General features: G+C 63.7%; 328 protein-coding genes, 7 tRNA genes, 2 pseudogenes and 1 riboswitch (1 of these 338 only partly in view). Of the genes and pseudogenes, 172 read left to right on the top strand and 165 right to left on the bottom strand.

What is annotated here, in order from left to right; all coding sequences use genetic code 11:
• Positions 1-237: pseudogene (locus DPM35_RS13610) on the top strand (integrase); the annotation flags it as partial.
• A 205-nt stretch (positions 238-442) separates the two neighbouring features.
• Here DPM35_RS13610 and DPM35_RS13605 read toward each other — a convergent pair.
• Positions 443-1,255: a VOC family protein gene (locus DPM35_RS13605; RefSeq protein ID WP_112127737.1), complete on the bottom strand. Its 813-nt coding sequence runs from the start codon at positions 1,253-1,255 to the stop codon at positions 443-445.
• 192 nt (positions 1,256-1,447) lie between these two features.
• Here DPM35_RS13605 and DPM35_RS13600 point away from each other — a divergent pair, with 192 nt between their 5' ends.
• Positions 1,448-2,005, top strand: coding sequence for an RBBP9/YdeN family alpha/beta hydrolase (locus DPM35_RS13600; protein ID WP_112127736.1), 558 nt, complete (start codon positions 1,448-1,450; stop codon positions 2,003-2,005).
• An 8-nt stretch (positions 2,006-2,013) separates the two neighbouring features.
• On the opposite strand, the gene DPM35_RS13595 is transcribed toward DPM35_RS13600, so the two are convergent.
• Together DPM35_RS13595 and DPM35_RS13590 are read right to left on the bottom strand one after the other, a co-directional pair.
• On the bottom strand, positions 2,014-2,787 hold the full coding sequence (locus DPM35_RS13595) for an HpcH/HpaI aldolase family protein (RefSeq protein WP_112127735.1): 774 nt from the start codon (positions 2,785-2,787) through the stop codon (positions 2,014-2,016).
• Positions 2,788-2,896: 109 nt separating this feature from the next.
• Positions 2,897-3,217 carry a DUF1476 domain-containing protein gene (locus DPM35_RS13590; protein WP_095818554.1) on the bottom strand — a complete coding sequence of 107 codons (321 nt, stop codon included), beginning with the start codon at positions 3,215-3,217 and terminating at the stop codon, positions 2,897-2,899.
• Positions 3,218-3,492: 275 nt separating this feature from the next.
• Between DPM35_RS13590 and purC the strand changes: the two genes are divergently transcribed.
• The 5 genes from purC (at position 3,493) to DPM35_RS13565 (ending at position 6,373) form a co-directional block, all read left to right on the top strand.
• Positions 3,493-4,287, top strand: a complete 795-nt coding sequence (gene purC, locus DPM35_RS13585; protein ID WP_042644540.1) for a phosphoribosylaminoimidazolesuccinocarboxamide synthase — start codon at positions 3,493-3,495, stop codon at positions 4,285-4,287.
• 61 nt (positions 4,288-4,348) lie between these two features.
• Positions 4,349-4,588, top strand: a complete 240-nt coding sequence (gene purS, locus DPM35_RS13580) for a phosphoribosylformylglycinamidine synthase subunit PurS (RefSeq protein WP_040995386.1) — start codon at positions 4,349-4,351, stop codon at positions 4,586-4,588.
• Positions 4,589-4,590: 2 nt separating this feature from the next.
• Positions 4,591-5,259 (top strand): phosphoribosylformylglycinamidine synthase subunit PurQ, encoded by a 669-nt coding sequence (purQ, locus tag DPM35_RS13575; RefSeq protein ID WP_112127734.1) that lies wholly within the window; start codon positions 4,591-4,593, stop codon positions 5,257-5,259.
• Positions 5,260-5,298: 39 nt separating this feature from the next.
• On the top strand, positions 5,299-5,709 hold the full coding sequence (locus DPM35_RS13570) for a hypothetical protein (RefSeq protein WP_181592004.1): 411 nt from the start codon (positions 5,299-5,301) through the stop codon (positions 5,707-5,709).
• Positions 5,710-5,716: 7 nt separating this feature from the next.
• Positions 5,717-6,373, top strand: a complete 657-nt coding sequence (locus DPM35_RS13565; protein ID WP_112127733.1) for a Pr6Pr family membrane protein — start codon at positions 5,717-5,719, stop codon at positions 6,371-6,373.
• 96 nt (positions 6,374-6,469) lie between these two features.
• Here DPM35_RS13565 and DPM35_RS13560 read toward each other — a convergent pair whose 3' ends face one another.
• A complete protein-coding gene (locus DPM35_RS13560; RefSeq protein WP_112127732.1) occupies positions 6,470-6,718 on the bottom strand; it encodes a DUF1127 domain-containing protein in 249 nt (82 codons plus the stop codon).
• Positions 6,719-6,809: 91 nt separating this feature from the next.
• On the opposite strand from DPM35_RS13560, the gene DPM35_RS13555 reads away from it, so the two are divergent.
• The 6 genes from DPM35_RS13555 (at position 6,810) to DPM35_RS13530 (ending at position 13,459) form a co-directional block, all read left to right on the top strand.
• Positions 6,810-8,219 (top strand): aminotransferase-like domain-containing protein, encoded by a 1,410-nt coding sequence (locus DPM35_RS13555; protein WP_112127731.1) that lies wholly within the window; start codon positions 6,810-6,812, stop codon positions 8,217-8,219.
• Positions 8,220-8,365: 146 nt separating this feature from the next.
• Positions 8,366-10,597 (top strand): phosphoribosylformylglycinamidine synthase subunit PurL, encoded by a 2,232-nt coding sequence (gene purL, locus DPM35_RS13550; RefSeq protein WP_112127730.1) that lies wholly within the window; start codon positions 8,366-8,368, stop codon positions 10,595-10,597.
• 72 nt (positions 10,598-10,669) lie between these two features.
• A complete protein-coding gene (locus tag DPM35_RS13545) occupies positions 10,670-11,218 on the top strand; it encodes a hypothetical protein (RefSeq protein ID WP_245431522.1) in 549 nt (182 codons plus the stop codon).
• A 96-nt stretch (positions 11,219-11,314) separates the two neighbouring features.
• A complete protein-coding gene (locus tag DPM35_RS13540; protein WP_006206026.1) occupies positions 11,315-11,548 on the top strand; it encodes a BolA/IbaG family iron-sulfur metabolism protein in 234 nt (77 codons plus the stop codon).
• A 151-nt stretch (positions 11,549-11,699) separates the two neighbouring features.
• Positions 11,700-12,035: a Grx4 family monothiol glutaredoxin gene (gene grxD, locus DPM35_RS13535; protein ID WP_040981263.1), complete on the top strand. Its 336-nt coding sequence runs from the start codon at positions 11,700-11,702 to the stop codon at positions 12,033-12,035.
• A gap of 200 nt (positions 12,036-12,235) precedes the next feature.
• On the top strand, positions 12,236-13,459 hold the full coding sequence (locus DPM35_RS13530; RefSeq protein ID WP_245431532.1) for a multidrug effflux MFS transporter: 1,224 nt from the start codon (positions 12,236-12,238) through the stop codon (positions 13,457-13,459).
• Positions 13,460-13,476: 17 nt separating this feature from the next.
• On the opposite strand, the gene DPM35_RS13525 is transcribed toward DPM35_RS13530, so the two are convergent.
• From DPM35_RS13525 to rpsD, 4 genes are all read right to left on the bottom strand, one after another.
• Positions 13,477-13,872, bottom strand: coding sequence for an energy transducer TonB (locus DPM35_RS13525; RefSeq protein ID WP_112127728.1), 396 nt, complete (start codon positions 13,870-13,872; stop codon positions 13,477-13,479).
• A 66-nt stretch (positions 13,873-13,938) separates the two neighbouring features.
• Entirely contained in the window at positions 13,939-14,766 is an 828-nt protein-coding gene (locus DPM35_RS13520; protein ID WP_112127727.1) for an inositol monophosphatase family protein, read from the bottom strand.
• Positions 14,756-15,652 carry a tRNA 2-thiocytidine(32) synthetase TtcA gene (gene ttcA, locus DPM35_RS13515; protein WP_112127726.1) on the bottom strand — a complete coding sequence of 299 codons (897 nt, stop codon included), beginning with the start codon at positions 15,650-15,652 and terminating at the stop codon, positions 14,756-14,758. Before ttcA ends, DPM35_RS13520 begins: the two co-directional genes overlap by 11 nt.
• 106 nt (positions 15,653-15,758) lie before the next feature.
• Positions 15,759-16,376 carry a 30S ribosomal protein S4 gene (gene rpsD / locus DPM35_RS13510; protein ID WP_040981269.1) on the bottom strand — a complete coding sequence of 206 codons (618 nt, stop codon included), beginning with the start codon at positions 16,374-16,376 and terminating at the stop codon, positions 15,759-15,761.
• A gap of 374 nt (positions 16,377-16,750) precedes the next feature.
• Here rpsD and DPM35_RS13505 point away from each other — a divergent pair, with 374 nt between their 5' ends.
• Complete coding sequence (locus tag DPM35_RS13505) at positions 16,751-16,954, top strand: hypothetical protein (protein ID WP_112127725.1); 204 nt, start codon at positions 16,751-16,753, stop codon at positions 16,952-16,954.
• 70 nt (positions 16,955-17,024) lie between these two features.
• Here DPM35_RS13505 and DPM35_RS13500 read toward each other — a convergent pair whose 3' ends face one another.
• Entirely contained in the window at positions 17,025-17,207 is a 183-nt protein-coding gene (locus tag DPM35_RS13500; protein WP_112127724.1) for a DUF3008 family protein, read from the bottom strand.
• Positions 17,208-17,398: 191 nt separating this feature from the next.
• On the opposite strand from DPM35_RS13500, the gene DPM35_RS13495 reads away from it, so the two are divergent.
• Positions 17,399-18,784 carry an RNB domain-containing ribonuclease gene (locus tag DPM35_RS13495; RefSeq protein ID WP_112127723.1) on the top strand — a complete coding sequence of 462 codons (1,386 nt, stop codon included), beginning with the start codon at positions 17,399-17,401 and terminating at the stop codon, positions 18,782-18,784.
• On the opposite strand, the gene murI is transcribed toward DPM35_RS13495, so the two are convergent.
• The 3 genes from murI to DPM35_RS13480 form a co-directional block, all read right to left on the bottom strand.
• On the bottom strand, positions 18,781-19,581 hold the full coding sequence (gene murI / locus DPM35_RS13490; protein WP_112127722.1) for a glutamate racemase: 801 nt from the start codon (positions 19,579-19,581) through the stop codon (positions 18,781-18,783). The two genes, DPM35_RS13495 and murI, sit on opposite strands and share 4 nt — an antisense overlap.
• Before the next feature lie 180 nt (positions 19,582-19,761).
• Positions 19,762-20,217, bottom strand: coding sequence for a hypothetical protein (locus DPM35_RS13485; RefSeq protein ID WP_146767944.1), 456 nt, complete (start codon positions 20,215-20,217; stop codon positions 19,762-19,764).
• Between the two features lie 232 nt (positions 20,218-20,449).
• Positions 20,450-21,298, bottom strand: coding sequence for an RNA methyltransferase (locus tag DPM35_RS13480; RefSeq protein ID WP_112127720.1), 849 nt, complete (start codon positions 21,296-21,298; stop codon positions 20,450-20,452).
• A gap of 209 nt (positions 21,299-21,507) precedes the next feature.
• Between DPM35_RS13480 and DPM35_RS13475 the strand changes: the two genes are divergently transcribed.
• Complete coding sequence (locus DPM35_RS13475; RefSeq protein ID WP_112127719.1) at positions 21,508-22,719, top strand: NADP-dependent isocitrate dehydrogenase; 1,212 nt, start codon at positions 21,508-21,510, stop codon at positions 22,717-22,719.
• 73 nt (positions 22,720-22,792) lie between these two features.
• Positions 22,793-23,419 carry a glutathione S-transferase family protein gene (locus tag DPM35_RS13470; protein ID WP_112127718.1) on the top strand — a complete coding sequence of 209 codons (627 nt, stop codon included), beginning with the start codon at positions 22,793-22,795 and terminating at the stop codon, positions 23,417-23,419.
• 52 nt (positions 23,420-23,471) lie between these two features.
• Here the strand turns inward: DPM35_RS13470 and alaS are convergent, their stop codons facing one another.
• Positions 23,472-26,141, bottom strand: a complete 2,670-nt coding sequence (alaS, locus tag DPM35_RS13465; RefSeq protein WP_112127717.1) for an alanine--tRNA ligase — start codon at positions 26,139-26,141, stop codon at positions 23,472-23,474.
• Positions 26,142-26,564: 423 nt separating this feature from the next.
• Positions 26,565-27,662 (bottom strand): recombinase RecA, encoded by a 1,098-nt coding sequence (gene recA, locus DPM35_RS13460; protein ID WP_112127716.1) that lies wholly within the window; start codon positions 27,660-27,662, stop codon positions 26,565-26,567.
• A 282-nt stretch (positions 27,663-27,944) separates the two neighbouring features.
• Between recA and DPM35_RS13455 the strand changes: the two genes are divergently transcribed.
• Together DPM35_RS13455 and DPM35_RS13450 are read left to right on the top strand one after the other, a co-directional pair.
• The gene (locus DPM35_RS13455) at positions 27,945-28,898 is read left to right on the top strand and encodes a carbohydrate kinase family protein (protein ID WP_112127715.1); all 954 of its coding nucleotides are present in this window, start codon (positions 27,945-27,947) and stop codon (positions 28,896-28,898) included.
• A gap of 39 nt (positions 28,899-28,937) precedes the next feature.
• A complete protein-coding gene (locus DPM35_RS13450) occupies positions 28,938-29,855 on the top strand; it encodes a pseudouridine-5'-phosphate glycosidase (RefSeq protein WP_112127714.1) in 918 nt (305 codons plus the stop codon).
• 208 nt (positions 29,856-30,063) lie between these two features.
• On the opposite strand, the gene DPM35_RS13445 is transcribed toward DPM35_RS13450, so the two are convergent.
• The gene (locus tag DPM35_RS13445) at positions 30,064-30,387 is read right to left on the bottom strand and encodes a TfoX/Sxy family protein (RefSeq protein ID WP_112127713.1); all 324 of its coding nucleotides are present in this window, start codon (positions 30,385-30,387) and stop codon (positions 30,064-30,066) included.
• A gap of 89 nt (positions 30,388-30,476) precedes the next feature.
• Here DPM35_RS13445 and DPM35_RS13440 point away from each other — a divergent pair, with 89 nt between their 5' ends.
• Positions 30,477-30,974: a GFA family protein gene (locus DPM35_RS13440; RefSeq protein ID WP_112127712.1), complete on the top strand. Its 498-nt coding sequence runs from the start codon at positions 30,477-30,479 to the stop codon at positions 30,972-30,974.
• 191 nt (positions 30,975-31,165) lie between these two features.
• Here the strand turns inward: DPM35_RS13440 and sufA are convergent, their stop codons facing one another.
• From sufA to DPM35_RS13395, 8 genes are all read right to left on the bottom strand, one after another.
• Complete coding sequence (sufA, locus tag DPM35_RS13435; RefSeq protein ID WP_112127711.1) at positions 31,166-31,546, bottom strand: Fe-S cluster assembly scaffold SufA; 381 nt, start codon at positions 31,544-31,546, stop codon at positions 31,166-31,168.
• 103 nt (positions 31,547-31,649) lie between these two features.
• Positions 31,650-32,042 carry an SUF system Fe-S cluster assembly protein gene (locus DPM35_RS13430; protein ID WP_112127821.1) on the bottom strand — a complete coding sequence of 131 codons (393 nt, stop codon included), beginning with the start codon at positions 32,040-32,042 and terminating at the stop codon, positions 31,650-31,652.
• Positions 32,043-32,047: 5 nt separating this feature from the next.
• Positions 32,048-33,289: a cysteine desulfurase gene (locus DPM35_RS13425; RefSeq protein ID WP_112127710.1), complete on the bottom strand. Its 1,242-nt coding sequence runs from the start codon at positions 33,287-33,289 to the stop codon at positions 32,048-32,050.
• 167 nt (positions 33,290-33,456) lie between these two features.
• The gene (gene sufD, locus DPM35_RS13420; protein WP_112127820.1) at positions 33,457-34,737 is read right to left on the bottom strand and encodes a Fe-S cluster assembly protein SufD; all 1,281 of its coding nucleotides are present in this window, start codon (positions 34,735-34,737) and stop codon (positions 33,457-33,459) included.
• 25 nt (positions 34,738-34,762) lie between these two features.
• The gene (gene sufC / locus DPM35_RS13415) at positions 34,763-35,518 is read right to left on the bottom strand and encodes a Fe-S cluster assembly ATPase SufC (RefSeq protein WP_112127709.1); all 756 of its coding nucleotides are present in this window, start codon (positions 35,516-35,518) and stop codon (positions 34,763-34,765) included.
• 33 nt (positions 35,519-35,551) lie between these two features.
• Positions 35,552-35,791, bottom strand: coding sequence for a hypothetical protein (locus DPM35_RS13410; protein ID WP_112127708.1), 240 nt, complete (start codon positions 35,789-35,791; stop codon positions 35,552-35,554).
• Between the two features lie 247 nt (positions 35,792-36,038).
• Positions 36,039-37,559, bottom strand: a complete 1,521-nt coding sequence (gene sufB, locus DPM35_RS13400) for a Fe-S cluster assembly protein SufB (RefSeq protein WP_112127706.1) — start codon at positions 37,557-37,559, stop codon at positions 36,039-36,041.
• 190 nt (positions 37,560-37,749) lie between these two features.
• Positions 37,750-38,910 carry a cysteine desulfurase family protein gene (locus tag DPM35_RS13395; protein ID WP_112127705.1) on the bottom strand — a complete coding sequence of 387 codons (1,161 nt, stop codon included), beginning with the start codon at positions 38,908-38,910 and terminating at the stop codon, positions 37,750-37,752.
• Between the two features lie 267 nt (positions 38,911-39,177).
• On the opposite strand from DPM35_RS13395, the gene DPM35_RS13390 reads away from it, so the two are divergent.
• Positions 39,178-39,852 (top strand): alpha/beta hydrolase, encoded by a 675-nt coding sequence (locus DPM35_RS13390; RefSeq protein WP_040981311.1) that lies wholly within the window; start codon positions 39,178-39,180, stop codon positions 39,850-39,852.
• Positions 39,853-39,879: 27 nt separating this feature from the next.
• On the opposite strand, the gene DPM35_RS13385 is transcribed toward DPM35_RS13390, so the two are convergent.
• Positions 39,880-40,749 (bottom strand): phosphatase PAP2 family protein, encoded by an 870-nt coding sequence (locus tag DPM35_RS13385; protein WP_112127704.1) that lies wholly within the window; start codon positions 40,747-40,749, stop codon positions 39,880-39,882.
• Positions 40,750-40,797: 48 nt separating this feature from the next.
• The gene (locus DPM35_RS13380; RefSeq protein WP_112127703.1) at positions 40,798-42,441 is read right to left on the bottom strand and encodes an ArnT family glycosyltransferase; all 1,644 of its coding nucleotides are present in this window, start codon (positions 42,439-42,441) and stop codon (positions 40,798-40,800) included.
• Positions 42,442-42,850: 409 nt separating this feature from the next.
• Here DPM35_RS13380 and tyrS point away from each other — a divergent pair, with 409 nt between their 5' ends.
• The gene (gene tyrS / locus DPM35_RS13375) at positions 42,851-44,104 is read left to right on the top strand and encodes a tyrosine--tRNA ligase (RefSeq protein WP_112127819.1); all 1,254 of its coding nucleotides are present in this window, start codon (positions 42,851-42,853) and stop codon (positions 44,102-44,104) included.
• A 56-nt stretch (positions 44,105-44,160) separates the two neighbouring features.
• On the opposite strand, the gene DPM35_RS13370 is transcribed toward tyrS, so the two are convergent.
• Positions 44,161-47,568, bottom strand: a complete 3,408-nt coding sequence (locus tag DPM35_RS13370; protein WP_112127702.1) for a YhdP family protein — start codon at positions 47,566-47,568, stop codon at positions 44,161-44,163.
• A gap of 93 nt (positions 47,569-47,661) precedes the next feature.
• Here DPM35_RS13370 and DPM35_RS13365 point away from each other — a divergent pair, with 93 nt between their 5' ends.
• Complete coding sequence (locus DPM35_RS13365; RefSeq protein WP_112127701.1) at positions 47,662-48,129, top strand: peroxiredoxin; 468 nt, start codon at positions 47,662-47,664, stop codon at positions 48,127-48,129.
• A 140-nt stretch (positions 48,130-48,269) separates the two neighbouring features.
• On the top strand, positions 48,270-49,550 hold the full coding sequence (locus tag DPM35_RS13360) for a M23 family metallopeptidase (protein WP_112127700.1): 1,281 nt from the start codon (positions 48,270-48,272) through the stop codon (positions 49,548-49,550).
• 27 nt (positions 49,551-49,577) lie between these two features.
• Here DPM35_RS13360 and DPM35_RS13355 read toward each other — a convergent pair whose 3' ends face one another.
• Both DPM35_RS13355 and DPM35_RS13350 read right to left on the bottom strand, forming a co-directional pair.
• Positions 49,578-50,804 carry a M20 metallopeptidase family protein gene (locus DPM35_RS13355; RefSeq protein WP_112127699.1) on the bottom strand — a complete coding sequence of 409 codons (1,227 nt, stop codon included), beginning with the start codon at positions 50,802-50,804 and terminating at the stop codon, positions 49,578-49,580.
• A complete protein-coding gene (locus tag DPM35_RS13350; protein ID WP_112127698.1) occupies positions 50,791-51,969 on the bottom strand; it encodes a M24 family metallopeptidase in 1,179 nt (392 codons plus the stop codon). Before DPM35_RS13350 ends, DPM35_RS13355 begins: the two co-directional genes overlap by 14 nt.
• Before the next feature lie 251 nt (positions 51,970-52,220).
• Here DPM35_RS13350 and DPM35_RS13345 point away from each other — a divergent pair, with 251 nt between their 5' ends.
• From DPM35_RS13345 to DPM35_RS13315, 7 genes are all read left to right on the top strand, one after another.
• Positions 52,221-53,657 carry an FAD-binding oxidoreductase gene (locus DPM35_RS13345; RefSeq protein WP_245431521.1) on the top strand — a complete coding sequence of 479 codons (1,437 nt, stop codon included), beginning with the start codon at positions 52,221-52,223 and terminating at the stop codon, positions 53,655-53,657.
• Positions 53,654-54,388, top strand: coding sequence for a FadR/GntR family transcriptional regulator (locus tag DPM35_RS13340; protein WP_112127697.1), 735 nt, complete (start codon positions 53,654-53,656; stop codon positions 54,386-54,388). Before DPM35_RS13345 ends, DPM35_RS13340 begins: the two co-directional genes overlap by 4 nt.
• A gap of 2 nt (positions 54,389-54,390) precedes the next feature.
• Positions 54,391-54,825 carry a VOC family protein gene (locus tag DPM35_RS13335; protein WP_181592002.1) on the top strand — a complete coding sequence of 145 codons (435 nt, stop codon included), beginning with the start codon at positions 54,391-54,393 and terminating at the stop codon, positions 54,823-54,825.
• Positions 54,826-54,892: 67 nt separating this feature from the next.
• Positions 54,893-55,945, top strand: coding sequence for an ABC transporter substrate-binding protein (locus DPM35_RS13330; RefSeq protein WP_112127695.1), 1,053 nt, complete (start codon positions 54,893-54,895; stop codon positions 55,943-55,945).
• A complete protein-coding gene (locus DPM35_RS13325; protein ID WP_112127694.1) occupies positions 55,945-56,718 on the top strand; it encodes an ABC transporter ATP-binding protein in 774 nt (257 codons plus the stop codon). The genes DPM35_RS13330 and DPM35_RS13325 overlap by 1 nt, the downstream gene beginning before the upstream one ends.
• On the top strand, positions 56,715-57,470 hold the full coding sequence (locus DPM35_RS13320; RefSeq protein ID WP_112127693.1) for an ABC transporter permease: 756 nt from the start codon (positions 56,715-56,717) through the stop codon (positions 57,468-57,470). The genes DPM35_RS13325 and DPM35_RS13320 overlap by 4 nt, the downstream gene beginning before the upstream one ends.
• Before the next feature lie 164 nt (positions 57,471-57,634).
• Positions 57,635-58,177, top strand: a complete 543-nt coding sequence (locus DPM35_RS13315) for a hypothetical protein (RefSeq protein ID WP_245431520.1) — start codon at positions 57,635-57,637, stop codon at positions 58,175-58,177.
• A 115-nt stretch (positions 58,178-58,292) separates the two neighbouring features.
• Here the strand turns inward: DPM35_RS13315 and DPM35_RS13310 are convergent.
• Positions 58,293-58,368 (bottom strand) — tRNA-Val (locus DPM35_RS13310).
• Between the two features lie 218 nt (positions 58,369-58,586).
• Between DPM35_RS13310 and DPM35_RS13305 the strand changes: the two genes are divergently transcribed.
• Positions 58,587-58,663, top strand: a tRNA-Asp gene (locus DPM35_RS13305).
• A gap of 163 nt (positions 58,664-58,826) precedes the next feature.
• Positions 58,827-59,030: a hypothetical protein gene (locus tag DPM35_RS13300; protein ID WP_112127692.1), complete on the top strand. Its 204-nt coding sequence runs from the start codon at positions 58,827-58,829 to the stop codon at positions 59,028-59,030.
• Between the two features lie 323 nt (positions 59,031-59,353).
• Here DPM35_RS13300 and rbsK read toward each other — a convergent pair whose 3' ends face one another.
• The 3 genes from rbsK to DPM35_RS13285 form a co-directional block, all read right to left on the bottom strand.
• Positions 59,354-60,283, bottom strand: coding sequence for a ribokinase (gene rbsK / locus DPM35_RS13295; protein ID WP_112127816.1), 930 nt, complete (start codon positions 60,281-60,283; stop codon positions 59,354-59,356).
• Between the two features lie 4 nt (positions 60,284-60,287).
• Positions 60,288-60,740 carry an RbsD/FucU family protein gene (locus DPM35_RS13290; RefSeq protein ID WP_040981349.1) on the bottom strand — a complete coding sequence of 151 codons (453 nt, stop codon included), beginning with the start codon at positions 60,738-60,740 and terminating at the stop codon, positions 60,288-60,290.
• A gap of 84 nt (positions 60,741-60,824) precedes the next feature.
• Complete coding sequence (locus tag DPM35_RS13285; protein ID WP_112127691.1) at positions 60,825-61,883, bottom strand: ABC transporter ATP-binding protein; 1,059 nt, start codon at positions 61,881-61,883, stop codon at positions 60,825-60,827.
• Positions 61,884-62,172: 289 nt separating this feature from the next.
• Between DPM35_RS13285 and DPM35_RS13280 the strand changes: the two genes are divergently transcribed.
• From DPM35_RS13280 to DPM35_RS13270, 3 genes are all read left to right on the top strand, one after another.
• On the top strand, positions 62,173-63,849 hold the full coding sequence (locus DPM35_RS13280; protein WP_112127690.1) for an ABC transporter substrate-binding protein: 1,677 nt from the start codon (positions 62,173-62,175) through the stop codon (positions 63,847-63,849).
• A 79-nt stretch (positions 63,850-63,928) separates the two neighbouring features.
• Positions 63,929-65,044 carry a carbohydrate ABC transporter permease gene (locus DPM35_RS13275; protein WP_112127689.1) on the top strand — a complete coding sequence of 372 codons (1,116 nt, stop codon included), beginning with the start codon at positions 63,929-63,931 and terminating at the stop codon, positions 65,042-65,044.
• An 8-nt stretch (positions 65,045-65,052) separates the two neighbouring features.
• Positions 65,053-65,970, top strand: coding sequence for a carbohydrate ABC transporter permease (locus DPM35_RS13270; RefSeq protein WP_112127688.1), 918 nt, complete (start codon positions 65,053-65,055; stop codon positions 65,968-65,970).
• A gap of 154 nt (positions 65,971-66,124) precedes the next feature.
• On the opposite strand, the gene DPM35_RS13265 is transcribed toward DPM35_RS13270, so the two are convergent.
• Positions 66,125-66,868: a creatininase family protein gene (locus tag DPM35_RS13265; protein WP_112127687.1), complete on the bottom strand. Its 744-nt coding sequence runs from the start codon at positions 66,866-66,868 to the stop codon at positions 66,125-66,127.
• Positions 66,869-66,871: 3 nt separating this feature from the next.
• Positions 66,872-67,438 (bottom strand): 6-phospho-3-hexuloisomerase, encoded by a 567-nt coding sequence (gene hxlB / locus DPM35_RS13260; protein ID WP_112127686.1) that lies wholly within the window; start codon positions 67,436-67,438, stop codon positions 66,872-66,874.
• A gap of 183 nt (positions 67,439-67,621) precedes the next feature.
• Between hxlB and DPM35_RS13255 the strand changes: the two genes are divergently transcribed.
• Positions 67,622-68,644 carry an aldo/keto reductase gene (locus tag DPM35_RS13255; RefSeq protein ID WP_112127685.1) on the top strand — a complete coding sequence of 341 codons (1,023 nt, stop codon included), beginning with the start codon at positions 67,622-67,624 and terminating at the stop codon, positions 68,642-68,644.
• A 70-nt stretch (positions 68,645-68,714) separates the two neighbouring features.
• On the opposite strand, the gene hupB is transcribed toward DPM35_RS13255, so the two are convergent.
• The 4 genes from hupB to clpP form a co-directional block, all read right to left on the bottom strand.
• Positions 68,715-68,987, bottom strand: a complete 273-nt coding sequence (gene hupB / locus DPM35_RS13250; protein WP_040969493.1) for a DNA-binding protein HupB — start codon at positions 68,985-68,987, stop codon at positions 68,715-68,717.
• Between the two features lie 195 nt (positions 68,988-69,182).
• The gene (gene lon, locus DPM35_RS13245) at positions 69,183-71,594 is read right to left on the bottom strand and encodes an endopeptidase La (protein ID WP_112127684.1); all 2,412 of its coding nucleotides are present in this window, start codon (positions 71,592-71,594) and stop codon (positions 69,183-69,185) included.
• Between the two features lie 275 nt (positions 71,595-71,869).
• Complete coding sequence (gene clpX, locus DPM35_RS13240; protein WP_040969491.1) at positions 71,870-73,144, bottom strand: ATP-dependent Clp protease ATP-binding subunit ClpX; 1,275 nt, start codon at positions 73,142-73,144, stop codon at positions 71,870-71,872.
• Between the two features lie 291 nt (positions 73,145-73,435).
• Positions 73,436-74,071: an ATP-dependent Clp endopeptidase proteolytic subunit ClpP gene (gene clpP, locus DPM35_RS13235; RefSeq protein WP_112127683.1), complete on the bottom strand. Its 636-nt coding sequence runs from the start codon at positions 74,069-74,071 to the stop codon at positions 73,436-73,438.
• A gap of 345 nt (positions 74,072-74,416) precedes the next feature.
• On the opposite strand from clpP, the gene DPM35_RS13230 reads away from it, so the two are divergent.
• On the top strand, positions 74,417-75,004 hold the full coding sequence (locus tag DPM35_RS13230; protein WP_112127682.1) for a hypothetical protein: 588 nt from the start codon (positions 74,417-74,419) through the stop codon (positions 75,002-75,004).
• 69 nt (positions 75,005-75,073) lie between these two features.
• Here the strand turns inward: DPM35_RS13230 and DPM35_RS13225 are convergent, their stop codons facing one another.
• The 3 genes from DPM35_RS13225 to DPM35_RS13215 all read right to left on the bottom strand — a co-directional run bounded on the left by DPM35_RS13225 (position 75,074) and on the right by DPM35_RS13215 (position 77,112).
• Complete coding sequence (locus DPM35_RS13225) at positions 75,074-75,277, bottom strand: DUF3126 family protein (protein WP_042644432.1); 204 nt, start codon at positions 75,275-75,277, stop codon at positions 75,074-75,076.
• A 148-nt stretch (positions 75,278-75,425) separates the two neighbouring features.
• Positions 75,426-76,274 carry a serine O-acetyltransferase gene (cysE, locus tag DPM35_RS13220; protein WP_112127681.1) on the bottom strand — a complete coding sequence of 283 codons (849 nt, stop codon included), beginning with the start codon at positions 76,272-76,274 and terminating at the stop codon, positions 75,426-75,428.
• 202 nt (positions 76,275-76,476) lie between these two features.
• A complete protein-coding gene (locus tag DPM35_RS13215) occupies positions 76,477-77,112 on the bottom strand; it encodes a VOC family protein (protein WP_112127680.1) in 636 nt (211 codons plus the stop codon).
• Between the two features lie 150 nt (positions 77,113-77,262).
• On the opposite strand from DPM35_RS13215, the gene DPM35_RS13210 reads away from it, so the two are divergent.
• Entirely contained in the window at positions 77,263-77,859 is a 597-nt protein-coding gene (locus tag DPM35_RS13210; protein WP_112127679.1) for an HD domain-containing protein, read from the top strand.
• Positions 77,860-77,867: 8 nt separating this feature from the next.
• On the opposite strand, the gene DPM35_RS13205 is transcribed toward DPM35_RS13210, so the two are convergent.
• The 4 genes from DPM35_RS13205 to DPM35_RS13190 form a co-directional block, all read right to left on the bottom strand.
• Entirely contained in the window at positions 77,868-78,368 is a 501-nt protein-coding gene (locus tag DPM35_RS13205) for a GNAT family N-acetyltransferase (RefSeq protein ID WP_112127678.1), read from the bottom strand.
• A 23-nt stretch (positions 78,369-78,391) separates the two neighbouring features.
• Positions 78,392-79,159, bottom strand: a complete 768-nt coding sequence (locus DPM35_RS13200) for an alpha/beta fold hydrolase (RefSeq protein ID WP_112127677.1) — start codon at positions 79,157-79,159, stop codon at positions 78,392-78,394.
• 16 nt (positions 79,160-79,175) lie between these two features.
• Positions 79,176-79,670, bottom strand: coding sequence for a DUF192 domain-containing protein (locus DPM35_RS13195; protein ID WP_112127676.1), 495 nt, complete (start codon positions 79,668-79,670; stop codon positions 79,176-79,178).
• 112 nt (positions 79,671-79,782) lie between these two features.
• Complete coding sequence (locus DPM35_RS13190; RefSeq protein WP_112127675.1) at positions 79,783-80,376, bottom strand: cold-shock protein; 594 nt, start codon at positions 80,374-80,376, stop codon at positions 79,783-79,785.
• A gap of 261 nt (positions 80,377-80,637) precedes the next feature.
• On the opposite strand from DPM35_RS13190, the gene gloA reads away from it, so the two are divergent.
• Together gloA and DPM35_RS13180 are read left to right on the top strand one after the other, a co-directional pair.
• The gene (gene gloA, locus DPM35_RS13185) at positions 80,638-81,078 is read left to right on the top strand and encodes a lactoylglutathione lyase (RefSeq protein ID WP_112127674.1); all 441 of its coding nucleotides are present in this window, start codon (positions 80,638-80,640) and stop codon (positions 81,076-81,078) included.
• Positions 81,079-81,202: 124 nt separating this feature from the next.
• Positions 81,203-81,490 carry a DUF2218 domain-containing protein gene (locus DPM35_RS13180; RefSeq protein WP_112127673.1) on the top strand — a complete coding sequence of 96 codons (288 nt, stop codon included), beginning with the start codon at positions 81,203-81,205 and terminating at the stop codon, positions 81,488-81,490.
• A gap of 10 nt (positions 81,491-81,500) precedes the next feature.
• On the opposite strand, the gene DPM35_RS13175 is transcribed toward DPM35_RS13180, so the two are convergent.
• Positions 81,501-82,061 (bottom strand): DUF1697 domain-containing protein, encoded by a 561-nt coding sequence (locus DPM35_RS13175; protein WP_112127672.1) that lies wholly within the window; start codon positions 82,059-82,061, stop codon positions 81,501-81,503.
• Positions 82,058-83,314, bottom strand: coding sequence for a threonine ammonia-lyase IlvA (gene ilvA, locus DPM35_RS13170; protein WP_112127671.1), 1,257 nt, complete (start codon positions 83,312-83,314; stop codon positions 82,058-82,060). The genes DPM35_RS13175 and ilvA overlap by 4 nt, the downstream gene beginning before the upstream one ends.
• 233 nt (positions 83,315-83,547) lie before the next feature.
• On the opposite strand from ilvA, the gene DPM35_RS13165 reads away from it, so the two are divergent.
• Positions 83,548-84,624, top strand: coding sequence for an alpha/beta hydrolase (locus tag DPM35_RS13165; RefSeq protein WP_112127670.1), 1,077 nt, complete (start codon positions 83,548-83,550; stop codon positions 84,622-84,624).
• A gap of 105 nt (positions 84,625-84,729) precedes the next feature.
• A complete protein-coding gene (locus DPM35_RS13160; protein ID WP_112127669.1) occupies positions 84,730-85,896 on the top strand; it encodes an alpha/beta hydrolase in 1,167 nt (388 codons plus the stop codon).
• 127 nt (positions 85,897-86,023) lie between these two features.
• Here the strand turns inward: DPM35_RS13160 and ade are convergent, their stop codons facing one another.
• Positions 86,024-87,841, bottom strand: a complete 1,818-nt coding sequence (gene ade / locus DPM35_RS13155) for an adenine deaminase (protein ID WP_112127668.1) — start codon at positions 87,839-87,841, stop codon at positions 86,024-86,026.
• A 159-nt stretch (positions 87,842-88,000) separates the two neighbouring features.
• On the opposite strand from ade, the gene DPM35_RS13150 reads away from it, so the two are divergent.
• A complete protein-coding gene (locus DPM35_RS13150; RefSeq protein ID WP_112127667.1) occupies positions 88,001-88,651 on the top strand; it encodes an outer membrane protein in 651 nt (216 codons plus the stop codon).
• 250 nt (positions 88,652-88,901) lie between these two features.
• Here DPM35_RS13150 and DPM35_RS13145 read toward each other — a convergent pair whose 3' ends face one another.
• Positions 88,902-89,078 carry a hypothetical protein gene (locus DPM35_RS13145; RefSeq protein ID WP_245431519.1) on the bottom strand — a complete coding sequence of 59 codons (177 nt, stop codon included), beginning with the start codon at positions 89,076-89,078 and terminating at the stop codon, positions 88,902-88,904.
• Positions 89,079-89,310: 232 nt separating this feature from the next.
• Here DPM35_RS13145 and DPM35_RS13140 point away from each other — a divergent pair.
• Positions 89,311-89,396, top strand: a tRNA-Leu gene (locus DPM35_RS13140).
• A 96-nt stretch (positions 89,397-89,492) separates the two neighbouring features.
• Here the strand turns inward: DPM35_RS13140 and DPM35_RS13135 are convergent.
• Positions 89,493-90,071: an NUDIX domain-containing protein gene (locus DPM35_RS13135; RefSeq protein ID WP_112127815.1), complete on the bottom strand. Its 579-nt coding sequence runs from the start codon at positions 90,069-90,071 to the stop codon at positions 89,493-89,495.
• A 213-nt stretch (positions 90,072-90,284) separates the two neighbouring features.
• Here DPM35_RS13135 and DPM35_RS13130 point away from each other — a divergent pair, with 213 nt between their 5' ends.
• The 3 genes from DPM35_RS13130 (at position 90,285) to DPM35_RS13120 (ending at position 92,099) form a co-directional block, all read left to right on the top strand.
• Positions 90,285-91,388 carry an NADH:flavin oxidoreductase/NADH oxidase gene (locus DPM35_RS13130; protein ID WP_112127665.1) on the top strand — a complete coding sequence of 368 codons (1,104 nt, stop codon included), beginning with the start codon at positions 90,285-90,287 and terminating at the stop codon, positions 91,386-91,388.
• 166 nt (positions 91,389-91,554) lie between these two features.
• Entirely contained in the window at positions 91,555-91,833 is a 279-nt protein-coding gene (locus tag DPM35_RS13125) for a DUF982 domain-containing protein (protein WP_112127664.1), read from the top strand.
• Positions 91,834-91,859: 26 nt separating this feature from the next.
• Positions 91,860-92,099 (top strand): DUF2188 domain-containing protein, encoded by a 240-nt coding sequence (locus DPM35_RS13120; protein ID WP_042644408.1) that lies wholly within the window; start codon positions 91,860-91,862, stop codon positions 92,097-92,099.
• Positions 92,100-92,166: 67 nt separating this feature from the next.
• Here the strand turns inward: DPM35_RS13120 and DPM35_RS13115 are convergent, their stop codons facing one another.
• A complete protein-coding gene (locus DPM35_RS13115; RefSeq protein ID WP_112127814.1) occupies positions 92,167-92,445 on the bottom strand; it encodes a hypothetical protein in 279 nt (92 codons plus the stop codon).
• Positions 92,446-92,626: 181 nt separating this feature from the next.
• Positions 92,627-93,601 (bottom strand): alpha/beta fold hydrolase, encoded by a 975-nt coding sequence (locus DPM35_RS13110; protein WP_112127663.1) that lies wholly within the window; start codon positions 93,599-93,601, stop codon positions 92,627-92,629.
• Positions 93,602-93,731: 130 nt separating this feature from the next.
• Between DPM35_RS13110 and DPM35_RS13105 the strand changes: the two genes are divergently transcribed.
• The 4 genes from DPM35_RS13105 (at position 93,732) to DPM35_RS13090 (ending at position 96,778) form a co-directional block, all read left to right on the top strand.
• Positions 93,732-94,472, top strand: a complete 741-nt coding sequence (locus tag DPM35_RS13105; protein ID WP_112127813.1) for a competence/damage-inducible protein A — start codon at positions 93,732-93,734, stop codon at positions 94,470-94,472.
• An 84-nt stretch (positions 94,473-94,556) separates the two neighbouring features.
• Positions 94,557-95,390: a universal stress protein gene (locus DPM35_RS13100; protein ID WP_112127662.1), complete on the top strand. Its 834-nt coding sequence runs from the start codon at positions 94,557-94,559 to the stop codon at positions 95,388-95,390.
• A 199-nt stretch (positions 95,391-95,589) separates the two neighbouring features.
• On the top strand, positions 95,590-96,090 hold the full coding sequence (gene gpt / locus DPM35_RS13095) for a xanthine phosphoribosyltransferase (RefSeq protein ID WP_112127661.1): 501 nt from the start codon (positions 95,590-95,592) through the stop codon (positions 96,088-96,090).
• Between the two features lie 199 nt (positions 96,091-96,289).
• Positions 96,290-96,778, top strand: a complete 489-nt coding sequence (locus DPM35_RS13090) for an NUDIX hydrolase (RefSeq protein ID WP_112127660.1) — start codon at positions 96,290-96,292, stop codon at positions 96,776-96,778.
• 3 nt (positions 96,779-96,781) lie between these two features.
• Here DPM35_RS13090 and DPM35_RS13085 read toward each other — a convergent pair whose 3' ends face one another.
• From DPM35_RS13085 to DPM35_RS13065, 5 genes are all read right to left on the bottom strand, one after another.
• The gene (locus DPM35_RS13085; RefSeq protein ID WP_112127659.1) at positions 96,782-97,945 is read right to left on the bottom strand and encodes a hypothetical protein; all 1,164 of its coding nucleotides are present in this window, start codon (positions 97,943-97,945) and stop codon (positions 96,782-96,784) included.
• 409 nt (positions 97,946-98,354) lie between these two features.
• Entirely contained in the window at positions 98,355-100,160 is a 1,806-nt protein-coding gene (locus tag DPM35_RS13080; RefSeq protein ID WP_112127658.1) for an ABC transporter ATP-binding protein, read from the bottom strand.
• A gap of 481 nt (positions 100,161-100,641) precedes the next feature.
• Entirely contained in the window at positions 100,642-101,055 is a 414-nt protein-coding gene (locus tag DPM35_RS13075) for a GNAT family N-acetyltransferase (RefSeq protein ID WP_112127657.1), read from the bottom strand.
• Positions 101,056-101,062: 7 nt separating this feature from the next.
• Positions 101,063-102,742 (bottom strand): NAD+ synthase, encoded by a 1,680-nt coding sequence (locus tag DPM35_RS13070; RefSeq protein WP_112127656.1) that lies wholly within the window; start codon positions 102,740-102,742, stop codon positions 101,063-101,065.
• A 91-nt stretch (positions 102,743-102,833) separates the two neighbouring features.
• Positions 102,834-103,547: a DNA-3-methyladenine glycosylase I gene (locus DPM35_RS13065; protein ID WP_112127655.1), complete on the bottom strand. Its 714-nt coding sequence runs from the start codon at positions 103,545-103,547 to the stop codon at positions 102,834-102,836.
• 91 nt (positions 103,548-103,638) lie between these two features.
• Here DPM35_RS13065 and DPM35_RS13060 point away from each other — a divergent pair, with 91 nt between their 5' ends.
• Both DPM35_RS13060 and DPM35_RS13055 read left to right on the top strand, forming a co-directional pair.
• Complete coding sequence (locus DPM35_RS13060; RefSeq protein WP_112127654.1) at positions 103,639-104,202, top strand: DUF1003 domain-containing protein; 564 nt, start codon at positions 103,639-103,641, stop codon at positions 104,200-104,202.
• Positions 104,199-104,798, top strand: coding sequence for a DedA family protein (locus tag DPM35_RS13055; protein ID WP_112127653.1), 600 nt, complete (start codon positions 104,199-104,201; stop codon positions 104,796-104,798). Before DPM35_RS13060 ends, DPM35_RS13055 begins: the two co-directional genes overlap by 4 nt.
• 10 nt (positions 104,799-104,808) lie before the next feature.
• Here the strand turns inward: DPM35_RS13055 and DPM35_RS13050 are convergent, their stop codons facing one another.
• Both DPM35_RS13050 and DPM35_RS13045 read right to left on the bottom strand, forming a co-directional pair.
• The gene (locus DPM35_RS13050) at positions 104,809-105,168 is read right to left on the bottom strand and encodes a diacylglycerol kinase (RefSeq protein ID WP_112127652.1); all 360 of its coding nucleotides are present in this window, start codon (positions 105,166-105,168) and stop codon (positions 104,809-104,811) included.
• 77 nt (positions 105,169-105,245) lie between these two features.
• Positions 105,246-105,665, bottom strand: coding sequence for a GFA family protein (locus DPM35_RS13045; protein ID WP_112127651.1), 420 nt, complete (start codon positions 105,663-105,665; stop codon positions 105,246-105,248).
• A gap of 322 nt (positions 105,666-105,987) precedes the next feature.
• On the opposite strand from DPM35_RS13045, the gene DPM35_RS13040 reads away from it, so the two are divergent.
• From DPM35_RS13040 to DPM35_RS13030, 3 genes are all read left to right on the top strand, one after another.
• Positions 105,988-107,058 (top strand): GGDEF domain-containing protein, encoded by a 1,071-nt coding sequence (locus tag DPM35_RS13040; protein WP_112127650.1) that lies wholly within the window; start codon positions 105,988-105,990, stop codon positions 107,056-107,058.
• Between the two features lie 63 nt (positions 107,059-107,121).
• Positions 107,122-107,499 (top strand): antitoxin Xre/MbcA/ParS toxin-binding domain-containing protein, encoded by a 378-nt coding sequence (locus tag DPM35_RS13035; RefSeq protein ID WP_112127649.1) that lies wholly within the window; start codon positions 107,122-107,124, stop codon positions 107,497-107,499.
• Positions 107,459-108,223, top strand: coding sequence for an RES family NAD+ phosphorylase (locus DPM35_RS13030; protein ID WP_112127648.1), 765 nt, complete (start codon positions 107,459-107,461; stop codon positions 108,221-108,223). Before DPM35_RS13035 ends, DPM35_RS13030 begins: the two co-directional genes overlap by 41 nt.
• A gap of 136 nt (positions 108,224-108,359) precedes the next feature.
• On the opposite strand, the gene DPM35_RS13025 is transcribed toward DPM35_RS13030, so the two are convergent.
• On the bottom strand, positions 108,360-109,064 hold the full coding sequence (locus tag DPM35_RS13025; protein ID WP_112127647.1) for a hypothetical protein: 705 nt from the start codon (positions 109,062-109,064) through the stop codon (positions 108,360-108,362).
• Between the two features lie 200 nt (positions 109,065-109,264).
• Between DPM35_RS13025 and DPM35_RS13020 the strand changes: the two genes are divergently transcribed.
• On the top strand, positions 109,265-110,845 hold the full coding sequence (locus DPM35_RS13020; RefSeq protein WP_112127646.1) for a glycosyltransferase family 39 protein: 1,581 nt from the start codon (positions 109,265-109,267) through the stop codon (positions 110,843-110,845).
• 81 nt (positions 110,846-110,926) lie between these two features.
• Here the strand turns inward: DPM35_RS13020 and DPM35_RS13015 are convergent, their stop codons facing one another.
• From DPM35_RS13015 to DPM35_RS13005, 3 genes are all read right to left on the bottom strand, one after another.
• Entirely contained in the window at positions 110,927-112,300 is a 1,374-nt protein-coding gene (locus DPM35_RS13015; protein ID WP_112127645.1) for a class II 3-deoxy-7-phosphoheptulonate synthase, read from the bottom strand.
• Between the two features lie 136 nt (positions 112,301-112,436).
• Complete coding sequence (gene mfd, locus DPM35_RS13010) at positions 112,437-115,934, bottom strand: transcription-repair coupling factor (RefSeq protein WP_112127644.1); 3,498 nt, start codon at positions 115,932-115,934, stop codon at positions 112,437-112,439.
• A 13-nt stretch (positions 115,935-115,947) separates the two neighbouring features.
• Positions 115,948-116,235 carry a succinate dehydrogenase assembly factor 2 gene (locus DPM35_RS13005; protein WP_112127643.1) on the bottom strand — a complete coding sequence of 96 codons (288 nt, stop codon included), beginning with the start codon at positions 116,233-116,235 and terminating at the stop codon, positions 115,948-115,950.
• 92 nt (positions 116,236-116,327) lie between these two features.
• Between DPM35_RS13005 and recG the strand changes: the two genes are divergently transcribed.
• Positions 116,328-118,436, top strand: a complete 2,109-nt coding sequence (gene recG, locus DPM35_RS13000; protein ID WP_112127642.1) for an ATP-dependent DNA helicase RecG — start codon at positions 116,328-116,330, stop codon at positions 118,434-118,436.
• Here the strand turns inward: recG and DPM35_RS12995 are convergent.
• The 4 genes from DPM35_RS12995 to DPM35_RS12980 form a co-directional block, all read right to left on the bottom strand.
• Positions 118,388-119,140 (bottom strand): DUF502 domain-containing protein, encoded by a 753-nt coding sequence (locus DPM35_RS12995; protein ID WP_112127641.1) that lies wholly within the window; start codon positions 119,138-119,140, stop codon positions 118,388-118,390. The genes recG and DPM35_RS12995 overlap by 49 nt on opposite strands.
• 105 nt (positions 119,141-119,245) lie before the next feature.
• On the bottom strand, positions 119,246-121,069 hold the full coding sequence (glmS, locus tag DPM35_RS12990; protein ID WP_112127640.1) for a glutamine--fructose-6-phosphate transaminase (isomerizing): 1,824 nt from the start codon (positions 121,067-121,069) through the stop codon (positions 119,246-119,248).
• Between the two features lie 234 nt (positions 121,070-121,303).
• Entirely contained in the window at positions 121,304-122,674 is a 1,371-nt protein-coding gene (gene glmU / locus DPM35_RS12985; protein ID WP_112127639.1) for a bifunctional UDP-N-acetylglucosamine diphosphorylase/glucosamine-1-phosphate N-acetyltransferase GlmU, read from the bottom strand.
• A 147-nt stretch (positions 122,675-122,821) separates the two neighbouring features.
• Positions 122,822-123,568 (bottom strand): cytochrome c biogenesis CcdA family protein, encoded by a 747-nt coding sequence (locus DPM35_RS12980; protein WP_042644161.1) that lies wholly within the window; start codon positions 123,566-123,568, stop codon positions 122,822-122,824.
• A 168-nt stretch (positions 123,569-123,736) separates the two neighbouring features.
• On the opposite strand from DPM35_RS12980, the gene DPM35_RS12975 reads away from it, so the two are divergent.
• The 8 genes and pseudogenes from DPM35_RS12975 (at position 123,737) to rpmG (ending at position 132,624) form a co-directional block, all read left to right on the top strand.
• The gene (locus DPM35_RS12975) at positions 123,737-124,114 is read left to right on the top strand and encodes a COG4315 family predicted lipoprotein (RefSeq protein WP_112127638.1); all 378 of its coding nucleotides are present in this window, start codon (positions 123,737-123,739) and stop codon (positions 124,112-124,114) included.
• Between the two features lie 281 nt (positions 124,115-124,395).
• On the top strand, positions 124,396-126,963 hold the full coding sequence (gene topA, locus DPM35_RS12970) for a type I DNA topoisomerase (RefSeq protein WP_112127637.1): 2,568 nt from the start codon (positions 124,396-124,398) through the stop codon (positions 126,961-126,963).
• A 6-nt stretch (positions 126,964-126,969) separates the two neighbouring features.
• Entirely contained in the window at positions 126,970-129,276 is a 2,307-nt protein-coding gene (gene rnr / locus DPM35_RS12965) for a ribonuclease R (RefSeq protein ID WP_112127636.1), read from the top strand.
• On the top strand, positions 129,276-129,722 hold the full coding sequence (locus tag DPM35_RS12960; RefSeq protein WP_112127635.1) for a DUF983 domain-containing protein: 447 nt from the start codon (positions 129,276-129,278) through the stop codon (positions 129,720-129,722). The genes rnr and DPM35_RS12960 overlap by 1 nt, the downstream gene beginning before the upstream one ends.
• 88 nt (positions 129,723-129,810) lie before the next feature.
• A complete protein-coding gene (locus DPM35_RS12955; protein ID WP_112127634.1) occupies positions 129,811-130,551 on the top strand; it encodes an NUDIX hydrolase in 741 nt (246 codons plus the stop codon).
• A 20-nt stretch (positions 130,552-130,571) separates the two neighbouring features.
• Positions 130,572-131,747: an MFS transporter gene (locus DPM35_RS12950; protein WP_112127633.1), complete on the top strand. Its 1,176-nt coding sequence runs from the start codon at positions 130,572-130,574 to the stop codon at positions 131,745-131,747.
• Positions 131,748-131,840: 93 nt separating this feature from the next.
• Positions 131,841-132,300, top strand: a pseudogene (locus DPM35_RS12945) (YqfO family protein).
• 156 nt (positions 132,301-132,456) lie between these two features.
• Positions 132,457-132,624, top strand: coding sequence for a 50S ribosomal protein L33 (gene rpmG / locus DPM35_RS12940; RefSeq protein WP_040995604.1), 168 nt, complete (start codon positions 132,457-132,459; stop codon positions 132,622-132,624).
• Between the two features lie 532 nt (positions 132,625-133,156).
• On the opposite strand, the gene DPM35_RS12930 is transcribed toward rpmG, so the two are convergent.
• A complete protein-coding gene (locus DPM35_RS12930; protein ID WP_112127632.1) occupies positions 133,157-134,530 on the bottom strand; it encodes a PleD family two-component system response regulator in 1,374 nt (457 codons plus the stop codon).
• Positions 134,531-134,563: 33 nt separating this feature from the next.
• Entirely contained in the window at positions 134,564-134,935 is a 372-nt protein-coding gene (locus DPM35_RS12925; RefSeq protein WP_027166515.1) for a response regulator, read from the bottom strand.
• Between the two features lie 238 nt (positions 134,936-135,173).
• Between DPM35_RS12925 and DPM35_RS12920 the strand changes: the two genes are divergently transcribed.
• Positions 135,174-135,473, top strand: a complete 300-nt coding sequence (locus DPM35_RS12920) for a DUF3572 domain-containing protein (RefSeq protein WP_112127631.1) — start codon at positions 135,174-135,176, stop codon at positions 135,471-135,473.
• Complete coding sequence (locus tag DPM35_RS12915; RefSeq protein WP_112127630.1) at positions 135,470-136,123, top strand: hypothetical protein; 654 nt, start codon at positions 135,470-135,472, stop codon at positions 136,121-136,123. The genes DPM35_RS12920 and DPM35_RS12915 overlap by 4 nt, the downstream gene beginning before the upstream one ends.
• Positions 136,124-136,189: 66 nt before the next feature.
• On the opposite strand, the gene DPM35_RS12910 is transcribed toward DPM35_RS12915, so the two are convergent.
• Positions 136,190-137,770 (bottom strand): hypothetical protein, encoded by a 1,581-nt coding sequence (locus DPM35_RS12910; RefSeq protein WP_112127629.1) that lies wholly within the window; start codon positions 137,768-137,770, stop codon positions 136,190-136,192.
• Between the two features lie 99 nt (positions 137,771-137,869).
• Complete coding sequence (locus tag DPM35_RS12905; RefSeq protein ID WP_112127628.1) at positions 137,870-138,445, bottom strand: GNAT family N-acetyltransferase; 576 nt, start codon at positions 138,443-138,445, stop codon at positions 137,870-137,872.
• A 65-nt stretch (positions 138,446-138,510) separates the two neighbouring features.
• On the opposite strand from DPM35_RS12905, the gene DPM35_RS12900 reads away from it, so the two are divergent.
• Positions 138,511-139,839 (top strand): DNA polymerase IV, encoded by a 1,329-nt coding sequence (locus tag DPM35_RS12900; RefSeq protein WP_112127627.1) that lies wholly within the window; start codon positions 138,511-138,513, stop codon positions 139,837-139,839.
• 4 nt (positions 139,840-139,843) lie between these two features.
• On the opposite strand, the gene DPM35_RS12895 is transcribed toward DPM35_RS12900, so the two are convergent.
• Positions 139,844-140,347, bottom strand: a complete 504-nt coding sequence (locus DPM35_RS12895) for a hypothetical protein (protein WP_112127626.1) — start codon at positions 140,345-140,347, stop codon at positions 139,844-139,846.
• 216 nt (positions 140,348-140,563) lie between these two features.
• On the opposite strand from DPM35_RS12895, the gene DPM35_RS12890 reads away from it, so the two are divergent.
• Positions 140,564-141,451 (top strand): DMT family transporter, encoded by an 888-nt coding sequence (locus tag DPM35_RS12890; protein WP_112127625.1) that lies wholly within the window; start codon positions 140,564-140,566, stop codon positions 141,449-141,451.
• Position 141,452: 1 nt separating this feature from the next.
• On the opposite strand, the gene dnaE is transcribed toward DPM35_RS12890, so the two are convergent.
• A complete protein-coding gene (dnaE, locus tag DPM35_RS12885; protein ID WP_112127624.1) occupies positions 141,453-144,980 on the bottom strand; it encodes a DNA polymerase III subunit alpha in 3,528 nt (1,175 codons plus the stop codon).
• A 121-nt stretch (positions 144,981-145,101) separates the two neighbouring features.
• Positions 145,102-147,114: an acetyl-CoA carboxylase biotin carboxylase subunit gene (locus tag DPM35_RS12880; protein WP_112127623.1), complete on the bottom strand. Its 2,013-nt coding sequence runs from the start codon at positions 147,112-147,114 to the stop codon at positions 145,102-145,104.
• Positions 147,115-147,361: 247 nt separating this feature from the next.
• On the opposite strand from DPM35_RS12880, the gene DPM35_RS12875 reads away from it, so the two are divergent.
• The 6 genes from DPM35_RS12875 to DPM35_RS12850 all read left to right on the top strand — a co-directional run bounded on the left by DPM35_RS12875 (position 147,362) and on the right by DPM35_RS12850 (position 152,120).
• Positions 147,362-148,489 (top strand): S-(hydroxymethyl)glutathione dehydrogenase/class III alcohol dehydrogenase, encoded by a 1,128-nt coding sequence (locus tag DPM35_RS12875; RefSeq protein WP_112127622.1) that lies wholly within the window; start codon positions 147,362-147,364, stop codon positions 148,487-148,489.
• Between the two features lie 65 nt (positions 148,490-148,554).
• Positions 148,555-149,124, top strand: coding sequence for an S-(hydroxymethyl)glutathione synthase (gene gfa, locus DPM35_RS12870; protein WP_112127621.1), 570 nt, complete (start codon positions 148,555-148,557; stop codon positions 149,122-149,124).
• 66 nt (positions 149,125-149,190) lie between these two features.
• Positions 149,191-149,658: a YaiI/YqxD family protein gene (locus tag DPM35_RS12865; RefSeq protein WP_112127620.1), complete on the top strand. Its 468-nt coding sequence runs from the start codon at positions 149,191-149,193 to the stop codon at positions 149,656-149,658.
• Between the two features lie 25 nt (positions 149,659-149,683).
• Positions 149,684-150,355 carry a DUF1345 domain-containing protein gene (locus DPM35_RS12860; RefSeq protein WP_112127619.1) on the top strand — a complete coding sequence of 224 codons (672 nt, stop codon included), beginning with the start codon at positions 149,684-149,686 and terminating at the stop codon, positions 150,353-150,355.
• Positions 150,356-150,454: 99 nt separating this feature from the next.
• Positions 150,455-151,327: a cytochrome b/b6 domain-containing protein gene (locus DPM35_RS12855; RefSeq protein WP_112127618.1), complete on the top strand. Its 873-nt coding sequence runs from the start codon at positions 150,455-150,457 to the stop codon at positions 151,325-151,327.
• A 1-nt stretch (position 151,328) separates the two neighbouring features.
• Complete coding sequence (locus DPM35_RS12850; RefSeq protein WP_112127617.1) at positions 151,329-152,120, top strand: molybdopterin-binding protein; 792 nt, start codon at positions 151,329-151,331, stop codon at positions 152,118-152,120.
• Here DPM35_RS12850 and DPM35_RS32835 read toward each other — a convergent pair.
• A complete protein-coding gene (locus DPM35_RS32835) occupies positions 152,096-152,356 on the bottom strand; it encodes a hypothetical protein (RefSeq protein ID WP_245431533.1) in 261 nt (86 codons plus the stop codon). The genes DPM35_RS12850 and DPM35_RS32835 overlap by 25 nt on opposite strands.
• Here DPM35_RS32835 and DPM35_RS12845 point away from each other — a divergent pair.
• Positions 152,246-152,608 (top strand): GNAT family N-acetyltransferase, encoded by a 363-nt coding sequence (locus DPM35_RS12845; RefSeq protein ID WP_245431531.1) that lies wholly within the window; start codon positions 152,246-152,248, stop codon positions 152,606-152,608. The two genes, DPM35_RS32835 and DPM35_RS12845, sit on opposite strands and share 111 nt — an antisense overlap.
• Here DPM35_RS12845 and DPM35_RS12840 read toward each other — a convergent pair.
• Positions 152,547-153,551: a hypothetical protein gene (locus tag DPM35_RS12840; RefSeq protein WP_112127615.1), complete on the bottom strand. Its 1,005-nt coding sequence runs from the start codon at positions 153,549-153,551 to the stop codon at positions 152,547-152,549. The genes DPM35_RS12845 and DPM35_RS12840 overlap by 62 nt on opposite strands.
• A gap of 232 nt (positions 153,552-153,783) precedes the next feature.
• Positions 153,784-153,870, top strand: a riboswitch (glycine riboswitch).
• A 150-nt stretch (positions 153,871-154,020) separates the two neighbouring features.
• Between DPM35_RS12840 and gcvT the strand changes: the two genes are divergently transcribed.
• Genes gcvT through gcvP form a run of 3 tightly spaced genes read left to right on the top strand, consistent with a single transcriptional unit; the run spans position 154,021 to position 158,318 of the window.
• A complete protein-coding gene (gene gcvT, locus DPM35_RS12835; RefSeq protein ID WP_112127614.1) occupies positions 154,021-155,118 on the top strand; it encodes a glycine cleavage system aminomethyltransferase GcvT in 1,098 nt (365 codons plus the stop codon).
• Between the two features lie 7 nt (positions 155,119-155,125).
• The gene (gene gcvH, locus DPM35_RS12830) at positions 155,126-155,494 is read left to right on the top strand and encodes a glycine cleavage system protein GcvH (protein WP_112127613.1); all 369 of its coding nucleotides are present in this window, start codon (positions 155,126-155,128) and stop codon (positions 155,492-155,494) included.
• Positions 155,495-155,510: 16 nt separating this feature from the next.
• Positions 155,511-158,318, top strand: a complete 2,808-nt coding sequence (gcvP, locus tag DPM35_RS12825) for an aminomethyl-transferring glycine dehydrogenase (protein ID WP_112127612.1) — start codon at positions 155,511-155,513, stop codon at positions 158,316-158,318.
• 14 nt (positions 158,319-158,332) lie between these two features.
• On the opposite strand, the gene DPM35_RS12820 is transcribed toward gcvP, so the two are convergent.
• From DPM35_RS12820 to cpaB, 9 genes are all read right to left on the bottom strand, one after another.
• Positions 158,333-159,505, bottom strand: coding sequence for a GGDEF domain-containing protein (locus DPM35_RS12820; RefSeq protein ID WP_112127611.1), 1,173 nt, complete (start codon positions 159,503-159,505; stop codon positions 158,333-158,335).
• 416 nt (positions 159,506-159,921) lie between these two features.
• On the bottom strand, positions 159,922-160,395 hold the full coding sequence (locus tag DPM35_RS12815; protein WP_112127610.1) for a tetratricopeptide repeat protein: 474 nt from the start codon (positions 160,393-160,395) through the stop codon (positions 159,922-159,924).
• Between the two features lie 139 nt (positions 160,396-160,534).
• A complete protein-coding gene (locus tag DPM35_RS12810) occupies positions 160,535-161,500 on the bottom strand; it encodes a type II secretion system F family protein (RefSeq protein ID WP_112127609.1) in 966 nt (321 codons plus the stop codon).
• A gap of 1 nt (position 161,501) precedes the next feature.
• Positions 161,502-162,467 carry a type II secretion system F family protein gene (locus DPM35_RS12805; RefSeq protein WP_112127608.1) on the bottom strand — a complete coding sequence of 322 codons (966 nt, stop codon included), beginning with the start codon at positions 162,465-162,467 and terminating at the stop codon, positions 161,502-161,504.
• 4 nt (positions 162,468-162,471) lie between these two features.
• Entirely contained in the window at positions 162,472-163,893 is a 1,422-nt protein-coding gene (locus tag DPM35_RS12800) for a TadA family conjugal transfer-associated ATPase (RefSeq protein ID WP_112127607.1), read from the bottom strand.
• Positions 163,890-165,104, bottom strand: a complete 1,215-nt coding sequence (locus tag DPM35_RS12795; protein WP_112127606.1) for a CpaE/TadZ family protein — start codon at positions 165,102-165,104, stop codon at positions 163,890-163,892. The genes DPM35_RS12800 and DPM35_RS12795 overlap by 4 nt, the downstream gene beginning before the upstream one ends.
• 14 nt (positions 165,105-165,118) lie before the next feature.
• Positions 165,119-165,394 (bottom strand): hypothetical protein, encoded by a 276-nt coding sequence (locus DPM35_RS12790; RefSeq protein WP_112127605.1) that lies wholly within the window; start codon positions 165,392-165,394, stop codon positions 165,119-165,121.
• A 4-nt stretch (positions 165,395-165,398) separates the two neighbouring features.
• On the bottom strand, positions 165,399-166,835 hold the full coding sequence (locus tag DPM35_RS12785; protein ID WP_112127604.1) for a type II and III secretion system protein family protein: 1,437 nt from the start codon (positions 166,833-166,835) through the stop codon (positions 165,399-165,401).
• Between the two features lie 30 nt (positions 166,836-166,865).
• Complete coding sequence (gene cpaB / locus DPM35_RS12780) at positions 166,866-167,786, bottom strand: Flp pilus assembly protein CpaB (protein WP_112127603.1); 921 nt, start codon at positions 167,784-167,786, stop codon at positions 166,866-166,868.
• Positions 167,787-168,040: 254 nt separating this feature from the next.
• Between cpaB and parE the strand changes: the two genes are divergently transcribed.
• The 3 genes from parE (at position 168,041) to DPM35_RS12765 (ending at position 172,740) form a co-directional block, all read left to right on the top strand.
• Positions 168,041-170,095 (top strand): DNA topoisomerase IV subunit B, encoded by a 2,055-nt coding sequence (parE, locus tag DPM35_RS12775; RefSeq protein WP_112127602.1) that lies wholly within the window; start codon positions 168,041-168,043, stop codon positions 170,093-170,095.
• Positions 170,096-170,135: 40 nt separating this feature from the next.
• Positions 170,136-172,217, top strand: coding sequence for an FUSC family protein (locus tag DPM35_RS12770; protein WP_112127601.1), 2,082 nt, complete (start codon positions 170,136-170,138; stop codon positions 172,215-172,217).
• Positions 172,218-172,302: 85 nt separating this feature from the next.
• A complete protein-coding gene (locus tag DPM35_RS12765; RefSeq protein ID WP_112127600.1) occupies positions 172,303-172,740 on the top strand; it encodes a VOC family protein in 438 nt (145 codons plus the stop codon).
• Positions 172,741-172,759: 19 nt separating this feature from the next.
• Here the strand turns inward: DPM35_RS12765 and DPM35_RS12760 are convergent, their stop codons facing one another.
• On the bottom strand, positions 172,760-173,881 hold the full coding sequence (locus DPM35_RS12760; protein ID WP_112127599.1) for a DUF2336 domain-containing protein: 1,122 nt from the start codon (positions 173,879-173,881) through the stop codon (positions 172,760-172,762).
• Positions 173,882-174,032: 151 nt separating this feature from the next.
• Here DPM35_RS12760 and DPM35_RS12755 point away from each other — a divergent pair, with 151 nt between their 5' ends.
• Both DPM35_RS12755 and DPM35_RS12750 read left to right on the top strand, forming a co-directional pair.
• Positions 174,033-174,485, top strand: coding sequence for a MaoC family dehydratase (locus tag DPM35_RS12755; protein ID WP_112127598.1), 453 nt, complete (start codon positions 174,033-174,035; stop codon positions 174,483-174,485).
• Positions 174,485-175,366 (top strand): HpcH/HpaI aldolase/citrate lyase family protein, encoded by an 882-nt coding sequence (locus DPM35_RS12750; protein WP_112127811.1) that lies wholly within the window; start codon positions 174,485-174,487, stop codon positions 175,364-175,366. The genes DPM35_RS12755 and DPM35_RS12750 overlap by 1 nt, the downstream gene beginning before the upstream one ends.
• A gap of 2 nt (positions 175,367-175,368) precedes the next feature.
• On the opposite strand, the gene DPM35_RS12745 is transcribed toward DPM35_RS12750, so the two are convergent.
• Positions 175,369-176,043 carry a methyltransferase family protein gene (locus tag DPM35_RS12745; RefSeq protein ID WP_112127810.1) on the bottom strand — a complete coding sequence of 225 codons (675 nt, stop codon included), beginning with the start codon at positions 176,041-176,043 and terminating at the stop codon, positions 175,369-175,371.
• 135 nt (positions 176,044-176,178) lie between these two features.
• Between DPM35_RS12745 and DPM35_RS12740 the strand changes: the two genes are divergently transcribed.
• Positions 176,179-176,940: a TetR/AcrR family transcriptional regulator gene (locus DPM35_RS12740; RefSeq protein WP_245431518.1), complete on the top strand. Its 762-nt coding sequence runs from the start codon at positions 176,179-176,181 to the stop codon at positions 176,938-176,940.
• A 5-nt stretch (positions 176,941-176,945) separates the two neighbouring features.
• Here the strand turns inward: DPM35_RS12740 and DPM35_RS12735 are convergent, their stop codons facing one another.
• Positions 176,946-177,530, bottom strand: coding sequence for a nitroreductase family protein (locus DPM35_RS12735; protein ID WP_112127597.1), 585 nt, complete (start codon positions 177,528-177,530; stop codon positions 176,946-176,948).
• A gap of 170 nt (positions 177,531-177,700) precedes the next feature.
• Here DPM35_RS12735 and DPM35_RS12730 point away from each other — a divergent pair, with 170 nt between their 5' ends.
• A complete protein-coding gene (locus DPM35_RS12730) occupies positions 177,701-178,666 on the top strand; it encodes a hypothetical protein (RefSeq protein WP_112127596.1) in 966 nt (321 codons plus the stop codon).
• Between the two features lie 13 nt (positions 178,667-178,679).
• On the opposite strand, the gene DPM35_RS12725 is transcribed toward DPM35_RS12730, so the two are convergent.
• Positions 178,680-179,621, bottom strand: a complete 942-nt coding sequence (locus DPM35_RS12725) for a lysophospholipid acyltransferase family protein (RefSeq protein WP_112127595.1) — start codon at positions 179,619-179,621, stop codon at positions 178,680-178,682.
• Positions 179,622-179,702: 81 nt separating this feature from the next.
• Positions 179,703-181,676: a threonine--tRNA ligase gene (gene thrS, locus DPM35_RS12720; protein ID WP_112127594.1), complete on the bottom strand. Its 1,974-nt coding sequence runs from the start codon at positions 181,674-181,676 to the stop codon at positions 179,703-179,705.
• Between the two features lie 39 nt (positions 181,677-181,715).
• Between thrS and DPM35_RS12715 the strand changes: the two genes are divergently transcribed.
• Positions 181,716-182,750, top strand: coding sequence for an SAM-dependent methyltransferase (locus DPM35_RS12715; RefSeq protein ID WP_245431517.1), 1,035 nt, complete (start codon positions 181,716-181,718; stop codon positions 182,748-182,750).
• 6 nt (positions 182,751-182,756) lie between these two features.
• Here the strand turns inward: DPM35_RS12715 and blaOXA are convergent, their stop codons facing one another.
• Both blaOXA and yidD read right to left on the bottom strand, forming a co-directional pair.
• Positions 182,757-183,569, bottom strand: coding sequence for a class D beta-lactamase (blaOXA, locus tag DPM35_RS12710; protein WP_112127593.1), 813 nt, complete (start codon positions 183,567-183,569; stop codon positions 182,757-182,759).
• Between the two features lie 143 nt (positions 183,570-183,712).
• Entirely contained in the window at positions 183,713-184,087 is a 375-nt protein-coding gene (gene yidD, locus DPM35_RS12705) for a membrane protein insertion efficiency factor YidD (protein WP_112127592.1), read from the bottom strand.
• A gap of 311 nt (positions 184,088-184,398) precedes the next feature.
• On the opposite strand from yidD, the gene DPM35_RS12700 reads away from it, so the two are divergent.
• The gene (locus DPM35_RS12700) at positions 184,399-185,304 is read left to right on the top strand and encodes a LysR substrate-binding domain-containing protein (RefSeq protein ID WP_112127591.1); all 906 of its coding nucleotides are present in this window, start codon (positions 184,399-184,401) and stop codon (positions 185,302-185,304) included.
• 9 nt (positions 185,305-185,313) lie between these two features.
• On the opposite strand, the gene DPM35_RS12695 is transcribed toward DPM35_RS12700, so the two are convergent.
• Complete coding sequence (locus DPM35_RS12695; protein ID WP_112127590.1) at positions 185,314-185,760, bottom strand: iron-sulfur cluster assembly scaffold protein; 447 nt, start codon at positions 185,758-185,760, stop codon at positions 185,314-185,316.
• A gap of 236 nt (positions 185,761-185,996) precedes the next feature.
• Here DPM35_RS12695 and folE point away from each other — a divergent pair, with 236 nt between their 5' ends.
• The 3 genes from folE (at position 185,997) to DPM35_RS12680 (ending at position 188,178) form a co-directional block, all read left to right on the top strand.
• Positions 185,997-186,629 (top strand): GTP cyclohydrolase I FolE, encoded by a 633-nt coding sequence (gene folE / locus DPM35_RS12690; protein WP_112127589.1) that lies wholly within the window; start codon positions 185,997-185,999, stop codon positions 186,627-186,629.
• Positions 186,630-186,669: 40 nt separating this feature from the next.
• Complete coding sequence (hisI, locus tag DPM35_RS12685; RefSeq protein ID WP_112127588.1) at positions 186,670-187,128, top strand: phosphoribosyl-AMP cyclohydrolase; 459 nt, start codon at positions 186,670-186,672, stop codon at positions 187,126-187,128.
• Between the two features lie 84 nt (positions 187,129-187,212).
• Complete coding sequence (locus DPM35_RS12680) at positions 187,213-188,178, top strand: patatin family protein (protein WP_112127808.1); 966 nt, start codon at positions 187,213-187,215, stop codon at positions 188,176-188,178.
• Positions 188,179-188,184: 6 nt separating this feature from the next.
• On the opposite strand, the gene recJ is transcribed toward DPM35_RS12680, so the two are convergent.
• From recJ to DPM35_RS12655, 5 genes are all read right to left on the bottom strand, one after another.
• Positions 188,185-189,969: a single-stranded-DNA-specific exonuclease RecJ gene (recJ, locus tag DPM35_RS12675; protein WP_112127587.1), complete on the bottom strand. Its 1,785-nt coding sequence runs from the start codon at positions 189,967-189,969 to the stop codon at positions 188,185-188,187.
• Positions 189,970-190,107: 138 nt separating this feature from the next.
• Complete coding sequence (gene glpX, locus DPM35_RS12670; RefSeq protein WP_112127807.1) at positions 190,108-191,091, bottom strand: class II fructose-bisphosphatase; 984 nt, start codon at positions 191,089-191,091, stop codon at positions 190,108-190,110.
• Positions 191,092-191,275: 184 nt separating this feature from the next.
• Entirely contained in the window at positions 191,276-192,589 is a 1,314-nt protein-coding gene (locus DPM35_RS12665; protein WP_112127586.1) for a homoserine dehydrogenase, read from the bottom strand.
• A gap of 43 nt (positions 192,590-192,632) precedes the next feature.
• Positions 192,633-193,850 (bottom strand): LL-diaminopimelate aminotransferase, encoded by a 1,218-nt coding sequence (locus DPM35_RS12660; RefSeq protein ID WP_112127585.1) that lies wholly within the window; start codon positions 193,848-193,850, stop codon positions 192,633-192,635.
• Positions 193,851-193,898: 48 nt separating this feature from the next.
• Positions 193,899-194,306, bottom strand: coding sequence for a hypothetical protein (locus tag DPM35_RS12655; RefSeq protein ID WP_181592001.1), 408 nt, complete (start codon positions 194,304-194,306; stop codon positions 193,899-193,901).
• Positions 194,307-194,403: 97 nt separating this feature from the next.
• Between DPM35_RS12655 and phaC the strand changes: the two genes are divergently transcribed.
• The 4 genes from phaC (at position 194,404) to DPM35_RS12635 (ending at position 198,342) form a co-directional block, all read left to right on the top strand.
• Positions 194,404-196,239 carry a class I poly(R)-hydroxyalkanoic acid synthase gene (gene phaC, locus DPM35_RS12650; RefSeq protein ID WP_112127584.1) on the top strand — a complete coding sequence of 612 codons (1,836 nt, stop codon included), beginning with the start codon at positions 194,404-194,406 and terminating at the stop codon, positions 196,237-196,239.
• A 326-nt stretch (positions 196,240-196,565) separates the two neighbouring features.
• A complete protein-coding gene (locus DPM35_RS12645) occupies positions 196,566-197,738 on the top strand; it encodes a YcbK family protein (protein WP_245431516.1) in 1,173 nt (390 codons plus the stop codon).
• A 151-nt stretch (positions 197,739-197,889) separates the two neighbouring features.
• Positions 197,890-197,964, top strand: a tRNA-Glu gene (locus DPM35_RS12640).
• A 168-nt stretch (positions 197,965-198,132) separates the two neighbouring features.
• Complete coding sequence (locus DPM35_RS12635) at positions 198,133-198,342, top strand: hypothetical protein (RefSeq protein WP_146767943.1); 210 nt, start codon at positions 198,133-198,135, stop codon at positions 198,340-198,342.
• Positions 198,343-198,449: 107 nt separating this feature from the next.
• On the opposite strand, the gene DPM35_RS12630 is transcribed toward DPM35_RS12635, so the two are convergent.
• Positions 198,450-198,737: a hypothetical protein gene (locus DPM35_RS12630; protein WP_245431515.1), complete on the bottom strand. Its 288-nt coding sequence runs from the start codon at positions 198,735-198,737 to the stop codon at positions 198,450-198,452.
• A 196-nt stretch (positions 198,738-198,933) separates the two neighbouring features.
• Between DPM35_RS12630 and DPM35_RS12625 the strand changes: the two genes are divergently transcribed.
• Positions 198,934-199,620: an aspartyl/asparaginyl beta-hydroxylase domain-containing protein gene (locus tag DPM35_RS12625; RefSeq protein WP_112127580.1), complete on the top strand. Its 687-nt coding sequence runs from the start codon at positions 198,934-198,936 to the stop codon at positions 199,618-199,620.
• A gap of 76 nt (positions 199,621-199,696) precedes the next feature.
• Here DPM35_RS12625 and DPM35_RS12620 read toward each other — a convergent pair whose 3' ends face one another.
• The 3 genes from DPM35_RS12620 to DPM35_RS12610 form a co-directional block, all read right to left on the bottom strand.
• A complete protein-coding gene (locus tag DPM35_RS12620; RefSeq protein ID WP_112127579.1) occupies positions 199,697-199,996 on the bottom strand; it encodes a DUF982 domain-containing protein in 300 nt (99 codons plus the stop codon).
• A gap of 212 nt (positions 199,997-200,208) precedes the next feature.
• Positions 200,209-200,445: a hypothetical protein gene (locus DPM35_RS12615; RefSeq protein WP_112127578.1), complete on the bottom strand. Its 237-nt coding sequence runs from the start codon at positions 200,443-200,445 to the stop codon at positions 200,209-200,211.
• 112 nt (positions 200,446-200,557) lie between these two features.
• Positions 200,558-200,953 (bottom strand): hypothetical protein, encoded by a 396-nt coding sequence (locus DPM35_RS12610; protein WP_146767942.1) that lies wholly within the window; start codon positions 200,951-200,953, stop codon positions 200,558-200,560.
• 171 nt (positions 200,954-201,124) lie between these two features.
• Between DPM35_RS12610 and map the strand changes: the two genes are divergently transcribed.
• Positions 201,125-201,952 (top strand): type I methionyl aminopeptidase, encoded by an 828-nt coding sequence (map, locus tag DPM35_RS12605; protein WP_112127576.1) that lies wholly within the window; start codon positions 201,125-201,127, stop codon positions 201,950-201,952.
• Positions 201,953-202,254: 302 nt separating this feature from the next.
• The gene (locus DPM35_RS12600; RefSeq protein ID WP_112127575.1) at positions 202,255-203,091 is read left to right on the top strand and encodes a GGDEF domain-containing protein; all 837 of its coding nucleotides are present in this window, start codon (positions 202,255-202,257) and stop codon (positions 203,089-203,091) included.
• Positions 203,092-203,230: 139 nt separating this feature from the next.
• Here the strand turns inward: DPM35_RS12600 and DPM35_RS12595 are convergent, their stop codons facing one another.
• A complete protein-coding gene (locus tag DPM35_RS12595) occupies positions 203,231-204,211 on the bottom strand; it encodes an AraC family transcriptional regulator (protein WP_112127574.1) in 981 nt (326 codons plus the stop codon).
• A 258-nt stretch (positions 204,212-204,469) separates the two neighbouring features.
• Entirely contained in the window at positions 204,470-205,612 is a 1,143-nt protein-coding gene (locus tag DPM35_RS12590) for an AraC family transcriptional regulator (RefSeq protein ID WP_181592000.1), read from the bottom strand.
• A gap of 127 nt (positions 205,613-205,739) precedes the next feature.
• Between DPM35_RS12590 and radC the strand changes: the two genes are divergently transcribed.
• The 7 genes from radC (at position 205,740) to DPM35_RS12555 (ending at position 211,779) form a co-directional block, all read left to right on the top strand.
• A complete protein-coding gene (gene radC / locus DPM35_RS12585) occupies positions 205,740-206,492 on the top strand; it encodes a RadC family protein (RefSeq protein WP_112127572.1) in 753 nt (250 codons plus the stop codon).
• Between the two features lie 147 nt (positions 206,493-206,639).
• Positions 206,640-207,527 (top strand): cytochrome c oxidase subunit II, encoded by an 888-nt coding sequence (locus DPM35_RS12580; protein ID WP_112127571.1) that lies wholly within the window; start codon positions 206,640-206,642, stop codon positions 207,525-207,527.
• A 17-nt stretch (positions 207,528-207,544) separates the two neighbouring features.
• A complete protein-coding gene (gene ctaD / locus DPM35_RS12575) occupies positions 207,545-209,314 on the top strand; it encodes a cytochrome c oxidase subunit I (protein ID WP_112127570.1) in 1,770 nt (589 codons plus the stop codon).
• Positions 209,311-210,015, top strand: a complete 705-nt coding sequence (locus DPM35_RS12570; RefSeq protein WP_112127569.1) for a cytochrome c oxidase subunit 3 — start codon at positions 209,311-209,313, stop codon at positions 210,013-210,015. The genes ctaD and DPM35_RS12570 overlap by 4 nt, the downstream gene beginning before the upstream one ends.
• Positions 210,016-210,025: 10 nt before the next feature.
• Positions 210,026-210,748 carry a heme-copper oxidase subunit III family protein gene (locus DPM35_RS12565; protein ID WP_112127568.1) on the top strand — a complete coding sequence of 241 codons (723 nt, stop codon included), beginning with the start codon at positions 210,026-210,028 and terminating at the stop codon, positions 210,746-210,748.
• Positions 210,749-210,755: 7 nt separating this feature from the next.
• A complete protein-coding gene (locus DPM35_RS12560; RefSeq protein WP_112127567.1) occupies positions 210,756-211,157 on the top strand; it encodes a cytochrome C oxidase subunit IV family protein in 402 nt (133 codons plus the stop codon).
• Positions 211,158-211,305: 148 nt separating this feature from the next.
• Entirely contained in the window at positions 211,306-211,779 is a 474-nt protein-coding gene (locus DPM35_RS12555) for an aminoacyl-tRNA deacylase (protein ID WP_112127566.1), read from the top strand.
• 43 nt (positions 211,780-211,822) lie between these two features.
• Here DPM35_RS12555 and DPM35_RS12550 read toward each other — a convergent pair whose 3' ends face one another.
• The 4 genes from DPM35_RS12550 to tig all read right to left on the bottom strand — a co-directional run bounded on the left by DPM35_RS12550 (position 211,823) and on the right by tig (position 215,942).
• Positions 211,823-212,641, bottom strand: coding sequence for a DUF2189 domain-containing protein (locus DPM35_RS12550; protein ID WP_112127565.1), 819 nt, complete (start codon positions 212,639-212,641; stop codon positions 211,823-211,825).
• Between the two features lie 465 nt (positions 212,642-213,106).
• A complete protein-coding gene (locus DPM35_RS12545; protein WP_112127564.1) occupies positions 213,107-213,487 on the bottom strand; it encodes a c-type cytochrome in 381 nt (126 codons plus the stop codon).
• Positions 213,488-213,756: 269 nt separating this feature from the next.
• A complete protein-coding gene (locus tag DPM35_RS12540) occupies positions 213,757-214,278 on the bottom strand; it encodes a hypothetical protein (RefSeq protein ID WP_245431514.1) in 522 nt (173 codons plus the stop codon).
• A gap of 176 nt (positions 214,279-214,454) precedes the next feature.
• Complete coding sequence (gene tig, locus DPM35_RS12535; RefSeq protein ID WP_112127563.1) at positions 214,455-215,942, bottom strand: trigger factor; 1,488 nt, start codon at positions 215,940-215,942, stop codon at positions 214,455-214,457.
• A gap of 342 nt (positions 215,943-216,284) precedes the next feature.
• On the opposite strand from tig, the gene DPM35_RS12530 reads away from it, so the two are divergent.
• Positions 216,285-216,369, top strand: a tRNA-Leu gene (locus DPM35_RS12530).
• Positions 216,370-216,483: 114 nt separating this feature from the next.
• Here DPM35_RS12530 and DPM35_RS12525 read toward each other — a convergent pair.
• Both DPM35_RS12525 and DPM35_RS12520 read right to left on the bottom strand, forming a co-directional pair.
• Positions 216,484-217,065: a GDYXXLXY domain-containing protein gene (locus DPM35_RS12525; RefSeq protein WP_112127562.1), complete on the bottom strand. Its 582-nt coding sequence runs from the start codon at positions 217,063-217,065 to the stop codon at positions 216,484-216,486.
• Positions 217,062-218,180: a DUF2157 domain-containing protein gene (locus DPM35_RS12520; protein ID WP_112127561.1), complete on the bottom strand. Its 1,119-nt coding sequence runs from the start codon at positions 218,178-218,180 to the stop codon at positions 217,062-217,064. The genes DPM35_RS12525 and DPM35_RS12520 overlap by 4 nt, the downstream gene beginning before the upstream one ends.
• A 234-nt stretch (positions 218,181-218,414) precedes the next feature.
• Here DPM35_RS12520 and DPM35_RS12515 point away from each other — a divergent pair, with 234 nt between their 5' ends.
• The 8 genes from DPM35_RS12515 to DPM35_RS12480 all read left to right on the top strand — a co-directional run bounded on the left by DPM35_RS12515 (position 218,415) and on the right by DPM35_RS12480 (position 225,202).
• Positions 218,415-218,555: a DUF1127 domain-containing protein gene (locus DPM35_RS12515; protein ID WP_082056373.1), complete on the top strand. Its 141-nt coding sequence runs from the start codon at positions 218,415-218,417 to the stop codon at positions 218,553-218,555.
• Between the two features lie 50 nt (positions 218,556-218,605).
• Positions 218,606-218,746, top strand: coding sequence for a DUF1127 domain-containing protein (locus DPM35_RS12510; protein ID WP_082056374.1), 141 nt, complete (start codon positions 218,606-218,608; stop codon positions 218,744-218,746).
• Between the two features lie 376 nt (positions 218,747-219,122).
• Complete coding sequence (trmFO, locus tag DPM35_RS12505; RefSeq protein ID WP_112127560.1) at positions 219,123-220,532, top strand: methylenetetrahydrofolate--tRNA-(uracil(54)-C(5))-methyltransferase (FADH(2)-oxidizing) TrmFO; 1,410 nt, start codon at positions 219,123-219,125, stop codon at positions 220,530-220,532.
• Positions 220,533-220,714: 182 nt separating this feature from the next.
• Entirely contained in the window at positions 220,715-221,146 is a 432-nt protein-coding gene (locus tag DPM35_RS12500; protein WP_112127559.1) for a PqqD family protein, read from the top strand.
• 5 nt (positions 221,147-221,151) lie between these two features.
• Positions 221,152-222,228 (top strand): phosphoenolpyruvate carboxykinase (ATP), encoded by a 1,077-nt coding sequence (locus tag DPM35_RS12495; protein WP_112127558.1) that lies wholly within the window; start codon positions 221,152-221,154, stop codon positions 222,226-222,228.
• Positions 222,225-222,965: a glycosyltransferase family 2 protein gene (locus tag DPM35_RS12490; RefSeq protein ID WP_112127557.1), complete on the top strand. Its 741-nt coding sequence runs from the start codon at positions 222,225-222,227 to the stop codon at positions 222,963-222,965. The genes DPM35_RS12495 and DPM35_RS12490 overlap by 4 nt, the downstream gene beginning before the upstream one ends.
• Complete coding sequence (locus DPM35_RS12485) at positions 222,966-223,700, top strand: glycosyltransferase family 2 protein (RefSeq protein ID WP_112127556.1); 735 nt, start codon at positions 222,966-222,968, stop codon at positions 223,698-223,700.
• Positions 223,697-225,202, top strand: coding sequence for a nucleotidyltransferase family protein (locus DPM35_RS12480; protein ID WP_112127555.1), 1,506 nt, complete (start codon positions 223,697-223,699; stop codon positions 225,200-225,202). The genes DPM35_RS12485 and DPM35_RS12480 overlap by 4 nt, the downstream gene beginning before the upstream one ends.
• Before the next feature lie 95 nt (positions 225,203-225,297).
• Here the strand turns inward: DPM35_RS12480 and DPM35_RS12475 are convergent, their stop codons facing one another.
• From DPM35_RS12475 to yajC, 6 genes are all read right to left on the bottom strand, one after another.
• Complete coding sequence (locus DPM35_RS12475) at positions 225,298-226,248, bottom strand: sterol desaturase family protein (RefSeq protein ID WP_181591999.1); 951 nt, start codon at positions 226,246-226,248, stop codon at positions 225,298-225,300.
• On the bottom strand, positions 226,248-226,673 hold the full coding sequence (locus DPM35_RS12470) for a hypothetical protein (RefSeq protein WP_112127553.1): 426 nt from the start codon (positions 226,671-226,673) through the stop codon (positions 226,248-226,250). Before DPM35_RS12470 ends, DPM35_RS12475 begins: the two co-directional genes overlap by 1 nt.
• Positions 226,674-226,754: 81 nt before the next feature.
• Positions 226,755-227,621, bottom strand: a complete 867-nt coding sequence (locus DPM35_RS12465) for a phytoene/squalene synthase family protein (RefSeq protein ID WP_425373355.1) — start codon at positions 227,619-227,621, stop codon at positions 226,755-226,757.
• Entirely contained in the window at positions 227,622-228,011 is a 390-nt protein-coding gene (locus DPM35_RS12460) for an Mth938-like domain-containing protein (protein WP_112127552.1), read from the bottom strand.
• A 157-nt stretch (positions 228,012-228,168) separates the two neighbouring features.
• Complete coding sequence (gene secDF, locus DPM35_RS12450) at positions 228,169-230,724, bottom strand: protein translocase subunit SecDF (RefSeq protein WP_112127551.1); 2,556 nt, start codon at positions 230,722-230,724, stop codon at positions 228,169-228,171.
• A 56-nt stretch (positions 230,725-230,780) separates the two neighbouring features.
• Positions 230,781-231,119: a preprotein translocase subunit YajC gene (gene yajC / locus DPM35_RS12445; RefSeq protein WP_041004168.1), complete on the bottom strand. Its 339-nt coding sequence runs from the start codon at positions 231,117-231,119 to the stop codon at positions 230,781-230,783.
• A gap of 267 nt (positions 231,120-231,386) precedes the next feature.
• Between yajC and DPM35_RS12440 the strand changes: the two genes are divergently transcribed.
• Positions 231,387-232,259 (top strand): ATP-binding protein, encoded by an 873-nt coding sequence (locus DPM35_RS12440; protein WP_112127550.1) that lies wholly within the window; start codon positions 231,387-231,389, stop codon positions 232,257-232,259.
• A gap of 86 nt (positions 232,260-232,345) precedes the next feature.
• On the opposite strand, the gene DPM35_RS12435 is transcribed toward DPM35_RS12440, so the two are convergent.
• Complete coding sequence (locus DPM35_RS12435; RefSeq protein ID WP_112127804.1) at positions 232,346-233,179, bottom strand: AraC family transcriptional regulator; 834 nt, start codon at positions 233,177-233,179, stop codon at positions 232,346-232,348.
• 112 nt (positions 233,180-233,291) lie between these two features.
• Here DPM35_RS12435 and DPM35_RS12430 point away from each other — a divergent pair, with 112 nt between their 5' ends.
• A complete protein-coding gene (locus tag DPM35_RS12430) occupies positions 233,292-234,182 on the top strand; it encodes an NAD-dependent epimerase/dehydratase family protein (protein ID WP_112127549.1) in 891 nt (296 codons plus the stop codon).
• 106 nt (positions 234,183-234,288) lie between these two features.
• Here the strand turns inward: DPM35_RS12430 and DPM35_RS12425 are convergent, their stop codons facing one another.
• On the bottom strand, positions 234,289-235,821 hold the full coding sequence (locus DPM35_RS12425; protein ID WP_112127548.1) for a LysM peptidoglycan-binding domain-containing M23 family metallopeptidase: 1,533 nt from the start codon (positions 235,819-235,821) through the stop codon (positions 234,289-234,291).
• A 383-nt stretch (positions 235,822-236,204) separates the two neighbouring features.
• On the opposite strand from DPM35_RS12425, the gene DPM35_RS12420 reads away from it, so the two are divergent.
• Entirely contained in the window at positions 236,205-236,921 is a 717-nt protein-coding gene (locus DPM35_RS12420; RefSeq protein ID WP_112127547.1) for an outer membrane protein, read from the top strand.
• A 69-nt stretch (positions 236,922-236,990) separates the two neighbouring features.
• On the opposite strand, the gene DPM35_RS12415 is transcribed toward DPM35_RS12420, so the two are convergent.
• The 12 genes from DPM35_RS12415 to DPM35_RS12360 form a co-directional block, all read right to left on the bottom strand.
• Entirely contained in the window at positions 236,991-237,644 is a 654-nt protein-coding gene (locus DPM35_RS12415; RefSeq protein ID WP_112127546.1) for a protein-L-isoaspartate(D-aspartate) O-methyltransferase, read from the bottom strand.
• A gap of 13 nt (positions 237,645-237,657) precedes the next feature.
• Positions 237,658-238,416, bottom strand: a complete 759-nt coding sequence (gene surE, locus DPM35_RS12410) for a 5'/3'-nucleotidase SurE (protein ID WP_112127803.1) — start codon at positions 238,414-238,416, stop codon at positions 237,658-237,660.
• Positions 238,417-238,420: 4 nt separating this feature from the next.
• Entirely contained in the window at positions 238,421-239,725 is a 1,305-nt protein-coding gene (gene serS, locus DPM35_RS12405; RefSeq protein ID WP_112127545.1) for a serine--tRNA ligase, read from the bottom strand.
• A 205-nt stretch (positions 239,726-239,930) separates the two neighbouring features.
• Positions 239,931-240,788, bottom strand: coding sequence for a twin-arginine translocase subunit TatC (tatC, locus tag DPM35_RS12400; protein WP_112127544.1), 858 nt, complete (start codon positions 240,786-240,788; stop codon positions 239,931-239,933).
• A complete protein-coding gene (tatB, locus tag DPM35_RS12395; protein ID WP_112127543.1) occupies positions 240,785-241,513 on the bottom strand; it encodes a Sec-independent protein translocase protein TatB in 729 nt (242 codons plus the stop codon). Before tatB ends, tatC begins: the two co-directional genes overlap by 4 nt.
• An 83-nt stretch (positions 241,514-241,596) precedes the next feature.
• The gene (locus DPM35_RS12390; RefSeq protein ID WP_040981649.1) at positions 241,597-241,815 is read right to left on the bottom strand and encodes a twin-arginine translocase TatA/TatE family subunit; all 219 of its coding nucleotides are present in this window, start codon (positions 241,813-241,815) and stop codon (positions 241,597-241,599) included.
• Positions 241,816-242,098: 283 nt separating this feature from the next.
• Positions 242,099-242,854 (bottom strand): SMC-Scp complex subunit ScpB, encoded by a 756-nt coding sequence (scpB, locus tag DPM35_RS12385; protein WP_112127542.1) that lies wholly within the window; start codon positions 242,852-242,854, stop codon positions 242,099-242,101.
• Positions 242,851-243,651, bottom strand: a complete 801-nt coding sequence (locus DPM35_RS12380; protein ID WP_112127802.1) for a segregation and condensation protein A — start codon at positions 243,649-243,651, stop codon at positions 242,851-242,853. The genes scpB and DPM35_RS12380 overlap by 4 nt, the downstream gene beginning before the upstream one ends.
• 62 nt (positions 243,652-243,713) lie before the next feature.
• On the bottom strand, positions 243,714-244,733 hold the full coding sequence (nagZ, locus tag DPM35_RS12375; RefSeq protein WP_112127541.1) for a beta-N-acetylhexosaminidase: 1,020 nt from the start codon (positions 244,731-244,733) through the stop codon (positions 243,714-243,716).
• Positions 244,734-244,865: 132 nt separating this feature from the next.
• Positions 244,866-248,393 (bottom strand): SPOR domain-containing protein, encoded by a 3,528-nt coding sequence (locus DPM35_RS12370; RefSeq protein WP_112127540.1) that lies wholly within the window; start codon positions 248,391-248,393, stop codon positions 244,866-244,868.
• 103 nt (positions 248,394-248,496) lie between these two features.
• Positions 248,497-250,254, bottom strand: coding sequence for an arginine--tRNA ligase (argS, locus tag DPM35_RS12365; protein ID WP_112127539.1), 1,758 nt, complete (start codon positions 250,252-250,254; stop codon positions 248,497-248,499).
• A gap of 62 nt (positions 250,255-250,316) precedes the next feature.
• A complete protein-coding gene (locus DPM35_RS12360) occupies positions 250,317-251,546 on the bottom strand; it encodes a deoxyguanosinetriphosphate triphosphohydrolase (protein ID WP_112127538.1) in 1,230 nt (409 codons plus the stop codon).
• A 70-nt stretch (positions 251,547-251,616) separates the two neighbouring features.
• Here DPM35_RS12360 and erpA point away from each other — a divergent pair, with 70 nt between their 5' ends.
• The 3 genes from erpA (at position 251,617) to DPM35_RS12345 (ending at position 253,279) form a co-directional block, all read left to right on the top strand.
• Positions 251,617-251,964 (top strand): iron-sulfur cluster insertion protein ErpA, encoded by a 348-nt coding sequence (gene erpA / locus DPM35_RS12355; RefSeq protein ID WP_041004139.1) that lies wholly within the window; start codon positions 251,617-251,619, stop codon positions 251,962-251,964.
• 162 nt (positions 251,965-252,126) lie between these two features.
• A complete protein-coding gene (xth, locus tag DPM35_RS12350; protein WP_112127537.1) occupies positions 252,127-252,921 on the top strand; it encodes an exodeoxyribonuclease III in 795 nt (264 codons plus the stop codon).
• A gap of 64 nt (positions 252,922-252,985) precedes the next feature.
• Positions 252,986-253,279, top strand: coding sequence for a hypothetical protein (locus DPM35_RS12345; RefSeq protein ID WP_112127536.1), 294 nt, complete (start codon positions 252,986-252,988; stop codon positions 253,277-253,279).
• Between the two features lie 305 nt (positions 253,280-253,584).
• On the opposite strand, the gene DPM35_RS12340 is transcribed toward DPM35_RS12345, so the two are convergent.
• The 9 genes from DPM35_RS12340 to DPM35_RS12300 all read right to left on the bottom strand — a co-directional run bounded on the left by DPM35_RS12340 (position 253,585) and on the right by DPM35_RS12300 (position 264,909).
• On the bottom strand, positions 253,585-254,412 hold the full coding sequence (locus DPM35_RS12340; protein ID WP_112127535.1) for a tetratricopeptide repeat protein: 828 nt from the start codon (positions 254,410-254,412) through the stop codon (positions 253,585-253,587).
• Positions 254,399-256,123 carry a dihydroxy-acid dehydratase gene (gene ilvD, locus DPM35_RS12335; RefSeq protein WP_112127534.1) on the bottom strand — a complete coding sequence of 575 codons (1,725 nt, stop codon included), beginning with the start codon at positions 256,121-256,123 and terminating at the stop codon, positions 254,399-254,401. The genes DPM35_RS12340 and ilvD overlap by 14 nt, the downstream gene beginning before the upstream one ends.
• Before the next feature lie 290 nt (positions 256,124-256,413).
• The gene (locus DPM35_RS12330) at positions 256,414-257,655 is read right to left on the bottom strand and encodes an OmpP1/FadL family transporter (RefSeq protein WP_112127533.1); all 1,242 of its coding nucleotides are present in this window, start codon (positions 257,653-257,655) and stop codon (positions 256,414-256,416) included.
• Between the two features lie 361 nt (positions 257,656-258,016).
• Positions 258,017-260,800 (bottom strand): valine--tRNA ligase, encoded by a 2,784-nt coding sequence (locus DPM35_RS12325; RefSeq protein ID WP_112127532.1) that lies wholly within the window; start codon positions 260,798-260,800, stop codon positions 258,017-258,019.
• 212 nt (positions 260,801-261,012) lie between these two features.
• Positions 261,013-261,837 (bottom strand): PopZ family protein, encoded by an 825-nt coding sequence (locus DPM35_RS12320; protein WP_112127531.1) that lies wholly within the window; start codon positions 261,835-261,837, stop codon positions 261,013-261,015.
• Between the two features lie 230 nt (positions 261,838-262,067).
• Positions 262,068-263,450, bottom strand: coding sequence for a TolC family outer membrane protein (locus tag DPM35_RS12315; protein ID WP_112127530.1), 1,383 nt, complete (start codon positions 263,448-263,450; stop codon positions 262,068-262,070).
• A gap of 185 nt (positions 263,451-263,635) precedes the next feature.
• A complete protein-coding gene (locus tag DPM35_RS12310) occupies positions 263,636-264,307 on the bottom strand; it encodes a protein-L-isoaspartate O-methyltransferase family protein (RefSeq protein ID WP_112127529.1) in 672 nt (223 codons plus the stop codon).
• A 91-nt stretch (positions 264,308-264,398) separates the two neighbouring features.
• Positions 264,399-264,472: transfer RNA gene (locus DPM35_RS12305), tRNA-Cys, on the bottom strand.
• A 176-nt stretch (positions 264,473-264,648) separates the two neighbouring features.
• Positions 264,649-264,909: a PGPGW domain-containing protein gene (locus DPM35_RS12300; protein ID WP_095815344.1), complete on the bottom strand. Its 261-nt coding sequence runs from the start codon at positions 264,907-264,909 to the stop codon at positions 264,649-264,651.
• Between the two features lie 211 nt (positions 264,910-265,120).
• Here DPM35_RS12300 and DPM35_RS12295 point away from each other — a divergent pair.
• Positions 265,121-265,195 (top strand) — tRNA-Asn (locus DPM35_RS12295).
• Positions 265,196-265,657: 462 nt separating this feature from the next.
• Positions 265,658-266,113 (top strand): hypothetical protein, encoded by a 456-nt coding sequence (locus tag DPM35_RS12290; RefSeq protein WP_112127528.1) that lies wholly within the window; start codon positions 265,658-265,660, stop codon positions 266,111-266,113.
• 200 nt (positions 266,114-266,313) lie between these two features.
• On the opposite strand, the gene DPM35_RS12285 is transcribed toward DPM35_RS12290, so the two are convergent.
• A complete protein-coding gene (locus DPM35_RS12285) occupies positions 266,314-267,051 on the bottom strand; it encodes a sulfotransferase domain-containing protein (RefSeq protein WP_146767941.1) in 738 nt (245 codons plus the stop codon).
• 315 nt (positions 267,052-267,366) lie between these two features.
• On the opposite strand from DPM35_RS12285, the gene DPM35_RS12280 reads away from it, so the two are divergent.
• The 7 genes from DPM35_RS12280 (at position 267,367) to DPM35_RS12250 (ending at position 275,481) form a co-directional block, all read left to right on the top strand.
• Positions 267,367-269,157 carry an ABC transporter ATP-binding protein gene (locus tag DPM35_RS12280; RefSeq protein WP_181591997.1) on the top strand — a complete coding sequence of 597 codons (1,791 nt, stop codon included), beginning with the start codon at positions 267,367-267,369 and terminating at the stop codon, positions 269,155-269,157.
• An 85-nt stretch (positions 269,158-269,242) separates the two neighbouring features.
• On the top strand, positions 269,243-270,499 hold the full coding sequence (locus tag DPM35_RS12275; protein ID WP_146767940.1) for a glycosyltransferase family 9 protein: 1,257 nt from the start codon (positions 269,243-269,245) through the stop codon (positions 270,497-270,499).
• Entirely contained in the window at positions 270,480-271,661 is a 1,182-nt protein-coding gene (locus tag DPM35_RS12270; protein WP_112127524.1) for a glycosyltransferase family 9 protein, read from the top strand. Before DPM35_RS12275 ends, DPM35_RS12270 begins: the two co-directional genes overlap by 20 nt.
• A 25-nt stretch (positions 271,662-271,686) precedes the next feature.
• The gene (locus DPM35_RS12265) at positions 271,687-272,823 is read left to right on the top strand and encodes a glycosyltransferase family 9 protein (protein ID WP_112127523.1); all 1,137 of its coding nucleotides are present in this window, start codon (positions 271,687-271,689) and stop codon (positions 272,821-272,823) included.
• Between the two features lie 74 nt (positions 272,824-272,897).
• Positions 272,898-273,986, top strand: coding sequence for a hypothetical protein (locus DPM35_RS12260; protein ID WP_112127522.1), 1,089 nt, complete (start codon positions 272,898-272,900; stop codon positions 273,984-273,986).
• A gap of 38 nt (positions 273,987-274,024) precedes the next feature.
• On the top strand, positions 274,025-274,798 hold the full coding sequence (locus DPM35_RS12255) for a sulfotransferase domain-containing protein (RefSeq protein ID WP_146767939.1): 774 nt from the start codon (positions 274,025-274,027) through the stop codon (positions 274,796-274,798).
• Positions 274,795-275,481: a sulfotransferase family protein gene (locus DPM35_RS12250; protein WP_112127520.1), complete on the top strand. Its 687-nt coding sequence runs from the start codon at positions 274,795-274,797 to the stop codon at positions 275,479-275,481. The genes DPM35_RS12255 and DPM35_RS12250 overlap by 4 nt, the downstream gene beginning before the upstream one ends.
• Before the next feature lie 13 nt (positions 275,482-275,494).
• On the opposite strand, the gene DPM35_RS12245 is transcribed toward DPM35_RS12250, so the two are convergent.
• On the bottom strand, positions 275,495-276,412 hold the full coding sequence (locus DPM35_RS12245; protein WP_112127519.1) for a sulfotransferase family protein: 918 nt from the start codon (positions 276,410-276,412) through the stop codon (positions 275,495-275,497).
• Between the two features lie 123 nt (positions 276,413-276,535).
• Between DPM35_RS12245 and DPM35_RS12240 the strand changes: the two genes are divergently transcribed.
• From DPM35_RS12240 to DPM35_RS12210, 7 genes are all read left to right on the top strand, one after another.
• A complete protein-coding gene (locus tag DPM35_RS12240; RefSeq protein WP_112127518.1) occupies positions 276,536-277,747 on the top strand; it encodes a glycosyltransferase family 4 protein in 1,212 nt (403 codons plus the stop codon).
• A gap of 259 nt (positions 277,748-278,006) precedes the next feature.
• Entirely contained in the window at positions 278,007-278,798 is a 792-nt protein-coding gene (locus DPM35_RS12235) for a glycosyltransferase family 2 protein (protein ID WP_112127517.1), read from the top strand.
• A 51-nt stretch (positions 278,799-278,849) separates the two neighbouring features.
• Positions 278,850-279,563, top strand: a complete 714-nt coding sequence (locus DPM35_RS12230; protein ID WP_112127516.1) for a hypothetical protein — start codon at positions 278,850-278,852, stop codon at positions 279,561-279,563.
• A 514-nt stretch (positions 279,564-280,077) separates the two neighbouring features.
• Positions 280,078-280,335 carry a hypothetical protein gene (locus DPM35_RS12225; protein ID WP_181591996.1) on the top strand — a complete coding sequence of 86 codons (258 nt, stop codon included), beginning with the start codon at positions 280,078-280,080 and terminating at the stop codon, positions 280,333-280,335.
• 195 nt (positions 280,336-280,530) lie between these two features.
• Positions 280,531-280,704, top strand: a complete 174-nt coding sequence (locus tag DPM35_RS32410; protein WP_181591995.1) for a hypothetical protein — start codon at positions 280,531-280,533, stop codon at positions 280,702-280,704.
• A 260-nt stretch (positions 280,705-280,964) separates the two neighbouring features.
• Positions 280,965-282,008, top strand: a complete 1,044-nt coding sequence (locus DPM35_RS12215) for a pyridoxal phosphate-dependent aminotransferase (RefSeq protein WP_112127514.1) — start codon at positions 280,965-280,967, stop codon at positions 282,006-282,008.
• A 27-nt stretch (positions 282,009-282,035) separates the two neighbouring features.
• The gene (locus DPM35_RS12210; RefSeq protein WP_245431513.1) at positions 282,036-282,953 is read left to right on the top strand and encodes an allantoinase PuuE; all 918 of its coding nucleotides are present in this window, start codon (positions 282,036-282,038) and stop codon (positions 282,951-282,953) included.
• Between the two features lie 35 nt (positions 282,954-282,988).
• Here DPM35_RS12210 and DPM35_RS12205 read toward each other — a convergent pair whose 3' ends face one another.
• The 3 genes from DPM35_RS12205 to DPM35_RS12195 all read right to left on the bottom strand — a co-directional run bounded on the left by DPM35_RS12205 (position 282,989) and on the right by DPM35_RS12195 (position 288,282).
• A complete protein-coding gene (locus DPM35_RS12205) occupies positions 282,989-285,406 on the bottom strand; it encodes a GcvT family protein (RefSeq protein WP_112127512.1) in 2,418 nt (805 codons plus the stop codon).
• Between the two features lie 150 nt (positions 285,407-285,556).
• Positions 285,557-287,212, bottom strand: coding sequence for an ABC transporter substrate-binding protein (locus tag DPM35_RS12200; protein ID WP_112127511.1), 1,656 nt, complete (start codon positions 287,210-287,212; stop codon positions 285,557-285,559).
• Between the two features lie 176 nt (positions 287,213-287,388).
• Entirely contained in the window at positions 287,389-288,282 is an 894-nt protein-coding gene (locus DPM35_RS12195) for a LysR substrate-binding domain-containing protein (protein ID WP_112127510.1), read from the bottom strand.
• Positions 288,283-288,487: 205 nt separating this feature from the next.
• Here DPM35_RS12195 and DPM35_RS12190 point away from each other — a divergent pair, with 205 nt between their 5' ends.
• From DPM35_RS12190 to DPM35_RS12150, 9 genes are read left to right on the top strand one after another with little or no spacing between them, the layout of a single operon-like run.
• Complete coding sequence (locus tag DPM35_RS12190) at positions 288,488-289,849, top strand: MmgE/PrpD family protein (RefSeq protein WP_245431512.1); 1,362 nt, start codon at positions 288,488-288,490, stop codon at positions 289,847-289,849.
• Positions 289,850-289,856: 7 nt separating this feature from the next.
• Positions 289,857-291,098 carry an FAD-dependent oxidoreductase gene (locus tag DPM35_RS12185; protein WP_112127509.1) on the top strand — a complete coding sequence of 414 codons (1,242 nt, stop codon included), beginning with the start codon at positions 289,857-289,859 and terminating at the stop codon, positions 291,096-291,098.
• Positions 291,099-291,100: 2 nt separating this feature from the next.
• A complete protein-coding gene (locus DPM35_RS12180; protein ID WP_112127508.1) occupies positions 291,101-291,367 on the top strand; it encodes a sarcosine oxidase subunit delta in 267 nt (88 codons plus the stop codon).
• Complete coding sequence (locus DPM35_RS12175; protein ID WP_112127507.1) at positions 291,364-294,222, top strand: 2Fe-2S iron-sulfur cluster-binding protein; 2,859 nt, start codon at positions 291,364-291,366, stop codon at positions 294,220-294,222. The genes DPM35_RS12180 and DPM35_RS12175 overlap by 4 nt, the downstream gene beginning before the upstream one ends.
• A complete protein-coding gene (locus DPM35_RS12170; RefSeq protein WP_112127506.1) occupies positions 294,223-294,810 on the top strand; it encodes a hypothetical protein in 588 nt (195 codons plus the stop codon).
• Complete coding sequence (locus DPM35_RS12165) at positions 294,807-295,715, top strand: dihydrodipicolinate synthase family protein (RefSeq protein WP_112127505.1); 909 nt, start codon at positions 294,807-294,809, stop codon at positions 295,713-295,715. The genes DPM35_RS12170 and DPM35_RS12165 overlap by 4 nt, the downstream gene beginning before the upstream one ends.
• A gap of 7 nt (positions 295,716-295,722) precedes the next feature.
• Positions 295,723-296,691 (top strand): D-2-hydroxyacid dehydrogenase, encoded by a 969-nt coding sequence (locus DPM35_RS12160; protein ID WP_112127504.1) that lies wholly within the window; start codon positions 295,723-295,725, stop codon positions 296,689-296,691.
• 21 nt (positions 296,692-296,712) lie between these two features.
• A complete protein-coding gene (locus DPM35_RS12155; RefSeq protein ID WP_112127503.1) occupies positions 296,713-298,254 on the top strand; it encodes a trimethylamine methyltransferase family protein in 1,542 nt (513 codons plus the stop codon).
• Positions 298,255-298,266: 12 nt separating this feature from the next.
• Positions 298,267-299,757, top strand: coding sequence for an N-acyl-D-amino-acid deacylase family protein (locus DPM35_RS12150; RefSeq protein WP_112127502.1), 1,491 nt, complete (start codon positions 298,267-298,269; stop codon positions 299,755-299,757).
• Here the strand turns inward: DPM35_RS12150 and DPM35_RS12145 are convergent.
• Genes DPM35_RS12145 through DPM35_RS12115 form a run of 7 tightly spaced genes read right to left on the bottom strand, consistent with a single transcriptional unit; the run spans position 299,742 to position 306,858 of the window.
• Positions 299,742-300,407 carry a cysteine hydrolase family protein gene (locus tag DPM35_RS12145; protein WP_112127501.1) on the bottom strand — a complete coding sequence of 222 codons (666 nt, stop codon included), beginning with the start codon at positions 300,405-300,407 and terminating at the stop codon, positions 299,742-299,744. The genes DPM35_RS12150 and DPM35_RS12145 overlap by 16 nt on opposite strands.
• Positions 300,404-301,687, bottom strand: a complete 1,284-nt coding sequence (locus DPM35_RS12140) for a Zn-dependent hydrolase (RefSeq protein WP_112127500.1) — start codon at positions 301,685-301,687, stop codon at positions 300,404-300,406. Before DPM35_RS12140 ends, DPM35_RS12145 begins: the two co-directional genes overlap by 4 nt.
• Positions 301,684-302,844: an NAD(P)/FAD-dependent oxidoreductase gene (locus DPM35_RS12135; protein WP_112127499.1), complete on the bottom strand. Its 1,161-nt coding sequence runs from the start codon at positions 302,842-302,844 to the stop codon at positions 301,684-301,686. Before DPM35_RS12135 ends, DPM35_RS12140 begins: the two co-directional genes overlap by 4 nt.
• Positions 302,841-304,109: a Coenzyme F420 hydrogenase/dehydrogenase, beta subunit C-terminal domain gene (locus tag DPM35_RS12130; RefSeq protein ID WP_245431511.1), complete on the bottom strand. Its 1,269-nt coding sequence runs from the start codon at positions 304,107-304,109 to the stop codon at positions 302,841-302,843. The genes DPM35_RS12135 and DPM35_RS12130 overlap by 4 nt, the downstream gene beginning before the upstream one ends.
• A 46-nt stretch (positions 304,110-304,155) precedes the next feature.
• On the bottom strand, positions 304,156-305,070 hold the full coding sequence (locus DPM35_RS12125; RefSeq protein ID WP_112127497.1) for a nitrilase-related carbon-nitrogen hydrolase: 915 nt from the start codon (positions 305,068-305,070) through the stop codon (positions 304,156-304,158).
• The gene (gene hydA, locus DPM35_RS12120) at positions 305,055-306,485 is read right to left on the bottom strand and encodes a dihydropyrimidinase (RefSeq protein ID WP_112127496.1); all 1,431 of its coding nucleotides are present in this window, start codon (positions 306,483-306,485) and stop codon (positions 305,055-305,057) included. The genes DPM35_RS12125 and hydA overlap by 16 nt, the downstream gene beginning before the upstream one ends.
• 22 nt (positions 306,486-306,507) lie before the next feature.
• A complete protein-coding gene (locus DPM35_RS12115; RefSeq protein WP_112127495.1) occupies positions 306,508-306,858 on the bottom strand; it encodes a RidA family protein in 351 nt (116 codons plus the stop codon).
• Between the two features lie 234 nt (positions 306,859-307,092).
• Here DPM35_RS12115 and DPM35_RS12110 point away from each other — a divergent pair, with 234 nt between their 5' ends.
• The 13 genes from DPM35_RS12110 (at position 307,093) to DPM35_RS12050 (ending at position 319,316) form a co-directional block, all read left to right on the top strand.
• The gene (locus DPM35_RS12110; RefSeq protein ID WP_245431510.1) at positions 307,093-308,340 is read left to right on the top strand and encodes an MFS transporter; all 1,248 of its coding nucleotides are present in this window, start codon (positions 307,093-307,095) and stop codon (positions 308,338-308,340) included.
• Positions 308,340-309,104, top strand: a complete 765-nt coding sequence (locus tag DPM35_RS12105; RefSeq protein WP_112127493.1) for an SDR family NAD(P)-dependent oxidoreductase — start codon at positions 308,340-308,342, stop codon at positions 309,102-309,104. The genes DPM35_RS12110 and DPM35_RS12105 overlap by 1 nt, the downstream gene beginning before the upstream one ends.
• 30 nt (positions 309,105-309,134) lie before the next feature.
• Positions 309,135-310,157 carry an NAD-dependent epimerase/dehydratase family protein gene (locus DPM35_RS12100; RefSeq protein WP_112127492.1) on the top strand — a complete coding sequence of 341 codons (1,023 nt, stop codon included), beginning with the start codon at positions 309,135-309,137 and terminating at the stop codon, positions 310,155-310,157.
• Positions 310,158-310,185: 28 nt separating this feature from the next.
• Positions 310,186-311,118, top strand: coding sequence for an allantoinase PuuE (locus DPM35_RS12095; RefSeq protein ID WP_112127491.1), 933 nt, complete (start codon positions 310,186-310,188; stop codon positions 311,116-311,118).
• Positions 311,119-311,132: 14 nt separating this feature from the next.
• Positions 311,133-312,467, top strand: a complete 1,335-nt coding sequence (locus DPM35_RS12090; RefSeq protein WP_112127490.1) for a dihydroorotase — start codon at positions 311,133-311,135, stop codon at positions 312,465-312,467.
• A 5-nt stretch (positions 312,468-312,472) separates the two neighbouring features.
• Positions 312,473-313,246, top strand: coding sequence for an SDR family NAD(P)-dependent oxidoreductase (locus DPM35_RS12085; protein WP_112127489.1), 774 nt, complete (start codon positions 312,473-312,475; stop codon positions 313,244-313,246).
• Positions 313,247-313,446: 200 nt separating this feature from the next.
• Positions 313,447-314,544: an HlyD family secretion protein gene (locus DPM35_RS12080; protein WP_245431509.1), complete on the top strand. Its 1,098-nt coding sequence runs from the start codon at positions 313,447-313,449 to the stop codon at positions 314,542-314,544.
• Entirely contained in the window at positions 314,541-316,139 is a 1,599-nt protein-coding gene (locus DPM35_RS12075) for a DHA2 family efflux MFS transporter permease subunit (RefSeq protein WP_112127487.1), read from the top strand. The genes DPM35_RS12080 and DPM35_RS12075 overlap by 4 nt, the downstream gene beginning before the upstream one ends.
• Before the next feature lie 78 nt (positions 316,140-316,217).
• Positions 316,218-316,649, top strand: coding sequence for a cupin domain-containing protein (locus DPM35_RS12070; protein WP_112127486.1), 432 nt, complete (start codon positions 316,218-316,220; stop codon positions 316,647-316,649).
• A 123-nt stretch (positions 316,650-316,772) separates the two neighbouring features.
• Complete coding sequence (locus tag DPM35_RS12065; RefSeq protein ID WP_245431530.1) at positions 316,773-317,534, top strand: copper homeostasis protein CutC; 762 nt, start codon at positions 316,773-316,775, stop codon at positions 317,532-317,534.
• 11 nt (positions 317,535-317,545) lie between these two features.
• On the top strand, positions 317,546-318,043 hold the full coding sequence (locus tag DPM35_RS12060) for a GNAT family N-acetyltransferase (protein WP_112127484.1): 498 nt from the start codon (positions 317,546-317,548) through the stop codon (positions 318,041-318,043).
• Between the two features lie 180 nt (positions 318,044-318,223).
• Positions 318,224-318,598 (top strand): hypothetical protein, encoded by a 375-nt coding sequence (locus DPM35_RS32405; RefSeq protein ID WP_181591993.1) that lies wholly within the window; start codon positions 318,224-318,226, stop codon positions 318,596-318,598.
• A 199-nt stretch (positions 318,599-318,797) separates the two neighbouring features.
• Complete coding sequence (locus tag DPM35_RS12050; protein WP_245431508.1) at positions 318,798-319,316, top strand: SRPBCC family protein; 519 nt, start codon at positions 318,798-318,800, stop codon at positions 319,314-319,316.
• Positions 319,317-319,318: 2 nt separating this feature from the next.
• On the opposite strand, the gene DPM35_RS12045 is transcribed toward DPM35_RS12050, so the two are convergent.
• The 4 genes from DPM35_RS12045 to DPM35_RS12030 form a co-directional block, all read right to left on the bottom strand.
• Positions 319,319-320,341: an acyltransferase family protein gene (locus DPM35_RS12045; protein WP_112127483.1), complete on the bottom strand. Its 1,023-nt coding sequence runs from the start codon at positions 320,339-320,341 to the stop codon at positions 319,319-319,321.
• 201 nt (positions 320,342-320,542) lie between these two features.
• Positions 320,543-321,340, bottom strand: a complete 798-nt coding sequence (locus DPM35_RS12040; RefSeq protein WP_112127482.1) for an FAD binding domain-containing protein — start codon at positions 321,338-321,340, stop codon at positions 320,543-320,545.
• Between the two features lie 12 nt (positions 321,341-321,352).
• Positions 321,353-323,701, bottom strand: coding sequence for a xanthine dehydrogenase family protein molybdopterin-binding subunit (locus tag DPM35_RS12035; protein ID WP_112127481.1), 2,349 nt, complete (start codon positions 323,699-323,701; stop codon positions 321,353-321,355).
• Positions 323,702-323,800: 99 nt separating this feature from the next.
• Complete coding sequence (locus DPM35_RS12030; protein ID WP_112127480.1) at positions 323,801-324,301, bottom strand: (2Fe-2S)-binding protein; 501 nt, start codon at positions 324,299-324,301, stop codon at positions 323,801-323,803.
• 269 nt (positions 324,302-324,570) lie between these two features.
• Between DPM35_RS12030 and DPM35_RS12025 the strand changes: the two genes are divergently transcribed.
• Together DPM35_RS12025 and DPM35_RS12020 are read left to right on the top strand one after the other, a co-directional pair.
• The gene (locus DPM35_RS12025) at positions 324,571-325,740 is read left to right on the top strand and encodes an FIST N-terminal domain-containing protein (RefSeq protein WP_112127479.1); all 1,170 of its coding nucleotides are present in this window, start codon (positions 324,571-324,573) and stop codon (positions 325,738-325,740) included.
• 5 nt (positions 325,741-325,745) lie between these two features.
• Positions 325,746-327,080, top strand: a complete 1,335-nt coding sequence (locus DPM35_RS12020; RefSeq protein ID WP_112127799.1) for an ATP-binding response regulator — start codon at positions 325,746-325,748, stop codon at positions 327,078-327,080.
• Between the two features lie 9 nt (positions 327,081-327,089).
• On the opposite strand, the gene DPM35_RS12015 is transcribed toward DPM35_RS12020, so the two are convergent.
• A complete protein-coding gene (locus DPM35_RS12015; RefSeq protein ID WP_112127478.1) occupies positions 327,090-327,773 on the bottom strand; it encodes a response regulator in 684 nt (227 codons plus the stop codon).
• Between the two features lie 225 nt (positions 327,774-327,998).
• On the opposite strand from DPM35_RS12015, the gene DPM35_RS12010 reads away from it, so the two are divergent.
• The 5 genes from DPM35_RS12010 (at position 327,999) to DPM35_RS11990 (ending at position 331,616) form a co-directional block, all read left to right on the top strand.
• On the top strand, positions 327,999-328,697 hold the full coding sequence (locus DPM35_RS12010; RefSeq protein ID WP_112127477.1) for a fumarylacetoacetate hydrolase family protein: 699 nt from the start codon (positions 327,999-328,001) through the stop codon (positions 328,695-328,697).
• On the top strand, positions 328,694-329,344 hold the full coding sequence (maiA, locus tag DPM35_RS12005; protein ID WP_112127476.1) for a maleylacetoacetate isomerase: 651 nt from the start codon (positions 328,694-328,696) through the stop codon (positions 329,342-329,344). Before DPM35_RS12010 ends, maiA begins: the two co-directional genes overlap by 4 nt.
• On the top strand, positions 329,334-329,813 hold the full coding sequence (locus DPM35_RS12000; RefSeq protein ID WP_112127475.1) for a DUF4262 domain-containing protein: 480 nt from the start codon (positions 329,334-329,336) through the stop codon (positions 329,811-329,813). The genes maiA and DPM35_RS12000 overlap by 11 nt, the downstream gene beginning before the upstream one ends.
• Positions 329,814-329,868: 55 nt before the next feature.
• Positions 329,869-330,912: a zinc-dependent alcohol dehydrogenase family protein gene (locus DPM35_RS11995; RefSeq protein WP_112127474.1), complete on the top strand. Its 1,044-nt coding sequence runs from the start codon at positions 329,869-329,871 to the stop codon at positions 330,910-330,912.
• Between the two features lie 122 nt (positions 330,913-331,034).
• Positions 331,035-331,616, top strand: coding sequence for a hypothetical protein (locus DPM35_RS11990; RefSeq protein WP_146767938.1), 582 nt, complete (start codon positions 331,035-331,037; stop codon positions 331,614-331,616).
• 6 nt (positions 331,617-331,622) lie between these two features.
• On the opposite strand, the gene DPM35_RS11985 is transcribed toward DPM35_RS11990, so the two are convergent.
• Positions 331,623-332,486, bottom strand: a complete 864-nt coding sequence (locus DPM35_RS11985) for a DMT family transporter (RefSeq protein WP_112127798.1) — start codon at positions 332,484-332,486, stop codon at positions 331,623-331,625.
• Positions 332,487-332,588: 102 nt separating this feature from the next.
• Between DPM35_RS11985 and DPM35_RS11980 the strand changes: the two genes are divergently transcribed.
• From DPM35_RS11980 to DPM35_RS11970, 3 genes are all read left to right on the top strand, one after another.
• Positions 332,589-334,007: an aminotransferase-like domain-containing protein gene (locus DPM35_RS11980; protein WP_112127472.1), complete on the top strand. Its 1,419-nt coding sequence runs from the start codon at positions 332,589-332,591 to the stop codon at positions 334,005-334,007.
• 148 nt (positions 334,008-334,155) lie between these two features.
• Complete coding sequence (locus DPM35_RS11975) at positions 334,156-334,737, top strand: TetR/AcrR family transcriptional regulator (protein ID WP_112127471.1); 582 nt, start codon at positions 334,156-334,158, stop codon at positions 334,735-334,737.
• Positions 334,734-335,570 (top strand): DMT family transporter, encoded by an 837-nt coding sequence (locus DPM35_RS11970; RefSeq protein WP_112127470.1) that lies wholly within the window; start codon positions 334,734-334,736, stop codon positions 335,568-335,570. Before DPM35_RS11975 ends, DPM35_RS11970 begins: the two co-directional genes overlap by 4 nt.
• Before the next feature lie 18 nt (positions 335,571-335,588).
• On the opposite strand, the gene DPM35_RS11965 is transcribed toward DPM35_RS11970, so the two are convergent.
• From DPM35_RS11965 to DPM35_RS11955, 3 genes are all read right to left on the bottom strand, one after another.
• Entirely contained in the window at positions 335,589-336,086 is a 498-nt protein-coding gene (locus DPM35_RS11965; RefSeq protein WP_112127469.1) for a MaoC family dehydratase, read from the bottom strand.
• Between the two features lie 180 nt (positions 336,087-336,266).
• A complete protein-coding gene (locus DPM35_RS11960; protein ID WP_112127797.1) occupies positions 336,267-336,695 on the bottom strand; it encodes a phasin family protein in 429 nt (142 codons plus the stop codon).
• A 144-nt stretch (positions 336,696-336,839) separates the two neighbouring features.
• Positions 336,840-338,135, bottom strand: a complete 1,296-nt coding sequence (locus DPM35_RS11955) for a DUF445 domain-containing protein (protein WP_112127468.1) — start codon at positions 338,133-338,135, stop codon at positions 336,840-336,842.
• A gap of 212 nt (positions 338,136-338,347) precedes the next feature.
• On the opposite strand from DPM35_RS11955, the gene rirA reads away from it, so the two are divergent.
• Positions 338,348-338,809 carry an iron-responsive transcriptional regulator RirA gene (gene rirA, locus DPM35_RS11950; protein WP_040982432.1) on the top strand — a complete coding sequence of 154 codons (462 nt, stop codon included), beginning with the start codon at positions 338,348-338,350 and terminating at the stop codon, positions 338,807-338,809.
• Here the strand turns inward: rirA and DPM35_RS11945 are convergent.
• Genes DPM35_RS11945 through hemP form a run of 5 tightly spaced genes read right to left on the bottom strand, consistent with a single transcriptional unit; the run spans position 338,806 to position 342,929 of the window.
• Positions 338,806-339,594, bottom strand: coding sequence for a heme ABC transporter ATP-binding protein (locus DPM35_RS11945; protein ID WP_112127467.1), 789 nt, complete (start codon positions 339,592-339,594; stop codon positions 338,806-338,808). The two genes, rirA and DPM35_RS11945, sit on opposite strands and share 4 nt — an antisense overlap.
• Positions 339,595-339,601: 7 nt before the next feature.
• Entirely contained in the window at positions 339,602-340,699 is a 1,098-nt protein-coding gene (locus tag DPM35_RS11940) for a FecCD family ABC transporter permease (protein ID WP_112127466.1), read from the bottom strand.
• Positions 340,700-340,705: 6 nt separating this feature from the next.
• Positions 340,706-341,599, bottom strand: coding sequence for a heme/hemin ABC transporter substrate-binding protein (locus tag DPM35_RS11935; RefSeq protein WP_112127465.1), 894 nt, complete (start codon positions 341,597-341,599; stop codon positions 340,706-340,708).
• A 12-nt stretch (positions 341,600-341,611) separates the two neighbouring features.
• Positions 341,612-342,673: a hemin-degrading factor gene (locus DPM35_RS11930; RefSeq protein ID WP_112127464.1), complete on the bottom strand. Its 1,062-nt coding sequence runs from the start codon at positions 342,671-342,673 to the stop codon at positions 341,612-341,614.
• 49 nt (positions 342,674-342,722) lie between these two features.
• Complete coding sequence (gene hemP / locus DPM35_RS11925; RefSeq protein WP_040981784.1) at positions 342,723-342,929, bottom strand: hemin uptake protein HemP; 207 nt, start codon at positions 342,927-342,929, stop codon at positions 342,723-342,725.
• 200 nt (positions 342,930-343,129) lie between these two features.
• Between hemP and DPM35_RS11920 the strand changes: the two genes are divergently transcribed.
• Positions 343,130-345,315, top strand: the 5' portion of a protein-coding gene (locus DPM35_RS11920) for a TonB-dependent hemoglobin/transferrin/lactoferrin family receptor (RefSeq protein WP_112127463.1). The gene runs 13 nt beyond the window's last position; 2,186 of the gene's 2,199 nt are visible here — the first part of the coding sequence; it begins with the start codon at positions 343,130-343,132; the stop codon falls past the right edge of the window.

Here is a 345,315-nt window from a genome sequence, read left to right as displayed (position 1 = left end):
GAGGCAGCGGTGCGCGGCGTGCGCCAGAACGGCGCCGTCAAATGGCGGGGCACCGAGATCTATGTCTCGGCCACGTTGGCCGGCGAACCGATTGCCATTGAAGAGACCGAGGATGGCGAGTGGACGATGCGCTTCCACACCCATCCGCTCGGCTTCATCGATGAGAAGCACATGAAACTGGTTCGCCGCAGCGCCGCGCCAAGACGACCGCTTGGCGCTGCGGCGACCGCATCATAGGGGGAGAAAACTGTTACCTATGTATCCGGTTCAAAGTGTTACCCATCTATCCCCTGGACACCCGAAGGGCGGATGAGGGGCAGCGCCAACATCGGCAACTATCACCCCCTTCTAGGTTGGGACAATCTCGAAAACTTGGCGCTGCCCTGCCGGGCATTTCTCCCCGTATAGTGACGGGGAGAAAAACGCTGTCACCGACGCCGGCTCAAGCCTTCCCCGGCACGGTCTTGATCACCGTGCCCCACGGATCTTCACGGCTCTCCTCCGCCTTCACATTGTCCGAGCGCATCTCGACCCAGGCGAGGCCCGCGCGGGATGGATCGCGGCGGCCGGCGCCCGCGCTCTGCCAGGCATTGGCGCCGATATGGTGGTGGTAATGGCCGGACGACAAGAATACCGCCTGGCCGCCATATTTGGCGACGGTGTCGAAGCCGAACTGGTCATGCCACCAGGCTTCGGCATCTTCCGGCCGGCCGACGCGCAGATGGACATGACCGACGATGGTGTTTTCCGGCGCGCCCTGCCAACCGGCGTCGCCCGCCGGCACGCTGCCGACAACCGCCGGCAGGTTAAGCCGCTCGGTCGCCATGGCTATTCTGTCGCCGTTCCATTTCCAATCCTGCGGACTGCGGTCGGCATAAATCTCGATGCCGTTGCCTTCCGGATCGGTCAGGTACAGCGCCTCGCTGACCAAGTGGTCGGAGGCGCCTTCGATGCCGATGCGGTTGGCGGCGGCGTGGCTGATCCAGCGGCCGAGATCGGCGCGTGACGGCAGGAGGAACGCGGTATGGAAGAGGCCGGCGCTGCGCGGATCGTCGGGCTTGGCCGAAGAATCCTGCTCAAGCACCAGCAACGGCCGGTTGGCGGCGCCAAGCGTGATTGCCCCGTCGGCGCGGCTCAGTTCCTGCAGGCCGACGACGGTGCGGTAATAGGCGGCCAGGCTCTCGGCGTCGCGCGCCTTCAGCCCGACACGCGACACGCTGACCGGGGTGGTCGCGGCAAAAGGCAGTTCGCTCATCAAACTCTCCGTTCGGGCGGCGCCTCTTTCTGAAATGAGATTTGCAGGCCGCCGGCTCTTGTTCCCCTTCAAATCGTCGATTGCGATCGTTCACACAAGAGGGCAAGAGTCGAACAAGTTGTTCACAATTGTGATCGCACCGATTTTGGCGACAGGGTTGCAGGCGCGAAGGCCGCTCGCTACATCGGCGCGATGAAAGTCAAAGACGCAGATATCCTGATCGTGCCGGGCTACACCAATTCCGGTCCCGAGCACTGGCAGACCCGCTGGCAGTCAAAACTGTCGACGGCGCGCCGGGTCGAGCAGGCGGAATGGACGAAGCCCGTGCGCGAGGATTGGACGGCGAGCGTGGCGAACGCCGTCAACGAGGCCGAGCGGCCGGTGGTGCTCGTTGCGCATTCGCTGGGCGTTGCGGCGGCGGTGCAGGCCATCCCGCAATTCAGGAAGCCGGTCGCCGGCGCCTTCTTCGTCGCTCCGCCCGATGTCGCCAATCCGGAAATCAGGCCGAGGCACCTGATGACCTTCGGCCCCTATTCGCGCGATCCCCTGCCCTTCCCGTCGATCGTGATCGCCAGCCGCAACGACCCGTTCTGCGCCTTCGAGATCGCCGAGGATATCGCCGCCGCCTGGGGATCACTCTTCATCGACGCCGGCGAGGCCGGCCACCTCAACCAGGACGCCGGCTTCGGCCCGTGGCCGGAGGGGTCGATGACTTTCGCCAAATTCCTGACGGAACTGAAGCAGCCCTAAGGCCGACCTCAAGAGCCGATAGAATCGCGCATGCTCTTCAACAAGGTTTTTGCGCCAAGCGAGATCAGCGTGTGGTCCGAGCCCATGGCCAGCAGCCTATAGCCCATCGACACGACCCGGCCGGCGACCGCCGGCTCGATGACGTAGATCGCCGCATGCTTTCCGGCCTTGCGCGTCCGCTCGGCGATCGAAGCGACCGTCTCCATCATGCTTTCCAGTGTCGAATTGACCGTCGTTCCGTTCGACCAGGCGATCGAGAAATCCGACGGACCGACGAAGATGCCGTCGATGCCGGGCGTATCGAGGATGCCGTCGAGCGCCTCGAACGCCGCCCGCGTCTCGACCATCGCGAAGGCCATGGTGCGCTGGTTCGAGTCGCGCAGCCATTCGGCGTGATCGCCCTTGCCGTGGCGCGGAAACGCGTAGGTCGGACCCCAGGAGCGCTCACCCAGCGGCGGATATTTCATCGCGGCGGCGAACTGCCTCGCGTCGGCCACCGAGTTCACCATCGGCGCGATCACTGCTTCGGCGCCGAAATCGAGCGCGCGGCTTGCCATGTCGAAGCGCCCGACCGGAATGCGCACCAGCGCCGGCTTGTTGGCAGCCAGCACCGGCACCAGGCCGCGCAGCACGCTGTCCTCGTGATGGCCGCCATGCTGCATGTCGAGGGTGACGGCGTCAAAACCCTGCTTGGCGATGATTTCCACCGTCAGCGCGTCCGGCACTCCGGACCAGGCTGTGAACAGTGTTTCGTCGGCGGCCAGGCGGGACTTGAGCGACATTGGAACTTTCCTTGTTAACAATCCGCAGTTTTGGCCGGAAACGACGTAAAGGCAAAGAAAAACCGCCCGGTTTGGCCGGGCGGTCGATTGGTCCAGCTAGAGCCCGGCCTCAGGCATTCTTGATCTCCTCGATCGCCTGGGCCATCAACTCGTCCATGGTGCGGCGGATCTGATGGTCGGACTGGTTGACGCCGGCGGCATCGAAATCCTTGCGAATCTTGCGGAAGACATCGTGATCGCCCGCCTCCTCGATATCGGAGACCACCACTTCCTTGGCATAGGCCTCGGCATCGGCGCCGGATTTGCCCAGCTTCTCGGCGGCCCACAGGCCAAGCGCCTTGTTGCGTCGCGCCGCGGCCTTGAAGCGAAGTTCCTCGTCGAAGACGAATTTGCGCTCAAAGCCCTCTTCGCGGTCTTTCATGCTGCTCATGACGTCCCTCCGATCAATCCGATTCGCGTTCGCGGTGAATATGTGTGATGGGCAAGCACAAATCAAAAGGCCGCGACCCGGTCAATATACTTCGTGGCATGCTGCGCTGCGGCATTTCAGTCCCGAAAGCGGTTGATTCGCCGGATTTGACGATTGAGCAAACCAGGCGATTGCGATAACACCGGCATTGAACGCCACCGTCGCCATACTAATTTAGGCAGACGGACAGGAACCGGTCACTTGCCGCCTGCCCGCAGACCCAGAGAAAAAATCAAATGAAAAATCGCCGCCGCATTTACGAAGGCAAGGCCAAGATCCTCTATGAGGGACCTGAGCCGGGCACGCTGATCCAGTTTTTCAAGGACGACGCCACCGCCTTCAACAAGAAGAAACATGAAGTGGTCGATGGCAAGGGCGTGCTCAACAACCGCATTTCCGAGCACATCTTCAATCACTTGAACCGCATGGGCATCCCGACCCACTTCATCCGCCGGCTCAACATGCGCGAGCAGTTGATCAAGGAAGTCGAGATCATCCCGCTCGAGGTCGTCGTGCGCAATGTCGCCGCCGGCTCGTTGTCCAAGCGCCTCGGCATCGAGGAAGGCACGGTGCTGCCGCGCTCGATCATCGAATTCTACTACAAGGCCGATGCGCTCGACGATCCGATGGTGTCGGAAGAGCACATCACCGCCTTCGGCTGGGCGAGCCCCCAGGAGATCGACGACATCATGGCCTTGGCCATCCGCGTCAACGACTTCCTTTCCGGCCTGTTCCTCGGCGTCGGCATCCAGCTTGTCGACTTCAAGATCGAATGCGGCCGCCTGTTCGAGGGCGACATGATGCGCATCGTCGTCGCCGACGAGATCTCGCCGGATTCCTGCCGGCTGTGGGATGTCGCCACCCAGGACAAGCTCGACAAGGACCGCTTCCGCCGCGACATGGGCGGCCTGGTCGAGGCGTATCAGGAAGTCGCCCGCCGTCTCGGCATCATCAACGAAAACGAGCCGCCGCGCCCGACAGGTCCGGTCCTCGTCGCCTCTTCGGACGCGCCCAAGGGCCTGAAGCACTAGTACCGACGGGCCTGCCGGATAACGGCAGGTCCACCGCCTGATCCATCACTTAGGAGTATCGATGAAAGCCCGCATCACCGTGACCCTCAAGAACGGCGTCCTCGACCCGCAGGGCAAGGCGATCGAGCATGCGCTCTCTGGACTGGGCTTCGACGGTGTCGGCCAGGTTCGCCAGGGCAAGGTGTTCGACATCGAGCTCACCGGAACCGACAAGGCCAAGGCCGAAGCCGATCTCAAGGCCATGTGCGACAAGCTCTTGGCGAACACGGTGATTGAGAATTACGCGGTGGAGATTGCCTGACAATGAAATCAGCCGTTGTCCTCCTGCCTGGCCTCAACCGTGACCGCGACATGATCGCGGCGCTGACCAAGATTTCCGGCCAGGCGCCGGCGACGGTGTGGCAGACCGACACCGAAATCCCCGCTGTCGACCTGATCGCCATCCCCGGCGGCTTCTCCTTCGGCGACTATCTGCGTTGCGGCGCGATCGCGGCGCGCATGCCGGTGATGCGGGCGGTGGCCGAAAAGGCCGCCAAGGGCGTCACCGTCATCGGCGTCTGCAACGGCTTCCAGATCCTGGTCGAGGCGGGACTGCTGCCCGGCGCCTTGATGCGCAATGCCTCGCTGAAATTCGTCTGCCGGCAGGTCAAGCTCGAGATCGCCAACGCCAACACCATGTTCACGCGCCGCTACCGGCCCGGACAGATCATCCGCTCACCCGTGGCGCATCATGACGGCAACTACTTCGCCGACGCTGAGACGCTCGCCCGGCTAGAAGGCGAGGGCCAGGTCGTGTTCCGCTACGCCGAGGGCACCAATCCCAACGGCTCGATCAACGACATCGCCGGCATCGTCAACGACAAGGGCAACGTGCTCGGCCTGATGCCGCATCCCGAAAATCTGATCGAGGCGGCGCACGGTGGCAATGACGGCCGCGCGCTGTTCGAAAGCGCGCTCGGCCTCGCGGCTTGATCGTTTAACATCTATCGGAACGCGGGGGCGGACCTGACCATGAGACCGACGATTGTTCGCCTTGCTCTCCTGGCCGCCGCCGGGCTCGCCCAGGCCTCGTGCCAGTCGAGCCCCAAGACGACGCCGGTTTCCTCTGGCAAAAGCGCCTCGCTGCTTGCGATGGAACAGGTCGCCATCTCGGCACATAAGTGCTGGATCGCCAGCAAGGACCCGGCCTTCAAGCCCTACCAGATGGCCAATGAGCTCAATTCCTACAGCGGCACGCCGCGCTTCCTGCTCGTTCCCGCCAAGCATTATGGCGGCAAGCCGCTGCTGGTCGTGCAGGCGCAGGGCAATTCCAGCCGCGTCGACGTGTTCGGGCCGCTGATGAACGAGCCGCTCGGCGCGCGCATCGGTTCCGATATTGCCCGCTGGCAGGCCGGCAACCCGTCCTGCGCGGCTGCCGCGTGAACCTGCCATGAGCCGGTTCCTGCAGATGGCGGGACTGGTTATCGGGCTTATCGGGCTCGTCCTGCAAGCCGCGATCACGATTCCGGCGTCGATGGCGGCCGGGCGCAGCCTGCTTGGCTCGATCGTCTTTCTCTTCAGCTTCTTCACCATCCTGACCAACATCGCGGCTGTGATGGTGCATGCTTCGCTGCTGTCGCCCACCGGCTATGCCTGGTTCCCAGCCTTCGCCGGGCAGCGGATGCGGGCCGGCGTCGCGGTCGCCATCACCTTGGTCTTCATCGTCTATGCGACCGTGCTGGCGGGCCTGTGGCAACCGCAGGGCCTGTTCCTGCTTTGCGACATCCTGCTCCACTACATCACGCCGTTTATCTTCGTGCTGTGGTGGCTCGTCGCTGGCGCCGACGGCAGCACGCGCTGGCGCGATATCTCCTGGTGGATGATCTATCCGCTGGCCTATCTCGCCTATGCGCTGATCCGCGCGCCGTTCGCCGGCGAAGTGCCCTATCCGTTCCTCGACGTCGCCAAGAACGGCGCGGCCAGCGTCGCCGTTTCGGCTTTGGGCGTCACGGCGCTGTTCGTCGGATTGAGCGTGCTTGCCGTGCTAATCGATCACGGGATCGGCCGGTTGCGAGGGAAACCCGCCCTCCAATCGGGCCGCCGATAGAGCAATTCCAGGAAAAGTGTGAGCGGTTTTCCGTCCGGAATTGCGCAAAGATAGTGCGTTTCGCCGTTTCCTTGAACGGTGAAACGTACTGGATCATCACTCCCAGAACGACCTGATGCCTTCGCGATAAGCGTCGCAGCGCGAGATGCCTATATCTTTGAGCTGCTCGTCCGTCATCTCCAGCAGCGCGAGGCGACCGCGCCGGCGCTCGAGCATGCGATCGATCTGCCTGGCGATGGAACGGAGCACAACCACCATCCGGCCGAGAAAGCCGCGATGGGCCAACGGCTTGGCCTGTGCGCCAAAAGCCGGGCGAGCGTAGCGAATTGTCTCAATTGTATCCATTGCCGTTCTGCCTTGTCTCGATTGTACCTTTCCAATCGCCGGTTCGATATGGATTGACTCATCGCGCGGTGCAATATAGAAAATTGTCACCATGACAAATTGGCTCCCTGACCTCTCCACTGGTTCCGGTCCGCTCTATCAGCGTCTTGCTGACAGCATTGAGTCAGATATCGACAAGGGCGTCATCGATGCCGGTGCAAAACTGCCGCCACAGCGCGACCTCGCCTATGACATCGGCACGACCGTCGGCACCATCGGCAGGGCCTATCAGCTGCTGCGCGAACGCGGTCTGGTGAGCGGCGAGGTCGGCCGCGGCACCTATGTGCTCGGCCAGCGCGCCGAAGCCCCGAGACCCGACGTCGAACCCGGCTTGCAAGGCACGCGCCCCATCGACGCGCCGAGCGGCAAGCTGCGTTTCGACAGCACCGCCGCACCCGATGTCGGCCAGGGCGCCGTAATCGCCGATATCCTGGCGCGCACCGCCCAGGAGCACCCGCACGAAATCTCGAGCTACATACGTGATTTTCCCGAACGCTGGTACGAGGCGGGCAGCCGCTGGCTGGCGCGCAACGCTTTCCACCCCTCGCCCGATTCGATCGTGCCGACGCTAGGCACCCATGCCGCGGTCATGGCGGCGATCGCGGCGCTGACCATGCCTGGCGACTACGTCGTCTTCGAGCATCTCACCTATTCGCAGATCGCGCGCAGCGCCGGGCTGATCGGCCGCCGCACGGCGCTGGTTTCGACTGATGACAACGGCATCGACCCGGATGATTTCGAGCGCGTCTGCGCGCAGAAACATCCAAAACTGATGTTCCTCATGCCGACCGCGAAGAACCCGACGCTGGTGACATTGTCGGCGGAACGGCGGCAGGCGATCGCGAAGATCGCGCGCGAATACAACGTCGCGCTGATCGAGGACGATCTTTACGGCGAGCTCACCGACGACCCGACACCGCTGCTGGCCGAATATGCGCCCGAGCGCACCATCGTGGCCGGCGGCCTGTCGAAGTCGGTCGCCGCCGGCGTGCGCGGCGGCTGGCTTTCCTGCCCGCCGGCCTACCGCCACCGCATCCGTGTCGCGCACAAGATGATGACCGGCGGCCTGCCCTTCCTGCTGGCCGAGGTCGGCACGCGGCTGGTGATGTCGGGCCAGGCAGGTGAGATCCGCAAGCGCTGCATCGCCGAAATCCAGGCGCGCCTCGCCATCGTCCGCGACGTGCTGGCGGGGTTCGACGTCAAGGCGCGGGACAACGTGCCCTTTCTCTGGCTGACCTTGCCGGACCCGTGGCTGTCCGGCACGTTCAAGAACGCCTGTCTGGCGCAAGGCGTACTCATCGACGACGAGGACGAGTTCAAGGCCGGCCGCTCCGAGCAGGTCTTTCACGGCGTGCGCTTCGGCGTCTCGCAGCCGCGTCAGAGCAAGGATGTCGCCGGCGGCGTCGCCGTCATCCGCCGCTTGCTCGACGAAGGCCGCGCCGGCTACGACAGTTTTTCCTGATCAAGCCCACTGGCCCAGGCCCGGGCATCACCGGCAGCGGCAGTTTTCCGGCATTTTCGTCATCCGATGGGGTGTATCGCGCGAAAAGCTTGCGATATGAGGAGGACTCGAAAACTCCCCTCTCCCACGGACAAAAATCGCCGCTCATGACCATTTCCAATTCCGTGCCGATCACCCCCGAGCTCATCGCCGCGCATGGGCTGAAGCCCGACGAATACCAGCGCATCCTCGATCTGGTCGGCCGTGAGCCAAGCTTCACGGAGCTCGGCATCTTCTCCGCGATGTGGAACGAGCACTGCTCCTACAAGTCCTCCAAGAAGTGGCTGCGCACGCTGCCGACGACCGGCCCGCAGGTCATCCAAGGTCCAGGCGAGAATGCCGGCGTGGTCGATATCGGCGACGGCGACTGCGTCGTCTTCAAGATGGAGAGCCACAACCATCCCTCCTACATCGAACCCTATCAGGGCGCGGCGACCGGCGTCGGCGGCATCCTGCGCGACGTCTTCACCATGGGCGCGCGGCCGGTCGCGGCGATGAATGCGCTGCGCTTCGGCGCGCCGGACCATCCCAAGACCCGGCATCTGGTCGCCGGCGTGGTTTCGGGCGTCGGCGGCTATGGCAATTCCTTCGGCGTGCCGACGGTCGGCGGCGAGGTGAACTTCGACGCCCGCTACAATGGCAACATCCTGGTCAACGCCTTTGCGGCGGGCCTTGCCAAGACCAACGCCATCTTCCTGTCGCAGGCCAAGGGCGTCGGCCTGCCGGTCGTCTATCTCGGCGCCAAGACCGGACGCGACGGCGTCGGCGGCGCCACCATGGCCTCGGCCGAGTTCGACGACAAGATCGAGGAAAAGCGCCCGACCGTGCAGGTCGGCGATCCCTTCACCGAAAAATGCCTGCTGGAAGCCTGCCTCGAGCTCATGGCCTCCGGCGCCGTCATCGCCATCCAGGACATGGGTGCGGCCGGCCTCACCTGCTCGGCCGTCGAGATGGGCGCTAAGGGCGACCTCGGCATCGAGCTCGACCTCGACAAGGTGCCGGTGCGCGAGGAGCGCATGAGCGCCTATGAGATGATGTTGTCGGAAAGCCAGGAGCGCATGCTGATGGTGCTGCGCCCCGAGAAGGAAGAGGAAGCCGAAGCGATTTTCCGCAAATGGGGTCTCGACTTCGCCATCGTCGGCAAGACCACCGACGATCTGCGCTTCCGCGTCATCCATCAGGGTGATGAGGTCGCCAACCTGCCGATCAAGGAACTGGGCGACCAGGCGCCGGAATATGACCGCCCCTGGGTCGAGGCGAAGAAGCCGGCGCCGCTGGCCGCGAATGATGCGCCGAAGGCGGATGTCGCCGACGCGCTGCTCAAGATGCTGGGTGGGCCGGACCTCTCCTCGCGCCGCTGGGTGTGGGAGCAGTACGACACGCTGATCCAGGGCAATTCGCTGCAGCTCCCCGGCGGCGATGCCGGCGTGGTGCGCGTCGAGGGCCATCCGACCAAGGCGCTCGCCTTCTCCTCCGACGTCACGCCGCGCTACTGCGAGGCCGACCCTTACGAAGGCGGCAAGCAGGCGGTTGCCGAATGCTGGCGCAACCTGACCGCCACCGGCGCGCTGCCTCTCGCCGCCACCGACAATCTCAATTTCGGCAATCCGGAGCGGCCCGAGATCATGGGCCAGTTCGTCGGCGCCGTTAAGGGCATCGGCGATGCCTGCCGCGCGCTCGGCTTCCCGATCGTCTCCGGCAATGTCTCGCTCTACAACGAAACCAATGGCCGCGGCATCCTGCCGACGCCGACCATCGGCGGCGTTGGGCTGATCGCCGACTGGTCGAAGATGGCGCGCATCGGCTTTGCCGCCGAGGGCCAGATGATCGTGCTGGTCGGCGCGCCGCCGAGCTGGGGCAGCCATCTGGGCCAGTCGATCTATATGCGCGACATCCACGGCCGCGCCGACGGTCCGCCGCCGCCGGTCGATCTCGACCATGAGAAGCGCGTCGGCGACCACGTGCGCTCGCTGATCGCTTCGGGCATCGTGACCGCCGCCCACGACGTCTCCGACGGCGGCCTCGCGGTGGCGCTCGCCGAAATGGCGATGGCGTCCGGCATCGGCGCCACCATCCCCGGTCTCACCGGCACCGATCCGATCCCGGTCTGGTTCGGCGAGGATCAGGGCCGCTATCTGCTGACGCTGTCGATCGACCCGCAAAGCGGCGAATGGGACAGCATCCGCGAGGAGCAGGGCAAGCTCGGCATCTTCGCGCCCTGGATCGGCACCACCGGCGGCAGCACGCTGAAACTCGGCGATGCCCGTGCGATCCCGGTGAGCGAGCTGAAGGCCGCCCATGAAGGCTGGTTCCCGCGCTTTATGGATCAGGCCAGTTGACCAGAAGCACGTCTCCCGAAAGTGTGCAGCGGTTTCGGGTAAAAGACATGCTTACGGCAAAAGGCTTAAATCATGTCGCATAAATCCCTTCTTATGCGACATGATTTAACCGCCAGGGCGCTGGTCGCAGTCGTCTTCTGGCCGTCGCTGTTCTTCTTCTGGTTTCTCGGGCCGTTCGTTTTCTTGTTGCTGTCGACCACCTCGAGCGAGGTGTGCCCACGGCTTGAAACCCGCGACGAGTTCCTGGCAGCAGCTAACGGAGCGCTGCCGATGCTCGTCGTGCAGAACGTGATCTACGCGGTTCCGATCGTCTGCCTCGTACTGTGGAACAGGCTTTCTCCGGAGCCGGCGCGGGCACGGCAAATCGCGACCTGCGTCAAGCTCTTCGTCGTTGCCGCGATCATCGGAGCGACTTGGGACTATGGCTCGTCCCTGGTCTGCGACGGCTATGGCCAACCCTTCTTCTCCTCCGCCTGGCGGATGACGAGCTATCTTCCGATCGTCGGCCTGCTAATCAACATCCCGCTCTACGTGTTGGTCTTCAGCCTCGGCCGCGCCTATTCGACGCGCGATGACATTAGCGAAGACGGCGTCGTTCATTCCAGGCAGGACAACCCTTAGGCTCCCATAGCCGACGGAACGGCTTCAATCCGGGCCGGAAAGGCTTTAGGCTCAGCACGAGTCACATAGCCTGCCCGCTTGAAACAGGATTTTGCCATGGCAATGGATGCCCACGACATCGAAAAACTGATCAAGGAAGGCATTCCGGACGCCAAGGTAACGATCCGCGATCTGGCCGGCGACGGCGACCACTACGCGGCTGAGGTCGTTGCCGAAAGCTTCCGGGGCAAGAGCCGTGTCCAGCAGCACCAGATGGTCTATGACGCGTTGAAGGGCAATATGGGCGGCGTGCTGCATGCGCTGGCGCTGCAGACCAGCGTACCGGACTGAGCGCTATAGTCCTTGGGACTTGGCCCAAAATCGCGTTATCCCTTGCGCCATTGGGCCAGTGTCTCGGCTAACGTCTTGTTTCAGCCACCCTATGGGTTTATTTGATGGACATGCTTCGAGCCTGACTCCCACAGGCGTGAAAGGATTGTCCATGACCGGCATCAGCGACTACATCGACAATGAAGTGAAGAGCAACGACGTCGTGCTCTTCATGAAGGGCACCCCGGGATTCCCGCAATGCGGGTTCTCCGGCCAGGTGGTGCAGATCCTCGATTACATCGGGGCCGACTACAAAGGCGTGAACGTGCTCGACTCGGCTGAACTGCGTCAGGGCATCAAGGACTATTCCAACTGGCCGACCATCCCGCAGCTCTATGTGAAGGGCGAATTCGTCGGCGGTTGCGACATCGTGCGCGAAATGTTCCAGGCCGGCGAGTTGCAGGACTTCCTGGTCGAAAAGGGCGTCAGCGTCAAAGGCGCAGCCTGATTCAATCTTGCTCGCCGGCCCGAAGGCAACCTTCGGCCGGCAGGCATCGCCCGGGGCTGCCCCCACCTCGGCAATTGTGAACCCGCATCGCGGGGATGAGACGAACCAGCGCGCCGGCCAGCCGGCGCTTGTTCGTTGAAAGATCGGACTTTGCCGTGGACAAGCAGGTAGAAGCGTCGCAACGGGCAAGCAGCTTGCCCATTCCGCGCTGGGAATTCATTGCGCTCTGCGCAGCGCTGATGGCGCTCAACTCCTTGGCCATCGACATCATGCTGCCGGCCCTGCAGCAGATCGGCGCCTCGCTTGGCGTCGAGAGCGAAAACCACCGCCAATATGTCATCACCGCCTATATGCTGGGCTTCGGCGGTGGACAGCTTTTGTTCGGGCCCATTTCGGATCGCTTTGGACGCCGCGCGCCACTGGTCTTTGGCCTGGTTGTTTATGTCGTGGCTGCGGCTGCCGCCGCCATAGCTCCCAGTTTCGCTCTGTTGCTGACCTGGCGTCTCATTCAGGGCATCGGCGCGGCCGCAACTCGCGTCATAGCCGTCTCGATCGTGCGCGACACGTTCGAAGGCCGGCGTATGGCCGAGGTGATGTCGCTGATCTTCATGGTGTTCATGGCCATCCCGGTCATCGCGCCCGGCATCGGCCAGTTCGTCATGCTCTTCGCCAGCTGGCACTGGATTTTCGTCACCATGGCCATCGGCGCGCTGATCGTTTCGACCTGGGCTCTGCTGCGCCTGCCGGAGACGCTGCATCCCGAATATCGCCGCTCGCTCACGGTGGGATCCGTGCTCGGCGGCTTCCGCATCGTGCTCACCAACCGGCTCACGCTTTGCTATGCCTTTGCCAGCACGTTCATCTTCGCCGCCATGTTCGGCTTCATCAGTTCGGCGCAGCAGATCTACATCGACGTCTTCCATGTCGGCGAATTGTTCCCGCTGATCTTCGCCGGCGTCGCCGGCGTGCTCGCCTTCTCCAACTATCTCAATTCGCGGCTGGTCGGCCAAATTGGCATGCGCCGCCTGTCGCAGGGCGCGCTGCTCATCTTCCTGTGCATCAGCCTTGCCTGGCTGGTGGTCTCGCTCGAGATGCAGATGCCGCTCTGGCTCTTCGTCACCTTCTTTGCCGGCGCGATGCTGCCGTTCGGCGGACTGGGCGCGAATTTCAACGCTCTGGCCATGGAGCCGCTCGGCGAGCTCGCCGGGACGGCCGCTTCCATCCTCGGCTTCATGCAGACTTTTCTCGGTGCCCTCATCGGCGCGGCGATCGGCCAGGCCTATAACGGCACGGTCACGCCTCTGGCGGCCGGCTTCTGCAGCGTCTCGGTCGCGGCCTTGCTGATGATCCTGATCGCCGAGCGGGGCAGGATGTTCCAGCCCCACAATCCCCCTGTTTCGGGGCACATCACCGATCTGCATTGATCGTCGCTTCAACGAAGTTAGGATCTGCGTTCCTGCATCGCCGTGAAGCGCGGCGAAAGGATGCGACCTGCGATCGCGCCGCCCATGCTTTCGGTAAATGGCAATGGCAGCGCCTTGGCAAGCGCCTCGAGCACCGAAGCGACAAAGGCCCTGTTCAGCCTGTCGTCCGGTCCCAACTTGGAGAAGGTGGCGTGCGGCTTGCCGAAAAGCGTCCCATCCCGGCGAAGCGAGAACCTTAGCGTCAGCGACATGCCGGCCGTACCGCGCGGCGGCCGCCAGCAGGCATAAATGGCGGCCGACATTTCGGCTATCGAGTTGACCGGATCGCGACTGCCGCAGGCGCGTTCCTGCGCGCAACTCGCATTCACCGCAACAGCCAAGGCGAGAGCAGCCACGGCGAACCTGAAGCTCATTGCCATCTCCGGCGACTCAAGGATCTTTCAGAAGGGCGCGGCCAAGCGCGGCCGGCGCAACCGATCCTATTCCGCCCAGAGCTCGCGCCGCAACTCGTCCCAGCTTTGCTTGTCGGGCGCGACCAGCAGGCCGCCGTCGACATGCGACGGCAGATAGACGCTGCCGTCGACGCGCGCGACATGGCCGCCGGCTTCCTGATGGATCAGCGCGCCCGCCAGATGATCCCAGGGCATCAGCTTGTTGTAGAGCACGAAATGGGCGTGTCCGCTCGCAAGCAGCCGGTATTCATGCGCCGCGCAGCGATAGGCGAATTGCGACAGCGTCTTGGTCTGGTTGCGGGCAAGCCGCGAGCGCTCAGGCTCCGCGAGAAACTGCCAGGAAACGGCACCGGTCATCTGCGACATCGGCACCGGCGCCGCGACGCGGACCTTCTCCAGCGCGCCATGCGCGTGGCGGATATGGCTGCCGGCGCCCTTGGCGCCGATCAGCCAGTCCTTGCCGACCGGATCGTGGATGATGCCCGCGACCGTCTCGCCATTAACGACGACGCCGGCCATGACGCCGAACAGCGGTACGCCGGAGGCGAAGTTGAAAGTGCCGTCGACCGGATCGATGACGAAGGCTAGCGTGGCATCGCCAAGACCCGACAGCAGCGCCGGATTGTCGGAGCAGGCCTCCTCGCCGACCACCATTGCGTCGGGATAGCGCTCGCGCAGCCGGGCGGTGATCAACCTTTCGGCATTGACGTCCGCCTCGGTGACGAGGTCGGCGGCGGATGTCTTCTGACGAACGTCCCCCTCGCCCAGCCGCCGGAAGCGCGGCATGATTTCCACCCTGGCTGCATCGGCAAGAAGGTCGGCCAGCCAGTCGATCGCGCGGTCGTCAAATGTCATCGGAAATGTCTTGCCCTGGGGTGAGGCGCACATCGAGCGCAGCGAAATCGAACAGTCTTCGGTCGAGCAGGTGCGAGGGCCGCACATTGGTCATGGCGCGGATCATCGTATCCTTGCGGCCCGGCATGCGCTTCTCGATGTCGTCGAGCATCGCCTTCATGGCATTGCGCTGCAGCCCTTCCTGGCTGCCGCAGAGGTCGCAGGGAATGATCGGGAATTTCATCGCGTTGGCGAATTTCTCGAGGTCGGTCTCGGCGCTGTAGGCGAGCGGCCGCAGCACCATGACGTCGCCCTCGTCATTGAGGAGCTTGGGCGGCATGGCGGCAAGGCGACCGCCATGAAACAGGTTCATGAAGAAGGTCTCAAGTATGTCCTCGCGGTGATGACCGAGCACAAGCGCCGAGCACCCCTCTTCCCGCGCGATCCGGTAGAGATGGCCGCGCCGCAGCCGCGAGCAGAGCGAGCAATAGGTGCTGCCTTCCGGGAGCTTGTCGGTCACCACCGAATAGGTGTCCTGGTATTCGATGCGATGCGCGATGCCGTTGGCGTTGAGATAGTCGGGCAGGATATGTTTCGGGAAATTCGGCTGGCCCTGGTCGAGATTGCAGGCGAGCAGCTCGACCGGCAGCAGACCGCGCCATTTGAGGTCGAGCAGCAGCGCCAGCAGGCCGTAGGAATCCTTGCCGCCGGAAAGCGCCACCAGCCAGCGCTCGCCGGGCTTTACCATGGCGAAATCCTCGATCGCCTGGCGCGTCAGCCTCAACAGCCGCTTGCGCAGCTTGTTGAACTCGACCGAGGACGGCACCTCGCGAAACAGCGGATGGAAGCCGCCCTCGGCATCATCGTCGATCGGCTCTAGGGATTTTACATCTGGCAGCATGTTCATGGCGCTGGTGCCCACGGTCCTGTTGGCGCACGGCTTACCGGACATAGCGAACAAAGAAAAGGCCGCCTCGAGGGCGGCCTTGGATGTTGCGGCTGATTAAGTTCGATCAGCGCGAGTAGAATTCGACGACCAGGTTCGGTTCCATCTGCACGGCGAACGGAACGTCCGACAGGCCCGGAACGCGCGCGAAAGTCGCGGTCATCTTGTTGTGGTCGGCTTCGATGTAGTCCGGCACGTCGCGCTCGGCGAGAGCGACCGACTCCAGCACGATCACGAGCTGCTTCGACTTCTCGCGCACCTCGATCACGTCGCCCGGCTTGCAGCGATACGAGCCGATGTTGGTGCGCTTGCCGTTCACGTTGACATGGCCGTGGTTGACGAACTGACGGGCGGCGAAGATGGTCGGCACGAACTTGGCGCGATAGACGATCGCGTCGAGGCGCGACTCCAGCAGGCCGATCAGGTTTTCGGAGGTATCGCCCTTGCGGCGGTTGGCCTCTTCGTAGACCTTGCGGAACTGCTTTTCCGAAACGTCGCCATAGTGACCCTTCAGCTTCTGCTTGGCGCGCAGCTGCAGGCCGAAGTCGGAAAGCTTGCCCTTGCGGCGCTGGCCGTGCTGGCCGGGGCCGTATTCACGCTTGTTGACCGGGGACTTCGGGCGGCCCCAGATGTTTTCGCCGAGACGGCGGTCGATCTTGTATTTCGCGGATTCGCGCTTGCTCATCGCATTCCCTTTCAAAACAATATACCCGGAACCCCATGGCTCCGGGCGAAGGAAACGCGCCCTCCTCTGGCCTCCGTTTTCGAGACCTGACAGGGTTTCCCACGCAAAGCGACGGAAAACCCACGGGACACGTCAAAAGAAACCACCGAGCGTCGCCACCCGGTGTTGGTGGGCCTGTTAAACACAGATTTGACCGCTGTCAAGCTTGTGGCTGGCGACGCCAGGGGCAAGCCTATACCATTCCTGCGTTGCATGCGGCGCTGAACGTGGCGGAAAAGTTGCCGCCGGCGGCACCCGGAGGGCGGATGCTGCGTCTGCGGACGCAAACGCCCTGCACATGATGAAGGGACTGGAGCAGAGGAGTGCGAATTCCCATGAAGAAATTCTTCCTAACCCTGACCGGAGCCGCCGTCTTGGCCGGGTCGATGGCGGTCATGACCCCTGAACCGGCCATGGCCAGGCATTGGCATGGCCACAAGCAGGTCTGCCGCGTCGTAGTGAAGAAGAGAGTCGTCTGGCGCCACGGCCACCGCCATGTCATCCGCTACAAGACGAAATACTGCTGGTGGCGCTACTAACCTATTGCGCAGCGGGGATCGACGCAGGCCCGCGGCCAACGCCGCGGGCCTTTCATTTCGGCTTCGCGGTCTATGACTTCTTGCTGGGCAGGCCCTTGCGTTTGGTCTCCGCGAATTCCTCGAGCTGCTTCTCGCTCATCGATTCATACATTTCACGCGAAGCACCCTTGAGCTCGCTTTTCTTGGTCTCGCCGCGCTTAGCCGAAAGCGCCGCGCCGGCGGCCTTTTGCTGGGCTTGCGATTTGGCGGGCATGGTCGTTTCTCCTTTGCTGGAGAGCAATTCCAGGAAAAGTGTGAAACGGTTTCCGTCAGGAATTGCGTCAATCAGATAGAGTAGAAACGCCGCGCTTCGGCGGCAGTTCCAGCGTCGGCAGCTCAATCCCCGGAAGCCTGATCTTCGTTGGCGGGCTTCCCGGGTCCGGAACCCCGGTGTAGGACGACGGCATGAAATCGCTGACCGATCCGTCACAGGCACTCTCCGCCGGCCTCGTGAAAATCCGCACCGAATTCCACGTGTCGGATGGATTTCCGCCGGAGGTAACGGCGGCAGCGCAGGAGGCGGCCAGGCATGTGCCCAGTCAGCATGCCGACCGCACCGCAATCCCCTTCGTCACGCTCGATCCGGCGAGTTCGACCGATCTCGACCAAGCCTTCTCCATTGAGGCGAGCGGCAGCGACCTCCTCTTGCATTATGCCATCGCCGACGTGGCCTGGTTCGTCGAGGACGGCGACGCGATCGATCTCGAAGCCTGGAACCGGGGGGAGACGCTTTATTTGCCGGACGGCAAGGCCGGGCTCTACCCGCCGGTGCTCGCCGAGGCTGCGGCGAGCCTGTTGCCCGATGGACCGCGCCCTGCGGTCATCTTCACGATCCGGGTTGCCGGGGACGGTGCGGTGAAGCTGGACGGCGCGGAGCGCGCCATCATCCAAAGCCGCGCCAAGCTCGCCTATGACAGCGTGCAGGCCACCGACGTTCCGGCCGGCTTCGCCGAACTGGCCCGGCGCATGGCGGCAAACGAAGAACGCCGCGGCGCTTCGCGAGTCGATCCGCCGGAACAGGAGGTGGAAGAACTGGCCGACGGCACGTTCCGGCTTTCGTTCCGACCGCTGCTGCAATCCGAGCAGGACAATGCAGCGCTTTCGCTGGCCGCCAATATGGCGATCGCCGATGCCATGCTGGCGCATAAGACCGGACTGTTCCGCGTGATGTCGGGGCCGGATGCTGCCAAGGTGCAACGGCTGCGCAACGCGGCGCAGGCGCTCGGCCTGTCCTGGCCGGACTCCACCAGCCTGCGCGATTATCAGCGCACGCTTGATCCGGCCGATCCGAAACAGGCGGCGCTGATGCTGGAAATCCGCCGCGCGGGCAATGGCGCGTCCTACCAGCCTTATCAGGAGGGCGTCGTCCCCTGGCATGAGGCGATGGCAGCGACCTATGCGCATGCCACCGCGCCACTCAGGCGGCTGGCAGACCGCTATGTCGTGCGCTGCGCGCTGGCAATCGCCAACGGCCAGCCCGTGCCGCAGGCCGTCACCGAAGCATTCGCTCGGTTGCCGAAGGTGATGGGGCGCGGCGATGCCCGAGCCTCGCAGATCAACCATGCGGCCATCGACCTTGCCGAGGCGGTCATGCTCCAGGGACACGAGGGTGAGACATTCAGGGCCGTCGTCACCGACTTCGTTGATCATGGCGTGCGCGCGCAGCTTGCCGACATGCCTGTCGTTGCCAACGTCAAGGCCTCCGGGCTCAGGCAGGGCGATAGTCTCACGCTCAAGCTGGTCACGGCCGACCCGGATCAGCGCAGCATCGTCTTCGAGACTGCCGTCTAACGCGCGGACAATCCAAACCCCTGGATCAGTCGCCTCGTTGCGAAATCCACCTTGCCGGAAGTGAAGACGGCAAGATCGGGCTCGCTCTCGCTGGATGTTTCCCCGACCGGCTCGAGCAGCGACATCGCGCGCCGCGCGATCGCCTCGGCCGGATCGATCCAGTCGACCGGCCAGGGCGCCGTCTTGCGCATGCGGTTGACCAGAAACGGATAGTGCGTGCAGGCGAGCACGACGATGTCGGTGCGATTTCCCTCGCGTTCGAGGAAACAGGGCGCGATCTCGGCGCGCACCGCTTCCTCATCGACGAAACCCTGGCGCATATAGATCTCGGCGAGCCCTGCCAGCCGGTCGCTGCCGACCAGGCGCACATGGCATTTCTGCGCCCATTTGCTGATCAGGTCGCGCGTGTATTGGCGCTTCACCGTACCGGGCGTCGCCAGCACCGACACCAGGCCGGAGCGGGTGCGTTCGGCTGCGGGCTTGATCGCCGGCACCGTGCCCACGAATGGGTGGCCAGGGAATTTGTCGCGCAGCGCATCGATCACTAGGGTCGAGGCTGTGTTGCAGGCAATGACCGAAATCGCCGGCTGCAGCCGGTCGAGCAATTTGCCGAACAGCGTAAGGATGTGTTCCTTGAGAGCCGGCTCTTCCCAGGCGCCATAAGGAAAAGCCGCGTCGTCGGCGACATAGACGAAGCGGCGGTCGGGCATCAGCACACGCGCCTCGCGCAGCACCGTCAGCCCGCCGACGCCGGAATCGAACATCAGGATCGGGCGCTGGCTTGATCGATCGCTCATTGTCATCCGGTCATAGAGCAATTCCAGGGAAAAATGTGAAACGGTTTTCCGTCCGGAATTGCGTCAAACAAAGAGAGGCGGCAGGTCCGTGATTGGACCGCAGGCGCTTCTATCGCGAATGATCTTGGTATTGAAGAGGCGAATGCGAGCAGCTTTTGCGCAGCTGTCTCGTAGGCTCGCTCATATGCCGCGCTTGCCGAAGCCGGCGGGGCGCGGCCTGCCGAAGGGCTGCGGCGCGGGCGGAACGCGGGGAGTTGCAGCGGCAGCCGCGGCGCGTGGAGCGGCCGGCGCAGCGGTGCGCGCAGTGCGAGCTGGTGCCGGCAGCGGACCGTCGAAGTCGAAAACATCCGTCAACTCGTCGATGTTGCTTCCCGCGACGGGCTTCGCCCACAGGATCGTGCACCAGAGGCCGAATATCGAAAGTCCAAGCAGGTTCAGCCCGCCCGGAATGCTATCGGGATCTCCGAATTTGACGACCAGCAGCACGCCTGCCTGGAGAAGGGCGTAGACGGCCGAAAGGGCGATGTAGGCCCACAGGATCCAGCGGCGCCCGTTGGCGTCGCGGACGCGGCGCGAGGCGATGTTGCCGCGCAAGGCGACAAAGATAAGCGAGGCGATCAGGACTGCGCCTGCCATGCCCTGACGCGCCGGCGCAGGTCCCGAATTGATCAGTCCTTCGAAACCGATTGTGCTGACAATGCAGACAACGATCACCACGGTTTCGGCGACGGCGAGACCGAGAGAGTAAAGGAAAAAGCGCAGTCGACCAATATTGGACGCAAACATATGCCACCCCCCACTATTGCAGCAAGGATGAGGCACAACCGAATAAAATTCGGTTACTTCAAATGCTCACAGCTTATCGATTTTAACTTTCTTCGTCTTTGGCACGACTGCGCGCACCCGCCGGCAACCGTCTCGGATCGTCTCCCGGCGAGCCGTCGCCGCGTGGCATGGCCGGCGAGAACCTGTCCAGCGACGAGATGATGCCGCGCAGCACCTTGAGCTCGGGCTCGGCAAAACCCGCGCGCGTCAGCACGGCGCGCAGATTGTCGACCATCTTCGGCTTCTTCTCTTCCGGGCGGAAGTAGCCTCGTGCTTCCAGCGCGTTCTCCAGATAGGCGAACAGGCTGTGCAGCTGCTCCTTGGTCGCCGGCGCCAGCTCCGGTCCGGAGAAGTTGGTCTGGGTTTCGTCGGCAAGACCGGACTTCATCCACTCATAGGACATCAAAAGCACCGCCTGCGCGATGTTGAGCGAGGAGAAACTGGGATCGACCGGAAAGGTGACGATCTCGTCGGCGAGCCCGACCTCGTCATTATAGAGGCCGAAGCGCTCGCGGCCGAACAGGATGCCGGTGCGCTCGCCCGCCAGGGCGCGCGCCCTGAGCGCCCTGCCCGCTTCCACCGGCCCGCGCACCGGCTTGAAGCCGTCGCGCTCGCGCGCCGTCGTGGCAAAGACGAAGTTGAGATCGGCGACGGCCGACGCCAGATCGTCGAAGACCCGGGTGGCGTCAATGACATGATCAGCGCGGCTGGCTGCCGCGCGCGCCTTCTCGCTCGGCCAGCCGTCGCGCGGATTGACGAGCCTGAGCTCGGACAGGCCGAAATTCGCCATCGCCCTCGCAACCATGCCGATATTCTCGCCGAGTTGCGGTTCGACCAGGATGATCGCCGGTCCGGCGGAAGCGGTCTTGGCGGTATTTTCGATGGCTGGCATGGCTGCGGGTAACCGGGGTTTGCGGCGTTTCGGCGTCCCCTGCCACATCCGGACCGGAAAATGAAGCATTCACAACAGTGGCACCCGTCCATCCCGGCGCGGATCGTGGTTTGCGCGCTGAAAAAGCCTTTGGTATACGCTCCCCCCATCCCCGGCCGAAACCATGCGGGCAAGGCCGTTCAGTTCCCCAGCAACGAGGCACTCTTTCCATGGCGAAGATCAAGGTGGCGAACCCGGTCGTCGAGCTCGACGGCGACGAGATGACCCGCATCATCTGGCAGTTCATCAAGGACAAGCTGATTCACCCCTATCTCGACCTGAAGCTTGAATATTACGATCTCGGCATCGAGCACCGCGACGCCACCAACGACCAGGTGACGATCGACTCCGCCAACGCCATCAAGAAATGGGGCGTCGGCGTGAAATGCGCGACCATCACCCCGGACGAGGCGCGCGTCGAGGAGTTCAAGCTGAAGAAGATGTGGAAGTCGCCCAACGGCACCATCCGCAACATCCTCGGGGGCACAATCTTCCGCGAGCCCATCATCATGAAGAACGTGCCGCGGCTGGTGCCGGGCTGGACCAAGCCGATCGTCGTCGGCCGCCATGCCTTCGGCGACCAGTATCGCGCCACCGACTTCCGCTTCCCCGGCAAGGGCAAGCTGACGATCAAGTTCGTCGGCGAGGACGGCCAGGTGATCGAGCACGAGGTCTATGACGCGCCGGGCGCCGGCGTGGCCATGGCCATGTACAATCTCGACGAGTCGATCCGCGAGTTCGCCCGCGCCTCGCTGAACTATGGCCTGCTGCGGAATTTCCCGGTCTATCTGTCGACTAAGAACACCATCCTCAAGGCCTATGACGGCCGCTTCAAGGACATCTTCCAGGAGGTCTACGAGAAGGAGTTCGAGGCCGAGTTCAAGGCGCGCAAACTCTGGTACGAGCACCGCCTGATCGACGACATGGTCGCCTCCAGCCTGAAATGGTCGGGCGGTTACGTCTGGGCCTGCAAGAACTATGACGGCGACGTGCAGTCCGACACGGTGGCGCAGGGCTTCGGCTCGCTCGGCCTGATGACCTCGGTGCTGATGACGCCGGACGGCAAGACGGTGGAAGCGGAAGCCGCGCACGGCACCGTGACCCGCCACTATCGCCAGCACCAGAAGGGCGAGGAAACCTCGACCAATTCGATCGCCTCGATCTTCGCCTGGACGCGCGGCCTCGCCCACCGCGCCAAGCTCGACGACAATGCCGAGCTGAAGCGCTTCGCCGAGACGCTGGAGAAGGTCTGCATCCAGACCGTCGAGTCAGGCTTCATGACCAAGGACCTGTCGCTGCTGATCGGCCCCGACCAGCCCTGGCTCTCGACCACCGGCTTCCTCGACAAGATCGACGAAAATCTGCAGAAGGCCATGGGGTAAAATCTAATCCCGGTAATGTCGAAGGCTCCGAAAGGAGCCTTCGTTTTTTCTGGGTAAGCAAAAGAGCGAAGCGATGGCCAAGCCGACTCTCTACGGTGCCGACTACAGCGTCTATGTGCGCATCGCGCGGATGACGCTGGAGGAGAAGGGCGTCGGCTACGAACTCGTGCCGCTCGATATCTTCGCCGCCGAGGGCATACCGGCTTGGTATCTGGAGCTTCAACCGTTCGCCCGCATCCCGGCCCTCGAGCATGACGGCTTTCGCCTGTTCGAGACAAGCGCCATCGCGCGCTATGTCGACGAAGCCTTCGACGGTCCGGCCCTGCAGCCGACCGACGCCCGCGGCCGCGCCAAAATGAGCCAGATCATCGCCATGCTCGACGCCTATGGCTATCGCGCCATGGTCTGGGACGTGGCGGTAGAGCGGCTGGAGAAGGCGGCACCGGACGAGACGCTGATCGCCGGCGGCCTTGCTCAGGCTGAGACAGTGCTGAAGGTTTTGGCATCGCTGAAGGCAAAGGGCCCATGGCTGCTTGGCGACCAGCTGACGCTGGCCGACCCGCACGCGGCGCCGATTATCGCCTATTTCCTCAAGGCAGCGGAAGGGCGCGACCTGTTGGCGCGCTTTGCGGATATCGAAGAGTGGTACTCTCGTGTCGCCGCTCGTCCGAGCTTTGCACTTACCGAGAAGATAAACTGACGGGACAGAGGGGCACTGTCCCGCCGACGTTTCGATAACCTGGCGGCCCGACCTACGCCGCCTCCAGCGCCGCCTTCACCGCCGCGATCGCATCGTTGGCCTTGGAGGCGTCGGGGCCGCCGGCCTGGGCCATGTCAGGGCGGCCGCCGCCGCCCTGGCCGCCAAGCGCGGCCGACGCGACGCGGACCAGATCGACCGCGCTGAAACGGCCGGTCAAGTCGTCGGTGACACCGACGACCACGCTTGCCTTGTTGTCCTCGCCGGCGCCGACAAAGACCACCACGCCGGAGCCGAGCGTCTTCTTGCCGGCATCGGCAAGCGGCTTCAAATCCTTCGGCGCCACGCCGCTGACCGCCTTGCCGAGGAAGCCGACGCCGGCGACCGTCTCGTTCGCGGCCGGGGCATCGGCAACGGCCGAGCCGCCGCCCAGCGCCAGTTTCTTGCGCGCCTCGGTCAGCTCCTTTTCGAGCTTCTTGCGCTCTTCAAGCAGCGCCTCGACGCGCGACGGCACATCGGCCGGCGAGATCTTCAAGGTCGCCGCAGCGGCCTTCAGGCGCTTGTCCTGTTCGTCGAGATGCCTGCGGGCAGCCTCGCCGGTCAGCGCCTCGATGCGGCGCACGCCCGCCGCCACCGCGCTGTCCGACAGGATGCGCACCAGGCCGATATCGCCGGTCGACCGGACATGCGTGCCGCCGCAGAGCTCGACGGAATAAGGACGATTGGCCTTGGCGCCATGCAGGCCGGTGCCCATCGACACGACGCGCACCTCATCGCCGTATTTCTCGCCGAACAGCGCCATCGCGCCCTCGGCGATTGCGTCGTCGACCGACATCAGCCGCGTCGTCACCGGGCTGTTCTGCACGACGATCTCGTTGGCCATGCGCTCGACCTCTTCGAGCTCATCGGCCGAAATCGGCTTGTTATGCGAAATGTCGAAGCGCAGGCGATCAGGCGCGACCAGCGAGCCCTTCTGCGCGACGTGGGTGCCCAGCACCTCGCGCAGCGCCTCGTGGATGAGATGCGTCGCGGAATGGTTGGCGCGCAACTTCGAACGGCGGGCATGATCGACTTTGAGCTCGACCGCAGCACCCGTCTTCACCGTGCCTTTAGCCACCTTGCCCAGATGGACGAACAGACCGTCGGCCTTCTTCTGCGTGTCGGAAACCTCGATCGAGAAGCCCTCGCCGGAGATCACGCCGGTGTCGCCCATCTGGCCGCCGGACTCGCCATAGAACGGCGTCTGGTTGACGACCACGGCGACCGCATCGCCTTGAGAGGCGCTGTCGATCGTCTTGCCGTCCTTGACCAATGCCTGGACGATGCCTTCCGCGGCTTCGGTCTCGTAGCCCAGGAATTCGGTCGCGCCGGTCTTTTCCCGAACTGAGAACCACACGGTTTCGGTCGCGGCTTCGCCCGAGCCCGCCCAATGCGCGCGCGCCTCCGCCTTCTGCCGCTCCATCGCATCGGTGAAGCCGGCAATGTCGACCGAGATGCTGCGCTGGCGCAGCGCGTCCTGCGTCAGGTCGAGCGGGAAGCCGTAGGTGTCGTAGAGCTTGAAGGCCGTCTCGCCGTCCAGCATGTCGCCGGCATGAAGCGTCTCGGTGGCGTCCGACAGCAGGCCGAGGCCACGCACCAGCGTCTTGCGGAAGCGCGTTTCCTCGAGCTTCAGCGTCTCGGCGATCAGCGCCTCGCCGCGCACCAGCTCGGGATAGGCCTGGCCCATCTCGCGCACCAGCGCCGGCACCAGCTGCCACATCAGCGGTTCCTTGGCGCCGAGCAGCTGCGCGTGGCGCATGGCGCGGCGCATGATGCGGCGCAGCACATAGCCGCGGCCTTCATTGGAGGGCAGCACGCCGTCCGCCACTAGGAAGGAAGATGAACGCAGATGATCCGCAATCACCCGATACGACGCCACATTCTCCTGGTTCGGCCCCTGGCCGAGCGCCGAGGACGCGGCATCGATCAGATGCTTGAACAGGTCGGTCTCGAAGACGCTTTCGACGCCCTGCAGGATGGAGGCCATGCGCTCCAGACCCATGCCGGTGTCGATCGAGGGACGCGGCAGGTCGATGCGCTCTTCCTTCGTCACCTGCTCATACTGCATGAACACCAGGTTCCAGAATTCCAGGAACCTGTCGCCGTCTTCTTCCGGGCTTCCCGGCGGACCGCCCCAGATATGCTCGCCGCGGTCGATGAAGATTTCCGAGCACGGACCGCAGGGGCCGGTGTCGCCCATGGCCCAGAAATTGTCCGAGGTCGGGATGCGGATGATGCGGTCGTCGGAAAAACCGGCGATCTTCTTCCAATAGCCCGCCGCCTCGTCGTCAGTGTGATAGACGGTGACGAGCAGCTTGTCCTTCTTCAGGCCAAAACCCTTGGTGATCAGGTTCCAGGCAAGCTCGATCGCGCGCTCCTTGAAATAGTCGCCGAACGAGAAATTGCCGAGCATCTCGAAGAAGGTGAGATGACGCGCCGTGTAGCCGACATTGTCGAGGTCGTTGTGCTTGCCGCCGGCGCGCACGCTCTTCTGCGCGGTCGCGGCGCGCGAATAAGAGCGCTTCTCCAGGCCGGTGAAGACGTTCTTGAACTGCACCATACCGGCGTTGGTGAACATCAGCGTCGGATCGTTGCGCGGCACCAGCGGGCTGGAGGCGACGATCTCGTGGCCCTCCTTGCGGAAGTAGTCGAGGAATGTCGACCGGATGTCGTTCACGCCACTCATTGCGTACTACCTTTTCGCGAGAACCGCCGGCGTTGCCGGCGGCTGATGGGCTTGGTGTTTCAGAAGATAGATGGGCCTTTTAGCGATAGCTCTTGAGCCTGTCCAGAAACACGGAGTTAAAGCATGTCTCCCGAAAGTGGGAACCGGTTTCGGGATGAAGACATGCGTAAAACCATGGAGCGAAATCCGAAGGATCGCGACGCGCTTTAGGCCAATTAAACGATCCGCCAGCCACTCGACGCTACCCCGAAACGCAAAACCGCCGGCGCGAAGGCCGGCGGTTCGGGTACGCAGTACTCAAGAACTCGATTACATAAGCACAACCAAATAGACCAGGATTGTGGCTGAACTCCGGCTAAGCCGACGAATTGCTTGCGCTCACTCCCGAACAGGAAGCCGCTGCGCGATCTTCCTGGACCAGCCCTACATGGCGCCGGCTTCGTCCTCGAAACCGTCGTCCCCGCCTTCGGAGCCGCCATTCTCGAGGAATTTCTCGGCGATCAGCCCGGCATTCTGCCGAAGCGCCAGCTCGATCTCGCGCGCCGTGTCGGGATTGTCGCGCAGGAACAGCTTGGCGTTCTCGCGACCCTGGCCGAGACGCTGCGAATTATAGGAGAACCAGGCGCCCGACTTCTCGACCACGCCGGCCTTGACGCCGAGATCGACAAGCTCGCCGGTCTTGGACACGCCCTCGCCATACATGATGTCGAACTCGACCACCTTGAAGGGCGGAGCCAGCTTGTTCTTGACCACCTTGACGCGGGTCTGGTTGCCGACGACCTCGTCGCGGTCCTTGACCGAGCCGATGCGGCGGATGTCGAGGCGCACCGAGGCGTAGAATTTCAGCGCATTGCCGCCCGTGGTCGTCTCGGGCGAGCCGAACATGACGCCGATCTTCATGCGGATCTGGTTGATGAAGATGACCATGGTGTTGGAGCGCGAGATCGAGGCGGTCAGCTTGCGCAGCGCCTGGCTCATCAAACGAGCCTGGAGACCGGGTAGCGCATCGCCCATCTCGCCTTCGATTTCGGCGCGCGGCGTCAGCGCCGCGACCGAATCGACGACCAGCACGTCGATGGCGCCCGAACGCACCAGCGTGTCGCAGATTTCCAGCGCCTGCTCGCCGGTGTCGGGCTGCGAGATCAAAAGGTTTTCCAGGTCGACGCCGAGCTTGCGGGCATAGACCGGATCGAGCGCGTGCTCGGCATCGACGAAGGCGCAGATGCCGCCCTTCTTCTGCGCTTCCGCCACCGTATGCAGCGCCAGCGTCGTCTTGCCCGAGCTTTCCGGCCCGTAGATTTCGATGATGCGGCCACGCGGCAGGCCGCCGACGCCGAGCGCGATGTCGAGGCCGAGCGATCCCGTCGGCACGGTTTCGATCTCGACCACCTGCTCGTTCGCGCCGAGCCGCATGATCGAGCCCTTGCCGAAAGCGCGCTCGATTTGCGACAGCGCCGCGTCCAGAGCCTTTGATTTGTCCACTGCCTTATCCTCTACAAGCCGCAAAGTATTCTGAGCCATGATACATCACCCCTTGGTCGTCAATGAAGGCCGGACAATCCGTGATCCCTGCTGTTTTGTACCTTTTTTGTTCTCATTTGGCAAGGGGCAACAAATATCTGAAAAACAATCAATATCTGGATTTGTTCTATTTTTGTCTCACCAAGGCTAGTGCGGAGCACAACCACTGGTCCAGAAGAGATTTCGATGTCCGGCCATCCCGAATCGCCCCACCGATTGCAGGGTGACCTGAGGAAACCTAGTGTGCGCAGCCGCACGATCAATGAAAGTCACCGATCCGAAATGCCGACATCCCCAACTATCCTGGCCCCAACGATCCTGGCTTTGGGCGGCGCCCATATCGACCGGCGCGGCCAGGTCTCGGGCACCTATGTGCCGGCCGCCTCCAACCCCGGCATGATGCGCGAAGATGTCGGCGGCGTGGTTTTCAACGCGCTGCGCAGCGTGGTGAAGCGCGGCGTGTCGGCCTCGCTGATCTCGGTGCGCGGCGGCGACGCGGCGGCGGACACGGTCGCCTCGGCGATCGACAACGCCGGGATAACGGACCTCTCGGTGGTGTTCCTCGACCGCACCACGCCGAGCTACACGGCACTGATCGACGCCGAGGGCGAATTGATCGTCGGGCTGGCCGACATGGCGCTCTACGACCTCGCCTTTCCCAAGCAGATCAGGCGTTCCAAGGTGCGCGAGGCGATCGCCGCCGCCGACGCCATCCTGTGCGACGCCAACCTACCGACATCGGCGCTGGAACGCCTGGTTGCGCTTGCCGGCGGCCGGCCGGTCTTCGCCATCGCCGTTTCGCCGGCCAAGGTCGTTCGGCTGACGCCGCTGCTCGACAGGCTGTCGCTGCTCTTCATGAACCGCCGCGAAGCTGCCGCGCTGGTCGGCGCCGAAATGTCCGGGAAAACCCTTGTCGACGCGCTCAGGCACGTCGGCCTACAGGCCGGCGTGGTTACGGCCGGCAGCGCTCCGGCGCTGGGCTATGACGACACCGGCGTTTTCGAGCTCGACCCGCCTGCGCCGCGCCGGGTCGCCGATGTGACCGGCGCCGGCGATGCGCTGACCGGCGCGACGGTCGCCGCCTTGCTGCGCGGCTTGCCGCTGCGCGCCGCGCTGCGCGAGGGCGTCGCTGCGGCGATGCTCGCCATCGAGAGCCCGGAGGCCGTGCCGTCCTTCACGAGCGCCAACTTCGCGCAGGCGCTTGCCCTTGTGCCGGAGGCACGGGAGGTGGCATAGGGCCACCAACCATCCAGTTCCTCCTTGCCGGAGACAGCCATGACGCCCGAGACCGCCCGCCCCTTCGTCGATATCCACCCGCCCGTGGCGGAGGCGCTTGCCGCCGGCCGGCCCGTGGTGGCGCTGGAATCAACGATCATCACCCACGGCATGCCCTACCCTGATAATGGCGCGATGGCGGCCAAGGTCGAGCAGATCATCGCTGATGCCGGCGCGGTGCCGGCGACGATCGCCGTGGTCGACGGCCGCATCAAGATCGGCCTGTCCGACGGCGAACGCGAGTCGCTGGCCATGACCGGGGACGCCATGAAGCTGTCGCGCGCCGACATCGGCTTTGCCGTCGCTCAAAAGCGCACGGGCGGCACCACGGTAGCGGCCACGATGATCGCCGCGCATATGGCCGGGATAAAGGTCTTCGCCACCGGCGGTATCGGCGGTGTCCACAAGGGCGCCGAGAAAAGCTTCGACATCTCGGCCGATCTCGACGAGCTGGCGCGCACGCCGGTCATCGTCGTCTCGGCCGGCGCCAAGGCGATCCTCGACATCGAAAAGACGCTGGAGGTGCTCGAAACGCGCGGCGTGCCAGTGATCGGCCATGGCAGCGAAACCATGCCCGCCTTCTGGTCCAGGCAATCGCCCTTCCGCGCACCGCTGACGCTCAATGCGCCTGAAGACATCGCCCATTTCTACCGCACGCGGCAGGCGCTGGGCCTTGGTGGCGGCATACTGGTCGCCAATCCGGTGCCGCAGAATGACGAAATCCCCGCCGACGAAATGGCCGGCTATATCGAGGCCGCGCAGATAGCCGCCGAGGCGCAGAACGTGACCGGCAAGGCGGTGACGCCGTTCCTGCTGTCGAAGATCCTCGAACTGACCGGCGGCCGTAGCCTCAAGACCAACATCGCGCTGGTCGAGAACAATGCCCGGCTCGCAGCGGAGATCGCGAAGGCGCTGTAGGGCACGCGGCGAAGCCCCCCTCACCCGGATTGCCAAGGCCAAATTGCAAAGAGCAATTCGGGGCAATCCGACCTCTCCCCGAGGGGAGAGGAGCTGCCAGCGCCTACGCAAACCTCTTCTCCCCAGCGAGGAGAAGATGGCCGCGAAGCGGCCGGATGAGGGGGGCGGCCTCGACGTGACCTTCACAAACGTTTCAACGGCGGACCAATCACTTCCCCGCCCTTCGTCCCGCCTCATAGGCCCGCCGCGCCCACACGGCCATCTCGTCGGGATCGTCGAATGCCTCGTCCGGCACGCTCCAATAAGGCATCGCCACCGCCTTGCCATGGCGCGAGCCCGTATAAGTCCACTGCTTGCAGCCTGCTGCTTCGAAGTCCGGCGCACTCTCCCCGTCCGCCTTCAGCATCAGTTCGTCGCGCACGACGACCGCGACGATGACGCCATCGCAATAAATGCCCTTGCCGCCGAACAGTTTGCGGATGCTGATCGGACCAAGGCTTTCGAACAGTTCTTCAAGGCGCGTATTATCCATGCCGCGATCATCTCATCCGTTGTCGGCCTTGTCATCGCCGCAACCAAAAGCATGCTGACAGGTTGAGACCCGGAAACGGAGTTCCCGCCATGCCCGTCCTGCTCAAAGGCTCCTGCCGCTGCGGCGGCGTCCACTTCGAGGTGGAAAGCCATACGCCGGTGCCGTTCATGCTCTGCTACTGCTCGATCTGCCGCAAGCAGCAGGGCGGCGGCGGTTTTGCCATCAATCTCGGCGCCGACTACGAGACTTTGAAAATCACAGGCAAGCGCAGCCTCGGCGTCTATCGCGCCGAAATCGAGGATGACGAGCATCCGCATTGCGAGGTCTCGACCGGCGAGCGCAATTTCTGCCGAAAATGCGGCTCAGCGCTCTGGCTCTACGACCCGACCTGGCCGGATCTCGTGCATCCCTTCGCCTCGGCGATCGACACCGACCTGCCGAAACCGCCGGAAAAGGTGCATCTGATGCTGAAATACAAAGCGAACTGGGTCGAGCCGGTGGTCGGCAGACAAGACAAGGTGTTCGACGTCTATCCAGAGGAATCGATCGCCGACTGGCACAAACGGACTGGGATGTGGGTTGAGTAGCTTTCTTCTTCCCGTGGAACGGGGAGGTGAGGAGTGGTCCGCGAAGCGGACGAAAAGCCAATTGCTTGGCTTTTCGAACGATGAACGCCGGCAGGCAGATGAGGGGCGGCGCCAGCCTCTCAAAACTTCGCACTTGCCCCTCATCCGGCCCTTTCGGGCCACCTTCTCCCCGTAAACGGGGCGAAGGAAGATCAGGCCGAGGCGCGCGCCTCGGCAAGCGCCTTGAGGTCGGCGGGCTTCAGCTCGACGGATTCGCCGCAGCCGCAGGCCGAGCTTTGGTTCGGGTTCTTGAAGGTGAAGCCGGTGCGCAGAGTCGTCTGCTCGAAATCCATCTCCGTGCCGAACAGGAAGAGCGCGGCTTCCGGCGCCACATAGACATGCGCGCCTTCGCGCTCGATATGGTCGTCCTTGGGGTTCGGCTCGGTCACCAGATCGATGGTGTATTCCATGCCGGCGCAGCCGCCCTTCTTGATGCCAAGGCGGATGCCGTGCGCATTGTCGCGCGCGGCCACGATCTCGCGCACGCGGTCGGCGGCCTTTTCGGTCATCGTGATGACGGCGAAGCGTCCCATATTCTTCCTTCTCCATTCCCTGCAGGTTCAAGGCCTGCCGAATGATTCTCACCTAAAATGGTGAAGTTTTACCACCGGCGCAAGTGCGCCAGCCTGTGCTTGCCTAGTACCACCCGACGGCGACCTGCGCCTCTTCCGACATGCGGTCGGGCGTCCACGGCGGATCGAACACCATGTTGACCTCGACACCGGACACGCCTTCGACGGCGCCGACGGCGTTCTCGACCCATCCGGGCATTTCGCCCGCCACCGGGCAGCCGGGCGCGGTCAGCGTCATGTCGATCTTGACCGACCGGTCGTCCTCGATGTCGATCTTGTAGACCAGGCCGAGCTCATAGATGTCAGCCGGGATTTCCGGGTCGTAGACCGTCTTCAGCGCCGACACGATGTCGTCGGTCAGCCGCGCCAGCTCGTCGGCGGGGATCGCCGAGGCCGAGACGATGCCGTTGCCGGCCGTTTCCGGAACAGTCTCTGCGGTCGCGCTCACATCGTCCATCATCATCACCCGAAGAACTTCCGCGCCTTTTCCAGCGCCTCGGCCAAAGCGTCGACTTCGGCCCTGGTATTATACATGCCGAACGATGCCCTGCATGTGGAGGTGACGCCGAAGCGTTTCAACAGCGGCTGGGCGCAATGGGTGCCGGCACGGACAGCGACGCCCTGACGGTCGATCACCATCGACACGTCGTGCGCATGGATGCCCTGCAATTCGAACGAGATGATGGCGCCCTTGCCGGGCGCGTCGCCGAAGATACGGAGCGAGTTGATCGCTCGCAGCCGCTCATGCGCGTAGGTCTTGAGGTCGGCTTCATGCGCCGCGATCCGCTCGCGGCCCACCTTTTCCATATAGTCCAGCGCCGCGCCGAGGCCGATCGCCTGCACGATCGGCGGCGTGCCGGCCTCGAAACGGTGCGGCGGATCGTTATAGGTGACGATGTCTTCCGTCACCTCCTCGATCATCTCGCCGCCGCCCATGAAGGGCCGCATCTCTTCCAGCCTGTCCTTCTTGCCGTAAAGCACGCCGATGCCCGACGGGCCGTAGACCTTGTGTCCGGTGAAGACGAAGAAATCGCAGTCGAGGTCCTGCACGTCGATCGGCATATGCACGGCGCTCTGGCTGCCGTCGACGAGCACGGGAATTCCACGCGAATGCGCGATGCGCACGATTTCCTTGATCGGCGTCACCGTGCCCAGAGCATTCGACATCTGCGTGATGGCGACGAGCTTGGTGCGCGCGGTCAAGCGATTCTCGAATTCCTCGATATGGAAGGCGCCGAGATCGTCGACCGGCACCCAGACAAGCTTGGCGCCCTGCCGCTCACGGATGAAATGCCAGGGCACGATGTTGGAATGGTGCTCCATGATCGAGAGCACGATCTCGTCGCCCTCGCCGATCCGCGGCATGCCCCAGCCATAGGCGACCGTGTTGATCGCCGAGGTGGTGTTGGAGGTGAAGACTATTGTGTCGGTGCTCGGCGCGTTCAAAAACCGCTGCACCGATTTGCGCGCATTCTCGTAGGCGTCGGTCGCGGCGTTCGACAGGAAATGCAGGCCGCGATGGACGTTGGCGTATTCCTGGGAATAGGCATGCTGGATGGTGTCGAGCACCACCTGCGGCTTTTGCGCCGAAGCGCCATTGTCGAGATAGACCAGCGGCTTGCCATAGACCTGGCGCGACAGGATCGGGAAGTCGCGGCGGATCGCCTCGACGTCATAGGGGGTGGTTTCGATCTTCTGGTCCACAGCAATCAACCTTCCAAAGTGGCTCCCCCTCACCCGACCTCCGCTTCGCTCCGGCCACCCTCTCCCCGGTGGGGAGAGGAGGTCACCAACGTCGCACCTGCCTCTTCTCCCCTCGGGGAGAAGGTGGCCGCGAAGCGGCCGGATGAGGGGGCCTGCGCCGTACGCCGCTACCCGTGCGTCGAAAACCAGCCGTCGAGCCGCTCTTCGAGCGCTTCGACAAGCGCTTCGTCGTCCAGTTCCTCGATCACTTCGGCGACGAAAGCCTTCACCAGCAGGCCCCGCGCCGACTTCTCGTCGATGCCGCGCGCCATCAGATAGAACAGATGGTTGTGGTCGATCTCGGTGACCGTCGCGCCATGGCCGCAGACCACGTCGTCGGCGAAGATTTCCAGCTCCGGCTTGGTCGAGAACTCGCCGTCATCCGACAGGAGCAGCGTGTTGCAGGCCATCTTGGCGTTGGTCTTCTGCGCGTATTGATGCACGTTGATGCGGCCCTGGAAGACGCCGCGCGCCTTGCCGGTCACCACGTTGCGGATCACTTCCGTCGACGTCGTATGCGGTACGGCGTGGTCGAGCACCATGGTGGTGTCTGTATGCGTGTCGCCGGCGAGAAGGTTGATGCCGCGCAATTTGAAATCGGCGCCCTCGCCCGTCGTCCTGACAACGACCTCCTGGCGAACGAGTTTGCCGCCGGCATTCATCACGAACACCGTCAGCTTGGCGTCCTTGCCGATATGCGCCTTGAACTGGGCGAGATGCGTGGCCGTGTCCTGCTGCTCCTGCACGATCAGCCAGGTCACTTGCGCGCCGTCGCCGACCACGAGCTGGCTGACCGAAGAGACGAGCGCCTCACCGTCTTCGCTTGCCTCGCCCGCCTGGCGCTCGACGATGATCGCCTTGGCGCCGGCTCCGATACGCGCCAAGAGGCGCACATGCGACTGGCCGCCCGCCTGCAGGTTCTGAAATTCGATCGGCTTTTCCAGCTCGACGCCGCCGGCGATGTCGACGAAATAGCCGTCGGCGACGAAGGCCGTGTTCAGCGCGCCGATCGCATCGTCGTCGCCGTAGGGGTCGAGCCCTGGCGCGACGCTGCCGTCGGTGAGCTTCTCCGACAGGCGCTGCACGGTGACGCCCTCGACCTCAGGCAGCTTCGTTTGTGAGACTCCGTTCAGCACAGGCAGTACGGCCGACCCTTCAAGAACCGGCGCAAGCGCCTTGGCAACGGCGCCGGCCTCGAAAGCCGGCACCGAAGTCAACAGCCGGCGCAGGTCCGTGTAGTGCCAGGATTCGACGCGGCGCGTCGGCAGGCCGTTCTTGATCGCCTCGATCGCGTCGTCGCGCTTGACCATCACCGCGCCGTCGCCGGGCAGTTGCGACAGCCGCTCGCCGAAGGCGTCGATCAGCGCCGTCTCGGCCAAGGTCCGCTGGGGCTGTGCGTGCATGTTCATGACTTTCGCCTCGACCGCTCCCATCTCACGCGGCTTCGCCGATCACGCCGGCATAGCCGTTGGCCTCGAGATCCAGCGCCAGCGACTTGTTGCCCGACTTGATCACCTGGCCCTTGTAGAGCACGTGCACCGTGTCAGGCACGATGTGCTCGAGCAGGCGCTGATAGTGGGTGATGACGACGATCGCTCGCTCCGGCGAACGCAGCGCGTTGACGCCGTCCGAGACGATCTTCAGCGCATCGATGTCGAGGCCGGAATCGGTCTCGTCCAGCACACAGAGCTTCGGCTCCAGCAGCTTCATCTGCAGGATCTCGGCACGCTTCTTCTCGCCGCCCGAGAAGCCGACATTGAGCGGCCGCTTGAGCATGTTCATGTCCATGCTGAGCGAGGCCGCCGCTTCCTTCACGCGCTTCAGGAATTCCGGCACCTTCAGCGGTTCCTCGCCGCGCGCCTTGCGCTGCTCGTTCATCGCCACCTTCAGGAATTCCATGGTCGCCACGCCCGGTATCTCCATCGGATACTGGAAGGCAAGGAAGATGCCGGCGGTGGCGCGCTCGGCCGGATCCATTTCGAGGATCGACTGGCCGTTATAAAGGATGTCGCCTTCGGTGACCTCGTAGTCCTCGCGGCCAGCGAGGATGTAGGACAGCGTGGACTTGCCCGAGCCGTTCGGACCCATGATGGCCGCGACTTCGCCGGCTTTCACCGTCAGGTTCAAGCCGCGGATGATCTCGGTGCCGTCATCGACGATGCGGGCGTGAAGGTTTCTAATTTCAAGCATTTTCGTTCCGTTCCAAAATCTGTCCGTTCAAATTCAATGCCAACGCCAGCGCCAGTCGCCGCCCGTCTTGGCCTTGATGAGCGGGATAGTTGCGCCCGTCAGGGCAATGATAGCGAGCACCACCAGCCAAGCGGCGGCGCCCTTGGCGATCAGCGCCAGCGCAACCACAACAACGATCGCGACATAGACGACCACGAAGGCCCAGCCTTTCCAGTTGTCCGGCGTGGCGCCATAGCCGGAGCGCTTCGGTCTGAACCATTTATCTCCAGTCATCCCACCCTCCCGCTATCAGCTCCGCTTTGCGCCTTCGGCCTAATCCGACCGACGTAGCGAAACAGAACAAAGACAGCAAAGAAGCCAAACACGCCGATCATGGAGACCGAGCCTCCTAGGTGCTTCAGACTTGGAAACTCACCGATAGAGCCGACAAGCGCCATGATCGCGCCTGCGATCGCCACAAACAGTGCTAGCGCTAGCGACCCTACCAAGATGTTTCCAAAAGCCTTCAGCATCTTCCCAGTTACCCGACGCTGCCCTCGAGGCTGATGCCGATCAGCTTCTGCGCCTCGACGGCGAACTCCATCGGCAGCTGCTGGATGACGTCCTTGACGAAGCCGTTGACGATCAGCGCGATCGCCTCTTCTTCGGGGATGCCACGCTGCATGACGTAGAATTTCTGGTCCTCGGAGATCTTCGACGTCGTCGCCTCGTGCTCGAACTTCGCCGTCGCGTTCTTGGCTTCCATGTAAGGCACCGTGTGCGCGCCGCACTGGTCGCCGATCAGCAGCGAATCGCAATTGGTGAAGTTGCGCGCGTTGGTCGCCTTGCGGTGGGCCGAGACCTGGCCGCGATAGGTGTTCTGCGAGAAGCCGGCGGCGATGCCCTTGGAGATGACGCGGCTCGACGTGTTCTTGCCGAGATGGATCATCTTGGTGCCGCTGTCGACCTGCTGATAGCCGTTCGAAACCGCGATCGAATAGAACTCGCCGCTGGAATCGTCGCCGCGCAGGATGCAGCTCGGATATTTCCAGGTGATCGCCGAGCCGGTCTCGACCTGCGTCCACGAGATCTTCGAGCGGTCGCCGCGGCAGTCGCCGCGCTTGGTGACGAAATTGTAGATGCCGCCCTTGCCCTCGGCATCGCCGGGGTACCAGTTCTGCACCGTCGAATATTTGATCTCGGCGTCGTCAAGCGCGATCAGCTCGACAACCGCGGCATGCAGCTGGTTTTCGTCGCGCTGCGGCGCCGTGCAGCCTTCGAGATAGGAGACGTAAGCTCCCTCCTCGGCGATGATCAGGGTGCGCTCGAACTGGCCGGTGTTCTTCTCGTTGATGCGGAAATAGGTCGACAGCTCCATCGGGCAGCGAACGCCCTTGGGCACGAAGACGAACGAGCCGTCCGTGAACACCGCAGAATTCAGCGTCGCGTAGAAATTGTCCGAGGTCGGCACGACCGAGCCGAGATACTTCTTGACCAGTTCCGGATGCTCGCGGATCGCTTCCGAGATCGAGCAGAAGATGACGCCCGCCTTGGCGAGCTCTTCCTTGAAGGTGGTGACCACCGAAACGGAATCGAACACGGCGTCGACCGCGACGCGGCCGGACTTGTAGACGTTGTCGCCTATCTCCGCTTCCTCGTCCGCCACCGCGGGCTTCTGCACCCCGGCCAGGATCTCCTGCTCCTTGAGCGGAATGCCGAGCTTTTCGTAGACCTTGATCAGTTCGGGGTCGACCTCGCTCAGCGACTTCGGCCCCGGCGTGCTCTTCGGCGCGGCGTAGTAATAGATGTCCTGGAAGTCGATCTTCGGATAGTGGACGCGCGCCCAGGTCGGCTCTTCCAGCGTCAGCCAGCGGCGATAGGCCCCCAGACGCCATTCCAGCATCCAGTCCGGCTCATCCTTCTTGGCCGAGATGAAGCGAATAATATCTTCGCTCAGGCCCTTCGGGGCCTTGTCCATCTCGATCTCTGTCTGGAATCCGTATTTATACTGGTCGACGTCGATCTTTCGGACTCGATCGATCGTCTCCTGCACAGCAGGCATAAGCGTTCTCCATCCACGCCGGGGTCAAGGCCCGGCAGTTTTCAAACTATGGCACCGCTGTAATCGCATCCCGGCGGGGGTGCGCAGCGGAGTAAGCTCCATATAGTGCGTATCCGCCGGAAATTCACCCGGCCAGGACAAAACGCACGACTCTACCAGGCCGCATGGCCTGAATTCATCTTCGCCGCCGTCAGGCGGCTTTTTCCTTGCCCGCCCGGCGCGCGACGATGCCCGCCAGCGCGACCCGGAAGGCCCCTATCTCCTCGGCGCCGGTCGCGCGGCCGATCGAGACACGCAAGGCGCCCAGGCTGTCGCCATGGCCCATGGCCTTCAGCACGTGGCTTGGCCCGACCTTTCCCGACGAGCAGGCCGAGCCCGCCGACAGCGCGACGCCGGCAAGATCGAAAGCGATCTGCGCCGTTTCGGCCTTGACGCCGGGAATAGCGAAGAATGTCGTATTGGCAAGCCTCTGAGCGCCATTTCCGAAGATTTCCGCGTCCGGCGCCAGTTCCCTTACGATCGCCTCGACCTCGTCGCGGCGCCGAGCGATGGCGTCCATGTCGTCCAAGCCCGCAAGTGCTGCCCGCGCGGCGGCGCCGAAACCGGCGATCCCGGCGACGTTTTCCGTGCCGGCGCGGTGCCCCTTCTCCTGGCCGCCGCCATTGACCAGCGGCCGCGGCATCATCAGGTCGGACGCGGCGACGATCGCGCCGACGCCCTTGGGGCCGCCGATCTTGTGCGAGGACAGGATCAGATAATCGGCATAAGGAGCTGACATATCGAGCGGAATCCGCCCGGCGGCCTGCACGGCGTCGACGACCAGCACCCCGCCGGCGGCCTTGACGATCTCGGCGATGCGCCCGACCGGCTGGACGACGCCTGTCTCGTTGTTGGCGGCATGTATCGCCACCAGCGGCAGGCCGGCGGACTTGTCATGCTGGGCGAGCGCGGCGGCAAGCGCCTCGAGATCAGCAACGCCGTTCCTGTCGACGCCGATCCTCGTCACCTGCGCCGGCGCGAAGCGCCCGCCATTCAGGAGGCAGGGATGGTCGGCCGCCGAGACATAGAGGTAGCTCATGCGGATGGCGCCGCGCCCCATCTGCCAGTCGGGCGTAAGCAGCGTCGAGGCGGCTTCGGTGGCTCCGGAGGTGAAGATGACATGTTCGGGTCTGGCGTTGACCAGCCGTGCCACGTCGCGGCGCGCGTCCTCGACCAGCCGGCGCGAGGCGCGACCCTCGGTGTGGACCGATGACGGGTTGGCGGCATCGAGCGCGGCGACCATCGCCGCCCGCGCTTCCGCAATGAGCGGCGCGCTGGCATTGTAGTCGAGATAGGCGCGGGTTGCGGCCATTTTCGCTCAGTTCGTCCTTCCGCCAACTATCCCGCGAGGATAGCGCGTTATTTCCTTGAAATTGCAAGGCAAGCCGTCCTATTTACCCGGCTTGCGGCGCGGGCGGCCGGACCATCGGGTTTCGGCCTCCCAGTTTTGAACAATTCTAAACTAGCTTCTAGGAAGACGCTCGCCCGGCGTCAAGGCCACAGAAGGTTTGGGGCCGCAGCAGAGTTAGGGCCGAAAGAGTTCCGGGCTAGCGCATTCATATGCCACGTGGAGTATTTTATGCCTGAGGTCATTTTTGCCGGTCCGGCCGGTCGCCTGGAGGGACGCTATCAGCCCTCGAAAGAAAAGAGCGCCCCGATCGCCATCGTGCTGCACCCGCACCCGCAATTCGGCGGCACGATGAACAACAAGATCGTCTACGACCTCTTCTACATGTTCCAGAAGCGCGATTTCACCGTGCTGCGCTTCAATTTCCGCGGCATCGGCCGCAGCCAGGGCGAGTTCGACCACGGCACCGGCGAGTTGTCGGACGCGGCGGCGGCGCTCGACTGGGTGCAGTCGCTGCATCCGGATTCCAAGAGCTGCTGGGTCGCCGGCTATTCCTTCGGCTCGTGGATCGGCATGCAGCTTCTTATGCGCCGGCCGGAGATCGAAGGCTTCATCTCGGTCGCGCCGCAGCCCAACACCTATGATTTCTCCTTCCTGGCGCCCTGCCCGTCATCCGGCCTGATCATCCATGGCGATGCCGACAAGGTGGCGCCGCCCAAGGACGTGCAAGGCCTGGTTGACAAGCTGCATACGCAAAAGGGCATCACCATCACCCAGAAGACGCTGCCCGGCGCCAACCACTTCTTCGCCAACGACACCGAGCAGCTGATCCAGGAATGTGCCGACTATCTGGACCGCCGCCTCGCGGGCGAACTCGCGGATCCCCGGCCGAAGCGACTGCGCTAAGCACGCAAGACTGCCGGCCCTGGCCCTTTAAGGGGTCTGGGCTCGGTCGGCGCCGATCCCGCTGGCATCGACCGGGCCGGTCCTCGAGATCTTGCTTCTCGGCGCGCGGAACGATCCCAGCCGGAATGTGCGCTTGCGCACCGGCAGTTTCGAGCTTGTCTGGCCGAAGATGAAACCGAGCCGGGCGAACACCAGCCCGGAGACCACCGCGAACGCCAGCCCGAGGCCGAAGCCCGCGACCGTGTCACTCGGATAATGCGCGCCGACGAAGACGCGGGTCGAGGCGATACAGGCGGTGACGGCCAGCGCGATATACCAGCGCCGCGGGAACAAAAGCAGCAGGATGCCGAAGACCGCGCCCATCGTCGTGGCATGGCCGGACGGAAAGCCGGCGAAGCGCGCATCCATGGCGAATGGATGCAGCGACAGCACACCGAAATCGTTGAAATAAAGCGGCCGGGCCCGGCCGATGCCGTATTTCAGCACGTTGACCGCCAAACCGGACAGGCCGACGGCGCAAAGCACCAGGAAGGCGAAACACGTCCAGTTGTAGACGAGCATCCGGCCTTGCCGGGAAAGGCCGCGCCAATCCGTCAAATTGGCGGCGACAAGACAGAGAGCCGCAGGAATGAGATACCAGCCGCCAAGGCCGAACTGCGTGAAGAAATCGGTGAAGCGCACGAAGCCGGGGGACCATTCGCCGCGCATCTCCCCGGCGCCGGCGTCGAGGCGCAGGAAGACCGCCACGGTGAGCAGCACCCAGGCTATGAGCCAGACGCTCCATCGAATTCGCGGATAGCGCGCCGGCCGCACACCAAAGCGCCGCTTCACGATCGACGTCGTGTCGCGGAAGTTGCCGAGCGAGCGGCGGTAAAGGGCAAGGGGTGCTGCGGACATGGCTTTGGCGCAAAGTCTATAGGGGCAATCGAGGCCTGACGCTATTGTTCAGGGAGCCACCCGGTAAAGCCCGAGCGCGAGCTTGTCTCCTGACGAATAGTTGATACCGTCGATTTCAGTCAGCCGCTTCGCCGACTTGCCCTGGGTAGCCAGTACATCGGCAAGCTTCTGCTCGTCCTTGATCGGCGCCAGCCCAAGCGCGCAGCCCGGATCGGCCAACAGATGCCGCGCCACGCCCTCGACATCGGTGAGCACGGTCTTGGTGCCGACCAGGAAGACCAGGCTGGGCTCCTGAAACTTCGCCGAGGCAAGCACGGTGGTGTCGCAAAGCCGGTTGGCGTCGATCGCGGCCTTGATGGCGGGGCTCAGCCAGATCGGCTTCAGCGACGGCGCGATGACACCGAACAGCAGGCTGAAGGTGATGCCCGCGCCGACCGCGATCGCGGCGATGCGCGGAAGCGACACCTGCAACTGCCTGGGGAAAGCGAGATAGCCGGTGACCAGGGCGGCGATCGCTGCCGGTATGCTCCACCAGGAGAAGGTCTTCGCCACATAAAGCGGCGCGCCGACGCAGACCACGGCGAGGCCGATCGCCACAACGGCAAGGCCGAAGGCGGTCGCCCACCACAGCCATGTCTGCCAGCGCTTCAGTGGCGCGTTGGCATGGTCCGCCGGCAGAGTGAGCAGCCAGCCGATCAAAAGCGCCATGCCCGGATAGGCCGGCATGACGTAGTGCGGCAGCTTGGTCGGGATCGCCTCGAAGACCAGCCAGAACGGAATGTACCAGGCCAGGCAGAAGCGCAGGCGCGGGTCGTCCCAGAACCGGTTGATCGCCTGCAGCCCGGCGCCGACCGCGATCAGCCCGAACGGCCACATGAACAGCGAATAGGTCAGCATGTAGAAGCCGGGCGGCAGGCCGTGCGACTCCTCGCCCTGCGCCACCTTGTTCAGCATGTCCTTGCCGACCGCTTCCTGGAAGAAGGCGCCGCCGCTCTTCCAGGTGATGAGGATGAGCCAAGGCAGCACGATGACAAGCACGATCGCCATGCCGCGCACCAGCTTCATCTTGGTGAGCCAGCGCCAGTCGCGGTCGAAGGCAAAGAGCGCCGCGGCCGTCAGCAGCGACAAGAGCGGGGAAACCGGTCCCTTGATCAGGATGCCCAGACCCTGCGCGATCCAGAATATCCAGGGCAGATGCCCGGGAACCGGTTCGTTGCGCTTGGCTGCCATATAAACCTGCGCCAGCGCGCCTTGTGCGATCACGCAGCAGGCGAGAAGCATGGCGTCGGTCTTGGCGTCGCGCCCCTCGAAGGCGGTGGCGAAGATCGCCGCCATCATCAGGCCGGCGGCGAGCCCGGCATTGGCGCCGAAAAGCTTTGTCCCGGTCCAGCCGATGCCGACGACCGCGATCGCGATGCCCAGCATCGAAACCAGGCGATATACCCAGATCGGCGCCGCCGCCCCCTCGCCGCTCAGCGCCACCGCCGCCGATTGCAGCCAGTAGATGCCGATCGGCTTCTTGTAGCGTGTGACGTCCTGCAGGCGAATGTCGACATAGTCGCCGGTCTCGACCATCTGCTTGGTCGCCTGGACGAAGCGGGATTCGTCGCGGTCGACCGGCGGCAGGCTGGCCAGGCCGCTGATGGTCATGACGATGCTGAACAGAAAGAGGAAGAGGTAGTTCCTGTTCATCGCGGGAGCTCGTCCGATCTGAAACTGCGGGATGGCCCCGTCGCGGCGCGTGCGCGCCTGTCTAGAGCATGATGCCGAAAAGTGCGAAGCGGCTTTCGGACGACATCATGCTCCATGTCTTTAGATTTGCGCGGCGCCTCATTACGCCAGCAAGATGGGTGAAGCAAGGATGCGTGGATGGCACGCGCCCGGCCGCAAAACGGGAAACGACTCTTGCTGATCGCTGGTTTGCCAGTTGAAGCGCGATCGGATGCAAAACCGGAAACCACTTTTGCTGATCGCTGGTTTGCCAATTGAAGCGCGATCGGACGCAAAACCGGAAACCACTTTTGCTGATCGCGCTTGGATGCTAAACGCGCGCCTTCATATCCAGCATAGCCAAGTGCCCGGCGACCTCCAGGAAGAAAACATGTCCGCGTTCAAATCCGATTTCCTGCGCATCATGAGCGAGCGCGGCTTCATCCACCAGATTTCGGACGAATCCGCCCTCGACCAGCTTTTCGCCAAGGAAACGGTGAGCGCCTATATCGGCTTCGACGCCACGGCGAAGAGCCTGCATGCCGGATCGCTGATCCAGATTATGATGTTGCACTGGCTGCAGCAGACCGGCCACCGGCCGATCGCGCTGATGGGCGGCGGCACCTCGATGATCGGCGACCCGTCCTTCAAGGACGAAGCGCGCAAGCTGCTCACCCCGCAGGACATCGAGGACAATCTCGTCGGCATTCGCCGCAATTTCGCGCCTTACCTGAAGTTCGGCAGCGGCCCCGGCGACGCGGTCATGGTCAACAACGCCGACTGGTTGATGCAGATCAACTACGTCAACTTCCTGCGCGATGTCGGCCGGCATTTCTCTGTCAACCGCATGCTCGCCTTCGATTCCGTGAAGCTGAGACTCGACCGCGAGCAGTCGCTGTCCTTCCTCGAATTCAACTACATGATCCTGCAAGCCTACGACTTCGTCGAGCTCTACAAGCGGGTCGGCTGCCGGCTGCAGATGGGCGGCTCGGACCAGTGGGGCAACATCGTCAACGGCATCGACCTCGGCCACCGCATGGAAGGTGTGCAGCTCTTCGCCATGACCACGCCGCTGCTCACCACCTCATCGGGCGCCAAGATGGGCAAGTCGGCCTCGGGCGCCGTCTGGCTCGACGGCGACATGCTCTCGCCCTACGAGTTCTGGCAGTACTGGCGCAACACCGAGGACGCCGATGTCGGCCGCTTCCTGAAGCTTTACACCACGCTGCCACTGGACGAGGTGGCGCGGCTCGAAAAGCTCGGCGGCTCGGAGATCAACGAGGCGAAGAAGATCCTCGCCACCGAGATCACCGCCATGCTGCACGGCCGCGAGGCGGCCGAGACGGCAAGCGAAACGGCGCGCAAGACCTTCGAGGAAGGCGCGCTCGCCGACACGCTGCCCAGCGTCGAAGTCGCCAAATCGGATCTCGAAGCCGGGATCGGCATCCTGGCACTGTTCGTCACAGCCGGGCTGGCCGGCTCGAACGGCGAAGCGCGCCGCCATATCCAGGGTGGCGCCGTGCGCATCAACGACCAGCCCTTGACCGACGACCGGCGCATCGTCACGTCCCTGGACCTCGGCCCGGAAGGCGTCGTGAAGCTCTCGCTCGGCAAGAAGAAGCACGTGCTGGTGCGGCCGACCTGATCATAGCGGCCTTCCTGGCCGCGATGACTGCCGGAAACCGGTTCCCGGGGTGGCTGTTACCTGTACTCGAAGATCGAGCGGAATATCCCGGGCGCCACCACGGACAGCGGATTGACGTTGAGCGTCGGCTTGTTGGCGTTGCCCTTCAGCCGGTAGGTGACGCCGATCAGGCCACGGTCGCGACCGTTGCCCAGCAGCGGCCCGAACAGCGGCAATTCGCCGAAGATGCGGTTGAGACCATAGACCGGCATGAAGGTCCCGGTCATGTCCATGTTGTTGTTCTGATCGTAGAGCGTTCCCTGAAAGGTCGTGCCGATACGCGGACCACGCAGCAGGCCGTTCGCCAGCCTCAGATAGCCGGAACCCTTGTCGATCTCGGCGAAGCCGCGCTCGAACTGCACCCTGGACGTGTCGATCTTGCCTTTGACGGCCTCGTTCAGACTGCGTGTATCGCCGGTCGGCGTGGTCGATACGATCGAGGCTAGCTTGGGCTCGTTGACGACATAGAAATTGCGGGCATCCACCTGCCCCCTCATCGGCCCGTCGGCGGCGCCGGAAAGCGACAGCGTGATCGCGCCGCCTTCCATATGCTCATAGACGTTGAGGAAACGCAGGATCGCGCCGGCATCGGCCGACTTCACCCTGAGCACCCGACCGCCTTCGCTGGTGGTGTTGCTGATCGCAATCGGGGCGCCCGAGCTTGCCGCGGCGGTGACGCTGAGCCCGTTCACGCGCGATCCGGCCGCGCTGTATTCGAGCTTGAGGTTGGAAAGCACCTCGTCGTGGAAACCGGTCAGCGATGCCACATCGGCGCTTACCGAGATCGCGTCGCTGCCGGCGCCCTTGGTGGCGGTATCGACATCGGAGGTGAACTGCTTGATCAGCGAGCGGGCGTCGAGCGATGCGCCGCTGACGTCGACAGCGTAGCTCTTGCCGGCGCGCTTGACCGAAACGGCAATGTCGTCGCCTCGGTTCAACGCAACCTTGCTGAAGCGGGCGGCGGACAACGCGCCGTTGACCAGGGTCACATTGCCGTCGATCGAAAAGCTTTTTCCGTCGAGAGCGAAATCCGACAGCGTGGTGGTGCTGCCGGACTTCGCCATGTTGAAGGCGACCTTGGCCGGAATGCCGGCACCCTTGCTCCAGCCCGCCCAGGGAATGTCGAGCCTGGCATTGGTCAGGTCCGCCGAGACCTGCTGGGCGCCCTCGCCGCTCTTGTCGATCGCCACCTTGATGGTTCCCGAAAGCAGGTCCGACAGGCCGGGCATGTTGGCGTTGCGCGTCTTGTCGTCTAGGATCAGCGTGACCTTGCGGCTTCGCGCCGGCCCGTCGTCGTCGAGCGGCTCGACCAGATCGAGTTCGGCCGGTATGCCGTTGAGCTTGGCCTCCGCCGAAATCACCGCCTGCTTTGGCCCCACTGTTATCGAGCCATCCGCCCCGGTCACGGTCTGGTCTTCGAATGGCTTGGCTAAAGACAGGTCCTGATAGTCGAGGGAAACCAGCCAATCGAGTTTCGAGGTGTCCATGCCCTTCGTCAGCGGAATGTCCGCCCTGACATGGCCGGTGACGGTGCCGGACAGGTCCTCGGGCGCCAGCCCGACGTGGCGCATGGCATTGATCGGCTCATAGGAGGCAAGCTCGGCGATCGCCGGCGCCTCACCCGCGACGTCTATGTCGAGCCCGCCGACCACAATCGGCAAGTTCGCATTTTTGATCGTCAGCGTGCCGCCGCTTGCCGCCACGGTGCGCCCGCTCGGCATATAGACGCTGCCTGAGGAGAGCGCGATGTCGACATCGTTGCCGTGGAACGCGACCACGCCGACGGCATCGCGGACCGGCGGGATGCGTCCGGCGGTATCGAAACGCGAGCCTTCGATCTGGAAACGGCCGAACACTTCGTCGCCGGAAAGCGGCACCCCGTTGCCCAGCCGCCCCGGCGCCACCTGGAACTGCAGGTTGGCGTCGGTCACCGTACCGCCGAACAGATTGCCCAGCACCCAAAGCCGCGCGTTGCGGGCCGAAAACCACGGCCACAATTGCTTGACATGCGAGACCGGCATGTCGTGAACGTTGAGCGACAGCGACACGCCCGGAGGACCGTTGTCGACGAAGGCGACCGTGGCCGCGCCCAGCACTTCGCCCGGTCCGCCGGACCGGACGCCGATCTGCTCGGCGACGAGCTTGCGGCTCTTCGGCTGGTATATGCCGGCGATGCGGGCCAGGAACTGAAGCGCCGGTTCGGGCGATTCCGAGGGCGCCAGCGTCGACCCGTCGCTGGTGAGATCGTAGCGGTATGCGGGCTCCTCCCCCGCGGCTGCCGGCTTCGGCCCGATCGACCCGGCAAAGTCGAGGCTGGAGCGGCCGTTCTTGATCAGCAGCCGGTCGACCGAGATCTTGTTCGAGCCGGTCACCAAAGTGGCGTCGGCATCGACGTCGACAGGCAGCAGCCCGCGTTCGTCGAGGTCGAGCACGGAACCGGTGAGCGAGAGCGAGGCCGCCAGCCGCGACGGGCTGTCGCCCGACGCTTCAGAGCCCGAAAGCTTCAGCGCAATCGAACCCAGTCTGGCGCCATCGGCCGCGGGGGCAGCCTCGGTCGAGCCGCCCTCAACGGAATCGCCCGCGCCTTCTATCTCGATGTTGGCGTCCAGCGCCGCGATCCGCCTCGCCGTAGGATCGCGGGTCGCCGAGGCGGTTAGAGTCGCGTGCCGGCCGTCGACATCGGCATCGTAGGAGAACTGCATGCGCCCCGTACCGGTCTGCGCGACGGTTGCCGAGGCGACTATCACACGCTTGACCGGTCCTGTGTCTGGCAGCTCGAACTCGACATTGTGCAAATCGATCTGGCGTATCGAGTCCTCGCGCACGGTATCGAGCGCGTCGTTGACGCTGGCGAACGCCGCCGCCGACACTTTGTCCGGGTCGACAAGTCCGTTCTCGTTGCGCAGCGCCGCCGTCCAGTCGCCGCCGCCGGAAGGCATGGCGGCCACGACGATGTGGGCGTTGGAAAACCTGGCGCTGGTCAGCCGGACATCGCCCGACAGCAGCGGCAAGAGGCGCATGCCGAAACGCACGCGCCCGATATCGGCCATCGGCTTGCCGTCGGCCGTCTTGAGGCTGACATCGTTCACCTGCAGGGCGACGAAGCTTGATCCGTCCAGCGTCAGCCGCGCCGCGCCGACGCTGACATTGACATCGACCCCCGCCAGCTTCTCGATGGCGGTCTCCGCCTCGGCCCGGAGCCGTTCCGTGCCGATGCCCGAGGCTCCGAGCACATAGACGCCCGCCGCCGCCAGAAGCATGAGCGCGCAAAGCCCGGCAAACACGCGACCGAGGACGCGGAAGCGCCGCCGCACCACCGCGCGGCCAAGCGGCGGCACGCTGCAAGCGGACGGGAGCTTCGCCAGGTCGGTGATCTCGTCACGCCTGAACCTGATCTTCTCGTGCTGCGGGTCTTCCTGATCCAAGCAATCTTCCGTTGTGACGAACTCGTCATGGACGAATCCCACCTCACGTTATATCGATGCTTTCCCGCGCGTAACCGCAAACAAGGCATCGATATGGCTGATCTCGAGGTGGGCGACGCAGCGCCCCAATTCGATCTTCCGCGTGACGGCGGCGGCTCCCTCAGCCTCGCCGCGTTCCGGGGCAAGCCGGTTGTACTCTACTTCTACCCGCAGGACGACACCACAAGTTGCACCAACGAGGCGATCGGCTTCTCGCAGTTGAAGCTGGAATTCGAGAAGGCCGGCGCCGTGGTGATCGGGCTGTCCCCCGATAGCGTGAAGAAACACGACAAATTCAAGGCGAAGTACGATCTCACCGTCGATCTCGTCGCCGACGAGGAGCGCAAGGTGATCGAAGCCTATCATTTGTGGGTCGAGAAGACGCTGTATGGGCGCAACTATATGGGTGTCGAGCGCGCTACCTTCCTGATCGGCAAGGACGGGCGCATTGCCCGCGTCTGGCGAAAGGTTCGCGTCAAGGGCCATGCCGAAGAGGTGCTCGAGGCCGTGCGCGCGCTCTGAGGCGCCGAAGCCGCCACGCTGCAATCCGGTACCCGCGCTACGCGCAAAGGCGGCGCCAGGATCGGGGCGGCAAAGCTTTGTTAACCCTAATAATGTGTAATTAGGCTTGTCGTTGGTCCCGTAACGAAAGCCTGGTCCCCGTGAAACCAACCGGTCAGTCAGCTGTCTTCGGCAGGCGCAAGGAACCGCACACGGTCATCATCGCCCGGGGCAATGAGATAAGACACTTCACCATCCGGCCCTGGCTCGCCGCCTTCATCGGCTCGGCGCTGGCGGCGATCGCCATCGGCTATCTGCTCGCCACATCCTATCTGGTGCTGCGCGACGACCTGATCGGCGCCACGACGGCAAGGCAGGCGCGCATGCAGCAGGCCTATGAGGACCGCATCTCAGCCCTTCGCGCCCAAGTCGATCGCATCACCAGCCGCCAGCTTCTCGACCAGCAACTGATGGAAACCAAGGTCAGCGAGCTCTTGGCCAGGCAGACCCAGCTCAGCGAGCGCCACGGACGGCTCGGCCCGATCCTCGAGCGCGCCGAGAACGAGGTCGGCGACGCGCCCGCGGCAGGCGCCGCGGCGGCCAAACCCGATGAACACGCAGAGGTCACCGGCAGCCTATCCCAGGCGCCGACCTATTCCGTCGCATCCTTGAGCGCCGGCGACACCAGGCCCTTCTCGCTCTGGTCGACAAGGTCCGATCCGCTCGATGGCGAAACGGCCGCCGACCGCGCCGACAAGCTGTTCGTCTCGATCAACGCGTCGTTGAAGGCCATCGAGAACCAGCAGCTCTCGCGCATCACCACGCTTGCCGACAGCGCCTACAAGAACGCCGATGCGATCGCGCAGGCGCTCGAAGCGGCGGGGCTGCCGGTCGACAGCGAGCTTAACAAGAGCGATGTCGGCGGCCCGCTGGTGCCGCTCGATCCATCGATGGCCTTCGACAGCAAGGTCAAGGAACTGGACGAGGCGCTCGACGCGCTTGACGGGGTCAAGAAGGAGGCGCGCAAGCTACCGCTCGCCAATCCCGCCCCCGGCCATCCGGTGACCAGCCCGTTCGGCGTGCGCACAGACCCCATCCTGGGCAGCGCCGCCCTGCACACGGGAATGGATTTCAGGGCGCCGATCGGCATGCCGGCCAAGGTCACGGCCGCCGGCACCGTCACCAGGGCCGGCTGGGCCGGCGGCTACGGCCGCATGATCGAGGTCGACCATGGCAATGGCTTTGCCACGCGCTACGGACATCTGAGCGAGATCGATGTGACCGTCGGCCAGAAGCTCGCCGCCGGCGACGTCATCGGCAAGACCGGCAGCAGCGGCCGCTCGACCGGTCCGCACCTTCATTATGAGGTACGCCACAACGGCGAGGCGGTCGACCCGCTGCGCTTCCTGACCGTCGGCAAGAAGGTCGCGCAGTACCTCTAACCGGTCGATCCAGACGCCGGGAGCTTGCTAAGCGCCGGGATTCTCGTGCCCCGCCAGGTACATCGTTGCCGCCGACACCAGGGTAAGGACGCCGTTCTTCATCGCGGCCTCGTCGACGCGGAACCTGGAATGGTGAAGCGGATAGACCGACCCCACCGCCTCGTTGCGGATGCCGAGCCGGAAATAGACCGACGGAATTTTCTCGCTGTAATAGGCAAAATCGTCGGCAATGCTCCATCCAGGCATGTTGAGAACATTGTCCGCGCCGATGCTGGCCTTGGCGCCGGCCATGATGAGCGCCGCCATACCGGCATCGTTGACGACGCCAGGCTCACCCTGGTGGATGTCGATCTTTACACTTGCGCCGTGGCTTGCCGCAATTCCTTCAAGCATCTCGCGAAGCCGACGCCAGGCGCGCTCGCGAGTGGCGTCGTTGCCGCTGCGGATGGTGCCTTTGAACGCGACCTTGCCGGCGGTGACGTTGTAGGCATTGCCGCCATTGATGGCGGTCACCGAGATGACCAGCGGATCATAGGGATCGGTCTCGCGCGAGACGATCTTCTGCAGTTCGCTCACCATCGAGCAGGCGACAGTCAGCGCGTCGATACCTTCATAGGGTTTTGCGGCATGGGCCGCCGAGCCGGTGACCAGCACATCGAACGTGTCGCAGGCCAGAGTATAGGGACCGGAACCGACAGCGACCTTGCCGGATCGCGTATAAGGATCGACATGAACGCAGATCGCGGCATCGATGTCGTCGAGCAGCCCCTCCTCCACCACTCGTTTGCCGCCTGACGGCTCGTCTTCTTCTGCCGGTTGGAAGATGAGGCGAACAGTTCCGCCAAAACTGTCGCGCGAGCCATGCAGGTGCGCGGCCACCGCAAAGCCCATCGCGGCATGGGCATCGTGGCCGCAGGCATGCATCACGCCCGGATTTTCCGACGCAAAGTCGACGCCGGACTCCTCCTCGATCGGCAAGGCATCGATATCGGCGCGGATAGCCACCTTGCGGTTCGATGGCCGACCGGTGCCGACGATATCGACGGCAAGCCCGTAGCCGGCCACATAGCGAATCTCGGCGATCCCTTCCTTTGCAAGCATCTCGCGCAAGTAACGCTGCGTGCCCGCCTCCCGGTTCGAAAGCTCCGGGTGGCGATGCAGATGGCGGCGGATCTCGATCATTCGATCGAGAATTCCAGCCTCGATGCCGAGCGCGATATTGCTCGCTGAGGGCGGCTGGTTAGGCTTTGACATGGATGTCCCGCGGGAACTTCGTCAGCGTCTCGTTGCCGGTCTCGGTCACCAGGATGGTCTCGCTGATCTCGATGCCCCAGCCATCCATCCACATGCCCAGAATCGAATGAAGCACATTGCCGGGTTGAAGCACCGTCTTGTCGCCTGGCCGCAGGCTGATCGTATGCTCGCCCCAATCCGGCGGATAGGCAACGCCGATGGAATAGCCGATGCGCGATTCCTTCTTCAGCCCGTGACGCGCGATGACCTCGCGCCACGCCGCTTCGACCTCCTCGGCGGTCATGCCTGGCCGTACGGTGTCGAGCACCGCGTCCATGCCTTCGATCACCGCCTTTGCCGTGTCCGCGACGCGGATCGGCGTCTTGCCGAGCTGCATCGTCCTTGCGAGCCCGGCGGCGTAGCGGCGGCAGACCCCGGCGAGCTCGAGCGCGATCGTTTCGTCCTTTCCGAACCGCCTGTCGCTCCACATGATGTGCGGCGCGGATGCGTTTTCGCCGCCGAGGATCGTTGGCGGCAGCGCCGTGATGTCGCCGGCGAAATCCGGACTGCCGGCGATCTGCGCCGCCTGGATGGAAGCGATGGCGTCGCATTCGCGCACACCCGGCGCGATGACTTCGTAGGCCCGCGCGACCGCCGCTTCCGCCAGTTTCGAGGCCTTGCGCAGATAGGCGATTTCCGGCGCCGATTTCACCGCGCGGATCCAGTTCACCAGCAGGTCGGCGTCGTGCCATTTCGCATTGGGCAACCCGGCGACGAGCCGCGCATGGGCCTTCGGCGAGAAGTAATAGGCCTCGAGTTCGATGCCGATGGGACGGTTGCCCCAGCCTTTGGCAACGATCCAGGCCGCGATCCAGTCCATCGGATGACGGTCGGCCCGCTGGACATGGTCCTCCGGGAAGCCGACGACATTTTCCGGCTTCATCCACGCCGTCAGCAAGCCGCCGGCGGCATCCATGGCGCGGCCGATCCAGACCGGCTCGGCATCCTCGATGGGAACAAGCACGACCTGCGGCGTATAGAACGACCAGCCGTCATAACCAGTGATGTAATGCTGGTTGGCGACGTCGTTGACGATCAGGAGTTCGATACCGCGCCTGGCCATCTCGGCGCGGATTTTTCCGAGCCGCTGCTGGTACTCGGCGCGGGCAAAAGGCAGTTCAATCATCTCTTCTCCTTGCCGGATCGATCTGGTCGGGACGAAGCTTCAGTTGTCCACCATTGCGGCGGTTTTGACGGACGACAATCGGCCAGGACGATGCATAGGCAGGGCCTAGCCGAACAGGCTCTGCGCCCGCGACATGGTCAGATCCACTGCCTTGAACGAGCCGGTGACCCGTTCGCCGAACAGAGAGAGCGATTGACTCGACGCAAGTTGTAGGATGATATGTATCACCTGATATCCAGACACGAACCTTCATGACCGTTCATCGCCTCTCGCCGGAAATCCTCAGCGCCATGGAAGGCGCCGTCGGCCGAAACGGCATCGCCGCCGAGCCGGCTGGAATGGCGAAATATCTGGGCGATTGGGCCGGCGATTATCGCGGCGAAGCGCTTGCCGTGCTGCGGCCCGGCTCGGTCGGCGAAGTCCAGGCCCTGATGCGCTTGTGCAACGAGCTTGGGGTCGGCGTCATTCCGCAGGGCGGCAACACCGGGCTGGTATCAGGCTCGATCGACAGCAAGGGGGGCGGCCTGGTTGTCTTAAGCCTGGAGCGGTTGAACGCCATCCGGCAGATCGATGCGGGCAACTTCACGCTGCAGGCCGATGCCGGCTGCGTGCTGCAGACAATCAAGGATGCCTGCGAGGCTCAAGATTGCCTCTTCCCGCTGGCGCTTGGCGCGCAAGGCAGCTGCCAGATCGGCGGCAATGCGGCGACCAATGCCGGCGGCGTCAACGTGCTGCGCTACGGCATGGCGCGCGATCTGATCCTGGGCCTCGAAGTGGTGCTGGCGGATGGCGAGCTGTGGAACGGCTTCTCTGGCCTGCGCAAGAACAACAGCGGCTATGATTTGAAGCAGCTTTTCATCGGCTCGGAAGGCACGCTCGGCGTCATCACGGGTGTCGAGGTCAAGCTGTTTCCGAAGCCGGCACGAACCGAGACCGCCTATCTCGGCCTGGCCTCGTTCGAGGCGGCCGTCGCGCTCTTCAACCAGGCGCGCCGCGACTGCTCGGACCTCATCTCCGCTTTCGAGATCATCGGCGCCGAATGCGTCGAGCTTGCCAGGCTGATCGACCCGGCTATGAGAGCGCCGGTCGCCGCGCCCGTCCACGTGCTGATCGAATTGTCGTCCAGCGCTGCTATCGACCTCAACAGCTTGCTGGCCGGCCTACTCGGCGGTGCCATGGAAAATGGCCTGGTGACCGATGCGGTTCTCGCCGCGAGCACAACGCAGGCCAGGAGTTTTTGGGCGATCCGCGAAGGTCTGGTCGAGGGCCAGGCCAAGCGTGGCTATCATGTGCGCACCGATCTTTCGGTGAGGATTTCCGACATTCCCGGCCTCATCGAAAGAGCCCGCCGCTTCGTCGCCAATGACCATCCCGGCTGGATCCCCCTCGCCTATGGCCACGCCGGCGACGGCAACATCCATTTCAACGTGCTGCCGCCGCTCGGCCTTGCGGAGCACGAGGCCCGCGCACGTGGTGCCGAGGTCATCACCGGGCTCTATGAAATCGCCGTCGGCCTCGGCGGCTCAATCAGCGCGGAGCACGGCATCGGCCGCAGTCGCCGCAAGGAATTCTGGGCCGGGCTTTCGCCCACGCATCGCCGCATGGTCGCGGCGCTGAAGTGCGCCCTCGACCCCAAGGGCCTGATGAATCCCGGCTGCCTGTTGCCAGCGACGGAGAGTGTTCCATGAAGCAGAGACTGGCCGCCATCGGCACTGTCGAGACATTGCCGCACCGGGTCGCCGCCTTCCTCAGCCGCGAGATCGAATCCGGCGAGCTGAATCCCGGCGCGCGCCTGCCAACCGAGCAGGAGCTATCGGAAAAATTCGGCGTCAGCCGCAATGTGGTGCGCGAGGCGATCGCGCAGCTTCGCGCCGACGGCATGATCGAGGCGCGCCAAGGCATCGGCGCCTTCGTGCTGGCGCCCGAGCAACGGGCAGCGATCCGCATCGACCGCGAGGCGCTCAAGGACACGCACAACATGGAGCGGCTGTTCGAGCTGCGCTGCATCCTCGAGGCCGAATCGGCCGCGCTCGCGGCGGCGCGCCGCAATCAGGGCCATCTCGATTCGATCAAAGCCGCGCTCGACCGCATGGGCGGCGAGGAGCGTTGGGAAGAAGGCAGCATCGACGCCGACCTGCTCTTCCACCGCGAGATCGCGCGCGCCACCGGCAACAGCTACATCCACACCTTCATCTCGTTCGTTTGCGAGCAGATCCGCCACTCCATCCACTACGCGCGCATGACCAATCCGCTGCACGATCTCGTCGAGATCAATGTCGGAGAGCATGTGCGCATCTATGACGCGCTGGTGGCGGGCGATCCGGCGGCGGCGGAAGCGGCAATGCGGGCGCACATCGTCGGCGCCGCCAACCGCGTCGGCGTTAAGCTGCCACTCTCGAAAGCCGGCGGAGCGAAATAGCCATGCCGGCAAGCATCACGCGCATCTCAGACGTCTGCCTTCTGGTGGAAAACATCGAAAGGACAGTCGATTTCTATGTCGAGAAACTCGGCTTCCGCCTGCGCCGCCGCGCCGAAGGCTTTGCCGATTTCCATGGCGAGGGCGTGACGCTCGCCGCCTGGGAGCTTGACCACATCAACCGCCATACCGGTGTGTCCAACCAGAGGTCGCCGCGCCATGCGCACAAGGTCTGCATCGCCGTGCAGCTCGACTCGCCCACCGATATCGACCGGCTGCATGGCGAATTGAGCGCCAGGGGCGTGCCCTTCTACGGCCCGCCGGAAAACTACGTCTGGAACGCCCGCTGCGCCTATTTCACCGACCCAGACGACACACTTTGGGAGCTTTACGCCTGGCTCGACGGCGGCCCTGGCGATTATCACGACGAACAGCCGTAGACGACGCCGCGCTGAAGGGAACGGCGCCTGAATAAGAGACGAGAAAAGTCTGCAACAGGAGCGAAAAATGAGTGGGAACAGGGACTTCGAATTAAATCGTCGCGCTTTCGTGAAAGGCGGCATGGCAGCCGTTGCGGCCACCTCTGCCGGCATGCAGCTGGTGCTGACGCCCGGCGCCAGAGCCGCGGGCAAGGTCGTCATCCAGTATGATTGGCTCATATCCAACGGACAGATCGGCGACATAGCGGCCGTCGCCAATGGCTATTTCAAGGATGCCGGGCTGGAGGTCGAGTTCAGCCCCGGCGGCCCCAATGCCTCGACCGTGCCGCCGGTCGTCTCGGGCTCGGCGCAGCTCGGGCAGTTTTCCGAAACGCCGCAGCTCTACGCCGCGCGCGCCAGCGGCGTGCCGATCAAGATTATCGCCTGCGGCTTCCGCACCGGTCCTTATGCACTGACGTCTAAGCCCGCCAAGCCGATCCGCAGCGTCGCTGATCTCAAGGGCAAGAAGATCGGCATCCAGCCGACGGCGCGCTTCGTCATCGACGAGATCCTGGCCAAGAACGGCATCGACCCGTCGGAGGTGACCATCGTCAACGTCGGCTTCGACAAGGCGCCGCTGGTGCGCGGCGATGTCGATGCCATCGGCGGCTGGATTACCAACACCCAGGCGCTCAGCATCGTCGGTGACGACCGCATCGACCTGCTGACGCGCGATCTCGGGCTGAGCTCCTACGCCGATGTCTACTTCGCCACGGACGCGGCTATCGAGAAGGACCCGGAGACGCTGGCGAAGTTCATCGGCGCCGTCGGCAAAGGCTGGGGCTGGGTGCATGCCAACCCGCAGGAAGCGGTGAAGAAGATGGTCGCCGCCTATCCGGAAATGGACCTCGGCTGGGAGGAAAAGACGGTCAACCTGGTGCTGAAGCTCTCCTTCGACGGCGCGACCGCCAAGGATGGCTGGGGCACGTTCGATCCGGCCTCGATCGAGGAGCAATTGGCGCTGCTCGACAAGGTTGGCCAGTATCCCAACGGACGCCCGGCGGCCGCCGATGTCTACACCACCAAGATACTCGAACTCTCGGCCGCCGACCGGCCCAAACTCGACGCGCCCGCGGCGTGATGCCAGACGCGATCGAAGCGCGGCAGCTGGATGTCGGCTATGGCGGCCGGCAGACGGCCGTCAAAGTGCTCACCGGCCTCGACTTGACCGTCGCGGCCGGTTCCTTCCTGTCGATCCTGGGTCCGTCCGGCTGCGGCAAGTCGACCTTGCTCCGCGTGGTGGCCGACCTGCTCGATCCCCTCGGCGGCACGATCAGCGTGCTTGGCGAGACGCCGCATACGGTGCGCTCGCGCCGCGATGTCGGCTTCGTCTTCCAGGATTCGACCCTGCTGCCCTGGCGTACGGTACGCGATAATGTGCGCCTGCCGCTTGGCGTCGGCCAGCGCAGCCTGACTCGCAAGATCGAGGACCGCAGCACGGAACTGCTGGAACTCATGGGCCTCGGCGGCCTCGGCGAGCGCCTGCCGCATCAGCTCTCCGGCGGTCAGCGCCAGCGGGTGGCGATCGCGCGTGCGCTGCTCGGCGAACCGAAACTGCTTCTGATGGACGAACCCTTCGGCGCGCTGGACGAGATCACGCGCGACCGGTTGAACGACGAGCTTCTGGCGCTCTGGCGGCGCACCAGCACGACCATCCTCTTCGTCACCCATTCGATTGCGGAAGCTGCCTATCTCGGCGAGCGCGTCATCGTGCTGGCCGCCAATCCCGGGCGCGTCGTCAAGGACCTCGACATGCGGCCCTTCAAGCAGGAAGGCAATCGCTGCAAGCGCGAGGATCCGGCAATCGTCGCCGCCATGGCCGATCTGCGCGCGGCGCTGGAGCGCGCATCGTGAGACAGGCGCCGCTCTCCCCGCAAATGACCGTCGCGCTTCCCGTCCTGGGCGCGGCGTCGATCCTGCTTGCCTGGCAATATCTCCTGCCGCTGCTCGGCGTACCGGCCTATATCGTGCCGACACCGACGGCCATCTTCGGCGTCTTCCAGAGGAATTTTGCCCTCCTCATGGACAATCTGCGGCCAACGCTGATCGAGGCGCTGGCCGGTTTCGTCATCGGTAATCTCGCTGCCGTGCTGCTCGCCGTGCTCTTCGTCCACAGCCGCGTCTTGCAGGCCGCCTATTTCCCGATCGTGCTCTTCTTCAACACCATTCCGATCCTGGCGCTGTCGCCGATCATCATCCTGATCTTCGGTCTCGGCATGACGCCGAAGATCGTGATTGCCGCGGTGATCTGCTTCTTCCCGACGCTGGTGAACATGATCCGCGGCCTTGATTCGGCAAGCGACAACGAACACGAGCTGTTTCGGGTGCTGTCGGCGACGCGCTCCGAGATTTTCTGGAGCCTGCGCCTGCCTCGCGCGCTGCCCATGCTGTTCTCCTCGCTCAGGATTGCTTCGGCCACCGCCGTCATCGGCGCCATCGTCGGCGAATGGATCGGCTCGGACAAAGGTCTTGGTGCGCTTATCATCCAGGCGACCTTCAACTACCAGTCCGACCGCCTCTACGCCGCGATCGTGCTGTCGTCCTCGCTGTCGATCGCGCTGTTCTGCATCGTCGTGCTGATCGAGCGCCGGGTCATCAGATACTGAATTGACGGCAGCTATCGGTTTGGCGACGTCCGCCAGCGCTCGGTGTCCCCCGGGTCGCGCAGCCCGGTCATGATCGGTCTCGCGACGTCATCCGGGGCCATTCATCGCGTATTCAACCGGATTGCGATAGGGTACGGCGTGATTCAAAATCGGGAGACAAAATCGTGTTAAAAACCTTCAATGTCTCGATCCGGGCGGCACTGGCTTTCATATGCCTGGCGGGCCTGGTCGCTGCGGCGTCCGCCCTATTCCCCGCCGCCGCCTCGGCCCAGCAGCTGCGGCGATGCGCGGAAGAAGGCGGTGTTTGCCGCCTGCCCTACCCCGCAGAAGTCATCTACGGCGCACGCGGTCGAACCACCTCCCGCTTTTTCGACCGTCCCGTCGTCCGTTGCTCGAATCGCGTTTTTGGCGATCCCGCACCCGGCCGCGAGAAAGCCTGTTACTTTGTCGCGCGCGGTCGCGGTGACTACGGCGATGACAACAACTATGGCGACGACGATTATGGCGGGCGCCCGGATCGCGGCGGATGGGTCGCCTGTGCCAGGGAAGGCGACTTCTGCGATTTTCGCGGCCGTGCTGTAGTCAGATACGGCGCACGCGGCCGGTACGTGCAGGACGTCTTCAGGAACGGCGTCGACTGCAGCAACGACGCCTTTGGCGATGATCCTGCGCCCGGCGCTCATAAAGCCTGCTACGTCAGGCAGTAGGCAATTGTGATCTTGGGGCGGTCATTTGATCGCCCCATCGACCGTCCTGACGTTGGACCGACGAGTTGCTATGAACCGCCCTGGAGTCTTGGATTGCGATCGGCATCTTGGATCATGGTGGGCGATGACGGACTCGAACCGCCGACATCTTCGGTGTAAACGAAGCGCTCTACCAACTGAGCTAATCGCCCGCCTGAGCGCGGACCTTTAAGCAGTTAGGGTCGCGTTCGCAAGGCCAAATGAACCGGCAGCGCGCCCGTCGCGGCGCGGATTTCCCCAGGTTCGATGCCGCTGTCAAAAAACCTTCTCCTGATTGCTGTAATGCTTCAATGCCGCGCTTGACACCCGCAGGCGAACCCCTTATCCAGCGCCCCAACGACGAACACGCCTGACACGTGCTCGTCAGTGCGCGGGTGTAGCTCAGTCGGTTAGAGTGCCGGCCTGTCACGCCGGAGGTCGCGGGTTCGAGCCCCGTCACTCGCGCCATTTCCTTCACGGAATCAATCGGAAAATTCGGTGTGTAGCGCGCACCTTGGCGCGGTTCTCTCTCATATCCTGAGAAACTCATAACCCAAGCGGCGCCTGCCCTTCACGGAACCATTCCAATCTTGTCCCGTTCAGCCCACGGGCGAAAAGGACGGAGATCAAGATGGCTGTGAGATGCCGCATTTCGATTGACGACGCCAGGGATGTGGACGAACTGGCTTTCCAGGAATTGCCGCGGGTTGGCGAAAGCGTGTCGATACCGGTCGAAGGATCGAACCAGGACCTTCGCGTCCTGCGGGTGGTGCATATGCCCGGCAGCGAGCAAGACGCGACGACAATGCTGGAGCTGACAAGCAGGATTCTGTAGAGCGTTTCACCGTTTAACGGAAACGGCGAACCGCTCTAACTCTTTGTTTGTGCGAAATTCCTGACGGAAAACCGCTCACACTTTTCCTGGAATTGCTCTAGCGCTGTCCAAGCCCGATTCGGCGAATCATTCGCCCACGACTACGCCGGAAGCGATAATCTGAGCCGTCCGCTCGGTGAGCCTCTGGCACTTCACAAGCGTGGGTTTTTTGTAAGGTTTCTTCATCCTGCCGTTCCCGGCGTTGCCGACCAGGAGGATGAACGCGCCCGCTTCAGGAGTGTTCCGGGTCAAGGGGCCGCTAATAAACCGGGCGAACTACGAGTTCATGCCTTCGCCAGCAGCGCCTCGACCTCTTGCAATGTCGGCATCGACGGGGCGGTGCCGGGGCGTGTCACCGAAATGCCGGCGACCGCGCAGGCGAAGCGAACGGCCTCTAGCGGCTCGACGCCTTTTGCCAAAGCGGCGGCGAGACCGCCGTTGAAGGCATCGCCCGCGCCCGTCGTCTCGACCACCGGACCGGCACTGACCGCTCCGACATGTTCGGAGCGGTCCTTGGTGTGCAGCAGCGCGCCTTTTTCTCCGAGCGTCACGATGATGGCGCCGACGCCCTTGGCCAGCAAGGCGTCGGCGGCGCGGCGGGCGTCGTCGACCGACGAGACCTTGATGCCGGTCAGCCCTTCGGCTTCGGTCTCGTTGGGCGTGACATAGTCGCAAAGCGTGTAGATGCGATCCGGCAGGCTGGCGGCAGGCGCCGGGTTGAGAATGGTCGTCACCCCTGCCCCGCGCGCGATTTCCAGCGCTCTCAAGGCTGAGTCGATCGGCTGTTCGAGCTGGGTGACGAAGACGCCGGCAGACTCGATGAGCGCGGCATGCGCCTCGATGTCCGCAGGCGAGATCAGCATGGCCGCGCCCGGGCTGACGATGATGGCATTGTTGCCGGTGCCTTCCTCGACGAAGATATAGGCCGCCCCCGTATAGCTGTCCGGCGTGTCGATGACGGCGCTCTTCACGCCGGCATCGCTCCAGGTGTGCTTGGCCATGTCGGCGAAGGCATCGACGCCCAGTCGCGTCAGGAAGGTGATGTCAGCGCCAAGCTTGCCTGCCGCGACCGCCTGGTTCGAGCCCTTGCCGCCCGGTCCGAGCTTGAAGGAATTGCCGAGGATGGTTTCGCCCATCCGCGGCTGGCGATCGGCGCGATAGGCGGTGTCGGCGACGAACACGCCCAGGATCACAACGGGCTTGCTGGCGGTCATCGTCTCACTCCGCATCCGGCGGCACGACGCCCTTGCGGAAGGCAAAGCAGCCATAGAAGCGGCGCTCCCCGGTCTGGATCACGCAATAGGCCTTCTTCGAGCGCTCGTAGAAGGCGTAGCGTTCGATCGAGATCATCGGCCAGGGCTTGCCCTCGGCCGCGTCGATCTCCTTCTGCACCTCCTTCTGCACCGGCGGGATCTCGTTCGGCTTGCCGACGATCTCCATGCGCGCCGCGGCATCGTTGACGAACGTATCCAGCGGCAAGACCGACAGCACCGCCTTCACCACGTCGGCCGCCGTCGCATCGATGCGCAAGAGCTTGCCGAGCACCGTTTGCCGCGCCACCGAATCGGACGGGAAATTGGTGTCGGCGATGATCAGGTCGTCGCCATGGCCCATCGCCCGCAGCGCCTGGAGCACATCGGCATTGAGCAGCGGATTGATCCCTTTGAGCATGGTTCCCTCCCGGAAGTCTGTGTGCGGTCTGGAGCAATTCCAGGAAAAGTGTGAGCGGTTTTCCGTCCTGAATTGCGTAAAGCCCTAAAGTCGCTTGCCTGTCCCGGCGTCGAAGAGGTGGACCTGCTCGAGACGCGGCCTGAGCTTCAGCGCATCGCCCGGCTTGAAGTCGTGGCGCTCGCGAAACAGCGCCACCATCTCGCCCTCGCCGAAGCGCACGAACACCAGCGTCTCCGACCCGGTCGGCTCGACGACCGAGATGTTGGCGGCGACGCCGTCGGGATGGATCTCCAGGTGCTCCGGGCGCACGCCGTAGACGACGGCCTGACCGTCCTCGCCGGCACTGTTGGCGGGCATCGGAAATGCCGTGCCGGCGATGTCGACGACCGGTTTCTCGCCCTTCCTCACGGTTCCCTTGAGCAGGTTCATAGCCGGCGAGCCGATGAAGCCGGCGACAAACAGATTGGCGGGCCGGTCGAACAGTTCCAGCGGCGCGCCGATCTGCTCGATGCGGCCATCGCGCATCACCACGATCTTGTCGGCCATGGTCATGGCCTCGATCTGGTCGTGGGTGACGTAGATCGTCGTGGTCTTCAGCCGCTGGTGCAGCTCCTTGATCTCGGTGCGCATCTGCACGCGCAACTTGGCGTCGAGGTTGGAGAGCGGCTCGTCGAACAGAAACACTTGCGGATTGCGCACGATGGCGCGGCCCATGGCGACGCGCTGGCGCTGACCGCCCGAAAGCTGACGCGGATAGCGCTTGAGATAGGGCGCGAGGTCGAGGATGTCGGCGGCGCGCTTGACACGTTCGGCGACGATGGCCGGATCGGTGCCGCGCAGCTTCAGCGCGAAGGCCATGTTCTGCTCCACCGTCTTGTGCGGGTAGAGCGCGTAATTCTGGAACACCATGGCGATGTCGCGCTTGGCCGGCGGCAGGTTGTTGACGACGCGGTCGCCGATCGAGATCGTGCCGCCCGAAACAGTCTCCAGCCCGGCCACCATCCTGAGCAGCGTGGACTTGCCGCATCCTGATGGGCCGACCAGCACGACGAACTGCCCGTCGGCAATGTCGACGCTGACCTCATGCAGGACCTTGACGGTTCCGAACGCCTTGGCCACACTGCTGATCGCGACTTGAGCCATCGTCTCCCCTTTATCTTTTGATCTTTTGCGGTGAAGCTAGCCATTGCCAAGGGCAACGGCAAGTGGGTATCTTATAGATAAAAAGCCAATCTTGTTGACAAGGTAATCGATTACGCGAAATAGTGGCGAGTGCCAATCCGACGCAGGCCTGTTACCCTGAGATCGGAGCTTCGGCGACGCAGGGTGGGGTCCCACGTCCCCGTATGATCGAGGAGAACCGAGAGACGTTTCCACGTCCGAGAGATTGGCACTTCAATTCAATCGCTGTTGTTCTGGGAGGAACCTGTAGATGAGAGTCGACCTGTACGAAAAACTGATGCGCGCCGGCGCCAGCCGTCGCGATCTGTTGAAAGGCGCGGCCAGCATGGCCGCAATCGCCGCCGCTTCCGGCGCCGGGCTCGGCGCATTGACAAGGCCGGCCGCCGCCGATGACGACCTGCGCAAGAAAATCCTGCAGATCCCTGGTGTCGGCAAGGGCCAGCCGACCGATGCCGACTTCCAGAAGGTCGGCGAGCTCTGCCTCGAAGCGACCAAGGCCAACGTCAAGGAAGGCGAGTTCGCCGGTGTCGAGCTCACCTTCATGGGCCTCAACAACCAGAACCTGCACAACGTGCTGTTCCGCGGCTTCCTGAAGCCGTGGGAGGCCTATACGGGGGCCAAGATCAGCTGGATCGACCTTGCCCAGGCCGATTACAACGCCCGCCTGCAGCAGTCGATTGCCACCGGCACCGTCGACTTCGACATCATCGAGATGGGCGCGCCCTTCGAAGGCGACGTCTGCGGCAAGGGCCTGACCTCGGAAATGCCCGACTGGGTCAAGAAGCAGATCGACTTCGACGACCTGGTCAACTATCTCAAGCCGCCGGTCGGCACCTGGAACGGCAAGCAGTATCGCGTGACAATCGACGGCGACACGCACAATTTCAACTACCGCACCGACGTGTTCTCCGACTCCGAGCTGGCTGCAGCCTGGAAAGCGGATAGCGGCGACAAGGCAGGACTGACGGAGTGGGGCGTGCCCAAGACCTGGCAGCAGGTGCAGGCCGTCACCAAGTTCCTGAAGGGCAAGAAGTTCAAGGGCCAGGACGTATACGGCTATCTGGACGCGCCCAAGCCCTGGGGCGGTTTCGGCTTCTATTTCCTCGGCAGCCGCGCCACGGCCTATGCCAAGCATCCCGATGACAAGGCCTGGCTGTTCGACGCCGACACGATGAAGCCGCGCGTCAACAATCCGGCCTGGGTGCGCGCCATCCAGGACGTCATCGACGCCCTGCCGTCCGAACCCGCCGACCAGATCAACGCCGATCCGAACACGACTGCCTTCCAGCAGTTCTTGGCCGGCACCGGCTCGATGATCCCCTGGTGGGGCGACGTCGGCTCGAACGTGAAGACCAATGACTCGTCGGTCATCGGCGACGTCACCGGCTTCTCGATCCTGCCGGGCTCCGACGACGTCTACAACTCCAAGACCGGCAAGTGGGAAAAGCTCGCCAGCGGCCCGAACTATGCGCCGAACTGCGCCTATCTGGGCTGGGGCGTCTATGTCATGGCTCGTGTCGACAAGGACGAGAAAAAGAAGAAGGCCGCATGGTCGGCCGCCGCCCATCTCGGCGGCAAGGACCTGTCGATCTGGACGGCGATGTATCCGTCGGGCTTCCAGCCCTACCGCAACTCCCATTTCAACATTCCCGAATGGGTGGCGGCCGGCTATGACGAGGCCTTCATCACCTCCTACCTCAAGTCGGAAGGCGATTCCTACAACCATCCGAACGCCGCCATCGAGCCGCGCATCCCCGGCATCTTCCAGTACTACTCCGCCGCCGAGGACATCCTTGCCAACACCTTTGCCGGCAAGATGAAGGCACAGGAAGGCGCCGACGCCATCGCCGCGGCCTGGGAAAAGCTGACCGACCAGATCGGCCGCGAAAACCAGGTCAAGCTCTACAAAGCCTCGCTCGGCATGTAGGCTGTCTCGACCAAGTCGCGGCCCGGCGACACCTCGTCGCCGGGCCGCATATTTAGGCTGACTCGAAGAGGCGAGAAGCGTGGCTGAGCAGACTTCGACCGCGAATGCGTGGCCGGCGAATCCGGCCGACTTGATCCCGGCAGGCCGCAAGCGCCTCGGCTGGGGCCTGCTGGCCGCAGCCACGCTCGGCTTGCTGGCGATCATCGTCGTGCAGATCCTCTACAAGACCGAGATGTCCACGGTCGGCTTCGACACTTGGCGCCCTGTGGTCTACGCCTACATCTTGTGGGGCGCGGCGCTCGGCGCCTGGCAGGTGCTGACGCGCGGCGAGGACGGGCAGCGTGCGCTGTTCCTTTTGCCGGCGCTGCTTTTCACCATCGCCATGGTGATCTTCCCGACGCTGTTCGGCTTCTACATCGCGTTGACCGACTGGAACCTCAGTTCGTTTACCGGACGCAGGTTCAACGGCCTCGACAATTTCTGGCAGATGCTGGCCGACCCCTATTACCGCAACGCGCTGCTCAACATGGTGCTCTATGTGCTTGCGGTTCTGGTCGAATATGTCATCGCCTTCGGCCTGGCGCTGCTGCTCAACGCGCAGATCAAGGCGCGAAAGTTCTTCCGCGTCGTCTTCCTTTTGCCGCTGATGCTGTCGCCGGTCGCCGTGTCCTGGATGGTCGGCAAATCGCTGATGGAATACCGGTTCGGCCCGGCGGCGACGCTGGCACGCCATCTCGGCTGGGACAATCCCGCCTTCTTCTCCGATCCGATCACCGCCCGCATCTCGATCATGATGCTCGACGCCTGGACCTTCATCCCGTTCATGATGATCATGCTGCTTGCCGGCCTGCAGGCGATGTCGCGCGAGGTGCTGGAGGCCGCCCGCGTCGACGGCGCGACCGCGTGGCAGACCTTCTGGCAGGTGACCTTTCCGCTGATGCTCCCGGTGTCGGTGACGGCCGTGATCCTGCGCATCATCTTCAAGCTGAAGCTCGCCGATATCATCATCACGCTGACTTCCGGCGGCCCCGGCGGCGCTACCGATTCCGTGTCGAGCTTCATCTATCGCGAATATCGCGACCGCTCGAATGTCGGCTACGGCACAATGCTCGCCATGGCCTATCTGATCATCATCGTTGTCTTCGTGACCTGGCTGTTGAAAGTCGCCAGTCGCTTCGTGCGCAACGTCAACTGAGCGGCATCATGAGCGTCCAGACCACCGACTACACTGTTTCCGAAATCCGCTCGCCGGCGGCCTTCATCGCCAGCCGCGTATTCATCTACGGCGCGCTCGTCTTCTGGGCCTTCGTCTGCCTGTTCCCGATCTACTGGACGATCACCACCTCGTTCAAATCGGCGGTCGACGTCACGCAAGGCCATCTCATTCCCTTCGTCGACTTCACGCCGGACTGGAAGGGCTGGCGTTCGCTCGGCCTGTCGCCGGATTCGATCTCCCAGACGTCGACCGTGCGCGACGAGTTCCTCAAGCGCTTCATGAACTCGGTCATCACCTCGGTCGGCGCGTCGGCTCTCGCCATCATCATCGGCAGCCTCGCCGCCTATGGCCTTGTCCGCTACCGCTACAAATTCGCCTGGTTCAGGAACGAGGACATCTCCTTCTTCTTCCTGTCGCAGCTTATCCTGCCGCCGGTCGTGCTGGCGCTCCCCTTCCTGGTGCTCTACCGCGAAGTCGCCCTCCTCGATACGCGCATCGGGCTCGTGCTGCTCTACACGCTGATGGTGCTGCCGATCGTCATCTGGATCATGCGCGACCAATTCAACTCCATTCCCGTCGAATTGGAGGAAGCGGCTTTGGTCGACGGGCTGTCGATCTGGGGCGCCTTCTTCCGCATCGTCATGCCGATCGCCCTGCCCGGCATGGTCGCCGCCTTCATCCTGGCAATGGTGCTGTGCTGGAATGAGTATTTCTTCGCCGCTCTTCTGACGTCGACGGACGCCAAGACCATCCCCGTCATGGTGGCGAGCCAGACCGGCTCGCAAGGCATCAACTGGTGGTCGATGGCAGCCTTGGCCACCGCCGCGATCGCGCCGCTGGCCATCATCGGCATCGCGCTCGAACGCTACCTGATCATGGGCATGACAGCCGGCTCGGTGAAATAGCTGGACCTCTCCTTCCCCCCTTGTTGGGGAAGGTGGCCGCGCAGCGGCCGGATGAGGGGTGCTCCAGGGAACGCCGACGTCTCATTCCGCCGGAACACCCCTCATCCGTCGCCTTCGGCGACACGTTCTCCCACAAGGGAAGAAGGAAGAGCCGCTAGCGCACCAATATCGCCCTTAAATGATCGAGGATCATGGCGACGCCGACCTTGCCGAGGCCCGCCGAGGCCTCCGCTGCGTCTTTCGTGTACCAGCCGGTGTTGTCGGCCAAATGCTTCTCGTCCACGGCTTCAGGGCATAGCGCCAGCATCAGCGAGGTTTCACCCTTGCCGGCATGGTCGAACGGGTATTTGCCGTTCATCGCGGCCGGCATCAGCGGGTGCACCTGCACCCAGTTGAAGACATTCTCGCCCTGCGCATGGCCGGCATAGTAATCGGCCATGGTGTTCGACCCCCACCAGCCCTCGCCGCGCTGCTTTTCCAGGAAACGGAAGATCGCCTGGCGGCCGGCGGTCTTGAAGGCGAGGTCGGTCGGCATGCCGGCCACGAAATTCTCGGTCTGGTGGTGGATGATGGCGCGGATGTTGCGGAAACCGATGCGCAATAGCCCGTAGAACAATTCCTCCGCGAATGGCGAAAGCACCGGACCGCCGACCTGCACCGAGCCGCTGCCTTCCGGCGCCGCGACCGCATAGCTTGCCGCGCCGTAATAGAAGGGCGGCAGGATGACGAGATCCCTCTCCTTCTCGATCAGCTCCACCGTCTTGATGACGGCTAAAGTGTCCATGCCGACCGCCATGTGCTCGCCGTGATATTCGAGCACGCCGAGCGGCAGCACGACCGGCCAGTTCTCCTCGATCGCCTTACGGATCTGGTGCGGCAGCATCAGCTCGTAGCGCATCCCCTACTCCATATTGGTGTGCCTGGCGCGCATCGCTTCCGGCGTCGCATTGGTCAGCGCCTGGAGCTTCAGCACCATGATCTCGAACAAGAGGAACAGCGCGCCTTCGAACAGCGAGCCCATCGGCAGCACCGAGCTTCTCGCCGCGCCCTGGTCGCTGGCCATGGTCTGGGCTGGAATCACGAGCGTGAAGTCGGCGAGTTTCGCCGCGCTGCCTGTCGGCTCGGCCGTTAGGAGCAGCACCTTCGCGCCGGCCTCGCGGGCAACCCGCATCAAGGTCAGCACCGTGGTGGTCTCGCCCGGCCCTGAACTCGCCAGGAAGACGTCTCCCGGCCCGAGCGGCGGCGTGGTCATGTCGCCGACCACCGAGACCGGCAGGCCCAGATGATAAAGCCGCATGGCGAAGCCCTTCACCTGCAGCGCCTCGCGGCCGCAGCCATAGACGGCGATCCTGCCGGCCGCGGCAAGCATCTGGCAGGCAGCGTCGATCCGGGTTTCATCTATGCGCGCCAGCACCGCGCCAAGCTCGTCCAGCGCGGTCGCGAATATGTCTGATCCGGCTTTGCTCATCACGGCTCACTCTGCCTGCGCGATATCGCGAGCTCAATCGATTTGCGGTGCGCTGCCGCGAAACGCTTGTTTTTGTTCATGCTACCATTGCGAAAATCGCTGTCCAACGAGCCTCGGCACTTTTGCTGGGCCACGAGCGTGATAGTGTCATGTCAGACAAATCACTCCGGGACATCGTCAGATATGAAGACACGGCATTTCGACCGCATCGGCAATGGCGGCATCACCTTCACCGAGCTCGGCTTCGGCACCGCGCCGCTCGGCAATCTCTACCGCGCCATCTCCGATGAGGATGCCAACGCCACGCTGGAAGCGGCATGGAAGGCTGGCTGCCGCTACTTCGACACCGCGCCGCTCTACGGCCTCGGCCTGTCGGAAACCCGCCTCAATCCTTTCCTTCGCGGCAGGAAGCGCGACGACTATGTGCTGTCGAGCAAGGTCGGCCGCCTCATGCGCGTCGCCCCGCCGGACCAGCGCACCGGTATCGGCAAGTTCTTCGAGACGCCGTCGCGCCGCGAAGTCTACGACTACTCCTATGACGGCGTCATGCGCTCCTTCGAGGCCTCGCTGGAGCGCCTCGGCGTCGACCGCATCGACATTCTCTTCGTCCACGACGTCGACATCTTCACCCATGGCAGCAAGGAAGCCTCGGATGCCCGCATCGCCGAGTTCATGTCGTCGGGCTATTACGGGCTGCTTTCGCTGCGCGACCAGGGCGTGATCAAGGCCTTCGGCGGCGGCATCAACGAGTGGCAGGTCGCGCAGACGCTCGCCGAGCGCGGCGATTTCGACCTGTTCCTGCTCGCCGGCCGCTACACGTTGCTCGAACAGGAAGCACTGCAGTCCTTCCTGCCGCTTTGCCAGAAGCGTGGCATCGGCATCGTGCTGGGCGGCCCTTACAATTCCGGCGTGCTGGCGACCGGCCCGAAGCCTGGCGCCTTCTACAATTACAGCGAGGCGCCGAAGGAGATCCTCGACCGCGTGGCGCGCATCGAGGCCGTCTGCAAGCGCCACAATGTGCGCCTGATCGAGGCGGCGCTGCAATTCCCGCTGCAGCATCCTTCGGTGATGTCGGTGATCCCAGGCGGCCAGCGGCCTGCCGAAGTCGAAAGCAACCGCGCGTTGCTCGACACCAAGATACCGGCTGCACTCTGGGTGGATTTGAAGCAGGAAGGCCTGATGCGCGCCGACGCGCCGACGGCATGAACTTCCTGCAATCGACCCAAAAAAGAAAAGCCGGGCAAGCCCGGCTTTTCTGCTCTTAAAGAAAAAGGTCTTAGTTGACCGCGTCCTTGAGGCCCTTGCCGGCCGAGAACTTCGGCACGGTGCGCGCCGGAATCTTCACTTCCGCGCCGGTCTGCGGATTGCGGCCGGTCGAAGCAGCGCGTTTTGACACGGTGAAATTTCCGAAGCCGACAAGCCGGACATCGCCGCCCTTCTTCAGTTCGCCTGTGATCACGGAGAACACCGCATCGACGGCGGACTGCGCATCAGCCTTCGAAATGCTTGCGGCATCGGCGACAGCGGACACCAGTTCGTTCTTGTTCATCAAAATTCCCTTCCATGAGAAAACCGGAACTACGACTCATCCGGCAGGAAACGGACTTTAGAAAGAAGCGTCCCGGAACCCAAGCCAAAAACCGCGGAATTCCGGGCTTTTTTGCATTTTTTCGTGGCTTTTTCACATGAAAAAGCCGGGCTCGAAGCCCGGCTCTCTCGTTGTGCACTGCAACTTTAACTTTTGTTAGTGCGCCAGCGACTTTCCGGCATCATCGCCGCTGTCGACCGGAGCCGGAGCATTGACCGGCTCGACCCATTCGATCGGCTCCGGCATCCGGGTGAGCGCGTGCGCAAGCACCTCGCCGACCCGCGAGACCGGGACGATCTCCATGCCGTTCTTCACATTGTCCGGAATGTCCGCCAGATCCTTGACGTTCTCTTCCGGGATCAGGACCTTCTTGATGCCGCCGCGCAATGCCGCGAGCAGCTTCTCCTTCAGGCCGCCGATCGGCAGGATGCGACCACGCAGCGTGATCTCGCCGGTCATCGCCACATCGGCCCGGACCGGGATACCCGTCAGCACCGACACGATAGCCGTGGCCATCGCGGCGCCGGCGGACGGGCCGTCCTTCGGGGTCGCGCCTTCCGGCAAGTGGACGTGGATGTCGCGCTTGTCGAACAGCGGTGGCTCGATGCCGAAATCGAGCGCCCGGGAGCGGACATAGGAAGCCGCCGCCGAGATCGATTCCTTCATCACGTCGCGCAGATTGCCCGTCACCGTCATGCGGCCCTTGCCGGGCATCATGACGCCTTCGATCGTCAGCAGCTCGCCGCCGACTTCCGTCCAGGCAAGACCCGTGACCACGCCGACCTGATCGTCGGCTTCGACCTGGCCGAAGCGGAAGCGCGGCACGCCAAGATAATCGGCGAGGTTTTCCGCCGTGATCTTCACCGTCTTCTTCTTCGTCCGCAGGATCTCGGTCACCGCCTTGCGCCCGAGCTTCATCAGCTCGCGCTCCAGGCTGCGCACGCCGGCTTCCCGCGTATAGGTCTGGATGATGCCGCGGATCGCGTCCTCGCCGACCGAGAATTCGTTCGGCTGCAGCGCATGGTCGCGGATCACCTTGGGCATCAGGTGGCGCTTGGCGATCTCGATCTTCTCGTCCTCGGTGTAACCGGCGATACGGATGATCTCCATGCGATCCATCAGGGGCGCAGGGATGTTCAGCGTGTTCGCCGTGGTCACGAACATCACGCTCGACAGGTCGTATTCGACCTCGAGGTAATGGTCCATGAACGTCGAGTTCTGCTCCGGATCGAGCACCTCGAGCAGGGCAGATGACGGATCGCCGCGGAAGTCCTGGCCCATCTTGTCGATCTCGTCGAGCAGGAAGAGCGGGTTGGACTTCTTGGCCTTCTTCATCGACTGGATGACCTTGCCGGGCATCGAGCCGATATAGGTCCGCCGGTGACCGCGGATCTCGGCCTCGTCACGCACGCCGCCGAGCGCCATGCGGATGAACTCGCGGCCGGTCGCCTTGGCGATCGACTTGCCGAGCGAGGTCTTGCCGACGCCGGGCGGTCCGACGAGGCACAGGATCGGCCCCTTCAGCTTCTTCTGCCGGCTCTGCACGGCGAGATACTCGACGATGCGCTCCTTGACCTTGTCGAGGCCGAAATGATCGGCGTCGAGCACGTCCTGCGCATAGTTGAGGTCCTGCTTGACCTTGGAGTTCTTGCCCCACGGGATCGACAGCAGCCAGTCGAGATAGTTGCGCACCACCGTCGATTCAGCCGACATGGGCGACATCGAGCGCAGCTTCTTCAATTCGGCTTCCGCCTTTTCGCGGGCCTCCTTGGAGAGCTTGGTCTTCTTGATGCGCGCCTCGATCTCGGCGGCTTCGTCGCGGCCGTCCTCGCCCTCGCCGAGTTCCTTCTGGATCGCCTTCATCTGCTCGTTGAGGTAGTACTCGCGCTGCGTCTTCTCCATCTGGCGCTTGACGCGCGAGCGGATACGCTTCTCCACCTGGAGCACGGAGATCTCGGCTTCCATGAAGCCCATCGCCTTCTCCAGACGCTCCTTGACGGAAAGCGTGGCGAGCATCTCCTGCTTCTCGGGGATCTTGATGGCGAGATGCGAGGCAACCGTGTCGGCGAGCTTGGAATAGTCGTCGATCTGGCTGGCCGCGCCCACCACTTCGGGCGAGATCTTCTTGTTCAGCTTGACGTAATTCTCGAAGTCGGTGACGACCGAGCGGGCAAGCGCCTCGATTTCGACCTCTTCCTCTTCCGGCTCGGCGAGCGCGGTGGCGCGGGCCTCATGGAAATCGGCGCGGTCGGTGAACGAGACGATCTTGGCGCGCGAGGCGCCCTCGACCAGCACCTTCACGGTGCCGTCGGGAAGCTTCAAAAGCTGCAGCACATTCGCGAGCGTGCCGATGTCAAAAATCGCATCGGGCTCAGGATCGTCGTCGGCTGCATTCATCTGGGTGGCAAGCAGGATCTGCTTCTCCTGACCCATCACCTCTTCCAGCGCCTTGATCGACTTTTCACGGCCCACGAAGAGCGGAACGATCATATGCGGGAACACGACGATATCGCGCAGTGGGAGGACTGCGAAAACGCCGTCGCCGGAAGCCTTGGATATCTTGGCCATTGTCCAACCTTTCATGTCGCGGCCGCTTATTTTAGCCAACCGCGAATCTCATATTAACGACCGAGTGTCGTTCCGCCTACCACCGTTTGTGACGGGAGTTTTACAGCACAGAATCCGGCGCCTCGGCCTTCCGCTGTTAGGTGGATGCAGCCAGGGCAAAGATCAAGGGTTAACACAGCCTGGATGTCCATTCCGTCACCTGGTGGCGGGCCCACACAGCAAAACGGCGCCATGCTGGCGCCGTTCCATGAAAATTGTGGGGTCGGGATGCCATTTCAGGCGCTCACATTGCCCTTCTTTTCCTTCTGCTCGGAATAGATGTAGAGCGGCCGGGCGTTGCCGGACACCACCTCTTCCGAAATCACCACCTCGCGCACGCCTTCCAGCGCCGGAAGCTCGAACATGGTGTCGAGCAGGATGGCCTCCATGATGGAGCGCAAGCCCCGCGCGCCGGTCTTGCGCTCGATGGCGCGCTTGGCGATCGCCGACAGCGCGTTCTCATGGAACGTCAGGTCGACATTCTCCATCTCGAACAGCCGCTGATACTGCTTGACCAACGCGTTCTTCGGCTCGGTCAGGATCTGGATCAGCGCCGGCTCGTCGAGGTCTTCAAGGGTCGCCAGAACCGGCAGACGGCCGACGAATTCCGGGATCAGGCCGAATTTCAACAGATCCTCCGGCTCGACCTGGCGGAACAGGTCGCCGGTGCGCCGATCCTCGGGCGAGGCCACGGTCGCGCCGAAGCCGATCGAGGTCTTGCGGCCACGATCCGAGATGATCTTGTCGAGGCCAGCGAAGGCGCCGCCGCAGATGAACAGGATGTTGGCGGTGTCGACCTGCAGGAATTCCTGCTGCGGATGCTTGCGGCCGCCCTGCGGCGGCACCGAAGCGACAGTGCCTTCCATGATCTTCAAGAGCGCCTGCTGCACGCCCTCGCCCGACACGTCGCGGGTGATCGACGGATTGTCCGACTTGCGCGAGATCTTGTCGATTTCGTCGATATAGACGATGCCGCGCTGGGCGCGCTCGACATTGTAGTCGGCCGACTGCAACAGCTTCAGGATGATGTTCTCGACGTCCTCGCCGACATAGCCGGCTTCGGTCAGCGTCGTGGCGTCGGCCATGGTGAACGGCACGTCGATGATGCGGGCGAGCGTCTGCGCCAGCAGAGTCTTGCCGCAACCGGTCGGGCCGATCAGCAGGATGTTCGACTTCGCCAGCTCGACATCGTTGTTCTTGCCGGCGTGCGCGAGGCGCTTGTAGTGGTTGTGCACCGCCACCGACAGCACGCGCTTGGCGTAGGGCTGGCCGATGACGTAGTCGTCGAGGACCTTGAGAATCTCCTGCGGGGTCGGCACGCCCTCGCGCGACTTCACCATCGAGGTCTTGTTTTCCTCGCGGATGATGTCCATGCAGAGCTCGACGCACTCGTCGCAGATGAAGACGGTCGGACCGGCAATCAGCTTGCGAACTTCGTGCTGGCTCTTGCCGCAAAACGAGCAGTAAAGGGTGTTCTTGGAGTCACCGCCATTATTGCCGACCTTGCTCATTTTTCTGTCCTTTCACCAACGCCCGCCGGTGGTCTGGCTTTCAGTGACGTCTCACCAATCTACCGCGGGAATCCGCCACCGCCAGTGTCCCGGCTCACACAGCGCATTCCGTACGAAACACAAATCAGAAAACGCGGCAATGATTCGCAGCAACCCCATGCAAAGCTAAGCCGTCGAAAATCAACATAGCCTTAACGTAGGCAATCCCGACGCCTGAGGGAACAGCCAAATGTGGCCGAAATGCCGCAAGCCGCGCCAAAAGCGCGTTATGCTGCCATTTGCCGTCGATTGTCAGGCTGAAACCGTGGCTGTCTCGGCGGCCTCGCGGCTCGAGATGACCTTGTCGATCAGACCGAAATCCCGGGCTTCGTCCGCGGTCATGAAATGGTCGCGATCGAGCGTCCGCTCGATCTCCTCATAGCTCTTGCCGGTATGCTTGACATAGACCTCGTTCAAGCGGCGCTTCAGCTTGATGATGTCCTGCGCATGACGTTCGATGTCCGAAGCCTGACCCTGGAAGCCGCCGGACGGCTGATGAACCATGATACGGGCGTTCGGCGTGGCGAAACGCATGTCCTTGTGGCCGGCGGTCAAAAGCAGCGACCCCATCGAGGCTGCCTGGCCGATGCAGAGCGTCGACACGGCCGGCTTGATGAACTGCATGGTGTCGTAGATTGCCATGCCCGAGGTGACGACGCCGCCCGGCGAATTGATGTAGAGGTTGATTTCCTTCTTGGGGTTCTCCGCCTCGAGGAACAAAAGCTGTGCACAAACCAGCGTCGCCATCCCGTCCTCGACCGGGCCGGTGATGAAGATGATGCGTTCCTTCAAGAGGCGCGAGAAAATGTCATAGGCGCGCTCGCCGCGATTGGTCTGCTCGACCACCATCGGAACGAGGTTCATGTAGGTTTCAACGGGGTTCTTCATGGACTACCCTTGTTGGAGATGGATTTCCGGCACCTGGTATACGAGCAACGGCGCGGAATCGTTCTGGATCGGTTATGACCTAAATAGGATGCCGGCTCACCCTAGCGCAAGGCCGCCCCTCCTAGCCATCTGGTTAAGTCGAGTAAAGCGCGGCAGGCCTGAGAAACACGGCCGATTTGATCGCGCGAGACGGGTTCGGTCTCAGTTGGCCGGACGAAGCCATCCACAAGGTAGCAATTCCTTAACCGCGCCGCTTAACGAAAAGCCTTGAAATCACTGTCCGCCCCCGGACCTTCCGCTACAGTCCTGCGTTGTGAAGGCGTCCTTTTTCAACGGGGGAATGTCATGATCCGCAAACACTCCGCGTCGCTGGCGGCCGTCGCGATGCTTGCCAGCGTCTCAGGAACCGCCGCTGGCGGCCGCGCGCTCGAATGCTACGAGCCGATCCACAGGCCGGCGCTCTATGACACCGTCTACGAGGATGTGATGGTGAGCCCCGGCGGACAGGTGGTCGATTACGACGCGCCGATCTTCGGCACCTATCAAAGCGTGGACCAGATCGCGCCTCCGCGCGTCACCTATGAGACAGTGCCGGCGGTGACACGCACGCTCTACCATACGGTCAAGGTCGATAATGGCGGCTATGCCTGGGAATGGCGCGTCATCCATGGCCGCAAGGTGCTGTGCAAAGTATGGCGCAAGGCCCGCTATGCGCGTGTCGCCGAAACGGTCGTGGTGCAACCGGAGCGCGTCCGGCGCGTGGTTCTGCCGGCAGAGTATGAAGGCGTTGCCCACGAAGTGCTGGTACGGCCACAGCAAGTCCGCATCCGGGAAATTCCACCTTCATACGGGACGGTGGCGCGCCGGGTGGTGGTGCGGGAAGGTTCGACCAGCTGGCGGCGGGTGCATATTCCCCGGCATTGCCAGGACTAGGCACCATTTCGCCCGCGGGTTGCATTCGGCCGGGCAGCGTTGCCGCGCACCCGGCCAGCTGTTGCTGGCTTAGCCCAGATCGATGTCGAGAATGGCCATCGAGAAATTGTAGTCGCCGTCGTCCTCGTCCTTGAAGACGATGCCGAGGAATTCGTCGCCGACATAAACCTCGGCCGAGTCTTCCTTGCGCGGACGCGCCTTGACCTGCAGTTTGGGGTTCTGGAAGACGCGCTTGAAATAGGCGTCGAGCTTTCTGATTTCGTCAGGCTTCAAAAGTCTTCTCCGAAATGTCGGCCTTGTTCGTGAGAACGCGCTTCTGACACGCCAACAATGGCCATGTAAAGGCAAGCCGGCAGGATAACATGGGAGAACAATAAGGCGGAACTGGCGCCCCGTTCGGCCGCCACCGGTAAGCGGTCGGTCAGATGTCGAAGCTGACCACGTGATCCATGCTCTGCGACGGCAGCAGTTGGTCCATCTGCCGCGAAGGCTGGTCGCAGCCGGTCTCGCCGACGACGCGCGCGGGCACGCCGGCGACCGTCTTGTTGTGCGGCACGGGCGAAAGCACCACCGAGCCGGCCGCGATCTTCGAGCAGTGGCCGATCTCGATATTGCCGAGGATCTTGGCGCCGGCGCCGATCAGCACGCCGCGGCGGATCTTCGGATGGCGGTCGCCATTGGCCTTGCCGGTGCCGCCCAGCGTCACCCCATGCAGGATCGAGACATCATCCTCGATGACGGCCGTCTGGCCAACGACCAGGCCCGTGGCGTGGTCGAGGAAGATGCCCTTGCCGATGCGGGCGGCCGGATTGATGTCGGTCTGGAACACCGAGGACGAGCGGCTCTGCAGATAGAGCGCGAAATCCCTGCGGCCCTGGTTCCACAGCCAATGTGCCAGCCGGTGCGTCTGGATGGCGTGAAAACCCTTGAAATAGAGGACCGGCATGATGAAGCGGTCGCAGGCCGGATCGCGGTCGTAATAGGCCTGGATGTCGACGCGAACCGTGGTGCTCCACTCCGGATCGTCGTCCAGCATCGCCTTGAAGGTCTGGCGGATGAGATCGGACCCGATGTCCTGATGCGCCAGGCGCTCGGCAAGCCGGTGGATCACCGCTTCTTCCAGGCTCTCCTGGTTGAGGATGGTCGAATAGAGGAAGGCCGCAAGCAACGGATCGCGGTTCACCGCCTCCATCGCTTCGTCCCGGATCGACCGCCAGATCGGATCGACCGGCTGCACCATGCTGGGGCGGGCAATCGTAATGCTGTTCATCGACGCTCTCCGGCCTTGCTCATTCTCCGGCGGCACATATAGGCCAGATCATAGCACGGTTGAACTCAATTTTCCTTAGTGATCGTTCAAATGGACCTGGTTCACGCCGATTCAAGCGACGATGGAAAACGAACCCTTGCTCGGGGATCGTATTCGAAATCGCCCATTTTCGCATTCTCAGCGCCGTAGTTGACGTCAGAGCCTATTCCGGCAGCGTCGTTCCAGCCTGCTCCGCCACCATGTAAGCGGCATACCAGTCGGGCCAGTTTGTGTCGTACTGGCCGCCCGTACGCTTCTCATGTTCGCCATGCGCCGCTGCCGCCCGCCGCAGCGCTGCCGCAAGGCCGGTCACCGAGGTGAAGACCGTGTCCTTGGCATCGACACGGCCGGGCAGCCGCTGGGTGATCTCCTGCAGCAGCCAGCCATTGCCGTCCGGATCGCTGAAGGTAACGAACGAGGAATAGCTGCGCCCCTCCGGATGTCGGCCCTTGATTGCCGGCTGGCCGGGACCGTTGCGATGGAACACCTCGCTCGCCGCGACGCCGTGCGCAACCAGCTCGGCATGGGCCGCCTCGATGTCGGACACGATGAGATAAAGAACTTTTGCCGAGCCGGGCGGCGCCGGCGTCAATCCCTTGCCGAAATGGATTGAGCACGGTGAGCCGGGTGGCGTGAACTGCACGACGCGAAACGTGTCGCCGACGACGAAATCGGCGTCGAGCCGCCAACCCAGCCCTGCATAGAAATTCTTGGACCGATCGACATCCGAGACGGGGATGACGACAGCTTCCAGCTTCATGTCGATCGTGCCTGGCTTCGCTTTCTCGGTGCTGGTCATGGCAAACTCCTCCGGGTTTGAGTGACGAGGCAGCTTCCAGCCGTGTTGTCGTTTGGTCAACCGTTTGCGATGGCGGCTGGCGTTTGCGGCAGCGCTGGGCGACATTCTCCCTTGCCCGCGGTCACGCGAGGCACCCTGGAAAGGCCAGCCATGCAGGAACCCTTGATCGACGACGCGCTAAAAAGCGAGCTTGCTGCGCTCTATAGCGCCGAAGATCGCCACTACCACGGCCTGGCCCACATTGAGGCGATGCTGGCGCTGGCTGAAGAATACCGGGGCCTGCTCGACGATCCGGAGGCCGTCGAGGCGGCGATCTGGTTCCACGATGCCATTTATGACAGCCGCGCCAAGGATAATGAGGCAAAAAGCGCCGAACTGGCCGAGAAAAGGCTCGCCGGGCGCGTCGATCCACGTCGGCTTGCCCGCATAGCTGCCATGATCAACGCCACCGCCACGCACGAGTTGCCGCCTTTCCGCGATGAGGACGCACTCAACGATGCCGCTCTTCTGCTCGATATGGATCTGGCGATCCTTGGCGCCGAACCTGCGATTTTCGATGCCTATGAGAAGGCGGTCCGGCTGGAATATGGTTGGGTCGAAGAGCCGATGTGGCGCGCCGGCCGCTCAGCCGTGCTGAAAACCTTCCTTGCCCGCCCGCGGATTTTCCACACCGCCGAATTCCAGAAGCGTTTCGAAGCACAAGCCCGCCATAACATCCAGCGCTCGCTGGCGGCGCTGGAGGGTTGAAAGGGAACTTAGTCGGGGAAAGTTTCGATCCGCTGCGCGTAGGGTTTGAAGCCCGCGCGCCCGTACACCGGCTGAGCGGCCGGGTGGTCATGCGTATCGGTGTGAAGCCAAACCCGCTCGGGCCGGTGCGACCACGCCGCGCGCAGCGATCGGTCGAGCAGGAACGGCCCCAGCCGCTTTCCCTGGAAGGCGGGGACCAGTCCAAAATGAACGAGCTCGACAGCCGGCTGCCCGACATGGTTGAACTCGCAGAAGCCACCGGCCTCGCCATCGAGGCGCAGCACGTGGATATGCGTGGCATCGTCGGCGAGCAGCGTTTCGAGTTCCGCTTCCGCCATCTGCAGCCGCTGGTCCCATTGCACCGGTCCACCGACCGCGCGGTAGAGATCGAGATAGCTGGAAGTATCGAGCCTTTCGCGCGCCACGAGGGCGCCGGGCAAAGGTGACGCACGCGGCGCGCCCTGGGGCGGCGCGGACATCTCCATATAGGTGACGAGAAGATCGACCATCGTCAGGCGGAGAGCGAGTGCGCTCAGAGTGGGTTATCGGCGTAGAATTCGAGCACGCGCTGCTTGAAGCTCTTGTCGCCGACGGCGAGCATGTGGTCACGGCCCTCTATATGGAAGGCTCTGGCGTTGGGCATCAGGGCGGCGAGCTCGTCCGGCGAGCCGCCGATATCGTCCTTCGTGCCGACCGCGATCAGCGTCGGCTGGGCGATGCGCGCCATGTCGTCCTCGGTGAGCAGCTCGCGCGAAGTTGCGATGCACGCCGCGAGAGCGCGCCTGTCGCTGCGCGTCTGGTCTGCAAAGGCGCGGAAGGAGCGGCCGCGCGGATGCGTGTTTTGCGAGGGGTCCTCCGCCAACAGCGCCGCCGCGATCGGGTCCCAGTCGCCGACGCCGTCGACCATGCCGATGCCGAGGCCGCCGAACACCAGCGTCGCGACCTTCTGCGGGTCGGAGAGCGCCAGGAACGCCGAAACGCGCGCGCCCATCGAATAACCCATGACATGGGCGCGTTCGATGCCCAGGTGATCGAGCAGGGCCGCCGCGTCGGAAGCCATCTTGGCCGGCGTGTAATCGGCCTCGTCATAACTCTTCGACGACGAGCCATGGCCGCGATTGTCGAAGGCAATCGCCCGGTAACCGGCGTCGTTCAGTGTCTTGAACCAGCCCGGCGAGACCCAGTTGACATAGTGGCTGGAGGCAAAGCCATGGATCATCAGCACGGGGTCGCCCTGCCCCGAGGCCGGCTGGCGATCGAGATAGGCAAGTTCGAAACCGTCATGCGAAAGGAATTGCATCGGCGGAAACTGCTTTTCAGTTGAATCCGGCGCCGATGGCCGGATGGCGCAAAAGATCGCCTTCCTTGATCCCGTCCCTGGCGGCGGTGCCTGCCTTCAACTCAAGGACGAAGCGCACGGGTTGTCCGGGTGAGATGATCGCCTCGGACTCGGGCTCGCCGCGCCTGATCGCCTTGATCCGGCCGTCCTCGCCGACAAAGACGAGGTCGAGAGCCATCGGCGTGTTCTTCATCCAGAAATCGACCTCGCCGGTTTTTTCGAAGACGAACAACATGCCGTGATCATCGGCCATCGTCCGGCGAAACATCAGGCCCGCCTCCCGCTCCGCGGAAGTGTCGGCGATCTCGATGGAGAAGGAACGCTCGCCCGAACCGGTCGCCACCACCAGCGGCGTCCGGTCGATGGGCAGCAGCATCGCATCCGCTGAACTCGGCTTCGCCGCCATGAAACAGGCGGCGAAAAGGATCGCGGCGCAGAGCGCGCCTGCAGTCAGCCAATTGCGATGGGCCATGGGTACCTCGTCCAGACACTCGTCCTAAACCATGATCCGCGGAAGTGGAACCGGTTTTCGGACAAGATGGTCACGTCTCCGCAAAGGGCTCTTCGACTGCGTCGAGAAGCCCTTAATGCGAGACCGACAAGGTACCCATATCGGGGTGGATTTCGGCGGCCATAAGGCCTTTGTCGCCACGTCCGAAGCGCACCAGCACGACCTGGCCGGGCCGGAGCTCGGTTATGCCGTAGCGTCGCAGGGTTTCCATATGGACGAAGATATCTTCGGTTCCCTCGCCCCGCGTCAGGAAGCCGAAACCCTTGGTGCGGTTGAACCACTTGACCAGAGCCCGCTCGAGGCCGCTTTCCGGGCTGACGGTAACGTGGGTGCGCTGTTCCTGCTCTGCCGGATGGACGGCCGTCGAGGCATCCATGGACAGGACGCGGAAAGCCTGCAACCCGCGTTCGCCCTGTTTCACCAGGCAGACGACCCGCGCGCCTTCGAGTGCCGTCTGGAAACCGTCCCTTCGAAGACAAGTCACATGGAGGAGAATATCACCCGAGACGCCGTCGTCCGGAAGAATGAACCCGTAGCCCTTGGCCACATCGAACCATTTGATCGCGCCGGCGATTTCGACAAGCTCGGCGGAGTCGCCGCCATTGTCCCGCTTCAAGGCGTCGTCAAGGCTTCCGTCCCGCCTCGTTAAAGAGGCTTTTTCCCCCATACGAATGCCCCCTTTTTCCAACTGAACAGCAACTGATTCTTGCCAAGAGATTAACACTGCGGCTTCCGGGGTGTGCAAGGGCTGACGTGCCTTTTTTCACCGTTCAGTACCGGAAAGGCTGAAATGTCGTTTGCCGGCGCTTTCCGAAGACGATTGGCGAGGCCCCAAAATCGACCCCGCCGCTGCTATTGTCGGACGATTGCCCTTTCGCCGGGCGGCCCCTATTGTGCCCGGCAACCCCAACAACCCGAGGAAGCCGCCATGCGCTATCTGCACACAATGGTCCGCGTCGCCGATATCGATCAGTCGCTCGATTTCTACTGCAACAAGCTCGGCCTGAAGGAGGTGCGCCGCTACGAAAACGAGCAGGGCCGCTACACGCTGATCTTCCTCGCGGCTCCGGAAGACGAGCAGAGCGGCATCAACGAGAAGGCGCCGCTGGTCGAGCTGACCTACAATTGGGACCCGGAAGACTACAAGGGCGGCCGCAATTTCGGCCACCTCGCCTATGAGGTCGACGATATCTACGCCACCTGCCAGAAGCTGATGGACGGCGGCGTGACCATCAACCGCCCGCCGCGCGACGGCAACATGGCCTTCATCCGCTCGCCGGACGGCATCTCGATCGAGCTGCTGCAGAAAGGCCCGGCCAAGGCAAAGGCCGAACCCTGGGCCTCGATGCCGAACACGGGCGTCTGGTAAAGGCCGGCGGTCCCGCGCCGGTTTGACTGGACGCCGCTGGCGTTTCGCCGGATACCGCCTATCTACCGGGAATTGGCGCCAGCCTCGTCCAGGCTGGCGTTTCTTCATCCGCCAGGAGAATTTCATGCCGACCAGCCGCGCCGATGTCGCTACCGAACATGCCAGTCGCTACCTGCAGCAGCTTTGCAAGCACTGGTCTCACAAATTCCCGGTCGAGTTCGACCCGCGCCACGGCGCTATCCAGCTCTCGATTGGCCGCACCGTGATGGATGCCGACGATCATGCGCTGCACATCGCTTTGGCCGCCGACGATGAAGCTTCGCTGGACCGGTTGGAGACAGTGGTCGCCGACCATATCAAGCGCTTCGCCTTCCGCGAGGAATTGAGCTTCGACTGGCAAAAGGCCGCCTGACGATCGGCGATCAGCCGCCGGCTTTTCCGGCCATATCGAGCAACGCCAGGACGCTGCGCCAGTTGCGCGCCGTGCCCGGCACCTTCAACGTGCGCGGGATCAGATTGGCGAAGACCGATTTGCCGAGCCCGTCCGGCGCGTGAAGATAAAGCACGTCGCCCTTGATCTCGAAGCGCTCGGGGCCGGTGCATTTGTCGGCGAGCCGCTGCGTCTCCTCGGCGGTCGGTTCCCGCTCCAGCGCATAGGCGTGCAGCTTGGTCGGCTCGCCAGCGACCTCGGGATAGGGATTATCCTTGACCAGCCGCTCGAACCAGCCGGCATCGCGCACCATGATGCGCGAATGAAAACCCCACTTCTTCTCGAAGGCTGCCTCGATCTCCCTGGTCAGCGCCGCCGCGTCCTGCTTCTTCGCCCGGAACACGACGTTACCGCTCTGCACATAGGTCGCGACATCGGTGAAGCCGAGGCTCTCGAAGAAGGCCTTGAGTTCCGCCATCTTGACGATGCGGTTGCCGCCGACATTGATGCCGGAAAACAGCGCGACGAAGACCGTGCTTTGTTTTGCGCTCATATGATGAAGCCCGCCAGCGTCTCGTTGTCGGTGATGTCCTGATACTGCACGCCCTCGGCGTCGAAATTGGCCTTCAGCAGGTCGAAATTGCGCCGGTCCTTGGTCTCGATGCCGATCAGCACCGAGCCGAAATTGCGCGCCGACTTCTTCAGATATTCGAAGCGGGCGATGTCGTCGTCGGGACCGAGCATTTCGAGGAAATCGCGCAATGCGCCCGGCCGCTGCGGGAAGCGGATGATGAAATACTTCTTCAGCCCCTCGAAGCGCAGCGCCCTCTCCTTCACGTCGGGCAGCCGCTCGAAATCGAAATTGCCGCCGGAGACGACCGCGACGATGGTCTTGCCCCTGATCTCCTTGCGTGAAAAATCCTTCAGCGCGTCGATCGCCAGTGCCCCGGCCGGCTCCAGCACCACGCCTTCGACATTGAGCATCTCGATCATCGTGGCGCAGAGCCGGTTTTCCGGAACCAGCCGGACGGCATCGGCGGTGAAGTCCTTGAGGTGGCGCAGCGGCTCGCGGCCGATCTCGGCCACCGCGGCGCCGTCGACGAAATTGTCAACCTTGGCGAGCTTCACCCGCTTGCCGCTGGCCAGGCTCTCGCGCAGGCTTGGCGCGCCCGCCGGCTCGCAGAACACGAAGCGCGGGTCGCGATGCTGGTCGGCGAAATAATGGGTCACGCCGGCGGCAAGGCCGCCGCCGCCCACGGGCAGCATGACGATATCGGGCGCACGCCCGCCCGGCATCTGCGCCGCGATCTCATAGGCAACTGTCGCCTGTCCTTCGATGATGTCCTTGTGGTCGAAGGGCGGCACCATATGCGCGCCGGCGCTTTCGGTGAATTCGAAGGCGGCGCGGTAGCAATCGTCGAAGAAGTCCCCGACCAGCCTGATCTCGACGAAATCGCCGCCGAACAGCCGCGTCTTGTCGATCTTTTGCTGCGGCGTCGTCACCGGCATGAACACGACGCCCTTTTTTCCGAAATGGCGGCAGACGAAGGCAAAACCCTGCGCATGGTTGCCGGCCGAGGCGCAGACGAACAGCTCGGCATCGTTGCCGGCGGCAAGCGCCTTGCGGAAGAAATTGAAGGCGCCCCTGATCTTGTAGGAGCGCACCGGCGTCAGGTCCTCGCGCTTCAGAAGGATACGGGCGCCGGTCTTCTTCGACAGATAGTCGTTCTCCTGCAGCGGCGTTTCCGGAAAGATTTCACGGATCGCTTCGGCGGCAGCGGCAACGCGAGAAGAGAAGCTGTTCAACGGAAATCCCTCATTTTGGGCTCGGCGGCAGGCGCCAGGACAGGCCTGGCCGTGCGGAAACCTTCCTGCCGCCGTTTTGGCTTTCGCGCAACACTCCGCCGACAGTCGCCCGGTGAGAACCGGATTTCCACTGGACACGACTTACTTTAGCCGCACTTGGCCTATGGGGGAGTTCTTCGCGGAGGTGGACGGCCAGTCATGGCCGGAGTGGAAGTGCCAGCGAAAGTGTCGACGTGCGATTGAAGACGATTTTCATCATAGCCCTTGCGCTGCTGACGGCGGGCTGCGCGGGTCCCCAGACGCAGGAAATCCTGGGCAGCGTCGTCGTGCCGACCCAGGCGACGGAGATCGCGGGCAATCACTCGATATTCATCGCCACCACGCGTAAACCCTCTAGCGACCCGAACAAGGTTTTTGACGGCGAACGCTCGGCAACGCTGAACTATGCCCGCGTCAGCGTCACCGTTCCGCCCGTTCACCAGGCCGGCCAGATCGAGCGCCGCTCGCGCGGCAAGTCGGACGACCCGACCAAGTATTTCATGGCCTCCGAAGTCATCGGCTATGACACGCAGCCGAAATTCGCCAGCGCGCTGAATGCCGACATCGATGCCCGCGGCGGCCGCGTCATGGTCTTCGTCCACGGCTACAACACCGGCTTCGACGATGCCGTCTACAGGCTGACCCAGATCGTCCATGATTCCGGCTATCCGGGTACACCGGTGCTGTTCTCCTGGGCTTCCGGTGCCAAGACCACCGACTATGTCTATGACAAGGAAAGTGCCGCCGCCGCCCGCGATCAGCTGGAAGTGACGCTGCGGATGCTGGCGCAGACCGGTGCCCGGCGCATCGACATCGTTGCCCATTCGATGGGAACCTGGGTGACGATGGAGACACTGCGCCAGCTCGCCATCACCGGCGACCGCGATCTGAGCGGCAAGCTAGGCGACGTGGTGCTCGCCTCGCCCGACATCGATGTCGACGTCTTCAAGAGCCAGATGCGCCGTTACGGCAAGCCGGACAAGCCCTTCATCCTGCTCCTGTCGGATGACGACCGGGCGCTGCGGCTCTCCGGCCTGATCGCCGGCTCGCGGCCGCGCGTCGGCGACTATCGGGACGCGGCCGACCTCGCCTCCTATGGCGTCACCGTGGTCGATCTTTCCAAGATGAAGGGCAGCGACAGCTTCAACCACACCAAGTTCGCCGACAACCCGATGATGGTGCAGATGATCGGCCAGCGGCTGCGCGAGGATGACGGCTTCGCCAGCGACCGCGACGTCACCGACCGTATCCGGCAACTGGCCGCGCAGTAATCCCATCCGCGCGGTTTCCGTATCGCGTTGACTTTGAACTGGACCCGGCCGCTCTCTGCCTTTATCGGAGTAATGGGGAGCTTTGCCGCCCTTGGGGGATCCCGGGTGACTGTGCATGTGAAGATCGTTGTCGGCCTTGCCTTCGCGCTCGCCCTCGCCGGCTGCGCCGGCCCTACGCACGATCTGCTCAACCGCAAAACTGTCTCTGCGCCAGCCTCCGACATTGCTGCCAGTCACGAGATCTTCGTCGCCACGACCCGCCAGCAGGCGACCAAGGACCCACGCCAGGTGTTCGACGGCGACCGTTCGCTGACCACCAGCTACGCCCGCGTCGACGTCACCGTGCCGAAGATCCACCAGGTCGGCGCCATCGAGCGCGCCAAGGGCTCCGCCGACTCCAACCCCGCCAAGCAGTTCACGGCCACCGACGTCGTCCATTATGGCGATGCGCAGCAATTCGCAAAGGCGGTCGGCGCCGACATCTCCATGCGCGGCGACCGCGCTTTGGTCTTCGTGCACGGCTTCAACAACGGTTTCGACGACGGCATTTATCGCATCACGCAGATAGCGCATGACACCAAATATCCGGGTACCCCGGTGCTGTTCTCATGGGCGTCGAGCGCCAAGGCGACCGGCTATATCTACGACAAGGACAGCGCCAACGCGGCGCGCGATGATCTTGAGGCGACGCTCAGGATGCTCGCCAGGACTCGTGTCAAGAGCATTGACATCATCGCCCATTCGATGGGCACCTGGCTGACGATGGAGGCGCTGCGCCAGCTCGCCATCACCGGCGACCGCGATCTCGGCGGCAAGCTCGGCTATGTCATCCTCGCCTCGCCCGACATCGACGTCGATGTCTTCAAGAAGCAGATGATCCGCTACGGCAAGCCCGACAAGCCCTTCGCCATCCTGCTTTCAGGCGACGACCGGGCGCTGAAACTGTCGAGCTTCATTTCCGGCGACAAGCCGCGCGTCGGCGACTACGGCAACGCCGCCGATCTCGCGAGCTACGGCGTGGTCGTGGTCGACCTTACCAAGACCAAGGGCGGAGACGGCGGCCTGAACCATGCCAAATTCGCCGATAACCCGGTCCTGGTGCAATTGCTCGGCGACCGGCTGCGCACGCCGGCGGCCCTGCGGGCGGACGAGCCTCAGGGGGCCGGGTTGGAAAATATCGGCCAAGGGCTCGGCAAAGCCGTGGGATCGGTGGCCGAGGTGGTCATCACCACGCCGTTCAAAGTGCTGACCATAGCCACCGGCGGCGAATGATCCGTTTCTGTTAGAGCATGATCCCAAAAAGTGGGAACCGCTTTTTGGAAGAGATCATGCTCCAAGAAAGACCTGGATCAGGATGGTGTTTCAACGAAACATCATCCTGACCTGGCGCCGGTTCCGATCAGACAAAAAGATCGACTTTCTGGAAGGTCGTCACGTCGACCAGGCCCACATCCGAGATCCTGAGTTCCGGAATGACCACCAGCGCCAGCAGCGAGTGCTGCATATAGGCGTTGTTGAGCGAGCAGCCGACCTTGCGCATGGCCTCGGTCAGTTGCTCGGCTTTCGCCGCGACGATCTCGGCGCGTTCGTCCGACATCAGGCCGGCGATTGGCATCTCGACAAGCGCCAGTTCCTTGCCCTTCGAATAGAGCACCACGCCGCCGCCCACCTCGCCCAGCCGGTTGACGGCCAAAGCCATGTCTTCCTTGTTGGTGCCGACGACGATGATGTGGTGCGCGTCATGCGCCACGCTCGATGCCATCGCGCAGTCTTCCACATAACCGAAACCGGAGACGAAGGCATTGGTGACGCCGCCCGTGCCGCGATGGCGCTCGACCAGGGCGATCTGGCAGATGTCGTTGCGCCGATCCATGGCGACCAACCCGTCCTCGACGGGCAGATCGGCCTCCAGCGCCCGCGTCGGCGCCTGGTTCTCGATCACGCCGATCACCCGCGCCCGCACCTCGTTGGCGCCCTGCGGCGCGGAAATGTCGAAATCCTTCGCCGCGAGCTTCTTGCCGAGCTTGACCGTGTTCTTCGCGGATTGCGGATAGTCATAGGCGGGGATGTCGATCTCGAGCTTGCCGGCCTTCGCCAGCCTGACGCCGCGGCCATAGACCTCGTCTATGGTCATCTGGGCAAGGTCTGAAACGATCAGCAGATCGGCCAGTCGCCCCGGCGCGATGGAGCCGATCTCGCGCTCCAGCCGGAAATGCTGAGCGGTGTTGAGCGTCGCCATCTGGATCGCCGTCACCGGCTTCAGGCCCTGTTGGATGGCATGCCGCACCACCCGGTCCATATGGCCTTCGTGCACCAGCGTGCCGGAATGGCTGTCGTCGGTGCACAGAATGAAGTTGCGCGGGTCGATGCCACCTTCGGTCACCGCCTTGATCTGCGCCGCGACGTCGTACCAGGCCGACCCCAGCCGCAGCATCGCCTTCATGCCCTGGCGCACGCGCGCGATCGCATCCTCGGCGCGCGTGCCTTCATGGTCGTCCTCCGCCCCGCCCGCGACATAGCCGTGGAACGGCAGGCCGAGATCGGGCGATGCATAGTGCCCGCCGACCGTCTTGCCGGCCTTGACCGTCTCGGCGATCTCGCCCGACATCACCGGATTGTTGGCGGCGACGCCGGGGAAATTCATCACCTCGCCGAGCCCGATGATGTTTTCCCAGGTCATGGCCTCGGCCACGTCGGCGACCGTCAACTCGGCCCCGGCGTGCTCCAGCCCCGGCGCCGACGGCACGCAGGACGGCATCTGCACATGCACGTTGATCGGCATCGCGACCGCCTCGTCATGCATCAGCCTGACACCCGGCAGCCCGAGCACATTGGCGATCTCGTGCGGATCGATGAACATCGAGGTGGTGCCATGCGGGATCACCGCGCGGCAGAACTCCGTCACCGTCACCATGCCGCTTTCGACATGCATATGCGCGTCGCAAAGGCCGGGCACCAGATAGCGCCCGCCGGCATTGACGACCTTGGTCCCCGGCCCGATGGCGTGGCTGGCATTCGGCCCGCAATAGGCGAAGCGCCCGGCGGCGATCGCGATGTCGGTGCCGGGGATGATCTCGCCCGAATGGACATTCACCCAGCGACCATTGCGGATGACTAGATCCGCGGGCTTTCGGCCCATCGCGACATCGACCAGATGTGTCGCGACCTGTGTCCACGGCTTCGGTTTTGCGGCGCTTGTCGGCTTGGCGTTCGTCATTGGCTGAGTCCTCTGCATGAGGCACTTTGGCAAATGTCGGTGCCTGGAGCCAGAGCATCGGTCGTAAACCACTGTTGCAGAGATGCAATTCCGTTCAGCGGCGAAAGGGGCTAGTCTTCCCCAAGGAGTTCTTTCGGAACCGCCATTTCGGAGTGCTCGATGCGTCGACTGACGCTCGCCAGTGCCGGCTTTCTTGCCCTGCTGTCCGGGTCTGCCTGGGCGGCGGATTTGGGCGCTGATCTGCCGATGACCGCGCCCGGCTTCGACTGGACCGGCTATTATGCCGGCATGCAGGCCGGCTATGGCTGGGGCCGTTCCGACATCACCGTCGGTGGCGGTTCTGTTAAGCCCGGTATCGACGGCGGTTTTGTCGGCGGCCATGTTGCGGGGCTCTGGCAGTTCGATCAGGCCGTGATCGGCGCCGAGGCCGACCTCAACTACGCCTCGATCGACGGCACCGCCGGTCCGGCAAACGCATTCGGCACCGACGTCAAATGGTTCGGATCAATCAATGCCAAGGCAGGCTACGCTATGGATCGCGTGCTGCTCTACGGCATTGGTGGCGTCGCTTTTGCCGGCATCGAGACCTCGCAGACGGCAGGCACAAGCTTTGCCCGGACCCATACCAGCACCGGCTGGACGCTCGGCGCTGGCGTCGACTATGCCTTGACCAACAATGTCGTCGTCGGCGCGCAATACCGCTATTACGATTTCGGCAAGGAGCATTTCGACGCTTCGGACACCTTCACGGAGCGCGACCAGGACGTGAAGCTGCAGACGCTGGGCGTGAATTTCAGCTATAAATTCTGAGGCTTGCCGCCGTCGCGGCGGCTCCGTCCCTTATTATCTCTTGAAAACTGGGGTGGCCGGCGCCCGCAGGGGGCGGGGGAATGGGTAGGGCCTGATAGACGCCGGCCTCGGCGGATCGACCCGCCGCGCAACGAACCCTATCGATCCCAGGGTGGATCGAAATTCCGCGATCGCGCCACTTTCCAATTGCCTGCCCCGCCGGAACCGGACATGGCGGATACGCTTCGCCGACGAGGCTGCAACCGGTTGGTCAGGATCGGTTCGAGGCCGGCTTTCCGGCCGGCATCGCGGCCAAGCACTCCTCCAGCCGCCGAAGTCGCGCTTTTTGCCAGCGCAGCGTATGCGCGACCTCGTGCAGGTTACATCTTGCCTTCGAATTGGCCGTCTCGATCAGCCCTCGCTCGAGCCGATCGATCTCGCTGCGCAACTGACGCGCCTCCGCCTCCCGCAGCCCTCTGATCCAACCTGCCCCACGCATGGTTCCAGCACCACAACCAGCCTGATGCTCGCAGACAAACGCTAATGAGATCGGTTTGCGGAACCATGCATTTTAAACATCACTAATGTTAAATCTATGCGACGGATCACCCACGCAAACTGCGGGACGATCGGAAACATCGCTTGACGGCCCATATCAGGCGTCTGAAAAGGGCACGCCTGCGGACGTGGCGGAATTGGTAGACGCAAGGGACTTAAAATCCCTCGATCTCTGATCGTACGGGTTCGATTCCCGTCGTCCGCACCAACCTTGGCTCTTCGACGAGTCCTCCAAAGGCGTCGGCAAAGGAGGAGCTTCCGGTGGCGGGCCACCAGCGGCGAAGCATCGTGGCCGAAAACAGGCTCAACCCTTCATCGGGTTGAGCTTCAAGTGCTGGATCAGGATGATCGTCTTGGCGTCGACGATGCGGCCGTCGGCGACGGCGGCCAGCGCCTCGTCCAGCGGTATTTCCAGAACCTCGATGTCCTCGCCCTCCTCCGGCGCGCCGCCGCCGTCGGAAATTCGATCGGCCGGCGAATAGCGCGCGGTGAAGAACCAGAGCCGCTCCGTCACGCTGCCTGGGCTCATGAACGGCGCGTAGAGGCGCTCGACGTCCTTCAACCGGTAACCCAACTCCTCTTCCGCTTCCTTGCGGATGGCGGTTTCGGGGTCGTTTTCGTCGAGCAGCCCGGCGCAGGCCTCGATCAGCGGCTCGCGGTGACCCACGGCGTAAGCCGGGAAGCGGAACTGACGCACCAGGAGCACGGTCGAGCGCCGTGGATCGAACGGCAGGATCACCGCGCCGTCGCCGCGGTCATAGGTCTGGCGGATCTGCGTTTCCCACCGCCCGTCGCGGCGGCGATAGTCGAGCACAGTCTTCTTCAGCACCGCCCAGTCGTCCGAGAGGACCTCTTCCGAACGGATGCGAACGCGATCTTCCATGACGACCTCCCGGTTGGCAGCAAAGGGATAGAGCAATTTCAGGAAAAGTGTGATGCGGTTTTCCGTCCGAAATTGCGCCAAAAAAATAGAGCGGCGAATGATGACCTGTGCAATCCTGGAAACCGACTGGTCCAGCGGCAGTTTCACCGGCTCGTGTCTGGCGTGACGCGCCGCGACTGCCTAGATAGCGGTATCCTCCCAGGAGCCCGCTTCATGACGTCATCGCTTTTCCAGCCGATCACCCTCGGCGACCTCACCTTCCCCAATCGCATCGCGGTCGCCCCCATGTGCCAGTATTCGGCCGAGGACGGCTCGGCCAGCGATTGGCATCTCTATCACTGGATGAACCTGGCAATGTCGGGCGCCGGCATGGTCACCGTCGAGATGACCGATGTCGAGCGGCGCGGGCGTATCTCGCATGGCTGCCTCGGTCTCTATTCGGACGACAACGAAGCGGCCGCCAAGCGCACGCTCGACGCCGCCAGGCGCGTCGCCGCGCCCGGCACTAAGTTCGGCGTCCAGCTTGCCCATGCCGGCCGCAAGGCCTCCAACCGCAGACCCTGGGAAGGCGGCGGTCCGCTGCAGCCCGGCGAAGATCCCTGGCAGACGGTTTCTGCCTCGGCCATAGCCTATGACACGGGCTGGAATGTGCCGCACGCGTTGGAGGATGAGGAGATTCTTGAGCTCATCGCGCGTTTTGCGCAGTCGGCAGTGCGCGCCGAACGCGCTGGCTTCGACTTTGCCGAACTGCACGCCGCGCATGGCTATCTGATCTTCCAGTTCCTCTCGCCGCTCTCCAACCAGCGGACGGACCGCTGGGGCGGTTCGCTCGAAAATCGCATGCGCTTCGCGGTCGAGATCGCCAGGGCGGTGAGGAAGGCCGTTCCGTCCATGATGCTGGGCGCGCGCCTTTCGGTGAAGGAATGGGTAGACGGCGGTTTCGACGTCGAGGACGCCATCGAGGTGGCCAAGGCTCTGAAAGCCGAGGGCGTCGCCTATATCTGCTGCTCCAGCGGCGGCAATTCGCCCCTGCAGCAGGTGCCGCCCGGCCCCGGCTACCAGGTGCATCTGGCGGAAGCCGTGCGCAAGGGTGCCGGCATTCCGACTCGCGCCGTGGGGCTGATCGACGATCCGGGCCAGGCCGAGGCGATCGTCGCCGATGGTCGTGCCGACATGGTGGCGCTGGCGCGTGCCTTCCTCGCCGACCCACGCTGGGGCTGGCGCGCGGCGGCTGCCTTCGGCGAGGAGATCCATCCGGCGCCCCAGCTGGCGCGTTCGGTGACGACGATGCGGCATTGGATGAAGGCCGCCGGCTAGAACAATTCCAGGAAAAAAGCGTGAGCGGGCAGGCGCGGCGACTTCGCCGTCGCCTTCCGTCGGGAATTGCGGCAAAACGAAACCGGAGACCAGCGGGGCCTGAGACGTTTGGGCGCAGGATCCCCGCCACAACTGCAACCAATTTGGCCGTTTTACGTTGGCGGCCATGATAGACAGCAAACCTTTTGAGAAGCCGGTGGTGGTCGAGCTCGGCCATGTCGGCAAATATCGCCAGATAAGCAGCACCCGCGAGGCCGCCGAGTGCCTGATGACCGTTTGGCCGCTCAATCGCGGCGAGCGCCATCGTGATGCTCTCGACACTTGCCTCAAAGCGCTGGAAGGGTATCGTTCGCCAGCGGACGCACGTCGCGCCCTTATCGAGGCGGCCAGGGAATCGGAAGTGCTGGTTCCTGAAGACAGGTTGCCCGACGGAAAGCTGCACTGAGGCACGCTTCTTAACCGGAGGATTTCATGGCGAAGCTGACTTACAAGATCGTCGAGCATGATGGCGGCTGGGCCTACAAGGTCGGCTCGACGTTTTCCGAGACTTTCCGCACCCACCAGGAGGCGCTGCGCGCCGCCGAAATCGCCTCGTCCGAGCAGCAGGTCGCCGGAACCACGGACGGCATCCAGTATGAGGATGCCGAAGGAAAGTGGCACGATGAGCTTGCCGACGGCCGCGACCGGCCACAGACCGAAGTATCGGACTGATTCTTACCCGCGCCCGCGGCCGACGATGCCCGAGCCTTCAGGCCGGCCGCTGGCGGGGTGCTAAGGCTTACTTGCCGCAGTAGTGATCATTGACGTTCTGTTGCGAGTTGGCATCTGGACCAGGCGTGTTGTCGGCGCACGGCCCCGAGGCCCCGGTATTGCCGAGGATGTTGAGGCCGGTAGCGTCACCTCCCGCGATGCTGCCCGTGGTGGTCCGGTCGATCGGCCGCTCGCTCGAGGTCGAATTGCCGCTGTGCCACCACGACCAGTCGTCGGACGACTGCGCCATCGCCGCACCGCCGAGAGCCAATACGAGTGCCGAGGCTGCTATGACTTTCCTGAACATTGGGGTCTCCATTCCGTTGGTCGCCGAAGATTTAACCGGCGACGTGGCTGAAACCCGGGGTTGCAGGCAAGGTTCCAGCAGGGAGATCACGATGAACCGCGGCGGTCGACACGTTTATGTGACGGTTCTGTGAGGCGTCAGAGGCTCAACACCGATTGATGCGCGCAATTGCAGTCAAAACTCAATTCACGCCAGCGAAGGCGCGTGCGGCGATACGTTGGATGAACGCGGCGACCCGTTCGGGTTCCACAAATTGCGGCATGTGGCCGAGACCTTCGACCCGCTCGAAGTCGAGTCCCTGGATCCTGTCCAGCATCGGTTCGCCATGGACAGCCTCGCCGATGACGAGATCGGCGCTCCCGAACAGAATACCCGCCGGCATCGCTATCTCGCCATAGCGCTGTTCGATGCGACCAAGATCCTGCTCCACGGCCACGACATCGGTGGACGTGGCGAAATAGTGGGACGGGCGCAAGCCGAGCCATCCCCCGCCGGCGACCATGTAGTCCGCGGGAACCCCTTGCGGTGCGAAGATGAACCTCAGCGTCGGCTGCGCGTAACGCAGGCTGAGTGGTATCGCCGCCGTATAGGCCAGGATCCGGCGCAGCAGCGCTGATGGAACATAGAGCAGGTCGAACCGCTGACGCATCCTCGCTTCGAGATGCGTCAGCGGCGACAGCAGCGCTATGCCGGAAAGCGCCGACGGATGCTCGGTGGCAAGCGCAAGCGCGACGGCGCCGCCCAGCGAATGGCCGACGATCAGAGGTCGTTCCAGCCGCAGTTCTTCGATGAAGCGCCGCACGACGTCCGCCTGTTCTGGCAGCCGGCCTGTCGCGCCGCTTGCCCGAACCGAATAGCCCGAGCCCGGCCGGTCGAGCGCGATCAGCCGGTAGCCGGCGCCGAAGCGTCCAAACAGCGTATGGCGGAAATGGTGGAGTTGGGCGCCCAACCCGTGCAGAAAAACGATCGGCCTGCCCTCGCCTTCTTCCACGTAGTGGATGCGGTTGCCGTCGATCTCGACGAATTTCCCGCAAGCCGGCACCAGCCTTTCAGCCCTCGCCGCGATCCGCCATGTCACGAGCACCAGGACGAGCAGGACAAGGGCGGCCGCGGCGAGCAAGCCCGCGAGCAGCCACAGGACGATCGATATCAGCATGGTTTCATCCGCTCCCGACCGACCGCACCATATCCGCAACGACCGCCGCCACAAGCGCGCATCCGGCTTTCGCATTGCGGCCGGCCTCAGGCCGCGTTATCTCAGGCGAGCTTTTGCGCCGGAGTCCGCCATGCCTGAAATCGTCACCGCCGCCATGCTCGTCATCGGCGACGAAATCCTCTCCGGCCGCACCAAGGACAAGAATATCGGCCATCTCGCCGACATCATGACAGCGATCGGCATCGACCTGAAGGAAGTGCGCATCGTCCCCGACGAGGAAGACGAGATCGTTGCGGCGGTGAATGCCGTGCGCGCCCGTTATACCTACGTCTTCACCACCGGCGGCATCGGCCCCACGCATGACGACATCACCGCCGACTCGATCGCCAAGGCTTTCGGCGTGCCCTGCGAATACGACGCCAAGGCCTACGCCCTGCTCGAGGCGAGCTATGCCGGGCGTGGCATCGAATTCACCGAAGCGCGCAAGCGCATGGCGCGCATGCCGCGCGGTGCCGACCTTATCGACAATCCCGTCTCCGTCGCGCCGGGCTTCCGCATCGGCAATGTCCATGTCATGGCCGGCGTGCCGTCGATCTTCCAGGCCATGCTCGACAATGTCGTGCCGACGCTGAAGGCCGGCACGAAAATGCTGTCGGCAACGGTGCACTGCCCGTTTGGCGAAGGCCTGATCGGCGGGCCGCTGGCCGAGATACAGAAGGCGCATCCCGACACCATCATCGGCTCCTATCCCAAATACGGCGACGGCAAATTCTGGACCGAGCTCGTCGTGCGCGCCCGCAGCGAGGAAGCGCTCGAGGCCGCGCGCAAGGACGTCGAGGCGATGGTGGCGGGCTTCGCCAAGGCGGGCTGACCGGCGTTCGGCTGGAACCAGTCAACGCGCTGAGGCGTTCCCTTGCTGCGCCCACGCATAGCGCAAACAATTGAGGGACCGGTCATGCGCTTCAAGACAATCGTCGCCATTTTGCAGAACGAACAGGACGCCGAGCGCGTTCTCGATTGCGCCCTTCCGCTTGCCGAAAGGTTCGAGAGCCATGTCGTCGGCATCCATGCCGAGGCGTTGCCCGTTCCCTATACCTCGGCCACCGGCTTCCCGGACACCGAATTCCTGCAGGTCTCGGCCGAGATGAACAAGGAGCGCGCCGGCAAGCTGCAGGCGTATTTCCTGAAGCGGATCGAGGAATCCGGCCTGTCCTTCGAATGGCGAAGCCTGGAAAGCTTCTCCGGCGACAGCGCGCTGACCGGCATAACGAGCGTGCGCGCCGCCGATCTGATCATCGCCGCGCAGCGTGACACCGGTGGCGACCCGAGCGCCGACGTCGACACACTGGTCTATGATGCCGGCCGGCCGGTTCTGGTCGTGCCCCATGCCGGGCCTCTGATCACCACCTTCAGACGCGTGCTGCTCGCCTGGAATGGCAGCAAGGAGGCCGCTCGCGCCGCCTTCGATGCCCTGCCCTTCATCGCCGAGGCCGACAAGACGGACATTCTCGTCATCGACCCGCCGGAGACGCTGGATGAATCTCCGGAAGCGGCCGGCGCCGAGATCGCCGCGGCGCTGTCGCGTCACGGCGCCAATGTCAGCGTCTGCGTGCAGAAATCCGGCGGCACTTCGGTCGATGACATGATTCAGGCCAGGATCGCCGAATCCGGCGCCGACCTTCTGGTGCTCGGTGCCTACAGTCACTCCTGGCTGCGCCAGCTTCTGTTCGGCGGCGTTACCCGCACGATGCTGCGCACGACGAATGTGGCGGCCTTCCTGTCGCGTTGAGCATCCCTCGGAAGCGGGAGCGAGGCTCAGGCAACACCTTAGCAAGTCTGACGAGCGTCGCTTGAATTCGTTTGAGAGCGGTCCCGGGTCCACAGCCGTCGCCGGCCCTGCTCTTGCCAAGCCTGGCGCTTTCCGGCTAATTCCGCCTGCATTCCAGTGTTTCTGCGCGCCACGGCGCGCCTTGCGGAGTGCGCGAACCATGTCCCTTCCCGAAAAAGCCTTTCCCGTCTCTTGGGACCAGTTCCACCGTGACGCCCGCGCGCTTTCCTGGCGGCTTTCCGGCGCCAGCAAGGGACAATGGAAAGCGATCGTCTGCATTACCCGCGGCGGCCTGGTGCCTGCAGCCATTATCGCGCGCGAGCTCGGCATCCGCATCATCGAGACGGTGTGCGTGGCTTCCTATCATGACTACACCAGCCAGGGTCAGTTGCAGGTCCTGAAGGAGATTTCGCCTTCGCTGCTTGCCGATGACGGTGCCGGCGTGCTGATCATCGACGACCTGACCGATACCGGCAAGACGGCCGGTATCGTGCGCGCCATGATGCCGAAGGCGCATTTCGCGACCGTCTATGCCAAGCCGAAGGGCCGTCCGCTGGTTGACACATTTGTCACCGAGGTCAGCCAGGACACCTGGATCTACTTTCCGTGGGACATGGGCTTCACTTACCAAAAGCCGATTGCGGACGATCATGTCGGCTGAACGGCCGTCATATTTTCCAGAGAATCTGCCTCGAAGGAGCGGCGTGTAGTCGAACCAATGAGCACGTCTACTTTGCGAGATTGACCTTTTCTGGTGGCACTTTCCCACGGAGTGAAGTTTTTTACTTTTAAAGCCCATAATTCGCCGTAAGATTCGTAAAGTGGCAAACGATTCTGGAGGCTGGGGCAGCTTTCTTCCGATGTTGACGAGGCCGGCAACGCACAATCAGATGGCCGAAAGGGTCCGGCGGCTCTTCGGCAAGGCGCCCTGCCGCCTGCAGGTTGCCGCCCTGCCCTGGCGTGAAGGCAAAGACGGCGTCGAGATCATGCTGATCACCAGCCGCGACACCGGGCGCTGGGTTCTGCCGAAGGGCTGGCCGGAGGCCAGGGAGCCGCTTTGCAAGGCGGCCGCCCGTGAAGCAGGAGAGGAAGCCGGCTTGCGCGGCACCATCTCGCATCTTGAAGCCGGCCGTTATTTCTATGCCAAGGTCCTCGCCTCCGGCGAGGAAGTGCCCTGCGAAGTCCTGGTCTTTCCGCTGCATGTCGACCGCATCGCGGACCGCTGGAAAGAGAAGCGCGCACGGACGCGCAAATGGGTTGGCGCCATCGAAGCAGTCCAAATGGTCAACGAACCGGACCTTTGCCAGATCATTGCCGGATTTTGCGCCGCACCGCAGACCTTCATCTGATCGTCAGGCGCGATCGAAGTCATCAGAACTCAGCCGGGTCCAACGATCGCCCATCAATCCGCCGATAAAGATATCGCCGGCGCGCACCGCTTCGGCGACCTCTGCGATACTTGAGCGCACCATCGTGCCGCCGGCATAGCGGAAGAACAGACGGTTGTAGCCGAAGAGGTGCGGCAGGAACCTGCCTTGTGTCTGCCCGGTTATGCCCACGCAGCCCATCTCCCGCGCAGCTGCGATAAGGCCGTCCAGCGTCGCGCCCCAGTGGGGCCCGGGCGCCTGGATTTGCAACAGGTTCGCGATGCCGCCAGCCTGCCCGTAGAAGGCATGACAACCGACCATCTTGCCTGCTTCGTCGTAAGTCCCGCCGAAATGAAGTGGCCCATCGGCCTGTTTTTCGGCCGCCAGCGCGAGCAGCCGCGGCAGCTCGCCATCCTTCCAGCTCGGTCGAAGTGCATAATCGGCCATCAGCGCTGGCAGCCGCTCCGCAAACTGCGCGGCATCGATCCGCTCATGGTGGATCCGTCGCGATGATGAGGGCTGGACCGGGGGCTCGAGCCGTCTTCCTGCGAGAGCATCGAACGCTCGCGCGCAGGGGCCAAGCGCCAGCCGAGCCAGCCCGGGCCATTTACGCTGCAGCAAGGCGGCGGCCATGGCGCCCGGCTGAAAAACACAGGTCCATTCCAGGCAGTGCACCGGCAAGAGCTGATATTTCATCGGACGCGCAAAGGCCAAGGATGTCCGGTTGGCCGAATCTGTCAGATATAGATCGAACTCGCCCTGATGCAGGGTACGCAGCAATTGCGGCCCCGCCCAACCGTGATCGGTGCTGGAATCGGTCATGAAAGGACCGATGATGGCCGCATTCAATGCCGTTCCATTGAGCTCATAGCGGGCTTTCAGAACGCCCATGAAGCCGCCGAGGCCGCCCTGCGGGTTTATCTGGACAAGGGCCTTGTTCTCACCGCCGTCAAGATAAAGCTTTCTCATATAGTCCGCCGTCTGCGCGACCGCGTGATCGCGAAGGCGGCGACGGCGGAACTTCGTCAGGAAGAGCGCGGCGACCTGCCCGAGATCCTCGGCGGCTAAAGGCCGAACCGAGCCATGGGATTCCGGCGCCGACGACCCGGCTACCTTGCCCGGGCCCGCTTTTACGGCAACAGGATTCATCGTGAATGCCTATATGGAATCGCTCAGAGCAGCCGTTCTTCCCAAGAAAATCTCCATCCAGCCGGCTTCCCGTACAAAAATCTCCTGGAGGCCTTATTCTGCCACGCTCGATTTTCTTTTGTGTAAATACATCAGGATAATTGTTTCAAGCCATGAACATACATAAACTCTAAAATAGAAATTCCTAAATATTAGATAGATATGAAGTAATTTGAACGGCATGTTGAACCGCTTTAACCGCATAACGGGAGAGCGGTTGCAAATGCAGGATTTGAAGGTGGATTGCCCGCAGGATCACGCGGTTTCTGCGATTGCCTGGCACGAGCGCCCGGCTCACCGGTAGCGAGCTCAATCCCGGGCCGCGTTGCGGGCCGACTGCGCCCGGCCGAGGCCGGGCGCAGTCTTGTCCTCAGGCGACGAGACCCTTGGTCAATTCGAGCGCCTGACGCTCGAACAGCCGCCGGTAGATGCCGCCATTGAAGCGGATCAGCTCTTCATGCGAACCCTCTTCGGCGATACGGCCTCGGTCGAAGACCAGCAGCCGGTCGAGCGCCCGCACGGTCGAGAGCCGGTGCGCGATGACAAGGGTCGTGCGCCCCACCATCAGCCGCTCCATCGCCTTCTGGATCAGCACTTCCGATTCCGAATCGAGGCTCGATGTCGCCTCGTCCAGGATCAGGATGCGCGCATCCGCCAGGAAGGCGCGGGCGATCGCCACGCGCTGGCGCTCGCCACCCGACAATTTCACGCCACGCTCGCCGACCAGGGTTCCGTAGCCCTTGGGAAAGTTGGTGATGAAATCATGGGCGCTGGCCAGCCTGGCGGCATGCTCGATCTCGGCCTGGCTGGCGCCGGGCCTGGCATAGGCGATGTTCTCGGCAAGCGAACGGTGGAACAGGATCGGCTCCTGCTGGACGATGGCGATCTGGCTGCGCAGCGACGCCTGCTCGACCTGCGAGATGTCCTGCCCGTCGATCAGGATCCGCCCGGCGTTCACGTCATAGAGCCGCTGGATCAGCTTGACGAAGGTCGTCTTGCCCGAGCCTGAATGCCCGACCAGTCCGATGCGCTCGCCAGCCGCGATGTCGACCGAGAAATCGCGGTAGAGCGGCAGAAGATGATTGCCGTAGTGGAACGTCACCTTGTCGAAGGCGACGCACCCATCGGTGATCCGGATCGGCCGGGCGCCGGGCCGGTCCTCGATGCCGAGCGGCTCGGACTGGAAATCGACCAGTTCCTCCATGTCGTTGATCGAGCGCTGCAGGTTGCGGATATGCGTGCCGATGTCGCGCAGATAGCCCTGCAGCACGAAGAACGAGGTGAGCACGAAAGCGACGTCGCCGGCTCTCGCCTGGCCCCAGGCCCAAAGCATGAGGGCAAGACCGATGACAGCTGCCCGCATCACCAGCAGCAGCACCCCTTGCGTGGTGCCGTTGGCGGTGCCGCGCATCCAGGTGCGGCCTGTGCGCAGACGCCATTTGGCGACGACGCGTGCCAGCCGCGCTTCCTCGCGAGCTTCCGCGCCGAAGCCTTTGACGACGGCGTTGCAGCTCACTGCATCCGCCAGCGCGCCGCCCAGCCGCGTGTCCCAGCTGTTGGCGAGCCGCGCGGCAGGCGCGACATAGCCGAGCGACAACATCGCCGTGACCGCGATGAACAGCACCGAGCCGGCCGCCACCACAGCCCCCATCAGCGGCCAGAACCAGCCGAGCAGCAGCGTCGAGCCGACAAGCATCACGACCGACGGCAAAAGCGCGATCAGGATCGTGTCGTTGAGCAGGTCCAGCGCCCACATGCCGCGCGTGATCTTGCGCACCGTCGATCCGGCGAAGCTGTTGGCGTGCCAGTCCGTCGAGAAGCGCTGCACGCGGTGGAAGGCGTCGGCGGCAATGTCCGACATCATCTTCAGCGTCAGCTCGACGATCCACAGGAAGGCGGCATTGCGCAGCACGACGCCTGCCAGCGCCAGCGCCATCAGGATCGAGAACGCCGCCATCGCCGCATTCCATGCAACCGCGTCGGTTCCGGCGCCGCTGGCGACTGCATCGACCAGCCGGCCGGAATAGAAGGGTGTCAGCACGTCGGCCAGCGTCGAGAGCAGGAAGGCGCCCATGATGAGCGAAAGCCGCCACGGCTGGCGCCGCCAGTGGCTGAAGGTGAAGCCGAGCACACTGCGAAAGGCGCCGGCGCGCAGATCGATTTTGAAACGAGCCATTATGTCATCCGGGCGCGAAAGAGCCCGGTCCCGGTAAAATCAAATTGGAAAACCCGCGTCCGGGCCTTGCGGCGCCTTGGAAAACGGGAGGTTCAGTATGGTAGGCCGTCCGCCCAAAGGCGGCGACCGGCAGCGGCAAGTGCCTGTCCTGCGTCCGGCTCTCCGAAAAATCTTCGGAAAGCCCAAGCAGACCTAGGCTTCGCGGCCTCGCATAACGATGTCAAATCCTGCCATACGGTCCTCCCGGAAGGGAATCGCGGAGAAGCTCTTATAGGGAGGCGTCACCCGATCGCCAAGCCGGCCTATCGTCAAAACGCCATTTGGCCCAACCACTGCGACGGATTTGCAACAACGGCGGGTTGTGCGGGCATATGCGTGTCGCCCAGAAGTGTGCGGCGGTTCTGGGACGACGACATGCGTCAAAACAAAGACTTAAAGCGCGTCACCTGGATCCGATTCGACGCGACGCGCAAATAAGCCCTCAAGCTGCCGGCTGGCGGTCCAGCCGCATGTAGCGTCCGTCGGTCGACGCCTTGAATCCGAACTTCTCGTAGAGGCTGTGGGCGTCGTCGGTCGAGAGACTCCAATGCGCGACGGTCCTGACCTCGGGGTGATCGATCAGCGCCTGGACGAGCCGCTTGCCGATCCCCAGCCCGCGATGCTGGGGCCAGATGATGACGTCGGCGATATAGGCAAAGATCGTGTAGTCGGTGATCGCGCGGGCGAAGCCGACCTGCTCGCCATCAAGATAGGCGCCGGCGCAGAGCGAGTTGTCGAAGGCGCGGCGGTTGGCCTCGTCGGTTCGCGACACTCCCCAATAGCTTTGCATGAGCTGGTCGGAGGTCGCCCGGAAATCGATCCGCGACGGGTCGAAACTGATTTCGACGTCTCGCATGCGAAGGCTAGCCGCGGTCGCGGAACCGGTTGGTGATCGGATAGCGGCGGTCGCGGCCGAAATTCTTCCGCGTGATCTTCACGCCGGGCGCAGCTTGCCGGCGCTTGTATTCGGCGATGTAGAGCAGGTGCTCGACGCGGGTGACCGTGGCGCGGTCGTGGCCGCGCGCGACGATGTCGTCCACGCTCATCTCGTTCTCGACCAGGCATTCGAGAATGTCGTCCAGCACTGGATAGGGCGGTAGCGAATCCTGGTCGGTCTGGTTCTCGCGGAGCTCCGCTGAGGGCGCCTTGTCGATGATGTTCTTCGGAATGACCTCGCCGGAAGGACCGAGCGCGCCCGGCGGCACATGCGAATTGCGCCAGCGCGACAGCGCGTAAACCTGCATCTTGTAGAGATCCTTGATCGGGTTGAAGCCGCCATTCATGTCGCCGTAAAGCGTGGCGTAGCCGACCGACATCTCGCTCTTGTTGCCCGTGGTGACCACCATCGAGCCGAACTTGTTGGAGATTGCCATCAGGATCGTGCCGCGCGCGCGGCTCTGCAGGTTCTCCTCGGTGATGCCTTCCTGGGTGCCCTCGAAGAGCTGCGTCAGCGCATGCTTGAAGCCTTCAACCGGCTCGGAGATCGGCACGATGTCATAGCGACAGCCGAGCGCGCGCGCGCAGTCCTCGGCATCCTTCAGCGAATCCTTCGACGTGTAGCGATAGGGCATCATAACGGTGCGCAATCGCTCTTCGCCCAGCGCATCGACGGCCAGAGCCGCGCAGATCGCCGAGTCGATGCCGCCGGAGAGACCGAGCACGACGTTCTTGAAACCATTCTTGTTGACGTAGTCGCGCAGGCCGAGCATGCAGGCCCGGTAGTCGGCCTCTTCCCGCTCCGGGATCTTCGACATCGGGCCTTCCGAGCAGACCCAGGTATCTCCCTTTCTTTTCCAGGTGGTGACGTCGACCGCGTCCTCGAACTGGCTCATCTGGAAGGCCAGCGTCTTGTCGGCCCCGATGGCGAACGAGGCACCGTCGAAGATCAGCTCGTCCTGGCCGCCGAGCTGGTTGGCATAGATCATCGGCAGGCCGGTTTCGATGACCTGGCGGATCACGACCTGGTGGCGGACATCGATCTTGGCGCGGTAATAGGGCGAGCCGTTCGGCACCAGCAGGATCTCGGCGCCGCTTTCGGCCAGCGTCTCGCAAACCGCGATATCGCCCCAGATGTCCTCGCAGATCGGGACGCCGATGCGCACGCCGCGGAAATTGACCGGACCCTGCAGTTCCGGACCGGCCTGGAAGACGCGCTTCTCGTCGAATTCGCCGTAATTCGGCAGATCGAGCTTGTAGCGCTCAGCGATGATCTTGCCGCCGTCGGCGAAGACGATGGAGTTATGCGTGCCGGTCTTGCGCTTCAGCGGCGTGCCGATGATGACGCCAGGCCCGCCATCGGCCGTGTCCTTGGCGAAATCCTCGGCCGCTTTCTCGCAGGCCTTCAGGAAGGAAGGCTTCAGCACCAGGTCTTCCGGCGGATAGCCGGCGAGGAAGAGCTCGGTATAGAGCACCAGATCGGCGCCCTGCCGCGCCGCGTCCGCCCTCGCCTCACGCGCTTTTGCCAGATTGCCGGCGACATCGCCGACAGTCGGGTTCAGCTGGGCGACGGCGATGCGCAGGATATCGGGAGCGGTCTTGGTCATGCAACGGATGTAGCGTGGCAGAATTCGCCCCGCAATGGCGATTGCTTGTGCCAAATAGGATCGATCGGCAAAGCCGATCCTATCCCAACCGCTAGTCGCCCATATACTCGCGCAATGCCTCAGCCGACCGGTTCTCGCCGATCGACATCGCCAGGATGCGCGAGATGTGGCGGCGCGGCAGGCCGGTCTCGGCCGACCATTGGTTTATCTGCGCCTGGATCTTGTCGAGGTCCCTTTTCGAGGTCGGGTTCTCGGCGATATCGAGGCCGGCATCGCGCAAGGCTGCCGCCATGTCGGTGGAGACGACGAACGTGTCCCATTCGAGCCAGCGCAGGAAATACTGACCCGTGTTGCCGCCTAGCCGGCTGCCATGCTTGGCCAGATACGCGGTCAGGCCGACCTGATCGTCCGCCGGCCAGGCGGCGATGAATTTGCCGAAACTGCCATGCTCCTTCGAGACGCGATCGACGAAGGCGGCATTGTCGCGCACCGACTTGATCTTCTGGGGGTTGCGCACGATGCGGCTGTCGGACGCCAGCTCGTGCCAGTAGTCGTCCGGCTGGAACAAAAGCCGCTTCGGCTCGAAACCGAGGAACGCTTCCTCGAAGCCGGGCCATTTCTGCTCGATGACGCGCCATACGAAGCCGGCGGCGAAAATGCGCTCGGCCATTGTGGAGAGAATGCGATCGTCCGGAACTTTCGCCACCGCCTTGTTGTCGGGCGCAGGACCAAGCAGCGGCGCCAGCACAACCTCCCCGCCCTTGCGCTTTGCCGCCCGTGCATGGATTTTCTGGAAATCGAGCATCTTTGCCCTCGCCTGTTCGCCGCAATCTAGCACTTCACGTCCGGCCCGGCAGCCTCTACGTCTATCGATGCTCTGCCTAAGGAGAGGACCAATGAACAAGATCGTCGAGGACATGGCGAACCGGTTGCTCAAGCGAAAGCCGGGCGGGTTCGGTCCACTCGAGAGCCGCGTGCTCCAGTCGACGCTCGAGCGCACCACCATCACGCGTGACACCAACAAGGCCGTCGCCTTCCAGGAGACCTATGGCGATCGCGTCGCCGACACGATCGCCAGGATCGGCGGCTCCTGGTCCTTCATCCTCGGCTTCCTGGCTTTTCTCGCTCTCTGGACTGCCGGCAATGCCTGGCTGCTCACCCGCGACGCCTTCGACCCCTACCCCTTCATCTTCCTCAACCTGGTGCTGTCGATGGTGGCGGCGATCCAGGCGCCGGTGATCATGATGTCGCAGAATCGCCAGACCGAGCGCGACCGCATCGACGCGGCGCACGACTATGAGGTCAACCTGAAGGCCGAGATCGAGATCATGGCCCTGCACGAAAAGCTCGACGAACTGCGCCACAGCGAGATCATCGGCATGCGGGACGAGATCCTGCGCATGGCCGAACAGATCAGGCGCATCGACGAAAAACTGTCGGCGCGGCCCGTCATAGAATGAACGGGACCATCCACCATCTCATCGAGCAATACGGGCTGATCGCGGTCTTCCTGGGGTGCGTCGCCGAAGGCGAAAGCGCCGCCATCCTCGGCGGCTTCTTCGCCCATCAACATGTTTTCGTGCTGTGGCAGACTCTCCTCGCCGCCTTTCTCGGCGCCTTCGCCGGCGACACATTCTTCTTCACCCTCGGCCGCAGCTTCGCCGAGCATCGCTATGTGAGAAGGCTGCGCAGACGGCCCGGCTTCAGCCGCGCCTACCGCCTGCTCAACACCCATCCCAACATTTTCGTGCTGACCAACCGCTACATCTATGGCATGCGGCTGGTCGGCGGTATCGCCGCCGGCCTGTCGACCGTTCCCGTGCCGCGCTTCGTCATCCTGAATGCCATCTCTTCCGCGGTCTGGGCGACCCTGTTCAGCGCTATCGGCTATGTTTTCGGACTGGGCGCGGAGGAAATGGTGGGCCAGGCGTTCGAGCGGCATGAGCGCCTGCTCATTGCCCTTGGCGTCGGCGTCATCGTCGCAATCATTGCCTGGCTGGTCGGCCATCACTTTGCCGGACGCGAACGCGCCAGGGAAGATCAGGCAGGGTCCTGATCCGCGAGGATCAGATCGGCGCGCCGGTGAGGCGCTCGATGACGGCGATGCCCCAGATACCGCCAGCGATCACGATCGAAATCAACACCGCCAGCGAGCCGCAGTCCTTGGCGAGCTGGATTTCGATGTGGAATTCGCGCGAGATCGCGTCGCAGGCTGCCTCGATGCCGGTGTTGAGCACTTCGACCATGATCAAGAGCAGCACAGCGCCGATCAGCAGGGCGTAGCCGCGCCAGGAGACCGAGATGAACCAGCCGGCCGGCAAGGCAAGCGCGAGCAACAGCAACTCCTGCTGAAATGCCTTTTCGTGAGCGGCCAACTTGCGGAAGGCCCGAACCGAATTGATGAAAGCATCGATCAGCCGCTGCATGCGTCTGCCCCTGTGCGAGTCACCGGCAGGGGATATCGCAATGGCGGGATCAAGGGAATAAGGCAGCCGCCGTAAATTCACCCATCGGCGACCTTTATCGACGGTGCCGATTTCTCGAACTGCGGCAGCCCGTCCTCGATCGAATAGTAATCGCCCTTGTCGCCCACGAAGATGTGGCTTTCGGCCCTGAGGCCACTCGGCCTGTCGAAGGATCCGGCCATGATGGAAATCGTATCCAATTCGTTGTGCTTCCAGAAGAGCAGCGAGCCGCAGGTTCGGCAAAAGCCGCGCTTCGCCACGTCGGAGGCGCCGTACCAACTGAGCGCGTCGGCCCCTTCTATGACGATATCGGCATCCCTGGAGGCGGTTGCCGCTACGAAATGGCCGGTCTGCCGGCGACATTGCGAGCAATGGCAGTACACGACCCCGCGCAACGGGCCACTCGTCCTGAAACGCACCGCCCCGCACAGGCACGATCCGCTGTGGTTGTCGTCCATTTCCGGCCTCCTTCGACCATCTGCCCGGTCCATTGCCGGACAGAATTTCAGGTTTGAAATGGCTGGGCGCAGGCAAATGCGACACCGAAGCGACGCGTTTCAAAAGCTGCGCCTCACACGGCCATACATCCTGCGGTAGTAGAGATATCGCGGAAATGCAGGCCATTAAGGAAACTTTAGCGCAACTGCATCTATGTTTCCTGCAAGCGAAGGTCGTGTTGGGGACGCGCCGTCGCATTTTGGGTCACGGTACAAATCCCCGTGTGCGCGACACCCGGTGGTGGCAGGTCTCCGGTCGCGCTGAAGGGGTAATGAACAGAAGATGCAGCCGGCAGCCGTTCCGATCGACAGGAATACCGACATCGCCAGCACCGTCGTGGCGACGATGCGGCAGCTCGGCGTGCTTGGCCTGCCCCGCAATTATGAAATCTTCTACGAGGCGCTCAGCGGCAGCAATCACGAACTCAGCCTTGCCGTCGTCTCGTTGAGCAGCCGACCGACCCAGGAGGACCTCGACGGCATCGGGCGCACCTTCTTCCCCCAGCATCACGGTCCGGCCATCGTCGAGCATGCCCGCGAGATGGTCGCCAAGGAACTCGAGGATATCGCAGCGCTGTTGCGCAGCGAGCGCTCGCACATCGAGAAATACGGCCGCATACTCGACGAGACCTCGAGCGGCCTGAGCAATCGCAGCCTGCTTTCGCAGGAACTCCTGCAGAAGATCGCCGGCGCAATGTCGGCCGCCACCAGCTCGACGATCGACCATGGCCGCCTGGTCGCCAGCACGCTCAGCGAAAAGACGGCCGAGCTTGAAAGCGTCAAGTCGAAGCTCGAGGAATACAAGCGGCTTGCCGACACCGACCCGCTTACGCAACTGTGGAACCGCCGCGCCTTCGACAAGGAGATCACCCGGATCTACAACAGCAACCGCGGCATCCTGTTCAACGCCCTGATCCTCGCCGATATCGATCACTTCAAGGACATAAACGATCGCTACGGCCACCCGGTTGGCGACAGGATCCTGCAGATCATCGCCGAGATATTCCAGTCCAGCGTGCGTTCCGACATGTTCGTCGCGCGCACCGGCGGCGAGGAATTCGCCTTTATCGTCGAAGGCGCCAGCGAGGACGCCACGTACGAGATCGCCGAGCGCATCCGCGCACTGATAGAGCAGACCCCATTCACCAGCAGCCAGACCGGCATGAACTACGGCACCGTTACCGTATCGCTGGGCATCTGCATGGCCTCGGAAGCGGAAAGCCCCGAAGATCTCTACACCAAGGCGGACCGGGCGCTTTATCGTTCCAAGGTTGGCGGCCGCAACCGCGTGACAAGGCACTCGTCCACGGCCGGCCGGGCCGGCAAGGGCTGGCTGCTTTACAAGAAAGACTGACACCGCCCTTTCCAGAAGAATTTTTGTGGACTATATTTTCCACAGAAATGAAAGGGTGCGCTTATGCAACGTCCAGTCGCGGCCGCGACGGCGGCCGAAAACGCCGTCATCACCAAGGCCACGCTGCGCGCGGCCGACCTGCTCGACATCACCGCCAGGACGCTCGCTTTGGTCATCGGCGTGTCGGAGGCCACGGTCTCGCGCATGCGCAAGCAGCAGTTCCTGCTCGAACGCGGCACCAAGCCGTTCGAGCTGGCGGTGCTGTTCGTCCGCCTGTTCCGCTCGCTCGACGCCATCGTCGGCGGCGACGAGACTGTTGCGCGGGCGTGGCTGAGAAATCCCAACGTCACGCTCGACGGCACGCCGCTCGAGAAAATCCTGACCATTGCCGGACTTGTCGATGTCATTGCCTACCTGGACTCCCGGCGCGCTCTCGTCTGAGGCCGTCAGGCTCGAAGGCAAACACTGGCGCATGGTCGAGGCGCAGCATCGCGTTTCGACCCTCAAGCTGGTCGACACGCTCGACGAGCAGGCGCTGCTCGAGGAGCTCGTCGAGGACACCAAGCCACATATCCCGCTGGAATGCCGCCACCTCCACTATCTGCTGGCGACGCCTTTCCGCTACGGCTCCGTCTATCCATACGGCTCGCGCTTCCGCCGCGCGGGCAAGACCAAAGGCGTCTACTATGCCGCCGAAACAGTGCTGACGGCGGTGGCGGAGATGGCCTTCTACCGCTTGCTGTTCTTTGCCGAATCGCCGGCGACGCCATGGCCGAACGACGCGGCGGAATACACCGCCTTCGCCGCCGCGATAAAATGCGAGCGCGCGATCGACCTGACGCGGCCGCCGCTCGATCGCGACGAGAAGGCCTGGACGCAGGCCACTGATTACACCGCCTGCCAGGCGATCGCCGATGTCGCGCGTGAGGCCGAGATGCAGGCGATCCGCTATCGCTCGGTGCGCGATCCGAAGGGCGCCAACATCGCTTTGTTGACCTGCAAGGGCTTTGCCAAGGCCAAGCCGCTGGAGCCGCAAACCTGGCGCATCCGTATCGGCTCGTTCGGCGTCCAGGCGATCAGCGAATTTCCCGACAAGCGGCTCGAATTCTCACGCACCGCCTTTGCCGATCCGCGACTGGCCGGCATGCGTTGGGAGCGCCATTGAAAGGCCTCTTCCAGGGCAATTTCAGGAAAGGTGTGAGCGGTTAGGTTCGGCGCGTTCGCCGTAGCCTTCCGCCTGGAAAATGCGACAAAACAAAGAGATAGAGCGGTTCGCCGTTTCTGTGAAACGGTGAAACGCTCTATGCCAGGATGTTGACCGCCCGCGCCGCCACCAGCGCGATCGTCAACAGCGAGATCATCGCTTCCGCCATCATTAGGAGCTTTGCGCGCTGCGTAAGCGGCAAGGTGTCGGTCGGCGAGAATGCGGTGGCGTTGGTGAAAGCCAGGAAGACGTAATCCACAAAGCCCGGCAGCCAGCCTTGTATCTCGCGGTCGGGCAGCGTCATTTGCGGGAACAGGAAGTCGGCATGCGCGCGCTTGACCAGGCCACAAGTCGGCGGCCCGCCCCTGTCCGTGCTCCAGAACCACAGCGCAAAGACAATCACATTGGTGACCCAGATGTTGAGGGCATCGACAAGCAGCGTCGTGCCGGCGCCGGCACGCCCTTCAAGCAGCGCGCGCACCAGGAAAACCAGCGATCCGCAATTCATGATGCTGATGATGCCGGTCATCACCAATGCCGTGCGGCGGATGTAGAGGCGCAATTGGCCGATCGCGTACCAATGCTCGTGGTCGACTGCCTTCCGCGTCTGCATCTGCGTCCAGGCCGTCGCCACCGACAAGGGCACCAGCAGCGCCGCCTCGACAGTCGGGGCCAGCCAGCGCGGACCGAAGGACAGGTTGTTGATGACTAGAAGCTGAAGGCAGATGATGACGAGAACCGCCGCGCGCGCCGACCAGAAGTCGAGCCCACGATGATGGATAACGGCGTGCTGGTGACGCATGGAGACACCCGTATGGCTAGGACCGCGACGCCTTGGGGGCGACCGGCTCAACCAACATTCAGCCGGGCCACGGTTCCGCCCGAAGCGCCGGCGACGGGTTCCATCGCAATCTTGGTTTTACGATGTTGCGGCAGCATACATTTTCGTAAGCTTTTGCTATCGGACTGTTCAGCAATCCACCGGTGTGATTTTAGGCCCGCATGTCGAGAACCAGCGAATCCGTCCATCCTTGGCCGGCGGCAGCCGCCGCGGAAGGCAATGCGCCCTCGATCTGGAACGGCCTCGTCAGGCATCCATGGCGATTGCTGGCGCTTTTGTGCCTCACCCAGATCGCTTGCTGGACCGTCATGCCGGCGCTCGTCAACGTTGGGCCGCCAAACGACGTCGTCGAGGGGTTCATGTGGGGCCGCGAATGGGTTCTGCTGACCTATAAACACCCGCAGCTGCCCTGTTGGCTGCTCGAGATCAGCCATCTCCTGACCGGCTCGTTCCGCTGGCCGCAATATATGCTTTCGCAACTGCTGATCTCGACGACTTTCGTCCTGGTCTACCTTCTCGCGCGCGACATCATGGGTTCGACCCGCGCGCTCGCCGCCGTGCTGTTGATGCCCTCGATCTACTTCTTCGGCTGGCCGACCCCCCAATTCAACCACGACTATGCGCAGATGCCTTTCTGGGCCGGCATATCATGGCTGCTGTGGCGCTCGGCGCGCGACGGACGGCCCGGCTGGTGGCTCGCCCTCGGCGTCGTCTCCGGCCTGGGACTCTACGCCAAGTTCTCGACGGCCTTGCTGCTGGCTTTCGGCGGCATCTGGCTCTTATACGATAGCCGCGCCCGGAGCCGGCTCGCCACCCCGTGGCCGTGGCTTGGCCTTGCGGTTTTCCTTGGCATCGCGGCGCCGCTGGCGGTCGAGCTTTTCCGACTCGATTTCCTGCCGCTGACCTACGCCGCGCACCGCAACGAGTGGGTCCTCGTCCACCGCGCCCGGCTTTACTATATCGGCGTTCAGCTTGCCGGGCTTTCTGCTGTTCCCGTCGTTCTTGCTCTTTCCGGCCTGCTGCGGCGGCGAGCGAGCCCCGCGCAGGAACCCTTGCAGCCCAACCCGGCTCCCGAGCGACGCGCGGTTATCTACCTGGCATGGATGGGCCTGGGACCGGCGCTCCTCGTCATGATCGCCTCGCTGTTCACAGGCACCGGCGAATCCTGGGGCGCGACGATGTACAATCTCGTGGGCGCCCTGGCGATCGCGCTCCTGGGTCACCGGCTGGGAGCAGCGGAATTGCGCCGGTTGACGGTGCTGGCGCTGCTATGCGTGGTCGCCGTATCGAGCGCCTACGCCGTCACCCGCTGGACCGGCTGCAACGTCCGCGGTCGCCTGCAGCCGGTGTGCTGGCCGGCGCAATCGATTTCACGGACGGCCGAGGCGATCTGGCATGAAGCGGTGCCCGCGCCGTTGGGCATTGTCGGCGGCGAAGACGGCGTGGCCAGGCTTGCCGGACTGGAAGCCGCGGACCAGCCTTCCATCTTCACGGCTCTCGACAGGCGCCTCGCACCATGGATCACGGACCAGCGCCTGCGGGATCAGGGAATGCTGCTGGTATGGCCGAAAGGCTGGCAACTCACGCCGCAGCAATCGACCTGGATCGACGGCCTGCCGGTCAAGACGGTGTCTTTCGACTGGTCGCTCAGGGCGCCGCCCCTGGAGATCAACTTTGCCGTCATTCCACCCGGCAGAGCCAGTTTCCCGGGAGACCCGCCCGGGCCGCCCGATCCGGAATGACCGGCCAAGCGTGATCCACTCGCCTGAATTGAAAAGCGCCGGTTTTGCCGGCGCCTCCAATGATCAAGCGCCAAGCGCTGCTCAGGCGTTGGCGACCTGCTTGTGCTGGATCGGATGGCTCTTCTTGAGCAGGTCCGAGACCAGGAAGGCGAGTTCGATCGCCTGATCCGCGTTAAGGCGCGGATCGCAATGGGTATGATAGCGGTCCTGCAGGTCTTCGGCCGTGATGGCGCGGGCGCCGCCCGTGCACTCGGTGACGTTCTTGCCGGTCATCTCTACGTGGATGCCGCCCGGATGCGTGCCTTCAGCGCGATGCACCTCGAAGAAGGTCTGCACTTCCTTGAGAATCCGGTCGAACGGCCGCGTCTTGTAGCCGGCCGCCTCGATGGTGTTGCCATGCATCGGATCGGACGACCACACGACGCTGCGGCCTTCCTTCTTCACCGCCCGCACCAGCTTCGGCAGGTGCTCGGCCACCTTGTCGGAGCCGAAGCGCGCAATCAGCGTCAGTCGGCCAGGCTCATTCTCGGGATTGAGCAGGTCGATCAATTCCAGCAAACCATCCGGCGTCAGCGAAGGTCCGCATTTAAGGCCAAGCGGGTTCTTGATGCCGCGGCAATATTCGACATGGGCATGGTCGGGCTGGCGGGTGCGGTCGCCGATCCAGATCATGTGGCCCGACGTGGCGTACCAGTCGCCGGAGGTGGAATCGACGCGCGTCAGCGCCTCCTCGTAGCCGAGCAGCAGTGCCTCGTGGCTGGTGTAGAAATCCGTCTCGCGCAGCGCGAAATTGGTTTCCGACGTGATGCCCACCGCGCGCATGAATTCCATCGTCTCGGTGATGCGGTTGGCCAGCGATTCGTACTTCTCGCCCTGGGGGCTGTCGGCGACGAAGCCCAGCATCCAGCGATGCACGTTCTCCAGGCTGGCATAGCCGCCCTGCGCGAAGGCGCGCAGAAGGTTGAGCGTCGCGGCCGACTGGCGGTAGGCCATCTCCTGCCGGGCGGGATCCGGGATGCGCGACCTGGCGTCGAACTCGATGCCGTTGATGATGTCGCCACGGTAGCTCGGCAATGTCACCCCGCCCTTGGTCTCGTTGTCGGCGGAGCGCGGCTTGGCGAACTGGCCGGCGACGCGGCCGACCTTCACCACCGGCTGCGCGCCGGCGAAGGTCAGCACCACCGACATCTGCAGGAAGACGCGGAAGAAGTCGCGGATGTTGTCAGCGCCGTGCTCGGCAAAGCTCTCGGCGCAGTCGCCGCCCTGGAGCAGGAAGGCCTCGCCCGCGGCGACCGCCGCCAGCTGCTTCTTCAGCTTGCGCGCCTCACCGGCAAAAACCAGCGGCGGGAAAGTGGCGAGCTGGGCTTCCGTCGCCTTCAGCGCGGCAAGGTCCGGATAGGCCGGAACCTGCTTGATCGGCTTTTCTCTCCACGAATTCGGCGACCATTTCGTCATCGCTGCACCCAATACTCTTCTCAGCGAGCAACCTCGCCCGCTATTTTCGCCCCAAAAAGAGGTCGCGGCTCCTTACACGAAGCCGACTGCCTATTCTAGCCGGGTTTTTCAGCAGTGGCGAATGGTCCCGATGCTGCTACGCCGCCTTGTCGGCCAGCCGCGCCAACTGCGTCATCACCACGGCCGAGCCGGCGAGCCGCTTCTCCGCATTCGGCCAGTCGCGGATGAAGACGACGCTGTGGTCGGCCCTGATCTTGGCCAGCGAGCCCTGCTCGCCGATGAACTTGACCAGCCCGACCGGATTGGGGAATTCGCGCTTGCGGAAATGGATGACCACGCCCTTGGGGCCGGCGTCGAGCTTCTCGACATTGGCCTTGCGGCAGAGCGCCTTGATGAAGACGATCTTCAACAGATGCGTCACCTCTTCCGGCAGCGGCCCGAAACGGTCGATAAGCTCGGCGCCGAAACCGTCGATTTCCTCGGTGGTCTCGAGGTCGCCGAGGCGCCGGTAGAGCGCCATGCGGAGCTGCAGGTCGGGCACGTAGCTTTCCGGGATCATCACCGCGGTGCCGACCGCGATCTGCGGCGACCAGCCGCTGTCCTGAACCTCGCCGGTGTCCTTCACCTCGGCCACCGCCTCCTCCAGCATCTGCTGGTAGAGCTCGAAGCCGACCTCCTTGATATGGCCCGACTGCTCTTCGCCAAGAAGATTGCCGGCGCCACGAATATCGAGGTCGTGGCTGGCGAGCTGGAAACCGGCGCCGAGCGTGTCGAGCGACTGCAGCACCTTCAGGCGGCGCTCGGCCGTATCGGTGAGCTTGCGGTTGGCCGGCAGCGTGAACAGCGCATAGGCGCGCACCTTCGAGCGGCCGACGCGACCGCGCAGCTGATAGAGCTGGGCCAGCCCGAACATGTCGGCACGATGGATGATCAGCGTGTTTGCTGTCGGGATGTCGAGGCCGGATTCGACGATGGTCGTCGACAGAAGCACATCGTACTGGCCGTCGTAGAAGGCGTTCATAATGTCGTCGAGCTCGCCCGGCGGCATCTGGCCGTGCGCCACCGCCACCTTCAGCTCCGGCACGGATTCCTTCAGGAAATCATGGATTTCGGCCAGGTCGCTGATGCGCGGCACGACATAGAAGGAATGGCCGCCGCGATAGCGCTCGCGCAGCAGCGTCTCGCGGATGACCAGCGGATCGAAGGGCGAGATGAAGGTACGCACCGCCATGCGGTCGACCGGCGGCGTGGCGATCAGCGACAGCTCGCGCACGCCGGTCAGCGCCAGCTGCAGCGTGCGCGGGATCGGCGTCGCCGACAGCGTGAGCACATGCACGTCGTTCTTGAGCTCCTTCAGCCGCTCCTTGTGCTTGACGCCGAAATGCTGCTCCTCGTCGATGATCAGGAGCCCGAGATTCTTGAACGAGATCGAGCTGCCGAGCAGCGCATGCGTGCCGACGACGATGTCGACCGTGCCTTCGGCAACACCCTTCTTGGTTTCGGCCAGTTCCTTGGAACCGACCAGGCGCGACGCCTGGGCGATGCGGATCGGCAGGCCGGAGAAGCGCTGTGAGAAGGTCTTGAAATGCTGGCGCGACAAAAGCGTCGTCGGCACCACGACAGCGACCTGGAAACCTTCCATCGCCGCGATGAAGGCGGCGCGCAGCGCCACTTCCGTCTTGCCGAAGCCGACGTCGCCGCAGACCAGCCGGTCCATCGGCTTGCCGGCGCCGAGATCGTCCATCACGGAATCGATCGCCGTCTGCTGGTCGTCGGTTTCCTCATAGGGGAAACGCGCGGCGAACTCGCCATAGAGCCCCTCGGCCGGGATCATCGCAGGCGCGGAACGCATCTGCCGCTCGGCGGCGATGCGGATCAATTGCCCGGCCATGTCGAGCAGGCGACGCTTCAGCCGCGCCTTGCGCGCCTGCCAGGCGCCGCCGCCCAGCTTGTCGAGTGTTGCTTCGGCCGAATCCGAGCCGTAGCGTGACAGAAGCTCGATGTTTTCGACCGGCAGGAACAGACGATCGTCGCCCGCATAGTGGATTTCGAGACAGTCATGCGGTGCGCCGACCGCTTCGATGGTGCGCAGGCCGACGAAGCGGCCGATGCCATGGTCGGCATGGACGACGATGTCGCCGGCGGACAGCGACGAGGCCTCGGCGATGAAATCGGCAGCCTTCTTCTTGCGCTTGGAACGCCGGATCAGTCTGTCGCCGAGGATGTCCTGCTCGGCGACGACGACCAGACCGTCCGTCTCGAAGCCGGATTCGAGCGGCAGCACCGCCAAGCCCGCCTGCCCCGGCTCGAGCTTTTCGACCTCGGCAAGCGTCGCGACCGGTTTCAGATTGCCAAGATGATGCTCCGCCAGGATCTGGCCGAGCCGGTCGAGCGATCCCTCCGTCCAGCCGGCGACGATGACGCGGCGACGCGCGGCGCGCTCATCGGCGATGTGCTTCACGACGACATCGAAGACGTTGATGTTCGGGTCGGCGCGCTCTTCCGCAAAGCTACGGCCCTGCCGCGAGCCGGCGTGAAAAACCTTCTTGCTGCCGACATCGGGCGCGTCGAACACGGTGAAGTCGATGTCCTCGCGCGGCCCGAGCGAGGCTTTGAGGTTCTCCGGCGACAGGTAAAGCAGGTCCGGCGCTACCGGCTTGTAGGGCACGGCATCCTTCAGCGCGTTGTCGGCCTGCTTCCGGCGCGCCTCGTAATGGTCGAGGATCAGCGTGTGGCGCTCGGCCAGCGCCTCATGCGCCAGGTGGTCGAAGACGACAGGCGCATCCGGCAGATAGTCGAACACCGTCTCCAGCCGCTCATAGAAGAAGGGCAGCCAGTGTTCCATGCCGGCGAAGCGCCGGCCTTCGCTGACGGCGGCGTAGAGCGCGTCGTCGCGCGAGGGCGCGCCGAAAGCCTCGATATAGGAGCGGCGGAAGCGGCTGATCGTCTCCGGCGTCAGCGCCACCTCGCTCATCGCCTGCAGCGACATCGACTTGCGCTGCCCGGTGGTGCGCTGTGTTGCCACGTCGAAGACGCGGATCGATTCCAGCGTATCGCCGAAGAAGTCGAGCCTGAGCGCTTCGCTCCAGCCGGGCGCGAAAAGGTCGAGAATGCCGCCCCGCACGGCGAATTCGCCGACATCGCGCACGGTCGGCACGCGCTCGAAACCGGAATTCTCCAGCCGCCCGATCAGCACGTTCATGTCGATCTGGTTGCCGGGTTTGGCATGGAAGGTCTGCGCTTCGATCAGTTCGGCCGGCGGAATGCGCTGCAGCAGCGCATTGGCGGTCGTAAGGATGACGGCGCGGTGCGGTTTCTTCGCCAGCGCGATCATGGCGGAAAGGGCGTCGAGCCGTCGCGCCGCGGCGTCCGCTCCCGGCGAAACGCGATCGTAAGGCAGGCAGTCCCAGGCCGGCAGTTCCAGCACCGGCAGGCCGGGCGCGGCAAAGGCAAGCGCTTCGATGATTGCCGGCAACCGCTGGCCGTCGCGCGCGACGAACAGCACCGGCTTGTCGGGCGCGATCTCCTGCGCGGTTTGGACCAGGGCGAAGGCTTCGTAGCCGTCGGCGACGCCGTCGACGATGAACTGGCCGGCGCGGCCCTTGGGCAGGCCGATGGAAGGAATGAGGCTCATGGATATGCGTTTTTCAAAATGTCATGGTCCGGCGCGACGCCATGATTTTCCGCAGCACCGCGCAATCGACATCGGGCGGGACCGGGTGCTCGCCCGTGACCATCGGCAGGAAATCGTTGTCGGGAATTTCGAGGAGCCTCTCATATTGGTCGATTTCATCGCCGGTCAAGGCGCCGATCTCGGCGTCGGCGAAGGAACCCAGGATCAGGTCCATCTCGCGCATGCCGCGATGCCAGGAGCGGAACAGGAGCTTGCGGCGGCGGGCATCCAACCCCTCGCTTGATCGCTGTGTTCCGGTCATGGCACGCTATCCCTGTTCGAAGCGGCGCATATAGCGTGGATAGAGAGCGGTGTCAGCCTTGCGCTGCCGCCGTCGCGACATAAGCTGACACGATGCGCCCCACCATCCTCGATCCGTTGTTCGTCCCGATCACTTCGCTTGCCGGCGTCGGCCCGAAGGTCGGCTTACTGATCGAGCGTGTCGTGCCGGCCGATCTCGGCGATCGCGCAGCGCGCGCCGCCGATCTTCTGTTCTTGCTGCCCAATACCGTGATCGACCGCCGCAACCGGCCCGGCATCGCGCTGTCGGCCGAGGGCCAGATCGTCACGCTGGAAGTGCGGGTCGATCGCCATCAGCCGCCGCCGCGCGGCAACAGGTCGGTACCGTACCGCGTCTACGCTCATGACGACACCGGCGAGGTTGCGCTGACCTTCTTCCATGCCCATGCCGCCTATCTGCAGAAGATGCTTCCCGAAGGCGAGCGTGTGGTGATCTCCGGTCGTATGGAGTGGTTCAACGGCCGCCCGACCATGGTCCATCCGGATCACATCGCACCGATCGACGAGGCCGGGGGCCTGCCGCTGGTCGAACCGGTCTATCCGCTTACCGCCGGCCTGTCGGCCAAGGTGCTGCGCCGCGCCATCGGACAGGCGCTCGGCCGGTTGCCTGAACTGCCCGAATGGCAGGACGACGCCTTCATGCGTCGGCACACCTTTCCATCCTTCGGCGATGCGCTTGCCCGCATCCACTATCCGAACGACCCCATCGACGTCGCCGTCGAGGGATCCGCCTGGCGCCGCCTCGCCTATGATGAATTGCTGGCCGGCCAGGTGTCGCTGGCGCTGGTGCGGGCCAGAATTCGACGCCTCTCGGGCCGGCCGCTCATCGGCGACGACCGCATCGTCGAGAAGCTGCGCGCCGCCCTGCCCTACAGGCTGACCCCCAGCCAGGAATTCGCGCTCGGCGAGATCAACGCCGACCTTGCCGATCACGAACGCATGCTGCGCCTGCTTCAGGGCGATGTCGGCTCCGGCAAGACGGTGGTGGCGCTGCTTGCCATGGCGCGCGCGGTCGAGGCCGGCGGCCAGGCGGCGCTGATGGCGCCGACCGAGATCCTGGCGCGCCAGCATCTGGCAACCATCGCGCCCTTGGCCGAGAAAGTCGGCTTGCGCCTCGCCATCCTCACCGGGCGCGAGAAGGGTCGCGAGCGTACTGAGACGCTTGCAGGCCTTGCCAGCGGCGCGATCGACATCGTTGTCGGCACGCATGCGCTGTTCCAGGAAACGGTGACATTCCACGACCTGGTGCTGGCCGTCATCGACGAGCAGCATCGCTTCGGCGTTCACCAGCGGCTGGCCATCACCGCCAAGGGCGATGCGCCCGACATGCTGGTGATGACGGCCACACCCATCCCGCGCACGCTTGTGCTGACCGCCTTCGGCGACATGGACGTCTCGAAGCTCACCGAGAAACCCGCCGGGCGCCAGCCGATCCGCACCGTGACCCTGCCGATGGAGCGGCTGGACGAATTGGTGGGCCGCATGCGCGATGCGGTTGCGGAGGGGCAAAAAATCTACTGGATCTGCCCGCTGGTCGAGGAATCCGAGGAAATAAAACTGATGTCGGCGGAGGATCGCTTTGCCTCGCTGAAACCGCTCTTCGGCGACCGGATCGGCCTCGTGCACGGCCGCATGAAGGGCGCGGAGAAGGACGAGGCCATGCGCGCCTTCAAGGACGGTGAGACACGCATCCTGATCGCCACCACCGTCATCGAAGTCGGCGTCGACGTGCCCGATGCCACCATCATGGTGATCGAGCATGCGGAGCGCTTCGGCCTTGCCCAGTTGCACCAGCTGCGCGGCCGCGTCGGGCGCGGCGACAAACCGTCCTCCTGCGTGCTGCTCTACAAGGAGCCGCTCGGCGAGACCGCGAAACGCCGGCTTTCGGTGATGCGCGAGACCGAGGACGGCTTCCGCATCGCCGAAGAGGACCTCAAACTGCGCGGTGAAGGCGAACTGCTGGGCACCCGACAGTCCGGCACGCCCGGCTTCCAGGTCGCGCGGATTGAATTCCACGCCGACCTGCTGGAAGCGGCACGCGACGACGCGCGGCTGATCCTGTCGCGCGACCCGGAACTGCAGTCCGAACGCGGCGAGGCGCTGCGCCTGTTGCTCTACCTGTTCGGCCGCGACGAGGCGGTACGGCTGCTGCGCGCCGGCTGAGCGCCGACTGGCGGGTTGGCGAGACCGCCTTCGACGGGTTCGCCATTCAGCGTCACCAGCTTGGCCTTGACTTCAGGCGCCACCATGCCTGCCGAGACGATCAGCTTGGCGCCGTCTTCGATCGACATGTCGAGCAGCACGATCTCGGATTTGTGCACATACATCAGGAAACCGGTGGTCGGGTTGGGCGTGCAGGGCATGAACACCGCAATCAGCGGATCGCCTTCCTGGTCGAGCTTCTGGTTGATCTCGGTTTCCTTCTCGCTGGCGACGAAGACCAGCGACCAGACACCTTTGCGCGGATATTCGACCAGGCCGACCTGGCGGAACATATCGCCCTTGTTCGACAGCACCGTCTCGAAAATCTGCTTCAGCGAGCCATAGATGCCGCGCACCAGCGGCATGCGGCCAAGCAGCCGCTCGCCGAAATTGACGATGGCGCGGCCGACGATGTTGGCCGTCAGGAAACCGATCAGCGTGATCAGCACCAGCGCCACGATCAGCCCGAAGCCCGGAACCGGGAACGGCAGATAGGTGTCGGGATTGTAGCGGGCCGGAATGTAAGGCTTCACCCAGGAATCGACCCAGCCGATCAGCGACCAGGCGATATAGGCCGTGATCGCCAGCGGCGCGCAGACGACGAAGCCGGTCAGGAAATAGTTCCTCAGCCGGGTCATGCCAGAAGTCTTCAGGGCGTCGGACATGGGTTCACCGCGGCGCATGTTGCGCTGCAAGATTAATGAACCGCGAGCCAGTTTGGAACTGCGAAGTTTTTAAAGAACGCCTTTGCCAGAAAGGCGTATATCCAGTTACTCCACCGTCACCGACTTCGCCAGATTGCGCGGCTGGTCGACATCGGTGCCCATGAAGACGGCGGTGAAATAGGCCAGCATCTGGATCGGCAGCGCGTAGATGATCGGCGCAATGATCTCCGGGACGTCGGGCAGGATGATCGTCTCCATCGTCTTGACGCCGGCCTGCGCCGCGCCCTTGGCGTCGGTGATCAGGATGATCTTGCCGCCGCGCGCCGCCACTTCCTGCATGTTCGACACCGTCTTTTCGAAAATGCGGTCATGCGGCGCGATGACGATCACCGGCATGTTCTCGTCGATCAGCGCGATCGGCCCGTGCTTCAGCTCGCCGCCGGCATAGCCCTCGGCATGGATATAGGAAATCTCCTTGAGCTTCAGCGCGCCTTCCATGGCGAGAGGAAAATTGGTGTCGCGGCCGAGATAGAGCACGTCCTTGTAGCGTGAGAGCTCGCGTGAGATGCGTTCGATCTGCTCCTCGAGCTTCAGCACCTGGGTGGCGAAACGCGGCGCTTCGGAAAGCTCGCGCACCAGCTGCTTTTCCTGGTCGGGCGAGATCGTGCCGCGCGCCACGCCCGCGCGCACCGCCAGCGCCGCCAGCACCGACAGTTGGCAGGTGAAAGCCTTGGTCGAGGCGACGCCGATCTCCGGGCCGGCAAGCGTCGGCAGCACAACGTCGGATTCGCGCGCCATGGTCGATTCGCGCACATTGACCACGGCGCCGATCTTCATGCCGGCCTGGCGGCAATAGCGCAGCGAAGCCAGCGTGTCGGCGGTCTCGCCCGACTGCGAGATGAAGAAGGCCGCGTCGTTGGCCGACAGCGGCATCTCGCGATAGCGGAATTCGGACGCGACATCGATATCGACGGGAAGCCGCGCGTAGCGCTCGAACCAGTATTTCGAGATCAGACCGGCGAGATAGGCGGTGCCGCACGCCGAGAGCGCCAGCCGGCCGATCCTGGCGAAGTCGAACGGCAGGTCGAGCGGCTTCGACACGCCGGAGACGAAATCGACGTAGTGCGCCAGCGTGTGCGAGATCACCTCCGGCTGCTCATGGATTTCCTTTTCCATGAAATGCCGGCGGTTGCCCTTGTCGACCATGAAGCTGGTCGACAGCGACTGCTGGCGCTTGCGGTCGACCTTCTTGCCGTCGACGTCGTAGATGGTCACGCCTTCGCGGCGCACCACCGCCCAGTCCCCATCCTCGAGATAGGTGATCGAGTTGGTGAAGGGCGCCAGCGCAATCGCATCCGAGCCCAAAAACATCTCGCCATCGCCATGGCCGACGGCCAGAGGCGGACCGTTGCGGGCGCCGACGATCAGGTCCTCGTCGCCCTGGAACATGATCGCCAGCGCGAAGGCGCCGGACAGCCGCTTAAGCGCCGCATGCGCGGCCTCCACCGGCTTCAGACCCCTGGCGAGCTCGCGCGCCACGAGATGCGCCACGACCTCGGTGTCGGTCTGTGAGGTGAAGCTGTAGCCATCGCGGCTGAGTTCGTCGCGCAGCTCGGCGAAATTCTCGATGATGCCGTTGTGGACGATGGCGACGCCCTTGGAAAAATGCGGATGCGCGTTGGTCTCATTGGGCACGCCATGGGTCGCCCAGCGCGTGTGGCCGATGCCGATCGTGCCGTCGAGCGGCTCGTCCTTCAGCCGGCGTTCAAGATTGATGAGCTTGCCTTCGGCGCGGCGGCGTCCAAGCTCGCCCTTCTCGATGGTGGCGACGCCGGCCGAGTCGTAGCCGCGATATTCAAGCCGCTTCAGCGCGTCGACGATGAGTGGCGCGACTTGGCCTCGGCCGACGATTCCAACGATACCGCACATGCGATAACCCCCGATTCCCAGCGGAAAACCCGGCGTTATCTAGGGATTGCCGGCCTGCCGCGAAAGTCACTTTGCGTTTCGTTCCGTGTCAGCGGAACGGTCTTTTGCTCCATGCACCATGCCGGACGGCGCTTGCAATCCAGTTACCTGAACCGCTTGGGTTTTCAGGGCCCCGGTCTCCACTCGTTCATATCTGATCGAGCTGCGGCCGCCTCCTTGAAGAGGCGCTGGAGATCATTCCGCCGCCGCCTTCTTCCTTGCCGCTGCGGCCGAGGCGAAGCGCTCGCGCAATTCCTTGCCCTTGCCGGGGATCGTCTTCTGGCGGGCGCGGCCGAAGGCCAGCGCGTCGTCCGGCACGCTTTCGGTGATCACGCTGCCGGAGGCGATATAGCCGCCCTTGCCGATCGTGACCGGCGCCACCAGCGAGGAATTCGAGCCGACAAAGGCGCCCTCGCCGATATCGGTGAAGAATTTCGAGTAGCCGTCGTAATTGCAGGTGATGGTGCCAGCGCCGATATTGGCAGCGGCACCCACGCGCGCATCGCCAATATAGGTCAGGTGGTTGACCTTGGCGCCCTCTTCGATCGTCGCCTGTTTCACCTCGCAGAAATTGCCGACCTTTGCCTTGTTTCGAAGGTCTGCACCCGGCCGCAGCCGCGCAAACGGCCCGACATCGCAATTGGACGCAATCGTTGCGCCCTCGATATGGCTGAAGGCATGGATCTTGGCGCCCGAGGCTATTCTGACGCCCGGCCCGAACCAGACATTCGGCTCGACGATCGTGTCGGCGCCGATCTCGGTGTCGTGCGAGAAATAGACGGTTTCGGGCGCGATCAGCGTGACGCCGGACAGCATCGCCTCGCGCCGCCGGCGGGCCTGCCATATAGCCTCCGCCTCGGCAAGCTCCGCCCGGTTGTTGATGCCGAGCGCATTCTCGAAGCTCGCTTCCGTTGCCACGACGTCAAGCCCTTCCGCGCAAGCGATCTCGACGATGTCCGTGAGGTAGTATTCGCCCTTGGCGTTCTTGTTGCCGACTTTGTCCAGCAGCCGCAACGCATGCTTGCCCGCCACCGCCATCATCCCGGCATTGCAGAAGCCGATCTTCTTTTCCTCCTCCGAGCAGTCCTTTTCCTCGCGGATGGCGACCAAGTGGCCATCTTTTTCGATCAGCCGGCCATAGCCGGTCGGGCTGGGCGGCCGAAAGCCGATCACAGCTACTGCAGCGCCGTCGGCGAGCTTCTGCCGCGCGGCGGCCAGCGCGCCCGCATCGATCAGAGGCGTGTCGCCGAACATGACCAGGATATCGTCGTAACCCTTTGATATCGCCTCACGCGCGGCAAGCACGGCATGGGCGGTGCCGAGCCGCTTTTCCTGCACGAAAGTCTCCGCCTCGGGCGCGAATTTCTGCGCCGCCTTGCGCATCTCGTCGGCGCCGTGCCCGATCACCAGCGCCAGGCCCGTCGCGCCGGCCGCCTCGGCCGCTTTCACGACATGCGCCACCATAGGCCGGCCGGCAATGGCATGCAGCACCTTGGGCATCCCACTTTTCATGCGAGTGCCCTCGCCGGCAGCGAGGATGACGGACAGGCAGGTTCTCTGGCTCATGGGTGCAACCGTATGAAAAGGTTTGAATCAATGCATGCTAGCAGCGGCGTGATGCTGCACCAATGCGGTTAAATTCCGGTGAGACGGCGGAGCGGCTGGCTCTTAATCAGCGGATCCTCGGTTCGATCCGGCTCCCAGGAGGCAAAATTACCCCAGCCGCCCCAGCACCGGGAAATTCTCCAGCAGCCAGTAGGAGACACTCTGCACGCCGCCCGTGAGGAAAAACACCCCGGCAACGACCAGCAGCGCGCCGATCCCTTTCTCGACGCGGCCGAGATGGACGCGGAATTTGCCGAGGAAGCGCATGAAAGCGCCGGAAAACAGCGCCGCGATCAGGAATGGAATGCCGAGCCCGAGCGAATAGGCGGCGAGCAGCAGCGCGCCCTCACCCACCGTTTCGCGCCCGCCGGCCAAGGTCAGGATCGGCCCCAGCACCGGGCCGATGCAGGGCGTCCAGCCGAAGGCGAAGGCCAGACCCATGACATAGGCGGCGACCATGTTTGCCGGCTTGCCCTGCGACTGGAAGCGCGCCTCGCGCGACAACAGCGGAATGCGCAATATGCCTAGAAAGTTCAGCCCCATGATTATGATCAGCGCGCCGGCCGCCATCGCCAGCGGCTCCTGCCAGACGCGCAGCAGCCTGCCGATGGTCGAAGCTCCGGCGCCGAGCGCGACGAACACCGTGGAGAAGCCGAGCACGAAAGCAAGCGAGGCATAAAGCAGCGCGCCGCGCGTGCCTTCCCGCGCTGTCACGCCATGATTGCCACGGAAATCGTCGACCGACACGCCGGCCATGTAACAGAGATAGGGTGGCACCAGCGGCAGCACGCAAGGCGACAGGAACGAGATCGCCCCCGCCCCGACCGCGCTGACATAGCCGATGTCCAATGCCATTTCGTCCGCCCTGATTGTTGCTGGCGCCGATATAGCGACGCGAATGGCTCTTCGCCAATCACCATTGTGTGGCACGTCGCCGCCTCGCGAAGGAAGAAACCGCCGCTTCTACGCGTTGTCCGGACGGGCGCGCGATCGCCGCGCGCTTGTTCTCAGGGAGATTTCAGCATGAAAACGATCGCACTCGGGTTTGCCGCCCTTCTGCTCGCCACCGCCGCGTCCCAGGCCGCCGAGGCCTGGAAGGAAGCCGAGGTTGGCGGCACGAAGATCTACACCGACGCCAGGGGCATGACGCTCTACACTTTCGACAAGGACGAGAAGGGCAAGTCCAACTGCTATGACAAATGCGCCGCCAACTGGCCGCCGCTGAAAGCCAAGGCGAGCGCGAAGACCGAAGGCGAATGGTCTGTCGTCAAGCGCACCGACGGCACCCACATGTGGGCCTATGACGGCAAGCCGGTCTACACCTTCGTCAAGGACAAGAAGGCCGGCGACATGACCGGCGAAGGCGTCGCCGGAGCCTGGCACGTCGTCAAGGCAGATTGAGCTCGCCTCATTGAGCGATCCGGCTGGCGGGTTTCATTGATCCGGCAGCCAGTCGTCTTTCACTGGTCGTCCGCCCTGCTCGAAGCGCGACCCCCGCGATCCCTAAAAAAGTGATCTTTGCCATACACTCTAAGAGTGTATCGTCGGCGGCCGCTTCCCAAATTGGCCGCCTCCCCTTGACCGATTGCAAAAGCGCGGCCATGTGAGCGACGAAAAGAGTGGGATTTCGTCGTGCGTCGCGGAGTTTCTTCCGCCACCTCACAGCTGATTAAAGAGACCTCATGGACGTCGTCGTCGTCGAATCGCCGGCCAAGGCGAAGACAATCAACAAATATCTGGGCAAGAACTATAAGGTTCTGGCCTCGTTCGGCCATGTCCGCGATCTGCCGGCCAAGGACGGTTCGGTGCGCCCTGACGAAGACTTCGCCATGTCCTGGTCGGTCGACACGGCGTCCGGCAAGCGCCTCGCCGACATCGCCAAGGCGGTCAAGGACGCCGACGGGCTGATCCTCGCCACCGACCCGGATCGCGAGGGCGAGGCGATTTCATGGCATGTGCTGGAAGTCCTGAAGCAGAAGCGCGCGCTGAAGGACAAGCCGGTCAGCCGCGTCGTCTTCAACGCCATCACCAAGGCCTCGGTGCTCGACGCGATGGCCAATCCGCGCCAGATCGACGCGCCGCTGGTCGACGCCTACCTCGCCCGCCGCGCGCTCGACTATCTCGTCGGCTTCACGCTGTCGCCGGTGCTGTGGCGCAAGTTGCCGGGCGCTCGTTCCGCCGGCCGCGTCCAGTCGGTGGCGCTGCGTCTCGTCTGCGACCGCGAATCCGAGATCGAGCGCTTCATCCGCGAGGAATACTGGCAGATCGCCGCCATCCTCAACACGCCGCGCAATGACAGTTTCGAGGCGCGGCTGACCGCCTTTGCCGGCAAGAAGCTGCAAAAACTCGACATCGCCAACAAGGCGCAGGCCGACGACATCAAGGCGATGCTGGAAGGCGCGACCTTCAAGGCCGTGTCGGTCGAGGCCAAGCCGACAAAACGCAATCCCGGCCCGCCCTTCACCACCTCGACGCTGCAGCAGGCCGCCTCCTCCGGGCTCGGCTTCTCGGCCACGCGCACCATGCAGGTGGCGCAAAAGCTCTACGAAGGCATGGATGTCGGCGGCGAGACTGCCGGTCTCATCACCTATATGCGAACCGACGGCGTGCAGATGGCGCCGGAGGCGATCGAGGCTGCCCGTAACGCCATCGTCAGCGAATTCGGCGCCAAATACCTGCCGGAGAAGCCGCGTTTCTATACCACCAAGGCCAAGAACGCTCAGGAAGCGCATGAGGCGATCCGCCCGACCGATTTCCGGCGCACGCCGGCTTCCGTTCGGCAATATCTCGACGCCGACCAGGCCCGTCTTTACGAGCTGATCTGGAAGCGCGCCATCGCCAGCCAGATGCAGCCGGCCGAAATCGAGCGCACCACGGTCGAGATCGAGGCCGTCAACGGCGCCCGCACGGCGGAGCTGCGCGCTATCGGCTCGGTCGTCCGCTTCGACGGCTTCATCGCCGCCTATACCGACCAGAAGGACGAGGACGCGGAGGACGAGGAGAGCCGCCGCCTGCCCGAGATCCGCTCCGGCGAGCAGCTCGCCCGCCAGGCGATCAACGCCACCCAGCACACGACCGAGCCGCCGCCGCGCTATTCCGAGGCGTCGCTGATCAAGAAGCTGGAAGAGCTGGGCATCGGCCGGCCGTCGACCTACACCGCGATCCTGAAGACGCTCGAGGACCGCGACTACGTCACCATCGACCGGCGCAAGCTGGTGCCGCAGGCCAAGGGCCGGCTGCTCTCGGCCTTCCTCGAGAGCTTCTTCGAGCGTTACGTCGAATATGACTTCACCGCATCGCTCGAGGAAAAGCTCGACGAGATTTCCGACGGCAAGCTCGCCTGGAAGGACGTTCTGCGCGACTTCTGGAAGGATTTCTCTGGTGCCGTCGACGACATCAAGGAGCTGCGCGTCACCGACGTGCTCGATGCGCTCAACGAAGAGTTAGCACCGCTTGTCTTCCCGGAGCGCGAGGACGGCTCGAACCCGCGCATCTGCCCGAAATGCGGCACCGGAAACCTGTCGCTGAAGCTTGGCAAGTTCGGCGCTTTCGTTGGTTGCTCGAACTATCCGGAGTGCTCCTACACCCGCCAGCTCGGCGACGCCGCCAACCCCAATGGCGAGAACGGCAATGGCGAGGACGGCGTCAAGCTGCTCGGCAAGGATCCCTACACGGCCGAGGAAATCACGCTGAGGAGCGGCCGTTTCGGCCCCTATATCCAGCGCGGCGAAGGCAAGGAAGCCAAGCGCTCCAGCCTGCCTAAGGGCTGGACGCCCGAGTCGATCGACCATGAGAAGGCGCTGGCGCTTCTGTCGCTGCCGCGCGATGTCGGAAAACATCCCGAAACCGGCAAGATGATCTCGGCCGGTCTCGGGCGCTACGGCCCGTTCGTGCTGCATGACGGCACCTACGCCAATCTGGAGAGCATCGAGGACGTGTTCTCGATCGGCCTGAACCGCGCCGTCTCGGTGATCGCCGAGAAGCAGCAGAAGGGCAAGGGCGGCCGCAACGGCGCCACGCCGGCGGCGCTGAAGGAGCTTGGCGACCATCCCGACGGCGGCGGCAAGATCGTCGTGCGCGACGGCCGCTACGGGCCCTATGTCAATTACGGCAAGGTCAACGCGACGCTGCCCAAGGGCAAGGACCCGCAATCGGTCACGATGGAAGAGGCGCTCGCCCTGATCGCCGAAAAGGAAGCCAAAGGCGGAGGCGGCAAGAAGCCCTTCCGCAGGGCGGCAAAGAAGGGGTAGCAGGACGTGGCGCGCAGGATCTCCGGACGAAGCCACGGCGATCCGCGCCACGCCGACACCAGAGCCAAGGTCAAGGACGACTATCGGCCCTCGCGCGACGAGATCCTGCGCTATATCGCCGAAAATCCCGACCGTTCCGGCAAGCGCGAAATCGCCAAGGCCTTCGCGCTGCGCGGCGAGGATCGCGTCTGGCTGAAAGACATGCTGCGCGACCTACAGGACGAGGGTCTGCTCAACAAGGAGCGGAAGCGCCTCACCCGCGCCGGCGCCGTGCCGCACGTCGCCGTGCTCGACATTTTCGGCCGCGACGACGACGGCGTGCTCCTGGCCAATCCGAGCGAATATACCGGCGCCGGTTCGCCGCCCGTCATTGCCATCCGCATTTCGCGCGGTGCTAGCGGCCCGGTTCCCGGCATCGGCGACCGCGTGCTTGCCAAAACCTTCCCGACCGACGATCCGTCAGGCCCTGCCTATACCGGCCGGGTGATGAAGATCTTCGAGAAACGCAGTGACGCGGTGCTCGGCGTCTTTCGCGTGCTGAAGGACGGCACATTCCGCATCGAGCCCGTCGAGCGGCGCCAGCCGGAGCTGATCGTCGACAAGGAGCTCCAGAACGGCGCCCGCAACGGCGACCTCGTCGAAGTCGAGCCGGCGCGCGCTTCGCGCTTCGGCCTGCCGCGCGCAAAGGTGCTGGCGGTGCTGGGGTCGCTCACCAGCGAGAAGGCGGTCTCGATGATCGCCATCCACGCCCATGACATTCCCCATGTCTTTCCGGCGGACGTGATTGCCGAGGCCGAGGCGGTGAAGCCGGCCACGCTTGCTCATCGCGAGGACTGGCGCGACCTGCCGCTGGTGACCATCGACCCCGCCGACGCCAAGGACCACGACGACGCTGTCTTCGCCGCACCAGATACGGACGAGAAGAATCCCGGCGGCGTTGTCGTCACCGTGGCGATCGCCGATGTCGCCGCCTATATCCGCTACGGCACGCCGCTCGATCGCGAGGCGTTGAAGCGCGGCAATTCCGTCTATTTCCCGGACCGCGTCGTGCCGATGCTGCCCGAACGCATCTCGAATGATCTGTGCTCGCTGCGCGAGGGCGAGGACCGGCCGGCGATCGCCGTGCGCATGACCTTCTCCTCGGAAGGCCGCAAGCTCAGGCATTCCTTTCACCGCGTCATGATGAAATCGGCGGCCAAGCTCGCCTATCCGCAGGCGCAGGCGGCGATCGACGGCGTCCCCGACGACAAGACGCGGCCGATCCTCGACAGCGTCCTGAAGCCGCTTTGGGATGCCTATTCGGTGCTCAAGCGCGGCCGCGACGCCCGCCAGCCGCTGGAGCTCGACCTGCCGGAGCGCAAGATCCTGCTCAAGCCCGATGGCACCGTCGACCGCGTCGTGGTGCCGGAGCGTCTCGATGCGCATAAGCTCATCGAGGAGTTCATGATCCAGGCCAATGTCGCGGCCGCCGAGACGTTGGAGGGCAAGAAGGAGCCCCTCGTCTACCGTATCCATGACGCGCCGTCGCTTGCCAAGCAGGAATCGCTGCGCGACTTCCTGCAGACGCTAAGCCTGTCACTGGCGCGCGGCGCGCAGATGCGGCCCAGCCAGTTCAACGGCATTCTGGAACGGGTGCGCGGCGCCGACAACGAGGCGCTGGTCAATGAAGTGGTGCTGCGCTCGCAGAGCCAAGCGGAGTACTCGCCGAAGAACATCGGCCATTTCGGCCTCAACCTCCGGCGCTACGCGCATTTCACCTCGCCGATCCGCCGCTATGCCGATCTGATCGTGCACCGGGGGCTGATCTCGGCGCTTGGCCTCGGGCAAGGCGGGCTGACACAGCAGGAGACGGACCGGCTGGAAGAAGTCGCCGCGCTGATCTCTGCCACCGAGCGCCGCGCGATGGCTGCCGAGCGCGACACAGTCGACCGCTTGATCGCCGCCTATCTCGCCGAGCGCGTCAATGACACGTTCGACGCGCGCATCTCCGGCGTCACCAAGGCGGGGCTCTTTGTCCAATTGCCGCAGTATGGCGCCGACGGCTTTATTCCAGTGTCAACTTTGGGCGGCGACTACTATATCTACGAGGAAACCGCCCGATCGCTCTTCGGGGAACGCACCGGCAAAGGCTACCAGCTTGCCGACCGCGTCGAAGTCCGGCTGGTCGAGGTCGCGCCGATGGCCGGCGCGATGCGTTTCGAGATGCTGACCGACCCGAAGCCCCTGCCCGGCTCGAAGCGGTCGTTCCACAAGGCCAAGGGCCGCGCCCGCGCGTCGCAATCGCGCGTCGGACCGCGCGGCAGGAGACGGTAATGCCAAGTAACTTTCAGGCGGAAGAACAGGTTTTCGGCGGCGAGCATCATTCGGGCCGCGTCGCTCGCCCGCTGTGGACGGCTATCAAGCGCGGCTTGCTCGGTCGCTGCCCGCATTGCGGCAAGGGAAAGCTGTTCCACGCTTTCGTGAAATCCGTGGACAAATGCGAGGTCTGCGGCGAGGAGCTGCACCACCATCGCGCGGACGACCTGCCAGCCTATCTGGTCATCGTCATTGTCGGCCACATCGTGGTTGGCTCCTTCATGGCGGTGGAGGCGACCACCACGCTGTCGAACTTACAGCACGCGCTGATCTGGGTGCCGCTTACCATCATTCTGGCCGTCGCGCTGCTGCAGCCGGTCAAGGGCGCTGTCATCGGCCTGCAATGGGCGCTTTATATGCACGGCTTCGGCGACGAGAAGGACGAATTCGAGAGCCATTCGTAAGCCAGGTCGCACCGCTGTCCGCCCTGGTTCAAAAGCCGCGACGCGCAAGCCACTTTCACATCAGGGAAGTTTCCGCTAGGTCGGGCGCATGGAAGGAATGACCAAGGCGGATGTCGACAAGCTCGATAAGGGCCTGGCCGTGCGCAGCGGCCGGGCGTTGCGTCCGCGTGATGCCGCGACCCTCATTCTGCTCGATCGCCGGGGCAAGGATGTCCTGGTGCTGATGGGCAGGCGCCACGCCAGGCATGCCTTCATGCCCGGAAAATTCGTCTTTCCCGGCGGCCGCACCGATCCCGCGGACAGCCGCATTTCCGTCGGCGCGCCTCTGCGCGACGAAGAAGAGAAAAAGCTGGTCGCCGGCCCCGGCCGCGCCAGCGCGGCGCGGGCGCGGGCAATCGCCCTGTCGGCGATTCGCGAGACCTATGAGGAAGCCGGCCTGCTGATTGGCCGTAGGGGCGCCTTCTCGACCGCGAAGCGCGACTGGCAGGGTTTTGCCGAACATGGCGTTATCCCGTCGCTGGACGTGCTCCGCTTCATCGCTCGCGCCATCACCCCGCCCAATCGCGTGCGCCGTTTCGACACGCGCTTCTTCAGCGCCTGGCGCCACGACGTAGCCGTGGAGCTGCCCGGTGGCGGCCCGACCAACGAGCTGGAGGAACTCGTCTGGCTGCCGCTTGCCGATGCCCGCAAGGCCGACATTCCCGACATCACCGGCATGATCCTGGAAGAACTGGAAGGTCGGCTTGCCGACGATCCCTTGCTGCGGCCGGGGGGCGCCGTGCCGTTCTTCCGGCTCGTCCGCAACCGCTTTGTCCGCGAAGTCCTTTAGAAGCAGAGCATTTTGATCCCATGACGGTCGATACCCAACAACAGGGCGGCGAACGCGTACACTGGCTGCCGATGGTCGCGGCGATCTCCTCGATCAGCGTCGTCGGCATCGCCATCGGCCTCGGCATGCCTCTGCTCAGCGTCATTCTGGAAAGCCGCGGCCACTCCGCTTCGATGATCGGCCTCAACACGGCCGTCGCCGGCCTCGCCTCGATCGCCGGCGCGCCGCTTGCAACCCCGCTTGCCATGCGGCTTGGCGTCGCCTGGACCATGCTGTTGATGATCGCCATCGGCGCGCTCGCCTTTGTCGGCTTTCACTTCGCGCCGGATTTCTGGATGTGGTTCCCGCTCCGCGTCGCCCTGCATATCTCGCTGACGGTGCTGTTCATCCTGTCGGAATTCTGGATCAGCACCTCCGCCCCGCCGAACCGCCGCGGCCTTGTGCTTGGCATCTACGCCACCGTGCTGTCGCTCGGCTTCGCCGCCGGACCGTGGCTGTTCGCCCATCTCGGCAGTTCGGGCTTCCTGCCATTCGGCGTCACCATAGCGCTGGTCACGCTTGCCGCGATTCCCGTGTTGGCGGCCCGCAACGAGAGCCCGACCATCGTCGCCGACAGCGAGACCAGCCATTTCCTGCGCTACGTCTGGCTAGTGCCGACCGCGACCTTCGCCGTGCTTGTTTTCGGTGCGGTCGAGACCGGCGGCTTCTCGCTCTTCCCCATCTATGGCAGCCGCATCGGTTATTCAGAGGCCGACGCAGCGCTTCTTTTGACCATGATCGGGCTCGGCAACGTGCTCCTGCAGATCCCGATCGGCATGATCAGCGACCGTGTTTCGGACCGCCGTTACCTGCTCCTGGCCTGCGCCACCGTCGGCCTGATCGGCACCGTATTCATGCCCTTCTTCGCGCAGAACTGGCATCTTATGGCCGCCCTGCTGTTCGTCTGGGGCGGCGTCGTCGCGGCCATGTACACGATCGGCCTTGCCCATCTCGGTTCCCAGCTTTCCGGCCATGAGCTGGCATCCGCCAACGCGGCCTTCGTGTTGTGCTACGGTGTCGGCATGGTGATCGGCCCGCAGGCGATCGGCATCGGCATGGACGCCTTCGGCCCCTCGGGCTTCGGCTGGTCGCTGGCTTTGTTCTTCGCCGCATACATGCTTCTGGTCCTGGTTAGGCTGGTGCGAAAGATCATCTAGCGGCGAACGCCGCCGGCACAGGGTCTGCTGACATCACCGTGTCAGCAGCACTCCTGCTATACCCTGCCTCCAACGCGAGGTAGGAGAATTGCGATGATCGACAGCGGCTTTGAAACCAGATCCCTCAGAATGGAGTTGCTTCTGCTCGTCACATTCCAGGCGCCGGCCGCCGATGTCGAGCGCATCATGGAGGCGGTGGTGGCGATCACGCCGCTGCGCATGGGCAAATATGACAGCAACGCCTATCAGTCGGCGCAAGGCATCGAGCGCTACCGGCCGCTCGAGGGCGCCGCCGCCGGTGCCGAGAGCGAACTGCGCCGGCGACCCGGCACCGTCGAGGTGTCGTTCGAGATCGCCGACGACCAGGCACTCGCCGCCCGAGTCGTCCGAGGCGATATTCCAGGCCCATTCCTACCAGGAGCCCGTCATCCGCATCCAGCCGCTGCTAGCCAGCCGCTCCAAGGGCCTCGACGACCGCGCCAATCCGAACCGCTGGTGGAATACTACCGGCGACTGGAAAAAGAAGGGGCAGTTGGTCGAGCACAACGCCTGAAGCGGTGAACCCAGCCATGCCGAAATGAGGTGAAGAAGGCGCCCGGGCTTGACTTTCCGGGCGCGTTCTTTATGTGTCGCGCCAAGTTTCCCGCGTCCGGGTGTTTTCCCCGTGCTCCAGCGGCCAAAACTCCACGAACATTAACGGACGAACATCATGGCCAAAGCCGCAAACATCAAGATCAAGCTTCTGTCGACCGCCGACACCGGGTTCTTCTACGTGACCAGCAAGAACAGCCGTACCAAGACGGACAAGCTCTCGTTCCGCAAGTACGATCCGATCGCCAAGAAGCACGTCGAGTTCAAGGAAACCAAGATCAAGTAATCTGGTAATCCTGAGGAATCGAAGCGCCGCCCTCCGGGCGGCGTTTTTGTTTTTTGGAGCAATTCCAGGAAAAGTCCGGCACGGTTTTCCGGCGGGAGGAAAGATCGGGCGGCCGAAGGGCCCGCGCGGCTGCCAGCGCAAGGTCGGTCGGCGGCTTTTGTAGGAAAAGGGGGCCGGTCGGCGTTTGGCAGCGGTACGAGGAGGCCACTATGTGCCAGCGCCGGCCGGCCGACCCCACGGACCCAGGAGATGCGGCGGACCTGAGCATCATGGGGTATTTTCGGATCGAGCCGGCTAGTCTACCCTCGTGCCGGCCTCGTCTTCTGTCTATGGGCCGCAGATTTGCGCAAGACCTTATAAAAATCAACCATTTCTTAACCACCGCTCGCGAATCGCTCGGGTTAAGGTAAATTCGTAACCTTCTGGGGACAGCCGGGAATCGGCGCCTTTGCAGGCATGCCGCTGAAGCGCGAACATGCGCAAAATCTAAATCTAGAGCATAAACAGCAAGTCCGGAAGATGGCTAGGCGCTTCAGGCCGCCTTGGCGACCACCCGGTTGCGGCCGCCGCTTTTGGCTTCATAGAGCGCAAGATCGGCGCGCTTCATCAACGCGGCGACGCTGTCGGTCCCCTTCAGCAGCGAGGACACGCCGACGCTGACCGTTACCTCGATCGTCTTGCCGTCGTTGCCGACTGCAAAAGGCGCCTGCGCGATCTCGGCGCGGATGCGCTCGGCCACCTTCTCGGCGACCGCGCCGTCGGTGTCCGGCATGACCACGACGAACTCCTCGCCGCCGAAGCGGCAGGCCAAATCGATGCCGCGCACATTCTTGCGCAGCCGCTTGGCGAATTCGCGCAGCACATCGTCGCCGCCGTCATGGCCATAGGTGTCGTTGATCGACTTGAAGCGGTCGAGGTCGGTGATCATCACCGAAAGCGGCCGACGCCGCGCTGCGGCGCGATCGAACAGGGTCTGCAGATGGCTGTCGAGATAGCGCCGGTTGTGAAGCCCGGTCAGACCGTCGATCACCGCCATCTCGATCGTCTGGGCGACGCTGGCGCGCAGTTGATCGTTGTAGCGCTTGCGCCGCACCTGTGTGCGCAGCCGCGCCGTCAACTCGTGCTGATCGATAGGCCGGATCAGGTAGTCGTTGATGCCGAGCTCCAGCCCGCGCAGGATGCGGCCCTCCTCGCCCTCATCGGCGAGCAGCATGATCGGCAGGAAGCGGGTGCGGTCGAGCGAACGCAGTTGCGAGCAGAGCCTCAGCGCATCGAAACCGGCGAAGGCGGTCGAGATCAGCACGCACTCATACGGTGTCTCGGCCGCCTGGAAAAACCCTGCGTTGGGATCAGCCGCGACATCGAGCTCGGCGCTGTTGCGCAGCATCTTCTGGATGCGTTCGACCGAGGATCTGCGCTCGTCGATGAGAAGCACCTTCGGCTTGACGTCGTCGGTCGCGAAATCGCGGCTCAGAAGTTCCTCGATGCCGATATTGCGCGTGGTCGAGGCGCGCAGCCTGAGCTCGTCGGTCAGCGACTTCAGCCTGACGAGGCTCTTCACGCGCGTCATCAACTGCAGGTCGTTGACCGGCTTGGTCAGGAAATCGTCCGCGCCGGCCTCGAGGCCGCGCACCCGGTCCGAGACCTGGTCGAGCGCGGTGATCATGACGACCGGTATATGTGAGGTCGCCGGATCGCCCTTCAGGCGTTTGCAGACTTCGAACCCGTCCATGCCTGGCATCATCACGTCGAGCAGCACGACGTCGACCTTGCCGTTCTCGCAGGTCTCGATCGCATCCGGCCCGTTATTGGCCGTCAGCACCTCGAAATACTCGGCAAGCAGCCGAACCTCCAGCAGCCGCACATTGGCGGGGATATCGTCGACGACGAGGATCCGCGCGGTCATCTCAAAAGGCTCCGGTTCTGCTGGTCACGGGCATCAGGCATCGCCCAGATAGGATTTGATCGTCTCGATGAAGCGGGGCACCGAGATCGGCTTGGAGATATAGGCCTCGCACCCGCCCTGGCGGATCCGCTCCTCATCGCCCTTCATGGCGAAGGCGGTGACGGCGATGACCGGAATCGAGTGCAATTCGTCGTCTTCCTTCAGCCATTTGGTCACTTCCAGGCCGGAGACTTCGGGCAGCTGGATGTCCATCAGGATGAGATCCGGCCGGTGCTGGCGCGCCAGATCCAGCGCCTCCAGCCCATTGCGTGTACGGACTGTCTCGTAACCGCTGGCTTCGATGAGGTCCCGAAAGAGCTTCATGTTGAGCTCGTTATCCTCGACGATCATGACCTTCTTAGCCATCAATTTCCCGTCCCGACCGCCCTCGATGCCGAAGGCCGTCGTAATGCGTCCCCTTCGGACCGCACCCAACCCTGTTCCACCCTAGCCCAATATGATTGACGAAACGGAAACCGGAGGTTGGAAAGCTGCATCAACTCCACCTTCGGAGCTTGCACAGGAGAGAGCGGAGGCTTGCCGCAAGCGACGCTTGCCGTTACTGCGGTAGGAGACTCAAAAATCCACCATTGCAAAGGTAGTGATGGCGAACGCAGCGTCAATGCGCGAGGAAGCGGAAACCATTGCCGTCAAGGCGCTGGGCTTCGTCGCCGCCGATCCGGAACTTCTTCCCCGCTTCCTGGCGATCACCGGCATCGAGGCCAACTCGATCCGCAAAGCCGCCGCGGAGCCCGGCTTCCTTGCCGGCGTCCTGCAATTCATCCTCGCTCACGAGCCGACGCTGCTGCGCTTCGCCGAGGAGACCGGCACGCCGCCGGCCGCTGTCGGCAAGGCATTACGCGCGCTTCCGCTCGGCAACGACGATCACGAGCGCTCGACATGAGCGACGATCCCGAGACGGCGCGGCAGATCGAGGAGCTTGCCGCCGACGACCGGCCGCTGCTGGTGCTCGATGTCGACGATGTCGTGCTCGAATTCGTCCGGCCCTTTCCGCATTTCCTCAAGACGCGCGGCTTCGGGCTGACGCTGACTTCCTTCCGCCTCACCGGCAACATCGCCGAAACGGCGACCGGCCGACTGATCGAGCAGCCGGAAGTGACGGCGCTGCTGGGCGAATTCTTCGACACCCAGGCGGATTGGCAAAGCATCGCCGAGGGCGCGGCGGACGCCTTGGCGATGCTTGGACAAGGCGCAGAGATCGTCCTGCTGACCGCGATGCCCCACAAGCATCGCGCCGTGCGCCGCGCCCATCTCGACGCGCTGGGGCTCGACTACCCGCTGCTGACGACGGAGATGGCCAAGGGACCGGCGATCGCGAAACTGCGGGGCCTCAAGGGTCGGCCGGTCGCCTTTGTCGACGACCAGCCCTCCAACCTGGTCTCGGCGCGCAATTCCGTGGCCGACGCCCACCTCTTCCATCTGATGGCCGACAACTCGTTGCGTGCCTTCCTGCCGCCGACGCCGGAGGACATCGTCTCGGTCGAGGATTGGCGCGAGGCCGCGCCCAAGATCGCTGTCGCGCTTGGGCTTTAGGGCACATGTCCCGAAAACGAGAACCGATTTCGGGATAAAACATCTTTGAAATCTGAGACCTGATGCTCAGGGCTGCAGCTTCGCGCCCGCCCCGCCGTTGTCGCCGCCGTCCGAATCGTCGCCTCCGGTTGAACCATCGGTTCCGTTCGCGCCATCATCGCCGCTCGAATTGTCGTCCTGTCCCGCGCTGTTGTCCTGGACCTCGTCCGGCCCCTTCAGCATGGCGCCATTGACCGTGACGGATCCATCGGCCTTGGTGTTGATCATCCACTCCAGCCGGCCGTCCGGCAGCGTCTTGCCGAAGCCCTTGACGGCCAACGCAAACGGGAAGGCCTGCGCCATCTGCTCATCGCTCTTGGCTCCTTCCTTCAGGGCATCGACGATCTTGTCGTAGCCGGCGACGTCGATGGTCACGGTCGCATCGGGCTTCTCGCCGGGAAACGTCATCTCGCCTTCCAGCGCGACCTCGATGTCGCCGTTCTTCACCGTGCTGTGCCCGATGACGACCTTGGGATTCTTGGCCTTGAAATCGGCGACCAAAGCCTTGCCGAATTCATCCGAGAGCGGTGGTTCCTTATTGAGATCAAAGGCTTCGATCGCCTTTTTCGCCATCGTATCGAGATCGATATTGGCGCCGCCGAAATTCAGGTCGATATCCGTTGGCAGCAGCGGCACCGTCCATTGGGGCAGGGTCTGATGCGGGATCGTCAGCCCGGTTGCCTTGATCGTGTAATCGACCTTGCCGTTCTGGGAAACGCCGTCCATGCCGAATGCGGTGCTGAATTGCTTCGCCCCGAATTCGCCGATAGGGCTTTCCACGATGAAATCCTTGAAGCCGTAATTGCCGTCGACCCTTTGCCAGATCGGCAGCGCGGCCAGCATCAGCGATTTGAGCTCGGCCTGGTTCGCCTTGAGATTGGCTTCGTCCTCATTCGCCACGGCGAAGGCGAGCAGGTCGAGCAGCGGCTTCGTCCGCACGCCCTTGCCGGTCGCGTCAACGGAAAGTTCCGGCGTTTTCAAGGTGAGCGGAAAATTCATGCCGTTGTCGGGATCGTTGACCTTGATGGTCTCGACGAAGTCCGAGACTTTTTGGGTCGCCGTGAAGTCCACGCCGCCATTGGCGGATTTGGTCGCGACAACGGTGGCGGTGCCGGCGCCCGTCGAGGCCTCGGCCTGCTGCTTGGCGTCCCGGGACGTCATGGTCATCCCGGCCAAGGAACTGGTTGCATTGGTGAAGGCCGCAAGGGCCGGATCATAAACGCTGGTCAGCTTGCCGTCCTTGATCGTGAATTCCATGCTCTGGCGGCCTTCCGGCCCATCGAACTCGAACGACGCGCCCTGCGAGAAATTCGACGAGACGTCCCATGATCCGTCGCTGCGCGGCTTCACCATCAGCGCGTATGGCGCCATGTCGAATTTCAGGAGCTTCTGCTCCGGCACCGCATTGACGAGCGCTTTGATGTCGAGCGCGATCTTGTAGGCGTCGCCCTCCACCGAAACCTTGAGCACGCCCTTGTCGAACGCCTGCTTGCCGAAATAGCGCGCCAGATCGTCGGAAAGCTGCTTGGCTCCCTGGCTGTCCACGGTCTGGGCAAAAGCGGGCGCGCTGAGCGCGAGGGCAAAGGCGAGTGGCAAAATACGCTTCACGTCGGTTCTCCGTGCTGTCGGAAGACGAAACAATGGCTTCTGGTAGGCAAGAAGCGTTACAGCCGCAAGACGCCCACTGTAGGCCAAAAGCGCATTCGGCTAAAGCACCAGCCGCATCAGCGGCCGGCCGGGCTTGCGCTCCACGAGCCTTTTGAAGCCGGCCTTCTCGAACACCCGCGACGAGCCGACGAAAAGCCCGATCGAGCGCGAATCGCGCGACAGGTCGATCGGGCAGGCTTCGAGCAGCCTCGCGCCATTCTCGCGGGCGAAGGCGATGCCGCCCTCGACTAGGCGGTGCGTGACGCCCCGGCCCCTGGCTTTGACGCGGATGAAGAAGCAGGAGATCGCCCAGACATTCGGATCGCCGGCGTCGGCCGGATCAATCGGGGCCGAGCCCCTGCCCTGATTGTTCCACTCGGGCACGTCGGCGCGCGGGCCGACCTGCATCCAGCCGACGGCCTTGCCGTCCTCGAACGCCAGGAGTCCCGGCGGCGGACCTGCCTCTATGCGCGCCTTGATGAGGTCCTTGTTGCGTTCCTTGTCGCTGGCGCGGCGCTCCGCCGGCGCCAGCCGGAAATGCGTGCACCAGCAGCCGTAACAGGCGCCCTGCTTGCCGAAGAGGTCCTCGAAATCGGCCCAGCGCTCGGGGGTCAGCGGTGCTATGGTCGTGCTCATGCGTTCTCCCCAGGCCAAGCTTGTTGCCAGCCTTGCGCTGTCGTACCATTGCGTTTGTTCTCTTTATGTTCGCAGCGATGGCGACTCCTGTCAACAATCCCGAACACGGTTTTTGCCGTGACTGCCTGGCGCTCCAACGCTCGGAGACGCGCCGCTGCGATCGCTGCGGCAGCCCGCGCCTGGTCCGCCACGCCGAGCTCTACCGGCTCAAGATCGCGCATATCGATTGCGACGCCTTCTACGCGGCGATCGAAAAGCGCGACAATCCGGCGCTAAAGGACAAGCCGGTCATCGTCGGCGGCGGACGGCGCGGCGTGGTCTCCACCGCCTGCTACATCGCCCGCATCCAGGGCGTTCGCTCGGCCATGCCGATGTTCAAGGCGCTGGAACTCTGCCCGGAAGCGGTGGTGATCCCGCCCAACATGGAAAAATATGTCGGTGTCGGTCGCCAGGTGCGGGCGCTGATGCTGGCTCTGACGCCCCAGGTCGAGCCGCTGTCGATCGACGAGGCCTTTCTCGATCTCGCCGGCACCGAGCGGCTGCATGGGATGCCGCCGGCGCTGGTGCTGGCGCGCTTCGCGCAGACGGTGGAAAAGGAACTCGGCATCACCGTCTCGGCCGGCCTCTCCTACTGCAAGTTCCTGGCCAAGATCGCCTCGGATTTCCGCAAGCCGCGCGGCTTTTCGGTGATCGGCGAGGCGGAGGCCCCGAGCTTCCTCGCCGCGCAGCCGGTGACGATGATCTGGGGCGTGGGCAAGGCGCTGGCCGCGACGCTGGAGCGCGACGGCATCCGCATGATCGCCCAGTTGCAGCGCATGGAGCGCGGCGACCTGATGCGCCGCTATGGCGTGATGGGCGACCGGCTGTACAGACTTTCACGCGGCGAGGACGACCGCCCGGTCGACCCGGACGGCGATGCCAAGAGCGTCTCGGCCGAGACCACCTTCGACACCGATATCGGAGCCTTGGCGGATCTGGTGCCGGTGCTGCGCGGCCTTTCGGAAAAGGTCTCGGCGCGGCTGAAGAAATCCGGCATTGCGGGACGCACCGTGGTGCTGAAGCTGAAGACGCAGGACTTCAAGACCCGCACCCGCAACCGCCAGCTCGGCGATCCGACCCGGCTGGCCGACCGCATTTTCCAGACCGGCCTCGACCTGTTGCGCCGCGAGGCCGACGGCACCAAGTTCCGCCTGCTCGGCATCGGCGTCAGCGACCTCTCCGACGACGACAAGGCCGACCCTCCCGATCTGGTCGACCTGCAGTCGCGCAAGCGCGCGCTGGCCGAAGGCGCGATGGACACGTTGCGCGACAAGTTCGGCAGGAAAGCCGTCGAGACCGGCTATACATTCGGCAAGGGCCGCGCCGCCAATCCGCCCGAGCCGCTGGAGGATTGATGGGTCAGTCGCGCTTTAGATCTATCCGGCTCGTCACCACCATCTTGCCGGTGGCCGGATCCATGTCTGTCACCGTCATGCGCATATTGTCCGGCCCGATCTTCTCGACCGTCAGCTCCGCGTCGCGGTCGCCATTGACGATTTTCGCCCAGTGGATGTCCAGGTCGATCGCATCGCCCTTGCGGCTTCCGTTGAGCCCGGCGGGTCCGCTGCGCGAGCCGATATAGGTGCCGGTGTAGCTCGCCCCGCTGACCTTCAGGTCGGCGCGGATTTCCCGCGACATGATCAAGAACGCACGGCAGGTGCCATCAAGCGACAGCGAGTCCGCCGTCGCGTCCGAGGTGAAGGTGCAGTTGATGTTCATCACCGGCGTGTTCGTCCTGATCCTGACCGTTCCCTTGCCGGAAAACTTGCCCTGCAGCGAGCGCAGGAAAGCCGCCTCGTCGGCATGCGCGCCGGTCGCGCAGAAAAGACAGGCGGCAGCCAGCAAAGCAGCGGTCGATTTCATCAAGGTGTCCCCCTCTCGCGATCACTCGTACAATTCCAGGAAGAGTTTGAAACGGTTTCGGCCGGCACCTGCCGATGGAAGGCGTGGGCTTAACGGATGCCCGGGCCTCAGGTTCCGTCGTGGCGATGACTGTTTTTTGACACGAATCTCTGGCCCAGTGGAATGACGCCGCTAATGGTTGCAGCCCAGGTCCGGGCTTGCGAGATAGAGTCCCAAATGGCACCCGCTCCCTCGATCCCCAAAGCCGCATTCTGGATGGCGCTGTCAATCGCCTCCTTCCTGGCGATGACCGTCGCCGGCCGCGCCACGACCAGCGACCTCAACGTCTTCCAGGTGCTGGAACTGCGCTCGGTGATCGGTTTCTTCATCCTGCTGCCGCTGGTGATGACAAGCGGCGGCTTCCCGGCGATGCTCACAAAACGCCCGTTCACGCATATCGCCCGCAATGTCATCCACTATACCGGCCAGGCGGCGTGGCTCTATGCGCTCACGCTGATACCGCTTGCCGTGCTGATTTCCATTGAATTCACCACACCGATCTGGACCGCTGTTTTCGCGGTCAGTTTTCTCGGCGAACGGCTCTCCAGCCCCAGGCTGACGGCTATAGTGCTCGGCGTGATCGGGGTGATCATCATCGTGCGTCCAGGCGTCAGCTCGGTCAACCCGGGGCAACTCATAGTGCTGGGCGCCGCGGTCTGCTTCGGCACTTCGGTGGTCATGGTAAAGTCGCTGACGCGGACCGACAGCGTCGTGCGCATCATCTTCTGGATGCTGATCATCCAGTCGGTGCTCGGCCTGCTTCCCGCGCTCTACGAGTGGCGCAACCCGCCGCTTGCGCTTTGGCCATGGATCGTGGTGATCGCTTTCACAGGCATGTCGTCGCACTTCTGCATGGCGCGCGCACTGGCCTATGCGGACGCCACCCTCATCTCGCCGATGGATTTCCTGCGCGTGCCGCTGTCGGCACTGGTCGGCTGGCTGCTCTATCACGAGCAGATCGACATCTTCACCGCCGGCGGCGCAGCGCTGATTCTGGCCGGCAACCTGCTCAACCTGCAGCGCAAGACGCCGCAAGTGGCGGAGGCTGAGACGGCAACGCCCTGAATTAAACCAGCTCGACCTCCACCACGCCCGGCACCGCGCGCATTGCCGATGCCACCTGGGGTGAAATGCGGTAGCGATTGGGCAGTTCGATCTCGACCTCGCCCTGTCCTGCGTCCTTGATCAGCACGAAGCTCACCTGCCCCTCGCCCTTGACCGAAAGCTGGTTGGCCAGCGTGCCGAGCGGTACCGCGTCGCGCACGAAGATGCGCAGCGCCTTCTGGATGCGGCTGGCTTCGTCCTCCAGCGACTGCACGGTCTGGATCCGCAGATTGATGCCTTCCGGCCGGTCCTCAGCCGAAACGGTGATCACCACCGAGCGGCCGGGCTCCAGCATGTCGCGATACTGCGCCAAGCCTTCGGAAAACAGCACCGCCTCGTACTGGCCGGTCGTGTCGGAGAACTGCACCACGCCCATCTTGTTGCCGGTGCGCGTCTTGCGCTCCTGCTTGGTGGTGACGGTGCCGGCGAGCCGGCCTGCGGCTGCGCCCCGTTTGACCGCGGCCGAAAATTCCGCCCAGTTCTGCACCCGCATCTTCTGAAGCGCTACCTTGTACTCGTCCAGCGGATGCGCGGAGAGATAGAAACCCACCACCTGGAACTCGCGGTGCAGCCGGTCGGCGGCAAGCCAAGGATCGGTCGCCGGCAGGTTGAGCGCCTGCGACTGGCTGCCGAGCGACGCGCCAAAAATGTCGGCCTGGCCGGAGATGGCGTTCTGCTGCGCCAGCGAGGCCAGGCCCATCATCCGCTCGACGCCGGCCATCATCTGGGCGCGGTCATGGCCGAAGCAATCAAGCGCGCCGGCCATGATCAGGCTTTCGAAGACGCGCTTGCCGACGATCTTCGGATCGACGCGCTCGCAGAAGTCGGCAAGGTTCTTGAACGGCTCCTCGCCGCGCATCTCGACGATGTGCTCGACCGCCGCGTCGCCCACACCTTTCAGCGCCGCCAGCGAATAGAAGATCTTGTTTTCGCCGACCTCGAAGGGGCGGAAGCTGGTCATCACCGACGGCGCCACCACCTCGATGCCAAGCCGCATGGCGTCCTGGCGGAAGTCGGCCAACTTGTCGGTGTTGCTCATGTCGAGCGTCATCGACGCCGCCAGGAACTCGACCGGGTAATGCGCCTTGAGATAAGCGGTCTGATAGGAGACGACAGCGTAGGCCGCCGCGTGCGACTTGTTGAAGCCGTAGTCGGCGAACTTCGCCAGAAGGTCGAAGATGAAGTCGGCCTGCGGCTTGGACACACCGCGCTCGACCGCGCCGGAGACGAAGCGCTCGCGCTGCTTGTCCATCTCGGCGCGGATCTTCTTGCCCATGGCGCGGCGCAGAAGGTCGGCTTCGCCGAGCGAATAGCCGGACAGCTCCTGCGCGATCTGCATCACCTGTTCCTGGTAGACGATGACGCCTTGCGTCTCCTTCACCAGATGGTCGATCTTGGGATGGATCGAGGCCATCTCCTCCTCGCCATGCTTTCTGGCGTTGTAGGTCGGGATGTTCTCCATCGGGCCGGGGCGGTAGAGCGCCACCAGCGCGATGATGTCCTCGATACAGTCCGGCCGCATGCCGATCAGCGCCTTGCGCATGCCGGCACTTTCAACCTGGAACACGCCGACGACCTCGCCGCGCGACAGCATCGAGTAAGTCTCTTTGTCATCGAGCGGAATGCGGGCAAGGTCGATATCGACGCCGCGCCGGCGGATGAGCTTCACGGCTGTCTCCAGCACGGTCAGCGTCTTCAGGCCGAGGAAGTCGAACTTCACCAGACCCGCCTGCTCGACATATTTCATGTTGAACTGGGTGACCGGCATGTCGGAGCGCGGATCGCGGTACATCGGCACCAGCTCGGACAGCGGCCGGTCGCCGATGACGATGCCCGCGGCGTGCGTGGAGGCATGGCGATAAAGCCCCTCGAGCTTCTGCGCCGTGTCGAGCAGCGTCTGCACGATCGGCTCCTTCTCCGCCTCCTCGGCGAAGCGCGGCTCGTTGGCGATGGCATCCGCCAACTTGACGGGATTGGCCGGGTTCTGCGGCACCATCTTGGAGAGCTTGTCGACCTGGCCGTAAGGCATCTGAAGCACGCGGCCGACGTCGCGCAGCACGGCACGCGCCTGCAGCGTTCCGAAGGTGATGATCTGGCCCACCTGGTCGCGTCCGTATTTCCGCTGGACGTAGCGGATGACCTCTTCGCGGCGGTCCTGGCAGAAGTCGATGTCGAAATCCGGCATCGAAACGCGGTCCGGATTGAGGAAGCGCTCGAACAGCAGCGAGAAGCGCAGCGGGTCGATGTCGGTGATGGTCGTCGAATAGGCGACCAGCGAGCCGGCGCCCGAACCGCGGCCCGGCCCGACCGGAATCCCTTGCGATTTGGCCCATTTGATGAAGTCGGCGACGATCAGGAAATAGCCGGGGAACTTCATCTTTTCGATGATGCCGAGCTCGAATTCGAGCCGCTCGCGATATTGCTCGACCGTGTAGCCCGGCGTCGGCCCGTGCGCGGCAAGCCGCGCCTCCAGCCCCTCGCGCGCCTGGCGCGCAAGCTCCGCGGCTTCCGCCTTCTCGGCGGCGTCCTTGTCGGCTGCGTCGGCGCCGGTGAATCGCGGCAGGATCGGGCTGCGGTTCTTCGGATAGTAGGAGCAGCGCATCGCGATCTCGACCGTGTTGTCGATCGCTTCCGGCAGATCGGAGAAGAGCCGCGCCATATCGGCCTGGCTGCGCAGGAAATTGTCCGGCGAAAGCCGCCGGCGATTGTCCGCGGCGACCACCGATCCCTCGGCGATGGCGATCAGGGCATCATGCGCCTCGTAGTCCTCGCGCTTGGAGAAGAACGCCTCGTTGGTGGCGACCAGCGGCAGGTCGTGCGTGTAGGCCAGGTCGACCGTCGACTTCTCGACCATGCGGTCGTAGCCGGCAACCCGCTCCAGCTCGACATAAAGCCTGTCGCCGAACAAGCCCTTGAGGAACAGCAGCCGCTGTTCGGCAAGGTCGCGCCGGTCCGCTTTCAGCGCGCTGCCGATCGGACCGCGCGGGCCGCCGGTCAGACAGATCAGCCCGTCGCACCGGCCTTCCAGCATGGCGCTGGTCAGGTGCACCGGCTCGCCGGGCGGCGTCTCCAGATAAACCTTGCTGATCAGCCGCACGAGATTGGCATAGCCAGCCTCGCTGGCAGCGATCAGCACGACCGGCGACATCTCCGGCCCAAGTCGGCGGCGGTCGCGCTGGCCGTCGCTCGCCTCGCCGGAAAAGGCGAGATCGACCTGGCAGCCGATGATCGGCTGGACGCCGTCCTTGACCGCCTTCTGGGCGAATTCGAGCGCGCCGAACAAATTGTTGGTGTCGGTGACCGCTATCGCCGGCGCCTCGTCCTTGACCGCATGACCGACGATCGCGCCAAGCTGAAGCGCGCCTTCGAGCAGCGAATAGGCCGAGTGCACCCGCAAATGGATGAAGGTCCGCGCCGGCGCTTCCGGCCGCGCGGCCTTCACGGCTGCTTCGCGCTGCAACGGGTCGCGTGGAAGTCGTTCATCCGCCATGTTTTTTCGCGCTGTCCCAGAGACTCAAAATCCATGCAGATGTATTGTCCCGGACAGGGACATGCCAGTCCAGCACAAATGACCCACAGGGCACAGGCTTACGGCCGGCTACCGCCTCTTGTCAGGCGAACTCCATGATCACGGCATCGACCGCCAGGCTGTCGCCGGGTTTGGCGTTGAGCTTGGCTATCGTGAGGTCGCGTTCGGCGCGCAGCACGTTTTCCATCTTCATGGCCTCGACCACGGCCAGCGTCTCGCCGGCCTTGACCTCTTGGCCCTCGGCCACCGCGATCGAGACCACGAGGCCGGGCATTGGGCAGAGCAGCATCTTCGAGGTGTCCGGCGGCAGTTTTTCCGGCATCAGCCTTTCGAGTTCCGCGGTGCGCGGCAGCATGGCGCGCGCCGTCACCGACATGCCTTTCCAGGCAATGCTCAAGCCGTTGAGCATCGGACGGATCTGTGCGACGACCTTGTCGCCGCCGACCCTGCCTTGCCAGAGCGCGTCGCCCGGCCGCCAGTCGGAGGCAACGGTCAGCGGCTTGCCGCCGTCGATCGCCAGATCGACCTCCATCGGAATGGAGACCATGCCGTCGACGATCGCGACCGGAAGATAGTCAGGGCCGATCTTGACCACCCACTCGCGCTTGAGATGGCCGGAATGCGGCGCCAGCAGGCCGCTCAGGCGGTCGAGCCGGTCGCGGCGCAAAAGTTCGATCGCGGTTGCGACGGCGGCGAATACCGCCCTCTCCTCACCATCCGGCGCGACCGGCGAAAAACCGTCCGGATATTCCTCGGCGATGAAGCCCGTCGACAGCCGCCCCTCGCGCCAGCGCGGGTGCTGCATCAGCGCCGAAAGGAACGGGATGTTGTGCTCGATGCCGTCGACGACAAAACTGTCGAGCGCCTCCGACATGGCGTCGATCGCCTCCAGCCTTGTCGGCGCCCAGGTGCAGAGCTTCGCCACCATCGGGTCATAGAACATCGAGATTTCCGAGCCTTCGGTAACGCCGGTATCGTTGCGGATGACGACGTCGCCGAACGTGCCCTCTTGCGGCGGCCTGTAGCGGGTCAGCCGGCCGATCGACGGCAGGAAGTTGCGGAAAGGATCCTCGGCATAGAGGCGGCTTTCCACCGCCCAGCCGTTGAGCTTCACGTCGCTCTGCTTGATGGCGAGCTTCTCGCCGGCGGCGACGCGGATCATCTGCTCGACCAGGTCGATACCGGTGACCAGTTCGGTCACCGGGTGCTCGACCTGCAATCGCGTATTCATTTCAAGGAAATAGAAGTTCTTGTCCTTGTCGACGATGAACTCGACCGTGCCGGCGCTCTGGTAGTCGACGGCTTTCGCCAGCGCCACCGCCTGCTCGCCCATCGCCTTCCTGGTCTTGGCGTCGAGGAATGGCGACGGCGCCTCTTCGACCACCTTCTGGTTGCGACGCTGGATCGAGCATTCACGCTCGCCGAGATAGAGCGCATTGCCATGCGCGTCGGCCAGCACCTGGATCTCGATATGGCGCGGATCGACGACGAATTTTTCGATGAAGACGCGATCGTCGCCGAAGGAGCTTTTCGCCTCCGAACGTGCCCTGTCGAAACCGTCGCGCACCTCCGCCTTGCTCCAGGCGATGCGCATGCCCTTGCCGCCGCCGCCGGCCGAAGCCTTGATCATCACCGGATAGCCGATCTCGCCGGCGATCCTCTCGGCATGGTCGGCGTCTTCGATGACGCCGAGCCAACCCGGCACGGTGGAGACCTTGGCTTCGCTGGCGAACTTCTTCGATTCGATCTTGTCGCCCATCGCCTTGATGGCCTTGGGCTTCGGCCCGATGAAGACGATGCCTTGCTTCTCCAGCGCCTCGCAAAATGAAGCGCGCTCCGACAGGAAGCCGTAGCCCGGATGGACGGCCTCGGCACCGGTCTCCTTGCAGGCGGCAATGATCTTCTCCGGCAGCAGATAGCTCTGCGCCGCCGGCGAAGGTCCGATATGCACCGCCTCGTCGGCCATTTCGACATGCACGGCATCGCGATCGGCATCCGAATAGACCGCGACGGTGGCAATGCCCATCTTGCGCGCCGTCTTGATCACGCGGCAGGCAATCTCGCCACGGTTGGCGATCAGGATCTTCTTGAACATTCGGATGTCGTTCCTCCGGCGAAGCGGACCAGTTCTATGGACAATTCCGGCGCGCCTCAAGTGTCCGTAGGCCGGCTTCCCCCCGGTGACGATTGCAGAAAGCGCGCCGAAAAACGTCGCAGAGACGTTGGCCGCCAGCGCGGAACTCGCTAAAGTTATGCCAATACCAAAGGGATGGCAGGCTGGCATTCGCCACGGGCAGCTTGCCGTTAGCTAAAACTTACAAATCGCTTGGGAGGAATGCCTCATGAAAACGCGTGCCGCCGTTGCCGTTGCCGCCGGAAAGCCGCTGGAGATCATGGAGGTCGACCTCGAAGGCCCGCGCGAGGGCGAGGTTCTGGTCGAGGTCAAGGCGACCGGCATCTGCCATACCGACGAATTCACGCTGTCGGGCGCCGATCCGGAAGGCATCTTTCCGGCGATTCTGGGCCATGAGGGCGCCGGCATCGTGGTCGATGTCGGCAAGGGCGTGACCTCGGTCAGGAAGGGTGACCATGTCATTCCGCTCTACACGCCCGAATGCCGGCAGTGCCCGTCGTGCCTGTCGCGCAAGACCAATCTGTGCACCGCCATTCGCGCCACTCAAGGGCAAGGCCTGATGCCGGACGGCACCTCGCGCTTCTCGGTCGGGGGCGAAAAACTCTTCCATTACATGGGCTGCTCGACCTTCTCCAACTTCACCGTGTTGCCGGAGATCGCGGTCGCCAAGGTCAATCCGGACGCCCCCTTCGACAAGATCTGCTACATCGGCTGCGGCGTCACCACCGGCATTGGCGCGGTCATCAACACGGCCAAGGTCGAACAGGGCGCGACGGCCGTCGTCTTTGGTCTGGGTGGCATTGGCCTCAACGTCATCCAAGGCCTGCGCCTTGCCGGCGCCGACATGATCATCGGCGTCGATGTCAACAACGACAAGAAGGCCTGGGGCGAGAAGTTCGGCATGACGCATTTCGTCAATCCGAAGGAGATCGACGGCGACATCGTGCCTTACCTGGTCAACCTGACCAAACGCGGCGCCGACCAGATCGGCGGCGCCGACTACACCTTCGACTGCACCGGCAACACCAAGGTGATGCGCCAGGCGCTGGAAGCCTCGCATCGCGGCTGGGGCAAATCGGTCATCATCGGCGTCGCCGGCGCCGGCCAAGAGATCTCGACGCGGCCCTTCCAGCTGGTCACCGGCCGCACCTGGATGGGCACCGCCTTCGGCGGCGCGCGCGGCCGCACCGACGTGCCGCGGATCGTCGACTGGTACATGGAAAAGAAGATCCAGATCGATCCGATGATCACCCATACGCTTAAGCTCGAGGACATCAACAAGGGGTTCGACCTCATGCATGAAGGCAAGTCGATCCGCAGCGTCGTGGTTTACTGAGGAAAGCCACCAGGCCGCAGGCCGGAATGCCGGCGACCTCTGTGGTAAAACATGGGAGGAATGGAATGGCCGAGAAACTGCATCCGAAGATTGACAATGGCTTGCCAAAGGAAAGCGCATCCTTCTCCGGCGGCACGCTGGTTTGCCTCTGCACCAGCAAGCCGGTGAAGGTGAAGGTCAAGGGCCAGATCGCCCACGACCACGCCTGCGGCTGCACCAAATGCTGGAAGCCGGAAGGCGCCATCTTCTCGGTGGTTGCCGTTGCCGGCACAGGCGACGTCACCGTCACCGAGAATGGCGATAAGCTGAAGGTGGTCGATCCCTCGGCGCTGATCCAGCGCCACGCCTGCACCGCCTGCGGCGTCCACATGCACGGCCCGGTCGAGCGCGACCATCCCTTCAAGGGCCTGACCTTCATCCATCCGGAACGCTTCGAGGAGGACGGCTGGTCGCCGCCGGGCTTCGCCGCCTTCGTCTCCTCGATCATCGAATCCGGTGTCGATCCCAGCCGCATGGACGGCATCCGCGCGCAACTGAGGTCGATCGGGCTCGAGCCCTATGACTGTCTCAACCCCGGCCTGATGGACTATATGGCCACCTGGACAGCGAAGAAGTCCGGCGCGCTTCCGGCCTGACAAATCCTGCAATTTCTGCCATGGGGCTGGCCGACACGCCGGCCCCATATTTGTTTGGAAGCAACGATGCCTGCACCTGTTATCTACGTCGACGCCGACGCCTGCCCGGTGAAAGCCGAGGTTGAGAAGGTGGCGCAGCGCCATGGCGTTGTCGTCACCTACGTCTCCAATGGCGGCCTGCGCCCATCGCGCGATCCGATGATCCGCAACATCGTCGTCTCCAAGGGCGCCGATGCCGCGGACGACTGGATCGTCGAGAATGCCAGGGAGAACGACGTTGTGGTGACGGCCGACATCCCGCTCGCCGCGCGCACGGTGGCGCTCGGTGCGCATGTGCTGGGACCAACCGGCCGCCCCTTCACGCCGGAGACCATCGGCATGGCGGTGGCGATGCGCGATCTGAAGCAGCATCTGCGCGAGACCGGCGAAAGCCGCGGCTTCAACGCCTCGTTCACGCCGAAGGACAGGTCGCAGTTTCTCGGCGAGCTCGACCGCATCTTGCGACGCGCGCTCAAATCCGTCACACCGGACTGATCCAACGTCTTCAGGGACCCGAGCCATGGGTGAAGACCTTAAGACGCCGATGCATCGGCATATGCAGTTCGCTCTGGCCTTTGCCATCGGCGTCGTCGCACTGCTGCTAGCTCTGCTTTTGCGCGCGCCGCTCCCCTATTCCATTGGCGCCAATGTATTCTTTGCAAGCTATATCGTCCTGGTCCTGACGCTGATGCCACGGCTTACCGGCCGCTATCTCAGCAAGAACGCCCGCGCCACAGACATGCCCGTGCTGCTGATCTTCGCCGTCACGTTCTTCGTCGTCGTTGCGGCCATCGTCTCGCTGTTTCTTTTGATCAACCAGAAAGCCGCCACGCACCCCTGGCAGCTCGGCTTTGCCATGCTGTCGATCCCGCTCGGCTGGTTCACAATCCACGCCATGGCATCGTTGCATTACGCGCATGTCTACTGGAAGGACGGTGGCGAGACCGACGAGAAAACACAAAAGAAGTTGCCCGTCGGCGGCCTCGATTTTCCCGGCGGCAAGCGTCCGGAAGGCTGGGATTTCCTCTATTTCGCGACGGTCATCGGCATGACGGCGCAGACCGCCGACACGGCCATCACCACCTCGCAGATGCGTATGGTCGTGCTCGTCCATTCAATCCTGACCTTTTTCTTCAACACGGTGATCGTTGCGGCGGCGGTCAATCTCGCGGTCAGCCTGGGTTCCCCGTAATAAATCCGTGATCGCATGAAACATTGCCTTGTGCGGCGACGTATTGAGGGGAAGACAATGACCTGAAAAGCCGCTTCCCGATGGCGGCCCGGAGGCAAGATGGACACTGTTGCCAACAACCGATCCGCCACCGAGGCCGACGGCAAGGACACGACCCTCGTCTATCGCCAGTCGCGCTGGACGCGGTTGACCCACTGGATCTGGGCTTTCTCCCTGTTCTTCATGCTGCTTTCCGGCCTGCAGATCTTCAACGCGCGGCCGCAGCTTTATATCGGCAAGCAATCCGGCTTCGAATTCAACAACACGATTCTCCAGATCGGCGCCGAGAACACCGCCAACGGTCCGCGCGGTTTTACCGAAATCCTCGGCCATCGCTTCGACACCACCGGCGTGCTCGGCTGGTCGGGTCCGCCGGGACAAGAGACACCCCGCGCCTTTCCGGCCTGGGCGACGATCCCCTCTTATTACGATCTCGGCACGGCCCGCGTCGTGCACTTCTTCTTCGCCTGGATCCTGACCACCACGCTGCTCGTCTGGCTGATCGCCGGCCTGGTCAACGGCCATATCCGCCGCGACCTCGCTCCTCGCGTGTCGGACCTGCGCAAGCTGCCGCACGACATCTTCGACCACGCCAAGTTGAAATTCCATCACACGCGGGAATACAACACGCTGCAGAAAATGGCCTATGGCGGCGTGCTCTTCGTGCTGCTGCCGCTGATGATCATAACCGGCCTCGCAATGTCGCCGAGCATGGATTCGGTGCTGCCCTGGCTCAACGGAATCCTGGGCGGCCGGCAGACTGCGCGCACCATCCATTTCACCGTGATGGCGCTGCTCGTTTTGTTCTTCATCGTCCACATCCTGATGATCCTCGCCGCCGGTCCGATCAACGAGCTGCGCTCGATCATCACCGGCTGGTACCGCACCGACCCGCCGGCGAAGCACGACCAGCCAACCGAGAGGAGCGTCTGACATGGCCAAATTCCAGATCAGCCGCCGTAAATTCCTGACCGCCAGCAGCCTTGGCCTCTCCAGCATCGCGCTCTCCGGCTGCGACGCCTTCGACAGCGGTCTCGGCATTGGCGGCGGACTGCGCAGCTTCCTCGAAAACGCCAATGGCCTCACCTGGCGCGCGCAACGCTTTCTTGCAGGTCGTGACGCGCTGGCGCCGGAATTCACCGAGGCCGACATCCGCCAGCCGCAGCGGCCGAACGGCGTCACCGCGCCGGACGACGACACTTACAAGGGCCTGCTCGCCAACAATTTTGCCGACTGGCGCCTGGAGGTGACCGGCCTTGTCGAAAAGCCGCTGTCACTGACCCGCGAGCAGCTCCAGAACATGCCGAGCCGTACCCAGATCACCCGCCACGACTGCGTCGAAGGCTGGAGCTGCATCGCCAAATGGACCGGCACGCCGCTGTCGCTCGTGCTCGACCAGGCGGTGGTCAAGCCGCAGGCGCGCTACGTCATGTTCCATTGCCTCGACACGATCGAGCAGAGCCTCTCCGGCAACATCAAATACTATGGCACCATCGACCTGATCGATGCCCGCCATCCGCAGACCATTTTGGCCTACGGTCTCAACGGCAAGCCTTTGCCCGTCGAGAACGGCGCGCCGCTCCGCGTGCGGGTCGAACGCCAGCTCGGCTACAAGATGCCGAAATACATTTACAAGATCGAGCTGGTCGACAGTTTCGCCAATGTCGGCGGTGGTCGCGGCGGCTATTGGGAAGACAATGGCTATGACTGGTATGGCGGGATTTGATGGCCCCTCGCCTGCGGGCCGAGCACGATCTGCCGTCCGCCGAGCTTGATGCCGTCGAGGAGCGTCTGCATGACGACAATCGGCGGCTGACTCGCCGTGCCGACGACCGTGCGCTCGTCTTTGCCTTGCGAGACGAGCAAGGGCGCGCCGTCGGGATCGCCGCCGGTTATTCCTGGGCCGGGATTGCCGAGCTCACGCTGATGTGGGTCGACGGGGCCTATCGAGGCCTTGGCCACGGCAGGAAGCTGCTTGATGCCTTCATCGCCGAGGCTGCCGCGCGTGGCTCGCTGCGGATATGGGTTTCAACCCACGACTTCCAGGCGCCTGGCCTGTACGAAAGGGCCGGCTTCGAGCGCATGGCCGAATTACCCGGGTGGCCGGAAGGCCATTCCAACATCATCCTTTGCAAGACGATTCAGAGAGTGCCTAGGCGACCTTATCCAGCAGCGGCTTCAGCGCCGGATGGATTTCCGGCGAAGCGTGCCTGATCAGCGCCAGCAGCACGCGCTCGTTGTCGCGCAGCGGCCGCTGGCCGCCACCGATGCGCTCGGCCAGCCATTTGGCTTCGTCGGCATCGATGGTCTCGGCGCGTCGGGCAAGCGCCTCGGCGGCCCGGTTCCTGGCTTCCCATTCGGCCTCGATATCGCCGGGCGAATGATAGGCTTCGAGGATCGCGGCGAACCCGCCCGATACCATCCGGCTGAAGAACCCACCAAGCGCCGGGCCTGCCTCGTCGAGGAAGTTTTCGCGGCGCAGCGCCGTTTCGCGCGTCGGCGGCTCGTAGCCGGCCGAGCACATGACATAATTGGCGATCGCCTTGACGAAGAGTTCGTTCCAGGACGGATCGTTGTCCGCGGCCGCCGTTCGGTCGTTGATCCTGAACAGCACCTCTGCCTCGGCCTTGGTGATAGCGATGTTGCCGTCGCCGCCAAAGGCATGGAGGATGCGGCGCAGGAGATCGACCTCGGCCTTGGCGATCAAGCCCGGAACCAGCTCGCCGCCGAGCATCAACGGCCCCTTGCCGTCGATCACCGCATGCGCGACCTGTTCCAGCGCATAGGCCGAAAGCTGGCCGGGCGAGGATTTCGCTTCCTCCAGCACATGCACCAGCAGCTCGAGCTCCGTGCGGCTGTCGACCATGCCGTCACGCGAGACGGTGCGGATCAGCCAGTCGGCATTCTGCTCCGAGATATAGCCTTCCGGCTTTTCCTGGTGGACGATGTAATCGGTCACCGCCTCGACGAAGAACGGTGCCCATTCGCCGCATTTGTCGCGCGCCGTCTGGTCGAGCGCGAACAGCTCCTCCGCCTCGTCGCGACTCACCACGCCGTCGGCGAAAACCTCGCGCCGCAGCATTGCCACGTCCTCGGCTGTGATCTTGTCTTTCGAGGTCAGCCCCGCCACCGGAGCGCTCATGATCAATTCGCCCATCTGCCGTCCCTGCCCCTCGCCTTTTGCAGGCATTATCCTGTCAGGTTTATCAGCGTTGTCTTGAGAAACCGGCAAACGGCGTGGTTAGCGAAGCCTTGCCGGCCGCGCTTTGCTGAGATTCACGTCGGGCCGGCCTCACCTGAATATCGACGCACCTTAGATGTCGCTGGGAGGTGACAACGTGTCGCCGACGGGCTATGGATGACGCGTCGGGGGCTCGTTTTGTGAGTCCCACCTGTTTGCGGGAGAGAGCAGCGAGAGCTGTCGCCGAAGGGGAAATCGCCCGAAATCTCTCAGGCAAAAGAACCGTGGACGGGAAAGACAACTCTGGAAAGTCGGGGCCTGGCCCCGCGCCGAAGGTGTAAGCGCTGCCGACAGAGTTACGGGGCGCGAGTCTCTCAGGCTTCAGACAGAGGGGCACGGACTAGGCCGCCAATGGCGGTCGATTGCGTGCGACTCTGGAGAAGACATGACAGGCGAAGACACCAGGCACCTACCCCTCGAGGATTTGCATCAGGCCGCGGGCGCGCGCTTCGGCGCTTTCGCCGGCTGGTCGATGCCGCTCACCTATCCGCCCGGCGTGATGAAGGAGCACCTTCACACGCGCGAGCACGCGGGGCTGTTCGACATCTCGCATATGAAGCTGTTCGAGGTCGGCGGTCCGGGCGCCGCGGCGCTGTTGAACCGGGCCTGCCCGCTCGATGCCGGCGCCCTGGAGATCTCGCAGTCCAAATACACGTTCTTCCTCAACGAGGCAGCGGGCATTATCGACGACCTGATCGTCACGCGCCTGGGCGAAGACCGGTTCATGGTCGTGGCCAATGCCGGCAACGCCATCGAGGACGAGAAGCATCTGCGTGCTCTGGCAACGGATTTCGACGCCAGGATCGAGCCGCTCGACCGCGTATTCCTGGCGATCCAGGGTCCCGACGCCTGGGCGGCTTTGGCACGGGCCGGCATCGAGACCGGCTCGCTGCTCTTCATGCATGGCATCGAGCCGCGCCAGAACTGGTTCATGAGCCGGTCCGGCTACACCGGCGAGGACGGTTTCGAGATCGGCCTGCCGGAGAAGGACGCGCGCGATCTCATCGCCAAACTCCTGGAAGACGAGCGTGTGCAATGGATCGGCCTTGCCGCGCGCGACAGCCTGCGGCTCGAGGCCGGACTTTGCCTGCATGGCCAGGACCTGACGCCCGAGATCGACCCGGCGAGCGCCGGGCTGATGTGGGCGATTCCCAAGGAAATCCGCGCCGGCCGTTTCATCGGCGCCGACGCGCTGCGCTCGATCCTCGAGCGCGGGCCGTCGCAGAAGCGCGTTGGCCTGAAGCCCGATGGCCGCCAGCCGGTGCGCGCCGGCGCGGCACTCGTCGATGCTGGCGGCAATCCGGCCGGCCACGTCACATCCGGCGGCTTCGGCCCTTCGACCGGCCACCCGGTTGCCATGGGTTATGTCGACACCGCGCTGGCCAAGGCCGGCACAAAACTCTTCGCCGATGTCCGCGGGACGAAAATCCCGGTGGACGTCACGTCCCTGCCCTTCACCCCACACCGCTACCGCAAAGGATGATTTCCAGATGGCAAAGACCTATTTCACTGAAGACCATGAATGGCTGCGCGTAGAAGGCGGCGTCGCCACTGTCGGCATCACCGACTATGCGCAGGAGCAGCTCGGCGATCTCGTTTTCGTCGAGTTGCCGGAAATCGGCCGCAAGCTCGCCAAGGGCGATACAGCCGTCGTCGTCGAATCCGTCAAGGCGGCTTCGGACGTTTACGCGCCGGTCGACGGCGAGATCACCGAGGCCAACGGCTCACTGTCGGCCGACCCTTCGCTGGTCAATTCGGCGGCGACCGGCGACGGTTGGCTCTGGAAGATGAAGCTCTCCAACGAAAGCCAACTCGACAGCCTCATGGATGAGGCCGCCTACAGAGCCCATATCGGCTGACAACAGGATCTTGGAAATGACCGCAGCACCTATTCCTTTCTCGGCTCGCCATATCGGTCCCTCCGTCAATGACGTCAGGGCGATGCTCGCCGCCATCGGCGTTCCATCCGTCGAAACGCTGATCAGCCAGGCCGTGCCGAAGTCGATCCGCCTCGATCGGCCACTCGACCTGCCCGCTCCCGCGAGCGAAGCCGAAGCGCTGGCCGAACTGTCCGCGATCATGGCGAAGAACACGGTGCTGAAGAGCTTCATCGGCGCCGGCTATCACGGCGTCTTCGTCCCGCCGGTCATCCAGCGCAACCTGTTCGAGAATCCGGCCTGGTACACGGCCTACACGCCCTACCAGGCCGAGATCAGTCAGGGCCGGCTGGAAATGCTGTTCAACTTCCAGACATTGGTGACGGAGCTGACCGGCCTGCCGGTGGCGTCCGCCTCGCTGCTCGATGAAGCCACCGCCGTCGCCGAAGCCGTCGGCATCGCGCTGCGCCACCATCGCGACAAGCGCACCAAGGTGGCGCTTGCCGGCACCCCGCATCCGCAGACGCTGGATGTCGTGCGCACCAGAGCCGAGCCGCTCGGCATCGAGGTCGATGGCGAGACGATCGACGACAACACCGCCGCGCTGCTCGTTTCCTGGCCGGACACGTTCGGTGTCTTTGGCGACCACAAGGCGGCAATCGAAAAGGCCCGTGCCACCGGTGCGCTGGTGGTCTTCATCGCCGATCCGCTGGCGCTCACGCTGACGGATGCGCCGGCGAAGCTCGGCGCCGACATCGCCGTCGGTCCGATGCAGCGCTTCGGCGTGCCGATGGGTTTCGGCGGTCCGCATGCCGCTTATTGCGCCGTTTCCGACAAGCTGACCCGTCTGATGCCCGGCCGTCTCGTCGGCCAGTCGACCGACACCAAGGGCCGCCCCGGCTACCGGCTGGCGCTGCAGACACGCGAGCAGCACATCCGCCGCGACAAGGCCACCTCCAACATCTGCACCGCGCAGGCGTTGCTGGCCAACATGGCCACGGCCTATGCGATCTGGCATGGCCCTGCCGGCCTCCAGGCGATTGCCGGTCGCATCCACGGTCTTGCCGACCGCCTCGCCTCGGGTCTCAAAGCCGCCGGCGTATCGGTGCTCGGCGCAAGCCGCTTCGACACGGTGACGGCCGAGGTGAAGGGCAAGGCCGGCGCGATCGCCGCCGCCGCGGAGAAGACAGGCCGGCTGCTGCGCGTCATCGATGCGGACAAGATCAGCATCGCCTTCGACGAGACCTCGACGGAAGCCGATCTCGAGGCGATCGCCGGCCTCTTCGGCGCCAAGCCTGGCGCGGAAGGCGGCTCGATGCCCGGCAAGCCGCGCGGCAAGGAGTTCCTGACGCAGCCGGTCTTCCACGAGAACCGCTCCGAGACCGACATGATGCGCTTCCTGCGCAGGCTGGCCGACAAGGATCTCGCGCTCGATCGCGCCATGATCCCGCTCGGCTCCTGCACCATGAAGCTCAATGCCGCCGCTGAAATGATGCCGGTGAGCTGGCCCAGCGTCGCCGATCTGCATCCCTTCGCGCCTGCCGGCCATTCCGGCGGCTACCGCGCCATGATCGCCGATCTCGAAGCCTGGCTGTCGGAGATCACCGGCTTCGACGCCGTGACCTTGCAGCCAAATGCCGGCAGCCAGGGCGAATATGCCGGCCTGCTCGCTATTCGCGCCTATCACCGCTCACGCGGCGAAGGCCATCGCACCGTCTGCCTGATCCCGTCTTCCGCGCATGGCACCAATCCAGCGAGCGCCGCGATGGCCGGCATGAGCGTCGTCGTGGTGCGCTGCACCGAGGACGGCAACATCGATGTCGAGGACCTCAAGGCCAAGGCGGCCGAGCATTCGAAGGACCTCGCGGCGCTGATGTTCACCTACCCCTCGACGCATGGCGTCTACGAGGAAGGCGCGCGCGACCTCTGCGCCATCGTCCATGAACATGGCGGCCAGGTCTATTTCGACGGCGCCAACCTGAACGCGCTGGTCGGCCTCGCCCGTCCTGGCGATATCGGCGCCGACGTCTGCCACATGAACCTGCACAAGACCTTCTGCATCCCGCATGGTGGCGGCGGGCCGGGTGTCGGTCCGATCGGCGTCAAGGCCCATCTGAAGCCCTATCTGCCCGGCCACGTGACGGAACGCACGACCCATGCCGTGGCGGCGGCGCCGTTCGGCAGCGCCTCCATCCTGCCGATCACCTGGATGTATATCCGCATGATGGGCGCTTCGGGACTCAAGCAGGCGACGGAAACGGCGATCGTTTCCGCCAACTACATCGCGACCCGGCTCGCGCCGCACTTCCCGCTCCTCTACAAGGGCAGGCACGATCGCATCGCCCATGAATGCATCCTCGACACCCGCGTGCTCAAAGAGCGCGCCGGCATCAGCGTCGACGACATCGCCAAGCGCCTGATCGACTACGGCTTCCACGCGCCGACCATGTCGTTTCCGGTCGCCGGCACGCTGATGGTCGAGCCGACCGAGTCCGAGCCCAAGCGCGAGCTCGACCGTTTCTGCGAGGCGATGGTCGCCATCGCCGGCGAGGCGGCGAAAGTGGCGAAGGGCGAATGGCCGCTCACCGACAACCCGCTGGTCAACGCCCCGCACACCGCGGCGGAAGCCCTTGCCGGTACATGGACCCATCCTTATTCGCGCCTGGAGGCCGCCTATCCAGCGGGCGACGTCGACCTGGCGACGAAATACTGGCCGCCGGTCTCGCGCATCGACAATGTCGCCGGCGACCGCAACCTGGTCTGCTCCTGCCCGCCGCTGTCGGAATATCTCGGCGCCGCGGAGTAACCGCTAGACCCTACTCAAGCGGTTTTCAGGGCCGGCCCGGCATCGGGCTGGCCCATTTTGTTCTCAGCGATGACACGGTTGCGCCCGGCACGCTTGGCCGCGTAAAGCGCGGCGTCCGCTTGCGCCAGCACCTCGTCCAGGGGAAGGCCCACGGCCGAGCCGAATCCCATGCCGCCGCTGACACTGCTGCGCAGCGGGCCGCGATGCGTCGCGACGATCTCGGTACCGAAGGCGACGCCGATCCGGCTTGCCATGTCATGCGCCTTTTCAGGCGTGATCCGCGACATGACGAGCGCGAATTCCTCGCCGCCGAGCCGGAAGGCGTCGACCCCTGTCCTGCCGTATTTCTTGATCACCGCCGCGAAGCGGCAAAGAACCATGTCGCCGACGGGATGGCCGAAGACATCGTTGGTCGTCTTGAAATGGTCGAGATCGAACATGGCGATCGCCATGAACGGACCGAAGCTGCGGTCGCCGTAAAGCTCGTTGAGCGCCCTGCGGTTCATCAGGCCGGTCAGCGGATCGGTCATCGTCTCGGCCTTGAGCTCGATCTGCGCCTGCAGATGGTGCAACGAAAGCGTCAGCGCGCCCAGGCCCGTCATGCAGGCGACCGCGACGACGGAGTTCAGCCGCTCCGCCCAATTGTCAGGCGCCGCGCCAAGCACCCATTGCCCCCTGGCGAGCAGCACCAGGCCGCACAGCGCGAAGGACAGGCCGCAGGCGCCGCTCAGGAACGAAACGACAAGCAGGATCCGGCGGTCGTGATCTCCCTTTGTCCAGAACATCGCCCCGATCGCGGCAAGCAGCGCCGTCACGGTCGCGTAGGTGATCTGGAAGCCGACGCCGTCGAAACCGACATAGGTGACCACCGCGCAGGCAGCCATCGCAACCAGCGTCGGCAGAACAACGCTACTATGGTTGCCGACGCCCAGAGATTGCATCGCCGACATGCAGATGATGAGGAAGCCCAGGCTGAGCAGCACCAGCACTGCCTGGCAGAGCCAGGGGTTAGGTTCCTTGGTGTATTGCCAGAACAGAACGACATGCGCGACAAGCACAAGGATGCCGCACGCCACCGTCAGCACGAAGCGCGCCCGCGGGGCGGTGAGCCAGATCGCAAGCATGGTGATGCTGAGGCACGTGCCCGACAACGCCGCCGCGAGCAGGAGCGAACTAAAATCCAACATTGTTGAGCCGCCGCCTCTTGGGAGTCGTCAGTGACGCTGCATTCTAGGTTAACGGCGGCCCGCTGATACCGTTTTCAGCTAACCTTTCAACCCAACCTTCCGACAAGGTTTACAAAGCATCCACCACTGCATCCAGCAGACGCGAAGACTGGAAATTGTTGGTTTATATTGAGACAGTTCTTTTTCAGGAGCGCGAGGCGATCCACGCGAAAAACGATATTCGCCCGACGTTGCACACCTGGTAAGCCGGTTGACAGGCGTGCGTCCGCCAGCTGGAAATTCAACCCTGCCGCTTTGATTTCGCCAATCGACAAACGAAAGTCATACCGGGGAACTTGTCCCGTTTCGCCGAAACGGCGTTCGGCCGGCGGCTGAGGAATTCGGGCGGAACTGTTCAACCCAAAGCCCGATAGGCTCTAGCTCTTGTTCAGAAGTGCCAGATTGGCGTTGACCACCGTCTGATCGGCCATGCCGGCCTTGGCCTCGAGCAGCAGCGCGCGCGCCTTCTTCTTGTTGCCGCGAAGGAGCTGCGAATAACCCATATTGTTGACGATCTGTGGCTTGCGGCCGGCGACCTTCAACAACTGCGCATAGGCGCGATCTGCGAAGTCGAAACGGCCTAGTTCGTCATAGGATGCGGCAAGCCCCATCCAGGCTTCGGCATTGTCGGATCTGAGCTCGACCGCCTTGCGGAAATGCTGTTCGGCCAGGCCGAAATTCGCCTCGCGGAACTGCGCCTTGCCTTCGACGAGATCGTTGGCGCTGACATCCTTGGCCACCGGCTGGATCGCCGTCGTCTTGGTCGTGTCGACGTTGTTGCTCGTCGTGCAGCCCGTAATCATCAAAATGGCTGCCAACGCCGCCGCTGCCGTGGGAAGTCTCTGACGCATGCCCCTGCCCCGTCGCCCGATTTGCCGGGTCGTTCTTCAGGAAAAGACGATACAGCAGAGCGATTAAGCTTCGGTGCCGAAATGCAGCTAAATTTTGGTTGCGCGCCAAGGATGTGTTAACCAGCGCAGGGCGCCTGGATTAATGGTGGGTGGTCAGCTTCACAATGATCGGAATAATGGCGATCATCAGCACCACCGGCAGGATGCAGACCGTCACCGGCACCGACATCTTGGCCGGCAAGGCATGCGCCTTTTCCTCCGCCAGCGACATGCGCTTGTGCCGCATTTCGTCGGAGAAGACGCGCAGCGAGCCCGACAGGCTGGTGCCGAGTTCCTTGGATTGCTGCAGCAGCGTCGCGAAGGAGCGCACCTCGTCGAGGCTGAGACGATCGGCGAGCGCCTTGAGCGCGTCGTCGAGGCTGCGCCCGGCCCGCAGTTCCAGCGACACCAGGATCAGGTTCTGGCTGAGCGACGGATAGGTCCTGGAAAGCTCTCTTGAGACCCGCTCGATGCCGGCCTCCATGCTCATGCCGGCATCGGAGCAGACGATCATCAGATCCATGAAATCGGGAAAGCCGTTGCGGTATTCGCGCATCTTCTCCCGAACCTTCTGCGTCAGCACCAGGCCAGGCATGAAGTAGCCGCCGGCGCCCGACAGGATGATGAAGGTCCAGCGGCTGGTCATGGTCGACTCGGCGCTTGCCGCCCAATGGTTAATCAGGAACGCGCCCAACGCCGCGCCGATCAGGGTGGCGAAGCGGATCAGGAAGAACATCCCGACGGCGCGCGGCTCCATATAGCCGGCCTGGATGAGCTTCATGCGCAGCCGCGCGACATTTTCCGGGTCGCTCTTGGCATAGAACTCCTGCGCCCGTTTCACCGCCTTCTCGCGCACGGCGCTGGTGCTCTTCTTGGGCGCAGCCTCCGCCTGCTCGGCCGGCAGCACCACCTCGACCTTCAGCCGGCGCTTGACCTCGCCGCGATCGCCCTTGGCGAGCACAAGCGGCCAGGCGACGGCGCCGCCGCCCAGCACCAGGAGCAGCACGGCGACCGGCATCAGCGACGTCGGCGCGAGCGAAGCGAGGAAGCGGATGACGTCTTCCATTTCAGAACCTGAAATTCGACATCTTGAACATGATGGCGTTGCCGAGCAGCAGCCACAGGATGGCTCCGCTCAGCATGTACCAGGTCTTCGGCTCGTCCCAGACATCCTGGTAGAATTGCGGCATCAGCACCATGATGGCGGTGAACAGAAGCGCCGGCACCGCGGTCAGGATGTAGGCAGACACGCGCCCTTCGGTCGAGATGGCGCGCACCTTGCGGCGCAGCTTGCCGCGCTCGCGGATCGTCCCGGACAGACCGTCGAGGATCTCGCGCAGATTGCCGCCCGAACTGCTCTGGATCGACACGGCCGTGACGAACAGCGGCAGGTCCTCATGCCCCACCCGGTCGAACAGATTGTTCAGCGCCGACACCAGGTCCGAGCCGTAGGTCACCTCGTCGGCGACGACGCCGAACTCGGTGCCGATGGGATCGGCCATCTCGCGCGCCACCATGGCGATCGCCACCGGCACCGGATGGCCGGCCTTCAAGCCGCGCGTGATCAGTTCCAGCGCCTCGGGCAACTGTATCCCGAACCGCTTGTGCCGGCGCTTGCGCATGAATCGCATCGCCATCACCGGAAGCACCGGCAGCAGTATGAGAAACAGGATCAGGCCGAACAGAAGGGGCAAGCCCTTCCAAATCGTGAGAAGCGCCAGCGCGAAAGCGACCCCCGATGTGATCATCAGGAACTTCGGCAACGGCGTGGTCATGCCGGACTGCGTGCGCAGGGCGCGGAAACGGTCGAGGGAGAAGACGGAGCTGTGGCCCTCGATCCCGCGCTCCTTGCGCAGTTGGATCAGCACCTGCTCCTGGCTGATCTTGTTCTCGGCGAGCTTCATGCGGCGGTTGATCGCCATGCGCTTGTCGCTGCGCCCGGCATAGAGCAGGTAGCAGCCCTCGGCGATCATGATGCCGGTGAGCGCCGCCGCTGCGTACACGGCGTATATCGGGCTGAATCCCTCGAACACCGGCCTAGTCCTGCGGCCGGCCGGGTTCGAAATACTTGCCCGGGAATTCGATGCCCATGTTGCGCAGGTCCTCGAGGAAGCGCGGGCGGATGCCGGTCGCCTCGAAGTGCCCGAGGATCTTGCCGTCCGCCTCCATGCCGGTGCGCACGAAGCGGAATATTTCCTGCATCTGGATGACATCGCCTTCCATGCCGGTCACCTCGGCGACGCTGGTCACCTTGCGCTTGCCGTCGGAAAGGCGCGTCAGCTGCACGATGATGTCGATGGCGCTCGCTATCTGGCTGCGTATCGACTGCACCGTCATCGGCATGCCGGTCATGCCGAGCATCTGTTCCAGACGCGAGATCGCGTCGCGCGGCGTGTTGGCATGAATGGTGGCCATCGAGCCTTCATGGCCGGTGTTCATCGCCTGCAGCATGTCGAAGGCTTCCTCGCCGCGGCACTCGCCGAGGATCACACGGTCGGGACGCATGCGCAGCGCGTTCTTGACCAGGTCGCGCTGCTTCAGTTCGCCGTGGCCCTCGATGTTGGCCGGGCGCGTCTCCATGCGCGCCACATGCGGCTGCTGCAATTGCAGCTCGGCCGCGTCCTCGATGGTGATCAGGCGCTCGTCTTCCGGGATGAAGGCAGACAGCGCATTGAGCATAGTCGTCTTGCCGGTGCCGGTGCCTCCGGAGATGATCGTGGTCTTGCGGGCGTGCACCGCCGCCGCCAGCACCTCGGCCATGTTCTGGGTGATAGCGCCGAACTCGACCAGCTTGTGCAGGCCGAGCTTGTTCTTGGAGAATTTGCGGATCGACACCAGCGGCCCGTCGACGCCGACCGGGCGGATCGCCGCGTTGAAGCGCGAGCCGTCGAGCATGCGGGCGTCGACCATCGGTTGCGATTCATCGACGCGGCGGCCGACCGCCGCGACGATTTTATTAATGATTCTAAGCAGATGCGCTTCATCCTTGAATGGGATGTGGACCTGCTGCAGCTTACCGCGCTTTTCGACGAAGCAGTTCTCGTGGCCGTTGATCAGGATGTCGTTGATCTCGGGGTCCTTGAGCAACGGCTCGAGCGGGCCGAGGCCGACCATCTCGTCAACGATGTCGTCGACCAGCGCATCGAGCTCGGCGATGTTGATCGCCATCCGCTCCTCGCGCGTCTTTTCCGAGACGAATTCATGCACCTGCCTGCGCATTTCGTCCTTGGGCAGTCGCTCCAGCGCCACGAGGTTGATCTCCTCGAGCAGCATGCGGTGGATGCGCACGCGCGCGTCGAGCACCTTGTTGGCACTTTTTGCGGGCGCCGCTTCCGGCTTCGGCGGCGCCGGCTTGCGGGTCGTCGGGATGATCACCGCATTGTGCACCACTGGCGTGGGCTCCGGCGCCCGCTGCGGGCGAAGGTCACGGTTCTGCAGGTTGGAAAAGCGACTGTTCATCCCGCCTTCCTCCTAAGCAGGCCCTTGCCAAGGCCGAACAGCGAATTCGACTTGACCGTGGTCTGGACGGCCTCCTCCGGCAGGATGATCTTCTTCAGGTCGTTGACGACATTGGCGTTGGGGTCGATGGCGTGCAACGGCACGCCGCGGTCGACGGCCTCGCGCACCAACCGGTAGTTGTTGGAGATGCCGCCGACGAAATGCTCGCCGAGTATCTCCTGGACATCGGCCTGTTTGATGCCGCTGTCGAACATCTTCTGCTCGAAGCGGTTGACGATGACGTTGGGCTTCACTTCCTTGCCGGCGGTCTCATAGACGGCCTGGATGAGGCGCTGCGTATGGCGCAGGCAAGGCACCGTCATCTCGGCGACGATATAGAGCTTGTTGGAGCCCAAGAGCACGGTCTCGGTCCAGGGGAACCAGGTGCGCGGCATATCGATGACGACATTGTCGAAATAAGCCGCCACGAGGTCGAGCATGCGAACCACCACATCGGTCTTGAACGAGCGCATGTCCGAGGGGCGCGTGGGAGCGGCAAGCACGCATAGCCCGCTCGCATGCTTGGACAGCATCACATCGAGCAGTTGCCGGTCGAGGCGCTCCGGCTGATTTTCGATTTCCGTGATGTCGAAGCGCGGTTCGAGGTCGAGATATTCGGCGCAGGCGCCCTGCTGGAAGTTCAGGTCGACCACGCATGTCGAGGCGCCGCGCGTCACCGAATGATGCAGTTGGAAGGCTGTCTGCAGGGCGAGCGTGGTGGTGCCGACGCCGCCGGCGGCCGGCATGAACGTATAGATATGGGATTCTGTGTTCTCTTCCCGCCCCGGCCCCTGCAACGCACGGACGACCGAACGCACGAGGTCGGCCGTCGTGATCGGCTTGACCAGGAAATCGGCGACCTTGAGCTGCACCAGGATGCGCACCGCCGCCGCGTTGAATTCCTGGGTGACGACGACCACGGGAACGCTGCCCTCCAGCCGGCGCATGACGCGCTGCAGCGACTCGATCTCCTCGAGCTTGGCCGCGTCCATATCGACGATGACGGTGCCGAAATCGGTCTCGAGGGCTTCGCCGCGCAGCTCATTGATGCTCTTTTCCACCGTCAGGAGCTCGATGACCTCGGAGGTCGCAAAAGCCGTCCGCGTGTCCTGCACAAACGTCCTGTCGGTGGAAACGAGCAGGATCTTCTTGGTCTTGGTAGCAGATGCCATCGTCGCCCGCCCGGTCAGTTCGAAGTCGTTGATGATGTCGTCGGCGCGGACGCGGCGCCGGCCTTCGCGCCGACGGCGACAGTCTCGGAACCCGGACGTTGAGCCGGCACAAGAAGCCTTGTGTTCTGGACGCCGTATTTCCACGGATCGACCATCTGCATGGCGGTGTTGGACGCCTGCGCGTTGCCGACTCCCGGCGTCACCCCTTCGGTGCGCACATAGTCGTCGCTGGTGCAGCCGCCGACGACAGAACCGGCCAGGAGCAGAGCGATGCAAGAAAGGCTGCGCATGGCCTTAGTCCTTCGGCAGGTCGAGGAAGTGGCCGGACGCGGCCGATACGGAGCGGGCGGCGCCGCCGTCGGCGAACGCCAGCGGACGTTTCGGCGCCGAGGCGTCCACTTCCTCGGTGTTGTTGAGGAAATAGTCGGCGGCGCTTGCCGGCCGGGTGCCGTCGGTCGGCTCGACCATCTTCTTCGATGGATCGACCGGCTTGACCAGGTAGGGCGTGACGATGATCACCAGATCGGTCTCGCGCCGCTGATAGGATTTCGAGGAAAACAGCGGGCCGAGCACCGGTAGCTTGCCGATCCCCGGCACCCGCGATGTCGTGATGTCGTTCTGCGACTGCAGGAGGCCGGCGATCATGAAGCTCTGGCCGTTCTTGAGATCGACCGATGTTCTGGCGCGACGCACGATGAAGGCCGGAATGGAAATGCCGCTGCTGACCTGAATGGAAGCGGACGGGTCGATCGAGGACACTTCAGGCGCGATGTCGAGGCTGACGAGCCCGTCCTTCAGCACCGTCGGCGTGAAATCCAGGCCGACGCCGTACTTCTTGTAGGTGACGCTGATCTTGCCGTTGTCTTCCGAAACCGGGATCGGGAACTCGCCGCCGGCAAGGAAGCTCGCCGTCTGGCCCGAACGGGCAATCAGGTTCGGCTCGGCAAGCCGCCGCGCCAGGCCGCGTTCCTCCAGCGCCTTGATGGCGATGTCGATCGAGACTCCATTGGAGAGCAGCCGACCGATGATCTCGCCAGTGCCAGCCGATGGCACCGTGCCCGGATCGATGATGACGTCGCGGCCGCCCATGCCAAAGGCAAAGTTGGCGCCATATTTGGCGCCCAGATCTTGTCCCGCCTGGCGGTTGATCTCGACGAAGCGGACGTTGAGCTGCACCTGCTGCGAGGACGAGATATTCACCGAGTTGATGACTTCCTCATTGCCGGAAAAGCGCGACGCGATCTTGCTGGCCTTGTCGGCGGCGACCGCATCGTCGGCTTCGCCCGACAACACGACGCGGCCGTTTGCCGAACCGACTTTGATCTTGGCGTCGGGCACGCTGGCGCGGATGGTGCTGGCCAGTTGGTCGGTGTCCAGCGTCACCTCGATGTCGATGGTGCCGACAAGCTGCTTGTTCTGATCGAACAGGGCGATGCCGGTGGTGCCGAGATTGTTGCCCAGCACATAGAAGGACTTGTCGGTCAGCGGGTTGACGTTGGCGATCTCCGGATCGCCGATGACGATCTGGTAGAAGGCCGCGCTCGTCATGATCGTCTTCGGCTTGCCCTTGGCGACCTTGATCGAGGCGTTCTTGTTCGCCGAGACATAGACGACGTCATTGCCTGCCCTTGCCGGCGCGACGGCGCCAAGCATAGCTAGCGACACCGCCAGCGCGATCGCGCCAGGAAGGCGCCATCCGCCGGCCGTCCGAAATGCATCAAACCCGAACATGTTGTCCCTGTCCCCGCCGGTCCCCACCGGCTATTGCTGCAGTTCCTGCGGCGCTTCCCGTGAAGGAACCTTGTATTCCTCGACCTTCTCGCCGCGCGTCACGATCACCGTCTTGAATTTCGGCTCGTCGGATTCCTTCGTCGCGGCGCTGACAAGCGAGGCGGCGCTCGCCTGTGCTTTTGCGGCGACCGAACCGCCGAAGGACGAGATGGTCGTGATCCCTCCATTGCCGGTGGTTGCGTCGGCGGCGGACCGCAGCGACAACGACAGCGTGCCGACGGTGCGAGCCAACGCCACCTTCTGCGCCCCTTCGTCGGTGACTTCGAGGGTCACGGAATTGGCGACCTGCGGCTCGGTCTTGCGCTCGTCGGCGCCCTGACCGACCGAAAGCACCTTGGCGTCGGAGACAACGACCTCGGACGTTACCGTCGAGCCGGCTGCCCCTTGAGCATTCTTGGATACTTCCTGGATGTCGCCGGCATCGCGCGTCAGCACGACGTCGACCCGGTCTCCCGGCGTGACGAAGCCGCCGACGCCGGCGATCTCGTCGGTGCGGATGGTGACGGCCCGCATCCCGGGCGACAGCATGTTGGAAAGGGTGGCGCGACCGTTCGGTCCCGACAGTTTGGTCAGCAGCACCGGTTCGTTGACCTCGATCGGCGACAGCACGACGCGGCTGCCATCGGCAAGCAGCTTGTCGATCGTCGGGAAAGCGCCTTGCGGCAGGGAATCCTGTGGCCACGGAATCTCGGCGAGTTGTGGTCGTCCGAGCTCCATTCCGTAGCGCAGCGGCGCCTGAGCCACCACGATGGTTTTGAACTCGACCTTGGGCTGCTGCGGAGCTTCGACCGTGACGACCTTGACCTCGGGCTGAGCCTTTGCCTGGCTCTTGACCCAGAAGTCCGCCGCAAAGATCGAGATCGCGCCGAAGACGGCGGCGATACCGATCATGGTTATGACCCTGCCCCTCACAATGAAACCCCTGACGCCCGTGGTCTTTTGTTGGTTGGGCCTCACGCTAGGCGTTAATGTTAAAGAATAAGGAACAGCGGGCCGCACGGGCCGCCCTATTTCGGCCGGCTTGGTTATCGAATGGTTTTGGAATAAGAGACAGTTTTATCCCTGAACGGAACAGGAACTCGTTCGCCCGCCAAAAGCGTGGCAGTATCGAGACTTGATTCGCATTACCGGACGCTAGACCTCGCATGGACGACAGCAACGATCTCTTCGGCAAGATGGAAAAGCAGGCACAGCCGGTGCGCGCGCCCTCGCGCCCCGCCGATCCGCTGGTGCAGGCGGCGAAGCGCTCGACCGCCGCCCGCGACGGCAGCGAAAGCTACAGCGCCGCCGATATCGAGGTGCTGGAGGGGCTCGAGCCGGTGCGACGCCGTCCGGGCATGTATATCGGCGGCACCGACGACAAGGCGATGCATCACCTGTTCGCCGAGGTCATCGACAATTCGATGGACGAAGCCGTGGCCGGCCACGCCACCTTCATCGATGTCGAGCTTTCCGCCGACGGCTTCCTGACCGTCACCGACAATGGCCGTGGCATCCCGGTCGATCCGCATCCGAAATTCAAGAAGCCGGCGCTCGAAGTCATCATGACGACGCTGCATTCGGGCGGCAAGTTCGACTCCAAGGTCTATGAGACCTCCGGCGGCCTGCACGGCGTCGGCGTCTCCGTCGTCAACGCGCTCTCCGACCATCTCGAGGTCGAGGTCGCGCGCGGCCGCCAGCTCTACCGCCAGCGTTTCTCCCGCGGCGTCCCGGTCAGCGGCCTCGAGCATCTGGGCGAGGTTCATAACCGCCGCGGCACGAGGACCCGCTTCCACCCCGACGAGCAGATCTTCGGCAAGGGCGCCGCCTTCGAGCCGGCGCGGCTTTATCGCATGGCGCGCTCGAAGGCCTATCTGTTCGGCGGCGTCGAGATCCGCTGGACCTGCGATCCGTCGCTGATCAAGGAGAAGGACCAGACGCCGGCCAAGGCCGAGTTTCATTTCCCAGGCGGCCTGAAGGACTATCTCAAGGCGACGCTGGGCGACGAGTTCCAGGTCACGCGCGAGGTTTTTGCCGGCAAGAGCGATAAGCAGGGTGGCCACGGTTCGCTGGAATGGGCGGTGACCTGGTTCGGCGGCGACGGATTCCTCAACTCCTACTGCAACACCATCCCGACCCCCGAAGGCGGCACGCATGAAGCCGGTTTCCGCAACGTGCTGGCGCGCGGACTGCGCGCCTATGCCGACCTGATCGGCAACAAGCGCGCCTCGATCATCACCACCGAGGACGTGATGATCTCTGCCGCCGGCATGCTGTCGGTGTTCATTCGCGAGCCGGAATTCGTCGGCCAGACCAAGGACAGGCTGGCGACCATCGAGGCGATGCGCATCGTTGAAAACGCCATCCGCGACCCGTTCGACCATTGGCTCGCCGACAATCCGCAGGAAGCCTCGAAGCTTCTCGAATGGGTCATCGCGCGCGCCGACGAGCGCGTGCGCCGACGCCAGGAAAAAGAAGTCTCGCGCAAGACCGCCGTGCGCAAGCTGCGCCTTCCGGGCAAGCTCGCCGACTGCACGCAGAATGCGGCCGCCGGCGCCGAGATCTTCATCGTCGAGGGCGACTCGGCCGGCGGCTCGGCCAAGCAGGCGCGCGACCGCGCCAGCCAGGCGGTGCTGCCGCTGCGCGGCAAGATCCTCAACGTCGCCAGCGCCGGCAACGACAAGCTAGCCGCCAACCAGCAGATCTCCGATCTCATACAAGCGCTCGGCTGCGGCACGCGCTCGAAGTACCGCGACGAGGACCTGCGCTACGACCGGGTGATCATCATGACCGACGCCGACGTCGACGGCGCGCATATCGCTTCGCTGTTGATCACCTTCTTCTATCAGGAGATGCCGAACCTGATCCGCGGCGGCCATCTCTACATGGCCGTGCCGCCGCTCTATTCGATCCGGCAGGGCGGCAAGGTCGGCTACGCCCGCGACGACGCGCATAAGGACGAATTGCTGCGCACCGAATTCACCGGACGAGGCAAGGTCGAGATCGGCCGCTTCAAGGGCCTGGGCGAGATGATGGCCTCGCAGCTCAAGGAGACCACGATGGATCCGAAGAAGCGCACGCTTCTGCGGGTCGACGTGATCGACGCCGAGCAGGCCACCAAGGATGCCGTCGACGCGCTGATGGGTACCAAGCCCGAAGCCCGCTTCCGCTTCATCCAGGAGCGCGCTGAATTCGCCGAGGCGGACGTGCTGGATATCTGATCGCGGAAGGGTCCATAAAGACTCCTATACGGAGACGAATGTGACCTGGACGCGTCTGAAAGAGCTTGTCGAGACACCGCTAAGCGGTCTGACGCAGCCGACCCGTTCGGACTGGATTTTTGCCCTGCGCACGGTTTCGGCCGGGCTGATCGCGCTGCTTGTTGCCTACGCGTTGAAGCTCGACCATCCGCAATGGGCGATGATGACGGTGTTCATCGTCGCCCAGCCGGTGGCCGGAATGGTGCTGGCGAAGGGCTTCTACCGGCTGCTCGGCACGCTGGCCGGCGGCCTGGCCGCTGTGGGCATCACGTCACTGTCCGGTAGCAATCCCTGGCTGCTGGTCACTCTCCTGGCGCTCTGGATCGGCATCTGCACGCTCGTATCCTCGCTGCTGCGCAACCCGGAGGCCTATGGCGCGGCGCTTGCCGGCTACACGGCGATGATCATCAGCCTGCCGGCGCTTGGACAGCCGCATGTGGTCGTCGACCTGGCAATCGCGCGCTGCGCCGAGATCGTGCTTGGCATCGTCTGCGCCGGCGTCACCAGCCGGCTGATCCTGCCCAAGCTCGCGGCCGACGCCATCATTTCCAGGCTGAAGCGCAGCATCCTCGACCTCGCGGAATATGCGTCCGGGGCCTTTTCCGGCGGCGATCCGGCAAGCCTTGCCGCGCTCCAGCGCAAGCTGATCACCGACGCCCAGACGCTCGCTGAAATGCGCACCTATGCGCGGCTGGAAGCGCCGAGTTTCGCGCCCCGCGCCCACCCGGTGAGGCGCACCATCGGTCAGCTTCTGTGGGCGCTGTCGGCGGCCCGTACACTGCACAGCCACCGCGCGCCGAAGAATGCGGCGCTCATCCCCATGCGACGCGACTTGAAAGCCTTTGTCGGCGAGCTGGCGGCGACACCCGGCGCGCTCGACGACACGGGCCCCTGGGTGGCGCGGCTCGATGCGATCGCCAGCAAGGCCAGAGAGGTGCCGGCGCTACCCAACGATGCCGGTACAATCGATGGCGCCGAGGACAAGGTGGGCACCATCACCCGCCTCACCATTGCCGGCGATTTTGCCGAAGCGCTGAAGCAGGTGTTGGACGGCCTCGATGCGCTTCGCTCGCCTATCTCCCGGAAATCGAATGAGCGAAGCCAGCCGGCGCTCGTCGTCCACCGCGACTATCAGGCCGCATGGCGCAACGCCGTGCGCGCCGGGCTCGCGACGCTGCTCGTCGCGGTCTTCTGGCTGACGACCAAATGGTCGGAAGCGGCCGGCACCGTCATCCTCGTCGCGGTCGTCTCCAGCCTGTTCGCGGCGCGTCCCGATCCCGTGCAGTCGGCTTGGGGTTTCTTCACCGGCACCTTGATCGCGCTGCCCTTTGCCTTTCTGGTGGGCCAGGTCGCGCTGCCGGCGCTGCCCGGCTTCGGCTGGTTCACGCTCTTCGTGGTGCCGATCCTGGTGCCTGCGGCGCTCGGCATGGCCAATCCACGTCATGTCGGCATCGCCACCGCTTTCGCCATCAACTTCCTCGCCTTCCTCAGCCCGCATCAGCAGATGATCTATGATCCCGGGCCGTTCTTCGCGGGCTCGGCCTCGATCCTGGTCGGCATCCTGATCGCCATCGGCGTCTTCATCGTCGTGCTGCCCGCCGACCCTTGGGTCACCGTGGCGCGTATCTCGCAGGCGATGCGCGAGGATCTGGCGCGGCTTTGCCTGCATGAGCGGATACCTCGGCGTTCGGCCTTCGAAAGCCTCGCCTATGACCGGATCAACCAGCTGATGCCGCAGGTGCAGCGAACGGGCCGCAGGGGCGAGCCCATTCTTGGCGGCAGCATCGCCGCCGTCACCGTCGGGCTGGAGGTGCTGCGATTGCGCCATGCGCAACTGAATTCCGCCGTGCCGCGCGAGACAGTCGAATCCATCGGCAATTTTCTACGCGGCCTGGCGCGCGAATTGTTGTTCCGGCGGCCGGGCGAGCCGCAGACCGCGACCATCGCGGTGGCAAGGCAATATGCGGCCAGCATCGGCGAACGCAGCGATCGGCTCGAAATGCTGCGGATCGCCGCCTCGCTGCGCATCGTTGCCGCGGCGATGGAGGACTATCCGGAATTCTTTGCCAAGGGCCGCGCTTGAACAATTCGGGCAGTGTCGCGTTTCAGTCCGACCGGTTTGGAAATGGTTCCTTGTTGGATTGGTTGACACTTTTCAGGTTGGACACATGGCGCTCAAACGGATGGACAACGTCGGAATCGTCGTCGAAGACCTCAACGGGACGATTGATTTCTTTCGCGAGCTCGGCCTTGAACTTGAAGGGCGAGCCACGATCGAAGGAGAATGGGCCGGACGTGTCACCGGACTGGGCGACCAGCATGTCGAGATCGCCATGATGCGCACGCCGGACGGCCATAGCCGGCTGGAACTGTCCCGATTCCTCAGGCCACCGGTCGTGGCGGATCACCGCAATGCCCCGGTGAACGCCCTGGGCTATCTCCGCGTCATGTTCACCGTGGACGACATCGACGACACGCTGGCGAGGCTCCGCAAGCGCGGTGCCGAGCTCGTCGGCGAGGTGGTCCGCTATCAGGATGTTTATCGGCTCTGCTACATACGCGGACCTGAAGGGCTTCTCATCGGCCTCGCTCAGGAACTCGGCTAAGACCTGAATAAGACGTACCCTAGGCCGCCGCAATCGCCAGCGCATGTCCGCGCGCGTTTTCGCGCAGCGCGTCGAGATGGATCGACTTCACCAGCCCGGCAAGATCGCCCTCGGCCGATTGGCCGCCGAGTTCCTTCAGCATCAGCCAGCTCACTTCCTGCACGCCGGCGACACGTCGGCCATTGGCAACCTCGCGCCAGATCTTGAGCGCGCGCAGGATGACGGCATGTGTGGCCGGCGCGAGCCCGGCGCTGCGGAACAGCGCCTGCAGCGCCACGTCGTGCCCGCCGGCCAGAAGCGCCGTTACCCGCTGCTCGGACTGTCGGGCAAGCGCCACCAGCGTCGAACCGAAGAAGTCGACCTTGCCATGGGCAATGGTGCGGATGATGAAGCTGGCGGTGAGGTCGCCGCGCAGTCTCAGATGCTCGATCAGCGCGGCATGCTCTTCCATGCGCGTTCCCTCGATCAGCGTCACCGAGGCCTTTACGCAGGCATCGCGCATGACGCGATCGGCGCGCGCCGCGCCCATCATGGCCAGCACCAGCGGCGACCCCTTCAGCGACTCGCCGAGCTTGACCAGCAGCATATGCCGGCAGTCGGCCGGCAGGCGTCGATCGGCGATCAGCGCCTCGCGCACCAGCGGCAGATGACCATGACGCTCGGCCATGCGGCGGAAGCTGAGCGAAGCGATCTCCGCGCCGCTGTTCCCGACCAGCGCGGCACAGGCTTCCGGTTCCCCGATCTCGGCGATTGCCGCCGCCAGCGACATCGAGACCACCGGGCGGTTGGCGATCAGCGTCTGCGTCGCTTTCTGGCCGCACGCGACGCGCTCGACAAGATCGGCATCGGTAAGCAGCGGCGAACGCGCCAGCACCAGCGCCGCCACTTCCGGTTGATCGGCAGCCAGGGCGCTGATCACCTGCGGCGGCGCGTGATGGCTCATCGACAGCGCCTCGGCGAGCGCCAGGCGCACCTTGGCGGAAGCGTCGTCGAGAAGTAGCGTCAGCGCCGCCTCGGCGGCGCAGCGATCCTCGAACGGCAGATCGGAATTGATGTAGGCGCGCGCCAGCGCGCTCGCGGCGGCGGCGCGCTCGGAAACCCTTGCCGTATCAATCCATTTTAGAAAGTGCGAAACAACCATGCCGACCAGCTGCGCCCCTGCCGGAATGTCCCCGGCCCCGTTATCAACGGTAGGCTGGAAATGGTTTACGAACGGTTCACCATGTTTCTTAACCGGCTTGATGGACGCTCAGGCAACGCCTATCAAGCGGTGGAATTGGAGGAGATCGATCATGGCCGGGCTTTATCTGGAAGAGTTTGCCGTCGGCCATATCTTCCACCACACGCTGCGCAAGACTGTGACCGAGAGCGACAACATGCTGTTTTCAGTCATGACGCTGAACCCGCAGCCCTTGCACATCGATTTCGACTTCGCCGCGAAAACCGAATGGGGCAAGCCGCTGGTCAATTCGCTGTTCACGCTGGGCCTGATGATCGGCATCTCGGTAAACGACATCACCGTCGGCACCACCGTCGCCAATCTCGGCATGAAGGAAACGGTGTTCCCGCATCCCGTCTTCCACGGCGACACTATCCGGGTCGAGACGACGGTTGTCTCCGTGCGCGAGTCCAAATCGAAACCCGATCGCGGCATCGTCGAGTTCGAGCACCGCGCCTACAATCAAAACGACGTTCTTGTCGCCAAATGCACCAGGCAGGCGATGATGCTGAAGAAGGCGGCCTGATGCGCTCGCTGCTGTTCGTGCCCGGCGATTCCGAGCGCAAGCTGGAAAAGGGATTCGGAGCCGGCGCCGACGTGGTCATCGTCGATCTCGAGGATTCCGTCGCCGGCGCGAACAAGGCTGCGGCGCGCGCGACCGCGGCCGGTTTCATCTCCGACAAAAGACACCGGACAGGTCCCGCCGTCTTTGTCCGGGTCAATGACCTTTCCACCGGACTCACCGGCGACGATCTCGCGGCTCTTGTCCCGGCAAAGCCCGACGGCATAATGCTGCCCAAGTCGAACAGCGGGCAGGACGTCCAGCAGCTGGCGGCGAAGCTGCGGGTGCATGAAGCCGAAAACGGGCTGCCGGACGGCGCTATAAGAATCCTGCCGATCATCACCGAGACCGCGGCGGGCGTGCTGGCGGCGGCCAGCTATGCCGGAACCAGCGCACGGCTTGCCGGCCTGACCTGGGGCGCGGAGGACTTGTCCGCCGCGATCGGCGCGCGCGCGGCTCGCGACGAGAACGGCCGCTATACCGACGTGTTTCGCCTGGCGCGCACCATGACCATCCTGGCGGCTGGCGCGGCGGAAGTCGCTGCCATCGACACCGTCTTTCCCGATTTCCGCGACATGGCCACCTTCGAGAAAGAATGCCGCGAGGCCGAGCGCGACGGCTTCGCCGGCAAGATGGCGATCCATCCGGCGCAGGTGCCGGTCATCAACGCCGCCTTCACGCCATCCGCCGAAGCGGTCGAGCGGTCTCGGGCGATCGTCGATGCCTTCGCGGCGGCGGGAAACCCGGGCGTCGTCGGCATCGACGGCAAGATGTATGACCGGCCGCATCTGCGGCTGGCCGAAAGGCTGCTGGCCCGCGCCAAGGCATTGGGCACATCTGCCTGAGATTACCAGACCATCGGGATCAGTTTGTAGCGGACGCGCGCGGCATAATCGTCATAGCCCCGCAGCCCGGTCCGCAAGGTCTTTTCCTCGATGAAGGTGCGGATGGCGAGCAGGACGATGAAGACGAGGACCAATGCCAGCCCCCACCAGGAACCAAGCAGCAGCGCGGTGCCGGCGAAATAAAGTATGGCGCCCGCATACATGGGGTGGCGGACATAGCCGTATGGACCGGTGGTGATCACCTTCTGTCCACGCTCGTCCTGGATCTTCACGACAGGCGCCGCGAAACTGTTTTCCAGCATCGTGAGATAGCAGATCCAGATGCCGACGAGCAGGACCAGCATGCCGACCACCTGCACCCAGACGGGAGTTTCCGACCAGCCGAAACGGTAGTCGAGCCCCATCAGGGCGAGCCAGGCGAAGATACCGGCCAGCAATATGCTCAGCAATATCTTGTCGGCCGCTGTCTGGTTCTTCTGGATCGGAGGGCGAAGGCGTTCGTTCATCAGGCCTGGATCGCGCCGGGCGAGTGCCACGCCCATGGTAAGGCTCAGTCCGACCATCACGACTATGTACACCCAGGCTGCGGTCCAGTGCAGCGTGCCGGCCGACAGAAACATCAGCGCCCCCATGACGCCGAACCATACGAATGTCTGGAAAACCAATCTCGAGATCATGACCAACCTTCCGTGACGTCCCCGCCGCTATTGGTCGAATTCGACCGTCGGTCTATTATACCGACCGATGGTCTACAACTCAAGGCACGCCCGGCACTCTGGACGAGAACGGCCGCCGCATGCACAAGGTTCGCTATGCCTCGCATCATCAAGCATCCGGACATCAGGCGCGAAGAACTGCTGGACCATGCCCAGGCCCTGTTCCTGACGCACGGCTACGACAAAGCGAGCCTCAACGACGTCATCGCGGCCGCCGGCGTCTCAAAGGGCGCCTTCTATCATTATTTCGCCTCCAAGGAGGCCCTGCTGGAGGCATTGGCGGAGCGTTTCGCCAGGCAGGCACTGGCCGGTGTCCAGAAGATTCTCGACGATCCGGACCTTGATCCGCTTGGGCGCCTGAACGCGCTCCTGGCGCAGTCGCGCCAGGCCAAGATCGAAACCGCGCCGGAAGCATGGGCGCTTTTCGAGACGTTGTTTCGCGCGGAAAACCTGGTGCTTTTCCACCGCATCAACCTAGCCGCGAGCAAGTCCTTCTCGCCGATCCTGGTGGAGATCATCCGCCAGGGCGTCGAAGACGGAACATTCCGGACTTTCGATCCCGAGGGCGTTGCCGACATCGTCATGCAGTTCGGCCTGGCCACCCACGATGTGGTTGCCAAGGCGTTCGCCGGCGGCAGCGATGCCGACATGGACATCGCGATCCAGGCCCTGGAAAGGCGTGTCAGGCTCTACGAGATCGCGCTTGACCGCATTCTAGGACTGCCGGACGGCAGCATCCGGATCGGTGAACCCGGCTACGTGCGCGCCGTCATGACAGCGCGCCGTTCCAATTCGGCGGTCGGCGCGGGCGCATCGAAGGATCGTGGGCTGCCCCACGCTCATTCGCGGCGTCCCTAGGCCGCTCACCCCGCCCAGGGACCGGTGTAGTCGGCATAGAGCTTGGCTGGATCGGGCCGTGGCCGCTCCGGCGCCGGGCCCTGGTAGGAACCGATATGAACGAAGCCGACGACGCGCTCCTGCGGCGAGAGCCCGAGGATCGCCCTGCCCTCCGGCACATCGGAGTACCAGTTGCTGATCATGTTGGTGCCAAAGCCCAGCGCGTTGGCCGCGATCATCAGGTTCATGGCCGCCATGCCGCCCGACAGGAACATCTCCCATTGCGGGATCTTCGGATTCTCCTTCGGCACCGAGACGACACCGATCACCAGCGGCGCGCGCGAGAAGCGCGCCAGTTCCTGGTTGCGTCGGCCCTCCGGCAACGGCCCCTCGCGCTGCTCGGCAAGTGCGGCTAGCTTCTTGCCGATCTCGATGCGCGCCTCACCGCGATAAAGGATGAAGCGCCAGGGCTCGAGCCGGCCGTGGTCGGGAACGCGCGAGGCGGCCGCGATCATCGTCGCGATCTCGGCATCGCTCGGCGCCGGCTCCTTGAGGTCCGGGATCGGCGCGGAATTGCGGGTGAGCAGGAAGTCGATGATCGGCGACGCCATGGGCGCAAGTCTCCTCAGCATTCTATAGTATTCAATTTTGAGCTGAAGCACGCCATCGGGATGTCGGGCGGCTCGGGCGGTGGCGTTTTGCGCCGGATAAGAAGCTGCCGCGCGGGGCGACGCGCTTCTAGGCCTTGAAATTGCCACCGGCTTGGGCTTCAACGCAAGGCATGTTTGAGGGGACACTGCGCCTTTTCGTGATCGCGCTCGTCGCTGCGTTGTTCGCAGTGCCGGTTTCCTTCGCGCTGGCCCAGAACGCGAACGATGTCGGTGACATCAAGCTTCCAGGCATTTCGAGCTACGCGACGCCGAAGACAGGAGCACCGCTGGCGCTGGGCAATGGCGGCGCCATCACCCTGTCGGCGCAACTGACCGACAAGGGCGCCGACATCACCCGCGGCATTGTCTGGCGGGTGTTCAAGCCGCAGCCGTCCAGCGACGGCAAGCTGCCGATGGTAGCGTCCGCCCATGGGGGCACGGCTGTGTTCCAACTCGACCCCGGCAGCTATCTCGTCCACGCCTCCTATGGACGCGCCGGCGCCACCAAGCGCATCACTGTCGGCAAGGACGCCAGGCGTGAAAGCCTTGTCCTCGATGCCGGCGGCCTCAAGCTCGACGCGGTGACATCGGGCGGCGCGCCTATCCAGTCGAAGAAACTGCGCTTCTCGATCTATGAAGACCATCCCGCCGCCAATGGCGACCGCGCGCTCATCGCCCCCGACGTCGCGCCGAACACGGTGGTGCGGCTGAACGCCGGCACCTACCATGTCGTTTCCACCTATGGCGCGGTCAACGCCGTGATCCGCTCCGATATCCGCGTCGAGGCCGGCAAGCTGACCGAGGCGACCGTCGAGCACCGCGCCGCCGAGATGACGATGAAGCTGGTGCGCGAGCCCGGCGGTGAAGCCATCGCCGACACCTCCTGGTCGCTGCTCAACGAGAGCGGCGACCCGATCAAGGAAGCCGTCGGCGCCTTCGCCTCGATGGTGCTGGCCGAGGGCCAGTACACCATCATCGCCAAGAACCGCGACCGCATCTATCAGAAGGATTTCACGGTCGTTGCCGGGCAGAACCAGGAAATCGAGGTTCTGGCCAATGAACAGTCCGCCATCGATCCCGAGGAAGGCGCGGACTGACACATCCGGGCTGTCAGGCTGCCCTGCGCATCCGCTTCGGCAGGAACGGCACGCGGCCGCGCTGCGCAGAAGGCGTCGCTAGGTCGAAGACTGCGCGATAGAGGCGATCGAGCAGCGCCTTGCGGTCGCGCAGCGGCTCGAGGTCGCTCCATCTCAGCACATCGCCGACGCGCACCTCGATCGCCTTGCCCGACAGCCGGGCGAACTCGCGGATAAGCAAGGAAAGGCGCAGCGTCAGCGATGTCCTGCCGATAAATTTGGCCACGCGGTTATCGCGCTCGGCCATGTTCATCGGGCCGCTGACGAGGTGGAACAACCGACCGTTCTGGCCGGAAAAATGCATCGGGATCACAGAGGCCTTGGCCTCCTGCACCAGCTTTGCCGGAAACATCTTCCATGGCAGGTCGATGGCACGACCGAAGACCTTGGGCGCGGTGGCGACACCACCTGCGGGGAAGATCACTATCGTGACGCCTTCTTTCAGCAGCCGCACCGCCTCGTGGCGCATCGCCATGTTGTTCTTCAGCGCTTCCTTCGTCTCGGAAAAATCGACAGGCAGCGAATAGGGCTCCATCTCGCGGATCCTGAGCAGGTCCTTGTGGATCATGACGCGGAACGGGCGGCCCAGTTGCTCGACAAGCGACAGCACCGCAATGCCGTCGCCGATGCCGAAGGGATGGTTGGCAATGATGACCAGCGGCGTCTCCGGCAAGGCTGCCGGCGGCCACTGAACGGCGTTGTGGATCTTGACGTCGATCAACTCCAACATGCGGCTGAACACGCGATCGCCGGTCGGCACCACCTGGCGGCGCCAAAAGTCATAGAGCACCGCATAGCGGTCGCGGCCCGACAGGCCCTCGACGGAATGGATGAACCACCGCGTCAGCCTTGGCTGATCCGGGTTGGCGTAGGAAAGCTCGGGAAAACGTCGTTCCCGCAGTTTCAGCTTGAGCATGGCGGCTGGTTACAAGGCTGGCGTGACAGGCGTATGAAAATGGCGGTGGACCGGCCACCGCCATTTGACTCATGCTAGCCCTCAGGCCGCGCGGCGCCTGCGGTCGGGCGAGACCGCCTCATCGGAAAGCTGCTTCACGGCATCCTCGAGCTTGAGCGATTCCTGGTCGCGGGAGCCCAGTCGGCGGACATTGACGGTTTCCTCCTCGGCCTCGCGCTTGCCGCAGACGAGGATGACCGGAACCTTGGCGAGCGAATGCTCGCGCACCTTGTAGTTGATCTTCTCGTTGCGAAGATCGGCTTCGGCGAGCAGCCCCGCGGCCTTCAACCGGTCGACGACTTTCAAGGCGTATTCGTCCGCATCCGAGGTGATCGTCGCCACCACCACCTGCAGCGGCGCGAACCACAGCGGGAAATGGCCGGAATAGTTCTCGATCAGGATGCCGAGGAACCGCTCCATCGAGCCGCACACGGCGCGATGCACCATGACCGGCTGTTTCTTCTCAGAATCCGAGCCGATATAGAAAGCGCCGAAGCGCTCCGGCAGGTTGAAGTCGACCTGCGTGGTGCCGCACTGCCATTCGCGGCCGATGGCGTCCTTCAGCACATATTCGAATTTCGGGCCGTAGAAGGCGCCCTCGCCCGGATTGATCGAGGTCTTGATGCGGTTGCCGGAGCGCGTGCGGATCGTATCCAGCACATTGCTCATGATCGCCTCGGCATGATCCCAGGCCTCGTCGGTGCCGACGCGCTTGTCCGGCCGCGTCGACAGCTTCACGCTGACCTCTTCGAAACCGAAATCGGCATAGGTCGACAGGATCAGATCGTTGATGCGCAGGCACTCGGCGGCGAGCTGCTCCTCGGTGCAGAAGATATGCGCATCGTCCTGCGTGAAGCCGCGCACGCGCATCAGCCCGTGCAGCGCGCCGGACGGCTCGTAGCGATGCACATTGCCGAACTCAGCAAGTTTCACGGGCAGTTCGCGGTAGGACTTCAACCCATGCTTGAAGATCTGCACGTGCCCGGGACAGTTCATTGGCTTCAGCGCGAAGACGCGGTCGTCATCGGTGTCGTCGCCGGCGACAGTCACCTTGAACATCGCGTCGCGATACCAGCCCCAGTGTCCCGACGTCTCCCACAGGCTCTTGTCCAGCACCTGCGGCGCGTTGACTTCCTGGTAGCCATGCTCGTCGAGGCGGCGGCGCATGTAGTTGATCAGGTTCTGCACCATCTTCCAGCCCTTGGCATGCCAGAAGACGACGCCCGGCCCCTCTTCCTGAAAATGGAACAGGTCCATCTCGCGGCCGAGCTTGCGGTGGTCGCGCTTCTCGGCCTCTTCCAGCAGCGTCTGATAGGCCTCGAGCTGCGCCTGATCGGCAAAGGCTGTGCCATAGATGCGCGTCAGCATCGGATTGTTCGAGTCGCCGCGCCAGTAGGCGCCCGCCACCTTCATCAGCTTGAAGGCATTGCCGATCTGCCCGGTCGAGGCCATGTGCGGACCGCGGCAGAGATCGAACCAGTCACCCTGCGCGTAGATCTTGAGGTCCTGATCCTCGGGAATGGCGTCGATCAGCTCGAGCTTGTAGCGCTCGCCCTTGTCGGCGAAGACCTTCTTCGCCTTCTCACGCGACCAGACTTCCTTGGTGAACGGCTTGTTGCGCTGGATGATCTCGCGCATCTTCTTCTCGATCACCGGGAAATCGTCCGGCGTGAACGGCTCGTTGCGCGCGAAGTCGTAATAGAACCCGTTCTCGATCACCGGCCCGATGGTCACCTGCGTTCCCGGCCACAGTTCCTGCACGGCCTCGGCCAGCACATGCGCCGCATCGTGGCGGATGAGCTCCAGCGCGCGCGGATCCTCGCGGGTGATGATCTCGACCCTGCCGGACGTGCCGAGCGGATCGGAGAGATCGCGGACGGTGCCGTCGAGGCTGTAGGCGACAGCCTTCTTGGCCAGCGACTTTGAGATCGATTCGGCAAGGGCAGCACCGGTCAGCGCCGCGTCATACTCGCGGACGGAGCCATCGGGAAATGTCAGGGAAACGGAATTCGGCATCAGGGTTCTCCTATCCAGTCCCGCAAACGAGCGCGGGTGGTGAAAGTGCGGGCCGCAGGATGCGTTGCGGCATGCAGAGGGTTAGCCGGAGGCGCCAATCAAGGGGATGATGGCCGGCGGCGCGGTTTTAGAGGCAGTGCCGCGCCAGGTAAAGAGCAGCCGTCAGGAAATGTCGCCAGCGATGTCGCAGACGCTTCGCGCGGGCTTGTGAACGCCGCGCGACGCGGCTTCAATATAGGCATGGAAGACGCATCATCCAGCCGAACCGCCCTGCGCGTCGCGCGCTTGCGGGCCCTTCATCAATTCTCACCGCAGGCAGCGCTGTTTCGCGATCCTTATGCGCTCGCGATTCTGGGCGAGGCCGCGCCGGGCGCCGGGGAACTTTCGGAGGAAGACGAACATGGCCGCCGCATGCGCCTGTTCGTTGCCTCACGCACTCGCCTTGCCGAGGACTGGCTGGCGGCGGCGGTGCGGCGCGGCGTCGCCCAAGTCGTCGTGCTCGGCGCCGGCCTCGACACGTTTTCGCTGCGCAATCCGTATCCGGGCCTCGCGGTGTTCGAAGTCGATCATCCGGCCACACAGGCCTGGAAGCGCCAACGCATCGCCGAGGCCGGTCTTGCCGAGCCGGCCGGCGCCGCCTTCGTGCCGATCAATTTCGAACGCCAGAGTCTGGCAGGCGAATTGGCGGCGGCTGGTCTGAAAACGACCGAGCCGACCTTCTTCCTCTGGCTGGGAGTCGTGCCCTATCTGACGCGCGAAGCGATTTTTGCCACGCTTGACTACATTGCCGGCATCGCAGGCTCGGAGGTCGTCTTCGACTACAGCGAGCCGGCCGAGAATCGTGGCGCGACGGGTCGGGCGACGCTTGCCTTCTACGCGGCGCGCGTCGCGGCGGTCGGGGAGCCGTGGATCAGTTTCTTTGTTCCCGACGAATTGGCGAAATCGCTCGCCGATCTCGGCTTCGATGACATCGAGGATCTCGACAGCGGCGACATCGCCGCCCGTTTTGCCAGGTCCCCGAGCACGAAAAGCAATTCCGGCGGGCACATCCTGCGCGCCCGCCGCAGCGTCTGAGAAAAACTACTTCACCAGTTGCGGCAGGTCTTTGAGAAAGCTTGCTCGCGTCGCGAGACCCTTCGGCATGTCGGTACGCTTGGCATCGACGACCAGCCTTGCAAAGACAATGCGACGGTCATTTTTCTCGGCCCAGCCGACGAACCAGCCGAGCGAGCGCTTGCCGTCCTGGCCGAGCCTTGTGCTGCCCGTCTTGCCTTGCACCGTCCAGTCCCCTGCCGCGAAGGTCGGCAGGATCGCCCTGGTCATCTCATGCGCCTTCGCCGACACCGGCATCTTGCCGGCGACTAGCTGGCGCAGGAACGCCGCCTGCTCGACCGGCGATATTTCGAGCGAGGAATTGATCCAGGATTGCGTCAGCCCATTATCCTTGCCGGCATCGCCCGAGACATCCTTGTTGCCATAGCCGAATTTCGAAACGTAGCCGGCGAACTTCTCGGCGCCGAGCCGCCGTGTGATCTCGCGCGAGTACCAGACGATGGAATCGCGTTGCCAGATCGTCGGATCGACGCTCTTCTGGTCGCGCTTCGCCGCCTTGAATTCCGGCTTGTAGTCCCAGCTCGGCGTGTGCGCGTCGCTTAGGATTCCGGCATCATAGCCGATCAGCGCCAGGGGCACCTTGAACGTCGAGGCCGGGCTGACGCGCTGGTCGCAGACGCCATCCTGGTAAAGCGTGGCGCCGCCTTGCGCGTCCTGGATCAGCGTGCAGCGGATGTCGTTGAGCGGCGCCGATTGCGCTCGCACCGGCAAACCGAGCATCCAGGCCAGAAGGAAAAGGACGATGGCAAAAATGAAGGGATAGCGGTCCATCTGGCGCATGGTGAAGTCACTCCGGTATGAGATTGCGGGAGCGGCTTAGCGAGGCGACTTGTCTCGATTTTGTCTCAAATTGGCAATGTTTGTGCAGCTTCGCGTTAACCCTACCGAACCGTTAAAATCCGGGCCGCGTGACGGCGAGGCAGTCAGGTTTCGGGGTGGCCGCGCTTCTTGCCGATTTGCCAGTAGCGCCAGGGCATGAACCAGACATAGCGCGCCGCAAGCGTCTCCGGCACGCGGTCGATGCCATGCGTACCGAATGGCCCACAGCGCAACACCCGGAACAGCCCCATCCAGCCGCCGGCCCACAGGCCGTGGCGGGCGATCGCCTCATGCGCATATTCGGAGCAGGTCGGCAGGTGCCGGCAGCTGTTGCCGACGAAGCCCGAGAGCGTCAGCTGATAAAGGCGCACGAGCGACGTGCCCAGAATGCGCCCGGGCGTCCTGCGCCAAGGCCCCGGCCAATTGCGCCCGCGCTGGATCGGCCGGGTGCCGTGCGTGTGCTCGAAATGGTCGCCCATCGCTCCGCAGCCTGTTTCACTGCGCGATAGATGTGGGCTTCGACGCTGAAACGCAATGCCCTCAAGGCCTAGAGCGCCGGATGGGATGGTTGTCGCTCCATGGGCGATGGTGAGGGGACAGACCGTGACAGTCATGGTGGCCTCGGCGCACGACTCCACCGTGCCATTGGAAGGTCGCTATCCGTATCACGTCGCCGAAAATGGCCAGGAACTCGTTCATGGCTGTCTCCTTCGACACGGATTAGACCGCGCGCTGGCCTTCCTCCTCAAACGAGTATAATTTCCGCCTCGGATAACTTGAGGTTATGCGAATGAAGCGGGGCCGCCTGCCGCTGACGGCATTGAGAAGCTTCGAGACGGCCGGCCGGCATTTGAGCTTCAGCCGGGCGGCAGAGGAGCTTTATGTCTCGCAGGCCGCCATCAGCCGGCAGATCCGCGAGCTCGAGACCTTTCTGGGAAGGCCGCTGTTCCTGCGCCTCCATCGCCGCGTTGAACTGACAGATGCGGGACATCGGCTGCTCGGCCGGCTGGTCAGAAGCTTCGACGATATCGATCGCGTGCTTTCGGAGCTCGCGGCCGCGCCGGCGCAAGCCGTCGTGCGCGTCAGCGTCGAACCGTCGCTCGCCGCGGTGTGGCTGGTGCCGCGGCTCAATCGCTTTCGCCAGTTGCGGCCTGACATCGATGTGTCCCTTGAAGTCGATCCACGGCCGATCGAGTTCCGCAGCGACCAGCCCGAGCTCGCCTTGCGTTTCAGTGCCCACGCCACCTCATGGCCGCGCAGCGAGGCCGAGCGTTTGGCGTCGACCGTCGATTCACCGGTCCTGTCGCCCGCGTTGCTGGCATCGGGGCCTCAGCTGGAAAAGCCGATCGACCTTCGCCACTACACGCTGCTGCATGAGGAAAACCGCCAGGGCTGGGCACGCTGGTTCCAGGCGGCCGGCGTGCCCGCCGATGCCGTGCCAGCGCGCGGCCCGATGCTGGCCGATGTCTCGCTTTCGAAGCAGGCCGCGCTGCTCGGTCATGGCGTGGCGCTCGGCGATCTCCTGCAGGTCGGCGAGGAACTCGCGTCAGGCACTTTGATCAAGCCGTTCGCAATCGATGTCGCTTCCGGCGCCTACTGGCTGGTGGCCAGGAGCTTGTCGGATCTGCCGGAACCCGCCAGGGCGTTCGCCGACTGGATCCGAAGCGAATTCGCCATGACCAGGGGAGCGGCCTAAGCCCTGCCCTCAAGCCGCCTGTCCGGCGCGCTTCTTCTCGATCTGGCCGATCGCGTCGACCACCGCGTCAAAGGTCAGCATGGTCGAGGCATGGCGCGCCTTGTAGTCGCGCACCGGCTCCAGATATTTGAGGTCGGCGAAGCGGCCTTCCGGCGGCGCGCCGTTTTCCTTCAGCATCTTCAGCATGGTTTCGCGAACCGCGCGCAATTCGCCGGCGCTGGCGCCGACCACATGCTGGGCCATGATCGACGACGAGGCCTGGCCGAGTGCGCAGGCCTTCACGTCATGGGCGAAATCGGTCACCACGTCGCCGTCCATCTTGAGGTCGACGGTGACGGTCGACCCGCACAATTTGGAGTGCGCCCTGGCCGTCGCGTCGGCGTCTTCAAGCCGGCCGATCCGCCCGATGTTTCCGGCGAAGCCGAGAATTTTCGCATTGTAGACGTCGTCGATCATATTTTTCCAATCCGTCGCCGCCCAGCGAACAGGGTTTGCCGCTCCCGCGTCTTCCTTTCGCTCTGCTGGGACCATATATAATGATGGCAGTCGGGCATCGACAAGGCGGCCGGAAGCTGCCTTCGTTGCCCGACTGCTCACGCCGCTTGCGGGATGGAAATGGGCGATTTTCACCCAAAAGGTCATGGTCCGTTCAACTCGTCCCACCTTTGAGTGGGACTACGGGAGACGCCTTTATGGATGCTGTCATCAAGAAAATCATGCCCCCGTCCGAATATCTGGACAAGCCCGTCACCGACAGGCCGAGCGAAGCCGAGGTCGAAGCCGCCGTGCGCACGCTGTTGCGCTGGACCGGCGACAATCCGGACCGCGAAGGGCTGGTCGATACGCCGAAGCGTGTCACCAAAGCCTTCCGCGAAATGTTCAACGGTTATGACATGTGCCCGGCCGACGAGCTTGGCCGCACCTTCGAGGAAGTGGCCGGCTATGACGACCTCGTCATCGTCAAGGACATAAAGTTCCATTCGCATTGCGAGCACCATATGGTGCCGATCATCGGCAAGGCGCATGTCGGCTATCTGCCCGACGGCAAGGTCGTCGGCCTGTCGAAGATCGCGCGTGTGGTCGACATCTTCGCGCATCGCCTGCAGACGCAGGAAGCGATGACCGCGCAGATCGCCGGCGTCATCCAGGACGTGCTCAACCCGCGCGGCGTCGCCGTCATGCTCGAGGCCGAGCACATGTGCATGGCCATGCGCGGCATTCGCAAGCAGGGCTCGACCACGCTGACCTCAACCTTCACCGGCGTTTTCAAGGATACGCCCGAGGAGCAGGTCCGCTTCGTCACCATGGTGCGCGCAGGCGGCTGATTTGCCGGCCGTCGCCGGCCAAAACACATAAGGACCGGCGATGTCGGCAGTTGAATTTCCAAAAGCTCCGTCAGACAAGAAAGTGCTGGAGGAAGGCTCCGTCCTTTCTCCGCGCTTCGACGCCGCGGGCCTCGTCACCGTCGTCGTCACCGACGCCGGCGACGGCATGCTGTTGATGGTCGCGCATATGAATGCCGAGGCGCTGGCGCTTACGCTCGAGACCGGCATTGCCCACTACTGGTCGCGCTCGCGCAACGCGCTATGGAAGAAGGGCGAGACCTCGGGCAATTTCCAGCAGGTCGTGGAGATGCGCACGGATTGTGACCAGGACGCGATATGGTTGCGCGTCAAAGTGTTGGGCCACGACGCAACCTGCCACACCGGACGGCGTTCTTGTTTTTATCGGACGGTGGGGCTGAATGACGGCAAAGCGACGCTTGCCGGCGACGGCAGCAAGCCGCTGTTCGATGCGGATAAGACGTATCGGAAGCCGGTGTGAACCATTCAATATTCACAAACCACTCAGATTCACTATTCTCAAATATCCTTGTGGTAGAAGGGATATGGGACAAGGGAGATCATGATGCTCGAATGGGCGTCATTGCGTAGCAGACCTGACGTTCGGGAGGCCAATGGCCCCGCATCGTCCGGCGGCTTGCCAGATCCTAAGCCTGGCAGCAAAACCGGGATTTCGCTGGCACTTGGCGGCGGCTGCGCGCGTGGTTGGGCCCATATCGGCGTGCTGCGCGCGCTCGACGAGGCCGGCATCGAAGTCTCGATGATCGCCGGCACCTCGATCGGCGCCCTGGTGGGCGGCTGTTACCTTGCCGGCAAGCTCGACGAGTTGGAGGAGTTCGCCAGAAGCCTGACCAAGCGGCGCATCTTCGGTCTACTCGACCTCAATCTGCGCGGCAGTGGCCTTTTCGGCGGCTTGAAGCTCGACCAGCGCTTGCGCGAGCATCTCGACGGCGTCCGCTTCGACGACCTGTCGAAACCCTTTGTCGCCGTTGCTTCCGAAATCCGCACCGGTCACGAGATCTGGCTGTCGAGTGGCTCGCTCGTCACCGCCATGCGCGCTTCCTATGCGCTGCCCGGCGTCTTCGAGCCGGTCGCCTGCAACGGCCGCATGCTGGTCGACGGCGCGCTGGTCAATCCGGTGCCGGTCTCGGTCTGCCGCGCCTACGAGCAGCCGCTCGTCGTGGCGGTCAACCTGCATTACGACCTGTTTGGACGGGCCGCCGTCATCAAGCACAGCGCAGGCGAGCTGGTCGTCGAGAAAGACGCGCCGCGCCCCGGCCAGGTCAACCCTCAATCACACCAGAGCCGCCTTGGCATCACCGGCGTCATGGTCGAGGCCTTCAATATCATCCAGGACCGGATTTCGCGCGCCAGGCTGGCCGGAGATCCGCCCGACATGTCGCTGCAGCCGAAACTCAGCCATATCGGCCTGACGGAATTCCACCGCGCCGACGAGGCGATCAGCCTCGGCTATCAAGCGACGATGTCCCAGATCAGCGAACTGACCCGGCTGCAGTCCGTTCTGGTCTGAAATACCTTAAGCGAGCGCCGCATCGCTGATGCGAAACTGCACCGTCCGGTTGCCGTTCCAGTAATTGCCCGACAGCGAACCGGCTATGTGCACGGTCCTGCCTCTGTTCTTGAACAGGAATTCGCCCAGCGCGGTGTCGACGGCACGGAAAGCGATCGCCTGGATGTTGCCGCCGCTTTGCGACTGCAGGTCGACGCGAATATGATTGGTTCCGATCGCACGCGCGTCGGTCAGCCGGTGGCGCGGCAGCACGAATACCGGCGCGATGTGCCCGGCGCCGAACGGACCGGCTTTCTCCAGCGCATCGAGCAGCGCGATCGTGGCGCCCTCCGCGGCCAGCGCGCCGTCGATCGCCAGGCTTTCCTCGTTCTGCAGCCGGAAGACATCGGCCGCGGCGCGCTCCTCGAAAAAGGCGCGCAGTTCGCCGAGCTTGGCGCGCTCGACGGTGATGCCGGCCGCCATTGCATGGCCGCCGCCCTTGACGATCAGCCCGGCGTCCGCCGCCTCGCGGACCAGGCGGCCGAGATCGAAGCCGGTCACTGAACGGCCGGAGCCCGTGCCGATGCCGGTCGAATTGAAGGCGATGGCGAAGGCCGGCCGGCGCGCATAATCCTTGAGCCGCGACGCGATCAGCCCGACAATGCCCGGATGCCAGCTGTTGCTGGCCGTGACGATGACGGCGGGACCGTTGCCGCCGGCAAGCTCGGCATCGGCCTCGGCGCGTGCCTGCGCCAGCATCTCCTGCTCCATCTGCTGCCGTTCCTGGTTCAGCCGGTCGAGCGTCTCGGCGATGCTTGCCGCCTCGACGGGATCGTCGGTGGCCAAAAGCCGGCTGCCGAGCGCGGCATCACCGATGCGGCCGCCGGCATTGATGCGCGGCCCGATCAGGAAGGACAGATGGAAGGTGTTGATCGGCTCGCCGATGCGCGAGACCCGCGCCAACGCCGCCAGCCCTTCATTCTTCTGTTGGCGCGCCACCTGCAGCCCCTTGACCACGAAGGCACGGTTGACCCCTGTGAGCGGCACCACGTCGCAGACCGTGGCCAGCGCCACGAGGTCGAGCAGCGAAAGCAGATCGATCGGCTCGGCGTTCGGCAGCCTTTCGCGCAGCAGCTTTGCCGTCTGGACAAGGCACAGGAAGACGACGCCGGCGGCGCACAGATGCCCCTGCCCCGACAAATCGTCCTCGCGATTGGGATTGACCACCGCGTTCGCCGCCGGCAGCGGGCCGCCAACCTGATGGTGGTCGAGCACCACGACGTCGGCGCCGGCTTCCCTGGCCGCCTCGATCGAGGTCGCGCTGTTGGTGCCGCAATCGACGGTGACGATCAGCTTCGCGCCGCGCGAGATCAGCTCGCGCATCGCTTCCGGATTGGGTCCGTAGCCCTCGAAGATGCGGTCCGGGATATAGATTTCCGACGGCACCGAAAAATGCGTGAGAAAGCGCTTGATGAGCGCCGACGAGGCGGCGCCGTCGACATCGTAGTCGCCGAAGATCGCCACTTTCTCGCGGGCGACGATCGCGTCGGCTAGCCTCGCCGCCGCTTTCTCCATATCGGTCAGCGATGCCGGATTCGGCAGAAGCTCGCGAATGGTCGGGTCAAGGAAGCGCTCGGCCTGCTCCGCGCTGACGCCGCGCCCGGCAAGCACCCGCGCGACGATATCGGGCACGCCGTGGCCCTGCGCGATCGCCAAGGCGGCCATGTCCTGCCGCTCGGTCAGCCGGTGTTGCCAGGAAACACCGGTCGCCGACTGCCTGACATCGAGGAAGAACCGTTTCTCGCCCGTCATGCGACGCGCCGTCTGCACATCATCTTGGCCAGATATCAATATGCGACGGCAGGAGCAATTCGACGTAAGCGAGCAATCCGGGGATAAGTGTGGAAGGTCCTTCCCCGGAACGCCTCGGTGGCGCTCAAGTGGGCGAAATCAGAACTTATCCAGATCCTGGTGGCGCGCCTTGATCTCGCGCACCGTGCGCGAGGACGAGCGCAGCACGATGGTGTGGGTGGTGATGAAGGTGCGGCCGAACTTCACCCCGTCGAGCAGGTTGCCGTCGGTGACGCCGGTCGCCGCGAACAGCACGTCGCCGCGCGCCATGTCCTGGGCGCGATAGACGCGCTTCGGATCGGAAATGCCCATCTTTTCGGCGCGCGCCACCTTCTCCGGCGTGTCGAGGATCAGCCGGCCCTGCATTTGCCCGCCGATGCAGCGCAGCGCGGCCGCGGCCAGCACGCCTTCCGGCGCGCCGCCCGTGCCGAGATAGATGTCGATGCCGGTCTCGTCAGGGTCGGTTGTGTGGATGACGCCAGCGACATCGCCGTCGCCGATCAGCCGGATCGCCGCACCCGTGGCGCGCACGGCGTCGATCAGCTTGGCGTGACGCGGCCGGTCGAGGATGCAGGCGGTGATGTCGGACACGCCTACGCCCTTGGCCTTGGCCAGGTTGGCGAGGTTCTCGGCCGGCGAAGCGTCGATGTCGATCAGGCCTTCCGGATAGCCGGGGCCGATGGCGATCTTGTCCATATAGACGTCGGGAGCGAACAACAGGCTGCCTTTTTCCGCGATGGCAATGACCGCAAGCGCGTTGGGCAGGTTCTTGGCGCAGATCGTGGTGCCTTCCAGCGGATCGAGCGCGATGTCGACCGCCGGGCCTTTGCCGGTGCCGACCTCCTCGCCGATATAGAGCATGGGCGCCTCGTCGCGCTCGCCCTCGCCGATCACCACCGTGCCCTTGATGGCGAGGCGATTGAGCTCTTGGCGCATTGCGTCGACCGCCACCTGGTCGGCAGCCTTCTCATCGCCGCGCCCGCGCAGCCTGGCCGCCGCGACGGCGGCCCGCTCGGTGACGCGCACCACTTCCATGGTGAGGATCCGGTCGAGGCCGGCAGCGATGTTCTGGGCGATGTTCATGGATGGGCATTCCTCGTTGCTGTTTGCGTCGAGCAATCCCAGAACGGTTGAGCTCCGGAATTGCTCCGCCTCCCGCCAGAGGCGGGCTTCTTCTGGCAAAGCTCCATGACAACGGCAAGACTTGGCCCGTCATTTTTCGAAATGACAGCAAAATCAATCGATTGAAGACGGAATCGGACCTGACTTATTCCGCCCGCTCGATGCGGATCACTTGCGGCTTGTCGGTGAGATGACCGTCCTTGGTGATGCCTTCGACCGCCTTGCGCACTGCCGCTTCCGTCGTCTCGTGCGTGACGAGGATAACCGTCTTCTGCGCCTGCGTTTCCGTGCCGGCCGCCTGCTGTACAATCGATTCCAGCGAGATGTCGTTGTCGGCCATGCGCTTGGCGATGGCAGCGAAGACACCGGTGCGGTCATGCACGGTAAGGCGGATGAAGTAGCCCCCCGCATGGCTGCGCATCTGCGCCTTCTTGTAAGGCTTCAACTCCTTCGCCGGCCAGCCGAACACCGGAGCGTGCTGGAAGCCGGGTCGGCTCTTGGCGATGTCGGCAATGTCGCCGATCACCGCCGAGGCGGTGGCGTTGCCGCCGGCGCCTGGACCGGAAAGCAGAAGCTCACCCAGAATGTCGGTCTCGATCGCCACCGCATTGGTGACGCCATGCACCTGCGCGATGACGGACGCCGTCGGCACCATGGTTGGGTGGACGCGCTGCTCGATGCCGCTGTCAGTGCGCTGCGCGACGCCCAGCAGCTTGATGCGGTAGCCGAGATCGGCCGCCGCGCGGATGTCGGCCTGGGTGATGTTGGAGATGCCTTCCATATAGATGTCGTTGGCCGCGATCTTCGTGCCGAAGGCAAGGCTGGTCAGGATCGACAGCTTGTGCGCCGTGTCGTGGCCTTCGATGTCGAAGGTCGGATCGGCCTCGGCGTAGCCCAGCCGCTGCGCGTCCTTCAGGCAGGCATCGAACGAAATGCCCTCGGCTTCCATGCGGGTCAGGATGTAGTTGCAGGTGCCGTTGAGGATGCCGAAGACACGCGTCACCGCGTTGCCGGCCATCGCCTCGCGCATTGTCTTGATGACCGGGATGCCGCCGGCCACCGCCGCTTCGTAATTGAGCAGCACGCCCTTCTTCTCGGCGATCTCGGCAAGCGCCACGCCATGCTTGGCAAGCAGGGCCTTGTTGGCGGTAACGACATGCCGGCCCGCCTCGAGCGCCGCCTTCACCGCCAGCCGCGCCGGCCCTTCGTCGCCACCGATCAGTTCGACAAAGACGTCGATGTCGGCCTTTTCGGCCAGCTTGACCGGATCGTCGAACCATTTCGTGGCGCTGAGATCGATGCCGCGGTCGCGTTTCTGATCGCGGGCGGAAACGGCCGTCACGACGATGTCGCGGCCGCATTGGCGGGTGAGCTCCGCCGCCTTGTCGCGCAGCACGCGCGCCACCGAGGCGCCAACCGTGCCGAGGCCGGCAATTCCAACACGCAACGCTTCAGCCATGTCCGGCGACGCCCCTCAAAGATTCCATAGATATAAGGCAGACTCAGCGCCGAGCGGCGAGCGGCACCACATTGTTGGGCTGCTTGGCGGTCGATGCCAGGAAGCGCTTGATGTTGCGCGCGGCCTGACGGATCCGGTGCTCGTTCTCGACCAGCGCCACGCGCACATAATCGTCGCCGTGCTCGCCGAAGCCGACACCCGGCGCCACCGCGACATCCGCATGCTCGATGAGCAGCTTGGAGAATTCGAGCGAGCCGAGATGGCGGAACTGTTCCGGGATCGGCGCCCAGGCGAACATCGAGGCCGCGGGCGCGGGAATGGTCCAGCCGGCGCGACCGAAGGAATCGACCATCACGTCGCGCCGCTTGTGGTAGACCTCGCGCACCTCCTCGATGTCCGAGCCGTCGCCGTTCAGCGCATGCGCGGCCGCCACCTGGATCGGTGTGAACGCGCCATAGTCGAGATAGGACTTCACGCGTGTCAGCGCCGCGATCAGTCGCTCGTTGCCGACAGCGAAGCCCATGCGCCAGCCCGGCATGGAGAAGGTCTTCGACATCGAGGTGAACTCGACGCAAATATCCATCGCACCCGGCACCTGCAGCACCGAAGGCGGCGGATTGCCGTCGAAATAAATCTCGGAATAGGCAAGATCGGACAGGATGATGATGTCGTTCTTCTTCGCGAAGGCGACCACGTCCTTGTAGAAGTCGAGCGAGGCGACCAACGCCGTCGGGTTCGACGGATAGTTGAGGATCAGCGCCAGCGGCTTCGGGATCGAATGGCGGATACCGCGCTCGACCGCCGGGATGAAGCCGTCATCGGGCTCGACCTGCAGCGAGCGGATGACGCCGCCCGACATGATGAAACCGAAGGCATGGATCGGGTAGGTCGGGTTGGGGCACAGGATGACGTCGCCGGGCGCGGTGATCGCCTGCGCCATGTTGGCGAAGCCTTCCTTCGAACCCAGCGTCGCCACCACTTGCGTGTCGGGGTTGAGCTTCACGCCGAAGCGGCGGGCATAGTAATTGGCTTGGGCGCGGCGCAGGCCCGGAATGCCGCGCGAGGACGAATAGCGATGCGTGCGCGGATCGCGCACCACCTCGCACAATTTGTCGACGATGGCTTTCGGCGTCGGCAGGTCCGGATTGCCCATGCCAAGGTCGATGATGTCGGCGCCGCGCGAACGGGCGCTGGCCTTCAGCCGGTTGACCTGCTCGAACACGTAAGGCGGAAGCCGGCGGACCTTGTGAAATTCTTCCATTGGAGTTCCAGACGATCGAAGATGGCGCTTTCGGCGCGCGATATAAACCTAATTGCAGTTAGGGTCGAGGGTCGGGTCGCATTTGCCCTCGATCTGTTTCAGCGTGTCGTCGCCATGCGTCTTGGCAAGCGTCTTCAGCGCCGCGGAATTCGTCGGCGCCTTGACGCTGCCGCCCTTGGCATTCTGTGCCTGCTGCTCGGCCTTGAGCTTGGCGAGGTTCGCCGCGGTCTCCTCCTTGGTGAGCTGCTTGGCGGCCACCTGCGGCGGGATGTTGAGGTTCGGGTAAGAGCCGGTGTCTTTCGGCCCCTCGGTCACGGCCATCGGCGCCGTATTGCTCGGGCTGGTGCTCGTGCAGCCGCCGGCGGGCAACAGCACGCCGACCAACCCGGCCAGGACCGCCTTGCGGGAGATCGAACCCGGCCTGAGAAAAAAAGTCCCGCCAACATTAATCGTCATATTGTTTTCCTGGCAGCCGGGTTACAGCGAATTGGACCCGGTCAGATGTCCCATGGTAATATGTCAAGAAAACGCTCCGGGAGGAACCCCGCGGACCATGTCCAAACCTGACGATTCGGACAAAGCGGAAAATGGCGGACCTTCCGCCATCGAGCAATATCTGGTGAAGGATCCCGAGCGCTTCGCCTTGAACATGGCGCGCATGATCGAGCAGGCCGGCAAGGCGGCTTCCGCCTGGACCGAGCCGCGCGAGAAGGGTGAGGTACGCGATCACGTCGCCGAGCCCGTCGTCGACATGGTCAAGACCTTCTCCAAGCTCTCGGAGTACTGGCTTGGCGACCCGCAGCGCGCGCTCGAAGCGCAGACGCGTCTGTTCGCCGGCTATATGACTGTGTGGGCGAACGCCATCCAGAAGGTCAACCCCAACACCGAGGCGCCTCCGGACGCGGTTCAGCCCGAGCGCGGCGACAAGCGCTTCCAGGACCCGGAATGGGGCCGCAACGCCTTCTTCGATTTCCTCAAGCAGGCCTATCTCGTCACCTCGCGCTGGGCGAACGAGCTCGTGGAGCACGCCGAGGGCCTGGACGAGCACACCCGCCACAAGGCGAGCTTCTACGTCAAGCAGGTGTCTAACGCGATTGCGCCGTCGAACTTCATCCTGACCAATCCGGAGCTGTTTCGCGAGACTGTCGCCTCCAACGGCGAGAATCTGGTGCGCGGCATGAAGATGCTGGCCGAGGATATCGCCGCCGGCCGCGGCGACCTGAAGTTGCGCCAGGCCGACTATACGCCCTTCGAAATCGGCAAGAACATCGCCACCACGCCCGGCAAGGTCATCGGCCGCAGCGATGTCGCCGAGATCATCCAATATGATCCCGTGACGGAAACGGTGCTGAAGCGCCCGTTGCTGATCTGCCCGCCATGGATCAACAAATTCTACATCCTCGACCTCAACCCGCAGAAATCCTTCATCCGCTGGGCGATCGAGCAGGGCCACACGGTCTTCGTCATCTCCTGGATCAACCCCGACGAGCGCCACGGCGCCAAGGGTTGGGAAGCCTATATCCGCGAAGGCCTGCAATACGGTCTCGACATGGTGGAGAAGGCGACCGGCGAGAAGGAAGTCAACGCCATCGGCTATTGCGTCGGCGGCACGCTGCTTGCCGCCGCGTTGGCGCTGCTGGCGCAGGAAGGCGACCACCGCATCAAATCGGCCACCTTCTTCACCACGCAGGTCGACTTCACCTATGCCGGCGACCTCAAGGTCTTCGTCGACGAGGACCAGGTCGCCGCCGTCGAGCGCTCGATGAGTGAGAAGGGCTATCTTGAAGGCACCAAGATGGCCACCGCCTTCAACATGCTGCGCTCGGGCGACCTGATCTGGCCCTATGTCATCAACAACTACATGCGCGGCAAGGAGCCCCTGCCCTTCGACCTGCTCTACTGGAATTCCGATTCCACGCGCATGGCGGCAGCCAACCACTCCTTCTATCTGCGCAACTGCTATCTCGAGAACAATCTATCGCGCGGCACGATGGAGCTTGCCGGCCGCACGGTGTCGCTGGCCGACATCACCATCCCGGTCTACAACCTTGCCACGAAGGAAGACCACATCGCACCGGCGCTTTCGGTGTTCCTGGGCTCACGGTTCTTCGGCGGCGACGTCGAGTATGTGATGGCGGGTTCCGGCCACATCGCCGGCGTCGTCAACCCGCCTGCCGCCCGGAAATATCAGTACTGGACCGGCGGCAAACCGGTGGGCGACTTCAACGCCTGGCTCGCCACGGCGCATGAGCATCCAGGGTCCTGGTGGACGCATTGGCAGCACTGGATCGAGAACCAGGACAACATCCGCGTGCCCGCCCGCAAACCCGGCAAGCATATGAAAACCTTGGGAGATGCGCCGGGCACCTATGTCAAGGTGCGCGTGTAACGGACTGTAATGTCTGGTGAGTTGACGGGCCGCCAAAACAGGGCGAAATGGTTGCGTCAATCGTGTCACGGCCTCAATTCGCCTTCAGACGCAGAATAAATCCGAGGCTTGCAGATTCGACACATGTCCCGTTTCCGGTTGGGAACAGGAGGGTTATCGCAGCGCGGTGCTGGAGTGGCGCGGCGATGACGGACCGACCGGATGCCGAGGGGGAATTTATTTTGAAATCAGTAGGTTGGCGTCTTGCACGAAGGGAAGGTCGCAGCATAGCGGCGGCGCTTTTCTCCGTGCTTCTGGCCTCCTGCACATCGACCGGCGATCCGACGATGTCGGTCGTTTCGCCCGCCTACAATTCAACCGCCACCGAAATGAGCGCGACAGCCGGCGCCAAGACGGCAACAACTGCCGATTCGTCGGCTCAGGCCGCATCCGCGACCACCGATGCGGCAGCGACCGTGATGGGCGAAGGCGACACGCCTTTGCCCGAAAAGGTCGCCTATGTGCCGGAGACGCGGCCGCAAGCCGCCTTCCCTGCCGTCGCGGTGCCCGCGGGCACCGCCGCGATTGCCGGCAATACACCGCAACCGCTGGTTCAGCCGACGCAAACGGCGGAACAGACGCAAGCCGTGGCCCAGCAGGTCGCCGCCGGCGATGCCGCCGCCATTGCCTCCAAGGCGCAGGCGACCACGCAGGCCATGAGCAACGGCGTCTATGTGACCGCGGGCGAGCCGCCGCAGCCGCAGGTCGCCGCGCCGAAGAAGAGCCTGTTTGCCTCGCTGTTCAGCACCACGCCGGCTTCGGCAGCGCCCGCGCCGCTGATCAATTCGCGCTCCGGCGACCAACCAGCGGCGCAGGCCAAGACCGCGACCGCCGCGCCGGCGCCCGCCAAGCCGATCGTTGAGCTGGCCTCTGCGACACCGGCCGCAAAACCGGTGCAGCTCGCCTCGCTCGACGACCCGAGCTATCACATCACCGGCGCCGATGCCCTCCCCGGCGTGCGCCAGACCGCGCTGTTCGAGATCAAGCGCAAGTCCGGCATTGACGACGAGAGCGATGTCGACCTGAACGAGGATGAGGGCGGCGGCGGTTCCTACCAGGTGGCCTCGGCCGCCGGCATGGCAAGGCTCGCGCCCAACGGCCTTCTGAAGCAGAACGAAAGCGTCGACGTAGCCTGCCTCAAGCCGTCGCTTGTGCGGGTGCTGAAAACGATCGAGGGCCATTTCGGCCGCAAGATGATCGTCACCTCCGGCTACCGCGACCCCTCGCGCAACCGCCGCGCCAACGGCGCCAAGAACTCGCTGCACATGTACTGCGCCGCCGCAGACATCCAGTTGCCCGGCGTCTCGAAGTGGGAGTTGGCGAGCTATGTCCGCTCGATGCCCGGCCGCGGCGGCGTCGGCACCTACTGCCACACCGAATCCGTCCATATCGACGTCGGCCCCGAGCGCGACTGGAACTGGCGCTGCCGTCGCCGCAGCGGCGGTGGGGAGGACGGTTGAGCCCGCCGGCCCCTCGGCTGCGTTCGCGCACACGAGCCACTTTTTCGCCCAAAGCCACGCGCTTCACGGCGCCGCGAAAAAAGTTGTCGCATGTGGCGGCAGATGGGTTGCCGGTTGGCAACAAGGCAATTATAAGCCGCTTCGTCTGAGCGCGCCCATCGTCTAGCGGTTAGGACACCGCCCTTTCACGGCGGTAACAGGGGTTCGATTCCCCTTGGGCGTACCAGTCTTGTCTCCCCTGAACAGCTGCAAATCCGGCACCTCGCGCTCCCCGCGCCGAAACGCGTCATTAACGGCGTTGTTGGGTGACGCATGGCGGCAGCGATCAGACGGTGTAGAGTTCTCCTTCGCCATGCGGATGAACCTGCTTCGCATAGCGCTCTTATGCGCGGCAATGACCGGCCTGGCTGGGTTGCAGCCCGTCCTCGCCGAGGATCAGCCTGTCCGGTCGAACGGCGACGCAGCGCAGCCGCCCGTTCATTGCCAGGGACAGAACTGCCTGCCGCCAAAGGACGATCCCGCCCTGGAGTGCAAGGGGCAGGATTGCACCCCGGCTCCGGTGACCAACCAGTCGGCAGGCCCGGAGATTAAGAAGGTCAAGTGAGAGGCAACGGGCGCCTTGTGCCGGAAATGGAATGCCGCCGCCCTCGCCAGGTCACGTTGACGCTCCAAAAAAGCAGGCATCGGGCAGAGCGAAGCGGCGAGCGCAGATCAATCCGGAACCATCGGCGCCGGCTCTTCGCACCGGTAGACCATGCACCGACCGTCACTGGCCGGAATATAGTCGACCATTGGCACATAGGGAGCATCGCACTCATTGCCGAACTGGCGGACATAGCGCTCATAGGTGTTCGCCCCGGTGGTCAGCACCACCGCATGCCGGCTCTGGATCAGCGCCTGGGTCTGCGCGCAAGTCATCTCGCGTGTGTCGGGCCTCGCATCGGCGAAATTCGTGGCGGCAACGATCATCGCTGCCGCGCAAAACGCTATCCTGGGCATGGTGGCATCCTCGCAAAGCATCGTATCGCCAAACTCGCACCTGGCGACGCCGCCCCGCAACGGTGGCGCGGTCACGATGCAGCGAGCGACGCTTGAAAGGCAGGGGAGGCTCCGCCTGTTGACAACCATACAAATTCCCGTGAGCCGTGGCCGCAAACAATATCCCACTATATAACAGCCTCGTTGAGGTAATGAGATGTCAGGCGCCTACGATCTCGGAACCAACCTGGTTCGCCGTATCTATGAAAAGCGCATAGATGCGCCGGCCATTCTTGACGCCGGCACGCATTTTCCCAATGCCGCGAAGTTCGCCGCCGCCTGGCAGGACATCCGCGATGAAGCACTCGCGGCAAAGCTGAACAAAGCGCCGCGTTTTCACGACATCATGCCGGAGCAGGCCGATATCTCAGCCAATGACGGTCTCGACTGGCGCATGTTCGTGCTCAAGGCCTATGACATGACAGTGCCGGAGAATCTCGCGCGCATGCCGGTTTTGAGCCGGCTGCTCACCGAATGCCCCGAAGTCAAGTCGGCGGCCGTCTCCTTCCTCGCCCCGCACAAGCACATCCCGCCGCACCGCGGACCATTTCGCGGCATCATGCGCTTTCACCTCGGCCTCGTCATTCCCAAACAGCCGGACGGCCGCCCGGCGACGATCATGATGATCAACCATGAGGAAAGGCGCATCGCCGATGGCGAATGCATGCTCTGGGACGACACGTTCGAGCACGAAGTCATGAACAACTCGGATCAGCCGCGCGTCGCTCTTCTGCTCGACGTGTGGCGTCCGCAAATGCCGCTGGATATGGAGATCCTGTCGCGCGTGATCGTGCGCGGCGTGCAGGTGGGAATGCGCTATCGGGGCGTGTCGTTCGGCGGCTGAACCGATTGCGGTCAGGGCCTTGTGCATGTCGCCCGATGACACGGTCTCGGGGGAACGATCTGGACGAAACAAAGACTCAGGCGCGCGCCTCGCGATGCGTCCCTGCCCTACGCTTGCCGGGAAACATCGCGTCCCTCGCCAGCAATCCGCTGACGCGGCAGAAGGTTGCAAACGCCCGGCATGCTTCCTCGGTGCTGGCCACGTCGACCGTCGCCCCGAAGCAGGCATTGAAGGCGGCTTCGTAGATCTTGCCCTGCCGGCGCTTCGGCCAATCCTGCAGGAAATCGAGCGCCTGCTCGACACTGTAGATTTCCTCGACCGGCAGGCCGGGCGCGGGCGCGATGCGCACCGGCACCTCAAATTGCAGTCTGTCCATTCCCTGTCTCCCGAACTGGCGCAGCCCCAGCAACGCCGCTCGATGTGAAAAGTTGCTTTGGCGGCCTTCTGACTCAGGAATGTGACCTCAGTGCGGTCAACAATCGGTTCACACATGCGTCGGGCCGGCGCCCGGCCAATCCGCGCAGGCCAGATGACAGGGCGACACAACCCGCGCCGCCCTGCCCTTGCTCTTTTCCCACGTCGTCGGCGCTACTGATTGGCCGGGTCCGTCTCCGCGTCATAGGCCATGCGGGTGACCACCATCAGCACATAGGCGGACGGCAGTGCGAAGATGGCGCCGAGCACGATCGCCGCCGTTCCTTCCATACGAAGGGTAGCGGCAACGGCCCAGTAGACGGTGCCGATGCAGATCACCGCCTGAATCGCCAGAAAGGAGGCTGCGGCGGCCGCACGGGTGAGTGTCTTGAATGTCTTGATGCGTTGCATTGAAGAAAATCCGAATTGATGCGCGCGCGACCGGCGGACGGCCGGCGGCCGTCGCCTGATCGCGACGCGAAGGAGTGTTTTGGTTTGAATGCCGCGCTCAGCGGCCAGGGGCTTATGCGGCGGGCGGTGCGCGTGGCTGGTTGGCGCGCGAGCCGGTTGCGCTCGCCGATACGGGCGTGATGCCCATTTCGGCTGGCAACGGCTGGCCGATAACCAGAAAATCGGCTGCGGGAGCAAGCGCGGCGGGATTACCGCTGGCGAGCTTTACGGGAAGCGGCCGGCTGGCCCGAACCTCGAGCGCCTGCGCCTTGCCGGAGGTCCTGAGCAACGCGATCGTATCGCCCTGGCGGGCGGCGCTGATGCTGGAGCCACCCTGGAGCGAGACGGCCGACGCGGAAATTCCGGCCTGGGCAAAGCCCAGCAACGCGAGCATCAGCAGCGCCATCAGGCCCGCAAAAGCGGTCCTTACCGGCAGTAGCTTCGATCTGTCGCGTTCAGGTGCCGTCAAGCCGATCTCCGGATACCAGAACCCGCCCTAACCCATGGGATGGCCAAAGGAAAGCCGCAATGGCCGCCGCAAACGCACTTCGTCCTTGAACCTTGCGGCTTCCGGTGCCAAATCTGGGGCAGATTTTGGCACTCGGCTCCCTTTGGCGCCAACGCCGGCAAACGGATAAAAATGGTTACCTATCTCGACGCCTCCACGGCCCCCCTTCGAAACACCGGCCAGATCCGCCTCTATGGCGAGGAAGGTTTTGCCGGCATGCGCAAGGCGTGCGATCTTACGGCGCGCTGCCTTGACGAGCTGGTGCCAATGGTCAAGCCCGGCGTGACGACGGAAACCATCGACCGCTTCGTCTTCGAATTCGGCATGGACCATGGCGCGTTGCCGGCAACGCTCAATTATCGCGGCTACACCAAGTCGTCCTGCACCTCGATCAACCATGTCGTCTGCCACGGCATTCCCGACAACAAACCGCTGAAGGATGGCGACATCGTCAACATTGACGTCACCTATATCCTCGACGGCTGGCACGGCGATTCCTCGCGCATGTATCCGGTGGGCACCATCAAGCGCGCCGCCGAGCGCCTGCTCGAAGTGACCTATGAATGCCTGATGCGCGGCATCGCTGCGATCAAGCCCGGCGCCCGTACCGGCGCCATCGGCGCCGCGATCCAGACCTACGCCGAAGCCGAGCGCTGCTCGGTGGTGCGCGATTTCTGCGGCCACGGCGTCGGCCAGCTTTTCCACGACGCGCCGAACATCCTGCATTACGGCACCGTCAATGAAGGCGTCGAGATGCGGCCGGGCATGATCTTCACCGTCGAGCCGATGATCAATCTCGGCCGACCGCATGTGAAAGTGCTGTCGGACGGCTGGACCGCGGTCACCCGCGACCGCTCACTGTCGGCGCAGTACGAACACACGATCGGGGTCACGGACACCGGCTGCGAGATCTTCACGCTGTCGCCGAAAATGCTAGACCGGCCTGGTTTGCCTGCGTAGCGCGCATTGGCATCAGAAAGTCCGGCGAACTCCCGGACCGCTACCAGGGTGCCGGCGCAATCGGCAATCTCGGTTCATTCATGCCGCGTTGAACAAGGCGTTACGCGAGTTGAGCAACGATTCCGCCTTGTGCACCGGATCGTCGCTGACAACTTCCATCCGCCTGGTACCGGTGCATAGCCAGACGCTTTGCATCAAGTACAGACAGATCGCGCTGCAAAGTGCACAGCTACCAAGGGTTGCTTACAAATTTACGGAATCCGGAAACCACCAGGGTAAGGAGGCTTTCCTACGCTTTCCGCATGGACAAGCTGCCCTCGATTTTCCGCGTCACATCAAACCGTCAGGTCGTTGCCCTGCTCTTGCTCATCACGGCGATAGCGGTCGCTGCTCCCGTCTTGTCGATCGCAACGGCGCTTGCCTTCGTGCCCACGCTGCCACTGCAGGCTTTCTGGGGTATCCTGTCGTTGGCGGCGATTATTCCACTGCTGATCGCGCCCCCTATCGCACTCGGGGCCCTGAGCATCCTCAGATTGCTCACTATCACGATTGATCGTCTCGACAATTGCGTCTGCTACGATCCGCTCACGGGTGCTCTATCCCGCGTCTATCTGCTGAACCAGATACGCGAACGGCTGGCGAGCGGCGGCTCTTTCCTGATGATCGACGCCGATCACTTCAAATCCATCAACGACACTTATGGGCACAATGTTGGAGACGAAGCTCTCAAATGCCTCGCCAAAGTTCTTAGAGACGCCCTGCCGCCCGAGGCACTGGTCGGACGGCTGGGCGGCGAGGAATTTGGGGCCTTTCTGCCGGCCGTGGGGAGCGATGAAGCAGGTCGGGCGGCGGAAAGCCTCTGCGAGGCGATGCGGCAATCAGGGAAGGTGATCGCCGGGCATACCATCAATCTTACGATCAGCATCGGTGTCGGCCGCCACCGTCCAGAAAACACGCTCGAGCAGACCATGAAACTCGCCGACGAGGCGCTCTATCACGCCAAGCGTTCCGGCCGCGACCGTCACCACATCAGTACTGCGGACGACGCAAGTGAGATAGTCGCTGCTGACCCGATCGCTCACAGCCCAGAGCGCCGCGGCCGGCGAGTTTCGATGCGCCTCGCACAAGCACATCGCTGAACATCGCGCCGTAAAACAGCCGGATCGCGTCTCCTCTTGGTGCCAATCGGCTCTGGTATCCTCGACCCCCGAGTCGTGACGACAGATCGTCTTGCGCAGGCGGGCAAACCTCTTCGATTGGCGGCTCGCGAGAATGCGTTCAGAGCTTCCTGCGGATCAACTCTGTCGGGAAAACCCCATAGGCAGCCTTGAAATAGCGGCTGAACCGGCCCGCGTTGGTGAAACCCCAGCGCAAGGCAATCTCCTCGACCGACGCCGGGTCGGTCAGAAGATCGGCGCGCGCCCGCTCAAGCCTGACCTGACGTTGATAGGCGCCGATCGAGATGCCCGCGAAACGGCGAAAACCCATCTGCAGGGCCCGGAGACTGACGCCCGACAAGGCGGCAAGTTCCGTTCCGCTCGGAAGCAATTGCGCGTGGTCATGGATGAAATCCATGGCGAGCTTCACATGCTGGGGCGCGATCATCGGTGGCGGCCGTCTCAAAATCTCCGAATAGTTGTTCGGCCAGCTTTCGAGCACGAGGTCGACAAGCACTTCGCGAATCCGCTCGGCGGTGAGGCTCGCCTGGTTGAGCTGAGGCCCGAATTCCGGACTTGTGATGCATATCACCAGAGAGCTGAGCGCACGCGCGCTGCTGGATGCCATATCCATGTCAGGCTGAAAGACCGGCTTCTCGACTACCGGATGGCCAAGCAGCGCCGACAAGCGTGCTGCCAGCAGCGGCCGTTCAATCACCACGCCGCAAAATGCGCTGTCGCCGAGGAATTCCACGGATCGGCTTGCTGTCCCTTCGGCAGCGACGGCAACGGTGGGCGAGCTCGCGAAGCTGCCGCTGCTTTGATGGAAAACAAGGCTGCCCGCCGTCGGAAAGATGAAGAAGACGCCGTCATGGAGTCGTTTGGGAAACACTTTGAACTCGCCCCGGACCCGGCTACGGCTGAAATCGATGCCGGCAACGCGGCCGTACGTCCCGGACATATTGAACCGATCGTCAGCCCGGACCGGTTCGATCCTCACTGGCGAAAAGCGTTGACTGATGAGTTGCGCTAAGCCGTCCGCGTCCTGCAGCTCAAAGTCCACCACCGTCTGGACCGAGCGGGCAAGTGCCCGTCCTGGCATGACATCTCCTTATCACTCCAACGGTTGAGGTCAGGCACGAACAAAATGCGATTTTGCCACCCCAGCGGCCGCCCCAGGCATTCGACTTGTGCCGCCCGCAGCCAACCAGAGGTGGCGCGTACAGGCCAAGGATCGTGTTCCACGTCCTTGTGCAGATACCCGACAAGCACGTCGGATTTCTCTCAAATTGGTGTCACGGATATCAAAAACGGACGAACAGGGAACAAGCCCCGGCCCGCGATCGGCACGGCACGACCGTCAAGCGATCGATCGCCTGTAGCAGGCGGGCGACATTCCCATGAACCGCCTGAAGACGGTGCCGAAATGCGCCTGGCTTGAAAAGCCGCACATCAGCGCGATCGAGACAAGTTCAAGCCTCGGATCGGCAAGATAGGACCTCGCCCGTTCGATCCGCGCTGTCATCAGGTAGCGATGAGGTGTCATCCGCATCGAAGCCTTGAAGCGGCGGAAGAACTGCTCGCGGCTGAGCCCGGCAATCGCGGCCAGTTCCTTGACACTTATTTCGCCACCAAGATTGGCTTCGATATAGTCAACCACAAGCCGAAGCTGGTTCGATCCAAGCTTCTCTGAAACGCGTGTTCGGGTTGTGCCGTCCGTTGAATGAAGCTGCAGAATGTGTGAGGCAAGCGCCCTTGCCAGATGCTCTGCCTTCAGCATATTGCTCCGAGGTGGCTCGTCGAGCGCGGCCCTGATCGCGTGCATCAGCAAGTAAAGCATCCGGTCCTCGGTGGCGAATGCGGGTATGATCGCTCGATCCGAACGGTGCGTCGCAAAAAGGTCGTCGGCGACCTCCTGCATCACCTCGTTCTTGAGATAGACGTGCAAGGCCGTGGCCGGTGCTGCGATTTCATCGCGCACGGCCATGCCCCCAGGCGTTATCGTGACGAGATTCGACGGCAGCACGCCATGGTACTGCTCTCCTCCAACCGAACGGCGCAAGTCGATGCCGGTCAGGGTCGATGCGAACCACACATCCGGGATGGCCTTGCGGATTGCCAAGTGAGGCCGCTCATCGGTCACAGCGGCGTAGACATCGGTCCAGCCAAGGCCTTCGCTCGATTTGACAACAGTGACATCGGGATGGACGTGCAAGGAACTTTGCGCGCGCCTGTATTCGTGCACGCCATGTGTCGCCGCGGTCGGCCCGCCGACCTCCCCGCCCCCCTTGGGTTCAACCTTGAAATGCGGAACCGTCGGCGTCACGATGACGACACCTCTTCGCCAGTTTTTCCACTTAGACGAGTAGAATTTTAAACTACGTCCCAGCGATCCGGGCGACGGCACCACAGACAAAACGCGCAATTTTAGACAATTTGCGCTTAAAAGCGCCACCTTCGCGCCGGTTGTTGCAGTGCCTGACGCGAACAGCAAGTTCGGCAAGGTGACAAGGACCGGAGCGATCGAAACTGGCCGACATCTGCCGATTTCTCGTTTAACGGCCGGTTTCCCCCTTTGGAATCATGTTCTAGTGTCTGCCCCGATCTGTTCGGAGGAATGTGGGCGGCCTATGGGGAAAGAGGACAACGAGCGGGCGTTCTTTTCAGAAGCCTGGATCGAGCCGCCGCAGAAGAAAGCAGCGGCGGAAGAAAAGCCGCACTATCACGGCCATCGCGATCGTCTCCGCGAACGCTTTGCATCCGGCGGGCCGGACGCCCTGCCAGACTACGAACTGCTCGAGCTTCTGCTGTTCCGGCTGATCCCGCGCGTCGACACCAAGCCGATCGCCAAGGCGCTGATCGCCCGCTTCGGCTCGCTGGCCGAAGTGCTCGGCGCGCCGGCATCCTTGCTCGAGGAAGTCAAAGGCATCGGGCCGACTGTCGCAATCGATCTAAAAGTCATCGCCGCAACCGCGCAGCGTATGGCGCGTGGCGAGGTGCGCGGTCGCGAAGTCCTGTCCAACTGGACGCAGCTGCTCGACTATTGCCGCTCCGCCATGGCCTTCGAGACCCGCGAGCAGTTCCGCATCCTGTTCCTCGACAAGAAGAACGGGCTGATCGCCGACGAGGTGCAGCAGACCGGCACCGTCGACCACACGCCGGTCTATCCGCGCGAGGTGGTGAAGCGCGCGCTCGAACTCTCCGCCAGCGCCGTCATCCTGGTCCACAATCACCCCTCGGGCGACCCCACACCGTCCCGCGCTGACATCGAGATGACCAAGCAGATCATCGATACGGCGAAGCCCCTCGGAATCGCCGTGCACGACCACATCATCATCGGCCGCAAGGGCAACGCCTCGATGAAGGGCCTGCTGCTGATCTAGCCACCGCTTTGCGCCCCGAAAGCTTGCTTAAAGAGCAGCACTTTGCCAATCAGATAGTCGGCTCTGGAATTTCAACCGGAAATCGAGCATGATGCAATTGGCATTTCGGGACGCTTCGCGCGTTTGAAATGCCGGGAGGAACGGGACATGGCCGTTGTGCTTGTACTCGTTTTGATCGTCGTGGGCTCGGTGTTGTTCCACTTCCTGAGCCCATGGTGGTGGACGCCCATTGCCTCGAACTGGGACTATATCGACCACACCATCATCATCTCCTTTTGGATCACCGGCGTCGTCTTTGCCGCTGTCGTCCTGTTCATGGCTTATTGCGTCTTCCGCTTCCGGCATCGGGAAGGCAATCGCGCGGCATACGAACCCGAGAACAAGCGCCTCGAATCGTGGCTGATGATCGTCACCGCGTTCGGCGTCACCGCTTTGCTGGTTCCGGGCCTGTTTGTCTGGAGCCGCTTCGTCACGGTGCCAGGCGACGCGACCGAAATCGAGGTCGTGGCCCAGCAATGGCAGTGGAGCTTCCGTTTACCGGGCAAGGACGGCAAGCTCGGCACTTCCGACACCCGCGACGTCACCGCCGACAATCCGTTGGGCGTGGCCCCCAAGGATCCGAACGGCCAGGACGATGTCCTGGTCGAAGCCGCCGATCTTCATCTGCCGGTCGGCAAGCCGGTCAAGGTGCTGCTGCGTTCGATAGACGTGCTGCATGATTTCTATATCCCGGAATTCCGCGCCAAGATGGACATGATCCCCGGGTCGGTGACCTATTTCTGGTTCACCCCGACCCGGACCGGCACCTTCCAGGTCCTGTGCGCCGAGCTATGCGGCCAAGGGCACCCGCTGATGCATGGCGTGGTCGTGGTCGACACCGAGCAGGATTATCTGGCCTGGCTCGGCCAGCAGCAGACCTTCGCGCAATTGTCGGCGCCCCAGCAATCGGGCTCGGCGAACCAGCCGCCAGGAAAGATAATGGCGTCCAATCTGGGCGTCGCGGCAAACTCGAAACTTTCGAGGTCCGCACAATAGGGCACGGAGGTGCTCCAATGGTCGACGTCACACCCGCAGATGCCGTTCCGCCCGCCGAAGTTGGGGAGGTGGAACTCTACCATCCGCACAGCTGGTGGACGAAGTATGTCTTCTCGCAGGATGCGAAGGTCATAGCGGTCCAGTACGCGGCGACGGCAACCGCGATCGGCCTGGTGGCGCTGGTTCTGTCCTGGCTGATGCGCCTGCAGCTCGGCTTTCCCGGCACGTTCGACTTCATCACGCCGGAGGCCTACTACCAGTTCATCACCGTGCACGGCATGATCATGGTGATCTACCTGCTCACCGCGCTCTTCCTCGGCGGCTTCGGCAATTACCTCATCCCGCTGATGGTCGGCGCCCGCGACATGGTCTTTCCCTATGTCAACATGCTGAGCTACTGGATCTATCTGCTCGCCGTGCTCGTGTTGGTGTCGAGCTTCTTTGCGCCGGGCGGACCGACCGGCGCCGGCTGGACGCTCTATCCGCCGCAGGCCATCATGTCCGGCACGCCGGGCGGACAGGACTGGGGCATCATCCTGATGCTCTCTTCGCTCATCCTGTTCATCGTCGGCTTCACCATGGGCGGCCTCAACTATGTGGTGACGGTGCTGCAGGGCCGCACGCGCGGCATGACCTTGATGCGCCTGCCGCTCACCGTCTGGGGCATCTTCACCGCCACCGTCATGGCGCTGCTCGCCTTCCCGGCGCTGTTTGTCGCTTGTGTGATGATGCTGCTTGACCGCGTTCTCGGCACCTCATTCTTCATGCCGGCGATTGTCGAAATGGGCACGCAGCTGCAGCATAATGGCGGCAGCCCGATCCTGTTCCAGCATCTGTTCTGGTTCTTCGGCCATCCGGAGGTCTACATCGTCGCGCTGCCGGCCTTCGGCATCGTGTCCGACCTGATCAGCACGCATGCGCGCAAGAACATCTTCGGCTACCGCATGATGGTTTGGGCGATCATCGCCATCGGCGCCCTGAGCTTCGTCGTCTGGGCGCACCACATGTATGTCAGCGGCATGAACCCCTATTTCGGCTTCTTCTTCGCGACCACGACGCTGATCATTGCCGTGCCGACTGCGATCAAGGTTTACAATTGGGTGCTGACGCTGTGGCGCGGCGATATCCATCTGACCATACCGATGCTTTTCGCACTCGCCTTCATCGTCACCTTCGTCAATGGCGGCTTGACAGGTCTGTTCCTCGGCAATGTCGTCGTCGACGTGCCGCTGTCGGACACCATGTTCGTCGTCGCCCATTTCCACATGGTCATGGGGGTCGCGCCGATCCTGGTGATCTTCGGTGCGATCTATCACTGGTACCCGAAGGTCACCGGCAGAATGCTGGACGAGACGCTCGGCCGCTTCCATTTCTGGGTGACCTTCGTTGGCGCCTACCTGATCTTCTTCCCCATGCATTATCTCGGCCTGATGGGTGTTCCGCGGCGTTACGCCGAACTCACCGACATGACCATAATGACGGATTCGGCTCGTCATCTGAACTCGTTCATCAGCATCATGGCCTTCATCGTCGGCTTCGCCCAGATGGTGTTCCTGTTCAACCTGATCTGGAGTATCCGCCATGGCCGCGAGGCCGGCGGCAACCCATGGCGGGCGACCACGCTCGAATGGCAGACGCCGCAGACGCCGCCGGCGCACGGCAATTTCGGCAAGGAGCTGCCGATCGTCTATCGCTGGGCCTACGACTACAGCGTGCCGGGGGCCAAGGAGGACTTCATACCGCAAAACGTGCCGGGCGACTTCGCGCCCTCGAGGGAGCCGGCATGAGCGTCATCCTGGTCTTTCTGCTGGTGATCGCCGGCTTCGCCGGATGGTGGCTTTCGCACCAGCGGCTGACCGCCAAGCCCTGGCTGGAGCAAGGCCTGGCCGGAGATTTCGTCGGTTTCGACCGGTCGGCGCTGCCCACCGCCAAGATCGGCCTCGGCGTCTTCCTCGCCGTCGTCGGCTGCCTGTTTTCACTGTTCACCAGCGCCTATTTCATGCGCATGGGCCTGCCCGACTGGCAGCCGCTGCCGCTGCCGCGCCTGCTCTGGCTCAACACCGGCGTGCTGGTGCTAAGCAGCGTCGCGCTGCAATGTGCCGTGGTCGCCGCGCGCAAGGGCCAGATCGACAACGTCCGGCTGGGCCTGGCCACGGCCGGGCTCACGACGCTTGCCTTTCTCGTCGGTCAGTTGATGGCATGGCGACAACTGACCGCAGACGGCTATCTGCTCGCATCCAACCCGGCCAACAGCTTCTTCTATCTGATCACCGGCATGCATGGCCTGCACATACTCGGCGGTCTGATCGGACTTGGGAGGACGAGCACAGGCGCCTGGAGTGGAGCGCGGCCGGAGCGGCTTCGGCTCAGCGTCGAGCTCTGCGCCATGTACTGGCATTTCCTGCTTTTCGTCTGGCTCTGCATCTTCGCCCTCCTGGCGGGTTGGGCCGCGACCTTCATCGACATCTGCCGACAACTGCTGACCTAGGAGACCGGCGATGGCCGAGACGACCATGACACATACCAGCCAGATGGAGCCCAGGCCCGCCGGTTGGCGCGGCATCGCCGCCGATTGGGCCTCGGACCAGCGGGCGTTCAAGAACGTGTCCTGGGGCAAGGCCATGATGTGGATCTTCCTGCTCAGCGACACCTTCATCTTCGGCTGCTTTCTGCTCTCCTACATGACCGCGCGCATTTCCACGCGCGTGCCCTGGCCGAATCCGAGCGAAGTTTTCGCCCTGCGCATCGGCGGTTCGGAGATCCCGCTCATCCTGATCGCCATCATGACCTTCGTGCTGATCTCGAGCAGCGGAACGATGGCCATGGCGGTCAATTTCGGCTACCGCCGCGATCGCCGCAAAACCGCGATCCTTATGCTTTTGACCGCGGCACTCGGCGCGACATTCGTCGGCATGCAGGCCTTCGAATGGACCAAGCTGATCACCGAAGGGGTGCGGCCATGGGGCAATCCCTGGGGGGCCGCGCAATTCGGCTCATGCTTCTTCATGATCACCGGCTTCCACGGCACGCACGTCACGATCGGCGTGATCTTCCTGATCATCGTGGCGCGAAAGGTCTGGCGTGGCGATTTCGACATCGGGCGGCCCGGCTTCTTCACCAGCCGCCGGGGTCGTTACGAGAATGTCGAGATCATGGGCCTCTACTGGCACTTCGTCGACCTGGTCTGGGTGTTCATCTTCGCCTTCTTCTATCTTTGGTGAGGCAGATATGGCTGAAGCAACCGCAAACGGTCTCGGACAACACGCACTGCACGCCACCCATGCGCATGATGCGGCCACGGCACCGGTCGCCGCCGAGGTTCACCAGGAGCACCCGATCAAGCTCTACCTGGTGGTCTGGGCGTGGCTGTTCATCCTCAGCACCTGCTCCTACCTGGTCGACTATTTCGGCATCCACGGCTATCTCAGATGGTCGCTGATCCTGATCTTCATGATGCTCAAGGCGGGATTGATCGTCGCCGTCTTCATGCACATGGCCTGGGAGCGGCTGGCGATGATGTATGCGATCATCCTGCCGCCGATATTGGTGCTGGTCTTCGTGACCATGATGGTTTTCGAAGCCGATTATACGCTGCTGACCCGCATCGCGTTTTTCGGACCCGGCCCCTGACCGGATACATTCGCGGCCGCCGGAACCGCGGATGCCGGCGCCTTGAAACGACAGGCGGCCGATCCATTTTCCGGAGCAGCAACCGGGCGCAATCGTGATTGCCCCGTTTTGCGCATGCGTCGTGAACTCAAGCAAAAGGACGCGGACAATGACCATAGCAAACAGGCTGAGGCATTTTATCGACGGCAAGGGAATCCCGTACGACACCGTTGCGCATCACCGCACATCCACCAGCAGGCAGGCCGCCATCGCCGCGCATGTGCCCGGCAGCATCATGGCCAAGTCCGTGGTCGTTCACCACGAGCTCGGTTACGCCCTGGCCGTGGTCCCAAGCACCCACAGGATCGAGCTCGGCAAGCTGCAGGACGTCATGGACAAACGTCTTGGGCTCGCTTCGGAGGACGAGGTGGTGTCGCTCTTCGATGATTGCGACATCGGCGCCGTACCGCCGATCGGCGCGGCCTATGACGTGCCGGTCATTCTGGACGAAAGCCTGCGCGATGCTGCCGATGTCTATTTCGAAGGCGGCGACCACAAGACGCTGGTGCATGTCAGCGGCAAGGATTTCCGCAACCTGACCACCGGCGCGCGCCAGGCGCGGTTCAGCCACCCGGCCTTCTAAGCACTTTGGCACAGATCCGCCGATACGCCGCGACTGCGCTCGATTATTGCGCCGGTCTGGGGTTGGCCGGCGGCTCCACGACCTTGCGATATACATGCCAGGTGGAGTGACCGAGGATCGGCAGCACGACCGCCAGTCCTGCGAACACGGGCAGCGAACCGATGATCAGCCCAACAGCGACGATCAGTCCCCACACGGCCATCACGATCGGGTTGGCCAGGACCACGCGCACCGACGTGTGGATGGCTTCGTAGGCACCGACGTCGCGATCAAGCAGCAGTGGGAATGCCACCACGGTGGTGCACAGCACGACCGCGGCGAACACGAACCCGATGGCGTGCCCCAGCACGATCAGCGTCCAGCCGCGCCCGGTGGCGAATATCTGGGCTATGAAACTGGACAGTGACGCCGGTGGCTCAGGGCCGAACAGTTGCTCGTAGAAGATCTTGGCGGTCAAAAGCCAGGCGATGAAGATTGCAAACAACATGATCCCGACCGCGGCGATGGCCGGCACCGCCGGGGAGTTCCTGACCTCGAACGCGTGCTGCCAGGATGCATCGAGCCCGGCCTCCCGTCTGCGGCTGATTTCGTAGAGTCCGATTGCCGCGAACGGGCCGATCAGCGCAAAACCCGACACCAGCGGAAACAGCAGCGGCAGCGCGTTTGCGCCCGATGTCCACGTGGCAAGCACCACGCCGACGAGTGGATAGATCATGCACAGAAACACGATGTGCGAGGGTTTGACCATGAAGTCGTCGACACCGCGCTTGAGCGCATCGAAAAGATCGGAAACGCCGATCTTTCTCACCCTGGTATGTTCCAGCGTTTCGCTGGCGCCTGCAATCACGTGAAAGCTTGCCATGAGCGTTCCTCCGAGCCCGGCAAGGTCGCGGATTCCACGGTGCTAGCACTCTGCGTGACTGGCCACGCAAACCGCGACCTGCACCGACCGCCAACATACTCCTTTGCGCCCGATTTGTCGTCATTTCATTGGAACGGATGGGGCAGCAGGCCGGGTCGCCATACTGGCTCCAGAAGGTTTTTTTCGATATTCTCTTGCAGCGTCGCGCGCCTTTTTTGGGCGCGCAACGGGCGCTGTACCGCTTTGATGGGCCTATGACCCTTTTCGAAAATCGATCTGGATTTTCGGGGCGTACGCCCGGTCGAAGGTGAACGTGATGGACACGCGGACGCTTGTCATACTCGGCCTTGGCATAGTTGTTCTGCTGCTGTTGGGGTTCTTCGCGCTGCCCGCGTGACGGCGCGCGTCGCGACCTTTCAACAGTGCAATTGCCGGACGATCAGCGATGGAGCCCGGAACGGCCGTCTATTTGGAGAACTGCTTCAGGTAGGCGATGACGTTGGCTATGTCCTTATCGTCCTTGAGGCCGGGAAACGTCATCTTCGTCCCCTTGACCATCGCTTGGGGGGCGTGAAGGTAGGTCGTCAGGGTCGGCTCGTCCCATTTGACGCCGGATTTTCCAGCCGCGATCATGGCCGCGGAATAAGTGAAACCAGGATGCGTGCCGGCAACACGCCCGATGACGCCGTGCAGAGATGGACCGATCCTGTTCTGGTCCTGGTCGGCAACGTGGCAGACCTTGCACTTGGTGAAGACCTTCTCGCCCGCGGCGGCATCTTGCGCCTGCGACGGGCTTGCGAAGAAGGTCGTAGCGGACAAGACGATGAAAAGCGCGATTGTACGCATCGCATTTCTCCCTGATGGTCTCGTTTTTGCGTCGGAGCGATCGGCACCACGCCGGTCCCGCTGCGTATGCTGCACGTTAGAGCGGAGAATCCGGGTTTCTTCAGTGGAATTGCGGCACCTATATACCACAGAACCATCCAAAAGGATAGAAAAAGGCCAGCTTTTGCCGAGGCTTAGGCCCGCAAATGCGATGCTCGACATCAGCGGCAGCTGTTCGGCCCGTAATAACGGCCGCCGAACTGGAAAGCGACGCGCTTTAGGCGGTGGGGTCAAGGCGGATCGGTGTTGCAGCTCGCAGCGAGCTGACCGAGCGCGTCCGAAAGACCGGCAAGCTCGAAATCCGCCTCACCGCGCCCCGACAGCAGGCCGAAGCGCCATGACAGCGTCAGCCGGCTCGCTGAAACCAGGCGCTTGATACCGTCGTCCCCATCCCTGACCAGCGTTCTGCCGCGGGGGCCGACCGACCAGCTTTCATCGGTCTTGCCGCCGTCGACAATGACGGAGATGGTGATCTTGCGGCTGGCGGAGACGGCGTCGTTGAGCTGGAGCCATTCGCTCCAGCGCGGTTCGCCGTCGGGCCGGCAAGCCAGCGTAAGCACCGGACTGTACCCCAGGGCTCCGCCGCCGGTGATCAGCTTGTTGCTGGCATGAAGCGAAGCCGTGATCTGGCCGTCATTGGAGCCGACGCTCCAGTTGCCCAGATTCGGCTCAGCCCGCGCGACACCGGCCGGCGCGGCCAACAAGAGCGCCGCGGCAATGACCACGTCTCTCATCATGAACCTCAGCCTCACCGATGCCTCCAAACGCCCGCGAATGCGATGAGGCGCAGATAATGTTCAATGCTTGGTATCGCCAGCACCGGACAATCAAGACAAGTTGTCTGTGTTGCCGCGCCGCCACAATGGAGTAATTCCTAATAAAAAGGCCGCCCGGAGGCGGCCTTTCTAAATCTCGGTGTTGAAACCTGTTACTCGGCTTCCTTGGCAGCCTTCTTCTTCGGCGCGGCCTTCTTCTTCGGCTCCTCGGCCTCGGCGGCTTCGCCCGCCTCCGCCTTGGCTTCGGCCTTCTTCGAGGAGGCCTTCTTGGCCGGCTTCGCCTTGGTCGCGGTTTCGGCTTCCTCGTCGTCGGCCATCAGTTCGTCCTTGCCGACCTTGACGTCATTGACCGAGATCTGGCCGAGCAGATAATCGACGACCTTCTCCTCGAACATCGGCGCGCGCAGCGCGTTGATGGCTTCCGGGTTGTTGCGATAGAACTCGAAGGCTTCCTGCTGCTGGTTGGCCGGGAAGCGGCGCACCTGCTCGAACAGGCCGCGCTGCAGCTCCTCGTCCGACACGGTGACGCCAGCCTTCTCGCCGATTTCTGCCAGGACCAGGCCAAGGCGCACGCGGCGCTCGGCAAGGCGCATATATTCGGCGCGCGCCTCTTCTTCCGTCGTCTCTTCGTCGGCAAAAGTACGGCCGGCGGCTTCGAGATCGCGATTGACCTGTGCCCAGATGTTGTTGAACTCGGCCTCGACGAGCTTCGACGGCGCCTCGAACGAATAGGACGCGTCAAGCTGGTCGAGCAGCTGGCGCTTCACCTTCTGGCGGGTCATCGAGCCGAACTGGTTCTCGAGCTGGCCGCGCACGATCTCGCGCAGGCGCTCGAGCGATTCCAGGCCGAGATTCTTGGCCGTCTCGTCATTGATTTCGAGTTCACCGGGCGCCGACACTTCCTTGACGGTGACATCGAAGGTGGCTTCCTTGCCGGCCAGATGCGCCGCCTGGTAGTTTTCGGGGAAGGTGACGGTGATCTGCTTCTCGTCGCCAGCCTTCGTGCCGATCAGCTGGTCCTCGAAGCCCGGGATGAACTCCTTGGAGCCGAGCACCAGCGGCTGGTCGGTGCCGGCGCCGCCGGCGAAGGCCTCGCCGCCGATCTTGCCGACATAGTCGATGGTCACGCGGTCGCCCTCGGCGGCCTTGCCGCCCTTCGGCTCGTAGCTGCGCGCCGATTCGGCAACGCGCTTGACCTGTTCGTCGACTTCCGATTCCGGCACATCATAGACCTGACGCGTCACCTTGATGTCGGAGAAATCCTTGATCTCGATCGCCGGGATGACTTCGTAATTGAGGCTGAATTCGAAATCGGCGCCGCCGGCCAGGATCTTCTCGGCCTCCTTCTCGTCCTCGGTCATGATCACTTCGGGTTGCATGGCGGCCTTTTCGCCGCGGCCGGTGATGATCGAACGGGTCGAGTCGTTGAGGATCTCGTTGACGACCTCGGCCATGAACGACTTGCCGTACATCTTGCGCAGATGCTGCACCGGCACCTTGCCGGGGCGGAAGCCGTTGATGCGCACCTTGTCACGGGCATCGGTCAGCCGCGCCATCAGCTTGGCTTCCATGTCACCAGCCGGCACGGTGATCTTGATCTCGCGCTTGAGACCGGAGTTAAGCGTTTCGGTGACCTGCATCCTAGAACCTTTGTTTTAACAATGAGACTGCCAAACGGTCCTAGCCGTTTACAGCCTGCCGGTATGATGTTGCCGGAAATGGCTTTTGGTACGGAACCTGGCGATTTGACCGCTAACGCGGTTCAAACTCTCCTGAACTACGCCATGCAAGATGCGAATAAGTTCTTGTTTTTCCTATAACTTTTCACGTCTTGCAGAAGCGGAAACTCACGTTCCGTCACATTCGACACGCCTTTTGTCACAGGCTAGGCCAATTTTCAACTATCTTCGCGCCTAGCCGGATAAGCATGATCTGGGCCCCGACATTGACAGAATGATGGCTACATGGGATTGCCGGGGAATGCGGATGTGGCGGAATTGGTAGACGCCCTGGATTTAGGTTCCAGTGCCGAAAGGCGTGGGGGTTCGAGTCCCTTCATCCGCACCATCCTTCGCTCTTCGAGCTTCGGATGGCAAGCCACCACCTGAGCTCGAAGAGCCGAAGGTGTCCTCCGAAGCCTTGGCGAAGGAGGACCGGCGCTGTCAGCGTCGAGCCAAGGCACTAATAAAGCGGCTCCTCGAACAGCGTCTTGTCGCCGTCCATCAGCGCCTTGATCTGTGCCGTGCCGTCGGATGCGAGCGCAAGCTTTATGCCGAACGGCCGCACGCGAATGTCGTCCTGGATCGCCACGCCTTCGCCCTCCGGCAGATAGAAGCGGTCGATCCCGTAGTCCGGCGCGACTGTCGCGTCCGCGTCACGCAGACCCCAACCTTCGGCGACGCGTCCTGCTATGTCGGCCTCGTCCGGACCAGCCGGCGCCGGCGCCTGGCCGAACCAGGCGATCGTGGGCTGCCAGTAGCCGTCAGCGCCCTTCCTCAGCCGCACCACAATCGATGTGTCGTCGCTGGAGAGCTTGCCTTGCGGAATGTTGGCGATCAGCTTCACCGGAATCCGCGAAATATTGTTGTTGAGCGAGATATAGTCGCCACGCAGCAGATCGCGCGGATCGACGGGCTGGACCTTCAGTAGCACTTCCTTGCCATTGCGCAGGATCGCGGCGCGGCCGGCGATGATCCAACTGAGAAAGCCGATCTGGACAAGAGCCAGCACCAGCGCGGAGATGATCAGTTTCTTGCCGGTCATGCCGTCGCTCCTGTTCCGGCAGGCGCCTTCATGCGCTTCTCGATGCGGATGATGACCAGCGCCAGTATGCCGAGCAACACCGCCGCCGCCAGGAAGAAGCCGGCCGTATCCAGCATCGACCTCAAGGTGACGCTGTAGATGATGGCGAGCTCGAAGGCGAAGCCGGTATAGGCCAGCCAGCGCAAGCCCCTGCTCTCGCGCCCCGCCAGCATGATTGCCGCCACGATACTGGCCAGCGCGACGATCGAGGCGACGGCAAACCCGCTGTTGTATGTGCTTTCATCCGCAAGCTCGAACTGGATGATCGCCATGCCGGTGAGGAAGCCGAGCAAGGCGTGCAAGGGCAGCCGGCCGCCGAGCTGGAGGATCCTGTCGATCGAATCGCCGGCAAAGACCGAAGCGGCAAAGAGCAGCACCGAGACGATGGCCAGCGACATGGCCACCGGCAGCGTCTCGCGATCCGTCGCCAGCAGAACCAGATAGAGAATGACCGACAGAATGACGAGGTGGCGCGCGGCCTGGCTGCGCGTCCAGAACGAGATGGCGAACAAGACGATCGCCACGACGATGAAGAGATGCGGGGTTTCCGCGCGCCAATAGAAGCCGAACCCCTTGAGAACCAGCCAGGCGTCGGCAATGCCGACCGCCGCGACCGTCAACGGGCTTGAACGCAGCGCGACCGCCGCCAGCGCCGTGCCGGCGCACCATGTCACCAGCGCCGAGGCCTCGTCGCCCGAAAGATGGTACATCTGTCCGATCAGCGCGATCGATCCGCCGAACGCCGCCGCGGCAATGATCCACAGCGCCTCGCCGATCGCGGCATGGTCACGCGTCTTCAGCACCGCGCCACCGACATAGCCGCCGAGGATCACCACGAAAAGCGCCGCCACGCGAACGAGACGCGGGAAGGCCTCCCAATTGGCGGCGACGAAAATCAGGATCGCCGCGCCGAACAAAAGCGCCGCCATCATCGCCAGGATGGAGCCGAAGCTCAGCGACGCGCGCTCATTGGCGGCGACATCGCGCGTCAGCGCCTCCGCCGTGGCGGGATCGATCAGCCCGGTCTCCCGCCAGCGCGCGATATCCGTCCTTACCCGTGCGGCATAGCCCGCCATGCATTTCCCCCAAGCCCGACCACTTCCTTAGTCGAAACAGCCAAACCATTGACGCAGCGGCATTTTTCGATTCGGCCTTGTTTGTGACGCAGGCGTGAATGGCGGTTAATGTTGCATTGCACAATTTGCATTGCTGCCATGCGCCAACGGCACTTTTAAATCGATATGATCCCACTTATTTTCTGTTCGTACACAAACGGAATGATCCGAACTAAAGACGAAACGAGAACTACCATGAACCTGATCCGCAACTACCGCAACTGGCGGCGCTACCGGGAAACCGTTTCCGAGCTGAACCGCCTGTCGAACCGTGAACTGACCGACCTCGGCATCAGCCGCAGCGACATCCACTACGTCGCCCGTAAGGCGGTCTAATCCGCTTCGGACCGCAAATGGTCCGAACCAGCTTTGAAGAGAGTAAGACAATGAACCTGATCCGTAGCTACCGTAACTGGCGCGTTTACCGCGAGACGGTTTCCGAGCTGGGTCGGCTTTCGAACCGTCAGCTCCATGATCTCGGCATCGTCCGCGACGAGATCAAGATGGTCGCTCGCAAGGCGATCTAAGCAAGGAATTTCGCCAGGGTCGACCTCCTCCCCGACCCTGACGGATACGGTCAACCTTCACCTCCTCCCGAGGGTTGGCCACCGAAACGGCGCCCGCCGGACCTCCTCCCCCGGCGGGCGTTGTTTGGAAGCGAACGAAGTTCGTCTTCCAGGGGTTTCGCCCCCTTCTGAAACGGCGAAAGGAATTTCGTCAAAGCCGACCTCCTCCCCGGCGATGACGAATTAGGTCGATCTTCACCTCCTCCCGAGGATCGACCCCCAAAACGACACCCGCCGGACCTCCTCCCCCGGCGGGTGTTGTTGTTTTTGGCGCCAGCTTCCCGCCGTCGCCGCCCGGCAATTGCAATCGGGCCGCCAAGCGATTATTCCGGCGCTCATGAGCAAAAATCCCGTACACGTCATCGGCGGCGGCCTCGCCGGATCCGAAGCCGCATGGCAGATCGCCCAGGCCGGCGTTCCGGTCGTGCTGCATGAAATGCGCCCTGTCCGCGGCACCGACGCGCATAAGACCGACGGCCTGGCCGAGCTCGTCTGCTCGAACTCTTTTCGCTCCGACGATGCTCAGAGCAACGCGGTCGGCCTGCTGCATGCCGAAATGCGGCTGGCCGGCTCGCTGATCATGAGCGCCGGCGATGCCAACCAGGTTCCCGCCGGCGGCGCGCTGGCCGTCGACCGCGACCGGTTTTCCGACGCGGTCACCGCGAAGATCGAAGCGCATCCGCTGATCACCATCCAACGCGAGGAAGTGCCTGGGCTTCCGCCAGCGGACTGGGACCAGGCGATCATCGCCACCGGTCCTCTGACGGCGCCGTCGCTTGCACAGTCGATCGCCGAGGCGACCGGCGCCGATGCGCTTGCCTTCTTCGACGCCATCGCACCGATCGTGCATTTCGACACGATCGACATGAACACGGCCTGGTTCCAGTCGCGCTATGACAAGGTCGGTCCCGGCGGCACCGGCAAGGACTACATCAACTGCCCGATGGACAAGGATCAGTACTTCGCCTTCGTCCAGGCGCTGCTGGAGGGCCAGAAAACCGAGTTCAAAGAGTGGGAAGGCACGCCCTATTTCGACGGCTGCCTGCCGATCGAGGTGATGGCCGAGCGCGGCGTCGAGACGTTGCGCTACGGCCCGATGAAGCCGATGGGCCTGACCAACGCCCACAATCCCTCGGTAAAAGCCTATGCGGTGGTGCAGCTCCGTCAGGACAATGCGCTGGGCACACTCTACAACATGGTCGGTTTCCAGACCAAGCTGAAGCATGCCGAGCAGGTGCGCATCTTCCGCACCATTCCCGGACTCGAAAATGCCGAGTTCGCGCGCCTCGGCGGCCTGCACCGCAACACCTACATCAACTCGCCAACGCTGCTCGATCCCTCGCTGCAGCTGAAGTCGCGGCCGGGCCTGCGCTTTGCCGGCCAGATCACCGGCTGCGAGGGCTATGTCGAAAGCGCCGCGATCGGCCTGCTCGCCGGCCGCTTTGCCGCCGCCGAGCGGCTCGGCCGGGCACCCGCGCTGCCGCCGGCGACGACCGCCTTCGGCGCGCTGCTCAACCACATCACCGGCGGGCATATCGTGTCGGATGATGAGCCCGGCAAACGCTCCTTCCAGCCAATGAACGTCAATTTCGGCCTTTTCCCACCGGTCGAAGCGCCGAAGACCGACGGCAAACGCTTGCGCGGCAAGGACAAGACCGTCGCCAAACGTCATGCGATCACAGCGAGAGCGCTGGCCGAGTGCCGCGAGTGGTTGGGGTTGGCGCCACGAACGGAAGCGGCAGCTTGATCTGTGGACTGCTCGCATCCGCCCAGCCTTTGCGACCGGGCTACCAGACCAGCGGCAAACCCTTCACCGACGACTTCGGACCACTCCCAGCGAAGTTGCCCGCGATACCGTGACCAAGGAACGCTTCCCCCATACGGTCTCATAGTGTATCACCCCGCATTTATGGGGCGAAGGGCGGTATAATGTCGGGCGTCGTCTTGGACGAAACAAATTTGTCGAGTGAGATCTTCGACGGTGAAGTCGTCGCGGTGAATTTTGCGACCGGCAAGTATTATGGCATGAGGGGAAGCGCGCAGCTCATCTGGGAGATGTTACGCGAGCCCGTCGATCCCGCCATGATCGAGACGGCGTTGAGGACGGGTTATCCCGACTTGGACGACGACGACGTTGCCTCGGTGCAACGCTTCATCGACCTCCTCGTGGAGGAAGGCATACTTCAGCCGGCCTCGCCGATCGCATCGCCAAAGCTACCCGACATTTCCGGTCGCGCATCGTTCATGAGGCCGGAACTGGAGATCCACACGGACTTGCAGGAGCTGATTGCCCTCGACCCCATCCATGACGTGGATCCGGGTGGTGGATGGCCGCTGCGGCGGGAATTGGGGGACAGCTGATCCGAATGGTCCGAGCCGCCGTCGCTTCCCTCACGGCGCCTGCAGCATTCGTCCGCCGCGTCATTGCCGACGCGAGTTTCCGGTGGTCCGAATCCGGCGCTGAGCATTGCTTTCGCCTTGGCGGATTGACGCTGCGGCTGCGCACATGCGGAACCGCGCTCGATCCGGTCATCCTGCCGGTTCTACGCCATGCGCAAATAACGGAAGCCACCGCGGGAGACCCGTCGATCACTGTCTACGCCGTCTCGCATGAGGATGACGGCTTTTCGGCTCCGCCCACCGAATGGCCCTTTGAAGCCGACGAGGCCGACGCCGTCACCCGGACCGCGTGGGACACCGAGGCCGGTGTCGCGATCGTATCCGACGAGAGCCGTGGAATCTGGCACCTGCACGATCTGTCCACCGGCACCGGCGTTTATTGGGTCGGAACCGCTGCCCGGCTGCCGGTCTGGGAATATGGGTCGCCGCTGCGCCATCACATCCATTGGGGCGCGTTGGCGATCGGCCATGCGATGCTTCATTCCGCCGTTGTCGGCGAAGATGGCGTGGGCCTGATGCTTGCCGGTCCGGGAGGTTCCGGCAAATCGACGCTGACGGCTGCCGCGATTTCTTCGGGGATGCAGACCACGGGCGATGATTTCGTGCTGGTGTCGCAGTCTGGGGCAGACTGGCGGAGCCACTCGCTTTTCGACACCATGAAGCTCACTGGAATGGCGGAGACCCTCTTCAGCGGGCTTGCCGCGCAAGCGGTGAACCGGGACCGTCGCCCGGAAGAAAAGGCGCTTATCCCGATCAGCACGACGACAAAGGATGCGCTGGTCCCGCAAATAGCGGTGAAGGCTCTTGTCTCCTGCAAACTCACCGGCGAGGATGCTTCGGTAATCCGTCCCGCTTCACGGTTCGAGTTGATCCGTGCGCTCTCGCCGAGCACGTCGAAGATCTTGCGGACCGGTCACAAAGAGACATTCCAGCAGGTCGCCAGCCTGTCGCGATCGCTTCCCTGCCATGAGTTCCTGATCGGCAATGATCCGATGGAGGCGACAGCGGTGCTGCGAGGGTTCCTGCGGGAACTGACAGCATGAGCGACAGCCCAACGATCAGCGTCATCATGCCGGTGCGAAACGGCGAGAAATACATCGCCGAAGCCCTGAAAACCATACTCGACCAGGCGTGGCCGGTGCAGGAAATCCTGGTTGTCGACGACGGCTCGACCGATCGCTCACGCGAGATCGTCGAGTCCCTGGCCCCGCGTTTCCCGGCGATCCATGTCCTCGACGGACCGCGGCGCGGCCCGGGGCCTGCGCGAAATGTCGGCCTGCGGATCGCTGGCGGCGAGTTCATCGGCTTCCTGGATTGCGATGACCTCTGGCCGGCCGACAAGCTGTCGCTGCATCTCGCGCGCTTTGCCCGAACGCCTCATATGGATGTCGTTTCCGGCTTCGTCAGCTATTTCAACCGGCAGATGACGGATGCCCCCGCGCCCGATCCGGCGGCGACAACAGACGAACTCTTCCATGTTCATCTGGGTGCGACCCTCTATCGTCGGACAGTTTTCGACCGGGTCGGGATGTTCGACGAGAACTTCCTTTATTCCGAAGATGTCGACCTCATGCTCCGGATCCGCGAAGCCGATATACCGATGACGATCCTGAACGCGGTGACCCTGTGCTACCGCCGGCATCCGGAATCGATGACGAGCACTTACACGGCAGAGGAGAAGCGCGACTTCAACCGCGCCCTGATGCAGTCGCTCATGCGTAGGCGCAAGACCGGTAGCACCAGGCCCTTGCCTCCGTTCAAGCATCTGATGGAGGAGTGAGTGGGAACGCCGTTTTTCAGCGTCATCATTCCAGCGTGGAACGCCTCCGCCACGCTTCATGAGACGCTCGACAGCATCGCGGAGCAGAATGATCATTCGCCGCGGGAGGTCATCGTCGTCGATGACGGCTCGAGCGACCGCACGGTCGAGGTCGCTGAGCGCCATGCGTCGCATCCGCGCATAGTCAGGAAGGCTAATGGGGGAGCGCCGTCCGCGTTAAATGTCGGCATTAAGGCCGCCCAGGGCGCGGTTCTCGCGTTCCTCGATGCCGACGACCTCTGGATGCCCGACAAGCTGGCCCTGCAGTGGGCCGCGCTGGATTTGGATCCCTCGCTGGACGCCGTGCTGGGCCACAGTGAAACCTTCGAAAGCCCGGAATACCCCGCCGAAGCCTTTGTTTCTCTTCACTATAAGAAAGGCCGCTATCCGGGCTATCTCGCGAGTTCGCTTGCGGTGCGGCGAAGCGCTGTCGAGCGGCTCGGCGTCCTGTTCGATGAAGGCCTGCGCACTGGCTCCTTCATAGATTGGTACCGCAGGGCTATTGCCGGGGGTATGAAAATGACCATGCTGGACGAGACGGTTCATCGACGTCGTATTCGACCAGGCACGTTGTCCAGAAGGGTCGCAGTCACCGGCGGCGCACCGGCCGGCATGGCATCCGACTTTCTTGAAATCGCACGCCGGGCGATCATGGCCAAGAGGGCTGAGGACGATGGAGAAAAAGGGGCGCAATGAGGCCTCTCTGGTATCCGTCATTTGACCGCGCGTGGCCCGCTGGCGATCACGAGCGCCTGCTGCTGGCCGCTGTGCACCTCGATCCGGTGGGGGCCGAGAGGGAACTGCGCGCCTGGATCGGCACGCACGACCTGAACGACTGCACGTTCAGCGAGCAGCGGTTGATCCACGCCGCATGGAGCAGGCTTGGACCCGGTTTGAAGGATCTGCCGGATGCGCCGAGGCTTGCCGGGCTTCAACGGATGCTGTGGACGCGAACCATGCTTCTGATGAGAGAGTGCCAACCGGCATTCGCGGCGCTGGCTGTGGCGGACGTGCCGATGATGCTGATCAAGGGGGCCGCGCGTGCCGCTGATCCCGTTGGACGGGGTGGACGCTCGTTCCACGACCTCGATATCGTGGTCCCGCGGAACCGGCTGGGCGATGCTCTGGGCGTGTTTATCGAACTGGGCTGGGAGCCGTCGAGCGGTTCCAGCGCCATGCGCATGCTGACGCTGGCCGGACGGCTGCGAAGCGTCAATCTTCACAAGGGCCGCTACGGCGACATCGATCTTCACGGCTGCATCTTTCGTCCGGGCCAGGGCAGCCTCGGCGACGATGACCGGGTCTGGGCGCGGGCCAGGCCGGTGGAATTCAATTCGGTACCCTGCGGACTGCCGGTCCGGGAAGACCTGGCGGTGATCGCCATCGCAAATGGCGGTCTCGACGCCCATGCCAACAGCGACTGGCTGGTCGATCTGTCACGCCTCATCATTGAACCAGGTTTCGATTGGAAGCTGTTTTCCGACGAGGTTCTCGCCCGCGACATTGCGGTGCCGGCATTGATCGCGCTTGGCTGGTTGAAAGCGCGGGCAGGCTATGCGGTTGATGCAGAGGCGATGAGGCGCTTCGAGGCGGCCCTTCCGGGGCCGATGGCCGCGTGGATGGCATTCGTTCAAGCAAGGCCCAGGCAAAGCGAGACTCCCGCCGGTGCTGTCCTTCGTTGGCTTGCAAAGACGCGTCGCAAGTCGCTTGAACTGGCCGAGTCCGAACCACGCGGCGAGCAGAGGCCGAGACCGCGCCTGAAGACGAAATTCAGCAGGGGTTTGCCTGCTGGCCAAGGCGCGCTGCGCGCCGATCTGCCTCTCCCGGCTTCCGATCGCGCCGGCATTTTGCACTTGCACATGCGACTGCCGGCGCCGGTGAAATGGCGGCGTCTCGCCTTCGAGGTCAACAGCGACGCCGGGCATGTTGCCGCCTTTCATGTGCGCCCGAAGCTTCCGCGCACGGCAACCGCATTGGAGGTCTTTTGCGCCATCCAACTTGACACTCCCCCAAGCGCGACAAGGGTCTGGCTTGAAAGCCGGCCGCTGCGATCTTTGCGAATGCTGACTGAGGAAAACGCTGCGCGCTACGCCGCGCCCCGCTTCTGGCTGGTCAGCTCGGAATTCCGTCCCCACGCCCCTCCGGAGGCGCTCATCGACGGCAATTCACGCGAGGACCCCGCAAAGGGGACGCGATGAAGGCTCGCTGATGTTCTCGGAGGCATGGATCGGCCCGGCTTGGTGTCACCGAAGATGGTATCGTGCCCCAGGCGGCAGCGCCTTCCTCGCGATGACTACTCGGCCGGCTCGGCACGCGCTGGCGGCAAACCCGGCTTGCCTGCCTGGGAGGGATTTCGCCTGACATAGGCTGCCTTCAGCGTTTCCGACGTGTCGCGCGAGCCATCATGGCTCCAGCCTGGCGGCTGGATGAGATAATTGAGGCGCTGGCCGGGCGTCAGCGCCGGCGCCAGCGCATCCTTGAACATGCCGATCCATTCGTGGAAGGCCACTTTCAGCGGATTGAAGGTGCCGATGTTCTTGACGATGCCGTAGCGCGGCCGGTCTTCCTCCAGTTCCTCGACAAAGGTGCCGAACATGCGATCCCAAATGATCAGCGTGCCGGCATAATTGGCGTCGAGATAGCGCGGATTGGTGGCGTGGTGGACGCGGTGGTGCGAGGGCGTGTTGAAGATGAACTCGAACCAGCCCCACATCTTGCCGATCGTCTCGGTGTGGATCCAGAACTGCCAGACGAGGTTGAAGCCGAAGACGAAGGCGATCACCGCCGGATGGAAGCCGGCGAGCACGAGCGGCGCCTGCAGGATGAAGGTGAAGGTGAACAGGCCGGTCCAGCTCTGCCTCAGCGCCGTCGAGAGATTGTAATGCTGGCTGGAATGATGGTTGACATGCTCGGCCCACACCCAGCGCACCCGGTGCGCGATGCGGTGATAGACATAATAGCGCAAGTCATCGAGCAGGAAGGCAGCGATGAACACCCAGATCGAGAGGCCGAGATTGAAGAAGCGGAACTGCCACAGCCACAGCAGCGCCCAGTAGGACACGACGCCGAGCAGCAGGCCGGCGACGACATTGCCGGTTCCCATCATCAGGCTGGTCAACGTGTCGCGCGTCTCGAACGCCCCCTTGGCGCGGCCGGTGCGCACCAGCCAAAGCTCGATCAGGATCGCCCCGACGAAGAAGGGGATCGCAAGCTGGGTGACCTGCGGGAAATTATACTGTTCCATCACGCCGCCTCCCGGATCCGATCGTTATTCTGCAAGGTCGCCACCAGGGCTCGCGCATCGGCTTCGCCGGCAAAGACGAACCTACCGCCCTTCCAGGTGAAATCGTTGATCCGCAGCGACACCACATTCCCTTCCCTCGTCAGCGCCAGAATGTCGGGCGGCGTGACGATGCGCGTGAGAAAACAATCGCCGATGCTCTGGACAATGCCGCAGCGTTGCGGGCCGAGGTCGAGAAACGCGGCATGATTGTCGGCGGTCAGCCGCACAGCTCCAGGCTTCTCATCGGGAAAATCCTCGGCAAAGCGTGCGAGCGCCTGATCATCGCCGGCAAGCGTCGCGGTTGTCGTGCCGCCGGTGAAATGCACGGCCGCGACCGACAACGCGATGCCGAACACGACGAGGACGACCAGGACTGGCAGGCTCATGGAAACGCGGCTCCTCCGGTGGCCCGCATTTCTTTGACGCGGGTCCACGCGACAGAACCCGTAGCACGATTGACGTTTACGTCAAAGGGGCCTCCAACCCCCCGTCGCATGACGCAGGAGCAGCCAGTGCCGGCGCAGAACGGAAAGCGGCACTGTTGCAGTGAGCGGCGACCCGCCCGCCCCCTTCATCTTGTCGAGATAGGCGCGTGTCAGCGCCAACGGCAGGAAGGCCGGCCGCAACGAAACGGGAAGCGCCGCCGCACCTTTCTCGAACGCGTTGAGATGCTCCCGCGCCAGCGCGATCATCGCCGCAACCGCGCGCTCGGCGGCAGCCCCGCCCTCTCCCTTGATGAACTCTTCCGGCGTCGTACCGGCTGCCGCGAGGATATCTGCGGGCACGAAGCACTGGCCGCGCTGGCGGTGCAGCGGCAGCAGAAGCAGCAGACCGGTGATGGCCTGGGCGCAACCGGCTCGTCCCGCCAGTTCGGCAAAGCCCGGCGCGGCGACCGGATCAAGCACCATGGCCGCAAGCTGGATCAGTGCTGCGGCCGTTTCGCCGCAATAGCCCTCGAGGTCGGTCCGCGACGGCATTGGATCGTCATAGAGATCGAAGATCCGCGCTTCGAGCATGTTCTCGAAAGCAGCCTTCGGAAGATGGTGAGCGGCGATCGTCGCGCGCAACGCATCGGCGGTCGGGTGGCCCGTCTCCGCGTCCGCCTCGGCCGCGTTGACGTCGCGCCACCATTGCAGCCTGACCTCGCCCGGCAGCGGCTCGTGGATGCGATCGCGCACGCCGGCGATCTCGGCATTGAAGGCGTAGAGCGCAAGCAGCGCGCCGCGCTTGTCGGCCGGCGCGTAGAGCGCCGACAAATAGCGGTCATGGTCGGCGGCGCGCACCGTATCCATGACGATGTCGGCGTTCTTGACGATGTCGGGCGTGCCGGCCATTCAATCGACGGCGATCAGCGCGGCGGCCACGGCGCGGTCTTCAGCCAGTAGAACGTTGTAGGTCCGCACCGCCGCGCCCGTCGACATCGGGTCGGCGGAGATTCCGGCCTCCTTGAGCGCGGCGCGCAGCGCCGCCGGCAGCGGCCGCAAATCCTTGCCCATGCCGACCAGCAGTATCTCCACCTTGCCGGCCTCAGCGAACAATTTGTCGAAGTCCGAGGCCTTCAGCGCCAGCGGATCGGCGGGTTCCCAGCCATGGATGCCCGACGGCAGGACGAGCAGAGATCCGCGATGCGACATGTCCGCGAAGCGGAAGCCGCCATTGCCATAGGCCTCGATCGGCGCCTTGCCCGGAAAATGCGCCTCGCGGATGATGATGCCTTTGGCCATGGATCTTGAGCGTAACTCATCCGGCTCTAGAGCATGATCCCGAACCGGAGGTCAGCGCACGCAAAAAGTGGGAACCGGTTTTCGGAAAAGATCATGCTCCAACAAAAGGTTAGATCAGGAGGACGTTTCAACGAAACGTCATCCTGATCCGGCAGCGTCAGGTCGTCAGGGCCTTGCCATTCACCGGCTTCTTCTCCTCTTCGGTCGTGGCCTGCGGCCGCAACCGGAACAGGATCAGCAGCGGTGCGGCGATGAAGATCGACGAGTAGGTGCCGAACACCACGCCGAACAGCATGGCCATGGTGAACGAACGGATCACTTCGCCGCCGAACAACACCAGCGCCAGCAGCGCCAGGATCGTCGTAACCGAGGTCAGCGTGGTTCTCGACAGCGTCTCGTTGATGGCGTTGTTCAGGAGCTGCGGCAGCGGCATCTTCTTGTATTTTCGAAGATCCTCGCGGACACGGTCATAGACCACGATCGTGTCGTTCAGCGAATAACCGATAATGGTCAGGATCGCCGCCAGCGACGACTGGTTGAACTCCAGCCCGGTCAGGACGAAGAAGCCGATCGTCATGACCACGTCGTGCACCGTGGCGATGATGGCACCGACCGCAAACTGCCATTCGAAACGGAACCAGACATAGAGCAGGATGCCGACCAGCGCGATCAGCATGGCGATCGTGCCCTGCTTGGCGAGCTCGCCGGAAACCGTCGGTCCCACCACCTCGACGCGGCGGAAATCATACTGGTCCTGCAGCTCGCCCCGCACCTTGTCGATGACGGTCTGCTCGGCATTCTCGCCGGCGTCCTGCGTGCCGACGCGGATCAGCACGTCGTTCGGCGCGCCGAACTGCTGCACCTGGATCTCGCCGATATTGAGCTCGGACAGCCTGTTGCGGATGTCGCCGAGATCGGCGTTGCCCTGCTTCGCCTGCACCTCGATCATCGAGCCGCCCTTGAAGTCGATGCCGTAATTGATGTCGATGGTCAGGAACCCGACGACCGAAAGGATCGACAGCAGGCTGGACAGAGCGAAGGTCCAGCGGCGGATGCCCATGAACGGGATCTTGGTGCCCGGCGGAATGAAGGTGACCGGCGCGCGCGGCAGTTCCTTCGGGCGGGCGCGGCGCAGCCAGATCGACACCAGCATGCGCGTGAAGGTGAAAGCGGTGAAGACCGTGGTCAGGATACCGATCGCATAGGTGATGGCGAAGCCCTTGACCGGCCCGGTGCCAAGAAAGAACAGCACCACGGTGGCGATCAGCGAGGTGACGTTGGAATCGACGATGGTCGCCAGCGCCTTGGAGAAGCCGGTATCGATCGACTGGATCACCGAGCGGCCGTTTCGTCGCTCCTCGCGGATGCGTTCATAGATCAGAACGTTCGAGTCCACCGCCATGCCGATGGTGAGCACGATACCTGCGATGCCAGGCAGAGTGAGCGTGGCGCCCAGCAGCGACAGCAGCGCCACGATCATCGCCACGTGGACAGCGAGCGCGATGTTGGCGAGGAAGCCAAGGAAGCCGTAGGCGACGAACATGAAGGCGACGACGAGGACCGAGCCGATCAAACCGGCAACCTTACCGGCATGGATCGAGTCCTGGCCGAGGCCCGGACCGACAGTGCGCTCCTCGATCACCGTCAGCGTTGCCGGCAGCGCGCCGGCGCGCAGCAGCACGGCAAGGTCGTTGGCGCTCTGCGGCGTGAAATTGCCCGAAATCTGTCCGGTACCGCCGAGGATCGGCTCACGGATCTGCGGCGCCGAAATCACCTGGTTGTCGAGGACGATGGCGAACAGCTTGCCGACATTCTGCGCCGTCGCCTGGCCGAAGCGGGTCGCGCCCTTGGAATCGAAACGGAACGAAACGACGGGCTCGTTGGTCTGCGAATTGTAGGTCGCCTGCGCGTCGACCAGATTTTCGCCGGAAACGATGACGCGGTTCTCGATCAGATAGGGAACCGGCGGATCGTCTTGCGAATAGAGGATCGAGGAGCCGGCCGGCGGACGGCCCTTCAGCGCATCCTGCACCGGCATCGACTGATCGACCATCTGGAAGGTCAGCTTCGCAGTCTGGCCGAGGATTTCCTTCAGCCGCTGCGGATCCTGCAGGCCCGGCACCTGCACCAGGATGCGGTCATCGCCCTGGCGCTGCACGATCGGCTCGGTGGTGCCGAGCTCATTGACGCGCCGTTCGACCACTTCAATGGACTGCGTCAGCGCCGTCGACGTGCGGTATTTGAGGCCGGCGTCGGTGACGGTGAATTTGAGCAGGCCCGGCTCGGAATCGTCCAGCGCCATTTCCTGGATCGAGCCGCCCGAGAACAGGCCGGCGGCCACTGGATCGGTCAACGGCTTCAAGACCTTCTTGGCCTGGTCGATCTGGGCCGGGTCCGTGATGCGCACCTGCACGGTGCGGCCGGAGCCGGAGAGCCCGGTATAGTTGATCTTCGGGTTGGCGTCGCGCAGCAGCGTCCGGATCTCGTCGCGCGTCGTCTCCATCCTGTCCTTGATCAGATCGTTCTGATTCATCTCGAGCAGGATGTGCGAACCGCCCTGAAGGTCGAGGCCGAGCGTCATCTGCCGCTTCGGCACCCAGCTCGGCAATTGCGCCAGCATGCTTGCCGGGAAGAGATTGGGCGCGGCGAGGATCACTGTGATGGCCACGGCGAGCCAGATCAGGATCATCTTCAGGCGCGAGAAATAAAGCATTCGTTCTTATCCGTTCAGGCGTACAAGCGGCAGCGTTCCGCCATCGAGGGTTGGGGTTACTTCTTGGCGTTCTGGTTCGCCACCGGCTCGCCCTTGACGCGCACGTCCGAAATCGTCGAGCGCAGCGCCGTCACCTTGGTTCCGCCGCCAAGGTCGATCTCCAGCTCATTGTCGTCGATCACCTTGGTCACCTTGCCGACGAAGCCGCCGCCGGTCACCACCGTATCGCCGCGGCGCACCGCCGAAAGCATTTCCTGGCGCTTCTTCAGCTGCGCGCGCTGCGGGCGGATGATCAGAAAATACATGATCACGAAAATCAGGACAAACGGCAAAATCGAGATGAACATGTCTGGCGAAGCGCCGACGCCCTGGGCGTATGCCGGTGTAACGAACATCAAGAAACTCCTGGATGGTGAAATTCCGCCGCGGCCGCCCCGCGAAAATTTGGCCGGAATATAGTCGGTAAACTTGCCAATGCAACTGCGCTGCGAGCCCAATCCGTTGCTTTTCCAGCCGTTTGCGGCGTGCTAGAGCGTCGCAGCGGAAGCCGCTTCGAGGCCACCGAAAAGATCATGCTCCAACAAAAGCTTGGGCGTGGTTCTTGCAGCGATGTCATGGAAGCTGCTCCCACACGCTGAAATGCCTCAACAAAAAGACCCAAAATGACCGACAGCCTGGACGCCTTGAACAAGAAGCTCGACCGCCTGATCGAGGCGGTGTCCCGCCTCGCCCCGCCGCCGGTGCCCCAGACCGATCTCGGCATCGCGGACTGTTTCGTCTGGCAGGCTGATGCCGGTTTCCTGGAACCGGTGCGCAAGGTCAACCGTGTCGACATCGGCCTGATCCGCGGTGTCGACCGCGTGCGCGACATCCTGCTCGACAACACCGAACGCTTCGCGTCCGGCTACGCGGCCAACAATGTGCTGTTGTGGGGCGCGCGCGGCATGGGCAAGTCGTCGCTGGTCAAGGCCGTGCATGCCACCGTCAACGCTTCGGACAAACTCGACAAGCCTCTGAAGCTGATCGAGATCCACCGCGAGGACATCGACACGCTGCCCAAGCTGATGGGTCTCCTGAAGGCGGCTCCCTATCGCTTCATCCTGTTTTGCGACGACCTCTCCTTCGACCATGACGACACCTCGTACAAGTCACTGAAGGCGGCGCTCGAAGGCGGCGTCGAGGGCCGGCCGGGCAATGTCATTTTCTACGCCACGTCCAACCGCCGGCATCTCTTGCCGCGCGACATGATCGACAATGAGCGGTCGACCGCGATCAATCCGTCGGAAGCGGTTGAGGAAAAAGTCTCGCTGTCCGACCGTTTCGGCCTATGGCTCGGCTTCCACAAATGCTCGCAGGATGAATATCTCGACATGATCGACGGCTATGTCCGCTATCACGACCTGGTCATCGATCCCGAGCAATTGCGAGCGGAAGCGCTGGAATGGGCAACGACGCGCGGCAGCCGTTCCGGCCGTGTTGCCTGGCAGTTCACGCAGGACCTCGCCGGCCGGCTCGGCAAACCGCTGAAAGATTGAATGTCACCTAGAGCGGTTCACCGTTTCACCGAAACGGCGAACCGCTCTATCTCTTTGTTTTTACGCAATTCCGGACGGAAAACCGCTCACACTTTTCCTGGAATTGCTCTAGGCGGCTGCGCCCGTCGCCAGTCGCGTGGCGTCTGGCCGATCTCGCGGCGCATCCAATGCGCCAGGTGTGACTGGTGCGCAAAGCCCGTCAATGCAGCAACCTCGCTCGTGCTGAGATCGCCGCGTCGCAGGAGGACGCACGCCCTTTCCACGCGGCGCCGCAACACATAGCGATGCAAGGTGACGCCCATCGCAGCCTTGAACCAGGTGCGCAGATGCGAGCTGCTCGCGCCGGCGACCCGGCTCAGACGATCGATCGAAAGCGGCTCATGGAGAGCGGTCTCGATGTGTTCGAGGACACGCTTGAGCTGCGCGTCCGAAAGCCGGTTCACGCGAATTAGGTCCGGGCCATCGAGGCCAAGCAGCCTCACCGCAAGCGCGGCGCCGATGCTGTCGGCAAACAAGGGGCCGCTTGGCGCGCCCGCGGCCAGGTCGCTCTGCAATGCGCGGGCGAGATGCTCGATGCGCTGGTCACGAAGCAGATGGCGGGTGTCGAACCGCGATGTCCGCGCCTTGCCGCCAAGTTCCGCGGCGACCCTTTCCATCAGGGCCGGCGGCAAGACGATCTCCATCGTCTCGAACGGCGTTTCGGCTTCGAAGCCGCCCTCCTCGCCGGCCGGCACCAGGTCGATATCGCCGGCGCGCCTGACGAAATATCGCCCGGCCTGATTGCAGTAGGAGCGCGTCGCAGCACTCGCATGCACCATGATGCGATGGTGCGGCGCCCGGGGCAGCCGATGGACGCCTGCCCCGACATGTCGGGAAACCATCGTCACGTCGGACGAGGCCGGAGCGAATTGCGAAAGCATGCTCTCTCGATTCATGGCAAAACCTGTTCAAGATTTGGCAATTCCCGCGCGATTTTCAACGCCGCAACCCTGTACTCCCGCCTCTCCTTCAAAACATGGAAGAGAGGTTGCCATGAGTTCGTATGTTGTTGTCGGCGCGGGTCCGGTTGGACGCGAGACGGCTCGCCTTCTTGGCGAAGAAGGCCATGATGTCATCCTGACCAGCCGAAGCGTCGGTTCGAACGCGTTGCGGAACGTGCGGTCGATACAGGCCGACGCCACGGATGCCTCGGCGCTGTCGCGTGTCTGCCGCGGCGCCGATGCCGTGTTCATGTGTGCGATGGCCACATATAATCGCTGGCCAACCGACTTTTTCCCCATAATCGACGGCACCGTGCAGGCGGCGGAAGCGGTCGGCGCCAAGCTCATCGTGCTCGGGAACCTCTATGGTTACGGCAAAAATGGCGAAAGCCCGCTTCGCTCCGACATGCCGCTGGACCCGAATTCGAAGAAGGGAACCGCAAGGACGATCATGTGGCAGCGGGCGGTCCGCGCCGGTGTACCGGCGATCGAGATACGCTCCAGCGACTATCTCGGACACGGCGCGATCAGTTACTTCTCGTTGATCGCCCTGCCCTCGATCATCGAGGACAAACCTATCGCCTTCATTGGCGACCTTGACGCCACTCATGCCTGGAGCTTCACCAAGGACGTCGCCAGGACGCTCGTCGCGGCGTCCCGCTACACGGGCGAATGGGGACGGGCGTTTCATGTCCCCTCGCAACACGCCTCGCCCAGCGAGCTCATCCGCAAAACCGCGGCGATGCTCGGCCGGGAGGTTGTCGAGACGCACTCCTATTCCATCCCCGAGATGGAAGCGCTGGGCATGCATGAGTTGATCGAGATGAGATATCTCTTCGAGACCCCTTTGCTCGTCGATTCCTCCGATGCGGAGACGCTTCTGGGCGTGAAGGTCAGCAGCCTTGAAGAGATGATCGCCGACACGCTTCAGGATCATCTTTGAGCCCAGTGCAAGGCATCATTCGCAACTGAAAAAGCCCGCTCCTTGCGGAACGGGCTGAAGACGGCGGGCCGGACTGGAGGTCAGGCGGCCCGCAATTGTTCTTGTTCTATTCGAGATAGCCGGACGGATCGACCGGGGCCGAGTTCTTGCGCACTTCGAAGTGCAGCTTGGGCGAGTCGGTGGTGCCGCTCATGCCGGACAGCGCGATCTCCTGGCCGCGCTTGACCTTCTGGCCGCGCTGCACCTCGATCGAGCTTGCATGGCCGTAGACGGTGACCAGGCCGTTCTCATGCCGCACCAGCACGGTGTTGCCGAACTCCTTGAGGCCGTCGCCGGCATAGATGACGACGCCGTTCTCGGCCGCCTTGATCGGCGTTCCCTCCGGCACGGCGATGTCGACGCCGTCCTTGCCGGCGCCAAAGCTGGAGATCACGCGGCCGCGCACCGGCCAGCGCATCTTGCCGATGCCGGTCGCATCGGGCGCCTCCGCATTGTCGTCCTCGGCCTGCTGGATGACCTTGGCGTCCTTCTTCGGCGGCGTGTAGGAGGCGAGCGTCTCGGTGGTCTTGGCCGCAGGCGGCGTCGTTGCGGTCGTCACCGGATCGACCGTGGGCTTGGCGGCGGTGGCCGCCGGCTTGGCAGCCGCCACGACGGTGCCGCCGGCCGGGACCTTGAGCGTCTGGCCGATCTTGAGCAGCCCGGCCTGCATTCCGTTGGCCTGCTTCAGCGCGACGACGCTGACTCCGGTCTTCCTGGCGATCGACGAGAGCGAGTCGCCCTGCTGGACAGTATAGGTGCCTCCGGCGCCGGCAGGCTTCGCCTCGGCCACCTGCGTCGCGGGCTTGGGGTTCTTGGAACCCGCGGCCGCAGCCGATGCGTCGACCTGAGCGGCCGACTTGCCATCCTTGACCTTGGGCTGCTGCGGCAGAACGGCGACCTTCTCCGGAGCGCGGGCAGGCTGCTTCGGCGCATTCGCCGGTTTGCCTTCGGCGACCTTCGGCTCCGCCTTGCTCGAATAGGCGTAAGCGGGGATGACGATCTTCTGGCCTGACCGGATGCCCTTCTTCGGATCGATCCCGTTGACCTTGGCGATGGCGTCGGCCGGCACGTGGTAATGCGCCGCCAGACCCGAAAGCGTCTCGCCGTCCCTGACGACGATCTCGGTCGCATGCGGCGCAGCACTTGCGTTGCGCACGGCATCGGGTTCGGCCGTCTTGAAGGGCTTTGCGGCCGGCGCGACAGTGCCGGTGGCCGTCCTGTCGAGATGCGGCGCGGGAGCAAGCGCCGGAGCCGGCGCGAGAGCGGGAGCCGAAGCGCTACGCATCGGCTTTGCCGTAGCCGGCGCCGAGGGCGGCGGCAATTGCTGGGTCGTGACCGGCTCGAGGCTGGAGCGGCTCACCGACTGGGTGTGCGTGCCATCGACCGGCGCAGGCGCGACCGTGTCGCCCGGATAGGGCTGGTCGACATTCTGCTTGTTGATGATGGCGCGTTGGTTGTTGGTGGATGACGTGAAGACATCATCGACACCGTTGAAGCGCATCGACTGGGAACTGCACCCGGCCGCCGCGCCGGCAATCATCAGGACAGCGCAACCGCGCGCCAGATTGCGTCTGTTTGCTTTCAAGTGATTGAATTGCATCGCACTAACCCGCACAGACCCGGTACAAACTGGCCCTGATTAAAGCGCGTTAATGTTACTGCCGGGTTAACCCCTTAGAATCCGACGAAAATTTTCTTAAAACATTGGAGGAAATTTTGGCGGGGTCGAACCCGGGGCGACGGCGACGCGGACATACCGGTTTTCCGGCGGGTCTGCAGCTGGTTTTCGGGGCCGCCGACTTCGTGTCATTGCCGGGCCGAGAACAATTTCAAATCCCCGAGCATCGAAGCGGTCGGCCCCAGCCAACGCAGTCTCCTCTCCAAGTATAGCTTGGATTCAAATATTCCGGACTGTTGCCGCAACGTCACAGGATTTCCGGATCGAGTTCCGGTAGCGTCGGGGCACCTTGGGAGGGTGCTTCAATGAAACGTTTTTTCGTCGCCGCGGCGTTTGCCGCTGCTTTGGGCGCCGTCGCGCCTGCGTCCGCCGCCGATCTCACCGAAACGCCTGTCGCCGCGAGCTATGACTGGAGCGGCGTCTACATCGGCGCCAATGGCGGCTGGGGATCGAGCCGCTCCTGCTGGGAAGGTGTCTTCGGCAGCGAAGGCTGCCATAGCGCCACCGGGGGCACAGCCGGCGCGCAAATCGGCTATCGCTGGCAGCGCGACAATTGGGTGCTCGGCTTGGAAGCGCAAGGCGACTGGGCTGATCTGAAGGGCTCCAATGACAGTACTGTTTTTCCGATTCCGTTTTTCACCGACCGGTCCCGCGTGAAGTGGTATGGCTTGCTGACGGCCCAGATCGGATACAGCGTCAGCAATGCCCTCTTTTACGTCAAAGGCGGCGCGGCCGCGACCGGCAACCATTTCGACGTCTATACCGGGTCGGCCTTTCCTCCCCCCGCTACGCTTGCTGGAAAGACAGGAGATCAGACCCGGTGGGGCGGTGCCCTGGGCGCCGGTCTTGAATATGGTATCACGCCGAACTGGTCACTCGCAGTCGAGTATGACCACCTGTTCATGCCCGACGAGACCGCCACGTTCACGACGGTCCCTGGTGGCGGACTTTTCAGCAGGGAAAAGATCAGCCAGGACGTCGACCTAATTGGTTTACATCTGAATTATCACTGGAACGGGTGACTGCCGATCACGGGGCGCTGCATGGCCTAAGCCCTCTTGCCCCTCGGAAAGCTGCTCAGACTGGAACGGCTAGATCACTGCGGCGACGCTGCGCAGGATCGGTTGCAGCCTGACCATGCCGATGTCCTCGCGCTCGAAGCGGCTGCCGACCTTGGTGAGCTTGGCCAGCACCTGCTCGCCCTCCTCCGGGCCGATCGGCGCGATGACGATGCCGCCGCTCGACAATTGGTCGAGCAGGAAGCGCGGCAGGCTGTCGAAGGCCGCCCAGGCGACGATGCGATCGAACGGCCCCTCATTGGGCAGCCCGTTGGAGCCGTCGGCCTGGCGGACGATAATGTTGCTGATGGCAAGTGCCTCGAAGCGCTGCTTTGCCTGCTCGGTCAGCGTCTTGTAGCGGTCGATCGTGATGACACGCGCGGCGAGCCTCGACATGACCGCAGCCGTGTAGCCCGAACCAGTGCCGATCTCGAGCACGCGGTTGCCCGGCTCGATGTGGAGCGCTGCGATCACGGCTGCCTGCAGATCGGCGCCCTCGATCGCCTCGCCGCATTCGATCGGCAGCATGCCGTCCGACCAGGCAAGCGCGTGGAACTGGGCCGACAGGAAACCGCGGCGCGGCGTCGCCTCGAAGGCGGCGACCAGCGCCTTAGGCGCCGTGCCCCTGCCCCGCAGCCTGAGCAGGAAAGCGGCAAACCCTTCGCGGTCGTCGATAGCCGTGTTCATGCCAAAACCTTATTTATGACAACGCCTTGGTCAGTTGATCGCGGAGTTCATGGGCGGTGAGGTCGAGCTGCAGCGGCGTCACCGATACCAGCCGGTTGCGCAGCGCATGAAGGTCGGTGCCCTTCTTGCCTTCGACCGGCTCGCGGCCGAAGCGCAGCCAGTAATAGGGCAGCCCGCGTCCGTCGCGCCGCTCGTCGACCCAGAGGCTATGAACCAGCTTGCCCTGCGAGGTGACGACGGTGCCTTCCACCTCGTCGGGAGCGCAGTTCGGGAAATTGACATTGAGCAGCACGCCTTCCGGCAGTGGCGTTTCCACCAGCCGCTTGATCAGCGCCGGGGCCAGCGCCTCGGTCGTCTCATAAGGAACCACGCGATCCTCGCCGACATAGGAATAGGCCTGGCTGACCGCGATCGAGCGCACGCCGAGCAGCGCGCCTTCCATGGCGCCCGCCACGGTGCCGGAATAGGTCACGTCGTCGGCGATGTTGGCGCCGGAATTGACGCCGGACAGGATCAGGTCCGGCGGTCCGGGCAGGATTTTCTTCGTACCCATGATGACGCAGTCGGTCGGCGTGCCGCGCACGGCAAAGTGCTTCTCGCCGATCTTGCGCAGCCGGAGCGGCTCCGAAATCGACAGCGAATGCGCGTAGCCGGACTGGTCTTGCTCCGGCGCGACCACCCAGACGTCATCCGACAGCGTGCGGGCGATGCGTTCGAGCGACGCCAGCCCATCGGCGTGGATGCCGTCGTCGTTGGTCAGGAGGATGCGCATCAAGTCACTTCGCTTCGATCTTGGCGAGACCACCCATGTAAGGCCGCAGCACTTCAGGAATCGTTACGCTGCCATCCTCATTCTGGTAGTTTTCGATGACAGCTATGAGAGCGCGGCCGACCGCCGTGCCCGAGCCGTTCAGCGTGTGGACGAAGCGGTTGCCCTTGCCATCCTTGTCCTTGTAGCGGGCATCCATGCGCCTGGCCTGGAAATCGCCGCAGACCGAGCAGGACGAGATTTCGCGATAGGCGTTCTGCCCCGGCAGCCAGACCTCAATGTCGTAGGTCTTGCGCGCGCCGAAACCCATGTCGCCGGTGCACAGCGTCACCGTGCGGAACGGCAGGCCGAGCCGCTTCAGCACTTCCTCGGCGCATTGCGTCATGCGCTCATGCTCGGCGATCGAGCTTTCCTGGTCGGTGATCGAGACCAGCTCGACCTTGTAGAACTGGTGCTGGCGCAGCATGCCGCGCGTGTCGCGGCCGGCCGAGCCCGCTTCCGAGCGGAAGCACGGCGTCAGCGCCGTGTAGCGAAGCGGCAGTTTTTCATGCGCTGTGATCTCCTCGCGCACGAGGTTGGTCAGCGGCACTTCGGCCGTCGGGATCAGGCCAAGCCGACCATCGCCATGCGGCGTGAAGAACAGGTCTTCCTCGAATTTCGGCAGCTGGTTGGTGCCGAAAAGCACCTCGTCGCGCACCATCAGCGGCGGAATGACCTCCTCGTAGCCATGCTCTGTCGTGTGCAGGTCGAGCATGAACTGGCCGAGTGCGCGCTCCATGCGGGCCAGCTGGTTCTTCAGCACGGTGAAGCGCGCGCCGGACAATTTCGCCGCCCGCTCGAAATCCATCATGCCGAGCGCTTCGCCGATCTCGAAATGCTCCTTCACCCAGTTCGGGCGCGCCGGCACTTCGCCGACGATGCGCTTGACGACATTGTCGTGCTCATCCTTGCCGACCGGCACGTCCTCCAGCGGCACGTTGGGCAGCACCGCGAGCGCGTCGTTCAGTGCCTTGTCGAGCTCGCGCTCGCGAGCCTCGCCGTTCTGGATGAACGCCTTGATGTCGCTGACTTCGCCCTTGAGCTTCTCGGCAAGGGCTGCATCGCCCGAGCGCATGGCGTTGCCGATCTCCTTCGAGGCGGCGTTGCGGCGCTCCTGCTTGACCTGCAACTCACTGAGATGCGAACGCCGCGCCTCGTCCTTGGCGATCAGATCGTCGACGGTGGACTGCGCCTCGTCAGCCAACCACGAGCGCTTCACCAGCGCCTCGACAAGGGCCTTCGGGTTGTCGCGAATCCATTTGATGTCAAGCATGGTCGATCCTCAAAACAATGCAGGTCGCCCAGAAGTGTGTCGCGGTTCTGGGGCAACGACATGCATCAAACTAAAGACTTAAAGCGCGACGCTTGAATCCGTTTCAGCGCGACGCGCTTTAAGGATCGAGGGCGTAAACCGCATCCGCCATCGATGCAAGACGGCGGATAGGCGCGCCGCCTCGATTTCCCTGCCTTGCCGCCGCTTAGCTGGAGGGCGCGTCCGGCGTGTTGCTGGCGACCGAGCTCTCAGCCTGCTCGCGCGCCAGGCGGTCGCGTGCCTGGCTGCGCTCGATCATACGGGAGGACCAGATGGCGACCTCGTAGAGGATGATGGTCGGAATGGCGAGGCCGCATTGGCTCATCGGATCGGGCGGCGTCAGCACGGCGGCGACCACGAAGGAAAGCACGATCGCCCATTTGCGCTTCTCGGCCAGCGCCTGCGACGACAACAGGCCGACGCGCGTCAAAAGGCTGGTCACCACCGGCAGCTGGAACACCAGGCCGAAGGAGAAGATCAGCGTCATGATCAGGCTGAGATATTCCGACACCTTCGGCAGCAGCGAAATCTGCACCTGGTCGTTGGTGCCGACCTGCTGCATGGCGAGGAAGAACCACATCACCATCGGGGTGAAGAAGAAATAGACCAGCGAGGCACCCATCAGGAACAGGATGGGCGAGGCGATCAGGAATGGCAGGAAGGCGTTGCGCTCGTTCTTGTAGAGGCCCGGGGCGATGAATTTGTAGATCTGCGTGGCGATCAGCGGGAAGGCGATGACCATGCCGCCGAACATGGCGAGCTTCACCTGGGTAAAGAAGAACTCCTGCGGCGCGGTGTAGATCAGCTCGACCTTGTGCGGGTCTAGGCCCGCCCATTGCGTCGCCCATTTGAAGGGAATGACCAGAAGGTTGAACAGGCGCTTGGCGAAGAAGAAGCAGACGAGAAAGGCGACGAAAAAGCCGCCCAGCGACCAGATCAGGCGGCGGCGCAATTCGATGAGATGCTCGATCAGCGGCGCCGACGATTTCTCGATTTCTTCTCGCTCCTTGTCCGATACGCTCACTTGGCGGCTCCCGCCGTCTTCTTGCTGTCGGCCGTCTTCTTGGAGGCCGGCTTCTTGGCCGCGGCAGGCTTTGCCTCAGCCTTGGGCGCGGCCTTCCTGGCGGGCCCGGCGGCTGTGGCCGCAGCCGGCGTAGCCTTGGCTGGCGCCTTTGCGGCCGATGCCTTCGGTGCCACCACCGTTTTCGCCGCTGCGCCGGTCGTCTTGGCTTTTGCGGTTGCAGCTTTTTTCGCCGGCTTGGCCGCCATAGGCGCGTCCAGAACCGATGCCGTGACGGAGGCGTCAGTCATGGCGGGGAAGATCGGGGCGGCCGAGGCAGACTCGGTTGCGCCGACGCCGGGCATGTCCGTCGCGCCGTTTTTCAACGGCTCGGCGGGCTGCGGCGTGTCGGCTGCCGGCGCGGCCGGGTCGGCGGCGGGCTTCGGCTTCATCATCGTATCGACGCCGGCCCGCACATCGGCGGCGGCCTGCTCGAACGGATTGAGCTGCTTGCGCACCTCGTTCATCGGATTGAGGCCGCGGAGACTGTCGATCGAACTCTTGACGTCGTCGAGCTCGGCTTCCTTCAGCGCCTCATTGAACTGCTTCTGGAAGTCGCCGGCCATGGCGCGCAGTTTCGCCGCGGTACGGCCGAAGGTGCGCAGCATGTTGGGCAAATCCTTGGGCCCGACGACCACGATCATGACGACCGCGATCACCAGCAGTTCGCTCCAACCGACTTCGAACATGACAATCTATTCCGACGCGTGCATGCCGCCCGCCCATGCGAAGCGGTTTTGGGACAACGGCATGCTCAAAGCAACAACCGAGATCAGCTCTTGCTGACCTTTTCCTTGGCCGGCGAAACAGTCTCGTCGGCACGGTGCTCGACGGTACGCTTGTCGTCAACGTCGTCGTCAGCCATGCCCTTCTTGAAGCTCTTGATGCCCTTGGCCATGTCGCCCATCAACTCCGGGATCTTGCCGCGGCCAAACACCAGAAGCACGATGACCAGCACGATCATCCAATGCCAAATCGAAAACGAACCCATAACGATCTCTCTCGAATGTTTTCCCTCGGCGATGATCTATGCGTTTTCGCTCGGGGATTCAAACACAACCGCAATGAAGTTGATAAAATGGCTAGCGGATGTCACGCACTTTCGGCGTGAGCGCCTTGCTACGAATCCGCGCAGGCCTTGCTAATAAACCATTCGTGCCGGTTCCCTAAAGCATGTCTCCCAAAAGTGGGAACCGGTTTCGGGATAAAGACATGCGTAAAATCAAAAACTAAAGCGCATGGAGCGAATCTGAAAGATCGCGACGCGCTTTAGGTCACTCTTCCGTGACGCGCGGCGTCAGCAGCCCGAGCTCCTCGAGGTCGATATCGGTCAGCGCATCCTCGTCCTCGGTCAGCGCGTCCGGATCGGCCGGCGGCACCGGCATCGAGAAATTGGCCGGCATGCGCGTCGAGAGCAGGCCGGCGCCCTTCAGCTCTTCCATGCCGGGGAGATCGCGGATCTCCTCAAGCGCGAAATGGTCGAGGAAGGCATCGGTGGTGCCATAGGTCACCGGCCGCCCGGGCGTGCGGCGGCGGCCGCGCATCCTGACCCATTCCGTTTCGAGCAGCGTGTCGAGCGTGCCCTTGGAGGTCTCCACGCCCCGGATGTCCTCGATCTCGGCGCGCGTGACGGGCTGGTGATAGGCGATGATCGCGAGCACTTCGAGCGCCGCGCGCGATAGCTTTCTCTGCTGGACGGAATCCCGGCTCATCAGGAAGGCGAGATCGCCGGCGGTGCGGAAGGCCCAGGCATCGCCGACCCGCACCAGGTTGACGCCGCGCTTGGCATAGATCTGCTGCAGATCGGCCATCGCGGCGGCGATGTTGACACCTTCAGGCAGACGCGCGGCAAGCTGCTTTTCGCTGACCGGCTCGGCGCTGGCGAAAACGATCGCCTCGGCCATGCGCACGGCTTCCGACAATTGCAGCCGCTCGGCGGGGTTCTCGATCGAACCCTGCTCGGCCATCTCGTCTTCCGGCTCGTCCTCGACCTTGAACGGGATGACCGAAGCGTTGGCGCGTTCGCTCATGATACCACCTCGACTGCCTTCACCCTTTGCGCGCGGCCGCGCAGATAGATCGGCGCGAACACCTGATCCTGCCGCACCTCCAGCTTGCCCTCGCGCACCATTTCGAGCGTTGCCGCGAAGGAACTGGCCATCGCCGTGCGCTTCTCTTCCGGCGCGGCCAGATATTCGATCAGGAAGCTGTCGAGCGCCGTCCAGTCGCCGACCGAGCCGACCAGCCGCGCGAGCACCTCACGCGCATCCTTCAGCGACCACACGGCGCGCCGGGCGATCGTCACATTGTTGATCGCCTGCCGCTGGCGCTGCTGCGCGTAGGCGGTGAGCAGATCGTAGAGCGAGGCCGAAAAGCTGTTGCGCTTCTCGATGATGACCATTTCCGGCATGCCGCGCGCAAAGACGTCGCGACCGAGGCGATTGCGGTTGACCAGCCGCGCCGCGGCGTCGCGCATGGCTTCCAGCCGCTTCAGCCGGAATTGCAGCACCGCCGCCAGTTCCTCGCCGCTTTCGCCCTCCTCGCCCGGCTGTTTCGGGATCAGCAGCTTCGATTTCAGGAAGGCAAGCCATGCCGCCATCACCAGATAATCGGCGGCAAGCTCCAATCTCAGCGCCCGCACCTTCTCGATGAAGGCCAGATACTGCTCGGCCAAAGCCAGGATCGAAATGCGCGCCAGATCGACCTTCTGGTTGCGGGCAAGATGCAAGAGAAGATCGAGCGGGCCTTCGAAACCGGCCACGTCGACGACCAGCGAGGGGTCGCCGGTCAGGCGTGAATCGTCGTTCTCGGCCCACAGACGGTCCATCGGTGCGGCCTTCGCGGCCTTGCCTTCCAATGTCTCCGCCACTTGCCTTTCGTCCCTTCGGTTCAGGCCACCGCCTCGAAATAGGTGGCAAATTCCGCGCGTATCGCCGTTTCGTCGGCGACGTCGCGATCCTTTATATAGGTCAGCGCTCGGTCAGCACGCTGCAAAGACTTGCCCGACAGCGTCGTCGTGCGCGACGCGATCCCCGACATCTCCTCGAAAACGCCGTTGCAGTGAAGGACGAGATCGCAGCCGGCCGCAAGGATCGAGGCCGCCTTTGTCGGGAAATCCCCAGAAAGTGCCTTCATCGAGGTGTCGTCGCTCATCAGCAGCCCGTCGAAGCCGATCTCGCCGCGGATCACCTGATCGACGACCTTGGCGGACGTCGTCGCCGGATTGTCGGGGTCGACGGCGCTGTAGACGACATGCGCCGTCATTGCCATCGGCAGCTCGTTCAACGCCTTGAACGGGGCGAAATCATGCCGGCGCAACTCATCGAGCGGCGTATCGACGGTCGGCAGCGCGAAATGCGTGTCGGCAAAGGCGCGGCCGTGGCCGGGAATATGCTTCATCACCGGCAGCACGCCGCCGGCCATCAACCCCTCGGCCGAGGCCCGGCCAAGCTCGATCACCGCATTGGGCTCCTTGCCATAGGCGCGCGCACCGATGACGTCGCTGGCGCCTTCGACCGGCACGTCGAGCACCGGCAGGCAGTCGGCGGTTATGCCCAGGCGGGAAAGATCGAAGGCATGCAGCCGTGCCAGCAGCCAGGCCGCACGGCGCCCGGCCTCGCGATCATCGCGCCACAACGCGCCAAGCGCACCGCCGGCCGGATAGTTCGGCGCCAGCGGCGGACGCAGACGCTGCACCCTGCCGCCTTCCTGGTCGATGAAGACCGGTGCATCCGGGCGACCGACGCAGTCGCGCATCGCGGCGACCAGGTCGCGGATCTGCCCGGCTTCGCCGATGTTGCGCGCAAACAGGATGAAACCCCAGGGACGTTCATCCCGATAGAAGCGGATTTCATCTTCGGTGAGGGATTTCCCGGCGCAGCCGAGGATCATGGATTTTGATTCGCTCATGCACGGAAGCTTAAGGCTTTGGCAAGGCGAAGGGAATCACCCCTGCCCTCCGACCGGTCAAAGCCTGCAACCGTCCACAACGAAAAGCCGGCGCGGCCTTGCGGCGGCGCCGGCTTTGGAAGCTCCAATCTATCAGCGCGATACGAAGCAGTTGCCGCCGGCTGCCTTGTAGCTGGTGCAGAGCGCGATCGCATCGTTGCGCGACTGGGCCGGGACACGGACACGGTAGAAGGTGCCCTTGCCCGCGACCTCGGCCTTGACGATGTTGGCGGTGCGGCCGGAGAGCACGCTGCCGTAGCGGCGCTGCAGGTCCTGATAGGTCGACTGGGCGCTTTCAACCGTCGGCTGCGAGGCGATCTGCATCGACCACGAGCCGCCGCCGGCTGCCGCCGCCGGATCGATGGAAGCGACCTGGTCCGGCTTGACCTCACCGACGATATCGACCGGCTGGTCGGACGGGCGCGCCGGCGCCACCGGCACCACCGCCGGGGTGTTGGTCGACTGCGCCTTGGCTTCAGTCTTCTTATTAGCGGGCTTCGCCGGCTTCACGGTCGCCGCATCGGCGTGGCCAGCATTGGCCTGGCTTGTATCGGCCTGGTCTGTACCGGAAGCTACGGTTCCCGTCTGCTGGCCATCGGAGGCCGGCGCGACATGCTGCGGCGCCGGATCGCTCGGCTCGGCCGCCGCAACCTTCGGCGCGGCCGGGGTCGGATCCTCGCGCGGCACCAGCGAGCCGTCAGGCTTGACCATCATGGTCTTCACCTTGCGCGGCGCGACGGCGACAACATCGTTGTTGTTGGCGGTGTTGACCTCATCCTGCTGCAGCACCTGGGCGATGCGGTCTTCCGACTTCGGCGCAGGCGCCGCCGGTTGCGCGCTTGCCGGCGCAGCAGTTTGCGCGCTTTCAGGCGAAGCCGCCTGCTCGACGCCGGGCAATGCTGTGTCCGAATTGCCAGCGGCGTCAGTGCCGGCCGGGGCGCCGGTGTCGTTGGGCGAAAGATCGACCACGCGGCTCGGCGGCGGTTCTTTCGAGGCCAGGTCCACGGGCTGTTCGGTGGTGTTCACCAGCTTCTGCTGCACCGGCTCGGCGGGCTTGGCCGTGCCGCCACCCTTGGCAACCGCGTCATAAACCTTGTTGTCCTGGTTCGGCACCACCGTGCCGCCCGGATTTTCGGGCTTCACCTTGATCGGCGAATTGTCGGCTTTGACGATGACCGGAGCCTCGCTGCCGCCCTTGCCGCCAAAAGAGAAGGCCAGCGCGCCAAGGCCGCCGAGAACCACCACGGCGCCGACCAGCGCAGCAATCATCGTGCCGCGACGGCGCGGCTGCGCCGCTTCGCGTTCGCCAAGCCCGGGGATCGCCATCGCCTCTTCGAGCTCAGGATCGTAATCGAGCTCATCCGGAGCGAATTCGTCCGCCTGCGAGACAGGCCGGCTGCCGGGCAGATCGTCAGCGTCATAGTCTTTCGCGGCGGCGAAGGAAGCCGGAGCGGCTGGAGCCGCCTGAGCCTCGGCCCGCAAGTCGCGACGGTCATAGCCGTTGAAGCCGGCGCTGTAGGTTTCGTCGTCATAGCCACGGTTCTGCACGGGCGCCGATGCGATCTCCGTCGCGTTCATGTCCGTGAGCAGGCTCGCGAATTCCGCGTCCAGATCGTCATAAGCGGCAGCGGCCGGCTGATCCTCCTCGAAGCTGAGCTCCGGAATGTCGAGGTCGTCGGCGAGCGCAACGACGCGCTCCGGAACATCGACCGTCTCGACGTCCGGCACCTCGTCATGCCGGTGGGGCTGCGGCGTAGCCATCGGGGCCTGCGCCGGCTTGGCATAGGCGGAATAATCCGGTGCCGGCTCGTTGCGATAAGCAGGCGCGGTCATCTGCAGCGGCACTGAAGGCGCTGCCATCTGCACCGGCGCCGCGGGGGCCGGCTCTGCCGCGAACGAGGCTTGCACAGGCGGAGCGGCGGTCGGGGTCGAACGGCTCCACGACCTTGTCTGCTCGACCGGCGTCGGATGCATCCAATCAGACGAATTTGCCGGAGACTTCGCCAGGGCAGCCGCCTGCTCGGCCTCGATACTCTTGGCGAAAGCGGCGCCGAAGGCGTCGTCGTCGAAATCAATGCCCTGTTCGTCCGCAGAAGGCCCGGTCCCGGAGGATTCGGCCTTGGCCGAGGGCGTAAAATCCTGGCGGTCGAGCTCGTTGGCGAGCAGGTTGTCCAGGGCGCTCTCGACCGGCTGAGCATCCTGCCCGTCCTGCGTCGGCTGGTGCTCGTCGAGATCCCAGTCGAGATCGTCGGCGGCCGCGTGCCCACCGGCGTGGCTCTCGGGTTCGGCAACCAGCCGTGGCGCGGGAGCAGGCTCCTTGACCGTGGGCATCGGCCGCGCGGTCATGGCGCCGAGCAGCGCGTTGAGCTCGTCCTCCAGGCTGCGCTCGCTGGCGGCCGGCTTTGCCGGCTCCATAGCCGCGACCAGAGGGACCGGAGCAGCGGCGACTGATGGCACCGGAGCGGCAATGACCGGAGCCGGCGCGGCCGGCTGCAACGCGGCGGGGGGCTCCGCCGGAGCTTGCGGCTCTTCGTTCAGCGCGTCGCGGAAGCTCAGCTCGAAATCGTCATCGAGGGTCAGCGCGGCGGAAGGTTCGGGCGCGGCGGGTTCCGGCTCAGCGGCAAAGTGGGCGGCCTCCGCTTCGACCATCGGCTCCGGCTCGTCGCCGAGCGACAGCTCCGGCTCCTGAAGACCCTGATCCTGGCCGAGATTGACATCATCGCTCAGCGCCTGGTCGAAATGACCTGCGAAATCATCCTCTGAGATCAGCGGAGCGGCTGCATGAGCTTCGAGCGGCTCGACGGCCTGCGCATGCCGCTCGGGCTCATGGCTTTCAGCCTGCGCGTGCTGCTCGGGCTCATGGCTTTCAAACGACAGCTCGTCTTCGAGCGACATCTGGACCGCGCTGTCGAAATCGCCGTCGAACGCCTCTTCGCTCGCGGCCTGCATGGCTTCGACGGCATCCTGACGGGCATCCGCCGGCTCGTCATGGTCGAGCCGGAAATCCTGGTCCAGCGAAGCCGCCATTTCATGATCGATCGAAAGATCATCTTCGACCGGCGAGATATCGAGCGAACTGGCGACGGCCTTGTCGAAATCATCGTCGAAAGCGACTTCCGGCTCGGGAGCCGCTTGCGGCTCCGGCGCGAAATGCTCGGATGCGAGATGCGCCTCTGGCGCGACTTCCGGCTGAGCCGCGACGCGCGGCTCTGGAGCGAACTGCGGCTCTGGCGCGCGCGCCACGGCAAAGTCGGCGTGGTCGGCCGCGTCGTCGAAGACGAAATCCTGCTCGAAGGATGCCGTCAACTCGTCGGCATTCGCGGCGACGCCGGCAGGCTCGAAAGCCGGTTCCTGCCTGATCTGATGCACGACAGCCTGCTGCGCGACCGGCTCGCTTTCCTCGACGGAATCGAACTCGCCCATCAACTCCTTCTCGAGGTCGATGTCGAAGTCGTCAGCAGCAGGAGCCTGGTTAGCCGGCATGGCTTTCTCGGCCGCAGGGGCCGGCTGCCTGACCGGCTGGCGCGGATCGAAACCCATGATCCGGGTCAGCTCCGCGAACGGATCATCGTCGGCGATATTGTTGTGGTCGGCTGCTTTCAGCGGGGTTCTGTCTGCCATTATTGTTCCCGAACTCGCACACAGTCGGACGCCATGGACGTCGCGCAGGGTTGGCCCTTACCAGCGCAATGTGGGCAAAAGGTGACAGGTTTTTTAGTTAAACCTAACGCATTTCGGTAGGCGCGTCAGCCCCGATCAGCGTCAGGCCGGAGGTCAAGACATCCGAAACAGCCTGCACCAGCCCTAGTCTGGCATAGGTTGATTCTCGGTCGTTAACCTTAACAAAACGTAAGTCTTGATTGTCGTGGCCGCGATTCCACTGTGCATGGAAGCCTGAAGCCAGGTCATAGAGGTAGAAAGCGAGCCGGTGCGGCTCCAGCGAAAGCGCCGCGGATTCGATCAATCTTGGATATTCAGCCAGCTTGCGGATCAGCGCGATCTCGCCCTCGTCGGTCAGCGCAGCCACGGAAGCCGCGAGCCGGTTGCGGTCGAAATTCGCCTCGCCGAGCTGCTCGCTCGCCTGCCGGAAAACGGAATGGCAGCGCGCCGAAGCGTACTGCACATAGAAGACCGGATTGTCCTTCGACTGCTCGGTGACCTTGGCAAAGTCGAAATCGAGCGGCGCGTCGTTCTTGCGGTAAAGCATCATGAAGCGGATCGGGTCGCGGCCGACCTCCTCCACGACATCGCGCAAGGTGACGAAATCGCCGGACCGCTTCGACATCCGGACCGGCTCGCCGTCGCGGAACAGCTTTACGAGTTGGCAAAGCAATACGGTGAGCTTGACCGTATCGCCGGCCACCGCCCGCGCCAGCGCCTCGAGCCGCTTCACATAGCCGCCGTGGTCGGCGCCAAGCACGTAGATGAGATCGACGAAGCCGCGCTCGACCTTGTCCTTGAGATAGGCGACGTCGGCGGCAAAATAGGTGAACGAGCCGTCCGACTTGACAAGCGCCCGGTCCATGTCGTCGCCGACCGCGGTCGAGCGGAACAGCGTCTGCTCGCGGTCTTCCCAGTCATCGGGCTTCTCGCCCTTCGGCGGCGGCAGCGTGCCCTTGTAGATATGCCCTTTGAGCGTCAGGTCGGCGATCGCCGCGCGGATCTTCCTGGCATTGTCGGCATGCAGCGTGCGCTCGGAGAAGAACACGTCGTGATGCACGTTGAGCAGCGCCAGATCCTCGCGGATCATCGCCATCATCGCATCGACGGTGCGGTCCTTGACGATCGCCAGCGCTTCGTCTTCGGGCATTTCCAGCAGGCCGAGGCCGAATTCCTCTGCCAGCGCCTGGCCCACCGGGACCAGATAGTCGCCCGGATAGAGACCCGACGGGATCTCGCCGATGTCTTCGCCAAGCGCCTGCCGATAGCGCAACAGCGCCGAACGGCCGAGCACGTCGATCTGCGAGCCGGCGTCGTTGATCACATATTCCTTGGTCACGTCGTAGCCGGCGAAAGCCATCAGGTTGGCCAAAGTGTCGCCGACCACGGCGCCGCGGCAATGGCCGACATGCATGGGGCCGGTCGGGTTGGCCGAGACATATTCGACATTGGCCTTGCGGCCGCCGCCGATGGTCGAGCGGCCATAGTTGCGCCCTTCGCCGAGAAGCGCCGCCAGATGCGCGTGCCAGAACGCGTCCTTGAGCCTGAGATTGACGAAGCCAGGCCCGGCGATCCCGGCCGAGGCGATATCGGCGTCGCCCCGCAACGCTTCGGCGAGTTTCTCGGCAAGCGCGCGCGGGTTCTGTCCAGTGGGCTTGGCCAGCACCATCGCCGCGTTGGTGGCGAGATCACCATGGCTGGCATCGCGCGGCGGCTCGACCGCGATACGCGACAGGTCAGGCGCGGCCCCTTCCTTGTCCTTGAGATCAAGGGCTTCGACGGCTTTTACGATCCGCGCGTTGAAATCGGCGAAGATATTCATTGGATATGCTCTGGGCTTTAAGAGGCGACCGGCCGAACCGGCCGGGAAAATCGAGGCTCGCCCTAGCTCAAATCGGGCGTATGGTCAAACAGACGCCGATGTTCCTTCAGCGCATAGGTGTCGGTCATCCCGGCCAGGAAGTCGGCGACGCTGCGCGCCTTGATGCGATCCTCGGCCCGGTCGAGCCCCTCGCGCCAGCCATCCGGCATGGCGCGCGGGTCGGCGAAATAGACGTCGAACAGCTCGCGCACGATCTGTTCGGCATCGGTCCGCACCCGCATCACCTCTGGGTGCCGATAAAGGTGCTTGTAGAGGAAAGCCTTCAATTCCTTTTCGGCCGCCGCCATGCCCGCCGAAAACGTCACCAGGGTCTCGCCGGCTGCCCGCACCGCATCGGCGCTGTCGGGTTTGATGCGCTCGATATTGGCGGTGGTCGACGCGATGACATCCTCGACCATCAAGGTGATCTGCCGGCGCATCAGCTCGTGGCCGGTGCGGACATCGTCGAGCTGAGGATATTTGGCACGCACGCCCTTCAGGATCGAACCCGGCAGGCCGACGCCTCCCAGCATGTCCAGCGTCAGCAAGCCGGCGCGCAGGCCGTCGTCGATGTCATGGGTGTTGTAGGCGATGTCGTCGGCGATCGCGGCGCACTGCGCCTCGATACCGGCGAAACGGTCGAGCTCGAGGTCGTGTAGTTCCGAATAATCGCGGATCGCTTGCGGCACCGGACCTTTGAGCCCCTTCCCGCTCGCGTCGGTCAACGGGCCGTTGTGCTTGACCAGCCCTTCCAGCGTCTCCCAGGTGAGGTTCAGCCCGTCGAATTCGGCATAGCGCCGCTCAAGCCGCGTCACCACGCGCAGCGACTGGGCATTGTGGTCGAAACCGCCCCAGGCGGCCATCTTCTCGTTGAGCGCGTCCTCGCCTGTATGCCCGAACGGCGTGTGGCCGAAATCATGCACAAGGGCCACGGCCTCCGCGAGATCCTCGTCTCCGCGCAGCGCCCGCGCCAGGGCACGCGCGATCTGCGCCACCTCGATCGAATGCGTCAGCCGGGTGCGGTAATGGTCGCCCTCATGCGCGACGAAGACCTGGGTCTTGTGCTTCAGCCGGCGGAAGGCGGTGGAATGGATGATGCGGTCGCGGTCGCGCTGGAACGGCGTGCGCGTCGGGCTTTCGGCCTCCGGGAACAGGCGCCCGCGCGAACGCGCCGGGTCGCTCGCATAGACGGCGCGCGGCCGATAGCCGAACCCGATGTCGCCGAGAGCGTCCTTGCCCCGCTGCTCTTCCATTGACCCACCAGTTGACTTGGCCACGCCCGCTTCATACCTATCATGTGAAACCGAAAGCAAGGTGACGCCGATGGGCGCGGATGCCAAGACTGCCATGAAGGTCGAAATGACCGACGCCGCGGCGAAGCGGATCGCCAGGATCGTCGCCGGCGAGCCGGGCAAGACGGCTCTTCGCGTCTCCGTCGAGGGCGGCGGCTGCTCCGGCTTTTCCTACAAATTCGACCTCGTCGGCGACCGCAATGATGACGATGTCGCCATCGAGAAGGACGGCGCGACCATTCTGATCGACGACCTGTCGCTGGTCTATATGGGCGGTTCGGTGATCGACTTCGTCGACGATTTGATGGGCCAGTCCTTCCAGATCAGGAACCCGAACGCGGTCGCCTCCTGCGGCTGCGGCACCAGCTTCTCCATCTGATCGGCCGAACACCCGCAGGCCCATGACCGACGCGAACCGTCGGCATATGGCTGTCGCGCGCTTATTGGCAGGAATGCGAATGGACGGCCTTTCGAAAGGTCCGTACAGGCAATACGATCCGCTCCGTCGAACGCCTTTCGTCCGAACAGCATCGAGGCCTGCATGAAGATCGTCACCTGGAACATCAACGGCGTTCGCGCCCGCATCGGCAACCTCACCCACTGGCTGACCGAAAGCGCGCCGGACATCGTCTGCCTGCAGGAGATCAAGACGGTCGACGAGCAGTTCCCGCGCGCCGAGATCGAGGCGCTGGGTTACAATGTCGAGACCAACGGCCAGAAGAGCTTCAACGGCGTCGCCATCCTGTCGAAGCTTCCCTTCGACGAGGTCAATCGCGGCCTGCCAGGTGATGACGAGGACGACCACGCCCGCTTCATCGAAGGCGTCTTTTCCACCGACCAGGGCGCTCTGCGTGTCGTTTCGCTCTATCTGCCGAACGGCAATCCGATCGACGATGAGCGGAAATTTTCCTACAAGCTCGCCTGGATGGCGCGGCTGGAGCGCTGGGCGGAAGAGCGGCTGCGTCTGGAAGAGGCGCTGGTGCTGGCCGGCGACTATAACGTCATTCCAGAGCCGGCCGACGCCCGCTTCCCGGAAAACTGGCTGGGCGACGCGCTGTTCCAGCCGCAGACGAGGCAGGCCTTCCGCCGGCTGAAGAATCTCGGCTTCACCGAGGCGGTGCGCGCGGTGACGGACTCGGCCGGCGTCTACACCTTCTGGGATTATCAGGCTGGCGCCTGGCAAAAGAACAACGGCATCCGCATCGACCACCTGCTGCTGTCACCGGAAGCCGCCAACCGCTTTTCGTCGGCCTCGGTGGAAAAGCACGTCCGCGCCTGGGAAAAGCCTTCCGATCACGTGCCGGTCGCGATCGAGCTTAGCCTGCAGCCGGCCTGAGACGCCGCGAGACCCAGATATCGCCACAAATCCCGTCTTTGATGCGGATTGCTGTGGGGGTGGAATGGCGATCCGATTTCTTTTCAGGCCGCTCGGCCTTGCTTTGGCGCTTGCCGCGCCGACCCCATCGCTGGCGGCACCGGCCTGTTTGGCCAACGGCAAGTCCTTCAATGTCGGCCAGACGGCGTGCCTGACTATTGCCGGCGAAAGCCACCTCGCCCGTTGCGACATGGTTCTCAACAACACATCCTGGACCAGGATCAAGGACGAATGTCCGGGAGAAGCGCCCAAACCGCACCCGACATCGATCTCGACCCCGACGCCCGGCCCGACACCGACGGAGCCGACCGAGAACTGAGGCTCCGCTGATCACCTCCATGCAAGGTACGCTACGCACAGGTAACTGATCGGGCCGAGGCTCGACTGCCACGTGGTTCCCCCAATCTGTCGCTGCTTCGCAGCCCCACCTTTCCCCCCTCCGGAGGGAAAGGAAGGGAGCCTTGCTGGACTGGCATTGACGGCAAAAGGCTTGGCGCCTTTCCTCGACCCCGTCGATCGGGGGAGAGGTGGCTCGGCGAAGCCGAGACGGAGTGGGGGGTCGACCAGCGCTACTTGGACAATGCATGCGCCAAGCTTCCACGCACGCTATCGCCAAATCTGCGCTTACTGATCGCCGTTATTGCCCTTGGTCAGGATGTCGTCGGCGAGCGAGATGGCGGTCCTGCGATCGGCCTCGCCGGCGGCGGCGAACGCCTCTTCCTGCATGCTGCGGATCCAGGGCTGGTCGGCAGCCGGAGCCCGCTGGAGTGCTGCCGTCATCATCGCCAGGCCGCGCACGACCTTGCCGCTCTGGAACAGAAGATTGCCGAGCGTCGCCTGCGCGCCGGCGTGGCCCTTCTCGGCCGCCAATTGCAGCCAGCGGCCGGCCTGCTTGACGCTGGCCTTCACGCCGCCCTCGCCTTTGAGGAACATCTGGCCGATCTCGAACTGGGCGTTCGGATTGCGGTAGTTGGCGGCGGCGCGCATGTAATATTCCTGCGCCGCCACGTCGTTCTCCTCGACCGGCGTGCCCGGAATGCCCTTGCGCAGATAGTCGCCCAGCGCCACCAGCGCGTCCGACACATAGCTTTCTTCCGGCGAGCCGGGCTCGACATCCTGGTCGACGATTTCCGAGAAGAACTTGAAGGCCGCATAGTCGTCGCGCGTCACGCCGTCGCCCTCGGCATACATGCGCGCAAGCTTCCAGGTGGCGCCGATCTGACCGTTCTCGGCGGCATATTTATAGGCCTCGACCGCCTGGTCCTTGTGGCCGCTCTTGTAAGCGGAGAAGCCGAACTGGAAGACCGCCCAGGGGCTCGACTGCGGCTTCACGCCGGTCTTGTCGTCGAACACCTTGTCGTCGAAGGCCATGGCCTGCCCGACGGCGCCCAAGGTCGCCAAAGCGACCAGTGCCGAAAAGACAGACGACCTCAACACCTCAGATGTCCGCATAGCAGTGCGTTTCTTTGGCCGCGCCCGGATGGGTGACCGCGCCGTCGCGTGCCGACCCTACCGTCTGCGCATATTTCCAGATCGCGCCGGACTGATAGTCGGTCTTGCGCGCCTTCCAATTCTTTGCCCTGGCCGCCAGCTCGGCGTCCGACAGGGCCACTTCGATCGTGCCTTTCACGGCATCGATCGAGATCACGTCGCCATCCTTGATCAGCCCGATAGGTCCGCCGACCGCCGCCTCCGGTCCGACATGGCCGATGCAGAAGCCGCGCGTGGCGCCCGAGAAGCGTCCGTCGGTGATCAGCGCCACCTTGCCGCCCATGCCCTGGCCGTAGAGCGCCGCCGTCGTCGACAGCATCTCGCGCATGCCCGGCCCGCCGCGCGGCCCCTCGTAACGGATGACGAGAACCTCGCCCTCCCGATAGTTGCGGTGGGTGACCGCTTCGAAGCACTCCTCTTCCGAATCGAAGCAACGCGCCGGCCCCGAGAATTTCAGTTCCGACATGCCGGCGACCTTCACGATCGCGCCTTCGGGGGCAAGGTTGCCCTTCAAGCCCACAACGCCGCCTGTCTTGGTGATTGGCCGATCGGCGGGACGCACAACATCCTGGCTCTCATTCCAGGCAACGTGCTCCATATTTTCGGCCAAAGTGCGGCCAGTGACGGTCATGCAGTCGCCATGCAGATAGCCATGGTCGAGCAAGGTCTTCATCAGGAGCGGAATGCCACCGGCCTCGAACATGTCCTTGGCGACATATTTGCCGCCGGGCTTGAGGTCGGCGATATAGGGCGTCTTCTCGAAGATCGCCGCCACGTCGAACAGGTCGAACTTGATGCCGGCCTCATGCGCGATCGCCGGCAGATGCAGCGCCGCATTGGTTGAGCCGCCGGTGGCGGACACCACGGTCGCGGCGTTCTCCAGCGCCTTGCGCGTGACGATGTCACGCGGCCGGATGTTCTTGGCGATCAGCTCCATGACCTTTTCGCCCGAGGCGAAATTGAAACGATCGCGCATCTCGTAGGGCGCCGGCGCGCCGCAGGAATAGGGCAGCGCCAAGCCGATCGCCTCAGCGACAGTGGCCATGGTGTTGGCGGTGAACTGGGCGCCGCAGGAGCCGGCCGAAGGACAGGCGGCCTGCTCGATCTCGAGCAGTTCCGCATCGCTGATCGTGCCGACGGAATGCTGACCGACTGCCTCGAACACATCCTGCACGGTGATCTGCCGGCCGCGATAGCTGCCGGGCAGGATCGAGCCGCCATAAATGAAGATCGACGGCACATTGAGACGCACCATCGCCATCATCATGCCGGGCAGCGACTTGTCGCAGCCGGCAAGCCCGACAAGGGCATCATAGCAATGGCCGCGCATGGTGAGCTCGACCGAATCGGCGATGACCTCGCGCGACACCAGCGACGACTTCATGCCCTGGTGGCCCATGGCGATGCCGTCGGTGACGGTGATGGTGCAGAACTCGCGCGGTGTGCCGTTGGCGGCTGCCACGCCCTTCTTGACCACCTGCGCCTGGCGCATCAGCGAGATGTTGCAGGGCGCCGCCTCGTTCCAGCAACTGGCGACGCCGACAAGTGGCTGCGCGATCTCGGCCGCCGACAGACCCATGGCATAGAGATACGAGCGATGCGGCGCCCGCGCCGGACCTTCGGTCACGTAGCGGCTGGGCAGCTTGGCCTTGGAGATTACCCTGGCGTCCATACTCGTCCTTGCCGCACACCCCGCGGCCGGTCCCATCGCCGGGCCAACCTGGCACGCATCCCGAGACCTATCCGGGTTGCTCCGGGTTTATGGCGGGAAATGGGCAGTTCCCTCTGCCCGACTTGTAGCGCGGGGGTTGTTCATAAACTGTTGCCAAAACGTCACAATCGTACAAGGCGCCGGTTGTGACACGGATTTGCAACATAGGGCCGGATGATAGGATTGGATCGCGGTCGCACAAACGCAAAAGGCCGGGCATTGCCCGGCCTTTTCGATGAATTTTCAGAAACTTAGAACTTGATCTTGATCCCGCCTGAAATCGCCGTGATCAGATCGTTGCCGAAGTCGTAGCTGGCGTCAGTACCGGCCTGATAGCCGTTTTCACCATTTACTACTCCGGAATGCCCACTGGTTAGCACACCGATGGCACCAGCCAACCGAACTTCGATATTCGGCCGCGGCGTGTAGGCAACGCCGCCACCGAGCGTCCAGGTATCGGTCTGCGAGCCGTAGCCATGCGAGGTGCCGCGATCCCATGAAAGCTGGCCGGCGGCGCTCCACTGGTCGTTGAACTTGTGGCCGATACCACCCGAAACGGTCCAGCCGTCACGATACATCAGGTCAAGAGAGGTGGCCTGAAGAGAACCGGAAGCATCATTACCTGTAAAACATGCGGCAGTTGGAGTCCCGACAATACAGATAGGAACGCTCTGCAGCACGCTCCAATTGACCCACTTGATCGAACCGAACGCGAGCCAGCCCGGCGCAATGCCCGACTGAAGCTTCAACTCCACCGAGTCCGGCATATACTGCGTGCTGCCGTAGATCGGCGCAGAGCCGGTGGGCAATACCGGTGCCGTGAGTGTACCGGAGATATTGTCGAGCTTGACTTGCGAATTGTAGACCAAGCTGGCGCGAAGCGCGATCTCAGGGATTTCGTAGGCAACACCGGCGCGCCAGCCCCAGCCACTGGCATCTAGGTCGACGCGGCCAACTGCTCCGGCCAGGGATATCAAGTTCTCCTTGAAGCCTCCGATGTCCTGGTAGAATACGCCACCAATGAAACGGAGCTGACCTTTACCAACGTCAAACTTATAGGAGCACGTACCCGCGTAGTTATTGCTCTTGATGTCCGTTTCGATATTGGAAAACGCTCCGCTCCACGTGCTACCCGGCGCAGTATGTGCACCCCAGGGCTGCGAATAGTCGAACATGCAGTCGACGCCTTGGACAATCTGGGCTTTAACGCCGATGCGTGGCACCCAATAAGGCTCCGCACCATCGGCCGAGGTGCTGAAGCCGAGAGGGCTAATGTCGGCTCCTCCCGGACCCTTCGCATTCTTGTATTTGCGATCCGGCATCACATAGGTCGCTTCCGCTTCCGTCGCGACCGGCGCCGGATCGAACAGCAGGTCGATGTCATAGCCGCCGCGCTCCAGGCCGCCGGCATGCGCGGGATGCATCGCGGCGCCGATCAATGCGATCGAAAAGCAGCCTGCCCCCGCCAGAGCTTTGAGCCGCAGAATATTCATGGAAATCCCTCCCCGAAATACAAGTGGCTCAAGCTAGAACCAATTCGGGTTAACGACGCAACAACGTTTTCAAGAGCTGTACATGTACACCTTGACAGCCCCCAATTTTGCCATGGTGATCGGCGCCGCGATTGCAGCCTAAATCGCGCCAACCGCGATCAAACGGCCGAAAAAATGCGGAGAAAGCGTCCAAAAAGGGGCAAAAACAGCCGCTTTTGGGCTTGAAAGGCCGCATTGTTACATTACGGCAACAATGCGGCGCAAACTTTCCGTTTACGTCAAAATTAACGTAGCGGCACGCCTATTTTCGAGGCAGCTAACGTACCGGAAAGCACCTCCGCGCCGAGGGCGATTCTTGCCCTCAGCCGGCGTCACGAACCCTAGTCAAAGCCACCGATAGCTTCTCCTGCGCCTCGCGGTATTCGGCGAGCTTCTCGCGCTCGGCCTCGACCACCTCTTCCGGCGCGTTGGCGACGAACTTTTCGTTGGAGAGCTTCTTGTGCAGGCGAGCAATCTCTTCGGTGACCTTCGCCAATTCCTTCTGCAGTCGCGCGGCTTCGGCCTGGAGATCGATCAGGCTGCCGAGCGGCAGGCTTATCGTCGCCTCGTTGAGCACGATCTGGGCCGAGCCCTTTGGCGGCGCGTCGACCAACGCGATATCGCCGACGCGCGCCAGCCGCTTGATCGCCTGGGCGTGGCGCTCCAGCCGCTCCTGCGTCAGCGTGTTGGCGCCGATCACCATCAGCGGCGCGATCGCCGCCGGCGGCACATTCATTTCCGAGCGCACCGAGCGGATGCCCGAGACCAGATCGACCAGCCAGTTGATGTCGGCGGCGGCCTCCTCGTCCTCGAAGTCGGGCGACGGCCAGGCGGCATGGCAAAGCAGCGAGGAGCGCTCCTTGCCCTCGCCAGCGGTCTGTGCCCACAACTCCTCGGTCATGAACGGCATCATCGGATGCAGGAGCTTGTAGATTTCGTCGAGCACGAAGGCGACGCAGGCCCGGCTCTCGGCCTTGGCGGCCTCGTCCGCGCCCATGAACACCGGCTTCAACAGCTCCAGGTACCAGTCGCAGAACAGGTTCCAGACGAAGCGGTAGGCAGCAGTCGCCGCCTCGTTGAAACGATAGCTGGTGATGCCCTCGGTGACCCCGCGCGCCGCCCGTGTCAGTTCCGTGAGGATCCAGCGGTTGACCGGCAGCTTGGCGTCGTTCAGCCAGAAATCGTCGTTGCGCGCGACCTCGTTCATCTCGGCGAAGCGCGTCGCGTTCCACAGCTTGGTGCCGAAATTGCGGTAGCCGGCGATGCGCGCCGGATCGAGCTTCACGTCCCGCCCTTGAGCCGCCATCACGGTTAGCGTGAAGCGCAGCGCATCGGCGCCGTATTCGTCGATCAGGTCGAGCGGATCGATGACGTTGCCTTTCGACTTCGACATCTTGGCGCCGTTCTTGTCGCGCACCAGCGCATGCACATAGACGGTGTGGAACGGCTCCTCGTCCATGAAGTGCAGGCCCATCATCATCATGCGGGCGACCCAGAAGAAGATGATGTCGAAGCCGGTCACCAGCACGTCGGTCTGGTAGTAGGTCTTGAGCTCGGGCGTCCGGTCGGGCCAGCCGAGCGTCGAGAACGGCCACAGCGCCGACGAGAACCAGGTGTCCAGCACGTCCTCGTCGCGGGTCAGGATCTCGCCCGGCTGGAAATTCTCCAGCTTATCCTCGACCCAGGCCTTCCACGGCCCTTCCAGCGCCAGGTAATATTCGACCGCCGAGGCCAAAGCCTCTTCCTCTGTCTTCTCGACGAAGACATGCCCGTCCGGCCCATACCAGGCCGGGATCTGGTGGCCCCACCAGAGCTGGCGCGAAATGCACCAGGGCTGGATGTTCTCCATCCAGTCGAAATAGGTCTTTTCCCAGTTCTTGGGCACGAAATTGGTACGGCCCTCGCGCACCGAGGCGATCGCCGGCTTGGCGAGCTCGGCGGCGTTGACATACCATTGGTCGGTCAGGAACGGCTCGATCGGCACGCCGCCACGATCGCCATGCGGCACGGTATGCCGGTGCGGCTCGATCTTGTCGAGGAACCCGCCGGCCTCCATCAGCTCGACGATCTTCTTGCGGGCAGCAAAGCGGTCGAGCCCGTCCAGCTCGTCCCAGACGGCCTGGCGCTCCGGCGTGACCTCGAGACCGGCGAGGAAATCCTCATTGTCCTTGAGCTTGATGGCGGCTTCGACCGTCAGGATGTTGATCGCCGGCAACTTGTGGCGCTTGCCGACCTCGAAGTCGTTGAAATCATGCGCCGGCGTGATCTTGACGGCGCCGGAGCCCTTCTCCGGATCGGAATATTCGTCCGCGATGATCGGTATCTTGCGGCCGACGATGGGCAGCACGACGTTGCGGCCGACGAGGTCGGTGAAGCGCTCGTCCCCCGGATGCACGGCCACGGCCGTGTCGCCGAGCATCGTCTCGGGACGCGTCGTGGCGACCGTGATGAAGGTCTTCGGGTTCTCCGGGTCGAACCCTTCTCCTTCGATTGGATAGCGGAAGTGCCAGAGATTGCCGTTGACCTCATGCTGCTCGACCTCGAGATCGGAAATGGCGGTGAGCAGCTTCGGGTCCCAGTTCACAAGGCGCTTGTCCTTGTAGATGAGACCTTCCTTGTAGAGCGTGACGAAGACTTCCAGCACGGCCTTGGATAGGCCTTCATCCATGGTGAAGCGTTCGCGCGACCAGTCGGCCGAGGCGCCGAGGCGCTTCAGCTGGTTGAAGATCGCGCCGCCGGACTCGGCCTTCCACTCCCAGACCTTCTCGATGAATTGCTCGCGCGTCAGATCGCGGCGGTGGATCTGCTTTTCCATGAGCTGGCGCTCGACCACCATCTGTGTGGCGATGCCGGCATGATCCATGCCGGGTTGCCAGAGCACGTTCTTGCCGCGCATGCGCTCGAAGCGCACCAAAATGTCCTGCAGCGTGTTGTTGAGCGCATGCCCCATATGCAGCGAGCCGGTGACGTTCGGCGGCGGGATGACGATGGTGAAGGCTTCCGCACCCTCCTCTGCGCCGGCGCCGGCCCGGAAGGCGTCGGCCTCTTCCCAGATTTTGGCGATCTTCGGCTCGACGGTCTTGGCGTCGTAGGTCTTTTCAAGCATGGAGGAGGTCCGAACTGTCGGTAACAAGCGTCCGGTGTAAATCGGAAGGTCTTGGCCGAGTCAACCGCGAGAGCTGCGATCACCGCCACAGATAGGCCTGCCTGCGACCAGCGGCAATCCCGGCCAGTCGGGGGCAACGCCACTCACCTGAGCAGCCTTGAACAAAAGCACCGCCTGAAGGCGGTGCTTTTCAGCTTACGTGTCGCGGCAGCCTACTGCGCGCCGCGCGCCACGCGCTCGATTTCTTCGCGAACCAGCCTTTCGACCAGCGTCGGCAGGTTGTTGTCGAGCCAATCCTGCAGCATCGGCCGCAGCATCTCTTCGGCCATTTCATCGAAGCTCTTCTTGCCGCGGCTGGCAAAGGCGTCGGAAAGCTCGCCGAAGGCAGCGGCAACCTGCCTGCCCGTGTGCTCGGAAAGGATCGCGGGACGGGACGGCTGAGCCTCAGGCGCGGACGCCTGGGGAGCGCCGGCATGCACGACGGTTTCGACCGCGGGCTCTTCCTTATCGATCTCGACCCGCGGCGCGGCTTCCGGAGCCCGGACAGCCGGCTTCGCGGTAACCGTGCTGCCGCCGGCCGCCGCGATTTCCCGCCGCCAATCGGCGACAATGGTCTCGGCGGTCTGCGGCGCGTTTGCAGCGGCGGGCCTGTTGGCGGCTGCCGGCGCGCTCGGCTCAACCGCGCGCGTGGCACCGGCCTCCGCCGGGTTCGCCGGCGCTGCCTTCACCGGCTCCGGGCGAGCCTCGGCGTGCGCAAGCACGGGATCGGTCGCGGCAAGTTGGGCCTGGACTTCCGCCAGCGTCGCCGGCCTGCGGGGGCCGGCTTCGGCATGCAACTCGGAACGAAAGGCGTCGACCTCGACAGCGGGCACCGCAGCGGGAGGCATGTTGACGACGGCCGGTTCCAGGTCCTGGCGCAGCTCACCGGCCTCGGCCGGCTGCTTGCGACCAGTGTCGCTGTCTTCAATGATCCTTCGGATGGAAGCCAGTATCTCTTCCATGGAAGGTTCGCGCTGCGCGCTGCTTGCCGTCGCCATCGTCACATCCGCCGCCCTTGTGACCCATTACGCAATTCCGTTCCTGCCCGGGCCGGAATTCGAATCAATGGCGACAGCGTAACCGACCGATCGTCATCGGAGAATCCCCAATCTGGGGACTCGTTGGATTTCAACAGATTAGGCGAAGCGCAACCCGGTCAGCCATCCGGAAAAGGCAAACGCCGCGCATCCAGTGGAAGCGCGGCGCTTGTCAAAGCTTAGGTCGTAAATCAGCGCCCGTCAGGCGTGCGCAGCCCAGTCCACTTGTCCTTGACGGCGTTGTAGTGCTCTTCCGGCCTGTATTTGGTGACCGGCAGGCCAAGGCGATCGACCGACAGCCGGCCCATCGCCGACAGGATGGCGTAACTTGCCACCACCACGTCGCGTTCGGAACTCGCCTGGTTGATCTTGGCGGTGATGACCGCGTTCTGCGCATTCAACACGTCCAGCGTCGTGCGCTGGCCGACATTGCGCTCCTCGATGACGCCGTTGAGAGCCAATTGCGCGGCGTCGATCACCTGCCGGTTGGCATCCACGCTTTCGCGCGCTGCGACATATTGCGTCCAGGCCGAGACCACGGCCTGGCGAACCTGGTCGCGGCTGACATCGACCTGGATGCGCGCTTCGCTGAGCGATTCCTTGTGCTGCCGAACCAGCGCTTCAGTCCGCCCGCCCGAATAGATCGGAATGGTCAGCGTGGCGCCGATATTGGCTGATGTTGAGCTACCATTCGGATTGGCGACGGAACCGGGAACGGTGTGGCTGTAGTTGTCTGAGATTCCGGCGGAGGCCGAAAGCTGAGGCAGCAGCGCGCCTTCCGACGATTTCACCGAGAATGCCGCCGCATCGACGAGATGCTGCGTGGCGAGGATGGCCGGATGCTCGGCCGAGGCGACGGCCAGAGCGGAATCGAGATTCCCGGGCAGCAGCTTGCCCAGCGGCGAAGCCGCCTTCAGCTTGCCCGGCTCGTCGCCGACGACCTGGTGATAGGTGGCGGCGCTCGCCAGCGCCGTGGCGCGGGCGGCGCTCAACTGCGCCACGGCCGTCGCGCGCGACGCATCGGCCTGGGCGACGTCGGTGCGGGTGCCCTCGCCGACCTCGAAGCGCGAGCGGGCGGCGCGCGCCTGCTCGGTCAGGAACTGCAGGTTCTGCTCGGTCAGCGCCGCGACCTGACGGTCGCGAATCACGTCCATATAGGCGCTTGCCGCGTTGAACAGGATGTTCTCTTCGGTGTTGCGCAGGCTTTCCACGGAAGCCTTCACCTGCGATTCGGCGGCGGCGACATTGTTCTTTGTCTGAAAGCCGTCGAACAGCGTCTGGTTGATCTGCACGCCGAAGCTGCCCGTCGTCAGCCTCCTGCTGGTGCCAAATCCGTGCGTGTTGGTGTAGTCGATGTTGGCCGAGCCAGTGACGGTCGGGCGCCAGCCCGACTTGGCGATGGCAACGCCCTCGTCGGTGACGCGCACGCCGGCACGAGCGGCGTTGAGCTGCGAATTGTACTGGTAGGCTTTGGCGAGCGCGCCCGTAATGGTCTCGGCGGAGGCGGCCAACGGCGAAAGCGCCGTGGCCGAAACAAGGATAGCTGCTAAAACACTCTTGCGTAGAGGCGGCACGTTATTTCCCTCATTCGTTTTGCATGGGAACCACGCCGCGTCGACCTACCCTTGCGGATCGGCCGGCGCCGCGTTGTTTATCGTTCCCCCGCTGACCGGCCTTCCAAACGTCCGGATAACCAAATCAGCAACGATTGTCAGGCGCAAGCGATCATGACAGCGTCTTCGCTGCAAGGCAAAAACGCTCAGAATTCAAACGCGTGGGCACGTTCGAAGCCCGGTAGTGGCTTAATTGCCGCATTAAAGGCCCGTCTGCCGGTTACAACCCCCCCCGCTTTAAAAAACAGCCGGGCCACGCCAGAGTTGCCCTGTCCTTCGACCGCAACCAGGCGTCCATCTTCCGCAAGCTGGTCGAGCAGCGACGGCGGCACTTCCTCGACGCTGCCGCCGATGAAGATGACATTGTAGGGCGCTTTAGCGGCATGCCCCTGCGGCAAAGGCCCGGTGACCACCGTGACATTCTGGCAGCCGAGGCTGGAAAGCGTGGATTTGGCAGCCTCCGCCAGCGCCGGATCGCTCTCCAGTGCCACGACCGAGCGCGCCAGCCTGGACAGCAACGCGGCGGAATAGCCGGTGCCGCAACCGACATCGAGCACCGAATCGCTCGCGTCGATCTCGGCCAGCTGCAGAAGCTTGGCGAGCGGCGACGGCTCCATCAGGTAGCGCGCGGCGCCATTTGCGCCATCGGAAATGCGGATGTCTTCGTCGATATAGGCCAGATCCTGTTGTCCGGCGCCGACGAAGGCCTCGCGCGGGACGGTCAGCATCGCTTCGATGAGCGGCGCGCTGGTGACATCGGTGGTACGGATCTGGCCATCGACCATCTTCACGCGGCGTTCGGAGAAATCAGCGCTCATGTCCCAACAATCCGCTCCCCGCGCCAAACGCGCGGCTCAACTTTAACCGGAACCCCGCTCCGGCGCGGTTGCGCTGGAGCCCGCAAGCATCTGGAGGCCTCGCCCGGAATCGAACCGGGGTGCAAGGATTTGCAGTCCTCTGCGTAACCACTCCGCCACGAGGCCTCGCAATGCTCCCGGCGTTCCGAGCGAACTCATTATGTTGACGCTCAAGGGTCGTCAAGCGCCGGCGCGTCATTCCCGACGCTTTCGCATGGAGGGGCGAAGATGGTGATTACCAATCGGTTGTGACGGCTGGAGCATCGCGATCGCCGAACCGGCGGCCCGCCGCCGGGGGCTCGTCAGTCGGGCCTACGCCGACGTTCCCACCAGACGACGAAACGCCGCCGATGACGCCGGATCATCGCGAATTCATAGGAAAGCACCAGGAGACCGAGCGGAATCATCCAGAAACCGAGAATCGGCAGAAAGCCAAGAATCCCGCCAAGGGTGAGCAGCATGCCAATCACGATTCGCAAACCGCGCGAGCGCGGCATCGTGAATTCGCGGCCGAAGATGGAGATCTTCCGCGCCGGGGCGTTGTCGTCGTCAGCTGCCGTCATTCAAAACCAAATCCTATCCACGGGGGAGCCAAACCAAAAAGGCGATGGCCGGCCGCTTTGTTCCCTGCCGATGTGAAGCCCTTCATATGTGGGCACGCCGAACGATGGCACAAATAGCCGCATCAAAAACTGGAGAAAAATTGCGAATTGCTTCTTTGCAAAGCCGAAAGGTGTTTGCTATAGGCTGCGCCACTCACGTCAGAGCCTCCGTTCCCCGGTAGCTCAGTGGTAGAGCAACCGGCTGTTAACCGGTTGGTCGCTGGTTCGAATCCGGCCCGGGGAGCCAAACATTTCCAAGACTGCTTACGCCAAGACTGCTTACGCCTGGCTCGCTTTCGACCGCGGCCGCCGCAAAAATGCGGTAAACTCAGACGGCCGCCATCACAGCCATTGTGCCGGCAATTTGCTTTGCGGCTTGGTCGCCGCCCCCCCCGGCCTCCACTCGGACCTTTGCCGCGCCCCCCCCTGCACGCTCTGTGTGTGAAGTGTGTGAACCGATAAGGCCGCGACCTCCCGAACGCGCCATCACCGTCGTCGACCGTGGGATCGGCGCCTTTCAGCCAAATTCGCGCATGCTCGGATGAAGGTGAAGCGGATCATAGGTCCCCTTCCGCTGGTCCGAAATTCTGGACCTATCATTTGAAGGCCGGAATTTTGGCGACCATTTGCTCGCCCGACCGCCGACCTTGGTCCGCCTTGCCGCGCCTGGAGATCGCCACATATTTATGGCCAAGGTCGGGGATCGCTGATGGCGGGACTGCTTATTGCTTGGGTAATTGGGACGTTTTTATATTTCAAGATTGTGATCGATTGGGCGTTTGACGCCGACATCATGATTAGCGCAGCCGTTTTGATAGCAATTCTGGAAGGAATATCGACGATCTTCATCGGAGCCCTCCATGCTATCCAATTGTTAAACTACGACTGGACGATAGGATCTATTTTCACTGGGTTTCGGACCACCGTTCGAAAAACAGTGTTGATTCTTGTCGCCACGATGCTCTTCAACATCATTTGCGCACGTTTGATCATTTTTGGTTTCTCGAGGGAATTGAACAGGGAAATCCAGAACTTCTGCAAGACAGGCTGCCTCGTGCATGGAACCATCTTGAAATTCAGCCTGATCATCATAATCCCGCTACTGTTGCACTATGCCGTCGTGGTCGCCGGAACATATAGGACAGCCAAGCAGGGTGACCGCTGATTTCAGGACGTGCTCGCCGATCCAACCAACAAACCGCGATCGCCATCGCTGGCTGTTCGGCCCATCCGATGGAATATCTCCGCCGCAACCACATCACCCAAGCACGTCGCGACCGCTTGGTCGGCATGGGGGGAGCCATGCACAATGTGCTGGCCCGCTGGGTTTTGCCGTTGGCACCGCGTTGCCGCTCAGCCAAAGCATCACGCTCTATTTTGTAAAATGCGCTCTTTGCAGAACGCTATGTCGTCCTCTGTAAGGTATTCGCGATATCCGCCCACAACACCCTTGCGCACCTTGAAGCTGTCGGGGTCATCGGGATTCGCTGGGCGCAGCCTGTGATGGTAGCTTTCTTCATAGCCGCCAGTTGCCTCTTGAGCCTTCATTGTATCAAATCGTCCTGCAACTACAGCCTTTTCGAGTTGCTCGTTGCTGACTGAAACACCAAACCAGTTAGCGATCTTGCGAAGTTCAGACATAGGATCAGAATGCAGAGACTCATAAGTTGTGACAAGAACAGCTTCATTGTTCGACGCCGCATCCAACCACATTGAATTGAACCGAAGCGTTCGCACGATCCCCAGTTTGTCGTCGCGTATGAATTCCGATACGCTACCATTGAACAGATTTCGCCAAGCCTCCCGCTTGGTAACCTGAAAATACCCGGATATTGTTGTGTCAATTGGGTCTCTGTGAAGAAAGAGTGCCCTTTTTTTACCAAGGAAATATCTTGGCGGTCTAAAATTTCGGCTATGAAAGGCGGATCCGCCATGACTAAATCTCAATGGGACCCCTAGTTCATCTAGCATGACCCGCAACCAAGTCCGCCCCGACTTTGGATAGGAGATACATAGCCCAACTTCCGTTTCAATATTCTTCTTTTTAAATAGAGAAATCGGCCAAATACCCACCACAGCCCTCACGACCTCTGTATTGTCCAACGTCGACAGCGTCCGTGCTTCAGCGCTGGAGCCCGGATTGCAACTACAAACGGACTAACAACACCGGAGGCAAAACGGCGAAACTCCGTTTCAATTGGCATCATTTTTTCTTGCTCCATGCAAGGGCTGATCCGACTAAGCATGGTGGCCATCAAGGTGGGCGGTAGGAGATTCTGCCAGCAATGGAATGCCTTACCGCCCATTGACTGGGCGGGGGAAGACGCCACAGACTGAATGGATTCAGACTTCGTGCCATTCCATCCCACGAAGCCAGAGCGGATCGCCAAAGAGCTTCGAGGCGGCAAGGGTAGCGCCATGAGTGCGAAGAAGCGAATTTCAGCCGCGCTGGCGTATCCGCTGGTGAGGCGACTGATCGTCGAGAATCTGCCGCCGCACAAGATGCTGTATCTGACCGGGTTGCTGTGCTCGATCGCGGCCGCCGGCGCGACCGGCGCATCGGCCTGGATCATGAAAGTCATGATCAACACCATCTATGTGGAACGCAATGCCGCCGCCGTCTGGGGCATCAGCGCCGTGATCATCGGCATTTCGCTGATCAAGGGCATCGCCGCCTACAGCCAGACGATCACGACGGGAAAGATCCGTCGTGCCATCGTCTCCGATCTGCAGAACCGTCAGTTTTCCCGGGTGGTGCGTTTCGACATCAGCCGTTTCGCCAACCAGCATCCGGCGAAGTTCGTCTCCAAGATCATGTTCAACGCGCGCGCCGGCGCTTCCGTCATTCTCACACTGACGAGCAATACCGTTTCCGACGTGCTGACGCTGATCAGCCTGACAACTGTCATGATCAATCAGGACCCGATGATGTCGCTGATATCCGTGGCCGTTCTGCCGGTTCTGTTTGTCTCGGTGGGCGCCATAACGCGGAAGATCAAGGCGCTGGCGAAGGGAGAAACGGAGCTGGCTGCGATGGTTCAGTCGATCGGCACCGAAGCCATCGAAGGCATCCGCACCATCAAGTCGTTCCAGCTCGAGGACAAGGCGGTCGCCAGCTTCGCCAAGGCCGTCGGCAAGATGGAAAGGCGCGGCATTCAGATCAACCGGACATCGGCAATGATGAGCCCGCTGATGGAGACTGGCGGCGGTCTGATCATCGGTCTCTTCATCATCTATGCGAGTTGGCAAAGCCTCGGCAACGGTAAGACGCCCGGCGAGTTCATGGCCTTCATTACCGCTTTCCTGTTCGCATATGAGCCGGCCAAACGGCTGGCGCGCGTCAATGTGGATATTCAGAAGCAACTGGTCGCGGTGGAGCAGATGTACCACCTGATCGACACGCCGGTGCAGCAATCGCAAGGAGCCGGCGGCGAAAGGCTGAGCGGCATTCAGGGCGCGATTCGCTTCGAGGGCGTCTCCTTCTCCTATGACGGCAGCAGCCCGGCCCTGCATCATGTTTCCTTCGATGTGCGGCCGCGCGAGAAGCTTGCGGTGGTGGGACGCTCCGGCGCAGGCAAGACGACGATCGTCAATCTCCTTCTTCGCCTGGTCGAGCCCGGCAAGGGCAATATCTTCATCGACGGCAAGGATAGCGCCGCGATCAGCCTCGCCGATATCCGGAACAACATCGCGCTGGTGTCGCAGGACGTGTTCCTGTTCGAAGGCACGATACGCGACAACATTCGCGACGGGCGCCCGGGCGCCAGCGACGCCCAAATCGAATCCGCGGCGGACCTAGCCCAGGTCAGCAGCTTTGCATCCGGCCTCGAGAACGGGCTCGACACCCTTGTCGGGCCGGGCGGCACCAATCTGTCGGGCGGCCAGAAACAACGCGTCGCGATCGCGCGCGCCCTGCTGAAGAACGCGCCGATCATCATCTATGATGAAGCGACGTCCGCGCTCGACGGCGAGAACGAGCGAGCCGTGATGGACGCGGCGTTCGACGCGGCCTCCCAGCGCACGGTGATCTGCATCGCGCATCGGCTTTCGACGATCAAGGCGGCCGACCGCATCCTGGTCTTCGACGCAGGCCTGCTCGTCGATTCAGGAACTCATGAGGAACTCGCCAAGCGCTGCGAAATCTACCGCTCGATTTTCCACCTCTCAACGCCGGAGGTGGTCCAAAGCGGCAGGAAGCTCCGCGCATGACCCCGCGGATCGGAATCGATTTCTGCCTCGCTGACCCTCGGTCCGGAAGGGAGCACGCACCAGCTCAACACGCTACGGCGTCCCTTTGCGCATCCGCGAAGACGCGATGCTGCGAGGGCAAAATGTCTCGCCCTGGCCCATGACCAGCTTTTATCATGGATCCTACGTCCGCTACGCGATCGGCGGCCTGGGCCTGCGACTGGGACGCGCCACCAAGGCCCTGCGAAGGCTGCTCGGAGCCAACGGTCCGGTGGCCGCTCCGGCTCTGGCGCAGCAGACCAGGATCGACGCGCTGATCGCGCGCCGGGACTGGAGCAACCTGGCGATCTGCGTCGATGAGATGGCCACCCTGGCCAAGGATACCGCCGACCCCCAACTGATGCAGAAGGCAGGCCAGGCCTACGAACGCCTCGGCGACTTCGCGCGCGCGGCCGAATTGCGCCTCGCGGCGCGCCACCGGCGTAAAGGCGAAAGCGCGGGAGACTGGGCCGGCGAGAACGTCGGAGCCGATACCCTGCTGATCGATCTGGTCGAGGACGACCCGCGCAGCCTTGGCCGTGTCATCCGACACGCGAGGCTTGCCGGCGCGGCCGCCGCGCGCGCCGAAAACGCCACGATACGGGTCGAGCCGCGCATCGTGCCGCTTCTGCAACGCACCTTTCCGAAGGCCACGATCGTCTCCGCCAGCCACGAATCGACGGGCCAGAAGTTCGCGACGTTCGAGCATCTCGCCTGGGTATTCGGCCGCGACGTCGGAGAGCTTGCCGCCAGCTTTACGCCGCTGCGGGCGGACCCCGGCCTCGTCGAGGCGTTCCGCAGACAGTATCGCGCAGCGACGGATCTGCCCCTGGTCGGCCTGTCGTGGGGAAGCAAGTCGCACAGCAAGGATGTGCCGGACTTTCCAGAGTGGGCAAGGTTCGTGGCCGAAACGCCGGCGACCTTCGTTTCCCTGCAATATGGCCCGATCAAGCCGGCCCTGCGGCGCCTGCGCAAAGGCGATGATGCGCGCCTTATCCATGACGAAAGCGTCGACCAGATGGTCGATATGGACCGTTTTGCCGCCCAGATCGCGGCGCTCGATGCGGTGGTGACGATCAGCAACACTGCAGCCCATCTGGCCGGCGCGCTCGGCGTGCCGACCATCTTCCTGATCGATGATAAATTTCAAACGGCCTGGCCGGTGGCCGGTGACCGGACCCCTTGGTACCCAAGCGGCGTTGTCCTCCACAAGGACGGCCGCGAATGGCCGGCGGTGCTCGACGAGGCCCGCCGCCGCCTTGCATCAATGCTGGACAGACCTTCCGACGACGGCGGGGACGGGAATGGCGCGGTCGATCCTTGAAAAGGCCAAGGCGGCGGACCTTCGACCGAAAAGCACCGCCGCCAAGCGTCTGCGGGCGATCATCGACCGGGCGAAAGCTCTTTTCAAGCGGCCTTCATGGCATGCCGACGCGGAGGTCCAGCGGCACACGCGGCTGATGGAAGAGAGCATCGAGCGCGGGGATTGGCTGGCCGCCAAGGATCACGCGCTGGCGCTGGGTGAGCTTGGCGAGCGCCTGGGCGATGCCGGCCTCGTCAAGAAGGCGGGGCGGGCCTTGAGACGCCTTCACGGCGGCAATCGCACCTGGCAGCTGATAGCGGCGAGCAAGCGCGTATCGGGCAAGGCTGAATGGGACGGCAGCGATCTTGCCGGCCGAACGCTGCTCGTCGACCGCCGCGCGGGCGATTTGGCGATCTTCTTTCAGTTCGCGTCGCTGCTCGGTCCGGCTGTCGCGGCAGCCGGCCGGTGCATCGTTTTCGTCGAGCCCAGGCTGGCGTCGCTCTATCGCCGGACCTATCCGAAGCTCGATGTCAGGGTCGAGGGAGATGAAGACCTGGACGCCGTCGGAGCTGACGTCTTCTCGGGCTTCGAGACGCTGGCGACGCATTTCTGGCCAGACGATCCGGCGGCGCGCGTCCCCTTCGTCCCACTGCGGCCGGACCCCCAGCAGGTCGCCGAACTGCGCAACAAATATCTGGATCACGGGCCTGGCCCCCTGATCGGTTTCGCCTGGGGAAGCCTGAACAAAAGCAAGGACCTGCCAGCGCTGGAGGATTGGCGGGGCTTGCTCGGCCGATTGCCGGGCCAGTTCGTCAGCTTGCAATATGGCGATGTCGGGCCAGCGCTTTCGGAATTCAAGCGCCATGCGCCGGGCCGCATTGTTCACGACACGTCCGTCGACCAGCTTTCGGATATGGACCGCTTCGCAGCGCAGATCGCGGCGCTCGACATGGTGGTGACAATCAGCAACACCGGCGCCAATCTGGCCGGGGCGCTGGGCGTGCCGACCATCGTCATGCTCGACGACGGTTTCCGCCTGTCCTGGCCCGCCTTCGGCGACACCGTGGCCGCCTATCCCAGCGTGCGACTGATCCGAAAGGGCGCCCGCGGCTGGGCGCCTGCCTTGCAGAAAGCGGCCGATCTGGCGAAAAGCATCATGGGTGGGTCTCACCATGGGCAATAGCCGGATTGTGCGGGGGATTCGCCGTATGGCCACGCTGGCGGGGTACCGGTGCAAGGTGTGGTTCAGGCGCCACCGGCGCCAGCTCTTCCTTCGCGTGCGTGACGGCGACCTGGCCGTCCAGATGGCGGATTATCGGCAGAGCGTCGAGGATCGCGACTGGCAGGCCGCGCTGCCCAAGGCCCTTGCCCTAGGATCAAGAGCTAGGGAGAAGGGAGAGGTCCGCCTGCTCGACGAGCTTGGCCAGGGGTTGATGCGGATGGGCGCCTATGGCCCGGCGGCCGAGCTGAAGATCGCCCGGCGCCACATCGTTCAGGGTCGTGCCGACGGCGAGTGGCTCGGCCAGGACATTTCCGGAAAGACATTGCTCGTGGATCTCATGGAGACCGAGAAGCAGGGGCTGGCGACCGCGATCCATCATGCCAGTTCGGTCGGCCGCGCGCTCGCCAGCGCGGCCCGGGTGATCGTGCTTGTCGAGCAGCGGCTCGTTCCGCTTTTTGAGCGCACATTTCCCTTGGCCGATGTCAGACCCGTGGGTACTGGAAGGGAGAAGGCCTATGCCGAAGCGCAGGCCTTCGCCGGTGTCCAGCATCTGACCGCCTTGTTTGAAACCGACGAAAGAACGATCCGGGAGCACTTCGTGCCGCTGAAGCCGGACCCTCAGCGTGTCGCCGAGTTCCGGGCGCGCTACCGCAAGGACGTCCGGCCGTTGGTCGGTGTCGCCTGGGGCAGCTCAAACCCCGGCAAGGATCTGCCGCCGCTAACCGCCTGGCGCGGCTTGATCGGCCGGCCCGACCTCAACTTCGTCTCGCTGCAATATGGCCAGATCGAGAACGACCTGAGGGTGCTGAGTGACGGCGTGCCGGAGCGAGTCCTCTATGACCGGACCGTAGACCAACTGGTCGACATGGATCGCTTCGCGGCGCAAGTCGCGGCCATGGACGCCGTGGTGACCATCAGCAACACGGGCGCGCATCTTGCCGGCGCGCTCGGCGTTCCGTCGGTCTTCATCCTGGGCGACGGCTTCAAACGCTCCTGGCCTGTCGAAGGCGACCGCACGCCCTATTACCCCTCCGCGGTGCTTGTCTCGAAGGCGCATCGGGATTGGGCTACGGCGCTCCAAGAAGCGCAAGTCAATTTGCGCATTCTCATCGGCGGGGTCTAACCGAGACACCACGATGACATGCAAGGTCGTGACTTCGGCTGCAGGGATGTTCGAGATATAAGGGACCATCGTCGATGCCCGGACGAAAAACACAGACCAGCGATATAGCGACCGCCAAAGAGATAGTTGAGCAGCGTCTGCTCGCCATCTATCGGCTGATGCACCCCGGAAATTTGTTCAGACGAGCGCGTATCTACACCCGGGGAAGAGGAGAAACGCGGACCGTATTTTTCGTGCCCCACAATCGTAACAACGTTCGCCTGTTGGCCGAGGCCGCAGAGATTCTGACCAGGCAGGGCGTTCGATGTGTGTTCGCGCATCTTGATGGTTTAAAGCGCGGGGGCGTGGCGCGGCCCGAGTTGGAGGCTCGCGGTTTGCGCTATATTGACTTTGCTGAACTCGAGCGGGTGATAAGACCCGGCGATATGATGGTGACCGGAAATGACTACGCGCCGCAATTCTTCAGGCGGTTTATAGACTCTATCAACTTTGGCATGGTTCGCGTCGTCGGCTACATAGGCGGAGCGCGGCTTGTGCAGCCACATCGGTTTTTCAGAGCCGATTATATCCTCGCAATGGGGCCAGCGGCTCTTCGACAAAGATACCAGCCAACATATGTCGTCGGTTCTCCAGTGATCGAGCGCGCGATCAAGAACGCCGGCGCACGACATCCCGAGGGACTTTTTGTGCTGGTCAACTTCAAGGGAGAAATTGACAATTCATCTGATCGAGAATCACTTGAAGCGGTAGCGGCAGCGTGCGCCGAGCTCGGCCTAGCCTATGTCATCAGCGTTCATCCAACGATGTTCGCCAAGGTTGAGATGCCGAACAAGTCTAACTTGGATTTCGCGCAGTTGCTTCCAGATGCGTTAGTCCTGGTTACGCGCCCGAGCACTACCGTTTATGAAGCCATTGCCTGCGGGATACCGGTGGTCTTGTTTCCCCCGGTTTCGCCCATGGTTGAATTTGACCGACCCGAAGGTGCCTTCAAGCCGAACTCATCGAGGCACGATCTCGTCAAGGATATCCGTGCAGCAGTCAGAGGGAGACCTTCCTATTTCGAGCAAGGTCAGCGATTCCTCAATGCGAATTTGTCGATCGACCCAAAAACTCCCGCGGCTCAACGGATAGCAGACGCTTTGCTCCATATTTATAATCGCTAATTTGGTTGATCAAACTGTCCGCAGCGGAGTCATGAAGATTGAGCTTACTGTCCAGCTTTTTTGCAAAACGGCCGCCTCTGCTTGTCGTCTCGTTTCCGAAGTCCGGGCGGACTTGGCTTCGCGTTGTGCTTGACGATCTTGGGGTTGATGCAGCCTACACACACGATGGCTCCGACCACAAGGAGCTACGCGAAATCGCACAAATCCACCCGGACAAATCCCGGTACAAGCGGAATCATATCCTACTCATGGTGCGAGACCCTCGAGACACTGCGGTTTCGGGTTTTTTTCAGGTTGGCAAACGCCATAATTTGCAGGCCGGCTCGATCGGCGATAGCGTCAGAAGCGCGTTGCACGGGATCGAGAAGATCGCCCTTTTCAACCTGCAGTGGTTTGCAGCCGCAAGGCAGATGAAAAGCATTGCTCTGTTGCGGTACGAGGACATGCAGAGAGACACCGAGGGAGTGTTGCGTGCCATCGGAGATTTTATCGGACGGCGGTTTGCGGATTCCGACCTTGCCGATGTGACCTACAACAGATCGTTCGAGCGCATGCGCCAATCGGAGGCTTCCGGGGAGTTGGGTTTGCGCTACGGTGGAAAATTGCGGCCCCGCGATCTCGATGATCCCGAGAGCTTCAAAGTGCGAAGGGGTAAGGTCGGCGGCTACCTGGACTATCTGGATGCTGACGACATTGCCTACTGTGACAGTGTGCTCGCACGGCTTGATTACTGGAGGCAGTTGGACCAGGCCTTTGTTCAATACGGCATATCATACTGCCCTGACGATGAGTCGAAGGCAGGTGTGAATTGATCCGCTGCCAAGGTTTTGTCTGCGGGTGCGGGCACAGCGGCACCACCCTCATCGCAACGATTCTTGCTTCGCACCCCGATGTCTACCTGCCGTTTGAGGAAACAAATGTGTTCTTCAAGTGGACCCCGCTTGCTCTTTATCGCTATTCAAAGCTGAAGCGTGCCGCCTTCCGGGCGGGCAAATCGGCGTTACTCGAAAAAACGCCGCGCCACGTCAGACGCGTCGATCGGATACGACGTTTGGTGCCGGGTGCGAAATTCGTGATGCCGGTTCGCGATGGACGAGATTCAGTTGCCTCGTTGACGAGGAGGCTTGGTGATGCCTCCGCGAGCCTCGATCGGTGGATTTCGGACAATAGCCTCGTGCTGGCTGAGCAGGGCAGCGCCGACGTGCTGATCTATCGTTACGAAGATCTTGTCGAAGACCCAGAGGCTATCGTCAGCAAAATCTGCGCCTTCTTGGCATTGTCGTTTAGGCCGAATTTGCTGGATTATCATCGAAATCCGCAACGATGGCTCACTTCCGACGCGTCGCCCAAGCATGCCGACTTACGCAATAGACAGATCAACCAACCGATCTACGACGGACGTGGCCGGTGGAAGCGCGAACTCGGTGAAGCTCAGTTGAAGGAACTCACCGAGGGGCGGGGAAAGCCTCTGATGGAGGCATTCGGTTATATTTGAGCCCCTCGACGGCCTACTCGGGAAGAGCGCGCGGATAACCGAACTTATCGAAGTCACGCTCATAGGCGCGATATATCCGCTCCGCCAGTTCCGGCGTGAAATAGTCGGAGAGACCGCGGCGGGCCGAGGTATGGAACGGTGGGATTGCTGCGCGCCGTACTTCATCACTGGCGCCAACATAGTCAAGAACAGGTTTGAAGTCGTTCGCGAAGGTTTCGGTCTTGCCGATAAGGTCGAATGTGATGCCTGAAAGTTCGACGATGTCGCTTTGCTGCTGCCAGTGCTTGTCGATGCGCCATGTGGACGTCGCGCAGGCGAAGGCTACGAAGTCTTGGAAAGACAGCGTCTTGTCCGGGCCTAACGGCAGCGCCGGATTGGCCTTTTCGCGATGGGCCAGATAGACCTCGACTCGCCCGTATCCGGGCACGAGCGGACGGTCGCGATATTGATCGGCCCAGCATGACAAAAGCCGGGCGTATGGATTGCGAACGAAGGTGAACCGCAAGGCCTCGGGGCTCACAGCCAGATGGTAAAACTGCAGAATGCTATGGCGTGGCGCCCGAAGCCCAGACGCCTTTCGATTGTGCACCCTCCAGTTCCGGCTGCTTGTCCAGCCGGAGATGGTATCATTGCCAATCAAAGCCGCGAGATTGCTTCGAATACGACTGCTTGCCGCTTTGGGAACAGCCAGATAGAGAATCTTCAGTTGCGGGACCACATCAATCAGGTCGTCCGGCAAATATGCGCCTCGCATGGTTCTTTGGTAGAAAGACAACGCCTCAGGATATGCCCACGCAAGAAATGGTTCCTTGATCCGATCACGAAGACCTTGCAACCCTGGCCGTAAAGAGCGCTCGATGCGCCGCATCGCGCCGGCTTTGGCTTTGCGCGTGACAGACGTATCAGTAGTCTCGACTGGACCAGTGATCATTGGCTACCTCCGCGGACAGCGTCGAACGAAATCGCTGTTGCGCGGCATATCACATCAACGGGTGAGTCCGTAGTGCATCGCGAGATGATATGGCGAGGATAATCAAAGGCGCAGTGAGATCAAATGTCCGTTTCACGGCTTGATAAACGGCCTCGCCCCGATCGCGTGCAGCCCATTCTCTTTGTGCGCCGACAATATTCCCCATTCGGCGGCGGCGAGATCATGCTCGACACAATAGCCAAGGAATTCCGCGCGAGGGACATGGCGGTCGCGATCATGTCCGGCGGCTGGCCGGCTGGTGAAGGCATAGAGTTCATTCGCTGCGCCGGCCGCAGTTTCCCGCGTGCATGGCGGGCTCGATCCTTCGCCACGGCGGCGTGTCGCATGATTTCGCAGCTTGACCCGGCGCCGGCGCTTGTCCAGAGCAACGACAAATTGCCCTGCTGTGATATCTTTCGCGCCGGAGAGGGTGTCCATGCGGCCTACCTCGCCGAGCGCCGCCGGCTGTCGAAATTGGACGGCGCAGGGCTCAGGCTCAGCCTGTTTCACAAGGAAATGCTGCGTCTTGAGCGGCTTACCTTTCGAAGCTCGAGGCTAAGGGCCGTGATTGCCATATCGAAGATGGTGGCTGACGACATTCGCCGCCATTATGATGATTTTCCGGGCGACAGGATCCACCACATCCCCAATGGTGTCTCGCTCGCCACATATAATCTCGAGCTGCGCGAGCAACATCGCGCAAGAGTCAGGGCGCAGCTCAATGTTCCCGCCGACAGGTCCGTCATCCTGTTCGTTGGCTCGGGTTTCACCAGGAAGGGTCTCGGACCTCTCATCGAAGGCGCCGCAAGCCTGGACCCTCTGCCGGAATTGTGGGTCGTCGGGCACGATTCCCGAATGGAGACTTTCAGGCGCCTCGCGCAAAAGCGCGGCCTGGGTGACCGTGTGAAATTCGTCGGGCCGCAAAAGGACGTGAGGCCATGGTACGGAGCGGCCGACATCGCCGCCCTTCCATCGGTGTACGAGCCCTTCGGGACCGTAGTTCTGGAGGCGATGGCATGCGGCCTGCCGACCGTGGTGAGCACGATGTGCGGCGGCCGCGAGCTGGTCGAGCGCTTCGACCCTGCCCTGGTGTGCAACATCGCGGAGCGGGACGAGCTCGGGGCGAGCCTCTTGCGCGCTCTGCGGCACTCCCGCTCCCCTGAGGCCGCACCCTTGGTCAGGCAGGCGGCGAGGCAGTACGATCTCGACACCATGATCGACAGGACCCTCTCCCTTTATGAAAGGGTCATGGCGGAAAAGCGCGGTGAAGAGGCGGCGGCCGCACCGCGGGTATAAGCATGACGGCGGCGCAAGGCGCTCAGCCAACGACGACCATTGTTGCGGTCCTTAGCCCGGGCGGGCTTGCGCTGGCAGCTACCGTTGAGGCATATTCGTTTTCACGAATGTCCTGAAGGGATGGGATGAGGGCCGTCCGCTTATTCGTTATGCCTCGTGGTGTCGATTTGTGCGGCGCCATTCTGGCGCTGGAGGTCCGGGGGCGGATGCCTAATCACCACAAGGTCAACGAGCCTTGGCTGTTCATCGGACGGTCAAGATGATGCCGAAGCTATCGGTCATCGTCATTACCCTCAACGAAGAGCCCTGCATCGAGCGTTGTCTGCGTTCGGTTGACTTTGCCCACGAAATCATCGTGGTCGACAGCGGCAGCATCGACAGAACCCGTGAGATCGCCGGTGCCATGGGCGCTGAAGTGCAAGTCACCGAAGACTGGCCGGGGTTCGGCGTGCAAAAAGGCCGTGCGCTTGCCGCAGCCACCGGAGACTGGGTACTGTCGTTGGATGCCGATGAGTGGGTGGACGCTCCCCTCGCCGTGGAAATAAAGAAGGCCATTGCGGACCCGCGAGGCTGTGCAGGTTTCGAGATTCCCCGGAAATCGCGCTTCTGCGGACGTGTTGTAAACCATGGAAGCTGGTCTGCGGACTATGTCCTGCGCCTGTTTCGCAGAGATGCCGGTCGCTTCACCGACTATCCGGTCCACGAAAAGGTTGTCCTGCGCGGTAATCTGTCTCGCCTTTCGCACCCCCTGGAGCATGAATGCATCACCGATCTCGGCGACGCGCACCGTAAGATCCGGATGTATGCCGAAGCGTCAGCCAAGCATATAAAGAGCATGGGTAAGAAAGGATCGACGACAAAGGCGCTGCTTCACTCTGCCTGGGCCTATCTTAATAGCTACGTTATTCGCTTCGGTATGCTTGATGGAGCGGCTGGTTTGCTTGTCGCCGGCTATTGCGCAAGTTATACCTATAGCAAATGGGCAGCATTGCCGTCCGGCTCCTGCGCCGACGTACCTGTAGGTGAAACTCCGGCTATAAAAATGAATTGAGCAAATCTGCGATCGCAGATCTCCTGATAATTATTGTGCGCAGGGAATTAGATGGCGGGTAAGCAGTCAATCTGGATCGGTTTCGATCCTCGTGAAATCGATGCATTTGCGGTCGCTCGCAACTCAATAAGACGCCACATGATCTCACCCGTGTCGGCGCGCGGGGTGGTGTTGGCAGATCTCAGGGCTCGAGGGCTCTACACCCGCCCGACAAGCCGCAAGGACGGCCGCCTGTGGGATGAGATTTCTGAAGCTCCAATGGCAACGGAGTTCGCCTGCTCTCGTTTCCTGGTGCCGCATCTGGCGAATTCGGGTTGGGCGTTGTTTATGGATTGCGACATGCTGGTCCGCAGGGACCTGCAGCGGCTTTTCGGTCTTGCGGACCCGTCAAAGGCGGTGATGGTGGTCAAGCACAATCACCAGCCGACGGTGGACGTTAAAATGGATGGGCAGGCCCAACTCCGTTATGCCCGCAAGAACTGGTCGAGCGTCATGCTTTTTAACTGCGACCATCCGGCGAACAAGGCTCTGACGCTTGAACTTGTCAACTCCGTACCCGGGCGGGACCTGCACCGTTTCTGCTGGCTGGAAGACGATCTGATCGGCGAACTTTCGCCCGAGTGGAATTGGCTGGTCGGTCACTCCGATCCAGGGATTGATCCGTCCATTGTGCATTTTACGGATGGAACCCCGGCCATGCCCGGCTATGAGCATTGTGCTTATGCCGACGAATGGAGGTCGGAATTGATCAGATGGGCAAGCTGATGCCGCCGGTATCCGCCAGCCATTCACTCCGCCAGCCATTCACAAAGACACTGAACCAGCGCTAAGAGACCCCTGCTCTTCCGGAAAGGCTGTTTTTCCATCAGGCGGCGCTAATGCCTTCCTCAATTCCTTCATGATAGCCAACCACCGAACAAACGGCACACATCACAGTAGCAGCGACCAGTATACCAGCACGGTCACCGACGCCGACTCTCGCCAGCAAGTAACCGATCGCTTCGGTCCCAATCAAACCGGATAAGCCGGAAATCAATACAATCATCTTCCGTGACGAAAACATTTTGCGATGTCCCGAGCCGGAACAAACAAAAGCAAAATGCGAGCAAGATTGCCAGCTTAAATTTGAATCACTGCGATTCTGAAAGGCACGGGTATCGCGTCAATGTGCCGTCCCTGGGACCGATCAGAACGGAACTGACGTCGCCGGACAGCAGCCACATGACCGATTGCTCGCTGGTTCAAGGCAACAAGGGAGAGCGACGTTAGGCCCAACGGGATGGGCATTCAGTCCAAATTGCTGGTCTTCACGACGCCAAATAACCTCGCGGAGGGAAGGCAGGGGTACATGGCGGAAAAACGGGCGATTGCTGTCAAAGACTGGTCCTGCGCCATGAGCGACGAGATTGGCCGCGTCGTCTTGGCCATAAACTCGACCGAAGGTGAAACGACCTACGTTCTTATGACAGTCTTCCAAGCTGCAAAGATGGCCCAGGAACTGCGGTCGCCGAAGCTGGTCCCTCGATACGACATGTAGCCGTTTGCGACCTGTCTCGTATTCGTGATTCCAAAAGCGCTGGGCTTGACCATCAGCCTTCATGGCAATTTGTGCACTGTCACCCTAGGCGGTTGTCAGGCCAAGTCGGCATATATTAGCAAAAGCTTGTATTTATCGGCCCGCAGCGGGATAATATCGATCGGGCATCTGAGGGCTTGTCCGATGCGTTGGCCCTTGTTCGTCATCGCGCTCATTATTGGCTTGATTCTCTGGGACCGCTTCGAGAACGACGGCACCTACACCGCCGAAGTCGAGCGGAGTTTCCGTAACGCATCATTGGACATGCCGGGAGGCGGCGGTTGGAAGCCTCCAGCCATCACTGTCAACCGCGACGCATTTAAACCCTGAACGCCTCGCGGGGCGAGTTAATGACAATCACGGTAACCCCAATCGCAGGAAAGCCGGTTGGCCCGGCTAACACGAGAGCCCATGCGCCAGCGCCTCTTCCCCATCCGCATGGGCCAAAATCCGTTACCCATTGTGCCGGCGAATTTTGCTTTGCGGCTTGATCGGCTTGCCTTAGCCTCGTTGCGCAACAGCCTGCCGAAAAAGCCGACAGCCGGACCTTTATGCCGTGCCCCCCGAAAGCCACCGCCCATATCGAGGCCATGTCCGCTTTCGCGCTGGCGAATTTCGGCGGTTACGACCGGCCGACGCTGGCGCAGAACGAGAGCGCCTTCCCGCCCAGCCCAAGGGCCATCGAAGCCGGCCGCGACGCCGTGGCGCGCAGCCACCTTTATCCGGATCCGGACTGGACCTTGCTGCGCGAGGCCATCGCAAAAACCTATGGCGTCGAGCGCGACCTTGTCCTGTGCGGCGCCGGTTCGATGGAGCTGATCGCCTGCACCATTGCGGCCTTCGCTGGTCCGGGCGCGGAGGTGCTCGCCACAAGCTACGCCTATAATTTCGCCGCCTCGGCGGCCGCGCGCGTCGGGGCGACCTATGTCAAGGCGCAGGAGCGCGGCTTTGAGGTTTCTGTCAACGCCATCCTGGCGGCGCTCACGCCCGCGACCCGCATCGTCTTCGTCTGCAATCCGGGCAACCCGACCGGCACGCGCATCAAGAACGCCGAACTGCTGCGCCTGCGCGCGGCGCTTCCCGGCGACGTTCTCCTGATGATCGACCAGGCCTATGGCGAATTCGACGATCAGGATCCGCAGGCCGTTTTCGCGCTGGCCGGACGCGGCGACACCGTCGTCTTGCGAAGTTTGTCCAAGGCTTACGGGCTGGCCGGCGCGCGCATCGGCTGGGGGTTGTTCGCCCCCCAGATCGCCGCCGAAGTGCGCAAGATGCAGAACTCCAACCAGGTCTCGACAGTGAGCCTTGCCATGGCTGTCGCGGCCGTCGAGGATCAAGCTTATACGCGTGCCATCGTGGCGCGCACGTCGGACATTCGCGATTGCTTCGCGCAGGGCCTGCGGGCGGCCGGCTACGAGGTCCCGGAAAGCCGGACGAATTTCGTCCTGGTCCGCTTTGCCGACACGGCGGCAGCGGCTGCCGCCGACAATGCTTTGCGCGGCGCCGACATCATCGTGCGCGGCCTTTCCGGCTACGGCCTGACCGATTGCCTGCGCATCACCATCGGGCCGCAGGACATCATGGACCGCACGCTGCGCGCGCTCACCGCCCTGCGCGGCCGGCAATGCTGGTAAGGGCTTCATCCGAGGGGATTTCAAGACGTGACGTCACATATGCCGTATCTGCCCGCCCGCGATTTCATCGGCTATGGCGAGCAGCCTCCGCAGGCTGAGTGGCCCGGCGGGGCGAAACTGGCGCTCAACATCGTCGTCAACTACGAGGAAGGTGCTGAATACTCGATCGGCGAAGGCGATGGCGTTTCCGAAACGATCCTGTCCGACCTTGCCGTGTCGCCCGCCGTGCCGGGCCTGCGCAACCGCAACATGGAATCGCTCTACGAATACGGCTCGCGCGTCGGCGTGTGGCGGCTGATCTCGTTGTTCCGGGACAAGGGCGTCATCCCGACCTTCTACATTGTCGGCCGCGCGCTGGAGCTAAACCCGGCCGCCGGCAAGGCGATAGCAGCACTCGGCAGCGACATCGTCTGCCATGGTTGGCGCTGGATCGACTACGCGCCGCTCAGCGAGGAGGAAGAGCGTAAGCACATCGCCATGACGGTGGATGCGGTCCGCAAGTTCACCGGCATCGATCCGGCGGGCTGGTACACCGGCCGGCCAAGCCTCAACACCCGCCGGCTGGTGGTCGAGCATGGCGGCTTCCTGTTCGACTGCGACGACTACAATGACGACCTGCCCTATTTGGTCGAGGTCGGCGGCAAGCGGCACCTCGTCGTGCCGCACAGCTTCGACAACAACGACAGCCGCTTTTCGCGCGGCTCGGGCCTGGAGACCGGCAGTCAGTTCTTCGACTATGTCAGCGACGGCGTCGACTGGCTGCTGAAGGAAGGCGAGAAGACCCCGCGCATGATGACGGTGTCGCTGCATTGCCGGCTGGCGGCCCGGCCGGGCCGCATGATCGGCCTGGAGCGTTTTCTCGACAAGATCGCGGCCAACCCAGACATCTGGGTCTGCCGCCGCTCCGACCTTGCCCGCCACTGGTTGAGCCGCTTCGGCGGCTGAGCCGTGCGGCGGCGCCAGTTCCGCTGACGACGCCCTTACGACCGCAGCCGCTTGCCTTCCGGGTCGAAAGGCGGGTGCGCCAGCAGCACCGCGTCATGCGGCCGCCCGAGAATGGCAACGGTCACCTTGTCGCCGGCCTTGGCGGTTCCTGCCTTGACGTAGCCCATCGCCAGCGACTGCTCGACGAAATAGCCATAGGCGCCCGACGACACCTGGCCGATCGGCGTGCCGTCCGGCAGGAAGATCGGCTCGCCGCCGGTGGCGTCGGCATCCTTCGCCGAGACCGAGAGCATGATCAGCTCGTCGCGCGCCGGGTTCTCGGCGACGGCGAGATAGGCGTCGCGGTTGAGGAAGTCCTTGTCCGTCTTGATCAGGCGATCGAGCCTGACCTCCTGCGGCCAGTATTCCGGCGAGTATTCGCGGCTCCAGCTGCCGTAACCCTTCTCGACGCGCAGCGACATCAGCGCCCGCGAGCCGACCGGCCCGGCGCCGACTTCCGCGCCCGCCTTGAGCAGCGCGCGGTAGAGCTCGACCTGGTCGGCGGCTTTGCAGTGCAGTTCCCAACCGAGATCGCCGGTGAAGGAGACCCTGAGCGCCACGACGTCGACGCCGGCCACGGTGATCTGGCGCGAGCGCATGAAGGGGAAGGCTTCGTTCGACAGGTCGTCATTGGTCAGCCGCTGCAGCAATTCGCGCGATTTAGGCCCGGCGACGTTGAAGCCGCCGAGCTCCTCGGTGCGTGACCGGAACGTGGTGCCTTCGGGCAGCGGCACCGATTTGAAGAAACGCTGATGAAAACGCTCGGCCATGCCTGAGCCGATCACCATGAACTCGTCATCCGCCAGCCGGGTCACGGTGAAGTCGCCGGCGATGCCGCCGCGCTTGCCGATCAGCGGCGTCAGGCACGAATGGCCGACCTTGGTCGGCATGCGGTTGGCGAAGACAGCGTTCAGCCAGGCTTCCGCGCCCGGACCCTTCACTTCGTATTTGGCGAAATTGGATATGTCGATGATGCCGGCATGCTCGCGCAGCATGCGGGCCTCGCGGCCGACCGGCCCCCACCAGTTCTGCCGCGTGAAGCCGACCGTCTCCTCGCGCGGCTCGCCTGCCGCCGCGAACCACAGCGGGTGCTCCCAGCCGAAATTGAGGCCGAACACGGCACCCATCTCCTTCTGCATCTCATAGGCCGGCCGGGTGCGCACCGGACGGCCGGCGGTGCGTTCCTCGTTCGGGAAATGGATCTTGAAGCGGTGGCTGTACTGGTCCTGCACGCGCGCCTTGGTGAAGGTCTTGCCGGCCCAGTGGCCGAAACGCGCCATGTCCCAGCCGAACATGTCGAGCGAAGGCTCCCCCTCGATCATCCATTCGGCAGCGAGCTTGCCCATGCCGCCCGATTGCGAGAAGCCGGGAATGATGCCGTTGCAGCAGAAATAGTTGCTGAGCTCGGGCGCCGGCCCGAACAGCACCGCGCTGTCGGGCGACCAGATCATCGGACCGTTGATCACCTTTTTGACGCCGGCGGTGGCGGCCGCGGGCACGCGTTGAACCGCGCGCATCATGTTCTCTTCAATGCGGTCGAGGTCATCGGGAAACAGCTCGTGGCCGAAATCTAGCGGAGTTCCCTCCTCGGCCCAGAACTTCATGTTGCGCTCATAGGCGCCGATCAGCAGGCCCAAGCCTTCCTGGCGCAGATAATATTCGCCGTCCCGATCGGCGACCGACGGTAGGCGCCGTCCCATCGAAGCGATTTCCGGAATGGTCTCAGTGACGAAATACTGGTGCTCGGTGGGGATCAGCGGCAGCTGCAGCCCGGCCATGGCGGCGACTTCCCTGCCCCACAGGCCGGCGGCGTTGACCACCCATTGCGTGCGGATGTCGCCCTTCGGTGTGCGCACGATCCAGCTTCCGTCCGCTTGCGCCTCGGTCGCCGTGACCGGGGTGAAGCGATGGATCTCGGCGCCGCGCTGGCGAGCGCCGGCGGCATAGGCCGCAGTCACGCCCGATGGATCGACATTGCCGCCCTCCGGCTCATACATGATGCAGCGTATGCCGTCGAAATCGACCAGCGGATGCAGCCGCTCAGCCTCGTCGCGACCGACTTCGTAGAAGTTCATCTTATAGCGCCGCGCCTTGGCCTCCTGGAGCCGCAGCTGATGCTCGCGCGCCTCGGTTTGGGCGAGATAGAGCGAGCCCGGCTGGAAGATGCCGCAGCCCTGGCCGGTCTCGGCCTCAAGCTCCTTGTAGAGCGCCATCGTGTAGTGCTGCAGCCGGCTGATATTGGTGGAATCATGCAGGCCGTGGATGTTGGCCGCCGCGTGCCATGTCGAACCCGAGGTCAGCTCGCTGCGCTCCAGAAGCACGACGTCCGTCCAACCGAACTTGGCAAGATGATAGAGGATCGAGCAGCCGATCAGGCCGCCGCCAATGACAACGGCTTGTGCATGAGTGCGCATAGTTGAGCTTTCTTCCCTGTGTTCGGCGACTTGTATCGCGCTCTTTGGCAGCGCTTTGGGATTTCATTTAGCTGACTGACCGATCGCAGTCGCCGGCTAAGTCGGGGGGCGCAAGAATGCGCCCCTGACCATTGCTTTGATCTGCCCGGTTCAGGCCTTGTCCAGCCAGACTTTGTCCAGCTGCAGTTCGAATGTCTGGTGCATGCCGAGGTTCTTCACGTAGGGGGCATGATGGCGGTAGAGCGAGCGCCAGAACGCCTGGACCAGAATGCCGGAGTCCTGCAGGATGAACTCCACCTCCTTCATCAGCTCCTTGCGCTTGGCGGGATCGGCGATGGCCATCGCCTCGTTAAGCTTCTTGTCGAAATCCGGATTGGCGTAGCCGGACTCGTTCCAGGCCTCGCCGCTGCGATAGGCGATCGCCAGCACCTGGACGCCCAGCGGCCGCATGCCCCAGTCGGTGGTCGACCACGGATATTTCGTCCAGTCGTTCCAGAACGAGGATCCGGGGATGATGGTACGCTTGACCTTGAAGCCGGCCTCGCGCATCTGCGCGGCGACGACGTCGGCCGGGTCCTTCACATAGTCGGCATCGTAGGAGATCAGCTCGAACTCGTGATCCGTCTGGCCTGCCTCGGCCATCAGCGCCTTTGCCTTGGCCAGGTCGCGCGGAACCTTGGGCAGCTCGTAATATTCCGGATGGATCGGGCAGACGTGATGGTTTTCGGCGACCTGGCCGAGACCGCTATAGCCGAGCTTCAGCACGGTCTCGTTGTCGACCGCCAATTGGATGGCGTTGCGCACCCGCTTGTCGTCGTAAGGCTTGTTGGTCACGTTGGTGCGCAGCACGATCGTTCCGGCGGTGACCACCTGCTCCTTGACCAGGCCCATGCTGTCATAGAGATCGACCGTGCCGCCGACCGTCTGGTAGTTGCAGTCGATCTCGCCGGCCTCGAAGGCGCTGCCGATGGCCGGGTTCGAGGCGTCCGATCCGTAGTCGACCCAGTCGACGCCGTCGAGATAGGGCTCGCCGCCGAACCAGGTGAAGTCCTTGCGCCGCCGCACAGAAGCCGATTCACCGACCTTGTAGGAGATCAGCTCATAGGGGCCGGTGCCGGGCGTCTTGAGCATATTGGCGCCGTTCTTGTCGAAGTCGCGATGGACGATGACCGCCGGATAGTCGGAGAAGCCCGGGATGATGGTGACGTCCGACTGCCGGCATTTCAGCTTCACCGTATGGTCGTCGACCTTGGTGATGGCGCCGGCAGCGGCTTTCTTGGTGGCGGGATCGATCAGTGAGCTCATACGGCCGGCCATCGAATTGCCTTCGGCCGCCTTATCGCACCAGCGCCCGATATTGTAGACGATGTCGTCGGCGTTGAAGTCGTCGCCGTTCGACCATTTTACGCCCTTGCGCAGGTGCAGCGTGTATTCGGTGGCGTCGTCGCTCACCTCCCAGCTCTCGACCAGATGGCCCTCGAAGGTGAAGTCGGTGGTGTAGCGGATCATGTAGTCGTTGCACTGGCGCATGACATTGGCGATTTCCGACCAGTCCCAGCTGCGCGGATCCTTCATGTCCTTGATGATCATCTGCATCTTCAGGATGCCGCCTTTCTTGCCGGGCAATGGTGCGGCGGCCTTGGCCGGCTCGATCCCCGCCATCGAATAGGCGAGCGCCGTGGAAGCGCCCGTCACGCTTGCCATGGCCAGGAATTCGCGGCGGTCCATGCCGCCCTTTTTGACTTCGGCTGCGTAGCTTTCGATGACCGCCGGGACGCGGTCACCGTTGCTCTTGAACATCGTCATCGTTGTTCTCCGGTTCAGGGCTTTTTGCCCGTTGCATTCCCCTTGCGGCACGCATGTTAGGGGCGATGCAAAAATCCCGGAAGGGCTCGGACAGTCACAAACCGCAGAAACGCGGGCTTTGAGGCCTAAAAAAACGATGCCATTGCCTCGCCAAAATTTTGAAGGAGCGGACAGCCCTAAGGTCGCGCGGCGTCTTCCCTGGCCCTGGAAAGGATCCATTCCCTGACCGTGCGCGCGATGTTTCCCTTCGAAAGCTGGCTCTCGGTCAGATAGTAGTTCCAGGGACTTGGCGGCCGCACGGGAAACGGCTCGACGAGCAACCCGCGATCCATATAGGCGTGCGAGAGCGAACGCTGCGTGGCGACGAGGCCGGCGCCCATCGCGGCGAGCTCGAGCGCGATGTTGGAGGCGTTGGTCGACATGCCTTTGTCATGGTCCTCCATGTCGACACCGAGCGCCTCGGTGACGACCTGCCAATATTCCTGGCGGCCATGCACGAAGATCCAGTCCACCTTGAGCATGTCCTGCGGCGTCTTCAGCGCGTGCTCACCTTCGAGCATGCCGGGCGCGCAGAGCAGCACCAGTTCGTCGTTCCAGAGCGGGGTCGCCGAAGGCGGCCGGTCGTCGAAACGCCGCGTCGAGATGGTGATGTCCGCGATCTGCTCGCTGATGTCCTCCCAGATCGTGCCGTGCAGCACGATCTCAATCTCGGGGTGTTTCTTGCGGAAGGCGGCCATGCAGCCCGCCAGCCAGTTTTCCGCAAGACTCATCGGACAGGAGACGACCACGGTCTTGTTTCGCGAGGAAGCGACGATCGCTTCGGTCGCCTGGTCGATCTGGTCGAGCGCCTGGCGCAGTGTCGGCAGGAACGCCTCCCCCATCTCGGTCAGCTTCAGGCTGCGCGGATAGCGGATGAAGAGCTGCCGGCCGATATAATGTTCGAGCGCCCGCACATGTGTGCTGACCGCGGCTTGCGTGTAGCCCAGTTCCTTGGCCGCCGTGGTGAAGCTCAAATGGCGGGCCGAGCTCTCGAACGAGCGGATATAGTTCAAGGGGGGTGGCGGCTTCATCCCGGTCTCCTGCGGCGCATTCGCATAGCTATCGCATGGGCGACCGGACGTTCAATCGCAGACAAGCGACATGGCATCGATATTTTTGGCCAAAGCCGCCAAACTAATCGCGTGCCTGCGCGATGAACCCAATTTAATGATGTTATGGAGAGACAGGGGAGATAAGCGCGTGGCTGTGCCGTCATACCGGCGTGAGGGGCCTGTCGTGAGTTCCGATACGTTCACGCGGCTTGCCGATTTCGTGCTGCGGCGTCCTGCTTCCGTCTTCCCCCAGCCGGTGCTTGAACAGGCCCGTTACCTTCTGCTCGACACGCTTGGCATCGCCATCGCGGCCGGACCGATGGAAGCAGGCCGGATCGCGCGCGATGCGGCCGTACTGCTCTACAGTTCGAGCGATCCGCAATATTCGGCCCGCATGCTGTTCGACGGCCGCCGCGCCAGCATCGCGGGCGCGGCTTACGCCGTCGCCACGCAGACCGACAATCTCGATGGCCACGACGGCTATAGCCCCACCAAGGGCCATATCGGCGTAGCGGTGGTGCCGGCGCTTGCCGCGCTCGCGGAAGCAAGGCCCGACCTCACCGGGCCGGAGGCGCTGGCCTCCCTGGTCATCGGCTACGAAGTCGCTGGCCGGGCCGGCATCGCCCTGCATGCGACGGTCAGCGACTATCATACCTCCGGCGCGTGGAATGCCTTGGGCGTGGCGGCGATCGCAGCACGCCTGCGGCGGCTCGACGAAACGCAATTGCGCGAAGCACTGGGCATTGCCGAGTATCACGGCCCTCGCAGCCAGATGATGCGTGAGATCGCCACCCCCACCATGCTGCATGACGGCTCCGGCCCGGGTGCCCTTATCGGCCTATCGGCGGCGGTGCTCGCCGAACGCGGCTTCACCGGCGCGCCGGCGATCACCGTCGAGGCGCCGGAGGTCGCGACGCATTGGCAGGATCTCGGCGTCTTCTGGCAGTCGCTGCATCAATATGTGAAGCCCTACCCGATCTGCCGCTGGGCTCATGCGGCGATCGACGCGGTGCGCGGACTTTGCCTGGCCCACAATCTCGTCGCCTCCGACATCGCCCATGTCCAGGTCAACAGCTTCCACTATGCGGCGACGCTGTTCGACGGCATGCCGGACACGACCTCGAAGGCGCAGTACAGCCTGCGCTTCGCCGTCGCGACCTTCATCATCCATCGGCGCATCGGGCTCGAGCATATTTCCGGCGCCGGGCTCGTCGATGCCGCGGTCGCCGACATGCTCACCCGCGTCACGGTGGTCGAAACCGAACGGCACAGCGCCCGCTTCCCGGTCGGCCGCTGGGCCGACGTCGTCATCACGACCAACGATGGACGCGTACTGATGTCGGGCGACGTGCATGCGCGCGGCGGCCCGGAAGCGCCGATGACCAAGCAGGAGGTCGAGGCCAAATACATGGAGTTCGCCGCGCCCGTGCTCGGCTCCGTCCGCGCCGCGGCGATCCGCGACGCGGTGCTCTCGCTCGACGACCGCGACAGCCGCTTCTCCGATCTTTCGGCGCTGCTCTACGATCCTCCCACGGCTTCGAGCTGAGCGCGCAATGCCCCTCAGGCTCCTGAAATACGGTCTCAGCAGGGACTATCCGGTTAGCGGCGACGTCCCCGCCACGCCCGAGCTGAAGCCGGCCTATGACGTCGTCATCATCGGCGGCGGCGGACATGGCCTGTCCTGCGCGCATCACCTTGCCAAGTATCACGGCATAAAGAGCGTCGCGGTGCTGGAGAAATTCTACCTCGCCGGCGGCAACACGGCGCGCAACACCACCACCATCCGCTCCAACTACATCACGCCGGAAGGCATCGCCTTCTACAAGGAAGGCGTCGCGCTGTTCGAGCGGCTATCGCAAGAGCTCGACTTCAACGTCATGTTCTCGCAGCGCGGCCAGCTGACGCTTGCGCATAGCGAGGCGACGATGCGCAGCTTCCATATGCGCGCCGAGATGGGCAAGCACATGGGCACGCGCACCGAAGTCGTTGACCAGAAGGGCGTCGAGGAGCTCTGCCCACTGCTGAATATGGACTATGGCGGCCCGCTCGAAATCCTTGGCGGTCTCTGGCATGCCGATGGCGGAACGGCGCGCCACGACGCCGTCGCCTGGGGTTACGCCGCCCAGGCCTCGCGGCGCGGCGTCGAGATCCACCAGCGCACCGAAGTGCAAGGCTTCGAGGTCGTTGGCGACCGGGTTCAGGCCGTAAAGACAAACAGGGGCCGCGTCGCCTGCGGCCAGGTGCTGATCGCCACCGGCGGCATGAACTACGACGTGGCGCTGATGGCCGGCGTGGAGCTTCCCATCCGCTGCTATCCGCTGCAGGCGATGGTGACCCAGCCCTTGAAACCCTGGCTGCACACGCTGGTCTCGTCGGTCTCGCTGCACACCTATCTGGTGCAGTCCTCGCGCGGCGAGGTGGTCATCGGCGGCGGCTCCGATCCCTACCAGCTCTATTCGACGCGCTCGACGCTCGACATGAAGGAGCACCTCGCCGAAGGCGCCGTCCACCTCTTCCCCTTCCTGCAAGGCGTTCGGCTGCTGAGGCAATGGGCCGGCATCACCGACATGACGCCGGACTACAGCCCGATCATGGGCGCCAGCCCACTCGCCAATCTCTGGCTCGACTGCGGCTGGGGCACTTGGGGCTTCAAGGCGACCCCGGTCGCGGGAAAGCGCATGGCGCAGACCATCGCCGAGGGGCGCGTGCCCGACATCCTGAAACCATTTGCCTTGGAGCGGTTCGAAACCTTCCGGCTGCTCAATGAAATGGGCGCGACCGCCGCGAGCCATTGACGATGAAACTCTTGACCTGCCCCATGAACGGCCCCCGAAATATCGACGAGTTCCAGTCCTTCGGCCCGGTGCGCGCGAGGCCTGATCCGAACGCAACCGCCGACAGGGAATGGTCGCGGCACCTGTTCCGCGCTGAGAACCGCAAGGGCATCGTGGTCGAGTGGTGGCGGCACGTGCCGAGCAACTATTTTTTCCTGGCCGAGCGCGATCTCGTCAGTAACGAGATCATCCGCACCTTCGACGCGTCCGAACTGCGGGACCACGCATGAACCGGCTGCCCGCCCCTTTCGGAAGCCGCATCGACCGAAGCAGGCGCATCCGCTTCACTTTCGAAGGCAAGCCTTTCGAGGGCTATGAGGGCGACAGCATCGCCAGCGCGCTTGCCGCGTCCGGCCAATGGGTGTTGTCGCGCTCGTTCAAATACCATCGCCCGCGCGGCATCCTGTCGATGACCGGAGCCGACGCCAACGCGCTGGTGCAGCTGCCGTCCGAACCGAACGCCGCCGCCGAGCGCACGCCGATCAGCGAGGGGTTGCGGGTCAGCGCCCAGAACGTCAACGGCTCGCTCGAGCGCGACCGCGACGCCGTCATGGACAGGTTCGGCCGCTTTCTGCCCGTCGGCTTCTACTACCGCACCTTCATGGGTCCGCGCCGCGACAGCTGGCTGAAATTCTGGGAGCCGATGATCCGCCGCAAGGCAGGCCTGGGCGTCGTGGACACCAAGGCCCCACACCGGCACTTCAACAAGACGCACCTGCATTGCGAGGTGCTCGTCGTCGGCGCCGGGCCGGCAGGGCTGAGTGCCGCGATCGCCGCCGCCGAAGCCGGCGCCGATGTCGTGCTGTGCGACGAGAATCCCGAGATCGGCGGCGCGCTGAGCTACGGCCGCTACGATCCGGCGCTACTCTCCGGCCTGTCGTCGCGACTTGCGGCGCTGCCCAATCTCAAGCTGCTGACCGGCACCGTCTGCAATGGCTGGTACGAGGACAACTGGCTGCCGCTGATCCAGGGCGACCGGCTCCATCGCACACGCGCCCGCGAGGTGATCCTGGCGACCGGCGCCATCGAGCAGCCGGCCGTCTTCCGCAACAACGACCTGCCGGGGATCATGCTCGGCGGCGCCGCCCAGCGCCTGATCCGCCACTATGGCGTGCGGCCCGGCCAGAGCGCCGTGGTGCTCGCCGCCAATGACGACGGCTATCGGACGGCGCTCGACCTGCTGGACGCCGGCCTATCGGTCGTCGAGCTTGTCGATCCGAGACCCGCCGGCGAGGCTGGTCCGCTGGAAGCCGAACTCCGCGGCAAGGGCGTCGCCATCCGCAAAGGCGCAACCGTCGAGGCCGCGGAAGGCACCCCCGGCAACCGTCACCTCGCCCGCGTCCGTGTCGGCGGAAGCTGGATCGCCTGCGACCTGCTCGCCGTTTCGATCGGCAGCGCGCCGGCATGGCAATTGCCGTGTCAGGCCGGCGGCAAGGTCGGCTACGACGCCGCCACGCAAACGATGACGATCACGCTGCCGAAAGGTCCCGTCCATCTCGCTGGCGCCGTTGCCGGCGCGGACGACTTGGAGGATGCAATCGCCGACGGCCAGCGCGCAGCGGCAGCCGCTCTGTCGCGGCTCGGCCATGCGATTGCCGATCAGCCTCCGGCGGTCGCTCCAAAGGCCGCCCGGCCACGCTATGCACAGCCGATCGTCGCCGATCCCAAGGGACGCGACTTTGTCGATTTCGACGAGGATCTGCAGGTCAAGGATCTGCAGAACGCGACCAAGGACGGCTATCGCGAGATCGAGCTGGTCAAGCGCTTCACCACAGTCGGCATGGGCCCGAGCCAGGGACGTCATTCGGCGCTGGCGACCGCCCGGATCGTCGCGGAGGCAACCGGCCGCACCGTCGGCGAGATCGGTATCACCACGGCGCGACCTCCGGTCGGACCGGAAACGCTCGGCGTGCTCGCCGGTCACCATGAGGTGCTGGAGCGCCGCACGGCGCTGCATGCGCGGCACGTCGCGCTGAACGCCGCGATGAAGCCGGTCGGCGCCTGGTGGCGGCCCTATTACTACGGCAATGCAAGCAGCGCCGAGGAAGCCGTCCGCGAGGAAATCCTTGCGGTGCGCACAGGCATCGGCCTGCTTGATGTCTCGACGCTCGGCAAGCTGGAGATCCGCGGGCCGGACGCCGGCGAGTTCCTCGACCGCCTCTACACGATGGCGCATGCCAACCAGCCCGTGGGCCGCGTACGCTATTGCCTGATGCTCAACGAGATGGGCTCGGTGATCGACGATGGCGTCGCCTACCGCATGGCTGAGGACCAGTTCTATGTCACGGCGACCACCGGAGCCGTCGCGCGCGTCTATGCCGACATGCTGTTCTGGAATGCCGAGTGGCGCCTGAAGGTCGACGTGCTCAACCTCACCGGCGCCTTCTCAGGCCTCAACGTCACTGGACCCAAGGCGCGCCAGGTGCTTCAGGCGCTGGAGAGCGACATCGATTTCAGCCGCGATGCCTTCCCTTATCTCAGCGGCCGCGAAGGCGTGGTCGCCGGTGTTCCGGTCCGTGTGATGCGCATCGGCTTCACCGGCGAACTCAGCTACGAACTCCATTGCCCCTCCAGCCTGGCGCCCGCGCTTTGGGATGCCGTGATGGCCGCCGGCCGACCACACGGCCTGCGCCCCTATGGACTGGAGGCATCTCGCATCTTGCGCCTGGAGAAGGGCCACATCCTGATCGGCCAGGACACGGATGCGATCACCACCCCGGACGAGTTGGGCTTCGGCTGGGCGGTGTCGAAGAAAAAGCCGTTCTTCGTCGGCAAGCGCTCCATCGAGATGCGCGCAAGGCTCGGGCAGACCCGCAAGCTGGTCGGCCTGCAATTCTCCGCCGGCGCCCGGAACATCCTCGGCGAAAGCTGCCTGGTGTTGCGTGACGGCGCTCCTGTCGGCCAGATCACGTCGGTCGGATATTCGCCGTCGCTCGGGCGTCACATTGCGCTTGCCTATGTCCATGTCGATGACCAGGCGGAAGGCAGCCGCGTGACGGTGAAGTGCCGCAACGGCGAGCTGGTCGAAGCGCCGGTCGTGGCCCACGCCTTCTTCGACCCGACTAACGCGCGGCAGGAGATCTAGATGGCCGCCGGCCCAGCGACTCGCATTTATCCTTTCATGCCTGGCGGCTCCGCCGACGGCACGAAGCTGATTTCCGGCGCTATCGCGCTGAGCGATCTTACAGACAAGCCGCGCTTCGGCCTGAAAGGCCGCGGCAGTTCCGCCTGGCTTGCCGCGCAGGGCATTGCCCTGCCGGCCGTCAACCGCATCGGCGAGCATCGCGGCATGCGGGTTCTGCGCCTCGGCAACGAGGACATCCTGCTTCTCGCAGAGGGCGCTGACGAGACTCTCGGCGAAGTCAAAGCCGCCTGGCAGGCCGCTACGGCGCCGAAGGGCTATTCGTCGTGGCGCGAGGAAGGTTGGGCATGGATGCGCCTTTCCGATCCTCGCCTCGCCGAAGCGATGAGCGCGCTTTGCGCACTGGACCTGAGACCCCAAAAATTCGGCGCCGACGACATCGCCCAGACCCGCGTCGGCCACATCGAAGCCGTGACGTTCCGTTCGCCGGCGGGTTTCGACATACTCTTCGACATCACCGCTTCGGCCTACTTCGCCCGCACCGTGGCGGCGGTGGCCGGCCACACCGACCAGCACAGAGGACTTTCATGACCCGCCCGCAAGGAACAATCGCTCCCATCCTGACGCCGTTCGAAGACGACGGCCGCATCGCGCGCGATCTCTGGATATCTCACGCCAAATGGGTGCTCGGCCAAGGCGCGCATTTCCTCTCGCCGTTCGGCACGACGGGCGAAGCGCTGTCGGTTTCCTTGCGCGAACGCATTCAGGCGCTGGAATGGCTGGTCGAGGCCGGCATCGCGCCGGTGCAGCTGATGCCTGGCACCGGCGTTACAGCGCTGCCCGAAACGGTCGAATTGTCGGCGCATGCCGTCGGCCTCGGCTGCGCTGCCGTGATGGTGTTGCCATCCTTCTTCTACACGGGCGCCGGCGACAACGGTCAGGCGCGCTACTACAGCGAGCTGATCGAGAAGGTGGCAAAGCCTTCGATGCGCGTCATCCTCTACCACATTCCGCAGAACTCCGGCGTGCCGGTCAGCCCGGCACTGACAGCGAGGCTGAGCAAGGCCTTTCCGGACACGGTCGTCGCCTACAAGGACAGCGCTGGCGACTGGAACAACACCGCCGCCGTCATCGCCGCAGCACCCGGTATTTCGGTGTTTCCGAGCTCCGAGGCGCAGCTCACCAAGGGTCTGGCGAGCGGCGCGGCCGGCTGCATTTCGGCCACAGTCAATCTGAATGCCGCCGCTATCCGCCGCCTCTATGACGCGACCCGCGAGGGCGAGGATATCGCCGAGGCGGATGCCGCGATCAAGGCGTTCAGGAAGGTGATTCAGGATGCCGGACTGATCCCGGCGATGAAGGCGGTGCTTGCGGTCAAATCCGGCGACCGGCGCTGGCTGAACCTGCGCGCGCCGCATGAGAATGCGACGCTGGAAAGCGGCCAGGCGCTGATCGCGGCGCTGGGCAGCGCCGCCGACCATATCGGCCACAGCTGAGGTCGCGATGTCGGCGCGCCCAACAATCATCCTGCACACCGACAAGCCGGCCGGCGCGCTTGCCGTGCTCGCCGAGACGCATCCGGACCTCGACGTCCACGGCTGCGACACCTATGCCGACCTTCCCGCGCTGATCGAGCGGACCAGCGCCGAGGTGGTCTATTCGATCCGCTTCGACGGCACCCCGCGCTATCCGCGCCAGGCTCTCGTCGAGAGCCCGACGGTGAGATGGGTTTCGATCGGCGGCTCCGGCACCGACCATCTCGGGCGCTGGGATCCCACGCATGTCACGGTGACGAACTCGGCCGGCGTCGCCGCCGGCATGCTGGCCGAATATGCGCTCGGCGCCATGCTCTCCTTCTCGCTAGACCTGCGTGGTTTCGAGCGCCGGCAGCAGGCCCGCCAATGGGGCGGCGGCCGCGTCGAGCCGATCGAGGGGAAGACCGTCCTCATCATCGGCCTCGGCAAGACCGGCGAGGCCGTCGCGCGCCGTGCACGGGCGATGGGTATGCGCACACTGGGTATCCGCTCGCGACCGAAGCCGATGCCGTCGCTCGACGAAGTGCACGGCCCCGACGCGCTGCCGGCACTGATCGGCCGCGCCGATTTCATCGTCTGCTGCGTGCCGCTGCTGCCGACCACGCGCGGCCTGCTCGGCGAAGCCGCGTTCGCGGCGATGAAGCCGTCCGCCGTGCTCATCGACATTTCGCGAGGTGGGGTCGTCGACGAAGCCGCACTGCTGAGCGCGCTCGACAACGGGCGGATCAAGGGCGCGGCGCTCGATGTCTTCACGACCGAGCCACTGCCCGCTGAGCATCTGCTCTGGGGCTACGACAATGTCGCCGTCACGCCGCATTGCGCGGCGGTCTATGACGGCTGGGACATCAAGTCGGTGCGCATGTTCGCCGACAATCTGGCGCGCTACCGCAAAGGCCAGCCGCTGGAGAATGTGGTCAATCCGGAACGCGGCTATTGAAAGCCGGGAGGAAATAATCCGATGTCACAGGACAGGCGTGGCGGCGGCCGCAGATCGAAACTTGGGCGCAGTGGCGGCGGCATCGCGCAACTGCCTTGGCAGAGCGTGAAAAATCCGTACCCGCCCATGCAGCTTCTCGACGAGGAGCGCATGGATCAGCTGCACAAGACGTCGATGCGCATCCTGTCGGAGCTCGGTATCCGCGTCATGAGCGAGAAGGTGATGGACCTGTTCGCCAAGGCCGGCGCCATCGTCGACCGCGAAAGCAACACCATCCGCATCGACGAAAGCATCGTCACCGAGGCCCTGCGCAACGTGCCTTCGTCCTTCACGCTGACCAGCCGCAACCCCGACAAGCAGGTTGAGTTCGGCGGCAATTCGCTGGTCTTCGGCCTGGTCGCCGGTCCGCCCAATGTGCATGACCGCATCAATGGCCGCAGGCCTGGCAACCTGCCCGACTATCAAAACTTCATCCGGCTGGCGCACCACTTCAACGCCATCCACATCATCGGCAACCAGGTGGTGGCGCCGATCGAGCTGCCGGCCAGTTCGCGCCATCTCGACACCTATCACGCCAATCTGACGCTGAGCGACCTCTCCTTCCATTGCACCGCGATCGGCCGCGCCAGGGCGATGGACGGCATCAACATGATGGCAATCGCGCGCGGCATCTCGGTCGAGGAGATGCGCGCCTCGCCGGGCGTGACCACGATCATCTCGATCAACTCGCCGCGCCTGTTCGACGATGCGATGGCCGAAGGCCTGATCGCCATGGCCGAGCATGGCCAGCCCGTCACCGTCACGCCGTTCACGCTGATGGGCGCGATGACGCCGGTGACGTTGGCGGCCGCGCTCTGCCAGCAGAACGCCGAGGCGCTGTTCGGCGTGACGCTGACGCAGCTCGTCAATCCCGGCACGCCGGTGATGTACGGCGCCTTCACCTCCAATGTCGACATGAAGTCCGGCGCGCCCGCCTTCGGCACGCCGGAGAACGCCAAGGCCAACATCATCGCCGGGCAATTGGCGCGCCGCTACAACCTGCCCTATCGCACCTCCAACGCCAATGCCTCCAACGTCGTCGACCTGCAGGCCGCCTATGAGACCGAGATGGCGACTTGGGGCGCGGTCCTCGGTGGCGCCAATCTCATCTACCACGCGGCCGGCTGGCTGGAGGGTGGCCTGACCGCGTCCTACGAGAAGCTCGTGCTCGACGTCGAGATCCTGCAGAACATGATGGAGTTCCTGCGGCCCTTACCGTTCCAGGAAGACGACCTCGGCTTCGAAGCGATCAAGTCGGTTCCGGCCGGCGGCCATTTCTTCGGCGCCGAGCACACCATGTCGCGCTACACCACCGCCTTCTACCAGCCGATGCTCTCCAACTGGCAGAACCACGGCGCCTGGGAGGAGGCCGGCGGCAAGGACGCGCTGGAGCGAGCGACCGAGCTCTGGCAGCAGGCGCTGCACGATTACGAGGAACCGGTGATGGACCCCACGATCCGCGAGGAGCTCGACGCCTATGTCGCGCGCCGCCGCGAGGAGATCGCGGCCAATCCGGAAGCTTAGGAAATTCGTTTAATGCCTTACGATCTCGTCATTCGTCACGCGACGCTGATCGCCGGTGATGGCTCGAAACCGTTCGAGGCCGACATCGCCGTCACCGGCGGTAGGATCGCGGCGATCGGGCGGCTCGACGATGCGAAAGGCGTTGAGGAAATCGACGCGCGAGGCAAGGTCGTCGCGCCCGGCTTCATCGACGTGCACACCCATGACGACGGCGCGCTGCTTTCACCGCGCGGCATGGACCCGAAGATCAGCCAGGGCGTGACGACGGTGATCGCCGGCAATTGCGGCGTCAGCCTCGCCCCGCTTCTCCTCGACAAGACCCCGCCGCCGCCCTTCACGCTGGTCGGCGGCCGCGAAAATTTCCGCTTCGACCGTTTTGCAGACTATGTCGCCGAGCTGAAGCGCCGCGGCATTGCCACCAACGCGGCCCTGCTCGTCGGCCACACCACTTTGCGCCAGCGCTGCATGCCGGTGACCGATCGGCCGGCCAATGAAGCGGAAACGGCGGCGATGCAGGAAGCGGTCGCCGAGGCCATGACGGAAGGCGCGTTCGGCCTCAGCACCGGCCTCGACTACCCGCCGGCCGTCAACTCCTCGACCGAAGAGGTCAAGGCCCTCGCCGCCACGGCGGCAAGACTCGGCGGCCCCTATGTCACCCACACGCGCAACTATTTCGAGACGATGGACGAAGCGATCGAGGAAGCGATCGACATCGCCGATCATGCTGGCGGCAAACTGTTCATCTCGCACCACCAGTGCACCGGCCGCGCCAATTTCGGCAAGAGCCGGCCCTCGCTGGAAAGGATTGACCGGGCGCGCGAGACGATGGACATCGGCATGGATGTCTATCCCTACGCCGCGAGCTCGACCGTGCTGCGGATGGAGCGCTGCGACACCGGGCTGAAGATCCTGATCACCTGGTCAGATCCGCATCCGGAGATGGCCAGGCGCGAGATCGCCGACATCGCGCGCGAATGGAACTGCACCGAACGCGAGGCCGGTCAGCGCCTGCTGCCTGCCGGCGCGGTCTATTTCCAGCTCGACGAGGACGATGTCCGCAACATCATCGCCCATCCGCGCACGATGATTGGCTCCGACGGCCTGCCGCATGACATCCATCCGCATCCGCGCCTCTGGGGCACGTTTCCACGCGTGCTCGGGCACTACGCGCGTGACATCGGACTGCTCACTCTCGAGGAAGCGGTGTTCCGCATGACCGGCCTGCCCGCACGGGAATTCGGCATCGCGCAACGCGGCCTGCTGGCCGAAGGCAATTTCGCTGACCTCGTCGTCTTCGATCCCGAGACGATCATCGACACCGCCACTTTCGAGGAGCCGCGCCGGCCCGCCGCCGGCATCGAACATGTCTTCGTCAACGGCATCTCGGTGTGGCGCGGCGGCAGGGCGACCGGCGCACTGCCGGGTTTGGTTCTGAAACCATCGGCTTCAAAGCCGACCGTCGGAGTCGCATGCGGCTGCGGCGCCGATCACAGCGCCTCGTAAATCCTATTGACCGTCTCCAGCGTGTAGGCGAACTCCACCGGCCGCGTGCAGCGCCAACCGTCGAAAGGCTGCCCGGCAAGCGCCGTCAGCGCCTCGGGCAGACGAAGGATGCCACCGCCATAAAGCCGGTTCGCCATGTCGAGCATGCCGGTGCGATGCATGGCTTCCGTCATGCTGCCGCAGGCCTCCTTGACCAGCCAGACGCGAAACCCCTCGTAGACTGCGTCGAACACGCTTGCGGTCACGCAACTGTCGGTCAGCACGCCGGCCACGATCAGGTTCTCGATGCCGAGCGCGGCGAGCCGCTGCGAGAGATCGGTGCTGCGAAACGCACTCGGCCAGTGTTTCTGGATGACGATGTCGCCGGGCAGCGCCGCCACCTCGGCGCAGATCTGGGCGCCCTCGCTGTCGGCCACGGCCGAGCGGAATTCCTCGGTCAGGATCTCTTCCTGACGCGCATAGCCGTCGCGCTCTTCCGGCTTCACCCAGGCCTGCGCGTGGAAGACGGGCACGCCTGCCGCACGGGCGGCTTCGATCAGCCGGGCAGTGTTGGCAAGCACCGCATCATAGCCGACCACCGGCCAAGCCGCGCCGGGGCGGTATTCATTCTGCAGGTCGATGACGAGCAAGGCGGTCGCGGTAAGATTCATGGCTGATCCAGGGAACTGTCGGAATCAGTGACGAAACGCAGAAGCAGTCGGATCGCCTGATCGAGGTCGGCGATCTCCATCGCTTCATGCGGATTGTGGCTGCCATTCTCATTGCGCACGAAGAGCATCGCGGTTGGAATGCCAGCGGCGGCAAAGGTTGCCGCGTCGTGCCCCGCGCCGCTCGGCACATGCGGCGCCCGCATCCGCAATTCGGTCGCGGCACGATCCAAGCCCGCTATCAGCGCCGGCGACATCTTCGCCGGTTCCCAGGTGAAGCGCGGCCCAAGCTCGAAGGTCACGCCGCGCTTGCTGCCGATCTCGCCGAGAATGGTTCGCAGCCTCGCTTCGATCCGCTCCAAAACGGCTGCCTCGGCGCTGCGCACGTCGAGCGTAAAGCCGAGCTCGCCCAGAACCCGGCTGCCGCCATGCTGCGTCGGATCGGATTGAACGCGGCCGAAGGTGATTGTGGCCTCATGCCCTTCGCGTTCGAGCGCATCCCATTCGATCTCAAGCGCGGCAACGAGATCGGCAAAGCCGAGCACGGCATCATGCCGGGCGAAGCGCGGCTCGGCGCCCGAATGGGCATAGGCGCCCAGGCACTTCGCCTCGACATAACGGAACCCGCCGGCAATCCCGGTGACGATGCCGACCGGCGCACCGGCGGCGACCAAGCGCGGCCCTTGCTCGATATGCACTTCGATGAAGGCCGCGATCCGGCTGGCATCGATGCCCGGCACGCCACGCCGTGCGGCGTCGGGATCAAAGCCTTCCTCGCGCATGTGATCGGCCAGCGTGCGGCCGCTGTCGGAACGCTTCGCTTCGAGCGCTCCCGGTTCGAGCAGCCCGAGTGCCGCCTGGCTGCCCGGATAAGACAGTGGAAACCAGACTGCTTCCTCGGCTCGAGTGGCCAGCACAATCAGATCGCGCCCCAATCGGATGCCTTGCGCGACCAGCTCTGCCATCACCGCCAAACCCGCCATGACGCCGGCGGCGCCGTCGAAATTGCCGCCATGCGCCACGCTGTCGAGATGCGAGCCGATGACAAAAGCGGGCAGGTCCGGGTTGCTGCCGGCCAGCGTCAGATAGAGATTGCCGGCGACATCGACGCGCGCAACCGCGCCGAGCTTCTGCGCCTCCTCACGCACGAGATTGTGGGCGAAGCGCTCGCCCGGCCCGTAGGCGACGCGCGTGACGCCAGGCGCGTCGGCCGTGGCTTCAGCGAGCACATCCAGGATGCGCCCCGCCAGTTTACCGCCGGCTGTCAGGACGGCGCTGTTCATGAAGCAACCTTGCTGGCTTCGGGCGAGACGTTGCGCAGCCGGTGCGGTGTGAGGTCGTCCAGCGACACGCCTTGCCTCGCGACATCGTCCGGGAGGCCGCCACCGGCGAGCAGGCTGGCGCAGACCCGCGACAGCGCCGGCGAGGTCTTGATGCCGTAGCCGCCCTGCCCGACCAGCCAGACGAAATCCGGAAACTCGTCGTCAGGCCCGACCACCGGCGAGCCGTCGGAGACGAAGGTCCTGAGGCCCGCCCAAGAGCGCGAGACACGCTGCACTTCGATCGTCGTCGCCCGTTCGAGTCGCTCGGCGCCGATCGCGACGTCCATGTCTTCAGCAAAGGCATCCGTCGGCGCCGACGGCGTGGCATCCGCTGGCGACACGAACAGTTGCCCTGCATCCGGCTTGAAATAGAACTCCGCGCCGACATCGTTGACCAGCGGCCAGTCGGTGATGTCGACAGCCGCGGGTGCGGGAATGTTGAAGGCGGTGCGGCGCTTCGGCTGCAGACCGACCGGACGCGCCCCGGCCATCGCCGCGATCTCATCGCCCCAGGCCCCGGCCGCATTGACGATCACAGGCGCAAGGAATGGCCCCGCTTCTGTCTCGACCCGCCATTGGCCGCCCTGCCTGCCGATGCCTCTTACACCAGCTTTGGTGACAATACGCGCGCCCCGCGCCCGCGCGCCGCGCAAGAAACCCTGATGCAGGCCGTTGACGTCGATATCCATCGAATGCGGTTCGATGTAAGCGCCGGCGAGATAATCCCGGCGCAGCACCGGCACGCGCGCGATGGCCTCGGAAGGCGTCATCGCGACGATCGAGGGCACCAGCGCCTGCGCGGCCGCAAGGTCCTCACGTAGGAGATCGAGTTGGTCGGCGCGCGCCACCGTGATCATGCCGCGCTTGCTGAGCAGCGGATAGTCCGAGAAACCCGTCGGCGGCTCGGTGAGAAACGCCCGGCTGGCGAGCACGATGCGGCGGATGATGCCGTTGCCGTAATTCTCGGTGAAGCTCGCCGCCGAGCGTCCTGTCGTGTGATAGCCGCAATGGTTCTCGCGTTCGAGCAGCACGACCTTCCTGTCGCGCGAAATCTCGAAGGCCGCACCCGCGCCAGCCATGCCCCCGCCGATGATGATGACCTCGGTCTGCTCGCTCATGGATCCCCCAAAACTGTTCCACGCGGCACGGCAGGCGGCTCGCCCAGTCGGCCGCGATGTGCGCGATCGCGGGCACCCCGGCCTCCGGCCAGGTTGTCGGCTGGCGAATTCTGGGCGGCGCAATCCCGCAGTGCCAGCTCGCGAACGAAAGGCACCGGCTTGCCGGCGATCACCATGCCGGTCAGCCGCGCCCAGACGGCGCGCCGCTTGCGCACCTGATGCGACTGCAATTCGCTCATTTCGGCAATGTCGCTCTCCCGCTTGATCTGCAGCACGCCGGCCTCGACAGCCGCTTCGAACAGCTCCCGCCCGCGCTTTGTGCGCACGATGATGCCGTTGAGCGGTTCATCCTCGACCGCCGGTCCGCCATTCAGCCAAGCATCGGAGACCGCGATATCCGCCACCTGGCCGATCGCATCAGGACAGATCTTGCAGCGCGGCTGGATCATCCATTTGTCCTCGTCTTCCCAGAGCTGCCGGTAGCTGATCTCGAAGGCGCGGCCGTCCTTGGTTTCGATGCGGTTGAGGCCGGGATTTCCGTGCCCCCGATAGCGGAACAGAGACAACTCGTCCTCGCGAAGGCCAAAACGCTGCAGCACCTGTTCCGACTTGGTCAGGTCCGAGGCACCGCCGCAGACGAAGGCGAGTGCGTAGCGCATGTGCTCGTCGACACGCGGATCGAGCCGCGCCAGATTGCGCACGGCAGTGATATCGCAAGGTTTGGCAATCAGCGCGAACGGCTCGTCGCGATCCAGGACGTCGTTGAAATCCACCAGCGTCGCCGCCGGCCCGTAGCGCGAGCCGGCGCCTTCGAACACGGAGGCCGCGTCGAAGCTCAGCCGGCGTTCCGTGCGCATCGGCATGGAGAGCGAAGCCGCGACATGTAGCACGAACTTGACCCGCCCCGAGGTGAGCAGGAACTGCCCGAGCGCCGTCAGCGTCCCGCCGCCGGAGCCGATGAACCGCACCGTGGGATCTGCGGCGGAGCCAAGCACAAGCCTTTCGACCGGTCCCCAGATCGTGTCCGTCAACGTGGCATCATTCATCTGCGCGGGTGGCGGACCGGCGATGCGCGTTCCCGGGCAGACGGCGTTGATCCTCGCCAATATCGGCTTGTCCAATGCCCGCAACGCCACCGGTCGCTCGCGCCCTTCCGGCGTCATCACCATCTCAACGTCGCCGGAATCGGCGATCGACCGGCAGAGGCCGCAGCCGATGCAAAGACCGTTCTCGACGATCTCGCCGAGCGACAGCGAATCGGTCAACACCGTAGCCTGGCTATGACTGGTTTCTATCAATCCCATCGCTGTCTCAGACCGGATCCGAGATGCGCTTGTACTGGTCCGGACGGCGATAGAGCGCGAAGTTGAAGTTCACTTTGCGGCACGTCTCGATCAGGTCGAGATCGGCGCGATGCACGATCACCTCGTCATCGAGCGACATCGTCTGCGCGGCGATCTCGCCGGTCGGCGCGATGATGCAGGAGCCGCCGATCAGCGCCTGGCCGTCTTCCAGCCCGGCCTTGGCGGCGGCGCCGATCCAGAGCGTGTTCTGATAGGCGCCGGCCTGCATCGGCAGATGGTTGTGGAACATTCTCAGATGCGCCAGCGCCGGCGCCTCGTCGAGCAGGAGCGGCGTGTTGTAGCCGAGCAGCGCCACCTCGGCGCCGTTGAGGCAGAGCATGCGATAGGTTTCCGGCCAGCGGCGGTCGTTGCAGATGGCGAGGCCGACGCGCACGCCGCGATAGTTGTAGACCGGAAAGCCGAGATTGCCCGGCTCGAAATAGCGCCGTTCGAGATGTGTCGTGGTGCCTTCTTCCGGCTCGCTTGACCCCGGCACATGCATCTTGCGGTAGCGGCCAATGAAGGCGCCGTCCGGGCCGACCAGATCCATGGTGTTGAAATGGCGCGTGCGGCCATCCTCATGCGCGAGTTCGCAGTAACCCAGCGCGAAGCCGACCTTCAAGCGCGCGGCTGCATCGTAGAGCCGCTGCGTTTCCGGCCCCGGCATCGAGGCTTCGAAGAAGGTGTCGATCTCGGCCTGGTCGTCGATGCGCCAGCGCGGGAAGAAAGTGGTCAGCGCCATCTCCGGAAACACCGCGATCTCGGCGCCGAAAGCAGCTGCCTTTTCCAGCAGATGCACCAGGCGCCCGACCGTCTCGGCGCGCGAGGCGCTGCGCTGGATCGGCCCGGTCTGGCAAACGGCGATGGTCAGGCATCGAGCCATGGCGTCCAATCCTCGACTGGTTTTCTGAGATGCGCCGGATCTGCCGCAGTCCGCTGGACAAAGCGTCCGAAGCCCGGCCGCGCCTGTAATTTGCCATCGGCAACCACCGGCTCGCCGCGCACCAGGACGGTGATCGGCTTGCCGGTAACGACCCTGCCCTCATAGGGCGTGAAGTCGACCCGCGAATGCAGCGCCTTGTGCCCGAGCGTCCAGCGCGCCGTCGGATCCCAGAGCGCCAGATCCGCGTCGAGCCCGACGGCTATGCTGCCTTTGCGGTCGGCGAAGCCGTAGATCGACGCCGCATTGCGCGAGGTCAGGTCGAGATAGCGCTCCAACGTCAGGCGACCGGTGAGCAGCCCTTCCGAAAACAGCAGCGGCAGGCGTGTCTCGATGCCGGGAATGCCGCTCAGCGTCGTCGTGAAGCCGGGTGTTTTGGAGTGCCCGATCTTGTCGGCGAAATAATAGGGCGAATGGTCGGACGACCAGAGATCGATGCCGCCATCGATCAATTCGCGCCAAAGATGCTCGTGACTGCGTGGCGAGCGCGGCGGCGGCGAAAAGACGAAGCGCGCCGCGTCGATTGCCGGCCGGTCGAGATCGGCGGCGGCGAGGAAGAGATATTGCGGACAGGTCTCGGCGATGGCGGCCACCCCGCGCGACTTCGCCCGTACCACCTCCTCCGCCGATTGCCAGGACGAGACATGCACGATGGTCATGCGCGCGCCGGTCAGCTCAGCGAAGGCCAGCGCGCGGTGCGTCGCCTCGCGCTCCATCGTCTCGCTATGCGCGACCACATGGTAGCGGATATCGGTGCGGCCGAGGTCGATCAGCCGCTGCCGTGTACGGCGGATCGCGGCGTCGTTCTCGGCATGGACGATGACGATCCAGCCCAGCCGCCTTGCCGTATCGAGGACCTTGAAGAACAAATCGTCGTCGACGGCAAAACCCTGATAGGTCATGAACAGCTTCACCGAGGCGATGCCGCGCCCGGCAAGCGCGTCAAGCTGCGCCTCGACATCGGCGCCGGTGCCCATGGTCACCACGGCATGCAGCCCATAGTCGATCACGGCGCGGCCCGCGGCGCGCTCCAGCGCCCGGTCGATGGCACCGACTGTGGTCATGTCCAGTCCAGGCATGCCGAACGGGACAATGCAGGTCGTGCCGCCGAACGCTGCGGAGATCGTGCCGGATTCGAAATCGTCGGCATTGCCGGCCCCGCCCCACACCGGCTGGTCGAGATGGCAATGTGCATCGATGCCGCCGGGCATCACCCAGCGGCCGGCGGCGTCGATCGACTTCTGGCCGGAGAGAGTTTTGCCGATAGCGGTGAAGCGGCCGCCATCGATGCCGATGTCGCATTCGGCCCAGCCGTCGTCGAGCGCCACGCGCCCGCCTCTGATCACCAGCTCGTGCATGGACCCGCCCTCGATGGTCCGCTCAGCCGACCGCCGCCGTCACCATGATCTCGACGCGATACTGGTCTCCGGCGAGCCGCGCTTCCACCGTCGCGCGCACCGGCATGGCGCTGCGGTCGATCCAGGCGTCCCAGGCCGTGTTCATCATCTCGAAGTCTGCAATGTCGCGGAGCCAGATCTGGGCGCTCAAAAGCTTCGACTTGTCGCTGCCCGCCTTGGCCAGAAGCGCATCGATCTTGGCGAGGATCTGCCTGGTCTGGCTGGTGGTGTCGCCGGAAAGATCGTCCGCCGTCAGCCCGGCCACATAGACAGTGCCGTTGTAGCGCAGAACCCGGCAGAAGCGCTGTCCGTTCTCAAGGCGTTCGATCGTCATGCTGCTCCCTTCCGCAGGTTCCCGGTTCTTGGCTTTTGCCTATGGTAAGGAGGGTGCAAAACTGCTGTAAAGCCCGCGCCGAGCCGCGACGCCGCTTTCCTATGTCGGCATGGCCAAAAAAATCTAAGCCATAGCCGCGTCAATCTTCGTTTGTGGCAATCGCCACAAAGTGTAGCCTCTGCTCGGGCTGCCGTCGGTCAACGGTGCCGCCAGGGAGCCGCCGCAGCCGCATTCATGAGGTCGATCGCTCAATCCGCGATGAGGCTTTGGCACAATGCAGAGCGCTCTCGCGCCATGCTGCCGATCATGTTCGGCGTCTGCCTCGCTTGCATCGGCAGCGCCATGCTGACCACTGCGGTGTCGCTGCATCTCGGCAAGCCCGGCATTTCGCCCCGGGTCGTGCAGATCGTGCTGACCGCTTATCCGGTCGGTTTCCTCATCGGATGCCTGGTGACGCGCCCGGCGGTCGCGCAATACGGCCACGAGCGCACTTTCGTGGTGATCCTGGTGCTGGCGCTGCTGGCGGCTTGCGGCTTCGTCTTCACCGACTTCCTGCCGAGCTGGATCTGCTTCCGCCTGCTCGGCGGCATGGCGATGGCGTCGTTGTTCGTCGTCTGCGAAAGCTGGATTAACCTCTATGCCGAGCAGCACAATCGCGGCGCGCTGTTTTCGCTCTACATGCTGACGACGGCAATCTCGGTGCTGCTCGGACAAGTTCTGGTCGGCATGGTCGGCCCGCAATCTCCGCATCTGTTCATGGTCGCGGCCACAACGGTGCTGCTTGCGCTGATCTCCAAATTCGTCGGCGGACGCTGGCCGGCGCTGCCGGCCGCCGATCCGGAACACGCGAATTCAGCAAGGCCGGTCAAACGCCTCGGCCCGCTGGCGCTGTTCCGGCTGGCGCCGGTGACGGTCGTCGCAATCTTCCAGGGCGGCATCACCAACATGAACATCTTCGTGCTGACGCCCATCTATGGCACCCAGATCGGGCTGCCGGCCGGCACGACGGTCGGGCTGGTCACCACCGTAAGCATCGCCGGCATGCTGGCGCAAACCCCGGTCGGCTGGCTGTCGGACCGGTTTGAACGCAGGATCATACTGCTCGTCCAGGGAGTCCTGTCCGTGACTCTCTGCGCCGCGATTGCCTGGGTCGGCAATTCCTCGCTGCCGCTGCTCTTCGTGCTGTTCTTCGTCTATGGCTGCACGGCGCTCACCGTTTATCCGGTGGCGATGGCGTTCGGCGCCTCGCAATTGCACAGCCGGCATATGGTCGGCGCTTCCGGCACGCTGCTCCTGCTCTATTCGATCGGCAATGTCGCGACGCCGGGCATTTCCGCCGGCCTGATGGAACATATGGGCGCGCCGGCGATGTTCCTGCTGCTCGGCGGCGGCGCCGTGCTGGTGACGATCGCTGCTTGCTACAATCTCTTGCGCAGGCCAGTCACCATGGCAACGCTGCAGGCCATAGAGGAGCAGATCTGATGACGGATCCAGCCAAGAACCGCTTGCAAGACAGCGTCATCCTGATCGCCGGCGCCGCCAGCGGCATCGGCGCGGCAATTGCCCGGCGCTGCATAGCCGAAGGCGCAAAGATCGTCTGCGCCGACTACGATCTGGAGCCGGCGACGAAGCTTGCCGAAGCGCTCGGGCCTTCCGCGGCCGCTTGCCGGTGCGACGTGACGAACATCGACTCCGCGAAATCGGCCGTCGACTTCGCCGGGAAAAGATACGGCCGCCTCGACGGGCTCGTGCACAATGCCGCGGCACCCTCGACCAGCGCCACCGTCGTCAATCTCGACGAGAGCGCGTGGCGGCACGAGATCGATGTCGGCCTGACCGGCGCCTTCCTGATGAGCAAGTTCGCCGTGCCGTTAATCGCGGCGAGCGGCGGCGGCTCGGTCGTCTTCATCGGCTCGCAATTCGGTCGCGTCGCCACCACGCGCGCCGTCGCCTATTGCGCCGCCAAGGCCGGGCTGATCCACCTGGCCAAGGCGATGGCCGTCGACCACGCGCCCGACAAGGTGCGCGTCAACAGCCTGTCGCCCGGCGCGGTGGCGACGACGCGCCTGCTGCGCCGGTTCGCCGATTTCGAGGCGGCCAACGCGGGCCTCGGGCCGGCGCATCTGCTCGGCCGCATCGCCGAGCCTGAAGAGATCGCAGCGGCGGCGGCTTTCCTGCTTTCGCGCGACGCTTCTTTCGTCACCGGATCCGACATGCTCGTGGACGGCGGCTATGCGACGCGTTGAACCCGAAACCTGTTCTTCGAAGGAGCTCCCATGACTCTCCTCGTCACCGGCGGCACCGGCTTTGTCATGAGCGTGGTCGCCCGCGCATGGCTCGACCGCGATCTGCAAGCCCGCGCCGTGATCCTCGACCGGTCCGGTTTCGACGCGGCGGCCGAAAAGCATTTCGCGCCGGTGCGCGACCGGCTGACGGTGATTTCCGCCGACATCCTCGACCCGAATACCTGGTCGGCGACGCTCGACAGGCAAGGCATCACGGCGATCGTGCATGGCGCGACGATCACGCCGATCTCGCGCGGCAGCGCCACAGAGGCGAAACGCCAGCCGGAGGCCGAGGACCCTGCGCGCATCGTCGACGTCAACCTCATGGGCACCGTGCGCATGCTGGACTGGGCGCGCACGAATCCGGACCTGAAACGCTTCATCTATGTCAGCTCCGGTTCCGTCTACCGCCACAACGGGCCCGACTGGAGCGGCGAGCCGCTGCCGGAGGATGGCTATGTCGCGCCGCTGACGCTTTACGGCATCTCGAAATTCGCCTCCGAGATGGTCACCAACCGCTATGCCGATTTGTTCGGCCTGTCGGCGGTCTCGGTGCGGCTTGCTTCCGTCTACGGCCCGATGGACCGTGCCACCGAGAGCCGCAATTTTCGCCATGTTCCCAACCGCGTCGCGCATATGGCTCTGGCCGGCGAGACGATCAGGCCGAACAGCCTGGAGCCCGTCGGCGATTACCTGACCTCGACCGACGTTGCCGCCGCGATCCTCGCGCTGATCGATGCTGAGCACCTCAACTACCGTCACTACAACATCGGCTCCGGCTCCAGCCAAACCATCGGCGAGATCATCGGCTGGGCAAGCGAACGCGTGCCGGGGCTGAAGGCCCAGGTGACGCCGGGAGACGACGCCAATATCGTCCAGGATACATCGCTGAAAGACGGCATGTGGGGCGCCTATGACATCGCCCGCATCATGCGCGACACCGCATGGCGGCCGCGCCCCGGCAAGGAAGCCTTCCACGCCTACATGGACTGGATCGCCACCAACGAAAGCTGAGCCAAACCAAGCCGAAGGAGGACGAGTGATGCCGACCGACCCGCAGCAAGCGCAGCAGCCGCGTGACCTTGTCGGCTACGGCCCGCACCCGCCCTTCGTCACCTGGCCGGGCGGCGTCAAGCTCGCCGTCAACCTGGTGCTCAATTACGAGGAAGGGTCGGAGTACAACTGGCTGGAGGACGGCCGCAACGACAATTGGGGCGAATACAATCTGACCGGCAACATGCCGGTGCGCGACCTCGGCACCGAGACGCATTACGAATATGGCAGCCGCGCCGGCGTCTGGCGCCTGGCCAGGCTGTTCGACCGCTACGACATTCCAGTCACCTTTTCCGCCTGCGCCGTGGCGCTCGAACGCAACCCGCCCTTGGTCGAGTGGATGAAGGCGCGCAGGCACGACCTGATGGGCCATGGCCTGCGCTGGATCGACTACACGACCATGGAGCGGGCTGAGGAAGAGCGCCATCTGCACGAGGCGATCGCGCTTTATGAAAAGCTGCTCGGCAAGCGCCCGCTCGGCTGGAACTGCCGCTCGCTGCCCAGCGTCAACACGCGCGATCTTCTGGTCGAGGAAGGCGGCTTCCTCTACCACTCCGATCCATGCAACGACGACCTGCCCTATTTCCTCGACCACCGGGGCACGGAGATTCTCGTCGTGCCCTACTCCAAGGCACTCAACGACAGCCGCTACCTCGTCGCGCCCGGCTACAGCAATCCGCGCGACTTCGCCGAAGATTGCCGCTCAGCCATCGACTACATGCTCTCCGAAGCTGACGAGACCGGCGGCCGCATGCTGACCATCGGCATCCACGCCCGCTGGACCGGCCAGCCCAACCGCGCCTCGGGCCTGCGCGAGGTCATTGAGCATGTCCAGCAAAGCGACGGCGCCGCCTTCATGCGCCGCGAGGACATCGCCCGGTTCTGGCACGCGAACCATGCTCGCTTCGAGCAGCGCGGCTAAGGGAGCGCAACGACTTGTTCGAGACGCTGATCCGCGGCGCATCGGTGGTCAACGCTGAGGGGTTGAGCCGCCGTGATGTCGGTATCGCATCGGGCAAGGTCGTGGCGCTGATCACTGCCGGGGAAGCTGCCGAAGCCGGAACCGTCATTGATGCCTCAGGCTGCTTCCTGCTGCCCGGCCTGGTCGACGCGCATGCGCATCTGCGCGAACCTGGGCTGACGCATAAGGAGGATTTCTCCTCAGGCACCCATGCGGCAGCGCTCGGCGGCGTGACGACGGTGCTCGACATGCCAACCGACGAGCCGTGGACGGCCACGGCCGAGCAGCTTGCCGACAAGATGGCAATCGCGGAAGGCCGCATCCATGTCGATGTCGGGCTCCAAGCCGTGGTCAGCCGCGATCTGTCGCTCATCCCTCGCCTGCTCGACCTCGCGCCGGTGTCCTTCGAGCTCTTCACCGCCGACGTGCCAGATGGATTCCTGTTTGCAACGGTCGACGCAGTTGCCGAGGCTCTCAAAGCCTTCGCCGGCGCCGACACGCTGGTCGGCATCTCGCCCGGCGACCAGTCGATCCTGGCCGGCAGCACGGCGCGCCATCGCTCCGGCACTATCGCCGCCTTCCTGGACAGCCGGCCGCCCCTCGCGGAAGCCAACGGCATCGCTCGTGCGCTTGTCGCTGCCGCCTCGAGCGAGGCAAGGATCCATGTCCGCCAGATCAACTCCGAACTCGGCGTCGAGACCTGGGGCCGGCTGCGCGGCATGGCCGACGCCAGCGTCGAGACCACGCCACAGAACTTGTTCTTCACGACGCAGGATTACGAAACGCAGGGCGCCAATCTGAAGGCGTCGCCGCCCTTGCGCTCGCCGCACGACGTCGATGCGCTGCGCGCCGCGCTAAGCGCCGGCCTGATCGACATCGTCGCCACCGACCACGCCCCGCATGCACCGGCCGAGAAGGCGGCGCGCTATGCTGCTTTCGCCGACATCCCGGGCGGCATGCCGGGGCTGCAGACGCTGCTTCCCACTATGCTGAGGCTGGTGGACGAAGGGCTCATCGCCCTGTCCGATCTGGTGCGTATGTGCTCGCGCAACCCGGCCGAGCGCTTCGGCCTCGGGCGGCGCAAGGGACGCATGGCTGCCGGATACGACGCCGATTTGCTCATCCTCGATCCGCGCCGATCCAGCACCATCGACAGCGCCGATCAGGTGTCGCGGGCGGGCTACACGCCCTTCGGCGGCTGGACCGTCAAGGCGCGGCTGACCAGCGTCTTCCTGCGCGGCCGCGAGATCGTGCGCGACGGGCGGCTGATCCGCCCGGCGCAAGGCAAGATCGTCACCCGGGAGAGCTGAAAACCATGGCCCTGCTCGCCAACAAAACCGCCATCGTCACCGGAGCGAGCTCGGGCATCGGCCGCGCCATCGCGCTGAAATTCGCCGCCGAAGGCGCCAACGTCGTCGTCGCCGACACGCTGGAGCAGCCGATCGAAGGTGGTGAGAGCACCGTCGACATGATCCGTGCGGCCGGCGGCACCGCGATCCACCTCAAGACCGACATTTCGGACTGGAGCGCCGTCGACGCGCTGGTCGGCGCCACGGTTGCGCGATTCGGTCGGCTGGATGTGATGGTGAACAACGCCGCGATCTACACCAGCACCAACCTGATCGAGACGACGCCGGAACAATGGAGCCGCGTCATCGGCGTCAACCTGACGGGCTTCTTCTATTGCAACAAACGCGCCGTCACGCAGATGCTCACCCAGGCGCCGGTCAACGAGGTGCGCGGCCGCATCATCAATGTCTCCTCGCAGCACGGCATGGTCGCCTACCCCGGCGACTTTCCCTATTCCGTCAGCAAGGGCGGCATCGTGCAGATGACGCGCCAGATCGCAGTGGACCATGCCGAAGACCTGATCGTCTGCAACGCCATCGCGCCGGGCAAGATCATCACCGGCAAGCCGGGCGTCGCCAACGATCCCGACGCGCTCGACTATTCGCGCCGCCGCACGCCCTGGCCCAGGCTTGGGCAGCCGAACGACGTGGCGGGCGCGGCGCTGTTTCTCGCCAGCGACATGGCAAGCTACGTCACCGGCATCAACCTGATGGTGGACGGCGGCTGGATGGCGGGCTGACGGCCGGGCCGGTCCCCGGCGGCAGGAACCTTTGCGGAAACCGCTCGTTGACCCTCCTGCGATGGGGCCAACGATATCTGGGACCCGTTCCCATGGACGCCAAAACTGAAAGAAAAGAGCGCGAAACCGCTCCCGCCGAAGAAACGCGGGCTCAGCCCCGCTCCGATCGGCAGGGGCGCCCGCCGGGCGACGAAAAACGCGTGGAAAATCGGCGCGCGGACGATAAGCGCGCGCAAGGCACGCAGGCGGATGACGGTCCGACGGACAGCAACAAACCCGGCCTCGTCAGACGCCATCCCTACATAGCGGCGACCGCTGCCATCCTCATCCTGTTGGTCATCGCCGCCGTGGTCATCTGGTGGATCGACGCTCGGCAGTATGAATGGACAGACGATGCCTTCATTGACGCCCGCACCGTGACGGTCGGCGCTGAAATTGCCGGACGCATCACCGATGTCGCCGTCACCGACAACCAGCCGGTCGAGGCAGGTGCGGTGCTTCTGCGCATCGACGACAGCGACTATCAGGCTTCGCTCAAACAGGCGGAAGCCGGCGTGGTGGCGGCGCGGGCCGAGATCGCCAACGTCCAGGCGCAGACCCAGGCGCAAAACGCCAAGATCGATGCGGCTGAAAAGCAGGTAGCTCAGGCGCAGGCGGCGCTCGAATTTGCCAAATCGGAGGACCAGCGCAATCGTGAGCTCCTGGCCAAGGGCACTGCCACGCAACAGCAGGCGCAGCAGGCCGCTTCGACCTTGCGCCAGGACCAGGCGGCGCTGGACGCCGCCAACGCCAATGCCGAAGCGGCGAAAAGCCAGCTTGCCGTCCTGCAGGCGCAAGGCAAAAGCGCCGAGGCCAAGCTTCGGCAGGCGGAGGCCGCCGAGAACCAGGCCAAGACCACCCTCACCCGCACGACCATCACCGCGCCCGTCGCCGGCCATGCCACCAGCGTCACGGCGGCGAGAGGCACCTACGCACAGCCCGGCCAGGTGCTGATGATGTTCGTGCCCAACGACGTCTGGGTGAAGGCCAATTTCAAGGAGACGCAGCTTGACCTGATGCGGCCGGGCCAGCCCGTCGACATCGCCATCGACGCCTATCCGGAAAAGACCTTCCATGGCCATGTCGATAGCGTTCAGGCCGGCAGCGGCACGGCGTTCAGTCTGCTGCCTGCCGAAAACGCCACCGGCAATTTCGTCAAGGTGGTGCAACGCGTGCCGGTCAAGATCGTGTTCGAGCAGCCGCCCGGCGTCTATCTCGGTCCCGGCATGTCGGTGGTTCCGACGGTCAAGGTACGATGAGCGATGCAGCGACAGTCCAGGGCAACGAAAGCCGTTCCGCCGCCGGCGGGCGCAACCCCTGGCTCATCGCGATCGTCGTCTCGATCGCGACGTTCATGCTGGTGCTCGACACCTCGATCGCCAATGTCGCGCTGCGCAACATCGCCGGCAGCCTGGCCGCCGGCATGGACGAGAGCACATGGGTGATCACCACCTATCTCGTCGCCAACTCCGTCATCATCCCGGTCAGCGGGTGGCTGACCAGCGTCATCGGCCGCAAGCGCTACTACATGATCTGCGTCGCGACCTTCACGCTGTCGTCGCTGCTGTGCGGGCTGGCGCCCAACCTGCCGACGCTGATCGCCTTCCGCATCCTGCAGGGGCTCGGCGGCGGCGGCATGGCGCCGAGCGAGCAATCGATCCTGGCCGATACCTTTCCGCCGGAGAAGCGTTCGCAGGCCTTCGCGCTTTACGGGATTGCCGTCATCGTCGCGCCGACGGTGGGACCGACCATTGGCGGCTGGCTGACCGACAATTTCTCCTGGCATTGGATCTTCTTCATCAACGTGCCGTTCGGCATCATGTCGCTGGCGCTCGTGCAATGGCTGGTGATCGAGCCCGACATACTCGAACGCGAGCGCCAGGAGCGGTTGAGCAAAGGGCTGAAGGTCGACTGGATCGGCTTCATCCTGGTGGCGATGGCGCTCGGCTGCCTCGAAGTCTTTCTCGACGAAGGCCAGCGCAACGATTGGTTCGCCTCCACCTTCATCACCACCTTCGCCGTGATCTCGGCGGTATCGTTCCTGCTGCTGGTTCCCTGGGAGTGGACAAGGCGCGATCCGATCGTCGATATCCGCCTGCTGTTCAGCCGGCAGTTCGGCATGTCCTTCCTGGTCATGATGGCGGTGGGCGCCGTGCTCTTCAGCACCACGCAGCTTTTGCCGCAGTTGCAGCAGACGACCTTCGACTACACGGCCACCCTTTCAGGCCTGTCGATGATGCCGGGCGGCATTGCCATGCTGATGCTGATGCCGATCTCGGGCTTTGCCGCCGGTGTCGTCCAGCCGCGCTACCTCATCATGCTAGGCATGTCGGTGATCGCAGTCGCGCTCTGGCACACGACCTCGCTGACGCCCGACGCCAGCTTCAGCTTCTTCGCCTATGCGCGCGTCTATATGATGATCGGCCTGCCGTTCCTGTTCATCCCGATCTCCACCGCCGCCTATGTCGGCCTGCCGCCGCAGAAGACCGACCAGGCATCCTCGCTGATCAATGTCGCCCGCAACATCGGCGGCAGCATCGGCGTGTCGCTGTCCAACACGGTGATTGCCCAGAACGCCCAATTCCACCAGTCGGTGCTGGTCGGCCACACGGCGCAGTCGAGCGCGGCCTATCAGCAGACGCTTCGCCAGGTGACGAACCACTTCGTCGCCGAAGGCTCGCCCCTGGTCGAGGCCAGGCAGCAGGCCGTCGGCTGGATCGGCCAGGAGATCGGCCGCCAAGCGTCGCTGCTCGCTTATGTCGATGTGTTTTTCTACTGCGCGATTGCAACGGCGGTGCTGGTGCCGTTTGCCCTGTTGCTGCGGCCGCCCAAACAGGTGCCAGCCAAGCGGTAGCTATTCTATAGTCCCGAGAGTCCCGAGCTTGCGCCTTAGCGTCCTCCGCGCCAAGCTGGCGGCCACTGGAGGAATCTCATGCGCAACATCATGACATCGGCGCTGTTTTTGGCGGCGGCATTTTTCACGACCAGCGCAAACGCGCTGGACAGTTCTAACACGCCCGTCGTGGTGACACCGCTGGCGTCGAAGACGACGACCGCGTCCGGCCAGCCGATCACGCTGCCGCAAAAGAACGTGGAGGTTCAGGTCTCTGCCTATCAGATCGCCCCGGGCACGACGCTCCCGGTGCACAAGCACCCCTTCCCGCGCTATGCTTATGTCGAGCAAGGCACGCTAAAGGTGACCAATGTCGAGACCGGTGTTGCCAACACCTACAAGACCGGCGACTTCATCGTCGAGATGATCGGCCAATGGCACCAGGCGACCAATATCGGCGCCGATCCAGTGAAGCTCCTGGTGATCGACCAGGTCGAGCAAGGCGCCAAGAACACCGTTCTGAAGCAATAACCGTCAGGCGCTCGCCCGGTGCACCCCTGACAGGTTGTTCAAGTCGGGGCGCCTGGACCGATCGTTGCGGCTTTCAAGGCGGTGGGCCGGATGCTAGGGCTGCTCTCTCGCCAACCATGGATGATGCCCGTGACCGCCGCCTCAAAACCCCTGATCGAAATCTGCGTCGAAGGCATTGACGGGCTGCTGGCCGCGCAGGCCGCCGGCGCCGACCGGGTGGAACTCTGCGCCAGCCTGGTCGAGGGCGGCATCACGCCGAGCCTCGGCACGGTGCGAGCCGCGCTCGAAAGCGCGACCATTCCCTTCCACGTCATCGTTCGGCCGCGCGGTGGCGATTTCCTCTACAGCGAGGCCGAATACCGCTCGATGCTCGCCGATGTCGAAGCGCTGCGCGAGCTCGGTGTCGCCGGCGTCGTCGTCGGCTGCCTGACCGCCGACGGCGCCATCGACGAGGCGCGCATGAGCGCTCTCGTTGAGGCCGCCGGCCCGCTCAACGTCACCTGTCACCGCGCCTTCGACATGACGCGCGACCCGACGGAGGCGCTCGAGACGCTGATCCGCTGCAAGGTCGGCCGCGTGCTGACCAGCGGCCAGCGCGACACGGCGGTCGAAGGCATGGAGCTTCTGGCCAAGCTCGTGCGCCTGGCCGGCAATCGCATCATCATCCTGGGCTGCGGCGCGCTGGCGCCCGACACAATCGGCGAGGTGCGCAGGCGGACCGGACTGACCGAGATGCATTTCGCCGCGCTCACGGATGTGCCGAGCGCCATGCGCTACCGCAACCCGAATGTCGGCATGGGCGGCACGGACCTCGATCGCGAATACCGCAACACGGTGACCGACGGAGCCGTGGTGGCGGCGACCATCGCGGCCGCGAGAGCCTGAAGGCGCAAACAATGAGCAAGGAATTGCTGCCCATCGAACAGATCTCGCCCGCCGACGAGGCCGTCATCCTCGCGCTCAATAACGCGCATGCGGCGGAACTGTCCTGGCTCGAGCCGGAACAGCTTTCCTTCCTGCTCGGCGAGGCTTTCTACACCCGCCGAATCGGCGCGCTCGAAGCCTTCATCCTTTGCTTCGACCAGGACGCAGATTACGAAAGCCCGAACTTCCTCTGGTTCCGCGAGCGCTATCGGCGCTTCGTCTATGTCGACCGCGTGGTGGTCGCCGCCACGGCGCGCGGCCGCGGCCACGCCCGCCGCCTTTATGAAGATCTGTTCGAGCAGGCCCGGCGCGCCGGCCACACGGCCGTCACCTGCGAGGTCAATGCCGATCCGCCCAACCCGGCTTCCGATGCCTTCCACGCCGCGCTCGGCTTCGCCGAAGTCGGCGGTGCCGTGATCCATGGCGGCAAGAAGTCGGTGCGCTACTGGGCAAAGCCCCTCACTGAATGAACAAGGTCGGATTTCTGGGAAGAAATGGCCCGATCCACCGAAGAGCCATTCGTCCATTGTTGCGGTCTGCAACTTAACTTGAGTAGCTATGCCTGCTGCTGGCAAGCTTTCAAATCTCGATCTAAGCTGCAGTGACAGTTGACTGGAAAGGCGAGTTGACTGGAAGAAGAGGGGGAGCGCTTGAGCCGCATTTTGATAATGGTGATCGCCGGAATCTGCTTCACAATATCGACTGCTTCAGCCGAGCAGGGAGAGCAGCCGAACATCAATTACCTGGCCCGTATGGCGGATGGAAAATTGCATCGGGCCGCGACAATTTCAGGCAACATCTATGGTGTATTGAAAAGGTGTCCAGCGTTGAAGCCAAGCGAAAGTGGAAAAGCCATGATGGCTGTCTCCATCCTTTTGTACGATGGGCTAAATAAACACTTGGCGCCGGATCCGGCCAAGTTCCAGCGGGCAATCCGTGTGTTTGAAGGCTCTTACCGCAAAGCCGTTCTGAGCAAGGTCAATTGCCAGGCCGAGAAGGCCAAGGACCCAGATAGTTACCGGTAAGGTTTCCCCCTGGGATCTGTCCCCGGCCACCTTCGATCCGCGTCCCGACTGCGGATGTCTTCCATACCGCATTCGGCATTGCTGACTTCGGCGATGCCGTCATCCATGGCGGCAAGAAGTCGGTGCGCTATTGGGCAAAGCCCATCACCGCCTGATCAGCATCCGGCGCCACTGGCCAGGAAAACAAGCCGCAGCTAATATGGCCGCTCCGCTGGCCCGGGGGCGCGACATCATGCCGAGCAATGTCTTCCGCTTCGACGAAAGCTGGGACATCCCTGAAGGCACGCCGCAGGAAGTCTGGGACGTGCTGTCGGACGCTGAGCTTCTGCCGCTCTGGTGGGGCGATGCCTATAAGGAAGTCGAGCCGCTCGACAAGAAGGGCAAGGGCGTTGTCGGCGCCCGCGCCAGGGCGAGAGCGCGCGGCGCCCTGCCTTATGAGCTGAACTTCATCATCGAGGCTGCCGAGCTTATACCCGGCCGGCTGGTGGTGGTAAAAACCTTCGGCGATTTCGACGGGCTCTGGCGGGCGGAGCTGTCTCCTTTGGGAAGCGGCACGCATGTCGATCTGGTCTGGCAAGTCACGGTTGAGAGGCCGATCCTCAAATTCCTGGCGCCGCTGCTCAGGCCGGCCTTCGCCTGGAACCATCGCTGGACGACGCCGCGCGGCGAAGCCGGGCTTCGCCGCTACCTCGCCGCCCGAAAGAACGGCAAGGCCTGACCTCACCAGTTGCGGTTGAGCCAGCCGCGAGCCGGCTTCTCGACGATGTAATAGCTCGCCAGCGCGCAGCCGAACACGGCCGCCAGCATCGGCACCGGCGCGCTGCCGCGCTCATCGACGAATTTGTAGAAGGGCTGCTGCCAGAGATAGAGCGAATAGGACCACAGGCCGAGCATGACCATCGGCCGCGACGACAGCAGGTCCGTCAGATAGGAACCGTCGAATTCCAGTGTGTTGACGGCCAGCGCCAGCAGCGGCACGCCGACGAGATAGTGGATCGGGGTCGGCACCGGATTGAGGAACAGCAACACGCCGCCGGCCGCAGCCGCAAGCGCCACATGCTGGCTTTTCAGGAAAGCCGGCAGGCGGCCATCGGCCTTGAGCAAGCAGATTGCGGTGGACAGCAAGATGGAAGCGATATGCACGTCGGTGCGCCAGTAGCTGGTCTCGTAGCTCATGCCGAGAAGCCCGTACGAAATGGCGCCGTTGGCCATAGCCAGCAGCGCCAGCACCGTCAGCAGCCGCACGACATTCGCCCTGCCGGTGACTATCACGCTGATCAGCGCCAGCAGGATATAGGAGTGCTCCTCGACGCAGAGTGACCAGATATGGTCGAGCGCGCCGGCCCGGTTGATGAAGATGCCGGCATAATTGTAGGTGAAGGTCAGCGCCGTCAGCGCCGCCTTCCATTTGAACATGATGAAGGTCCCGGCAAGGCCGATCATGGCGGCAATCACGAACACCACCAGCGCCGGATAGATGCGCGAAAAGCGGCGCTTGAAGAATTTCTTCAGCGGAAAACGCTCGATGAACAGGATCTCGCCCATCAGCCGGCCGCTCAGCACGAAGAAGAACTCGACGCCGAGCACGCCAAGATTGATTCCTGGAACCGGAAAGAAATGGCCGATCAGCACCAGCGCGATCGACAAGCCGCGCCAGCCGTCGAGATAGGCGAGCCTTGTGCGTGCGGCTTTGTCTTCTGAGGCCCGTGGCAAGGCACCGGCGGTCGCGGAGATGTCGGTCATGCCCGTCTTTCGCAACTCGAGGCCCCGCACGGATTACCGTGCCGGAACCGCTTCGTCTCCCGCCGCGCTTATTTTGCAGTGCGGGATATTATTGTGCAAGTGCGAAGCTACGAATTCTCGGAGCATGCCCGCCAAGTGGTTGCGAATACAAAAAGAAAAGGGGCCGCGACGGCCCCCTCCTTCATCCGGGTCGAAAGCGTTTCAGGCGTTGGCGGCGGCCACCGCGCGCTTGGCCATCACCGCGATCAGACTGGCGCGGTAGTCGGCGGAGGCGTGGATATCGCTCATCAGTCCCTTTGCCGGCACTTTGAGGCCGTCGAGCGCCGAGGCGTCAAAATTCTTCGACAGCGCCGTCTCGACTTCCTTGGAGCGGAAGACACCGTCCTCCCCGGCGCCGGTCACCGCCGCCCTCACCCCGTCCTTGCCCTTGGTCACGAACACGCCGACAATGGCGTAGCGCGAAGCCGGGTTGCGGAACTTCTGGTAGGCCGCCTTGGCCGGAGCGGTGAAACTCACCGCCGTGATGATCTCGCCCTCCTTCAGCGCCGTCTCGAACAGACCCTTGAAGAATTTGTCCGCCGCGATCTCGCGCTTGTTGGTGATGATCGTCGCGCCCAGCGCCAGCAATGCCGCCGGATAATCGGCCGCCGGATCGTTGTTGGCGATCGAGCCGCCGATCGTGCCCTTGTAGCGCACCGCCGGATCGCCGATCAGCGATGCCATATGCGCCAGCGCCGGGCAGGCCTTCTTCAAATTCGCGTCGGCCGAGACGTCGTAATGCGTGGTCGCGGCGCCGATGGTGACCGTCTTGCCGGACACCTTGACGCCCTGAAGCTCCTTCAGCCGTGACACGTCGACGAGGTCCGACGGCGCCGCCAGCCGCGTCTTCATGGCGGGGATCAAGGTCATGCCGCCGGAGAGCAGCTTGGCATCGCCGCTCTTCAGCAGCTTTGCGGCGTCGGCGACGGAGGCGGCGCGATGGTAATTGACGGAATACATGACCGCTCCTCCTTAGTGCTTCTTGGCGCGGATTGCTGACCACACGGTCGACGGCGACGCCGGCATGGCGATATCGCCGACGCCGAGCGCGTCGGTGATGGCGTTGATGACCGCCGGCGGCGAACCGATGGCGCCGGCCTCGCCGCAGCCTTTGATGCCGAGTGGATTGCCTGGGCATGGAGTGTTCGAGGTCGAGACCTTGAACGACGGCAGGTCGTCGGCGCGCGGCATCGTGTAGTCCATGTAGCTCGCCGTCAAAAGCTGCCCGTTGCCGTCGTAATGGGCGCCTTCCAGCAACGCCTGGCCGACGCCCTGGGCGATGCCGCCATGCACCTGCCCCTCGACGATCATCGGATTGATGATGTTGCCGAAGTCGTCCGCCGCGACGAACTGGACGATCTCCGTCGTTCCGGTTTCCGGATCGATCTCGACCTCGCAGATGTAGCAGCCGGCCGGGAAGGTGAAGTTGGACGGGTCGTAGAAGGCCGTTTCCTTCAGGCCGGGCTCCATGCCCGCCGGCAAATTGTGGGCGGTATAGGCGGCAAGCGCCACCTGGAACCAGGGCAGGTTCTTGTCGGTGCCGGCGACCTTGACCTCGCCATTCTCGATGACAATGTCGCCTTCATCCGCTTCGAGCAGATGCGCCGCGATCTTCTTGGCCTTGGCCTCGACCTTGTCGAGCGCCTTGACGAGCGCCGATAAGCCCACGGCGCCGGAACGCGAGCCGTAGGTGCCCATGCCCATCTGCACCTTGTCGGTGTCGCCATGGACGATCGAGACCGAGTCGATCGGTACGCCGAAACGCTGGTTGACCACCTGTGCGAAGGTCGTCTCGTGGCCCTGGCCATGGCTGTGCGAGCCGGTCAGCACTTCGATCGTGCCGACGGCGTTGACGCGCACCTCCGCCGATTCCCAGAGGCCGACACCGGCGCCGAGCGAGCCGACCGCCGCCGACGGCGCGATGCCGCAGGCTTCGATGTAGCAGCTCATGCCGATGCCGCGCAGCTTGCCGCGCTTGGCGGCATCCGCCTTGCGGTTGGCGAAGCCGGCATAGTCGGCCGCCTTCATCGCCGCGTCGAGCGAAGCGTTATAGTCGCCGGCGTCGTAGTTCATGATCACCGGCGTCTGATGCGGGAAGGATGTGATGAAGTTCTTGCGCCTGAGCTCCGCCGGCGACACGCCAAGCTCGCGCGCGGCCGTCTCCATGGTGCGCTCCAGAAGGTATGTGGCTTCCGGCCGGCCTGCCCCTCGATAGGCATCGACCGGTGCCGTGTTGGTATAGACGGTGCGCACATTGGCGTGGATGGCCGGGATGTTGTACTGGCCCGACAGCAGCGTGGCGTAGAGATAGGTCGGCACGCAGGACGAGAACAGCGACATGTAGGCGCCGAGATTGGCGATCGTGTCGACCTTCAGCCCTGTGATCCGGTTGTCCTTGTCGAAGGCCATTTCCACCATCGAGACATGGTCGCGGCCATGCGCGTCCGCCAGGAAGCTCTCGGTGCGGTCGGCGACCCATTTCACCGGCACCCCGGTCTTCTTCGAGGCCCACAGACAGACAATCTCTTCTGGATAGATGTAGATCTTGGAGCCGAAGCCGCCGCCCACATCCGGCGCGATGACCCTGAGCTTGTTCTCCGGCGCGACGTTGTAAAAAGCGCTCATCACCAGCCGCGAGACATGCGGGTTCTGAGAGGTCGTCCAGCAGGTATAGTGGTCCTCGGCCTTGTCGTAATGGCCGAGCGCCGCGCGCGGCTCCATGGCGTTGGGCACAAGGCGGTTGTTGACGATCTTCATGCGCGTGACATGCGCCGCCGACTTGATCGCAGCATCGGTCGCCTTGGCGTCGCCGATCTCCCAGTCGAAGATCAGGTTGTTGTCGGACTCGGCATGGATCTGCGGCGCGCCGGGTTGGATCGCCTTGGTGGCGTCGACCACGGCCTTCAGTTCCTTGTAGGTGATCTCGACCGCTTCGGCCGCGTCGCGTGCCTGGCCCTTGGTGTCGGCCACGACGATGACGACGGCATCGCCGACATAGCGCACCTTGTCGACCGCGAGCGGCGACCAGGCGCCCATCTTCATCGGCGTGCCGTCCTTCGAATGGATCATCCAGCCGCAGATCAAATTGCCGATACCGTCGGCCTTGAGCTCCTTGCCGGTGAGCACGCCGACGACGCCGGGCATGCCTTGAGCCTTTTTCACATCGATCTTCTTGATCTGTGCATGCGCGTGCGGGCTGCGCACGAACACGGCATGCTTCATGCCGGGAACCACCATGTCGTCGACATAGCGGCCGCCGCCTGTGATGAACCTCTTGTCTTCCTTGCGCGCCACGCGGGCGCCGACGCCTTCGATACCCATGAGAAATTCCTCCTCCGGTGAATGGTGAATTGTAAAATGGTGAATGGTCGAACGTGCCAGCCAGCGGCACTATTCACCATTCACTATTCACCATTCACTCTAAGCTGCCTGCTTCGCCTTGCCCTTCGACCCCTTCGCCATCGCTTGCGATGCGGCGAGGATCGCCTTCACGATGTTGTGGTAGCCCGTGCAGCGGCAGATATTGCCTTCGAGCTCGGCGCGCACCGTCGCCTCATCGAGGCCCTCGGGATGACGCGCGATCATGTCGGTCGCGGTCATGATCATGCCTGGCGTGCAGAAGCCGCATTGCAAGCCGTGATGCTCCTTGAACGCGGCCTGGACCGGATGCAGTTCGGCGCCGTCGGCCAGCCCTTCGATGGTGACGATGGTCGAGCCTGAGGCCTGAACGGCCAGCATCGTGCAGGATTTCACCGCCCGGCCGTCTACATGCACGACGCAGGCGCCGCATTGCGACGTATCGCAACCGACATGCGTTCCGGTGAGGCCCAGATGTTCCCGTAGGAAATGCACCAGCAGCGTTCGGTCCTCGGCGCTCCCGCTGACCCGTTTCCCATTCACAGTCAACGACACGTCCGACATGCAACCTCCCTGGGTATTAACCTTGGTATCACTTGCCGATGCCGTGCCTCGGCAGTGCGTTATTCGGGGTAGCGTACAACGGGCAAAACAGCGCTGCCAGCGCTCCGCTCCTTGTACTTTCGGTCATGGCCGGCATGCTGTCGGGCACGCTCACCGGCCCATTGCCAAATCAGCGATTGAGGGCAAAGATGCCCTCGACGCGGGGCGTGCCTGGCACGCATAAGAAAAGATACGCATAAACCGCGTCGGAGGAATTACGGAGAAGGCAGCTGGCGAGTTCGAGCACACGCTATGCGTCGGGCCTTTCGGCGCTCACCACGGACGAGCCCGACCCGAATGCCTTTGCGCGGGCCATCGCCGCCGAAGCGGCAATCGTCGATGCCGGCTTCGCGCTTCTGTTCTTCTCCCAAGGCCTGGTCGATGCGGCGGCGCTGGCGCAGGCGCTGAAAGCATACGCGCCGTCGCTCGCCTATGCGGGCTGCTCTACCGCCGGCGAGATCACGCCGCAGGGACTGGAGGAAGGGCATATCCTTGCCCTGCTTTTGCCTTCGGCGTCGTTTTCGACCGTGTCCGTCATGGTCGAAAACCTCTCTTCGTCCAGCATGGACAGTATCACCGGCGAGGTCGCGGCGTTGCGGCGGCTGCTGCGCGGGCGCATCGGCCACGACCGCTCCAAGGGGATTTTCGCGCTCTGTTTCATCGACGGGTTGTCCTATGCCGAGGAGGCGGTGACCTCGGCCATCCACTGGGGGCTGGACGACGTCCCGCTGATCGGCGGCTCGGCCGGCGACGACCTCAAATTCGAGACGACCAGGCTGATGGCCAATGGCCGGGTTGCCTCCGACAGCGCCATCATCGTGCTGGTGGCGACCGAAATCCCTTTCCACGTCTTCAAGACCGACAATTTCATCCCGACCGACGAGAAGCTGGTGGTGACGGCGTCCGACCCCGACCATCGCATCGTGCGTGAATTCAACGCCGCCAACGCGGCGGAGGAATACGCGGCCTCCGTCGGCATCCTGCCGCAGACGCTGACGCCGCTGAGCTTTGCCTCGCACCCCGTCGTCGTGAAGGTCGGCGGCGAATATTATTGCCGATCGATCCAGCGCATGCACCCTGACGGCTCGCTGTCCTTCTTCTGCGCCATCGACGATGGTATCGTGCTTTCCATCGCCCAGCCGAAGAACATGGTGGAATCGACGCGCACCGCTTTCGAGGATGTCGAGCACAAGCTCGGCGGGATAGACATGATCCTGGGCTTCGACTGCGTGCTGCGCCGGCTCGATGCGCGCAACCGCCAGGTCTTCCGCGACATTTCCGAGCTCTACCGGACCAACAAGGTCATCGGCTTCGGCACCTATGGCGAGCAGTATCGCTCGATGCATCTCAACCAGACCTTTACCGGCATCGCCTTCGGCGAGCGCCAGGCGGCCGAGTGAACGAGATGCCGCTGCGCGACATCGACGACGTCGAAAGGCTGAAGAAGATCAACGCGGCGCTGGTCAGCCGCGTCGAGCGCTCGATGGACCAGCAGGGCAATGCCTTCTCGCTGTTCCAGACCGCGATTTCGCTGGAAAACCGGGTGCGCAACCGCACAGAGGAATTGCACGCGACGCTGCGCCGGCTCGAGCAATCGAACATCGATCTCAGCGCGGCGAAGGAAAATGCCGAGCTGGCGAACCTCTCTAAGACCAGGTTCCTCGCCGCCGCCAGCCACGACGTGCTGCAGCCGCTCAACGCCGCGCATCTGTCGGTCTCGGCGCTGGCCGAGGTCCAGACCAGCGAGGAAGGCAAAAAGCTGGTGCGCCAGGTCGAGCGCTCGCTGGAGACGATGGAGGACCTCTTACGCACGCTGCTCGACATTTCCAAGCTCGACGCCGGCGTCGTGCAGCCCGAAATCGGCGATGTCAGCCTGGAGACGCTGTTTTCCTCGCTGCGCTCGGATTTCCAGCCCGAGGCGGAAAAGAAAAGCCTGTCGCTGAAGTTCCGGCCGGTCAATGTCGTGGTGCGCTCCGACCGCACGCTGCTCAGGCGCATCCTGCAGAACATCCTCTCCAACGCGCTGCGCTACACCCGCTCCGGCGGCGTGCTGGTCGGCACCAGGCATCGCGGCGATACCATCCGCATCGACGTCGCCGACACCGGCTGCGGCATTGCCGAGGACCAGCGGGAAGCGGTGTTCGAGGAGTTCCATCGCGGCACCTCGACGCTTGCCGACGGCGGGTTGGCCGGCGGACTGGGACTGGGCCTCGCCATCGTGCGCCGCATGGCGGCCGCACTAGGCCATCCCGTCACCTTTTCCTCGAGGGTTGGGCGCGGCACCATCTTCCACATCGACGTGCCGATCGGCATGGCGGCCGAACCGGTGGCCGCCGTTGCTGACATGGACCGTCCGCGCGGCTACGGCCTGTTCGGCACCAAGGTCTTGCTGGTCGAGAACGACGCCGACGTGCTCTCCGCCATGACCTCGCTGCTCGAACGCTGGCAGTGCCTGGTGCGCGCCGCGACCTCGACCGACGACGCGCTCGATCTTCTGGGTGACACCGACTGGGTGCCCGACATCGTCATCGCCGACCAGCATCTCGACGGTGGCGACCTCGGCACCGCGACAATAGCCGAAGTGCGCGACTATCTCGGCCGTGCGGTACCGGCGCTGATCGTCACTGCCGATGGGTCAGAGCTCGTCGCCAAGGCCGCCCGTGCCGCCGGCATAGAGCTGATGCGCAAGCCGCTGAAACCCGCGCAGCTGCGCGCGCTGCTGGCGCATTTGCTGGCTTAGAATTGCCCTTCAAAACCCCGCCTGATCCCGAAACAGCTCCGCATTGTCGAGCTTCGACACCTCGATCACCGCCTGCGTCCTGCTGTACACGTTGAGCTTGCGCAATATCTCCGAGACATGCGCCTTCACCGTGGTCTCGCCCACCTGCAGCTCGTAGGCGATCTGCTTGTTCAGCATGCCCTGGCGCAGCATCTGCAGGACCCTCAGCTGCTGCGGCGTGAGCCTCGCCAGGCGCTGCACCATGTCGGCGCGGTCGGTGCTGTCGGGGTCCGGCGGCTGGCCCTCGTAGTTCTCCGGCACGTAGACGGCGCCTTCCATCACCGAGCGAATGGCGGCGGCGAGGTCGCTCTTGCGCGCCGACTTCGGGATGAAGCCGGCGGCGCCGTAGGAGAGCGCCTCGGAAATGATCTTCGGCTCCTCGTAGCCGGAGACGATCACCACCGGCAGACGCGGATAGCGGGTCCTGAGCTGCAGCAGGCCTTCGAAGCCATGCACGTCGGGCATGCTCAAATCGAGCAGCGCGAGATCGAACGGCTTGGCGTCGGCAAGAAGCTCGATCGCCTCCGCGATCGAGCGGGCCTCGACCGTGTCGACATCCGGATAGGCCATCTGCACGGCGCTGTGCAGCGCCTCGCGAAACAGCGGGTGGTCGTCGATGATCAGGAAGCGGGCGCGGTCGCTGACGGAGCTCATTGCGAAGGTTCGGGCATGATTTCGATTTCGTCGGGCACAGGATAGTCCGGTCACCATGGCCAGATTATTGGCAAATAGTATATCGCCCAATGGTACAGGCCCCCAATGGTACAGGGCATTGCCATTGAAACGACCGGCCGATGTCCGCGTGAGCGTCCTCAGTCTTGCCCGCCCGTCGAAATCGGCCGAAAGTGCGCACGATTAAAGCCAACACAGAGACAGCCCATGCCAGAATTCGTCCTTCCGCCGCCAGCAATCGCCTCGGTCGCCATTGCCGGCTCGGAGGAACGATTTGCCGTGCGCCGCATCTTCTGCGTCGGCCGCAACTACGCAGCACACGCGCGCGAGCTCGGCAATGACGAGCGCGACCCGCCCTTCTTCTTCACCAAGCCCGCCGATGCGGTTGTCGACAGCGGCGCCGAGATCCCCTACCCGCCGCTGACCTCGAACCTGCATCACGAGATCGAGCTGGTCGTCGCCATCGGCAAGGCCGGCTTCCGCCTTCCGCGCGCCGATGCGCTCGCTCATGTCTGGGGCTACGGCGTCGGCGTCGACCTGACCCGCCGCGACCTGCAGGATCAGGCGAAGAAAGCCGCGCGTCCGTGGGATTGGTCGAAGGCCTTCGACCAGTCAGCACCTTGCGGTCCGCTGGTTCCGGCTGCGAAATCAGGACACCCGGAGAAAGGCCGCATCTGGCTCGCCGTCAACGGCGCGGTGAAGCAGGACGGCGACTTGGCCGAATTGATCTGGCCGATCGCCGACATCGTCTCGATCTGCAGCGAAGCGGTCGAGCTTCGGCCGGGCGACCTGATCTTCACCGGCACGCCGGCCGGCGTCGGTCCGGTCCAGGCCGGAGACAGGATCACCGGCGGAGTCGACGGCATCGGCACCGTCGAGGTGACCATCGGGCAGCCGAGGCGATGAGCGACCTCGTCCTCCACAATTACTACCGCTCCTCCACCTCATACAGGGTGCGGATCGCGCTGGCGATGAAAGGCCTGGACTATACCTATGTGCCGCATCATCTGCGCCACGGCGAGCATCTCGAGCCCGCCTATCTCGCGGTCAACCCGCAAGGGCTGGTGCCGGCGCTGGTGCTGGACGGCGGCAGGCTTTTGACGCAGTCGCTGGCAATCATCGAATATCTCGACGAGATTGAGCCCGAGCCGGCGCTGCTGCCGAAGGACGCGTTGGGCCGGGCTCGCGTCAGGATGCTGGCGCAGATGATCGCCTGCGACATCCATCCGGTGAACAATCTGCGCGTGCTGACCTCGCTGCGCGCTTTGTTCGGCGCCGGCGACGAGGACGTCGTCAACTGGTTCCGGCATTGGGTGAACGAAGGTTTCCAGCCGCTTGAAAAGATTCTCGCCTCCTCGCCCGAGACCGGCACCTTCTGCCACGGCGACACACCGGGCCTCGCCGATATTTGCCTCGCCGCCCAGGTGACCAACAACGCCCGCTTCGGCGTCGACATGGCGCCCTATCCGGTGATTGCCCGCATCAACGCCGCCTGCATGGCGCTGCCGGCGTTCCAGAAGGCAGCGCCGCAGAACCAGATCGATGCCGAATAGAGAAGCCAAAGACGCCGAGGAGGCCAAGGCGCTCGCCGACATCGAAGAGTATGGCTGCCACATCCTCTATGTACTGGAGGACGACGAGCATCCGCCCTTCGCCTACTCGGTCGGGATCGAGCACAATTTTGGCGTCCCCGAACTGGTCGTCATCGGGCTCAAGCCGGAGCTTTCGATGACCATCATCAACGAGTATTGCCGAAGAGTGCGCAGCGGCGAGAGGTTCAGCGTCGGAGAGCGGGCGTCGGGTTTCCTGGGAGGCGGCTTCGACTGTCAGTTCGGTGCTGTCCATCCCGATCACTACCCGGAGCATTTCGGCTGGGACATATGGTTCTACGACGGGCCCGATTTCCGGATTGTGCAGCTTATTTTCCCGACAACGTCCGGGATTTGGCCGTGGGATGCCGAGGCCGATGAATGGGTTCGCCAACGGCAGCCCCTTCTAGACCAACCACCGTTGCCACCTTAGTTCGGATCGTCGTCCAACCACCTGCCATTGAACTGAGATATATGGAAGCAATCTTATGAAAGCCGTTGTCTTCGAAAAATTCGGCGAGGCGCCGACGATCCAGACCGTACCTGATCCGAAGCCGGCCCCGGACGGCGTCGTCATCAAGGTCGAGGCGACCGGTCTTTGCCGCAGCGACTGGCATGGCTGGATGGGCCATGATGACGGCATCACGCTGCCGCACGTCCCCGGCCATGAACTGGCCGGCGTCGTCGTCGCCGCTGGCAAGCAGGTCAGCCGCTGGAAGGCCGGCGATCGCGTCACCGTGCCCTTCGCCGTCGGCTGCGGCCGCTGCTTCGAATGCACCTCCGGCAATCACCAGGTCTGCGAGCACCAGACGCAGCCTGGCTTCACCGGCTGGGGCTCCTTCGCCGAATATGTCGGCATCGAGCACGCCGACACCAATCTCGTGCGCCTGCCCGAAGAGATGGAATACGCGACCGCCGCCAGCCTCGGCTGCCGCTTCGTCACCTCGTTTCGCGCCATCGTCGACCAGGGGCGCGTGAAGCCCGGCGAATGGGTCGCGGTGCATGGCTGCGGCGGTGTCGGCCTCTCGGCGATCATGATCGCCAGTTCGATGGGCGCCAATGTCATCGCCATCGACCTCACCGACGAGAAGCTGGAATTCGCCAAAAGGATCGGCGCGGTGGCGACGATCAACGCCTCGACAACGCCGAACGTGGTCAAGGCGGTCAAGCAGATCACCAATGGCGGAGCGCATATGTCGATGGACGCGCTCGGACACCCGACCACATCCTTCAACTCGATCTCGAACCTGCGCCGGCGCGGCCGCCACGTTCAGGTCGGGCTGATGCTGGGCGAGCATGCCCGTCCGCAAGTGCCGATGGACAAGGTGATCGCCTTCGAGCTCGAAATCCTCGGCAGCCACGGCATGCAGGCCTACCGCTACTCCGCGATGATGGAGATGATCCGCACCGGCAAGCTGAAGCCCGAGTTGCTGGTCGGCAAGAGGATCAGCCTCGAGGAAGCGCCCGCGGCCCTGATGGCGATGGGCGGCTTCGAAGGAATCGGCATCGGGGTCGTGACGAAGTTCGGATAGTCATCGGAAAAAAATCTGAGCGAGCGCTTTACAACCGGCGCCAAACATTACACAATCTTAAGTAGATAAAGGAAAACGAACACGCATAGATTGATGTCATCCATTTGTGGCTGAGGCCGGAAATGAGACTGTTTCTGCTCTGTCTTTTGTTGCTGTGGCCCATGCTCAATGCCCGGGCGCAAGACAGCGGAGTCGCTAATGGAGTCCCAGCGCCACATCAGCGCGCCTCAGCTCCCGAAGAACCCGGGGCGGCAAAGGAATCCACTTTGCGGTTCGAGGATTTTCCGGCGAAAATTTTTCAAAGGAAAGCTGCGAAGAACATCCAAGTTCACCCCAACGATTCCTGGGCGCGGGCGGTTAAGCCGGATATCCGCAAAGCATTGAAACGAGGCGCTGACTTTGCCGGCCATTTCTCCGTTGTACTTGTCGGTTGCGGCACTGCCTGTATTGCCGCGCGCATGATTGACCTGCGCACAGGGCAGCTCTTTTGGATCCCAGGGGGCTATCAGCTGGACTTGGAATACTATGTGGGTAGCCGGCTGATAAGAGTTGCCTGGGCGGAACCTTCTGAAGATGCAGTCTGCGTACGCCAGGATTTTGAATGGACGGGCCGCAAATTCGTCAAGCGCTACGAGAATCGCGAGCATGTCGCTGACACCACCCAATGTTCCGAATTGGAGTATATAGGCAAGCCTGCTCAGTGAGTGCTTTCACCGCGCGAACTTCTTCGCCCCGAACACGCAGGCCACCACGCCGAGCGTGACGACCACCATCATCGGGCTGACCTTTTCGTGCAGCAGGCTCGCCGCCAACGCCAGGCCGAAGAAGGGCTGCAGCAGCTGCAGCTGCCCGACAGCGGCGATGCCGCCTTGCGCCAGGCCGCGATACCAGAACACGAAGCCGATCAGCATGCTGAACAGCGAGACATAGGCGAGGGCGATCCAGGCGCCGGAGCCGATGGCCGCGAAGGACGGCGGCAGCGTCGCGAAGCTCAGCGCCAGCATGACCGGCAGCGACAGCGACAGCGCCCAGCAGATCACCTGCCAGCCGCCGAGCTTGCGCGACAGCTTGGCCCCTTCGGCGTAGCCCAGCCCGCAGACGATGATGGCGCCGAGCATCAGGCCGTCGCCGGCTGGCGAGGCGGTCACGCCTTGCGCCAGGGCAAAGCCGGCGACCAAAGCGCTGCCCAGGCACGAGAACAGCCAGAAGGCCGGGCGCGGACGGTCGCCGCCGCGCAGCACGCCGAAGATCGCGGTCGCCAGCGGCAGCAGACCGACAAAGATGATCGAATGCGCCGAAGTGACATGCTTCAGCGCCAGCGCCGTCAGCAGAGGGAAGCCGACCACGACACCCAGCGCAACGACGGCGAGCGAGATCAGATCGCCGCGCTCCGGACGCTTCTCGCGAAACAGCAGCAGCATCGCGATCCCGAGCAGACCGGCGATCGCCGCCCTGGCCGCCGTCAGGAAGGTCGGGTCGAAATCCATCACCGCCACCCGCGTCGCCGGCAGTGATCCGCTGAAGATCAGCACGCCGATGAAGCCGCTAAGCCAACCGTCGAAACTCTTTTCCATGATCTGCTCCGTTTGCGCTTCCGTACCGGCGCAGGCCATGGTGTTGCCAGATACAATGGAGTACAATTCTACAAAACTGTAATGGTCTGCAGAGAAGTACAGATGGACGGATCGAGCCCGAATGCCGGCGGCGCCACTCTCGTCGAAACCGTCATGGCGGCAATCCGCCAGCGTATCGCGGCGCGCACGCTGACGCCCGGAGCCCGCCTGCCGTCGATACGAGCCATGGCCAAATCGATGCAGGTTTCGAAATCGACGGTGGTCGAAGCCTATGAGCGCCTCGCCGCGGAAGGCACGATCCGTTCGCGCCCGGGCTCAGGTTTCTACGCGGCCGGCCCGCTTGCGCCATTGTCGCTGGCCGAGATCGGCCCTCGGCTTGACCGTGCCGTCGACCCGCTCTGGGTGTCGCGGCAATCGCTGGAGGCCGGCGAGGAGATGCTGAAACCCGGCTGCGGCTGGCTGCCGGCCTCCTGGATGCCCCAGGCGGCCTTGCGCCGGGCGCTGCGCAGCGCGGCGCGCGCGGACGACGTGGTGCTTGCGGACTACGGCACGCCGCTTGGCCTGCCGCCGCTCCGCCAATTGCTGGCAAGGCGCATGGCCGAGCATGGCGTCGAGGTCTCGCCGGACCAGATCATGCTGACCGACTGCGGCACCCAGGCGATCGACCTTTTGTGCCGCTTCCTGCTCGAACCCGGCGATGCCGTGCTGGTCGACGATCCCTGCTATTTCAACTTCCATGCGCTGTTGCGTGCGCACCAGGCCAAAGTGGTTGGCGTTCCTTACACGCCTTCGGGACCGGACATCGAGCTTTTCGCCGCGGCGCTCGCCGAGCACCGGCCGCGCCTCTACATCACCAATTCCGGCATCCACAACCCGACGGGCGCGATCCTGTCGCCGGTCACCGCGCATCGGCTGCTGAAGCTCGCCGACCAGGGGGACCTCACCATCGTCGAGGACGATATCTTTGCCGATTTCGAGCACAGCCCTGCCCCAAGGCTTGCGGCCTTTGACGGGCTGCAGCGCGTCGTCCAGATCGGCTCCTTCTCCAAGACGCTGTCGGCCTCGGTGCGCTGTGGCTTCATCGCGGCGCCACCCGACTGGATGGAGGGCCTGGCCGATCTCAAGATCGCCACGACCTTCGGCGGTGCGCGGCTGTCGGCCGAACTGGTGCTGACCCTTTTGAAGGACGGCAGCTACCGCAAGCATGTCGAGCAATTGCGCACCCGCCTGTCGCGCGCCATGGCCGAAACCGCCGGCAGGCTGAAGGCGATGGGCATCACGCCCTGGATCGACCAGCCGGCCGGCATGTTCCTCTGGTGCCGCCTGCCTGACGGCATCGACGCCGCCGGTGTCGCGCGCCATGCGCTTTCGGACAATGTCGTGCTGGCGCCCGGCAATGCCTTCAGCCTGTCGCACACCGCCGGCCGCTTCATGCGCTTCAACGTGGCGCAATGCGAAGATCAGCGCATTTTCAAGACCCTGGACAAAGCGATGACGGCATCCCGCCGCAAAGCCGCGTAGGCGCGACCATCGATAGCCCAAGCGATCTTACGGGGCTCAAAGTTGGATGTCGGTTGCGCTTGCCTCCCGCCTCCGGTCCAACCGGCAATTGACAGCTCCCGTCACGCAAGGCATAGATAGACAGACCTGTCTCACTATCGCTGCTATCATGGCCGAACCGACCAGAACCGACAAGCGCCAGCACATCGTTGAAACCGCCTATGCGTTGTTCAAGCGCGTGGGCTTTCACGCCACCGGTATCGACCGCATCATCGCCGAAGCCGACGTGGCCAAGATGACCATGTACCGGCACTTTCCCAGCAAGGACGATTTGATGGTCGAGGTCCTGGGCTACCGTGCGGGGCGCTTCGAACGTCAACTCGACCGTCTCGCAGAACAGGCGGCCACGCCCGAACGGAAAATCGGCACAATCTTCGACTGGTACGGTCGATGGTTCCACAGCGCCGATTTCCACGGCTGCCTGTTCGCGCATGCCCTGGCCGAGTTCGGCGATCCGGCGCACCCGGTGTTCCAGGCCGCCGCCAGGCAGAAGAACGACCTCAAGCGGCGCATGCGGCTGATCCTCGAAGAGATGATGCCCGCCGACGAGGCCGATAGCACTTCGGCCGCGCTGCTGATGCTGATCGAAGGCGCGACGCTGATGGCCCGGATGGGGCAGCCAGCCGCCGCCATTCGCGACGCCCGCAAGGCGGCAATGGCCATGCTCGCCGCGCGGGGGAGACCGCAATGAGCGCGACGGTCATTGGCCTGGCACTGTTCGCCGCGATCCTGCATGCCAGTTGGAATGCCTTCTTGCGAACCGGCAGCGACAGGCTGTGGACCGTTACGGTCATGAGCTTTTCGGCGACGATCGCCGCCGTTCCGCTGGCGCTCTTCCATCCGCTGCCGGTGCCATCGGCCTGGCCCTATATCGTTCTCTCGGCATGCCTCCAGGTCGGCTACAGCCTCTTTCTGGTGGCAGCCTACCGTTACGGCGAATTGGGACAGGTCTACCCGATCGTTCGCGGCTCGGTGCCGCTCCTGGTGACACTCGGCGGTTTCGCTCTGGCGGGCGAGCGCCTGAGCACGCTTCAGACCCTTGGCGTCGTTCTCGCCGCGCTCGGCATCATGAGCCTTTCGCTTGGCAAAGGGCGCGCGGCAACCACATCAATCCTGTATGCCCTGGCGACCGGCGCGATCATCGCGGCCTATGCGACAGTCGACGCCGTCGGTGTCCGGTCGGCGGGAAGCTCAGGCGCCTACACGGCCTGGGTGCTGCTGGTCTACGGCATGCTGCTGCCGGTCACCTTCATCATCTGCCGCGGCAAGCTCACCGTCGACCTTCGTTCGCCCGACGCGCTGAAGGCGCTTGGCGGCGGGATTTTCGCCCTGATTGCCTACGGCGCCGTGGTTGCGGCCTTCGCGCTCGGGCCGGCCGGCCCGATCACGGCCATCCGCGAGACGAGCGTGGTTTTCGCGGTGCTGATTGGACGGCTCTTCCTGGGAGAGACGCTGACACCGAAGCGCATTGCGGCCTGCGGCGTTGTCGCGCTAGGCGCGATCTGCCTTGGCTATCATGGATGATGCCGTTCTCAGAGACCCCTAAGCGCCTGCCCGCTTGCGGCGCTCATACATCATCACCAGCGTCTCGGCGGTCAGCGCCGGCTTCTGCTCGCCTTCGATCTCGACGGTGTTGGCCGCCTTCATGAGATACTGGCCGGGGCCGCGATCTTCCATGGAAAGCAGCGTGATGCGCAGCCTGATGCGCGCGCCGGCTTTGACCGGCGCCAGGAAGCGCACCTTGTCGAAGCCGTAGTTGAAGGCGGCCTGCGTGTTTTCCGGCACGATGCCCATCTCCAGCGCCAGCGCGCCGATGATCGACAAGGTCAGATAGCCATGCGCGATCGTGGTGCGGAACGGGCTCTGCCGCTTTGCCCGCTCCGGATCGACATGGATCCACTGATGGTCGCCCGTGCATTCGGCGAACTGGTCGATGCGCCGCTGGTCGACCGTCGTCCAATCGGACACGCCGAGCTCCTGCCCGGACATTGTGCGCAACTGTTCAAAAGTCGGCGGCGTTCTCCGCCGTGGTTCGGTCATTCCGGCTTTCCCATCAGTCTTGCCTGTCTCCCGACCATGAAGCGGCAGCCCCTGTCAATTCGCCGCTTCGCTGTTTTCGCCGGTAGAGTTGATGCTTTGACGGCAAGCGGAGAACGCGCCCGCGCCTGGACCGGTTGCATCGCATGCCAGCCGATGGTGGGTCCGAAACCGCCGGACAGCCTATTTCTTTTCGTAGCCGGCGCGGATTTCCGCCATCGCATCCCTGATCCGGTCGCGCAGGATCTCGACCGATTCAGTGCTGGATTTCCGCACAAGGTCAGCCACTTCGCTGGCGTTCTTCAGCGTCGTCTCGAATGACTTGCGGGCAAATTCAGCCTGCTTGCTCATCAGGTCCTGCGGGTTGCCGGGCGTCTGGTAGCTCTGCGCCATCCGCGTGACCTCGTTGATGGCACTCTGCACCATCTCATGCTGCCTCGCCAGCACCGAGGAGGCGCCGGCCGCGCCTGCCCTCGCCGACTTTTCCAGGGCTTCGAGGTTCTTGCGATGATGATCGAGGATCGCCTGGACATCGACATTCGGCAGCTTCAGGTCGCGGCCGAACCTGCTGAACATGTCGAGGAACGAGTCGGATTCCGGTTGTTTTGCCATGCTTGCCTCCCGTTTGCCGCGTTCGCGGCGTCCCAAGAACAATTCCAGGAAAAGTGTTTACGGGTTGGGCTTGGCGACTTTGCCGTAGCCTTCCGTCCGGAATTGCTTAAGACCCAAGGCAGAATAGTGCACGCCGGGCCGGCGTCAATTGACAAGAAACAGCCGCTCCGCCGTATAGAGCGCCAGGCCGGCAAGCCCGCCGATGATCATGCCGTTGAAGCGGATATATTGCAGGTCCTTGCCGATATTCGTCTCGATCAGCCGCGTCAGCTGCGCCAGGTCCCAGCGCTTGACCTGGTCGGCGATGAATGTCGACACGCCGCTCTTCTGGCTCTCGACGAAGGAGGCCAGCGCCACGACAAAACCCTGGTTCATGTCGGCCCTGATCTGCGCGTCGTCGGCCAGATGCCGGCCCACCTCGACAAACATGTTGGCGAGGTGCTCGCGGATCATCGACTTCTCCGCATTCGCGTCTTGCTCGATAAACAGGCGCAGGCTCGCCCAGGCATCGCCGGCCAGCGCCCTAACCTCCGGGCGGCCGAGAAAATCGCGCTTCAGCTTCTCGGCGCGCCTCGCATATTGCTTCGAGGTCCTGAGCCGCTCGATGAAACCGAGCGCAAAACGGTCGAATTCGGCGCGCATCGGGTGATCGGGATCGGCCCGCACCTCGTCCAGCAGCGAGCCCGCCGAAGCGACGATCTTCTTCAAGAGGTAAGCATCGGCGCGAAACAGGTTGAACAGCGACGGCAATTCCTCGCGGATCTTTTCGCGCATCGTCGCCAGCGCCTGCTCGTCGTTGAGGAAACGTCCTACGACCCTGGTGAATTCATCGAACAGCTTCTGGTGGCGGCGATCGTCGGTCAGCGCCGACAAAAGATCCGCCGCGAGCGGCGCCAGCGGCACCTTTTCGATCTGCTCCAGCATGCGGCTGGTGACGAAATCGCGCAGGCCGGATTGCTCCACCGCCGTCAATGTCTGCGGTACCAGCCGCGCGACGAATCGCGACAGGCCGGCGGCTCGCTCGGCGTCGGCCAGCCAGTCGGCGACCAGAGCGGCGAAGTCGACCTCGGCAAGCTTTTCGCGCACCGGCTCCGGCGCCAGGAAATTGGCCTCGATGAAGCGGCCGAGATTGTCGGCGATCCGGTGCTGGTTCTCCGGAATGATTGCCGTGTGCGGAATGGGCAGTCCGAGCGGGCGTCTGAACAGCGCCACCACGGCATACCAGTCGGCGATGCCGCCTATGGTCGCCGCCTCGGCGAAAGCGGCGACGAAGCCGAGCCACGGATAGGCAGCCTGGAAGGACTTCGCCAGCGCAAAGACAAGCACGCACAAGGCAAGCGCGGCCGCGGCGATGAATTTGGTCCGCCGCAGCGCCGAGAGCTTTGCCTGCGCATCGGCGTCGAATCGAACCGGCGCGAGAGCCGGAGCTGATTGAGACATGAAAAGGCCGTTTCCTGTTTGCACCCGCCTCTATCTAGTGCCTGCGCGTGCAAAACGCTCGCTCGAAGCATAGGAGGGCAAATCGGGTCGCCATCGGCGCCGACGCGCACAAAAAGTTGACACGATTATTCAGCTATGTAGCGGTGCAGTCTGGAATTGTTCCAAACTATGGGCCATATTCGGCTTTAAGCTAATATTCTCGCGAGGATACCATGCGGCTCACGCGCCAGACCAATTATGCGATGCGCATCCTGATGTATTGCGCCGCAAATACCGACAGGCTGAGCCGCATCCCCGAGATCGCCGCCGCCTATTCGGTGTCGGAACTTTTCCTGTTCAAGATCCTGCAGCCGCTGGTCGAGGCCGGCCTGGTCGAAACCGTGCGTGGCCGCAACGGCGGTGTCAGGCTCGGGCGTCCGGCCGAGCAGATCAGCCTGTTCGATGTCGTGCGCGTCACCGAAGAGAGCTTCGCCATGGCCGAGTGCTTCGAGAACGACGCCGCCGAATGTCCGCTGGTCGACAGCTGCGCCCTGAATTCGGCGCTGCGCGAGGCGCTCAACGCCTTCTTCGCCGTGCTTTCCCGCTACACGATTGCCGATCTTATCGCGGCGCGCCCGAACGTGCGCCACCTGCTCGGCATCGACCTGCTGGAGCAGCGCGCGCCGGCGGCCTAAGCCGCTGATTGCGGCAACACGAACGGGGTGTTCCCTGACGGCAGAGCACAGACCTTCAGCCTGCAGTCGAACACCTTCTCGATCAGCTCGTCGTTCAGCACGTCCGTTGGCGAACCGGCTGCCGCCAACTGGCCGCGGGAGAGCACGAAAATCCGGTCGGCATACATGGCCGTCAGATTGAGGTCGTGCAGGATCGCCACCACGCCGCCGCCGCGCCGGGCGAAGTCGCGGGCGATGTTCATGATGATGAGCTGGTGCTTGACGTCGAGGCTGGAGACCGGCTCGTCGAGGAAGAGGTAGCGCGGCCGCCCTTCGAGCACCGGCGCCCAGACCTGGCAGAGCACGCGGGCAAGCTGCACGCGCTGCTGCTCGCCGCCGGAAAGCTCCTGGTAGAAACGGCCGGCAAAGCCGTCGAGGTCGACACGCGCCAGCGCCCGCTCGGGCAAACGCGCATCCTCGCCGGGTAGCACCCCGGAGCGCCCGCCGATCAGGCCGAGGCGCACGATCTCGCGCACGGTGAACGGGAAGGACAGCGCCGTCGATTGCGGCAGCACCGCGCGCAGCGTCGCCGCCTCCACCGGTTTCATCGAAGCGAGGTCGCGGCCGTTGAGTGTGACGGTGCCGGTATAGGCAAGCTCGCCGGTCAACGCCTTGAGCAGGGTCGTCTTGCCGGATCCGTTCGGTCCGACGATGGTCGAGACCTCGCCGGGCCGCGCCGTGAAGTCGACATGCGACACGATGCGCCTGCCGCCGATCGCCACGGAGATGTCGCGCGCTTCGATCATCGCGGCCTCACAAATCAATGACGCCGCGCTTGCGCAGCAGGATCCACAGGAAGAACGGCGCGCCGGCGACCGCGGTGACGATGCCGATCGGCAGTTCGGCCGGCGCGACGATGGTGCGCGCGACCGCGTCAGCGATGAGCAGCAGCGAAGCGCCGAGCAACGCCGAGGCCGGCAGCAGATAGCGGTTGTCCGGCCCGATCGCGAGCCGCAGGACATGCGGCACCACGATGCCGATGAAGCCAATGCCGCCGCTGACCGCGACCGAAGCGCCGATCGCCGCCGAGACCCCGACAATGGCCGTGTATTTCAGCCGCTGCACCGGGATGCCGAGATGGCCGGCGGTCGCCTCGCCGAGCGCCAGCGCGTTGAGGCCGCGCGACAGGAACGGCATCGCCGCCAGCGCCAGGATGATCACCGGCCCGACGGTGCCGATCTTCGGCCATGTCGCGCCGGCCAGCGAGCCGAGTTGCCAGAAGGTCAGGTCGCGCAGCTGCCGGTCGTCGGCCATGAAGATCAGGACGCCCGTTAGCGCCATGGCAAGGGCGCTGATGGCGATGCCGGCAAGCAGCATCGTGGCGACCGACGTCCGTCGCTGGCGCGTGGCGATGGCATAGAGCAGCAACGTCACCGCGAGCCCGCCAAAGAATGCCGCGAGCGGCAAAGCGAGCGTGCCGAACGCAAGCGTGACGGGCGCAAGCCATGTGGTGCCGAGCACGATGATCGCCACAGCGCCGAGGCTGGAGCCGGCGGAAACGCCGATCAGGCCGGGGTCGGCAAGCGGATTGCGGAACAGGCCCTGCATCACCGCGCCGCAGACCGCCAGCGCGGCGCCGATCAGCACGCCGAGCAGCACGCGCGGCATGCGGATGTCATAGACGATCAGCCGGTCGCGCGCCGCAAGCGCCGCATCCACTGGCATGGCGCCGGTGACCCAGTCGCGGATGACGCGGACGGCGGACGCATCGGAAGCGCCCGACGTCAGCGACAGGAACACGGAAAGGACCAGCGCCAGGCACAAAAGCACGATGACGGCCCTTGCCCGCGCCGAGCGGTCGCCATCGACCGTCATCGCGCTACCCGCGCCGGCAATGGATTGTTCGGACATCGCCGCTCAGTCCGCGGCCTGATTGTCGTAGAACGCGACGGCAAGATCGTGGATCGCTTCGGCAGTGCGTGGGCCGAAGCCGAGCAGATAGCCGCCCCACATGCTGATCATCTTGCGGTTCGTGCCTGCCGGTGTCGAAGCGATCGCCGCGTTGGCGAACAGCTCATTTTCCGAGATCGGCGGTCCGCCGCCCTTCATCGTCAGGATGACATCCGGCCTGGCGCTGACGATCGCCTCGTCGGTCATCCCCTTGTAGCCGGAAAAGCCCTCAACCGCGTTGACCGCGCCGGCAAGCCTGATGATGCCGTCCGCCGCGGTGTCGCTGCCCGCGGCAAGGATCTTGCCGCCTTGCGTCGACAGCACGAACAGCACGCGCTTGCGATCCTTGATCGCGGCCGTCTGCTTTTCCGCCGCCGTCAGCTTCCCGTCCGTCTCGATAGCCAGCTTCTCGGCCTTGGCTTCGACGCCCAGCGCCTTGCCGACGACGCGGATCTTTTCGAGGATGCCCTCATGATTGTAGCGGTCGGGCACCTCGATGAAGGGCACGCTCGACTTCTTCAGCACGTCGACCGCTTCCTTCGGCCCGCTGCCCTGTAGCGCCAGGATTCCGGTCGGGTTGACCGACAGGACGCCCTCGGGCGACAGCGCACGCATGTAACCGACATCCGGCAGCTTCGCCGCCGCCTCCGGATAGTTGCTCGTCGAATCGCGGGCGACGAGACGGCCTTCTTCGCCGAGCGCGTAGACGATCTCGGTGATCGATCCGCCTATGGAGGCGATCCGCGAGGTGTCCGAAAAGACGGTCGTCCCTTCTCCCGCCCTGGCTGGTTGGGTGGCGACGGCGAGCAGGACGCCGAGCATCGGCGCAAGCGCCGCGCGGAAATTGGGAACAAAGCGCATTTGGGGGCTACCTCATGCGGCAGACGGGCTGGGGATGCGGGGCAGGTTCTCGGCCAGGAACCGCCAGTCCTCGCGCTCACCTTCGCCTTCAAGGCGCTTGCCGAAGAACTGGATGATCATGCCGCCATTCGCGTCATAGGCCTCCAGCGAGGTGACATGACCGTCCTTGGTGGGCTTGCGCACCGCCCAGACCTCGTGGATGTGGTCGGTCCTCAGATGCAGATGGAAAGTCTCGTCGAGCACGTTGATCCACGAGCCCATCGGCTTGACGGACTTGATCGGGCCGGAATGGATCTGGATGCAACCGCGATTGCCCACGAAGCACATGATCGGCATCCCGCCTGCAGCGGCGTGGTGGAACATGGCGTTGACGGCGCTGTTGTCGAGCAGCCAGGCATAGTCCTGGCCCACCATGCGCACCGCCTCGCGGCGGCTGAGCTTCAGCGTCTTCAGCATGCCGATGAACTGATGCACGTCGGTGAGCCGGCTCCAGCGGTCGCGCAGATCGTCGATCGAGGCCACCGAAGCCTGCCCCTCGCCCTCTCCTTCCGCGGCGCCTGGGAGGATGGCGACGATCGGTTCCTGGTTCGACGATTCGAGGCTCGCCACCAGTTTCTGGTAGGCATAGAGGTTCGATGCCGGCCGCAGATGCACCTTATGCACCGCCTCGCCCGCCGCGTCGAAGAACTGCAGGCTGCGGCGGATCTCGCCATCGTCGCGCTTCTCGACGGCGAAGCCATGCGCCCAGACCTTCGGGAAGATGCGCAGATCGATGTTCTCGCCGAGTACCATGGCGTTGTGGTTGCCGGTGACGACCTTGTCGTAGACGCCGATCTTTTCATGCACGGCGCTTTCGTTGCGGGTCAGCGCCATCACCTCGCCGACCGCCTCGAGGCCGGTCAAAAGGTGGTTGACGCGCGGCTCGACACGCACCGCGCTGATGCCGCATTGCGCCGCGACCAGCTCCGCTTCCGAAATTCCCAATTGCGCCGAAAGATCGCGCTCCCGCATTTTCGGATTTTCTTCCCGCGCCCGCCGGATTTCCTTCGGCGACGGCTTAACGCGCTGGTCCATGTCGTTCACCTGTATTGCCTGATGTTCGTCTATCGCCCGCCGATCGCGGTCACTTGTTGAGGATCAGCTTGCCCTGGCGGGTGATCTTCAGGCGGTAGAGCGCACCATGATGCTCGATGCCGATCTCATGCTCGCCCTGGAACAGCGTGTTGCTGGAGAGCGTCCTCACCGCCAACGGCACCCGTTCGTAACGCATCTGCGTGTCTTCCGGGCGGCGAACGCGATAGCGGAAATCGTTGGGATTGTGCGTGTTCATCGGGTCGGTCCCTTTTCTCTTACGGCCACCTCGGCCGCAGCCTCATAAAATGCCGATTCAATTCTTGACTAAAGTAATCATGTTTACTAGTCAGTGCATTACCGGACTAAATGAGTCAACATTTAAGACGCCGGACTTGATCAAAAATGCGAGCGAGCCCTGGCCAGCCAGCTACGAGCCTGAAAATCTGGAGTTGGGGCATGGGGTTGGTGACTTGGGGACGGACGGGCCTGGCGGGCAATAATGCGGGTCCGGGCATCCGATCGATGGCAAGCGGCATTGCCATCTTGATGGCTGGGGCGGCTGCGATTGCACTTGGCGCGCCGGCGGCAAAGGCGCAGCAGGCCGCACAGGTTGACCAGAAGAAGAAAGCCGATGAGAAAGCGTCCGGCGACACCACCCTGCTCGACAAGATTCTCGTCATCAGCCGCACCGGCGAGACGGCGATCCAGTCGCTGGCCTCAGCCAGCCATGTCGACCAGGAACAGCTCGACCGTCGCATGGCGACGACGCCGAATGAAATGCTGCTCGGCGTGCCAGGTGTTGCCGTGCAGGCCGACGCGCGCCGCGTCAGCTCCAGCATCAACATCCGCGGCCTGCAGGATTTCGGCCGCGTCGCGGTGATTGTCGACGGCGCAAGGCAGGATTTCCAACGCTCCGACCACGGCACACAGTCGACCTTCTATGTCGATCCCGAGCTCATCAAGTCGGTCGACGTCATCCGCGGTCCGGTCGCCAACACCTACGGCTCCGGCGCCATCGGCGGCGTCGTCTTCTTCGACACCAAGGACGCAGCCGATTTCCTCAAGCCGGAGGAGACATGGGCCGGCTCGCTGACCGGACGCTATGAGAGCAACGGCAAGGGCTGGACCACCAGCGCCACCGGCGCCTACAAGATCAACGACAGTTGGGATGTTCTCGGGAACTTCGTCTACCGCGACTATGGCGACTACAAGAACGGCGGCGGCGACACCGTTGCCGGCACCGGCTTCGATGTGCTGAGCGGCCTGCTCAAGACCTCGATCCGCCCGACCGAAAACAGCGAGATCAAGCTCGGTTGGGTCGGCTCCAAGGACGGCTGGACCGAGACCAGCGGCAGCGTGCCGGCCAACGATGTCGATCTGAAGTCGAACACCTTCACCGCGCGCTACAAGATCACCGACGACGCCAAGAGCTGGCTCGACCTCCACATCAACGCCTCCTACAACAAGACCTTGCTCGACCTGACGACGCTTACCGCGCAGAACCGCTTCGATCCGACGACTGGCCTGCCCGTGGTGCTGCCAGCCGGCTCGCTGTCCACCTTCGATGTCGGCACGACCGGCATCGACATCTGGAACACCTCGCGCTTCGAGACGGCGAGCGTCGCGCATGAGCTGACCTATGGCGGCGACTGGGTCGGCGACGATGTCGATACCGGCGGCAGCGCCGGCGGCGACAGCTTCTACACGCCGTCGGGCAAGCGCAACGTCTCCGGCGCCTACATTCAGGACAAGCTGACCTGGGAATGGCTCGAGGTCATTGGCGGCCTGCGCTACGACAATTACAGCCTGAAGGACGACACGAACGAGACCTCCGGCGACCGGGTGTCGCCGCGCATCACCGTCGGCATCTCACCCTTTGAAAGCGTCGGCCCGGCCGGTCTGCAATTCTATGGGACCTACGCGGAGGGCTATCGCTCGCCCTCGCTGACCGAGACGCTGATCAGCGGCAACCATCCGGCCGGCGTCACCTTCCCGTTCCTGCCCAACCCGAACCTGAAGCCCGAGACCGGCAAGACCGTCGAGTTCGGCATCAACTACAAGCAGAACGACATCATCGAGGCGGGCGACGCGCTGCGGCTCAAGGCCGCCTATTTCAACAACAATGTCGACGACTATATCGCCGGCGTGACGCTCTCGCCCTTCGATCCGACCAGCGGCTGCCCGTTCGGCCCGGGCATTCCGATCTGCTTCCAGTACCAGAACTTCGCCAAGGCCAAGATCAACGGCTTCGAGCTGGAAAGCGTCTATGACGCGGGCTGGGGCTATGCCGGCCTGTCAGCCTCCATCACTAACGGCCACACCATCTCCTATGAAGGCGAGCGCGCCGACCTTGCCACCATTCCCTCCTCGCAGGTGACGGCGCAGCTCGGCCTACGCTTCCTCGAGGACAAGCTGACCGTCGGCGGCGAAGTGCAGTACAACGGCAAGCCGAAAGGCAATCCGGTGGCTAAGGATTTCACGCTGGTCAATGCCTTCGCCAGCTATCAGGCGACGGACAATCTCAAGCTCGACTTCCGCGCCGACAACCTGTTCGACGTCAAATACACCAACGCGCTCAACGGCAGCACGACAGCCGTCCTCTACGAACCCGGCGTCACGCTGAAGCTCGCGGCAACCATGCG

This window comes from Mesorhizobium atlanticum (assembly GCF_003289965.1).
Classification (GTDB): Bacteria; Pseudomonadota; Alphaproteobacteria; order Rhizobiales; family Rhizobiaceae; genus Mesorhizobium; species Mesorhizobium atlanticum.
This window is presented reverse-complemented; position numbering and strand designations above follow the sequence as displayed.

Excerpts from the sequence above, each read along its gene's own strand:
- DPM35_RS13605 (WP_112127737.1), bottom strand. The coding sequence starts at position 1,255 with ATGAGCGAACTGCCTTTTGCCGCGACCACCCCGGTCAGCGTGTCGCGT.
- DPM35_RS13600 (WP_112127736.1), top strand. The coding sequence starts at position 1,448 with ATGAAAGTCAAAGACGCAGATATCCTGATCGTGCCGGGCTACACCAAT.
- DPM35_RS13595 (WP_112127735.1), bottom strand. The coding sequence starts at position 2,787 with ATGTCGCTCAAGTCCCGCCTGGCCGCCGACGAAACACTGTTCACAGCC.
- DPM35_RS13590 (WP_095818554.1), bottom strand. The coding sequence starts at position 3,217 with ATGAGCAGCATGAAAGACCGCGAAGAGGGCTTTGAGCGCAAATTCGTC.
- purC (WP_042644540.1), top strand. The coding sequence starts at position 3,493 with ATGAAAAATCGCCGCCGCATTTACGAAGGCAAGGCCAAGATCCTCTAT.
- purS (WP_040995386.1), top strand. The coding sequence starts at position 4,349 with ATGAAAGCCCGCATCACCGTGACCCTCAAGAACGGCGTCCTCGACCCG.
- purQ (WP_112127734.1), top strand. The coding sequence starts at position 4,591 with ATGAAATCAGCCGTTGTCCTCCTGCCTGGCCTCAACCGTGACCGCGAC.
- DPM35_RS13570 (WP_181592004.1), top strand. The coding sequence starts at position 5,299 with ATGAGACCGACGATTGTTCGCCTTGCTCTCCTGGCCGCCGCCGGGCTC.
- DPM35_RS13565 (WP_112127733.1), top strand. The coding sequence starts at position 5,717 with ATGAGCCGGTTCCTGCAGATGGCGGGACTGGTTATCGGGCTTATCGGG.
- DPM35_RS13560 (WP_112127732.1), bottom strand. The coding sequence starts at position 6,718 with ATGGATACAATTGAGACAATTCGCTACGCTCGCCCGGCTTTTGGCGCA.
- DPM35_RS13555 (WP_112127731.1), top strand. The coding sequence starts at position 6,810 with ATGACAAATTGGCTCCCTGACCTCTCCACTGGTTCCGGTCCGCTCTAT.
- purL (WP_112127730.1), top strand. The coding sequence starts at position 8,366 with ATGACCATTTCCAATTCCGTGCCGATCACCCCCGAGCTCATCGCCGCG.
- DPM35_RS13545 (WP_245431522.1), top strand. The coding sequence starts at position 10,670 with ATGTCGCATAAATCCCTTCTTATGCGACATGATTTAACCGCCAGGGCG.
- DPM35_RS13540 (WP_006206026.1), top strand. The coding sequence starts at position 11,315 with ATGGCAATGGATGCCCACGACATCGAAAAACTGATCAAGGAAGGCATT.
- grxD (WP_040981263.1), top strand. The coding sequence starts at position 11,700 with ATGACCGGCATCAGCGACTACATCGACAATGAAGTGAAGAGCAACGAC.
- DPM35_RS13525 (WP_112127728.1), bottom strand. The coding sequence starts at position 13,872 with ATGAGCTTCAGGTTCGCCGTGGCTGCTCTCGCCTTGGCTGTTGCGGTG.
- DPM35_RS13520 (WP_112127727.1), bottom strand. The coding sequence starts at position 14,766 with ATGACATTTGACGACCGCGCGATCGACTGGCTGGCCGACCTTCTTGCC.
- ttcA (WP_112127726.1), bottom strand. The coding sequence starts at position 15,652 with ATGAACATGCTGCCAGATGTAAAATCCCTAGAGCCGATCGACGATGAT.
- rpsD (WP_040981269.1), bottom strand. The coding sequence starts at position 16,376 with ATGAGCAAGCGCGAATCCGCGAAATACAAGATCGACCGCCGTCTCGGC.
- DPM35_RS13505 (WP_112127725.1), top strand. The coding sequence starts at position 16,751 with ATGAAGAAATTCTTCCTAACCCTGACCGGAGCCGCCGTCTTGGCCGGG.
- DPM35_RS13500 (WP_112127724.1), bottom strand. The coding sequence starts at position 17,207 with ATGCCCGCCAAATCGCAAGCCCAGCAAAAGGCCGCCGGCGCGGCGCTT.
- DPM35_RS13495 (WP_112127723.1), top strand. The coding sequence starts at position 17,399 with ATGAAATCGCTGACCGATCCGTCACAGGCACTCTCCGCCGGCCTCGTG.
- murI (WP_112127722.1), bottom strand. The coding sequence starts at position 19,581 with ATGAGCGATCGATCAAGCCAGCGCCCGATCCTGATGTTCGATTCCGGC.
- DPM35_RS13485 (WP_146767944.1), bottom strand. The coding sequence starts at position 20,217 with ATGGCAGGCGCAGTCCTGATCGCCTCGCTTATCTTTGTCGCCTTGCGC.
- DPM35_RS13480 (WP_112127720.1), bottom strand. The coding sequence starts at position 21,298 with ATGCCAGCCATCGAAAATACCGCCAAGACCGCTTCCGCCGGACCGGCG.
- DPM35_RS13475 (WP_112127719.1), top strand. The coding sequence starts at position 21,508 with ATGGCGAAGATCAAGGTGGCGAACCCGGTCGTCGAGCTCGACGGCGAC.
- DPM35_RS13470 (WP_112127718.1), top strand. The coding sequence starts at position 22,793 with ATGGCCAAGCCGACTCTCTACGGTGCCGACTACAGCGTCTATGTGCGC.
- alaS (WP_112127717.1), bottom strand. The coding sequence starts at position 26,141 with ATGAGTGGCGTGAACGACATCCGGTCGACATTCCTCGACTACTTCCGC.
- recA (WP_112127716.1), bottom strand. The coding sequence starts at position 27,662 with ATGGCTCAGAATACTTTGCGGCTTGTAGAGGATAAGGCAGTGGACAAA.
- DPM35_RS13455 (WP_112127715.1), top strand. The coding sequence starts at position 27,945 with ATGCCGACATCCCCAACTATCCTGGCCCCAACGATCCTGGCTTTGGGC.
- DPM35_RS13450 (WP_112127714.1), top strand. The coding sequence starts at position 28,938 with ATGACGCCCGAGACCGCCCGCCCCTTCGTCGATATCCACCCGCCCGTG.
- DPM35_RS13445 (WP_112127713.1), bottom strand. The coding sequence starts at position 30,387 with ATGGATAATACGCGCCTTGAAGAACTGTTCGAAAGCCTTGGTCCGATC.
- DPM35_RS13440 (WP_112127712.1), top strand. The coding sequence starts at position 30,477 with ATGCCCGTCCTGCTCAAAGGCTCCTGCCGCTGCGGCGGCGTCCACTTC.
- sufA (WP_112127711.1), bottom strand. The coding sequence starts at position 31,546 with ATGGGACGCTTCGCCGTCATCACGATGACCGAAAAGGCCGCCGACCGC.
- DPM35_RS13430 (WP_112127821.1), bottom strand. The coding sequence starts at position 32,042 with ATGGACGATGTGAGCGCGACCGCAGAGACTGTTCCGGAAACGGCCGGC.
- sufD (WP_112127820.1), bottom strand. The coding sequence starts at position 34,737 with ATGAACATGCACGCACAGCCCCAGCGGACCTTGGCCGAGACGGCGCTG.
- sufC (WP_112127709.1), bottom strand. The coding sequence starts at position 35,518 with ATGCTTGAAATTAGAAACCTTCACGCCCGCATCGTCGATGACGGCACC.
- DPM35_RS13410 (WP_112127708.1), bottom strand. The coding sequence starts at position 35,791 with ATGACTGGAGATAAATGGTTCAGACCGAAGCGCTCCGGCTATGGCGCC.
- sufB (WP_112127706.1), bottom strand. The coding sequence starts at position 37,559 with ATGCCTGCTGTGCAGGAGACGATCGATCGAGTCCGAAAGATCGACGTC.
- DPM35_RS13395 (WP_112127705.1), bottom strand. The coding sequence starts at position 38,910 with ATGGCCGCAACCCGCGCCTATCTCGACTACAATGCCAGCGCGCCGCTC.
- DPM35_RS13390 (WP_040981311.1), top strand. The coding sequence starts at position 39,178 with ATGCCTGAGGTCATTTTTGCCGGTCCGGCCGGTCGCCTGGAGGGACGC.
- DPM35_RS13385 (WP_112127704.1), bottom strand. The coding sequence starts at position 40,749 with ATGTCCGCAGCACCCCTTGCCCTTTACCGCCGCTCGCTCGGCAACTTC.
- DPM35_RS13380 (WP_112127703.1), bottom strand. The coding sequence starts at position 42,441 with ATGAACAGGAACTACCTCTTCCTCTTTCTGTTCAGCATCGTCATGACC.
- tyrS (WP_112127819.1), top strand. The coding sequence starts at position 42,851 with ATGTCCGCGTTCAAATCCGATTTCCTGCGCATCATGAGCGAGCGCGGC.
- DPM35_RS13365 (WP_112127701.1), top strand. The coding sequence starts at position 47,662 with ATGGCTGATCTCGAGGTGGGCGACGCAGCGCCCCAATTCGATCTTCCG.
- DPM35_RS13355 (WP_112127699.1), bottom strand. The coding sequence starts at position 50,804 with ATGTCAAAGCCTAACCAGCCGCCCTCAGCGAGCAATATCGCGCTCGGC.
- DPM35_RS13350 (WP_112127698.1), bottom strand. The coding sequence starts at position 51,969 with ATGATTGAACTGCCTTTTGCCCGCGCCGAGTACCAGCAGCGGCTCGGA.
- DPM35_RS13345 (WP_245431521.1), top strand. The coding sequence starts at position 52,221 with ATGACCGTTCATCGCCTCTCGCCGGAAATCCTCAGCGCCATGGAAGGC.
- DPM35_RS13340 (WP_112127697.1), top strand. The coding sequence starts at position 53,654 with ATGAAGCAGAGACTGGCCGCCATCGGCACTGTCGAGACATTGCCGCAC.
- DPM35_RS13335 (WP_181592002.1), top strand. The coding sequence starts at position 54,391 with ATGCCGGCAAGCATCACGCGCATCTCAGACGTCTGCCTTCTGGTGGAA.
- DPM35_RS13330 (WP_112127695.1), top strand. The coding sequence starts at position 54,893 with ATGAGTGGGAACAGGGACTTCGAATTAAATCGTCGCGCTTTCGTGAAA.
- DPM35_RS13325 (WP_112127694.1), top strand. The coding sequence starts at position 55,945 with ATGCCAGACGCGATCGAAGCGCGGCAGCTGGATGTCGGCTATGGCGGC.
- DPM35_RS13300 (WP_112127692.1), top strand. The coding sequence starts at position 58,827 with ATGGCTGTGAGATGCCGCATTTCGATTGACGACGCCAGGGATGTGGAC.
- rbsK (WP_112127816.1), bottom strand. The coding sequence starts at position 60,283 with ATGACCGCCAGCAAGCCCGTTGTGATCCTGGGCGTGTTCGTCGCCGAC.
- DPM35_RS13290 (WP_040981349.1), bottom strand. The coding sequence starts at position 60,740 with ATGCTCAAAGGGATCAATCCGCTGCTCAATGCCGATGTGCTCCAGGCG.
- DPM35_RS13285 (WP_112127691.1), bottom strand. The coding sequence starts at position 61,883 with ATGGCTCAAGTCGCGATCAGCAGTGTGGCCAAGGCGTTCGGAACCGTC.
- DPM35_RS13280 (WP_112127690.1), top strand. The coding sequence starts at position 62,173 with ATGAGAGTCGACCTGTACGAAAAACTGATGCGCGCCGGCGCCAGCCGT.
- DPM35_RS13270 (WP_112127688.1), top strand. The coding sequence starts at position 65,053 with ATGAGCGTCCAGACCACCGACTACACTGTTTCCGAAATCCGCTCGCCG.
- DPM35_RS13265 (WP_112127687.1), bottom strand. The coding sequence starts at position 66,868 with ATGCGCTACGAGCTGATGCTGCCGCACCAGATCCGTAAGGCGATCGAG.
- hxlB (WP_112127686.1), bottom strand. The coding sequence starts at position 67,438 with ATGAGCAAAGCCGGATCAGACATATTCGCGACCGCGCTGGACGAGCTT.
- DPM35_RS13255 (WP_112127685.1), top strand. The coding sequence starts at position 67,622 with ATGAAGACACGGCATTTCGACCGCATCGGCAATGGCGGCATCACCTTC.
- hupB (WP_040969493.1), bottom strand. The coding sequence starts at position 68,987 with ATGAACAAGAACGAACTGGTGTCCGCTGTCGCCGATGCCGCAAGCATT.
- lon (WP_112127684.1), bottom strand. The coding sequence starts at position 71,594 with ATGGCCAAGATATCCAAGGCTTCCGGCGACGGCGTTTTCGCAGTCCTC.
- clpX (WP_040969491.1), bottom strand. The coding sequence starts at position 73,144 with ATGAGCAAGGTCGGCAATAATGGCGGTGACTCCAAGAACACCCTTTAC.
- clpP (WP_112127683.1), bottom strand. The coding sequence starts at position 74,071 with ATGAAGAACCCCGTTGAAACCTACATGAACCTCGTTCCGATGGTGGTC.
- DPM35_RS13230 (WP_112127682.1), top strand. The coding sequence starts at position 74,417 with ATGATCCGCAAACACTCCGCGTCGCTGGCGGCCGTCGCGATGCTTGCC.
- cysE (WP_112127681.1), bottom strand. The coding sequence starts at position 76,274 with ATGAACAGCATTACGATTGCCCGCCCCAGCATGGTGCAGCCGGTCGAT.
- DPM35_RS13215 (WP_112127680.1), bottom strand. The coding sequence starts at position 77,112 with ATGACCAGCACCGAGAAAGCGAAGCCAGGCACGATCGACATGAAGCTG.
- DPM35_RS13210 (WP_112127679.1), top strand. The coding sequence starts at position 77,263 with ATGCAGGAACCCTTGATCGACGACGCGCTAAAAAGCGAGCTTGCTGCG.
- DPM35_RS13205 (WP_112127678.1), bottom strand. The coding sequence starts at position 78,368 with ATGGTCGATCTTCTCGTCACCTATATGGAGATGTCCGCGCCGCCCCAG.
- DPM35_RS13200 (WP_112127677.1), bottom strand. The coding sequence starts at position 79,159 with ATGCAATTCCTTTCGCATGACGGTTTCGAACTTGCCTATCTCGATCGC.
- DPM35_RS13195 (WP_112127676.1), bottom strand. The coding sequence starts at position 79,670 with ATGGCCCATCGCAATTGGCTGACTGCAGGCGCGCTCTGCGCCGCGATC.
- DPM35_RS13190 (WP_112127675.1), bottom strand. The coding sequence starts at position 80,376 with ATGGGGGAAAAAGCCTCTTTAACGAGGCGGGACGGAAGCCTTGACGAC.
- gloA (WP_112127674.1), top strand. The coding sequence starts at position 80,638 with ATGCGCTATCTGCACACAATGGTCCGCGTCGCCGATATCGATCAGTCG.
- DPM35_RS13180 (WP_112127673.1), top strand. The coding sequence starts at position 81,203 with ATGCCGACCAGCCGCGCCGATGTCGCTACCGAACATGCCAGTCGCTAC.
- DPM35_RS13175 (WP_112127672.1), bottom strand. The coding sequence starts at position 82,061 with ATGAGCGCAAAACAAAGCACGGTCTTCGTCGCGCTGTTTTCCGGCATC.
- ade (WP_112127668.1), bottom strand. The coding sequence starts at position 87,841 with ATGACGAACGCCAAGCCGACAAGCGCCGCAAAACCGAAGCCGTGGACA.
- DPM35_RS13150 (WP_112127667.1), top strand. The coding sequence starts at position 88,001 with ATGCGTCGACTGACGCTCGCCAGTGCCGGCTTTCTTGCCCTGCTGTCC.
- DPM35_RS13135 (WP_112127815.1), bottom strand. The coding sequence starts at position 90,071 with ATGGAAGATCGCGTTCGCATCCGTTCGGAAGAGGTCCTCTCGGACGAC.
- DPM35_RS13130 (WP_112127665.1), top strand. The coding sequence starts at position 90,285 with ATGACGTCATCGCTTTTCCAGCCGATCACCCTCGGCGACCTCACCTTC.
- DPM35_RS13125 (WP_112127664.1), top strand. The coding sequence starts at position 91,555 with ATGATAGACAGCAAACCTTTTGAGAAGCCGGTGGTGGTCGAGCTCGGC.
- DPM35_RS13120 (WP_042644408.1), top strand. The coding sequence starts at position 91,860 with ATGGCGAAGCTGACTTACAAGATCGTCGAGCATGATGGCGGCTGGGCC.
- DPM35_RS13115 (WP_112127814.1), bottom strand. The coding sequence starts at position 92,445 with ATGTTCAGGAAAGTCATAGCAGCCTCGGCACTCGTATTGGCTCTCGGC.
- DPM35_RS13110 (WP_112127663.1), bottom strand. The coding sequence starts at position 93,601 with ATGCTGATATCGATCGTCCTGTGGCTGCTCGCGGGCTTGCTCGCCGCG.
- DPM35_RS13105 (WP_112127813.1), top strand. The coding sequence starts at position 93,732 with ATGCCTGAAATCGTCACCGCCGCCATGCTCGTCATCGGCGACGAAATC.
- DPM35_RS13100 (WP_112127662.1), top strand. The coding sequence starts at position 94,557 with ATGCGCTTCAAGACAATCGTCGCCATTTTGCAGAACGAACAGGACGCC.
- gpt (WP_112127661.1), top strand. The coding sequence starts at position 95,590 with ATGTCCCTTCCCGAAAAAGCCTTTCCCGTCTCTTGGGACCAGTTCCAC.
- DPM35_RS13090 (WP_112127660.1), top strand. The coding sequence starts at position 96,290 with ATGTTGACGAGGCCGGCAACGCACAATCAGATGGCCGAAAGGGTCCGG.
- DPM35_RS13085 (WP_112127659.1), bottom strand. The coding sequence starts at position 97,945 with ATGAATCCTGTTGCCGTAAAAGCGGGCCCGGGCAAGGTAGCCGGGTCG.
- DPM35_RS13080 (WP_112127658.1), bottom strand. The coding sequence starts at position 100,160 with ATGGCTCGTTTCAAAATCGATCTGCGCGCCGGCGCCTTTCGCAGTGTG.
- DPM35_RS13075 (WP_112127657.1), bottom strand. The coding sequence starts at position 101,055 with ATGCGAGACGTCGAAATCAGTTTCGACCCGTCGCGGATCGATTTCCGG.
- DPM35_RS13070 (WP_112127656.1), bottom strand. The coding sequence starts at position 102,742 with ATGACCAAGACCGCTCCCGATATCCTGCGCATCGCCGTCGCCCAGCTG.
- DPM35_RS13065 (WP_112127655.1), bottom strand. The coding sequence starts at position 103,547 with ATGCTCGATTTCCAGAAAATCCATGCACGGGCGGCAAAGCGCAAGGGC.
- DPM35_RS13060 (WP_112127654.1), top strand. The coding sequence starts at position 103,639 with ATGAACAAGATCGTCGAGGACATGGCGAACCGGTTGCTCAAGCGAAAG.
- DPM35_RS13055 (WP_112127653.1), top strand. The coding sequence starts at position 104,199 with ATGAACGGGACCATCCACCATCTCATCGAGCAATACGGGCTGATCGCG.
- DPM35_RS13050 (WP_112127652.1), bottom strand. The coding sequence starts at position 105,168 with ATGCAGCGGCTGATCGATGCTTTCATCAATTCGGTTCGGGCCTTCCGC.
- DPM35_RS13045 (WP_112127651.1), bottom strand. The coding sequence starts at position 105,665 with ATGGACGACAACCACAGCGGATCGTGCCTGTGCGGGGCGGTGCGTTTC.
- DPM35_RS13040 (WP_112127650.1), top strand. The coding sequence starts at position 105,988 with ATGCAGCCGGCAGCCGTTCCGATCGACAGGAATACCGACATCGCCAGC.
- DPM35_RS13035 (WP_112127649.1), top strand. The coding sequence starts at position 107,122 with ATGCAACGTCCAGTCGCGGCCGCGACGGCGGCCGAAAACGCCGTCATC.
- DPM35_RS13030 (WP_112127648.1), top strand. The coding sequence starts at position 107,459 with ATGTCATTGCCTACCTGGACTCCCGGCGCGCTCTCGTCTGAGGCCGTC.
- DPM35_RS13025 (WP_112127647.1), bottom strand. The coding sequence starts at position 109,064 with ATGCGTCACCAGCACGCCGTTATCCATCATCGTGGGCTCGACTTCTGG.
- DPM35_RS13020 (WP_112127646.1), top strand. The coding sequence starts at position 109,265 with ATGTCGAGAACCAGCGAATCCGTCCATCCTTGGCCGGCGGCAGCCGCC.
- DPM35_RS13015 (WP_112127645.1), bottom strand. The coding sequence starts at position 112,300 with ATGACGAAATGGTCGCCGAATTCGTGGAGAGAAAAGCCGATCAAGCAG.
- mfd (WP_112127644.1), bottom strand. The coding sequence starts at position 115,934 with ATGAGCCTCATTCCTTCCATCGGCCTGCCCAAGGGCCGCGCCGGCCAG.
- DPM35_RS13005 (WP_112127643.1), bottom strand. The coding sequence starts at position 116,235 with ATGACCGGAACACAGCGATCAAGCGAGGGGTTGGATGCCCGCCGCCGC.
- recG (WP_112127642.1), top strand. The coding sequence starts at position 116,328 with ATGCGCCCCACCATCCTCGATCCGTTGTTCGTCCCGATCACTTCGCTT.
- DPM35_RS12995 (WP_112127641.1), bottom strand. The coding sequence starts at position 119,140 with ATGTCCGACGCCCTGAAGACTTCTGGCATGACCCGGCTGAGGAACTAT.
- glmS (WP_112127640.1), bottom strand. The coding sequence starts at position 121,069 with ATGTGCGGTATCGTTGGAATCGTCGGCCGAGGCCAAGTCGCGCCACTC.
- glmU (WP_112127639.1), bottom strand. The coding sequence starts at position 122,674 with ATGAGCCAGAGAACCTGCCTGTCCGTCATCCTCGCTGCCGGCGAGGGC.
- DPM35_RS12980 (WP_042644161.1), bottom strand. The coding sequence starts at position 123,568 with ATGGCATTGGACATCGGCTATGTCAGCGCGGTCGGGGCGGGGGCGATC.
- DPM35_RS12975 (WP_112127638.1), top strand. The coding sequence starts at position 123,737 with ATGAAAACGATCGCACTCGGGTTTGCCGCCCTTCTGCTCGCCACCGCC.
- topA (WP_112127637.1), top strand. The coding sequence starts at position 124,396 with ATGGACGTCGTCGTCGTCGAATCGCCGGCCAAGGCGAAGACAATCAAC.
- DPM35_RS12960 (WP_112127635.1), top strand. The coding sequence starts at position 129,276 with ATGCCAAGTAACTTTCAGGCGGAAGAACAGGTTTTCGGCGGCGAGCAT.
- DPM35_RS12955 (WP_112127634.1), top strand. The coding sequence starts at position 129,811 with ATGGAAGGAATGACCAAGGCGGATGTCGACAAGCTCGATAAGGGCCTG.
- DPM35_RS12950 (WP_112127633.1), top strand. The coding sequence starts at position 130,572 with ATGACGGTCGATACCCAACAACAGGGCGGCGAACGCGTACACTGGCTG.
- rpmG (WP_040995604.1), top strand. The coding sequence starts at position 132,457 with ATGGCCAAAGCCGCAAACATCAAGATCAAGCTTCTGTCGACCGCCGAC.
- DPM35_RS12930 (WP_112127632.1), bottom strand. The coding sequence starts at position 134,530 with ATGACCGCGCGGATCCTCGTCGTCGACGATATCCCCGCCAATGTGCGG.
- DPM35_RS12925 (WP_027166515.1), bottom strand. The coding sequence starts at position 134,935 with ATGGCTAAGAAGGTCATGATCGTCGAGGATAACGAGCTCAACATGAAG.
- DPM35_RS12920 (WP_112127631.1), top strand. The coding sequence starts at position 135,174 with ATGGCGAACGCAGCGTCAATGCGCGAGGAAGCGGAAACCATTGCCGTC.
- DPM35_RS12915 (WP_112127630.1), top strand. The coding sequence starts at position 135,470 with ATGAGCGACGATCCCGAGACGGCGCGGCAGATCGAGGAGCTTGCCGCC.
- DPM35_RS12905 (WP_112127628.1), bottom strand. The coding sequence starts at position 138,445 with ATGAGCACGACCATAGCACCGCTGACCCCCGAGCGCTGGGCCGATTTC.
- DPM35_RS12900 (WP_112127627.1), top strand. The coding sequence starts at position 138,511 with ATGTTCGCAGCGATGGCGACTCCTGTCAACAATCCCGAACACGGTTTT.
- DPM35_RS12895 (WP_112127626.1), bottom strand. The coding sequence starts at position 140,347 with ATGAAATCGACCGCTGCTTTGCTGGCTGCCGCCTGTCTTTTCTGCGCG.
- DPM35_RS12890 (WP_112127625.1), top strand. The coding sequence starts at position 140,564 with ATGGCACCCGCTCCCTCGATCCCCAAAGCCGCATTCTGGATGGCGCTG.
- dnaE (WP_112127624.1), bottom strand. The coding sequence starts at position 144,980 with ATGGCGGATGAACGACTTCCACGCGACCCGTTGCAGCGCGAAGCAGCC.
- DPM35_RS12880 (WP_112127623.1), bottom strand. The coding sequence starts at position 147,114 with ATGTTCAAGAAGATCCTGATCGCCAACCGTGGCGAGATTGCCTGCCGC.
- DPM35_RS12875 (WP_112127622.1), top strand. The coding sequence starts at position 147,362 with ATGAAAACGCGTGCCGCCGTTGCCGTTGCCGCCGGAAAGCCGCTGGAG.
- gfa (WP_112127621.1), top strand. The coding sequence starts at position 148,555 with ATGGCCGAGAAACTGCATCCGAAGATTGACAATGGCTTGCCAAAGGAA.
- DPM35_RS12865 (WP_112127620.1), top strand. The coding sequence starts at position 149,191 with ATGCCTGCACCTGTTATCTACGTCGACGCCGACGCCTGCCCGGTGAAA.
- DPM35_RS12860 (WP_112127619.1), top strand. The coding sequence starts at position 149,684 with ATGGGTGAAGACCTTAAGACGCCGATGCATCGGCATATGCAGTTCGCT.
- DPM35_RS12855 (WP_112127618.1), top strand. The coding sequence starts at position 150,455 with ATGGACACTGTTGCCAACAACCGATCCGCCACCGAGGCCGACGGCAAG.
- DPM35_RS12850 (WP_112127617.1), top strand. The coding sequence starts at position 151,329 with ATGGCCAAATTCCAGATCAGCCGCCGTAAATTCCTGACCGCCAGCAGC.
- DPM35_RS12840 (WP_112127615.1), bottom strand. The coding sequence starts at position 153,551 with ATGGGCGAATTGATCATGAGCGCTCCGGTGGCGGGGCTGACCTCGAAA.
- gcvT (WP_112127614.1), top strand. The coding sequence starts at position 154,021 with ATGACAGGCGAAGACACCAGGCACCTACCCCTCGAGGATTTGCATCAG.
- gcvH (WP_112127613.1), top strand. The coding sequence starts at position 155,126 with ATGGCAAAGACCTATTTCACTGAAGACCATGAATGGCTGCGCGTAGAA.
- gcvP (WP_112127612.1), top strand. The coding sequence starts at position 155,511 with ATGACCGCAGCACCTATTCCTTTCTCGGCTCGCCATATCGGTCCCTCC.
- DPM35_RS12820 (WP_112127611.1), bottom strand. The coding sequence starts at position 159,505 with ATGTTGGATTTTAGTTCGCTCCTGCTCGCGGCGGCGTTGTCGGGCACG.
- DPM35_RS12815 (WP_112127610.1), bottom strand. The coding sequence starts at position 160,395 with ATGCGTCAGAGACTTCCCACGGCAGCGGCGGCGTTGGCAGCCATTTTG.
- DPM35_RS12810 (WP_112127609.1), bottom strand. The coding sequence starts at position 161,500 with ATGGAAGACGTCATCCGCTTCCTCGCTTCGCTCGCGCCGACGTCGCTG.
- DPM35_RS12800 (WP_112127607.1), bottom strand. The coding sequence starts at position 163,893 with ATGAACAGTCGCTTTTCCAACCTGCAGAACCGTGACCTTCGCCCGCAG.
- DPM35_RS12795 (WP_112127606.1), bottom strand. The coding sequence starts at position 165,104 with ATGGCATCTGCTACCAAGACCAAGAAGATCCTGCTCGTTTCCACCGAC.
- DPM35_RS12790 (WP_112127605.1), bottom strand. The coding sequence starts at position 165,394 with ATGCGCAGCCTTTCTTGCATCGCTCTGCTCCTGGCCGGTTCTGTCGTC.
- DPM35_RS12785 (WP_112127604.1), bottom strand. The coding sequence starts at position 166,835 with ATGTTCGGGTTTGATGCATTTCGGACGGCCGGCGGATGGCGCCTTCCT.
- cpaB (WP_112127603.1), bottom strand. The coding sequence starts at position 167,786 with ATGATCGGTATCGCCGCCGTCTTCGGCGCGATCTCGATCTTTGCGGCG.
- parE (WP_112127602.1), top strand. The coding sequence starts at position 168,041 with ATGGACGACAGCAACGATCTCTTCGGCAAGATGGAAAAGCAGGCACAG.
- DPM35_RS12765 (WP_112127600.1), top strand. The coding sequence starts at position 172,303 with ATGGCGCTCAAACGGATGGACAACGTCGGAATCGTCGTCGAAGACCTC.
- DPM35_RS12760 (WP_112127599.1), bottom strand. The coding sequence starts at position 173,881 with ATGGTTGTTTCGCACTTTCTAAAATGGATTGATACGGCAAGGGTTTCC.
- DPM35_RS12755 (WP_112127598.1), top strand. The coding sequence starts at position 174,033 with ATGGCCGGGCTTTATCTGGAAGAGTTTGCCGTCGGCCATATCTTCCAC.
- DPM35_RS12750 (WP_112127811.1), top strand. The coding sequence starts at position 174,485 with ATGCGCTCGCTGCTGTTCGTGCCCGGCGATTCCGAGCGCAAGCTGGAA.
- DPM35_RS12745 (WP_112127810.1), bottom strand. The coding sequence starts at position 176,043 with ATGATCTCGAGATTGGTTTTCCAGACATTCGTATGGTTCGGCGTCATG.
- DPM35_RS12740 (WP_245431518.1), top strand. The coding sequence starts at position 176,179 with ATGCCTCGCATCATCAAGCATCCGGACATCAGGCGCGAAGAACTGCTG.
- DPM35_RS12735 (WP_112127597.1), bottom strand. The coding sequence starts at position 177,530 with ATGGCGTCGCCGATCATCGACTTCCTGCTCACCCGCAATTCCGCGCCG.
- DPM35_RS12730 (WP_112127596.1), top strand. The coding sequence starts at position 177,701 with ATGTTTGAGGGGACACTGCGCCTTTTCGTGATCGCGCTCGTCGCTGCG.
- DPM35_RS12725 (WP_112127595.1), bottom strand. The coding sequence starts at position 179,621 with ATGCTCAAGCTGAAACTGCGGGAACGACGTTTTCCCGAGCTTTCCTAC.
- thrS (WP_112127594.1), bottom strand. The coding sequence starts at position 181,676 with ATGCCGAATTCCGTTTCCCTGACATTTCCCGATGGCTCCGTCCGCGAG.
- blaOXA (WP_112127593.1), bottom strand. The coding sequence starts at position 183,569 with ATGCGCCAGATGGACCGCTATCCCTTCATTTTTGCCATCGTCCTTTTC.
- yidD (WP_112127592.1), bottom strand. The coding sequence starts at position 184,087 with ATGGGCGACCATTTCGAGCACACGCACGGCACCCGGCCGATCCAGCGC.
- DPM35_RS12700 (WP_112127591.1), top strand. The coding sequence starts at position 184,399 with ATGAAGCGGGGCCGCCTGCCGCTGACGGCATTGAGAAGCTTCGAGACG.
- DPM35_RS12695 (WP_112127590.1), bottom strand. The coding sequence starts at position 185,760 with ATGATCGACGACGTCTACAATGCGAAAATTCTCGGCTTCGCCGGAAAC.
- folE (WP_112127589.1), top strand. The coding sequence starts at position 185,997 with ATGGATGCTGTCATCAAGAAAATCATGCCCCCGTCCGAATATCTGGAC.
- hisI (WP_112127588.1), top strand. The coding sequence starts at position 186,670 with ATGTCGGCAGTTGAATTTCCAAAAGCTCCGTCAGACAAGAAAGTGCTG.
- DPM35_RS12680 (WP_112127808.1), top strand. The coding sequence starts at position 187,213 with ATGCTCGAATGGGCGTCATTGCGTAGCAGACCTGACGTTCGGGAGGCC.
- recJ (WP_112127587.1), bottom strand. The coding sequence starts at position 189,969 with ATGACGGGCGAGAAACGGTTCTTCCTCGATGTCAGGCAGTCGGCGACC.
- glpX (WP_112127807.1), bottom strand. The coding sequence starts at position 191,091 with ATGAACATCGCCCAGAACATCGCTGCCGGCCTCGACCGGATCCTCACC.
- DPM35_RS12665 (WP_112127586.1), bottom strand. The coding sequence starts at position 192,589 with ATGGCTGAAGCGTTGCGTGTTGGAATTGCCGGCCTCGGCACGGTTGGC.
- DPM35_RS12660 (WP_112127585.1), bottom strand. The coding sequence starts at position 193,850 with ATGGAAGAATTTCACAAGGTCCGCCGGCTTCCGCCTTACGTGTTCGAG.
- DPM35_RS12655 (WP_181592001.1), bottom strand. The coding sequence starts at position 194,306 with ATGACGATTAATGTTGGCGGGACTTTTTTTCTCAGGCCGGGTTCGATC.
- phaC (WP_112127584.1), top strand. The coding sequence starts at position 194,404 with ATGTCCAAACCTGACGATTCGGACAAAGCGGAAAATGGCGGACCTTCC.
- DPM35_RS12645 (WP_245431516.1), top strand. The coding sequence starts at position 196,566 with ATGTCGGTCGTTTCGCCCGCCTACAATTCAACCGCCACCGAAATGAGC.
- DPM35_RS12635 (WP_146767943.1), top strand. The coding sequence starts at position 198,133 with ATGACCGGCCTGGCTGGGTTGCAGCCCGTCCTCGCCGAGGATCAGCCT.
- DPM35_RS12630 (WP_245431515.1), bottom strand. The coding sequence starts at position 198,737 with ATGCCCAGGATAGCGTTTTGCGCGGCAGCGATGATCGTTGCCGCCACG.
- DPM35_RS12625 (WP_112127580.1), top strand. The coding sequence starts at position 198,934 with ATGTCAGGCGCCTACGATCTCGGAACCAACCTGGTTCGCCGTATCTAT.
- DPM35_RS12620 (WP_112127579.1), bottom strand. The coding sequence starts at position 199,996 with ATGGACAGACTGCAATTTGAGGTGCCGGTGCGCATCGCGCCCGCGCCC.
- DPM35_RS12615 (WP_112127578.1), bottom strand. The coding sequence starts at position 200,445 with ATGCAACGCATCAAGACATTCAAGACACTCACCCGTGCGGCCGCCGCA.
- map (WP_112127576.1), top strand. The coding sequence starts at position 201,125 with ATGGTTACCTATCTCGACGCCTCCACGGCCCCCCTTCGAAACACCGGC.
- DPM35_RS12600 (WP_112127575.1), top strand. The coding sequence starts at position 202,255 with ATGGACAAGCTGCCCTCGATTTTCCGCGTCACATCAAACCGTCAGGTC.
- DPM35_RS12595 (WP_112127574.1), bottom strand. The coding sequence starts at position 204,211 with ATGCCAGGACGGGCACTTGCCCGCTCGGTCCAGACGGTGGTGGACTTT.
- radC (WP_112127572.1), top strand. The coding sequence starts at position 205,740 with ATGGGGAAAGAGGACAACGAGCGGGCGTTCTTTTCAGAAGCCTGGATC.
- DPM35_RS12580 (WP_112127571.1), top strand. The coding sequence starts at position 206,640 with ATGGCCGTTGTGCTTGTACTCGTTTTGATCGTCGTGGGCTCGGTGTTG.
- ctaD (WP_112127570.1), top strand. The coding sequence starts at position 207,545 with ATGGTCGACGTCACACCCGCAGATGCCGTTCCGCCCGCCGAAGTTGGG.
- DPM35_RS12570 (WP_112127569.1), top strand. The coding sequence starts at position 209,311 with ATGAGCGTCATCCTGGTCTTTCTGCTGGTGATCGCCGGCTTCGCCGGA.
- DPM35_RS12565 (WP_112127568.1), top strand. The coding sequence starts at position 210,026 with ATGGCCGAGACGACCATGACACATACCAGCCAGATGGAGCCCAGGCCC.
- DPM35_RS12560 (WP_112127567.1), top strand. The coding sequence starts at position 210,756 with ATGGCTGAAGCAACCGCAAACGGTCTCGGACAACACGCACTGCACGCC.
- DPM35_RS12555 (WP_112127566.1), top strand. The coding sequence starts at position 211,306 with ATGACCATAGCAAACAGGCTGAGGCATTTTATCGACGGCAAGGGAATC.
- DPM35_RS12550 (WP_112127565.1), bottom strand. The coding sequence starts at position 212,641 with ATGGCAAGCTTTCACGTGATTGCAGGCGCCAGCGAAACGCTGGAACAT.
- DPM35_RS12545 (WP_112127564.1), bottom strand. The coding sequence starts at position 213,487 with ATGCGTACAATCGCGCTTTTCATCGTCTTGTCCGCTACGACCTTCTTC.
- tig (WP_112127563.1), bottom strand. The coding sequence starts at position 215,942 with ATGCAGGTCACCGAAACGCTTAACTCCGGTCTCAAGCGCGAGATCAAG.
- DPM35_RS12525 (WP_112127562.1), bottom strand. The coding sequence starts at position 217,065 with ATGACCGGCAAGAAACTGATCATCTCCGCGCTGGTGCTGGCTCTTGTC.
- DPM35_RS12520 (WP_112127561.1), bottom strand. The coding sequence starts at position 218,180 with ATGGCGGGCTATGCCGCACGGGTAAGGACGGATATCGCGCGCTGGCGG.
- DPM35_RS12515 (WP_082056373.1), top strand. The coding sequence starts at position 218,415 with ATGAACCTGATCCGCAACTACCGCAACTGGCGGCGCTACCGGGAAACC.
- DPM35_RS12510 (WP_082056374.1), top strand. The coding sequence starts at position 218,606 with ATGAACCTGATCCGTAGCTACCGTAACTGGCGCGTTTACCGCGAGACG.
- trmFO (WP_112127560.1), top strand. The coding sequence starts at position 219,123 with ATGAGCAAAAATCCCGTACACGTCATCGGCGGCGGCCTCGCCGGATCC.
- DPM35_RS12500 (WP_112127559.1), top strand. The coding sequence starts at position 220,715 with ATGTCGGGCGTCGTCTTGGACGAAACAAATTTGTCGAGTGAGATCTTC.
- DPM35_RS12495 (WP_112127558.1), top strand. The coding sequence starts at position 221,152 with ATGGTCCGAGCCGCCGTCGCTTCCCTCACGGCGCCTGCAGCATTCGTC.
- DPM35_RS12490 (WP_112127557.1), top strand. The coding sequence starts at position 222,225 with ATGAGCGACAGCCCAACGATCAGCGTCATCATGCCGGTGCGAAACGGC.
- DPM35_RS12480 (WP_112127555.1), top strand. The coding sequence starts at position 223,697 with ATGAGGCCTCTCTGGTATCCGTCATTTGACCGCGCGTGGCCCGCTGGC.
- DPM35_RS12475 (WP_181591999.1), bottom strand. The coding sequence starts at position 226,248 with ATGGAACAGTATAATTTCCCGCAGGTCACCCAGCTTGCGATCCCCTTC.
- DPM35_RS12470 (WP_112127553.1), bottom strand. The coding sequence starts at position 226,673 with ATGAGCCTGCCAGTCCTGGTCGTCCTCGTCGTGTTCGGCATCGCGTTG.
- DPM35_RS12465 (WP_425373355.1), bottom strand. The coding sequence starts at position 227,621 with ATGGCCGGCACGCCCGACATCGTCAAGAACGCCGACATCGTCATGGAT.
- DPM35_RS12460 (WP_112127552.1), bottom strand. The coding sequence starts at position 228,011 with ATGGCCAAAGGCATCATCATCCGCGAGGCGCATTTTCCGGGCAAGGCG.
- secDF (WP_112127551.1), bottom strand. The coding sequence starts at position 230,724 with ATGCTTTATTTCTCGCGCCTGAAGATGATCCTGATCTGGCTCGCCGTG.
- yajC (WP_041004168.1), bottom strand. The coding sequence starts at position 231,119 with ATGTTCGTTACACCGGCATACGCCCAGGGCGTCGGCGCTTCGCCAGAC.
- DPM35_RS12440 (WP_112127550.1), top strand. The coding sequence starts at position 231,387 with ATGACCGACAGCCTGGACGCCTTGAACAAGAAGCTCGACCGCCTGATC.
- DPM35_RS12435 (WP_112127804.1), bottom strand. The coding sequence starts at position 233,179 with ATGCTTTCGCAATTCGCTCCGGCCTCGTCCGACGTGACGATGGTTTCC.
- DPM35_RS12430 (WP_112127549.1), top strand. The coding sequence starts at position 233,292 with ATGAGTTCGTATGTTGTTGTCGGCGCGGGTCCGGTTGGACGCGAGACG.
- DPM35_RS12425 (WP_112127548.1), bottom strand. The coding sequence starts at position 235,821 with ATGCAATTCAATCACTTGAAAGCAAACAGACGCAATCTGGCGCGCGGT.
- DPM35_RS12420 (WP_112127547.1), top strand. The coding sequence starts at position 236,205 with ATGAAACGTTTTTTCGTCGCCGCGGCGTTTGCCGCTGCTTTGGGCGCC.
- DPM35_RS12415 (WP_112127546.1), bottom strand. The coding sequence starts at position 237,644 with ATGAACACGGCTATCGACGACCGCGAAGGGTTTGCCGCTTTCCTGCTC.
- surE (WP_112127803.1), bottom strand. The coding sequence starts at position 238,416 with ATGCGCATCCTCCTGACCAACGACGACGGCATCCACGCCGATGGGCTG.
- serS (WP_112127545.1), bottom strand. The coding sequence starts at position 239,725 with ATGCTTGACATCAAATGGATTCGCGACAACCCGAAGGCCCTTGTCGAG.
- tatB (WP_112127543.1), bottom strand. The coding sequence starts at position 241,513 with ATGTTCGAAGTCGGTTGGAGCGAACTGCTGGTGATCGCGGTCGTCATG.
- DPM35_RS12390 (WP_040981649.1), bottom strand. The coding sequence starts at position 241,815 with ATGGGTTCGTTTTCGATTTGGCATTGGATGATCGTGCTGGTCATCGTG.
- scpB (WP_112127542.1), bottom strand. The coding sequence starts at position 242,854 with ATGAGCGAACGCGCCAACGCTTCGGTCATCCCGTTCAAGGTCGAGGAC.
- DPM35_RS12380 (WP_112127802.1), bottom strand. The coding sequence starts at position 243,651 with ATGGACCGTCTGTGGGCCGAGAACGACGATTCACGCCTGACCGGCGAC.
- nagZ (WP_112127541.1), bottom strand. The coding sequence starts at position 244,733 with ATGAGCGAATCAAAATCCATGATCCTCGGCTGCGCCGGGAAATCCCTC.
- DPM35_RS12370 (WP_112127540.1), bottom strand. The coding sequence starts at position 248,393 with ATGGCAGACAGAACCCCGCTGAAAGCAGCCGACCACAACAATATCGCC.
- argS (WP_112127539.1), bottom strand. The coding sequence starts at position 250,254 with ATGAATATCTTCGCCGATTTCAACGCGCGGATCGTAAAAGCCGTCGAA.
- DPM35_RS12360 (WP_112127538.1), bottom strand. The coding sequence starts at position 251,546 with ATGGAAGAGCAGCGGGGCAAGGACGCTCTCGGCGACATCGGGTTCGGC.
- erpA (WP_041004139.1), top strand. The coding sequence starts at position 251,617 with ATGGGCGCGGATGCCAAGACTGCCATGAAGGTCGAAATGACCGACGCC.
- xth (WP_112127537.1), top strand. The coding sequence starts at position 252,127 with ATGAAGATCGTCACCTGGAACATCAACGGCGTTCGCGCCCGCATCGGC.
- DPM35_RS12345 (WP_112127536.1), top strand. The coding sequence starts at position 252,986 with ATGGCGATCCGATTTCTTTTCAGGCCGCTCGGCCTTGCTTTGGCGCTT.
- DPM35_RS12340 (WP_112127535.1), bottom strand. The coding sequence starts at position 254,412 with ATGCGGACATCTGAGGTGTTGAGGTCGTCTGTCTTTTCGGCACTGGTC.
- ilvD (WP_112127534.1), bottom strand. The coding sequence starts at position 256,123 with ATGGACGCCAGGGTAATCTCCAAGGCCAAGCTGCCCAGCCGCTACGTG.
- DPM35_RS12330 (WP_112127533.1), bottom strand. The coding sequence starts at position 257,655 with ATGAATATTCTGCGGCTCAAAGCTCTGGCGGGGGCAGGCTGCTTTTCG.
- DPM35_RS12325 (WP_112127532.1), bottom strand. The coding sequence starts at position 260,800 with ATGCTTGAAAAGACCTACGACGCCAAGACCGTCGAGCCGAAGATCGCC.
- DPM35_RS12320 (WP_112127531.1), bottom strand. The coding sequence starts at position 261,837 with ATGGCGACGGCAAGCAGCGCGCAGCGCGAACCTTCCATGGAAGAGATA.
- DPM35_RS12310 (WP_112127529.1), bottom strand. The coding sequence starts at position 264,307 with ATGAGCGCTGATTTCTCCGAACGCCGCGTGAAGATGGTCGATGGCCAG.
- DPM35_RS12300 (WP_095815344.1), bottom strand. The coding sequence starts at position 264,909 with ATGACGGCAGCTGACGACGACAACGCCCCGGCGCGGAAGATCTCCATC.
- DPM35_RS12290 (WP_112127528.1), top strand. The coding sequence starts at position 265,658 with ATGGCGGGACTGCTTATTGCTTGGGTAATTGGGACGTTTTTATATTTC.
- DPM35_RS12280 (WP_181591997.1), top strand. The coding sequence starts at position 267,367 with ATGAGTGCGAAGAAGCGAATTTCAGCCGCGCTGGCGTATCCGCTGGTG.
- DPM35_RS12270 (WP_112127524.1), top strand. The coding sequence starts at position 270,480 with ATGGCGCGGTCGATCCTTGAAAAGGCCAAGGCGGCGGACCTTCGACCG.
- DPM35_RS12265 (WP_112127523.1), top strand. The coding sequence starts at position 271,687 with ATGGCCACGCTGGCGGGGTACCGGTGCAAGGTGTGGTTCAGGCGCCAC.
- DPM35_RS12260 (WP_112127522.1), top strand. The coding sequence starts at position 272,898 with ATGCCCGGACGAAAAACACAGACCAGCGATATAGCGACCGCCAAAGAG.
- DPM35_RS12245 (WP_112127519.1), bottom strand. The coding sequence starts at position 276,412 with ATGATCACTGGTCCAGTCGAGACTACTGATACGTCTGTCACGCGCAAA.
- DPM35_RS12240 (WP_112127518.1), top strand. The coding sequence starts at position 276,536 with ATGTCCGTTTCACGGCTTGATAAACGGCCTCGCCCCGATCGCGTGCAG.
- DPM35_RS12235 (WP_112127517.1), top strand. The coding sequence starts at position 278,007 with ATGATGCCGAAGCTATCGGTCATCGTCATTACCCTCAACGAAGAGCCC.
- DPM35_RS12230 (WP_112127516.1), top strand. The coding sequence starts at position 278,850 with ATGGCGGGTAAGCAGTCAATCTGGATCGGTTTCGATCCTCGTGAAATC.
- DPM35_RS12225 (WP_181591996.1), top strand. The coding sequence starts at position 280,078 with ATGGGCATTCAGTCCAAATTGCTGGTCTTCACGACGCCAAATAACCTC.
- DPM35_RS12215 (WP_112127514.1), top strand. The coding sequence starts at position 280,965 with ATGTCCGCTTTCGCGCTGGCGAATTTCGGCGGTTACGACCGGCCGACG.
- DPM35_RS12205 (WP_112127512.1), bottom strand. The coding sequence starts at position 285,406 with ATGCGCACTCATGCACAAGCCGTTGTCATTGGCGGCGGCCTGATCGGC.
- DPM35_RS12200 (WP_112127511.1), bottom strand. The coding sequence starts at position 287,212 with ATGACGATGTTCAAGAGCAACGGTGACCGCGTCCCGGCGGTCATCGAA.
- DPM35_RS12195 (WP_112127510.1), bottom strand. The coding sequence starts at position 288,282 with ATGAAGCCGCCACCCCCCTTGAACTATATCCGCTCGTTCGAGAGCTCG.
- DPM35_RS12185 (WP_112127509.1), top strand. The coding sequence starts at position 289,857 with ATGCCCCTCAGGCTCCTGAAATACGGTCTCAGCAGGGACTATCCGGTT.
- DPM35_RS12180 (WP_112127508.1), top strand. The coding sequence starts at position 291,101 with ATGAAACTCTTGACCTGCCCCATGAACGGCCCCCGAAATATCGACGAG.
- DPM35_RS12175 (WP_112127507.1), top strand. The coding sequence starts at position 291,364 with ATGAACCGGCTGCCCGCCCCTTTCGGAAGCCGCATCGACCGAAGCAGG.
- DPM35_RS12170 (WP_112127506.1), top strand. The coding sequence starts at position 294,223 with ATGGCCGCCGGCCCAGCGACTCGCATTTATCCTTTCATGCCTGGCGGC.
- DPM35_RS12165 (WP_112127505.1), top strand. The coding sequence starts at position 294,807 with ATGACCCGCCCGCAAGGAACAATCGCTCCCATCCTGACGCCGTTCGAA.
- DPM35_RS12160 (WP_112127504.1), top strand. The coding sequence starts at position 295,723 with ATGTCGGCGCGCCCAACAATCATCCTGCACACCGACAAGCCGGCCGGC.
- DPM35_RS12155 (WP_112127503.1), top strand. The coding sequence starts at position 296,713 with ATGTCACAGGACAGGCGTGGCGGCGGCCGCAGATCGAAACTTGGGCGC.
- DPM35_RS12150 (WP_112127502.1), top strand. The coding sequence starts at position 298,267 with ATGCCTTACGATCTCGTCATTCGTCACGCGACGCTGATCGCCGGTGAT.
- DPM35_RS12145 (WP_112127501.1), bottom strand. The coding sequence starts at position 300,407 with ATGAATCTTACCGCGACCGCCTTGCTCGTCATCGACCTGCAGAATGAA.
- DPM35_RS12140 (WP_112127500.1), bottom strand. The coding sequence starts at position 301,687 with ATGAACAGCGCCGTCCTGACAGCCGGCGGTAAACTGGCGGGGCGCATC.
- DPM35_RS12135 (WP_112127499.1), bottom strand. The coding sequence starts at position 302,844 with ATGAGCGAGCAGACCGAGGTCATCATCATCGGCGGGGGCATGGCTGGC.
- DPM35_RS12125 (WP_112127497.1), bottom strand. The coding sequence starts at position 305,070 with ATGGCTCGATGCCTGACCATCGCCGTTTGCCAGACCGGGCCGATCCAG.
- hydA (WP_112127496.1), bottom strand. The coding sequence starts at position 306,485 with ATGCACGAGCTGGTGATCAGAGGCGGGCGCGTGGCGCTCGACGACGGC.
- DPM35_RS12115 (WP_112127495.1), bottom strand. The coding sequence starts at position 306,858 with ATGACGATCGAACGCCTTGAGAACGGACAGCGCTTCTGCCGGGTTCTG.
- DPM35_RS12110 (WP_245431510.1), top strand. The coding sequence starts at position 307,093 with ATGAGGTCGATCGCTCAATCCGCGATGAGGCTTTGGCACAATGCAGAG.
- DPM35_RS12105 (WP_112127493.1), top strand. The coding sequence starts at position 308,340 with ATGACGGATCCAGCCAAGAACCGCTTGCAAGACAGCGTCATCCTGATC.
- DPM35_RS12100 (WP_112127492.1), top strand. The coding sequence starts at position 309,135 with ATGACTCTCCTCGTCACCGGCGGCACCGGCTTTGTCATGAGCGTGGTC.
- DPM35_RS12095 (WP_112127491.1), top strand. The coding sequence starts at position 310,186 with ATGCCGACCGACCCGCAGCAAGCGCAGCAGCCGCGTGACCTTGTCGGC.
- DPM35_RS12085 (WP_112127489.1), top strand. The coding sequence starts at position 312,473 with ATGGCCCTGCTCGCCAACAAAACCGCCATCGTCACCGGAGCGAGCTCG.
- DPM35_RS12075 (WP_112127487.1), top strand. The coding sequence starts at position 314,541 with ATGAGCGATGCAGCGACAGTCCAGGGCAACGAAAGCCGTTCCGCCGCC.
- DPM35_RS12070 (WP_112127486.1), top strand. The coding sequence starts at position 316,218 with ATGCGCAACATCATGACATCGGCGCTGTTTTTGGCGGCGGCATTTTTC.
- DPM35_RS12065 (WP_245431530.1), top strand. The coding sequence starts at position 316,773 with ATGCCCGTGACCGCCGCCTCAAAACCCCTGATCGAAATCTGCGTCGAA.
- DPM35_RS12060 (WP_112127484.1), top strand. The coding sequence starts at position 317,546 with ATGAGCAAGGAATTGCTGCCCATCGAACAGATCTCGCCCGCCGACGAG.
- DPM35_RS12050 (WP_245431508.1), top strand. The coding sequence starts at position 318,798 with ATGGCCGCTCCGCTGGCCCGGGGGCGCGACATCATGCCGAGCAATGTC.
- DPM35_RS12045 (WP_112127483.1), bottom strand. The coding sequence starts at position 320,341 with ATGACCGACATCTCCGCGACCGCCGGTGCCTTGCCACGGGCCTCAGAA.
- DPM35_RS12040 (WP_112127482.1), bottom strand. The coding sequence starts at position 321,340 with ATGTATTCCGTCAATTACCATCGCGCCGCCTCCGTCGCCGACGCCGCA.
- DPM35_RS12035 (WP_112127481.1), bottom strand. The coding sequence starts at position 323,701 with ATGGGTATCGAAGGCGTCGGCGCCCGCGTGGCGCGCAAGGAAGACAAG.
- DPM35_RS12030 (WP_112127480.1), bottom strand. The coding sequence starts at position 324,301 with ATGTCGGACGTGTCGTTGACTGTGAATGGGAAACGGGTCAGCGGGAGC.
- DPM35_RS12020 (WP_112127799.1), top strand. The coding sequence starts at position 325,746 with ATGCCGCTGCGCGACATCGACGACGTCGAAAGGCTGAAGAAGATCAAC.
- DPM35_RS12015 (WP_112127478.1), bottom strand. The coding sequence starts at position 327,773 with ATGAGCTCCGTCAGCGACCGCGCCCGCTTCCTGATCATCGACGACCAC.
- DPM35_RS12010 (WP_112127477.1), top strand. The coding sequence starts at position 327,999 with ATGCCAGAATTCGTCCTTCCGCCGCCAGCAATCGCCTCGGTCGCCATT.
- maiA (WP_112127476.1), top strand. The coding sequence starts at position 328,694 with ATGAGCGACCTCGTCCTCCACAATTACTACCGCTCCTCCACCTCATAC.
- DPM35_RS12000 (WP_112127475.1), top strand. The coding sequence starts at position 329,334 with ATGCCGAATAGAGAAGCCAAAGACGCCGAGGAGGCCAAGGCGCTCGCC.
- DPM35_RS11995 (WP_112127474.1), top strand. The coding sequence starts at position 329,869 with ATGAAAGCCGTTGTCTTCGAAAAATTCGGCGAGGCGCCGACGATCCAG.
- DPM35_RS11990 (WP_146767938.1), top strand. The coding sequence starts at position 331,035 with ATGAGACTGTTTCTGCTCTGTCTTTTGTTGCTGTGGCCCATGCTCAAT.
- DPM35_RS11985 (WP_112127798.1), bottom strand. The coding sequence starts at position 332,486 with ATGGAAAAGAGTTTCGACGGTTGGCTTAGCGGCTTCATCGGCGTGCTG.
- DPM35_RS11980 (WP_112127472.1), top strand. The coding sequence starts at position 332,589 with ATGGACGGATCGAGCCCGAATGCCGGCGGCGCCACTCTCGTCGAAACC.
- DPM35_RS11975 (WP_112127471.1), top strand. The coding sequence starts at position 334,156 with ATGGCCGAACCGACCAGAACCGACAAGCGCCAGCACATCGTTGAAACC.
- DPM35_RS11970 (WP_112127470.1), top strand. The coding sequence starts at position 334,734 with ATGAGCGCGACGGTCATTGGCCTGGCACTGTTCGCCGCGATCCTGCAT.
- DPM35_RS11965 (WP_112127469.1), bottom strand. The coding sequence starts at position 336,086 with ATGACCGAACCACGGCGGAGAACGCCGCCGACTTTTGAACAGTTGCGC.
- DPM35_RS11960 (WP_112127797.1), bottom strand. The coding sequence starts at position 336,695 with ATGGCAAAACAACCGGAATCCGACTCGTTCCTCGACATGTTCAGCAGG.
- DPM35_RS11955 (WP_112127468.1), bottom strand. The coding sequence starts at position 338,135 with ATGTCTCAATCAGCTCCGGCTCTCGCGCCGGTTCGATTCGACGCCGAT.
- rirA (WP_040982432.1), top strand. The coding sequence starts at position 338,348 with ATGCGGCTCACGCGCCAGACCAATTATGCGATGCGCATCCTGATGTAT.
- DPM35_RS11945 (WP_112127467.1), bottom strand. The coding sequence starts at position 339,594 with ATGATCGAAGCGCGCGACATCTCCGTGGCGATCGGCGGCAGGCGCATC.
- DPM35_RS11940 (WP_112127466.1), bottom strand. The coding sequence starts at position 340,699 with ATGTCCGAACAATCCATTGCCGGCGCGGGTAGCGCGATGACGGTCGAT.
- DPM35_RS11935 (WP_112127465.1), bottom strand. The coding sequence starts at position 341,599 with ATGCGCTTTGTTCCCAATTTCCGCGCGGCGCTTGCGCCGATGCTCGGC.
- DPM35_RS11930 (WP_112127464.1), bottom strand. The coding sequence starts at position 342,673 with ATGGACCAGCGCGTTAAGCCGTCGCCGAAGGAAATCCGGCGGGCGCGG.
- hemP (WP_040981784.1), bottom strand. The coding sequence starts at position 342,929 with ATGAACACGCACAATCCCAACGATTTCCGCTATCGCGTTCGCCGCCCG.